General features: G+C 41.0%; 365 protein-coding genes and 2 pseudogenes (1 of these 367 cut by a window edge). 168 read left to right on the forward strand and 199 right to left on the reverse strand.

The window, feature by feature from the left end; translation table 11 throughout:
- Positions 1-120: 120 nt before the first annotated feature.
- From GZH31_RS17880 to GZH31_RS17905, 6 genes are all read left to right on the forward strand, one after another.
- Positions 121-1,599, forward strand: a complete 1,479-nt coding sequence (locus GZH31_RS17880; protein ID WP_180311917.1) for a GGDEF domain-containing protein — start codon at positions 121-123, stop codon at positions 1,597-1,599.
- A gap of 74 nt (positions 1,600-1,673) precedes the next feature.
- The gene (ppnN, locus tag GZH31_RS17885) at positions 1,674-3,017 is read left to right on the forward strand and encodes a nucleotide 5'-monophosphate nucleosidase PpnN (protein ID WP_036971989.1); all 1,344 of its coding nucleotides are present in this window, start codon (positions 1,674-1,676) and stop codon (positions 3,015-3,017) included.
- Positions 3,018-3,028: 11 nt separating this feature from the next.
- Complete coding sequence (xni, locus tag GZH31_RS17890; RefSeq protein WP_180311886.1) at positions 3,029-3,802, forward strand: flap endonuclease Xni; 774 nt, start codon at positions 3,029-3,031, stop codon at positions 3,800-3,802.
- Between the two features lie 71 nt (positions 3,803-3,873).
- The gene (locus tag GZH31_RS17895; RefSeq protein WP_036971993.1) at positions 3,874-4,257 is read left to right on the forward strand and encodes a DUF3192 domain-containing protein; all 384 of its coding nucleotides are present in this window, start codon (positions 3,874-3,876) and stop codon (positions 4,255-4,257) included.
- Between the two features lie 6 nt (positions 4,258-4,263).
- A complete protein-coding gene (locus GZH31_RS17900; protein ID WP_083633613.1) occupies positions 4,264-5,961 on the forward strand; it encodes a hypothetical protein in 1,698 nt (565 codons plus the stop codon).
- 215 nt (positions 5,962-6,176) lie between these two features.
- Complete coding sequence (locus GZH31_RS17905) at positions 6,177-7,184, forward strand: isocitrate dehydrogenase (protein WP_036971995.1); 1,008 nt, start codon at positions 6,177-6,179, stop codon at positions 7,182-7,184.
- A 54-nt stretch (positions 7,185-7,238) separates the two neighbouring features.
- Here the strand turns inward: GZH31_RS17905 and GZH31_RS17910 are convergent, their stop codons facing one another.
- Positions 7,239-10,235: an immune inhibitor A domain-containing protein gene (locus GZH31_RS17910; protein WP_180311887.1), complete on the reverse strand. Its 2,997-nt coding sequence runs from the start codon at positions 10,233-10,235 to the stop codon at positions 7,239-7,241.
- Between the two features lie 475 nt (positions 10,236-10,710).
- On the opposite strand from GZH31_RS17910, the gene GZH31_RS17915 reads away from it, so the two are divergent.
- Both GZH31_RS17915 and ilvN read left to right on the forward strand, forming a co-directional pair.
- Positions 10,711-12,435, forward strand: a complete 1,725-nt coding sequence (locus tag GZH31_RS17915; protein WP_075593260.1) for an acetolactate synthase 3 large subunit — start codon at positions 10,711-10,713, stop codon at positions 12,433-12,435.
- Positions 12,435-12,932 (forward strand): acetolactate synthase small subunit, encoded by a 498-nt coding sequence (gene ilvN / locus GZH31_RS17920; protein ID WP_036972002.1) that lies wholly within the window; start codon positions 12,435-12,437, stop codon positions 12,930-12,932. The genes GZH31_RS17915 and ilvN overlap by 1 nt, the downstream gene beginning before the upstream one ends.
- A 74-nt stretch (positions 12,933-13,006) precedes the next feature.
- Here the strand turns inward: ilvN and GZH31_RS17925 are convergent, their stop codons facing one another.
- The 15 genes from GZH31_RS17925 to GZH31_RS17995 form a co-directional block, all read right to left on the reverse strand.
- Positions 13,007-13,282, reverse strand: coding sequence for an HU family DNA-binding protein (locus tag GZH31_RS17925; RefSeq protein WP_036972004.1), 276 nt, complete (start codon positions 13,280-13,282; stop codon positions 13,007-13,009).
- Between the two features lie 205 nt (positions 13,283-13,487).
- On the reverse strand, positions 13,488-14,021 hold the full coding sequence (locus GZH31_RS17930; RefSeq protein WP_036972006.1) for a DUF3833 domain-containing protein: 534 nt from the start codon (positions 14,019-14,021) through the stop codon (positions 13,488-13,490).
- Positions 14,014-14,511, reverse strand: a complete 498-nt coding sequence (locus GZH31_RS17935) for a chalcone isomerase family protein (protein WP_180311888.1) — start codon at positions 14,509-14,511, stop codon at positions 14,014-14,016. Before GZH31_RS17935 ends, GZH31_RS17930 begins: the two co-directional genes overlap by 8 nt.
- A gap of 56 nt (positions 14,512-14,567) precedes the next feature.
- Positions 14,568-15,062 (reverse strand): DUF2878 domain-containing protein, encoded by a 495-nt coding sequence (locus GZH31_RS17940; RefSeq protein ID WP_180311889.1) that lies wholly within the window; start codon positions 15,060-15,062, stop codon positions 14,568-14,570.
- On the reverse strand, positions 15,040-16,302 hold the full coding sequence (locus GZH31_RS17945) for a cyclopropane-fatty-acyl-phospholipid synthase family protein (RefSeq protein ID WP_075593257.1): 1,263 nt from the start codon (positions 16,300-16,302) through the stop codon (positions 15,040-15,042). The genes GZH31_RS17940 and GZH31_RS17945 overlap by 23 nt, the downstream gene beginning before the upstream one ends.
- Before the next feature lie 14 nt (positions 16,303-16,316).
- On the reverse strand, positions 16,317-17,057 hold the full coding sequence (locus GZH31_RS17950) for a DUF1365 domain-containing protein (RefSeq protein ID WP_036972014.1): 741 nt from the start codon (positions 17,055-17,057) through the stop codon (positions 16,317-16,319).
- Complete coding sequence (locus GZH31_RS17955) at positions 17,050-18,306, reverse strand: NAD(P)/FAD-dependent oxidoreductase (protein ID WP_180311890.1); 1,257 nt, start codon at positions 18,304-18,306, stop codon at positions 17,050-17,052. Before GZH31_RS17955 ends, GZH31_RS17950 begins: the two co-directional genes overlap by 8 nt.
- Entirely contained in the window at positions 18,303-19,013 is a 711-nt protein-coding gene (locus tag GZH31_RS17960) for an SDR family NAD(P)-dependent oxidoreductase (protein WP_036972018.1), read from the reverse strand. Before GZH31_RS17960 ends, GZH31_RS17955 begins: the two co-directional genes overlap by 4 nt.
- Positions 19,013-19,441, reverse strand: coding sequence for a nuclear transport factor 2 family protein (locus GZH31_RS17965; RefSeq protein ID WP_036972020.1), 429 nt, complete (start codon positions 19,439-19,441; stop codon positions 19,013-19,015). Before GZH31_RS17965 ends, GZH31_RS17960 begins: the two co-directional genes overlap by 1 nt.
- A gap of 1 nt (position 19,442) precedes the next feature.
- Positions 19,443-20,834, reverse strand: coding sequence for a deoxyribodipyrimidine photo-lyase (gene phrB, locus GZH31_RS17970; RefSeq protein ID WP_180311891.1), 1,392 nt, complete (start codon positions 20,832-20,834; stop codon positions 19,443-19,445).
- Positions 20,834-21,787, reverse strand: a complete 954-nt coding sequence (locus GZH31_RS17975) for a DUF523 and DUF1722 domain-containing protein (RefSeq protein ID WP_036972023.1) — start codon at positions 21,785-21,787, stop codon at positions 20,834-20,836. The genes phrB and GZH31_RS17975 overlap by 1 nt, the downstream gene beginning before the upstream one ends.
- A 10-nt stretch (positions 21,788-21,797) precedes the next feature.
- On the reverse strand, positions 21,798-22,448 hold the full coding sequence (locus GZH31_RS17980; protein ID WP_180311892.1) for a ChrR family anti-sigma-E factor: 651 nt from the start codon (positions 22,446-22,448) through the stop codon (positions 21,798-21,800).
- Positions 22,441-23,064 (reverse strand): sigma-70 family RNA polymerase sigma factor, encoded by a 624-nt coding sequence (locus GZH31_RS17985; RefSeq protein WP_036972027.1) that lies wholly within the window; start codon positions 23,062-23,064, stop codon positions 22,441-22,443. Before GZH31_RS17985 ends, GZH31_RS17980 begins: the two co-directional genes overlap by 8 nt.
- Before the next feature lie 62 nt (positions 23,065-23,126).
- Complete coding sequence (locus GZH31_RS17990; protein WP_180311893.1) at positions 23,127-23,705, reverse strand: LON peptidase substrate-binding domain-containing protein; 579 nt, start codon at positions 23,703-23,705, stop codon at positions 23,127-23,129.
- Between the two features lie 219 nt (positions 23,706-23,924).
- Complete coding sequence (locus tag GZH31_RS17995) at positions 23,925-24,203, reverse strand: hypothetical protein (protein WP_051501856.1); 279 nt, start codon at positions 24,201-24,203, stop codon at positions 23,925-23,927.
- A gap of 258 nt (positions 24,204-24,461) precedes the next feature.
- Here GZH31_RS17995 and GZH31_RS18000 point away from each other — a divergent pair, with 258 nt between their 5' ends.
- A complete protein-coding gene (locus tag GZH31_RS18000) occupies positions 24,462-25,091 on the forward strand; it encodes a hemolysin III family protein (RefSeq protein ID WP_180311894.1) in 630 nt (209 codons plus the stop codon).
- A gap of 34 nt (positions 25,092-25,125) precedes the next feature.
- On the opposite strand, the gene GZH31_RS18005 is transcribed toward GZH31_RS18000, so the two are convergent.
- Entirely contained in the window at positions 25,126-25,434 is a 309-nt protein-coding gene (locus GZH31_RS18005; protein ID WP_180311895.1) for an MGMT family protein, read from the reverse strand.
- Positions 25,418-26,329 carry a LysR family transcriptional regulator gene (locus tag GZH31_RS18010; RefSeq protein ID WP_065979037.1) on the reverse strand — a complete coding sequence of 304 codons (912 nt, stop codon included), beginning with the start codon at positions 26,327-26,329 and terminating at the stop codon, positions 25,418-25,420. The genes GZH31_RS18005 and GZH31_RS18010 overlap by 17 nt, the downstream gene beginning before the upstream one ends.
- Before the next feature lie 117 nt (positions 26,330-26,446).
- Here GZH31_RS18010 and GZH31_RS18015 point away from each other — a divergent pair, with 117 nt between their 5' ends.
- Together GZH31_RS18015 and GZH31_RS18020 are read left to right on the forward strand one after the other, a co-directional pair.
- Entirely contained in the window at positions 26,447-27,532 is a 1,086-nt protein-coding gene (locus GZH31_RS18015; RefSeq protein ID WP_036972034.1) for an efflux RND transporter periplasmic adaptor subunit, read from the forward strand.
- Entirely contained in the window at positions 27,532-30,603 is a 3,072-nt protein-coding gene (locus GZH31_RS18020; protein WP_180311896.1) for an efflux RND transporter permease subunit, read from the forward strand. The genes GZH31_RS18015 and GZH31_RS18020 overlap by 1 nt, the downstream gene beginning before the upstream one ends.
- Before the next feature lie 56 nt (positions 30,604-30,659).
- Here the strand turns inward: GZH31_RS18020 and GZH31_RS18025 are convergent, their stop codons facing one another.
- Together GZH31_RS18025 and GZH31_RS18030 are read right to left on the reverse strand one after the other, a co-directional pair.
- On the reverse strand, positions 30,660-32,261 hold the full coding sequence (locus GZH31_RS18025; protein ID WP_180311897.1) for an amidase: 1,602 nt from the start codon (positions 32,259-32,261) through the stop codon (positions 30,660-30,662).
- Between the two features lie 844 nt (positions 32,262-33,105).
- Complete coding sequence (locus GZH31_RS18030) at positions 33,106-34,017, reverse strand: hypothetical protein (RefSeq protein WP_180311898.1); 912 nt, start codon at positions 34,015-34,017, stop codon at positions 33,106-33,108.
- A gap of 1,507 nt (positions 34,018-35,524) precedes the next feature.
- On the opposite strand from GZH31_RS18030, the gene nosR reads away from it, so the two are divergent.
- The 6 genes from nosR to GZH31_RS18060 all read left to right on the forward strand — a co-directional run bounded on the left by nosR (position 35,525) and on the right by GZH31_RS18060 (position 43,195).
- Complete coding sequence (gene nosR, locus GZH31_RS18035; RefSeq protein WP_257473729.1) at positions 35,525-37,618, forward strand: transcriptional regulator NosR; 2,094 nt, start codon at positions 35,525-35,527, stop codon at positions 37,616-37,618.
- A 43-nt stretch (positions 37,619-37,661) separates the two neighbouring features.
- Positions 37,662-39,554: a TAT-dependent nitrous-oxide reductase gene (gene nosZ / locus GZH31_RS18040; RefSeq protein WP_180311900.1), complete on the forward strand. Its 1,893-nt coding sequence runs from the start codon at positions 37,662-37,664 to the stop codon at positions 39,552-39,554.
- Between the two features lie 126 nt (positions 39,555-39,680).
- On the forward strand, positions 39,681-40,940 hold the full coding sequence (locus tag GZH31_RS18045) for a nitrous oxide reductase family maturation protein NosD (protein WP_244223172.1): 1,260 nt from the start codon (positions 39,681-39,683) through the stop codon (positions 40,938-40,940).
- Entirely contained in the window at positions 40,933-41,853 is a 921-nt protein-coding gene (locus GZH31_RS18050; RefSeq protein WP_180311901.1) for an ABC transporter ATP-binding protein, read from the forward strand. The genes GZH31_RS18045 and GZH31_RS18050 overlap by 8 nt, the downstream gene beginning before the upstream one ends.
- A complete protein-coding gene (locus GZH31_RS18055; RefSeq protein ID WP_180311902.1) occupies positions 41,850-42,668 on the forward strand; it encodes an ABC transporter permease in 819 nt (272 codons plus the stop codon). Before GZH31_RS18050 ends, GZH31_RS18055 begins: the two co-directional genes overlap by 4 nt.
- Positions 42,668-43,195 carry a nitrous oxide reductase accessory protein NosL gene (locus tag GZH31_RS18060; protein ID WP_180311903.1) on the forward strand — a complete coding sequence of 176 codons (528 nt, stop codon included), beginning with the start codon at positions 42,668-42,670 and terminating at the stop codon, positions 43,193-43,195. Before GZH31_RS18055 ends, GZH31_RS18060 begins: the two co-directional genes overlap by 1 nt.
- A 79-nt stretch (positions 43,196-43,274) precedes the next feature.
- On the opposite strand, the gene GZH31_RS18065 is transcribed toward GZH31_RS18060, so the two are convergent.
- From GZH31_RS18065 to GZH31_RS18120, 12 genes are all read right to left on the reverse strand, one after another.
- Positions 43,275-43,511, reverse strand: coding sequence for a hypothetical protein (locus tag GZH31_RS18065; protein WP_180311904.1), 237 nt, complete (start codon positions 43,509-43,511; stop codon positions 43,275-43,277).
- 341 nt (positions 43,512-43,852) lie between these two features.
- Positions 43,853-44,785, reverse strand: a complete 933-nt coding sequence (gene rluF / locus GZH31_RS18070; RefSeq protein WP_036972045.1) for a 23S rRNA pseudouridine(2604) synthase RluF — start codon at positions 44,783-44,785, stop codon at positions 43,853-43,855.
- Positions 44,786-44,875: 90 nt separating this feature from the next.
- Positions 44,876-45,958 carry an ABC transporter substrate-binding protein gene (locus GZH31_RS18075; RefSeq protein ID WP_180311905.1) on the reverse strand — a complete coding sequence of 361 codons (1,083 nt, stop codon included), beginning with the start codon at positions 45,956-45,958 and terminating at the stop codon, positions 44,876-44,878.
- 45 nt (positions 45,959-46,003) lie between these two features.
- Positions 46,004-47,086 (reverse strand): DUF418 domain-containing protein, encoded by a 1,083-nt coding sequence (locus GZH31_RS18080; protein WP_180311906.1) that lies wholly within the window; start codon positions 47,084-47,086, stop codon positions 46,004-46,006.
- A 7-nt stretch (positions 47,087-47,093) separates the two neighbouring features.
- On the reverse strand, positions 47,094-48,308 hold the full coding sequence (locus tag GZH31_RS18085; RefSeq protein ID WP_036972050.1) for an EAL and HDOD domain-containing protein: 1,215 nt from the start codon (positions 48,306-48,308) through the stop codon (positions 47,094-47,096).
- A gap of 91 nt (positions 48,309-48,399) precedes the next feature.
- Positions 48,400-49,938 (reverse strand): glycogen synthase, encoded by a 1,539-nt coding sequence (locus GZH31_RS18090; RefSeq protein WP_118844855.1) that lies wholly within the window; start codon positions 49,936-49,938, stop codon positions 48,400-48,402.
- Between the two features lie 74 nt (positions 49,939-50,012).
- Positions 50,013-51,314: a glucose-1-phosphate adenylyltransferase gene (glgC, locus tag GZH31_RS18095; RefSeq protein WP_036972054.1), complete on the reverse strand. Its 1,302-nt coding sequence runs from the start codon at positions 51,312-51,314 to the stop codon at positions 50,013-50,015.
- 18 nt (positions 51,315-51,332) lie between these two features.
- On the reverse strand, positions 51,333-53,855 hold the full coding sequence (locus GZH31_RS18100; RefSeq protein ID WP_075593242.1) for a glycogen/starch/alpha-glucan phosphorylase: 2,523 nt from the start codon (positions 53,853-53,855) through the stop codon (positions 51,333-51,335).
- A complete protein-coding gene (glgX, locus tag GZH31_RS18105) occupies positions 53,848-55,905 on the reverse strand; it encodes a glycogen debranching protein GlgX (protein ID WP_065979027.1) in 2,058 nt (685 codons plus the stop codon). Before glgX ends, GZH31_RS18100 begins: the two co-directional genes overlap by 8 nt.
- Positions 55,895-58,132 (reverse strand): 1,4-alpha-glucan branching protein GlgB, encoded by a 2,238-nt coding sequence (glgB, locus tag GZH31_RS18110; protein ID WP_180311907.1) that lies wholly within the window; start codon positions 58,130-58,132, stop codon positions 55,895-55,897. The genes glgX and glgB overlap by 11 nt, the downstream gene beginning before the upstream one ends.
- Positions 58,133-60,109 carry a 4-alpha-glucanotransferase gene (malQ, locus tag GZH31_RS18115; protein WP_180311908.1) on the reverse strand — a complete coding sequence of 659 codons (1,977 nt, stop codon included), beginning with the start codon at positions 60,107-60,109 and terminating at the stop codon, positions 58,133-58,135.
- An 8-nt stretch (positions 60,110-60,117) separates the two neighbouring features.
- The gene (locus GZH31_RS18120; RefSeq protein ID WP_118844851.1) at positions 60,118-60,417 is read right to left on the reverse strand and encodes an isoamylase early set domain-containing protein; all 300 of its coding nucleotides are present in this window, start codon (positions 60,415-60,417) and stop codon (positions 60,118-60,120) included.
- Positions 60,418-60,949: 532 nt separating this feature from the next.
- Between GZH31_RS18120 and GZH31_RS18125 the strand changes: the two genes are divergently transcribed.
- Positions 60,950-62,863 carry a bifunctional diguanylate cyclase/phosphodiesterase gene (locus GZH31_RS18125; RefSeq protein ID WP_065979024.1) on the forward strand — a complete coding sequence of 638 codons (1,914 nt, stop codon included), beginning with the start codon at positions 60,950-60,952 and terminating at the stop codon, positions 62,861-62,863.
- A 49-nt stretch (positions 62,864-62,912) separates the two neighbouring features.
- Entirely contained in the window at positions 62,913-63,827 is a 915-nt protein-coding gene (locus GZH31_RS18130) for a hypothetical protein (RefSeq protein WP_036972067.1), read from the forward strand.
- A gap of 27 nt (positions 63,828-63,854) precedes the next feature.
- Here the strand turns inward: GZH31_RS18130 and GZH31_RS18135 are convergent, their stop codons facing one another.
- The gene (locus tag GZH31_RS18135; protein WP_036972068.1) at positions 63,855-64,283 is read right to left on the reverse strand and encodes an Lrp/AsnC family transcriptional regulator; all 429 of its coding nucleotides are present in this window, start codon (positions 64,281-64,283) and stop codon (positions 63,855-63,857) included.
- Between the two features lie 204 nt (positions 64,284-64,487).
- Here GZH31_RS18135 and GZH31_RS18140 point away from each other — a divergent pair, with 204 nt between their 5' ends.
- From GZH31_RS18140 to GZH31_RS18160, 5 genes are all read left to right on the forward strand, one after another.
- Entirely contained in the window at positions 64,488-65,693 is a 1,206-nt protein-coding gene (locus GZH31_RS18140; RefSeq protein WP_065979022.1) for an aspartate aminotransferase family protein, read from the forward strand.
- Positions 65,694-65,740: 47 nt separating this feature from the next.
- Positions 65,741-66,775 (forward strand): arginine N-succinyltransferase, encoded by a 1,035-nt coding sequence (astA, locus tag GZH31_RS18145; RefSeq protein ID WP_036972072.1) that lies wholly within the window; start codon positions 65,741-65,743, stop codon positions 66,773-66,775.
- 27 nt (positions 66,776-66,802) lie between these two features.
- A complete protein-coding gene (gene astD / locus GZH31_RS18150) occupies positions 66,803-68,275 on the forward strand; it encodes a succinylglutamate-semialdehyde dehydrogenase (protein ID WP_118845270.1) in 1,473 nt (490 codons plus the stop codon).
- A 40-nt stretch (positions 68,276-68,315) separates the two neighbouring features.
- Positions 68,316-69,119, forward strand: a complete 804-nt coding sequence (locus GZH31_RS18155) for a DUF1338 domain-containing protein (RefSeq protein WP_118844849.1) — start codon at positions 68,316-68,318, stop codon at positions 69,117-69,119.
- 379 nt (positions 69,120-69,498) lie between these two features.
- A complete protein-coding gene (locus GZH31_RS18160; RefSeq protein ID WP_118844848.1) occupies positions 69,499-70,722 on the forward strand; it encodes a type III PLP-dependent enzyme in 1,224 nt (407 codons plus the stop codon).
- A gap of 139 nt (positions 70,723-70,861) precedes the next feature.
- On the opposite strand, the gene GZH31_RS18165 is transcribed toward GZH31_RS18160, so the two are convergent.
- The 3 genes from GZH31_RS18165 to GZH31_RS18175 form a co-directional block, all read right to left on the reverse strand.
- Positions 70,862-73,843: a TonB-dependent receptor gene (locus tag GZH31_RS18165; protein ID WP_036972078.1), complete on the reverse strand. Its 2,982-nt coding sequence runs from the start codon at positions 73,841-73,843 to the stop codon at positions 70,862-70,864.
- 275 nt (positions 73,844-74,118) lie between these two features.
- Positions 74,119-75,399, reverse strand: coding sequence for a flavohemoglobin expression-modulating QEGLA motif protein (locus GZH31_RS18170; RefSeq protein ID WP_036972081.1), 1,281 nt, complete (start codon positions 75,397-75,399; stop codon positions 74,119-74,121).
- A 78-nt stretch (positions 75,400-75,477) separates the two neighbouring features.
- Entirely contained in the window at positions 75,478-76,338 is an 861-nt protein-coding gene (locus tag GZH31_RS18175) for a redoxin domain-containing protein (RefSeq protein ID WP_180311909.1), read from the reverse strand.
- 193 nt (positions 76,339-76,531) lie between these two features.
- On the opposite strand from GZH31_RS18175, the gene GZH31_RS18180 reads away from it, so the two are divergent.
- From GZH31_RS18180 to GZH31_RS18200, 5 genes are all read left to right on the forward strand, one after another.
- A complete protein-coding gene (locus tag GZH31_RS18180) occupies positions 76,532-76,792 on the forward strand; it encodes a DUF3081 domain-containing protein (RefSeq protein WP_036972083.1) in 261 nt (86 codons plus the stop codon).
- Between the two features lie 7 nt (positions 76,793-76,799).
- On the forward strand, positions 76,800-77,096 hold the full coding sequence (locus tag GZH31_RS18185; RefSeq protein WP_051501861.1) for a hypothetical protein: 297 nt from the start codon (positions 76,800-76,802) through the stop codon (positions 77,094-77,096).
- 81 nt (positions 77,097-77,177) lie between these two features.
- Complete coding sequence (locus GZH31_RS18190) at positions 77,178-78,773, forward strand: AbgT family transporter (RefSeq protein WP_036972087.1); 1,596 nt, start codon at positions 77,178-77,180, stop codon at positions 78,771-78,773.
- A gap of 245 nt (positions 78,774-79,018) precedes the next feature.
- Positions 79,019-79,852 (forward strand): Solitary outer membrane autotransporter beta-barrel domain, encoded by an 834-nt coding sequence (locus GZH31_RS18195; protein WP_180311910.1) that lies wholly within the window; start codon positions 79,019-79,021, stop codon positions 79,850-79,852.
- 236 nt (positions 79,853-80,088) lie between these two features.
- Positions 80,089-80,607 (forward strand): protein tyrosine phosphatase family protein, encoded by a 519-nt coding sequence (locus GZH31_RS18200; RefSeq protein WP_075593237.1) that lies wholly within the window; start codon positions 80,089-80,091, stop codon positions 80,605-80,607.
- 14 nt (positions 80,608-80,621) lie between these two features.
- Here GZH31_RS18200 and GZH31_RS18205 read toward each other — a convergent pair whose 3' ends face one another.
- The 24 genes from GZH31_RS18205 to dapA all read right to left on the reverse strand — a co-directional run bounded on the left by GZH31_RS18205 (position 80,622) and on the right by dapA (position 102,895).
- Positions 80,622-81,128, reverse strand: coding sequence for an Sbal_3080 family lipoprotein (locus tag GZH31_RS18205; RefSeq protein WP_036972093.1), 507 nt, complete (start codon positions 81,126-81,128; stop codon positions 80,622-80,624).
- A 24-nt stretch (positions 81,129-81,152) separates the two neighbouring features.
- Entirely contained in the window at positions 81,153-83,399 is a 2,247-nt protein-coding gene (locus GZH31_RS18210) for a DUF5916 domain-containing protein (protein WP_374027202.1), read from the reverse strand.
- 202 nt (positions 83,400-83,601) lie between these two features.
- Positions 83,602-84,903, reverse strand: coding sequence for a DEAD/DEAH box helicase (locus tag GZH31_RS18215; RefSeq protein ID WP_036972099.1), 1,302 nt, complete (start codon positions 84,901-84,903; stop codon positions 83,602-83,604).
- 138 nt (positions 84,904-85,041) lie between these two features.
- Complete coding sequence (locus tag GZH31_RS18220; RefSeq protein WP_257473727.1) at positions 85,042-85,848, reverse strand: MipA/OmpV family protein; 807 nt, start codon at positions 85,846-85,848, stop codon at positions 85,042-85,044.
- Entirely contained in the window at positions 85,845-87,071 is a 1,227-nt protein-coding gene (locus GZH31_RS18225) for a beta-ketoacyl-ACP synthase (protein WP_118844844.1), read from the reverse strand. Before GZH31_RS18225 ends, GZH31_RS18220 begins: the two co-directional genes overlap by 4 nt.
- Positions 87,071-87,796: a 3-oxoacyl-ACP reductase FabG gene (gene fabG / locus GZH31_RS18230; protein WP_065979018.1), complete on the reverse strand. Its 726-nt coding sequence runs from the start codon at positions 87,794-87,796 to the stop codon at positions 87,071-87,073. Before fabG ends, GZH31_RS18225 begins: the two co-directional genes overlap by 1 nt.
- Positions 87,793-88,248: a 3-hydroxylacyl-ACP dehydratase gene (locus tag GZH31_RS18235; RefSeq protein ID WP_065979017.1), complete on the reverse strand. Its 456-nt coding sequence runs from the start codon at positions 88,246-88,248 to the stop codon at positions 87,793-87,795. Before GZH31_RS18235 ends, fabG begins: the two co-directional genes overlap by 4 nt.
- The gene (locus GZH31_RS18240) at positions 88,241-89,398 is read right to left on the reverse strand and encodes a beta-ketoacyl-ACP synthase (protein WP_065979016.1); all 1,158 of its coding nucleotides are present in this window, start codon (positions 89,396-89,398) and stop codon (positions 88,241-88,243) included. The genes GZH31_RS18235 and GZH31_RS18240 overlap by 8 nt, the downstream gene beginning before the upstream one ends.
- Before the next feature lie 2 nt (positions 89,399-89,400).
- Positions 89,401-89,952 carry a DUF3261 domain-containing protein gene (locus tag GZH31_RS18245; RefSeq protein WP_036972104.1) on the reverse strand — a complete coding sequence of 184 codons (552 nt, stop codon included), beginning with the start codon at positions 89,950-89,952 and terminating at the stop codon, positions 89,401-89,403.
- Positions 89,940-91,181, reverse strand: coding sequence for an NAD(P)/FAD-dependent oxidoreductase (locus tag GZH31_RS18250; protein WP_036972105.1), 1,242 nt, complete (start codon positions 91,179-91,181; stop codon positions 89,940-89,942). The genes GZH31_RS18245 and GZH31_RS18250 overlap by 13 nt, the downstream gene beginning before the upstream one ends.
- Before the next feature lie 3 nt (positions 91,182-91,184).
- Entirely contained in the window at positions 91,185-93,404 is a 2,220-nt protein-coding gene (locus GZH31_RS18255) for a transporter (RefSeq protein WP_180311666.1), read from the reverse strand.
- Positions 93,401-93,922 carry an outer membrane lipoprotein carrier protein LolA gene (locus GZH31_RS18260; RefSeq protein ID WP_074988763.1) on the reverse strand — a complete coding sequence of 174 codons (522 nt, stop codon included), beginning with the start codon at positions 93,920-93,922 and terminating at the stop codon, positions 93,401-93,403. Before GZH31_RS18260 ends, GZH31_RS18255 begins: the two co-directional genes overlap by 4 nt.
- On the reverse strand, positions 93,922-94,347 hold the full coding sequence (locus tag GZH31_RS18265; RefSeq protein WP_036972107.1) for a thioesterase family protein: 426 nt from the start codon (positions 94,345-94,347) through the stop codon (positions 93,922-93,924). The genes GZH31_RS18260 and GZH31_RS18265 overlap by 1 nt, the downstream gene beginning before the upstream one ends.
- Positions 94,340-95,884 (reverse strand): histidine ammonia-lyase, encoded by a 1,545-nt coding sequence (hutH, locus tag GZH31_RS18270; protein WP_036972108.1) that lies wholly within the window; start codon positions 95,882-95,884, stop codon positions 94,340-94,342. Before hutH ends, GZH31_RS18265 begins: the two co-directional genes overlap by 8 nt.
- Before the next feature lies 1 nt (position 95,885).
- Positions 95,886-96,854 (reverse strand): acyltransferase, encoded by a 969-nt coding sequence (locus tag GZH31_RS18275; protein ID WP_180311667.1) that lies wholly within the window; start codon positions 96,852-96,854, stop codon positions 95,886-95,888.
- Positions 96,854-97,591 carry a glycosyltransferase family 2 protein gene (locus GZH31_RS18280; protein WP_180311668.1) on the reverse strand — a complete coding sequence of 246 codons (738 nt, stop codon included), beginning with the start codon at positions 97,589-97,591 and terminating at the stop codon, positions 96,854-96,856. Before GZH31_RS18280 ends, GZH31_RS18275 begins: the two co-directional genes overlap by 1 nt.
- Before the next feature lie 3 nt (positions 97,592-97,594).
- Positions 97,595-97,948 carry a thioester dehydrase gene (locus GZH31_RS18285; protein WP_051501863.1) on the reverse strand — a complete coding sequence of 118 codons (354 nt, stop codon included), beginning with the start codon at positions 97,946-97,948 and terminating at the stop codon, positions 97,595-97,597.
- Entirely contained in the window at positions 97,932-99,290 is a 1,359-nt protein-coding gene (locus tag GZH31_RS18290) for a class I adenylate-forming enzyme family protein (RefSeq protein WP_065979011.1), read from the reverse strand. Before GZH31_RS18290 ends, GZH31_RS18285 begins: the two co-directional genes overlap by 17 nt.
- Positions 99,277-99,843: a hypothetical protein gene (locus GZH31_RS18295; RefSeq protein ID WP_180311669.1), complete on the reverse strand. Its 567-nt coding sequence runs from the start codon at positions 99,841-99,843 to the stop codon at positions 99,277-99,279. Before GZH31_RS18295 ends, GZH31_RS18290 begins: the two co-directional genes overlap by 14 nt.
- A 17-nt stretch (positions 99,844-99,860) precedes the next feature.
- Positions 99,861-100,106 carry an acyl carrier protein gene (locus tag GZH31_RS18300; protein WP_054554554.1) on the reverse strand — a complete coding sequence of 82 codons (246 nt, stop codon included), beginning with the start codon at positions 100,104-100,106 and terminating at the stop codon, positions 99,861-99,863.
- Between the two features lie 25 nt (positions 100,107-100,131).
- Positions 100,132-100,389, reverse strand: coding sequence for a phosphopantetheine-binding protein (locus GZH31_RS18305; RefSeq protein WP_036972123.1), 258 nt, complete (start codon positions 100,387-100,389; stop codon positions 100,132-100,134).
- On the reverse strand, positions 100,386-101,171 hold the full coding sequence (locus GZH31_RS18310; RefSeq protein WP_036972125.1) for a 1-acyl-sn-glycerol-3-phosphate acyltransferase: 786 nt from the start codon (positions 101,169-101,171) through the stop codon (positions 100,386-100,388). The genes GZH31_RS18305 and GZH31_RS18310 overlap by 4 nt, the downstream gene beginning before the upstream one ends.
- Positions 101,161-101,874, reverse strand: coding sequence for a beta-ketoacyl synthase chain length factor (locus GZH31_RS18315; protein ID WP_074988759.1), 714 nt, complete (start codon positions 101,872-101,874; stop codon positions 101,161-101,163). Before GZH31_RS18315 ends, GZH31_RS18310 begins: the two co-directional genes overlap by 11 nt.
- Positions 101,875-101,980: 106 nt before the next feature.
- On the reverse strand, positions 101,981-102,895 hold the full coding sequence (gene dapA / locus GZH31_RS18320) for a 4-hydroxy-tetrahydrodipicolinate synthase (RefSeq protein ID WP_180311670.1): 915 nt from the start codon (positions 102,893-102,895) through the stop codon (positions 101,981-101,983).
- A gap of 159 nt (positions 102,896-103,054) precedes the next feature.
- Between dapA and GZH31_RS18325 the strand changes: the two genes are divergently transcribed.
- On the forward strand, positions 103,055-103,708 hold the full coding sequence (locus tag GZH31_RS18325; protein WP_036972129.1) for a DUF6058 family natural product biosynthesis protein: 654 nt from the start codon (positions 103,055-103,057) through the stop codon (positions 103,706-103,708).
- Positions 103,709-103,952: 244 nt separating this feature from the next.
- Entirely contained in the window at positions 103,953-107,732 is a 3,780-nt protein-coding gene (locus GZH31_RS18330; RefSeq protein ID WP_180311671.1) for a S8 family serine peptidase, read from the forward strand.
- Positions 107,733-107,777: 45 nt separating this feature from the next.
- On the opposite strand, the gene dkgB is transcribed toward GZH31_RS18330, so the two are convergent.
- Both dkgB and GZH31_RS18340 read right to left on the reverse strand, forming a co-directional pair.
- Positions 107,778-108,593 (reverse strand): 2,5-didehydrogluconate reductase DkgB, encoded by an 816-nt coding sequence (gene dkgB, locus GZH31_RS18335; RefSeq protein WP_036972132.1) that lies wholly within the window; start codon positions 108,591-108,593, stop codon positions 107,778-107,780.
- Between the two features lie 325 nt (positions 108,594-108,918).
- Positions 108,919-109,143, reverse strand: a complete 225-nt coding sequence (locus GZH31_RS18340; RefSeq protein WP_206770714.1) for a hypothetical protein — start codon at positions 109,141-109,143, stop codon at positions 108,919-108,921.
- Positions 109,144-109,401: 258 nt separating this feature from the next.
- Here GZH31_RS18340 and GZH31_RS18345 point away from each other — a divergent pair, with 258 nt between their 5' ends.
- Both GZH31_RS18345 and ykgO read left to right on the forward strand, forming a co-directional pair.
- On the forward strand, positions 109,402-109,653 hold the full coding sequence (locus tag GZH31_RS18345; RefSeq protein ID WP_036972134.1) for a type B 50S ribosomal protein L31: 252 nt from the start codon (positions 109,402-109,404) through the stop codon (positions 109,651-109,653).
- A gap of 20 nt (positions 109,654-109,673) precedes the next feature.
- The gene (gene ykgO, locus GZH31_RS18350) at positions 109,674-109,808 is read left to right on the forward strand and encodes a type B 50S ribosomal protein L36 (RefSeq protein WP_036972135.1); all 135 of its coding nucleotides are present in this window, start codon (positions 109,674-109,676) and stop codon (positions 109,806-109,808) included.
- A 21-nt stretch (positions 109,809-109,829) separates the two neighbouring features.
- Here the strand turns inward: ykgO and GZH31_RS18355 are convergent, their stop codons facing one another.
- Positions 109,830-110,216, reverse strand: a complete 387-nt coding sequence (locus tag GZH31_RS18355; protein ID WP_180311672.1) for a cytochrome b562 — start codon at positions 110,214-110,216, stop codon at positions 109,830-109,832.
- 305 nt (positions 110,217-110,521) lie between these two features.
- On the opposite strand from GZH31_RS18355, the gene GZH31_RS18360 reads away from it, so the two are divergent.
- Together GZH31_RS18360 and GZH31_RS18365 are read left to right on the forward strand one after the other, a co-directional pair.
- A complete protein-coding gene (locus tag GZH31_RS18360) occupies positions 110,522-113,368 on the forward strand; it encodes a TonB-dependent siderophore receptor (RefSeq protein WP_180311673.1) in 2,847 nt (948 codons plus the stop codon).
- Positions 113,369-113,529: 161 nt separating this feature from the next.
- Positions 113,530-114,573 (forward strand): ABC transporter substrate-binding protein, encoded by a 1,044-nt coding sequence (locus tag GZH31_RS18365; RefSeq protein WP_180311674.1) that lies wholly within the window; start codon positions 113,530-113,532, stop codon positions 114,571-114,573.
- A gap of 27 nt (positions 114,574-114,600) precedes the next feature.
- Here the strand turns inward: GZH31_RS18365 and GZH31_RS18370 are convergent, their stop codons facing one another.
- The 5 genes from GZH31_RS18370 to upp all read right to left on the reverse strand — a co-directional run bounded on the left by GZH31_RS18370 (position 114,601) and on the right by upp (position 121,354).
- Positions 114,601-116,370 carry a sugar phosphorylase gene (locus GZH31_RS18370; RefSeq protein WP_180311675.1) on the reverse strand — a complete coding sequence of 590 codons (1,770 nt, stop codon included), beginning with the start codon at positions 116,368-116,370 and terminating at the stop codon, positions 114,601-114,603.
- A 12-nt stretch (positions 116,371-116,382) separates the two neighbouring features.
- Positions 116,383-117,603: a glycosyl transferase gene (locus GZH31_RS18375; protein WP_036972141.1), complete on the reverse strand. Its 1,221-nt coding sequence runs from the start codon at positions 117,601-117,603 to the stop codon at positions 116,383-116,385.
- Complete coding sequence (locus GZH31_RS18380) at positions 117,596-119,338, reverse strand: HAD-IIB family hydrolase (protein ID WP_065979005.1); 1,743 nt, start codon at positions 119,336-119,338, stop codon at positions 117,596-117,598. The genes GZH31_RS18375 and GZH31_RS18380 overlap by 8 nt, the downstream gene beginning before the upstream one ends.
- Positions 119,339-119,476: 138 nt before the next feature.
- A complete protein-coding gene (locus tag GZH31_RS18385) occupies positions 119,477-120,715 on the reverse strand; it encodes a uracil-xanthine permease family protein (RefSeq protein ID WP_065979004.1) in 1,239 nt (412 codons plus the stop codon).
- A gap of 9 nt (positions 120,716-120,724) precedes the next feature.
- Positions 120,725-121,354, reverse strand: a complete 630-nt coding sequence (gene upp, locus GZH31_RS18390; RefSeq protein ID WP_036972148.1) for a uracil phosphoribosyltransferase — start codon at positions 121,352-121,354, stop codon at positions 120,725-120,727.
- A gap of 199 nt (positions 121,355-121,553) precedes the next feature.
- On the opposite strand from upp, the gene GZH31_RS18395 reads away from it, so the two are divergent.
- Positions 121,554-122,369 carry a hypothetical protein gene (locus tag GZH31_RS18395; protein WP_065979003.1) on the forward strand — a complete coding sequence of 272 codons (816 nt, stop codon included), beginning with the start codon at positions 121,554-121,556 and terminating at the stop codon, positions 122,367-122,369.
- On the opposite strand, the gene GZH31_RS18400 is transcribed toward GZH31_RS18395, so the two are convergent.
- From GZH31_RS18400 to GZH31_RS18430, 7 genes are all read right to left on the reverse strand, one after another.
- Positions 122,366-123,337, reverse strand: a complete 972-nt coding sequence (locus GZH31_RS18400; RefSeq protein ID WP_074988752.1) for a Gfo/Idh/MocA family protein — start codon at positions 123,335-123,337, stop codon at positions 122,366-122,368. The two genes, GZH31_RS18395 and GZH31_RS18400, sit on opposite strands and share 4 nt — an antisense overlap.
- Entirely contained in the window at positions 123,337-124,554 is a 1,218-nt protein-coding gene (locus GZH31_RS18405) for an aminoglycoside phosphotransferase family protein (RefSeq protein WP_257473707.1), read from the reverse strand. Before GZH31_RS18405 ends, GZH31_RS18400 begins: the two co-directional genes overlap by 1 nt.
- Before the next feature lie 199 nt (positions 124,555-124,753).
- A complete protein-coding gene (locus GZH31_RS18410; RefSeq protein WP_180311676.1) occupies positions 124,754-125,638 on the reverse strand; it encodes a hypothetical protein in 885 nt (294 codons plus the stop codon).
- Between the two features lie 173 nt (positions 125,639-125,811).
- On the reverse strand, positions 125,812-127,323 hold the full coding sequence (locus GZH31_RS18415; protein WP_180311677.1) for a Fic family protein: 1,512 nt from the start codon (positions 127,321-127,323) through the stop codon (positions 125,812-125,814).
- A 425-nt stretch (positions 127,324-127,748) separates the two neighbouring features.
- Complete coding sequence (locus tag GZH31_RS18420; RefSeq protein WP_036972165.1) at positions 127,749-130,004, reverse strand: acyl-CoA dehydrogenase; 2,256 nt, start codon at positions 130,002-130,004, stop codon at positions 127,749-127,751.
- 242 nt (positions 130,005-130,246) lie between these two features.
- Entirely contained in the window at positions 130,247-131,788 is a 1,542-nt protein-coding gene (locus GZH31_RS18425; protein WP_180311678.1) for a phospholipase D family protein, read from the reverse strand.
- Positions 131,789-132,110: 322 nt separating this feature from the next.
- Complete coding sequence (locus GZH31_RS18430) at positions 132,111-132,305, reverse strand: (2Fe-2S)-binding protein (RefSeq protein WP_036972167.1); 195 nt, start codon at positions 132,303-132,305, stop codon at positions 132,111-132,113.
- A gap of 459 nt (positions 132,306-132,764) precedes the next feature.
- Here GZH31_RS18430 and GZH31_RS18435 point away from each other — a divergent pair, with 459 nt between their 5' ends.
- Entirely contained in the window at positions 132,765-135,041 is a 2,277-nt protein-coding gene (locus GZH31_RS18435; protein ID WP_081759754.1) for a CHRD domain-containing protein, read from the forward strand.
- A 1,135-nt stretch (positions 135,042-136,176) separates the two neighbouring features.
- Here GZH31_RS18435 and GZH31_RS18440 read toward each other — a convergent pair.
- The 6 genes and pseudogenes from GZH31_RS18440 to GZH31_RS18465 all read right to left on the reverse strand — a co-directional run bounded on the left by GZH31_RS18440 (position 136,177) and on the right by GZH31_RS18465 (position 139,873).
- On the reverse strand, positions 136,177-136,575 hold the full coding sequence (locus tag GZH31_RS18440) for a hypothetical protein (RefSeq protein WP_155950852.1): 399 nt from the start codon (positions 136,573-136,575) through the stop codon (positions 136,177-136,179).
- 76 nt (positions 136,576-136,651) lie between these two features.
- Positions 136,652-137,014 carry a hypothetical protein gene (locus tag GZH31_RS18445; protein ID WP_036972204.1) on the reverse strand — a complete coding sequence of 121 codons (363 nt, stop codon included), beginning with the start codon at positions 137,012-137,014 and terminating at the stop codon, positions 136,652-136,654.
- Between the two features lie 108 nt (positions 137,015-137,122).
- Positions 137,123-137,194 (reverse strand): annotated as a pseudogene (locus tag GZH31_RS20125) (hypothetical protein); the annotation flags it as partial.
- 60 nt (positions 137,195-137,254) lie between these two features.
- Positions 137,255-137,791, reverse strand: coding sequence for a DUF6436 domain-containing protein (locus GZH31_RS18455; protein ID WP_075593216.1), 537 nt, complete (start codon positions 137,789-137,791; stop codon positions 137,255-137,257).
- On the reverse strand, positions 137,775-139,241 hold the full coding sequence (locus GZH31_RS18460; RefSeq protein ID WP_180311679.1) for a methyl-accepting chemotaxis protein: 1,467 nt from the start codon (positions 139,239-139,241) through the stop codon (positions 137,775-137,777). Before GZH31_RS18460 ends, GZH31_RS18455 begins: the two co-directional genes overlap by 17 nt.
- 77 nt (positions 139,242-139,318) lie before the next feature.
- A complete protein-coding gene (locus GZH31_RS18465; protein WP_180311680.1) occupies positions 139,319-139,873 on the reverse strand; it encodes a hydrolase in 555 nt (184 codons plus the stop codon).
- Between the two features lie 170 nt (positions 139,874-140,043).
- On the opposite strand from GZH31_RS18465, the gene GZH31_RS18470 reads away from it, so the two are divergent.
- A complete protein-coding gene (locus tag GZH31_RS18470; RefSeq protein WP_306822760.1) occupies positions 140,044-144,579 on the forward strand; it encodes an EAL domain-containing protein in 4,536 nt (1,511 codons plus the stop codon).
- 138 nt (positions 144,580-144,717) lie between these two features.
- Here GZH31_RS18470 and GZH31_RS18475 read toward each other — a convergent pair whose 3' ends face one another.
- The gene (locus GZH31_RS18475) at positions 144,718-145,629 is read right to left on the reverse strand and encodes a cation diffusion facilitator family transporter (protein ID WP_036972213.1); all 912 of its coding nucleotides are present in this window, start codon (positions 145,627-145,629) and stop codon (positions 144,718-144,720) included.
- 212 nt (positions 145,630-145,841) lie between these two features.
- On the opposite strand from GZH31_RS18475, the gene GZH31_RS18480 reads away from it, so the two are divergent.
- Positions 145,842-147,281, forward strand: coding sequence for a diguanylate cyclase domain-containing protein (locus tag GZH31_RS18480; protein WP_036972214.1), 1,440 nt, complete (start codon positions 145,842-145,844; stop codon positions 147,279-147,281).
- Between the two features lie 96 nt (positions 147,282-147,377).
- Here the strand turns inward: GZH31_RS18480 and GZH31_RS18485 are convergent, their stop codons facing one another.
- A complete protein-coding gene (locus GZH31_RS18485; protein WP_180311681.1) occupies positions 147,378-149,312 on the reverse strand; it encodes a methyl-accepting chemotaxis protein in 1,935 nt (644 codons plus the stop codon).
- A gap of 163 nt (positions 149,313-149,475) precedes the next feature.
- Entirely contained in the window at positions 149,476-150,435 is a 960-nt protein-coding gene (locus tag GZH31_RS18490) for an AraC family transcriptional regulator (protein WP_143474465.1), read from the reverse strand.
- Between the two features lie 98 nt (positions 150,436-150,533).
- Between GZH31_RS18490 and GZH31_RS18495 the strand changes: the two genes are divergently transcribed.
- The 10 genes from GZH31_RS18495 (at position 150,534) to GZH31_RS18540 (ending at position 160,464) form a co-directional block, all read left to right on the forward strand.
- Positions 150,534-150,854 carry a DUF962 domain-containing protein gene (locus GZH31_RS18495; RefSeq protein WP_036972220.1) on the forward strand — a complete coding sequence of 107 codons (321 nt, stop codon included), beginning with the start codon at positions 150,534-150,536 and terminating at the stop codon, positions 150,852-150,854.
- Positions 150,855-150,863: 9 nt separating this feature from the next.
- Positions 150,864-151,613 carry a class II aldolase/adducin family protein gene (locus tag GZH31_RS18500; protein ID WP_374027201.1) on the forward strand — a complete coding sequence of 250 codons (750 nt, stop codon included), beginning with the start codon at positions 150,864-150,866 and terminating at the stop codon, positions 151,611-151,613.
- Between the two features lie 9 nt (positions 151,614-151,622).
- The gene (locus GZH31_RS18505) at positions 151,623-152,510 is read left to right on the forward strand and encodes a bile acid:sodium symporter family protein (RefSeq protein WP_074988739.1); all 888 of its coding nucleotides are present in this window, start codon (positions 151,623-151,625) and stop codon (positions 152,508-152,510) included.
- 138 nt (positions 152,511-152,648) lie between these two features.
- The gene (locus GZH31_RS18510) at positions 152,649-153,602 is read left to right on the forward strand and encodes an SPFH domain-containing protein (protein ID WP_065978986.1); all 954 of its coding nucleotides are present in this window, start codon (positions 152,649-152,651) and stop codon (positions 153,600-153,602) included.
- A gap of 8 nt (positions 153,603-153,610) precedes the next feature.
- A complete protein-coding gene (locus tag GZH31_RS18515; protein WP_036972229.1) occupies positions 153,611-154,063 on the forward strand; it encodes an NfeD family protein in 453 nt (150 codons plus the stop codon).
- A gap of 83 nt (positions 154,064-154,146) precedes the next feature.
- Positions 154,147-154,983, forward strand: coding sequence for a patatin family protein (locus GZH31_RS18520; RefSeq protein WP_036972231.1), 837 nt, complete (start codon positions 154,147-154,149; stop codon positions 154,981-154,983).
- A gap of 88 nt (positions 154,984-155,071) precedes the next feature.
- A complete protein-coding gene (locus GZH31_RS18525; RefSeq protein ID WP_180311682.1) occupies positions 155,072-157,270 on the forward strand; it encodes a carbohydrate-binding family V/XII in 2,199 nt (732 codons plus the stop codon).
- Between the two features lie 252 nt (positions 157,271-157,522).
- On the forward strand, positions 157,523-159,148 hold the full coding sequence (locus tag GZH31_RS18530) for a methyl-accepting chemotaxis protein (protein WP_065978983.1): 1,626 nt from the start codon (positions 157,523-157,525) through the stop codon (positions 159,146-159,148).
- A gap of 36 nt (positions 159,149-159,184) precedes the next feature.
- A complete protein-coding gene (locus GZH31_RS18535) occupies positions 159,185-159,997 on the forward strand; it encodes a hypothetical protein (protein ID WP_180311683.1) in 813 nt (270 codons plus the stop codon).
- Positions 159,994-160,464, forward strand: coding sequence for a DM13 domain-containing protein (locus tag GZH31_RS18540; RefSeq protein WP_180311684.1), 471 nt, complete (start codon positions 159,994-159,996; stop codon positions 160,462-160,464). The genes GZH31_RS18535 and GZH31_RS18540 overlap by 4 nt, the downstream gene beginning before the upstream one ends.
- 95 nt (positions 160,465-160,559) lie before the next feature.
- Here the strand turns inward: GZH31_RS18540 and ahpF are convergent, their stop codons facing one another.
- From ahpF to GZH31_RS18560, 4 genes are all read right to left on the reverse strand, one after another.
- Positions 160,560-162,140, reverse strand: a complete 1,581-nt coding sequence (gene ahpF / locus GZH31_RS18545) for an alkyl hydroperoxide reductase subunit F (RefSeq protein ID WP_180311685.1) — start codon at positions 162,138-162,140, stop codon at positions 160,560-160,562.
- Between the two features lie 166 nt (positions 162,141-162,306).
- Complete coding sequence (gene ahpC, locus GZH31_RS18550) at positions 162,307-162,876, reverse strand: alkyl hydroperoxide reductase subunit C (RefSeq protein ID WP_036972239.1); 570 nt, start codon at positions 162,874-162,876, stop codon at positions 162,307-162,309.
- A gap of 205 nt (positions 162,877-163,081) precedes the next feature.
- Positions 163,082-163,585, reverse strand: coding sequence for a 2,4'-dihydroxyacetophenone dioxygenase family protein (locus GZH31_RS18555; RefSeq protein WP_036972241.1), 504 nt, complete (start codon positions 163,583-163,585; stop codon positions 163,082-163,084).
- A gap of 42 nt (positions 163,586-163,627) precedes the next feature.
- On the reverse strand, positions 163,628-164,629 hold the full coding sequence (locus tag GZH31_RS18560; protein ID WP_180311686.1) for an NAD(P)-dependent oxidoreductase: 1,002 nt from the start codon (positions 164,627-164,629) through the stop codon (positions 163,628-163,630).
- A gap of 149 nt (positions 164,630-164,778) precedes the next feature.
- On the opposite strand from GZH31_RS18560, the gene GZH31_RS18565 reads away from it, so the two are divergent.
- The 8 genes from GZH31_RS18565 (at position 164,779) to GZH31_RS18600 (ending at position 170,987) form a co-directional block, all read left to right on the forward strand.
- Positions 164,779-165,801 carry an AraC family transcriptional regulator gene (locus GZH31_RS18565; RefSeq protein WP_180311687.1) on the forward strand — a complete coding sequence of 341 codons (1,023 nt, stop codon included), beginning with the start codon at positions 164,779-164,781 and terminating at the stop codon, positions 165,799-165,801.
- Positions 165,802-165,882: 81 nt separating this feature from the next.
- Positions 165,883-166,317 (forward strand): SDR family NAD(P)-dependent oxidoreductase, encoded by a 435-nt coding sequence (locus tag GZH31_RS18570; RefSeq protein WP_180311688.1) that lies wholly within the window; start codon positions 165,883-165,885, stop codon positions 166,315-166,317.
- Positions 166,304-166,711 (forward strand): hypothetical protein, encoded by a 408-nt coding sequence (locus tag GZH31_RS18575; protein WP_180311689.1) that lies wholly within the window; start codon positions 166,304-166,306, stop codon positions 166,709-166,711. Before GZH31_RS18570 ends, GZH31_RS18575 begins: the two co-directional genes overlap by 14 nt.
- A complete protein-coding gene (locus tag GZH31_RS18580) occupies positions 166,695-168,230 on the forward strand; it encodes an AMP-binding protein (RefSeq protein WP_180311690.1) in 1,536 nt (511 codons plus the stop codon). The genes GZH31_RS18575 and GZH31_RS18580 overlap by 17 nt, the downstream gene beginning before the upstream one ends.
- A 114-nt stretch (positions 168,231-168,344) precedes the next feature.
- Positions 168,345-168,764 carry a DUF3429 domain-containing protein gene (locus GZH31_RS18585; RefSeq protein WP_118845246.1) on the forward strand — a complete coding sequence of 140 codons (420 nt, stop codon included), beginning with the start codon at positions 168,345-168,347 and terminating at the stop codon, positions 168,762-168,764.
- 54 nt (positions 168,765-168,818) lie between these two features.
- The gene (locus GZH31_RS18590; protein WP_036972250.1) at positions 168,819-169,190 is read left to right on the forward strand and encodes a hypothetical protein; all 372 of its coding nucleotides are present in this window, start codon (positions 168,819-168,821) and stop codon (positions 169,188-169,190) included.
- Positions 169,191-169,194: 4 nt separating this feature from the next.
- Positions 169,195-169,995 carry a class I SAM-dependent methyltransferase gene (locus GZH31_RS18595; protein ID WP_180311691.1) on the forward strand — a complete coding sequence of 267 codons (801 nt, stop codon included), beginning with the start codon at positions 169,195-169,197 and terminating at the stop codon, positions 169,993-169,995.
- Positions 169,996-169,997: 2 nt separating this feature from the next.
- A complete protein-coding gene (locus tag GZH31_RS18600) occupies positions 169,998-170,987 on the forward strand; it encodes a Gfo/Idh/MocA family protein (protein ID WP_180311692.1) in 990 nt (329 codons plus the stop codon).
- Positions 170,988-171,003: 16 nt separating this feature from the next.
- On the opposite strand, the gene GZH31_RS18605 is transcribed toward GZH31_RS18600, so the two are convergent.
- A complete protein-coding gene (locus GZH31_RS18605) occupies positions 171,004-172,353 on the reverse strand; it encodes a flagellin (protein ID WP_065978977.1) in 1,350 nt (449 codons plus the stop codon).
- A gap of 363 nt (positions 172,354-172,716) precedes the next feature.
- Between GZH31_RS18605 and GZH31_RS18610 the strand changes: the two genes are divergently transcribed.
- A complete protein-coding gene (locus GZH31_RS18610; RefSeq protein ID WP_036972256.1) occupies positions 172,717-173,595 on the forward strand; it encodes an EamA family transporter in 879 nt (292 codons plus the stop codon).
- 61 nt (positions 173,596-173,656) lie between these two features.
- On the opposite strand, the gene GZH31_RS18615 is transcribed toward GZH31_RS18610, so the two are convergent.
- Positions 173,657-174,112 carry a globin family protein gene (locus tag GZH31_RS18615; protein ID WP_036972258.1) on the reverse strand — a complete coding sequence of 152 codons (456 nt, stop codon included), beginning with the start codon at positions 174,110-174,112 and terminating at the stop codon, positions 173,657-173,659.
- Positions 174,113-174,675: 563 nt separating this feature from the next.
- Between GZH31_RS18615 and GZH31_RS18620 the strand changes: the two genes are divergently transcribed.
- A complete protein-coding gene (locus GZH31_RS18620) occupies positions 174,676-176,754 on the forward strand; it encodes a TonB-dependent siderophore receptor (RefSeq protein ID WP_065978976.1) in 2,079 nt (692 codons plus the stop codon).
- A 39-nt stretch (positions 176,755-176,793) separates the two neighbouring features.
- Here the strand turns inward: GZH31_RS18620 and GZH31_RS20130 are convergent, their stop codons facing one another.
- The 3 genes and pseudogenes from GZH31_RS20130 to GZH31_RS18630 form a co-directional block, all read right to left on the reverse strand.
- Positions 176,794-177,213, reverse strand: a complete 420-nt coding sequence (locus GZH31_RS20130; RefSeq protein ID WP_374027203.1) for a thrombospondin type 3 repeat-containing protein — start codon at positions 177,211-177,213, stop codon at positions 176,794-176,796.
- Positions 177,199-178,974: pseudogene (locus GZH31_RS18625) on the reverse strand (PHB depolymerase family esterase); the annotation flags it as partial. The pseudogene GZH31_RS18625 and the gene GZH31_RS20130, both read right to left, overlap by 15 nt.
- A 247-nt stretch (positions 178,975-179,221) precedes the next feature.
- The gene (locus GZH31_RS18630; RefSeq protein WP_065978974.1) at positions 179,222-179,989 is read right to left on the reverse strand and encodes a rhamnogalacturonan acetylesterase; all 768 of its coding nucleotides are present in this window, start codon (positions 179,987-179,989) and stop codon (positions 179,222-179,224) included.
- A 354-nt stretch (positions 179,990-180,343) separates the two neighbouring features.
- On the opposite strand from GZH31_RS18630, the gene GZH31_RS18635 reads away from it, so the two are divergent.
- The 8 genes from GZH31_RS18635 to GZH31_RS18670 all read left to right on the forward strand — a co-directional run bounded on the left by GZH31_RS18635 (position 180,344) and on the right by GZH31_RS18670 (position 193,528).
- Positions 180,344-183,370 carry a TonB-dependent receptor gene (locus GZH31_RS18635; protein ID WP_180311693.1) on the forward strand — a complete coding sequence of 1,009 codons (3,027 nt, stop codon included), beginning with the start codon at positions 180,344-180,346 and terminating at the stop codon, positions 183,368-183,370.
- Positions 183,371-183,521: 151 nt separating this feature from the next.
- Positions 183,522-185,000 (forward strand): glycoside hydrolase family 28 protein, encoded by a 1,479-nt coding sequence (locus GZH31_RS18640; protein WP_074988733.1) that lies wholly within the window; start codon positions 183,522-183,524, stop codon positions 184,998-185,000.
- A complete protein-coding gene (gene eda / locus GZH31_RS18645) occupies positions 185,000-185,626 on the forward strand; it encodes a bifunctional 4-hydroxy-2-oxoglutarate aldolase/2-dehydro-3-deoxy-phosphogluconate aldolase (protein ID WP_074988732.1) in 627 nt (208 codons plus the stop codon). Before GZH31_RS18640 ends, eda begins: the two co-directional genes overlap by 1 nt.
- 61 nt (positions 185,627-185,687) lie before the next feature.
- Entirely contained in the window at positions 185,688-187,130 is a 1,443-nt protein-coding gene (gene uxaC, locus GZH31_RS18650) for a glucuronate isomerase (RefSeq protein WP_074988731.1), read from the forward strand.
- Positions 187,131-187,182: 52 nt separating this feature from the next.
- Positions 187,183-189,717, forward strand: a complete 2,535-nt coding sequence (locus tag GZH31_RS18655) for a glycoside hydrolase family 88 protein (RefSeq protein WP_180311694.1) — start codon at positions 187,183-187,185, stop codon at positions 189,715-189,717.
- A gap of 116 nt (positions 189,718-189,833) precedes the next feature.
- Positions 189,834-190,916: a glycoside hydrolase family 105 protein gene (locus GZH31_RS18660; RefSeq protein WP_227006884.1), complete on the forward strand. Its 1,083-nt coding sequence runs from the start codon at positions 189,834-189,836 to the stop codon at positions 190,914-190,916.
- A 9-nt stretch (positions 190,917-190,925) separates the two neighbouring features.
- Positions 190,926-192,584, forward strand: coding sequence for a glycoside hydrolase 43 family protein (locus GZH31_RS18665; protein WP_074988728.1), 1,659 nt, complete (start codon positions 190,926-190,928; stop codon positions 192,582-192,584).
- Complete coding sequence (locus GZH31_RS18670; RefSeq protein WP_083202755.1) at positions 192,581-193,528, forward strand: alpha/beta hydrolase; 948 nt, start codon at positions 192,581-192,583, stop codon at positions 193,526-193,528. The genes GZH31_RS18665 and GZH31_RS18670 overlap by 4 nt, the downstream gene beginning before the upstream one ends.
- Here GZH31_RS18670 and GZH31_RS18675 read toward each other — a convergent pair.
- From GZH31_RS18675 to kduD, 6 genes are all read right to left on the reverse strand, one after another.
- Positions 193,505-194,521, reverse strand: coding sequence for a LacI family DNA-binding transcriptional regulator (locus tag GZH31_RS18675; protein ID WP_036972278.1), 1,017 nt, complete (start codon positions 194,519-194,521; stop codon positions 193,505-193,507). The genes GZH31_RS18670 and GZH31_RS18675 overlap by 24 nt on opposite strands.
- Before the next feature lie 118 nt (positions 194,522-194,639).
- The gene (locus GZH31_RS18680) at positions 194,640-195,941 is read right to left on the reverse strand and encodes a TRAP transporter large permease (RefSeq protein ID WP_036972281.1); all 1,302 of its coding nucleotides are present in this window, start codon (positions 195,939-195,941) and stop codon (positions 194,640-194,642) included.
- On the reverse strand, positions 195,941-196,426 hold the full coding sequence (locus tag GZH31_RS18685; protein WP_036972283.1) for a TRAP transporter small permease: 486 nt from the start codon (positions 196,424-196,426) through the stop codon (positions 195,941-195,943). The genes GZH31_RS18680 and GZH31_RS18685 overlap by 1 nt, the downstream gene beginning before the upstream one ends.
- On the reverse strand, positions 196,423-197,412 hold the full coding sequence (locus GZH31_RS18690; RefSeq protein ID WP_074988727.1) for a TRAP transporter substrate-binding protein: 990 nt from the start codon (positions 197,410-197,412) through the stop codon (positions 196,423-196,425). The genes GZH31_RS18685 and GZH31_RS18690 overlap by 4 nt, the downstream gene beginning before the upstream one ends.
- 36 nt (positions 197,413-197,448) lie before the next feature.
- A complete protein-coding gene (gene kduI, locus GZH31_RS18695) occupies positions 197,449-198,291 on the reverse strand; it encodes a 5-dehydro-4-deoxy-D-glucuronate isomerase (protein ID WP_036972286.1) in 843 nt (280 codons plus the stop codon).
- A gap of 15 nt (positions 198,292-198,306) precedes the next feature.
- Positions 198,307-199,071 carry a 2-dehydro-3-deoxy-D-gluconate 5-dehydrogenase KduD gene (gene kduD, locus GZH31_RS18700; RefSeq protein ID WP_118845217.1) on the reverse strand — a complete coding sequence of 255 codons (765 nt, stop codon included), beginning with the start codon at positions 199,069-199,071 and terminating at the stop codon, positions 198,307-198,309.
- Between the two features lie 241 nt (positions 199,072-199,312).
- Here kduD and GZH31_RS18705 point away from each other — a divergent pair, with 241 nt between their 5' ends.
- Genes GZH31_RS18705 through GZH31_RS18720 form a run of 4 tightly spaced genes read left to right on the forward strand, consistent with a single transcriptional unit; the run spans position 199,313 to position 204,257 of the window.
- Positions 199,313-200,770: a tagaturonate reductase gene (locus tag GZH31_RS18705; RefSeq protein ID WP_180311695.1), complete on the forward strand. Its 1,458-nt coding sequence runs from the start codon at positions 199,313-199,315 to the stop codon at positions 200,768-200,770.
- A 2-nt stretch (positions 200,771-200,772) separates the two neighbouring features.
- Positions 200,773-202,260: a UxaA family hydrolase gene (locus tag GZH31_RS18710; RefSeq protein ID WP_065978966.1), complete on the forward strand. Its 1,488-nt coding sequence runs from the start codon at positions 200,773-200,775 to the stop codon at positions 202,258-202,260.
- Entirely contained in the window at positions 202,260-203,201 is a 942-nt protein-coding gene (locus tag GZH31_RS18715) for a sugar kinase (RefSeq protein ID WP_036972291.1), read from the forward strand. The genes GZH31_RS18710 and GZH31_RS18715 overlap by 1 nt, the downstream gene beginning before the upstream one ends.
- 9 nt (positions 203,202-203,210) lie before the next feature.
- A complete protein-coding gene (locus GZH31_RS18720; RefSeq protein ID WP_180311696.1) occupies positions 203,211-204,257 on the forward strand; it encodes a pectinesterase family protein in 1,047 nt (348 codons plus the stop codon).
- A 145-nt stretch (positions 204,258-204,402) separates the two neighbouring features.
- Here GZH31_RS18720 and GZH31_RS18725 read toward each other — a convergent pair whose 3' ends face one another.
- Complete coding sequence (locus tag GZH31_RS18725; RefSeq protein WP_065978963.1) at positions 204,403-206,379, reverse strand: ligand-gated channel protein; 1,977 nt, start codon at positions 206,377-206,379, stop codon at positions 204,403-204,405.
- A gap of 119 nt (positions 206,380-206,498) precedes the next feature.
- Between GZH31_RS18725 and GZH31_RS18730 the strand changes: the two genes are divergently transcribed.
- The gene (locus tag GZH31_RS18730; protein ID WP_065978962.1) at positions 206,499-207,407 is read left to right on the forward strand and encodes a LysR family transcriptional regulator; all 909 of its coding nucleotides are present in this window, start codon (positions 206,499-206,501) and stop codon (positions 207,405-207,407) included.
- Between the two features lie 45 nt (positions 207,408-207,452).
- Here the strand turns inward: GZH31_RS18730 and GZH31_RS18735 are convergent, their stop codons facing one another.
- Positions 207,453-208,070 (reverse strand): LysE family translocator, encoded by a 618-nt coding sequence (locus GZH31_RS18735; RefSeq protein ID WP_036972295.1) that lies wholly within the window; start codon positions 208,068-208,070, stop codon positions 207,453-207,455.
- Positions 208,071-208,914: 844 nt separating this feature from the next.
- Here GZH31_RS18735 and GZH31_RS18740 point away from each other — a divergent pair.
- Positions 208,915-211,281 carry a TonB-dependent receptor gene (locus GZH31_RS18740; protein WP_180311697.1) on the forward strand — a complete coding sequence of 789 codons (2,367 nt, stop codon included), beginning with the start codon at positions 208,915-208,917 and terminating at the stop codon, positions 211,279-211,281.
- A gap of 180 nt (positions 211,282-211,461) precedes the next feature.
- Here GZH31_RS18740 and GZH31_RS18745 read toward each other — a convergent pair whose 3' ends face one another.
- On the reverse strand, positions 211,462-213,885 hold the full coding sequence (locus tag GZH31_RS18745; protein ID WP_374027204.1) for a prolyl oligopeptidase family serine peptidase: 2,424 nt from the start codon (positions 213,883-213,885) through the stop codon (positions 211,462-211,464).
- Positions 213,886-214,069: 184 nt separating this feature from the next.
- Between GZH31_RS18745 and GZH31_RS18750 the strand changes: the two genes are divergently transcribed.
- The 6 genes from GZH31_RS18750 (at position 214,070) to GZH31_RS18775 (ending at position 222,781) form a co-directional block, all read left to right on the forward strand.
- Entirely contained in the window at positions 214,070-215,077 is a 1,008-nt protein-coding gene (locus GZH31_RS18750; protein WP_036972298.1) for a LacI family DNA-binding transcriptional regulator, read from the forward strand.
- Positions 215,074-216,294, forward strand: a complete 1,221-nt coding sequence (locus GZH31_RS18755; RefSeq protein WP_118845202.1) for a glycosyltransferase — start codon at positions 215,074-215,076, stop codon at positions 216,292-216,294. Before GZH31_RS18750 ends, GZH31_RS18755 begins: the two co-directional genes overlap by 4 nt.
- Positions 216,295-216,443: 149 nt before the next feature.
- Positions 216,444-217,670 (forward strand): threonine/serine exporter ThrE family protein, encoded by a 1,227-nt coding sequence (locus GZH31_RS18760; RefSeq protein ID WP_036972924.1) that lies wholly within the window; start codon positions 216,444-216,446, stop codon positions 217,668-217,670.
- A 430-nt stretch (positions 217,671-218,100) separates the two neighbouring features.
- A complete protein-coding gene (locus GZH31_RS18765) occupies positions 218,101-218,286 on the forward strand; it encodes a TonB-dependent receptor (RefSeq protein WP_036972301.1) in 186 nt (61 codons plus the stop codon).
- Positions 218,287-218,359: 73 nt separating this feature from the next.
- Positions 218,360-220,408 carry a S9 family peptidase gene (locus GZH31_RS18770; protein ID WP_036972302.1) on the forward strand — a complete coding sequence of 683 codons (2,049 nt, stop codon included), beginning with the start codon at positions 218,360-218,362 and terminating at the stop codon, positions 220,406-220,408.
- A 132-nt stretch (positions 220,409-220,540) separates the two neighbouring features.
- On the forward strand, positions 220,541-222,781 hold the full coding sequence (locus GZH31_RS18775) for a tetratricopeptide repeat protein (protein WP_180311924.1): 2,241 nt from the start codon (positions 220,541-220,543) through the stop codon (positions 222,779-222,781).
- Between the two features lie 55 nt (positions 222,782-222,836).
- Here the strand turns inward: GZH31_RS18775 and GZH31_RS18780 are convergent, their stop codons facing one another.
- Positions 222,837-224,333, reverse strand: a complete 1,497-nt coding sequence (locus tag GZH31_RS18780) for an arylsulfatase (protein WP_036972304.1) — start codon at positions 224,331-224,333, stop codon at positions 222,837-222,839.
- Between the two features lie 503 nt (positions 224,334-224,836).
- Between GZH31_RS18780 and GZH31_RS18785 the strand changes: the two genes are divergently transcribed.
- The 3 genes from GZH31_RS18785 to GZH31_RS18795 all read left to right on the forward strand — a co-directional run bounded on the left by GZH31_RS18785 (position 224,837) and on the right by GZH31_RS18795 (position 227,446).
- Positions 224,837-225,631, forward strand: a complete 795-nt coding sequence (locus GZH31_RS18785) for a hypothetical protein (RefSeq protein WP_051501878.1) — start codon at positions 224,837-224,839, stop codon at positions 225,629-225,631.
- 56 nt (positions 225,632-225,687) lie between these two features.
- A complete protein-coding gene (locus GZH31_RS18790; protein ID WP_244887007.1) occupies positions 225,688-226,857 on the forward strand; it encodes a BamA/TamA family outer membrane protein in 1,170 nt (389 codons plus the stop codon).
- A gap of 127 nt (positions 226,858-226,984) precedes the next feature.
- A complete protein-coding gene (locus tag GZH31_RS18795; protein WP_180311699.1) occupies positions 226,985-227,446 on the forward strand; it encodes a hypothetical protein in 462 nt (153 codons plus the stop codon).
- On the opposite strand, the gene map is transcribed toward GZH31_RS18795, so the two are convergent.
- Both map and GZH31_RS18805 read right to left on the reverse strand, forming a co-directional pair.
- Positions 227,443-228,234, reverse strand: coding sequence for a type I methionyl aminopeptidase (gene map / locus GZH31_RS18800; protein ID WP_180311700.1), 792 nt, complete (start codon positions 228,232-228,234; stop codon positions 227,443-227,445). The two genes, GZH31_RS18795 and map, sit on opposite strands and share 4 nt — an antisense overlap.
- On the reverse strand, positions 228,215-228,433 hold the full coding sequence (locus GZH31_RS18805) for a ParD-like family protein (protein ID WP_036972307.1): 219 nt from the start codon (positions 228,431-228,433) through the stop codon (positions 228,215-228,217). The genes map and GZH31_RS18805 overlap by 20 nt, the downstream gene beginning before the upstream one ends.
- Positions 228,434-228,669: 236 nt before the next feature.
- Here GZH31_RS18805 and GZH31_RS18810 point away from each other — a divergent pair, with 236 nt between their 5' ends.
- The gene (locus GZH31_RS18810; RefSeq protein ID WP_036972309.1) at positions 228,670-229,143 is read left to right on the forward strand and encodes a hypothetical protein; all 474 of its coding nucleotides are present in this window, start codon (positions 228,670-228,672) and stop codon (positions 229,141-229,143) included.
- A gap of 333 nt (positions 229,144-229,476) precedes the next feature.
- Here GZH31_RS18810 and GZH31_RS18815 read toward each other — a convergent pair whose 3' ends face one another.
- Positions 229,477-229,995, reverse strand: a complete 519-nt coding sequence (locus GZH31_RS18815; RefSeq protein ID WP_180311701.1) for an arsinothricin resistance N-acetyltransferase ArsN1 family B — start codon at positions 229,993-229,995, stop codon at positions 229,477-229,479.
- A 124-nt stretch (positions 229,996-230,119) separates the two neighbouring features.
- Positions 230,120-231,640 (reverse strand): aldehyde dehydrogenase family protein, encoded by a 1,521-nt coding sequence (locus GZH31_RS18820; protein WP_074988712.1) that lies wholly within the window; start codon positions 231,638-231,640, stop codon positions 230,120-230,122.
- 162 nt (positions 231,641-231,802) lie between these two features.
- On the opposite strand from GZH31_RS18820, the gene GZH31_RS18825 reads away from it, so the two are divergent.
- The gene (locus tag GZH31_RS18825; protein ID WP_036972314.1) at positions 231,803-232,711 is read left to right on the forward strand and encodes an AraC family transcriptional regulator; all 909 of its coding nucleotides are present in this window, start codon (positions 231,803-231,805) and stop codon (positions 232,709-232,711) included.
- Between the two features lies 1 nt (position 232,712).
- Here GZH31_RS18825 and GZH31_RS18830 read toward each other — a convergent pair whose 3' ends face one another.
- Entirely contained in the window at positions 232,713-233,375 is a 663-nt protein-coding gene (locus GZH31_RS18830; protein WP_036972315.1) for a YoaK family protein, read from the reverse strand.
- A gap of 128 nt (positions 233,376-233,503) precedes the next feature.
- Here GZH31_RS18830 and GZH31_RS18835 point away from each other — a divergent pair, with 128 nt between their 5' ends.
- Positions 233,504-234,535, forward strand: a complete 1,032-nt coding sequence (locus tag GZH31_RS18835; protein WP_036972316.1) for a LacI family DNA-binding transcriptional regulator — start codon at positions 233,504-233,506, stop codon at positions 234,533-234,535.
- Here GZH31_RS18835 and gtfA read toward each other — a convergent pair.
- Positions 234,532-236,004, reverse strand: a complete 1,473-nt coding sequence (gene gtfA / locus GZH31_RS18840) for a sucrose phosphorylase (protein ID WP_074988711.1) — start codon at positions 236,002-236,004, stop codon at positions 234,532-234,534. The genes GZH31_RS18835 and gtfA overlap by 4 nt on opposite strands.
- A gap of 138 nt (positions 236,005-236,142) precedes the next feature.
- On the opposite strand from gtfA, the gene GZH31_RS18845 reads away from it, so the two are divergent.
- Together GZH31_RS18845 and GZH31_RS18850 are read left to right on the forward strand one after the other, a co-directional pair.
- On the forward strand, positions 236,143-237,363 hold the full coding sequence (locus GZH31_RS18845) for a sugar MFS transporter (RefSeq protein ID WP_075593199.1): 1,221 nt from the start codon (positions 236,143-236,145) through the stop codon (positions 237,361-237,363).
- Positions 237,364-237,515: 152 nt separating this feature from the next.
- Positions 237,516-239,915 carry a TonB-dependent receptor gene (locus GZH31_RS18850; protein WP_180311702.1) on the forward strand — a complete coding sequence of 800 codons (2,400 nt, stop codon included), beginning with the start codon at positions 237,516-237,518 and terminating at the stop codon, positions 239,913-239,915.
- Between the two features lie 65 nt (positions 239,916-239,980).
- Here the strand turns inward: GZH31_RS18850 and GZH31_RS18855 are convergent, their stop codons facing one another.
- From GZH31_RS18855 to GZH31_RS18870, 4 genes are all read right to left on the reverse strand, one after another.
- Positions 239,981-241,186 carry a sugar efflux transporter gene (locus GZH31_RS18855; protein WP_257473708.1) on the reverse strand — a complete coding sequence of 402 codons (1,206 nt, stop codon included), beginning with the start codon at positions 241,184-241,186 and terminating at the stop codon, positions 239,981-239,983.
- 218 nt (positions 241,187-241,404) lie between these two features.
- Positions 241,405-242,913: a trehalase family glycosidase gene (locus GZH31_RS18860; RefSeq protein ID WP_180311703.1), complete on the reverse strand. Its 1,509-nt coding sequence runs from the start codon at positions 242,911-242,913 to the stop codon at positions 241,405-241,407.
- Between the two features lie 9 nt (positions 242,914-242,922).
- Entirely contained in the window at positions 242,923-244,173 is a 1,251-nt protein-coding gene (locus GZH31_RS18865) for a sugar MFS transporter (RefSeq protein ID WP_180311704.1), read from the reverse strand.
- 103 nt (positions 244,174-244,276) lie between these two features.
- Entirely contained in the window at positions 244,277-245,284 is a 1,008-nt protein-coding gene (locus GZH31_RS18870) for a LacI family DNA-binding transcriptional regulator (RefSeq protein WP_065978945.1), read from the reverse strand.
- A gap of 260 nt (positions 245,285-245,544) precedes the next feature.
- On the opposite strand from GZH31_RS18870, the gene GZH31_RS18875 reads away from it, so the two are divergent.
- Positions 245,545-247,803 (forward strand): TonB-dependent receptor, encoded by a 2,259-nt coding sequence (locus GZH31_RS18875; protein WP_180311705.1) that lies wholly within the window; start codon positions 245,545-245,547, stop codon positions 247,801-247,803.
- Between the two features lie 132 nt (positions 247,804-247,935).
- Here the strand turns inward: GZH31_RS18875 and GZH31_RS18880 are convergent, their stop codons facing one another.
- Complete coding sequence (locus tag GZH31_RS18880) at positions 247,936-251,073, reverse strand: M1 family aminopeptidase (RefSeq protein WP_180311706.1); 3,138 nt, start codon at positions 251,071-251,073, stop codon at positions 247,936-247,938.
- Positions 251,060-251,935 carry an ABC transporter ATP-binding protein gene (locus tag GZH31_RS18885; RefSeq protein ID WP_036972323.1) on the reverse strand — a complete coding sequence of 292 codons (876 nt, stop codon included), beginning with the start codon at positions 251,933-251,935 and terminating at the stop codon, positions 251,060-251,062. Before GZH31_RS18885 ends, GZH31_RS18880 begins: the two co-directional genes overlap by 14 nt.
- A 447-nt stretch (positions 251,936-252,382) precedes the next feature.
- On the opposite strand from GZH31_RS18885, the gene GZH31_RS18890 reads away from it, so the two are divergent.
- Both GZH31_RS18890 and GZH31_RS18895 read left to right on the forward strand, forming a co-directional pair.
- Positions 252,383-253,759, forward strand: a complete 1,377-nt coding sequence (locus tag GZH31_RS18890; RefSeq protein WP_180311707.1) for a sensor histidine kinase — start codon at positions 252,383-252,385, stop codon at positions 253,757-253,759.
- The gene (locus GZH31_RS18895; protein WP_036972324.1) at positions 253,737-254,411 is read left to right on the forward strand and encodes a LytTR family DNA-binding domain-containing protein; all 675 of its coding nucleotides are present in this window, start codon (positions 253,737-253,739) and stop codon (positions 254,409-254,411) included. Before GZH31_RS18890 ends, GZH31_RS18895 begins: the two co-directional genes overlap by 23 nt.
- On the opposite strand, the gene GZH31_RS18900 is transcribed toward GZH31_RS18895, so the two are convergent.
- From GZH31_RS18900 to GZH31_RS18910, 3 genes are read right to left on the reverse strand one after another with little or no spacing between them, the layout of a single operon-like run.
- Positions 254,408-255,007: an SGNH/GDSL hydrolase family protein gene (locus tag GZH31_RS18900; RefSeq protein ID WP_180311708.1), complete on the reverse strand. Its 600-nt coding sequence runs from the start codon at positions 255,005-255,007 to the stop codon at positions 254,408-254,410. The genes GZH31_RS18895 and GZH31_RS18900 overlap by 4 nt on opposite strands.
- Positions 255,007-255,531, reverse strand: a complete 525-nt coding sequence (locus tag GZH31_RS18905) for a DsrE family protein (protein WP_036972326.1) — start codon at positions 255,529-255,531, stop codon at positions 255,007-255,009. Before GZH31_RS18905 ends, GZH31_RS18900 begins: the two co-directional genes overlap by 1 nt.
- 48 nt (positions 255,532-255,579) lie before the next feature.
- The gene (locus GZH31_RS18910) at positions 255,580-256,044 is read right to left on the reverse strand and encodes a flavodoxin family protein (protein WP_036972327.1); all 465 of its coding nucleotides are present in this window, start codon (positions 256,042-256,044) and stop codon (positions 255,580-255,582) included.
- A gap of 77 nt (positions 256,045-256,121) precedes the next feature.
- On the opposite strand from GZH31_RS18910, the gene soxR reads away from it, so the two are divergent.
- Positions 256,122-256,583 (forward strand): redox-sensitive transcriptional activator SoxR, encoded by a 462-nt coding sequence (gene soxR, locus GZH31_RS18915; RefSeq protein WP_036972328.1) that lies wholly within the window; start codon positions 256,122-256,124, stop codon positions 256,581-256,583.
- 38 nt (positions 256,584-256,621) lie between these two features.
- Here soxR and GZH31_RS18920 read toward each other — a convergent pair whose 3' ends face one another.
- Complete coding sequence (locus GZH31_RS18920; RefSeq protein WP_036972329.1) at positions 256,622-256,981, reverse strand: DUF1294 domain-containing protein; 360 nt, start codon at positions 256,979-256,981, stop codon at positions 256,622-256,624.
- Positions 256,982-257,032: 51 nt separating this feature from the next.
- Here GZH31_RS18920 and GZH31_RS18925 point away from each other — a divergent pair, with 51 nt between their 5' ends.
- On the forward strand, positions 257,033-257,557 hold the full coding sequence (locus GZH31_RS18925) for a hypothetical protein (protein ID WP_065978941.1): 525 nt from the start codon (positions 257,033-257,035) through the stop codon (positions 257,555-257,557).
- 62 nt (positions 257,558-257,619) lie between these two features.
- Here GZH31_RS18925 and GZH31_RS18930 read toward each other — a convergent pair whose 3' ends face one another.
- The 6 genes from GZH31_RS18930 to GZH31_RS18955 all read right to left on the reverse strand — a co-directional run bounded on the left by GZH31_RS18930 (position 257,620) and on the right by GZH31_RS18955 (position 265,404).
- Positions 257,620-259,107: a DUF3360 family protein gene (locus GZH31_RS18930; protein WP_180311926.1), complete on the reverse strand. Its 1,488-nt coding sequence runs from the start codon at positions 259,105-259,107 to the stop codon at positions 257,620-257,622.
- A 381-nt stretch (positions 259,108-259,488) separates the two neighbouring features.
- The gene (locus GZH31_RS18935; protein WP_180311709.1) at positions 259,489-261,612 is read right to left on the reverse strand and encodes a methyl-accepting chemotaxis protein; all 2,124 of its coding nucleotides are present in this window, start codon (positions 261,610-261,612) and stop codon (positions 259,489-259,491) included.
- Between the two features lie 89 nt (positions 261,613-261,701).
- Positions 261,702-262,931 carry an organoarsenical effux MFS transporter ArsJ gene (gene arsJ, locus GZH31_RS18940; RefSeq protein ID WP_180311710.1) on the reverse strand — a complete coding sequence of 410 codons (1,230 nt, stop codon included), beginning with the start codon at positions 262,929-262,931 and terminating at the stop codon, positions 261,702-261,704.
- 9 nt (positions 262,932-262,940) lie between these two features.
- Positions 262,941-263,942, reverse strand: coding sequence for an ArsJ-associated glyceraldehyde-3-phosphate dehydrogenase (locus GZH31_RS18945; protein WP_180311711.1), 1,002 nt, complete (start codon positions 263,940-263,942; stop codon positions 262,941-262,943).
- A gap of 13 nt (positions 263,943-263,955) precedes the next feature.
- On the reverse strand, positions 263,956-264,309 hold the full coding sequence (locus GZH31_RS18950; RefSeq protein WP_036972337.1) for a metalloregulator ArsR/SmtB family transcription factor: 354 nt from the start codon (positions 264,307-264,309) through the stop codon (positions 263,956-263,958).
- Between the two features lie 84 nt (positions 264,310-264,393).
- Entirely contained in the window at positions 264,394-265,404 is a 1,011-nt protein-coding gene (locus GZH31_RS18955; protein ID WP_036972338.1) for an AraC family transcriptional regulator, read from the reverse strand.
- 106 nt (positions 265,405-265,510) lie between these two features.
- Here GZH31_RS18955 and GZH31_RS18960 point away from each other — a divergent pair, with 106 nt between their 5' ends.
- From GZH31_RS18960 to GZH31_RS18970, 3 genes are read left to right on the forward strand one after another with little or no spacing between them, the layout of a single operon-like run.
- The gene (locus GZH31_RS18960; RefSeq protein ID WP_180311712.1) at positions 265,511-266,944 is read left to right on the forward strand and encodes a coniferyl aldehyde dehydrogenase; all 1,434 of its coding nucleotides are present in this window, start codon (positions 265,511-265,513) and stop codon (positions 266,942-266,944) included.
- A 25-nt stretch (positions 266,945-266,969) separates the two neighbouring features.
- Complete coding sequence (locus tag GZH31_RS18965; RefSeq protein WP_180311713.1) at positions 266,970-268,688, forward strand: GMC family oxidoreductase; 1,719 nt, start codon at positions 266,970-266,972, stop codon at positions 268,686-268,688.
- A 25-nt stretch (positions 268,689-268,713) separates the two neighbouring features.
- Complete coding sequence (locus tag GZH31_RS18970; protein WP_180311714.1) at positions 268,714-270,684, forward strand: alkyl/aryl-sulfatase; 1,971 nt, start codon at positions 268,714-268,716, stop codon at positions 270,682-270,684.
- A gap of 38 nt (positions 270,685-270,722) precedes the next feature.
- Here GZH31_RS18970 and GZH31_RS18975 read toward each other — a convergent pair whose 3' ends face one another.
- Positions 270,723-271,151, reverse strand: coding sequence for an organic hydroperoxide resistance protein (locus GZH31_RS18975; protein WP_036972342.1), 429 nt, complete (start codon positions 271,149-271,151; stop codon positions 270,723-270,725).
- Between the two features lie 121 nt (positions 271,152-271,272).
- On the opposite strand from GZH31_RS18975, the gene GZH31_RS18980 reads away from it, so the two are divergent.
- From GZH31_RS18980 to GZH31_RS19015, 8 genes are all read left to right on the forward strand, one after another.
- The gene (locus GZH31_RS18980; RefSeq protein WP_036972343.1) at positions 271,273-271,704 is read left to right on the forward strand and encodes a MarR family winged helix-turn-helix transcriptional regulator; all 432 of its coding nucleotides are present in this window, start codon (positions 271,273-271,275) and stop codon (positions 271,702-271,704) included.
- Positions 271,705-271,797: 93 nt separating this feature from the next.
- Positions 271,798-272,808, forward strand: a complete 1,011-nt coding sequence (locus GZH31_RS18985; RefSeq protein WP_036972344.1) for a zinc-binding alcohol dehydrogenase family protein — start codon at positions 271,798-271,800, stop codon at positions 272,806-272,808.
- Between the two features lie 576 nt (positions 272,809-273,384).
- Positions 273,385-275,004, forward strand: coding sequence for a methyl-accepting chemotaxis protein (locus GZH31_RS18990; protein WP_180311715.1), 1,620 nt, complete (start codon positions 273,385-273,387; stop codon positions 275,002-275,004).
- 395 nt (positions 275,005-275,399) lie between these two features.
- Complete coding sequence (locus GZH31_RS18995) at positions 275,400-275,630, forward strand: helix-turn-helix domain-containing protein (RefSeq protein ID WP_180311716.1); 231 nt, start codon at positions 275,400-275,402, stop codon at positions 275,628-275,630.
- 49 nt (positions 275,631-275,679) lie between these two features.
- Positions 275,680-277,023, forward strand: coding sequence for an N-succinylarginine dihydrolase (gene astB, locus GZH31_RS19000; RefSeq protein WP_180311717.1), 1,344 nt, complete (start codon positions 275,680-275,682; stop codon positions 277,021-277,023).
- A 4-nt stretch (positions 277,024-277,027) separates the two neighbouring features.
- Entirely contained in the window at positions 277,028-277,543 is a 516-nt protein-coding gene (locus tag GZH31_RS19005) for a GNAT family N-acetyltransferase (protein WP_180311718.1), read from the forward strand.
- Between the two features lie 281 nt (positions 277,544-277,824).
- Positions 277,825-278,820, forward strand: coding sequence for a DUF4382 domain-containing protein (locus GZH31_RS19010; protein WP_180311719.1), 996 nt, complete (start codon positions 277,825-277,827; stop codon positions 278,818-278,820).
- 179 nt (positions 278,821-278,999) lie between these two features.
- Positions 279,000-280,595, forward strand: coding sequence for a carboxylesterase/lipase family protein (locus GZH31_RS19015; RefSeq protein ID WP_180311720.1), 1,596 nt, complete (start codon positions 279,000-279,002; stop codon positions 280,593-280,595).
- A gap of 40 nt (positions 280,596-280,635) precedes the next feature.
- Here GZH31_RS19015 and GZH31_RS19020 read toward each other — a convergent pair whose 3' ends face one another.
- The 3 genes from GZH31_RS19020 to GZH31_RS19030 form a co-directional block, all read right to left on the reverse strand.
- The gene (locus GZH31_RS19020) at positions 280,636-281,355 is read right to left on the reverse strand and encodes a Sir2 family NAD-dependent protein deacetylase (protein WP_036972352.1); all 720 of its coding nucleotides are present in this window, start codon (positions 281,353-281,355) and stop codon (positions 280,636-280,638) included.
- Positions 281,352-282,374, reverse strand: a complete 1,023-nt coding sequence (locus tag GZH31_RS19025) for a kelch repeat-containing protein (protein WP_180311721.1) — start codon at positions 282,372-282,374, stop codon at positions 281,352-281,354. Before GZH31_RS19025 ends, GZH31_RS19020 begins: the two co-directional genes overlap by 4 nt.
- A gap of 62 nt (positions 282,375-282,436) precedes the next feature.
- On the reverse strand, positions 282,437-283,066 hold the full coding sequence (locus GZH31_RS19030; protein ID WP_180311722.1) for an NAD(P)-dependent oxidoreductase: 630 nt from the start codon (positions 283,064-283,066) through the stop codon (positions 282,437-282,439).
- A 102-nt stretch (positions 283,067-283,168) separates the two neighbouring features.
- On the opposite strand from GZH31_RS19030, the gene GZH31_RS19035 reads away from it, so the two are divergent.
- Both GZH31_RS19035 and GZH31_RS19040 read left to right on the forward strand, forming a co-directional pair.
- Positions 283,169-284,053 (forward strand): LysR family transcriptional regulator, encoded by an 885-nt coding sequence (locus GZH31_RS19035; RefSeq protein ID WP_180311723.1) that lies wholly within the window; start codon positions 283,169-283,171, stop codon positions 284,051-284,053.
- Positions 284,054-284,098: 45 nt separating this feature from the next.
- Positions 284,099-284,350 (forward strand): TIGR03643 family protein, encoded by a 252-nt coding sequence (locus GZH31_RS19040; RefSeq protein ID WP_036972356.1) that lies wholly within the window; start codon positions 284,099-284,101, stop codon positions 284,348-284,350.
- A gap of 64 nt (positions 284,351-284,414) precedes the next feature.
- Here GZH31_RS19040 and GZH31_RS19045 read toward each other — a convergent pair whose 3' ends face one another.
- On the reverse strand, positions 284,415-284,669 hold the full coding sequence (locus GZH31_RS19045; protein ID WP_065978819.1) for a YfhL family 4Fe-4S dicluster ferredoxin: 255 nt from the start codon (positions 284,667-284,669) through the stop codon (positions 284,415-284,417).
- Between the two features lie 381 nt (positions 284,670-285,050).
- On the opposite strand from GZH31_RS19045, the gene GZH31_RS19050 reads away from it, so the two are divergent.
- The gene (locus GZH31_RS19050) at positions 285,051-285,422 is read left to right on the forward strand and encodes a hypothetical protein (protein WP_180311724.1); all 372 of its coding nucleotides are present in this window, start codon (positions 285,051-285,053) and stop codon (positions 285,420-285,422) included.
- Positions 285,423-285,479: 57 nt separating this feature from the next.
- Here GZH31_RS19050 and GZH31_RS19055 read toward each other — a convergent pair whose 3' ends face one another.
- Both GZH31_RS19055 and GZH31_RS19060 read right to left on the reverse strand, forming a co-directional pair.
- The gene (locus GZH31_RS19055) at positions 285,480-286,580 is read right to left on the reverse strand and encodes a cell division protein FtsZ (RefSeq protein WP_118845140.1); all 1,101 of its coding nucleotides are present in this window, start codon (positions 286,578-286,580) and stop codon (positions 285,480-285,482) included.
- Positions 286,581-286,643: 63 nt separating this feature from the next.
- Positions 286,644-287,618 carry a WYL domain-containing protein gene (locus GZH31_RS19060; protein ID WP_180311725.1) on the reverse strand — a complete coding sequence of 325 codons (975 nt, stop codon included), beginning with the start codon at positions 287,616-287,618 and terminating at the stop codon, positions 286,644-286,646.
- A 154-nt stretch (positions 287,619-287,772) separates the two neighbouring features.
- Here GZH31_RS19060 and GZH31_RS19065 point away from each other — a divergent pair, with 154 nt between their 5' ends.
- From GZH31_RS19065 to GZH31_RS19100, 8 genes are all read left to right on the forward strand, one after another.
- Positions 287,773-288,489, forward strand: coding sequence for a hypothetical protein (locus GZH31_RS19065; RefSeq protein ID WP_180311726.1), 717 nt, complete (start codon positions 287,773-287,775; stop codon positions 288,487-288,489).
- Positions 288,490-288,594: 105 nt separating this feature from the next.
- Entirely contained in the window at positions 288,595-288,834 is a 240-nt protein-coding gene (locus GZH31_RS19070) for a transcription factor (RefSeq protein ID WP_180311727.1), read from the forward strand.
- 32 nt (positions 288,835-288,866) lie between these two features.
- The gene (locus GZH31_RS19075) at positions 288,867-291,350 is read left to right on the forward strand and encodes a type I restriction-modification system subunit M (protein WP_180311728.1); all 2,484 of its coding nucleotides are present in this window, start codon (positions 288,867-288,869) and stop codon (positions 291,348-291,350) included.
- On the forward strand, positions 291,347-292,702 hold the full coding sequence (locus GZH31_RS19080) for a restriction endonuclease subunit S (RefSeq protein ID WP_180311729.1): 1,356 nt from the start codon (positions 291,347-291,349) through the stop codon (positions 292,700-292,702). The genes GZH31_RS19075 and GZH31_RS19080 overlap by 4 nt, the downstream gene beginning before the upstream one ends.
- A 9-nt stretch (positions 292,703-292,711) precedes the next feature.
- The gene (locus GZH31_RS19085; protein ID WP_180311730.1) at positions 292,712-294,574 is read left to right on the forward strand and encodes a DUF262 domain-containing protein; all 1,863 of its coding nucleotides are present in this window, start codon (positions 292,712-292,714) and stop codon (positions 294,572-294,574) included.
- The gene (locus tag GZH31_RS19090; protein ID WP_180311731.1) at positions 294,567-297,038 is read left to right on the forward strand and encodes a DUF262 domain-containing protein; all 2,472 of its coding nucleotides are present in this window, start codon (positions 294,567-294,569) and stop codon (positions 297,036-297,038) included. Before GZH31_RS19085 ends, GZH31_RS19090 begins: the two co-directional genes overlap by 8 nt.
- On the forward strand, positions 297,031-300,192 hold the full coding sequence (locus tag GZH31_RS19095; RefSeq protein ID WP_180311732.1) for a type I restriction endonuclease subunit R: 3,162 nt from the start codon (positions 297,031-297,033) through the stop codon (positions 300,190-300,192). Before GZH31_RS19090 ends, GZH31_RS19095 begins: the two co-directional genes overlap by 8 nt.
- Positions 300,192-300,938 (forward strand): M48 family metallopeptidase, encoded by a 747-nt coding sequence (locus GZH31_RS19100; RefSeq protein WP_180311733.1) that lies wholly within the window; start codon positions 300,192-300,194, stop codon positions 300,936-300,938. The genes GZH31_RS19095 and GZH31_RS19100 overlap by 1 nt, the downstream gene beginning before the upstream one ends.
- Positions 300,939-301,021: 83 nt before the next feature.
- Here the strand turns inward: GZH31_RS19100 and GZH31_RS19105 are convergent, their stop codons facing one another.
- The 4 genes from GZH31_RS19105 to GZH31_RS19120 all read right to left on the reverse strand — a co-directional run bounded on the left by GZH31_RS19105 (position 301,022) and on the right by GZH31_RS19120 (position 305,238).
- Positions 301,022-301,183, reverse strand: a complete 162-nt coding sequence (locus GZH31_RS19105) for an SEC-C metal-binding domain-containing protein (RefSeq protein WP_180311734.1) — start codon at positions 301,181-301,183, stop codon at positions 301,022-301,024.
- A 338-nt stretch (positions 301,184-301,521) separates the two neighbouring features.
- The gene (locus GZH31_RS19110; protein WP_180311735.1) at positions 301,522-302,820 is read right to left on the reverse strand and encodes a PAS domain-containing methyl-accepting chemotaxis protein; all 1,299 of its coding nucleotides are present in this window, start codon (positions 302,818-302,820) and stop codon (positions 301,522-301,524) included.
- 341 nt (positions 302,821-303,161) lie between these two features.
- On the reverse strand, positions 303,162-304,562 hold the full coding sequence (locus GZH31_RS19115; protein ID WP_180311736.1) for a heavy metal sensor histidine kinase: 1,401 nt from the start codon (positions 304,560-304,562) through the stop codon (positions 303,162-303,164).
- Positions 304,552-305,238, reverse strand: coding sequence for a heavy metal response regulator transcription factor (locus tag GZH31_RS19120; RefSeq protein ID WP_036972381.1), 687 nt, complete (start codon positions 305,236-305,238; stop codon positions 304,552-304,554). Before GZH31_RS19120 ends, GZH31_RS19115 begins: the two co-directional genes overlap by 11 nt.
- A gap of 226 nt (positions 305,239-305,464) precedes the next feature.
- Between GZH31_RS19120 and GZH31_RS19125 the strand changes: the two genes are divergently transcribed.
- From GZH31_RS19125 to GZH31_RS19180, 12 genes are all read left to right on the forward strand, one after another.
- Positions 305,465-305,872 (forward strand): copper resistance CopC family protein, encoded by a 408-nt coding sequence (locus GZH31_RS19125; protein ID WP_065978807.1) that lies wholly within the window; start codon positions 305,465-305,467, stop codon positions 305,870-305,872.
- 9 nt (positions 305,873-305,881) lie between these two features.
- Positions 305,882-306,793 carry a copper resistance D family protein gene (locus GZH31_RS19130; RefSeq protein WP_227006878.1) on the forward strand — a complete coding sequence of 304 codons (912 nt, stop codon included), beginning with the start codon at positions 305,882-305,884 and terminating at the stop codon, positions 306,791-306,793.
- A gap of 22 nt (positions 306,794-306,815) precedes the next feature.
- Entirely contained in the window at positions 306,816-307,304 is a 489-nt protein-coding gene (locus GZH31_RS19135) for a DUF4440 domain-containing protein (protein WP_074988538.1), read from the forward strand.
- Between the two features lie 10 nt (positions 307,305-307,314).
- On the forward strand, positions 307,315-307,830 hold the full coding sequence (locus GZH31_RS19140) for a DUF411 domain-containing protein (protein WP_244887002.1): 516 nt from the start codon (positions 307,315-307,317) through the stop codon (positions 307,828-307,830).
- Positions 307,831-307,973: 143 nt separating this feature from the next.
- Positions 307,974-310,217: a heavy metal translocating P-type ATPase gene (locus GZH31_RS19145; protein WP_180311737.1), complete on the forward strand. Its 2,244-nt coding sequence runs from the start codon at positions 307,974-307,976 to the stop codon at positions 310,215-310,217.
- Positions 310,218-310,228: 11 nt separating this feature from the next.
- Positions 310,229-310,585 (forward strand): cupredoxin domain-containing protein, encoded by a 357-nt coding sequence (locus GZH31_RS19150; RefSeq protein ID WP_180311738.1) that lies wholly within the window; start codon positions 310,229-310,231, stop codon positions 310,583-310,585.
- A gap of 39 nt (positions 310,586-310,624) precedes the next feature.
- Positions 310,625-310,999: a cation transporter gene (locus GZH31_RS19155; RefSeq protein ID WP_180311739.1), complete on the forward strand. Its 375-nt coding sequence runs from the start codon at positions 310,625-310,627 to the stop codon at positions 310,997-310,999.
- A 303-nt stretch (positions 311,000-311,302) separates the two neighbouring features.
- Entirely contained in the window at positions 311,303-312,004 is a 702-nt protein-coding gene (locus GZH31_RS19160) for a YafY family protein (protein WP_180311740.1), read from the forward strand.
- A gap of 63 nt (positions 312,005-312,067) precedes the next feature.
- The gene (locus GZH31_RS19165) at positions 312,068-312,427 is read left to right on the forward strand and encodes a VOC family protein (RefSeq protein ID WP_180311741.1); all 360 of its coding nucleotides are present in this window, start codon (positions 312,068-312,070) and stop codon (positions 312,425-312,427) included.
- 449 nt (positions 312,428-312,876) lie between these two features.
- A complete protein-coding gene (locus GZH31_RS19170) occupies positions 312,877-315,285 on the forward strand; it encodes a DUF726 domain-containing protein (protein ID WP_180311742.1) in 2,409 nt (802 codons plus the stop codon).
- On the forward strand, positions 315,285-316,973 hold the full coding sequence (locus GZH31_RS19175; protein WP_180311743.1) for a LeoA/HP0731 family dynamin-like GTPase: 1,689 nt from the start codon (positions 315,285-315,287) through the stop codon (positions 316,971-316,973). Before GZH31_RS19170 ends, GZH31_RS19175 begins: the two co-directional genes overlap by 1 nt.
- A 314-nt stretch (positions 316,974-317,287) precedes the next feature.
- Positions 317,288-318,308 (forward strand): IS630 family transposase gene (locus GZH31_RS19180; RefSeq protein ID WP_374027205.1). Its coding sequence is split into 2 segments (ribosomal slippage): positions 317,288-317,740 and positions 317,742-318,308, totalling 1,020 coding nucleotides; the frame shifts between segments, so codons are not numbered across the junction.
- 501 nt (positions 318,309-318,809) lie between these two features.
- Here GZH31_RS19180 and GZH31_RS19185 read toward each other — a convergent pair.
- From GZH31_RS19185 to GZH31_RS19195, 3 genes are read right to left on the reverse strand one after another with little or no spacing between them, the layout of a single operon-like run.
- On the reverse strand, positions 318,810-319,145 hold the full coding sequence (locus tag GZH31_RS19185; protein ID WP_180311744.1) for a DUF6488 family protein: 336 nt from the start codon (positions 319,143-319,145) through the stop codon (positions 318,810-318,812).
- A gap of 49 nt (positions 319,146-319,194) precedes the next feature.
- A complete protein-coding gene (locus tag GZH31_RS19190) occupies positions 319,195-319,728 on the reverse strand; it encodes a hypothetical protein (RefSeq protein ID WP_180311745.1) in 534 nt (177 codons plus the stop codon).
- Between the two features lie 21 nt (positions 319,729-319,749).
- Positions 319,750-320,445 carry a HupE/UreJ family protein gene (locus tag GZH31_RS19195; protein ID WP_180311746.1) on the reverse strand — a complete coding sequence of 232 codons (696 nt, stop codon included), beginning with the start codon at positions 320,443-320,445 and terminating at the stop codon, positions 319,750-319,752.
- A 363-nt stretch (positions 320,446-320,808) separates the two neighbouring features.
- On the opposite strand from GZH31_RS19195, the gene GZH31_RS19200 reads away from it, so the two are divergent.
- Genes GZH31_RS19200 through GZH31_RS19210 form a run of 3 tightly spaced genes read left to right on the forward strand, consistent with a single transcriptional unit; the run spans position 320,809 to position 324,500 of the window.
- A complete protein-coding gene (locus GZH31_RS19200) occupies positions 320,809-322,638 on the forward strand; it encodes a DUF3604 domain-containing protein (protein WP_036972394.1) in 1,830 nt (609 codons plus the stop codon).
- Between the two features lie 9 nt (positions 322,639-322,647).
- Positions 322,648-323,517 carry a peptidyl-prolyl cis-trans isomerase gene (locus GZH31_RS19205; protein ID WP_180311747.1) on the forward strand — a complete coding sequence of 290 codons (870 nt, stop codon included), beginning with the start codon at positions 322,648-322,650 and terminating at the stop codon, positions 323,515-323,517.
- A 2-nt stretch (positions 323,518-323,519) separates the two neighbouring features.
- A complete protein-coding gene (locus GZH31_RS19210; protein WP_180311748.1) occupies positions 323,520-324,500 on the forward strand; it encodes a HupE/UreJ family protein in 981 nt (326 codons plus the stop codon).
- Positions 324,501-324,579: 79 nt separating this feature from the next.
- On the opposite strand, the gene GZH31_RS19215 is transcribed toward GZH31_RS19210, so the two are convergent.
- The 13 genes from GZH31_RS19215 to GZH31_RS19275 all read right to left on the reverse strand — a co-directional run bounded on the left by GZH31_RS19215 (position 324,580) and on the right by GZH31_RS19275 (position 342,949).
- Positions 324,580-326,607, reverse strand: coding sequence for an EAL domain-containing protein (locus tag GZH31_RS19215; protein WP_180311749.1), 2,028 nt, complete (start codon positions 326,605-326,607; stop codon positions 324,580-324,582).
- Positions 326,608-326,634: 27 nt separating this feature from the next.
- Positions 326,635-327,875 (reverse strand): IS3 family transposase gene (locus GZH31_RS19220; protein ID WP_374027183.1). Its coding sequence is split into 2 segments (ribosomal slippage): positions 326,635-327,518 and positions 327,518-327,875, totalling 1,242 coding nucleotides; the frame shifts between segments, so codons are not numbered across the junction.
- Between the two features lie 8 nt (positions 327,876-327,883).
- Entirely contained in the window at positions 327,884-328,771 is an 888-nt protein-coding gene (locus GZH31_RS19225) for an MASE3 domain-containing protein (protein ID WP_180311750.1), read from the reverse strand.
- Between the two features lie 3 nt (positions 328,772-328,774).
- Positions 328,775-329,059: a hypothetical protein gene (locus GZH31_RS19230; RefSeq protein ID WP_180311751.1), complete on the reverse strand. Its 285-nt coding sequence runs from the start codon at positions 329,057-329,059 to the stop codon at positions 328,775-328,777.
- A gap of 132 nt (positions 329,060-329,191) precedes the next feature.
- Positions 329,192-330,184: an HD-GYP domain-containing protein gene (locus GZH31_RS19235; protein WP_180311752.1), complete on the reverse strand. Its 993-nt coding sequence runs from the start codon at positions 330,182-330,184 to the stop codon at positions 329,192-329,194.
- Positions 330,185-330,481: 297 nt separating this feature from the next.
- A complete protein-coding gene (locus tag GZH31_RS19240; protein ID WP_180311753.1) occupies positions 330,482-333,790 on the reverse strand; it encodes an EAL domain-containing protein in 3,309 nt (1,102 codons plus the stop codon).
- Between the two features lie 126 nt (positions 333,791-333,916).
- Positions 333,917-335,302, reverse strand: coding sequence for a tRNA 5-hydroxyuridine modification protein YegQ (gene yegQ / locus GZH31_RS19245; protein WP_065979595.1), 1,386 nt, complete (start codon positions 335,300-335,302; stop codon positions 333,917-333,919).
- 224 nt (positions 335,303-335,526) lie between these two features.
- On the reverse strand, positions 335,527-337,071 hold the full coding sequence (locus GZH31_RS19250; RefSeq protein ID WP_180311754.1) for a S8 family serine peptidase: 1,545 nt from the start codon (positions 337,069-337,071) through the stop codon (positions 335,527-335,529).
- A gap of 14 nt (positions 337,072-337,085) precedes the next feature.
- A complete protein-coding gene (locus GZH31_RS19255) occupies positions 337,086-337,667 on the reverse strand; it encodes a hypothetical protein (protein WP_036972400.1) in 582 nt (193 codons plus the stop codon).
- Positions 337,668-338,153: 486 nt separating this feature from the next.
- Entirely contained in the window at positions 338,154-338,633 is a 480-nt protein-coding gene (locus tag GZH31_RS19260) for a hypothetical protein (RefSeq protein ID WP_118845085.1), read from the reverse strand.
- 70 nt (positions 338,634-338,703) lie between these two features.
- On the reverse strand, positions 338,704-341,337 hold the full coding sequence (locus tag GZH31_RS19265; protein ID WP_036972402.1) for a hypothetical protein: 2,634 nt from the start codon (positions 341,335-341,337) through the stop codon (positions 338,704-338,706).
- Complete coding sequence (locus GZH31_RS19270) at positions 341,337-341,948, reverse strand: hypothetical protein (RefSeq protein ID WP_036972403.1); 612 nt, start codon at positions 341,946-341,948, stop codon at positions 341,337-341,339. Before GZH31_RS19270 ends, GZH31_RS19265 begins: the two co-directional genes overlap by 1 nt.
- Positions 341,949-342,352: 404 nt before the next feature.
- Positions 342,353-342,949, reverse strand: coding sequence for a hypothetical protein (locus GZH31_RS19275; RefSeq protein WP_180311755.1), 597 nt, complete (start codon positions 342,947-342,949; stop codon positions 342,353-342,355).
- 242 nt (positions 342,950-343,191) lie between these two features.
- On the opposite strand from GZH31_RS19275, the gene ndk reads away from it, so the two are divergent.
- The 9 genes from ndk to der all read left to right on the forward strand — a co-directional run bounded on the left by ndk (position 343,192) and on the right by der (position 353,713).
- The gene (gene ndk / locus GZH31_RS19280; protein WP_036972405.1) at positions 343,192-343,623 is read left to right on the forward strand and encodes a nucleoside-diphosphate kinase; all 432 of its coding nucleotides are present in this window, start codon (positions 343,192-343,194) and stop codon (positions 343,621-343,623) included.
- Positions 343,624-343,795: 172 nt separating this feature from the next.
- Positions 343,796-344,926, forward strand: a complete 1,131-nt coding sequence (locus GZH31_RS19285) for a bifunctional tRNA (adenosine(37)-C2)-methyltransferase TrmG/ribosomal RNA large subunit methyltransferase RlmN (RefSeq protein WP_036972406.1) — start codon at positions 343,796-343,798, stop codon at positions 344,924-344,926.
- Between the two features lie 113 nt (positions 344,927-345,039).
- On the forward strand, positions 345,040-346,950 hold the full coding sequence (gene pilW / locus GZH31_RS19290; protein WP_075593186.1) for a type IV pilus biogenesis/stability protein PilW: 1,911 nt from the start codon (positions 345,040-345,042) through the stop codon (positions 346,948-346,950).
- Positions 346,947-347,804, forward strand: a complete 858-nt coding sequence (locus GZH31_RS19295; RefSeq protein ID WP_180311756.1) for a RodZ domain-containing protein — start codon at positions 346,947-346,949, stop codon at positions 347,802-347,804. Before pilW ends, GZH31_RS19295 begins: the two co-directional genes overlap by 4 nt.
- A gap of 5 nt (positions 347,805-347,809) precedes the next feature.
- Positions 347,810-348,928 (forward strand): flavodoxin-dependent (E)-4-hydroxy-3-methylbut-2-enyl-diphosphate synthase, encoded by a 1,119-nt coding sequence (gene ispG / locus GZH31_RS19300; RefSeq protein ID WP_036972409.1) that lies wholly within the window; start codon positions 347,810-347,812, stop codon positions 348,926-348,928.
- Positions 348,929-349,060: 132 nt separating this feature from the next.
- The gene (gene hisS / locus GZH31_RS19305; protein WP_036972410.1) at positions 349,061-350,335 is read left to right on the forward strand and encodes a histidine--tRNA ligase; all 1,275 of its coding nucleotides are present in this window, start codon (positions 349,061-349,063) and stop codon (positions 350,333-350,335) included.
- Between the two features lie 24 nt (positions 350,336-350,359).
- Entirely contained in the window at positions 350,360-350,980 is a 621-nt protein-coding gene (locus GZH31_RS19310; RefSeq protein WP_036972411.1) for a tetratricopeptide repeat protein, read from the forward strand.
- A gap of 9 nt (positions 350,981-350,989) precedes the next feature.
- The gene (bamB, locus tag GZH31_RS19315) at positions 350,990-352,168 is read left to right on the forward strand and encodes an outer membrane protein assembly factor BamB (protein WP_036972412.1); all 1,179 of its coding nucleotides are present in this window, start codon (positions 350,990-350,992) and stop codon (positions 352,166-352,168) included.
- A 75-nt stretch (positions 352,169-352,243) separates the two neighbouring features.
- Positions 352,244-353,713 (forward strand): ribosome biogenesis GTPase Der, encoded by a 1,470-nt coding sequence (der, locus tag GZH31_RS19320; protein ID WP_036972413.1) that lies wholly within the window; start codon positions 352,244-352,246, stop codon positions 353,711-353,713.
- A 51-nt stretch (positions 353,714-353,764) separates the two neighbouring features.
- Here der and GZH31_RS19325 read toward each other — a convergent pair whose 3' ends face one another.
- From GZH31_RS19325 to GZH31_RS19370, 10 genes are all read right to left on the reverse strand, one after another.
- Positions 353,765-354,361 (reverse strand): hypothetical protein, encoded by a 597-nt coding sequence (locus GZH31_RS19325; protein ID WP_180311757.1) that lies wholly within the window; start codon positions 354,359-354,361, stop codon positions 353,765-353,767.
- A 65-nt stretch (positions 354,362-354,426) separates the two neighbouring features.
- Entirely contained in the window at positions 354,427-362,034 is a 7,608-nt protein-coding gene (locus tag GZH31_RS19330) for a thrombospondin type 3 repeat-containing protein (protein WP_180311758.1), read from the reverse strand.
- A 7-nt stretch (positions 362,035-362,041) separates the two neighbouring features.
- Positions 362,042-366,517, reverse strand: a complete 4,476-nt coding sequence (locus GZH31_RS19335) for a matrixin family metalloprotease (protein ID WP_180311759.1) — start codon at positions 366,515-366,517, stop codon at positions 362,042-362,044.
- Between the two features lie 14 nt (positions 366,518-366,531).
- Positions 366,532-367,191 carry a hypothetical protein gene (locus GZH31_RS19340; RefSeq protein ID WP_180311760.1) on the reverse strand — a complete coding sequence of 220 codons (660 nt, stop codon included), beginning with the start codon at positions 367,189-367,191 and terminating at the stop codon, positions 366,532-366,534.
- Positions 367,188-367,667, reverse strand: coding sequence for a hypothetical protein (locus GZH31_RS19345; RefSeq protein WP_180311761.1), 480 nt, complete (start codon positions 367,665-367,667; stop codon positions 367,188-367,190). Before GZH31_RS19345 ends, GZH31_RS19340 begins: the two co-directional genes overlap by 4 nt.
- Positions 367,660-368,274: a hypothetical protein gene (locus GZH31_RS19350; protein WP_180311762.1), complete on the reverse strand. Its 615-nt coding sequence runs from the start codon at positions 368,272-368,274 to the stop codon at positions 367,660-367,662. The genes GZH31_RS19345 and GZH31_RS19350 overlap by 8 nt, the downstream gene beginning before the upstream one ends.
- Positions 368,275-368,277: 3 nt before the next feature.
- On the reverse strand, positions 368,278-370,788 hold the full coding sequence (locus GZH31_RS19355; RefSeq protein WP_180311763.1) for a hypothetical protein: 2,511 nt from the start codon (positions 370,786-370,788) through the stop codon (positions 368,278-368,280).
- Positions 370,775-371,533, reverse strand: a complete 759-nt coding sequence (locus GZH31_RS19360; RefSeq protein WP_180311764.1) for a hypothetical protein — start codon at positions 371,531-371,533, stop codon at positions 370,775-370,777. Before GZH31_RS19360 ends, GZH31_RS19355 begins: the two co-directional genes overlap by 14 nt.
- Positions 371,520-372,260, reverse strand: coding sequence for a hypothetical protein (locus GZH31_RS19365; protein WP_180311765.1), 741 nt, complete (start codon positions 372,258-372,260; stop codon positions 371,520-371,522). The genes GZH31_RS19360 and GZH31_RS19365 overlap by 14 nt, the downstream gene beginning before the upstream one ends.
- A 24-nt stretch (positions 372,261-372,284) precedes the next feature.
- Positions 372,285-373,346, reverse strand: a complete 1,062-nt coding sequence (locus tag GZH31_RS19370) for a hypothetical protein (RefSeq protein WP_180311766.1) — start codon at positions 373,344-373,346, stop codon at positions 372,285-372,287.
- Positions 373,347-373,568: 222 nt separating this feature from the next.
- Between GZH31_RS19370 and GZH31_RS19375 the strand changes: the two genes are divergently transcribed.
- Together GZH31_RS19375 and GZH31_RS19380 are read left to right on the forward strand one after the other, a co-directional pair.
- Entirely contained in the window at positions 373,569-376,877 is a 3,309-nt protein-coding gene (locus tag GZH31_RS19375) for a hypothetical protein (RefSeq protein ID WP_180311767.1), read from the forward strand.
- A gap of 121 nt (positions 376,878-376,998) precedes the next feature.
- Positions 376,999-377,379 carry a VOC family protein gene (locus GZH31_RS19380; protein WP_036972420.1) on the forward strand — a complete coding sequence of 127 codons (381 nt, stop codon included), beginning with the start codon at positions 376,999-377,001 and terminating at the stop codon, positions 377,377-377,379.
- Here GZH31_RS19380 and GZH31_RS19385 read toward each other — a convergent pair.
- Complete coding sequence (locus GZH31_RS19385; RefSeq protein WP_036972421.1) at positions 377,376-377,801, reverse strand: MarR family winged helix-turn-helix transcriptional regulator; 426 nt, start codon at positions 377,799-377,801, stop codon at positions 377,376-377,378. The two genes, GZH31_RS19380 and GZH31_RS19385, sit on opposite strands and share 4 nt — an antisense overlap.
- 195 nt (positions 377,802-377,996) lie before the next feature.
- Between GZH31_RS19385 and GZH31_RS19390 the strand changes: the two genes are divergently transcribed.
- A complete protein-coding gene (locus tag GZH31_RS19390) occupies positions 377,997-378,995 on the forward strand; it encodes an NADP-dependent oxidoreductase (protein WP_118845078.1) in 999 nt (332 codons plus the stop codon).
- Between the two features lie 214 nt (positions 378,996-379,209).
- Here the strand turns inward: GZH31_RS19390 and GZH31_RS19395 are convergent, their stop codons facing one another.
- The gene (locus tag GZH31_RS19395; RefSeq protein ID WP_180311768.1) at positions 379,210-379,725 is read right to left on the reverse strand and encodes a zf-TFIIB domain-containing protein; all 516 of its coding nucleotides are present in this window, start codon (positions 379,723-379,725) and stop codon (positions 379,210-379,212) included.
- Between the two features lie 21 nt (positions 379,726-379,746).
- Positions 379,747-380,334, reverse strand: a complete 588-nt coding sequence (locus tag GZH31_RS19400) for a DUF4202 domain-containing protein (RefSeq protein ID WP_180311769.1) — start codon at positions 380,332-380,334, stop codon at positions 379,747-379,749.
- A gap of 276 nt (positions 380,335-380,610) precedes the next feature.
- On the opposite strand from GZH31_RS19400, the gene GZH31_RS19405 reads away from it, so the two are divergent.
- Positions 380,611-383,019: a bifunctional diguanylate cyclase/phosphodiesterase gene (locus GZH31_RS19405; RefSeq protein WP_180311770.1), complete on the forward strand. Its 2,409-nt coding sequence runs from the start codon at positions 380,611-380,613 to the stop codon at positions 383,017-383,019.
- Here the strand turns inward: GZH31_RS19405 and GZH31_RS19410 are convergent.
- Entirely contained in the window at positions 382,994-383,458 is a 465-nt protein-coding gene (locus tag GZH31_RS19410) for a thioredoxin family protein (RefSeq protein ID WP_036972428.1), read from the reverse strand. The two genes, GZH31_RS19405 and GZH31_RS19410, sit on opposite strands and share 26 nt — an antisense overlap.
- A gap of 245 nt (positions 383,459-383,703) precedes the next feature.
- On the opposite strand from GZH31_RS19410, the gene GZH31_RS19415 reads away from it, so the two are divergent.
- Positions 383,704-384,273: a DUF3365 domain-containing protein gene (locus GZH31_RS19415; protein WP_074988515.1), complete on the forward strand. Its 570-nt coding sequence runs from the start codon at positions 383,704-383,706 to the stop codon at positions 384,271-384,273.
- 99 nt (positions 384,274-384,372) lie between these two features.
- On the forward strand, positions 384,373-384,708 hold the full coding sequence (locus GZH31_RS19420) for a zinc ribbon domain-containing protein YjdM (protein ID WP_074988514.1): 336 nt from the start codon (positions 384,373-384,375) through the stop codon (positions 384,706-384,708).
- On the opposite strand, the gene GZH31_RS19425 is transcribed toward GZH31_RS19420, so the two are convergent.
- The 6 genes from GZH31_RS19425 to GZH31_RS19450 all read right to left on the reverse strand — a co-directional run bounded on the left by GZH31_RS19425 (position 384,705) and on the right by GZH31_RS19450 (position 389,579).
- Positions 384,705-385,505: an alpha/beta hydrolase gene (locus tag GZH31_RS19425; protein ID WP_065979609.1), complete on the reverse strand. Its 801-nt coding sequence runs from the start codon at positions 385,503-385,505 to the stop codon at positions 384,705-384,707. The genes GZH31_RS19420 and GZH31_RS19425 overlap by 4 nt on opposite strands.
- A 189-nt stretch (positions 385,506-385,694) precedes the next feature.
- The gene (locus GZH31_RS19430) at positions 385,695-386,540 is read right to left on the reverse strand and encodes a mechanosensitive ion channel family protein (protein ID WP_074988513.1); all 846 of its coding nucleotides are present in this window, start codon (positions 386,538-386,540) and stop codon (positions 385,695-385,697) included.
- Between the two features lie 41 nt (positions 386,541-386,581).
- Positions 386,582-387,553 carry a calcium/sodium antiporter gene (locus tag GZH31_RS19435; protein ID WP_180311771.1) on the reverse strand — a complete coding sequence of 324 codons (972 nt, stop codon included), beginning with the start codon at positions 387,551-387,553 and terminating at the stop codon, positions 386,582-386,584.
- Positions 387,554-387,897: 344 nt separating this feature from the next.
- Positions 387,898-388,302 carry a hypothetical protein gene (locus GZH31_RS19440; RefSeq protein WP_036972435.1) on the reverse strand — a complete coding sequence of 135 codons (405 nt, stop codon included), beginning with the start codon at positions 388,300-388,302 and terminating at the stop codon, positions 387,898-387,900.
- A gap of 21 nt (positions 388,303-388,323) precedes the next feature.
- On the reverse strand, positions 388,324-388,551 hold the full coding sequence (locus GZH31_RS19445; protein WP_075593433.1) for a hypothetical protein: 228 nt from the start codon (positions 388,549-388,551) through the stop codon (positions 388,324-388,326).
- A gap of 218 nt (positions 388,552-388,769) precedes the next feature.
- On the reverse strand, positions 388,770-389,579 hold the full coding sequence (locus GZH31_RS19450) for a sulfite exporter TauE/SafE family protein (RefSeq protein WP_036972438.1): 810 nt from the start codon (positions 389,577-389,579) through the stop codon (positions 388,770-388,772).
- 389 nt (positions 389,580-389,968) lie between these two features.
- Between GZH31_RS19450 and GZH31_RS19455 the strand changes: the two genes are divergently transcribed.
- The 3 genes from GZH31_RS19455 to GZH31_RS19465 all read left to right on the forward strand — a co-directional run bounded on the left by GZH31_RS19455 (position 389,969) and on the right by GZH31_RS19465 (position 393,748).
- On the forward strand, positions 389,969-390,943 hold the full coding sequence (locus GZH31_RS19455) for a DUF1852 domain-containing protein (RefSeq protein WP_036972439.1): 975 nt from the start codon (positions 389,969-389,971) through the stop codon (positions 390,941-390,943).
- A gap of 24 nt (positions 390,944-390,967) precedes the next feature.
- Positions 390,968-391,999, forward strand: coding sequence for a methionine synthase (locus GZH31_RS19460; protein ID WP_180311772.1), 1,032 nt, complete (start codon positions 390,968-390,970; stop codon positions 391,997-391,999).
- 213 nt (positions 392,000-392,212) lie between these two features.
- Entirely contained in the window at positions 392,213-393,748 is a 1,536-nt protein-coding gene (locus tag GZH31_RS19465) for an EAL domain-containing protein (RefSeq protein ID WP_180311773.1), read from the forward strand.
- Positions 393,749-394,000: 252 nt separating this feature from the next.
- Here GZH31_RS19465 and GZH31_RS19470 read toward each other — a convergent pair whose 3' ends face one another.
- Complete coding sequence (locus GZH31_RS19470; protein WP_118845056.1) at positions 394,001-394,825, reverse strand: MipA/OmpV family protein; 825 nt, start codon at positions 394,823-394,825, stop codon at positions 394,001-394,003.
- A gap of 578 nt (positions 394,826-395,403) precedes the next feature.
- Between GZH31_RS19470 and GZH31_RS19475 the strand changes: the two genes are divergently transcribed.
- Positions 395,404-397,230, forward strand: a complete 1,827-nt coding sequence (locus GZH31_RS19475; protein ID WP_118845054.1) for a tetratricopeptide repeat-containing diguanylate cyclase — start codon at positions 395,404-395,406, stop codon at positions 397,228-397,230.
- A 97-nt stretch (positions 397,231-397,327) separates the two neighbouring features.
- On the opposite strand, the gene GZH31_RS19480 is transcribed toward GZH31_RS19475, so the two are convergent.
- The 3 genes from GZH31_RS19480 to GZH31_RS19490 all read right to left on the reverse strand — a co-directional run bounded on the left by GZH31_RS19480 (position 397,328) and on the right by GZH31_RS19490 (position 404,585).
- A complete protein-coding gene (locus tag GZH31_RS19480; protein WP_118845051.1) occupies positions 397,328-397,555 on the reverse strand; it encodes a hypothetical protein in 228 nt (75 codons plus the stop codon).
- Between the two features lie 73 nt (positions 397,556-397,628).
- Complete coding sequence (locus GZH31_RS19485) at positions 397,629-403,457, reverse strand: DUF4011 domain-containing protein (protein ID WP_180311774.1); 5,829 nt, start codon at positions 403,455-403,457, stop codon at positions 397,629-397,631.
- A gap of 423 nt (positions 403,458-403,880) precedes the next feature.
- Positions 403,881-404,585, reverse strand: a complete 705-nt coding sequence (locus tag GZH31_RS19490) for a hypothetical protein (protein WP_130052460.1) — start codon at positions 404,583-404,585, stop codon at positions 403,881-403,883.
- Positions 404,586-404,983: 398 nt separating this feature from the next.
- Between GZH31_RS19490 and GZH31_RS19495 the strand changes: the two genes are divergently transcribed.
- The 4 genes from GZH31_RS19495 (at position 404,984) to GZH31_RS20080 (ending at position 407,938) form a co-directional block, all read left to right on the forward strand.
- A complete protein-coding gene (locus tag GZH31_RS19495) occupies positions 404,984-405,955 on the forward strand; it encodes a calcium/sodium antiporter (protein WP_180311775.1) in 972 nt (323 codons plus the stop codon).
- 64 nt (positions 405,956-406,019) lie between these two features.
- Positions 406,020-406,847, forward strand: coding sequence for a mechanosensitive ion channel family protein (locus tag GZH31_RS19500; RefSeq protein ID WP_180311776.1), 828 nt, complete (start codon positions 406,020-406,022; stop codon positions 406,845-406,847).
- Positions 406,848-406,955: 108 nt separating this feature from the next.
- Positions 406,956-407,369: a hypothetical protein gene (locus tag GZH31_RS20075; protein WP_062565910.1), complete on the forward strand. Its 414-nt coding sequence runs from the start codon at positions 406,956-406,958 to the stop codon at positions 407,367-407,369.
- A 95-nt stretch (positions 407,370-407,464) separates the two neighbouring features.
- The gene (locus GZH31_RS20080; protein WP_062565911.1) at positions 407,465-407,938 is read left to right on the forward strand and encodes a GGDEF domain-containing protein; all 474 of its coding nucleotides are present in this window, start codon (positions 407,465-407,467) and stop codon (positions 407,936-407,938) included.
- Positions 407,939-407,998: 60 nt separating this feature from the next.
- Here the strand turns inward: GZH31_RS20080 and GZH31_RS19510 are convergent, their stop codons facing one another.
- Positions 407,999-408,523: a hypothetical protein gene (locus GZH31_RS19510; RefSeq protein ID WP_180311777.1), complete on the reverse strand. Its 525-nt coding sequence runs from the start codon at positions 408,521-408,523 to the stop codon at positions 407,999-408,001.
- A 940-nt stretch (positions 408,524-409,463) separates the two neighbouring features.
- Here GZH31_RS19510 and GZH31_RS19515 point away from each other — a divergent pair.
- Positions 409,464-409,940, forward strand: a complete 477-nt coding sequence (locus GZH31_RS19515; protein WP_074988506.1) for a hypothetical protein — start codon at positions 409,464-409,466, stop codon at positions 409,938-409,940.
- Here GZH31_RS19515 and GZH31_RS19520 read toward each other — a convergent pair.
- Positions 409,937-411,142 (reverse strand): anhydro-N-acetylmuramic acid kinase, encoded by a 1,206-nt coding sequence (locus GZH31_RS19520; protein WP_036972448.1) that lies wholly within the window; start codon positions 411,140-411,142, stop codon positions 409,937-409,939. The genes GZH31_RS19515 and GZH31_RS19520 overlap by 4 nt on opposite strands.
- Before the next feature lie 260 nt (positions 411,143-411,402).
- Here GZH31_RS19520 and GZH31_RS19525 point away from each other — a divergent pair, with 260 nt between their 5' ends.
- Positions 411,403-414,141: a TonB-dependent receptor domain-containing protein gene (locus GZH31_RS19525; protein ID WP_074988504.1), complete on the forward strand. Its 2,739-nt coding sequence runs from the start codon at positions 411,403-411,405 to the stop codon at positions 414,139-414,141.
- A gap of 176 nt (positions 414,142-414,317) precedes the next feature.
- Positions 414,318-414,551: a hypothetical protein gene (locus GZH31_RS19530; protein ID WP_065978546.1), complete on the forward strand. Its 234-nt coding sequence runs from the start codon at positions 414,318-414,320 to the stop codon at positions 414,549-414,551.
- A gap of 1 nt (position 414,552) precedes the next feature.
- On the opposite strand, the gene GZH31_RS19535 is transcribed toward GZH31_RS19530, so the two are convergent.
- Complete coding sequence (locus GZH31_RS19535; RefSeq protein WP_074988503.1) at positions 414,553-415,395, reverse strand: SMP-30/gluconolactonase/LRE family protein; 843 nt, start codon at positions 415,393-415,395, stop codon at positions 414,553-414,555.
- Positions 415,396-415,405: 10 nt separating this feature from the next.
- Entirely contained in the window at positions 415,406-415,825 is a 420-nt protein-coding gene (locus GZH31_RS19540; RefSeq protein WP_036972453.1) for a hypothetical protein, read from the reverse strand.
- A 185-nt stretch (positions 415,826-416,010) separates the two neighbouring features.
- Here GZH31_RS19540 and GZH31_RS19545 point away from each other — a divergent pair, with 185 nt between their 5' ends.
- From GZH31_RS19545 to GZH31_RS19555, 3 genes are all read left to right on the forward strand, one after another.
- Positions 416,011-417,042 carry an NADP-dependent oxidoreductase gene (locus GZH31_RS19545; RefSeq protein WP_074988502.1) on the forward strand — a complete coding sequence of 344 codons (1,032 nt, stop codon included), beginning with the start codon at positions 416,011-416,013 and terminating at the stop codon, positions 417,040-417,042.
- A 48-nt stretch (positions 417,043-417,090) separates the two neighbouring features.
- A complete protein-coding gene (locus GZH31_RS19550) occupies positions 417,091-417,708 on the forward strand; it encodes a glutathione S-transferase family protein (protein ID WP_036972455.1) in 618 nt (205 codons plus the stop codon).
- A gap of 106 nt (positions 417,709-417,814) precedes the next feature.
- Positions 417,815-418,396 carry a hypothetical protein gene (locus GZH31_RS19555; RefSeq protein ID WP_180311778.1) on the forward strand — a complete coding sequence of 194 codons (582 nt, stop codon included), beginning with the start codon at positions 417,815-417,817 and terminating at the stop codon, positions 418,394-418,396.
- Between the two features lie 61 nt (positions 418,397-418,457).
- Here GZH31_RS19555 and GZH31_RS19560 read toward each other — a convergent pair whose 3' ends face one another.
- The 3 genes from GZH31_RS19560 to GZH31_RS19570 all read right to left on the reverse strand — a co-directional run bounded on the left by GZH31_RS19560 (position 418,458) and on the right by GZH31_RS19570 (position 421,469).
- Positions 418,458-419,366: a diguanylate cyclase gene (locus tag GZH31_RS19560; RefSeq protein WP_180311779.1), complete on the reverse strand. Its 909-nt coding sequence runs from the start codon at positions 419,364-419,366 to the stop codon at positions 418,458-418,460.
- Between the two features lie 80 nt (positions 419,367-419,446).
- The gene (locus GZH31_RS19565) at positions 419,447-420,115 is read right to left on the reverse strand and encodes a response regulator (RefSeq protein WP_180311780.1); all 669 of its coding nucleotides are present in this window, start codon (positions 420,113-420,115) and stop codon (positions 419,447-419,449) included.
- Positions 420,108-421,469 (reverse strand): DUF4118 domain-containing protein, encoded by a 1,362-nt coding sequence (locus tag GZH31_RS19570; protein ID WP_257473709.1) that lies wholly within the window; start codon positions 421,467-421,469, stop codon positions 420,108-420,110. The genes GZH31_RS19565 and GZH31_RS19570 overlap by 8 nt, the downstream gene beginning before the upstream one ends.
- Positions 421,470-421,598: 129 nt before the next feature.
- Between GZH31_RS19570 and GZH31_RS19575 the strand changes: the two genes are divergently transcribed.
- Entirely contained in the window at positions 421,599-423,053 is a 1,455-nt protein-coding gene (locus GZH31_RS19575) for a TrkH family potassium uptake protein (RefSeq protein ID WP_036972469.1), read from the forward strand.
- Positions 423,054-423,238: 185 nt separating this feature from the next.
- Here the strand turns inward: GZH31_RS19575 and GZH31_RS19580 are convergent, their stop codons facing one another.
- Positions 423,239-425,173, reverse strand: coding sequence for an ATP-dependent DNA helicase RecQ (locus GZH31_RS19580; RefSeq protein ID WP_180311781.1), 1,935 nt, complete (start codon positions 425,171-425,173; stop codon positions 423,239-423,241).
- Positions 425,174-425,433: 260 nt separating this feature from the next.
- On the opposite strand from GZH31_RS19580, the gene GZH31_RS19585 reads away from it, so the two are divergent.
- The 3 genes from GZH31_RS19585 (at position 425,434) to GZH31_RS19595 (ending at position 429,085) form a co-directional block, all read left to right on the forward strand.
- On the forward strand, positions 425,434-426,738 hold the full coding sequence (locus GZH31_RS19585; RefSeq protein ID WP_180311782.1) for an NAD(P)/FAD-dependent oxidoreductase: 1,305 nt from the start codon (positions 425,434-425,436) through the stop codon (positions 426,736-426,738).
- Between the two features lie 90 nt (positions 426,739-426,828).
- A complete protein-coding gene (locus GZH31_RS19590) occupies positions 426,829-427,398 on the forward strand; it encodes a manganese efflux pump MntP family protein (RefSeq protein ID WP_036972950.1) in 570 nt (189 codons plus the stop codon).
- A 181-nt stretch (positions 427,399-427,579) separates the two neighbouring features.
- Positions 427,580-429,085, forward strand: coding sequence for a DUF2235 domain-containing protein (locus GZH31_RS19595; RefSeq protein WP_036972472.1), 1,506 nt, complete (start codon positions 427,580-427,582; stop codon positions 429,083-429,085).
- A gap of 1 nt (position 429,086) precedes the next feature.
- On the opposite strand, the gene GZH31_RS19600 is transcribed toward GZH31_RS19595, so the two are convergent.
- The 5 genes from GZH31_RS19600 to GZH31_RS19620 all read right to left on the reverse strand — a co-directional run bounded on the left by GZH31_RS19600 (position 429,087) and on the right by GZH31_RS19620 (position 438,227).
- The gene (locus tag GZH31_RS19600) at positions 429,087-429,839 is read right to left on the reverse strand and encodes an ABC transporter substrate-binding protein (RefSeq protein WP_180311783.1); all 753 of its coding nucleotides are present in this window, start codon (positions 429,837-429,839) and stop codon (positions 429,087-429,089) included.
- A 203-nt stretch (positions 429,840-430,042) separates the two neighbouring features.
- The gene (locus GZH31_RS19605) at positions 430,043-432,676 is read right to left on the reverse strand and encodes a glycosyl hydrolase family 18 protein (RefSeq protein WP_118845022.1); all 2,634 of its coding nucleotides are present in this window, start codon (positions 432,674-432,676) and stop codon (positions 430,043-430,045) included.
- A gap of 65 nt (positions 432,677-432,741) precedes the next feature.
- Positions 432,742-434,340, reverse strand: coding sequence for a lytic polysaccharide monooxygenase (locus tag GZH31_RS19610; protein WP_180311784.1), 1,599 nt, complete (start codon positions 434,338-434,340; stop codon positions 432,742-432,744).
- 55 nt (positions 434,341-434,395) lie between these two features.
- Positions 434,396-437,563 (reverse strand): glycosyl hydrolase family 18 protein, encoded by a 3,168-nt coding sequence (locus GZH31_RS19615; protein ID WP_180311785.1) that lies wholly within the window; start codon positions 437,561-437,563, stop codon positions 434,396-434,398.
- Positions 437,564-438,035: 472 nt separating this feature from the next.
- On the reverse strand, positions 438,036-438,227 hold the full coding sequence (locus GZH31_RS19620; RefSeq protein WP_036972476.1) for an alternative ribosome-rescue factor A: 192 nt from the start codon (positions 438,225-438,227) through the stop codon (positions 438,036-438,038).
- A gap of 256 nt (positions 438,228-438,483) precedes the next feature.
- Here GZH31_RS19620 and GZH31_RS19625 point away from each other — a divergent pair, with 256 nt between their 5' ends.
- Positions 438,484-440,352, forward strand: a complete 1,869-nt coding sequence (locus tag GZH31_RS19625; protein ID WP_180311786.1) for a cation:proton antiporter — start codon at positions 438,484-438,486, stop codon at positions 440,350-440,352.
- Positions 440,353-440,569: 217 nt separating this feature from the next.
- On the opposite strand, the gene GZH31_RS19630 is transcribed toward GZH31_RS19625, so the two are convergent.
- The 3 genes from GZH31_RS19630 to GZH31_RS19640 form a co-directional block, all read right to left on the reverse strand.
- Positions 440,570-443,113 carry a TonB-dependent siderophore receptor gene (locus GZH31_RS19630; protein WP_036972479.1) on the reverse strand — a complete coding sequence of 848 codons (2,544 nt, stop codon included), beginning with the start codon at positions 443,111-443,113 and terminating at the stop codon, positions 440,570-440,572.
- A 321-nt stretch (positions 443,114-443,434) separates the two neighbouring features.
- Positions 443,435-444,079 (reverse strand): UPF0149 family protein, encoded by a 645-nt coding sequence (locus GZH31_RS19635; protein WP_036972480.1) that lies wholly within the window; start codon positions 444,077-444,079, stop codon positions 443,435-443,437.
- Between the two features lie 72 nt (positions 444,080-444,151).
- The gene (locus GZH31_RS19640; RefSeq protein ID WP_075593414.1) at positions 444,152-445,114 is read right to left on the reverse strand and encodes a sensor histidine kinase; all 963 of its coding nucleotides are present in this window, start codon (positions 445,112-445,114) and stop codon (positions 444,152-444,154) included.
- Between the two features lie 95 nt (positions 445,115-445,209).
- Between GZH31_RS19640 and GZH31_RS19645 the strand changes: the two genes are divergently transcribed.
- Entirely contained in the window at positions 445,210-446,517 is a 1,308-nt protein-coding gene (locus tag GZH31_RS19645; RefSeq protein ID WP_180311928.1) for an HD domain-containing phosphohydrolase, read from the forward strand.
- 77 nt (positions 446,518-446,594) lie between these two features.
- On the forward strand, positions 446,595-447,617 hold the full coding sequence (gene hemH / locus GZH31_RS19650; protein WP_074988485.1) for a ferrochelatase: 1,023 nt from the start codon (positions 446,595-446,597) through the stop codon (positions 447,615-447,617).
- 38 nt (positions 447,618-447,655) lie between these two features.
- On the opposite strand, the gene GZH31_RS19655 is transcribed toward hemH, so the two are convergent.
- From GZH31_RS19655 to GZH31_RS19665, 3 genes are all read right to left on the reverse strand, one after another.
- The gene (locus GZH31_RS19655; protein ID WP_180311787.1) at positions 447,656-447,967 is read right to left on the reverse strand and encodes a cupin domain-containing protein; all 312 of its coding nucleotides are present in this window, start codon (positions 447,965-447,967) and stop codon (positions 447,656-447,658) included.
- A gap of 242 nt (positions 447,968-448,209) precedes the next feature.
- Complete coding sequence (locus tag GZH31_RS19660; protein WP_180311788.1) at positions 448,210-449,358, reverse strand: benzoate/H(+) symporter BenE family transporter; 1,149 nt, start codon at positions 449,356-449,358, stop codon at positions 448,210-448,212.
- A 162-nt stretch (positions 449,359-449,520) separates the two neighbouring features.
- Positions 449,521-450,480, reverse strand: a complete 960-nt coding sequence (locus GZH31_RS19665; protein WP_036972486.1) for a RimK family alpha-L-glutamate ligase — start codon at positions 450,478-450,480, stop codon at positions 449,521-449,523.
- A 195-nt stretch (positions 450,481-450,675) separates the two neighbouring features.
- Between GZH31_RS19665 and GZH31_RS19670 the strand changes: the two genes are divergently transcribed.
- On the forward strand, positions 450,676-451,212 hold the full coding sequence (locus GZH31_RS19670) for a hypothetical protein (protein WP_065979268.1): 537 nt from the start codon (positions 450,676-450,678) through the stop codon (positions 451,210-451,212).
- 87 nt (positions 451,213-451,299) lie between these two features.
- On the opposite strand, the gene GZH31_RS19675 is transcribed toward GZH31_RS19670, so the two are convergent.
- The 4 genes from GZH31_RS19675 to GZH31_RS19690 are packed head-to-tail and all read right to left on the reverse strand — an operon-like array spanning position 451,300 to position 458,038.
- Complete coding sequence (locus tag GZH31_RS19675) at positions 451,300-452,493, reverse strand: alkaline phosphatase family protein (protein WP_180311789.1); 1,194 nt, start codon at positions 452,491-452,493, stop codon at positions 451,300-451,302.
- Between the two features lie 12 nt (positions 452,494-452,505).
- Entirely contained in the window at positions 452,506-454,266 is a 1,761-nt protein-coding gene (locus tag GZH31_RS19680; RefSeq protein ID WP_180311790.1) for a hypothetical protein, read from the reverse strand.
- A 17-nt stretch (positions 454,267-454,283) separates the two neighbouring features.
- A complete protein-coding gene (locus GZH31_RS19685; RefSeq protein ID WP_180311791.1) occupies positions 454,284-456,599 on the reverse strand; it encodes a carboxypeptidase-like regulatory domain-containing protein in 2,316 nt (771 codons plus the stop codon).
- Positions 456,600-456,610: 11 nt separating this feature from the next.
- Positions 456,611-458,038 carry a glycerophosphodiester phosphodiesterase family protein gene (locus tag GZH31_RS19690; RefSeq protein ID WP_230236217.1) on the reverse strand — a complete coding sequence of 476 codons (1,428 nt, stop codon included), beginning with the start codon at positions 458,036-458,038 and terminating at the stop codon, positions 456,611-456,613.
- Positions 458,039-458,243: 205 nt separating this feature from the next.
- Here GZH31_RS19690 and dgt point away from each other — a divergent pair, with 205 nt between their 5' ends.
- Together dgt and GZH31_RS19700 are read left to right on the forward strand one after the other, a co-directional pair.
- Entirely contained in the window at positions 458,244-459,701 is a 1,458-nt protein-coding gene (gene dgt / locus GZH31_RS19695) for a dGTPase (RefSeq protein WP_065979264.1), read from the forward strand.
- Positions 459,702-459,814: 113 nt separating this feature from the next.
- On the forward strand, positions 459,815-461,373 hold the 5' portion of the coding sequence (locus GZH31_RS19700; RefSeq protein ID WP_180311665.1) for a hypothetical protein. Its footprint extends 556 nt past the window's final position; 1,559 of the gene's 2,115 nt are visible here — the first part of the coding sequence; it begins with the start codon at positions 459,815-459,817; its stop codon lies off the right edge, out of view.

Genomic DNA, 461,373 nt, shown 5'->3' on the forward strand with positions numbered 1-461,373 from the left:
TTCACAATAAATTGTTGTAGACTTAAGGTACATAAATATAAAACTTGATGGCGGTGTAAGTAAGTGCAGCAACAGCATGATGTTCTTAATAAAAAGTTAAAGCAAGCGATCGACGCAAGGATGGTTGTCGAGGATGCGCGCAAACATCAAGTTGAAGTACTTTCACAGTTTGCGGCGAAGTTATCGCTGAGCTGTAAAGGACTAGACATGGAGCTTGATAACCGCCTTGCTAAATACCGATGTGCTCTAAAAAAAGGCGTTGATTTTAACCTACTAGCCCCCTTTATTGACGATGTTCTCGGTTTACTCAAACACCAAGAAGCAAAACAAATTGCCTTGCAGCGCGATCTTAATAAAAGCGTATTAGATGCAGGCAAGCAGTTACAAAAAGTAAAAGGGTTACCTGATGATGCGCGCCGCTCGCTGCGCAACTTGCTTGACCGTGAGCTTGACAATATTCAATCGAACCATGATTTTGTACCCATTTTATCCAAGCTGGTTGTTATTTATCACCAAGCCCTGCAAGCAAAGCTAGCTGAAAGTGATACCGGCGAAGCTTTAATTAAACCCGAGCTTGCCTCTGAGCTAATGACATTGGCTAATGGACTGTTATTTGAAGACGAAAGTGCTGAACAAATAAAAAATATCAGAAACCAAATTACGCGCAACGACAGCGTTGATGAGCTACTTGATGCTGCGATTGGCATTATTACCATTATTTCACAAAATATAAGTAAAGAACGCCAGTCGGCGCAGAGCTTTTTAATTTCGTTAAATCAGACAATTGAAGATCTGCATCATTCTATTGTATCAACCACTAAACACTCTGAGTCACTGAGTGCAGAATACGATTCACTTAATAAAAGTATCGAAAGAAAAATTAAAAATCTTAATCAGCAAACTCAACAAGCAACATCAATTTCGGCGCTTAAAGAATTAGTGGAAGAAGAGCTCAAATCATTGAGCGATGATTTAATCACCAAAGAAAAACTTGAACACGCTGAGCGTGAAAACTTACTTGCAAGCTTTAAAGACATTAATAATCGGGTAAGTAGTCTAGAGAGTAAACTGACAACTTATAAGCAACGTTTAAACGAACAACGTTTTAAAAGTTTGCTTGATGGCTTAACGAAACTTCCGAACCGTGCCGCATTTGATGAGCGCTTTGAACATGAATTCCAGTTGTTTTTATCGCAAGGTTCTGAGCTTACTTTAGTCGTTATTGATGTCGATCATTTTAAATCAATCAACGACAGATATGGCCACAGTGCAGGCGATAAAACACTTCAGGTGATCGCCAAAGCGCTGCAAAAATCAGTTAGAAAGTCTGACTTTATAGCCCGTTACGGCGGTGAAGAGTTTGTACTTTTAATGACTGGTATGCCACTTGAAAAAGCCGTAGCCCCCTTAGAAAAACTACGAAAAACAATTCAAAGTATCCCATTCAAATTTAAAGATACGCAAGTTGAAATTACGATTTCAATTGGCGCGACTCAACTTAAAAAAGGCGATACGCAATTGATTGCCTTTGACCGAGCTGATGAAGCGCTTTATACAGCTAAAAATGAAGGACGAAATAGAGTTTGCATTAGCAAATAAAGACCTCATGTATACCTTACTTAGGGTCTTTAATACATATTAGACAGGCTCATTGACGAGCTAGGAGAGTGCTTATGTTAAAACAACTGAATCCTACCGGTGTACTGGATTTACTATCACAACTAGAAGTTGATCTACTCGAACAATCATCCACCAGCGAGCGTTATAAATTATTTAGGAACTGCGTGCTCGCTGTTCTCAATGTGGGTAGCCACACAGACTCAAGTTCTGAAATTTACGACAAATATGAAAATTTCGACATTCGCTTATTAAGCCGTGAGCGCGGTATTAAAATTGAATTAGAGAATCCACCAGAATCCGCGTTTGTCGATGGCGAAATAATCACGGGTATTCACGAACATATTTTCTCAGTGATCCGTGACATCCTGTTTATTTGCCAAAAATACGAAAAAGATCTAACAGAGCAAAAGGCCATTACCCATATGGTATTCGACATGCTCAGAAACGCAGGAGCACTCAGGGTTAATAGCGATCCTAGTATGATTGTATGCTGGGGAGGCCACTCTATTAACGAAGTCGAATATAAATACACCAAACAGGTGGGTTACGAGTTAGGCTTACGTGGTTTAAATATTTGCACTGGTTGCGGCCCAGGTGCAATGAAAGGCCCCATGAAAGGGGCGACCATTGGCCATGCAAAACAGCGTATTACCGACAACCGATATTTAGGCTTAACGGAGCCTAGTATCATTGCAGCTGAGCCACCTAACCCTATCGTGAATGAGCTGGTTATACTGCCTGACATCGAAAAACGTTTAGAGGCTTTTGTACGTTCTGCGCATGGTATTATTATTTTCCCTGGCGGCGCGGGCACTGCTGAAGAGTTGCTCTATTTATTAGGCATCTTATTGCACCCTGAAAACGAGAAGCAATGTTTACCCGTTATTCTTACAGGGCCTAAACAAAGTGAAAACTACTTTATTGAGCTTTGTAAATTTGTTGAAAACACACTCGGCAAAAAAGCCCTTGATAAATTTGACGTCATAATTGATGACCCTGAACGTGTTGGCAGAACCCTTAAAGCTAAAATGGCAGACGTACGCGAATACCGTAAAAGCCAAGGTGATGCCTACTACTTTAACTGGACATTAAAAATTGATAACGATTTTCAGCAGCCGTTCGCGCCGACACATGCTAATATGGCAAGCTTAGATTTACATTTAGATCAACCTACTCAACAACTTGCAGCAAATCTACGACGCGCATTTTCGGGTATTGTTGCTGGCAATGTAAAAGATGAAGGCTTACAGGCGATTAAACAGTACGGCCGCTTTGTACTCAGTGGCGAGCCTGCATTAATGGCCGATATGGATAAACTGCTTGCCGCTTTTGTTGAGCAAGGTCGTATGAAGTTACCTGGCAGCAAGTATATCCCTTGCTATGAAATCAAAGCATAACTGGAGAACATGTGACAACCCAATTACTTTTAATAGATGCGTTAAACCTTATTCGGCGCATCTATGCCGTTGATAGTAATCAGAGTCATCACAGTGAAGAGCATATGATTAAAGCAAGCTGTGCCCGCGTGGCACATGCTTGTAAAAAATTACTAAGTCAATGCAACGCCACCCATGCAATTGCGGTGTTTGATGGCGATAAAAGCTGGCGATATCGTTACTACGCAGCTTACAAAAGCACGCGTTCCCCCATGCCTGATACTCTAAAAAACAATTTAGCGCGTTTTAAACACGCTATCGAAGAGACCGGTATCGTGGTGTTCTCACCTGAGAACGACGAAGCAGACGATATCATTGCCACGCTTGCCTACAAAGCAGCATCAAATAATGTCTCGTCCACTATTGTGTCTACCGATAAAGGCTTTTTACCGTTTTTATCAGCGCATATCGCCATATTCGATTACTTTAAAAAACACTATATTGAGCATCAAGACATTAAACAGCGGTTTAATGTCCCCCAGCACCGCCTTGTTGACTTTTGGGCACTTGCAGGTGATAAAACCAATGACATACCGGGCGTTAAAGGAATTGGTAATAAATCGGCTGAGCAATTAATTAATGACTATGAGTCGATTGAAGCGGCCATGATGGACGACGCACTCAATGCCACTTTAAAACGTAAGTTAACCGCTGATATGGATAAGCTGATTATCTCTAGAAATTTAGTAATGTTACGAACAGATATAAACTTAGGCTTTAGTTTAAAGCAGTTAAGGCTCAATTAGTCGCAATCTCGTAGCACAGTTTATCAACTGCGCGTATACTGAAAATTCGTGTTTGTTTTAAAGAGTTACACATGATTAAAAAGGTTTTCCAATATCTGGTATTAGGGTTAGGTGTTTACGCACTTATAGCAGCCCTAGTGATCACTTTTTATAAAGATGATCCGCAAGCCATGATCTGGCAAGACCGTGAAGCCTTCAACAAACGCTACATCGCCAAGCTTTCAATAGAAAAACCCGAAAACCTCAATGCCGTGCTTGATTATTTAGGTAGCCCCGATTTAACCTATGCAAAACGCGTTGAAGACAATGTATGGCAAATTATTTTTTATCGCACTCAACATGTTAAATCAGATGGCATAACCACGATTGATGAGTGTACAGGTTTACTGTTTAAAAATGGCCAACTTGTATTATGGGGGCCCAGTGCCTATGAAAGTTATCAGCAAGAAAGTTAGCACACAATGATGGACACTGTGACGCCGCGGGAATTGGCACGCTTATTCGATAGCACACATCAGCTACTTAACCTGTATTATCAAAAACGTAAATGGTCACAAATTTACCCATTACTCAGTAATCTTGCTGAGCGTTATTACCTGATATATCAAACATACCCTAAAAGTCTGCAGGCACAACTTAACTTATACGTCGCAGCCCATGGTTACACAACGAACCTGGTTGTTAACCAGTGTGTCATTGCGTGCATAATGTGCCATAGCCTCAATTATAATAAAGCAGTAAGTGAGCAAATTATAAGTTGCTGTCTTGCTAATTATTTATGTGTGCAATCACAAAGTAATAAGCTCGCATCAGGGCAAACACTGACCGAGCAAGACAAAAAACTGTGGCATTGTCGTCATCAACTTGCTGTAAAATTGCTCCATGCAGCGGGCCCAAATACGGTTTCAATTCAGCACTTATTAGCGCGTTTAAATAAATATAAGCAAGCCTTACTCAGCGCACCAAAAGTGATGATTTACGATGGTGCGACAACCCTTGTTGCACTCGCTAATATCATCGCGATGAATACTACCTACCGAGAGTCCGGTGGCCATATTAGTGTGCATAAAGCATTGGCCGATATTTACCTTCGTACACCTAATGAGTTTGCGCAAAATGCAATTAAAGCCTTTATTGCACATATCGGTCCGTACATTCCCGCAAGCGAAGTGAAGTATGCCGAGCAAACCTTAATATACCTAACGACTGACGAGCAACATCGGCATATTTTAATTGATGTGTCTCAACCTGAAAAAATTCGTTGGCATCGATTTAAAGCCCCCCTGTCAATTATTGATAAACAACGTGTTTGCAATGATTCACGCTTGCTTTATACCGTTTGGTTTAGTGAAAACATCAATTTTGTGCTGCCTCCCCCAGCAAATCAGCGTCGCCAGCAACAGTATCTAACACTGATCAGCGAACTTAAAATAGCAAAAGAGTACAGTTATCGGGCGTTAGACAAATTACTGAGTCCATACCCTGAACTTATTCACCAGCTTACGTACGCTGTTAAGCCTTATAATAAAGAGCACCAACGCGCAAAAGATTTACGCCATTGCTTATCTATGGTGGGCTATGACAATGCGCCAGCGATCATCCAGAAAGTATTGTTTCAGCGCTTAGTTGCCACCACATCGCACCCTTTATATCCGCACATAGCCAAACGCCTTGAAAACATAGTACGGATTATTCAAGCACTGTTTAAACACTCACCTATTCAGCAATTTGAGCAAGTCACCTTGCCCTTATATGCCTATGTCTTGTATCTGTGTGAGAATCAGGCAACAAGTTTGTCACGCAAAACCGTGTTTGAACACGCAGAAGAGCATACGGTAAGCCCTCCACTTGCGTGCTTGTTTGGGATTAACACGCTTGATTTGGCTCCCCTTAGCGAATACCTTACCCAATTAATCGGCGATAATCCTTGGACACAGCATTTACTTAACAGTGAGCAATTAAAAAAACAACAATTACAACAGAATGAAAAGCTTTGGATTGCAGTAAAATTGTTCAGTTATTATGTATTTCAACCTAAGGCTATGTTTAGTAGTTGGCAAGAAAACATTATCGCTGAAACATTAACGACGGTCGGTTGGCAGTCAAAAGCGGATTTTTATTCATACCTTCGCACATGCGAGTTTGCTGATAATTTTTAAAAAATGGTGCTAAAACGTTCGAAGTCGTTAAGAAAATATGAACTTTCGTCTATTTATAGTCAGTATTCACAGTATAAACTGGCAAAAAGCTGAATAAATTGCTATAAAAGCCGCTTAAATTTTCAAACACATCCACGTAAATCCTCTAACAAGTAAATCGCGCTCATTTTCGCGATGTATTTACGTGTATATCTACTCATAAATAGGAAAAGTAAATGGCTAAACAAACCATCACAGTGATCAAAGGCGACGGCATTGGTCCTAGCATTATTGATTCAGCACTTGAGATCCTAAATGCCGCAGGTTGCGATTTTGATTATGAATTCGTTGATGCTGGCCTTGCTGCCCTAGAGAAAACAGGTGAGTTGCTTCCGCAAGAAACAATCGACACTATCGCACGTAACAAGATCACTTTAAAAGGCCCATTAACGACGCCAGTAGGTGAAGGTTTTACGTCTATCAACGTGACACTTCGTAAACAATTTGGCCTTTATGCTAACGTACGCCCAGTTAAATCATTTGAGGGTACTAAAGCGCGTTACGATAATATCGATATCATCACTGTTCGTGAAAACACGCAAGGTATGTACTCAGGTCTTGGTCAAGTAGTATCTGAAGACGGTAACGAAGCTGAAGCATTATCAAAAATCACCCGTGAAGGCGCTGAAAAAATTGTTACATTCGCATACGAACTTGCAGTCCGTGAAGGCCGTAAAAAAGTAACCGCTGTTCATAAAGCAAATATCCTTAAATCAACATCGGGTTTATTCTTGAAAGTTGCACGTGAAGTAGCAGAACGTTACCCACAAATCGAATCAACAGAGATGATTGTTGACGCAACATGTATGAAACTAGTCATGACCCCAGATGAGTTTGACGTTATCGTTACAACTAACTTATTCGGCGACATTTTATCTGACTTATGTGCTGGTCTTGTTGGTGGTCTTGGTATGGCTCCAGGTGCAAACATCGGCGAAGATGCCGCTATCTTTGAAGCAGTACACGGTAGTGCGCCAGACATCGCAGGCAAAAACCTTGCTAACCCGACGTCAGTTATCTTAGCATCAATCCAAATGCTTGAGCACTTAGGTATGGCTGACACAGCAGAACGTATTCGCAGTGCAGTCGCTGACGTTATCAAAACAGGTGACCGAACAACGCGTGACCTTGGCGGCAGCCACGGTACAACAGACTTCACACAAGCAGTGATTGAACGTCTATAATTAGCTGTATGCTAACTAATAAAAAAGCCAGTTTTTTAACTGGCTTTTTAATGCTTAAAATTTGCCGTACCTGCGTATAATCAGCGGGGTAAAAATCAGTAATAACCACCAGATAGCCCCACCACTTGATCCCGAATTACTCTGTGTTTTAACAACCCTGACTGATAAGCTTGTTTGTTCTACAGCCTGCGTTTGGGTGTCTGTTACTGTTAACGTGACTGCGTACGTCCCCTCATTTGTGTATTGGTGTGTCGGCGATGCTGAGGTACTTGTACTGCCATCAGCAAAGTCCCACTGATAGCGATATTGCCCTGTACCACCACTTATTTGACTTGAAAACTGCACATTCAAACCTTGTGCATTAAACCGAGCACTGGCATTTAAAGGCACATCCACAGTGACTGCAAATTGCGAAGATGTTGACTCCATGTTGGCATCAACCACCGTGACATTCACATCAAAGCTACCCGACAACGCATATTGATAACTGACCGTTGCCGTTGATGCAGCACCTCCGTCGGCAAAATCCCAGCTATACTGATACGGTGCAATGCCCCCTTGTGCAGTCGCTGTCGCAACCAGTAAACCATTTTCATTCGCTGTAACCGAAAGGCTAAGTGTTAGCGCCTCACTAACAATAATTTCTTTGTTTAACCGCGTAACCTCTCCCGACTCAGTCGTGCGCTCAAACACGACAGTATAGCGGCCATATTCTGCATATTGATGGGTTGGCGCGAGCACCGTTGACTGCTCGCCATCACCAAACGACCACAGAAAAGTATCGGTTTCATTTAAAATAAGCCCGTTGATACTAAACGACACATCTCGGTCGCTACGTTGGGCACTAATACCAGAAGTTGCATCATAGTTAAGCTCTACATTCACTTCACTGCTATCCGTTGCTTGCGACACAATGCGCCAACCGAAGCCCAATGAAGGTACATTAACCCCCGACGCAGGCTGAATAGGGAAGCTGTAATCTTGAGCATCTGAAAATGAGCTAATTGCTAATAGGTGCTCGTCTCCCAAGCCCTGGCGTTGATCATACAAACTAAATGCCGCATCGCGCACTTGAATATCAGTATTGGCAGGGCCTGATGTTGTGCCCTTACGAATCGTATTTTGGTCAGCATCAACCACAAGTGCAAAGCCTTCACCTGGGTGAGAAGCTGTGTTGTTATTTTGCTCAGCAGGGTCAACATACCACAACAATACCCCTGGAGAGTAAGACTCAAACTGGAGGCCACTGTCAATGCCGGCATAATCTCTTAGCTGTAAAAAGTAATGTGTTGGTTGCTGATAAACGTACTCACCAATACGTGAGAAACCTGCTAGTTGAGCGATTGATGATTGCTCTGCATCATCTTTAAATACAACGGTATTCCCCTGAGTGATAATTAAGTCGTCAACCACAATGCCATAAAAGTGTATGTTCACATCGGTGACATACGTAATTTCAAGCTCGATTGTTTGCCCTTCATAAGCAGACAAATCAAATCGCATATCAAGGTGACCGTGCGGCAACTTTGCGCCATCTTTAAATTGCGAGTCGCCACTTAAATAAGGACCAATGTCACCATAGTGTGGGTTTATCGCCTTGGTATAGCTATTAGCAAGTGCAACACCATTTACTTTAATTTGTGCATAGTCGTAGTCTTGTTCAATGCTAAAATGTGATAACAACGCAAGCTCGGTACTGCCAGCAGTAGAGGGTAATGTAATGCGTTGCTTGTAACTGTGTACAAGCTCATTCCCTTTACCTGAGTAATACTGATAGCGCCCTTGTAACGGTGCTTTAAAGCTTTCTAATTTAGCGGGTAAGGTGACCTTTAACTGATTTACGCCAGAACTAAAGCTACTCGACGCTTTTAAATTATGTTCAGAGTCTGTATTTACGTCGGCTAAGTCAATTTCGGTTTGATGTAGCCAATTTCCTTTGTAACGTGTTTGCAAGTAGTCAAGCGCGTACGCACTAAACATCACTGGCGCTGAACCTCTTGGCGACCCAGCCCAACTCCCGCCGGCCATAATAGACCAAGACGCAACAGGTTCACCAATTGCGCTGCCCATTAAGTCATATTCATCAGGCAATCCAAGATCGTGACCAAACTCATGAGCAACAACCCCAATTCCCGCATCGATGGGATTAATCGTGTAGCCAAATAATTTCACATTACTGCCAGCAACAGCAGCGGGTTGGTTTGCGTTGTTTGTAACGAAAAAACGGTGTGACCAAATAGCATCGGTGCCCAGTACTCCACCACCCGCTTCTTCTCCAATACTAGAGTGAAACACCATTACATGATCGATAATCCCATTAGGTTCGTTGGTAATACCGTCACCATCAATATCATCGAGATCGGTTAAATCGTAGTCTTGTAAATTAATATTAAAGGTTGCAACGGCTTTTTCTACCGCTTCTAATATAAGATCTGGGGCGTTTAGATCACGAATGTCACCTTCTCTCTCACCGTAAAACTTAGCGGGCTTATCTGCACTCACCCACCCATAAACATCTCCGGTAAATGCAAAGCTTTCACCTGATGCTTGTTGATAATAATGATGAACCGTGTTTAACGATTGACCCGATGGTCCCGGGTACGATGTGTCATTAAAGAGCATTTTTTGATAGTGAGCTTGGCTGTAATCGCTGTAGTACATGGGTGTATCTTCAGCAGTGAGTTGATTATTGTCGTAAGGCAAGTCAGGAAAGTCGATTAAGATTGCCAATACTTTAACGTTTGTTTTGTCATCGGTTGGGATTAACGATACAAAATTTGTGAACTTATTATCAAGCACTGCTTTATTGTGCACCTTTGCGGGGTCTAACACTCTGGGTTTAATCGCAACGCGTTGAGCTGTATTCACTTGCCCAATGTAGTCTTCTAAAGCAGCTTGCTCGTCGCGCTGATTAAGTTCACCGCGTTTTTTCAGCCAATACACTATTTGTTCTTTATTGATCAAGCCAATATCATGAGTCGCTACAGGCTTTGCAAACACCGAAAAGCTCGACAACAAACACACGCCTGCTAAATAATTAATAAATCTCACAATTAATACCCTACCCCAGTTTCGTATATGGCTAATCATAGCTAAGTTATGCATAAATAACATGACCTTAGGTTATTTATTACAGACACTTAACGCTTGCCACACGAACAATTTAATGCATAGTTACACCTTAATATACGTGCAAAAAATGATTTTAGATGCAATAAATACAAATCACCGCACCAAAAAAGAAAAATTAATGCAAAAAGATGCTTTTGCGGTTGACATCAGTTTCCAAAAGGCTTAAAAATAACCCTAACAAATTTTAAACAGTAGCCGTCTAGTCGGCTGTTATTTTTATAAAGAAAAAAACAATGAATTTTCGCAGCCATCTTTTAGTCGTCAATGTACTCGTACTGGTCTTAGTAAAAAGCCCAGCGGGGACGTATTAAAAGATGAAAGCACGCTTTTAAAAACCCCCGCCATTTGCGGGGGTTTTTTTATGCTCTTGTAGCTAGCACACAGAGGAATGAGGATGAGTACAGCAGAATATAATGGATCCGAACTTGTTGTTCGGGCACTTAAAGAATTAAAGGTTAAATATATCTTTGGCTACCCAGGCGGGTCAGTGCTGGATTTATACGACGCACTTTTTCAACAAGATGATATCGAACATATCTTAGTACGTCATGAACAAGCAGCCACGCATATGGCCGATGGTTATGCCCGAGCAACGGGCGATGTCGGTGTGGTGCTTGCAACTTCGGGTCCTGGAGCAACAAACTGCATTACCGGTATTGCTACCGCTTATATGGACTCCATTCCTATGGTTGTGTTGTCTGGTCAAGTACCCACAGGACTGATTGGCGATGACGCCTTTCAAGAGACCGATATCGTTGGCTGCTCTCGTCCGATTGTAAAGCATAGCTTTAACTGTCGAAGCGCAAAGGAAATCCCGGCCATTCTTGCCAAAGCATTCTACATAGCCAGCACAGGGCGTCCTGGTCCTGTTGTGGTCGAATTGCCAAAAGACATGCTAAATCCAGCCATTAAATTTCCATTTGATTTTCCAAAAACAACAGAGCTTCGCACATACAACCCAAATACCAAGGGTCATTCAAAGCAAATTCGTAAAGCTGTCACTGCCATTCTAGAAGCGAAAAAGCTTGTTATTTATTCTGGTGGCGGCATTATTCTCTCGAATACGTCAGAGCAATTAACCCATCTTGTAGAGTCACTTAATGCTCCTATTACAAATACATTAATGGGACTAGGTGGTATTAGCGGCACACACCCTAACTTTATCGGCATGTTGGGTATGCACGGCAGTCTAGAGGCAAATAAAGCGATGGCCCATGCCGACGTTATTTTAGCGTTAGGGGCACGATTCGATGATCGGGTAACCAATAATGTAAAAAAATTCTGCCCGAACGCCACTATTGTTCATGTTGATGTTGACCCTACATCGATTTCAAAAACCATAAAAGCACATATTCCTGTCGTTGGTTGCTTACAAACGGTACTTGAACAATTACAAAGCGCAATTGATAAAAGCTCCATTGCGATTGACCGTTCTGCACAAGAGGATTGGTGGCGACAAATTATTAGCTGGCGAGAGCAAAAGTGTCTGAGCTACAGCACCGATGGCGATAAAATTAAACCGCAAGCGGTTATAGAAGCAATTTACAAAGCAACCAATGGCGATGCGTATGTCAGCTCTGACGTAGGCCAACATCAAATGTTTGCAGCTCAGTACTACCCGTTTAAACACCCGCGCCAATGGATTAACTCTGGAGGCCTTGGCACGATGGGCTTTGGCTTGCCTGCGGCTATGGGTGTAAAACTGGCTTTCCCAGACAAAGAATCAATTTGTGTTACCGGTGATGGCTCGATTCAAATGAATATTCAAGAGCTTTCGACTTGCTTGCAATATAACCTTGCTGTGAAAGTCGTGTCACTTAATAACCGTTCACTAGGCATGGTTCGCCAATGGCAAGACATGATGTATTCAGGGCGTCACTCATCATCGTACATGGAATCATTACCTGATTTTGTAAAACTGGTTGAAAGCTATGGCCATGTCGGTATTCGCGTAGATCATATTGATGAACTACAACCAGCCATTGACAAAGCGATGTCGATTAACGACCGATTAGTATTCTTAGATATTTGTGTTGATGAAAAAGAGCATGTTTACCCAATGCAAATAAAGCTAGGGGCTGTGGATGACATGTGGTTACGTAAAGGAGTAAAAGCATAATGCGCCGTATTTTATCGATTTTATTAGAAAACGAACCGGGTTCACTGTCTCGCATTGTTGGCTTATTTTCACAGCGCGCTTACAACATTGATAGCCTGACAGTGGGCACCACTGATGACCACTCACTTTCACGTATCACTATCACCACAATGGGTGATGACCGCATTGTTGAGCAAATCACAAAGCAAGTAAATAAACTTGTGGATGTACTTAAAATCATTGATTTAACAGAAATGGCACACATCGAGCGTGAGTTATTGTTAGTTAAAGTCTTTGCTCAAGATGAAAACACCCGTGCCGCAGTCACGCGCGTTGTCGATGTGTTTCAAGGTGCCATACTCGATATGGGCCGCCACAGCTATACATTACAGCTTGTCGCAAGTACCGAGAAAATAGAATCTTTCTTAGACACGCTTCGCCATGAAACAGACTTAATTGAAGTCGTGCGTTCGGGTGCGGTCGGCATTGGTCGAGGTGATAAGGCGTTAAAGGCTTAAGCCTTTACCGCTTTATTACAGACACAAAAAAAGGGCTATTAGCCCTTTTTTTAATTAATAAGTACTTATTCTTATTAAGGATTAACTTGGTCTTTAAGACCTTTACCCGCTTTAAAGCTTGGGATAGTTGCTGCTGCGATTTGGATTTCTGCACCAGTTTGTGGGTTACGGCCAGTACGCGCTGCACGCTCTTTTACCGAGAATGTGCCGAAACCAACTAATGCTACTGAGTTACCTTCTTTAAGAGAGTTAGTAACTGCGCCAGTGAATGCATCTAGTGCACGCGTTGCTGCCGCTTTTGAGATTTCTGCATCAGTAGCGATTTTTTCAACTAATTGAGCTTTATTCATTGTTAGATTCCTATTCGTTATTATTTTGCCTTCGCAAAACCTATCTTTATGCATTTTTGAAAAGTTAGCAACAGCAAATTGCTATTTTTACGTAAATTATTCAAAAATGGCTACATTTTAACTGTCTATCACTAACTTAGTGACATCAGGATTAATAAAGACTGAATTTAACCATCTTCCAAAAGGTTTTATGACAGCTAAACGATCATTCGATTTTCTCGATAACCAAGGTTACTTCCCCAACCTCGACACCAAACTTATCAATAGCGGTACGGTTAATCAAGCGCGATTGTGTTACCAAGTACATCCAATCATCGAAGTTTACAACTAAAGTACTATCGTTATAAGGAAGTTCTACCGAGTAAGTCCAATGAAACACACTGCCGTTACTATCCCCTTTCGCTTCACCCACTACATCTGAAGCGGTACCTGAAATACTCCCGTCATCATTTAGAGTGATATACCAAGTGCGAGTTTGCGTTTCCCCATCGTCATAAACAAACTGCTCATCAATCACCCCTTGATTGCCTTGCCAGCTTGCTTGCATATCAACAACTAACTTACGCGTTAACTCGCCCTTGTGGTCTTGAACAACGCCGTACGCTTTGAGTTCACCACTGAAGAAACGTTTAAAGTTAAATTCTGGCTCTGTCCCTTTATAATAATCAACATCAGGGGCTGAACAACTCGCAACTAAAAATACCATAGCTGAAATGAACATTGCTTTGAGCTTAATCATGTTTCCCTCCTATAAGCTGTTTTCTAAGTGAAGGCTCTGTTGTGTCGGCACTAAGCCAAATTGCTAAAAAATTATCGGCAAACCTTTCATCTTCAATAGCACCGAGTTTTTCGTTGTTGAAGTAAAAAGTTCCAATTCCCTGTTGGTTTGTTTCAAATGACAAGGAATCGTTTTCTTTTATATCTGGCCATAAATCAAGTAATTGAGTATCAAAGGCGCCAACCATTTCATCAAAGCCCAAATGCTGCCATTGCTCATTAGTGGCTTTAACAATATCTTTTGCCGAAAAATCTCGCAGGTACGTTAAGGTGAGTTTGGTTGGATGCTGGCCAAAAACATAGTGTCCTGTGGGCGTTTCTAGTTTTGCGTTATACACATCCCAAAACAAGTATTCCATTTTTGCTTGGCCTACGGTTTTAAAACCCGTAGCGTTAGCGTTTGTCATTAATACCAGTGAGGATAATAGGAATAATGCGAGTCTGTATTTCATTGTTCTATACCTTAAAACATATCTTTTAGACACTACGCATCACAGGGGCTAAGTGATCATTTTGAGGTTAAATAGCGTTTGTTTATGACAATAATTGCCATGAACATCGAGGCCCAACTAATGCCATAACACAACCAGAACATCCAAAGCGATATATCGATGTTTAAAACACCAAAACGCGCCCCTGCATGATAGCTACCCGGTGCAAAAAGAGCGCATACAAGCCACCCTAAATACCATGGAAGCTTTTGCAGAAACTGCATTGAAGTATTGATAGTTAAAAGCAATGCTCCCCAAAGGAGTACCAGCCAAAATGGAAAGGGGTAGACTTTAAAACTCAGTAAATTTAAGGATGTCGCAAGCCATTCAAAGCCTAACGCAAGGGGCAGGCCACACACTAGAAGCAAAAGGTCTTGCTTGCGTTGCTCGGAAAGATAGATCATCAATCCAACAACGCCTAAAGCTGGAATAATGGCTTGTTGCTCAAGGAGTAAGGCCATAAACCACACTCCCTGAAACAACACGAAATTAATAATTGAGCGCAATGTCATCGCCTGAGTGAACAAAACGAGGTCGACGCGCAACCAAATGAACCGTGCTAATCGAACGCGTTCTGAACGCGCCTTCGCAATAAGCCAAATAAAATAGCCACAAACGATAGAAGCGTTGATCAAATTTTACTTTATCGATTTCAGGCCAGCTTGCCACAAAGCGTTCACGCCAGTCAGCCAACGTTCTGGCGTAATGCACCCCAATGTCTTTAACACTGTGAACAACCATGTCAGTTTGCTGTTTAATTTGCTTGTTCATTTCATCTAAGCATGGCAAACAACCGCCGGGGAAAATATACTGCTGTATAAAATCTGAGTTCTTTAAGTAATGGCTATAGCGTTGATCCGCAATTGTGATCGCTTGTATAAGCATTGCCCCATTAGCTTTTAGCAGTGACTGACACTTAGCAAAAAAGCCAGGCAAATACTCGTGACCCACAGCTTCAATCATCTCAATAGAGACAAGCTTATCGTAGCGGCCTTCAAGGAGACGATAATCGTGTTTAAGCAACGTTATTTTGTGCTCTAAATTTAATTCTTTTATTTTTTCTGCAACATAATCATGCTGCTCATCAGAAATAGTGGTGGTTGTGACATGGCAATCAAAATGCGTTGCAGCATAGATAGCAAATGCCCCCCACCCGGTTCCAATCTCAATGACCTTATCGCCAGGTTGCAAGTCGACTTGCTCACATATAAGAGCGAGTTTGTGTGTTTGTGCTTGTTCTAGCGTCGCTGCTTTCGATGGATACACAGCGCATGAATAAAGCATTTCGTCACTTAAAAATGCGCTGTATAAATCATTGCCTAAATCATAATGCGCTGCGATGTTCTTTTTAGAACCCGATGCAGAGTTTTTATTTTTTAAGTGGTTGACTCGGTGAGCAATACCACTTAAAAAAGCGAATTTTTTTTCAAAAGCGTCTAGTTTGTCTTGGTTGAGGGCAAATATTTCGATGAGTTGCGTTAAGTTATCACAATCCCAATACCCTAAAATATACGCTTCACCAGCCCCCACACTGCCCGACATGGCAAACATTTTGTACATTGCGGCGTCATTTACTGTCACCGTAACACTGAGCGAACTGTGTGGATTACCAAACTGTTCGCGCTCGTTGCCATCAATTAATGTGATGCAGCCTATGTCGATACTGCTGAACGCACCTGTCACCAGTTTCTTATAAATTTTTGACAACCAACCTGTTGTAGAGGATTGCGTTAAATTTGATACTTTTTCCATCACATCACCTAATTTTAATTCTCTTGCTTGCCTGAGTGACCAATAAAGGGCACACGTTTGCAAAATAGTTTCAGCGCATGAATGTAAATACCTTTAAAAATACTCAACGTCATCGCTGGAAACTGTTTCAGCACGGCACTAACCTGCTCTTTAGTCAGGGCTTGCCTTTGCAAACGAAGTGTTGCATCAAACAAAAGAGTGTCGTCTTTTTTATTTTCAATATGAATCATAGCGTTATCAGAATTAAGTCTGACATTCCAATGATAGTTCATATCTAAGTTCATGAAAGGTGATACGGAGAAAACCTTTTTAAAGTTCACTTTTTTTTCTAAAGGTACGACATAATAATGACGTTCATTCCACGGCGTGTTACTCACTTCTGCAAGCATGTGTGTAAAATTGCCATCGGAGGTTTGATAAAAGAAAAAATTTACGGGGCTGAAGTAAATGCCAAAACAGCGCATTTGCCCCAGCATATAAACATGGCTAAACGTTGTGTTAACCCCCAGTTCCGCAAGCTTATCCAGTGCGCGTTGCTGCAATGATAACTGCATGTTGGTTTGATAGTTAAAATAATCGCTTTGTTTAAACTTTAATAGTTTAAAGCCATTACAACCAAGCCAAGGATGAATATTATTCAGCTCCTCTGGCTTGGCTAAATCGACCCACATCATGTAAAGCGGGTATTTAAAGTGATGCTCTTTTACTGCAAAACGCCGATGTCGAACATCACCAATGTAAATAGCACTATTCAAACTCAACTCCGAGTTGTTTAGCAACATTCACGGCACTTCTTACACCATCTTCATGAAAACCATTGTACCAATAGGCACCGCAGAAATAGCTGTTTTTATGGCCATCTATCAGCGCTTTTTTCTTCTGGGCAGCAATAGATTCTTTGTTAAAGACAGGATGGTGATAGATAAATTCGCGTAAGATTTTGTTTTTGTTAATTCCCTCTAAGTGGTTCAAGGTCACACAGAATTGTGGTTTACTTTCAATTCCTTGCAAAATATTCATTTGGTAAGTAACCACAGCAGCTTTGTCTGTGTTGTTATTAAGCAAATAATTCCAACTTGCCCAGGCAGCCTTACGTTTAGGAAGCAAAGAGGTATCGGTATGCAATACCACCGAATTCGCTGTGTATGGAATCGCAGAAAGTACCGCTTTTTCATCCTCAGTTGGGTCTAACAAGAGCTTTAAAGCTTGGTCTGAGTGACACGCAAAAACAACTTTATCAAACGTTTCGCTGTAACCGTCATCAAAATGAACATGGGCACACTCTTCACCACGCGATACAGAACTAATATTACTGTTAAGACGAATTTTGTCTGCAAAACCTTTAATCATTGGCTTGATGTATTCACGAGACCCTCCCGGAATAACATACCACTGAGGGCGGTTGGTAATATCTAAAAGGCCATGGTTATAAAAGAACTTAACGAAGAACTCTGTTCCCACTTTGGTCATTTCTTTAATACTGGTCGACCAAATTGCAGCTCCCATAGGCAGGATGTAGTGGTAACGAAAAAATTCGTTAAAATCATGCTCATCTAAAAACTCGCCTAGCGTTTGGTTAGGTTGATAATTTTGCTCTGCATGTAACGCCTTACACACATCATTAAAACGCACGATGTCTTTGAGTAGTTTCCAAAACTTAGGACGAAAGATATTTCGCTTTTGTGCAAATAAACTAAAAAAAGTGTGGCCATTGTATTCAAAGCCCGTTTGTTCGTTATGCACACTAAAACTCATTTGCGTTTTTTGTCGTTGCACACCCAATCGGTCGAGCAATTTTTCAAAGTATGGATAGGTTCTATCATTAAACACAATAAAGCCTGTATCAACGGCATAATCAACACCGTCAACGTTGACATCAATTGTGGCAGTGTGACCGCCTATATAGTCATTTTTTTCAAACACTGTTACATCATAATGTTTATGAAGTAGGTGCGCACAGCTTAAACCTGCTATACCCGACCCAATTACGGCCACTTTTTTCAACGTGATAATCCTTTTGCAAGCTTCAGCCATAATGGCGTAGGAAGCATTCGTAATAATTTTAAAATGAGGGTAAATCGATAAGGGAAATGCACTTCCTTACGTCGTTTTTCAACCCCTTTGTATATGTAACTAGCTGCTTTTTCTGCGCTAACCGCCATGGGCATAGGAAAGTCATTTTTATCTGTTAAAGGCGTTTTCACAAATCCGGGATGAACCAAGGTCACGTCTACATCATTTAAATCAACAGCAAGGCTGTTTGCTAAATAACTGACTCCCGCCTTAGAGGCGCCATAGGCTTGGCTTCGTGGCAAGGGTAAATATGTGACGCTTGAACTGACAATGACCAACTGGCCACCCGGCTTAATTTTTGGCAGCAAGGCCTCTAAGCAGTAGCCCATGCTTAATAAGTTTGTTGTTACAACGCGGGTAAATAATGCACTGTCGAAATTACGCGCATCATCAATATATTCACAATTTCCTGCGTTTAATATAACGCGATCAAATTGTGTGTAGGCCACGGTGCTTGAACGGATGTCTTGCAAATTTGTGGCATCAAACTCACAACGTTCAATGTTGCTGTGGGCACTTAATTTAGCAAGCTTGTCGGTGTTACGACCACATGCTATAACCTGCTCGCCAGCATCTGCGTATTTATACGCAAGCGCTTCACCTATGCCAGATGTCGCGCCTGTAATTAGTGTTGTCATTATGCACTCGCTCTTTTATCAATGAAACGAACTGCTGAACCAAGTAACGGAATGTGTCTGTACAGTAAGGCACCCGCATCGAAATAATCGCGATGTTGGATAATTTTTTCGTTAGAAAAAACGAGCCGACTGTGCCCTTCCACCGCTATTTTTTTACCTTTGTTTAATTTTGGATGACGGTAAAACATTGTCCAATAAATAAAGGCTTTGTTGGTCGTGTGCTCGACATCAGTGATGTTAAATTCACAAGAAATAACATTAGCGTACAAATTTTTAAAATAGCCGTGTAAAGCGGCTAAACCATCCACTGCATGAAGGGGGTCTGAAAACTGGATATCTTGATGGTAGATTTCATCAAGCAGATGCAAATTGTCTTTATTGAGTGTTTGATAAACATTAATAAATCTGTCAAGGGTCGCCTTGTCCATATCACACCTTAAACGCGTTCAACGCACGCTCTCGCGCCGCTTTATGATCAACTATTGGAGACCAATAACTGCTTTTACTTCCCTGTTTAGCTAAGTAGTCATGTGGGAAGTGAATGTGTTTCGCAGGTATTTTTTCCAACTCTGGTAGATATTTACGGATAAACTCACCATCTGGATCAAAGCGCTCGCTTTGGGTAATTGGATTAAAAATACGAAAATAAGGTTGTGCATCACACCCTGTGCTAGCAGCCCATTGCCATCCACCATTGTTTGACGCCAGATCGCCATCAATCAAGTGTTTCATAAAAAAGCGTTCGCCTTTGCGCCAATCAATAAGGAGGTGCTTAGTTAAGAAACTAGCAACCACCATTCGCAACCGGTTATGCATCCAGCCGGTTTGCAATAATTGTCGCATTGCTGCATCCACAAGCGGATAGCCGGTTTTACCTTCACACCACGCATTAAAGTCATGTTCGTCGTCGCGCCATGCTAGGGCATCGTATTTATCGTTGAAGTTGGCGTATTTACTCAAATTTGGATAAATCGCAATCAGGTGACGATAGAACTCGCGCCAAATCAACTCGTTTACCCAGCAAAACAGACTACTTTTAGCATTTTTCAATACATCGGGATGACGCTGCTGAATGAGCGCCAGCAACTGATGAACACTAATAATACCCAGCGCTAAATAAGGGCTTAAACCTGAGGTGCCTTTAATACCTGGGATATCACGTTGTTCCTGATACGTACCAAGCTTTTCGTCGATAAAGCGTGCACATACATGGCTTAGCGTTTCATCATCAACCGGCCATTTTTCGGAGCTGCCGTCAGAGGTTAATAATTCATTTTCTTGCCACTGAACTGCAGGTGGCATATTAGGCGGCTCGGCAAAATAAAAATGCGTATCTTGAAACTGCTTTAACCACGCATTTTTGAAAGGTGTGAACACTTTAAACATCTCGCCACTTTGGTTTTTAATACTGCCTGGGGGGGCAATAACATCACCATCATAGCTGTAAAAATGTACATCTAGCGCATCAGCTTTAACTAAAAATGCATTATCTCGTTCAACTTCATTGAGTTCATATTCATTATTTGCATAAACACTTTCAATAGAATGCTGTTGGCAAAACGCTGAGAGCTTATCAACACACCCCGAATAATCGTGTGCATCAATAAGGTGTAATGTAATGCCTTTATCAGCTAAAAGTTGCCCTAAGAATGCTAAACGGCGCTTTAATAAATCAATCTGAATAGGTGCTACATCATGTTGTTGCCATTGTTTTTCGGTTATAAAAAAAACCGCATCTTGGCATCCATTGTCGATAGCGCGATATAAAGCGTCGTTATTAAAAAGGCGCAAATCGCGCCTAAACCAAAATAATGTCTTCATTAAATTCCGTAGCGTAATTTCAGTTCGTTCGGGTAAGGGTCAAAATAGACTTGCTTTGCAAGGTATTCATTGGGATGTATTTTTAGATGGTGCTTAATTAAGGTAAGCGGTACGTACAAAGGAACAAGTCCTTTTCGATACTCGTCAATCGCATCGCGAAGCTCTTGCTTTTCAATTTTAGTGAGCGACTTTTTAAAATACCCCTGCAAGTGCATTAAGGTATTGGCATTATTTTTTCGCGAAGCAGGTTTCTTTAATGCGGTCATTAGTCCCAAAATGTACTCATTCGCGAGCGCATTAATATCTTCGCCATCAAATGTGCCCAGTAAGTTACCCAAGTTTCGATACGCCTCGTAATTATGAGCCATCAGCAAATATTTATATTGCGCATGAAACTGCGTTAAACGGTGCACGGTAATGGGTTGCTCATTAAGCGTTTGCCAATGTTTGTAGGTGTAGACCCGCATGACAAAGTTTTCACGCAGGTGCATATCGTTTAAGCGACCGTTTTCTTCACAGGGTAGTAGCGGGTTGTGAGCCATAATTTGCTCAGCAAAAAAACCAACGCCCTCAGAAGTATTTCCGGTACCCGCTTCATTGTAAATTTTAATCCGTTCCATGCCACAGCTTGGGCTTTTAGCACAAAACACAAAACCGCTTAACTCAGCAGTTTGTTCTGTTGCCACGCGCTTACCATACTCGGTCAGTTTAGGGCCAACATCGCCCGTGCCATCTGGTCGACATACTTTTATCGTGTCACCAACACGCACTTGGCGAATGGTCGGTCGCGGTATTGGCAAACCAACCGCGACTTCAGGGCAAAACTTTTTATACTCGACATGATTAGCTAACTCATCCATGCAAAAGTTTGATTTTTTGTGACCACTATCAAAACGCACTTTATCGCCTGCTAAGCAAGCACTAATACCTATTTTTATTGTCGATTGCAGCATAAAGTTCCTACTAATAAATCAAATTACCAATTGGATTAAGTAATTTGCTGATACCCTTGTTAAAGTGTAGAGCACTGCTCACCACCGTAAAACATAAGCACCCTTGCGCCGTTTTAGGCGTATGATTATGACGCCCATCAAGCATCATAAAATCTCCAGGTACGTAACTGCCTTCTTCATCACTAAACTCACCCTCTAGTAGTAAGGTTAGCTCAAATCCAGTATGTGTGTGCTCTGGAATTTCACCCCCTGCATCAATATGTAAAAGACTGGCTCTTAAAGCACCGTCGTCTATGTCAATGCGTGAACGCGCCAACTTACCAAGTTGCATAAAGTTACTGTGACCAATACGTGTTAAGGCGCGAGGCAATGTGTAAGTTTTATCTTTAACATCAACCGTAATGGGGGCTTGCTCGTAAACTTCGTCGATTGCATCGTCTGCCGTAATTGCATCGAATAAGCCTGCATCAAATGAATCTTCACTATCAGCATCAAATCCTGCAAATACATTATCAGCCTGTTTGGCTTCGAGTGCTGCAATCTCTTTTTTACACACGGGGCACATTTCAACATGAATAGCGACAGCGATACTCAACGATGCTGGCAAATTGCCTTCGCTGAACTGCATGAGAATGTCGTTAGAAGGATGGTGCTTAATCATGTTGGTCTCCCATTTCGTTGCGTAACTTCTGCAAGGCCAAGCGAAGACGAGACTTCACTGTACCTACGGGAATATTTAAATGCTCTGCAAGTTGTTCTTGCGACATATCTTGAAAATACACCCCACGTACAACTTCACGTTGCGCCTGAGGCAGCTTGTTAAGGTACTGCTTAATTTGTTTGTCTTCTAAATGGTCGCTAAATTCGTGTTGACCCGGAGTCGCTTCATCAATAAGTGGCCAAATATCTTCGCTGATACACTCTTCTCTACTGCTTTTCATTTTTCTTAGCATGTCGAAAGAAGCATTGCGCATCACGGTATAAACCCATGTCGTTGCGGCCCCTTTGTCCTTGTGATAGAGATGTGCCTTGCGCCAAACTGAAGTAAGCGTTTCTTGCACAAGCTCCATCGCTTGCGCTTCAGAGCCAAATTGTTTAATTCCAAAGCGCTTTATTTTTGGCGAAAAATATTGGAACAACAGCGCAAACGCCCGTTTATCGCGGTGCGTTGCAACTGCAAATAATGCATCTGCAAGCTCTTTGCTTGGTGTATCTGGCATGGCAGTGAATTGACCTGTGTTAGGTTTACAACCTGTTTGAAGTTGTTGACTTACCATTTTAATGTCATCCAATTATTGTCGTTACGTACATTACGCAGAGCGACAACAAACAGATCACATTAATCAGTAAATTCGGTATTAATCAAAGTATGGAGGAAACTTAGCAAATTTTCAAAGTTAGATTTAAAGGCAAGTTGTTGTTTTTTAACTAGTGAAATGGGTAATATTTCGAGCCAACGCGCAGCAACCCACGCAAGGTTATCAAATTGAGGGGCTTTATAGAGTGCAGCTAAATCAGGTTGATTCGCAAATACAGCTTTCAGCGTATGGCTTAGTAGTAAGTTTTCATCGGTGACGACTGATTTTACATACCAGCTCGGTTTCGACACGCGCTCAACATCAGCATGACGAAGTTCTTGTTTATCATAAAATGGTTGATTGATAGACACAGCATGCTCTGCATACACATCAATGAGTAACTGCCCGCTATCATCTTGATTAAAATCGGTTATTTGCATCATACAACCGAACTCAGGCAGATTAAGTTCTGTGTCGTGTTGGTATGTGCAAAGCACAAATCCGGTGTTGTCTTTAACAGCTTCTTTTACCATGGTTAAGTAACGCTGTTCAAAGATTCTTAGCTTTGTGTACCCTTCAGGTAAAATAAAAACCGGTAAAGGAAAAATCGCACGCTTCATAAAGTCTACTATCAAAAAACCACATGCCTTTAGTTACGTGCGCTTTTAGTCCGCCGATCAATATTTCATGAAATCTTAATTCTATTTCCTATCCTAAAAGTTGAACCATTGTGCAACATTACGAAATAACTCGATTGATGCATACGCACTGAGTAAACTCAACACAGGTGCAACCATTAGTAAAAATAAGCTGATTTCACTACTCATTGTCCTGCCTCCTTACTGCTTGTTAGTTACTTCAGATGTTTTTGCAGCCAACGTTACGGCTTCTTTTGAAGCGGTGTCCGCATCACCCATGTAACTTTCAAGTAATTTTTGAGCATCAAACTCAATGCTTTTATTCACACTTTGCTTAAGCTCTATACTTGCTTGTTGAACATAGCTTTTAATGGTTTGTGTGATGGTGTTACTAATGTCTAATTCAAAGTCAGTAGCACTTGCTTGAGCAGACCCTAATACAAGTAACGCAGCAGTCGTAAGTTTTAGTGAGTTATTCATAATGATATTCCTTGTCTCTTTAAGTAATTAGTCGTAATTACATAATCAAAGGTTGTGCCATCATGAAAATAATTTATAAGAACTTGTTTTTAAATAAATTTTTTAGGTAATTAATTTTTACACTTATTCAGCATTGGTTAATAAAACCAATAAAAATTACTTTTTTAACCAACTTTTAGTGAAAAAATAAGCGTTGATAAATTCAGCGTACACTTGTACACTGAAATTGTTTTTTAATTCATTTTTATTAGATGGTCTATGACAACTGCGCTTCCTTATTCACGCCAAGAAGAACAACTTAATGTGCTCACACATGGCTTAGGTGTCCTATTTTCTGTGTATGTATTGTGGGACTTAGTGTCACAATCAAACGCAATGTCAGCCACCGTGAGTGCTGTTGTGTATGGCTCAAGCTTATTGGTACTTTTTTTAGCCTCAACGCTCTACCACGCAAGTACAAAAGAGCGCCTGCGTGCTATTTATAAAAAGTGTGACCACTGTGCAATTTACTTACTGATTGCGGGTACCTACACGCCTTATTTAGTTATTTCGTTGTCGGGCGCGTGGGCAGTGGCCGCATTAGTGTTTATTTGGTCTTTAGCCATTGGCGGGGTAATTTATAAGTTGCTTGTAAAGCATACCAATAAAAAAATATCGCTAACAACATACTTATTGATGGGTTGGTTTGCACTTGCTCTTGTTTACCCTTTATATTTGAATCTTGACCCAAATGCGTTGTGGTGGTTACTCGCAGGCGGCATTGCTTATAGCTTGGGAACTTTCTTTTACAGCGCTAAAACGCGACATTACAGTCACGCTATATGGCATGTATTTGTACTTATCGGCTGCGTATGCCACTACCTATCTATTAGTTTATACGTGTATTGAGGCGGGTTTATATATTTATAGCAGGCGTAGTGGCTTAGTCCCATTGATGTATACGCATATTAATTTTTGACTTGTTAAAGGTGACACCCTCTATTATCAGTTTTTGACGTTGCTCACGGTGTTTAGGTGTGCCTTCAGGGAAGGATATTTTGCCCTGACTATTGACCACCCGATGCCATGGAATTTTAGAATCGCTTGGCATCATTTTTAATAATCGTCCCACCAGTCTTGCATTATTAGGATAACCAGCAAGACCAGCTACCTGCCCGTAGCTGGCTACTTTTCCCTCTGGAATAGAGGCTATAACCGTATAAATGAGTTCTTCTTTAGTTGCTTGTTGCACGAATTGAATCCAAATACTGTTTACTTACTTCACTAAATGCCTGCCAAATAGCCCTCGCAACCGGGCCATGGTGCACGGAGTGCTGTCTAAATACACGAATTTCTGCACCAAATTGGTGCTCTCGATCTGTAATTTTTATTTGCTGTAAAAGACCTGCTTCTATTTCACTTTGACAGTGCTGTAAACTGATCATTGCCCACCCTGCCCCAGAAAGCAAAAACGATTTAACACTGGTTATATCATCAATTTTCATCAAGGCAGACCCTAGCGTATAAGAGAGTCTGTCGCTATCAAAACTTAAGTCACTCTCAAACATTGCCAGACACGGGTAATTTTGAATGTCGGCAAAGCTAATTTCCGCTGGCACGACACCTGGCGCACTCACAATGCCAATGTCAAATTTACCAATGGGTAAACTTTCTAGATCACCCGTCGCATGAAACAAATCAAACCATGGGCCAATTCCTAAATCTGCTTGATGGCTATTTACTTGCTCTAGCGAAACAAAGCGTTTACCAGACGAAATACTAAACTCGGTGCTCGAAAAGCGCTTGAAAGTGTGGCTAATGACTTGGTTATAACTATGTTGATGACACAGCTGCTCGTAACAAATTCGGTAATTAGCTTCATTACCGAGTGCAAGCTCTTTAGCTAACGAACTTAACTCACTGTTAGCATTAAGCAACTGACGCGCCTCTCGATAAAAAATACGCCCTTTTTCAGTCAAATGTAATCGGTAGTGTGCACGGTCTAATAACTCAAAGCCTAGTTCAGACTCTAGCTTCTTGATGGCAATTGTAAGGGCGGGTTGTGTTTTATGAAGCTTTACCGCCGCTTGGCTCAAACTAGAGCTTTGCACGATAGCATCTAAAATAATTAATTGATTTAAATTCATTAACCGCAAACCCTATTAATAAAATTAATGATGTTTCTAAAATTTAATAATTTTTATTTTATATCTTTGCAGCGTATCCTGCAGCAAATTTATGCTTTCATATCTATGGAGAAGACAATGAGATTGGCATCCGCCGTGTTATTCACCACTGTATTATGGTCACTTGCGGCATGTACAGAGCAAACTGCGCAAAGCAACGCTGAGCCGGTCATACGCCCTGTTAAACTTTTCAATACCAACAGTCAGTCAGATCAGGCTATTCGTAGTTTTCCTGCAGAAGTCGTTGCCAACCAAGGGTCTTACTTGGCCTTTAGGGTCAATGGTGAATTACTTGAGTTTCCTGCACTTGCTGGCCAACATGTTGAAAAAGGCCAACTTCTTGCCAAACTTGATCCAGAAGATTTTCAGCTTCAGTACGAAGAGCGAAAAGCACGTTTTGAGCTTGCTGATTCGCAACTTGAACGCGTTCAAAAGCTATTTGATCGCTCCATCGCAAGCCAAGCAGAGCTAGACCAAGCACTGGCAAATAAGCAAGTGGCAGAGTCTGCTTTAAAAATTGCAAAAACCAATTTAGATAACAGTGAACTTCGCGCTCCTTTTGCGGGGACTGTGGCAAAAGTTTTTGTGAAGAACTTTGAAAATATCCAAGCAAAGCAAAACATATTACGTCTTGAAACCCGCGACTTAATGGATGTGGTTATCCAAGTGCCTGAAAAACTCATTGCACGCATTGATAAAGACGTTGACTACCAACCTGATGTTATTTTTGATGGCTACCCAGACAAGTCGTACCAACTCACCGTAAAAGAATTTGATACCCAAGCTGACCCAACCACCCTTACATACAAAGTGGTGTTTTCGCTGCCAGTGCCTGAAGACTTTAATCTTCTTGCGGGAATGACAGGCCGTGTTGATATTGATTTAAGCAAAATCACCCACTCACAATCAGCGTATATTCTGCTGCCTGTTGAGGCAGTGTTTTCAGAGCCAACAGAGTCTGAAAAAAATAATAGCTATGTATGGCTGTATGACGAAAACACCGGTTTAGTTCATAAAAAAGCGGTTAAAGTGGGCCAATTACACCGCAACGGTATTGAAGTGCTTTCAGGTATTGAGCAAGGTCAAATGGTGGTTGCTGCAGGTGTGCATTCCTTAGAGGAAGGCATGAAAGTACGTCCATGGCAAAAAGAGCGAGGCTTATAATGAGCTTTGCTGCACTTGCTATTGAGCGAAAAGTTATAAGCTGGATGTTCGCACTGTTTTTGCTAATAGGTGGCACCGTGGCTTATTTTGGTTTAGGGCAACTTGAAGACCCTGAGTTCACCTTGAAAAAAGCAATGGTGATCACTCTGTACCCAGGTGCCTCACCACAACAAGTTGAAGAAGAAGTTACTTTTCCAATTGAAAATGCAATTCAACAATTACCCTATGTTGATTATGTCACCAGTATTTCGTCGCCCGGTAAATCACAAATTACCGTTGAGATGAAAAGTAATTACCGCAAACAAGACCTTCGCCAAATTTGGGATGAATTGCGTCGTAAAATTAACGACCAAGCCGCCGCAATGCCTTCGGGTGTTTACCCAAGTAAAATTATGGATGATTTTGGTGATGTTTACGGTGTGATGTATGCCGTGACCGGTGATGGCTATTCGTATGATGAGTTAAAAGACTACGTTGATTATTTAAAGCGTGAGTTAGTACTGGTTGATGGCGTAAGCAAAGTAACCGTTGGCGGTGAGCAACAAGCACAGGTAATGGTTGAAATTTCAACCCGAAAATTAGCACAATTAGGTATTTCGCCAGACCGTATTTACCAGCTTTTGCAAACCCAAAATAGTGTTTCTAACGCGGGGAAAGTACGGGTTGGCGATGAATCAATTCGTTTACACCCCACCGGTGAATTTAAAGACGTTAAAGAGCTTGAAAACCTTTTAATTTCAAAGCCGGGTGAAAACGAGCTTATATATTTAGGTGATGTTGCAACGGTATTTAGAGAGTATGCAGAAGTACCAAATAACATTATTCGCTTTAATCAGCAGCAAGCACTCCTTGTAGGCGTGTCGTTCAGCACAGGTGTAAACGTGGTTGATGTGGGCGCTAAAATAGACGCGCATTTAGCTTCGTTAGAATACCAACGCCCACACGGTATAGAGATTAATAGTGTTTATAATCAGCCAGCAGAAGTCGAAAAGTCTGTCAGTGGTTTTATTATTAGCTTACTTGAAGCCGTTGCTATCGTCATTGTGGTGTTGCTGGTATTTATGGGCTTTAAAAGCGGTGTACTAATAGGTGTCATTTTACTCCTAACCGTACTCGGCACCTTTATCTTTATGAAGCTATTTGCCATTGATTTGCAGCGGATTTCGCTCGGCGCTCTGATCATTGCGCTCGGTATGCTGGTTGATAACGCGATTGTTGTTACCGAAGGTATTCTTATTAATTTAAAGCGCGGGCAAACTAAACTACAAGCTGCAACCAATATTGTTGATCAAACTAAATGGCCGTTATTGGGTGCAACCGTGATTGCGGTTACTGCATTTGCCCCAATTGGTTTAAGCTCGGATGCCAGTGGTGAGTTTGCAGGTAGCTTATTTTGGGTGTTGTTTATTTCGTTATTACTCAGTTGGATTACGGCGATTACACTCACGCCTTTCTTTGCTGACTTAATGTTTAAACAAGCTACGGAAAAACAGCCTCACCACGATGAAGACCCTTATCAAGGTATTATCTTCAATGTGTATAAAGGTGTTTTGCATTACGCAATGCGTTACCGTAAAACCACCTTATTGCTCATGGTGATCATGCTCGTTAGTGCGGTATTTGGCTTTAAGTTTATTAAGCAATCATTCTTTCCGGCCTCGAACACCCCCATGTTTTATGTCGATTACTGGCATACTCAAGGTGCCGATATTCATACCACGATGGACGGGGTAGCAAAACTTGAAGCGTTTCTACAAGCCGACCCTCTCGTTGAAGAAGTGACCACCACGGTTGGCCAAGGTGCTCCTCGCTTTATGCTGACATACGCGCCAGAAAAGTCATACCCAGCTTATGGACAGTTGATTATTCGTGTACAAGATCGTGAGGCCGTGACAGCCATGATCAAAAAAGTGCGCGACTACCAACATGAACATGTTCTCGATGCGCAGCTTAAAGTTAAACGCATGGAAATTGGGCCATCGACCGATGCAAAAATTGAAGCGCGCTTTTCAGGCGCTGATCCTGTCGTACTTCGTCAGCTCGCTAAGCAAGCAAAAGACATTCTTCATCAAGACGCTGGAGCCTTTAATATTCGTGATGATTGGCGTGCTCGCTCTAAACTTATTCGTCCGCAGTTCAACGAACAAAAAGCACGCCGTTTAGGGATTGCTAAGTCTGATCTTGATCAGCTTTTATTAACAAGCTTATCGGGTAAACAGGTCGGCGTGTATAAAGACGGCACGCAAATGCTGCCCATTATTGCACGCTCGCCTGCAGAAGAGCGGTTAAATGTCGAAAGCCTGCGCGACTTACAAATATACAGCCCTGTATTGGGAGTCTTTGTGCCAGTTACGCAAGTAGTTGATGACTTTGTTGTTGAATGGGAAGACAGTTTAATTATGCGCCGTGACCGAAAACGCACTATCACTGTCATGGCAGACCATGATGTGATTGGTGATGAAACACCTGCGAAGCTGTTTGCCCGTGTCCGCAAAGATATTGAAGCGATTGACCTGCCACACGGCTATGAGTTGCAATGGGGCGGCGAGTTTGAATCAGCAAGCAAAGCACAAAAAGCGATTTTTGGCTCATTACCGCTAGGTTACTTGGCAATGTTTGCAATTACTGTATTGCTGTTTAACTCAGTTAAAAAACCACTGGTTATTTGGGCCACAGTGCCTCTGGCAATCATTGGTGTATCGGCAGGTTTGTTATTAATGAATGCAGCGTTTAGCTTTATGGCACTGCTTGGTTTACTGAGCTTAAGTGGCATGTTGATTAAAAACGGCATCGTATTAGTGGATCAAATTAACCTCGAACTCGATAGCGGAAAAGAGCCTTATCAAGCCGTGTTCGATTCAGGCGTTAGTCGTGTGCGCCCAGTCGCTATGGCAGCGATCACGACTATTTTAGGAATGATCCCACTTTTATTTGACGTATTCTTCCAATCAATGGCGGTCACAATCATGTTTGGGCTTGGTTTTGCGACAGTACTGACACTTATTGTTGTGCCAGTGCTTTATACACTGTTGTTTAAAATTAAAGTACCTAAACAACGCCACAGTAATTAAGTACTCTTATATTTGTGCCTCCCCTGAAAGGATATTTTCAGGGGATGCACTAAAAATTAATTGTATTTGTATCCAATCAATTGCTCTAACCGATACGCAATAGCAATCAACTCTTTTTCACTCAACGCACCACCCGTAATAGAAAGTCCAACAGGCATATGATGCACTTTACCCATAGGCAGCGTTAAATGAGGGTAGCCAGATACAGCCGGGTAAGTAGAAAAGCTGCCCGTGAAGTGATCCCCATTGATACGGTCTATTGACCACGCGGGTGTTAAAGTCACAGTAATAATTGCATCAAGATTGTGTTCTTTAAGCATTTTATCTAAGCCATCTGCTCTGGTTGCTTGATGCACTTTTTGTAATGCTGTTAGATACTTCTGGTCGGTTAACGTTGCTTTTTGCTGCGACTTTTCAAATATTTCTTGTTGAAAGTAAGGCATCTCCTTAGTAGCGTGAGCTTGATTAAACTGGATCAACTTTTCTAGTGTCAGCGATTTATATTCGTTTGGCAGTTGAGCAAGGTAGTCATTTAAAGTCGCTTTAAACTCATAGAGTAAAACATCATAACTATCTTGATAAAAATGATCATATGGCTCTGTCGATAACCCCTCAACTAATAAAGCACCTTCTTGTTCGAGCATCTGTTTAGTCTGGTTAAAAAGTGACTCAACTTGCTCATGAGCAAGTGGCGCAGCATACAGTACACCTAAACGCTTGCCTTTTAATGAGATGGCACTTTGCTCTGGCGTATAGTCATAATTAAGGTGCCCTTTTGCGATGTTTGTTGCGGGATCTTTTTCATCAAAACCTTGCATAACTGACAGTAAAATGGCCGCGTCAATTACCGAGCGTGTCATAGGCCCCGCTGTATCTTGCGTATGAGAAATAGGCACAATGCCATGACGGCTCAATAAACCTACCGTGGGCTTTATACCCACAATACCATTTGCAGAAGACGGACACGTAATAGAGCCATTTGTTTCAGTTCCAATCGCAGCAACACTTAAAAAGGCGGCAACAGCAGCACCAGAGCCTGAACTAGACCCGCACGTAGAACGATTTAAATCATGGGGATTACGCGTTTGCCCCCCAATCGCACTCCACCCAGACGATGAACGTTCAGAGCGCATATTGGCCCATTCACTTAAATTTGTTTTGCCTAAAATAATGGCCCCTGCACGTTTAAGTTTGGCAATAATTGGCGCATCTCTGTGCGTAAAATTATCTTTTAATGCTAACGAGCCTGCCGTTGTAGGCATAGTCTCAGTTTCGATATTATCTTTTACTAAAATTGGTATGCCATGCAAAGGGCCGCGTAACTTACCATGACTAAGCGCTTCATCAAGTTGCATAGCTATGCTTATAGCATCGGGGTTCATTGCAACCACAGCATTTAATTGAGGATTGAGCTCATCGATTTGCTGAATAAAAAACTGTGTTAATTCAGTTGCTGTGAGCTGTTTTTCTTTCATTGCCTGAATTAATTGCGGGATTGTACTTTGTTGAACAAGGTTTTTTAGTTGTTGATTTCTTTGTTCAGAGAGTGGGGTATTTTCTTTTGCAGACACGTTAACTGTAAAGCATAAAGCGGCTAAAAAAACACTTAATGCGAATGCAGGTAAAGCACGAATAACCTGACTAATTCCTGTATACATTTGTCGTTCCTGTTTTATAGAGTGTTGTTGATTGTTATTTTAAAATCGGTATTTACCCATACTTTTATCAAAAATTGCTATTTCTTTACTACACAATGGATTAAACACTGAGCGTTCTCTTGCCCATTACCAGCACCAAATACCCATACTGTTTAATAGTCTAGCCCGACGAAGGTACACGGTGCTAAATGAGTGTTTTAGTCAAATCAGCGATATTGGGCATGCACTGCTTATCTTTTAATTTAACGTCAATCGCGTCAGTTACAAAGCAGCATTTTCAATCAGCGCTTGCTCATAGCCATCACGTTAAATATTCTCACGAAGAAAATTGAGTCTATAGCCTGTGGTATTGATGAAACAGGCACTATGTTGTAATCACTGCCGCCAAGGCATGCCGTTTCTTATTGTTCAAGCAAGTTATCTGGCCGCAGGCCGACTTTGATGATCAGGCAGAGTTCTCCAACACACTCCTTTCGTTTACCGATATTTGGGCAAATCAATTAGGTTACTCTTATTTAAAGCCTTCATTTAATCATCGTTTCGTTCAATTGAAGGCTGTTATCAGGTCTTTCTTTTTGTCACGTTTTTACAAACCTTTATAGTAAATACAAAATAAACACGCCAAGTATTTTATCAACGCACCTAATGATTCCTATCTAGCTGGTTTTGTTGTGTATTCACTCTTCATTTTAATGAACATTTACAATGCAAAAAGTAATATCTGACCCAATTGTTACCACTTACCTACTCTTACCCAATCTAGAGGTTAATTTGAGATAGGCAATTACAGAAATTAGTTACAGTCTCATAAGTGGCAGAATGACCCTTAATTTTGAAGTATAACTCATTCGCAACTTACAGTCGCAGCAACACACTCAGTTCCATTTTCGTTACAAGTTAATTTTGTTGGGCAAGTACTACCTCCACCAAAACTTCCATTTACTGTAACATCTATATTCAAAGTGCCAAGGTATTGGATATAAGACGAAGAGTATACGCCTGACGCATCATGATTCTGCATTTGAAAACTAGACGTAGGGACTAATTGACCATCAGCAGTATATGCCAACCCTAAATCAACAACTTCAAATGTAAGTTCCCCATCTACGAATTGAAAAGCAATTTTGACCTCAATTTTTGTACCATCAGAAAGAGTAAACGTTACTTTTGTATTATTGATTGAATGTGATGCAACACTTGCCAAAACGGCTCTTGATTGGGCACTTGTTTTACCTGCAATAATAGCTGCAGCTGCTTTAGCATTATCTAAGTTTCTAAGAATGTTAGCAGCATTTCGGATATAGAACTCAACTTCTTGCTTGAATGCTTCTTTGGCAAGCAAAGCTTGGTATACATCTTTAAAAGCAAAACGACTATCTAACGTGTATCCGCGGCTAAAGATATCATTTATCTTTTCATACGATTCCCTGACCGATTTTAATTTGCCACTTATCTCACTATCACTAGAATCAACATGAGCATGAACCTCTGTTTCGGAACGATCCTTACCAACATTCACTGGCGTCACATTGACGGTTGTAACCGATAAAATGCCCCCAGTAATATCCAGATAATTAACCTCGTAAACACCAACACCTGAAAGTGAATACATTGATGCAGCATGAGAACTGATTGTTTGATCAGAACAACCGTTACACTTAACCAAATTAACAGAGATAATTTGTGGTTTTTCAGAAGCGTATAATGCGGATGTGAAAAAGTTAAATAAAATAAATAAAACACTGATTTTCTTCATAATAAACACCATCCCTTGTAGCATGAATTAGTAAAATATTTTTATTCGTCAATAAAAATTAGCGCAATTTCAAAACAAATATAAAGAGCAGATATTCTGATGTATGTTTTCGCGATTCATGATTGGCTTGTATTAAATTAATGCAATTATCATTGAATGGAAAATCTTTCGACAGACGTTTTCCCAGAAGTTTCAAATATGGCTAACACGCTGAATAAGAGCATGTTGCTCAAGCACATTACGATAAACATCCTCTTACTTAGAACATATATACATAACGTCTGTGCGGCGAAAAATATCCTTGCTTTTTATTCTCGAAGCGCTTTATTTATTTCTTGATAGACCCATTATTACTTATAGCCACGCTATTCACTGCTTTCTTAATACCGAAGTTGTTTAACGATTGCATAGAGATGGACACCACGTTCTAAAACATCCTCAAGCGCTAACAGCTACATTTGGTCTATTATGAAACTTGCCGCTCTTTATGTTCTCAAATACATTAACTTTTGATTGTATTTTGCGCAACCGAATCAGACCAATTTCTTAAGAAACTAACGTTCTAAACTGTGATAACAGATATACACTATTACATCATTTATCATATGCTAACGCGTTGATTATGGTACTTTGCAAGGTTGTTTTTAAGTTACCATAAAACCTTTCAAGCTCATCATTATTAATGCATGGGCTTATACTAGCTCTAATACTATAGCTAGTAATAAGTTCCGCTCTCTCTTTTTACCAACCCTTGAATCTTAAAGAGCGAAACAATCAGCCCCTCTTTAATCTTGTAATCACTGCCACCAAGGCATGCCGTTTCTTATTGTTCAAGCAGGTTATCTGACCGCAGGCTGTTAAAGAGCATGGCTGACGGTGAAATAAACCGCTTTTTGGTGTTCATCACCTACCCCTTTTTAGTCATGCGGCACGACTGTATTTAATTACCTAAAAGTGTATATACATGGTATGTACGAATGTATTTTAAACACTCTTAAACAGTGATTTTTACACCAATATAAAACGCCATACATTGGGTTAAACACACCAAAACATTGCATTTAAATAAATAATAAAAACCATGCAACCGCTATTTACATGCGATTAAAAATACAAAGGCATGAATAAAAAATCAAATTCAAAACCGATCAATTCTTCTTTACCAGTTTATTTATAAAATCAAGACTAACCCTAACGTACTAAAAAATATTCCTTACACTACCCTTAGTTAGGTACTCCTTACTAGGTATATCATCTCTCTAAAATTTATACTTAAATTAATTATTAAATTTTCTGTAACACATTAACCCCACTCGAAAAAACACATGTAGTTAAATGTTATCTAGTCAAAAATTGATCAAGGTCACTAAAATCATTGTAAAGAAGAGTAAGGTTATTAATGAGAAAAATAAAACAATATAACTTTCCTAAATAAAGCCATTTATAAGGAATTGTTGGTGCTGTTATGAATATAAAATCAACCTGGCTTTTGTACCTCTGCGCGATGATGTTATTTATACTTACATTACCCTGCGAGGCGGTGTTTGTAAGCCCACCAAAAGATCCCATACCATTCATTGAGGAAATTTTTCCTCAAGCGACACATATTGGTGAAAAACAGCGGATATCTAACGACGAAAGTGCGCCTTTCGCATGGGTCGTTTATCAAGACAAAAACGTACTGGGCTACGCTTTTGAAACCAATGATATTGCCAAAATTCCAGCTTATTCGGGCGAGCCAGTGAATATGCTCGTTGCCATTGACCCCCAAGGTAATTATTTAGGGGTGAAGGTATTAGAGCATCACGAGCCGATTATTTTAACGGGTATCCCAGAATCAAAACTATGGGAGTTTACTGATCAATACACGGGCTTACATGTTAGCGATCGCCTTAAAGTAGGAGGCAGCAGCTCAGATAATATCGTCAACATTGATGGACTTTCTGGTGCCACAGTCACGGTCATGGTCATGAATGATGCGGTAACTAAGTCAGCAAAAAAAATCGCCGCACGTTTAAATATAATTGATCTTGAAGCTTTAAATCGCTTACCAATGGCCACTATAAAGCACGATGTTTATCAACCAGCAAGTTGGCAAGCGTTAACGGGTGACGGTTCTATTCGCCGCTTGTACCTAAGTCGAGAGGCCGTTGATGAGGCGTTTGTAGGCACAGAAGCAGAACACATTGATGCAGCTGCTCCTGAACAAAAAAGCGCTATGTTCGCTGAGCTTTATTATGCGCAAGCTAATATTCCTCACATAGGCATAAACTTACTTGGTGAGAGTGAGTACCAATGGCTTATGGCGCAATTAGCCCCCGGTGAGCATGCCTTTATTGTGCTAGGAAATGGCTATTCTTTTAAAGGCTCAGGCTACGTTCGTGGCGGTATTTTTGACCGTATTCAACTTTTGCAAAATGGCGACACCATTTCATTCCACGATTTAGACCACTTTCGCGTCACTGATATTTACGCCACAGGCGCACCCAAATTCAAAGAAATGTCTATTTTTATCGCACGCGCTCACGATGAGTTTAACCCCGGAGCCGATTGGCAATTAGAGCTATTAGTACGCCGTCAAATGGGCGCTATCGACAGCACATTCACGAGTTTTAAAGGCGATTATCATACTTTAGATAAATATGTCAGTCGCCCCGCTATGCCTGAACCCGAAGCTGAATTATCACTGACGCAACAAGTATGGCAAGACAAGCAAGTGGAAGTGATTATTCTGCTGTTCCTCATGCTTCTATTAGGCGCTACCTTAATATTTCAGGATATTCTGGTGCGTCACCCAACCTTTTTACACAATTTCCGACACATATTCCTTGTCGTGGTGGTGGTGTTTATCGGCTGGAGCTGGGGCGGACAACTCTCTGTAGTGAACGTATTCACTTTTTTACAAGCACTGATGTCTGATTTTTCGTGGGATTTATTTTTACTCGACCCCGTTATTTTCATTCTTTGGTGTGCTGCTGCGGTGACCATTATGATGTTCGGGCGCGCCGTATACTGTGGATGGTTATGTCCATTTGGCGCTTTGCAAGAGCTACTAAATGTATTTGCACGCTATGTGAAGCTGCCGCAAATAGAGCCCCCTTTTGCAGTGCATGAACGTTTATGGGCCATTAAGTACCTTATTTTACTGGCTTTATTCGGCATGTCTCTTGACTCTATGGCTGTTGCAGAGCAAATGGCTGAAGTTGAACCATTTAAAACCACCTTCTTACTCAAGTTTGATAGACAATGGCCATTTGTGTTGTATGCCCTGTCTTTGCTGGTAATTAATTTATTTAACCGAAAATTCTTTTGTCGCTACTTATGCCCATTAGGCGCAGCGCTCTCTGTGGGCTCTAATTTACGCTTGTTTAGTTGGTTAAAACGTCGGCCTGAGTGTGGTCAGCCATGTAAAACCTGCGCTAAAGAATGCGAAATACAAGCTATTCACCCTGATGGTTCAATCAATATGCGCGAGTGTCACTACTGTCTTGACTGTCAAGTCACCTATTTTAATGAACAGAAATGTCCACCTCTAAAGAAACTTGCCAGGAAGAAGAATAAATTTCAGGAAAAAGAAATACCCACGGTGGACGTTAGCTAACTACGCCCATCACCAAGCACAATGAAATAACCGGAGGAAGTCCATGAGTGATAGGAAAAAGCTCCCAGAACAAAAACAGCTGAAAGACGAAAGCAGACGTAAGTTTTTTGCTAAAAGTGCTTTATTAGGTGCAGGTGTAGTTGCAGCGCCTATGTCAGCTACTATGTTCGCATCAATGGCTAAGGCACAAGCCGCAGAAGCAGGCAGTAACAGTGCCACTGTTCACCCAGGTGAACTAGATGAATATTATGGTTTTTGGAGTGGAGGCCACTCGGGGGAAGTGCGTATTTTAGGTATTCCGTCAATGCGGGAACTCATGCGTATTCCTGTTTTTAATACCGACAGCGCAACAGGCTGGGGTCTCACGAATGAATCTAAACGCATCAAAGGCGACAGCTCACATCTGCAATGTGGTGACTCACACCATCCACATATGAGTATGACTGATGGCCGTTACGACGGTAAATATGTGTTCATTAACGACAAGGCCAACAGTCGTGTAGCACGTATTCGCTGCGATGTTATGAAGACCGATAAAATGCTAACCGTTCCTAATGTTCAAGCAATCCATGGCTTGCGTGTGCAAAAGGTTCCATACACTAAATATGTGATCTGTAATGGCGAATTCGAAATTCCCATGAACAACGATGGCAAAGCATCAATGGACGACATTAGCACCTATCGTTCATTGTTTAATGTGATTAATGCCGAAACCATGGAAGTCGCATTCCAAGTAATGGTGGATGGTAATTTAGATAACACCGACGCCGACTTTGACGGAAAGTATTTTGCATCAACCTGTTATAACTCAGAAATGGGGGTCACACTCGGTGATATGATCTCATCTGAACGTGACCATGTTGTTGTATTTAACTTACCGCGATGCGAAGCCGCCATTAAAGCAGGCAAATTTAAAACCTACAATGGCAATAATGTCCCAGTGTTAGATGGCCGTAAAGGGTCAGCACTCACAGCGTACATTCCGGTTCCTAAATCACCACATGGTTTAAATACCTCACCCAATGGCGACTATTTTGTTGCTAATGGTAAGTTATCACCGACTGTTTCTGTGATTTCAATTAAGAAACTAGATGACCTATTTGATAACAAAATTAAGCCTCGCGACACCATCGTTGCAGAACCTGAACTAGGCTTAGGGCCACTTCATACCGCATTTGATAACCGTGGTAACGCTTACACCACGCTGTTTATCGACAGCCAAATTGCGAAGTGGAGCGTTGAAGATGCTATCAAGGCATACAATGGTGAGAAAGTGAACTACATACGTCAGAAGTTAGATGTTCACTATCAGCCGGGGCACAACCATACTTCTCAAGGTGAAACCCGTGATGCAGATGGTAAATGGCTTATTGCACTGTGTAAGTTCTCAAAAGATAGGTTCTTACCTGTCGGGCCATTACGTGCAGAAAATGATCAGCTCATTGATATTTCAGGTGATGAAATGAAGTTGGTTCATGATGGCCCAACTTTCGCTGAACCTCACGACTGTATCATTGTTCACCGCTCTAAGGTGAAGCCAAATAAACTGTGGGAGCGAAACGATCCTTTCTTTGCCGATACTATCGCAATGGCAAAAGCAGACGGTGTTAATGTTTACGCTGATAACAAAGTGGTTAGAGACGGCAAAAAAGTACGTGTCTACATGACCTCAATTGCACCTAGCTTTGGCATGACTGAGTTTAGAGTAAAACTAGGTGACGAAGTCACTGTGGTTATTACTAACTTAGACCAAGTTGAAGACGTGACACACGGTTTCTGTATGACCAATCATGGTGTGCAGATGGAAGTTGCACCGCAAGCAACGGCATCCATAACGTTTATCGCTGATAAACCGGGTGTGCAGTGGTACTACTGTAACTGGTTCTGTCATGCACTGCATATGGAAATGCGAGGCCGCATGTTAGTTGAAGCGTAAGCTTCGTATTTGGGTATGGGACTTTCCCATACCCTTTATCGTTACAAATAGAAGGTTTATTGAGTGCAGTTAATTTGGTTACACCGTTTATGTGGAGCAATACTGCTCTGTTTTTCATGTTATTCGTTGGCAGTGAGTACGCGACTCTCTGCAGCTGATGATTTACAAGCGCAGTTAGACAGCGCAAAAGCAGGCGACACAATTGTTTTAACGAAGGGTATTTACCAAGGAAATTTTGTTGTAAATAAAGCCATCCACCTTATTGGTGAAACAGGTGCTGTCATTGATGCTTTAGGCGAAGGCCACGCATTACTGTTAAAAAGTTCACATATTTCGATTAAAAACCTCGAGATAGTGAATTGGGGAAATAACTTAACCGAACAACATTCCGGTATTTATTCAGATCAAAAAGCAGAGCAACTAATGATTGCCAATAACCACCTTAAAGGCGATGGTTTTGGTATTTGGTTACAAAAAGGCCAGCATGTACAGGTTTTAAATAACGTGATTGTTGGCAATAAAGCCCTGCGTTCAGCAGATCGCGGCAATGGTATTCAGCTCTCCAATGTGCAACATGTACTGGTTAAAGGAAATGATGTCTCTTACACGCGCGATGGCCTGTACATAATATCAAGCCAAGATAACGTATTAGAAAATAACACGCTTCATGATCTACGCTATGGCGTTCATTACATGTATTCCCACGACAATAAAGTACTCAATAATAACGCATACAATACACGGGCTGGTTATGCCTTAATGAGCTCGCGCAATTTAGTGATCCAAGGTAATCGAACGACTAACAGTGAAGATTATGGGTTACTAATGAATTTTATTACCTCGTCAGACATCCTAAACAATCACATTTCTAATGTGTGGACCAAGCCCGAAAACAAAGTATTAGGGCGAGACGGAAAAGGCTTTTTTGTATACAACTCAGCGTATAACAACATTGTCGATAACGTGGTTGATACCACAGAAATTGGTATTCACCTCACTGCAGGCTCTGAGCATACGCAAGTATATGGCAACAGCTTTATAAATAACCCCACGCAAGTCAAATACGTTTCCAATAAAAAACAAGAATGGAGTCACGATAGCCGCGGTAACTATTGGAGCAATTATTTAGGCTGGGATATGAATAATGATGGCGTGGGTGATGTTGCCTTTGAACCCAACGATGGAATTGATAAATTGGTTTGGCAATACCCAGAAATGAAAATGCTAATGGATAGCCCATCGGTATTAACACTGCGCTGGGTACAACGCCAATTTCCTGTATTAAAGCCTGCTGGTGTTAAAGACAGCTACCCATTAATGCGCTCCCCACACTCACCTCATGTTATTAAATCGCAGAGTGATATCAAGGACAAACAACATGACTAACACGCCCGTGGTTTCAATGAACCAAGTAACAAAAAGCTATGGCAATCTCACAGCAGTCAATAACCTTAGCTGCGAGCTCGCGCCCGGTGAAGTGCTCGGCCTTTTTGGTCATAATGGTGCTGGCAAAACAACCATGATGAAACTCATTCTGGGTATCACATCGCCAACAAATGGCCGTGTCGATGTACTCGGTGCTAAACCAGACTCCAAAGCCGCATGGCATATTCGATCCCAAGTCGGTTACTTGCCTGAAAATGTCAGTTTTTATGAGCATTTAACAGGAATAGAAGTACTCAATTACTTTGCAAAACTGAAAGGTTTTAACAAACAACACGCAAAAGATTTAATAGCGCAAGTAGGATTAACAGAAGCAATGAACCGCGCGGTTAAAACATATTCCAAAGGAATGCGTCAACGTTTAGGACTTGCCCAGGCATTTTTAGGTAAACCTAAATTACTATTACTAGATGAACCAACGGTTGGGCTTGACCCGGTTGCAACAACTGAATTTTACCAACAAGTTGACAACCTTAAAGCACACGGCACCAGTATTATCCTGTGCTCTCATGTGTTACCAGGGGTTGAGCGCCATATTGACCGTGCGATTATTCTGAGTAAAGGGCAACAACTTGCTTGCGGTAATTTAGCCAGTCTACGCGCACATGCAAACTTAGATATACGCATTAAAACTCGCGGTGTTTCCCCCTCTGAGCTCGTTAATGACTCACAATTAATGACCCATGTTGAACTCTGTCACGATACCGATTTATTGGTAAAAGACGAGAATAAAATGAATGTTCTCCGCGAGCTCGTTAAATACCGTCATTTAGATGATATACACATTGAACAACCCGATTTAAATCAGGTTTATCAACAAATTTTATCTCAAGCGCCACAAAAGGGAAGCATATGAAATCAGTCTTCACTGTTGCTGCAAAAGAGTTTAGCGATGGTCTTCGCAACCGTTGGTTGCTCTCAATTACAATTATTTTTGCCTTATTATCAGTAGGGCTGACCTATTTTGGCTCAGCGGTCGCAGGTGAAACAGGGTTAACCTCAACCTCGACCACTGTAGCAAGCTTAGCAAGTTTAGCTGTTTTTATTATTCCTTTAATCGCCTTGTTACTCAGTTACGACAGCTTTGTAGGTGAGCTAGAAAGTGGCACCTTACTCTTATTACTTACCTACCCTATCAACAAAACCCAATTACTAATGGGAAAATTTATAGGGCAAGGAAGTATCATTGCACTGGCAATTTTAATTGGCTTTGGTGCATCTGGTGTCATTTTATATGCCCATACTCAGCAAACTGAAATTATTACTGTATTTTCATTATTCATAGCCAGTGCCGTTATGTTAGGTCTTAGCTTCATTGCCATTGCCTTCATAATTAGTATCTCGGTGAGTGAAAAGTCAAAAGCTGCCGGTGCTGCTTTAATCGTCTGGTTTATTTTCGCACTCATATTTGATCTCGGTTTACTCGCCCTTCTCGTAGGCACTGAAGACGGTATAAGCCAACAATCACTCACGTTTATGATGATGTTGAATCCCGCTGATATTTTTAGATTAGTGAATCTAGCAGGCTTAGACAGCGCCGATGTAAACGGGGCTCTTGCTATTGCAATACGCTCAAGCCTGTCGCTTACTCAATTACTTTGCGTGCTCGTCGCCTGGGTTATCTTGCCATTAATTTTAGCCATCACACTATTTACTAAAAAGAGAATGTAATGAACGTTAAAACCTTACTGCCGATACTGCCACTTCTATTCATGCTTTTTGCCTGTGGGGAGAGTGAAACTAAACAAACACCCAGCCAAGCAGTTGCAATTGAAGCAACCGATGAATGTCATTTATGTGGTATGTTGATTTCTGAATTTCCAGGCCCGAAGGCTGAACTACTGCAAACTGATACGAGCTCGGGCTCGGGCTCGGGCTCGGGCAAAAAAATACATAAGTTTTGTTCAACACGAGATATGTTCAGTTACTACCTAGAACCTGAAAACACACGTAATGTAAGCGATATTTTTGTACATGACATGAGTAAAACACCCTGGCATAAACCCGCCGATAATTACTTTATAAATGCGCGAGAAGCTTGGTATGTTGCGGGCTCATCTCAACAAGGCGCTATGGGGAATACATTGGCCAGTTTTGCAACTGAACAAGATGCGATAAGCTTTCAAAATGAATTTGGCGGACATGTCATTCGTTTCGAAGATATCACACACGCTATTCTAATGCCTGCTCATCATTAAAAATGATAAAAGCGATACGCAATCTACCCATGTAAATCAGGTAGATTGCTTTTATGTACACGATACTTTTTCTAGTTTACTAGCTTCTGACAACAGTTCCCAAAGATTCACGGTGTTGAAGTAATTCATCAAAGCCTTGCTCATGTAATTTAGCAACGAGCTGTTCAAGCACGTCATCTTTTTGAGGGGCTACGGGCTGTGTTAATAGCAAAGAAGTAAGATTACCAAACCCAGGATGCTCAAAATCAGGATTCTCAAGGCCATGCTGGCTCTTAACGTTAACAGCATAAGTGCAGCATAAGGTGTAAATTGCCAATTCATATTGTCGAACTCAAAAAACATCTTACTTGGTGGCGATACAACCTGAGCGACTAGATCATCACATAACTGATTTAGATAAGCGGTGATTTTTGTTAAGTCAGTGCTATCCCAGTTATCTAAAATAGCTTGGTATGCAAAATCATCAACTACTGGTTTTAAGATATTGCCACCAGCTATGTTATCGAGAACGTAAGCTAAATCGACTTAAAACTATATAAGAAGCAATATCTGGTACAAAATTGGGGGTTAAGCGATAAGTACAGTGTTGTTGGTGAAGCGCGCACCAACAACACATAATAGTTGAAGATAAAATTGAGCAAAACGCCGTTATAGCGTTTACTTTTTCAAACTTAATGTGCCAGTACGTTTTGTGCTACTTCGCTTTATTTGGTTTGACCTAGGTTTACCTTGATTCGCTTTATTCGAGCCTGGTTTTGAGTCTGTGCGGCCTTTTTTAACATAGCTCGAAAAGTCGCGTTTTTTCTCGCCTTCTGAACGTGGTTGAGGCGTTCTTGGCTTAGTTGGCTGTTTATTATCGTCAATTGAACGTTCCTCTGTTTTACCCGAGTCGGCAATTGAGTTATTAATTTCAGCCATCTCTTGCTCAGTTAAATGGCGCCATTGCCCCACTTTTAAGCCTTTTAACGTCACATTCATAATACGTGTACGTTTAAGCGTGACCACTTCGTAGCCGAGGTATTCACACATACGGCGAATTTGACGATTTAGCCCTTGCGTTAACACAATAGTAAACTGCTGTGGGCCAGTTTGTTTCACTTTGCACTTTTTCGTCACGGTATCTAAAATTGGAATACCATTTGCCATTTTGTTTACAAACTGACGATTAAGTGGCTTATCGACAGTGACTACATATTCTTTTTCGTGGTTATTGCCCGCTCGTAAAATCTTATTAACGATATCGCCTTCATTGGTCAAAAAGATTAAGCCTTCAGATGGGCGGTCTAATCGACCAATTGGGAAAATACGCTCAGGATAATTAACCGCTTTTACGATGTTACTTTGAATTTTTCGCTCAGTGGTACAGGTAATACCAACGGGTTTATTATATGCAATATAAACACGTTTCGGTTTGGCTTTGAGTGGTTTACCATCAACAAGTACTTCATCAGCATCACTGACTTTAACACCCATTTCTGGCAAATTACCATTAACAGTAACACGACCTTCCTCAATATATTTATCAGCCTCTCTGCGCGAACAAAACCCTGTTTCACTGATAAATTTATTTAATCGTTTTAACTCTGTCATGGCACACTTCTGTCTTAATTTTAAAGCCGCTAGTTTATACCAGAACCCTATAGCACGCTAGGCAGATTAATCTTCGTTTAACGGCTCGCTTTAATGCAGTGCAGGTTTTTCGGTGAGCAACGTCTGCAATGTGTCAAAGTCAAACCGATACTCTGCATTGCGAGTATTGCGCAGCAAAAAAGCATCGAATGGAATAACTGACCAGTCCGTGATATCACTAAGCCAATGGTAACTTGTCACATTTTGGTTCGTGATCACGCCTAATTTAAATTTAATTTCATGATGAGTTTGCCAATATGGATGACCATTGTGATGATCGACCAAACTAATTAACGCCCACGCCCCCATCATAAAGTACCCACCTACACTGGCTGTTAAGCGCCCTTGTTCAATTAACCTTAAGTTGTCATCAAGCCAGTCTATGCCGCCGATAAAATAGCGTTTTCCTGACTTTTCTTTAACTGCATCAAGTGCGCCCAGTGCCATTAAATCCGATGCACACCAAATAACATTCGTTTGTGGGTAACGATGCAATAGACGGCGCACTTTTTCAGTGGCTTCGGTTTTATTCCAATTTGCATAAACAACTTGCTCAAGCTCGACATGTTGGGTTCGTAAATAGTGACTTAAACCATTACTGCGAGTATCTGATTCAGTCCCATAGTGACCGTTAATGGCCACAAATTTGGGTTCTTGTTTTGCTTGTTTAGCATTATCAAACAATGCTTTTCCTAATTGGATACCCGCTTCAAAATTATCGTGATAAACCTCTGCGAGCCAATATTTAAAATGCTCTGAGGGTTTACCAATTTGCTGACGCTCTGCGCCGAGGATGGTTTCTTCTAATGTGATGAACTTTATCTTGTGACTTTCAAGTAAGTTCATTGATTGCTCTGCTCCCCCAGGGTAATTAATCAGTACGACATAGTCGGGAGTGGCGTTGTATTTAAGATAGTGTCTGAGCTCTTCTAGCTGAATATGCCGATTGCCACCACCGTAAATAATATCAAGCCTGACGTTACTGTGTGTTGCCGCAGCTTGCATTACTGCTGTGACTTTTTGCCAAAAAGGCTCCGCTTTTACCGAGGGATTTACAAATAGCACCGAAAATTGCTCTACAGCAAAAAGTGGTAAAGAGCAAAGCAGTATTAAAACACTCAATATAACCCGCATGTTCATTCCAGCACGTTATTTTTTAAAAGTATAGTATACGGGTAATTATCGTGACAGTTTTCGCCACACGGTCTCACACGGACCGTATCGAAACAGTTGAGTATATACTTTGCAAAATACCAGCTGAAAGACAACCACACCCGCAATAAGAAGCCAATAATTAATGCGATCAAAGCTCAACACCCACTCAGGGAACATGACTTTAAAACACACTAAAAATATCACGGTTTGCATTAAGTAAAGGGTTAAAGACATACGCCCTGCTTGTTGTAATACTAAACACTTTTCGGGGTTATTCTTAACGTATTTTACGAGTATATGAATATACAACGTTGCCATCGCAAGTGCTGCAAACCAAGAGAAAGGCTCAGCCAATGCGACCATAAGTACATGTGTATTTGGTTCAACCGCTAATCGTAAAACGGTAAAGCCCAGCGCTGCAGGCACAATAAAGTTTAACTGTTCTCTAGTAAGGCCATTTTCGAAGATCTTTTGTTTATACAAATACATCCCAATCAGCATGAGCCCGCCAGCCATCCACAGCGTAATAAGCGGAACAGCTATAATCATGATGATAAACATCAACACATTACTCATAAAGCCCGCTAAATAGGATGAAAATGCCGCATTGTATGCCTCTAAAAAAGCCGCAGAGTCACGCGTAACAGGAAGCAGTTCAGGTTCAATAAATGCCAATAAAAAAGAGGAGAGTGCACCGAGTAGCAGAAATAGCATGCCCATTCTTACTATTTTATCATTCGGCTCATGGCTGAACTTGAGTGCCAACCACCCTGCACATGCATAAATGAATAAAATATCACCCGCCCAAAGTAAAAACCCATGGGCCAACCCTATAAACGCTAATACTTTTAAACGCTTATGCAATGCATCTATGCTTTGCCAGCGCTGTAATTGAATTGTAAGTGCTGCGCCAAACAATAAACAAAAGAGGGTTCGAAACCGGCCATCAATAAAGACTAAGTTAATAATATTTATAAACTTATCCGCCACAGAAGGTGTTGCACTTGTTACATAGCCATACTCAAAAACACCAAAGTAATAGGCATTCATGAACATTAAACCCAGTACCGCAATCCCTCTTAACACATCCATATTAATATTGCGCATATATCACTTATAAATTTTGTCTGCAGCTATCGCTCCAATTTACAGCATTTTCATATATTTTGGGAAGGTCTGCGCTTTCTATTGTTAAAAAAGCCACTGCTTGTTCTAATGCCCACCAGCTTCCAGTTTCGTAGGCTTTAACTGTTTCGAGAATATAATAAAGAATGTTCTTTTCTTGCATTAATGCACTGTGTATTTCATCTGGAAATGGTAAACGTTCAAGCAACTTTTCCATTGGTTGGTCAAGAATAGCATCGAGTAATGAAAACAACCCTGTTAAAAACGCTTCTCCGGTTTGCTGCTTAGCCACACGCTGTGCTATTAGCTCACAAAATCGAGCTCTTACAACACAAAGCCGCGTGAGCTCGGCAGGTTTAGTTTGTGCGCTATGTGCAGTAATAATTAAGCTAACAAACTTTTTCAGTCGTTCATGACCAAGATAAACAAGCGCTTGTTTTAACGAACCTATTTTACTTTTTATAGGGAATACACCACTGTTTATTAAGCGTAAGAGCTTATAAGCTAAAGCAGTATCTAGCGAGAATAACCCCGCTATTTCGCTAATATCGGGGTCTGGACGCATGACTTCAGCATAAATTGATAAAACCAATGCGTAGTTATAATCAATATCACGCTGTTGGATCATGGTTGGTTTGGCAAAGAAATAGCCTTGAAAAAAGTCAAACCCCATTTCGTAGGCTTTTTCAAAATCATCTGCCGTTTCGAGCTTTTCTGCTAATAACTTTATTTTTTTGTGTTTTTTTAATTTTTTAACTACGGGTAGAATTTCTTCAAATGGGGTTTGTTTTACATCAAACTTGATAAGTCGAACAAGCTTTAAAAAGCGGTCCCACTCGGGCTGGTACACGAAGTCATCTAAGGCAAGTTTATAATTGTTATGAAATAACTCACGACAAAACGCATAGTTTTCATCGGTAGGCTCCATCGTTTCTAGCAGCTCGATAACGACATCTTTCGTTGGCAAAAAAGCACATAGATCCAGTTTTAAAGACTCTGGACCTATATTAATTAATGCTTTTTTGCCCGACGTGATATGGCGGGTACCTAAATTGAGCTGATTTTCCATAATGAGACGTGCCGTTGCGGTGCTTTCTGACACGTTTGGAAAACTGTTTTTTTCACTATCGCGAAATAGTAGCTCATAGGCGACAACTTGTTGACGACGATTAAAGACCGCTTGCCTAGCAACAAATACAGCCACTTTACCTGCTTTTTATCATTTATATAACACTAAGTAATTAATAGCGGAAATTGACATAAAAGTCACTTAATTGCCATGAATCAGGGTGTTTTTATTGATATAAGTACGATAAATAACCATCTGCGACTGATTGCCACGAGAAACGCGCATTTTTAGCCTGTTCACAAATTCCTTGCCACTTTTTAGGATCTGCATTTTTTAGCGCAAGCGCTTCAGTAAAACCAGTAATAAGTTCGTAACTTTGAGCGGTTAAACTCTCACCTTTAAAACTAAATCCCGTTTCAAGGTGCTGCACAGTATCACGAAGTCCACCGACACCATGCACTAGACACGGTTGACCTGCGCGCATGGCGAGCATTTGACTAATACCACAGGGTTCAAATGAACTGGGCATTAAAAACAGATCGCCTAAATGATACAAGTACTCGCCAACAAAATGAGCGTATCCTTTCAAAAATAATAAGTTATCTTGTCGGGCCATGACTGTGGTCATCACTTTTTCAAGTTCAGTATCACCTGAGCCAAGAATAATCATATACCCATCATGTTGCTTTAAACGCTGGCATAATTCATCTAGCACTAATGCTTTATCATACGGCTGACAAAGCAGGAGCACTTTTTGATCTGTTAATCGCCCAACACTCGTCACTAAAGGGCCAGAGAAAGGCTGTGTTTTAAACTTAAGCACACGCTGATGTGCAATATAATGCGCTGAGTCAAGCTCAGACGTTTTTGCCATCCACTGAAAAAGTGCCGACTCAGCGTGCTGATATAAATGAGCAAAACTGACATCGGATAGTTCATCACCTGGATACTCACACCCGTTTAGAATGCCTACTACACGGCCTTGCTGATATGCAGCTTGTAAATCAAGCTCGAGCCCTTCTCCGCCAAAAAAGCCATTAACAGGATCGCTTGGTTTTAGCACCTCTTGGCAATATGTGGGTGATACTAAATGTATTTTATCAACCAAGTTAATCGCTGTGCGCATTGGGTTGAAACAGTCGGGGTAACGTGGATCACATAACTTTTGGCCATCATAACCCAAGCTTGGAAACCACGCTTCTAAACTCGAAGTATCCCCTTTAAAAGGACGGATCCCTTGCAGAGCAAGGTTATGTACGGTGTAAGCTAAAAATAAGGTGGAGAAATCGTTATAGCGACTATCTGTTTTAAGTAACAACGCAACACACGCACTATGCCAATCATGTAAATGAATAACATCAGGCTTACAAATGAGTCCTTGTAATAAGGCTTCGCACACAGCGGCATTAAATAAGGCAAATTTACTGGCATCGGTTGCAAATGGGCGACCTGCCTCGTCATTACAATAAACAGCGCCATGGTGACGGCTAAATTCCCAATGAGAAATAACCAGCTGTCTAACCCCTTTCTGAGAGTGAGCAAGTTGCCACACTTCGAGTTGTTGCATGTGTCCGGCAAACGCCACATTGACCACACCTAGGCTATGACGCTCTAAATCGTGAAAACCATAATCGGGGATCACCACATCAACTGTCAGCCCCTTTTCAACAAGGGCTTTAGGACAATCTCTTACGACATCGGCAACACCACCTACTTTTGCATTCGGTAATGCATCATTCTCTGCAGCAACCATCAATACATGCATGCTTTGCCGTACTCCTTTTTACTTCTATTTTTTATGCTGGGGGGTGATATTAGAACCTTCCACCCCACCCATATTTAAGCAAGGCGTTTGTTATCTTGCTCTTGTTGTTTTAACTTTTTTGCCAGTTCATTCAACATATCACGCGTCACTAAGACAATCCCTTTTTTCGAGACTCTAAAACCATTTTCTTTATCAACTTTATGATCATAGCCTATTTCAAGGCCTGCGGGTATCTCGCAGCTACGATCAATAATCGCGCGTTTTATGCGACAATTACGTTGAATTTTAGCCCCTGGTAATATAACTGACTCTTCTATTTGACAATAAGAATGGACATGTACATTAGAGAACAATAGCGATTTTCTCACCAAAGACCCCGAGATAATACACCCGCCAGACACTGTTGAATCGACCGCCATACCTCGTCTGTCATCATTATCAAAAATAAATTTAGCCGGTGGAAGTTGCTCTTGGTAAGTCCAAATAGGCCAGCTAGGGTCGTATAAATCTAGCTGCGGTTCTGGCATAACCAGCTCCATGTTCGCTTCCCAGAACGAATCAAGTGTTCCTACATCACGCCAATAAGGTTGTCCATCATAGCCTGGGTCTCTAAACGGATACGCAAAAACGTTATGCTCTTCAATAATGGCTGGAATGATATCATGACCAAAGTCACGGCCAGATCCCTCTGTTTCGGCGTCTTTTTTCAGTTGCTCAAATAAAAACTCAGTATTAAAAATATAGTTCCCCATTGAAGCGAGGCACGTGCCAGGTTTGCCGGGGACTGAGGTTGGCGACGCAGGTTTTTCATCAAACCGGCGAACGCGCTTACTTTCATCCACAGTCATGACACCAAAAGTATTCGCGGCCTCTTCACACGGTACCTCGATACAACATACGGTCATGTCTGCACCATTTTCAACATGCTTTGCGAGTAAACCACCGTAATCCATCCGATATACATGGTCGCCCGATAATATCATGACGTATTTTGGCAGCTCATGACGAATAATATCCATATTTTGAAACACAGCATCAGCTGTACCACAATACCATTCATCACCATAACGCTGTGACGCTGGCAGGATTTCAACCGACTCACCCAGCTCTTTCTTAAAGTGACCCCATGCACGATTAACGTGGCGGATCAGTGAATGCGATTTATATTGTGTAGCAATGCCAACACGACGAATGCCCGAGTTAATGCAGTTCGACAGCGGAAAGTCGATGATCCGGTGTTTACCACCAAAATACACCGCCGGTTTAGCTCGCCAATCTGTTAATTCGTGTAAACGTGAACCTCGCCCCCCTGCTAAAATAAGGGCATACGTTTCTCTTGTTAAACTACTTATATATCGATTTGCATAACTTGGCATAACTCTCTCCGTCTTAAGTTAGCTGCTTTTTTTCTGTGTGTGTTGCTGTGCGCTCGTGTCTAAAAGTGGTTCCAAATGCCAAATATCATCGCTGTATTGACCAATGGTTCTGTCGCTTGAAAACATGCCACTGGCAGCAGTATTCAAGATACTCATTCTGGTCCAGTGTGCGCTGTCTAAATAGGCTTGTTCAACTTGCTCTTGCGCTTGAACAAAGCTGGCAAAATCATGGGCTACAAGCCATGGATCGTGCGGACTCTTTATCGCAGCAATAATGTCGTCGAATAAGTTTGGTTCAAATAAATTAAAATGACCGCTTTCTAAGAGTTGCATTACTTTGTATAAGCTTTCGGTCTGATAAATAACTTGCTCCGGATTATAGTGCGCTTTTATATCGTCAACTTGCTCTGCTCGTGCGCCAAACAAAAAGAAATTATCAGCACCTACAGCATCACGGATTTCAATATTTGCACCATCTAATGTCCCTATCGTCAACGCGCCATTCATCATAAACTTCATGTTACCAGTGCCCGATGCTTCTTTACCGGCTGTTGATATTTGCTCAGATAAATCGGTTGCAGGACAAATCGTTTCCATCGCGGTGACGTTGTAATTAGGTAAAAATGCAACCCGTAAATATGGCTTTGCAAGGGGGTCTTTATTAATGACTTCAGCCACATTATTAATTAACTTAATAATTTTCTTCGCCATGTAATAACCTGGCGCAGCTTTCCCCCCGAGGAGTACACAACGTGGCACACAGTTTTCTGTATCGCCCTGACGAATCCGGTCGTATAAATGAATAATATGCAAAACATTAAGTAATTGGCGCTTGTACTCATGAATGCGTTTAACTTGCACGTCGAACATCATCGTGGCGTCAAACTCAACACCACATCGGCTTTTTACAAGCTCAACAAGACGTTGTTTGTTGGCATATTTAACATCCTGCCACTGTGTATGAAATTCGGTATCGTCGTAATATCGGCGCAATTGGCCAATTTTGCTAAAGTCAGCCACCCATTCATCGCCAATTTTGCTGTTCAGTAACTTAGTCAGTTCTGGATTACAGTGGGCAAGCCACCGACGCGGCGTAACACCATTGGTTTTGTTGTTGAATTTTTCCGGCCATAATTGATAAAAGTCATTAAATAAACCGGCTTTTAATAGTTCAGTATGAAGCGCCGCAACACCATTGACAGAATAACTGCCGACAATCGCAAGGTACGCCATGCGAATTTGTGGCTCTGGGCCCTCTTCAATCAGAGAAAGGGCGCGCTGTTTAGCCACATCTCCCGGCCATGCTTGTGCGACGTCGGCGAGGAAACGGGCATTAATTTCGTAAATTATTTCTAAAATGCGCGGTAATAAGCGCGAAAATAATGACACAGACCATTTTTCTAAGGCTTCTGGTAACAAGGTATGGTTGGTATACGCCATGGTTTTTGTCGTAATGTGCCACGCTTTATCCCAATCAAGTTCATAGTCATCGATTAACACGCGCATTAATTCTGCAACCGCAATACTGGGGTGAGTGTCATTGAGTTGAAAAACATGGTAGTCAGCAAACTCATCAAAGTTTTCACCTGACTTGTTTACCCAAATATCAACCACATCTTGAATACTGGCAGACGATAAAAAATACTGCTGACGTAAACGCAACTCTTTGCCATTTTCGCTACTGTCGTTGGGGTAAAGCACCATGGTGATTTGTTCAGCGAGATTTTTACGCGCCACCGCTTCTGAGTAGCTGCCCGCATTAAACTCACTCAAGTCAAACTCATCGGTTGCCTCTGACTTCCATAACCGTAACGTGTTTACAATATCGTTTTTGTAGCCCGGGATCGGCACATCATATGGCACCGCCAAGACATCTTGGGTATCGAGCCATTGACGATGCACACGCCCTTGCTTGTCGGTGTAACTTTCTACATGACCAAAAAATTTGATTCGCTTAGACTGCTCTGGTGCGCTTAACTCCCATGGGTGGCCTTCGCGTAACCAGTTATCGGGCTGTTCAATTTGGTGACCATTTTCTATCGCTTGATTAAACATGCCATATTCATAACGAATGCCATAACCAATAACAGGTAGCGCAAGGCTGGCACAACTATCTAAAAAACACGCAGCTAAGCGGCCTAAACCACCATTCCCAAGCCCTGCATCATGTTCAGCTTCGGCAACACTTTCAAGCTCAGTACAATACTGTTGCAATGCCTTTGCTACCTGCTCATCAAGGTCAAGATTTAAAATCGCATTACCCAGTGCACGCCCCATCAAAAACTCCAGCGATAAGTAAGCAGTTTTGCGGCGTTTTTGTTCATGTATTTGCTGTTTTGTGTCACGGCATCGCGCCACGAGCCTGTCGCGAATAGTTAACGCCAGTGCATGGTATAAATACAGTTGTGACTTACCCACTTTGTCACGCCCTAAGGTGTAATAAAAATGGCGTGATAGGTCATCCTCTAAGGTGCTTTTATCAATAATAGGCGCATCTTGCCATCCTTTTACAACACATGCTTGTTCACCTTTTTTAGTCATGACTTAAGTCCTCTGAATCGGCGGTAAAAACCCAGCTGCTCATCGCAGCAATCTGTTGTTCGGTGTCAACATTCGCTGTCGAAACCGAATGAATACTGGTAAGTGCCAAAGACCATTGACCGCTTGATAAGCGCGGTAATTGGCAAGTGATAGGCAAGGAGCCAGCATTTAAAATAATCAGTAAAGCTTGTTTCGTGTGCTTATCAGTCAGGCTATACATTAAAAATTGACGGTCGCTCTGATGCCAGTCATCTTGTTGCATATCGGTGCCTGATTCTGTAAACCACGCAACGGCATAACGAGGGTCACCGTCATGCACAAAGAAGGGGTGCTGAAAAACGCTAAATTGCTTGCGTAATCTAAGCACATCATCAATAAATCGGGTCAGTGGATGGTTAAATTGCGATTCTTTCCATGCAAGCCAACTAGTACGATTATTCTGACAATAAGCGTTATTATTACCGCCTTGCGAGTGCGCCATTTCGCTTCCTAAAGAAAGCATAGGCACCCCTTTGGAAAGTAACAAAGTCAGCAGCATATTTTTTTGCTGTTGCAAGCGTAATTTGCTTATAGCTTGGTCGCTGGTATATCCCTCTACACCACAATTAAAGGAATGATTCGCACTGTGTCCATCGCGATTTTGCTCGCCATTCGCTTCATTGTGCTTTTGTTCATAACTCACCAAGTCGGCCAAGGTAAATCCATCATGGCTGGTGATAAAGTTAATACTATTAAGGGGTCCACGCAGGTTATGTTCAAACAAATCAAACGAGCCATGTAAACGCTTAGCAAGTTCCCCTATTACACCTTGTTCTTGCTTCCAAAAACGTCTTACGGTGTCGCGGTATTTGTCGTTCCATTCGCGCCAAGGCGCTGGAAATGCCCCGAGCTGATAACCACCTGGCCCTATATCCCAAGGCTCTGCTATTAATTTAACTTTATTTAAAACAGGGTCTTGATTAACAGCTTGCATAAAAGCATGCGCATGATTAAAGCCATTTGGATTGCGCCCAAGTATGGTGGCCAGATCAAAACGAAAACCATCAACCCCCATTACTTCTACCCAATAACGCAGGCTATCAAGCACCAATTGCAAAGCACGTGGTGAATCGATATTAAGCGTATTTCCGCAGCCCGTATCATTTATATAATGCTGTGGCTTATCGGCAACCGTTCGGTAGTAACCCAGATTATCTAACCCACGTAGAGATAATAGCGGCCCATCAGTGCCAGCCTCTGCGGTGTGGTTATAGACGACATCTAGAATGACTTCGATATCAGCTTTGTGCAGCTCAGCGACCATCTCTTGAAACTCGCTAATATCATCGTCGACCAAGTAGTCTTTATGTGGGATAAAAAAATTAAGCGTGTTGTAGCCCCAATAATTTTGCAGCCCTTTAGCCGTTAAAAATTGCTCACTAATAAACGCATGAATAGGTAAAAGTTCTAAACACGTGATACCTAAAGTCCGCAAGTGTTCAATAAAACGAGGGTGGCTTAAGCCTAAAAATTTGCCTTGCAACGCTTTCGGTATATCAGGGTGGCGACAGGTCGCGCCTTTTACATGACACTCATAAATGACGGTTTTTCCCCAACTGTGCTGTGGCTTAGTGCCCTTGTAAAGCGCAAGCTCTCTAACGCGTGATTTAGGCATATCTATCGCGTTGTTCACAGTGCTTAATGTGCCAACCGGCATCTGCCCGTAGTGGCGCTCGCTCCACGTAAACTCGCCATAAATGTCGCGAGCATAAGGGTCGAGCAATAACTTATGAGGATTAAAAAATAACCCTTTTTGAGGTGCATAGTCACCATCAGCTCGAAAGCCATACAACGCACCGGCTTTTAAAGGACTAACACGTAATGTCCACACTCCCCCTTCATTCATTCGCATGGGCAGTGTGAGAATTTCTGAATGACCGCTGCTGTCAAATAAGCATAAAGATAGGCTGTGTGCCTGGGGTGCATAGACGGCAAAGTTAACCCCATCCCCCTGCACCGAGGCGCCTAACGGCATCGTTACCCCTGTTTCAAGTGCAACACTATGACTCATCGCTCACCTTCTTAAGGTACACAGTTGCAAGGCCTGGTAATGACACGACCACGCTCTGTGTAAACCCATGATTGAGCATATTTTGAGTTAAAATAATCTGTTCAGGATCGCTTGTTACCTCAACCCCTGAGCCAAAAAATTCGGGTTTGTCTGTATTCAAGATCACTTGATAACGCCCTGCTTTTGGCACCCCGATAACGTAATCATGGTAAACCTGTGGGGTTAAGTTGCTCACAACCACAACAAAATCATCAGCTTGTTTTGCATAACGAATAAAGCTAAAAATGCTTTGTGCTGAGTTGTTGCTATCGAGCCACGCAAACCCCGCGGGGCTTGTATCTTGCTCGTAAAGTGCGGGTGTATTGCAATACACTTTATTGAGCGCTTTTATTGTTTCTTGAACACCACGATGACTCGTGTGCTCCAGTAAATGCCAGTCAAGAGATTGATCATGATTCCATTCTCGACGCTGGGCAAACTCAGCCCCCATGAATAACAACTTTTTACCTGGGTGAGCCCACATAAAGGCGTAGTAAGCGCGTAAATTTGCAAATTTCTGCCAGTCATCACCCGGCATTTTTTCAATTAAGGAACCTTTGCCGTGCACTACTTCATCATGGCTTAATGGCAAGACATAATTTTCGCTGTAGGCATACACCATCGAAAATGTCATTTCATGATGATGATGAGCACGATACAAAGGATCGCGTTGCATGTAGTGCAAACTGTCGTTCATCCACCCCATGTTCCACTTATAGCCAAATCCTAAGCCATCATGCTCAACGTGTCTGGTTACGCCTGGCCATGCTGTCGATTCCTCAGCAACCATCATTATGCCGGGGTTATTAGCATAGCAGCGCAAATTAACTTGCTTTAGACATTCTATTGCTCCGAGGTTTTCGCGCCCACCATATTGGTTCGCAACCCACTGCCCTTCTTCACGGCTATAATCGAGGTAAAGCATGGATGCCACGGCATCAACCCGTAAGCCATCAATGCCAAACTCGTGTAACCAATACATGGCATTGGCTATTAAAAAGCTGCGCACTTCAGCACGGTCGTAGTTATAAATGTAGGTATTCCAGTCAGGGTGGAATCCTTGCCGTATATCGGCGTGTTCATATAAGTGCGAGCCGTCAAAGCGATGTAAGCCATGGGGATCACTTGGAAAGTGCCCAGGGACCCAATCAAGAATAATCCCTAAGTTAGCCTCATGGCATTGTTGTACAAAGTAAACAAAGTCGTCAAAACTACCGTAACGACTTGTCACAGCAAATAAACCAACAGGCTGATAGCCCCACGAACCATCAAACGGGTATTCACTAATTGGCATTAACTGTAAGTGAGTAAACCCGAGTGCTTTGGTATAGGGAATCAAATTATCAGCTAATTCACGCCACGTTAGATACCGGCTACTATCATCTCTGCGCTGCCAAGAGCCCGCATGTACTTCGTAAATACTAATAGGCGATTCAATACTGTTACGCTTTGCACGATTTTTAAGGGCGTGCTCATCAAGTTTTACGGTTGCTTTGCTAGCGTGTAAAACCGATGCTGTACCCGGTGCTTGCTGCATTTTAAATGCAAACGGGTCGGCTTTATCGAGCAGTTCACCCATTAGAGTAGTTATTGCAAATTTATAGCACTGATCTTCTTTAAGCCCTGCAATAAATAACTCCCATACGCCACTTGCTGGGTGAAAACGCATAAAGTGACGCTGGCGTTGCCAAAAGTTAAATTCACCAATAACCGATACGCTGCTAGCATTTGGCGCCCATACGGTAAAGCGCACGCCCTCTACACCTTGCTGTGTAGTAAAATGCGCGCCAAAATGGCGATAAGCATGCTCTAAACTGCCCTCATTAAACAAATACATTGCTTGTTCATCGAGCGTGCTCGCAAAACTATATTCATCGTAGTGTCTGTGGCTCGCTTTGTCGGCGTAACTCACATCTAACTGGTACTCAGGGACTGATGTGCAATCAATCGTTGCTACAAATAAATCACTTTCCCCTTGCCTTTGAGCTGCAATCTGCTGCGACCCCATAACAACAGATACCATAGTGGCACCCGGTAAAAAACAGCGCACTTCATAACGGCTATCATTAATTTTATGCGGTCCTAAGAAACTAAAAGGATCTTTAAAACAACCTGCTGACAACGCCTCGATTTGCGACTGATAAATCAGTGGTTGTGCACTTTGCTCTTGACGAACACGACTTCGCATTTATTGATTCCTTATAGAAATTAAACTGGCTAAAAATGACTGCTGCGAATGCATAATTTGCTGCGTCGGGCGCGACAATAAGCGCCGCCAGTTGGGGTATTCTTTATCCGTTCCGGGAATATTCACCGGTAAAATTTGCTGATCTAAATCATCTATCTGAATGGTAAACAATCGAGCGGGTGCTGCCGCAAGGCAACATGCTAATGCTTGGTATACTACAGAGGCCTCTGTATCTAAGGTCAGCTGCTGAGAAGTTTCGCGCATGATGAAATTAAGCATACGTTGCTTTTCAATCTTTCTGGCTTCGAGCAAGGCGTTGCTTTGCGCTTCATCAATTAAGCTATACTGTTGTTTAACAGTTATATCGTGCCCTGTCCACCAGCCATTAAAGGGGGGGACATCATGATTAGCAATCATCAGTAAGCTATGTGGAGCAAAATGTTCACTGGCTAAAAACTCACCATTGTGATCTTTTTCAAAGTAAAATAAGCCATTGGAATAAATAGCACTGCTTTTCAATGCATCACGCACTTCAGTGGGCACAACCCCTAAATCTTCGCCTATAACGACGCATTGGTTAAGGTGTGACTCTATTTTTAAAATAGCTAACAAATGCTCAAAAGGGTAATAAACATAGCAACCATCCTGTTGGCCTTGATTATCAAAACACCACCAGAGCCTGCGAATAGCCATAACATGGTCTATTCGCAACCCACCCACATCTTCCATATTGGCGCGAATAAGCGATCGATAAAACGCAAAATTATCTTTACTTAATTTTTGCGGGTTGAGTGCAGGTAAGCCCCAGTTTTGTCCTTGTTCAGCCCATGGGTCTGGCGGTGCGCCAACATTTGCACCATGAGAAAATAGCTCATCTTGGCTACGGTATTCACTGCCATCACCCGCACATCCCACCGCTAAATCGTTGATGAGACCAATATCCATACCACATTCATTCGCTATTTGCTGGCATAGGTTAAGCTGTAAATGCGCTTGCCATTGCAAGTAGCTTGCGTATTCATTATCACCCACCACCAGCGTTGCTAAACTGTGTTTGTGAGTTAGGCAAAATGCTTCGAATTGCGCTTTACGCTCAACCGATGCTGTCTCACGAAAGTGATGATACAAACAGCTAAATAATTGGTATTTAAAATCACTGACACTTGTGTAATCAATGTATGTATCGGTGCCTTGCGGTTTTTCATTAAGCAGCTTTTCAAGTGCCAAATTATCTTTCGCGTCTTCGCATAATGACAATGCAATATAAAGCGGATTTAATAACGCACGACTATTAGGGCTATACGGACTGGCACGCTCAGGGCTGTGTTCGAACAATAAATGCAATGGATTTAATAAAATATAATCCATACCATTGGCCGCAGCTTCGCGCATTAGCGACGCTAAATCTGCAAAATCGCCAATACCTAAACCGTGCGCGTTAAATAGGCTATATAGCTGTATCGACACACCCAAGCGCTTTTTATCATCCACTGTAAAGCACTGTTTTGGCATGATCCACAGCTCAGAATGTGCTTCTTGATCAGCCACTGTAATCACAGCATCATGATAGCCTATGGGCATGTCGGGTAAGGGAAGCGCTACTTCAAGGTAACGAATATCATTAAAACGGTAATCACCTGTCACGCTCAATTCGTGCAAGTTCTCTCGACTAACAACAATATCGAGCGATGGCAGGCGTAACTCACAGCCGCGTGATAAAAGACGCTCATCAACTCGCACTCGTAAAAAGGGCTCATCTGACTCAATAAGGCTAACGTTAGGTAATAACGTTAACCACGTTCCTGCATCCAGGGCAAAGTTGAGCTGGTTAATGGTGTCTGTATCAGTGCAATCGATACCACAACAACTGAGTGCACTGCGGCGCGTACTTTCATCAAAAACGACGTGCTCGCCAGTGTACTTTGTATATTCGTAACCGATACCATGCAGATAAAATAACTGCGCAAGTGACTGCATTAATACACCTAAGCGCGTTGAGTGTTAACAATACTGTTTTCGGTACCAAAACCGTTTGGAATATACCCATCAGCTTGATGATCGTTATCCCAAACTTGGCCATTGATCAGATAGCGGAAATGAAATTTTTTATCCAATGGCAGACGTTGCTTACACTTGAATACTTGTTCTTTTTTACTGAACTTCATTGGCACAGGTTGCCAATCTGTAAATTCAGCAACTAATTGCACATCTTCAGCATCAGGGTGCTGAAATTCAAAGGTGACTTCTGTTTCGTCTTTAGTCTTAAAAAAACGTTTACTTAACATAGTGGGCTCCAATTCAACCAATCGGTAAATTAATCCTTGCCACAGTGCCGTGTTCAACTACTCAACAGACGGAGGCTGTGCGTTACATGATTTAAAACAACGTCCAATCTAAAGCATGCATTTTGCTTTAGTTAATCAAATCTATATTTACGCATTATGACAGTGCAATTTTTTATTTTTCGCACCATTTCAGTGCGCAAAATAAATAAAAGTACTCAAAATCATATTGCTTATTCAATAAGAGCAATAACCGAACCAAGTTGAAAATAAAATACACTTAATTTTCAGGCTCTTTTATTGTTTTGATCAGCGCATACTCATAAAAGTAGTTAACAAGTAGACAGGGGTAAAGTGAATAAAATTTAAGTCAAAAATAGAGTAAAAACACTAACGTAGATGCAAAATTTTTCATTTGCAAAACTATTAACAAATTAATTACATTAAAAAGACTTTGTCTATTTTAGTGACAAACAATATACTGAATAACTCAGAAGTGGGTTAAAAACTATTTTACCCGGGATGGTAGCGACTAATGACCAACGCGTTTCGTACATTATCTATTTGTATTATTACCTTAATTGCATTTGTGTATGGTTTAAATATTTTATTAACGAAACAAGTTAATGATTTAGCACATTTCAATAATAATACGCAGTTACAATCTCAGCCAAAAGTAAACACTCAGCTAGAATCTGCACCGTGGTATAATATGGTGTTTAGAGGTCAGCAACTCATTAACAAAGATGAGCTGCAGTATGTTGTAGTCAAATCAACACCCACTTCATTTATTACTATCAGTGCATCATCCCTGTTTTGGTCAACGCTCCTCTCGCCCATCAATATCAGTATATTTTTATTGCTCGGTTTAGCGATTAGTTGGCTTATCAATATAAAAAGACAAACAGAAAACGATACACACACCTTAACTGAGCTCAATAATCAACTATCAAACCTTCTCAAATCCTTACATTTAGCGCGTAATAACGATACAAGCCAACCAATTGTAAGCCAGCTAAAAACACACATTCATACATTAAGCTCACATATTACGACCTACACCCACGAATCGCAGGTCAGTATCTGCCAAGACAAATTAACGCTGTTAATTGACCGCCATGCCTATATTGAACATTTAACAAGGCAATTAAGTCTGGCTGAAATCGATAAGTTAAATTGCGCGTTATTATTCATCGATTTAGATGGGTTTAAACAAGTTAACGATTCATTCGGCCACAGCTTTGGTGACGAAGTGCTTATTCAAGTTGCAGCCCGTTTAACCAGTGTGGTACGCCACCATAAACTTAACAATGTGTCTGCTACAAATGGGCTTGAACAAAACTTAGCGCGTCTAGGCGGTGATGAGTTTTCAATCTTTATAAGTCAGCTCGACCACAAAGATAAAGCCCTAGAAATTGCGCAAAATGTATTGCAAGAAATCGAACGCGATTTTGTGCTCGGCAATAAACTGATTAAAATTAGTGCAAGTATTGGTATTGCCGTTTATCCCGATAGTGCAGCAACGCCCCATGCATTATTACAAATGGCCGATGTTGCAATGTATCGCGCTAAAACAGATGGTCGCGGTATCTTTAAGGTGTACTCCCCCGAAATGGGCAATAAAATGCGCCGTTATCACTATTTACTTGAAGAAATGCGTTTGGCGATTGCCTGCGAGAACTTTCATTTATCGTTCCAGCCAATTGTGCACGTAGAAAACTGCACTATCGATTACTTCGAAGCTCTCACCCGCTGGGATCATCCGGTAGAAGGCGCAATCGCACCTGCTGAGTTTATTCCTATTGCCGAAGAATCGAACCTGATCCTCGAACTAGGCGATTGGATTTTACTCGAATCATGCAGACAAATGTCAGCGTGGTATAACGCAGGGATGAAAAAAGTTAAAATATCGGTGAATATATCAGGCATTCAACTTAAACACCGCGCTGTGTATGATTGGGTAATGAACATATTGGCTAAAACAGGCTTGCCTGCAAGTGCCTTAATGTTAGAAATAACCGAATCAACACTTATTACAGCCAGTAAACACATTATTCAGCAACTTGAGAAATTACGAGCCAGTGGCGTCACTATTGCAATTGATGACTTTGGAACGGGTTTTAGCTCGTTAAGCACGCTGGCTGATTTACCAATCGACGTCATTAAACTCGATCGTCTGTTTATTGCCCAAGCGAATAGCAATCCTAAATACAATGAAATACTGCATTCAATCAGTGAGCTTGGCCATAAATTAGGACTAAAAATTGTGGCTGAGGGTGTCGAAGAATTTGCCCAGTTTGAACTCGTAAAATCAATGGGGATACGCAGTGTACAAGGTTATTTAGTCAGCCACCCAGAATCATCAGTGAATGTTGGACACAAAGTCTTGCAAGACAATATTAACTTTATGGCCGCGACAGGAACTGGGGTATGGAATATACAAAGATAAAGATTGTAGGGTATACTACTTTACATCTTCCAAAGCCATTTCCTTGTTAATGTTAAAGAAAAGCGTATTCACCTTTTTTATCCTTGCCGTGACTGTTGTTGCAGCGCTGGTCGGGTCTTCTATTTACACCCTTTACAGTAAAAAGCGATTAACTGTTGATCCTAAAGTCAAAGAAATCTCTGGTATTGAATTTGATAAATACAAACGGCTTTGGGCAATAAACGACAGTGGCGATAAGCCCAAGTTATACCGCCTTAACCAAGATGGTTCAATTGCCAAAGAAATCCTTGTCACTAATGCCAAAAACATTGACTGGGAGGACATGACCCAAAACACCTTCGGGCATTTCTTCTTAGGCGATTTCGGCAATAATAAAAACGACAGAAAATGGCTAACAATTTATAAAATCGAAAACCCCATTGATATCAAAGGGGACACAACTGAAGCCGAAATCATCAAATTCACCTATCCAGAAATGGATGGCACCCCTATTGAGCCTGACAAACGAAACTTTGACCTAGAGGCCTTTGTCGCCTTCGGTCGTCATTTATACTTATTTACTAAAAATAGAACAGAACCATTTGATGGTATAACGAATGTCTATAAAGTAGGCGATCACGCTGCTAATTTTGACGCTGAGCTGATTGATTCATTTCAGACCTGTACCACATTAGAAAAGTTATGTTGGATCACCTCCGCGGCTTTAAGCCCCGATAGAACTAAGTTGGTTCTTCTCGATTCAACAAGTATCTGGCTATTTGAAAACTTTAAAGAAGACAAATTCTTTTCGGGTGATGTATCACGTATCGACCTAGGTATCGTTACTCAAAAAGAGGCTGTCACCTTTTATGATGACAACACCATCGTGTTTACCGATGAAGAATTTAAAGGCATTGGCGGCAATGCCTACGTCATAAAACTGGATGAAGTTGAAAAGAAAGTTATTCGTAAAGCAAGCAACTAACCCAACATTAAGCGCTAAATGGCCCTATTAGCGCTTAAACTTTGTTTCTAATATTACCGACGAAGTTGTTCTTTCTACTCCATCTAGATTACCTATATCATCAAGCAAATGACTCAATTTTTCGAGGTTTTGAGCTTGTACGACTGCAATCAAATCAAATTCACCACTAATCGCATAAAGCTGAGAAATTGCGTCAATTTGCTTCAGTTCTATATTCGTTTTTGTGGTTAACTTTTGTTTCACCTTAATTGATACATGCGCTGAGACCATTTGGCTTAAATAGGCATCACCGTAATCAACGCTATACCCTTTGATCACACCCGACTCTTCCAGCCTTAACATCCTACTTTGTACCGTAGAGCGTGATAAATTTAAGGCCCTTGCTAAATCCGACACACTTGCGCGAGCGTTAGTTTTTAATATCGCAAGCAACTTTTCATCTTGAGGAGTTATCATTTTGTTTAATTCTTTCGTCAATTTGCTTTTTATTTTAGTCAATTTACACAAAATAGCACTGCAAATTTAAGTTCGCAAACCAGATAATATAAATAATTGATAAGAAAAATAATCTCATCGTGCGTAACTAGGCAGGAACGGCTTAACTAACCTAGTTTTTGCAATTTTAATTTTTTCATATTAAGCCAGATTTAGGTGCAACACATGCAAGTAACAAGAGAATTATTCAACGACGTAATGGTGCCAAACTATAACCCTTCAGAGGTTATCCCAGTTCGTGGCGAGGGTTCACGCGTGTGGGATCAAAACGGTAAAGAGTTTATCGACTTTGCAGGTGGTATTGCAGTGAACTGCTTAGGTCATTGTCACCCTGCCCTTGTTAATGCATTAAAAGAGCAAGGCGAGAAAATTTGGCATTTATCAAATGTAATGACGAACGAACCGGCATTGCGTTTGGCTAAGAAGCTCACTGATGCGACCTTTGCTGATAAGGTTTATTTTGCAAACTCAGGGGCAGAAGCAAACGAAGCAGCTTTAAAACTCGCGCGTCGTTGGGCATTAGATGTACATGGTGAACAAAAGAATCAAATTATTGCCTTTAATAAAGGCTTTCATGGCCGTACATTTTTTACTGTTACGGTAGGTGGTCAAGCGGCGTATTCTGATGGCTTTGGTCCAAAACCAGCTGCCATCGATCATTGTGATTACAATGACCTTGCTGCATTTGAAGCGCTTATCAGCGACAACACATGTGCGGTTATGATGGAACCTTTGCAAGGTGAAGGCGGTATTATTTCACCAACTAGCGACTTTGTTAAAGGGGTCCGCGCATTATGTGACAAACACAACGCACTTCTCATTTTTGATGAAGTACAAACGGGTGTTGGCCGCACAGGCGCTCTATACGCTTACCAAGATTTAGACGTAACACCTGATATCCTAACAACAGCAAAAGCACTGGGTGGTGGCTTCCCTATCGGTGCCATGATCACCAAAGCTGATATTGCCGAGCACCTAAAAGTAGGGACACATGGCTCTACTTATGGCGGTAATCCATTAGCGTGCGCTGTAGCTGAAGCGGCATTCGATACAGTTAACACACCAGACGTGCTTGCTGGAGTTAAAGAGCGCGAACAACTTTTACGTGATGGCTTAAAAGCCATTAACGAAAAATACGACGTATTTAGTGAAGTACGTGGTAAGGGTCTATTATTAGGTGCAGTGCTTAACAGTAAATATGAAGGCCGTTCTCGTGACTTCCTCGTTGCAAGCACTCAGCACGGTTTAATGAGCCTAGTTGCTGGCACAAATGTTGTGCGCTTTACGCCTTCTTTAGTGATCCCACTTGAAGATATCAAAGAAGGTTTAGCACGCTTTGAAAAAGCGGTTGCAGACGTTGTAAACGGTTAATCCAAGTTGGCGTGCTGTTAATTCAGCACGCCATCGGAGAGCAATGAATGCAAGTATTACGTCCAATTACTGCAAATGATTTTGCAGCTTTAAAGCAAATTGCCATTGAATCGGGCCATGGTTTTACCTCACTCCCGGTTGATGACAATTTATTGCTAGAAAAAATTGACCGCGCTGAACGCAGTTTTGCCAAAGACATCAACAAACCACATGATGAAACCTATTTATTTGTTTTAGAAGACAGTAAAACCGGTCAAGTCATTGGTACCACAGCCATTGAGGCTGCGGTAGGTATGTCGGTCCCACTTTATCATTATCACTTAGGTAAAACAGTCCATCATTCTCGCACACTTAACGTGTATAACACGGTTGATATTTTGAGCATGTGTAATGATTACACAGGCTGTTCCGAAATTTGTACCTTATTTTTACGTGAGCAAAACCGTAAAGGGTTAACCGGACGATTTTTATCACGCTCGCGCTTTTTATTTATGGCGCAGCACAGTGAGCGTTTTGCAGACACCGTTATCGCAGAAATGCGCGGTGTCAGTGATGAAAAAGGACATTCACCCTTTTGGCAATGGTTACAAGAACACTTTTTTAGTATTGAGTTCCCACAAGCAGATCACTTAGTGGGCTTGGGCGATAAAGTATTCATTAGCGAACTCATGCCAAAATACCCAATTTATGCCAACCTTTTAAGCAAAAAAGCGCAAGCTGTGATTGGTAAAGTGCACGAAAAAACCAAACCAGCACTCAAACTACTCGAAAAAGAAGGGTTTGAGCATCGCGGCTATGTTGACCTATTCGATGCAGGCCCCACGGTAGAAGCAAAACTTGGCAATATTCGCAGCGTTCGTGAATCACAGGTATGCCCTATTACCATTGCTGAACTGGCGCATATAAACGAAAAAAGCTCAGACACATTGGCAATCTGCAATCAAGGTGTGAATGACTTTAGAGCCACATTCACAAAGCATGCTCATTATAACCACGCGAAACACACGCTTATTGTCAGCCAAGAAGTGGCCAATGCACTTAAATTAAAACAAGGGGATGCAGCGCGATTTTTCCGCCTGTAGCCGCTTAAGGAGATTACGGTGAGTCAAATAACTCAAGATACGCAATTAATAAATAACCAGTGGCAGCATGGTCTAGGCCACGAGTTCAACTCTGTTAACCCAAGCAATGGTGATATTGTTTGGCAAGGCAAAACAGCCACAGCAGAGCAAGTGGATGCTGCCATAAAAGCAGCACGAGAAGCACAACTAGACTGGGCAGACAAAACCGTTGATGAACGCATTGCAGTATTAGAGCGCTTCGCAGACCAATTAAAAGAACATAGCGAAGAGTTTGCAACAATTATTGCCCGTGAAACAGGTAAGCCATTATGGGAAACGCGCACTGAAGTAGGCGCGATGACCGGTAAAATTGCTATTTCAGTTAAAGCATACCACGAACGTACTGGCACAACCGAGAACCCAATGCCAGGCGCCAAAGCGTTTATTCGACACAAACCACACGGTGTTGTCGCAGTGTTTGGCCCTTACAATTTCCCTGGTCACTTACCAAATGGCCACATTGTTCCTGCTATTTTAGCGGGTAATACCGTGGTGTTTAAACCTTCTGAACTGACCCCCCATGTTGCAGAGTTTACATTAAAACTGTGGCTAAAAGCCGGTTTACCAGCAGGTGTCATCAACCTTGTACAAGGTGAAGTGGATACTGGGATTGCCCTTGCCAGCCATAAAGATATTGATGGTTTATTCTTTACCGGCAGCTCAAACACAGGTCACCTATTACATAAACAATTTGCAGGCAACCCAGGTAAAATTTTAGCGTTGGAGATGGGCGGTAATAACCCGCTTATTGTAAAAGATGTCGCTGATATCAACGCTGCGGTTCACGATATCATTCAATCAGGTTTTATTACCTCAGGTCAACGCTGTACCTGTGCACGCCGATTATTCATTGAGAATACACAAAATGGTGATGCTATCTTAGACAAATTAGTGGCAGCAACTAAGCACATTGTCGTCGCAGATAGCTTTAGTGAAGAGCAGCCATTTATGGGCGCAATGATCAGCGAAAAAGCAGCGCTTGGCATGGTTGCTGCGCAGCAACAACTTATTGAAATGGGGGCAACTCCCCTTGTTGAACTAACACATCTACAACCGGGCACAGGCTTTGTAAGCCCAGGAATTATTGATGTGACGAATGTAAAAGAGATGCCTGATGAAGAGCACTTTGGACCACTCATCAAGGTATATCGCTATACAGACTTTGATAGCGCGATTGAAGAAGCAAATAACACCGCATTTGGTTTATCTGCCGGTTTATTAAGTGATGCAAGTGCAGACTATGATCACTTCTTAAAACGTATTCGTGCTGGTATTGTTAACTGGAATCGTCCAATAACAGGGGCTTCTAGCGCCGCACCGTTTGGTGGTATTGGGGCAAGCGGAAACCACAGAGCAAGCGCATACTATGCAGCAGACTACTGTGCATACCCTGTTGCTTCTGTAGAGGCCGACAAAGTTAACTTACCTCAAACCCTTGCGCCGGGCTTAATTATTGAATAATTGATTGGCGGTCTTACCGCCTTAAATGAAGGAATTTAAAATGCACACAGATGTAAATGCCCTATTTGAAAAACTATGGGATAACTATTTATCAGTTACGCCTTCGGCAGTGAAAGTTCATGAGTTACTGGGTTCGACACAAAAAGATGATGTAATAAACGACCACATTGCATTACGTACTTTTAACCATGAAAAGATTGGCCTCGAAAAGCTCGCAGCCCACTTCTTAGCCGTGGGCTATAAAGAGTGTGGTGAATACCACTTCGAAGCAAAAAAACTGTATGCAAAGCACTATGAACATTCAGATCCGAAACAACCTAAAGTGTTTATTTCTGAATTACTTGTAGAGCAATGTTCAGCAGAGTTACAAGCCATTGTTAACGACATGGTAGAAAAAATTGATGCCGATGCCGTCACTGCTGATAACTTTTTATACTCAGGGACTCATTGGCAAGTAAGCTCAGACACTTACAAAAAACTATTAGCTGAGAGTGAATATGCAGCGTGGATGTCAGCATGGGGCTACCGTGCCAATCACTTCACAGTTAGCATTAACGAACTTGCCAAGTTTGATAACATTGAGAGCGTAAACCAAGCATTGAAAGACGCAGGCTTTGCACTCAATACCTCTGGCGGTGAAATTAAAGGCTCACCAGAGGTACTTCTTGAGCAATCATCAACTTTAGCTGATGACAGTGAAGTAGAATTTAGTGATGGTAAAATGGCAGTACCAAGCTGTTTTTACGAGTTCGCGCTACGTTATCCAAAACCCGATGGCGAACTTTACACGGGCTTTGTGGCGGCCTCTGCTGATAAAATATTTGAAAGTACCAATGCACGCTAATTAGCGGCAAGGTTCTGCAATTATAGAATTGATAAATCCCCTTTTTAAAGGGGATTTTTTTCGTTTAACAAACAATATTAATCCATAGAATAAATATTATTAATCGATTTATACCCTTGAAAAATAACAATAAAAAATTATTTTTATTTTCCTAAAAAATTTTATTGCACAAATAAAAAACCAGATCTATTATCTCGCTGCTTCTTGATGATAGCCAATCCGAGTACATTACAAACCCTGTTTGTAGCAAGGCGATAGAGCAACTATCCAAGAGTGAATTTGATTGCACACCCTTTATAAATATGTGCGCTTTTAATGACACTCAACTGACTCGGACTTCCATTTTTACCGAGCGGTTGCTTAATTGCCGGAGAGTAAAATGGCTATTTCAACACTTACACAAGACTTAACAATCAAAGTACCTGCAGCTAAGGTTGCTGCAAACCAAACATTACATTTTGCACAACCGTCGAATCAACTTATTGAGCAATTAGTTGCACAACACGGTGCCCCGCTAATGGTTTTAGACTGCGAGTCTGTTCGCCAACAGTACCGAGCTTTAAGCCGTGCTTTGCCGGGTGTGACTTTATACTTTGCACTGAAACCACTCCCGCATGCTGCTGTTGTACGAACTTTACTTGAAGAAGGTGCAAGCTTTGACTTAGCAACCAGTGGGGAAATTGATTTAGTTGCAAACCAAGGCGTGCCCAGTGAGCGTACTATTCACACTCACCCAATAAAACGCGATGCAGACATTCGTGATGCACTTGAATACGGTTGCAATGTGTTTGTGGTTGATAACATCAACGAACTCGAAAAGTTCATTGCATACAAAGACGACGTTGAACTTCTTGTTCGCTTAAGCTTTCGTAATGCAGACTCATTTGCTGATTTATCGAAAAAGTTTGGTTGCAGCCCTGCAATGGCGATTGACATTATTACCTACGCACAGCAACTGGGTATTCGTATTAAAGGTTTATCGTTCCATGTTGGTTCGCAGACAGCAAGCCCAAGCAAGTACGTTACAGCAATTTCAGCATGTAACCACGTAATTAATGAAGTGACAGCGCTGGGATTACCTGCATTAAGCACGCTTGATATTGGTGGCGGTTTCCCTGTGCCTTATAACAAAGATGTACTGCCTATTGATGAGTTTTGTGCGCCAATAAACGACGCGTTAGCGCAATTACCAGACACCGTTCGTGTAATTGCTGAACCCGGCCGCTTTATTGTTGCCGGTGCCGTCACCAGTGTTGCATCAGTCATGGGTCAAGCTGTACGCGAAGGCAAACCATGGTATTACTTAGATGATGGTATCTATGGCTCATTCAGTGGTTTACTTTTTGACGAAGCGAGTTATCCGATTGACTCATTAAAACAGTCAGGCGAGCGCGTAGAATCGGTACTGGCAGGCCCAACATGTGACAGTATTGACGTAGTAAGCGAGTCAATTATGCTACCAAAACTAAACAACGGTGATTTAATCATCAGTCGCATGATGGGTGCATATACATTAGCAACCGCTACCGACTTTAACTTTTTTAAACGTGCAGAAGTCATTGTGTTAAACGATGTTGTACACGTTGATGCACTAACAGGTTAACAAGTTCCTCGACAAAGCATGCAAGGCAAACATGCTTTAACTCTACAAAACGCAGCTGCTCATTCCAGCTGCGTTTTTTTATTAAAAAAGCCTTTTCAAATGAAAAGGCTTTAATTATTAAACGACTTAGAGTGCTGTCTTAAAACTTAAAGCTTGCGCTTAAACGAACATAACGCGGCTTTTGATAGTTAGTTGCTAACAAGTAATCTGGGTTAGCTGCACCTCGATAACCACCAAAATCCGGATCATATGCTGAAATAAATTCTGCAGTTTCATTGTATTCCGTTATTTCATCATTGTTGAATACATTGAATACATCCGCTCTAAATGTTAAGTCATGCTCAGAAATTTTCATGTTATATTGCAGACTTAAATCTAGGTTCCAAGTGTTTGGTGTGCGTCCTGCACTGCCACGAGGCACTAGCTCACCGTCTTTATAGAATGCTTCTGCACCATATAAAGATGCAAAGGCATCAGTTGGGTGTAGACCAAATGCTCCATAAGGACGACCAGTACGCCAGAAGAAATTAGAACCCATTGTTAGGTTTTCTGTAATTTCATAAGCAAACTGCATCTTAACCTGATGGCGTCTGTCATTTGGTAAGTTACCAGACGCACCATCCGTTAAGCCTGGTTGGTCAAAGTTAGTTGTTAAACCAGCATCGGTCTGTTCATTATCTGAACGAACATAACCTTCATTATTACCCCAGCTATGTGACCATGTGTAGGTAAAGTCTAACATCCAGCCATCAGCCCATGCTTTATTGAAGTTCACATCAACAGCACCATACTGACGCTCAGCTTTAGGATAGCCTAAATCTGAATTTGGAATCGTGTAGGCTCCGTATGCAAGTGGACCATCGCCATCAGGGTCAGTGGTAATTGTTACGTCTTCACCTGGATTTGTTAGTACATAATAATGGAAACCATCACACATGGTACATGAACTACCAAACTCTCGCTCAACATAATCGTTAAAGCCTTTATCGATAGCGATATCTTCTAATGAGCTTTTCAAGTCACGGTATGTTGCTTTTACACCCATACTCCAATCTTCAGTTAATACCGTTTGGAAACCTAAGATAAACTCATCTTGATACATTGGCTCAATGTCAGCGTTAACTGTTTCATCCGTGCCTTTTAACGTACCATCAGCAAGGATATCTTTTGCCGACAATGCTTCTCCAAGAATAGGCGCCTTCGAAATATCATCTGCAATTCCTAACACTTCGAAAAACTGACGAGTGTACAGTTCATCACCAGCTAGACGAATGTTGGTATTTGTTGCAACTGGTAAGAAGTAACGACCGTAGTTTGCAAATACTTTAAACTCGCCTTCACCGAATGGGTCCCAACTTGCACCTAAGCGCGGCGCCCATTGATCTGACACATCAACAAATTTTTGATTTTCTTTATTATAGTTTTCGAAGGTTTCATTACGTAAACCAAGTGATAGGGTTAAGTTATCGGTCACTGTCCACGTATCAGTAATATAGTATGCAGAGCTTTTCGTTGTGAAATCACCGTTGTTTATATAAAACTCTTGGCGAACCACACCACAGCTAGACGGATCACCGGCTTTCACAGCATCTAAATCATCACAGCCTTGATAACGATAAGCAACACCACCTGAACGTTGAGTATTCTCAGTAGAATCAAGCTCTTCATAATCTAGACCAAAACGTAGTGTATGAGAATCTGTCGCATACCAGTCAAAATCAAGACGATATGCAGTACGTTTATCTTCTTGTAAACTAGGCGAGCTTAAGGCCCACTCGCCTAAATCAGTACCGCTAAAGCGCTCGTAAACCATAGGGTATTCACCAAACGGACTCGAACCAGCGTTTACATTACTGTAGTTCGCTTCGTTAATTCCACCCATCGCACTGACCGTTAAAGTGTCAGATAAAATACCTGTGTATTTTAATGAATAAGTCTTACCACCGCGTTTTAAAGTATAGTCACCTCGACGGCTAGTAATTTGACTTGCCTCTGGATCCCAATTGTATTTAATACTATCAAGATCACTTGAACTATCCCAACCCGTGAACTCTAAGATGTGATCATCTGTAATATAGTAATCAAGTTTAAGTGCTACAAATAAGTCGCCTGACTCACGTTCATACTTATTAGAAGTTGATGCATAGTCAGAGACACGTTCGTTGTAATTAACTAAACCAAAAAAGAATAACTTATCTTCAACAATTGAACCGCCAGCCCATAAGTTATAGTCATTTTCACCAACTTTACGCTGACTTTGGTCGCCATTAAAATATTCAGTGCCGTAAAGATCGACCCCTTCCTCTGTACGATATGTTTGTGGAATGTCTTCTGCCATTGAGCTTGGCTCGAAATAGGTGCTCGCACCCCATACAAATTCATTTGTACCACGTTTGGTTGTCGCGTTGACTACCCCACCAGTAGAGCGACCAAATTCTGCAGAGTAGCCACCGGTTTTAACTTCAAATGTATCGTAAAATTCAAATGGTACATCTGCACCACCTAAACCGTTTCTGAAGTTAGTTACGTTCATGCCATTCACATAGTAACTATTTTCACCCACTGACGCGCCACCAAATGATGCTAAATTACCGAAACCTGCATCACCTTGTGTCGTTCCTGGCGCTAATAATGCAACTGAAGTTACATCACGTGCGACTGGTACGCGTGCCAATAATTCTTGGTCAACAAAAGTAACAGACTCACTTGATGAAACATCAATTGAACTAATTCGATTACCCATCACTTCAATCACTTCAGGTTTTTCTCCTGATGCGTATAGCGTCACAGGTAAACTTGTTTTAACACCCATATTGATTCTTAAACCAGACTCTTGAGCCAGTACATAACCGTCTTTTTTTACAGACACGGTATAAGAACCCGTTGGTAATAGAGGAAAACGGTATGAGCCATTTTCTGATGTAACAAGTGTACGTGTTAGGCCTGTTTCTTCATTTTTTATTTCTATTACAGCCCCTGACAATTGCTGACCCTGGCTAGATTCCACAACACCTGTTAAAAAGCCCGATGATGCACTATCTGCAGCCATTACATTGTGTGCGCTCAATGCACCCATAATAGTCAACGCTATTATGCTTTTTTTATAATTATTAAATCCCATTTGGACACCTCTCGTTATTGTTACCAAAATGTAACATATCTTTTCTATCACTATATCGTTTACAACAACAGTAAGATGAGTAACAAAAATAAAAACATAACGTTAGCATCATGTAAATTAGCGAAAAGGAGGTTATACGGGGGCTGTAAGAAAAACCAGGCTGTTTACATAAAAGAAACAAAAGTATATATCGTAAACAAAAATTTACGATATATACTAAATTTAGATGGAATTTGCTTTATATAATTATTGCATTACTTTTGAGTTTTTTATTCTTAAATAAACAAAGGTTTATAGTCATTCTCAAGTTGTTCAAATGACAAGTTGCCAATAAAACGCCCGAAACTGAGCCACGTGGCTAAACCTCTTAAATCTTTGAAATGTGGAGGAATAAATTTAGGATCTTCAATCACTCCTAAGTCATGTAATTGTGAGATAAGCCTAAAATCATCAATTGAGATTTTACCGACTAACAATAAATGTAATTGATCAATGCGACCTAACTGAATTGCAACACGGATCAAGTTATACACCAACACAAAACCTTTAATGTAAGCAATGTCTTTCGTAAATGGCAGACCCGTTGCTGTGCTTCCTCTAAAGACACGTTGCGTTAACGTATAGCTGTCGTCTTTACTTAGCCCTTGCGCAATATAATCTCGATAAATATCAACAAACTCTGCACCATCAATTACTTTGGTAATACCTTGAATACGATTAACTAATTTAGCTAACCGCCTTGGTGTTGACTTAAGCGTAATTATTTCTGTCAAAACAGCTAAGCCTTCTTGGGTAACTGTTGAGCTTGGCGTGCCCTTACTTAAACAGGTTAAATAAGGTTGAGCTAAACCATTTTGCGTGGTGCCAACGTGGATCCAGCCTTCATGCACTTCAAGAATATCAAGTTCTCGTTGTGAGAATTTCACATCTTGATTCAGCTTAATATTGTCAGCCCCTGCTGCTGCATCACTGACAATACCATCACTTAAAATAACTTCTACATTTATACCCGGCATACTCTGCTTCACTTGCTCAGCCAGAATCTTTACCGCATCCACTGCCTCAATATTTTTTGGGTCATCGGGTAAAATGTCTGCATCAAGCATGCTTTTAAGGGGTTGTTCTAACATCGTAGCCAATTCAGCAAGCGAAGGCTCACCCGCATGGAATAAATCTTTTGGGTGACCAAATAACTCCACCGACAGGTCATGAAACTCTGGGGTTCCACGATATTCAATCATACTAAGTACGGTTTTATACTCTGTGCACATTTTACTCATGTACTGTGCAATAGGATTTAACTGACCGAGTTGACTGATGATATCGCGGTTAAGATCTGAAAATGCTCGGCGTAAATCACTTGGCACAAAACCAAGGTCACGCTGTTGGTAATAGGCTTGGTCAACAGTCGGGTTTTTTTGACATTTATGTTTAAAAAACTCTTCTTTGATCTGTTTATCCCAATTAATCGCATCAAGAATTCTGATCGGAGTTTGTAGGGCGATTAATCGGTCAGATAATTCGCGAGTTTTTGTTAATAATGCCTTATCAATCATGCTTTAAGCTCACAAGTAAATGAGCTTTGAGCATAGGCTAAATTCAGTGAATTACAAAGCAAATTCGCAGCGTTTTGACTAAAATTTTTCGCGTTTTGCAACACGCTTTCCATTCTCAAAGATTAATAAACTTGGCACCGAATTTATCCCATATTCAATAAATAAATCATTACCATAGTCAATTGAAACCGGCATATTGGCAGTAAATTTTTTAACATACTCAGCGACCGCATTATGGTCTGTCCAAAGCTGGCTCACTTTTACTTCCACATCAATTCCCTGTGCTGCAAGTTCATTAATGTACTTTTGAGCAAGTACACATTGCTTGGCCATTTGTGGACGGGTATCAGCTAAATACCAATCGCACCACGTTGTTGTAAACAACACCGCTTTTTTAGCGTCTTTGGGGATCACTAATTGCGTGCCACTCTTTTGCTTTTCATTAAGCAGCCTTACTTTATCAACTCGGCCATTGTGCGAGAGTAACCGTAACGTATTATCGAGTGGCTGATCGGCATCATGCCCTTGAAAAATCACATTTTGGTTATTATCAATTAAGACATGAAAAGGCGAACCTAAAAACTCATAATGCTTTGCAACCTTCGCTGTATGGTCTGTGTACATAGGCATTGTGAGTGAAAACTGGTTTTCAACTTTCGCAACGGCATCCGCGTTATCATTAAGGTCTATATTGATAGCGATAAACTGAATTTTATCACCGTACTGTTCATAACTTCGTTGAAAATGTGGCATTTGCTGCATACAAGGTTTACACCACGTGGCCCAGAATTTTAAGTAAACGGGTTTTTGTCCAAATAGGCTATTAAGACTAACCTCTTCGCCTGTGTGGGTTTGTAAAGTGAGTGGAGGTTGCGCTGACAACGGACTTCCTATACTCATAAGTAACATGAATAAAATTGTAATAGCTAAACGGCTCATACGGTCACCTGCAAATAGAAAACAGTTTAGTGGTGGGGTGTCGCTAAGGTATTGTAAATTTTCGACACCCACGGCACTTTTTTTGTTTTTTAATGACCTAACGCAAAACACTGGCGTATGAATATTCACATTACACAAAATAGCACTAAACTTTTTATAGGTATTTAACGTACTGAGAATAAAAGGAGTCATCATGAAAAATGAATTAGACGGTAAATTAATTCTTTCTGTTTACGAAAAAATTATCCAACACGGTGAAGACCATGAAGACGGCAAGCTCTATGAAGGCATTTGCGCTTTCTCTGATATTGATGGCTACACCGTTTACTTAAAAGGCAGTGGTGTTTTGCTTCGCTTTGGTTTTCATAATACTTATCACCTTGATTACCAACATGAGAAGAATAAAGACGACTTTATAAAGAAAATTCAATTTATTGCTAACGAGGAGCACTAACTTAACAATGTCGCGACGTGTAAAAGCTGAATCAAAGCAGCAAGTTGCTTACATAAATGAGGTAATTAGCGCACTGAAGGATGATCCTCGTAAGTTAGACATCATTCGTAAAAACTTGGACTTTTATCGCGAACAAAGCTTTCTCAAACGAGGTTTCTTGCTAGCAATAGAACGTTTCGATTGGGTCTTTGAAGCCAGTAACGGTGTAGACGAAGTGTGTGCGCAAATTCTTGCCGATGATTATATCGGTAAACGTTTACGCCGTTATCCTTTGCTGTACAAAGGGGTAATCAACCGCACTTAAAACATATCTTATCGCTAAAAACATGACCCAGAGGTCAAAAAATGCTAGGTTAACGCCATTTTGTAATTATGAGAACTGGATATGTCAAAAGCAGTAGATTCACCAACCACAAACGATGGTGATAACAATGGATTGTTTAACAGGTTCCTAGCGACTGTCGAATTTTTAGGGAATATGCTCCCCCACCCAATCACACTCTTTGCAATGTTTTGTGTAGCAATTATTGTTTTTAGCGGTGTTGCAGATTGGTTTGGATTAAGTGCCATAGACCCGCGCCCCGAAGGTGCCGCTGGCCGCGATCCTGATGGTGTGATTGAAGTAGTCAGCTTACTTAGCGCTGAAGGCTTGCAACGTATTGTGACAGGTCTTGTAACCAACTTCACCAGTTTCGCCCCGCTGGGCACTGTATTAGTTGCTCTGTTAGGTGTCAGTGTTGCTGAACATTCGGGACTACTCTCTGCAGCAATGCGCGGTATGGTCATGGGTGCATCAAAACGTTTAGTCACGTTTATGGTGGTCTTTGCGGCAATATTATCAAATACTGCATCTGAGCTTGGTTATGTTGTATTAATTCCTTTAGCCGCAATGATTTTCCACAGCTTGGGGCGTCATCCATTAGCAGGTCTTGCTGCAGCATTTGCAGGGGTATCCGGTGGTTACAGTGCGAATCTATTGCTAGGTACGATTGATCCACTGTTAGCGGGTATTACGACACCCGCTGCACAAATGATTGATCCAAATTATCAAGTAGGCGCCGAAGCTAACTGGTATTTCATGATGATTTCGGTATTCCTAATCGCTATTTTAGGCACTTTCGTTACCGAAAAGATTGTTGAACCACGCTTAGGTAAATACAACCCAGAAGAAGCAAGTAATGACTTACCTAAAAACGATATCGCAGGCTTAACGGCAAAAGAAAAATCAGGATTAAAGTGGGCGGGTGTCTCATTATTGGTTGTATCGCTGTTACTTGCATGGACCATTGTTCCTGACGATGGCATTTTGCGTAACCCTGAAACAGGCTTAGTTGCACACTCACCTTTCTTAAAAGGTATCGTGGTTTTTATTTTTGTCACGTTTGGTATTCCTGGATTTGTCTATGGCCGAGTTGTCGGCACGATGAAAAACGATAAAGACGTCATCGATGCGATGAGTAAAAGTATGAGCTCTATGGGCATGTATATCGTCTTGGTGTTCTTTGCAGCTCAATTTGTTGCCTTTTTCAAATGGACTAATCTAGGTACTATTTTAGCTATCAATGGTGCTGCACTTCTGCAAGCTTTAAACCTGACAGGCCCAGAGGTTTTCGTACTCTTTATTTTAATGTGTGCGCTAGTTAACTTGAGTTTAGGCTCATCCTCTGCACAGTGGGCAGTAACAGCACCTATTTTCGTACCTATGTTAATGCTAATTGGCTACGCACCCGAAACCATTCAAGCGGCATACCGTATAGGTGACTCTGTGACAAACTTAATTACACCAATGATGAGCTACTTTGGTTTAATTTTGGCGGTTGCCACTAAATACAAAAAAGACATGGGTATTGGCACACTCGTCGCCACTATGTTGCCTTATAGCATGATTTTCTTTGTCGGTTGGGTTGCCCTATTTTATCTTTGGGTATTTGTATTAGGCCTTCCGGTGGGACCTGAATCACCTATTTATTACCAACCTTAATCACGATTAACGTTTAAAAGCCAAGTAGAATACTTGGCTTTTTTGTTTCGATTGTTGTGAGGCTGTGTATATACTTCTATGATTATTACTCCTGTTCCTATCCTTTATTTTTTATGACGTTACCGATAAAAGTCTGTGCTTTACTATGCTGTGTAATGACTTTCAGTTTGCAAGCAAACCCAACCAAACAGCTTGAAACTGCCTTATCAACGTCTTAAGTACTTACTGATGGCGACAGTATTACCTTGGGGTTTGGTGATTTTGATCCTCAAAAAATATTTAACCCTCACTTTACCAATAAAGATGGCGAGAGCATTGCCCTTCGCAAAAAGTTGCGCTTATACAGTGTTCCTTTCTCATGGGAGGCAAAACAGCCCTACTATGAACATAAGTGGCATATAAACGGCTGGGTCAGTTATTTGAATCAAGCTGATTTCATTTCACTCTTTGACGAAGCCCAATCCGACTCTATTTCTGAAACTGTCTATAGCGCCACGTTTGGCATTAATGCTGAAAAAGCACTCGGCTCAAAATGGTCCTATATTATTGGCTTAAATAGCCACTACCTACATTACGACAATGACTACGATTATAACTCTCAGCAAAGCCGTGACGTATTAAAACCGCTAACCAACAATCTCTATACTAATTTAAACAGTAATGCGCTGGTGTTAAATCCCAGCCTGTCTATGGTTTATAGATTGCCTCGACATTGGGGCTATTATGAATATAAGTTAAATATTAATTATTATTACGGCTGGGCTTTATCACAACCTAACGAAATTGAAAGTGCAAAGCCTGAAACAACACGGATACTTAATGGCATAAAAGCTAAATTTAATATGTTCAAAGTGGGCCCCTTTGAACAAGCTTTCTACATTAAAGGGCAACGCATTGACTTAGGTGGAGACAGCCAAGCTGCGTTTGGCACTGATCACTTTTATGAATATGGCCTTGGCTTTTTGTGGGACAGCCGTCACTGGACCTCATGGTTCGATAATTTTGGTATTGGTATCAATATTCATAGTGGGAGTAGTCTAGAGGGAGCCGCCATTGTGCTTTACTTCAATGAAATTTAGTTACTCAATTTTGATAGTTATTTCTCTTTTAAAGCACAACAATCAAATTTAAAACTAAGATGTACATTTTTAATCCGACAGATTAGAGTAAATACATAAAAGCAGTGTAAAAAGGGATGAAAACACATTTTTATCATCCTAAGTAACCACGCCTTTACTGAATAAGTCATCATAGACTGGGCATACGTGCGTGCGAACTGTTTATACCAAACATTAACCTAATTAAAAGAGACATTATGAATAAGCTCATACACTTAGCGTTATTCGCTTTACTGTCGTTTTCAACGATAGCCGCTCAAACAGACGTAACACAACTTGATATTTTAAACTTAAAAGCACAATCAGAGTCTGTTTATACCTCGGGTCAACCCAGCCAAACAGACTTTGCTAAGTTAAAAGACGTGGGGCTGCAAACAGTTATTAACTTACGCGGCGATAATGAAACTAGCTGGTCGGAGAAAGAGTTAGTAAGTGGACTCGGTATGAATTACTACCATATTCCAGTTCGTTCGAAAGCAGATATTACGCTTGAGAATGCCACAAAACTTCAAGCCTTACTGCAAACACATCAACAAGAAACCACATTATTGCACTGTGCTAGTAGTAATCGTGTCGGTGCCTTGGTTGCGCTTTATCATGCTGTGACACTTAAAAAACCGATAGATGAAGCAATTGAAACCGGTAAACAATGGGGCCTGAAAAGCCTTGAAAGTGTGGTAAGAAATAAAGTTAAAGAAGAGATTGGTCAGCCATAGGCTGACCAACTTAATTAGATCGCTGTTTTTTCTGATTTATTTTTGTTTTTGCTTTCAACTTGCTGAAACATCGCATCGACCAGTTCGATAATTTTATCATTAGCATCAATAAACTTATCTAGCCCACCACCAGTGCGGTAGCTTGCTTGAGCAATCGTTTCTTTTTGCTCAGGATCCATCACCCAAATATTAGCATACGCCATGTACAGGGCGAGATCCCAATGCCAATTAGCGACATAAAAAGCAACTGCATCACAGCCATCCGTGTTAGCCGATGTAATATCCGTTTGGTACGCTTGATGTTTTAAAACATAGTTTGCTGGGATAACACGAGTTTTCACGTTATGTTTGGCAAACCCTGATTCTAGCGCCGTTACGACACCCTCTTTAACAGCTTGATGCTCTGCAATACACACTGTTTTTGGTACTTCGGCTTCAAAATGTGAGACGTCTTGTTTTGCTGCACACCCAGCAAGCACTGTTGCTACCGCAGTAACGACTGATAACTTTAATAACTTCATTGTTTTCCTTACTTATAATTATAACTAAAGCTGCCATGCATAGCTTAGTTTTGTGAAAAATGTTCGTTGATCACGTTCTAGCTCTTTTAAAGAGTCATCCTGATAGCCTTTATCCGAATAACCTAAATAGAACAGGGTTTGTGAATTTATTTTGTATGAATACACTAATTGGCTGGCGAAATCACGGTTAATTTCACTCACGTTAGAAAAATAGGCATCTCTATCACGATCTATGTCTTTAAATTGCAATACCAGCTTGAGCATTGAGCGCATATTAAATTTATAATACACACGTAAATCAGTGAGGTTTGCAGTATAAACGCGTTCATTTTGCTCGTTATCAAGGTAGCTATAACTGTGCTCTAACTGAACTTGCCAGTGGTCATTAATATCCCAAGTCATTTCAGGCTCGACACGCACCATCGTGCCAAGTTGCGCATTGCTGTAGTCTATTTTGCTGCCATACAGAGCATACAGTAAAAAGCGGATATCGCGGATGGGCCTAAAACCGCCATAAATATAAGCGATGTTTTGATTAAAGAACTGCCCTGCGTAAAATTCATTGCGGTGAATAAAGCCGATTTCAGTCTGTGACTGCATTTTACCTTTAAAGGTAAAGAAGCCATCGTATTCTTCTTCGAGTAGGTCACCATTTTGTGCCCAAGTTTTATCCCACTCAGCATTATAGCTGTACTCAGTGATAATATCATCGGCATCACGATACCAGGTTTGACCGCCTCCGAGTTGAGCTTGTTTATAGTCAACTTTTGCTTGATAACCTAAGTCAGAGCGATACTCCTCACCAATGTTTTCATAGCTTGCATACAGTTCATAATCACGTTTGGTACGACTAAACTCTACTTTATAGGCCTGATCTGATTGCGTTTCTTCTAAGCCATAAACATCAACTAAAAAATCAGAGTTTTTTGTATCGGTTGTTGCAACTTGGTATTGCAAGCTGTCTGTTTGGTTAAACCAATAACTGCCATCGAGTGATAATACCGAGTTATGATAATCATCATTTTCCCGGTGTGTACTCATAACCCCAATAGTGCCTTTTTGACCAATATCAAATTGATAGCGCCCCACAGCGGCATGAGTTTTATCGCCTAGATTTGCAAAATATGAGCCTTGGTTGGTTGGTAATAACACACTGGTGTTGTCATCATCTGCATATATAAACCCATAGCTATGGTTACCGGTCTTGCCTGTTAACTTAACGCCTACGTCAGGCTCAGCTATTGTGCGTGTATATAACAACTCGAACTGACTGGTTTTAAAATAGGATGCTCCATCTAAAAAGAATGGGCGTTTTTCAGCATAATAAATCGAGTAAGTGGTGTTAACATCAAGTTCAAGAGAGTCCGCTTCAACTTGCGAAAAGTCAGGGTTAATCGTTGCATTAATCACTGCATCTTGTGTGACGCCCCAGCGTAAATCAAGGCCCGCTTCTGTATCAACATCTCCATTTTGCCAATCACCTGGCAGCGTATTTTTTGTATCATTACGAAGCGCAGTTAAAGTCGGGGTAAGCTGAATATTCATACTTTGTGTCATGTCAGCAAACCCTGTTAGTTTATCAAACTGACAAAAACTGCACTTTACATCACGGTCAAAGCCTACGTTAGACATTTGATAAAACACATCACGCGGATAATTACGCCAAACAGCCAAGCTCCAAGTCAGTTGTTCTTTACCTTTTGGAAAACGCAGTGCCGTAAAGGGAATGCGCATCTCAACCACATAATCCTCATCGGTAATTTGACCTGCACTATCCCAGATTGCATCCCATGATGGGTCTTCCACCCAATCGTCGATATCGGTCATGCGCATATCGCCTTGCGCACCTAGTGGGTTTACGTAAAACTCATAACCCGTTCGTTCGTCGTTAAAGGTATCGATCATCAGGGCAACATTATCGTCTTGCCACAGTGTATCTCTGTCACGAAGTGCTGCACGAATTTGTGATGGGTCAGGGTCTTTAGCAATAAAGCCAACGTACAAGTATTGGCCATCTTCATACAGGTAGGCATCGGTGTGTACCGGTGGCGTGCCCTTTTCATTAGGCTCATTCTGATATTTTAGCGGTACTTTTGTTGCTTGTTGCCAATGAGCTTCATCCATAACGCCATCAACACTGATTGATTCTTTAATATGCGCTAAAGCAAACTCCACTTTGTCGCTAGCCGTTGCTAGCGAAGAAATACTGACGCAACTGAAAATTAGGCAGGATTTTACAACACGGGTTATTATTTTTTTTAAGTACAGCATAAACATCCATTTAGACACGTGCGCACAAATTACACGACTTCATTGATTAAAAAAGCAATTGTAATTCAACAAGGTACACTTGTTAATAACAAACCACTCTTTTAACCATAAAAATTAACAAAAACACTCCTTTTGGACTAGTTTTAGGTTCAAAAAAGCCCCATGGCCGAAAGGCGATGGGGCTAATTACGACCAATAAACGCTATTTTTTTAAGCTAAGTTTATTGCCTTTAAGTGATTTTCTCACTTTAGCAATACGCGAGCGGTTCTTGGCTCTGGCTTCGCCGGTTGCCTGCCCTGATGGCTTATTGCTTCGGCTACGACGTAAATGAGATGGCTTTTTACCAATTTTGTCGATCAGGACTTCACGATTACTTACTTCATAACCCGGCAGCACTATACGGTTAATACGTTGACCAATTAACTTTTCAATATCGAATAACGTATTCTCTTCTTCGCGACTTACAAATGAGATTGCCTGTCCCGGTTTACCAGCACGTCCTGTACGACCAATACGGTGTACATAGTCTTCAGCAAGCCAAGGTAAATCAATATTGATCACTCGTGGAAGGCCTTCAATATCAATACCACGAGCTGCGACTTCAGTTGCAACAAGCACACGTACTTTACCTTCTTTAAATTCACGTAGTGCACGACGTCGGTTACCTTGGGTTTTATCACCATGGCACACAGCCGCAGGAATACCATCAAGGTTCAATTCTTTAACGAGCTCATCGGCCGTTTCTTTCATGTTGACGAACACTAACACTTGCTGCCAATTTTTCTTACCGATCAGTTCTGAAAGAAGCTCTTGTTTACGGCGCTCTTCAACAGGATAAACAACGTGCTGTACGGTTTCTGCTGTACTGTTTGTTTGATCGACACGAATAATTTCAGGTTGCTTAAGAACTTTGCTTGCAAACTGTTTTATCGCCGCGGGGTACGTTGCTGAAAAGAGTAAAATTTGACGTGTTTCATCACAGCCGTTTATAACCGTTTGCATATCAGTTATAAAACCCATATCGAGCATACGGTCTGCTTCATCAAGAACCAAGTGCTTTACATTTGCTAAGCTGATATTACCCAAACGAAGATGATCTAATAAACGACCAGGTGTCGCCACAACGATATCAACACCCGCTTTAAGATCGTTTGCTTGTCCGGCTAAATTAACACCGCCAAATAAACACACTGTTTTTAGTGCCGTGTATTTAGCAAACGCTTTAACGTTATTGGCGATTTGCTCAGCAAGTTCACGCGTCGGAGCAAGCACAAGTGCGCTCGGCGCATTGTTATCACTTAAGGTTGATTCAGATAATTTTTGAATAAGTGGCAGCGCAAACGCAGCGGTTTTACCGGTGCCTGTTTGTGCGCTAGCAAGTACATCTTTCCCTTTTCGTACCGCAGGAATTGCACTGCGTTGAACGGGAGTAAGCGTATGGAAATTAAGTTCTTCTAATGCCTGTAAGAGCTCAGAAGAAAAACTAAACGATTTAAAGTTCATGCTGTATAACCTGCGGCCATCATATCAAGGGTCGCAAATTATACAGAAAAAAAATGACTTTAGTTAGTTATTACTTCACTAAAGTGCCTTTTAATAAAACAAGTAAGGGTGATCGTCGTTTAATATGTGCCGCACTCATTAAAAATGCTTACGGTAGAATTTCCACGCAACACCAAAGCCAATAGACACATTATAGTCTTGCTTAACGAGCGGGCTTGCATGTTGCTGACTATTAGCAAGATGGTGATATTTAACAAAGCCACCTAGCCAGTAGTTAGGTGTATCGAAATGGAGCCCAATTGACACATCAGCACCTGAAAAACCTGAACGGCTTGCGTATATTTGCCGTGTTGCATTACTTTCTATTTCGTTAACCGCGTAGTAATAGTTCAAATAACGCTCTGTCGCAAAATTTACATTACCACGAAATGCGACTGAAAACTGTGAGTGTGCTTGCTCTAAAAGCGGTATGGTGTAATAAATATTGGGACCATAACGCCAACCTATATCATCTACATCACCAAAATCAGTCGCAATGGCTTTACGTACAAAGAGACTAAAATACATGTGCTCTTTGCTATTTGGTTCACCGATAACGTAATAATTTAAGGATGGCCCTAATTCAAACACCCAATCAAGGTCGTCCATGCCCTCGCGTGCTTTGTTATCTTTACTATCAACGGCTAAACCAACACCCGCCGATAAATCTAAATGCAGGTTTTCATGTTGCCACAGGTAACCGGTGAAGTTATTACGGTCAATGGCCATTTTCTCACTTTGATAGCGGAAATAAGGCACTGGAAGTAAATATTTTTCGCTCTCATCTGACCCTAAGTAATGGGGTATATCGGCATAAAATACCCCAGCCCCCAACTCCATTTTTGCTGCGCTGTACGCCTTTACGCTAACCAGAACTAAAATAACAACAACGCAGCGCCAGATCATGCTTGCCACTTCTTAAAAATTAACGATGTATTAATACCACCAAATGCAAAATTGTTAGACATAATATAGTCCGTACGCATTTCGCGGCCTTGTCCAGTTATGTAATCAAGGTCAGCACATTCAGCATCAACGTGGGTCAAATTAATAGTCGGTGCAAACCAGCTATCATTCATCATATTAATACTTGCCCATGCTTCAATTGCACCGCAGGCACCGAGTGTATGCCCTAAGTAACTTTTTAATGAACTAATTGGCTTTTTACCTAAAGCATTAAAGGTCGCATGAGATTCAGCAATGTCACCTCTATCAGTCGAGGTGCCATGAGCGTTAACATAGCCAATATCATCGGCACTTAACTGGGCATCTGCCAGTGCTAATTCAATAGCAACTTGCATAGTTTCGGCTGTAGGTTGGGTCACATGTTGACCATCTGAATTACAGCCAAAACCTACCAGCTCTGCAAAAATTGTCGCTCCACGAGCGACGGCATGTTCATACTCTTCTAAAATTAACGTACCAGCCCCTTCACCAATAACAAGACCATCTCGATGTTGATCAAACGGACGTGGCGTCTGTTTTGCTGCATCATTTTTTGTGCTGGTTGCATATAACGTATCGAAAACCGCCGCTTCGGTAATGCATAACTCTTCAGCACCACCCGCAACCATCACTTTTTGACGCCCAAACTTAATGGCCTCATACGCGTAACCGATTCCCTGTGAGCCTGAGGTACATGCGGAGCTTGTCGTGATTACTCTGCCCTTTATTTTGAAAAACACGCCCACATTGACGGGGGCCGTATGTGCCATCATTTGAATATAGCTGGTTGCTGTCACCCCGGTCATTTCGCCCGTTTCCATCATTTTGGCAAAGGCAAGCAACGGCGGCGTTGAGCCAGTTGATGAGCCAAACGCAATCCCTGTAGAGCCATCGGTTAAACTTGGGTGTTCTAACAGTCCCGCATCTTGTAAAGCATGCTCGGTCGCACAGGTCGACATTAAGGCAACTCGCCCCATTGAACGCACTTGTTTACGCTTGTAATGGCTGGGTTTTGTAAAATGAGTAACCGGCGCAGCTAAGCGAGTGTTAAGCTCTGGTGCGCTATCCCAGTCGGTCATGTACTGAACGGCGTTTTCACCTTTTTGCAAAGCGGCTTTAAATTCCCCCCAAGTATCGCCCAGCGCAGTAATAGCCGACATACCTGTAACAACAACACGTTTCATTACACCATTCCGCCATTAACCGAGATAACCTGACGCGTAATGTAAGCCGCATCTTCAGAGCATAGGAATGAAACGGTTCCTGCAACTTCGTTTACTGAGCCCATACGTTTTAATGGGATCATTTTTAGCATGTCATCGACGGGTAAATCATCGGTCATTGCTGTTTCAATAAGTCCAGGGGCAACACAGTTCACCGTAATTTTGCGTTTTGCAAGTTCTAGCGACAATGCTTTGGTTGCACCAATGATCCCCGCTTTTGCGGCACTGTAGTTTACTTGACCACGGTTACCCGCAATACCAGACACTGATGCCATAGTAACAATGCGGCCCCCTTTACGGGTTTGAACCATTGGCATTACCGTGGGATGAACCACATTGTAGAATCCATCAAGACCAGTGCGAATAACTTTATCCCAATCATCACCTTGCATCGCAGGAAAGGCCATATCGTTAGTAATACCCGCATTACAGATCACGCCGTAATATGCCCCATGTGCTGCAATATCTGCTTCAATTTGTTGTTTTGCCAGCGCCCGATCACACACATCAAACTGTAACAAGCTTGCATGACAACCATGCTCCCTGATTTCTTTACAAGTTTGCTCAGCCTCAGTCACACCACTTCGACAATGAACCGCAATATCAAAGCCATCTTTTGCTAATCGTAATGCGATTGCTTTACCTATTCCACGGCTCGAACCTGTGACTAAAATTCGTTTTGTCATTGATTTTCTCTTATAAACTGCATGGGGTCCTGAGGCTGAAACACATTTATTTTTGCTTCTGCTAATAATGTTTCAGCATCATGAATTTGACACTCAAACACACTCAACCCGGATTCTTCTTGATATAACCTTGCAACGGATACTTTTAACGTACTGCCGTTATTAAATACAGACTCATACGTTTTATACTTACGCGTCCCGATTAAAAAGCCAATTTGGACGGCATCGCCTCTGTCTTTTGCCAACGCCCCCGCATACGCAGCAATGGCTTGTGCCATATACTCACAGCCAATATAGCTGGCAACGCCGCGCAAACTCTCATCGTAAAAAGGGCTGTCAGGGCTGATATCTACTTCACAGCAGCCAGATTCATCGGTGTAACCGTTAAGACGATTGAGCAAAATCATTGGGGCACTATGAGGGACGACGTGCTCAATTTTATAGTTATTCATGCAGATGTCCTAATATTACACTGACATTATTGCCCCCGAAGGCAAAAGAATTCGATAAACAATAGCTAACAGATGCGTCTCTGGGCTGAGTTATTAGGTTAATGTCACTCAGGGATTCATCTACTTCTGCGTTATTAAACACCAAGCGCGTAAACTCAGGGTAAGCTAAATATAACCAACATAGGCCTGCTTCTAGTGCACCTGCAGCACCTAAAGTGTGACCCGTTAAATGTTTTGATGAGCTAACGGGCGTATTGTTGCCAAACACCTTACTGATTGCAAGTGACTCCATGGCATCATTTTGCACTGTTGCAGTTCCATGAGCATTGATATAGTCAATATCTGTTGCGAGTAGATTGGCATCATTAAGTGCTTTTTGCATTGCACTTATTGCACCCGAACCATCACTAATTGGCGCTGAAATATGGTGAGCATCGGAGCTTTCCCCCCCTCCTAAAAATGCCACTGCGTGATCATTGAGTTGCTCTTTACTCATCACAAACACGGCTGCTGCTTCACCGATATTAATGCCTTTTCTATCCTTACTAAATGGCTTACAAATTTCATCGCTAATTGAAGAGAGTGAATCAAAACCGTTCACTGTCAGCTGGCACAAGCTATCAACTCCACCACAAATAACCACATCGGCTAAGTCTGCACTGAGCAAGGCACGTGCACTGATCATTGCCTTGGCACTTGAGCTGCATGCTGTCGAAATGCTGTAACAGGGACCCGTTGCATCAAGTGTCTTTGCAATGTAAGCCGCGGGTGCGATGAGAGCTTGGTCGTAATAATTAAACTGAGCCGGCCATTTTCCTTCTTTAGCGTGTACTTTACGTGCCCTCTCCCCCTCTTGAATAGCAGCCGTGCTTGTGCCCATAACCACCGCAATCCGATCGCGTGAACATGTTACTTTTGCTAGCGTGTCGGTCAGTTGTGCCAAGGCTAAGTCAATAAGCTTATAGAATCGCATTGATTCTGTTAACGGTAACACATCCACTAACCCCACAAATGTTGGGCGCTGTTCAAAAACAAGTGAAGACACGTTTGTAAGTGTTTGAGTTGGCGCTTGACTGATGCGCGCCATGGTGTGCTTTTGCCCAACACCTAATGCACTCACAATTCCTAAATCATTGAGCCAAAATGGCATAATCAATTAACCCTTTGAAATATTATTTTGTAGTTTCGCTGATAATTTACGAGCTCTGTTTTTTCTTCTAAAAAACGGATCTCACTAATCAACTCATCACCTTTATAAAGCAAACGCTTTGAGTCTTTTGCAACTATTTTTAAACCATAAAGCTGCGAACTGAGTACTTCCACAGGCCAATGCACAAGCATTATATCGGCCAAAATATAGCGCGGGTCAAGACGCTCAATTGGCAGCATTTTTTTACTTTTAACGGGTCCTGAAATCGCTTTTTCCAATTGAAAAACAGGCACTCCTTGTGCGGTCATCACCACGAGGTTAATTCCACTAAGACTGTTAATATCGAGCTGTGCTAGTAACGTGTGGCTTTCATCGTTGTGACTGACTTCTAACACCTGCTGCCAATTATCTGCAACAAATGAAGCAGGCGGATCCATTAAATAAATCCCCGCATTGGGAGCAAGATCCACCCCTGCTTTAACTGCAAACTCACTTGCACAGCTCGCTAATAACAGGACCATTGCTGCAATGACTAACGTTTTTAATCTCGACATAGCTCAACCAAGGTATTCAAGCGTCGCTCGCTTTGTTTTACAAATGGATTATCAAGGTCCCACGCGTACCCTGCCAAAATAGCACTGATCATTTCTCGTACTTGCTGGTTTTGTTCACTGTAAAAAATCACATCTTGAAACGAAGTATCATACCAAGCAGCCACATAAGTTCGAAAACAGTTTACACCCTGCTGCAATGGCTCACTGTACTGTGCTTGAAAATCAACCTGTTTGCCCTGTAAGTAGTCATCGACTAATGGTGCAACTAATGATGCCGATTTTAACGCAATTGTGACTCCCGATGAAAATACCGGATCTAAAAACTCACCCGCATTGCCCAATAACGCAAAGTGTTCCCCATAAAGCGAAGCTACATTGGCTGAGTATCCTTTAATTGTACGTGCTTCGCCAATTGCAACTCTACGTGCAAGTAATTCACTTAAATACGTATCTTGCTCAATAAACTCATTTAAACAAGCTAAAGGTGCTGTGTCTTCAAATTGGCTAGGTTTTCCAACCACACCGATACTGGCAGTCCCATCACTGAATGGAATAAGCCAATACCAAATATCGTTATGTTTTGGATGCACATTGATCAGGATTTTTTCGCGATCAAATTTATCATCAGTAATATTGTCTTCAAAATGACTGAAATACGCCCAGCGTACAGGAAAATTTGATGGCGTTTCTAAATCAAGTAAACGTGGTAATACGCGGCCAAAACCACTGGCGTCTAATACAAACCGCCCTTTTATTTGGTAGCGTTGATTTTTTTCATCATCAACGGTGAGTAAAGCACCATCGCCATGGTCTGTGTACTCTATGACGCTGTGCTGATAACGAATTTCAGCCCCTTGTTCCATTGCGCCATCTGCTAAACACTTATCAAAATCAGCCCGTTTTACTTGAAATGTCGTACCAGGGCCTTGAGTAAATTTTTCGGTAAAGTCAATCGCCGTATGCTCGCCTCGACGTTGAAATGCAGCACCATTTTTAAATTGGAAGCCCAACGTGTCAGCTTGCTCTTTGACACTCTCAGCTAAGTTTGCTTCTGCAAGAAAGTGCATACACTGTGGCAGTAAGCTTTCACCAATTGAAAATCGAGGGAATACTTGTTGTTCTAGCACCACGACACGCCAGCCTTTATTCACCAGTAAACTGGCTGCAACGGCACCCGAAGGCCCTGCGCCAATAATGACGACATCTGCCTGTTGAATCTGATTATTCACCTATTATTTTTCCTTATTATTAGGTAATGCGACACAGAGCGGCGCTAACAAATAAATGCAAATCAGCCCCACTAACACGGTTAAACCAAAACTAAAAATAGCGGGCGTTTTTGATACCGCTAGCATACCAAATACCCACATAGAAGAGGCGGCAGATAAGCTAATCGCTAATACATTGCTCGGGGTTAACTTATTGATTTGATAAAACACTAAATAGTCGATTGCGAGCGCTAAAATAAGCAAGCATCCCAATAAGTTAAATATTGATAATTGTGTTTGAATTGCACTACAAAGCAGTAAAACGGCTGCTAATGTTAACCCCAATATTAACCCTTGCTGGTAAGCGACTTTAAAACCAAACTTAAAGGTAAACAATAACATGGCAAACGTGATAGCGATTGCAATGGTTACCAATAACGAGTGTGAGTAATCCTCTAGCCCCGCAGTTATCATGGCCACTTTATCGTACACTAGCAGCTCGCTTTCAACGCGAGCCCACTCAGCTAATTGCGTTTTATCGATACCCGTAACCATAAACCAGCTTGCAGCAAATTCGTTGTTTAAAATCACTTGATTAGCAATAAGAGGACCTAACGGTGAGTCTAGTGCAGCGTCCAGAGTAAGGATTGAATCTGACAACACTAAAGGACTGCCTGTCAATTGTGTGACAACATCGAGTGATGCGTGATGCACACGCATCTCATTGTTATTTTTTTGTTGCGTACCTGCACTCGGAACAAGGTCACTGAGCATCAATGCCTGACCACCTTGCTGCTTAATTTTAACTTTTAGTGCTTCTTGTTTAAGTAAAAGCTGCTCAGCATTTTCGGCAAACATGATCATTATTTGCCCATTATCTTTACCTAATAAAGACATGTGCAAGGCTTCGTTGTTCATAAGCACTTGAGGACTTGCATTGAGCAGCTTCACATCATCATTTAATACGGGAGGTTTTAACAGCGAAAACACACTGAGGCTAACGAGCAGTAGCAAGATGATCGCGACTTTTTGCCGATGAATAGACTTAAGCAGGCCACTTAATTTTTCCGCAAATTTTCCTGCCTCAACACTGATTGTGAGTCTTGCTTGCCAACTAGGGAGTAAAAGCCGTGTAGTGAGCCACGCGGTTATCAGTCCTGCTACAACAAAAACCCCAACCTGAGTTAATAACTGCACAGGCGAGAAAAATAAACTCGCATAGCCTAATGTTGTCGTCACTAAAGACAACAAAAGAGCAAGTTTAAGGCCCCGACTAAAGCCATTTTTATGCGTTGTTAAGTCCAGCATGCTATGAAATGCGTAATCAATTGCAATACCAATTAAGGTCACCGCAAAAACAAGCGTTAACACATGAATCTCAGCAAAAAAGATAGCCAAGGCTATGCTGCCACCAAGCGCTGCGCTGATAACCGTCACAGAAGCAAGCCATAATGCGTTAAACGACCTGAAAACCCAAACCACCATAATAATCAGCGCGATTAAGCTCAAAGTCCCGAACAAGGTCATTTCAAATTTTGCTTGTTGTGCATTTTCTGCGGTATGAAATAAAGCACCTGAATAATGTATACTGGTGTGTGGGTAATTCGTATGTAGTTGGGCAAGTTGAGCGAGCACATCATCATTTAATGCCACTGCTTGGTCTATCGAAAATGCATTATCGGCTGCGTGTACAAACAACATCAAATAGTCATTATCTAAATGGCGAATACTAATGCGGCCATCTGACATTTCAAATTGCTGTAATTGTGTGATTACCGAGGTTAAAAATTCTGCGGTACTTAAACTCGGATCCAGATTAATCGTACTCGATACAAAAGGATCGGCCACTTTACTCAATTGACTAAAATAGTAGTGCTGAAAACGACTCGCATCAGTTAATGCGTGTTGATAGCTTGGAGTCAACAAGTTGCCCGCATATTGACTATAGAACGTGGCAAGCTGTTCGACCTTGGGGACGCTAAAGCGCGGTGTGATATTTTTTTTAGCTAACCATGCAACCATTTCATCGTAAGCTTGCTCTTTATTTTCACCCGAAAATGAAAAGCTTAATTGCTGTTTGTTACTGGCAAAAAAGTGCGTTTCGAGCTGTTGGAGTCTAGGTTCTGACTGGGGAAGTAATGCCAAAATATCATTATTTAAGGCGGGCTGTTTTATGACAAAAACAGCAACCAATAAGCTCGCCATTACTGTTAACCAACCCAGTGTTACCCCCCAAACTTTCACTGTGGGCTTCCATCTTGTGGGTATGAAAAGCGCAGTAACGTAACATTGCCATTTATCTCTTGTAAACGCACGCTGTTAACGTTTTTTTCATCAGCGCACACTGTAAACTGGCTAAAAATCTGCTGGAGCGTTTCATCGTTAGGAAGTAATAATTGGCAATCATTGTCAGCGTGTTCACGGGTATCAAACTGTAAAGCCAGCGCCGCTTTATCGTGCTTTATAATCGCTTGTAAAAGGGCTACATATGGCTCGGCACCTTTTTGTAATTGCGCTTCACCACGCTCATTATAGGTATAAACTTGGCCTTGTTTTATGACTAGTTTACTTTTTATGGGTGACTCTACTTGCCAAATAAGTCCTTGCTCAGTAAGTTTGAATAACCCTTCAGATATAAACGGCTTAGTGAAACCTTTGAAATGTTTTTCTTGGCTAAAAGTGCCTTGCTTCAGACCAACTTGGTTTGCCATAAGTGGCCAAGCCATCATAAAACACAGTAACATTAATAGGCTATTTCGCATTACATCACCTTTTGCAGCTTGTCATGCAACACGGGGGGAGACACAAATTGCATGTCTTTAGACTCAATATCAACCGCCACCTGAATCGTCGTTGCTTTGGTGAGCTTTTTCCCCGTTGCGACATCGCTAATAACATAATCAATACGTAAGCGAGTTTCGTACTCTTTTAAATACGCATCAACCCTAATTTTTTGAGTAAACAATGCTGAGCCCACATACTTAATGTGCATATCAATGATTGGCCATGCATAACCCGACGCCTGCATTTGCAAATAGTCATAATCAAATAAACGCAGTAATTCACACCGCGCTACTTCCAAGTAACGCGGGTAATTACCATGCCATACCACATTCATTGGATCGCAATCATGAAAAGGAATTTCAATCTCTACATGGGTGCTTAATAATGCGCCACGACTATGCATATAAACTCCATCGTTTGGTTTGAATCGCATCAACAGTAAAACGTAATACGGCTTCTAAAGGACGATCTTCATCAAGCAGTGGGAAAAACTCACTAATATCTTGATACATGGCCTGCACATCGGCCGTTAAACTAGTAAATTCAAGCTCGCCTTGTGCAATACGCAAACGTAAACCCTGAATACTTGCTAACAGCGTGCTTGCAATCACTTGTTCTGTAAGCTGTAAAATACGCAAACAATCGCGCGCTGCAATCGTACCCATACTCACTTTATCTTGGTTATGACACTCGGTTGAACGTGAAAACACACTCGCTGGCATAGTCAGCTTTAATGCTTCAGCCGTATAAGCACTGGCACCAATTTGCACAGCTTTAAAGCCGTGGTTAATATAACGACGTTCGTCGTTACTGCCCGATAAGTTCGATGGCAAACCGTTGTTGTAACGCGTATCAACTAACGACGCAATTTGACGATCGGCTAAATCAGCTAAATTAGCAACCGCCGTTTTCATCGTATCCATTACCATTGCTATATGGCCGCCGTAGAAATGACCGCCATGGAGCACATGCTCTCCCTCACCATCGATAATGGGATTATCATTTGCCGAATTAAGTTCATTTTCAATCATTTGCCTGAACCATGGCAGGCTATCTTGCAGTACACCAATCACATGAGGCGCACAGCGAATTGAATAACGGTCTTGTAAGCGATCAGCATTTCGAGGGTGTTCAACATGATTTAAATCCCCTCTGATCCACGCTGCAACCTGCTGTTGCCCGGGGTGAGGTTTTACAGAAAATAGTATGTCATCAAAGTGGTGGCTATTCCCTTTCAAAGCAAGGCTGGCAAGCGCCGTAATACGACTAGTTAATTGCGCTAAATACGCCGCTCTGTCGAAGGCTAAACACGCCAGCGCAGTCATAACTGCAGTGCCATTCATCACTGCCAACCCTTCTTTAGGGCGCAGTTTCAATGGGGTTAAACCCAATGATTTCATCACTTCTAAGCTGTTTTTAATTTCGCCTTGATAGTATACGTCGCGCTCACCGACCATCGCACCAGCAACGTATGACAATGGCGTTAAATCGCCACTTGCTCCCACTGAGCCTTCTTGTGGAATAACCGGTACGATATTGTGATTTAAAAAGTCTTTTAGCAGGTTAAGCATGTCCCAGCTAACACCTGAATACCCTTGTGAAAGTGACGCTAATCGCGTGGCTAAAATGGCACGTCCTTGCTCAGGGGTAAACATACTTCCCATACCGCAACCATGAAAACGAGTAAGATGAAGAGGTAATTCATTCACCAAATCAAGCGGCACTTTAACGGTCACAGAATCGCCGTAGCCCGTAGTTACGCCATATATAACGCCATCATCTTCCAAAAGCTTGTCTAAAAATGCTACAGCACTGTCGATTTTCTTGGCAAATTGATTGTCTGACGTTAACGCGACAGCTCCTTGCTCTAACGCAATATGAACAATATCTTCGATAGATAAACGTTGCTTGCCAAATGTTGTAGTAGAGTGCTCTGGCACCTTAGATCTCCTTGTTTTGGTCGCGAGACACGTGCTCGTCATTTTGCCAAAAGTCATAAAAATTAAACCATTGATATGGGTATGCGGCAGCGTAATAGCTTAGCCTTTGAGCATAATCGCTGACAATCTTGTGTAATGTCTGTTGCCTTGTTTTACGCGGTAGAACAAGTTTATCAGCGTATTTTTCAAAAATAACACGATAAAATACTTTGCCATCGGCCGTCTTATCTTTTAAACAAAACAAATGAAAAACAGGGCAATCTAATAACGCAGCTAGAATAAATGGACCTTGAGAAAAAGGAGCTGGTTTTTCTAAAAAATCGGCCTCGATGACACGCCCCGCTGTTGTCGTACTGGTTCTATCGCCCACAATTACAACTATTTCGCCTTGCTCAACTTTATCTTTAAGCATTATTGCCATATCAGGGCCTAAGTCTGTCACTTGAATTAGGTTAATTGCGACATCTGGGTTGATACTTTTTAAAAGTTTATTAAATTCCACGGCATGATGCGTAAATACCAATACATTAATCACTTTACTTGAGCGGTGCTGACTTAAAGCGCGGCACACCTCTAAATTACCCAAGTGTGAACCAATAAAAATGGCACCTTGCGCGTGTTCGTCAAGCTCTATGAACAACGCCTCATTGGTATAAGAAATGTTACTTTGGGGTATACGCGCAAGCCACGCATCGATTTTGTCAAAGGCGCTGTCCGCAAAACAACGAAAGTGTCGAAAGCTGTCTCGCCACGTCACTACTTTGTCATTACCATTAACTTTGCGTACTTGCGTTAAAAAGGCATAGGATGCGCGGCGCGCGGTTTTACCTGTTAAAAATAAATAAAACACCACAGGAAAAAGGATAATCCAGAGCCCTTTTCGACCCAATATACGGTAGCTAAATAACAATATTTGCATACCCAGTCGATTGCCGCGCTCTTGCATTTTTGACCAGTGCTTTGCAGCCATTAACCCACCACCTTTCGCCAAATAAGTAGGGGCGAACGTAACAGCATGCCAAAGAACAAACGCGTGTGAAGCCATGAAATCCCCAAATTATCATGTAAAGCGCGAAAGTGAGAAACGCCGTTTTCGGGGTAAATAACCTGAGTGGGTAAGAAGGTAACCTTGACACCTTGCCAGTAAAGTCTGACCAATATTTCAATATCAAAGTCCATGCGTTTGCCAAGCGCTTGCTTTGCCATTAATTGCTTTACTGCGGTGAGTGGGTACACCCTAAAACCACACATTGAATCGACAATATCAAAGCTCAATGTTTCAACCCACACCCAAAAGTGAGTGATGTATCGACTCAAGTAACGATGTTTTGGTACTGAGCTGTCATATATTGGACAACCACTGATTACATTGTTTGGCTCGTTATTACTTAACTCAATGAGTTTAGCAATATCGTCTAGTGAATGCTGACCATCAGCATCCACCTGAATTGCATGACTAAAGCCGTGTTCATGCGCATATAACAACCCAGTTTGTACAGCGCCGCCTTTGCCCTGATTTTCTGCGTGTGTAAGTACCGTTAAATCGTCATATTGTTGCTGTAAAGACGCAAACACTTGCTTTGCATCATCGCAACTCCCATCATCCACCATAATAATCGGTAGTTTTAATGCATTGAGTTCTAAAATCACGGTTGCGATAGCATGGGTGTGGTTATAATTAGGAATGACAATACAAAATTGATTCATTGTTTATTCGCAAAACACTATTCGACCAGACGCATGCTGGCCCTTATCTGATTGATAACTAAATACACATTTGCCTTTAGCATTGCGCTCAAGGGTTAAATTTACGGTCATATTTGGCGTGGTGACGACCTGAAACTTTAACACTTCTAAATCTTGCACCTGTGGACCAAACCCAAGGTACTGCTGCGCATATTTCACAGCCCAATCTAACTGCACAACCCCAGCTAAAATGGGAGCATCAGGGAAGTGCCCTCGAAAATAATCTAAATCAGCCGTAATCGTTAACGCTAGACTAACGCGGTGCTCTGTTTGCGATAAAACCGCCACCTGTGGGGTGACTTTATTCAGGCTTGGCAAAATACTGCTCCAGTGTTTTTAAACTCAACTTTGCTTGACTGTTAAAAGGTAATGCATCGATATAGCGCCACTTGCGAGGTAAACAAACACGCTCAAATCGGTTTGACAAATACGCTTGCAGGGTACGATTTATGACTAATTTACCATGTTCTTCAAGTTCATGACTGGCCTTATCCGTGAGCACAACAACAGCCCCAATTTGAACTCGTTTGCTTGGCAGAACAACCAGCTTAGCCTCTTTCACCCACTCGTGACTGAGTAAAAAGCATTCTAGCTCATCAAGGTTTAAGCGTTTTTCTTCTATTTTAATGGTTCTATCAATACGCCCAAGGAGCTTAAATTGCCCATTACTATGCACAATAGCTCTGTCATCTAATGGGTAGTTCGCATGTTCTAGAATAGATGAGTCAAGCATTAAGCGTCCTTCATGGTTAACTGACAAATGGTTACCATTAAAAGGCTGCCAAGGTACATCAACAGCGGCTTGAGTGACTTGCCGATAAGCAATTCCCCCCGTTTCAGTACTGCCAAACACTTGTGTTACCGGTCGTGCAAGTTGCTCACACAACATTTCGGCTTGTTCGTTATTTAAAGGACCACCCGATGAAAATAACCATGTCAACCTTGCGCGCTCTGGTATCAGTACATTATCCATGCACAATCTGCCTAACTGCGCGGGGCTTGATACAAGCACAGCATGCTGAATATGCTGCAACTTTTGCGCTATGTGTTCTGGATATTGAATTTGTTCACTGTCAATAACCTGCCCTTTTACAAGTGGCCAGAGTAAACGAAATAACAGACCATAAATATGCTGATGAGAAACTGTCGCCAAAAATGTAAACTGGCTTGGCAAATCAAACGCCATAGACAGAACCGATAACTCACGGTTGAGTACCCGCCATGGCTTCACTACTGGCTTAGATTGCCCTGAAGAGCCCGAAGTATAAAAAATAACGGCGGTTTTCGTTGGCCACTGTAAGCGTGGCAAACGGCTGTGAGTGTGCTGTTGGCTTAACTCAAGATTATTAAACACAATGCGGGTGTCTAATTCACGTGCATCACCCGCAAAAATAGGCGACTGCGCTAACAGGAGGCGCAACGTTTCCGGCTGACCATTTGGCGGCAAAATAACATTGTGCCCGCTGCAGGCGAGAGCAAATAGACGCACAGCAAATTGATACGTATCTGGGTGAAACAACACCACATGGCTGGTAGGTTTTAATCCCGCTAATTTGTGTTGAAACGCACTGATATCAGCAAAAAACTGCTCACGGGTTATGTGTTTTTCTGCAACAACAAACGCTGAATCTGGGTGAAACTGTAGGTTACTCGCCACCATTATTTTTTACCTTTTGTCTAACTAGCCATTCCACTAGCATCAAAATAGCTATCAAGAGATAGGCAACCAAGCCATTGTAAAGTGTCCACACTGATAATGACGCGAATAGACTGGTGTAGAGCGCAACCGTACCGTTTAAAATAAAGAAAACGCTCCAAATTTTAGTCACTTGGCGCGTGTACCTTACTCCCTTACTATCTAGATCGGGCTCTTTTAAACGGGCGAAACTTTCAATCACTGTTGGCCCCTGTCGCAATGAGTAGATAAATGTAATCGCCATCACGGTGTTAATGATCACAGGGTATAATCTTAAGCCTAATTCGCTATTAAAAAACGGCGTAGTCGCAAGCGCCACAATTGCCAAAAATGACGCAGGTTTGAGCCAAGGCATTGTGCTTGTCAATTTTTGGCTCAACATTAACCTTATCGCAAGTAATGCGATTAAAATTAAGCTTACCTGCTTAATCGAAACATGCTGTAATCCAAAATACACAATAAATGGGTATAACGATAAGCACACTAAGACCAATGTTGTGGCGATTGCTTTAAGCATATGGTGTACTTTATAGCTTAAGAAACGAGCTTTTCTACTTCATTTACAACATCTTGAACTGTACGCACTTGCTTAAACGCATCAGGTTCAATTTTCTTGCCCGTGATTTCACGCAATTTCACTACTAAATCAACGGCATCAATACTATCAAGATCTAAATCTTGATAAAGGTGTGCATCTAAACTGATGTCATCAGCGTCAATTTCAAATTCATCAACTAAAATGCCCTGTAAAACGTTGTAAATATCAGCAGCGGTTTTCATGCTTTTTCCTACTTCTAAGTCTGTATTATGATGTGTGTTGGTTTATAAAATTAGCGAGTGCATCAACAGATGCAAAATGTGCTTTTGTTTGTTCTGAGTTGGCATCAATTTTTACGTTGAACTCTTTCTTAATTGCAAGACCAAGTTCAAGAGCATCAATGCTGTCTAAGCCTAAACCATCAACAAAAAGAGGTTGATCATTTTCAATATCATCCACGGTAATATCTTCAAGATCTAAGCTGCTAATGATTAGTTGTTTTATTTGGTTCTTTAGTTCAGTCATAGGTGCCTGAGTTCCTCTGAAAAGTAATGCTGTAAATCACGGGTTAGTTGGCGTGCTTGCATTGCAGGTTGTTCGTTATTATAAAATTTATCGCCTGTAAAGGCGTGCTTTGCAAAGCGCATAGTAAAATGAGCTTTTGTAGGAGCAACACGATACCAAGGTGTGTCTTTCGTTAACGTACTTGGTTTCATATTGATCATGACAGATGTAATCGGTGCTTTGCAGCGCGCAGCTATGTTTGCCGCTCCTCGTTTAAACTTAAGGGGATCACCTGGCGTTGTTCGCGTGCCTTCTGGAAATATTATCAGGTTATTGCCCGCAGCCAATGATGCTTCGCACTCATTTAATAACTCCTGAGGATCTTCGTTGCTAATGTACCCAGTCCCTTTTATAACACCGCGCATAAATGGGTTTTTAAATAAATGCGCCTTCACCACACAATCGGCATGTTTAATCACCGAAATAAGCACAACAACATCAATTAAAGAGGGGTGATTTGCCAATACTAGCTGGCCTTTTAACTGACTAAAGCGCTGTTTATCTTCAACAGAAAAATGGATAACGCCCATGTAGTGCATCAGAGCAACAAAAAATTTAAAACTATAATGTACGGTGATACGCGCTTTTTGTTTTTGCTTGTGCTTACACGGTTCAAGCACTCGCTGAAGTGGCAACACCAACAACGTTAAAACGACACCACCGACACCAAACACAGCAAAACAAAACCCTGTTGCGATAATGCGCCAAATTTGATTGAGTCGCTGAAAAAGTTTAGCCACCATAATGTTGAAGCATCCAAGCTGATTGTTGATGTGAAAGTAGTGCACTGGATTCCTTGCTTGATAAAGCCTGTGCTAATTGGATGCTCAAAGGTAAAACTGAGTCCGTATTACCGGCATCAGTGCTGCCCGATAATTTAGTTAACTCAAAATAAGATTCGCCTTCAACGTAAGGAGATAATACAAAAGCCACACTGTGATCGATTTGCTTCTCATCTGCAAAAGGTAAATACTCTTCAGGCAGCACACTTTCAGTGTGCGCTACTAAAATACAATTTTCGATACCAGATTGAATACGGGCGTACCCATCGATCAGGTTGCTTATTACACTGTCTTGACCACCGGCAATCGCATTCATAGGCGCGGTGTTATTTTTAATAATTGAAAAAATACCGGTCGCAGCATTATGCACACTGAGCCCAAACGCTGTAGGTGACAGCGGCTCTTCTTCAACAAGCGCATGTAACAAATGGGCCGTCTTTGGCAGATCACCATGACGAGAAGAAAAATTGATAGCAATGTGTGAATGTTCAGCTTGTGCTTGTTGCAAAGTATGCAAGGCCATTTTCATAAAAGGGCTGAGTCTTCGCCGTTGCATAGGTGCAACCCAACTGAGGTCGAGGTCGCAGTATGTATGTTGGCCTAGTTCTGCTATTTGCTGCTCGGGTGCAACCCATAAACACAAATTATTAACAACAAATTTCACAACTTTTATTCTTATAACGCCAAACGATTGCTAATTTTACCCATTAGCAACAAAAAAGTAAAACGTTGGCGCTTAAATGTATCCAAAATTAAGCGCCAATTCATTTTTAGCGTAAAATAACATCATTTTCGGCTAAAAGTTGAGCTTTATCTCCCACAATGTCAGCAACATTTAGTTCATTAATATAGCCTAAACCCACTTCTTGTTGTGCAGGTGATAACGGTACGTAGGGTAAGCGGAATACCGGATTGACGGCTCCCGTCATCATTAATGCTGTGTTTATTGCGATTGGGTTTGGCTCACAAAACAACCAGTTCATTAATGGCTGTAGCTTGGTGTTTAATGCATCATTTTTTTCGTCCATTAATTGACGAAACAAACCTGGGATCAAGTTAGATGTCACTGAAATAACACCGTGTGCGTTATAAATATGACGCGCATCATGGCTTTCATCATCATTACCTGACCAGCATGCAATACCTTGTTTTTCGTAATGTGCAATACGCTCATTGCCACCACACTCTTTAACACCAATAAAGTTTTCGTGCTGCGCTAACGGTTCAATAATATCAGGGGTTAAATCTTGCCCTGTGCGCCCTGCTACGTTGTAAATAAATGCTGGGCCAATATCAAGTAAACGCTTAAAGTGCTCTTTTACTCCAGCCAATGAAGTACGTCCATAATACGGGTTAATTTGCAATGCTGCGTCCATTCCCGTTGCAAAACCATATTCTGTCGCTTTGATAGCTTCGCGCGTGTTATTGCTACCTGTGTTACCCACAATAAGTAAACGAGATGAGAATTTACTGACACTGTGTGCAATAAGCATCAAGTGCTCTTCCCAATTCATTAGTTGGCCTTCGCCGGTTGTACCACCTACGATAATACCGTCAACACCCGCTGCGATTTGTTGTTCAACAAGGTCATCATAGCAGGCAAGATCAATTTCACCATTGCTTAGGTAAGGCGTTTTAATTGCAGTGATCAAGCTTGCTTGTTTAATTGTTTCTAGGCTACGCATAACTATTTTAATGTTTGGAAAATTTGCGCTAGTTGTATCATAAACACAGGCAATTTCCGAGTAATGTAACGTAATAAATAAAAAACTTGTGAAATGGACAAAGTTAAGACAAAATTAAATACTGTACAAATAAACAGTATTTATTGTGAGTGACTGATAATGCAACTTTCTAAATTCTTGGCAACCTACTTTTATACCACAGAAGAGCTGTGTCAAACCCTCTCGATTGATGAAGATACACTGGGAGCATGGCAGCAAAGTAGTCTATTTCCAAAGCCGAGTTATTGCTTGCAAAGCCAATTAGAGTGCAGCTCTTATTCTGGCATTTACCAATGCGAAGAATACCAAGACTACTACCCTCGCGGTGCCGCAAGTTGGGGTCAGCTAATCATCAAACATGATATTAACTCATCATGCCAAGCTTTTAATTATTTTGCCCAACATTATTCGGCACAATTAAGTAAGCTCACTGAGCAAGGCTTTGCAATAGATGAAGAATTATTTGGCGCTGAAATTGACGAGCATTTACAACAAGTGTGGCAACAATTCTTGTGCAGTAAATATGGTGTCTTGACCCAAAATGGCTTAGTAGAGGAAGCTGTTCAGCTTGATGTCGCCAAATTACTTATTGATGATATCACCGAACTACGCACTAAAACGGGCTTATCTGCTGATGAACGCCAAGCTCTTCATAAAGCATTAAAGCTAATGAACCGCGCATTGAGTCATGGTACAGGCAACGAAGGTAAAAATACGCTTCGCTATCGTTACATTGATAGCGTGGTTGCTAAATACGATTTATCGGTAAAATAGAGACAAACACTCCCTTTCCTCTTCTGAAAATGAAGGGTAACTGAACACCTGAACAAGGTTGCAACAATGTATACATTGTTACATTTTGGTTAATACACTTTGGTGCATTTGTTTTGTAGGTTTTCATCTTTTTAGTCGTTAGATTGATGTAGTTGAGTTATTTCTTTTGTCATTTTTGCAGTTTTGACACCCTTGTAATAACTCCTCTATTCAAACTAATCACATCATAATAAAGGATAAATAGATGAAACCTTTTCCAAGGCTGGGTCGATTAAAAGCGACCTACTTGGCTATGCTCGGTTTGAGCTTAGCGCAACCAGTAGCGGCACAAAACACTGCTTTTACAAATAAAACATCCGCTGATGCCCTAACATTTACGTTAATAACAGGCGATAAAGTGTCTGCCATTGTTAATAAAGATGGCCAATTAGGCGGTATTCGTCTGCTAAATGCTGATGGCTCTGATGCCTTCACCAGTATTTTTAAACGGGGAAATAATACGTATGTAGTCCCTGCCCATGCGCAAGCATTTGTTGATTCACAGGCAATTGATTTAGAACTTTTCAACATCAACAAATTGTATGAATCGGGTTACGACGATGCGTCTACTAATGCTTTACCCGTTATTGTTGAATACCGAGACGGGACGTTAGCCGGCAGCGCCGTGCCTAAAGCATTGTCTGGCATGTCATTAACAGGTGAAATTGAACTAATCGACAGTGCAGCCTTTGCTATCACAAAAGAAAACGCCGCTAAAACATGGCAGTCTCTTATTGCTGAAGCAAATGTTGAAGGTATTTGGCTAGATGCCGTTGTCCATGCTCACAAAGTAAGCAGCGCCAATACGCTGACCCCAACGGTGCCATTAACGGGCGCTTACGGTCAATCAGCTATTAATTATAATGGTGCAGGCATTAAAGTCGCAGTGCTTGATACGGGTTACGACATTGAACACCCAGACCTACAAGGTCGCGTAATTGCATCTCGCGATTTTACTTATTCAAGCAATGGCGTTGATGATATTAATGGTCACGGAACTCACACTGCTTCAACGGTTGCGGGGAATGGTCATGAATCAGATGGTAAATGGGTGGGTGTTGCACCCGCTTCGGATCTCATCATAGGCAAAGTACTTAGTAATGTGGGTTCTGGTTCAACATACGGTATATTAAGTGGTATGCAGTGGGCTGTGCTTTCTGAAAATGCCGACATCGTTAATATGTCTTTAGGTGGTACAGCTACAACGTGTAGTGGCCCACTTGTAGACATGGTTGAGGCACTTAGCGACAAAGCATTATTTGTTATTTCTGCTGGTAACAGCTTTACGCGCGAAACGATCGGTTCACCCGGTTGTGCCCCAAGCGCACTGACTGTTGGTGCAATAGACCGTGAAGGCAATACAGCGTCGTTTTCATCACGCGGCCCGTCACCTGATGGTCATTCAGCAAAGCCTGATATCGCTTCGCAAGGCGTATCTGTTGTTGCTGCAGCATCAGGTGGATTAGGCGAAACAGCCTATCGTGTTTATTCGGGTACTTCTATGGCTGCACCACATGTTGCTGGCGGTGCAGCTCTGGTTATGCAGGCGCGCGGTGACTTAACACCAAAAGAGTTAAAAGACGTGCTTACATCATCCGTATTTAGCGGTGATTCACACGTGCTTGAGCAAGGTGCCGGCGCAATGAACGTTGACCGCGCAATTTCACAAGCTATTGTAGCACCCGCAAATAGAGAGCTTGGCTTTTTCCAAAACGCTATCAATGATGAGCTTACGCATACACACGTAACCTTAACAAACACGTCTGATACCGACATTACGCTGAAACTAAAATTAGACCTACTTGGCGAAGACGGTAAAACGCAACTTCCAGCAACACTTGCTGGCTTAGATGCAAAATCAGTGACTGTTCCAGCGAATGGCGAAGCACAAGTACCTATGTGGATTGACCCAAGTGTTGCACTTAATAACGGTGCTTACGGTGCCATTACAGGCCGTATCACTGGTACAACGGTCAGTAATTTAGACCAACAAGTTACTGTGCCTGTATCATTCTGGATTGACCAGCCTCAGGTTAATTTAACCGTTAACCTAACAGACCGCTGGGGGCACAATGCAACGTCACCATCAAAACTTTATTTAATTAATGAAGAAGATGATTGGGGCAGTATCGTTAGATTAAATAACGGTAAAGCCGATATCAATGTACCTGCGGGTTATTATACTTTAATCGCAAATATCATGACGTTTGATAACCCTGACTCTAACTCAGGACTTGTTGAGTCAGCGGCACAAATGGCAGTGCTTAACAAAAAAGTAGATGGCGCGACTGAAATTAACTTTGATGCGCGTAATGCACAACAAGTGACCTTTAAAGCAGAACAACCCCTTGATCCACAAGGTTACTCATTCGGTTTTACATACGCACTTGATGATGAAAAATCAGCCAAGTTAGCGGCTATCGAGATGGCGCCTGACTATGTAAATGATATGTATGCTTGGTCACAAGGTCATGACAGTCGTTTTCGCTCATTTATTACAACCCGTGCAGTTGCACCAGAAACCACTGTAAAAATGCAAAATGGTGTCGAGTTTGATTACATCAAACAAGGCCTTGCATTATCGTTCCATGGTGAAGGTTCAGCAGAAGTATTACCTGTTGGTGATGCCGGTTATAGTACCGACTGGAGCCAATTTGATCTTGATGGAAAAATTGCTTTAATCGCAAACCCTAACTACCTAACCAATTACATGGTCGGGAATGCAATGAAGCATGGCGCTACGGGTGTTATTTTTTATCGTCCGGGGCGTGAAGGCCGATACAAAGGCAATGTGACTGGTACACCAAAAGTGCCTGTTATTGGTATTAGCTCTGAAGAAGGCGAAGCGCTAATGGCCGAGATTGAAGCGGGTAATAATATTATTACTTGGTCAGGTGTTGCTGCTGAGCGTTCACCTTATGCTTATTCAATCAACCACATTACTGATGGCCATATTCAGTCTGGTCAAATTAATATTGCCGAACACAAAATGCATAAGATTACGGCGACGTATCACTCACAAAATGATGAGCGTCCTGCATGGACCGATGTCATGGCAATGACCAACAGTACGGGAGAGTTTTACTCAACGGGCAGCACACAATTGATCATGCTTCCACAAGTACGTGACGAGTATTACACCGCGACAGCCAAAAATGGCTGGACAAATATTGTCATGCCTAACCATAAAATTGAAAGCGCTGGGGCTTATTTTGATGGGCCAAGAGCAATGACTGAAGGTGCACAAGAGACGACCTCATGGTTCAAAGGTCCACGTGGCGGTGCTTTAGGTAGCAGTGGCGCGCCTATTATCACGCGTGATACCAACGTGCTTCATTTTAACCTTGCCTCGTTTGGCGATGCAGCTAATCACGATGGTATTTTTGGTTATATTGGCAGCTCAGCGTTTGGCTTAACTTTAAATGGTGAGCCTGCATCTCCTACAGAAGGGGCATTAACACTTGAACCAGGCGATCATCAAATTACTCTAGGAATGCGTTCATATGCACGTGGTGTTGGCGAGCGTTCACCTGTAAATGATAGCCTTGGTTCACTGTACCTAGGTTATTACACCTTTACTGCTAACGAGTACCAACAAGGTGTGCAACCCGTACTTGTACCTATGATTGATTTACCTGTTGACATCAACAACACAATGTCAGTAGGTGAAGAAGCAAAAGTGAAGCTCACAGGGCTACTTGATGGCGTCGGCGACGTTGCATTAGCGAATGTGCAATTCCAATATGCATACGGTAAAGAATGTACCATTGAATCGGTGCCTGCTTACATCTACTGCCCTGTGTCAGAAAAATTCTCAACAGAGAACTGGCAAGATGCGAAAGTAGAACAAGTGGATGGTGAATGGACAGCCACAATTCCAAATACAGGGAATACAGGTGAGTTTGTTCACATTCGAACAGTGATCTCAGACTATGGTTCAAGCTCAGCAGAGCAAATTACCATGCGTGCCTACATGTTGAAATAGTAAACGCTAGAAGAGTAAAGCCGCCATTAAGGCGGCTTTTTTACTTTAATAATCCCAATCAGGTGCAAAATCAGGATTGGCTAGGCGCTTATGTTTGTCAAGCGCATCAATTCTGTCTAAATCCTCGTGATCAAGTTTTACGGAATCATCAAAATTGTCCGCTAAATTTTCTCGCTTCGTTGATGATGGAATCGTCGTCATCTTATGTGCATTTATCCACGCAAGGACAACTTGAGCAGGGCTCGCATCATGCTTTTTAGCTATATCAACAATCACGTCGTCTTTTAGCACTTCACCCACGGCAAATGGCATATAAGCCGTAACATGAATACCCTGTTGCTGACAAAAAGCGCGTAACTTCGTGTTCGTCAGATAAGGGTGTACTTCAATTTGATTAGTAAATATTTCCCTCGCGTCAAGGGTCTGCATGGCCTCTTTTAGATTAGCAATTGTGAAGTTTGAAACACCAATGTGTTTTGCTAAACCCAGCTCTTTTACTTTTTTGAGCTCGGTTAAGTATTCACTCATTTTTTCTCCGTTAGACGCAGAAGGCCAGTGAATAAGTAATAAATCAACATAATCGAGTTGAAGCTTTTCTAAACTCTGCTTTACGCTCTCAATAAACTGAGCGCTGTTAAGTTTGTCATTCCAAACCTTGGTTGTAATAAAAATCTCACTACGAGGCACAGAGCTGTCTTTTATCGCTTTACCGACGTGCTCCTCATTACCATAAATTTGCGCCGTGTCGATGTGTCTAAAACCGATATCGAGTGCCATTTTCACTGAATTGTAAGCTGTTTTTCCTTCTAGGCGAAACGTACCGATACCTAAATCAGGCATTTCAATAACATGGTGTGACATAACCTCTCCTTTTGAAGTATTGGTTATACCAATTTGCTTAATTAAGAGCGCTATTTTGACGCAGCTAATCTCAGATTTAGCAGCTCAAAATGATTAAGTATTACTGCAAATTGGTATGATGAGCTTACTTACTTCACTGAGGCCAAAATATAAAGTTTCAAGGTGGGTTTTAAAATTAGTCAACTTTTTGGGCGAGATAATGAGTAGTAACTAAGCATTACTAAACATGCCTATCACCATGAGAGTGAGGAAAACAAACAGTTTTTAAGCTGGGCTAGCAATGCATTTTATATTTTAAGTCATACATTAAAATGTGATTAAAAGTCTAATCTAGGTGCTCATATTGACCACGATACACTTCAAAGGTTTTCACTACCGTATGCTGTTCTTTCGTTAAGTTATCAAACCAAGTATCAAAACGTTCATCGTCTTCTTGTTCACTCAAAGCAAGATACTGCGCTAACAGTTCAATGATATCGTTATGGCTAAATAATAACGTATCGACGCGGTGTGCAAGTGTAGAATGATCCTTATCACGAAGCGTATTCATTACATTTTGGTCTAACTGCTCAGTTTGAATTTCATCGTTCACTGCCTTACTCCTTCTCTTTGTATAAGCGCGTATACCTAGTTATAACAGCCTTCAAGACAATAGCCAGTTTTTTGAATTCAACTGCTTAAGGATTGCTCACACTGCTTATTTTTAATGCTATTTAGCATACATAAATAAGAATTGTTTTTATCTTGAACATTCCCTATATTTACTTTATTATAATTGATACATTATCACATAACATAAGTTAAAGAGATGAAACCTAACATTCACCCGGATTACCAACAAGTGGCTTTTCACGATACAGCCGCAGACAGCTACTTTATAATTGGTTCAACAATTAAAACATCACGGACAATCGCGCTAGAAGGTAAAACATATCCTTATGTACCAATTGATGTATCAAGTGACTCGCACCCATTTTACACCGGTAAACAAAAAGCGGTGGCAAGTGATGGTCGTGTCGCCGCATTTAACCGTCGCTTCAAAAACCTAGCAAGCAAATAACAGCCTAATACGGAGCAAAAATGAAAGTACTGAGTTCTTTAAAAAGCGCTAAAACTCGTTCTGGATGTAAAATAGTAAAACGCAAAGGGCGTCTTTATGTGATCAATAAAGAAAACCCGCGTTTTAAAGCCGTTCAGGGTAAAAAGAAACGTTAAAAAAGGTGCTTAAGCACCTTTTTATTTACCAAATAATAACTCCCAAAAACCTGGTGGCTCATGAAGTTCATGGTATTTTTTTCGTAATTGATCAATTGACTTAAGGGGGGCTTTTGCAGCTTCTAACCCCTGTACTTCTGCAAGCTGCTTCGCGGATTTTGCTTGCTGAATAACTTTATCAAGTCCCTCTAAAGATTCACTTTCATGCTGTTTAAAATCAGCCTTTTTTGCTTTCTCTAGTAGATGAATAAACTCATCGATGGCTGTATTAAAAGAGTCTAGATCAGTAGCGCGCACTGAGTTTTTATAAGCCAGCCCCATATTTTTCATATTAGCTTCAAGATCCAGTTCATTTGAGAAGCTCGCTGTTGAAAATAAGATTAATAAAAAAACTAAAATATTTTTCATTAAAACCTCAATTAAAAAATAACAATGTATGCATTATAAGGTGAAACTCAATTCAGACCTAATTAAACAAACATGATTCTAACTTTCTCAAAAAAGTTTCTTTTAAAAGTAATTCATCTCAATAACCGAAAAAAACAAAAACACATAACCCACTGTTTATAGATGATTTTTAATTGGTACAGTTTGCTACATTAAGTTTGTATAAATAAGATTTAGCTAATGCTAGATTTTAAAATGTTAACCCAAACAAACAAGAATTTAACAATCACCCCTCCGTGATAAAATAAAAGCAACAGGTGTTATTAATGAGAAATAATAGTCTTTTAAGTGCAAGTATTAAACTGGCGCTGTGTTCATCAATCTTTTCAATTTCTAGTCAAGTAATTGCGGCTGATCAAAATAATGCTGAAACCATTGATCGTATCGAAGTAACTGGTTCTCGTATTCTCCGTGAAGGCGCTATTGCTCCAGCACCAGTAACGGTGATCAGCGGTGATGACTTAGTAAATACAGGTGCTGTAAATATTGGCGAAGCATTAAATAAATTGCCAGCATTAGGCAATACATTTTCACTTTCAAACTCAGGTCGATTTATTGGCACGGCAGGCCTTAACATTCTTGATTTAAGAAACATGGGTACAGACCGTACCCTAGTTCTTGTTAATGGTAAACGCCACGTTTCAAGCTCAGCAGGTTCTCAGTCAGTTGATACAAATACCATTCCTAGTACGTGGGTTGAACGTGTTGAGATAATTACTGGTGGTGCATCAGCGGTATATGGTGCAGACGCTGTAACAGGTGTAGTTAACTTTATTCTTAAAAAGAACATCGAAGGTCTAAGTGTTAGTGTCACTAAGGGTGCATCAGAATTAAGCGATTATAATAATGAAAAAGCAACCTTCTCTTATGGTACTAACTTTGCTGAAGATCGAGGTAACGTCGCATTTGCAGTTGAATACTCTGCGCAAGATACACTGAATGCCCTTGATCACCCATGGACTGATGGCTCTTATCGTAATATGCGTAACCCTCTGCAAACAGCAGAGAATAAAGATGACCCTAACTTTCCTGATTTCATCTACACAGAAAATGCGGGCTATTACGCAATCAACAATGCAGGTGTTTTCGCATTAAGCAATGGCTACGTAAATTCATTTAACCCTGATGGAAGCTACCGTGAACTATACATTGGTGATCAAGTAGATGGCCTTTCATGTGCTAACTGTGACTCATTTAACCTAGCCCAGTTTAACGAAATTCAACCTGAGTTTGAGCGTTACAATGTAAACTTTAAAGTTAATTATGATGTCACTGAAGATCTAAATGCTTACTTTGAAGCGAAATACGTAAATAGTGAAGGTCAAAGTATTGGTCAACCCGCTTTTTTCTTCGGTAATCCAAACAATAACATTAAAATTGATAACCCGTACCTTGATCCAGAAATCAAACAAATGATGGAAGACGAAGGTGTCGACTCAATCAATATTCTTCGTATGATGACTGATTTAGGCCGTCGAATCGAAAATAATACACGTGAAACAACGCGCTTTGTAACAGGTTTAAAAGGCACAGTATTCACTGATTGGGAACTTGATGCATCTGTTGTTTATGGTCAAACAGACTTAGAGCGTGTAAATGGCGCCAATATGATTATGGCAAACTACTACAATGCACTTGACGCATTCGAAGACGAAGATGGCAACATCGTATGTCGAAGTGAAGCAGCGCGAGCAGATGGTTGTGTGCCTGTCAATATTATGGGTTTTGGTTCGCCTAGCCAAGAAGCAATTGATTACATAAATACCGTTTCAACTGGTACTTCAAAAATTACTCAAACGGTGGTGTCAGCGTCACTAGCAAACTCAGCAATTTACGAGTTACCAGCTGGTTATGTTGGTTTTGCAGCGGGTGTTGAATACAGAAAAGAAGAAAGTGAAACTGAAGAACCTGATAATGCTGTAGGTACCTTCTTCAATGCACTCGGTGAAGACAAGGGTGAGTTCGATGTAAACGAAATCTACTTCGAAGCATCAATTCCTCTTCTTGCTGATTTACCATTTGTGCAAGACCTAGTGCTTGATACTGCGGCTCGTTACGCAGACTATAGCACCATCGGTGACGCTACTAGCTGGAAAGTAGGTTTGGACTGGACAGTGAACAGTCAACTTCGTATACGAGCAACACAGTCTGAGGCGCTTCGTGCACCGAACATTGGTGAAATTTTTGGTGCTGCGAGCCAAACTTTTTACCGAGTAGACGACCCATGTAAAGCAGAGAATCTAAATGATTTACAAAACTCTGAAGTTCGTCGTGCAAACTGTGCTGCACTAGGTGTTCCAGCCGATTTTGCATCTGAATATGACTCTCAAACGCTTGAAGGCCAAGTAAGTGGTAATAAAGATGTACAAGGTGAGGAATCAACAAGTACAACTCTAGGCTTCGTTTATCAACCTTCTTTCCTTGAAAACTCAGTAATTACTGTCGATTATTGGAAGATTGAACTTGAAGACGCTATTTCAACAATTGGTTCTCAAGATATCCTAGATCGTTGTGTTGATAACGCTAGTGGCATAAATAACCAATATTGTAACCTCATTACACGTGATAGTGAGTCACATGAAATCACATTAATTCAAAACTCAGTGCTAAACGTATCTGGCCAAGAAGCGTCTGGTGTTGACTTTGAATTAGGTTATGACTTTGATGCACTTGAAGGTAGCTTTACAACACGTTTGATAGGTACTTATTTAATTGAACGTAAAGATTACCCCTTCCAAGATCAACCTGCAGAGTTTTATGAATATGCAGGTACAACTGGTGAGGCAAAGTGGCAAGCTAACTTATCAATTGCATACAAGCGTGATGGATTTTTTACAACGTTTGATACGCGTTACCTAGATGAAGTTGACCTTTATACTAAGCAAGAACTTGCAGATAACCCTAATCCAAACAGTCTAATGAAGTTTGGAACTTACATTATTTCTGATGCAACCGTTGGGTATACTTTTGAAAATGGTTTTGGTATGAAACTAGGTATTGATAACTTATTCAACCGTAAACTTCCATTCGGTACATTAGGAACAGGTTCTGGCAGCGCAAGCTACGACAATATCGGTCGTTTTGGTTATGTGCGCTTGTCTTACGATTTTTAATCGATACTTATAATATTTAACATTGATCCCTGGGGGCTGTGCATGTGCACAGCCCTTTTCTTTGTCATTAACTTATGTGCTAATTTATAAACAAATAGTTGATCCCCACAGCCCCCAACTAGGTTACAATTTCAACAATTTTATTACTCAATTATTATGCTATGTTAAAAACCTTGCTATTCATTGCTTTGCTGACTTTCTTACCGAGCACCTTTGCACAATACAACGTTATATTTATCAATCCGGGGCATGCAAACACCAATGTTACCGGTCCGTTTTGGTATGAAGTTTCACAGTTAATGCGCGATGCAGCCGAAGATTTTGATCTGAACTTAACCATTCATTATGCAAATAGAAATCATATACTAATGAAAGAATTAGTGGCTGATGCAGTAAAACAATCACCCGATATGCTGATACTCGTGGATGAAAAAAGTGTACTCTCCCAACAGCTTTTAAATTTGCCGACCTTCAATACGCCCGTTTACTTTTTATTAAATCGCCCAACAGATAACGAACTACGCGCTCTCAAAAACAAAGGGATAAACATTGCTGGCAGTGTTGTGCCAGATAACGTTCAAGCGGGACACTTACTGGCAAAACAGCTCATTTCTAAAGCCCAACTCCCTGCCAGTATTTATGCTATTAATGGTGATCACACGACCCCTGCCGCTCTGGATCGTAAAACAGGGCTTGAAGCGTTTACTGCTCAACATGCACAAGTAAACATTGCAGCACAAGGTGTTGCTAATTGGTCATCGCCACAAGCATACCGACAAAGCTTAGGTCTATTAACTCATCATCCAGATATTCAGGTTATTTGGAGCGCTAATGATGCGATGGCATTAGGGGCCATTCGCGCATTAAATGAAAAAAAACGACGCACCGATGTGCTCGTTGGCGCAATAAATTGGCCACTCAGAGCCGCAGCTGAAAAAATCGATGTGTGCATTGGAGGCCATGTTACCTTAGGCGCACTCGCAATGATTAATATCCATGCTATTTTAGAAAATCCTAAGCACGATGTTTTGCACCAAAAGATGGCGATTTTTAGGCCTCATACAGAAGAAACACTAAAGTTCGTTGAGCAAATTCATAGCAATACACTGACAATTAACTTTAAAGTGTTTAGTAAAGCGCAAAAGACACCAAGGGTATTCAGCATTGAATCATTACTAGATGAAGCCAGTAAAAACGCGCTGTAAAGGGCGTTTACAGCGCACAATTAAACATTACTTATTGCTTAACCAAATAGCTTGGTAAGGCGATAGCAGCATTGTTTGGGTTTCTTCAGTAATAAGTTCTTCACTTATTAAGTCTTTCCACTGCTCTGTGCCAATTAAATTTAAGTCAGCTAGTGTCAACGTTTGTGGCTCATCACTTATGTTGTAAACACAAAACATGCTTTGCGAGCGATTGATACTTTGACGCCAAAAACCGAATAGCCCCTCACTTAAATGTAACGTGTATTGGGTGGCATTTGGATGAAATGCAGGTTGAGATTTACGAATTTCCATTAAGTTTTTCATCGCTTTAAACACAGTACGATGATGGGCATTTTCATTGCTCAGTTTTGCTAGTAAATCTGACTCTTGCCAACGGTGACGATTAATAGCTCTATTATGTTGGCTGTTTTCAAAGCGTTCATAGTCATTGGTTGTCCCGAGTAAGCTATGAATATAAAGCCCTGGTATGCCTTCAAGAGCGAACATAATTGCGTGAGCACATAGAAACCGTGCAATGCCCCATTTATCTGGCCCTCGATGCGTTCCTTGCAAAGCATCAAACAACGCAATATTTAACTCGTACGGCGTATTTGTACCATCTGGAGCCGTTCGCAAAGACACCTTGCCACCGTATTTTGCTGTTGTACTGACCATTTCAGCTATTTGGGTTTGATCGAGCAAGCCTTCGACAGGCCGCAGCCCTATGCCATCGTGTGACGCAATAAAATTAAAATAAGCCGTGCCTTGCTGCGCCGGTGGCATACTCATCATCCAGTGTTTTAATGCGGTGCTATTACCACTGAGTAATGTGTGCAATAACAAAGGTGGCAATGAAAAGTTATAAATACAATGTGCTTCGTTGGCATTACCAAAGTACGACAGATTTTCGCGGTTAGGAATGTTGGTTTCGGTGATAATAATCACATTAGGTTCAACATGCTCTATAAGGGTACGAAGTAACCTGATCACTTCATGCGTTTCAGGTAAATTAATACAGCGGGTATTGAGCTTTTTCCATAAAAAAGCCACCGCATCAAGGCGAAAAATACGCACACCATTGTCTAAATAATGGCGAATTATAGCGACAAATTCATTTAAAACATCGGGATTAGCAAAATCAAAGTCAACTTGATCGTGGCTAAACGTACACCACACATGCTGCAAACCATCTTTCGTTTCTACTGCTTGTAAAAGTGGCGATGTTCGCGGACGAACAACTTGAATTAACTCATCGGTGGGGTTTGCTGTTTTAAAATACCCCCTGCCCGGCTCTTTGCCTTGAATAAAGTTTTCAAACCACACGCTACGACTAGAACAGTGGTTAATAACTAAATCAGCCATCAGCCTGACATCGGCTGAAATATCGCGGATATGCTGCCAGTTACCGAGCGCTTCATTCACTTGCACATAGTTCATCACCGCAAACCCTTCATCGGAGCTGTAAGGGTAAAATGGCAGAATATGCAATGCGTTAAGTTCTGGTAAGCATTGATTTTTAACAAAGCGATGTAACGTATGCAATGGCGGCTCTTCTGGTTTTGCCACTGCTTCCTCCGTGTTTGCATGGCGAATAATCGAATCACCGTACGCAATTAAAATCATATCTTGTTCGTCCCAACGGTTTTTGTGTGGCGTTGGGTCTCGAACAGGATCATCGCATTGCATGGTGTTAATCAATCTATCAGCGAGTTGTTCTAGGGTTGTATTAAGATCAACTTCGCCGTAGATACACGTTAAATGCTGTATAACTCGTTGTTGGAGTAGCTCTAATGTCACGTGTCTTCTCCGTTAAATATAGTCTTTATTATCAAGCTCTACGGCTTCTTCTAAGCGCGCAAATACATCGGGCATCGCCGATGCAACTCGGTTCCAGCTTGGCACAAAGGGGGCTTCCATTGGATTTTCTAAGAAGTGTTGTCCCGCATTCATTATATTTTGCGCAAACATCTCAACAGCTTTTTCTTCTTGGTGAATATCAAGCGTTAGGCCATTCATTAGCGCATCGTTGTGATACGTTTCGATAAAATCAAGCGCAATGCGATAATAGGTCGCTTTTAGCGAGCGGATTGTCTCAGAGGTAAACGTTACCCCTTGCGTTGCTAGCTTTCTAAACAAAGCTTTAGTGATATCAATCGACATTTTTGACAAGCCAGCAGCTTGATTACCCAACGATAAATCTTGGTGTTTATGGTCGTAATTATCTGCAATATCAACCTGACATAACCGATTATGTGAGTAGTTACGATACATTTCTGATAACACACCAATTTCAAGACCCCAATCACTTGGAATACGAATGTCGTTCAGTACATCACGGCGAAACGAGAATTCACCAGCAAGTGGGTAACGAAACGAGTCCATATATTCAAGATAGTCACTGCTACCTAAAATAGTTTTAAACGAGCGCAGCAGTGGCGTGACCAATAATCGTGACACTCGGCCGTTTATTTTCCCCTCAGCAGTGCGCGGATAAAATCCTTTACAGAACTCATAGTTAAAGCGCGGGTGTGCAACGGGGTAAATAAGTCGAGCCAGTAATGCTCTGTCGTAAGTTAAAATATCACAGTCGTGTAACGCGATAGATTCAACTTTTGCCGTTGCAAGTTTATATCCCATGCAGTACCAAACATTGCGACCTTTACCGAGTTCTCTTGGCGCGACGCCCAATTTTTGCAACTCTTTATCGAGCGCTTGTAAACGCGGACCATCGTTCCAAAGCACCTTGTGGTGTTGGTCAAGCTCAGCAAAAAATTGTAAAGCATGGCGATATTGGCTTTCATCGGCACGGTCTAAACCAATGGTGATTTGTGAAAGGTAAGGTACATGCTTTAGTTCAGCAATGATGTTTTGCAGCGCGGGTCCTTCAAGCTCACTGTATAACGAGGGTAAAATAAGCCCCATAGGCCGTTGCTTTGAAAAGCTAATTAACTCTTTTTCTAGTTCTTCTACTGGTCGATCAGCAATATTGTGTAGCGTAGTTATGATGCCATTTTGATAAAAATCAGCCATGAGATTGCTCCTTTTTTGCTGCTAAATGCGCTTTAATAATGCTTAATGCCGAGACTTCTTGAACCCAGCCCTCAGGGGCGGGTTTATCACTGAGCTGCCACGCTTTTTGTAATATGTGTGCTTGCACTTGACTGCCCGGGTTCTTGATAAGAACGGCGGTATCTGCCGCTTTTAGCATGGCAACATCATTTTGACTGTCGCCCAAAGCAATAACGGTAAAGGGGTTGCGATATGCTTTTTTAAATTGATTTAATAACCACTTTTGCGCTAATCCCTTATTTGTCCCTTTCGTAATATGAATAAAACGACCGCCAACCAACACCTCGTAATCGAGTGACGACATAATGTCTATAAATTGCTGTCGCTGTGTATCACTGCCTGAAAAACAAATAGGATCTGAATATTGACGCTGTAAAGCCAGTTCGCTTTTATCGAGGGGTAAACCAGTAAGTTCAGCAATTTCTTGGGCTGAAAACTGACTAAATAAACGCACACAATGACTAAACTGGCTTGCATGCTGATTAAGGTCATCGTGTAATTTATCGCAGCTTTGTGTGAGAGCATACCGCCAAAACCCGTGATATTCGTCACAACCAATTGGTTTTACTGCAAAGTAGTTTTTGGGAATATACACTGCCGCCCCATTCTCAACAATAAAGGGCTGGTGATGTTCAAGGCCCGCTTGAATATCTATAACCTCAGCAAATGTTTTACTCGTATTAAAAATAACGTTAATACCCGTGTCGTTCAGCTCAGCTAAAAAAGGTTTTATAACGTCACATTCGTAACTATCGTGATCAAGCAAAGTGCCGTCTAAATCGGTAAAAATAAGTGGTTGTGAAATTTTATCTGCCAACAACTGCATTTTTGTAATATCGCGTTGGCTATCAAGTAATAATAAGGCATCAACATCATGTGCGAGCGTCGCTAAGTTTTCACGGGTGATTCGTTCAAAATGAGATATAAAGCGCCTCAGTGTTATTTCATCAAATGTGCCTTTACCTAATCCATTTTTAGCAATTAACTTGTGTTCTTGCTCTAAACGCCATGCATACACATCTTCAAACGATGGTGCTTTTAACATAATGGTGTAATCAGCCATAGCAAATACATTCTGATATTCATTCGCTAAACAGCTGTTCACACAACGCCGCCAAACGCCATCAGCATCCTCGTGTTGTTCTAAGTCATTGATAGGTGTTTGCAGCTGATATGGCTGCTGCGCAGTACTGGCAACGCACCATCCTTCAAAAAATATGATATCGACCGGCTTTTGGTTAGTTGGCCAGTGTTCTTTTGCGACAGGGTCATCAGTGAGCTTGTCGAATTGTGGTAAAGGCACATTCTTTTTGCCAGCCATTAACGCCGATAAGGTTTGTTCCATTAACTTTATATCGTGAGTACCGGGGACCCCTCTCGTTGCAAAGAGTGGGTGTACGTCTTCGGCCAACTCGGCTCGTGCTGCATGACTAAGATAAAAGTCATCAATAGACAAGGAAACACTATTAAACTCTGTATTGCTGTTGACCCACGTCACAAGAAAATCAGCAAGGGTTGTTTTACCAGAGCCCTGACAGCCATTAATCGCCACCAGCATCGGCTGCCCAGCCATTTTTGCGCTTAACACATCGTGCGCGAGGGGTATAAAGAATTGTTCACTTAAATATTGATATTTAAGTGGTAACTGATGTTTCGCTAAAAACGGGGTTATATCCACAACATTTGCCTCTTGCATAATCGCTCCTACCAGTATGACATAGAGATAAATGCAGTTAGTAGACCAGTTTTATAATTCCTTACTTTTTATGAGGTTACAAAAAAAGCGCATATTAAATGCGCTTTTTTGGTGCAAATTCACATCATTTTTTACATGCTATTGCTCAGTCTGCACTGCTTTGGGGAGCACGGCATTTAAAATAATACCGAGAATGGCACATAAGCTTACACCTTGTAGGCTAAACTCATTACCACCAATATGCATACCACCAATACCAAACACTAATATAAGTGCGATAATCGTTAGGTTGCGTGGGGCTGTCAGATCTTCTCCCGATTTAACCAAGGTATTCAAACCAACTACCGCAATAGAGCCAAACAGCAAGATCATAATACCGCCCATCACTGGCACAGGAATGGTCTGCAAACCCGCGCCCATTTTTGCTACAAAGGCCAGCACAATAGCAATAATCGCTGTCCACAACATCACACGCGGATTAAAGTTTCGTGTCAGCATCACTGCCCCTGTCACTTCAGAGTAAGTGGTATTCGGTGGTCCACCGAAAATGGATGCCGCAGACGTTGCCAAACCATCACCTAATAAGGTGCGGTGTAACCCCGGTTTTTTTAAGTAATCTTTACCCGTTACTTGGCTAATAGCCATCATGTCGCCAATGTGTTCTATTGCTGGCGCAATAGCAACTGGCACCATAAACAAAATAGCTTGCCATTTAAACTCTGGATACGTGAACGCAGGCACAGCAAACCAATTGGCTTCTATTACTGCATTAAACTGCACAATACCAATGTATAAAGACGCAACATAACCGGCAACAACCCCAGCCAGAATAGGAATAAGCTTAAAAACACCTTTGCCCCACACAGCAAAAATAAGTGTGACGAGCAAAGATAAACCCGACACCCAAATAGCTTGCTCGTAAGGCACTAACTGCGCACTGCCATCACCAGCCTTGCCCATGGCCATGTTTACAGCCACAGGCGCAAGTGCTAACCCTATCACCATGATGACAGGACCAACCACCACTGGCGGCAACACTTTTTCTAAGGCGCTAACACCTTTAAACTTAACAACTAAGCTTAAAATTAAATAGCAGAACCCTGCTACCATCAAGCCACCCATTGTGGCTGGAATACCCCACATTTGCACTGAAGCGATAATAGGAGCAATAAACGCAAATGACGAAGCTAAAAAAATGGGAACTTGGCCTTTAGTCACAAAATGGAACAACAAAGTGCCTAAGCCTGCGGTGAATAGCGCAACATTAGGGTCAAGCCCCGTCAGTAAAGGGACAAGTACCAACGCGCCAAATGCGACAAATAGCATTTGCGCCCCCGTTAAAATAGTTTTTAACGAAAATGTTTGATGATTTTCCACGCTATTTACCTAAACTGTGCCAAAAATTTTGTCGCCGGCATCTCCTAAGCCTGGAATGATATATCCTTTTTCATTTAAGTGACTGTCTAATGAAGCCGTAAAGATTTCAACATCTGGGTGAGCTGCCAATGTTTTCTCAACACCTTCGGGTGCTGCAACGAGAACAATGACTTTAATATCTTTACAACCTGCTTTTTTAAGCATATCGATAGTGGCAATCATTGAACCACCTGTCGCAAGCATTGGATCAATTACGAGACTTAAACGCTCATCAATCTTGCCAACTAATTTTTCAAAGTACGGAACGGGTTCTAAGGTTTCTTCGTTGCGTTGCAAGCCAACAACACTCACTTTTGCAGCAGGTAATAACTGCATAACACCATCCATCATACCAAGCCCAGCACGCAAAATAGGCACAACTGTAATTTTTTTACCTTTGATATGCTCAACCTCTAAGGGAGAGCCATCCCACCCTGTGATTTGCACATTTTCTAGTGGTAAATTTTTAGTCGCTTCGTAGGTAAGCAGGGTCCCCACTTCAGACGCTAATTCACGAAAACTTTTAGTACTAATACCTTCTGCGCGCATAAGGCCAAGTTTGTGTTGAACTAACGGGTGAGTAATTACATGGATAGACATAAGTAGAACCTAAAAGAAATAAATTACGCCTATTTTAGCGCATAATAGACAACTCGACTGCAAAAAATCCCCCTTCATTGCATTAATTTCTTTAACTGGTCTAATATTAAACAGTAGGCAGGGTCTATTAAGCGCTTTGCAACAACATCGGCTACTTCCGCTTAACAATTCATTTAATAAAATTGGGCATCAGAATGGCATGAAACTTTACGCAACGATTCTTTTATTATGTATTTATGCTGTGCCGGTTAATTCTGAGCCATTGCATGTAAAAATAATGACTGACTTTATTCCACAAGCAGACGGCAGTCCCGAGAATGAGGCAACTGAATTCGTGTTAGCGGCGGCCACTGAGTTGGGCAATAAAATCAGCTTACAGTTTGTACCTGGCAGCCAATTACAAGACTGGAAACAACTTAGTCAACTTCCCGATGTCTGTTTACTCAACAAGCTTAAAACACCTGAACGAGAAGCGAGTGCTATTTTTACTCGGTATCCTCTGATGGCCTTTCCCGAAAACAAACTGATTGTATTCAACAAACCAACCTTACCCAACTCGATTTCATTAACCGATGCCGTAAATTATTATGACCTCACCATTGGCGTGACGAGTCGGCGGTCTTACTCTGCTAAAATCGATGATTTTATAAAACGACACGAAGAACATTTTTTTAAAGTAGATGGGGCTGCCAATGCAATTCAGCTTGGCTACATGCTTTTTGAAAATAAAATTGACGCTATTTTTGAATATAAATCAATGTTCATTCACCGTTATCAACGCGCACATGGTATTGATAAAATCCGTTACTTAACGATTGAACCCTCTGAGCCTGCTGCATTTGGTTACATAGCCTGTTCGCCCTCGCCGCAAGGTAAACAGGCCATTGCATTATTTGAACACGCATTGCAAACAGAGAAAATAAAGACTCTCATTAGTACAAGGCTCATGGAATTATTTCCTGCACCCGACAATACGTTGATTGTTGATGCTTTTAATGCCGCCTATAAAAATTAAGACATTAAAATTTGTTCCATTACCCAGCTGGTGTGTAAAGCGGTTACACCGGTTGAGGGATGAGGCGCGCCCAAATCAAAAAATTGAGCCATATTTTCTACATGAAATTGCTGTATATGAGTTGGGTTTTCAATAGATAGTTGGCGTATACCCTGTGCGTTGTTGAGCTCGATAGGTTTTTCGTCAAACACACTAAAACATATTTCACCCTCACTGCCATAAATAATAACGTCGTCAAAGCGGTTCGCACACGCAAAGTTCCAGCTGCCAGAGCCCGTAATACCCGATTTATGATGCCAGTGCGCGGTAATAGCATCAAAAGCGGAATAAAGCCCTTGTTGATTAGCACAAAAACCGTGTACTTTTTCAAAATCACCTAATAAATACGCTAACAAATCAAGACCATGGCTTGCTAAGTCATCAAAGTAACCGCCACGTGCAATCTGTTTATCAGTTCGCCAGTTATATTCTCTAGATAAGTCCAAAGCACTTGCTGGTTTGCTCAAATGCCAACTTACATGACGCACTTTACCAATTGCGCCACTTTCAATAAGCGATTTCACTTTATTAAAACGTGGCAACGAACGACGATAATAAGCAACAAATAAAGGCTGTTTTGCCTCTTTGAATGCTTCAACAATGGCTAAACTGTCTTCATAGCTAGGCGCTAAGGGTTTTTCAATACAACAGGGTTTGCCAGCCGCCGCCACTTCAAGTGCAAACGTTTTATGGCTGTCGGGCGGCGTAGCAATGTATACGGCATCAACCTGTGCATCGTTTATTAACTCACTGGGGCTTGCAAACACCTTGGGCACATGATGACGCTGTGCATAGTCGCGAGCTTTGTTTAAATCTCGACGCGTCACGCCCACCAGCTCAATGCCATCGGTTTGTTGATACGCGGGACCACTTTTAACTTCGGTTACTGCGCCACACCCAATTATGGCAAAACGAATTGGCTTATTCATTACATTCCTTTTTTAGTGAGATAATAGTTAAACTGACTTTGCATATAGCGATTAATTTTTAAATGCTCGGGACTCCACCCAGCTAAAAAGCGGTAAAAATCAGCCCAAGCATATGCCCAGAGTTCATCCCAGCTCGCAATCACATCTGCCGCACTGATATTCGGTTTATAACGTTTTAGAGCTAAGGCAAGCTCATCGTAATACTGGTCTAAATATGCGCTGGCATCGGTATGGAGCGCCTTATCACTTAAGCAACTACCTAAAAAGTACATAACATCAATAATACCGACACCCTTTCCAACGTATTGAAAGTCATAGCCATATACACAATTAGTGTGTGGCTTTATGGCAAAATTAGCAAGTTTCGCATCGCCATGTATGAGCGTTTGATATACACACTGCTTAAGTGCTGTATCGATATTTTCTGCTTCAACTTTTAGGCTTGAATGTGTCATTCGCGCATACTCATCTGGACGAGTCGCTAAGTGCCAATAGCTACCTTGCGGCCAAAGCCCCTCAGCAGTGCTACTTAAATTAACAGCATGAAAATGCGCTAACCATCTAAGAATCGCATCAATATGAGCAGAGCTTGCTTGGGCTTGTTGATAACCACACGCAGTAAAATCAGCAAATAAGAGTGCTTGCTGGTTATTTTCTTGCACCGCGTTTAAGCAGGGAATGGCTGCAGCCTCAAGCGGTAACTGTCCACTAAACTGCTGATACCAATTAAATTCGACTAAATATGATTGCCGCTTTCTTGCTAATGCAAACTCACTTTGCGTGATCCGACTATGATTAATTTGCTGAGGGACTTCTATGGCTTTTATGACACATGCCTCACCGTTAAGTTTACAGCGAATAATTTCGCCACAATCACTCCATACAGAGGCTGCTTGCTCTATGTCTTTAATATCAGGAAAGTGCTTTTTAACAAATTGCCTTACGTTCATACAGTCATGTTTTAACGAAAAATCTATGGGCAATGGTAGGTGATATCCCTTTCGGGCACAATATTGCATCCCTAAGCTGAACTTTTTACACTGATCACACTCATTAAAAAATAAGCAAATCTTGGGGTCACCCATTATTTGTATTTTTGACCCAGCATAGGACAGCCCACCTTTAACAGCACCAGCAAAGCCAGTAAATATACCTGCATAGCCGCCATATTCATCACTTGATGTATCAACACCATTTATGTCGAAAGAATCTCTCAAGTAACCGCCTAGCCCAAGGGTAAAAGTATCACCCCATCCTGCAAGGAAGTTGACGACATCAGGAGATGTAATAAAGTCATTAAAGCTATCAACAGCCCCACTTATCCCTCCACTGGCACTTAGTTAATGAATTGGTGTGTGTGGGAGCTGCTGGAAAAGGGTTTACACATAACTTAATCTAAGATTTATAATCATAGTTTCAGTCAATTTTTGTTACAAGCTCTTTCTTCTCATCAAAACAATCTTGAATAAGTTCATCAAATTTAATGTTCAAACTTGTTACTAATTGATTACTGTTAGTTGCACCGTGAAAATTAACTAGCATTAATAGTACTTCATGAGTGTTTTTAATATGACCTAATAGTTCACTCTCAACCGTTATATTTGCTGTAACCTGTAAGCCTGGTATTTCAAAAATGTAAGTAAATAATTCTTTTAAATAAAACTTTGAAGGACCTGAAGTCGGTTCGCCATATTCATTCATAACTGTTGGGATTGGCTCTAAACCAACACTCTCTGTATGCTTTACAAAGCTATCAATATTGCTCATGTAACTCTTAAATGCATCGGTTATTATTGAGATATCAATTTCGTTCTCACTCTTGTTAACTGAAGAGTGAGGAAACATCTGTTTGTACAATACTTCTGGTTTAATAGTTACTAAGCTCGATTCAAATCGAGTATTTATTGCTTCACAATGCTCGCTGAAATATTTGTAATGGTTATAAAAATTATTAGCCATATTATTTTGCTCAACCAATCGATTGCTTTTAGCTTTCTGTTTAGATGAATGAAATCTATTGATCATCACACCTAAAGTAAGGGGTAATGTAAGTAAGGTAATGGGAAATGCATAATAATTAAGAAATGATGCAAGAGAATCAGATGATACATGTGGATTGTACAGCCCATCAGCAATAAGATCTTGCGTTAATGTATACATTAACCAGCAGATGATACCGAGCGGAACTAGTACCGCAATCCAAAAAATCCAGTTTTTATGTAATGCCTTATCCTCATGAATACCAAAAAAATACCTGAAAATATTTTTTAATGAGTTCCAAGTTTTAAGTAAGTAGAGCATGATATTCCTTTAAACTTAAAGACACCCATACTATATTCAAAAAGCTATCAACAACCAAAGAACTGTTATGAAAATAAATATCCCCCGAAATAAAGCTTAAAAGCTTTGGGTCACCCATTACTTACGAACCTTTAAGAGTGGAAAACATCTGACCTTTAATGAACGTAAGAGATTTATAGTAACGAGGCTAAAAATTTTGTAAATGGTACAATATCTTCACCAACGCTAGCAGCTTCTAACACTTGCATATACTCGTCTCGTCGCTCCATAGGTACAACAGTCCATGGGTAACCTCCAGAAGCCATCATTAAATTCATAATGAACCTGCCCATTCTGCCGTTACCATCAAAGTAAGGGTGGATGTAAACGAAAATGAAGTGCCCCATTACAACTCTGACTGCTGCATTACCCTCCTCTGCGAGTAAATCGAAGAATGTCGGCATCATATCGCGTACCGCATCTCTGCTTGGTGGAGTATGCATAGACTGGCGAATATAAACAGGCCCTGTTCGGTAACCAGCTAAGTCCGATTGTTTAATAATACCGGCCGCAACACTTGGGCCAAATAAGGCAAGGTACCAATCACTGTGCGTCTGTTCCAATACGTCACCAGAGTTCTTACTTTCTAATACTGCTAACACGGCTTTTTTAACTTCTTGGAACGCATCCCAGTAACCTTTAGCAGCCATGGTATCTAGGTGCTTTTTACTCTCGTCTGAACCATCAATTTGCCAGTTACCTGAACGAACAAGTTCAATTAGTTCACGCGTCACTCGATAGCCTTCAATAGACAGTGAGTGGTAGGCGTCGGTAACGTACTTGTCTTCTACTTCTGCCATGTAGGTTTCGATGTCGATGGTTCGGTGTGGTTGTTCAGGGAAGTGCGCAATAACACTTTCACGCATTTGCGCCCACATTAACCGCATGCGATTAACATAGGGCGATACATCACGACGACCAAAACTCACCTGTAAATTCTCGGCGAATGGGTCTTCTTCTTGCACTTTCAAATCGGCTGCCTGCATACCTTTTAAGATATTGTCAGCAATTAGGTCGCGGCCAATATTTCTAAAAGCCCCCACTAATCTGCCTGCAATCACGCTGTGATTACCGGCAAGTAAAACAGACAATACGTCTGATGCATCTGTCACCATCGATAAGGCTGTACGCATTAAGATGGGTGCATTTTTAAATTGGTTAGCCGAGCAATAAACCAGTGCTGAAGCCAAGCTGTATACGTTTAGTCCTGCTACGTTTTTAATATACTCAACATCAGGTAAATTTAACCTAACATCGAAAATAGAGGTATTGTGTAAAAAAGCGGTGGGTTTATTGTTGCCTTTGGGGGAGCGAACGAGCAATTGCTGAGGCACGGTTCTATCGCCGATATGCAGACTAAGTGATTGCTCAGGTGAAAGACACCATGATTTGGAGAACCGCTGTGACAAATATGCACCGCAAAAATCCCAGAAAGAAGTATACCAAGATGTACTGTCGCCCGGCTTTTCATCTGGCATAGCCGGTATGTACCAGCCTCGAATAACTTCACGAATAAACCCATGCTTCAAGAGCCGCTCTCGATGCACTCGACTAAGTTGCTTTGACTGAATGGCTACAACTCCTGACTCCTGAAGCTGTTGTAATTGCTCAAGCGAAGCTGCCAGTTTTTGTGATATGTCATTCATGTTCGCTCCAACCATTACTTACGATACTTACCCGTTATTAACTTCATCGCTAGGTTTTAGAGTTATATCATTTATAGGTTTTAATGTCATATAATTTATAGGTTTTAATGTCACATCATTTATAGGTTTTAATGTTTTCAGGTAAAGCTAGTAATGAAGATAAACACAACACATCACGAGTTGAGGTCTTTTTTCCACAATCGTACTTACTTAAGAGTGATGCAACTGAAAATATTCATCGAATTCAAAGTATATCTGCTTGGGGTTCATAATGCAGGTCTGTTGTATATTTTGTACCATGGCTATGTTGAGTTATTCCATTCGCTTAATTACGGTCTATTTTTAGGCAATAAAAAACCCGTGTTAAACACGGGTTTTTAAAGATAAAGTCCTAAAACTGCTGAGGACTTGCATTGTTGAATGACTTACTCGTTTACCACACTTTTAAGTGGGTTAACTGGCTTTGCATTATCGTCTAGCAAGTTCATATCAAAATCGAACTCGTCAACGCGAATAGCTTTTTCGCGTTTCTTGTTGTAATCGATTAATTGCGCATATTCTTGCTCATTAATTACGTTAGCAACAAGTGCGTTATCAAGTGTTTCTGCAAAACGAACGCCCGGTTTAATTGTTTTAGCACGCAATGCTTTCTTCACTTTTGCAAGTAGTTCAAGACACGCCATTTTCGCTTTGTAAGCCTGCTCATTGATGTAATGACCATCACCTTCAATTGGCGTTACTAAGTGCGTGATTTGTGCCTTAAACGCAGTATCCATTTGTGCTTGTGTTGCTAGCTCACGAATTAGATCATCGCTAATTTTCGGCATTTTCATCGAATAATTCATGGTGATGAAACGCATGAACTTACGCGTACCACTTGCAGGGAAGTTATCTAAGAACTTGTGCAGTGCTTCTTCAGCACTTTGAAGTGCAAAGCGTGTTGCATAGTGGAAATACGGCGCAGCTTGCTCGCGTTCACTGCTTGCTACTTTTTGCTCGTAGTACTTAATTGATGCCATGGCAGCGTATAAGAAACTCATTACATCACCTAAGCGTGCAGATAGCATTTCTGCTTGTTTAAGCTTGCCACCCAACACAAGTAACGAGAAATCAGCATAAACAGCTAACTTAGCCGACAGCTTTTGTGCCGCTTTTTCGTAATCACGAACTTCTGGTAACGACGACTTAGCACCTGCTGTAAATGGTAATACACCTAAGCGGAATGCACGTAAGCTGTTCGCGACACTGTAGCCCACTGTTTTACGTAAAATACGGTTAAATTCTTTATCTGCGTTTTTGTCTTCACTATGAATAGACTCAACCATAGATTGCAGATATGGGTGACAACGCATTACACCTTGTCCAAAAATCATTAGGTTACGAGTAAGAATGTTCGCACCTTCAACCGTAATAGCAATCGGTTGAGCAACATAGCCACTGGCTAAAGTATTTTGCGGACCATTTTGAATCGCTTTACCAGCTTGAATATCCATTGCTGAATCGAGCACATCACGGCCAATTTCAGTCATGTGGTACTTTGCAATTGCAGTCACAACCGATGGTTTTAAGCCCATGCCTAAACCTTCTGTTGTTAGTACGCGCATAGCTTCTTGTAGGTATGTTTTACCTGCAATATCAGCTAGTTTCTCTTGGATACCTTCAAATTGACCAATCGCTAAACCAAACTGTTCACGAACAGCAGCGTATTCAGAAGCCCCTTTAAATGCCACTTGTGACGAGCTAACACCTAGCGCTGGAAGCGAAATACCACGGCCAGCACCTAAACAGCTCACCAGCATCTGCCAACCACGACCAATGTTCTTTTGACCACCAATGATGAAATCCATTGGCACGAATACTTTTTCGCCACGAGTAGTCCCGTTATAAAAACGGATGCCCATTGGGTCATGACGATTACCAAGTTCAACACCTGGGTGATCTTTAGGAATAAGCGCACAGGTAATACCTAGGTTTTCTTTGCCACCTAGTAAACCATCAGGGTCAACAACTTTAAACGCTAAGCCTAATACAGTCGCAATGGGTGCAAGCGTAATGTAACGTTTGTCCCATGTGATCTCTAAGCCTAAAACTTCTTCACCATTAAATTGACCACGTTTAACAACACCAATATCTGGAATGCCACCGGCATCAGAACCCGCTTCAGGGCTCGTTAACGCAAAGCATGGAATGTCACGACCATTCGCAAGGCGAGGTAAGTAATGATCTTGTTGCTCTTTAGTACCAAAGTGCAGTAATAGCTCACCTGGGCCTAATGAATTAGGCACCATAACCGTTACCGCGACCGCAGAACTCTTCGTTGCAATCGTGCCAACAATTGTTGAGTTTGCATAAGGGCTGAACTCTAAACCACCGAATGACTTAGGAATAATAAGCGAGAAAAAACGCTCTTTTTTCAAGAAATCAAGAATGTAATCAGGAAGATGAACGCCATTTTGGATTTCAGAATCATCAATCATCGATAATAATTCTTTAACAGGGCCATCTAAAAACGCTTGCTCTTCGGCGCTCAGCTTTGCAGCGGGTACATCACGAAGTGCATCGAAGTCAGGTTTACCTTGGTAGATTGAACCTTCTAACCAAACATCACCTGCATCTAACGCTTCTTGTTCTGTAATTGAAATACTAGGTAATACTTTTTTTAATTTTGTACGTAAGCTCATAATAAACTCATCCGACCAGACAGTAATACCTACATTACGTCATAAATTGCACAATAGATCAATTGGTCCAACCAGTTTTTTTAACATTTTTTTATATTTATTTTTTCCTTGCACGCTAAGCACTTGAATATATTGAACTTACACGTGTACGCTCAATTTCAATTTTTTATAGCAAAATAGTTAAACCTAAAGGATTAAAATAAAAAGCCCAACTAAAAAGTTGGGCTTAGGAATTAATAACGTTAAAGCTCGTCTTCGATAGGAAATAAAGAGATAAACCATACTTGAAAACGCCGCCAAGACGAGGTTTGTGGCTCTTCATCAAATTGCTGATTACTTATGGTATCAAGCCAAATTAGTTCGTCATCATCTGGGCTTTTTAACTCAACTTTCCACGCATACTCAGGCATCTTTTTATCAACCCAGTGGGCTAAAAAGCCGCTCAACTTTTCACTGTCTATTAGTACGCCCATTTCGGTATTTAAATCAAGTGATCGCGGGTCAAGATTCATGGTACCAACGAAGATTTTTTCATCATCAAATGTCATCGTTTTTGCGTGCAGACTTGCCTGTGATGATCCGGTAACCTTTCGGCCTGCTTTTCGTTTAATTGCCACTAGGTCACTTGGTTTTAGTTCCCACAATTTAACACCGCCACGCACTAAGTCAGCACGGTATTTTTTATAGCCCGCATGCACAGCAGACACATCCGTAGCAGCCAGCGAATTAGTCAGCACAGTAACATCAACGCCCTTTTTAACCCAGCTGGTTAATAACTGCGTACCTTGCTCGCGAGGAATAAAATACGGCGATACAATAATAGCCTTGCGCTTTGGCTCTCCCATCTTTTTAAACAATGAAGGCGACATATTTGCCGACTTTTCATCGACATCATTCATTACTTTATCTGGGTGATCGTAAAATAAGGTCGACTCCTGCCAGTCAAACTCTATTTCATCGTTAAGCAAACGATTTACAAAGGCACTTTCACGTAATTGTTCAACATAATTGCTTTGCTGATTGTCTGCTACATAATTTTCTAGTGTCTTGGTTATCTCGATAAGTGATTGTTCATCACGCTCACCATGTAAATCTTGAACAGGGTATGAAAGTGTGTGATTCCAATATAAATCAAATGCATCTGAGGCTTCTGGCACAATATCACCCACGCTCATGACATCTAAATCGATAAATTCAGAATGATCTTCTGCTGAAAAGTAAGCATTACCAATATTACGCCCCCCCGTAATAAAAATACGGTTATCGACGATAAAGCTCTTGTTATGCATGCGTCTAGAAAGTTGGCTGTAGTTAGTTATAAATCCCAGAGCCCTAAACCGTCGATTTGGGAACGGGTTAAACAGCCTAACCTCAACATTAGGGTGAACAGCCAGTGCTGCTAAATCAAGCTCACTGTCGGCTTGCGATAAGTCATCAAGCAGTAAGCGAACCCTCACACCTCTTTCTGCCGCTTTCAGCAAAAACGCGGTAAATAAAATGGTGGTTTGTTGTCTATGGTATAAATAATACTGCACATCAATGGTGTGCTCTGCAGAATCAATCAGTGCAAGCCTTGCGACGAAGGCATCGACACCATCTACCAAAGGATAAAACCCTGACAAACCAGGATGATTACTACCCACAGCCTCTCCTATTGTACTCGGTGTATCAGCAGAAATAGCGTAACTTGGTTGAATAGATTCCCTTGAAGGCAGCTGCGCACAGCCCGTTATAGTAAAGATAAGTACTGCACAAAAAGTTGCTTTAAAAGAGTTTATTATCATGGTTCCCTACCAATGATGACCAGGTGATACCAGTTCGCTACATTACATGATGTGTTTTGAGACAAAAAAGCCTTGTTTGTAACAAAGCACACGTTTCGTTATTTAGTCAGATTGTGCAATTGCATATGCCCGTACAGCTACAAGCAGAAACTTTTAACGCTGCACGCATCGGGTTTACCCGCCAAACCGAACAAATAACACGTACGATACACACATAACACTTAGATATAACGTAATAAATGAAAGGCTTAAAAGCAAATAAAAACTGGAATCAAGGGGTAAGGAGCAAAGAAAAGAAGTAATTAAATGAAGAGCAAGTACATTAAGCGACTTGCTCTGTAATGTCAGCGATTTCGATAAGTTTACGATTAAGGATTTTTTTACAGCAACCACAGCACTTGCCGCACTGGCTACCTACCTGCAACTCTTTTGATAGCTCACGCATTGTCATTGCGCCGTTATCAATCGTTTGTTCGATTTTTTTATCCGTTACACCATGGCATAAACAAATATACATGAATGCAAACCACTCTCAATTACATTTAATAAATGCATATTAATCTAAACGGTAATAGTTCGCAATAGTATTATGAGCAATATTTGCTGTAATTTTAGCCATAGCCACATTGAAATAAATGCAGCTGCCATTTTCCCTTTATGTTTTACTAAGTTAGCTGCAACTTTGAACAATGAAAATTTTTATCTTTTTTGTTCGTTGTGCCGATGATTATTTGTGTACCGCTCATCATCCAATGCCAGCAATATGTTCATTAACGCAAACAATTTTATATCCGCCGAGATAAGCCAGCATGTCGTTCATAAAGTAAGTGTGTGACATTGATGAAAATTAAGTAAAAAGCATTATTATTTTTACTTTATTGTACTATTTTGATCCTTCTATATTTACTCGCCGTATTCCTAACTGAAATGGACACGTCGTAACGTCCGAACATAAAAAAATATATAAGGAACAACGATGAGATATTTACTCTTATTAAGCAGTATATTGTTCATCAGCGCATGCAGCGATGATAACGACGACAACAACGTAGAAATTATAACTCCCCCTCCTGTTCAGGAATTTAGCCCCAGTAAAACGTATTCCGTGACGCTGAGCGGTAAACAAGAAGTTCCTATGAATGCCTCTATGCAGACAGCAACAGCAACCGTAGAGCTAGATGAAAGCTTAATGCAGTTCCGCGCAACTCTTGATGCGAGTGCAGTCGAAGGGTTTAGTGCTGCTCATATTCATGACGGTGATTTAGGTGCTAATGGCGACGTTGCATTCACTTTTGAATCCACAAGTGAGGGCATGTACGAGGTTGCTATTACTGACCTCGACGAAGCTTTAATAGCCGATTTAATGGATGGTGATTGGTATATCAATGTTCACACCGAAGAATTTGCAAATGGCGAGTTACGCGCCCAAATCGTTCCTGATACAACAAGTATCATTACTTTCGCCTTAAACGGCAGCCAACAAGTACCTATGAATGACACTGATGCCATGGGATACGGATACGCCTCGTACGACAGTGCGAGCACAGAGTTACGCTTGCGAGCAGTCACCATGGGTGTAGACGACGCCACAGCAGCTCATATTCACACTGGTAAGTTAGGCTCTAATGGTGATGTGTTTGTCACATTAGAACAAGACGATGAAGTGATGACTGATTGGGTTGTACCAGAAGGTACCACTATCGACAGTGACACGTTAGCAGTCCTGCTTGATGGTGGGCATTATGTCAATGTACACACACCTGAATTTGCAGGCGGTGAAATTCGTGGTCAAATACTAACAGATAACTATGCTGTTGCTACCTTTGATTTAAGCGGCTCTCAAGAAGTCCCAATGGTGACCACCACAGCAGAAGGTGATGGCTATGCCCTCGTCGACACCACTGACTACAGTGTGGAACTCACGGTGGTAACTTCTGGTTTAGATGACGCAAGCGCAGCGCACATTCACACCGGTCGAATTGGTGAAAATGGCGATGTGTTAGTCGCGTTAGAACAATCAATGGATGATCCAAATGTATGGAGGACACCCAGCAACACCATGATCAACGCTGATATTTTTACCGTACTAGCATCAGGCGGCCATTATGTGAATGTTCACACACCAACAAACACAGGTGGCGAATTGCGTGGTCAAATTCTTACTAGTAACTATGCATTTACCAGCTTTAAATTAAATGGTGCTCAAGAAGTACCAGCGGTTGACAGCGATGCCAGCGGCGAAGCGTATGCACTCGTCAACATGAATGATTATAATCTAGAGCTGCGTGTTAACACGACCGGTGTTGATGACGCGACTGGTGCTCACATTCACACAGGCCGAATTGGAACAAACGGCGAAGTACTTGTTGCACTTGAACAATCACCAACCGATTCAAGTAAATGGATGACACCTGAAAACACCCAGATTAATGCTGATATATTCGCAGTGCTTGCGTCTGGTGGTCACTATGTCAATGTTCATACACCAGCAAATGCAAGTGGCGAAATTAGAGGACAAATCCTAACCGATAATTACCAACTTGTGACCTTTCCTTTAAGCGGTATGCAAGAAGTGCCCGCTGTTGATACTACAGCATCGGGCAGCGGTTATGCTCTTGTCAATATGGATAACTATCACCTTGAGTTAAGAGCACTCACCCAAGGCGTGAGCGATGCTACAGCAGCCCATATTCATACAGGCCGTATTGGCATGAATGGTGAGGTGCTTGCAGCACTGGCGCAATCTGCAGATAACGTTAACCTGTGGGAAACACCTGAAAACACCATGATTAATGCAGATATATTCGCAATTCTCGCGTCGGGCGGTCATTACGTTAATATTCATACCCCAGCACACCCAAACGGTGAACTACGTGGTCAAATTTTAACGGATAACTATGTATTTGTTACCTTCCCATTAAGTGGAGCCCAAGAAGTCCCAGCGGTCACGACTGACGCATTTGGTGATGGCTATGCATTAGTCAACACCACTGATTACAGCGTAGAACTGCAAGTTTTAACCTCCGGTGTGAGCGATGCCTCAGCCGCGCATATTCATACAGGGGTTGCAGGTGAAAATGGCCCTGTTCTTGTTGCCCTAGAGCAAGATGAAAGCGATATGAACCGTTGGATGACCAGCACTGGCACGATGATAAATGCTGATATTTTCTCAGTACTCGCCATGGGTGGTCACTATGTAAATGTGCATACTCCCGCAAACCCAAGCGGTGAGTTAAGAGGTCAAATTCAATAAAGCTTTACCTTTACATTCCTTACTATTAAGGCCAAGCATAGCTTGGCCTTTCTTTTAGAAAGTGGTAAGGAATTTAGAGAAAGGATTCTAATCAGAGAAGAGTCACTACCGCTAAGTACAGAATCTTGTGGAACTCCTCCAGATTTAATGTTTTGCCACTCAGCATAGGCCAGAGGTGCAAGATGGTTAAGTTGGGTTCAATCGAGCCCAAATTTTGTTAAAGACTAAAATTTTAATTCTGTACTAGATCTAAACATAAAAAGACCCCAGTAATTGGCTTGTATAATTATTGAGGGTCACTTCACTCGCGGGGCTTTGGATTAAATTACAACAGTAATCTCACTTGATTTACCTAGTGTTTTTTGCTTTCTAAGTCATGTCCGCATGAGTAACAATTTTTGCTTGGCAGCCTATAGCTAAAGAATGACCTCATTACCTGACTTCTCTTACAATTAGGGCATACATAGTTGAAAGTGCGAACAATTAATAATAATGCAAATAAAAAGCTCATTGAATAAAATAGATTTTGATAAAAAAGTCCACCAATTAGAATGAAGTTAAAACCGATTATACAAACAACTAAAGCTAACAGTATTGCTCTAAATTTAACATGTCGCGCCATTATTAATCCTCAAAAATCTCTTAACTTTGTCTACCGCTATACTTGTGGCATTTTAAATATATTGGTCTGTTAGTGTAAATGATTTGCTAACAGTTTCATCTGCACCAATTGAAGGCCCTATATCAACGGTTGCCGTTGGATCATCAAAGTTCTAATGAAGAATTGGTCGGGAAAATTCAATGGGGGACCAGTGTTGATGACATGACCTACCGATGTGCAACAGGCGATTATATTAGCACATCCAAAATAGTAGAAATCTCGCCTCAGAACCAGCTAATAAAAACCGCTAGTGGCAATCTCTATCAAGTTATTGGCGAAGGCCAAAAATCTCAAGTGCAAATAATTGACTTCCAACTCCTTCGGCACGGCTTCAGCCCTGAGCAGATCACCCAATTGAATTTGGCACCAAACGGAATTTTTCATTAAGCCACAAGAGCTAGAAAAAAACAAAGCCCCGCGAGTGCGAGGCTTTGGATTCAAAAAGATGGTGGTTCAACAAGTTTTGCGTAACAATTACCCTAATAGCTCTGCGACATCGAAAACAACATTGTCAGTAGAAACAACAAAATATTGATTACCTTTACTAAGTAGGATGGAATCTAGAAATCCATCAAACGAATACTTTCCGTCACTCCAACTCACGAATTGCTCAAATTCGAAATCTGAAACTTCGATTTCCACTTGTGAAACCAAATCTTCTTTCATCAGTTCACAGCGGCAAACAACCCGATGTGTCGCAGTCAATTCAGGGAACGTCGCCCTGCTGCTGCCTTTGCAAACGTCTGCTCCGTCACCATATATTACCAGTGATTTCTTTGACCCATAGAACAAAGCAGTTTCAACCAGCATTTCCCATGAAGACTGCATCCAGTCAGATAATGCTTCATCGTATTCTTCTGTGTCTGCGAGCATGCGAGTTACTAGTGGGAGTGAAGAGTTTAAATAATCTCTAAAAGAGTATATGAGTTCATTCGTCTTCATTGTCGTTTTATTCCCGCTTTAGTTCTTCGATTTTTTCGCGTTCTTTAGGCAGCGGATCTCTTTTCTTACCCTTACTACCCGGTTGTGGATTATTCCATTTTCGATCATTTCCTTTACCATTGGGATTGTTTGGAGCAGGATCTTTTCTCTTAACCCTATCTTCTGTAATATCAATCTCTGACCCATCACCTTTAGTAATCTTGATTCTAGGTTTTCCATCCTTAGTTTTATGATTATCTTCCATTGTATCCTCTTCAGGGTTGAAGTCTTCTATTTCGTCAACATCCCCGTCATCTGTCATCTCGTTATAGGCTATGACTCCCAGTACACCTAATGTTCCACCAATGACTGCACCTGCAAGAGCCCCCACTGGACACGCTGGCCCAGTTAAGCCACTGCCTACTGCCGCTCCCGCGACAGGGTTCCTCCCATCAGGATCTATATATTTATATGGATTATTATTTGCGTAAGCATATCTATTAAAGGTATGAACATTAGTAAACCCAACAGGATCATTCGAATAAAAACGCCCGATAACTGGGCATAGTATCGTGCCTGCATATACATTAGCTCAATACTGTCTAAGCATTACTCACTATAGGACATTATCTCAACTAATCTGGCAATAACAGCCTTTGGCATCAGAGTTAATAAAACGACTATTAAATCCTGCGCGTAAGTTTGCAATTACTAGCTCCACAAAGCCGTTTTGGCTTGAGCATGCTAAACCTTTTGATAATGGGCCGGCGTAAACAAGCTGTTGCTCTTTTGATACTAGGATAGCTGCAGGTTGTGCTGGTAAGAGTCTGGCAAGGGCTGGGGTAGGCGTTAAATTAACAACATGAATGCCATTATTTAGAGCATATTCTGACAAGCTCTGAATATGAGGCTGTGAACGGGTTGAACATACACAGCTGTTCTCATCAACAATATAGAGTGTATCGGCATGGGTTAACTCGATACCCTTTGATTTTATACCCATCGTAGCGTGAAAAGATTGCAACCAATCAGTTTGAGCCATTTTGTTATCAGGATCAAAAACCTGTGTTTGTTGCTGATAAGCAAGGTACAAAGCGAATACCACCGCGAATACCCACCCTATCGCTGCAATTACAACCCCTAACTTGGCATTATTTAAATTTGGCAATACCTTGCTCCAATACATCGATACTCACGTCAATTAACTGTACGCGCTCAGTTAATTTTTCAATCATTTCATTGTCATTGGCTTGGTTTTCAATCAATGTTTGAGAGTTTTGTGCAATTGCACGCGTGTTTGCCGCTTGGCTTTGTACTACATGAGCAACTGATTCTGAGCTCTTAGCAGCTAAGCTTACTTGCTCTGTCATAACACTAATCTGTTGTTTCATTTGCGAACTAATTGCGGTCAATTGTTCTATAAGTGCAACACTGCCTTGCATTGAATCCGTAGAAGAGGCACTGTTTTGCAACAGGCTTTCTAGAGTTTGAGTTATTTTATCTGTGGTATTTTTACTCCGTGTGGCAAGATTTCTGACTTCATCTGCAACAACGGCAAAGCCTCTTCCTTGTTCACCTGCCCGCGCAGCTTCAATTGCGGCATTAAGTGCCAGTAAATTTGTCTGCTCTGCTATTGATGAAATCTCATTTAATAAGTCAGATATATGGCTACAAGCACTGACTAATTGAGAAATATTTTTATCGGCTTGGTGCAAATTATTTGCGAGCTCAGCAGTTTTACTGTCGGTATTAGCAACTTCATTTAACGCTTCTTTTGCACTTAAATGTAAGTGTTTAAACTGTGTTTGCAGTTCTGTACTTTCATGTTCAACCTGTGAAAACCCCTCTGCTACTCGCTCGCCAGACTCAGCAATATCTAAAGAGAGTCGCTCACGCTTTGTTGCAAGCTCATGCAACTCATCATGTACTTTTACAAGTTGATTAGATTGATCTTTTAATACACTACTTTGGCTTTTAACATCGCCAACAACACGCGAAAAAAACCCTAAGAGTCTATTAAAACCTGCCACAGCTTCACTGTGCCTTTCATCCGCTCTTAAGCCGATGTTAATGCTATTTTCGTTCGCCATGATTTGTTCGGTTGTGTTACTTAACGATAAGCCAGCGCTGCGTTCTCGTTGTAACGTTTTGGCTATGTAACCCGCTACAATTGCTTCAACAATAGCGTAGGCTGCGTGGATAAGTACGGTGCTAAAAAACAGCCTGTCTGGGTCGAATACATAAACGCCCGCATCATTTATTTGCAAATAATAAAAGCTCAAATGATGAACAGCTACAAACGCTAAAGCGGTTATAAACACGCGCCACTCAACAAACATGATAAGAACAGCCATCAATATAAAAATTTCAAAATGAACTTCTATGAGACCAAAGCTTTGTTGAATATGTAAAAATGAAAACATCATACAACCCGCAGCCACTATGTGCGCTGTTAATGCGCTGTCGGGGTGTTTGTGTAACATCCATAAAGGCAGTGAAAGCAAGATAAGGCCAGTGAGCACACCAGATAGCAAAGTAGAAAACACAACCCCTAAAATTAATGACTCTAAAAATAATAGGATGAACAAATAGGTAAAAAGGCGACTAACACTGGTCATAACTAAAGCCTTAAAAATTAAACTAATTCACTAAATAAAACGCAGACTCCGTCTTACGAAGAAACCTGCAACATAGTTCACTTAATTAACTGTAAAACAGTTCTAAACTGCGTTGTTCCCGCTTTTTCTAACCACTGAAATAACACGCTTTCAGCACAGGTAACAATTGCACCCGCTGCACTCAATTGTTTAATGGCTAATGCTTTATGCTGTTTATTACGCGATGCTATTGCATCTTCAACAACAAACACCTGATAACCGGCCGCGATTAAATCAAGACTTGTTTGTAACACACAGACATGTGATTCAGTCCCAGTCACAACAATTTGCGGTCTTTGATACTCAGCGAGCATATGAATAAACCCAGGCTCTACACAGGCACTAAAATGCATTTTTTCATACATATTCGTGCTACGGATAAAGGACTTTAACTCAGGACTCGTTCTCCCTAGTTTGCTTGGATTTTGTTCAGTAAATATAAATGGTATATCCAATAATGACGCTGTCTTTAATAACTTTGATGTATTTTCAACAACAACGGCAAAGTCAGTAATGACAGGAGCAAGCCCTGCTTGTTCATCAATAACTAATAGAATGGCCTGCTTTTTTTGGCAAATAAACGAATGGCGCATTTCATTCCTTAACGTACTTTAACTAAGGTATTTATAGCACATACACTCATTTTATGTTTCGCGTGCGACTATTTACTAAATTATCTTTTCAGGGGCCTCAATTACATCCATAATTGTGCTATATTTTGTTAAAAGTTTTGCGCAAATAATAATTTAGGGTTAATCAGTCAGTGCCTAAACATTTCCATTTTGTTTTCATTTATCTTTTTTTAGCGCTTATTCCTAACGCGTATGCACAAAACTATGCACTGCAAATGCAACGTATTTCAACAGATGAAGGACTCACACAAGGCAGTGTAACGAAAGTAATTCAAGATGATTTAGGCTTTATTTGGATTGGTACTTACCAAGGCTTAAACCGCTATGATGGCTACCAAATGGCGGCATTTGCAGGAGAACACATTCTCGATCAGCGCCAGATAAATACGTTAGCCAAAACTCGCGACGGAAGAATATTTGTAAGTACCGAGTTTTCGGGCGCTTTTTTTATCGATCCTAAAACACTCAAGGTAGAAAAAATTTACGCTGGAAAGCTCGACCCAGAAGACGCGTTTTTCTCACCTATACTCGCTTTAACAGAAGACGATAGTTATTTTTATTTTGCTATTGCTCAGCATGTTTACTCTTACCACAAGCAATCAAAAAAGTTCTTACATGAGTTTTCTATAAACAAAGAAGAGCATATTGTACGAGCCCTCATCATACATGATAACTTTTTGTATATGGGTACATCTAATGGCTTGTTTTCTAAAAACTTAGCCGATGACCATATTTCAAATATTCCATTAACAGAAAAACTAAAAGTCACGGATGACAACAAAAACGTAAAATTATTGCGTGTAGATCCGCAACTAGGGTTACTTGTTGGCACTGTTGAGGGCATGTATGCCATCCCCTTTGATAACAAACGTTTGTTCGCATTTGGTAGCGTTAAGTTATTAATTCCTGAGTTAAATATTTGGGACTACTCGGCAAGCTCTTTTGGTGAGTATATAGTTACAGAAAAAGGGTTATATGAATTCAACCGTCAAACTTTGTCAGTTGAATATATTCTTCGCTTCGATCAAAGTAAATTCAACATGACCGACAACACCATCCCTGACATGATGGTTGATAAAACAGGGTTACTCTGGCTAGCATCTCGCTCACAAGGGGTATTCACATGGTCCACCCTAGCGAGACGGTTTAAGCATATAGAGTTAAAAAACGACACCAATAACTTTAACAATAATGTATGGTCTGTTGTACAAGATAAAGACCACACCATTTGGATCGGGACCGATAATGGTCTAATGAAATACAACCAACTAACCAAACGAGCTCAAGCATATTTAACAAGTGCCGACGAAAAAGCATTCCACGGTGAGTATGGTATTTTTGGCGTTGCAGAAGCAGAAATCGAAGATACAAAACGTTATTTGTGGGTGATGAGATACATGGGGTTAGTCCTTTTCGATAAGCTCACAGGCAAACTGGTTCCCTTAAAAGGTGATGAAGAAACAGTACGTATTTTAACAACTTATACAAGTTGGGGGTTTCACGTGATTGGACCCGATCAGTTCGCATTTATTAACGATAATGATTTTTATAGATACGATGGTAAAACGGGTGAACTACGCGTTATAGAAGGCCTAAAAGAACAAGTTGAAATTATTAATGCAAATGGTTTTCTAAAGCCATTGCCAACCCACCCTAATGAGTACTTATTGAGTATGTCGGGCAAGCTTTATCGCTATAACGAAGAAACACAAAAGCTGACATTACTATACCAAGTCGAAAACTATAACCCATCGGCCTTCTTTGTTACCACTGATTGGATTATTGATTACAACAACACACTGTGGCTAGCTTCTTCAGATGAAGGGCTGATAGGTCTTGATGCCGAAAACTATGAAGTAAAATACCGCATAAATACGCAATCAGGTTTAAAAGCTAAATCAATTTTTGGCTTGCAAATTGATCGCTTTGGCTTTTTATGGATGAGCTCTCAAAATGGCTTATACCGTTTAGACTTAAGTTCGTTAGAACTCGACCGCTACTTTATTCGTGATGGCCTTGCCGTTAATGAATTTAATTACGATGCTGATGCAACATTACATAATGGCCAGTTGGCTTTTGGATCTACGCGCGGTGTACTGCTTGTGTCTCCTGAAGATTTCTTATCGTCACCTGTAGAGCCTGGTAATGTAAAAACAGAAATTACTAATGTGTCTTTGCTTTCTCGAGAATTAAATTATCATCCCTATAAATACGTTGATGATCCGCTACAATTGACCGCTGATGATATGGGATTAGAAGTCAGTTTTTCTAACTTTGACACTATAAATAAAGACAAAACGGTGTACAAAGTTACGCTTGAAGGCCCTACATCACTTCATTACGACAGACTAACAACAAACAAAGTGTTTTTCACAAAATTACCTCCTGGCGATTATACGTTATCTGTTTCTTCAGTGTCTGACCTTAATAATATTATTTCTGAAAGTAGGCAATTACGCTTTAAAGTTGCCTATGCAACGTGGTCATCCCCCCTTGCTTATACCTGTTATACGATGATAACACTGGCCATTTTGTTTTTTATTTTCTGGCAATATCAAGCCCGTCAAAAAGCGATTCGTAAAGCGCACGATGAAGTATTAAAGTCTCAACAACAAACTGAATTAGCTTTAAGCAGTAATAAAAGTGGCGTATGGGAGGCTAACTTAGCCGAGCAAACCTTTTTTAATAGCCGCTGTGCAGTGGAGCTTGGCTACAGTGAATTTAAAGACAGTCTGCCCATTGCAGATTTCATGCAACTTATTCACCCTCTTGACCGCCGATTAGTTATCAGCCAATGGGAATCATTTTCTAAACAATTAAATAATGAACAATGGAATGTAACATACCGATTAAAGCACAAAAATGGAGAGTGGCTTTGGTACCAAGATGTTGGCCGTGTTGTTGAAACAGATGATGATAATAAGCCGTTAAAAATTTCAGGTATTTACACCAATATCACAGAGCAAAGAGCCAATGCACAACAAGCAGCTGTGCTAGGTGAGGCCTTTAGTCAAATTAACGATTGGTTACTTATTTTAGATAGCCAACTTAAACCGTTTTCAGCAAATACGAGCTTTAGCGAAGCCTTTTCAACACCTAAAAATATTACCGAGTTAACAGTTAAAGACTTTATCGGTGCGATTGGCAAATCTCATTATCTCGAATACTTAAATGTACTAAAAACACTTAAACCTAAACAAAACTGGAAAACAGAAGCCTATATTCGCACACTAAAAAGCCCTGCTCATCCAGTGCACATCAGTGTCACTGCGGTGGCCAAAGACAGCCAAAGCATTAACTATTATGTTATTGTTATTTCAGATTTAACAGAGCAAAAACGAGCTGAAGATGAACTTCGCTACTTAGCAAATTACGATCCTTTAACAGGGCTTCCTAATCGCACATTAATGCACTCTAAAATTAATAGTTGTATAAACAGCTCTAAAAAACGTAACAAGTTAGCAGCACTGTTGTTTATTGACCTTGATAAGTTTAAACCGGTTAATGATTCATTTGGTCACGCTGTGGGTGACCAATTACTGTGTAATATTACTCAACGCGTAAGCTTAATTTTGCCTGAAAACGCTGTTATTGGCCGCCAAAGTGGTGACGAATTCTTAGTGTTGGTCAAAGATCTGCATTCTCCTCAAAGTCTGAGTGAACTGGTTAAAAAGCTAACCGAAGAGCTCGCGAGCAAAGTAATTATCGATGACTTTTCTATTAATATTTCAGCCAGTATCGGGGTTGCACTCTACCCATTTGATGCCAAAACGGCAGACGACTTAATTCGTAATTCTGATATAGCAATGATGCATGCGAAACAATCTGGCAGAAATAACTTTAAGTACTTTACCGAGCAAATGAATAATCAGCTGACAAAAAAACTGTTGCTCGAAAACGCGTTAAAAGATGCCTTTAAAGATGATGAGTTATTTAATAATTATCAGCCTATCGTTAATGCGAAAACGAAAGAAATACATGGGGCTGAATTATTAATGCGATGGAGAAACGAGCAAGGGTTTGTTTCGCCTGCTGAATTTATTCCCATTGCAGAAGAAATTGGTTTAATAGAATTATTAACTGAACAAGCACTCGATCGCGCTCTGACTGAGTTATTGCCACTGCTTCGCGCAAACCCGCACTTTTACTTGTCGTTGAACTTGTCGCCAATGCACATTTTAAAGTCTAACTTAACTGAGCGATTACTCATGATTCTGAGCAATCATTTAATTAAACCTGTTCAGTTACGACTTGAAATAACAGAAAGCACACTACTCGAAGATAAAGAAAAAGCATCAAAACAATTAAAAATGCTAAAAAATGCCGGGTTTAAACTTCTTTTAGATGATTTTGGTACGGGTTACTCATCACTGACTTACTTAAGCCAGTTCCCTATTGATGTGATTAAGATAGATCAGAGCTTCGTACGCAACATTGGCTTAGATAAAAGCAACGAATCAATCATTCGTACTATTCATGCACTCTCATCAAACCTTGGCTTATATTGTATTGCTGAAGGGGTGGAAACTCTCGACCAAATAAACTTTTTAAGAAATATGGGCTGTAATGACCTGCAAGGTTATTATTTTGCTAAACCCATGTTAGCCGATGAACTGATTGCACAGCAGACTATTCAAAGTATTGTCGAACGCCTAAACAAACTGTAATACCCAATTTGCTTGATTAAATGAGCTCTTTAGAGCTGAAAAAACCGCGTTGATAACAAGGCAAAAATTTAGTTATTTAGTTGTTCTAAATCAGAAATTTTTAACGCAGGTAGCGACTGGTTTAATCACTCAAAATGATTAAGTATTTTTGCGGAATGGTATATCATGGTGGCATTCATGGCTTTCAATTTGTAGCACGCTTTTTGCGACTTTAAAACGAGACAGTAAAAGCTTTTCGACCTTTAAGCGGCAAGCTTCATCATGCTTTTCAACAGTGCAATGTTGCTTTAAAACCACGTGAGCCCCTACAACTAACTCTTTGTCTTGGCGAACCACGGTCACATTATGAACATTTTCAACATGTTCAACTGACGCAATACTTTGCTCTATTTCATTTACGTCTGGGAGCTTTCCGCTGTTTTCAAATAGACCTTTTAAACACCGACTAATAACTTTGACACCCGTGAATAATACAAACATGGCAATCAACATGCTCGAAATAATGTCGACCTCTGCCCACCCTGTTAAATAAATCAGAATACCCGCAAAGAACGTAGAAACGGTTGAAATCAAATCAAAAAATGAATGCAAAAATACTGCATACACATTAATACTGGCTTTTCGGCCTTTATACAGTACCCATGCTGCTGCACCATGAAACAGAAAGCCTATCGCCGATATTACAGACATTAGGTAACTATTGATGTGTAACTCATGGCCATCACTGTGATGAAAGTATCGCTCTCCACCTTCGTATAGAATCACCAAACTGATACTTAAATATAAAATACCATTGATCAACCCACCTGTTAGTTCAGCTCGTTGATAGCCATCATTAAAGTTTTTTGCAAAATAAATTGCCATGCTTGAAGCTATCAAAGCTATAAATAATGAACTGTTATGAACAAACAGATGCCCAGCATCAGCAAGAACAGCAAGCGAATTTGAATAATAGGCGCCAATGATCTGAATAACCATAAACGAGCAGGTTATGGCTAGCGCGATCAATAAACGGCGTCTTGATGCTTGGTGTGTTGTAATATCTGTCATGAAGAAGAGAGTAACCTATTCGCTGGATAAAAAGTAATGATATACAGTCTCAATTGTAATACGTGACGCCTTTAAACGCACTAAAAACTTAATTCATCCTACCTATTAAACTAATTTATGGCTTTCAGAGGACCTCAAAGGAAAATTTTATATCAATTATTTGTTAAAATATGTAAACTTATGCTGTTCGTTTATATAGGGTAAAGTGTACGATGGGTTCAAGTGAGCAAACATGGCAAACGTTATCGGCTCTGCCGCTTGCAATAATCATGTTTAATGAAGAGCAGAATCGCTTTTATTTTAATTCACTTGCACAATCGTTATTCTCAGTTGAAGAATACGCTAATTTACACGATTTAAATGTCGATCACTTAAGCCTAAGCGATACACACTCGAGCCGTCTGTTATCCTACGATGATTTTTTACCTTGCGCACAAAAAAGCAAACCACTGAGTATTACGCTGGCAAACAGTAAAAACAATACGCTTAAGTTACTTGATTTCAAATTTGCTTCACTCAGTCAGTCTTTATTTATTACTATTTGTGAACCTCGGACATTTAAAAGTCACGATCAAAGGCAAGACTTTGATGAGCTAATTTCACAAATTTCCACAGAACTTATCGATATTCAAAACGAAAGTATGGATAAGCAAATAGGAAAAGCGCTAAAAACCATTGGCTTAAATTGCCAAGCTGATCGCACCTATATATTTGAGTTTAGTGATGATGGCTTATCAATGAGTAACACTTACGAGTGGGTAAATACGGACATTGTTCCTTTTAAGGAGCACTTACAAAATATTCCACGCGACTCCCTGCCTTACTTTTTTCAGCAAATGCAAACTCGTCATGTATTTAATGCATCTAATACCGCTGAGCTGCCCGATGAAGCTGCGGCCGAAAAAGCCGAGTTTACCAATGAAGGCATTCAATCAGTATTATGTATTGGCTTAGTAAGTGAGCAAACACTGTTTGGCTTTATAGGCTGTGATTGCGTAAAACAAGCACGCCAGTGGTCGCAAACAGACTTATTGCGGATCAAATTAGTGGGCGACATGATCGCCAACGCGTTAAAAAGCTGGCAATACAAACATAAACTTGAGCACACTCAGCAATTGCTGATTGCCGCGAATAAAGAGCTGCATCAACAAGCTCACATTGATAGCTTAACAAACATCGCAAACCGCCGGCAGCTCGACCTTGTACTCCAACAAGAGCTCAATCGTTGTGCTCGAAGCGATTTACCACTGAGTTTAATCCTTTGTGATATTGATGCGTTTAAGCTTTATAACGACTCACTTGGTCATCAACAAGGTGATTTAGCATTAAAAGACGTTGCAAGTATTTTAGCAAAACAGTGCCAACGTGAAGGTGATTTAGCCGCACGGTACGGGGGTGAAGAATTTGCCATCGTTTTATCTGCAACCAATAGCCAGCATGCCCTGACATTTTGCCAAAAACTGCAAAAAGCAATAAAGAAGGCCGCTATTGCACACCCAAGCTCGAACATAGATCCTTTGTTAACCATGAGTTTTGGCATTTATACATGCACACCCAATAAACAGACAACAGCAGATTCCGTGCTCGATATAACCGATAAAGCATTGTACAAAGCCAAGCAAAATGGCCGAAATAGAATCGAAATGGGCTAAGAGTAACCCGCTTCGATTAATATTCTATATCGTATAATTCAGTTGATTAGATAAGCGCACTTTAAACTGTGCTGAAATTCTCAACTACCTTACAAATTACACTCTAAACTGACTAACCAAACCTTTTAGATGCTGAGCTCGCGATAACAAACTTTGTGTGCCTAGTTGTTGCTGTTGAGCGTTATTATGAATCTCAGTTGCACTCCCTGAAATTTCATGAGCAGATTGGTTTATATGCTCAACAACTGTGCCTTGTTCTTCTGTTGCTGCGGCAACTTGATGGTTGCCTTGACTAATCATTTCAAATTTATGTTGAATAGCTTGCAAAGATGACAACGCAACCTGAGTCAACTCTGTTACTTTTTGACTACTCAACGTACCTTGGGCTATCGCCTCTTGCGATTGTAGCGAAGAGCTTTGCAATCGAGACACTTGCTCACGAATTTCAGATGTTGAGTTTTGTGTGCGCTGTGCAAGTGAACGAACTTCATCTGCAACGACAGCAAACCCTCTACCCTGCTCTCCCGCTCTTGCAGCTTCAATAGCAGCATTCAATGCCAACAAGTTAGTTTGCTCAGAAATTGCATTAATTACTTCTACTACCGAGTTAATTTCAGCTGCTTGAGCTGCGAACTCACCGATACTTTTATCGACATCCATTAAAATATCATTCAGTTCTGTCATGGTCTTAGCTGTGGTTGCCATACTTTGAGTGGTCTCAGCCGTTTCTTTAACCGCTTCTTCTGTATCGCTTGCAGTCCGATGAGCAATATCAGAGACCTCATTGATAGTTTGCCCCATTTCAGTGATAGCCGTTGCGACTTGATCGGTTTGCGCTTTTTGATCATCGGTAGCTGCAAACGTTTTATCAGCTGAAACGGCTAGATCATCAATCCCTTTACGCATCGCTTCTTCCGTTATGCTAATTTCATCAACTAGCTCAGCCACTTTTCCTATGATTGCATTAAAACCTTTAGCAAGGTGTCCCAATTCATTATCAACGCTGTCGTCTAGGCGCTTATGTAAGTCACCACCTTGACCAGACATTTCGAGCAGTTCGTCACCCACACCACGAATTTTTGCGCTCAACCAATTAGCAAAGTACAGAGTTAGTACGAGGAAAATTGCGGCAAGGACAATACTAACAATGATTGACATGATAACCACTGCATTTATAGCCGATGAAATTTCGTCTTTTGGCTGTATCGCAACCAACGTTAGACCCATGCCTGAAATGGGCATCAATCCGGCGTAAACATCATTGCCATCAAGTTTAATTTGCGAAAGTGTAAAGCTATTTTTGTTAGCATTCGTAATATTTTTAAATGAACTCAATTCATTAATATTTGATACTTGTTTACCAATGTAAGAATTATTCTCATGCGCAATAACACGGTTACTATCATCTATCAAAAATAAATAACCATGTTCACCTATTTTGCGTGACGTCACAATGCTCGATATGTCTGAAATGTCATACCCAAGGCCTGCAACCCCCACTTTTTCACCATTAATTTGCACTAAAGTATTTACATAAAGTGTAAGTTGCCCTCCTTCTTCACTAACATCTAATGCAAGTGCCTGACGTTCATTAGAGCTTAGGAAATCGAAAAACCAGTTATCGCGTGGTTCGTTTGCCGAAACAGCTTTAAAAAAACCTGCCTGAGTGTAATAACTTAAGGTATTGCGACTAACCCAAAAGACAGAAGAGGCGCCACTTTTAACTTTTAAATCAGCAAAATAATCCATAACACGATGATGGATATTTGAGTTTTTTTCTCCCTCACTCATCCACTGATGTAACATCAAGTTTTCGGCAAATGACTGAGATACTGAAATAGGGTAGCGCATTTGTGCATCAATTTGCGCTGCAACTTTACCCACCGCATCAGGTAACAATTGGGTTTCTGTTTGCTGATAATACAGTTTTGAAAATTGGCTTGTATTTATCAATGCACTTATCGTTGTAACAATAAGCAAAGTACAGAAAACAAAGCTTATAAAAATGGTGCGAAGTGACAAGTTACGCATGTGAGTAGACCTCAGACTTTATATGTAAATTAAATAGTTAAGATCATCCTTGCGTCTTAGGGGTGATTTTAGGCAATAACCCTTTGTTAAGCAATTACTATTTATATTTTTACAATTGTTATTACGTAAATTATCTTCAGTAAACTAATAACCTATTTTCTTATTAAGCAAGGGCTATCATTTGCTCTCGGTACACTTTAGGCGACACACCATACCAGCGGTTAAAAGCATGATGAAATGCACTTAGCTCAGAATAACCACATAAAAAAGCTATTTCAGTCAGTGATAAATCCGTTTCTGTCAGTAAAGACACACTTTTTTGCTTTCTGAGTAACGCCAATTCTTTGCTAAAATTAGTGCCTTCCTTAGCTAGCCGACGTTGTAATGTTTTTTCACTCATATTCAATGCTTTAGCGAGCACAGCACAACTAAACTGACCTTGAATTAAATGCTCTTCCAACAGAATACGCAAAATCTGAGTTACTGTACTTTGTGATGCTAACTTTATATTACTCGATAAAAGTACCTGGCTTTGTACTTGCTCGCTAAAAAACAAACTATGTGTTTTCGCAGCGTATTCAATCGGGCAATTAAAGTGTTCGTCAATTTCAGCGTTAGGCTCTTTACGCTGTAAACAAATACGTGTTGGACACCAGTCTTTACCCTTCACTGTACGGGCTATTTTTAAACAAAAAGCCATGGGGGCTTCGTAACTTAATAATGACATATCACGCTCGCCGTCACTAAAGTTAAAGCGCAGCTCATACTCATCACCATGATCAATTAACGACACATTATGAGTATCTCCCATCAGCTTTTGATAACGCAATATAAGTCTAAACGCACTAAGTAACTGTGTTGATTGAATAATAGCCATTCCCACAACAGGGATAGCGCGTACGTTCATATTGCTACCAACATATACGCCTAAGTGTGTGTTTGGCAACATGGCTTGCGCTTGCTTCCAAAGCAAACTGACATGAGCTTGCGGATACCGAGCACTTTGACTGCTCAGATCAGTGAGTCGAATATTCGCGTTTTCAAATAACTCGTTAATCGGTAAGCCTTGCCATTTAAAAGACTCAGCCATAGCCCGTAACCACCAGCTTGAAAGAGTACGCACACACTGTCCTCAAAAAACAATTCAATGACCCATATTATCAAGTAATTTAAAAAATAAAAGCCTATTGTTAACCTGTAATTAACAACGGAGAAAGTATTATGGGCACTGTAGCCAGTAAACGTGAATTCACAAGCTTCAAAGAGTTTTACCCCTATTATCTTCAAGAGCATAAAAATAAAGTCTGCCGACGCTTACACTTCGTTGGTAGCTGGTTAGTGTTAGCTATTTTGTTCGCTGCTTTATACCAACAGCACTATAGTTGGTTGCTGTTATGCCCTGTTGTTGGATATGGGTTTGCTTGGATTGGTCATTTCTTTTTTGAAAAAAACCGCCCAGCCACTTTTACCCATCCTTTTTATAGCTTTATTGGTGACTGGGTTATGTTTAAAGACATTATCGTTCGTAAAGTGCCATTCTAGGAAATCATCATGACCATGAAACATTCAGTCTCAGAACAAGAATGGCATGCACGTGTAGAACTTGCAGCTGCCTACCGCCTCGTTGCTTTATATGGTTGGGATGACCTAATTTTTACGCATATATCAATGCGCGTACCAGGTACTGAAAACGAGTTTTTAATAAACCCCTATGGCATGATGTTTCACGAAATCACAGCATCAAGCTTAATAAAAGTTGATCAACAATGTAATAAGCTGCACGACAGTGAATACCCCGTCAACCCTGCGGGCTTTAATATTCACAGTTGTATACATATGGCACGTGAAGATGCTCATTGCGTTATTCACACTCACTCATTAAATGGCACAGCAGTGTCTGCGAATAAAGACGGCTTACTGCCCATATCACAGCAAGCTGTGGTTGTTCACTCAGGTCTCAGTTATCACGATTATGAAGGAATAGCACTTAATCCCGCGGAGCAAAGTCGCTTGGTTAATGATTTAGGTAACAATCACTTTTTAATGTTGCGTAATCACGGCCTGTTAACCGTGGGCAGCACCGTTGCCGACGCCTTTTTGTTTATGTATATATTTGAAGCGGCCTGCGCTGTTCAAACCCGTACGACCCAAAATACAGAACACTTAGTACAGGTTCCTAAAGCCATTGTTGATGGCATAAAAGGACAAACAGAAACCGCAACCAAAGGACTTGGCGGTGCAATTGCTTGGCCTGCTCTGCTGCGCTTATTAGATTCTAAAAGTCCAGGCTACGACCAATAAGGACATACCATGCAAATAGATATTTTGACTAAAGTAGTGCTGCCATTAGCACTGTTTATCATTATGTTTGGTATGGGCTTAGGACTCAAAAAGAAGGATTTTGGGGCTTTATTCTTAAGCCCCAAAGCACTGATTTTAGGCCTAACTTGCCAAATGTTATTGCTCCCTATGGTGGCTTTTTTACTTGCCATGGGTTTAAAGCTTCCTTCTGAGCTTGCGATTGGCTTAATTTTAGTCGCATGTTGTCCAGGCGGCGTAACATCTAATTTATATACTTATCTATTTAAAGGTGACCTGGCCCTATCGATTAGTTTAACCACTTTAGCAACCTTTATATCCCCCTTTACTTTGCCGTTTATTGTACACTTTGCTATGTCATCATTTAGTGTGCCGGGGAATGAATTCACGTTACCAATAGTAAAAACGATTATACAAATGCTGGCTATTACCTTATTGCCTGTCACTATTGGTATGCTATTCAACAACCTTAAACCCCACCTTAGCAGTAAAATTGAACCATTAATTCGCCGACTTTCGAGCGTATTTTTAGTCATTATTGTCGTGGCAATTATTCATAAAAATGCTGATCTAATGTTTAGTTTTTTTGCCACCAGCGGCCTTGCTACACTTACCTTAAACCTAACCACACTGATGCTAGGGCTATTCTTTGCCAAAATATCCGGATTATCGCAGCCTCAGCAAATGAGTATTGCAATCGAAGTTGGATTGCAAAATGGTACGCTTGCTATTTTAATTGCTAGCACCCTCATAAATAATCCCACGATGGCCATACCCGGTGCGACATACAGCTTATTTATGTTTCTAACAGGGTATATTTTTTGTTACCTATTTAGCGCCCATAGCAATAGACAAGCACGGCTCATAAAAAACGTTTAATACTCCCTCAACAGCCAGCCACTCACAACTGAGTGTGGTGCTGGCTGTTCATTTAACAAATTTATGGCGCGACATGCTTCCCAGTGATAATGTAGTTATTGGAAAAAAAATAACATTAACAGTCTCTAAGGAAAGTACATGGATCCCCTATCGCAAATTTTCGATTTACTATTGAATGTCGAAGTTTTTATTCTAATTTTCATTTTAGTGCTATTGAAAAGTAGCGTTAAATTCGTGCCTCAAAACCGTGCTTGGTTAATAGAACGGTTTGGTAAATACCAATCAACAAAAGAAGCCGGCCTTAACTTTATTGTGCCATTTATTGACCGCATAGCCGCTGATCGTAGTTTAAAAGAACAAGCACAAGATGTGCCTTCACAGTCAGCTATCACGAAGGATAATATTTCATTGATTGTTGATGGCGTATTGTATTTCCGAGTGTTAGACCCCTACAAAGCAACCTATGGCGTAGATGATTATGTGTTCGCAGTAACTCAGCTTTCACAAACAACAATGCGTTCTGAGCTCGGTAAAATGGAGCTTGATAAAACATTTGAAGAGCGCGACCTATTAAACACCAATATCGTATCAGCCATTAACCAAGCTGCTGAGCCTTGGGGTATTCAGGTTTTACGCTACGAAATTAAAGATATTGTTCCTCCTCAATCCGTTATGGAAGCAATGGAAGCTCAAATGAAAGCTGAACGTGTAAAGCGTGCACAAATATTAGAGTCTGAAGGTGATAGACAAGCAAATATCAACGTTGCAGAAGGTAAAAAACAAGCGCAAGTTCTCGCCGCAGAAGCCGATAAAGCAGAGCAAATATTACGAGCCGAAGGTGAAGCAAAAGCCATTATTGCAGTAGCAGAAGCCCAAGCAGATGCATTGCGCAAGGTTGGTGAAGCAGCCGATACCGAGCAAGGTCAAAAAGCAATTCAGCTTGATCTTGCAACCAAAGCCATTGCGGCAAAAGAAGCTATTGCGCGTGAATCATCAGTGGTATTACTCCCTGATAGCGGCACCGATGCCAGTTCATTAGTAGCACAAGGCATGTCTATTATTAACTCTTTGAACCAAAAACAAAAAAGTTAGGTTTCCCTATGGCATTTTTAGATACTTATTTAGCCGAAACACTGATGATTTTAGGTGTGCTTGCGCTAATTATTGAAGTTGCAGTGCTTGGAATGAGCACCTATGTGTTACTTTTTTTAGGTTTGTCTTTATTTGCCAGTGGTCTACTGATGAATATTGGCTTGCTTGATAGCAACTACACTACTGCACTGTGGAGCAATATTGTGTTTACCCTTGGTTTTGCCGTGGTGCTTTGGCAACCACTCAAACGTTTGCAAGATAAAACAGACACTAAACCATTGCACAATGACTTTGCCGACATCACCTTTGTTATTAATTCAGATGTTGATGACAGAGGTTTAACGACACATCCATACTCTGGTATCCAATGGCAGCTCAAAAGCCATACCCCTATTGCAGCAGGTAGTACTGTTAAAGTAACAGAAAAGCAAGTAGGCGTGCTCTGGGTTGAAGCAATTTAATACTTAGAGCCAAAACTCTATTTTGTTTTGTAATCGTGTTTGCTATGGTTTAGTAAACACGATTACAAGGGAAATGGAATACAATGACACAGAACAAAGCGCTGGTTGTAGAAGGCGGCGCAATGCGTGGTATTTTTGCCACAGGCGTACTAGATGCTTTTTTAAAAGCCAGTTATCAGCCGTTTCAACAGTGTTATGGCGTGTCTGCTGGCGCTACCAATATCGCCGCGTATTTATGCTCACAATATAAACGAAACCATGCCGTAATCACCGATTATTCATGTCGCCCCGAATTTATAAATTTTATCCGTTTTGCTAAAGGTGGCCACCTGTTTGATTTAGATTGGTTGTGGCAAGAAACTATTCGGGATATACGCCTCGATTTAGATACATTCAATAATCAAGCGAGTGAGTTTTACATTGTCGCAACCAATATCAAAACCGGTCACGCAGAGTATTTAAAAGCAAATGCTCAATTAATGGAAGAGCAACTTAAAGCATCATGCGCTTTACCCATTGCCTATCGGCACTATCCCGTTATTAATGATATTCAACTGACCGACGGCGGTGTTGCAGACTCAATCCCCGTGCAAAAAGCATATGAAATGGGTAATAAAGATATCACGGTCGTTTTATCGCAACCGCTGGGTTATAAAAAGAAACCTGCAAAAGCCCCTTGGCTCGTTAAGCGGTTATACAAAGACACGCCTGCCCTTGCTGAAGCAACGTTGCGCCGAGCAAATAACTATAATCAAAGCATTGATTTTATTATGAACCCACCTAATGACTGCAACATAAATATCATTGCCCCACCTCCACAGTTTGCTGTTGGGCGAACAACAAAGTCATTTGCAAAATTATCAGCGGGCTATGACATGGGGGTCGATGCGGGGGCGCAATTTGTTGCTCAGCATTGTTGATATAATTGTGCGATAAACGGAACAAATTTAACGCAGTTTTTTCTTGCTGAGCTACACTTATCTGACGTGTATTCGACAAGGATTGAACATGAAACATGACGCGCCTTTTTATCGTTTTTTCAAGTTATTCATTTTATTTAGCAGTGTAATATACTGCTTTCCTAGCAGTGCGATTGAGTGGCCTCAAAAAGTGCATACGACTGAGGGCACTTTGATTGTTTATCAGCCGCAACCAGAAAAGTTAATTGGCAATGCGCTTACTGCCAGAGCAGCCATGTCATTTACACAAAACAAAGAGCCCATATTTGGTGTTTTTTGGTTTACCGCAAAAATTGATACCGACAGAGAAAACGATAGCGTCACCGTACGCGATATGAGCGTCATTGATGTGCGTTGGCCAGAATCTAAAGATGCGGGAGAACAAACCTTTACCACCGTCGTAAACCAAGCGATTAAAACCAGTCAATTTAATACCTCGCTGTCGCAACTGACCGCCAGTTTAGAAAACGCAGAAGTTGCAGAGCAAAGCTTAGCGCAATTAAAAACAGACCCTCCGATCATTATTTTTAAAGACAAAATTGCGGTGTTATTAAGCTTTGACGGTGAACCTAAATTTAGTGCTATCAAAGACACACACTATGAACGTGCATTAAATACAGCGATGACCGTTATTAAAGATACAAAAAACAAATCGCTTTACCTAACCGATGGGCACTTTTGGTATCAGGCAAAACAAGCAAAAGGCCCTTATAAACATACCCAATCTGTGCCTGCTGATTTAGCAAACATGCTCCCCAAAAACACAAGTACATCATCACTTTCATCCCCGCCTGAGATTGTTGTTGCTACCAAGCCCACTGAGCTTGTAGTAACCGATGGCGAAGCCAAATGGAAGAGCCTAAGTGGTGGAGAATTAATGTACGTGTTTAATACAGAAACTCCGTGGCTAAGAGAAATGCAAACCAATAACATGTATGTATTGCTTTCTGGACGTTGGTTTAGGGCGCAACAACACACTGGCCCTTGGGCATTTGTACGAGCAGACGAGCTGCCTCAAAGCTTCGCAAATATCCCACCAGAATCAGACCTTGGTGGCTTACGTGACTCTGTCGCGGGCACCGAAGAGGCAAATGAAGCGGTGCTTGATGCAAAAGTGCCACAAACAGCAGCGATCAGTCGTAAAGACGCGCGTTTGACCGTGTATTATGATGGTAAGCCTAAATTTGAGCGCATTCCTGGAACTAACGTGTCGTACGCCATCAATACCGATGCACAAGTGCTACAAATAAAAGGAAAATATTATGCTGTCGATAACGCAGTATGGTTTAAAGCTGATTCAGCGCAAGGTCCGTGGTTAGTGGCTGACAGCATTCCAAAAAATGAAATCGCCAAAATCCCACCCAGTTCACCCGTTTATAACCTTACCTATGTCGAGATTTATGAATCAACCCCAGACGTTGTGTACACAGGTTACTACCCGGGTTATGTATGGTCTTATCCTTATTACGGCGCGCCTGTTTATGGCACTGGGTGGTATTACCCACCATATTGGGGAGGTGGTTACTATTACCCTAGGCCGTCAACATGGGGCTTTAATATTGGCTATAACAACTGGACTGGCTGGTCGTTCGGCGTAAGTTGGAGCAATGGCTTTTTAAGCTTAGGAATGAATTGGGATTTAGGTTGGCCCACACATTACCGTCCTTACCATTGCTGTAATGGTTGGTATGGCGGCGGCTACCGAGGCCCCGTAGTCATTAATACTGGTGATATAAACATTGGCAATAGCGTTAATATCAGCAATAAATTAAATAACCTTAACAACAAACGTCCGCTTCATAATATTTATAAACGCAGTCAAATAAAAACACGCCTAGCCTCAAAAACGCAGGTAAAGCGCGATTTAAAAACAGCCATCAGCCAGCGCGATAAAGCAAACAATATATTTGCCGATCGAAATGGGAATGTACTGAAACATGACGACGGAAAGTGGCAACAACGTGTTTCAGATAAGTGGCAAGATGTACCTAGCGATAAACAACAGCAAATTAAAGACCGCATACAAAATACTGACCGACAACATGTGCAGAATAAATTGCAAACCATTGATAAGAGTAAAGCTAAACACACTTTACAGCAGCGCCAGCAATCACATACTCAGCAAACAAATCGCATGCAACAGCTAAATCAAGCTAACCGTGCTCGCCAACTTGGCATGCAAAGGCAACAAATGCGCCGTAATTTACCTAAACAAATGCCGCGACAAATGCCCAACCGAGGTCACTAATAATACCCCCTTTAAAATGAAGCCTGATTTAATATTCGGGCTTCATTATTATTTAAAACTTAATAATTACACTCACAGAAAAATAAGCTGTTATAGACTCAAGCGTTTATGTGTAACGTTACACACAATGATGTAAATCAACTATTTGCACAAATTCAAGCAAAAGATAACTATAAACTATTGCAAAAACTTGCTTAAATACGTTTCTCTTATTAGCTTTAATACTAAGCCACTATAAAAGTTCATTTTATCATGTTAAATAACTACTCTGTTCGTTCTCGACTCGCTGTGTTAGCGCTCTTACCCGTGTCGATTTTTGTGATCACGTCTATTTTTACCATATCCATGATGCATAGCATGGTAAAAGGTATCGACAGCTTGTATGACGATCGCGTTGTGCCGCTAGAACAAATAAAAACAGTATCGGACAATTACGCCGTAAGTATTGTCGATTTATTTCATAAATACCGAGCAGAACAAATTTCTAAAACAGCATTTCTTCAGTCTGTAAACGAAGCCGAATCCTTAGCAGACAGTAAATGGCAGAGCTACTTAAGCACTAAACTCACCAGCGAAGAGCAACGCTTAGTCAACAATGTTGAAAAGAACTTAGACAATGTTAAATCAGAACTCGATACGCTTCTCACTGCGGTTAAAAATAATCAATTGAAGTCAATTCCAGACGATCAGTTTGTGAAAAGACTCTACGCTGTATTCGATCCCCTTAGCGAGAGTTATCAAGGGTTAATTGAATTACAACTATCAGAGGCTTATAAGTTTAAAAACACGGCAGACAAAAGCTTTGAAAAAGTCAGCATTGCCATGACGGCCTCCGTCATCATTCTCATCATTATTTTGCTAATTGTCGCTTTTATGATTTATCGCTCGATTCATAATCCATTACTTTCATTGAGTGGAACCATTGGCTCAATTTCTAAAAATGCAGATTTAACGCTCAGAGCGAAAACCCATGGTAACGATGAAATAGCCCAAGCAGCCAGCCATTTTAATGCCATGATGGAACGTATTCATACGCTAGTGAATGACGTAACAAGTGCAACACTCACTCTGTCTTCGGCGGCCGAAGAGATGAATTCAATTAGTGACCAAGTCGCCAGTACAGCCACGGAACAAGAGCACCAATCTGCAATGATAGCAACAGCAATTACGCAAATGAGTAGTGCGATTGAGCAAGTAGCAGCTAACGCACTTGCTACTTCAGAAAAAGCCTCACACACCGACAAAACAGCAAAAATGGGGCAGCAATCAGTTCAAGAAAACATTGATTCAATCAATCGTTTGTCACATATCGTTAATGCAAATACGCAGCTAATCAATGAACTTAATACCCAATCGACCGACATAAACCAAGTGGTGATGATGATCCAAGGTGTTGCTGAACAAACAAACTTACTGGCATTAAATGCAGCAATTGAGGCGGCACGTGCTGGCGAATCAGGGCGCGGCTTTGCGGTCGTTGCCGATGAAGTGAGGCAACTTGCGCACAATACACAAAAAGCGACAGCCAGTATTAATGAAATGATTAGTAAACTGCAATCAATGGCACAGCAAGCAGTTACAGCAATGGGCAATGCCGATGAAAGCGCCAAGCAAAGTGTTGAATTTGCTGAACGGTCATCGCAGTTGCTAATTGAAATAACACAAGAAATGGCACAAATCGCCGATATGAACAATCAAGTATCTACTGCAACGGATGAACAAACGACCGTTGCTAATGAACTCAGTTGTAATATTAATGAATTTAGTAGCAGTATTTCACTGGTCAGCGAAAGCTCACAACAAAATGCTCAAGCGAGCCAAGAGCTTGCATCGCTTGCTTCTCGATTACAACAGCAGGTACATGTTTTTAAAGTGTAAACGTAAACACAGTGCACTTAATAGAGAAATACACAGATGAATACCCTAAGACGTGTGTCTTTTATACTATGTGTCATGGTTAGTTTTGCAAATTATGCAGATGAGCAGCTTGTTATAAAACTTGCTCGGCCCGATTACCCTTTAGTTCAAAAAAATGAGTATATTCATGATGTTCTAGAAAAGAGCTTTGCAGTAATGAAAGTAGATGCCACCCTACTTTACAACGTTAAGCCTATGAATGATAAACGAATAGTAGAGCAGTTGACTCATAATAAAGCCGTTACATTAGCGTGGCTATCGCTCCCTGGCGAAATGCCTAACTCTTTGGTTAGAACAACTATTCCCTTGTACAAAGGCTTGCATGGAAAGCGTCTGCTAATTATTCGTGAAGGCGATGAAACGACTTTTCACAAAGTGAATAACCTTGACACTCTAAAACAGTTAATCGGATTACAACAACAGAGTTGGTACGATTACACGGTTATGAAAAACAATGGCTTAACTGTTAATGGGGATCTGGACTATTTAGGCATGATCAAAGCGCTAGAAACAGGTTTAGGCGATTACTTCCCGCGTTCGGTGTTGGCTATAGAATCTGAACTTGTCAAACTAAAGCAATTTCATTTGATCATTGAACCCTCTCTCATGCTGCAATATCCCAGCAATTACTACTTTTATTTAAGTAAAGAAAACCAACATATCGCGGATTTACTCGAGCAAGGAATGCAAAAACTTCAGCGTTCAGGTGAATTAGAGCGTATTTATTTGCACTATTTTGGCGACGTCGAAAAAAGGCTTAAACTCAAACAACGCCTTACCATTACACTTGAAAAAACGGCACTACAATGATTAAAAAGCTCATTCTCTTGCTTAGCTTTATTGCGATGTTTATTGCAGGCTTTATGGTGGGTATTTATACCTTACCTATTCTTACGGCGACACCAGCCCCCGCTATCACCACATTACAACAGCATGCTAACCGTGCTTTGTTTAAGGGTGAGTTTAAAACTGATCTACAAGGCTCTGACAGCCTGCATTATGGTGATGGGATGGTGTATTTAAGTAATGACGCAATCTCTATGCAAGGTAAACTTGCCCCTGGGCCTGATTATCAACTGTATTTATCTCACCAATTTATTGATAACGAAAAAGACTTCCTTTCCTATAAAGGCACAATGCAACGAATAGCCGAAGTACGCTCATTTAATGGCTTTAAAATACGTGTTCCGCAAGGCGTAAATATTAGCGAATACAACACCGTCATTATTTGGTGCGAAAGCTTTAATGAGTTCATTACCGCAGCGCGCTATCAATAAATAGTATGCAAAACAAAGCCGCCTTTGGAGAGGGCGGCTTTAAAGCGGCAGCTATGGGTGTTGAGCTGCCTAATCAAGAGTCTTTATTTATTCGTTTAGGCTGTATTTTCAGTGTGTTGAGCCTCATCACTGTTGCGGATTAAATAATCAAATGCACCTAAACTTGCCGTTGCACCACTGCCCATGGCAATAATGATTTGTTTAAACGGTGTTGTCGTGGCATCACCCGCAGCATACACACCGGGTAAAGAAGTCGCCCCTTTACTGTCGATTTCAATTTCACCAAAGCGAGTCAATGACACATCTGAGTCTTTTAACCACTCAGTGTTTGGTACTAAACCGATTTGAACGAAAATGCCAGCCAGTGCAAGTGACTTTTCATCGCCAGAGACACGATCAATGTAGCTTAAACCTGTTACTCGCTTGCCATCGCCGACAACTTCGGTTGTTTGCGCGTTTTTAATGATTGTGATGTTACTTAAGCTTTTCGCTTTACGAATAAGTACCTCATCTGCGCGTAATGTGTCAGCAAATTCAAGCACGGTGACATGCTCAACGATGTTAGCAAGGTCAATAGCTGCTTCAATGCCTGAGTTACCACCCCCGATCACTGCGACTGCTTTGCCTTTAAATAACGGGCCGTCGCAATGCGGGCAGTATGCAACACCATGGCCACGATACTCTTTCTCGCCCGGCACATTCATTTCACGCCAGCGGGCACCCGTTGCCAATACAACCGATTTGGCATTTAATACCGCACCATTTTCTAAGGTAATTTGATAATTATCCTGTTTAGTTAATGACGCAGCACGTTGGTTTTGCATCACATCAACACCGTATTCTTTAACGTGCTCTTCAAGTTGCGCAACTAACTTAGGGCCTTCAGTTGCTTTTACAGAGATAAAGTTCTCAATGGCTAATGTGTCTGCAACCTGACCACCAAATCGCTCTGCGACCACTCCCGTGTTTAAACCTTTACGCGCTGAGTAAATAGCCGCAGAAGCCCCCGCTGGGCCGCCCCCTACAACTAATACATCGAATAACGCTTTGTCGTTCAGCGCATCAGCCTGTCGTGCTGCAGCTTTAGTGTCTACTTTATTTAAAATGTCGGTTAAGTTCACAGCACCTTGGCTGAACAATTCACCATTTAAATAAACAGCCGGTACCGCCAGAATATTGCGCTCGTTCACTTCATCTTGGAACAAAGCACCATCAATCATTGTGGCCGTTATGTTCTGATTGTGCGCCGCCATTAAGTTAAGTGCTTGTACTACTTGCGGACACGTCTGACAGCTTAATGAAATATATACTTCGAAATTAAGCGGGCCAGTTAATGATTTAATTTGTTCAATTTCAGCGTGTGACGCTTTGCTTGGGTGGCCACCTGTGTGCAGTAATGCAAGAACCAAGCTAGTAAATTCGTGGCCCATTGGCACACCGGCAAAAATGATTTGCGTATTGTTTACAGGTGAAGACACCACCATTGAAGGACGACGTGCGCCTTGGTCTGGGTTGTCTCGCACCGAAAATTTGTCGCTTAACGATGCTAAATCAGTCGCTAAGTTTTTAAGTTCTGTTGATTTATTGCTGTCATCCAAGGCGATAAGCAGCTCAACAGGGCTGGTAATAGAAGCAAAGTGGCTTGCTAATTGGTTTTTGATATTTGTATCTAACATGGCTTAGCCCTTGAGTTCAGAATAAATAATCTCGAAAAATGACAGGATTAACTGCCCACCACCCGCTAATGTGCTTAATGTGTGTGAGTTGTGATGGGCAATTAATTTCGTATTACTCACTTAAGCGAAGCGTGGCTTCGCTTAAGCACTTACGTGCAGTCGCAATTTAGATTTTGCCAACTAAGTCTAGTGAAGGAGCCAATGTTTCTTCACCTGGCTGCCATGATGCAGGGCACACTTCACCGTCGTGGTTCGCGATGTATTGTGCAGCTTGTACTTTACGTACTAACTCTTTTGCACTGCGGCCGATACCTAAGTCATGAGTTTCGATCACTTTGATTTCACCTTCAGGGTTCATTACAAATGTACCGCGAAGAGCAAGACCTTCATCTTCGATCATCACACCGAAATTGCGTGTAATGCGACCTGTTGGGTCACCGATCATTGGGAATTTGATTTTACTAATCGTGTCAGATGTATCGTGCCATGCTTTGTGAGTAAAGTGAGTGTCTGTTGATACTGAGTAAACCTCTACGCCCATTTCTTGAAGTTGTGCGTAGTAGTCTGCAACGTCACCTAACTCTGTTGGACATACAAACGTAAAATCTGCTGGGTAGAAGAAGAAGATAGACCATTTACCTAGCACATCTTTTTCTGTTAGCTCTACAAACTCACCGTTGTGGTAAGCTGTTGCATTGAATGGTTGTAATTTTGTGTTGATTAATGAAGTGCTCATAGTTTTCCTCATTGATGTATTTAAAAGTTTAATTAACGCAGCCTTGCGTCTGCTTGATTAATACAATAGAGGTCTGAGCGATTAAAATAAAATTGATTGTTTAGATTAAATTGATTGATTTTTTAGATTTAAACATAAATTCTTTAAAAAGAATAAAGCCCTCAATCACTTACATGAATGAGGGCTTCTTTTCGTGGGAACGAAATTACTTATTAAAACCGTACAAACTCTTTGGTTTAATATATTTAGGTTCAAAACCTTGTTCTTTTGCAGCCGCTAACATGACTTGTTCAATCCAGCCTGCATCCATAATGTTCATGTAGTTACCATCGGGATCAAAATTAATGTTTGAGCCCATAACCACCATGAACGTATCAGTAACTTCGGTGTTTTCTTCAGGCACTTGGAATTGGTGAATAGAACCACCTGGTTCAAATAAATAGCTACCCGCTTTTTGCACATCATCTGGGTACTCTGTGTAATGCCAGCTACCAGACAAAGTATATAAATGTACAACACCAGTGTGAAAATGCTTTGGTAATACTGTACCGGGTTCAAATAAAACGCGTAATACCCATACCCCGTTTTCAGAATCAAGCATCAATGGGTAAATATGAACACCCGGTAATGCATTTTTTATAAGTTTTTCATCATTGGTATGAATCGTTAATAGAAAGTCTTGATGATTGATAATATCTGGTAATGCCATGTGTGTGTCCTCTTTTCACTTGCTTTAAATGTTGTTAATTGTTCAGTTAACTTTGACAGCAGGCTGTTCTGGAGCCGCTTTACAAAGTCCTTGCTCAAATGCCCATTGCAGTGCGTTCTGCATACCATGCTGCAAACTAAATTCAGGTTTATACCCTAACAAACGTTCTGCTTTTTCATTACTATAAGCGGCACTTTTACGGCTAAGCATGCGCATTGTCGACGGGTTAATATCTGTCGTTTTACCAACTAAGTGATAACACCACTCAATGAAGCCGGTCAGTTTCAATGCCAGCTTTAAATTAACAACCTTCACGTGCTGTTGACCCTGTGCCTGCGCTAAATAGTTAAAATACGTTTGATTTGTTACTTGTTCAGGCCCTGACAAATTAAAAATTTCGCCGCTAGCCTGCTCACTCATCGCACTTAAATAAATTCCTTTAACGAGGTCATCAATATAAACCGGCCCAAACATACCCTGTGGCACCATAAAGGTTCCTTTTGCAATTTCTTGCAAGGGGTAAGCTATCCATGGTTTTGACCCTGGACCATAGACATCGCCAGGCCGAATAATTGTTACATTCAACTTTTTACTGGCGTGATAACTTAAAGATAAGTGTTCACTCATCATTTTAGAATCGTTATAAGCACGCCCATCAGGGAGTAATGGTGCATCTTCGCTTATCGCTGTTTGCCAATCGCTGCCGTACACGGCCGTTGAAGAAATATGAATAAAGCGCATCACCGTGCCAGCATGTACTGCAGCATCAAGTAAATTTTTTGTCCAGCCGACGTTTGCTTGCCATGTTTGTTTGTAACTCAATGCGTTAGACACAATAGCCGCAGTGTGAATGACTAAATCGCAGTCTTTGATCAAGTGACTAAAGCTCGCTGGCTCACTTAAATTACCCGACACAATGTTAAATTCATCACACGGCATCAAGTCAACACCGCATACTTGTACGCCTCTATCTTTAAAATACTGCGCAAGTTTGCGACCAATAAAACCATTACCGCCACTTATAAAGACTTTTGTGTAATTCATTGCGTATTCCTATAAGCACTGTTAATGGCCTAATTTTAAATAGTAGACCATCATCGTTAATACATTGTTAAACTTTAATCGCTGTATTTACTTTACTTTTCACGCAATTTTTTTACTTTTTACGCCAGCGCACTAAAAAAGAGCACATTATGCCCCGTTCACCGCACACACCTGACCTAATTAGAGTATCGGCTCTACATGGATACATCGAAATAATTGAAAGCAAGCTCATTAACCCTGATGCACTATTATCGCGCGTTGGGTTAGACAGAAAACAATTACAAGAGCCCAACAACTTCATTCAGTATCAGCAATTAATCGAACTGCTAGAAATCACAGCAAAAGAGCTCGAGCTTCCTTATTTTGGGTTAGAACTTGGTCGCTGGCAGAGTTTGAACATACTCGGCTCGGTTGGGTATTTAATGGGTAACTGTGACAGCTTAGAAATGGCACTAAAAAACTTAACTAAGTATTATCATGTCCATCAAAATAGCGCCGATCTTTTGCTCGAAATCGGCCAAGATTACGTGAAACTGTCGTTTTTAGTACGCAGCAAACTGAAGGTCAGTGTGTATCATGGAGCCGATTTAGCATTAAGTGTTGGCGTTAACTTACTTAAACAGCTTACGGATGATCAGATAAAGTTACACCGCCTCGAGCTCCCTCATAGCGCCAATACGAATACCAGTGTTTATCGTCAAGCACTCGGGCAAGTGCCAGTGTTCAATTGTCCGCACACCGCGCTAATCTTTGACAGAAAATACCTAAAGCTGCCCATCAAGAACTCTGATAAACAACTATTTTCAATTTTGAGCCAACAACTTGGTCACCTTAATGACTCAATTTCTGATCACGTTGAAGTGTTAATAAAACAGTATTTATTACACGAACAATTTGGCGTTAACTTAATTGCTGAAAAACTGTCTATGAGTTCACGCAGCCTGCAAAGGCACTTAACTCAGCAAGGGACAACCTTTCGTGAGCTTGTTGATGACATACGCTGTAATCTTGCGCACCAGTACTTAACAGAATCAAGTTTAAGCTTGTCGAATATTTCAGATATTTTAAGCTTTTCGAACTACAGTGAATTTACCCGCGCATTTAAGCGTTGGTATGGCGTACCTCCGAAAGACTACCGTAAGTCATTACCGCATAATGGCGTAAAAAGTTAAAAATAGGTCGCTAAAAGCTAATTATTGCGTTAACAATTTATATATATTGATTCGCTAACTTCACTGATAAGCGGTCGTGCAATGATAAGAAGGGTGTTTATTACGGGTGCAAATTGTGGTTTAGGCTTTGAACTTGCTAAACAATACATAAAGCGTGGTGATGATGTCGCATTATTTGATATACGCTTTAGCCAGCAAAGTAAACATACGCTTAGAACACTGAGCGATGATTCTCAATACATTGAATTTTTTGCTGTTGATATGGCCGATACGCAAACGTTGGCTGTTCAAGTTAACAATGCGGTCGTGGCCATTGGTGAGCCTGAGGTTGCGATATACTGCCCCAGCACTACCAGCACTAGGAATATCGAGTCTTTAGCAAAGCACTCTGACACTAACAATGATTGTAGCCAACAAGCTAATATCATTCGCACTCTTAACTTTAGCGCCTTAATTCGTCAGTACCTCACCATGAATAGCCACCTTGCACTTATCACTTCACATGACCCCTTTTGAATACGTGCAAGATCAACGTATTGCTGACGATGTAATCTTGAACTTTGCCAAAACACAACGCCAAGAATTAAAACCGGATGGCATTAAAGTCAGTGTAATTTATGCACCAGAGACCCCCTATTTAAGTGAATGTGACCAACACAACTGTGCACACACAAACACTAAAATCATCAATAAAGTAAGTCGTTACTTAACACAAGACCGTCGCGTCACCAGACTGATGCGTGGGTTAGATAAGCAAAAATTTATGGTGATACTCGGCTTTCAATCTAGACTATCTTATAGCTTAAGCCGTTATTTACCTGCTTGGATGATGACCCCTGTAATGAAGCGCATCATCAAACACTCTAATAAGAACAATATGCTAAGGAGTCCGAATGAACACACACGATAATCTCACACAGCTAATTGACCATACCTGTCAAACTTATGCTGACTTACCAGCCTACAACAGTGCAGGTAAAACATTAACTTTTAGTGATGTAGAGCAGCAATCTCGCTATTTGGCACAATGGTTTCAACAACACAGCGGCCTGCAAGTAGGTGACCGTATTGCGATTCAGTTACCCAATATTGTCGACTACCCTATCGTCACCTATGCAGCTCTTCGCGCTGGTTTAATTGTTGTAAACACCAACCCACTTTACACAGCAAGAGAAATGCTGCACCAATTCAATGATGCGGGAGTTAAAGCGATTGTGCTCCTCGACGGCTTAGCAGATAAACTCACGACTATCATTGACCAAACATCCATTAATACCGTCATAGTGACCGCAGCGGTTGGCTTGCCAGCAATCAAAGGCACACAACTCTCTCTCCCTGAGCTTATTGAGCAAGGTGAACAACTAGCCCCCCTTAAAGCACACAACGCAAACCGCGATGATATAGCGGTACTTCAATACACAGGTGGAACCACTGGGGTTGCCAAAGCAGCCATGCTTAGTCACGGTAATATTTTAGCCAACGCAGAACAAATGAATGAGCGTTTTGCTGAGATCATGCAGCCAGGCCAAGAAACGGGAATTTGTCCGTTGCCGCTCTATCACATCTACGCATTCACCGTGAATATGATTGGCTTATTCGCGATGGGTCAGTTTAACGTACTGATCCCGAATCCTCGTGATTTAGATGCTTTAGTTAAACAAGTAGAGCCTCACACCATTAATTACTTTTCAGGAATTAATACGCTATTTATTGGTTTATGTATGCATCCAGGCTTTAAAGCGCTTGATTTTTCACAATTAAAAATGACCGTTTCCGGAGGAGCTGCGCTGACCCATGCTGCTGCAGATGCATGGATGAAGGTCACTGGCTGCACAATTACTGAAGGGTATGGATTGTCAGAAACATCACCCGTTGCGACCTTAAATGATTTCAAGAAAGAAGAAATCGGCAGTATCGGCCGCCCATTGTCTAATACCGTTGTAGAGATTTGGGATGAGAACGATCAGCCTGTGGCTGAAGGTCAATCAGGTGAAATTGTTGTGAAAGGCCCACAAGTCATGATGGGCTATTGGCAACGCCAAGATGAAACAGATAAGTGTATGAAAGGTGGTTTTTTCAAAACCGGTGACGTGGGATTACAACTGCCAAGTGGTAATTACAAAATAGTCGACCGTTTGAAAGACATGATTATTGTCTCTGGATTTAATGTCTACCCTAACGAGGTTGAAAACGTACTTTGTCAGCATCCAGCCATTTGTGAAGCGGCTGTGATTGGCGCTCAAGACGAAAAAACAGGTGAGCGAGTGTGTGCCTACATCACTTTAAAAGAGCCAATTGATGAGCAACAAGTAACAGACTATTGCCGTGAAAACTTAAGTGCTTATAAAGTACCCAAGTCGATTATTTTTATGGAAGAATTGCCCAAGTCAACGGTTGGCAAAATATTGCGTCGTGAATTACGTAAATAATAAAGCGATCGTTTTAGGCGCTTAACTGGTATAAAATACAACGAGTTTGATTAAAAGAAAAAGCATACCCGCAGGTATGCTTTTACTTATTTTATGTCGGTTTAAAAGGCAATTATGGAAAAGTTCATCAATCACATTCAACTTGGTTACTTAGGTCTACTTCCGTTTTTAGGCTGCGTAGGCTGGCCGCTGATCACGGGCAGTAGTGCCATTAATTTAGAATTTTTCACTTTCTACAGCATAGCAATTTTGGCATTTATGGCCGGTAATTTATGGCATGCGGGCCAGCAAACTTATGCCGATGCCATCAAAGCCGTTTTGCCTATTATACCTATTGCCTTTTTGAGCTTTCTACCGCCAGCATGGATTCTGGCTTGGCTCGCAGCCAGCTTTTGGCTGGTGTTATTATTTGAAAAGAGCACACCTCAATGGCAAAACTACCACATTGACTATCAAAAAATGCGCTTTGTACTTACCGGCGTGGTGTTTGTCTGCCATATATTTGTAATTGGTATTAGCGTCTATCCTGAGTAGCCCTTTCAGTGTGTTTGCGGTAACATCCGCGGCTCAGTTGTTTAAGGACTTGGTATGATAGATCAACTACGCGCTAAACTAGACCATCTTGGTGAGAACTACGTTGAAAAAGGTGCACACTTTAAAATTAAGGTGATCCCTTTTTTTTGTGCAATCCACATAAAGAAAGATCATAAAAATCAGGGGCTCATCACCTTTTACTCGAATCAACTTATCGAAATATTCTTAGCCGTTATGTTTTTATTGTTTGGCTTAATGCTCTTCGATACTGATGCAGGATTTACGCACGGCCCTATTCATATTGTGATTGCGGTGCTGTTAAGTTTTAACCTCATCTTAAAGCAAATCGCTATTGAGGGTTTAAAAACACGTTTAGCCTTGTGCCCTAAACTAGAAAATAGCGACCTCGCTGAGCAAGGTCACTGAGTCCATGTTTTTGGATCCAACGTGGCATATTTTAACGGTCGGTGATGGCGATTTATCGTTTTCGCATGCCATTGCCAAGCATGTAAAACCAGCACAGCTTACTGCTTCAACCTATGATGCAGCACAGACAATAGAACAGAAATACGCCGACAACGCCCTTTCACAACTGCGTACGTTAGGTATTCGTGTGCTCACAGAGTTTGATGTAACGAAACCCAGTGCTTGGCAACGCCTTGACCAACAACGTTTTGATGTGGTTATTTTTCAATTTCCACTCATTCCTGCATTCAAAGGTGAAGCCGCCTTTAAAGCACAAACAGGCTCTGGAAGCATGAATGTGCTGAATCGCGCATTGCTTTATCAATACTTAAAATATGCGCATCGCTTTGCACTTGATAAAAACGGCCCTATGCTGTGTTTTATTACTTCAAAAGACGTTAAACCTTACCGAGAATGGAACATTGAAGGGAGTTTAAACCAAGGTTTACCGTGTCATTATATTGGCCAAATGCCGTTTGATATTAGCCGTTTCCCAGGTTACAAAATTCGCAACGTCGACCGTGATAAGCATGTAAAAGACACCAGCGGCATCACGTATGTGTTTAGCAGTAAAAAAGACAACGACATCTGCTCATTGCTAACGATTCCCCCATACTTGGGTGAAAAACACTGTGCATTGTGTCGTGTGGGTCCCTACATGGCAAAAGAAGACGAAGACAAACATTTGCGCAGCAAAAAACACCTGCAAATGGAAAAGTTTGAACAAGACTGGCAGGCTTGGCTTGCACTTAATAGCGAGGAGTAAACATGAAATTTGTCATTGTGGGTACTAATTTTATCAGCGACACTTTTTTAGACGCAGCAACCCATGTTGAAGAATTCGATTTATACGGTGTATGTTCTCGTGAAGAGAGCACTGCTCGTTCGTTTTTAGCTAAACATACCAGCAATAATGCCAAAGTTTTCACGAGTATCGACGAAGTGTGCCACGATAATCAGGTTGAAGCTGTTTACATTGCTGCGCCAAATAGTCTGCATAAACACTACGCGGTTATGTGTTTAGCCGCAGGCAAACATGTACTGGGTGAAAAACCATCAGCGGCAAATAGTACTGAGTTAAATGAAATTATTCTCGCGGCAAAAAAGCATCAGCACCTGTATATGGAAGCGATGATGACCACTCACCTGCCTAATTTCGCCATTCTTAAACACGCACTTACCAAAATAGGCACGCCGCGCAAGTATATAGGTCAATATAGTCAGTACTCTTCGCGTTACGACAAATACAAAAATGGGGACAGACCCAATACCTTTTTGCCTGAATTTGCTAACGGCGCTTTGGTTGATTTAGGGATCTATCCTTTGTATGTTTTGTTAGCTCTTTGGGGCGCCCCACAGAGTGTGCAAGCTAGTGGAGTTTTGCTGGAAACTGGGGTTGATGGTGCGGGTGATGTACTATTAAATTATGCAGATAAACAAGCAGTTATTAGTTATTCTAAAATTTCTCAAGGCGACAACTTTACCGAAATTCAAGGTGAAAAAGGCCGCATTAGAATCGAAGCGGTTTCTTTGTTAAAACGTATGCAGTTTATTGGTAATGATGGCACGGTTGAAGAACTTGCTCAGCCATTTGACGAGCATTTTATGCGCTATGAAGTAAGTCACTTTATAGCAGCAGCCAAAGCCGGACACATTGAGTCTGCTGTAAACACACACACCTTATCAAAACAGGTTATGGGCGTGCTGGATACAGCGAGAGCTCAATTAGGTGTCGTGTATCCTGCTGATAATGGCTAATAAGTCCTGAGGGCAACTACTCTAGTTGCCCTAGCAAACTCAAAATACCCTCTTTTGTAATATTGCGAGCTTGCATGGCAACACTTACTCCCGCTTGCTGAACGATATCGAGTGATATTTTCTCAGCCATGACTTTTGCAAAATCGGTGTCTTCAATACGCTGATTCGCTGAACTTAGCATCAACGACTGGTTTGATTCATTACGGATGGTCGATTCAATCGCATTTATTTTTGCGCCTATTTCAGCCCTAAAGCCGCCAATACGTGACAATGCGGTGTCTATTCTCGTTATTGCATTTTGCGCTAAATTTTCGCTGCTTATGGTAATACCATCAATTGTTAAAGAACCCGCACTGGCATCAATATCTTCAAACATAATATACCCCTCTTCGCCAATAGCACGGTCGGTTGATGTAACTAACATCGGGCCGTCACTCGACTCAGCTGACGATGAATTTAAGCTCCCCAACGTGTCCCAGCTAGCAGTAATATTAAAAGAGCCACTACCAATAACAGTTAATAACAATGGCTCGGTCACTGAATCAACTATAATTTCTTCAAAGTTATTTCCTGGATTACCATTTCCAGAGTACCTAAAGTTCATTCCTTTCACTGTTTGTGAATTTGTCGCAGGATAATTAAAACCATCACCATTAAATAAATCAGTATTATCGTATGTTTCTGTTCCCTGATAACCATTCGCGGGGGTAAATAAATTACTTTCAATAACATCTTTCATACTTGATAAGTCTTGCCCAACTAAGTGCTCTCCAAACTGTGAGAAAAGATTGATATCATCATTCATAGAAAAACTATCAATCTGAATTCTTACATTTGTAGACCCAGCTGGAATTAAACCTAATGAAACTTCACCTGAGCTCATAGTTAAGCTCATATTATTCGAGAATACTTCATTTAATACCGGCACATTGTCCAAGTTAGTTTCCTGCTCTGGCTTTGACATTAATGGCTTTTTACCAAAAATTTCAGTGTCGGCTACAACGGTATTTATATGCTCCCTTAATTGCGAAAACTCTTCATTTAGAGCGGCTCTATCAATATCCGTATTAGAGCCATTAGCAGCTTGCAGAGCTAATGTTCGCATTCTTTGAAGCGCATCAGTGAGCGCCGATAAACCCGCATCGGCAACCTGTCCGTAGCTAATACCGTCTTGTAAGTTTCGAAGCGTTTGTTGCTTCACCGCGATTTGCGTTGTTAAGCGGTGGCTTATCTGTAAGCCTGCGGCGTCATCTTTCGCAGAGTTAATGCGTTTACCCGAGGCTAACTTCTCATAAGTCGAGGTAATTGATTGCGTGTTTTGTAGTGAGTTAGGCGTACGTAGTCGTGGCGAATTGATCGTCAACATTTTGTCTTCCTTGGCAAAAAACTTAAACAATGCAAAACCCATACCAATTTACTAGTATATTATAATTAGAAATGACGCATTGTTCAGACATCGCTTGTTCACGAGTAAATAATCACAATAAATACTGCCGGGTACTCTTAAGATAAATTTTTGTGCACCTGACGTGCGTTTTTCAGTCCGTTGCGACTGAGCACCTGAAAATGCACTTTATCTCTGATAATCAATACATTACAGTTATGAATGCCCCACAACTTAGGTTTCATCGAAAATCGGCTACCGTTTAACGAAAAACATTTCTTAATCATCAAAACATCAGTAAAATCGCCCCCAAACTTCAGCTCTTATTTATTCATAAGGACAGTGATGCAGCGTACCATCCCCCCGTTTTTGATTGCTGTTATTTGCGTGTTATTAGCCATGGTCACCATTCAGTCAGGTGCATCTGTCGCTAAGCAATTATTCCCATTGATTGGCCCTGAAGGGACCACTGCATTGCGCCTCGGTTTTTCGGCGGCGATTCTGTGTTTAGTTTTTAAGCCTTGGAGAGCCTTTCCTCCTATTGGCCAGCGCATGCCGATTATTATTTACGGCTTAAGCTTAGGGGGTATGAATATACTTTTTTACTACGCTATCGAGCGTATTCCGCTGGGTATTGGTGTCGCACTGGAATTTACTGGTCCATTAGCGGTCGCACTTTTATCATCTCGTAAAAAGCGCGACTTATTTTGGGTTGCCTGCGCCATAGCAGGTATTGTGCTGTTATTACCTGATATGAAAGGTGAGGAAAGTCTCGACCCTGTTGGGGTCATTTTAGCGCTAGCGGCAGGAGCCTGTTGGGCATTTTATATTTTATTCGGTAAAAAAACGGGCAATCAAGGCTCAGGCGGCATGACCGTCGCTTTAGGTATGAGCATTGCAGCTATTGTACTTGTTCCCTATGGTGCAGCTTCACAAGGCATGGCGCTATTAAGTTGGGACGTTTTACCTTTAGGTATTCTAGTTGCCATTATGTCAAGTGCCCTGCCTTATACACTTGAAATGGTTGCACTTAGAAATATGCCCGCACAGGGTTTCAGTATCATGATGAGTTTGGAGCCTGCGGTAGCAGCCCTCGCTGGCTTTATTATCTTGGCTGAGTTTTTAAGTGTATGGCAATGGTTAGCCATTTTGCTCGTTATCACCGCATCGGTCGGAAGCTCAATGTCGACCTCAAAACAAACAAAAGTTGAAAGTAACGCTTAAAACTTTCACTATAAAGCCCATGAGCAATGGGCTTTATATCAATACACCCGATTCAATAAAATTATTTGTGATAATACTTAACATTTTTGTAAGTTGCGGGGTCAAAACTGGGGTATGCCGCAGTTCGCATTACATCAGCAATGGCCTTAAAAGTAATGACCCATGCTTTTCTGCATTCAGGGGTAAAATCATCCCCCAAGCCTGTTTTTAGCGTATATAACAATGCATTTCCTACCGGTGTGTAATCATCCACGCTTACACCGTAGTCAATATGTTTTCGTGCAAGTTGTTCAAGTACTGGCACGAGCTCATCTAAATTGTCGAGCCCTTTAACTGCAATACCTAAGGTCATCATTAATTTTTTTCCTTGTGACCTTAAGTCGCTTTTAAAGAGTGTTTTAAGTTTAGGATCATACTCAAATAATTTGGCATAAAAAATGGCTGCTGCGTCGTCGGCTATGGGGGCTACCTTTTTAAAGCTATTTTGAACTAACTGTTTTTGATAAGCGCTGAGCATGCCTATTCCTTTTATAATGAAGATTGTTATTTCATACTAGTACATAAAGACGATTTTACTCCTCAAATACCCAATTTTTGTATGACCCCACTTTATTAACCTTATAACGCATACTGAATTAACTTTAAAATAGCGACTCTGGACGCCGCACTTTATTTACCTAGCCTACACAACGGCTTCGATTTTATGCCAGTGGCTTATTTTATAATGTCATCATTTAGCACACGCAATACACCCTCTTCCACACGTTATTCCGCTAACAATTTTGACCAAGAGTAAAATGGTGATACCTCCTTAAAATTACTCATAATTTTACATGTTGCTAAGCAGCGATAAGCCACTATTAAAATAGACGGTAAGCACAAAATGAAATACGCCTTATAAGCTGCCCTCTTACAAAATAAACTGACATATTTTGTTACATTTATTTGTATTAACATAACACTTTAGATTTAAATCTTGATGATAATTATTATCAGTTGTGATAAGTTTACCGCGAATTATTTTAATCAAAACAATAATCAACCATTGCCATTTACTGCTCACAACACGCGGAGATAAGAATGAAATTAACTCAGTTGCCACTTGCAACCGCTATTATTTATGCATTGAATCCACAACTCAGTTTCGCACAGCAAACTGCTGAGGCTGAAGCGAATATTGAAACACTTGAGATTGTGGGTGTTCGCCAAAATCGTATAAGTGAAGGCGCAACTGGCCTTGCACTAGAGATTGATGAAACACCACAATCAATCAGTATCATCTCCGCAGAGCAACTAAAAAACTATTCAGCCTTTAATATCAACGATGCGCTACGTTTAGCCCCAGGCATCAATGTTGAAGAATGGGAAACAAATCGTACTAACTACACGTCGCGTGGCTTTGAAATTAAAAACACCCAAATTGATGGGGTTGGTTTGCCAAATGATTGGGGCATTGTAACCGGGGCTATGGAAGCCTATGGCTACGAAAACATTGAAGTTATCCGTGGAGCAAATGGCCTTTTAACGGGTGTTGGTAATGCATCGGGCACGATTAACTATGTTCGTAAGCGCCCAAAAAATGAAAATGGTGGTGAAGTAGGTGTTTCATTTGGCTCATGGGACTTTAAACGTCTTCAAGCAGATTACTCTTTGCTTTTAACTGATTCGGGGAGCTGGGCAGCCCGCTTTGTTGCGGCTGCTGAAGATAAAGAATCTTACCTTGACGGGCTTGAAAATAACCGTGAGTTTTTCTCTGTTATTGTCGATGGTCAATTAACAGATAACTCCACTGTTACCGCTGGTTATTCTTATCAAGATGCTGATACCGATGGTAATACATGGGGTGGGCTGGTGTATAACTACACAGATGGCAGCCAAGCAAAATGGGATGTGAGCGACACAACCACCCAAGAATGGACAATGTGGGACACCATCAACACTTCTGCATTTATTGAATACAACTATATTTTTGCTAACGCGTGGCAACTTCAAGCAAGCTATAACTTCCGCGGTTTTGAAGAGCAAGACAAGCTATTTTATGCCAGCGGCACGATTGATAAAGACACTCACTTAGGCTTAAGTGGTTGGCCGGGTCGTTATGACAGTGATATAGATGCAGACTTATTTGAAATCAAAGCATTTGGTGCCTTTGAATTATTTGGTAAAGAACATCAGGCAAGCGTTGGTGTAAGCCATGCAAAAAGTGATGACGTGATGTATCAACACCCATTTGATTTTGCAAACACACCGGCCTATGGTCCAACCCCAGCATTTCCATATGACTTAGATGCTATACCTGAGCCAGATTGGTTAGCGCCTGTTTTATATTCTGATATCGAACAAAAGCTAACGCGTTACTTTGGCTCTGCTCAGTTAAACATTACTGATAAATTATTTACCGTAGTTGGTTTTAACACTATTGAATTTGAGCGCTCAGGCATGAATGCCGGTGCATCAATTGATAATGACGAGAGCGAGACGAGCCCCTATGTTGGTTTTACTTATAAGTTAAACGACGATTTAAACTTATATGCAAGTTACTCTGATATTTATCAGCCGCAAGAGCAAGCAGATTACAACGGCCAATACTTAGCCCCCACCAAAGGCACTAACTTTGAAACAGGTGTTAAGGCTTCTTGGTTTGACGATGCACTAATGACAACGTTTGCCTATTTTACTGCTGAGCAAGATAACTTTGCTCAATACGCGGGCCTGACAGAAGATGGTATTTATTACTATAAAGGCGTGTCTATTGAGTCAGAAGGCTATGAATTTGAAGTCACTGGAAAGATTACCGACAACATCAATATCGTCGCTTCTTATACACATATTGATGTAACTGATGAAAATGGTGATGATACCAATAAATGGGCGCCTCGTGATGTTGTAGGTGTAACAGTAGATTATGCGGTGACCGATGCGGTGGTTGTGGGCTTAAATGGCCGTTGGCAATCTAAAATCGAAAGCACTGACTACAATGTAAAACAAGGAAGTTATGGCTTACTTAATGCCTTTGCTCGATGGAATATCAACGACAACATTGACATACAAGCAAACGTCAACAACATCACTGACGAGCAGTACATTAATAGTTTACAAACTGTGGGTTATTATGGTGCGCCTACAAACGGCAGCCTAACCTTAACTTATAAGTTTTAACTGGGTGGATGTGTCGCCCATCGGGGCGACACAATTTTATTAATTAGGGCAACTGCCTAACTCGTAATACCCCGCACTAGTTTGCGCTAAGGTGCTGGTATAAAAAGTGTTGTAAAGACCTAAGTTATCACCTGAGCCCAACGCATAAGCGTAAGAGCCATTCGTCGTCGCGCGGTTTGCTTGCACATGCGCATAGTTGCTTGAAGTGGTTTCGGTGCATTGGTAATCACCATTCGGTGTTGAATCACACGCATCACCTACACCATCTGCATCACTATCTAGCTGATCACTATTTGCCACCAGCGGGCAGTTATCTAAGCTATCACTGACACCATCGCTGTCAGAGTCACTCGTTTCACCATCTGGAGTGCTGTCACACACATTACCAATCCCGTCATTATCGTTATCGGCTTGATCAGCATTCGCTACATTCGGGCAATTATCTGCGCCGTCGAGCACACCGTCGTTGTCTGCGTCATTACTAGGTTCTGTGGTGGTTTTGCATGCCTGTAAAGGCCCTGCACAACTTGAGTCATCATCAGCAATCCACTGACATTGTTCTGTTCCTGCCGCATACTCCCGCATCGTGAAGCTTGCGGTACCAAACGCTAAATAACACGCCGAATAACCTTCTCCCCACGTAATATGGCCTTCATTAATGTGCAAGTTATAATCGCCAGTAACCCCAGCATCGATGACAAAACTAATGCTGTCGGTTGATGTAAGGGCTGTATCATCGCTTGCTGTGATCACTGCGGTATTATTGCCACCCGCTAGATTGCATTGCTCAGCAAAGTACTCAAGCCCATTCACCGTAGCAGTCACATCACCATTGCTAAAGCTAACCACAACCGTGCTTACGTTTTGATTATCATCGATAACGGTGCCTGTTACTGTAGCGCATTGCCCATTTACACTAGCCGCAGTATCACTGAGTACAGGTGCTGTGGCCGCAGGTTCTGGCCCAACACGTACAGTAAGATTTGCTTCATTACCTTGTTTAGCTTCATTATCTGTGGCACTTACACGCACTTCATAAAGACCATCGGTGAGTGCACTTGTCACCCCGCTAAAGGCATTATTCGCATCGACTTGCACATTGAGAGATTCAATTAAGCTTGTCATCCCTGCGGCCAGGCTATACACATTTATATTCACACTCGTTACACTGCCTTCAGGGTCGATTGCGCTGCCTGTAATGGTGAGCTGACTGTTACTGTCTGTGGCATTTAAATTACTGATTTCGGGGCCAGAGTTGCGATCAACACGTTTATTGTTCGCTGTAAAATACTCGCCTAAATATGTTGCAAAGTTAATGCTATTTGCTGCGACATAATCACCCGAAGCACCTTGCCCACCTGACCATGAGTGGTCTAAATTATTCAACCACAGCATAGCTACTCGATTATCTTGCCAGTGTGATTGCTCTGCCGTGCGAGTGGCGTCGTCGCTAATTGTTGTTGTCCCCGATAACTGATTAACCCCATAAAGCGCTGCAAACCCATTGGCATTTTGTTGGTTATAACATGTGTTTACTGTGGTATCGGCTGTGCCGTGAGCAACCACTGCGATTTGTGTTTCAAAACTATTTTTGTAGCTACCAGCATAACTTTCACAACGTGATACAAACGTATTTTCAGAGACTGTTTCACAGGTCGAAATAGCGCCACTTGAACTGGTACCAATAGTAGGACCCGCACTGGGTGCAACCCCTGCAAATACATCAGGTGCCACACATGCTGTTTGCGCGGCCATCGCAGCCCCAGATGATAAGCCAGCAATATAGACCTGTTTCGGGTCGATATTACGGGCTACATCACCACTTAAAGCATTGGCTAAATTAATCAAATTCTTATAATCGCCAGAGCTGCGGTTTATTGCACCTTGCCAATAGGACCAGCAGCTATACCCCGCTTTATTCATCGCATCAGGCACGGCTATCACCATGCCATGAGCCTCTGCGGCCTCTTCTAAATTGGCACTTAAATAGTTATTGATTGGTTGCACGCAGCCATGCAGGACTAACATTAATGAATGACCATCACCGATACTCGACTGCGTATCTGGCGTGTAAATATGAACATTATTGAAACCGCCGATGCTGACATTTTGCTGCCAACTACCTGCAAAACTTGGCTGTGAGAAAATAACAGCGCAGAGCACGGCCACAGGCGTAAACGATGCTGATTTTCGTTTACATAATTGTGTTATTTTTTGCATATATCGCCTTTATAGTTGTTATCATTGCTGTCTGTCAGTTGATGACTAACCCAATGTAGTAGAACAATTAAAAAAGCGAACTATAACTATAGTGCTATAAAATTAAGGACAATAAAGCCAAAAGAAGCAACGCGTTTATAATGTCAATATGTGGAATTACACGAAACCGATTAACAAAACCCGATAAAAAAAGCCTCACAATCTTATTGTTAGGCTTTCAGTAAAAAATACAACTTAACGCTCAAATTTAACGCTTTAGGTGTTTAGGGTCTGGCTTCCTAACTTTTGCAACCAAGGGATGATTCATCTTCTTTAATTCTGTTAACACAAGCTGAGCAACCTCTGTTGCACCCAGTTGGTTCAAATGGGTGTCATCTGTTACACCTAACGGGTAATTAGGGTGCAAATCAGGGGCAATATGCATGAAACGTAATGCAGAGCCGTCATCACCTAGCGCTTGAAAGTAGCGTTTAGTAATTGCTTCCATGTCAATAAAATCAACCTTTGTTTGTTTAGCAACATCTCTTACCGCATCTGCATACAGCGGGTGCGTCTCTTTAATCGTTCCGTCTTCATTAAAATAGCGGCGCGTTATCGGTGTCATTAACAGGGGATGAGCTTGCTTTTCGCGCACATCTTTGATGAAGCCAAGTAAATTTGCTTTAAAGTCGGGTACGGATGTGTAGCGGTCAACTTTTTGTTTTGATTGATCATTATGACCAAACTGTATGATGACATAGTCCCCTGGCTTAATCTCGTCCATAATCATTTGCCAACGACCTTCTGATTTAAAAGTCCGTGTGCTGCGACCATTTTTAGCCAGGTTAATTACCTGTACTTGATCATTAAAGAAGTATTGAAAAGGCATTCCCCACCCTGTTTCTGGGTAATCTTTCACTTCTTTTATTGACATTGTAGAGTCTCCCGCCATAAAAACGTTGATCTGTTCATCAGCCTGAGCAGTAGACGAAAGCGCAACACCGACGTATAGAAACCTTAAAAAATGTTTAAACATTGAACTCTCACTGTAGAAAATTAACTCAATAAAAATGACCCTAGCACACACTGCCACCGGTGGCAAATAAATAAATAAAATCAACCCACTATTGCACCATCATGTAACTTGCGGCGGTTTTAAAAACGTTAATTTGTAAAGGAAATATTAATATTTTTGGTTTATTTGGTTTGACAGCACGAATTTTTACGTATAATTTCTACCTAAATGCCACCGGTAGCAAAACAGGGATTTAAAGTGGCATTTTACTCTTTGCGTAATTGAACACACAATCGCATAAAAAAATAACAGGATATGACTTATGCCGTTTGAAAGTCATGTAATTTATAACAATAAACTACAACTGGAACAGCAATGACAACAAGTAAGCAAACATTCAAACTAAGCTATCTTATGACCTCACTATTACTCAGTGGCGTAATGGGAAGTTATGCTGCTAATGCACAAGAACAACAAAATAATGCAGTAGAAGATGATGGCATCGAAATTATTCAGGTTAAAGGCTACCGTGGCAGTATTAATGCAGCGCTAATGTCTAAGCGTGAGGCGGTAGGCACACGCGAAACAATCATTGCTGAAGATATTGGTAAGTTTCCAGATCTAAATGTTGCCGACTCCCTGGCTCGAGTACCCGGTATCTCTATTGAAGAAGATGCTGGCGAAGGACGTCAAATAACAATTAGGGGTCTTGGTTCTCGGTTTGTAAAAACAACGATTAATGGCATGGAATCAGCTTCAGCAGGAGCGGCAACCGATGCGGCTGGTGGCTCTAATACTTCACGCGCCTTTGATTATAACGTGTTTGCTTCAGAACTCTTTACACAAATAGACATCGATAAGACCGTGTCTGCAGAAAGAGAAGATGGCGGGATTTCAGGTAATGTCAATTTACAGACTGCGCGCCCTTTCCAATATGAAGGCTTTAAAGGCTCATACAATGTCAATGCCCGCTATAACGATATTTCTGAGGATGTATCGCCGCGCGTGTCATTTATGCTCAGTAATAACTGGGATAATAAATTCGGTGTACTTGCCTCTGTTGCATACAGTGATGGGACCGTCCAAAGTGAAGGTTCATCAACGGTTCGCTGGACCGTCAATAATCCAAACTATGTTGATGGCGGTTCACCCGTTGGTCAAGGAGGTACAAACTACCTATCAGCTGCACCTAAGACCATTTTGTTAGAAAATGGCAATTACACAAACGATAATCTGGATGGTTTATATTTACCCCGTATACCTCGTTATTCTATCTTTTCAAAAGAGCAAAAACGCCTAGGTGCAACCGTCGCCTTCCAGTACGCTCCTACTGATAATCTTTCAATGAACTTAGATATTCTCCATGCAGAGCTAGACACGACAATGGATGAATATCAATACTCAGTATTGTTACGTGATCAAAAAAATATCGTACCTGAAAACATCTATACAGATCCTAACAATACAATTGTTGCTGGTGCGTTTTCAAATGCAATTATACGTTCAGAAGCACGACAAGATTCCTCTGAATCAAACTTTGATCAAGTAAGCTTTACGGGTGATTGGTACATTAATGATCGTTTAAAAATGAGCTTTTTAGTAGGTAAAGGAAAATCTGATTTGGATGTACCTTATCTTCGCACTTTTGCACTTGATGCAGAGGGCTCAACCGTTGCTTACAGTTACGACAGTAATATTGACCCACTTTCTCTAATTAATAATCCCGGTGGTGAAGCGATAGGCAGTGCGCAGTTAAACACAACAATGCCATCATTTGCTTTTGCAGCAGGACAAGCTCCTGGAAACGCGTTTACCAAAGAGCAATTACAAAACACCATGCTAGACGCTAGCAATTACAGTGCTGGGCTCGTTCGTAACCGCGCACAAACTATTGAGAGCGAAAACTCAACCATTAAACTTGATTTTGCCTACGAACTTAATGATGAATACACAGTGAAATTTGGTGTAGGGCAGCGTAGCTTTGAAACTGAACAACACGACTTCCGCAACGCGTGGAAAAACCTAGATATAGAAACGAACAAAACCAGCGGTAAATCAGCTGAAACACAAGTTATTGACTTAGATGCCGATCAAATAGCGGGAGACTTATTTTCTACCACACTTAATGAGACCGGTATTCACTTTGGTAATAATGCCTCAGTACCGAGCACTTCAACACTATTTGGCTCTACATGGCTAACACCTGACTACAATGCCATGATGGATGCATTTTCTAATGCCGCCTTTTTTGAAGCGAAGGAAGAGTACAAACGTGCCTATTATATAAAAGAAGAGGTAAACACAGCCTACCTTCAACTTAACTTTAGAAAAGATATATTCAATTCAGAACTAAGGGGTAATTTAGGTCTTCGCTATGTTGATAACAAAAACACGAGCCGAATTGTAAATCTGGATCATATTTACAAAGATGGCTACACAGCAGGCAAAGGTGATGGCGCTAACTTTGAAAATGGTTATGGTTGGCGAGAATCGATTAGCACAGGTGATGAATGGTTACCTTCGCTTAACCTAGCTTATGATATCACTGAAGATTTAGTCGGTCGTTTTAGTTACTCACACGCTATTACCCGACCAAAACTATCTGACTTACGTTCATCAATAAGTGTTAATACCCCTGATGAGCAAGACCCTACCGCAACAATTAAACGTGGTGCGGGTCCGTCACTTGAGCCGTACAAAGCAAAACAATACGATATAGGTCTAGAGTGGTACTTTGCAGATGAATCTCTGGTTGCGGGTTCTGTTTTCTTTAAAAATATCACCGGTATTTCATCTGAAAGTAGTGATGAAGTGTTAAGTCAGGCTGAGTTAGATCGCTTGGGTATCGACATTGGTGATATGAACGCAGAAGATATTACCTGGACCGTAACCCAACTTACTAATACCGACGCTGAAGATATGTGGGGCGCTGAGTTTATTTATCAGCAGCCATTTACGTTCTTGCCTGAGCCCTTTAATAACTTAGGGATCCAAGCAAACTACACATATATCGACTATACCCGCGATATCGAAGACCCTTTTTATGGTAATTCACTAAGCCTAGTTGAAGAAGAAACATCAAAAAATACATATAATTTAACCGTATATTATGAAGTAGATAATTGGTCAGCACGTTTCTCATACAACTATCGTGGTGGTTATAACAAACAATACCTCGATGAATACAAAGATGAATCAACGTTTGTACGTGGCTATGATGACAAAGCAAAACTCAACTTCTCTGCTCGCTATGAACTGACAGAAAATATGAGCTTGTCGTTTGAAGCCGTTAACTTAACTGATGAAAAGCAAGAGATGTGGAATGATATTTACACACCTCGCCCATACGAAAGCTTATCATCAGGACGCCAATTCTTAGTCGGCTTGCGCGGATCATTTTAACAAATGACTCCCCTCCAAATAACCAATACTGTGTGGTTGGTTATTTTTTATAAAATCTCTAGCAACAATTGCCACCGGTGGCAATTGTTGCTAGAGTACTTCAACTATAAAAACAATTAGCACACACGTTGTGACTACAGGAACCTTGAGTATGAACAATAATCGCCGATTTTTTCTTAAAGCCTTCGCCTCGAGTAGTTTAGTAGGTACTGCTGCATTAATGGGCTGCAAAAGTGCGAGTGTAAATACCTTACTGACGCCAACAGATAATAATGATTGGTCAGCAGCCGAAGCGATTAAAAAGAACATTAAAGTACCACAGTTCCCCGAGAGTGCTTTTAATATCGTTGACTTTGGCGCTCAAAGTGGCGGTACGTTTAATAATAGCCATGCTATAAAAAAGGCTATTTTAACCTGCCACCAACAAGGTGGTGGAAAAGTTATTATTCCTGAGGGTGTATTTTATACCGGCCCGATTCACTTATTATCGAACGTTAATTTACACCTTGAAAAAAACGCAGTGCTAAGTTTTAGTACTAATCCAGATGACTACCTACCTGCAGTATTCACTCGTTGGGAAGGCCTCGAGATGATGGGGTATTCCCCTTTAATTTATGCGTATGGCCAACAAAATATAGCTATCACTGGCGAAGGTGTACTAGAGGGTAATGCGAATAATACCACTTGGTGGCCATGGAAAGGTCCGCACAAAGAAAAACACTGGGAATTACAATACCAAGAAAATGGTCAATTGATGGATCAAAAACCAGCACGTAAACAATTAATGGTTGATGCTGAAAACGCCTTACCTGTTACTGAGCGAATCTACGCTGATGGTGCATATCTGCGCCCCCCTTTCATTCAACCCTACCGCTGTAATAATGTGTTAATTGAGGGAGTGACTATCAAAAACTCTCCTTTTTGGTTAGTAAACCCCGTGTTATGTAACAGTGTGACAGTCAGTGGTGTCACGTTTTCAAGCCATGGGCCAAATTCCGATGGTTGCGATCCAGAAAGCTGCAATCATGTGCATATAAAAGACTGTACGTTCGATACAGGTGATGACTGTATTGCAATTAAATCGGGGCGAAATGCTGACGGTCGTCGCGTCAACACGCCATCTGCCAATATAGTGATCGAAAACTGTCACATGAAAGAAGGTCACGGTGGTGTCGTCATTGGCAGTGAAATATCAGGCGGTGTGAACAATGTTTACGTACAAGATTGCACGATGGACAGTCCACATTTAGAACGTGCCATCCGTATTAAAACCAATTCTGTCCGCGGTGGATTAATTGCGCATATTCGCATTCGTAATGTTGAAGTTGGCACAGTAAAAAATGCAATTGTTATTAATTTCTTTTACGAAGAAGGTGATGCAGGCCAATTTGACCCCACCGTACGCGATATCGTTATAGACAATCTGCACTGTAATAACGTGCTTGATAAAGCGTTCTATTTAAATGGATTTGAGCGGGCACCTATCAAAGATTTTACAATTATAAATAGCCACTTTGATAACGTCGCAAAACAGTCAATCGTTAAAAATATCACCGATTTCAATGTTGAAAACGTCACCTTGAACAATCAATCAATTAGCGCAAAACAATTATTAGCGGAGTCAATCTAATGGCACAGAGCGCATTTTCTAAATTAATGGCAGGACAACCGATTTTGCCAATCATCCAAGCACATGATCCACAGCAAGGAGTCGCCGTTGCTCGGGCTATGCAAGATGCTGGTATTAATTTAGTCGAAGTTGTACTTCGCACTGAGCAATCATTAGCTGCAATAACAGCGATAAAATCGGCATTACCAAATCTCATCGTGGGTGCGGGGACAATTACCCGTAGTGACACATTAAATAACGCCATTAATGCAGGCGCTGATTACATTGTAACGCCAGCAGTATCGCCTCGCCTGCTAGATGCTTTAGCAAGTTGTGGCAAACCATGCTTACCAGGCGTATCGAATAATGCCGATATTCTTCTCGCCAGTGAATATGGCTTTACAGAACACAAGTTATTCCCAGCTTCATTGTGTGGCGGAATCGATTTTTTACACGCTGTCTCGAGTGTTTTTCAAGAGGTACGCTTTTGTCCTACAGGCGGTGTAAATGCTCAAAATTTCAAAGATTTTTTAGCATTAGATAATGTATTTGCTGTGGGTGGAACGTGGGTCGCAAAACCTGATTGGGTGAATACAAAAGACTGGCAAAGTATCACTCAAGCCTGCGCTAACGTACTAACAAAATAAATTGGCCTATTTTGCCACCGGTGGCTAATAAGTAAATGAATAAAGGAATAAAGGAAACACTATGACTCGTCAATCACAGTCTCTTAAACTACATCCTGATCGCCTATTTTCAAGCGATCCCGCTGTCGTAAGCATTGCCCGTGAACTTTACAATGAAATTAAAGATCTCCCTATTGTAAGCCCACACGGCCACACAGACCCTAAATGGTTTAATGAAAACCCTCATTTTGGTAACGCTACTGAGCTTTTCATAAAACCAGATCACTATGTGTTTAGAATGCTCTACAGCCAAGGCATCGACTTAACAACGTTAGGAATTCCTGAGCATGGCTTAGAAGGTGATATGGCGCGTTCTAAAAGCGTTGATCCAAAAAAAGCATGGCAAATTTTTGCGGACAATTATTACTTGTTCGCAGGTACACCCAGTGGCTATTGGCTAGACGCTGTATTTAGCGATGTTTTTGGTTTTACTGAAAAATTAAATTCAGACAATGCGCAAGACTATTATGACAAAATCACCGCAGAGCTGGCGACTGATGCCTATAAACCGCATGCGCTAATGGACCGTTTCAATATTGAGCTAATTGCAACCACAGAAGGTGCGCTAGACTCGCTCGAACATCATCGTGGCATGGCTGGCACAAACATGGCAAAGCGAGTTATTACAACGTTTAGACCAGATGATGTGGTTGATGCAAGTCGCGAAGACTTTATTGATAATGTCGCAAAACTAGGGGAGCTAACCGAGCAAGATACCACAACATGGCAAGGGTATTTAGACGCTATACGTATTCGCCGTGAGTACTTTAAAAAAGAAGGTCGCGCAACAGCCACTGACCATGGGCACCCCAGTGCAATAACTGCCGACTTGTCACTGAGTGAATGTGAAGCATTGTTCGAAAAATGCCGAACTGGTCACGCAAATGAGCAAGAACAAGAACTGTTTCGTGGACAAATGCTGACCGAGCTTGCAGGCATGAGTATCGAGGATGGTTTAGTAATGCAAATCCACCCAGGTGCACACCGCAACCATAACCAACCGATTTTCAATCAATTCGGTCGTGATAAAGGGGCAGATATCCCAAGCCAAACAGAATATGTAAACGCGCTTAAACCACTATTGAGTAAATACGGTAATCATCCAAAGTTAAAAATCATCTTATTCACCCTCGATGAAACCACCTATAGCCGCGAGCTTGCGCCACTTGCAGGCCACTACCCTAGCCTAAAACTAGGGCCTGCATGGTGGTTCCATGATAGTCCGGCTGGTATGCTGCGTTTTCGTCAACAAACCACTGAAACAGCGGGCTTCTATAATACTGTTGGTTTTAATGATGATACGCGTGCATTTTTATCTATTCCAGCCCGCCACGATGTCGCGCGTCGTGTGGATTGTCGCTATTTAGCTGAACTTGTTGCTAATCACCAAATTAGTATTGAGTCAGCGCATGAACTCGCTTATCAGTTAACCTATGGTTTAGTGAAAAAAGCATACAACTTATAATAAAAACACTTAGGCCAAAGCTTTGCTTTGGCCTTTTCAGGGGAGAACAACAATGAAACATTTACCCTCACGTCACCTGATACACACATCACTGATTACTTTCGCTGCTTTGTCTGTTACCGCTTGCCAACAAGCAGAACAACCCCAGCATCACAGCATAAAAGAAGCACAGACAGGTTCTGTTGCCACTGTTGATATTGCTAATCCCAGCCCGTTTAATCGCGAAGATGAAGCTATTTATTTAAGCTACTACGACTTAGGTGTAGCACCTAATACAACGCTTGCGGTAAATATCGGCGATAATCAAGTTGCCAATCAAGCGATTGATAAAGATTTGGATGGAAAGAACGATGGTATTTTGTTCGTTACTGATCTTTCTAAAGGTGAAAATATACACGCAGAGATAATCTCAACAACACGTCTCGCACCTTCCAAAAAGCGTGTACAAGCAGATTTAGCTCATAAAGTGGGTGGTGAATGGGTACCTCATACTCGCCCACCAAAACACCAACAAAATGCTGGAATGAAAGAATATGTCGGTGGCCTGTTTAAAAATGTTCAATCCATAACCCCTCCTGAATATTACACAGACCATTCAAACTGGATCCGCTATGAAGGACCGGGGATCGAATCAGATAAGGTCGGTTATCGCATTTACCTCGATTGGCGTAATGGTTTTGATATCTTCGGAAAACTGACTCCAGAACCCGTATTGCACAACGTTGGTTTAGATGGTTATAAGTCGTATCATTCGCTGCAAGATTGGGGAATGGACTTATTAAAAGTAGGAGGATCGCTAGGTGCAGGTGGTTTTGCCTATACCAATGAGAAAGGTAAGCTTGAACATGTCAGCAAAGTAGATACTCGTACTGCAAGCATCACTGCGAATGGCGATCTATTCGCCCAAATTCAACTTGATTACCATGGCTGGCAAAACAGCGTACAGCAACAAGACCTCAGTGCATTTATCAGTATGCAAGCGGGTTCTCCACTGGCAGAAGTCACCTTAAAACTCGACAAACCACTTGATAACATCACCGCAGGCCTTGTAAAACATCCCGATACGACCTTTTTAAAAGCCGATTTACAAAGCATGAGCAATTATGGCTATGGGTATATTGCAAGTTGGGGCAAACAAAGTCTCGACGGTAAGGCGCTAGGCATGGTGGTTTTTTTCAAAAAAGGGGATGTAAAAACAGTACGCCAAGATGATAAAAACTACTTAGTAGAATTAACGCCAAAAGGCCAGCAAGGCAGTCAGCAAGTTCACTATTATTTTGCATCTTTATGGCAAGCACAAAGTGGTATTAATACCGTAGAACAATTTGAGCATTATATTAAACAACAAGCGCAAAAGCTGACCATTAAGCCTCGAATTCAGCTCAAAACATCGTTGACACAGAATGCAATGCAAGCGTCTATCTCCGCAGAGTCTGCACTTAAGTGGACACAAGCATTCGCAGATTCTGAACTGGCGCGTAAAACGCTAGGCTACCACTACAATGGATGGGATGTTAACCGTAAGCGCTCTCCAAAGTTTGAATATGACATTATTGGTATTCAACCGTATGCTTATTACACACTTGGTGAACTCACAGATAATGCGGAATATAAACAAGTCATTGAAAAAGTGACCGGAAGCTTTATTTCTGAAGATGGCCTTATTTCAGCCTATAAACAAAGCAATTTTAATATTGATAATATTCCGCCTGGTCGCAATTTAATTACGCTATACCAGCAAACAAATGAACAAAAGTATCTAAAAGCAATTCATGCGCTAAGAGAGCAATTACATAAACACCCTCGCACGTCGACAGGGGCATTTTGGCATAAGAAAAAATACCAAGGCCAAGTATGGCTTGATGGTGTGTATATGGGTATGCCTTTTTTAGCTGAGTACGCAGCCTTATTTGAATCGGGTCACCAACAACAAGAAACCTTTGCCGAAGTGGTGAACGAATTTAACTTAACCCGCGAGTTTTTAAAAGATACACAAACAGGGCTTTACTATCACGGCTGGGATGAGCTTAAACAACAGGCATGGGCTAATAAATCAACGGGGCTTTCACACGAGGTATGGGCTCGCGGAATGGGCTGGCTTGCGATGGCCGTTGTCGATGTACTTGATTATATTCCTGAACAAAATAGTCAGCAACGAAAACACTTACTTACCATGGTGCAAGAAATTGCCGACAGTCTAGAAAAAACGCAAGACCCAGCAACCGGCACTTGGTGGCAGGTAATGGATAAACCCAATGCGATAGGTAATTATAGAGAGTCATCAGCAACGGCGATGTTTACCTACTTCTATGCAAAAGCAATAAATAAGGGCTACTTAAGCACCGATTACCTTGCTACTGCATATAAGGCCTACCAGGGATTATTAAACGAATTTACCTTATTGCACCAAGATGGCACTGTGTCTATGACTAACCAATGTTATGTAGCGGGGCTTGGCTTTGGCCGTGATGGGAGCTATGACTACTACATGAGTGAACCTGTTGTTGCAAACGACCCTAAAGGCAACGCGGCGTATATTTTAGCTGGCACAGAAATGGTAAAATTGCTTCGTCAGAAAAGTAAATAATCATGCAAACATTTCGCTATTTATCGATTTTATTAACCTGTATTTTAAGCGTTTTTTGGTCAGTAAACAGCATTGCAAGCAATGTTAAAAAACCCCCTATTAGGTGGTCGATATGGATGGCTGAATCAGAAATGCAACGTCATCCGCATGCCTATTTGATTGACTGGCGCACTGCTGCTCGCTGGGACTATACCCATGGCTTAGAACTTATGGCATTTGCTAAGCTTTATCAAAAAACAGGCGATACACGCTATTTCAATTACATAAAAGAGTATGTTGATAGCCTCGTTATGGACGATGGCACGATTAAGACTTATCAACAGAGTAAATACAACATTGATATGCTCAATGCTGGTAAGTTATTGTTTTTCATGTATGACGAAACAGGCAACAAAAAATATCGACTCGCCATCGACACACTAGTAAAGCAATTAGAAAAGCATCCCCGCACTACAGAGGGGGGATTTTGGCATAAAAAACGCTACACCTCACAAATGTGGCTCGACGGTTTATACATGGGCGCACCATTCTACGCTGAGTACATTCGTCGTTATGGTCAAAAAGAGCAATTTAGCGATGTTATCAAGCAATTCCAACTTATTGAAAAGCATTTATACCGACCTGATACCCAACTCCCTGTTCACGGCTGGGATGAGTCAAAGAGTCAAAAATGGGCTGACCCAATCACAGGACAATCAGCAAATCACTGGTCACGTTCAATAGGTTGGTATGCCATGGCGATGGTTGATGTGTTAGCGCAATTGCCAGATGATTATCCTGAAAAAGCATGGTTATCTCGCCGCTTTAAACACTTAATCGATCGCTTATTACATTATCAAAATGACACTGGAACTTGGTATCAAGTCACAGATAAAGGCGATGAAGCCGGTAATTATCCTGAATCCTCTGGAAGCAGCATGTTTACCTACGCAATCATCAAAGGAGTATTAGATAACGCCTTACCTGCCTACTACTTAGTGTACGCAGAGCAAAGTTATGCTGGATTAATCGATGAATTCATCGCTGTCGACAAAAAAACAAAACGTATTTCAATCACATCAGCCTGTGAAGTCGCAGGGCTTGGCGGCAAGCCATATCGTGATGGTAGCTATGATTATTACTTAAGCGAAAATATCCGAGATAATGACCCTAAAGCAGTTGGGCCTTTTATTTTAGCGAGTCTTTTATTAGGCAGATAAGGAAATCAAGTGAAAGCGATTTATGTCTTAATAAATACCCTTTTTTTTGTCAGTGTTACTTTACCGGCTATTGAACTGATAGAGTTCCCCACTGAAAAAAATAACATGCCGCTCATTTGGCAGGCAGATTTAGAAAATGGGTATTACCAAAACCCTATCATTCATGCTGACTTTTCAGATCCTGATATCGTTGCCCTGGGTGATGATTATTACATGACGGCATCAAGTTTTAACTCTGCGCCGGGGTTGCCTATTTTACATTCAAACGACTTAGTTAACTGGCAACTCATAAATTACGCACTCCCTATTCAACAACCGCGTGAGCACTACAACACGCCACAACATGGTAATGGCGTTTGGGCACCCAATATTCGTTATCATAATGGCTTATTTTGGATTTTTTATCCTGACCCAGATTTTGGGATCTATGTTATTACAGCCAAAGACCCCGCTAAAGCATGGTCAACACCCACATTAATTCTAAAAGGGAAAGGAATTATCGACCCTACACCCTTATGGGACGATGATGGCAAAGCTTACTTGCTCCATGCGTGGGCAAAAAGCAGGGCCGGATTTAACAATGTTCTCTCAATTCGTGAAATGAGTGCTGACGCCAGTTGGGTAAGTGACGAATACCAGCATATCGTCGATGGCAATACCCTGCCCTCATATCGTACCTTAGAAGGTCCTAAGTTTTACAAGCGTAATGGCTTTTATTACATTTTTGCTCCTGCTGGCGGAGTCGATTTAGGTTGGCAGTCAGTTTTTAGAAGTAAACACATACTAGGCCCGTATGAAGACAAAATTGTAATGGCACAAGGAAACTCGCTAACCAACGGCCCACACCAAGGAAGTTGGATCAACACGCCATATGGCCAAGATTGGTTTGTTCATTTTCAATCTAAAAATGCCTACGGCCGTATCGTGCATTTACAACCGCTTCAATGGCTTAATGATTGGCCCGTGATTGGCCGAGATCCCGATAAAGATGGCATCGGCGAGCCGGTTTTAAAGTATCGAAAACCCAAAGCTAAACGGTTCTTAAGCACTCAAATACCCAACAGCGATGAATTTAATGCTGAGCAACTTGGTTTACAATGGCAATGGAACGCAAATCCACAGCCACACTGGTTTTCTTTAACTGACAGTGCTGGCTATTTAACACTATCCCAACAGCAAGAAGTAGCAGACAGTTTGTGGCTTACTCCTTCGCTGTTATTGCAAAAACTACCGGCAGAGCGCTTTTTCGTTGAAACAAAATTAGTCTTTAATCCAGAAACTTACCAGGGCGACAGCGGTCTTTTATTGTTTGGCGAAGACTATGCGTGGATCGGTATATCGCGTTCAGATGAAGGCGCACTCCACCTTGTTTATAGCCAATGCAAAGGAGCACGAAAAGGATGTACAGAACATAAAACAATCATTACAGAGGTCACCACTGAGACAATGTATTTAAGATTACTGGTGCAACCTGGCGCTCATGCGGTATTTAGTTATAAAACGTCAGAAGCCTCACAATATCGGGCCATCGGAGAGCATTTTAGTGCCAAAAAAGGCCGTTGGGTTGGTGCCAAAGTGGGCTTATTCAATGTCAATAAGTTGGTCAGTCGCAATTCTCACTCTGTACATTACGATTATATTCGCTTTTCTAAGGTAGCTGATAAATGAAACACACACTCCCCCTTATCGCTTTTCTATTAAGTGGAATATCAAACCACGTTCATAGTGCGTCTTATACTCTTGAAAACACATATAAAAAGTTAAAACCACGCTACAGCGAGTTGCATCTACCAGATGACAGCCCAATCAGTAATTTAAACGTCGAACAACATACGTACCCAGGTAAATTGCGCTCCCAGTCAATCACTATTATTCGACCTAATAACAACACTGTATTACCACTGATTGTATTGGTGCATGGTGGAGGATGGGGTTCGGGTTCGCCGGCCATTTTACAAACCCTCGCAGCAAAACTTGCCGCTAAGGGCTTTGTTGTGGCAACCCCTGCTTATACACTTTCGGATGAGGCGCAATACCCTGCATCGATTCATGATATTGCACTAGCAACACAGTGGTTAAAAAGTAACGCTTCACGCTTTCACTTAAATGCTGAAAAACTGACCCTTGCAGGCAGTTCAGCAGGCGGGCAAATAGCTGCCCTACTGGCTTATAGTCATGGCAAGTTATCGAATCAAAGTGCCTCATTGGCAGTGAATGCGCGCGTGTTAATCAACATTGATGGCCTGTCTGATTTCACTACCCCTTTGGCGCTGCGCTACGAGAATGATAAAAGTAAGGCGGTTACATCTGCCAGTAAGTGGTTAGGAGGTCGTTATGAAGAAGTCCCTGCAATTTGGCAACATGCATCCCCAATTAATTACATCTCAAACACAAGCCCTGCGACTTTATTCATCAACGGTGGCTTTGCGCGATTTTATGCAGGAAAAAAAACAGTTCAAGAACAATTAACTGAGCGTGGCATTACAAACAAGGAGCATGTGTTTAAAGAGGCTCCCCATTGCTTTTGGCTATTTCACCCTTGGCAAAATAACACGGTTGAATTAATCAGTGAGTTTATTAATAAACAGTTAGCCGTTGACTCTTCCCGTTGACTCGCGTGTAACGAGGTTAGGTGTCACTGTTTTTTGTAAGGCTAACTTTTCCTGATTATTACGGGATTTATTGATCAGCTTTTGGACTGCCAAACACGCCATATTAAACACTGGGCGTCGGATAGTTGTTAATGAGGGAATAATACGTGATGCCAAAATATTATCGTCGAATCCAGCCACAGAGAGCTCATCGGGCACTCTAATATTTAAGTTGTTTGCAACCCGAAGAACCGCTGCAGCCATTTCATCGTTATTTGCAACGATTGCAGTGGGTCTTGGCAAAGTATTAAGTAATTGCTCAGCACACGCCAAACCACTGTCATAATTGTTTTTACCTTCAACTATGCGGTCTGTTGGTAGCTTAACGTTATATACCTGCAACTCAGCCAAAAAGCCTGCTAAACGTTCAATCGACGAGCGGTAATGTTGAGGGCCCGAAATAAACCCAATATCTGTATGACCTAACTCGACTAAATGTGTCGCCATATCACGCATGGCAGCACGCTCATCAGACACAACAATATTGTCTGCATCATCTAAATCAACTGACGCAAGACGAACATAAGGACAATTAATTTCTCGAAGCGCTGCTGCCAATGCTTTATTTTCAGAGACAGGAGGTAAAATAATCACGCCATCTAGTTTTGAGCGCGAAATAAAACTAAGGCAATCACTAATGAAGTCATCGCGTTTTGATGATCCAGGGTGCACAACAAGCTCATAGCCAAGCTCAGCACAAACACTCAATGCGCCACGTTGCACTTCATCAATATACAGTGCATCGGGGTTATCATAGATTAAGCCCAGTAAGTAAGAACGACTCGACGCCAAACCGCGCGCTTGCTTATCTGGCGAGAACCCTGTTTCTTTAATAATTTCTAACACCCGCTCACGGGTTGCTTTACCGACCGCCGGTGAGCAGTTTATCACTCTCGAAACAGTGCGTTTAGAGACCCCTGATAAACGAGCAATATCGTTGATTGTTACAGACATATAAAATTCCAGAGTCAACTACTTAGCGACAGTAGTGTTCAGCTTTTAATTATTAAAAGTACACAAATTCGTTACATTATAAATGACAAAAGAGGCGACATGCACCTCTTTGGTGATTTTAATCTAATAAACCGAATAAGCGTGGTAAAAATTCACTAATTGCAGGTACATACGTAACCAACATTAGTACCAGAAACATCACTAAATAAAGTGGCATCATGGGTTTTATTATTTTATGTATCGCTGTTTTTGCAACTGCACAACTTACAAATAATACACTCCCCACTGGCGGAGACACTAATCCTATCGATAAATTGAGAACAATCATGATACCAAACTGAACAGGAGACATACCAAATTGCATTGCCACCGGTAAAAATATCGGTGTGAATATCAGTACAGCTGGCGTCATATCAATGAATGCGCCCACAAGTATCAAAATTAAATTAATTAATAACAAAATAATTATTGGGTTATCACTTAATGTTAAAAAGAATTCACTGACCATTTGTGGAATATGCGTATAGGACAAAAGCCACGACATTGCCGAAGATGCAGCAATAATAAGCATCACAATGGCGGTTGTTTCGCAGGCCTTAAGTAATAACTGAGGCATTTCATTTAAACGAATTTCTTTATACACAAACACAGCAAGGACGAGAGCATAAATCACGGCAACGGCCCCGGCTTCTGTCGCCGTAAAAACACCACCAATAATGCCCCCAATCACAATAAAAACAAGTAATAAACTGGGCAATGCTGCGATTATTTTTTCGAACATGACCGAAAAAGGCAGTCGCGCTGTCACAGGGTAATTGTTCTTAATAGAATAAATTGCACACACCATCATCAGTGCTAAACCGAGTAAAATACCCGGCAAATAACCCGCAATAAATAAGGCTGCAATCGATACTCCCCCACTCGCAATAGCGTAAATAATAAGAATATTACTCGGGGGTATTAGCATACCTGTTGTTGCCGCACTTGCTGTGACTGCTGCTGCAAAGTTTTCGCTGTAACCGTGCTTTTTCATTTCTGGCACCATAAAACTACCGATAGCCGACGTAGCTGCAACAGCAGAACCCGAAATAGCACCAAACATCATGCACGACATTACATTCACAAGCGCTAAACCACCGGGTAAGAAGCCAATCATTGCCATAGCACACTCAATTAAACGCTTGGCTATGCCTCCTTGGCCCATAATTAAACCAGACAAAATAAAGAATGGGATGGCTAACAAGGCAAAGCTATCCAGACCGCCCATCATCTGTTGGGAAATCGTAATACTTGCTGGCGTAAAATCCATATGTAACGTAAGCGCAATCAGTGTCGATAATGCGATACAAATAGAAATAGGGACATTAATAAACAGTAAGATGAAAAAACACACAATTAGAATTATGGCTGTCATTTCCATTATGATTCCTCCATCACATTCATTAAGCAATTAACAATATTTTCAACGCAGTTAAATACAATTAATAGGCCACTTAACGGCAATACAGCATAAACAAAGCCCATATTAATACCCAGAGCTGCCGAGCTTTGTTCAAGCTCAAAACTCAGCATCATTAACAAACTGCCTCCATACACTAAAATGCAAGATGCGGTTATCAATACCGATAATTCAATAATAAAGGTGCATTTTCTGCGTAGTGTCGGAACCATTTTTTGATAGAACAGATCAAGTCCTAAATGGGCGCGAGTTCTGTATGCGTACGATGCGCCTAAAACCCCAATCCACATTAATAAAAAACGTGCTAACTCTTCTGTGTATGAACTTGGCGAACGCAAAATAAAACGCGAAAACACCTGCCAAGTCACGACAGCCACGATGGCGATCATCGCTACTATCAAAATCCGTTCTATCAATGAGTTAAGATGTGAATTTAGCTTTGTCATTTTGCCTCCCCCATCGCTTTGATAGCCTTGATATGTTGCTCAACAGGCGTACCTGCAAATGATGCATGAAAATCGGCGACTTTATCCTGAAACGCTTTTTTGTCGGGGTAGGTAACTTCAACGCCGGCCTCAATAACCGCTTTAAGCGCTTCATCCGATGCTGATTGCCAGAGTGAACGTTGGTATTCAACAGAATCAGCCATGGCTTTAGTTAGCCATGTTTGCTGTTGTTCACTCAAGGACTCCCACACTTCTTGGCTGGCCAAAATAACATCAGGCACAAAGGTATGTTCATCTAACGAGTAGTACTTCGCAATTTCATAGTGGCGAGATAAGTAATAACTGGGTGGGTTATTTTCAGCGCCGTCAACAACCCCCTGCTGCAGAGCCGAATACAGCTCAGCCCACGCAATAGGTGCTGCAGCACCGCCAAGAGCTTGTACCGTCGCAACGGCCGTGGGGCTATTTAATACACGAATTTTCTGACCAATTAAATCGTCAGGCGTGTGAATGGGTTTTTGGGTCGTATAAAAGCTTCGGCTGCCTGCATCGTAATAACCTAACCCTTTGAGTCTTGCTGAAGATACTTTATCAAGCATGTCTTGGCCTAACTGACTGTTTAATACGCGCCAAAAATGCGCACTGTCATTAAACAGATAAGGAATACCAAACACCTTCATTTCTGGCACAAAGCCCTCAAGTGGACTCGCAGACACTTTGGTAATAGCAAGACTACCTATTTGTAGCAACTCGATAAGCTCTCGTTCTGACCCTAATTGACCACCGGGATAGATCACTATTTCCATACTTCCGTTGGAATAGTAATCTAAACGTTTTGCCATATACTCCATCGCTTGATGCACCACATGCCGGGTATCCAGCGTGTGGGCAAGCGTCAAGCGTGTGGTTTTGTTGTCATTGCTGCAGCTGGTTATAAAACCAAGCGTAAAAACCACGAAAACGCTGTAAAGAAGATTTCTATTCATTATTATTTCTTCATTGTGTGTTCTGTTAAATGTGGACTATCTCAATTGTTGCGGTTGATACTTGTCCATGTCGTCATAATCTAAGTTTTCACCAGCCATCCCCCAGATAAAGCTGTAATTCTGTGTCCCTGCACCAGAATGGATTGACCACGGTGGCGAGACCACAGCTTGCTCATTATGAATCCATAAATGCCGCGTTTCTGTTGGCTCACCCATAAAGTGGCAGACCGCTTGCTCTTGAGGTATTTCGAAATAAAAATACACTTCGTTACGACGATCATGTTGATGAGCTGGCATGGTATTCCACACACTACCGGGCTTAAGTTCAGTTAAGCCCATTTGCAATTGACACGTTTGTACCACTGTATTGATAAGCATTTGGTTGATATTACGCTCATTCGATGTCTCTAAACTTCCTAAATGAAGTACATTAGCATCTTGTTTAGTAACGTGTTTATTTGGGTAACTGTGATGCGCAGGTGCTGAATTTAAGTAAAATTTAGCTGGGTTTTTAGCATCATCACTGCGAAAAGAAACTGATTTGTTACCCCGACCTAAGTAAAGTGCATCTTTATAGTCTAATGAGTAAGTTTCACCATCCGCTGTAATACTACCTTTGCCCCCAACATTGATAATGCCCAATTCGCGACCATCAAGAAAATGGGCCGCTTTTAAGTTATCTAATGTTTCAAGCGTTAATGCGTTATTTAAAGGTACTGCACTGCCAACCATAAAACGTTCATAGTGGGTATAAAGCCAATACACTTTGTCTGCTTGCATTAATTTGTCGACTAAAAACTCGTTTCTCAATTGCTCAGTGTCAAACCCCTTTACTTCATTTGGGCCTACTGCGTAACGTGATTCAATTTCTGTGTTCATTGTTTTATTTTCCTACTAACGTGCTAACCATCCGCCATCAACTGCCAAAATATGTCCATTGACATAATCACTGGCTCGTGATGATAAAAAGATTGCGGTACCAATTAAATCTTCAGCTTCTCCCCAGCGCCCTGCTGGGATACGTTTTTCTATTTCGCTATTACGCCCAGGATCATCCTGAAGCGCTTGCGTGTTATCTGTTCTAAAATACCCAGGTGCTATCGCGTTAACCTGAATGTTATATTGTGCCCATTCATTTGCTAAGGCTTTGGTAACGCCTGCAATAGCATGTTTACTTGCTGTGTAAGCGGGCACAGTCATTCCGCCACTGTATGACAGCATGGATGCAATATTGATAATTTTACCTTGACCCTTTTCGATCATTTTCGGTGCAAATGCCTGAGCAAGTAAAAAGCTGGCATCAAGGTTAACCTTTATCACCTTTTGCCATTCATCGTAGGGGTAATCGATAGCGGGACTTCTAAAAATGGTGCCACCCACATTGACCAGAATATCGATGCCATCATTAACCGACAACGCCTGTTCTGCTAATGCTGACACGCTTTTGGCATCGCTCAAATCAGCGGCAATATCCCATGTTTTCGATGCGCTTTTAGCTATTTCGCTGCATGTTTCTTCGCAACCATGCTCACGACTACTGCTACAGATCACATCAGCCCCAGCAGCGGCTAATCCCATTGCAATTTGCTTTCCTAAGCCACGGCTCGCGCCTGTTACTAAAGCCGTTTTCCCCTTTAAATCGAATAGCTGTGTTGTCATAAAATTAACCTTTTTATCTGTTAACTCTCTGTATCAGACTCTTCAAATAAGATGATACAAAAGTTTGAATGCCTGTTTTAACACCACTTTAATAAACAAGTTGTAAAAACATTCACAAAGTTGTTAATAGTCATTCTTCGCTACCGGTGGCAATTTGTCAAATTTTATTTGCCACCGGTGGCAAATATGTCTAAGATGTAAAAATCAACACGCCAATTAAGGTTAAAAATGGGTCAAATGTATGTACACACTAAATAGAAAAAACGTCAATAAAAACAAATACCCGACGACTATAATGCAATTCGGTGAGGGGAATTTCTTACGCGCTTTTGTGGATTGGCAAATCGACAAATTAAATGAACAAACAGGTTTAAACGCGGGTGTCGCCATTATTAGACCAATTGATTACGACACATTACCGCTACTTAATACTCAAGATGGTCTCTATACCAGTATTATTCGAGGCATTAATGAGCAAGGTGAATCGGTATCTAATGAACGCATTATTAGCTGTGTAAACGAAGAAATTCCTATTTATAAAGAATTCGATAAATATTTACAGCTCGCAGAAAGTGAAGATCTAAAGTTAATTTTTTCTAATACAACCGAAGCAGGCATCGAGTACATTAGCGAAGACTCACTCACTGATAAGCCAGCAAAAGCCTTCCCTGCGAAATTAACTCAATGGTTATTTCACCGCTTTAATCACTTTAACGGTGCAAGTGATCGCGGCATGATCATCATTCCTTGTGAACTAATTGATTATAATGGTGAAAAATTAAAAGAAATTGTCCTCAAGTACTGCCAACTATGGGATTTACCCAGCGAGTTTGTTAGCTGGCTTAACGAGCATAATTATTTTTGCTCATCGTTGGTTGACCGCATCGTGACGGGCTTCCCACGTGATGAACATCAACACTTGCAAGAACAATTTGGCTACTACGACAACTTCATGGTCACAGCTGAATATTTTCATTTATTTGTTATTCAAGGGCCGCAACATTTAGCTGACGTATTATGTTTAGAAGGCAGTGATGTCAATATTAAAATTGTTGACGATATAGCCCCTTACAAACAACGTAAAGTCGCTATTTTAAACGGTGCACATACTGCGATGGTGCCTTTGGCCTATATGGCAAATATCGACTCTGTGGGCGAAGCGCTCGCCTCACCATTAATCGAGAAATATGTAAGTAAACTGATTTTTGACGAGATTATTCCCACACTATCTTTACCTAAAGATGAATTGCAGGTATTTGCCAATGATGTGCTTAATCGCTTTAGAAATCCGTATATTTGTCATTTACTTATGTCGATATCACTGAATAGTATGACCAAATTTAAAACGCGATTACTGCCGCAGTTAGAGCAATATATTGTCGATAATAAAACCGTTCCAGCACTTATTGCGACAGCAATTGCGGGGCAAATTTTGTTTTACCGCGGCGAGCGGAATGGTCAATCCATTGAGCTTTCAGATAGTCCTGAGTGGATCACTTTATTCAAATCCCTGTGGCAACAGCACCAAGATGGTGCGATAACATTGAAAGAGCTTGTCAGCAGTGTGCTTGGCGCTAAGTGGCATTGGGGTAAAGATCTCAATGAACTGACTGGATTGACTGACCTAGTAACAGAACAGCTTAACAGCATGCTTACGACCTCTGTTGAAGAGACACTATCAAAACAAGTGGAATTATAATCATGGCACAGTTATTAAGACTTCATAATACTGATGATGTTGCTATTGCCCTGAGCCCAATTAGTGCGGGTGAACACATTGAGTTTGAAGACTTCTCGTTCACCGCATTAGACGACATCGAAAAAGGACATAAAATTGCGTTAAAGCCAATTTCAAAAGATGACCGTGTTATAAAATATGGCGCTCCAATTGGCTTTGCTCTTGAAGATATAAAGCAAGGTGCTTGGGTTCATACCCACAGCATTAAAACGACCCTGCATGATGAGTTAGAGTATCAATATCAGCCTGAATTTGTCAGTCAAGCTCCTGCTGAGCCCTCCCCACCCGTGAATATATACCGCAGAGCGAATGGCGAAATTGGTATACGTAACGAAATTTGGTTGATTCCAACGGTTGGCTGCGTCAACGGTATGATCAAACAAATGAAAGATGAGTTTCTACGAAATCACCCCGATCTTGGCATTGACGGGGTTCATATATTTCCTCATCAATTTGGGTGTTCACAGTTAGGTGACGATTTAGAAACCACGAGAATTTTACTGCAAGATATGGCATTACACCCTAATGCTGGTGGTGCATTAGTTGTCGGTTTAGGATGCGAGAATAATCAGCTTGCCGCCTTTAAAGCGGGGTTAGGTGATATTGATGAGAATCGAATAAAATTTTTAATATCTCAACATTCCGATGACGAAGTAGAAGATGGTGTCGCGCTGCTAGAACAAATTTACGATGTAATTAAACATGATAAACGTGAACCCGGTCTTCTGAGTGAAGTAAAGTTTGGTCTTGAGTGTGGTGGCAGTGATGGTTTATCCGGTATCACAGCAAACCCAATGCTAGGTTATTTTTCTGATTACTTAATTGCTCAAGGTGGAACGACCGTACTGACCGAAGTACCCGAAATGTTTGGTGCAGAAACCTTACTAATGTCTCGCTGTAAAGATGAAGACACCTTTAACCAGCTTGTCAGCATGGTAAATAATTTTAAAGGTTACTATAAAGCGCATAACCAACCCATTTATGAAAACCCGTCTCCGGGTAACAAAAAAGGCGGCATAACTACATTAGAAGACAAATCGTTGGGCTGTACTCAAAAAGCAGGTACCAGCAAAGTACAGGCCGTGCTTGATTATGGTGAACGATTAAGTACTCCAGGACTCAATTTACTCAACGCCCCCGGCAATGACCCCATTGCCACCAGCGCACTTGCAGCTGCGGGCTGTCATATTGTGCTCTTTACCACCGGGCGAGGTACGCCTTACGGTGGTTTTGTGCCTACTTTAAAAATAGCCACTAATTCAGAGCTTGCGAAAAAGAAAACCCGCTGGATCGACTTCGATGCTGGTGTGCTGGTGAATGGCAAATCCATGCCTGAAGTTCATCAAGAATTTGTCGATTTGTTGGTGGATGTAGTGAATGGTAAACCGACCTGTAATGAAGTAAATGATATTCGCGAAGTAGCCATCTGGAAAAAAGGAGTAACCCTCTAATGTCAAAAAAGAAAATTGCCATTATTGGGGAATGTATGGTGGAGTTGTCAGGGGCTATTTTTGGCGAAATGCAACAAAACTTTGGTGGCGATACCATGAATACAGCCATTTACATGAAAAAATTGGCAAGCGAACGCATTGATGTCAATTACGTCACTGTGATGGGAGAGGATGCGTTAAGCCAAGCAATGATTGCTCGCTGGCAAGACTACCAGGTTAACTGTGACACCGTATTAACCGACAGTAACAAGCATGCTGGTTTATACATGATCCAAACTGACGCCCATGGCGAACGCACTTTTCAATATTGGCGCAATGATTCTGCGGCAAAATACCTCGTTCGCCATGCTAAATTTGCTGATATTGTTAGCCAGTTAAAAGCGGTCGATGCAGTTTATTTGTCGGGTATTTCACTCGCAATTTTGCCCATCGATGACTGTAATGTTTTACTAAATGCTTTGGCTGATCTAAAAGTTCATGGTGTTAAAATTATCTACGATAGTAACCACCGGCCAACGCTTTGGGCATCTCAATCTCATTGCCAACAGAGCAACAACCGTATGTATCAGCTTGCTGATTTAGCCTTGGTGACATTTGAAGATGAAGCCCAAATTTGGGGCTTTAACAACCTCACAGAATGTCGTGAGCACTTGCATCAACAAGGTGTAAGGCAGCTGGTCATTAAAACCGGTGAAAAGGGCTGTCAATACAGTGAAAATAGTCACAGTATTGTCAATCAGTATGATGCCAGACTGGTAGATAATGTTGTTGATACCACTGCAGCAGGTGATTCATTTAATGCGGGGTTTTTAAGTTATTGGTTGCTAGACCATGACATTGCAAGCTGTGCAGAGGCTGGAAATCTCGTTGCAGGACAGGTTATTCAACAACGAGGGGCCATCGTTCCAATAGATAACTCAATACTAAACAGCACACTTTAGGAGACAAGTATGCGTTTATTTTTATCATTGCTCGTGGGGTTATCTATTGCGCAGAGTGTTTTTGCTGCGACGCCTGCAATTGGTACCGAGCCTGTCACATTTATGCATGTAGAAAAAAATAATAAGCATGCCTATAACAGCATTCAAGCTGCAATTAATGCGAGTAGCCCCTATAAAGAGGTGGTGATCACTGTTGCAGCTGGTGAGTACAACGAAAAACTGTATATCACCCGCAGTAACCTCAGTATTGTCGGTGAATCCGCCGCTAATACTATCATTCGTTACGCACAGTTGAGGAATAGTTGGCGAGAACACAATGACAGTGACTGGGGAGCTGCCGTGGTTAATATCACTGGCAGTGACATAACACTCGCCAATATCTCCGTTATCAATGATTACGGAAAAATTCATAACACACTTGAACATCAGTTTGCGATCCGCGGCTTTGAAAACGCATCACGAATCATCTTTCATCAATGTGACGTACAGGCCTATGGTGCTGATACAGTGAGTCTTTGGAACAAAAAAGAGGGTCTTTATTACCACTCTTACTGCTCTTTCACTGGGGCTACAGATATGGTTTGCCCAAGAGGTACCGCCCTCATTGAGCATTCTCAATTTTACAACTTAAAACAAACCGCGACTCTTTGGCATGATGGCGAATTGAGTAGCGAACAAAAGTTTGTTGTTGCTAATAGTGAATTTAATGGCGTAGAAGGCTTTTGGCTTGGCAGACATCATTATGATGCCCAGTTTTATTTATTCGGAAATCAGTTTTCTGATAACTTAGCAGATAAACCTATCTTTAAAAAAACCTATGCGGATAAGCAAAGAGACCAACCAAATCGTTGGGGATCCCGTTATTTCTTCGCCAATAACAAAGCCCCGTATGCTTGGTTAGATGATAACTTCCAACCGAAACAGCTAAATATAGAAGAAAACAACCTTGTTGACTGGGTTTTCAAAGGCGAATGGCAACCCAAACAACAATTGCAGATGCTGAAACAACAGCTGGCTACTCAAAACTTTAAAACTGATGCATTTCAGTTGAAATAAGTTGCGTTAACTTTAGAGTGCATGCTTTGGGTTTCAATGTCACTGTAAGTTATATCGTTACTCACCTCTCACAGGTATGCACTCAACCTCGTTCGATAAATATGAGTGTGGCATAATTACGCCACACTCATCTTACTCATCACATTTAAAAGTTAACACCCACTGACAACCAGTAGCGACGACCGTCTTCTACATAACCATACTCTGCCTCTGATATTTCTTTATCGAATAGGTTATACACACCAAAGCCAAGTGTAATTCGTCGGCTTAAATCATAGTTACCCCCCATGTCTGCCAAAGTGTAGTCTGGTGCAATTAAGCTACTTTGCGATGGACCTGTCGTAGGTTGGCTTTCTTCACCGCGATAATGCACACGCAGCCACGTTCCTAGTTTATCTACTGGGCGCCAATTAAGTGAGGTTTGTAAAATGTGTTTAGGTAATTGATTAAGTGGACTGCCTTTGTATTCACCGGTTTTTTGCTCAGAATCGGTGTAGGTGTAATTAGCACTCACATCAAGCTCGCTGGTAATATCGTAAGAAACCGACAGCTCAAACCCTTGTGTTACTGCTTCATCAACATTGATATAAGTTGTAGGCAGAGAACCAAACTGATTCGGACCATCTGTACATTGCGTTAATGGGCAAGAAATACGCGTAATTTTATCTTTAAACTCGTTGTAGAACACCGTACTTGAGAGCGATAAATCGCGACTGATATCATAATAAATCCCCATTTCGTAGTTTACGGACTTTTCAGGGATTAAGTCTGGGTTACCATAAATATTACCACCACGGCTTACCTGTCCCCACGCTGGAGTAGATTGGCGAATATTCGGTGCTCTAAAGCCTGTTGAAATTCCCCCTTTCACAGTCAGCGACTTAGTGGCATTGTATACACCATATAAACGCGGACTAAAGTGACCCGCAAAGTTACCATCATGATCATAACGAAGCCCAGTGGTCAGTTTGAATTGCTTTGATGCAGACCATTCATCTTCTGCAAACACCGACCATTGCTCGTTTTCCACATGCGTTAAATCACTGATGCTATTACTCGTATAATCATCCAGTTCTTCTTTTAAATACGCCGCACCAACGCTTGCATTATGATTGGTAAATGGCAGTGTCCAGCTTGTTTGCGCGTCGGTATTTTCGACATACATTTCACGCGAGGTGTTATCAAACTTATCGTATTTTAGATAGCTGCGCGATGAGCCAAAATCGTAAAAGCCATTATGGCTAAGCGAATAAGTTTCTTGGTCGTACTCTGTGGTTGACGACTCAGGACACCCCCGTCGGCCACAGCTTTCACCTTGCGCTAAAGGCGCGACGGTTTTACCTAAAGTTTCATCCAGTTTTTGTTTTGCCGAGCCCACCTCAAACATAATTTCGTGGTTATCTGATGGCGTTAAAATAAACTTCGCTTTGATATTGCTTTGCTCTTTACCTCGAAAGCCAGCAACAAAGTCATCTTCATCACGCTCAGAGAACTGCCCTGAAAGCTGAACTCCTAGCAACTCTGGAATTAAGCCACCCGCGGTAAAAAAACTACCTTGATTAATGTTGCCAGATTCGCTTGATTCTTGAATGGTGCTGTCTAAACGCAGTTCGCCATACCACTTTTCGGGTGTTTTACGGGTTATAATATTGATAACCCCACCAATCGCATCAGAGCCATACAGTGATGACATAGGGCCACGAATAACTTCAATTCGGTCAATGGCTGAAATAGGGGGTGTCCATGCCCCTTCAACACCTGGGCCATCACTGTTTGGACGAGTTTCGCGAGAGGTTTGACGTTGGCCATCAATTAAAATCAAAGTGTACTGGCTTGCCATACCACGCAAACTGATATCTTTTCTATCACCACCACCGGTCACAACCACACCGGGTACGTCGGTCATGGCATCTGTTAAGTCACGGTAAAAACGCTTTTCTAGCTGCTCACGATCAATCACGCTAATACTTGCAGGTGCCTCTTTTAGCATTTGCTCATACCCAGATGCAGAAACAACAATCACTTCCATGTCTTGTTTTTTATCATCAGCGTATGCAAAATGAGATAGGCCTGCTAAGACAGCAGCGGTGAGAGGTAAAACAGAAGGAACAACCCTCGTCATAATAATACTCCGTGACTTTTTGTTTATAAATGATAATAATTAGCGTTTGCAATATTAATGAGAAGTCCCCGTTTTAACAATTTACGATTTCTTAAAACTGAATTAAGAAGGCCTGAACAATGAATTCCAAGCTAATCAAAACACTACGCGTATTTTCTCGTACTGTTGAAACAGGCAATATGAGCAGTGCTGCTGCTGAGTTATCAATGACGACATCGGCTGTAAGCCAACATATAAAGCAATTAGAACAGGAAATCGGGTTAAGTTTATTTAATCGCAGCCCGCGAGAGTTGACGCTGACCGAAGCCGGTCATTTGTATTATCAAAGCTGTTTAAAGATGCTGGCACTTGCAGATCAAGCCAGCACGCAATTACAACACTTACAAAGTAAACCCAGTGGCGAATTAAAGTTAGTGGCCCCCGTCGGTTTTGGTGGAGGACTTTTAAGTGAACCGCTCGAGCGCCTAATAAACGAGTTTGATGATTTACGTATTCAGTTAATTTTAACTGATGAGCCAATCGATATGATAAAAAGTGGCGCAGATTTAGCCATTGCAATAGGCCCATTAACAAACTCAAATCTGATTGCACGAAAGCTCGCAACCTGGCCGTTAAAGCTCTGCGCCCACAGAGATCATCCTATCGCTAAGTTTAAAAAAGTCAGTTGGGATGATTTACATCAGTTCGCCCGTATTTCACATACATACGCCGACAGCAATGCATTTAATCCACTAACGCTTGAAAGTAAACCGCTGCCCAAGGCAAAAATAAACGTCAATAACATGCAAAGTTTAATTGCGCTGGTCTGTGATGGGGTCGGTTATGGCGTGTTGCCAGAGCCTGAAGTGAGGCACTTATTAAGAACAAAAGAACTCATCGAAATCGCGCCCGAATGGGCCATGCCAAACTACACCGTGTATGCAGTTACCCCAGCAAGAGACAGCTTAGCTGCAAAAACCAAAACAGCGATAGAAACCATAAAACACTGTTTTAATGATGTGTCGAAACAGGTTGAATTTGTTGATTAAGGCCAGTATGGATAATACCAATTCGCTAAAATAAGCGCATGGGTATTATCCAAGTGCGAGCCAAACACCTACACACATCATAAGCGCACCGGCAATACGATTTAGCCATTTTAAATTGTCGCCTTTATCTAAAAATAACCTCAAGCTTTTACCACCCGTGGCATAAATTAACATACAGATAAACTCGCTCAGCATAATAATGCTTACTAATACAGCAAGCTGCGGGGCAACGGCTAATTCTACATTTATAAAAGGGGGCAAGAGTGAAATCATAAACGCCCACCCTTTTGGGTTTGCGATGGCAGTGATATAACCTTGTGAAAACAGTTGTCCGCGCCCTATTTGCTGCTCGGTTTCATTTTCGGGCTTAAAACTGGTTTTTGCGCGCCACATATTGACTCCAAGATAAATAAGGTACGCACCGCCAACATATTTTAGTATCGCAAACAACGCAGGATAATTAAGCATAATACTGGCAACCCCCACAACAGCCGCAATTGCCACCGTTGCCACGCCAAGCACTTCACCCACCATCATCCACAATGTGCGCCTTACCCCCACACTCATACCCAGAGTCATCGCTAAAGTCATGCACATACCTGGTGTAATAGACACAAAAAAGAAGGTAGGAATAAAAACCGCAAGTACTGCTAAATCGAGCATAAACCAATCACATCATGAATACTGAAAAAATAGAAAAGCGATTTAAACACATTCAATTAAATAAACAAACAAACACGCGATTACTCACATTTCAATGCGCTAAAGCTCATGAAAACTGGTAATGCAATATTAATATAGGGAGCTAGTTAGCCCACGATCTTCGTTACTAAAATATAAGCTACCAAAAAGCCTATACCATTAGGTTGGGCAACACATTCTATTGCAGCAAATAATCAAGCCAGATCATTATTACGTACAGCGCGACCACGAGTAGTCATTGTATCGGACTCCATCTATTGTGATAGCGATGGCTATTGCACAAGCGCTTCATCTTCAGTCAACTTTGCTTAACTCAGCTCTACTTTATAGCTTCGATAAGTACAGACACTATAACTAATTTTCCACGTGAAACTGAGTTTAGTATTTTACCTAAACAGCAATGACCCCTGTGATCACTGCAAACTTGTTGCGCTGAGCTTTTACCTTCTCTGTAAAATACCTATGAGTGCTCTGTAGCTTTATCTGACGGGATAATTTAATTGAAGAAAGATTCGAATGTGCAGTTTGAGAGAACAATTAAAAAATTCATCACTCATCACCTAAAAAAGACCATTGCCTGATGAGCAATTCCGTAAGCACGACTAACGACTCACAAAAACAATATACACGTTGGTCAATCTCATTATTTAGCATGTAAAAATAAACAAAAAGACATAATTAATTCCAGAATAAAAACCAATTAGAAAAACAATTCCCCAAAAAAGGGTTAAATAGATTGAACAATGCCAATATTTAAATTAACGTCGTTAATAGAATATCAACAAAAAAAACACTGGGAACATCAATGAAAAACACTCTATTAACAAAACAAACTATTTTAACCACTGTGATTTTAGGTCATTTATATGCAGTTCCAGCAATAGCCATGGATACAGAAGATAAAATTGAAAAAGAGGAAAATCTAGAAGTAATAACGGTTACTTCGCGTAAAAAACTTGAAACAATCCTAGAAATACCTATGAGTATTTCAGCGGTATCTGCAGTTGAGATTGCCAATCGAAACTACCTTGATGCATCTGATATTTACCGTACTTTAGCTGGTGCTGCAGCACCTCGTGGTCAGTTAATTTTAAGAGGGTTAAGCGGAGGGAATAGCGCATCGCCAGATACAACAGCCATATTCACTGATGATATCCCGTATGAATTTACAAACCTCACAGATGTTGAGCGAGTTGAAGTATTACGCGGCCCACAAGGTACATTATACGGTTCGAATGCAATCGGTGGTACGGTTCGCGTTATCACTAAAAAACCACAATTAGATGAATTTGAGTTATTTGGTACGATTGAAGGCTCAAGTGAAAATAATGTAGATGGTTTTGACAGCAGCTTATCTTTAGGTGTTAATGTACCTCTATTAGACGATACCCTTGCATTAAGAGTGACAGGTAATATAACCAACGATGTCCGTCCTTATGTCAATCAAGCAACAGGACAACAGAGTAAAAGTCAAAGTAGTTTTATTCGAAGTCAATTATTATGGCAACCAATTGATAATTTAGCACTTAACTTCACCTATGTGCATGATGAGTATTCTGCTAATGGCGCAACATTGGGAGATACCTCAAAGCCAGGATATTACTATGAATTATCTTATGATGAAGATGCTTCAGCTAAGTACGGTTATGATATCTCAGACACTAAAATAACATGTGATCCGACATTTAATCGCCCAGATTGTATTCAAGGTGGTGGATTTATTCATGGTGCTGATGATAAATATGCTCTCTATAATTTACTCGATGGTTGGGATAAAGAGTCTACAAATTTATATAGCTTAACTGTTGATGTTGATAATATAGCCGACGTTGCTTCATTAACTTATGCTGGTTCATACCGAAAAGTAAAATCTGATTCGCTGGATGATTGGTCTCGTTTAGATGCTTCTGATATGTTTAAAACATGGATAATAAACGATCAAGAGCTGTCCCGCGTTACCCATGAAATTAGGCTTCAGAACTTCGATTTAAATAGCAATTTAAGTTGGACTGTCGGTGCTTATTGGGATAAATCATGGCGACCTGACTCTCCAGGTCATCAATGGCAATATATTGAAAGCGGTGACAGGACAGCAGCTGCTGCACTTTACTGGTGGGGGGACGATGCCCAGCAAATCGGTTTAGATAACTTTGACGATCCTAATAAAATTTGGAATTATCATGTGTTCAGCGAGTGGGCAAAAGAGTTTGCGCTGTTTGCAGATGTAGCGTACCAAATTGAAACAGACGATTTTGGCAATATTGAGTTAAATGCGGGTATTCGCCATTTCAATTTAGAAGATTTTGAACGCACTGAAGAAATTGGTGTGTGGTCAAACGATAAAACACTGATAGGCGGTGAAGAACAAGGAAATCGCTTTAAATTTAGCGCTTCTTGGCAACCTACTGATGACTATTCAATTTATGCTCTTTACTCTGAAGGATACCGCCCAGGTGGTAACAATAGCCCACTAGCCGCAGCGTGTGTAAATGATGTTAATGCTAAGAATCGTAAAGCTCGCTTCACATCTGATTCAATCGATAACTATGAAGTTGGCTTAAAGGGCTCATTATTCGATGGTAAGTTCAACTTTAGCTCTGCTATTTATCAAATAAACTGGAGTGATATTAAGACGAGTATTTACATGGATTCTTGTGGGTTCTCTTATACCGCAAATGCAGGAAAAGCACGTTCAAGAGGGCTTGAGTTTGAGTCAAAAGCAAGCTTAACAGATACTATAGCATTAATTGTAAATGCCTCTTATACCAACTCTGAACTTACTGAAGATAATGAAACAATCGGTGGCGTTAAAGGTCAAGAAATGACGATGGTGCCTAAATATAATGCTTATATCGCAATTGATAAGGAATTTGACATTAATAACAAGCCATTCTTTATTCGTGGTGACGTCTCAGCATATGGTAAATACAACACGCACTTTGATACCAAACCTGGAGATGAAGTCCCTGGTTATGAAGTATTTAACTTATCAGCTCGTTATGAGGTCAACGAAAACGTGAAATTAAGCGTTCACTTAAATAATGTCTTCGATAATGATGCGATTAAGTATAAAAGAGATCGAAGTCGTAGTAATAGAACAACCGCTCAAAAATACATAGATTTTTTACCCGAGCGTAGCATTGGCATACGTTTAGATTACAACTTTATGTAAATAACAATTAAAGAGTCAATGCCGCTTTCTAAGCGGCATTATTTTTTCAACAATTAATTCTAGGCAGCTCAAACTCGATAAATCGTAATTGGTAATACTGACCACTATTAACTTCAGCTTTAGCCTCTCAAAAAAATCCCCGCTAAAAGGCGGGGATTCTTAATATACGTATTTTGCTAATTACTGAGTGACACCTTCAGCAGCAACTGGCTCTGCTTGCTTTTCATCACTTAATAAGTATTTATCTAGCCATTGCTCTTGCTCCCAAAGCACATGCAATAAGCTCTTACGGGCACGGTAGCCGTGCGCCTCATAAGGCAACATAACTAAACGAGCCTCTTTGCCAAGGCCTTTTAATGCGGCGTACATGCGCTCGCTTTGCATTGGGAACGTGCCTGAATTTGGATCTTCTTGGCCGTGTATCATCAACATAGGTTCATTGATTTTCTCAGCATGGAAAAATGGCGACATTGCTGCATACACATCTTGAGCTTGCCAAAAATCGCGTTCTTCACCTTGAAAACCAAATGGCGTTAATGTGCGATTGTAAGCACCACTGCGGGCAATACCCGTTTTAAATAAGTCGCTGTGTGCTAGTAAATTAGCCACCATAAAAGCACCATACGAGTGACCAGCAATCGCTATTTTGTCTTTATCGGCAATGCCTTTTTCAACCAATACATCAACAGCGGCTTGCGCACTCGATACGAGCTGAGTACGGAAAAGGTCATTCGGCTCTTTACCATCGACACCTACAATTGGCATTTTAGGGTCATCAAATACCGCAATCCCTTTTGCAAGGTACGGCATAGGCCCCCAATACCCAATGTAAGTAAACTCATACGGTGATTCGCGCACTTGCGATGCCACCGCTTTATCTTTGTATTCAAGCGGGTAAGCCCACATCAGTACAGGTAACGTTCCTTGGGTTTTGTCATAGCCCGGCGGCAAGTAAAGTGTGCCACTCAGTTCAACACCATCCTCTCTTTTATAACGAATAAGCTCTTTAGTTACGCCTTTAAATTCAGGGTAAGGATGCTCAAACGTTGTTAATTGAGTGAGTTTGTCGTTATCTAAATCACGAATAAAGAAATTTGGTTGCTCTGTTTTTGATTCACGTATGGTGATCAAACGCTCGCCTTCATCGTCTAACATCGCACGCACACGCTCGTAATAAGGTGCAGCTGATTGCCAAACACGGGTTGTTGAGTTTGTTTTTACATCGTAACGGTCTAAGAATGGGATATTTCCTTGCTCAGACGCCCCATTACCACGGAAATAAATATAACGACCGCCAATCACTTTGATGACTCTTTCACCTAAGTCGTTTTTCTCGTAGATTGGGTAACCCGGATCTTTATAAGCATCATTGTAACTGCGCTCAGAAAAGAGCACGCGATTTTTATCGGCATTTCGAGGTTGTATAACAAATGTGCGTATTTGTCTGTCGCTAAAACGCCATTCAGATAATAAGGCAACATTGTTACTGCCCCACTCTATTGAGTCGAAGCGACGCTCAACTTTAGCAAATAGCTTAGGTTCACGTTTAAACGGAGCGCGCAGACTATAAAGGTAGTCATGGTGCGCTACATCTGTTTTCATATCGCCACCGTCTTGTGCTTCTGCCCAAATGACTTCGGCACCTTGGTCTGAACGCCACTGAAAATCTCGACGGCCAGTACGAACGCTGTCGTAACCTTGGGGAATATTGTCGGCTAGCGGCTGTTTTGCCAGCTCAGCCAAGGTGTAACCGCGCATTCCCCAAATTTGCCATGTAGCAGCAAAGCGTTGGTATGGAACTTGGTACGAAAAAGGCTCATCGATCATACCCACCAAAATATTGGTTGAATCGGGCGATACTGAAAACGACTTAATTAACCCAGCTTGACCAATTGGCTGCGCTTGGCCGCTCAATGGAATATAAGTAAGCTGACTTTGGCCAAAAAACTTAAACTGCGCTTCATCGAAGGGGCTGCTTAATAAATTTTGATAAGTGCGCGCAGGTGCTTTTTCACCTGTACTTTGTTGAATTACCGGCACGACAGCCGTGCTGTCATTGGTTAAACGAGTTTTACCTAAATTAACAGCCGCATTTGCAACGATAGCACTGCTATCGGGTAACCACATGTAAGGAGTACGTGTTAATACTGAGTTTAACGGCGTATCACTGAGTTGCCTTGCTTGTTTTGTACTGACGTTATAAACCCATAAATTAGCACTGTTTTTTTGTTCAATTACAAAGGCTAAGTATTGACTATCGCTTGACCAACTGGGCGAGCGAATTAAACCATTGGGTAAACCCGATACCGTAATTTCACTCCCTGTTTCAACATGCTTTAGCACCAGAGACGTAAATATAGCGCGCTCACGTGAGCGCGAAAAATTGGCAGGATTAAGTTTAATTCCGGCGAGTTTTAGTTCTTCTTTCGCAAGATCTTGCAGGGTATCAATACGTTTTCTATCAAATAATGCCAACCACTCGGCATCATTTGATAAATAACTACTGGGGGCTAATTTAGCATCGACAACCGAAGCCAAGGCAGGTGAAGGTGTTTGATACCCTTCATTGGCAAAACTTGAAGTACAAACTGACACGCCAATCATCAGCGTAAAAAGCAATTTTAATGCTTTCATGTTAGTTCCTTTTTTCGTTTTTATTTCCGACTAAGAAAATAGTTTAAGACATTTTATAAAGAGTTTCGACTCTTTTGGCAGCTAATCAGTGACTTAAATCACTAAATTACGCTAATATAAGCACACTATATTCGCTACTTTTCGCTAGACAAAAATGAAAAAATCAACGGGCAAAGTCACTATTTGGGACGTAGCCAAAGAAGCGCAAGTATCAAAATCTACCGTGTCTTTGGTTCTCACTAACAGTGATAAAGTCAGTAATAAAAGTAAAGAAAAAGTGCTGACTGCCATCGATAAGCTTGGTTATGTATATAACCGAGACGCCGCAGCACTTCGAAGTAAGCGCTCGAATCTTGTCGCACTGGTAATTAATGACCTAACCAACCCCTACTCAGCGCAACTAGCAGTAGGCTTGGAGAAGCATATTTACGATTTAGGGATGTTGCCTATGTTGGTAAATATTGCCGAATGTGTAGAAAGACAAAAGCAAGTTGTAAAAACTCTAAAAGAATACAATGTGTCTGCTTTTATTATGTGCCCGGCCCCTGGCACCGAACAAAGCTGGCAAGATGACCTGATTAATAGCGGCTTTCCTGTAATTAATATAATGCGTGAGGTTCCCTTTTCGGCAGCACCGTGCGTTTTACCCGACAACAAAAAAGGCACTCATATTGCTACCAGCCATATCCTGTCGCAAGGTATTGAAGAAATTGCTTTTTTAGGTGGTGTAGATGAAATATCAGACTACCATGAGCGACTGAGTGGTTTTTTATCGGCGCTTAAACAATTTAATATAAGCGAAGACAAACGTGTTATTCAGGCACAAACAAATCGTCAAGGTGGCCGCGAAGCCTTCAACAGTTTGATCAAAAAATCCCCGCATATCAAAGCGATTATTTGCTTTAACGATGTGATTGCTTATGGTGCCATTGAAGCAATGCGCCAACATGGATTAGAACCGGGCAAAGACATTAAAGTTGTTGGCTTTGATGATCTTGAAGACTCGCGATTAATGCTACCATCGCTCTCAACCATTGCAATAAATGCCGATGAAATTGGTAAGCGCACTTGCCAAGTTTTAAAAGAACTTCTTAATCAATCGACACCACCTGTCCGCACTTTGGTGGATGTCAATTTACAAATACGAGACTCAAGTCAATGAAAAAAGTGTTAGTGATCGGCTATGTATGGCCAGAGCCAAACTCCTCTGCCGCCGGCACCCACATGATGTCGCTATTGCGCGCCTTTCGAGCACAAAACTGGCAAGTCGAGTTTGCCAGTCCAGCGCAAAAAACAGAGCACATGATTGACCTTGCAAACGAAGGCATAACCAGCCAAGTCATTGCCCTAAACTGCGCCAGCTTTGATCAGTATGTACAAGCTTATAATCCCGATATCGTGATGTTTGATCGCTTCATGATGGAAGAGCAATTTGGTTGGCGTGTAGATAAATACTGTCCCAATGCATTAAAAATCCTCGACACAGAAGACTTGCAATGCTTAAGAAACGCTCGCCACGAGGCACATAAAGCAGGACGTGCATTCAACTTTGCAGACTTACACAGTGATATTGCCAAACGTGAAATAGCTGCTATTTTGCGCTCAGATATTAGTTTGATCATCTCGCACTATGAAATGCAATTACTAAACGATGTATTCAACGTTGATAGTGCGTTATTGCATCACTTGCCATTTTTAGTCGACTTAAAAGCGCTTCCGACCAACACAAAACCCTTTAATGAGCGCCAGCATTTTATGACGATTGGTAACTTTCGCCATGCCCCAAATTGGGATGCAGTCCTTTACTTACAACAAATCTGGCCGTTGATCCGCAAGCAATTACCTGACGCCGAATTACATATTTATGGCTCTTACCCACCGCCTAAAGCAACGGCACTTAATAACCCTAAAACAGGATTTTTAATAAAAGGCTGGGCAGATGATGCCTATAAAGTTATGGAAGATGCTCGCGTATGCTTATCACCACTGCGCTTTGGTGCCGGTATTAAAGGTAAGTTACTGGAAGCGATGATCATGCAAACGCCGAGTGTCACCACCCCAATTGGCAGTGAAGGCATGCACCTAAACGAGCCGTGGCCAGGTACAGTTTGCGAAAATGCAGAGCAATTTGCCGACGCCGCCGTAGCACTTTACAAAGATGAATCTGCGTTTATTCAAGCTCAGCAATATGGCAAACAGTTATTGCAAAAATATTATGATAAATCAAAACTTGAAGCGCAATTAATGGCTAAAATTGAACACGTCAGTGAGTCACTGATAAGCCATAGACACAACAATTTCACAGGGCAAATGCTGAAACATCACACAATGCGTTCAACACAATATATGGCGCAATGGATTGAAGCAAAAAATAAGTAAATTACCCCTAAATAACACTAGACATAGTAGCGTTTGTCGCTAAAATCGCGCTGGTAAATTTAAGCTTTATAGTCTGCTTTGCAGACTATATCTTATTGAAATTTGGTCTATCCTTAACTGAACAATTTAACCTTTGGTTCAAAACGCCTTTGAAAAACGCAACGTTTACTGAAAAACGAAAATTTATCGTTAAGCTGGGTAAAATGCTCCATAAATATGGCACACCAGCATATCGACTTGAAGCGCACTTAATGGAAGTCGCAACATATCTTGGCCTAAAATCCTCCTTCGTCATGTCGCCTACTTCAGTGACGTTTGTGATCTGGACAGATGGCCACGAAGAAGAATACACCCATGTTGCACGCGTTGATCCGGGTGATCATGACTTAGGCTCGCTTGCTGATACCGATGATCTGGTAAATAAAATGCTCAATGGCGAGTTAACCTTGCAAGAGGTTGATAAACAGCTCGACATTATTTACACCATGCCAAACCCTTACAACAAATTTACCACTGGCGTTGCGTTTGCAACATCAGGTGGTGCATTTGCAATGCTAATGGGCACCAGTTGGAATGATGTATTTTGGTCTGCACTGCTGACTTTAGTGGTGTATTTATTTGTTCTTTGGTCAACACGTTCTAAACGCGTTGCTCATATGCTTGAACCATTAGTGGCCATTGTTTCCGCTATTTTAGCGTGTGCAGTGAGTGTGTACCTCGATGCCGAAATTAATATTCGGTTAGTTGTTCTCTCTGCCATTATTGTGTTTATACCGGGGCTTGCTTTAGCGTTAGGCTTTGCCGAACTTGCAGCGAGGCATTTGGTGTCGGGAACAGCCAGAGTCATGGATTCCTTTATGTTGCTGTTTAAACTCTATTTTGGTGCTTTTATTGGTATTGGTATCGGGTTTGCGATTTTCGGACAAGCCGATTTTGTGCAACCAGAACCATTACCCAAGTGGACCGCATGGCTGGCTATTTTCATGTTATGTAGCAGCTTAATCGTGATATTTAGAACCAAGCTTAAACATGCGCTATGGTCAATTGCATCAGGTTTTATTGCATATGGTACAAGCATTGGCTCAGCAATGTATCTTGACTACACCTTGGGTACATTTGTAGGGGCATTATCGGTTGGTATTTTTAGTAACCTGTTTAACCGTGTTGCGAATGCACCTGCTTCTATCGTCGCCATGCAAGGATTAATCGTGTTAGTCCCGGGGAGCAAGACCTACATTGGCCTAAACTCGCTGATTGAAGGTCAAGATTTTGTGTACGCCGAGCACATAGGTCAGCAAACATTCTTGATTTTTATGTCATTAGTAGCAGGTTTAATTTTCGCCAACGTTGCGCTGCCACCGAAAAAGAGTTTGTAATTTATATAAGCCCGAGTTTACTCGGGCTTTTTAGTTACCGGCAGTCGTAAGCAAGCGTGTAAAGTAAAGAAAACACCCCTTCTAAAGAAAACCAAGTTCGCCAAGGATTAAAGCTTCGCATTAAAAACGAGGTTACTGTATAACTGATACAAACAAAATACCTAGGTGCCCCGCGACAATTTAAAATTTCCTTCTTTGTGTTTATTCTCAGCTTCTTTTAATCAGTATCGAATCGTTTTTAAATTTGTCCACTTTTTCATCTGAAAGTTGTGAATGTCCGCTATTTAATTATCTAAAAAACAATAAGTAAATTTAACTCATTAATACTAACACGCTATACGTTGCGTTAGTTTGACACCCGTTAAGTGCTCTGTGTATGCAACTAAGCACTTAAAACTAAATAATAAAACATAAGTTCGAATTCAAGAGAATGGACAATTTTGGGCAACTCGATGGTAACTTAACTATTAAGCTGACAACACAGTTTGATATTATTTTTGATGCTATCAATCTCACCAATGAAACAACCTATACCTATGAGCGCAATCAGTATGCTCCAACAGGCATATACAAAAATGGTCGTCGCTTCTATTTAGGCATTCGGTATAGTCATTAACCGCATTCGTTACTAATCCTGTTTCATATTGCTATAATCGGTGACAATAATAAAACAAGCGAAGGAAAACACTATGCTAAAGTCAGTTTTAGCCTTAGCCGTTGGTTTGTCTAGCACATTTGCTGTAGCCAACGATACTATCACGATTGATGATATCCCATTGATTCAATCTGTCGTTCAAACCAGTGTCAGCCCAGATGGCGATAATGTTGCCTTTACACGCTCGGTCCCGCGCACATTATATAAAGATAAAAATGGCCACAATTACAGTGAGCTTTTCATTGTTGACGACAAAGGCGTTGAACGTCCTTACATTACAGGTAAGGTCAATATCAAAAGCATTCAATGGTCTAACGACAGCAAAACGGTGTACTTTTTAGCTAAATTGAATGATGACGAATACACTTCACTGTACCAAATCCCTGTTGATGGTGGCCAAGCGCAAAAAGTGTTGTCGTTAAAAGGCACATCTATTTCAAGCTATAAATTAGGCCCAAATAACCAACATGTGGCTATTTTGGCATTACCAGCAAAAGACAAGTCTGAAAAAGAACTGAAAAAACTTGGTTTTATGGCTGAAGTTTATGAGTTAGGTCTGGATAATAAAGCGCTGTTTATTGTCGATTTAGCGAACTCTAACACCCCATTAAAGCCTACAGCACTGAATGTAAATGACTACGTCAGTGATATGAATTGGTCTGCAAATGGTCAAAAATTACTTGTTAAAACCCAACCAACAGCGCTTATTGATGATAAATACACTAAATCAATGTGGCACTTGTATGATATAGCAAGCAATGAAGTCACTCTGTCTTTTAAAACAGAAGGCAAGCTAGGCGATGCTGAGCTGTCTGCCGATGGTAAATATATTGCTATTTTAGGGGCCGAAGACAAACACGACCCAGCCACAGGTCGCTTATTTATAGCCGACACTGATACAGCCGAAATCACTGAATGGCTGCCAAACTTTATGGGGCATGTTGTTGACTTTGAGTGGTCTCATAAACGCAATACACTTAATTTTATAGCCAATGTGGGCACTGAAAGCTTTATTGCGAGTATTAAAACTGGTAGCAATAAGTACAAAAAGATTATCAAAGAAGGCAAATTTATTGCCACAAACCTAAGCGTATCTGACTCAGACAAAACACTTGCTGTTCGCGCTAATACGGCGCAGCACCCGAACGAAGTCTTTATTATTCGCGGTAATAAAGCCACCCGCTTAACCGATTCAAACAGCTGGTTAAGCGATAAACGCTTTGCAAAGCAAGAGACTATCTCGCTAAAAGCGCGCGACGGTGTAGACATTGAAGGGGTACTAATTTACCCACTAGATTACCAAGAAGGAACCCGTTACCCACTCATTATGTCGGTGCATGGTGGGCCTGAAAGTCATGACAAAAATGGCTGGTTAACCAATTACTCTCGCCCAGGGCAAATGGGTGCAGCACGCGGCTATGCAGTGTTTTATCCAAACTACCGCGGTTCAACAGGTAAAGGGGTTGACTACTCTAAGCTTGGCCAAAACGACTATGCAGGTAAAGAGTTTGATGACCTTGTCGACTTTAAAAACCATTTAGTTGAAATGGGGTTAGTTGATAGCAAACGTGTGGGTATTACCGGTGGCTCTTACGGTGGTTATGCCTCTGCATGGGCTGCAACTAAGCTCACCGAGCACTTTGCTGCCAGCGTCATGTTTGTGGGTGTTTCAAATCAACTCTCTAAGTTTGGTACAACTGATATTTCGAATGAAATGAACCTTGTTCACGCGCGTTCTTACCCGTGGGATAAATGGCAGTGGTACTTAGAGCGCAGCCCAATATATTGGGCTGGTCAATCTAAAACACCGCTACTTATTATGCACGGTAAAGATGATCCTCGCGTACACCCTGCTCAATCAATGGAGCTATATCGCTACATGAAAGTACAAGGTAAAGATGTGCGTTTGGTGTATTACCCAGGCGAAGGCCACGGCAACCGAAAAGTGGCTGCTCAATACGATTACAGCTTACGATTAATGCGCTGGATGGATAACTATTTAATGAAGGGTAATAAAGACATGCCTGAATTTGAAATTGACCATGCTGCAAAATTAAAAGCACGTAAACAAGCAGCAGAATAAAGCACTTCCCTAAACGCCCTGTCCTTAAAAAGCAGGGCGTTTTTAATTTAATACTGTACTTTGATTATGCAGCTCAAACTGATATAACTCATTAATAGGTTTACTAAAAAAATAAAAAGGAATTGTTCAGTGATGCGCCTAATCTGGATTTTTATCAGTCTCGTTGCTGTGAAAGTGTTCGCAGAACCTGCGTGTATTAATTGTCATCAAAGTCAGGTCGAGGATTGGCAAACATCACACCATTTTCATGCAATGGAAAAAGCCACACCGGCCACAGTGCTTGGCAACTTTGATGATCAAACACTTGAATACCAAGATCAAAAAGCACGCTTTTATACACGCGACCAACAGCTATTTATTGCTATGCCAAATCTTAACGGCACACTGACTGACTATCCCGTTTTATATACATTTGGTTACGAGCCACTGCAGCAGTATATGTTTGATATGGGAGGAGGCCACATTCAGCTTTTTCCGTTTGCGTGGGATTCTCGTAGTAAGGAAAACGGCGGGCAGCGCTGGTTTGTGCTTCATCCTGAGCAAAAACAACATGATTTATTTCACTGGTCACAAAAAGGACAAAACTGGAATCACATGTGTGCCGATTGCCATTCAACTGAATTTAAAAAGCAATTCGATCTTAACACCAACCGCTTTAATTCAACCTACAGCGCTATCAACGTCAGCTGTAAAGCGTGCCATGGCGATACAACTGAACACTTAAAATGGGCAAATGGTGATAAAAAAAGAACAGATAAAGGCTTTGCTAACAATATAAATACACAAACGCCGTTGTTCACTACCCAAAAAGACGGCAGCATGAAAAGCGTGCAACCTCTCGTAAAAAGCGACCAAGTTCAAGTCTGTGCAACGTGTCATGCTCGTCGTTCGCAACTTAACGACCGAAGTGATCCCCATAGCTTTTTACAGGATTTTCGCGGATCGCTGCTTACGCCTGAGCTCTATCATGTTGATGGCCAAGTGTGGGATGAAAATTATGTGTGGGGCTCATTCTTACAAAGTAAAATGTTTAATGCAGGCGTAACCTGTAGTAATTGCCATAACCCGCATTCAGGAAAGCTAAAACTACCCGGCAACCAAACCTGTACACAGTGTCACAGCCAAGTCGATTTCGATACACCCGAGCACCACGGTCATAAACTCGAAAGTGAAGGTAGCCAATGTGTTGATTGTCATATGCCCGCTAATACGTACATGCAAGTTGATGCCAGACGCGATCATAGTTTTCGCGTACCTCGTCCAGACCTAACTCTTAAAACCAATGCACCCAATGCCTGTAATAGCTGCCATGAAGATAAAACACCTCAGTGGGCAGTAAAGCAGATACGAAACTGGCACCCAAATTCAGCACATTTAGGCAAAGAGCACTTTTCACAGGCGTTCCATGTCGCTGATAATGGGTTACCCAATGCATCAGCCATGCTGACAAAAATTGTGCAAGACAAATCATTTCCTGACATTATTCGCGCATCGGCACTGAGCCGTTTAGCAAGCAGCCCCGATAACAATGCCGTAGTTGCGATTGCGCGATCAGTAAAAGATCCTGAGCCGCTGAAACGCCAAGCTGCAATAGAAGCGGCAATGCCTTTTGACATCAACCAACGCTGGCGAATGCTCAATCCACTGCTTGATGACACGCACCTTCCCATAAGAGCAGAAGCAGCCCGCGCCTTAGCGCCTATGCTAATGGAGGCTTTTCCAAGTGGATTGAATGAACCAGACTCTGAGCGCCTGAATAAAGCCCTTAATGAATATAAACAAACCCAGCTGTATCAAGCTGAGCGCGGGTACGCACATACCAACTTAGGTAATCTCGCCCTTGCTCTACAAAAACCAGAGGAAGCCAAAGCACATTATCTGCAAGCAATCAGCATTGAGCCAATTTTTGCACCTGCCTATGTTAACTTAGCCGACTTATATCGGAATCAAGGAGATGAGGAGGCCGCCCAGAAAACCTTGAAACAAGGCTTAGCTGTAAATAATGAAAGTGCCGATTTGCATTATGCATTGGCAATGAGCTTAATTCGCACCAAGCAAAAAGAGGCTGCGTTAGGTCACTTAAAAAATGCCGCTAATTTTGCAAAAAACAATGCCAATTACTCTTTTACTTATGCGTTGTTGTTGCAAGACTTGGGTGACATGCCACATGCCATTTCAGCCCTTGAACATGCATTCACACTCGCACCAAATAACCCAGACATCAGTTACAGTTTAGCCCAGTGGTATGCTGGTGAAGAAAACTACGCTCAAGCACTCTTCTATGCACGAAACTTAGCGCGCCTTGTACCGGGCAATCAGCAAGTTCAACAGTTTATTCAACAACTAGAAATGATGAACAGTATTGGTAAATAAACACGCCATAAAAAGGGCCTAAAAAGGCCCTATTTATTACAGACTCTGTTTGGCTTTAGTGGCCATAATTTAATGACTTCGCTTTTTCTATTGCTTCGTTTACATTCAGTGAGGCTGCTTCTTGGCGAGGCGGGAACTCAACAAACGTTTTTACATGCTCATTTAACTTGGCAATAATAGGTTGCAATAACCAACTCTTACGCATGATTTGGTGAAAACCCGTTACCCCGTCGTAATGCTCTAAAGGGTCTTTACGTAAGTTAAATAGTTTGGGCATACTGTGAGTGATCATATCATCGTAGTAAATCCCGGTTGGCTTCGTTGCAAAGTGCATTTTCCAAGGGCCAAAACGAACAGCAGTTAACTGCGACTCATAGTAATAAAAGAAAAAGTTACGCGCAGATTTATCAGCCTTACCAGTCCAGTAATCAAGGTTATTTTCACCGTCGATATAAACTTTATCTGATTTTTTCAGTTTCTCACGTAAGTTCTTCTCACCGAGCGCAGCGGCAATAGTCGGAAAAACATCTTCATGTGATGAAATACCGTTGAGCTTTAAGCCTTTCGGAATTTTGTTAGGCCAACGAACCAAAAATGGGACGCGAACACCCCCTTCCCAGGTTGTCATTTTTTCACCACGGAACGAGGTTGTGCCTGCATCAGGCCAGCTTGATTGCTCTGGACCATTATCACTGGTGTAAATAACAATGGTGTTATCTGCAATTTTTAGCTCATCCAGTTTGTCCAGCAGTTTGCCAACATGCCCATCATGCTCCATTAAACCACTACCAAAAATATCTTCTTCCGAGCTAATATCGGTTGCTAAATGACGGCTTTCTGGTTTTAAGTGCGTATAAACATGCATGCGGCTAGTGGCGTGCCAAATAAAGAATGGTTTTTTAGCTTTAACAGCGCGTTCCATAAAATTGAGCGAACGCTCTAACACTTCTTCATCAAACGTTTCCATTCGTTTACGCGTCAGTGGTCCTGTATCCGTAATTTTACCATTAGCATATGACTCAATAACCCCTCGTGGCCCAAACTGTTTTATAAACTTCGGATCTTTAGGGTAATCAGCTTGTTCTGGCTCTTCAGAAACATTTAAATGATACAAGTTACCGTAAAACTCATCAAAGCCATGCTTAGTTGGTAAGTGTTCATCCAAATCGCCTAAATGATTTTTACCATACTGAGCAGTCATGTAACCACGGTCTTTTAAGAATTCAGCCAATGTAGGATCGGCTTCTTTAATTCCTAACGGGTTACCGGGCTGGCCTACCGTTGTTAAACCTGTACGAATTGGTAACTGACCCATTAAAAATGCCGCTCGCCCTGCTGTACAACTGGGTTGCGCATAATGATCTGTGAAAAGCGCACCCTCATTAGCAATTCGGTCGATGTTTGGGGTCGGGTAAGTCATACCATGCGAATATGCACTAAGCGAAATTGGGGCAACGTCATCAACCATAATGGCCAACACGTTTGGTTTATCTGCAGCAAGGCTTACGGTGGACACCAAGCTGCAAATAGCCGCCGCGAGTAGTTTTTTCATAAATCATCCTTTTTCATTGTTAATAACATCATAGTCTCATGATGAATCAACAATCAGTATAGATGAAAAAGCCACCATTTCTAGTTTCTAAATTAGGCAAACACGATTTAAATCAACTTTTCTTTTACCCACACAGCCCTTATTAATAAGTTGATTTTATTAACTTTTAAATATTTATAAATGCCTATTCAGCAACCAAATAAGCAATCAAGAATGAAATGAAGGAGACAGCACAGTGGATATCGCTTTTAGCGGTCCTTATTTGTAAATTTATAAACGGCTAAACGTGCACTTAAGGCTCTGGTGTAGGCAGTGTGGTGAGGGGATTTTTTTACTGGTTTTTTTACGCTCTTTACATGACTAAATTGCCCTAAATTGATCTACCCCATGCTTCGCTTGTAACCGACTAACTTTATCAGCTCGATTATTGAACTCATCGAGCAAATAGACTATAAGTACTTAAAGTACCTATTTTTTATCTTTATTTTGTGTAAGGACAACACATGAACTCACAGTACTTTTCTGTTCTTTTATGCTCATTGAGTGTGCCACTTAGCGTGGTTGCTGCTGAAGAAAAAGCAGTACAGGATATGTCGGATCCACTCGCTGTATATACACAGGTGGGTATAGGTGCTACCAATAAAGGCCTCAACCTTAAAATTGGTCAAGCATACGACACCGGTATTGCAACTACCGCAGGAATGAATGTCATTGAAGTAAAAGGGATCTACGGAGATACATTAGGTTGGGACAGTGATAGCAAAACCACAGACTCAATCGATTCATTCCGTTTCCGTAATTTTTCTGTTGATTTAACCACCATGAGTGCCACTCAAATAGACGCAACCTATAATCTGAATGCGAATTTGGTTGCCGACGAAAGTATGGATGTATCTTACAGCTATATTAAGGCACTCAAACCTATGGGACGTTTCTCGTTTTATCCATTAGCTGGGGTTGGTGCGTCGTTGGGTGAAAATGCACGTGAGGACGATGGTTCTCGAGACAGTGGCTACTCAATTATGGGAGCGTATGGGTTAATAGGTATGTACGCGAAAGTTACTATCTCCGACAAAATCTGGCTGAACTACAACCCCTTCTGGTTAACAACCATTGGAGGAAGTGATACCTACAAAGACCATTATTATGGCCTTGATCAAAGTCATATCCTAACCCACGAATTTGCTGCAAGTTACCAAATTAATCCACGCATGAATCTGCGGTATTTTGCAAACTGGAATGAAAATGTCGATTTCATGGACGGTGACCATCGCTTGGAGTTTAACTACCAGCTATAAAAACATTGATAACCGAACGCCAAGGAAGCAAAACACAAAACTGAGGTAAAAAAGAAGTGAGAAACGTTGTACTAATAAATTTAGCGGCTGCATGGTTCGTGAGTACCCATAGTGTTGCTTCCAGCTATGATGACTACGCGATAAAGCCAGCAGAAACGCAATTAAGTAATCAGCAACAAAAAGTGGATGAACCGATTTCTTTTTTACCTATTCCAACCTTTATTACAGAGCCTGCCGTCGGGCCTGGGTTAGGTGTCGTTGGGCTATTTTTTCACGATAACGAAAAGAAGAAAAAAAAGCAGAAAAAAGAAGGGTCGACCTTGCCACAAAGCATCAGCTTAGTGGGTCTTATGGGCACAAAAAATGGCACCAAAGGAGCCGCTGTTGGGCATATTACCTTTTGGGATGAAGACCGTATTCGCTACCAAGGTATTATTGGTTGGGCGAGTATAAACCTCGACTTTTACACCTTTGATGAAATAAAACTACTCACACCACTTTCTCTCAATATTGAAGGCCCTGCCCTATTTCAAAATTTAAAACTTCGGTATCAAGACAGCAACTTTTTTTATGGCTTCAAACAAATTTACCGTCAGGTGGACATTAGCTTGGCAGAGAACCCCATTGAAGATTTTTTGCTTGAGAATGGCATCATCAAAGAACACCTTTCACTCGATGTAAATACTTCAGGTATTGGCCCCTTATTAGAGTACGATAGCCGAGATAACCCGCTTAACCCTGAGCGTGGCTTTAACTATAAAGCCGAGTACTTATATTTCGATGAGGCGATTGGCAGTAAAGTCGATTACACCAGTTTAAAATTAACCGCTCTTAATTACTGGCGTTATACCGATAAGTTTAACTTTGCATTACGTATGCAATACGATTCGGTTAATAACCGAGGCGAAAAACGCTTACCCGTATATATTCCACCCAGTATTAGTTTGCGCGGTGTATCGGCTACGCGTTACCAAGGACTTAATGTATTTGTCACTGAAGCAGAAGCCAGTTATAAGGTCACTCATAAAATAAAATTAAATGCATTTACGGGTATGGGTTGGGCTGCCGATAATTTTTCTGACTTATCAAAAGCAGACACCGTTAATACAGTAGGCGCGGGCTTTCGTTACTTAATTGACGAGCATTATGGTATCAGTATTGGCTTAGATGTAGCGCATGGCCCAGAACAAAATGCTATCTATATTCAGGCGGGTTCAACATGGTAGTTATACCTAATATTTAAATCTAACGTTTTAAAATTGTGCAATCACAAAGGTTGAAGTTGGATAATTAACTGCTACTATCAATAAACTAATAATAAATCAGTATATTCGTGTTTCAGGTATTGAATTTATGCGCAGCACAGCCTCGACCAAACATTTTCCGTATAAAAACTTTAAACCTCATGGATTAGTTGAGTTTTATCAACATCAGCACACGCTCTTTGCAACAGCGACTGGACCGTTTAACGAAGAAATTATCGACGCGCATTCATTTATTCAACAAGCCTACATTACTAAATTGATTGATACCTACGGAGGCTGGTATGAATTGGTTGAATTTGAAAACTCATGTATGGCAACACCGGGGGCACTTGAAAAACTGATGGTGTATTTATCAGAACTAAAACGTAAAGGTGTCGCCTCAAAAAAAACCGCGTTGGTGATTTCAGATGAACTTGAAGGCGCAAACCTGCTCCGAGAAACGTACCGCAACTTATATAAAAAAGCCGGAATGACAATGAGCATATTCAAATCAAAAACGGCTGCCTTAAATTGGTTATCCGAAGAGCCAACACCCGAAGTGTCGTTCTAACTTAGGCGATTTAAAAAGTGTTGCTCTTCTTCACGTAAGGTCAACACCTCCACACCAGCAGATGTCACCGCCAAAGTATGCTCCCACTGTGCAGAAAGTTTTTTATCGCGAGTAACAACCGTCCACCCATCGGGTTTGGTTTTTATTTTAGCCGTTCCCTGATTTATCATAGGTTCGATGGTGAAGGTCATACCTTCTTTAAGCACTAATCCGGTATTTTTTTTACCATAGTGGAGCACATCGGGTCCTTCATGCATTTCTTGCCCTATGCCATGTCCACAGTATTCTTTCACCACGCTATAGCCTTGTTGGCGAGCAAAATTTGCAATGGCGTTACCAATATCACCAAGCCGCACACCTGGTTTTACCATGTTGATTGCATGCCACAGCGCCTCTTGAGTTTTATTAACCAGACGCGTTGCCAGCGGTGAAACCGCCCCAATCATGTACATTTTACTGGAGTCTGCCAAAAAGCCATTTTTTTCAAGTGTGATATCTATATTGACGATATCTCCCTCTTTTAAAACGCACTTTTCATTAGGAAAACCATGACATACCACCTCGTTAACAGAGGCATTTAGCACATAAGGATAATCGTACTGGCCTTTGCTCGACGGCCTTGCCTGCAATTCATCAACAATATAGCGCTCAACAAGGTTATTAATTTGCATTGTGGTTACCCCCGCTTTGACATGAGGGTCTAAATACGCGAACACCTTGGCTAATAAGCGCCCCGATTCACGCATGAGCGCCAGCTCGTCCTGTGTTTTAATTACCACTTTTTTCATCGATTCCTTCCTTAACGGCAACATCCGCTAGCTGTAACTGTTCTTTAATAATGTCACTGTAGGTCATGGTTGGATTGAGCTCGGCTAACATACCTATTTTAATCCAGTACTCTGATTGCGAGTTTATTGAACGCACCATCGCCGTGCTTGCTTTACGGATTTCTTCATGCAGTTCATCACTAATTTTAACAATACCCATCACATCACCAATATATGAAACATATACGGATCGTATATTTAAAATATGAAATTGCAAGCGATATTTATTTCACCTTTAAATCAAACACACTCAAGTCGCTCGCCCTTTTACACAAACAGGCTATGAGTTAAAAAAATTCATCTATCAGGTTTATTTTAATCGTTTGTCGGTTTAGATGGATTACTCTAAAGTTAACTCATCAGCAAACGATGCTGCGATTAACGAGGAAACTAACCATGTTTAAACCACTTTTAAAACGACTTGCCCTTAGCTCATTACTTACTTGTTCAGCTTTCGCAATCGCTGATCAGAGTGACTATAAATTAATGGTTATCAATGACTCAGATTCATCGCAAGCCATTATGCAAGGCCAGTATGATGCTGTGTTAGCAAACACAACACAATCAACTGACTTAAATCGTCAATATGAACTTGCATTTAATCGTTGTGCAGCAAGCGTGAAGTCAAAGAACTTCAGTCACGCAGAATCACTTTGCACAGAAGCAATTGAGCTTCTTAACAAAAGCGAAGTACGCGGCTATAAGCGCCGTGAACTTACATCATTCGCTTTAAGTAACCGTGGTATTGCGCGCATTATGTCGAAAAACGACACGGCTGCTCTAGCAGATTTTTATGAAGCGGTGAAAATCTCAGGTAATGATTTAGTTAATCACAACCTAAACCGCGCTAAGCAAAACTTAGCTCTTTAACCGAATTGTTGTCACAAAAGCCTAGTTTGTGTGTTCTCTGGGCTTTTTTATACCGAGTCAGTGCATACGCGGTGACTCAACCATATTGTTGTCAAAAGCTTAGCTTGTGTGTTCTCTAAGCTTTTTTATACCGAGTCAGTGCATACGCGGTGACTCAACCATATTGTTGTCGAAAGCTTAGCTTGTGTGTTCTCTAAGCTTTTTTATTGTGAGTGACTGCACACGTGGTCACTCAACCATATTGTTGTCGAAAGCTTAGCTTGTGTGTTCTCTAAGCTTTTTTATTGTGAGTGACTGCACACGTGGTCACTCAGCCGTATTGTTGTCGAAAGCCTAGCTTGTGTGTTCGCTGGGCTTTTTTATGTCAGCTAAAATAACCTGCCAATATGCAACATCAATCCAATCATCAAATTTTTTTCCAACTTGTTGAAAATGTGCAACCTTTTTCATACTAAACTTTTCGTGTAATGCAATACTGGCAGCATTAGGTAGTGCAATACCTGCCATAACAGCATGCAGATTACGCGTCTTTAAATGTGTGAAAAGTGCAGTGTAAAGTTGTGTACCCACTCCCTGTGCCTGACACTGCGCATCTAAATAAATCGAGACTTCAACGGAGTGTTGATATGCTTTACGCGCTTTCCACGGTGTTGCATAACAATAGCCAATGATCTTGCCGTTAACCTCAGCAACCAACCATGGTAAATGAGAATCAAGACTGGCCTGTATACGTTTTGCAATTTCGCCCCCAGTAACCGGCTCAACTTCAAAGGTCACGGTGCTATTAAGAACATAAAAATTATAAATTTCAGCAATCGCTTCGCTATCATCTATTGTCGTATTTCTTATCATTATTAACTTACTCCCTGCTATTAATAATTGATTAATAGCAGAAAAAGCGCATTACAAATAGATAAAAAAACGCCACTAACTAAAGTGGCGTTTGGGTAGTTTCGACAACAATAAGAAATTGCTTTTAAAAGAAGCCCAGTGGATTTTCACTGTAACTTACTAATAGATTTTTAGTTTGTTGGTAGTGGTCAAGCGCTAACTTATGTGTTTCGCGACCAATCCCTGACTTTTTATACCCACCAAATGCCGCATGTGCCGGGTACATGTGATAACAATTTGTCCAAACACGGCCAGCTTCAATCTTGCGGCCAAAATGATAAGCCCGGTTCATATTTCGGCTCCAAACACCAGCTCCTAAACCAAATTCAGAACTATTGGCCAGCGCTAATGCTTCATCTTCATCTTTAAAAGTAGACATAGAAATCACTGGTCCAAAAATCTCCTCTTGGAATACACGCATATCATTGGTGCCTTTTAATAGCGTTGGCTGAATATAATAGCCCCCGTTAAGCTCGTCTGATAACTGCTCTACTTCACCACCGGTAAGTACTTCGGCACCTTCCTTTTTACCAATTTCAATATAGCTTAAAATTTTATCAAACTGCGCTTGTGATGCTTGCGCCCCTACCATGGTCTCGGTATCAAGCGGGTTACCCCGTTTAATTTGTAATGTGCGCGCCAGTACACGTTCAATAAATTGCTCGTAAATATCTTCTTGGATAAACAAACGTGATGGGCATGTACACACCTCACCTTGGTTAAAGTAAGCAAGTACAGCCCCTTCAATGGCTTTACTTAAAAATGCATCATCTTTTTCCATCACATCATTAAAGAAAATGTTGGGCGATTTACCACCGAGCTCTACAGTCGAAGGAATAATGTTCTCGGCGGCGCATTTTAAAATATGTGAACCAACAGGCGTTGATCCAGTAAAAGCAATTTTCGCAATACGTGTGCTGGTTGCCAGCGCTTCACCCGCTTCTTTACCATAGCCATTCACTACATTTAATACACCTGCTGGTAATAAGTCACCAATCACTTCGAGCAAAACAAGGATTGATGCGGGTGTTTGCTCGGCAGGTTTTAAAACAACACAGTTGCCCGCAGCAAGTGCTGGAGCGAGTTTCCACGCAGCCATTAATAGTGGAAAGTTCCATGGAATAATCTGCCCGACAACCCCTAAAGGCTCATGAAAATGATACGCTACTGTGGTTTCGTCAATTTCACCAATTGATCCTTCTTGAGCACGCACACACCCCGCAAAATAACGAAAGTGATCCGCCGCCAGCGGAACATCTGCTGCAAGGGTTTCGCGAATAGCTTTACCATTATCCCACGTTTCAGCCACTGCGAGCATTTCGAGGTTTTGCTCAATACGGTCCGCAATTTTTAACAAAATATTACTACGCTCTGTCACCGATGTTGTGCCCCATGCTGCTTTTGCGTCGTGGGCTTTATCAAGTGCAAGTTCGATGTCTTCTTTACTTGAACGAGGTACTTTACAAAATACCTTACCGTTTACTGGGCTAATATTGTCAAAGTATTCACCGTTAACAGGGGCGACCCACTGCCCTCCAATATAGTTCTCATATTGCGCTTTAAAACTAACTTTGGCACCTTCACTGCCTGGATTTGCATAGATCATAATGTGTTCTCTCTTCAAATTGTTGTATTTTATTTAGGCGGTAGGTTATTGTTTATTTAACCGCTAACTAGTGAAGTTAGCCTAGTTCAACAAAACACATTTGATTCCCAGTCCAGATTTTTTGACTATTTGTCCAAATTTAAGGGAAAACACGAGGTAACAATGAACACATCACTAATCAACAGTCGCTTAGATAAAAAACGCCAACGTATTGATGTGCTAATTGAAAATAAGGTAAGTTTTGCCGGTGAGCATGCCGAATTAAGCATTTACGACACCTACCTTGATGCACAAAAAGTCGCGCTGCATTCCAGCGAACTATTATTTTGCGGCATGATCAGCGGTAAAAAAATTATGCATGTTGCCGACAGTGACTACCACAAAGAGTTTTTACCACACCAGTCGTTTGTACTAGCGCCAAAGCAAGGAGTATTAATTGATTTTCCAAACGCATCTCTTAATCAGCCTACGACCTGTTTAGCTATTGAAATTAGTACCGACAAAATTAGCCAAGTGGTTGATGCTTTGAATGTTGAGCAGCAAATTAGCCATGATGATTTTTTTCATTATGAGCCTAAGTTAGTCCATGCAGAGCACAATATTCAAACCCAACAACTACTCGAACGCATGATCAATTTATTTAGTGAAAATGAGCAGCACAGAGACTACTTAATCGATCTTTCATTGAATGAACTTATCACTCGACTATTACAACAACAAAGCCGTGATTTAATGATTGCGAGTTGCAAACAGGGTAAGCTTGCAACACCACTGAGCCATGTTATCCAGTATATTGAGCAACATTTAGCGCACACTATCGACATTGATGTACTGTGTAAAATTGCCTGTATGAGTCGCAGTAAATTTTATCAACAATTTAAGCTAGCCTTTGGCTCTACTCCCGCACTTTGGCAACAGCAGCTGCGATTACAGAAGGCTTATAAACGCTTAGAAAAAGGTGAGTCTATTAGTAGTGTGTGTTATCAACTTGGTTTTAATAACCTTAGTCACTTTAGCAGGCTGTTTAAACAAACCTTTGGGGCAACACCTAAAAGCATTGCCAGTCATTAAGTTACTCTGTAATACGGTGCGAATATACTCGGTAAGTCACTGCCAACAAAATACAAATCGTACTCGGCACTAGCAAAGCTAAAAAGGCAAACTGGATAAAAAACCAGGCCCCTAAACAGCCGCCGATGATAAAACCTGCGATGATCAGCAAAAACAGTTTAGCTTTTCGTTTATCTAACGGCTCCCCCCGAAAAAAGCGCCCAAACATAATACCTAAATCAGTAAAAATTCCCGTAACATGGGTCGTACGAACAATAGCTCCACTGTAAGTGGTCGCTAGTGCGTTTTGCAGACCACACGCCGCCGAAGCCAAAAAGTGCCCATAGCCAGACCCCTCTGACAACAACCATAACGCTCCCAATAATAAAAAAGCTTCAATAAATAGCGCGGTGTCGTAATGACGCCCTAACTTTAATGCCGAGCTGTTCAGTAAAAAACCAGCAATGCATGATCCGACTAAAAAAGACACAAGCACGCCGAGCACATGTACAAGACCCAATACACTGCCCTTAATCATACCTACACCAAGTAAGGTCGCCGTACCCGATAAATGCGAGACTGCCTGATGTTCAAAACTAAGCAACCCAATCGCATTGACAAACCCCGCGACTAACGCAAGGATCAATGCGCCAACTTCTACCCATTTTGGTAATTTTGAAATCAAACCTCATCACCTTCGTAAACAAAAAGTCAGTTAATCTGTATGTTACGCTTATTTTTATCGTTAAAAACACTTTTTTTCGGGTCTTTCTATGGTAATTTACTGATAAGTAAATCGATTAAGTTGCCACCATGTCAAAACCTAAAAGCTGGACCTTAAAAAGTATTGCCAATGAATTAGGGGTTTCAAATGCCACCGTATCAAATGCGTTTAATCGTCCAGATCAACTGTCGAAAGCACGCCGAGAAGAAATCTTAGCAGCGTGTAAAAAACTCGGGTATTTCGGGCCAAATAAAGCCGCGCAATCATTGCGCCGTGGCACCTTTAATATTGTTGCCTTAGTGCTACCTGATAGCGTTGAGTATATGGTGTCAGATCCAGTGGCGAGTAGTTTTATGCGCGGTGTGTCATCGGTACTCGAGAAAAATGGCATTAACTTGCTGCTATTTTCTGGCAACAGCGACAACCTTAACAGCGTCGTTGACTTTGTTGACGGCTTTATTTGTTATGGTAGACCCCGAAATAAACAGCTAGTCGAACAGTTAAAAAAAGTACCAAAACATGTCGTTACTGTAGACTTTGACATTGGCCGTGAAGCGTCGGTCAATGTGAATAATCAACAAGCAAGTTTTGATATTGCCATGCATGCCCTCGAAAATAGTGATGATCGGGTGGCAATTTTAGGGCTCAGACTCCTTAATGATAATGTGTTGTGCCGAGTATATGAACATCACGAGTTTGAAGCAGGGCAATCTATCGCGCACCAACGTTTGCGGGGTTATCACCAAGCGATTAACGAAGCGGGCGTCACACTTAGCGATGATAGAACGTGGAATATTCCTGAAAGCAGTGAACGCTTCGCCAGTATTGCAGCTAAAGAGGCATTAAGCAGCACTCCCCGACCTAATGTCTTGTTATGCATGAGTGATTTAATTGCTTTAGCAGCCATGCGTGAGGCTATCAAAATGGGGCTTTCTATTCCAAACGATGTCAGAATTGTCGGGTTTGATGGTATCGATGAAGGCCAGCGATTTGTGCCAAAACTCACAACAGTACATCAAAATAGCGAAGAAAAAGGCCGCTTAGCAGCGACCTTATTTTTATCAAAAGAACAGCAAGTAGCGCAGATTGACTACCAGCTGCAAATAGGCCAAAGCGGTTAAGCGATAAAGTCAGCCAGAGAAATTAAAACTTGCTCATTATCATGCTGATCAATAATGAGGACTTCTCGGCTGGCGAAATTCACTTTAAGTTCAATTGAACTTTCATCTTTATGCCAGTTTAAACAGCAACTAGTGCCTTCGCCTTTAACATTAAACTCACCATTAAATGCAGGATGTTCGTTACGCAGCTTAATCAGTTTGATCAGTCCGTTAACAACCGGTTTAGCGAGTGCTTTATCAATATCAGCCGCGCTCAGATATGGGCGATTAATATCACGGCCTACATTGGTGTTAGCCAATAAATCCATGTCATTTTCACACGCAAATAATCCGCCATAGTAAACCTGTGGAATACCCGGCGCAAAAAACTGTATGGCACGTGCGAGTAAATAATCAAAATCGTCTGCGCCAAGTGCGTTGTAATAAGTACAATTCACTTGATACAAGTCAACATTACTTGCAGCCGCACCGGTTGCTAAGCGACTTTGACCCTTGCTTTTTTCATGTATCGTTTCAACAAGATTATCAATTTGTTCAGCATCTAATAGCCCTGGCTTTTCACCCATTGGACCCGCATCAATAATGCCAATACCGTCATGTGTATCAAGCACGGTTAAACAATTACGCGGTGAAATAGCCAACCAGTCTACGAGTGCATCAGCGTTGTTACTGAATAAACTATGTAAAATCAAAGGTGGAAGAGCAAAGTCATATACCATATTGACACGTTTAGCGACTTCAACCTGTGTTTGATAATGGCTGTGGATTTCAGCAATGGTTTCCATGCCTAAATCATTTGCCTGAGCAGACAACTTGTCTAAATAAGCAAACGTTTCATCGAGCATAAAGCAGTTTGTGCCAGCTTGTTTAATTGCATAGCCTGCAGCGTCTAAACGAATGATATTGACGTTGTTTTCTGAAAACTTAGTTAATACATTATTTAAGTATTCAATACCTGCTAATGACTTAACATTTATATCAATTTGGTTATCGGTAAACGTGGTCCAAAAGTCATACGTATTACCGTCACCACACTTAATAGGTGTGAAACAGCTACCAGGGCGTGGACGATAAATGGCTTTTTGTTCTGTTTCAGACATTCCATTTGGGAAAACATCGTCTTTGGTTAAGAACAAATCCCAAAATTCAGACTCTTTGCCTTTCGCTAATACATCTTTAAATTGATATGACTGAGCAGACACATGATTGACGATTAGGTCAGCCATTAAGTCATAATTTGCACCTAATGCTTGAATGTCTTGCCAACTGCCAAGGCGTGAATCCACTTCACTATGATCAATGGGATCAAAACCAGCATCACTGCCGTCAATCGGGTTATAAAATGGCAATAAGTGTACACCTGCAAACACATCTTTAAGTGGGCCATTTAATAAATTACTTAATTCATCAATACCTTGACCAGTAATCCGGTCTGCGTAGGTGATTAATTGCACTTTATTGTTGATCATAATTGTTAATACCAAGTTGAAACTTAATCGATTAAGTTATATCTTTAACCACGACAGCAAATTATTCAAGCAGTTTTTATAACTTTTATACACTAAGATACATAGTAAAGGCGCAAGCCTTCATGTGAGGATACAACCATGAATAGAACACACGATCCTTTGCAAACGATTAGATGGCTGACATATATGATGTTTTTTATGTTTGCTATGACATCAGATGCCGTCGGTATGATCATTCCAGAGCTTATTAAAGAATTTGATCTCAGTATGACGCAAGCCAGTGCTTTTCATTATGCACCGATGGCTTTAATTGCGTTTAGCGGACTGTTTTTAGGTTTTCTTGCCGACAGTTTAGGCCGTAAACAAACAATTATGCTAGGACTGGGTTTGTTTACAATTAGCTGCTTTTTATTTGCAGTGAGCAGTAGTTTCATGGTGTTTGTCCTGTTGTTAAGCTGTATTGGCCTTGCTATAGGCTTATTTAAAACAGGTGCACTGGCTTTATTAGGTGATATTTCTAAAAATAATTTAGAACACACCAAAACAATGAATTTAGTCGAAGGTTTCTTTGGTGTTGGCGCCATTGTCGGCCCTGCGTTAGTTAGCTTTTTAATCACCCAGAAAGTCAGTTGGACCTATCTATACCTTATCGCGGGTATAATGTGCTTAATACTCACTATTACCGCTTGGCGAGCTGACTACCCTAAACCTAAAAAGCAAGACAAGCATGCAAAGCCAGCCTCACTTTCGACAACCATGGAAATGATGAAAAACCCATACGCACTAGGATTTTCGCTAGCGATTGCACTTTATGTTGCAACCGAGGTGGCGATTTACGTTTGGATGCCGACACTTTTAGGTGACTATCAGGGTCCATGGCAATTGTTAGCGACCTATGCACTTACATTGTTCTTTATTTTGCGTGCCGCAGGGCGCTTTATGGCAGTGTGGTTATTAAATCATTTTAGCTGGCAAGCAGTAATGCTGTACTTAAGCTTAGGAATAGCACTGTGTTACATAGGGCTAATTTTAGGCGGCGTTGAGTGGGCTGTGTTTTTATTACCACTATCAGGCCTGTTTATGTCAATGATCTACCCTACTTTAAACTCTAAGGGAATTTCATGTTTTGCAGTGCAGCAGCATGGAGCTGTGGCTGGCGTTATTTTATTCTTTACCGCCCTATCAGCCGCCGCAGCCCCCCTTTTAATGGGCATGATCAGTGATTACTTCGGGCATATCCGCTATGGCTTTTACTTAGCGACAGGGTTCGCATGTTTACTATTTTTAGCCATGCTCTATAACTATTTACGCAACCCTGCAGAGCACGCTTTAACTCAACACAGCGCGTTGAGCCATTAAAAAGTTATTTAAAATCAACGTTTGAATAGAAAACGTGCAACTTTTTGTTTAAAAATACTTGCACTATGTAAATTAATTGCTATTTTAACTTAATCGATTAAGATTAAATTTTAAGACAACAAAGTCACCTTTGGATTGAGATGAGGCACATTATGACAACACACAAACACGCCCTATACACTCTAAGCGCCTTAGCGCTTGCTATCAGCCACAATCTGTATGCTGAAGAGCAACAAGCACCGCAGGAAGCAAAAAAAACAGGCCTTGAAACAATTGTTGTGACGGGTGTACCCCGCCGCACAACCATCATGGCATCTAGCTCTTCGGTCAGCAGTGTTTCATTGGCTGAAATTGAAGTATCAACACCTCGCTCAACAGCAGAAGCATTTAGAACCATTCCGGGTGTGCGCTCTGAATCAACGGGTGGCGAAGGTAATGCAAATATCGCAGTTCGCGGCTTACCTGTCGCATCGGGGGGTGCTAAGTTCTTACAACTACAAGAAGATGGCTTACCCGTTATGCAGTTTGGCGATATTGCCTTTGGTAACGCAGACATTTTCATGCGCTTAGATTCTACCGTACAAAGCGTTGAATCTATCCGTGGTGGCTCAGCCTCTACCGCTGCAAGTGACGCCCCTGGCGGTATTATTAACTTTATTTCTAAAACAGGTGAAAATGAGTCAGGCAGCGTGTCAACGACAGTGGGCCTTGATTACGACTCTATTCGCACAGACTTTGAATACGGTACTTATCTAAGTGACAGTGTTCGCTATCATATTGGTGGTTTTATTCGCCAAGGTGAAGGTCCGCGAGAAACTGGCTACACATCAAACAAAGGCGGTCAAATCAAGGCTAACCTAACCAAAGAGTTTGATACAGGGTACGTGCGTGTATACTTTAAGCACTTAGATGATAAAAGCGTGGGTTACCTGCCAATGCCAATGTATTCAAATGGCGACTCAATTCCAGGCTTTGACGCACAATCAGACACACCACATTCAGCATTATTTACACAAACCTTGCGCCTAAATGGTGATAACCAAATTAGCACCGGTGACATGACAAATGGTATGAACCCTGAAGTAACATCGCTAGGGTTTGAAGCTGCATTCGATTTAGAAAACGATTGGCGTATTGAAAATCGCTTTAGAAAATCATCTGTTAGCGGTAACTTTATTTCTCTTATTCCTGCCGAAGTTGCCAGCGCAAGCTCAATCGCTTCAAGCATTGCAGGCGACGGTGCATCACTGATTTATGCTAATGGTGGCTCAGCTGGTCAAAACTATGGTGATAATCTGGCCATGCGTATCCACACATTTGATGTAACGCTTAACGACATGGGCTCTATCGTTAATGACCTAAAACTAACGAAGTCATTCTCTGATGACACCAGTGTTACTTTTGGTTACTTTGCATCTAGCCAGTCAATTGACATGTCGTGGCTTTGGAACTCATATGTTATGGAGCTTAAAGGCGATAATGCAGCCCTGCTTGATGTGGTAGCAGCCAATGGCGACAATTACTCAGAAAACGGGTTATACGCATACGGGACACCCTATTGGGGAAATTGCTGCCAACGTAATTACGATACCGAGTACGAAACACGTGCTCCTTATATAAACGTTGCTACCAAATTCGGTGATTTAAGTATTGACGCAAGCGCTCGTTATGACAGCGGTGAAGCTCGTGGTAACTATGCCGGCGCTGTAACATCTACTGTCGATATGAATAATGACGGCGTTATTTCGATTCCAGAACAAAATGTAGCGGGTATCGATAACGCAAACCCAGGCATCGTTAACTATGACTGGAATTACAGCTCATATTCTGTCGGTGCGAACTATCAAATTGATCCAAGTTTTGCGACTTTTGCCCGCCTGAGCAAAGGCGGACGTGCGAATGCTGACCGTCTACTATTTGGTAAGGTTCAAGCTGATGGTTCAGTTGCAAAAGAAGACGCGATTGATGAAGTAAACCAGTACGAAATCGGTGTTAAAAAACGTTTTGATTCACTGTCAATCTTTGCAACCGCTTTCTATGCTGAAACCGAAGAGCAAAACTTTGAAGCAACATCACAAAAGTTCTTTGACCGCGAATACGAGGCTAAAGGGATTGAGATTGAATCGACTTACTTTATCGATGCATGGGATTTCCGTGGTAATTTAACTTGGACTGATGCCGAAATTGCAAAAGACGCGCTTTCGCCAGAACTTGTTGGTAATACACCACGTCGCCAAGCAGATCTAATTTACTCTTTAATGGCGCGTTATAACTTTGATAAAGGTTCTGCTGGCTTAAGCTTTATCGGCACAACGGATGCGTACGCACAAGATAATAACGACCTGAAGTTTGATGGATACACGCAAGTAAATGGCTTTGTAAGCTATGACTTATCTGAAAACTTAAACTTATCGCTAAATGTAAATAACCTATTTGATACAGTGGGTATTACCGAAGCAGAAGAAGGGTCAGTGCCTGATAACGACATTATTCGTGCTCGTACAATCAATGGCCGTACAACATCACTAACATTAAAATATTTATTTAATTAATAAACACTCCCTTGTTTTAGCCCAGTATTTACTGGGCTTTTTCAGTTTAATACCATGACGCTTAACTAAATTGCTGAGTGTTCAACAAACCGCTTTTCGGTCTGCGCTTCTTTTTGTTTCAGCAACCTAAAAAGCGCTAGGCATAACATAGCAAACAATGCGGTTGTAATGGAGCCAAGTGTTGCAAACCGGAAGCTATAAAACTGTGCAATAATACCTGTAGCACCCGCCCCGCACATTACCCCGAGCTTAATTGCATTGGTATAAAATGCAGATGTAAAGCCAATACGATCTGGTAATTGGTCTTGTAAAACCGTTAAACCAATCCCCGCAAAAATACCGTAAAACACACCATTTAACAGTTGCAAAGCGATTAAGTGCCATACTTCAAAGGCAAAAAATACACCGACATAAAACACAATCGCACAGCAAAAAGCCCCTGCAAGCAATGTTATTTTATTGTGTGTTCTAGCAAGTTTAGCGCTATACAACATAATTGGAATTTCTAAAAAAGCCACCACCCCCATAAATATGCCTGGCGTGTGCTGTGCAAAACCCAGTTCATTAATACTGTAAAGAGGCAGCGCAGAGGAATACATTATGTTGCCTGTAGAACCCAACATAATGGCTAAACCTAAACACCAAAACGAACTGGGGGTCACTGGTGCTTGCTCACCAAGGCCGGTGCGCTTTTTGTTGTTGTAGTCTGGAATAAATAGAAAAGCAAAAATGAGTGCGAGTAATGCACACCCAGCAGCAAAATAAAAAGACAAACTAAATTGCCCACCCGACGCTAACAAATAACCTAAGGGCGGCCCACCGACCCAAGCAAATGAAATGGCAGCACGCAGACGCGAATTAAAGCTTGTTATATCAATGTTATCTTGTCGAGCTGCCCATTGCCTAGCGACTGTCATCATTTGCGGTATTGCAGCATTACCCATCGCTAAAAACAGCACTCCAGCAAGCATTACTTGCCAAAATGCAGTTGCATTGGCAAATGTAATGAGCGCACACATCATTCCTGAAACAGCCACCATAAACAGTGAACGTGCGCTTGTGCCTTTATCAGCCAAACCGCCCAACCATTGACTAATCACTATACCCGTTAAGGTAACCGCGACCATGTAAACACCTAAATATATAGGGGGCGAATTAAGGCCTTCAACAATAAATAAACTCATTAATGGGTTTACAAACGCGCCCATTAAGCCAGTTAACATACTGAGAAGAATAAAAATAACACCATGCTGCTTGAGCAACGTTTTCACGAAAAGACCCCATATAATGAAAAACCCACTATGACGTTACACAAGCCACAGTGGTTATTTAAAGGGCGCAAATTATACATGGCTTTTAGGTGAATTTCATTTTGTATTACAAATAAATTAAGAACCTTATAGCCACATTATTGAATAAAGAACGACTGTTACTAAAGAGCACGCTCACGAAATTACTACGTAACCATCGTTTCGTTAAGCCTCTCGTATTACGTATTATTAGCTAACAAAGTGTAAAATCGAGACGTTACTCCATTTGTCCAACCAAAGCCTTGCTGTACGGAGTATTCCCCGCCACCAGCACGGCTTACTAAATCACACACATTGTACTTTTCGAGCAAACATTTATCTTCAGCAAAGCGCATTTCAATCATGTTTAACCACTGTTTCATTATTGTTTGAGCGTCGTTGTGGTAGCCATAATCAATCAGTCCTTTTACTGCAAACCACTGCAACGGTGCCCAGCCATTTGGGCTATCCCACTGCTGTGATGTGGTACATAACGTGGTAACTAAACCACCCGATTTTAAAAACTCATTCATCAATTTTTGCTTTACATGTGCGGCTTGCTGTTTAGATGCAGCACCAACAAATAAAGGCACAGCCATCGCTAAAGAGTCCACTTGGTTTTGGCGTTTTAATCGAATATTAAAATCTCTGTATACGCCTGCTGACTCATTCCAACAATACTCATTTATTGCATTTAAACGTCGCGCTGCAAAATCAATATAATATTCACTCTGTTGATGTTGCCCTAATAAGTCATGATAATGCGCAAGCGTATTCTCCAAATTATACAGTAAGCTATTCAAATCAACGGGGAGAATATTGCTCGTTTCTATACTTGTTAAATCATCACCGTGTTTAAGCCAACGACTGCTAAAATCCCAGCCCGATTCACAGGCTGCTCGAATATGTTGAAAGTAGTTTCGCTGCTGATTAGAACCAAGCGTTTTAGCGTCATGTAAATCTTCTTTTAATGACTCAGGGCGAGGAGTGGCAGCGCTATCCCAATAGCGATTCAAATAAGCACCATTAGGCATTCGCACCACACGCTTAGAAACCAAATGTTCTGATGAAAGCTTGTCACGATCACGCATCCAAAACTGATACTCTAATTCAAGTGCGGTCACCCCCTTTGCCAACCAAACAAAATCAGCATTTTGTCGGTACTTTGCTTGCCACAGCATATGTATCATTAACGCTAAAACCGGTGGTTGAGAGCGAGAACTGTAGTAACTTCTATTGCCATTGGGAATACAACCAATGCGATTTTGCAAATCAATAAAGTTATTTACCATTGCTTCAATTGTAGCTAAGTCACCAATATCTTCTAAGCCAAGCGCTGTAAAGTAACTATCCCAATAGTAAATTTCCTGAAAACGCCCGCCCGGGACAATGTAGTCATAGTTAAGCGGTAACAATGAACTCGATTCATTAGTATCTGCTGCACGGTGTAAGTGGGGCCAAAGATCTGCAATATACTGCTTCACTGAAAGAGAATCTAACTTAGCAGATGACAGAGTTTGGTCGGCGAACGTAAAATGTGTCATTACAAACGCATGTAATTCCTCACCTTTTAATGGGCCTATCTGTTGATAACGATCACAAGCAACTTGCCATGATTGATACGGTATAGCATCGGCGAACATCTTTGAATCAGCAAACACTTCTGCCAGCTGAACATCATTAAATAATTGGCTGTTTACAAAGCTCATAATCATCCTTTAGCAGGCGTTAGACGCTGCTAGATACTGCGGTTTTAACGTTAATTTTTTGAAAATTGCGACACTGACTAGTAATAAAGCAATAGGAACAAGAGTTAGGTAGAAGGCGTGCTGGCCGCTAAATTTATCAAACACAAAGCCTGTAATAATCGAGCCAGTTGTCCCCCCAAGTGCTGAGAAAACAACAATTAACCCTGTCATTGCTGCATGCTGGTGTTTAGCTAATGAACTTAACATCACAGAATTAAGTAATGGGTAGATAGGCGCCATAAAAAAGCCAATCAAGGGCAACATATACGCGGCAAAAGGCACATCAAACACACTGCTTATTTTACTGCCATCAACATCGTGTGTTAGCGGTAAAATCAATAACACCAGTACCGCCATAGCAATTAAACAACTCAGTAATAATTTAAACCAACCAATAAAACGCAATAATTGCCCAGCGACTAACCTGCCGAGTGCTAAGGCGGCGGCAAATAAACTGGCAAGCTGAATACTGACATCAACAGGGAGTTTTAACACTTGATTATTAAAAGTGGGTAGCCAGGTTCCAACCCCCTGCTCAACTAAAACATATAAAAAAGCACTCACAATGAAAATAAGCACCAAAGGCTGATAAGTGAGCTGTAACATGTCAATAAATGCGTGCACTTGAGACTGCGATTGATTACTACGTGGCGGCGATTTTATGGGGGCTGTGGCTACGGCTAACACTGCAATAGCAATAATAAGTGCTAGCAGATAATACACATTTAACCAGTGACTACTTTGCGGGTTATTAGCATCAATAAAGAGAGCAAAAATCCAGTAACCCGATAACACCCCCAGCATAAAAATACCTTCGATAGTGTTCAGTAACGCTGAATGTTTATTTGCAGTGTCTGTTACTTGACCAATAACAGAGTAAACTGCAATTTTCATTACTGCAAAACTACACCCAATCGCTGCAAATAATGCTTTTAAAGCCCAAAACTCTGCAATGCTCGGTACAATTAAACAGAGCATAGCCACTAATATTAACGCACCTAGCATCGCGACTTTGTAGCCTAATCGTGGAATGAATGACGCCACAACAAAAGACACAATCGCGATTGTGAGATCCTTGTATCCTTCTAAAACTGATGCGTTCGTTTTACTGACATCTAAACTGTTTATTGCCTGTAAAATAACAGTGCCGACACTATTGAGCATAATAGCAAACACAAAATAGCTGCATGCCAATGCAATCGTTATTCTTATTGGGGTCATTCGCTCTAGCCTGTGATTATTTTTATTCAGTCTAGTTTAGTGCAAAATAAAATGCAAACGTTTGCAAAATCAAAATAAAGCGATATATAAGTATAAAAGTTGGCTAACGTTGGCTTGATTGCCTATTAATTAATTCAATTTCAATAACTTGAGATTCTACTTTTTGACCAGCGAGCTGTGCTAATAATTTTTCAACCAAGATAACAGAGGCTCGTTGCGTGTTTTGTTTAACACTAGAAAGCGAAGGGTGGCTAATATCTGCCATTGCAATATCGTCAAAACCAACGAGGGCAACATCGGTAGGAATACTAATATAACGCTCTTTTAGTGCTTTCATTGCACCTAATGCCACCATATCACTACACGCCATAATGCCATCAAAGCATAGCCCTTTTTCAACCAATAATTGGTTTATCCCTTTGTAAGCTGCACTACTCGTAATATCAATAGAAACCACGTGTGGTATTGCTTTAGCAGCATTAAGTGCATCCATATAACCCCGATATCGCTCACCTATTTCGGCATGATCAGGATCCCCTAAGAATAAGATGTTCTTAGCCCCCTTTTCGAGCAAGTGTTCCGTAGCAAGACGCCCACCCAAGTAGTTATCGCTGCCCACTATAGGGTAATTACTGGGTGTTTTTGGGTCACCCCAAACAACTAAAGGCACACCAGCTCGTGCTGCAGCTTCAATGTTTACTTGGCTTTTACCTTGTCCTACAACAATAATTCCATCAGCACGACGACTATTAATAAAATAATTAGCCCAATCATCATTAGCCATAAATGAATTTGATAGCAACAATTCTAAGCCGTGATTATTAAGTGCAAGATTAATCTCGCCGACAACTTTTAGTAAAAAAGGGTCATTGATAGATTGTTCGGTATCGCCATCAAGGTTGATTATGACTGCAACAACATTCGTTTTTTGCGTACGTAAACGACTAGCGGCAGTATTTAAACTAAAGTTATGCTTTTTAGCTAGTTGCTGAAGCTTGTCACGAGTTTCCTTTTTAATCAAAGGGTTATCATTTAACGCACGGGATACTGTCGACGTAGATACACCCGCTAACTTAGCAAGATCAGCTAACTTTAATTTTCTATCGTTCATGATGTTAAAACACTGCCTTCCTTATTACTTGAGTGTTCAATATATCATTATTTAGCATAAATCGCTGCGCGGCTATAGATAATATTTTTTCAATAGATACATCAACAAACAGACTCTGTGTTCAAAAATAAAGCAAAACTTGCAAAAAATAATTGCAAACGTTTGCATAACATTCTAAGGTTTAAAAAAGCATCGCATTAACATTTCCATAAATACTGTTAGTGCTGTGGATTCAACAATACAAAAAATGGGAACACACAATGACAACAACACACACTCGCAGTGCAGTTGCCTGCGCTATACTGTTTGCAATTAGTGGCCAAACTGCAATGGCTGCGGAACAAACTGAAAAACAAACAAAAGAAAAAGTAGAACGCATTGTTGTATCAGGCACACCTGCGGGTGTAGGCGTACGTAAAATTGATGCTGGCTATGCAGTTACAAATATTGATGCAGAGCAAATAATTAAACTATCACCAAAAAGCACGGCAGATTTATTTAAAGCAGTACCTGGTGTGTGGGTAGAAAGCTCGGGTGGTGAGTCTGGTGCAAACGTATTTGTGCGTGGTTTTCCTGGAGGGGGTGATGCGCCATTTTTAACCTTAAGCCTTGATGGTTCACCTATTTACCCAGCTCCAACCTTGTCATTCCTTGAGAACTCATCGTTATTTCGTATCGACGAAACCATTGAAACAATGGAGGCATTGCGTGGCGGTCCAAACCCTGTTGTATCGAATGGACAGCCTGGCCTAACCACTAACTTTCGTCTTAAGCGAGGTCATGAAGATACCGAAGGTATGTTCAAATACACAACATCAGACTACGATTTACAAAGAGTTGATGCAGTCATAAGTGGTGAAATTTCTGATGATTTATATTTCATGGTGGGTGGTTATGTAAAAAGCTCGCCAGGTATTCGTGACGCAGGTTTTACTTCAGAAAAAGGTAACCAATTCACTATTAACATCACAAAAGTGCTGGAAAAAGGCGAAATCAATGTATATACACGCCAAACTGATGACCACGGTGCATGGTACTTACCAACACCTCTTAATGTTGATGGCATTGACGCCAAATACACGCAGCTAGGCACTCTTAATCGCCAAGCGATTATATACACAGGACCCAATAACGAAGCACATCAAGTAGATATTGGTGATGGTCGGGGTTGGAAAGGTCATGTATCTGGCGGTAGCATCAAACTTGAATTTGACAACGGCTGGAACTTCACAGATCGCTTTAATATCACCAAAGGTGATGCAAACACCTACGGTTTAGTACCAAGTGGCTCGGCAACAACTGTTGCTGACGTTGCCGATAATGGTGAATTTGCAACGGGAGCGGCAACAGGCACGGTGTATGACGCAGACACCCCTATACAACAACTCGGTCGCTGGGTCGTTTTAAAAGAGATTAGCTCATTTACTAATGACTTAGCTTTTTCTAAAAAGTTTGGTGATCTTTCTACTGCATTTGGCTACTACACAGCAAATACTTCAGCCAATGATTGGTGGAGCTTGGGTAATACTGCTTATCATGTGCTTGAAGCTGGCGGCGAAATGCTAGATGGAATAGCGTGTAATGCAAGTGTTGAAGGTTGTGATTTTAATTACGACATAAACTCAACAGGTGATGCACGCACCAATGCTTTCTACACCACTGCTCAGTTTACACTTAATGAAGCATTTACACTTGATGCGGGTATTCGCTTTGAAAACCATGAAGTTGAATACAGTGTTGATGAGGGACTAGATGGTGTGATCAACAAAACCGTGCAATATGACGAAAGCAAAACGTCATGGACAACCGGCATAAATTACTCAATTAACGACGATATGGGCGTATTTGCGCGCGTGAACCGTGGTTACAAAATGCCTTACTTCGATGATTTTCGTGATAACTTTGGAGCTTACGAGGGAGGAGAAAAGTTAATAAAAGAGGTAACCCAAGCAGAGTTTGGTTATAAGTTACTGACTGATAGCACTGATTTCTATGCAACTCTTTTCACCAATGAAGTAAAAGGTGACACGTTTGTTCGTCGCCCAGGTGTTCCCGCTGAAATCTTAACGAACGAAGCATACGGTATTGAGCTTGATTACAACTATAACCACGAGTCTGGTTTCTCAGTCAACTTAAACTCTACTCTTCAAGAAACTGAGATCACTGAAAGCCCCAGCAATGAAGGTAACGAGAGCCAGCGTCAGCCCAAATGGCAAGTGCGTGTAACACCAAGCTATGACTTTGAAGTAAGTGGCATGTATGCAACGCTATACGGCACAATATCAGCAGTTGATGACCGCTTCGGCAACAACGAAAATACCGTTGTGTTAGAAGGCTACGAAAAAGTTGACCTAGGTTTAATTGTAGAGCCGATGGAAGGTATAAAAATACAATTAGCCGTAGATAATTTAACAGATGAACAAGGCATCACTGAGGGGGATCCCCGCAATGCTGATGCACCAAATGGTCGTTACATTATGCCTCGCACTACACGTTTAAGCGTAAGTTACGCATTTTAAAATAACCTCCCAAACCCTTGATTAAAAGGTTAAAGCCCAAGCCACAGTGTTTCATTACCTGTGGCTTTTTTGCTCAATTTATTTAAATTTTCATAATTAAATGGGTTATTTTAAGACCATAAAACCTTGTATTTAAGGCTCTAAGAAAAATTGATTAATCAGTGCCTTATCCTGAGTATTGACTTGTAACTGTAAAGCCCGTATTAAATCCATAGAAGTCGCAGGTCGGTTTGGAAATGCATAGTTTTCCCAGACTGACTTGAGTGCTTTAATAATGATTTCATCACCCACCCTATCTCTTAGTTTTGCAAAGATTATCGTTGCTTTAGAGTATTGATCATAACTTTTAGTTGAGTCTACAAGCGACTGTTTAGCTGAAATGTCCACACGTAAAGCTTGCTCATATCGCCTAGTTTCATACTCAATAAGAGAATTCATAGCGGCTTTCCCAAAGCGTTTTTCTATCATCACTAATTCAATATATTTAGCCATTGATTCGACTAAAAAGGCACTATCTTCATTAACGCTATTGCCTATATCGTGACCAAACCACTGATGGGCCGTTTCATGCACTGCACGTCGATATCGCTGATCAAAACCTGCATCAATACTTGGGCTTGCCCTAAAGCCTACTTTATTCTCAATGAGTATAATTTGCGGTAAGGCAAAACCAGTTCCTCCAAACTTAGGGGCTGCAACCAAACTCAATTGTTTTGCTTTATAAGCAACGACATTGTCTTTGAACCAAGTAAGTGTATCTTTCATTGCCTGTAAATGAATGACTATTGAATTTGGCGACTGTAGTAACGTTTTTTGCTTTGCAAATACCTGCAATTTAACATCCCCAAACTGCTCTATTACTGGTGAGTAAGGAATAGACAGCCAGGCTGGTAAATTATTGAATGCTGATGCAGCTTCAAACTTAAAAATTTCCCGATCATTTTCACGCTGATGAGCGATTTGTTTGCCCTGTGTAACAACGTGGTAACCAACCGCAGTTGAAACTGTGCTCGACATTGTTATGTGATCATATCTATCTGGTCTATTTTTCTCAGAAGCAAACTGCTTAGAAGGGAGGGATACGTTCCTATCAAGTAAGCCATATTGTTTTCGAAGATTAATATCTATTAGCTCATAATTAGCTTGGTAGCCAACCGTTGGCAGCATAGGCACAGAGCGAATATAATTAAACTCAGGAGTTAAAATATGATGTCCTACTGCTGGCCACAGCTTTGCTTGCCGAACCTCAAATCGAGACGAAAGTTGCCGTATTTCATTTGGTTTAATAGCACGCTCAAACTCATACACTGCTTGATTCAATGTTGGATAAAAGCGAACTCGCCTTGCACCTGCAATTTTTATGTTTGCCCATTTATAAAAGCCAGATCTACCAACTAAAACGTTTTTTATATCAACTGAATGAGGATTAGTAAGTGTATATGTGAGTTCAAAATGCGCAAACTGCTTGTAGGGGTAAAAATCAACATTAGCATCAATATGACTAATAACTGGTTGCTTTTTATGCTTCCAATCAACAAAAGTTTTTTCGTAGTTTGCCTTAAATGACTCTCGCTTATGAGAATTAGTTAGCGGCTTTTCAGAAACTAAATTTATGTGTAATTGCACAAATAAACTAAGTGATAGAAAAATGGGAACCAATACCCAAGTATCTTTTACTTTTATCTGTCGCCGACCAACCCCTACACCACGGTGGTTAAAAATTTGACTAACAGCAACAAAGCTAAACACTGCAATAAGCCAAACTCTCATGTACGGCCAGTAATTATTTAAACTAGCACGATATCCCCAAAATTCATTGGGCGCTTGTAAAGGTGTCCAAGCTAAACTCCAAAAAGTATGAGTGAAACCAAAGAAAGTCATTACTGGCGTAAATTTAAGCAACAAGATAACAATGACAAATAAGCCAGCAACTAAAGAAGAGCATATGTTGAAAATACATACTGTCACCCAAGCAACTAAAATAAGCGGTAATAACATTAAAGCTAATATATAAATATGCTGACTAGGCTGATATTCACTGCCACTGAACCACTCTGCCAAGGAGGTGCCGATAAAGCTCATCACGGAAAATATTATCGCTAAAGTAGCTACCACTAATAATTGACTATATAAAAGTGTCACTGTTTTTACAGGCAATGCGGCAATAAGCTCCGCCATATTAAATCGTTTTGCATAACAACTTACCTGCCAACTCCAAAGAGCAAGCAGTAAACAACCAAAAAGTATATGCATATCAAATGCGTAGTGATTGATTGCATCTATACTCGTCGGGCTAACAATACTCATCGCTTCAGCATATTCAAATGATGAGGCGACACTGTTAAATACCACGACAGACCAGAGAAATAAAATGAGTGACGTTATTGGTTGTTTTAGTATATATGCAAGTGATAGCTGATAGAGTGTTCCCAGCATAAACCAATCGTTCCCTCTGGGCACTACGGACCTGTAATGCACAACCGAATTCAATACTGGCTCACGGATCTGTACGGGTTTATTTATATTTTTTTTAGTGGTGCGCATTGCCCAGATATATATAACCGTTGTAAGTACAATTATTACCAAACGGTTAATTATAAGCTCCCAATGGTGGGGCTCAGCAAAGCCAGCAATAAAAGCGGTGTATGCAAAGGGATCAAACCATAAAGACATCTGATACAAAGACTCGCTAACGATCCCACTACCCGCCAAAATGGGATTGCCAGTAATGCTAGCGAAAAACAAGTAACCAACCCATATAATGCCAAAAGTAGTATAGCTAACCAAGGCACTTTGAAACCTGTCACAGATCCAAAAAGCAATCACAATAAGAAGGTAGCAATTTGGAATTAGTAAAAAAAAGCTATTAAAAAATAGATGATTAACTGCCTGCCAATCAAAGCCATGCACTTGACATTGATAGAGCCAAATTACCAACGAACTCATCATTGAAATAATCAAAAGACATATAAGTAAGCTACCTACACGAAGCAGTGATCTATATTTAGATTTGATAGGCGTAGTACTGATAATCTCATCCATATTATGTATTTGATCACGCAAAAAAGTAACTGGGGCTATTACTCCAACCAGCACAGTGAGCTGTATCATTTGTATTGATAATAAGTGTAAAGAAAACTGCTTAAGCGTATTTCCCTCTTCAATAGCCAAACCAGAAGACAGTGTAAATGCAAATAATGGAGAAAAAACACTACATAACCAAATAATAGGCTGACTAAAAAGATACTTTAAGTCATTACGAAGTAGCATTTTTTACCTCTTGTGATTTTAATTCATAAAAATACTTATCTTGAAGCGTCACTTTTGCTGCTATTGCTTCGGCTGAGGGGCATTCCAAGGCAAAAACACGAAAAATAGGCTCACCATATCGATAGCTTTGACTTAATACGAATGAACCTTTAGCTAAATTTGATGGGAGACTTTTCAATAACCAGACATTACCAGCCAGTTGATTTATTAAATCATCCACATTTCCATGTTGAATGAGATGACCTTGATTGATCATTGCTACAAATCGGCACTGATTTTCTATATCTTCGACAATATGAGTAGAGAGTAAGACTAAACGCTCCTTGCTAATAGCTACTAACAAATTATTAAGACTTTCGCGTTCAGCAGGATCGAGCCCCGCAGTGGGTTCATCTAAAATAATAAGCTTGGGGTTACCGAGTAAGGCTTGCGCAATTCCAAAGCGCTGTTTCATCCCACCCGAAAAGTGGCTTACGTTTTTATTTGCAAATGTTGATAAGTTTAAAAGTGACAGTAAATCATTTATTTGTTGCTTTCGTTGCTTTGCATTAAGGCCTTTTAAAATAGCGATATGTTCCAGCAGAGCTCGACAACTCATCGTTGGGTACACACCAAATTGCTGCGGCAAATAACCTAACTGCTTACGCATATCATTTGGATACTTCAGAACATCTAAACCATCAAAGTTTATTTGGCCTTTATCAACGTTTTGTAAACACGCTAATGTTCGCATCAAACTCGATTTACCAGCTCCATTAGGCCCAAGTAAACCTACCATTCCTTTAGGGATACGAATCGTCACGTCATTTAATGCGTGTGTACCATCAGCATATCGCTTATTAATATTTTTTAGTGCTAGCATAGTTACGTTCCTTAATTAACGGACTGTTACCTTAAGTAACAGCTACTGAACTAGCGAGGAAGTAATGATCAACCCAAGAAAACACAGGATAAAAGTCAATATTTGACGTTCATCAGTAAAAATAACACTTTCATCATTACACTAGTGCAATAAAGGTCAAAAATAGTAAACTCAATTTAAAGTCTATAAAGCCTTGAAATGAATATGGTTTTGACTATATTAGTATGGCGTGATGTACTAAGCAGGTTTACTAGATTGTAATTACTAAAAAGCTAAAACAAGATAATGAGGTGACATTTGCGGGCTATTTTATCATTTCTGTCGAATAGCACTAATAGCAAGTACTTCATTGCCTTACTGCCATTATTCGCAGCTATATTGTTCGAAGGTCATACTCGTTACTTGTCATTAAGACTCGACTCACCAGTTCTATACTTGCAAATAAATATGCAGTTACTATTGGAATGCACCCCCTTTTTAGCTGCTCACTTTTTAACTTTTAAGCAGACATTTAAAAACTCTACTTTAGTGTGGCTTACTGGATTCATTTTATATCCGTTAAGTGTATATGCACTTAGCATGATTTCTTCGCTCTATGCACAGTGGCATTACCTCGGAGTAGAATGTTGGCTATTATGCACATTAGCCAGTCTGATTTGGCTTATTTCTCAACAGGGCATGGTAAAGAACAATGATTTCCTTACAAAATGGTTTAACTCTTTCATTTCATTAGATAACGTAACCTTAACGATTCTCATATGTTGGGCTTTCCTGCTAGCTGGTATACTAAATAGTCACGAAGAACCATTATTAAATCAACCTTTTGAATTAATTTTTGATTTCAGTAAGTTATTGTCTGAATTTGATCAGTTTTTATTTTATTTTCTTCAGCTTATCGTTTATGTAGTCATTATTTATAGCCTCTACTTAATCAACCGTTACGTACTTATTCGCCACTTACTTGCAAACTATGGCGTTTTCACTTTTGTGGTTGCATCCGTTATTTTTATGGTAACTCTCACCCCATTACTTATTGCAATTTTATTAGCATTACCCATTAATGATTTACCAAATAACATTGCAAACTTGACCCCGAGTGGCAACCAAAACATTTTTTCTAAGTATAATTATCAATTCATGTTTTTCTTTTTACTTATTAGCACACCAGTAATCCTAGCTTTTGAAAGACAACAACAGCAGAGTAAGTTTAATGAAATAGCAAAACAACAAACCACAATGGAATTAAAACTTCTTCAACAGCAAGTGAATCCACATTTTTTGTTTAATACTTTGAATAATTTATATGCGCTAACACTCACAAAATCAGAGCAAGCCCCACAGTTGGTGATGGACTTGGCTGATTTATTAAGATACACAGTATACGAAGGCCAAAAACCATATGTTCTGTTAGAGAAAGAGCTAAACTACATTAGGAACTTTATTGAGCTACAAAAAATTAGAAGTTCAAACAAATGCTCATTTAACCTAACATGGCCAAATAAACTAGAAACACTGCATATTGCCCCTCTATTACTAATTATAATCGTAGAAAACGCGATAAAACATGGCGTAGAACCAGCATTAGATAAAACAAAAATAACACTCTCAATCACAGTAGATGACAATGTGCTGACACTTTTCTGTGAGAACGCTATAAATGTTAAAGAAAAAATAAATCAACAGGGTTTGGGGCTAAACAACTTAAAAAAAAGGCTTCAACTACTCTACCCAAATAAACACTCTCTCACGACTATAAAGCAATCAAATTTATGGCAAACGACACTGATATTGGAGTTATCAAATGATAAGAGCTATCATCATTGACGATGAACCTCTCGCCCACCAAGTTATTGAGCATCACTTACAAGAACACCCCGATATTAAGTTAGTTGCTCAATTTTATAGTGCTAAAGATGCCTTATGTGCACTCGCTAAATCATCTGTTGATATGGTTTTTCTAGACATTAATATGCCAGAAGTTACTGGGCTTGAGTTGATAAAAGCACTTGCTAAACCACCTCAAATCGTCATAGTGAGTGCTTATCATGAGTATGCTATAACTGGCTTTGAATTGAATGTAACAGATTATCTATTGAAACCAGTGTCGGCGCCAAGGCTTGATCAAGCGCTTAATAAAGTGCGTGATCGCTTGCCTAAATACAGCGCTACAAACGCAAACTATATTACTCTTAAAGTAGATCGAGAAAAGCGCAAGTTTGATTTAAATTCTGTTGAATACATTGAAGCATACGGTAATTATGTAAAGCTGCATCAAGCACAGCAAGTCACACTTGCGACAGCCACTCTTAAGCAGCTTAGTGAACAGCTATCTCATTCATTTACCCAGATTCATAAATCATTACTAGTCAACAATCAAAATGTGATTAGTATAAGTCATGATCATGTTGAGCTAAACACAGGCACTACTCTAAAAATTGGTAAGTCCTTTAAAGAAATTGCTCAAACATTACTTTAAAGATGTTGAAATAAATGTTCTGCAAGTAACTTATGTTCTTTTTGTGGCCAATGAATGCCCTCAGTGGGGCAAGGGGAAATAAGTTCATAGCCATTTATAAAATGACAGTTATGACGTTCAGAAATCAATTTATACTCAGCAGTCAATTGTCTAACTTTATTAGCAGCCCCTGCATAAATAGACTGATAAGCCCCTACCTCGTAAATCTTTGGCGGACTCAACACCATAATTTTTGGCAATTCACGGTGCAGATAGTGATTTTTTATTTCGATAATTAGCGTGTCGAGTGCGTTTGCAATATCAGCAACCGACAATGCAAATCGGCGCTTTAAATCGTTCGTACCTAGTTGAATAATAAGCGTATCAACATGATAGGCTCGTAGGTAAGGTTCTAAATATTTCACACCTAATTTATCACCACTAAACGGGGGCTCATTGGTCAGTGTACGGTTAGGTTGTCCGGCTTCGATAACATGATACCCCGCCCCTAATTTAATGCCCAGCAAACTTGGCCAGCGCTCATTATCGTTGAAACGCTTGCCATCTACAGGCGAGATCCCATACGTATTTGAGTCACCAAAACAGAGAATATTCATTAGAATGGATTCAGGGTATAACCCTGTTGCTGTAAGAGTGCATGCGCTGTCATGGCTGATAGTGCCATTTGTACACCGGGGATCAGCTGCTCTTGTTTAACTTTCATATGGGTTGCCGACTGGCCGCATACATAGACAACCGTATTATGCGCTAATAATTGTGAAATCAATTGCTGGTTTTTATTGTCGCTATTAAAACGCTGCTTGTAAAAACTGTTCTCGAGTAAATCGACACTTGCCCCGCCATGTACAACTAAAGCCAGTTGAATATTTTCAGGTTTTACACCATGGGCAATATGCATATTAATAAAGCGTGCTAACGAGTTAATACTATTATTTTGCTTCCCCTTTTGTGCAGCATCGGCCACATCAAACACGACTTTGAAGGTCGCTTGCTCTGCGATAGGCGCATGATTTGGTACATCATAATAAAAACCAAAACCTTCAATTGCAGGCTTAGTTTGCTCGGCATGGCTAAACGTGGTTAACAAGGTAAGCGATAAGCCTAATAGCGTTGATTTCATAAAGAATCCTGTTACTTTTTTACTCTAGCCTACCCTGTTTATCTGCGTTTAACTAGCCTCAATATGTTGATGTGCTTTAAAGCTCATGCCTAAATAATTAAAGGTGTTTTTAAACATGTCAATAAACGCATTCGGCGCCTTGGCAGAGCCTGCATTTGATAACAGTGAAAACTGTTTTTCACGCAGTGTTCTCAGTTTTGGTCTGAGTGTTTCGTCATCCATATAATCGGTTATGCGGTCTAAAAATGCTTTGAACTGGGGTGTCGTGTTATACCAGTAAACAGGCGATGCAAGTACCCAATGCTCGTACCCTAATAACGCCTCGAACACCGCATAAAAATCATCATTTTTGTACTGCTTGTCATAGCAATATGGCGAGATACTATAATCATCAAGGCAAACCACATCGCCACCATATTGTGTTTTATAATCATTTACTTGCAAACTTGTATTACCTTGTTTTCGGGCACTTGAATAGATAATTACCGTGTTTGTAGTCGGTTTTTGTTGCATTACTGTCACTCCTTTTTTTATGATGGGTGCAGCGTAAAACCTCAAGCTAACTTTAGGTCAATACTTGGGAGTAAAATATGTCAGGGTGTGAGAAAAAACTTGTTGAAGCGAACCTATCCGTTGGCTTTGTAGCAAAACGCAGCGGTGTAAAAGTATCGACTTTGCATTTTTATGAATCAAAAGGACTTATTCGCAGCTGGCGAAATAACGGAAATCAACGCCGCTATAAGCCCGATGTACTGCGCCGAATTGCGGTTATTAAAGCAGCGCAAACCATGGGGATTACTCTTGAAGACATCAAGCAAACATTAAGCACCCTACCTGAACAACGCACGCCAACAAAGCAAGATTGGGCAGCACTTTCTAAAGTCTGGCAAACTCAATTAGATGAAAAAATTCAATACATGCAGCGATTACGCGAACGCGTTAATGGCTGCATCGGCTGTGGCTGCTTATCAATGGCCAAATGCCCTATCTACAATAAAGACGATTATTTAGGCGAAGAGCACAGCGGCGCTGTGCTGTTAGAAAGAGATTAAAGTTTTTAACGCCAATTGTCTTTCTATAGGCTAACTATTTAAATTAACTGTAAATAATACAGTGAAAACAGCGCACTACAGTTAACGATGATAGTTAACCACAGTACGGCGATAAAGCTGCGCTTTTTTGATTTATGCCTGAACCATTGTTGCGCAATTAATGATCCAGGCCAGCCACCAAACACACCTAAGAGGTGTAATGTGCGTTCAGGTACACGGATCACATCTTCACCATGTTGCACTGCTAATCGTTTATCCCAGCCATACACTAAAAAGCTAATTAAGCTTATACCGCTGTAAATCCCAGCGATAAGGTATGGCATATTTAACAGCCAACAGGCGAGCCATAACAATGCTAAAAACAACAATGAAAATGTAATTAATGTTTTCTTAATCAATGAACTATCGCCTATACTCAGCTAAACGAACGAAATTTATTAGGCTGTATTATGGCATATATAAAATCATTTTTACTATCACTGTGCTTTTGCTCTTTAACAGCACTTGCAACAGAGCAACCTCTCGATGAAAAACTAAAAGTATTTGAGCCTTACTTAGGCACTTGGCAATCAGACTTCAACGTAACAGCTGGCAAACCAGCAGTACAAGATGTAAGTACGTGGCAACGTGCACTAAATGGCACCGCCATTAAAACACTTCACTCAATTAACGAGGGTGAATACGGTGGCGAATCGATGATTTTCTGGGATAGCAAGAAACAATCGCTGGTTTTTTATTACTTCACCACCGCAGGTTTTTACACGCAAGGTACGATGAATGTTTTGAGCCCGACACAGTTTGTTGCCTACGAGAATGTGACTGGCAATAAAGAGGGAATTACAAAAGTTAAATCAACCAGCGAATTTAAAGATAACCAGTTTGTGGTGTCGACATCGTATCTTAAGAAAGGGCAATGGACTAAACCTGAAACACGCACTTATACCCGTAGTAATAAACAGGTGGTATTTAAGTAACGCGTATTTAAGTATTTAAAAGAAACTAGGGTAAGGCGACTTAGCCTTACCCCGTAAATCAGTTAGTGTCTAAAATCAGCCATTAATGCAGGGATCCCAGGCAACATTCCTACAAGAGCCATAACCCCCGTTAAAATAATAAACATCACTAATGGAATAATCCAACGACTCATTTGGCTTAATTCAGCGCTTCGCTCTTTACACCCAATTAAACCTAAATTATCGAGCAACATCGTTAATGACCAGCCAAATGCTGGATTAACCAAGGTTGATGAAAACACCACTATGGCTGCTGATTGCGTGGTTTTACCTTCTCGGGTCATTTCCATGCCTGCTTCAAGTAAGGGAATAAATACCCCAACAATCAAGGCTACACACAATACGGGTTGCCAAATAGCTAAATCCATTGGGTAACCCCAAATACTGGCAATAATACAAAATAATGCAGTTAAAACTGCACCCGCTGGGATTGGGCGTTTCGCAATGGCTGCTGGCACAATATAGGTGCCCCATGAGGAGGTAAAGTTTGAACCACCGAGAAGCGAGCCAAACGTTTGACGAATTGACGCACTGAACATTGTGTCGTCAATATTCATTTGTACTTTTTCAGTACGTTCTGGGTAACTAATTTTTTGGAACACTTGATGGCCTAAAAAGTCGGGAGACCACATCGCCACAGCCAGTACAGCAAATGGCAATACCACCACAAAACTTTCGAGTGTGGGTAGGCCTAACATCCAGCCTGTATTTTCACCCCACCAATACATTGGGTTCATATTCGGCAAGCCCGGCGCTGTTTTAAATTCAAAAGGTGCGCCAAGTGAAAAGGCAAGTAACCCCCCTAATAAACAGCTTAATGGCACAGCAAGCCAACGCTTTTTATAATGCTCAAGTAATGCATAAAGCACAATGGTTGATAAGATCACGATAAATGCGATATGAGTCATATCAATGCCTTCGGCCCACGCAAACAGCTTTTTAACCTGTGAAATAGTGCCAATAAAACCAAGGTAAAGAAGCAAACCACCGCACACACCGCGACTGGTTAACCCAGCGAGTAAACTCCCCCCTTTACTGAGCGCTAATAGCAAGCCAAACGCCCCAATTAGTAAACCAAATGCCATGGGATGACCTCCCGCAGCAACAACAATTGGAATTAAAGGAATAAGTGGTCCATGCGTTCCAGCTAAGTTTGCCGTTGGTAAAAAGAATCCTGAAAACAATAAAATAAAGATGGATACAATTAATAGCTCGTAGCGCACATTTTCTAATATAAAACCTTCGCCAAGACCAAGTGGTGCTGCAAACGTAGCTGCAATGGCTCCTACCATCACTACTTTACCGATTGTACCGGCCATTGCTGGAATTGAATCTTCGAGCTCAAAGCGATAATCCCTAAAGGGTAAGTTAGGACGCCAACGCTTTGGCTGCATAATTTGTAGTTCGTGTTCTAGGTATTCATCGCGACTTGAAAATTCACTGCTGGGTTTATGAAGTGCTTGATAGCTTTTTTGTCCACTAAGCGTCTCTGATTCCTGATCAGCAGGCATTTTTGACGCTTCATGCTGCCTCATATTCATGACTTCTCCTACTACTTATCTTGAAAAATTGTGTGAGTATTTATTTTGTACTTAGGGTAAAGCAGCAAGACACAAAACACGATTAGGCAAAAGGTAGGGTATGAATTTTGAAAAACACCTTTCAAGCGAAAAGCGCAGCAGTCACATACATTTTAAATAATTGATTTTAAATGAATTAAATTAATATGGGACAGTGTTTTTTAATTTTAATACCCAGTAAAAAAGTCAGAATTGAACGCATTAACTATTAGTCTAATAAATTGCCTAAATAGTAAACGCTAAAGTACGGTATAAAAACAAAAGCCGTCAGTTACTCAGTAATCTGACGGCTTGAAGTGTGCGACTCAACCGCTATTTGGTTTTAAGCTTATTAAGCTCATCATCCTGCTGTGCCACGAGCGCATTGAGCGTTTGACTACCGTCGCCGGCTTGAGTCGAGAGCTCGGCTAGTTGCGATGCAGCATCTGAGATTAGGGTTAGATTACGGTTAATCTCCTCGGTTACTGAGCTTTGCTCTTCAGCTGCTGTCGCAATGTGGGTGATCTGTTGCGTAATTTCATCCACTTTAACAACTACTTCATGCAGCGCATCAAATGCAACAGACGTTTCGTCTACCGCAGTTTGAGCACGCACAACCCCTTGCTCAATGACTTTTGATGCATTACCGACCTCTAGCTGTAAGCTGTCGATTAAACCACTAATATCGTCAGTTGATGCGCGTGTTTTTGACGCAAGTGCACGCACTTCATCCGCAACAACAGCAAAGCCTCGACCTTGCTCACCCGCTCTCGCAGCCTCAATTGCGGCATTGAGCGCTAATAAGTTGGTTTGCTCTGCAATGGTTCTGATCACATCGAGTATTTGTGTAATGTCATTACTTCGCGCAGCCACTTTTTCAACGGCTTGGTTCGCTTGTTTAATCTCACTCGACATCGTTTTAACTTGAGTTACCGCCGACGATAAGCTCGACTCACTGTTTACAACAAGGCTATTAATTTCGTCTGCTTGCAGTGCCGATTGCTCAGAAGCTCGTGCCACTTCAAGGGCAGTCGCACTCATTTCGTTCATGGCTGTAACCACGCTTTCAATCTCTTGGAACTGTGATTGAACATTGTGTTTTGTATCTACCGACACATGCGTCGCTAATTCAGCTTGTTGTTTTGTCTGCGCAGAAACATTTTTCAGTTCACAGATAAGATCTCTTAATTTAGCTAAGAAAGCATTAAACCCTGTTGCCAACGCAATCAACTCTTCATGGGTATCAACATGCAATGTTTGTGTTAAATCGCCCTCTGAACTTGCCAAATTATCAACCCGTTGCTGTATCTGCTGAAGAGGAGCGACGATCGTACGGATCACCAGCAACATGATCACAAAAGCAGCGCCTGCGATAATAATTCCGGTGACTAAAATCAATCCTCCAAGCGTATTAGCATTTTCGCTCATACTGTCAGCTAATGCTTGCGGCCCTTCAAGAGCAAGTTCAGTCGGCACTTCGATTAATAAATTCCACTGCTTTTTAGCAAGCTTAATGGTGATGGGGTAGTTAACTAAATACTCGTCGTCGACCTTAAAAATTCCGTTTTGTTTTTTTAATCTGTTGTAGTTATCAAGCATATTTTTAGGCACGACTTCTTTAAGAGGTCGGCCTAATTTATCTTTGTAATGACTGCTCCCTACAACCAAATCAAGCGAGCTTAATAAGGTTACGCGCGCTTTTCCGTTATACAGCTCTTTTGACAGTTTTTCTGTCATTGTTTGGAACACGGGTAACGTTAAATCAACCCCTGCAACACCAATGAACTCACTGTTTCTAATAATAGGCACCGTAAGTGAGGTCATCATTTCTGAATAACCTGGCGAAATTTCGTATAGATACGGCTCCATAATGCACGGGACTTTCGTGTCTTTTGCACAAAGGTACCATTCGGCTTCTCGTTGACCGAATTCGCTCAGTTTATCTACATATTTTTCTTCTACGTCTTCAACCACTTGCTGCTCAATAGCACCATCACGATTACGCGTAAAATAAATTTCTAGGGTGCCTGCCCCTGCAACTGAATGATCATAACCACTTATAAAATTCGCATCACGGCCATCAAAACCATTGCGTTCGAATTGGGTATAGATAGATGAAAGAAGTGTATTTTTTTCTAATAATGCGCGGTTTAATTCAACCACAGCATCACGCGTAATGGCATTTGCAGCTTGTTCATCACCGAGGATAGCTGCAAATGAATAAGGCACACGGTAAGCTTCATTTATAAAGCCAGCGACTTGTTCGCCATATGCTGCCGCATTGGAAGAAAGTTTATCTTCAACCTCGGCAACAATTAATTTTTCAGACTGCCCAGCAAGTTGCTCATTACTTTGTGAAAGCTGCCACCAGAGCACACTAGAAAGTACAAACACTGTAATAAAAATGCTTCCTACGGTAAGCCATAAAAGCTTTTTTGCTAATGCTAACTGCCGCATTGAATATTCCCGTTTTTATTGTTTATTTGATAATAGTTTAGACTATCTTGCTAAACTAACAGCAACAAACATAAAAAAAGTATGAGTTTTTACTTTTTATTCAACGACCAGGTCGTAACAGATGCCATTGCTAATAAAGCCACACTCACCCATAAACACGCAACAAGTCCGAACACCTGAAACACCCAGCCAGAGAGCACTGTTCCCACTAGTCGTCCTAACGCATTTGCCATGTAATAAAAGCCCACATCGAGCGACACGCCATCGTTGTCAGCGAAACTAACAATTAAGTAGCTGTGCAACGATGAATTGACCGCAAAAATGAAGCCAAAAATCAATAAACCAATCAATAAACCAATCAATAAGCTTAGTTGCATAAACACGTTTAATGTCAGTGCTGTAGCCAACAAACAAGTGAATAGTGTTAATGCAGTTACCCACATTGCAGCTTGGCGTGTTGGCAAAAAACCTACTTTTTTATGGCCTGTGATACGCGGTGCCTGAGTTTGCACTAAACCGTAGCCAATTACCCAACACGCTAAAAAGCCACTCACCCACCAGTGTTGCCAACCAAACTGCGTTGCCAAATACACAGGCAGTGCCACTACAAACCACACATCTCGCGAAGCAAATAAGCACATTCGGGCAAAGCTGAGTAAATTAATTGCCCGCGATTTTGAGAATAAGGTTTTGAATTTTGGCTTATTCTTAGCTTTTCCGATGTCAGCATTAAGCGTAAGCAGGCTTAAAATCCAAACCACTCCCAGCATCACTAACATGGCAAAAATAGCGCCTGTGAAACCAAATAATGTGAGTAACACGCCGCCTAAAAAGAAGCCGAGTCCTTTCAACGCATTTTTAGATCCAGTTAGAATAGCAACCCATTTATACAGGGTTGACTCTCCCTCATGGCCTTTAGGTATCAAATACTTTATCGCACTTTTAGCACTCATTTTATTCAAGTCTTTAGCAATACCACTCAGCGCTTGTGCAGTCATGACAAACCCGACCGTTAACCAGTGACTGGGCGCACACAACATGGCGAGCGCAACAAGTTGCAACAATAACCCCAAATTCATGGTTTTATTGAGCCCCAAACGTGCCCCGAGCCAGCCACCGACTAAGTTGGTAATTACACCAAATACTTCATAAAACAAAAACAGCATGGCAATTGCTAATGCTTCATACCCAAGCTGATGAAAATACAGCACCACCAGCATTCTGAGCGCCCCATCGGTGAGGGTAAACGCCCAGTAGTTACCGGTTATTATTAGGTATTGTTTTAATTCGTTTGGCAAAGCTGCCAATTGTTCACGCATCAAAATACCTTAAGACAATGCCACTTTACGAACCAGCTCAGCAGTGCGATTTGCATAACCCCACTCGTTGTCGTACCAAACGTAGAGCTTTAATTGGGTATCGTTAACAACCATTGTTGAGAGCGCATCGATAATGCCACTGCGAGGATCGGTTTTATAATCAATAGACACTAATGGCTTTTCTTCGTAACCTAAAATACCTTTTAACTCACCATCGGCGGCTTCTTTAAACCACGCATTGACTTGTTTTTCAGTCACGCTTTCTTTTAATTCAAACACACAGTCGGTGATTGACGCATTGGTCAGTGGCACTCGCACTGCATGACCATTTAATTTTCCTTTTAATTCAGGGAAAATATGGGTAATAGCGGTAGCGCTGCCTGTTGTGGTGGGGATCAAACTTGTGCCGCAAGAACGCGCACGACGCAAGTCTTTATGAGGCGCATCAATAATAGTTTGCGTGTTCGTTATGTCATGAATGGTGGTCATTGAGCCGTGCTTAATACCAACCTTTTCCTGTAGTACTTTTACAACAGGCGCTAAACAGTTCGTGGTACACGACGCCGCTGTAACAAGTTGATGCTGTTGTGGATTATAAAGATGATCGTTCACCCCCATCACAATATTTAACACGCCGTCTTCTTTAACCGGCGCAGTGACAACAACCCGCTTTACACCTTGCGCTAAGTATTCATCGAGTAAGGCTTTGGTTTTCATTTTACCGCTGGCTTCAATCACGATATCGCAGTTTGACCAGTCAGTTTCTGCGATGGTTTTGTTGTTAGACACAGCAATTGTATGATGAGCAACACGAATGGTATCGTGATCCACCGTGACAGGCGTCTGTAATCGGCCGTGCACCGAATCAAACTCAAATAAATGAGCATGGGTAATTGCATCACCGGCAGGGTCGTTAATTTGAACGCATTCAAGTTCAGGCCAATTCAGTGCTGCTCTAAGTGTTAAGCGTCCCATGCGGCCAAAACCATTAATACCTATTTTAATTGTCATTGTGCTGTCCTCTTTAACAACAGTGCGCTTGACGTTCGGGGCGATTCCCCATCGTTTCAAGTCGGGTTAAGTCAGTGTCGATTAGCTGAAAATTTGAGTCTAACGTCGCTTTTAGAATTTGCTGCGTCCAGTTAGGTAAATCTGAGTTTAGTTGGTAGTAAACCCACTGGCTCTGTTTTCTATCTGATAATAGCCCTGACTTTCGAAGTAGTGCCAAATGGCGAGAAATCTTCGGTTGGCTCAATGCCAAAGCCGCCACTAATTCACACACACACAATTCTTGCTGATGCATGATCAGCAATAACGTTTTTAAGCGTGTTTCATCTGCTAAGCATTTAAAAAAAGCCGTAGGTTCTAAGTTATTCATAGCATCACCTTCGTTAGATAACGCTACTATATATGGAAAAACGAATATAAAAAACTCATATATGAAAAAACATATATTAAAGTTTTATGACACCCCGTGCTGTGTTTGCCATTGTGTTGGTGATACCCCAAACCAGGCCTTAAAACGACGACTAAAAATAGACAATTCTGCATAACCTAACCGCAAGGCTAAATCGGTCATACTTACATTACCGTGTTGAAGTAGTCGAACGGCTTCTGACTTTCTAACATCATCAAGCAGTTGTCGATAAGTCGTTTCATGCATAGTTAAAATACGCTGTAACTTTTTAGGGTGAACACCCATACTTAATGCTGTGTTTTCTTTACTACAGTCCCCTGTTGCCAATAGCATTTTCATGGCGCTTTCAATATGCAGCATTTCATCTGGGAGCTTATTTATACGCTGCATCTCAAGCTGATCTGCAATGAGGGTATCGAGAATGGCATCATTGAGTTTTGGTTTATACGTTAAAAACGCACTCGAAAAATAAATAGCATCAGTATCAGCATTAAATTCAACCTCACAGCCAAGCACCTTGGCAAACAAGGCCGTGTGTTCACTCACTGGCGACTGCCGAAGGCATACTTTATCGGCTCGCCACTTGGGACCCACCAGCTCTTTCATTACTTTGTTGACTAAACACACGGCCAGTTGCGCTTTTTGAACAAATTCCTGCTTTTCATCAGACAAACGGACAAATCGTACTTCGCAGCTATTTTGCCCATATAAAGCAAGGTTAAGCACAATGCCCTCTGCATGTAGATAAATATATTTTTGGGCTACGTTTAACGCATCAAGAATCGTTGGCTGGCGCGACATATACGCCCCAATAAGGCCCACGGTGCTCATACTTTGTTGACTCCCTAATTTTAAGCCAAAGCATGGTTCGTCGCAGGCTGCTGCAGCGAGTTCTAAAAGCTGTAAATAGTGGCTATAAACAACAAAGCTGTCGGGGTCACGTAATTGTGCAGGTAAAATGCCCGCGTGTTCCAATAGCGTATTCGGGTTTACCCCGTAACGCCTGACTAAACCTTCAAAGCCCGCCAAGCTTGATGAGCGTATTAAACTTTCCACAAAAATACCATATGTCCCAAAGAGTCATTTCAGTGTCCTAAAAAGTCAAATTAACTGCAAGTATTTTATTTAAGCTATCAGTTACCTTTGCTATTAGAGCACCGACATGAACATTGCAAAACATCCTGTCATCATCAACGACATTCTGCACACCACACTTGCAAAGCAACGCGCATTTGCAAAAGCCCAAGGGATAGAAAGCTATGAACAACGTCGTGAGCACTTACTTGCTTTAAAAGCCTTAATTACCAATAACCAAGAACGTATTATTAAGGCTATTAATCTCGACTATGGTAATCGTTCACGCCACGAAACGCTGCTTGCAGAGATCATCAATGCCTGTGCCGATATTAACAGTACACTCAAGCAACTAAAAAAGTGGATGAAAGTACAAAAACGTCATGTAGATCATCGCATGTACTTTGGAGCTAAAAACCGAGTGATACCACAGCCACTAGGGGTGGTAGGGTTGATCATTCCGTGGAACTTCCCAATAAATTTGGCATTTAGTCAGTTGGCAGCTGCCTTTGCCGCGGGTAATAAAGCCATGGTTAAAATGTCAGAGAATTCCCGTCATTTAAGTGCCCTACTCGCTGAGCTTGTTGGTCATTATTTCAAACCTGAAAAATTAGCCTTTTTTTGTGAAACAGGTGAAGTAGGGATTGCCTTCTCAAAGTTGCCATTTGATCACTTAATGTTTACCGGTTCCGGCGAAACGGGTAAAAAAGTAATGGCAGCGGCGGCAAAGAACTTGACCCCAGTTACCTTAGAGTTAGGTGGTAAGTCGCCTGCTGTCATCGCAAAAGATTACCCAATGCAAAAGGCTGTAGAACGAATAATGTATGTTAAACAGCTTAATGCAGGGCAAATTTGCACTAATGTTGATTATGTATTCGTGCATCAATCGCAATGTGAGCACTTTATAGAAACAGCGACCCATTGGGCAAAAAAACACCTACCCGATATTCACAGTGAAGACTACACAGCCATTATTGATGACCGCGCATTTAAGCGTTTAGTTGATTGCGTTGCTGACGCTCAGCAACTCGGTGCCAAAGTGATCACACTGGGTAAACAAGCTGCCGATGCAAAAACACGAAAGTTCCCGCTCACGATCATTATGCATAGTAATGACAATATGCACATTGATACTCGCGAAACTTTCGGCCCTATTTTAATGCTCAAAACTTACCACTCTCCCCAACAGGTGGTTGATTACGTCAGCGAACGAGATAGACCGTTGGCCTTTTACCCGTTTAGCTACGACAAGTCATTAATCAACTACTATATTGATAACATTATGTCTGGTGGTGTTAGCGTCAACGACGCGTTATTTCATGTTGGGCAACATGACTTACCTTTTGGGGGAGTCGGTGCCAGTGGTATGGGGCATTATCATGGCTACGAAGGGTTTTTAACGTTCTCAAAGTTACGCCCGGTGTTTTATCAAGCCAGATTTACTAGCATTAAGTTTTTAGCACCTCCGTACGGTAAATTTGCTGACCGGCTATTAGCCTTTTTAACCCGAATAAACTCATAACAATAAACCCCAACAGGTGACAACAATGCAGCAAGATAATTTTGATTTTGACCAAATAGTTATTGGTTCAGGCTTTGGTGGCTCCGTGAGTGCCTTGCGTTTAAGTGAAAAAGGCAATCGGGTTTTAGTGCTCGAAAAAGGCCTACGCCGAGATGATAAAGCATTCCCCAAAACCAATTTAGATATTAAAAACTACATGTGGCAACCCGAAATTGGTTTAAAAGGCTGTATTCAATTTTCGTTTACCAATAAAGTCACTGTGTTACACGGTGTGGGTGTCGGGGGAGGTTCGCAAATTTATGCTAATGTGCATTTAATACCGGATGACGAAGTATTTCAATCTCCCGCATGGACACGTATAAAGCCAGACTGGAAAGAAAGCTTAATGCCCTATTATGGGCTTGCTCAGCGCATGCTTGGCAGTGCCAAAAACACCTACACCAATGTCGCCGATGACACACTCAAACATGTGGCAGAAGAAATGGGCCAAGGCAGCTCATTTAAAACCGTCAATACGGGAGTGCTATTTGCCAAGCCCGGTGAAGCATACAATAAAGAAGTACCCGATCCTTACTTTAATGGCGATGGCCCACGTCGTCATACCTGCAACTACTGTGGCAGTTGTATGATTGGCTGTCGTAACAATGCCAAAAATACGCTAATGAAAAACTACCTATTTTTTGCTGAGCGAAACGGGGTTGAAATTAGACCTAGCTCCGAAGTCATTAAAATCACCCCTCTTAATGACGATGGCAGTGCAGGCTATAAAATTAAAATAAAAGATACGAGCCATAAAAACAGCCATATCTACACCCTAAAAACCCGCGGAGTAGTGCTAAGTGCAGGTGTAATGGGCACAGTACCGTTGCTATTGAAAATGCGCGACCAAGATAAAACACTTCCCCATATTTCGCCATGGCTTGGGCAACAAATTCGCACTAACTCAGAAACGCTCACAACCGCAAACAATACAACTAAAAAAGTGGATGACGGCGTTGCAATCAGTTCGTTTATTTCTGTAGATAAAGACACAAATATTGAGATTTGTCGTTTTCGAGAAGGCTCAGATGGTACCTGGCTCTATTTGCCCTACGTACCAATGGTGACAGGCACAGGAGTTAAACGTATTGCAAAATTTTTACTAAACACAGTACGCCATCCAATTAAAACCGCCAAAGTACTCAGACCGAAGGGAAAAGCTCGCAGCTCTATTTTGTTCTTAGTGATGCAAAAATCAGAAGCTTTTATCCACCTTGAGTGGCGTCGAAAATGGTATCGATTATTTAAAAAGGGTATCACCGCAGTACAAAAAGCCGAAGATACCCCACTGACAGTCTCATTTCCAAAAGCAGAAGAAGCCACCAAACGCTATGCGGAGAAACTGGGCGGCGTACCCGGTTCAGCATTAACCGAAGTGTTATTTGGAGCCCCCATGACGGCACATATCATGAGCGGCGTAGCTATGGGTGCCGATGCGCAAACAGGCGTGGTCGACACCTCTGGTGAAGTTTTCGGTTACAAAAACCTACGCGTTATCGACGGTTCAATTATTCCGGGTAACTTAGGTGTTAACCCTTCTTTAACCATTACTGCCCTCTCTGAGTTTGCGATGAGCCAAATACCTGTTTTTGATGAGCAACGCGCAAAAACAATCAAGCCCATTTCGTTCAGCGAACCTTTAGCCGGTCAAACATCATCTCTCACAGGCTCTGGTGATTTATTGGCACAAATAAAAAACGTATAAAAAGAACAACACCAAGGACACAAAAATGATAACAAAATTAATAAATCTCAGCCTATTAGCGTGTGTAATGTGTACTCATTACACACAAGCAGAAAGTGACCTAACGAGTAAACCTGCGAGTAAATTCACCGTTCAAAAAAACCAACAGTTGTTACAAACACTCCCTTTTAATGATAAAACTGACTTTGCACTTGCCAGTAAAGGGCTCATTGCTAAACCCCAAAATAAGCACATATTAAATGCAAATGGTGAGGTTATTTGGGACTTCAATCAATTTGATTTTTTAAAAGAACACGACTTTATCCCCTCCATAAACCCAAGCCTTCATCGCCAGGCGTTACTCAATCTAAATTACGGGCTTTTTAAAGTTTCTGAGCATATATATCAGGTAAGAGGCTTTGATTTAGCGAATGTCACTTATGTCAAAGGCGATACCGGATGGATTATATTTGACCCCCTTACCGTTCCTGAAACAGCCAAAGCAGCACACGATTTAATAACAAAGCACCTAGGTGATAGACCCATTAAAGCCATTGTTTACAGCCATGCACATGCCGATCATTTTGGCGGGGTAAAAGGCATAATTAGTCAACAACAAGTCGATAATAACGACGTACAGGTAATTGCCCCCGCGCACTTTATGGAACACGTTGTAAAAGAGTCTGTTTTGGCTGGCAATGCAATGCAGCGTCGCGCTGGGTATCAATATGGAAGTATTATTGGTAAAAATGAACTATCTACAGTTGATAGTGCGCTAGGTAAAGGGATTGCGTTTGGCTATGTTAGCTTAATCGCGCCTACCCGTATTATTGAACAGCCTCAAGAAACCATTGTTGTCGACGGCATTGAAATGGTAATGAAAAACACACCGAACACCGAATCGCCTTCAGAAATGAATACTTGGTTTCCTCAATTTAAAACTTTATGGATGGCCGAAAACACGGTCGCAGGTATGCACAACATTTATACAATTCGTGGGGCAGAAACGAGGGATGCATCACAATGGAGCAAAAAAATAAACCAAACTTTACAACAGTTTGGTAAGCAAGCCGACATACTAATTGCTTCACACCATTGGCCTCGATGGGGTAATAAGAATATTGTTCATTACCTTGAAAAACAACGTGATATGTACGGATACATGCATGATCAGGCTCTCAATTTAGCCAATCAAGGGGTTACGATAAACGAAATCCATAACCAATTTACAGTACCGGAAAGTTTATCGAACGAATGGTTTAACCGCGGCTATCATGGCTCTGTTAGCCACAACGTAAGAGGCATTATTAATAAGTATCTTGGCTTTTTTGATATGAACCCTGCCACACTTAATAAACTCAGCCCTGCCGATTCTGCAAAACGATACGTAAAACTCGCAGGCGGTAGCAAGGCAATGCTAAACGAGGCACAAACGGCATTTAATAATGGTGAATATAGATGGGTAGCAGAACTGCTAAATCACTTAGTTTATGCGGAACCTGAGAATCAAGCAGCCATTGCATTACAAGCTGATACATTAGAACAATTAGGCTACCAAGCTGAAAATGCAGGTTGGAGAAATGCATACTTATCTGCAGCTTATGAGCTTAGAAATGGCATGCCAAGCAGTGTAAATAAAACAGAAATTGGGCCAGACATCATCAAAGCAATGAGTACTGAACTTGTCTTTGACTATTTAGGTGTGCGATTAAATGCCGAAAAAGCGGCTCAACATCAGTTTATTATCAATATTCAGCTACCGGATACCCAAGAACAGTTCGTTATTGAGTTAAACAACGCCCACTTAAACAACTTAGCAAACACACAAAGTGAGCATGCTGATTTAACGCTAACGCTTAATCGTGCAGATTTAGATTTACTTTTAATGAAACAGGTCGACTTTAAGCGCTTACTTGAAAGCAATAAAGCCAGTTTCAAAGGTGATATCCAAAAATTTGCCTTATTGATTAGCTTAATTGACAACTTTGACTATTGGTTTGAAATAGTAAAGCCTTAACGAAGGAGGTGGGCTATTTAAGCCCACCTATCAGCATACTAAATCACTGATAATTCAACAGCAATGTTGCCGCGCGTTGCATTTGAGTAAGGGCACACTTCGTGTGCTTTATTGACTAATGTTTGCGCAGTTTCTTTGTCTAAATCGCCCACTGACACCGCCAATTTAACAGCAATACCAAACCCGCCCTCGATTGGACCAATTGATACTTCAGAGTTGATATGTGTATCACTCGGTAGTTTAACTTTAGCTTGGCCTGCCACTAATTTTAGTGCACCAATAAAGCATGCAGCATAGCCCGCTGCGAATAATTGCTCTGGGTTTGTGCCTTGACCGTCATCACCACCTAACCCTTTAGGTGTTGATAATGCGACATCTAAACGACCGTCATCTGATTTTGCAGTACCTTCACGGCCACCTGTTGCTGTGGCTTTTGCAGTATAGGCAACGCTTTGTAGTTCTTTCATGATTACTCTCCTTTGTGAGTAAATATATTTTGCATGCAAAATATATTAGAACAGCTTTTTGAATATTGCAAATATTTTGTATGCAAATTAAAATACACTCACTGATCATAAGGAATCCACTATGAAGTACCCGCAATTAAAACTCGATAACCAACTTTGCCATCGCTTATATATGGCATCGAATAGCATTGCTCGCGCGTACCGTGATTCACTCAACCAGTTAAATTTGACCTACCCACAGTACGTCGTGATGATGGCATTATGGGAAAAAGACAAGATCAGCATAGCTGAATTACTCGAAAAAACAGCCATTGATGGCGGTGCTATGACGCAAATTTTAAAAAAGATGAGCGAAAAGTCGTTATTGAGTATTTACCAAGACAGCCAAGATAAACGTAAACGCCTAGTCCAACTCGAAGCCAAGGGTAAGGCCTTACAAGATGACGCTGCCAGTATTCCTGAACAAATTCGTTGTCGCTTTCCTAGCATCAATGAGCAACAGGCTTTGCAACTTATTCAGCTTCTCGATTTGGTAAATAGCGATCTTGATTAACAAAAATTATTTGAAAGTGAATTTCGATTACACCGCTTTTTAATAGATTTAAATGCGTTATAGTGGGTAAAACCCACTAAAACGGACACGATTATGAAAGCATTTGGTTATAGCAAAGCCACCCCAACGCTTGGTGAACATTCCTTACAAGCAATTGAATTACCAGATCCAGTTGCAACAGGCAGCGATATTTTAGTTGCTGTTGAGGCTATTTCAGTCAACCCTGTTGACACTAAAATCCGCGCAAACGTTTCTCCCCAAAGCGGCTATAAAGTCATTGGCTGGGATGCAGTAGGCACAGTAAAAGCCGTTGGTGAAAACGTGTCATTATTTAACGTTGGCGACCGAGTCTATTATGCTGGCGATTTAACTCGCCAAGGCAGTAATGCGCAGTTGCAACTAGTTGACGAACGCATTGTTGGTAAAGCACCCGCAAGCTTAACCAATGCAGAAGCTGCCGCCCTCCCTCTAACCAGTATTACAGCATGGGAATTGTTATTTGACCGTCTGCAAATTACGCAATCAAAAGACAGCAAACCCGCCTCAGTATTGGTAATTGGTGCAGCGGGTGGGGTTGGCTCAATTTTAGTGCAATTGGCTAAACAACTAACAAACTTAACGGTTGTAGGCACAGCGGCACGTCAGCAAAGTGTACAATGGCTAACCGACTTAGGCGTAGATTATGTGCTAGATCACAGCCAAGATCTCAATCAACAACGTATTGACGCAGAACTTGATGAATTTGATTATGTAATCAGTTTAACGCATACCGATAAGCACCTTGATAGTATTGTAGAGGTGATTAAACCACAGGGTAAATTAGCACTGATTGATGACCCCGCAAGCTTCGATATTTTAAAGCTTAAGCGCAAAAGTATTTCGCTTCATTGGGAGTTTATGTATACCCGCTCAATGTTTCAAACCGACGATATGATTGCTCAACATCAACTACTAACAACACTTTCAGAGCTTGTTGATAAAGGCATCATTAAAACCACCTTGGGTGAGCATTTAGGAAAAATAAATGTCGAGAACATACTCAAAGCCCATGCTATTTTAGAATCGCATCAAGCACGCGGTAAGTTAGTGCTTGAAGGATTTTAAAATATATAGCTCTAGCACTTATACATGTAAACGCCAGAAAAAATTCTGGCGTAAATCACTCTAAAGGACAAGTCTATACTATTTCGGCCCGTTTTTTGTGGTATGTCGCTTTGTACTCTAAATACAACCATCTACTGCCGAAGCTGCGCCTATTGAAATAAAAATATATAACAATCTAGTATTGTTTCTTGACATATCGCCAGTGCAGACATGCCAAAAGCAAGGCAATTTATTAACAAGCTCAATAATACGTTATATATTATAAAGTTAACGCTACCTTCTTAGATTAGCATTTAAAGTACATTGAGGAAGAGTTACATCAATCTTCTCTAAATGAGCTAAAAGAACATCTTAATTCACCCTAAATTTCACTATTCTTTAGCTGCCAATATTAGCTAAATTCCGCCATTAACAGATTGATAAAAATAAAGTTTGCATTAATTTGTACAATTTCAAGCAACTATTCTTAGATTTTCAATTTACAGTAGCAACAACCAAATTTCTCATTTGGCATATCTATAGCGACAAGCTTTTCAAGCTAAAGAATGAAAAACCTATAAATTGAGTATTATTAACATGAAAAATCTAAAAATTAGTCAATTGCTCTTTGCTGCTTTTTCCATTCCATTAATAGCAATTATCGGGTTAGCTTTACTTTCAGCAAACAAAATGAAAACCATAAACGAGCAATCAACGATAATCTCTGACAACTGGCTTCCTTCTGTAAGGTATGTTGAACGAATAAATACCCAAACTGCGGATTTACGAAACGAAGAAGCAAAACATATTATCTCAACTGATGCGAGCGAAATAGCAAAGGCAGACTTAGATATTGCGCAAATGCTAAAAGATATAAAGTTCAGTATTGAACAATATAATCAGCTAATTAGCAGTAAAGATGAACAAGTACTGATGGCAAAATTTCAATCAGAATACCAAGAGTATTTAACCATTCAACAACGATTACTTGCGCTTTCAAGAAAAAATGAGAATAAACAGGCTCGTTCACTCTATTTAACTGATTCTCAGAAAGCTTATCAGGAGTACTCAAATATTCTTTTAGCGTTATCAGAGCTGAATGAAAAAAGTGCCTCACAGGCTAGTGAATACGGTGATCTTGTTTACGAACGCTCAATGAACTTATTAACAACTTTAGTCATCCTTGTCATAATTGTCGTTATAGGTAGCTCACTACTATTTACTCGCTACCTAACCAGATCATTAACTAAAGTTCGTGATGCCATGATCAAAATGGCTGACGGCGACTTGACTATTCGTTTAGATGACTCTGGCAGGAATGAGCTGACAACTTTAGCGCAAAGCTTTAATCAATCAGTGAATAATATATGTACGCTCACTGATAAATTATTTACCGTAGCAGATTATACTGAAACATCTGCTGACAGCCTTGCGTGTACTATGCATCAAATTGAGCTAAATTCAAAAATGATGTTGGAGCAAATAGAGCAAATAGCGACGGCACTTACTGAAATGACTACAACAGCTCACGAAATGAGTCAAAATGCCGTTACTGCCGATACAAATGCTAACAGTGCGATCAGTAATGTTGAACAAGGTAATCAATCCTTATCTTTAGCAGGTAAAATTAGTAATGATATCAGTAATGCTATAAATGAATCGGCATCAATAGTTAACCAATTAAAGGAATATTCTGCCGAGATTGGAACCGTTGTTGATGTGATTGATAGCTTATCTGAGCAGACTAATTTGCTAGCATTAAATGCAGCTATTGAAGCCGCCCGCGCGGGTGAGGCTGGCCGAGGTTTTGCTGTAGTAGCAGACGAAGTTCGAGCTCTTGCAGCAAAAACACAACAATCTACAATTAATATTCAAGAAATTATTACTAAGCTACAAAACCAAACAAAACTTGCAGACGAAAATATGCAATTAAATCTTGAACTTATTATTTCTTCACAGCGCAGTGCTGAAAGCGTAAGCAATGCATTTTCAGGTATTTTTAACTCAGTAAAAGCCATCTCTGATATCAATTCAATTGTTGCCACTGCCGCCACTGAACAGTCGAATGTGACAGAAGAAATTTCAAAAAATATCCTCTCCAGTGTAACCATGGTAAATGAAAATGTAGAAGGTGTTTCTAATAGTGCGAAGGCCAGCACCCGTTTATTACAAGAGGCACAACAACAAAAGCAACTATTAGCTTTCTTTAAACGCTAGCTATACATCATTTAACGCTAAGCTGGCTAAGAGATTTAACGTTACTTCGCCAGCTCAGTCATCACTAGCAGTGTTATCGCAAAATTATATAAGAGTGAGTATATAACCCACCGCATCATAAAAGTGCAGTTTTTAAGACTTGCTTCACTATTTTAGTGCTTAGAGATTGCTACAAATATTTCCACAAAAAATAAGTCACTGATTTTAAATAATTTAAAATAAAAATAAAGAGTGGCACAGTTCTTCCAATAGTGAAAAAGGAACTTGCACCTAAAAGGAGACGAACGTGACTAACTTTTATCACACTCTTTACTTACTTTGGCGTTTAGATATTAGCACATGGCATGTGCATGAACCGAACGATCCACATACCACTGCAGATAGGGAGCGTCGCTATGTTAAATAACGATCCTGAATTTATAGAAGCACTGCAAAAGGTATCTGTTCATCATCTTACAATTACCGAAGCCGCTGAACAGTATGACATTCCCAAAAGAACGCTTTATAACGCTGTAAGGCAACAGCACGCAAAATTAAATAAGCAAAAAGCTTATTTAATTACGACACAAAAACGGCTTAAACAACACCTTCGTAATGTTGAAATGGAGTTGGCTCGCTTCGTTTAAAAAAAATCTGTATGGTTTAAAAACACGCATTTAACAAATTGGAATGAGTATGCACGCAGTAGAAGTAAACTTTGATGGCTTAGTGGGGCCAACACACAATTACGCGGGATTATCGTATGGCAATGTTGCCTCATTAAGTCATGCCTCATCACATTCAAACCCTAGAGAAGCCGTATTGCAAGGGTTAGAAAAAATGAAGGCAATGCATGAGCTCGGCTTAGAACAAGGTATTTTTGCACCCCATGCTCGTCCTGATCTCAACGTATTAAAACGTTTGGGATTTACTGGCAGCGACAGGCAAATTATTGAAAAAGCATTTAAAGCCGATCCCATTTTACTGCGAGCCTGTTACAGTGCGTCTGCTATGTGGACTGCAAACGCAGCAACCGTGTCTCCCTCTGCTGATACGCTTGATGGCAAAGTGCATTTTACAGCTGCAAACTTAAACAACAAATTTCACCGCTCATTAGAACCGACAACGACAACAGCGTTGTTGAAAGCCATGTTTAACAACGACCACTATTTTAGCCATCACTGTCACTTGCCTGACCAAGGTTTTTTCGGTGATGAAGGTGCTGCCAATCATAATCGTTTATGCGATAGCCATGCAGATACAGGGTTAGAGGTATTTGTATTTGGTGCGAGTAGCTTTAATAATACACTCCCCAAGCCAAGTAAATTTCCTGCACGGCAAACTCTCGAGGCATCACAGGCTGTTGCTCGTTTGCACCAATTAAAACCCCACAGCCAGCTATTTATTCAACAAAACCCTGTTGTGATTGACCAAGGTGTGTTTCATAACGATGTAATTGCAGTCGCAAATGGCAATGTTTTACTGTGCCATGAGCAAGCTTTTTTAAACCAAGCACATGCCTTAGATGAAATAAAAAAAGCCTATACCGGTGAAAAAACCCTGCATATTATTGAAGTACCGACCCAAAAAGTAAGTATTACCGATGCTGTAAGCAGCTACTTATTTAATAGCCAACTTATTACACTTGCCGATGGCAGCATGCTGTTAGTCGCTCCACAAGAATGCCAACGTAACTCCGCTGTGCATCAATATATTCAAGAATTAATTTTGTCGGATAATCCGATACAACATGTCCGTTTTTTTGATTTACGGCAGAGCATGCAAAATGGCGGAGGCCCTGCGTGCTTACGCTTGCGTGTTGCATTAAACGCCAACGAGCTTAACGCGGTAAACCCTGCCGTGCGCTTTAGTCACGACAAATATGACCAACTAGTCAATTGGGCTAACACACATTATCGCGATTCATTAACGAGCAATGACTTTGCTGATCCTCAGCTTTTAACTGAGAGCTATCAGGCACTTGATGAGCTTACCTCGTTACTTAATTTAGGCTCTGTTTATCCATTTCAACAACAATAACGTCATGAAAATTAAAGCAGTACATTCAATAAAAGGGGTCGCCAGTTCGTTAAATACCCTGCTCATTAATAGTGTAGAAAGTGGTGCATCCATCGGGTTTATTGCACCGTTATCATTACACGCAGCTCATGACTATTGGCAAGGCGTTAATACTGACTTAGCCACGCCATATCGACGCCTTTATTTAGCTATGGAAGGTGAGCAAGTGATTGGCTCTGTTCAATTATCTTTGTGTTCAAAAGCAAACGGAATGCACCGAGGTGAAGTAGAAAAACTGATGGTGCACACCGACTATCAAGGCCAAGGCATTGCAAAACAATTAATGAACACCCTAGAAACCGACGCTAACGCAATGGGGATTAGTTTATTAGTACTTGATACCCGTATGGGGGATATCGCATCCACTCTATATCGTAAGCTTAACTACATTGAAGCGGGCTCAATCCCAGGTTTTGCAAAAAGTTCCGCGGGTACGTTTGATGCAACAGTGTATTTCTATAAGCAAATCGGCTCTCGTTGATGGGGCCGAATTCAATCGCTAATGACATAATTTTTCATTGTTATCCTGGGTGAGAATGTTCACCTTTTTTCAATAATAGTAAAAAAACCGCACACTCTAAATTCAGCGAAAGCAGAAAAGTTATTATAAGTTGTTAAATTAATATACTTTATATGTAAGATAGCTGCATATTTCATTCTGCTTTTTTGATAAACGCAACGAGTTAATAACAATTCAAGTTCTATTAAGTTTTCGTTACTTATACTTCCTAGCATACACATAACACACTAAAGGAATGAATCATGAACTTTAAATCAACAATGCTTAGCAGCGCTATCTTACTTGCTCTCGTTGGTTGTGGCTCAGACAACGACAAAAATGACAACATAGCTCAGCCGCAAATGGCTAAATTCACTCTGGGTGTATCTGATGCGCCAGTAACAGGCTTAAAAGCTGTCAATGTCGTATTTGATTCAATCACACTGAGAACGCAAGGCGGTGAAGAATTCACTTTTGAAACGCGTGAAGACGATGATGAAACAAAACCTGAAATGGTCAACTTACTTGACTACACAGGCGACGATGTTTTCGCTCTTTTAGAAGATGAAGAAGTGCCTACAGGCGAGTATCAGTGGATCCGTGCTGATGTTATCAATGGTGATACAAACGACTTAACAATGACATCACATGTTGTTTATGAAGATGACAGCATTGAACCATTAATCGTTAAACGTAAAGGCAACGACGGTGTGGGTGAAATTCAACTTGATGGCTTCACGCTTAATCAAGCTGGTAACGAATTTGTTATTGAATTTGACCTTAAAAAATCATTAGTTGACCCGCAAAATAGTTCTGAAATTGTGCTTAAGCCTCGTGGTGTTCGTTTAGAGAACTTGGCTGAATCGCAAGATATTGAAGGCACAGTAAGCGACGTATTAATTGCTAACTGCGAAACCGATAATATTGCTATTGCTGCTGAAGATGGCTCGTTTGGCCACGCTGTTTACCTGTACAGCAGTGACGTAGAAACACCAATGGACAACTACGAAGTAAATGAGAACGAAACACCGGCTGATGCACCACTCGCAACGGCTAATGTGGTTTTTGATAGTGAAGATAATCAATACGAGTTCGAACTTGCGTTCATTCAACCTGGTGATTACCAACTTGCTTACACATGCGCTGCACACATCGATGATGCAGAGGCAGAAGACCAAGCATTTACGCTTCATCAAATTAAACCTGTTACCGTTACATCGGGTGAAGACCTAACAGTGTCATTCACATTATCTGAGTAATAAAGGTTAATACCCCACTTAAAAGCCCGCTTTGCGCGGGCTTTTCTATTCTTTATCATATGAAACAGCCAAAGACTAAACCAGCATAGCCTTCCCCTTGTTGCTGTGCTGGTTTTCTCGTTGTGACTATTTGAATATGTTAATATTATAAGCCTTACCAAAACAGTCTGGGCTATGTTATGACATCGCGTATTTTAAAATCGATTTTCTATTCCTCTCTTATGTTAGGCTCAGCCCTGTTTCTACAAGGCTGCCAAGACCAACCACAATCCGACCATGTAGCAGTAAGTGGCGGCCTTATTCAAGGACAACAGCAAGGGCGAGTTATTGCCTATAAAGGCATTCCCTATGCAGCACCCCCTGTGGAAAACTTACGCTGGCGAGCCCCTCAACCAGTTACTAAATGGCAAGGTGTCAAGGTATTGGAAAATTATGCCCCTGATTGCATGCAAAAACCATTTGCTGGCGATGCTGCGCCATTAGCAACCACGCCATCAGAAGACTGTTTGTATTTGAATGTGTTTAAACCCGCCAAGCACAGTGATAGCCCTTACCCTGTTGTAGTTTGGATCCATGGTGGCGGCTTTGTAAACGGTGGGGCTTCACCAGCAGTATACTCTGGCGAAAGCTTTGCTAAACAAGGTGTTATTTTTGTCAGCTTTAATTATCGTTTAGGTCGATTCGGCTTTTTTGCGCACCCTGCCCTCACACGATTTGAAAATGATGCACTGGGTAACTACGCATTAATGGACCAAATTGCAGCGCTTGAATGGGTGAAAAAAAATATCGCTCAATTTGGTGGCGATGCATCAAAGGTGACATTAATGGGTGAATCTGCAGGTGGTGCATCAGTGCATGCGATGATGCAAACACCGGCTGCTAATAATTTATTTCAGCAAGCAATTATTATGTCTGCTGGTGGCCGAGACCTATTTAAACAACGGCCTTTACACAGTAATGACGACACGGTGTTAAGCGCAGAACAAATCGGTGAAAACTTTGCTAAGCAGCATACAATTTTAGGCAGCGATGAAAACGCGCTGGCTGCGCTTCGTGAGTTATCTGCCGAAGATATTATCGATGACCTCAACTTAAGCACGCTACACCAACAAAATACCGACGTACCAAACTATGTTGGTGGCCCCATTATTGATGGCACCATTATTAGTGCATCAACCGAAACGCGTTTAAGAAAAGGGACATTTAGCCACATACCAGCCATGGTTGGCACTACAGACAGGGATTTAGGGTTTGCAGGATTTGCTTCAAAAGACGCTTTATTCGACAGTTTTGCTGGGCACAGCACACAGGCAAGAATGACATACGATGCCAATGGCGACACTCCACTGCCCATGCTTAACTATCAGATTGGTCAAGATGCACAAATGCAAGAACCTGCTCGATTTGTTGCTAAACGCATTTCAGATATGGGCAAGCAGGCTTATTTATACCGCTTTGGCTATGTAGCGCAAACTTTAGATAAACCAGGAGCAGAGCATGCCAGCGAAATTCCGTATTTCTTTAACACGGTGCAAGCAAAATATGGTCATGTTACCACCGAACAAGACAAGCAAGCGGCTAAAATTATGCACCGTTATGTTACTAACTTTATTAAATTAGGCACGCCAAATGGCCCGGGACTCCCGAAGTGGTCTGCGTTTAAACATGATGAGCCATTTTTACTGCAAATGAATAAAACAGGTACCGCAGAGTTTTTACCTGACCCATTACAAGCTCGGTTAAACATCACCGAAGCAAAAGCAGAACAACAATAATCAATAGACGAGGCGCGTAATATAAGCGTCTCGTTAGCTTTTAACCTTGCTGCTGTACGTACTCAAGTGCCGTCATTTTTTTGTAAGTCACATTAGGATGAAACACATGCGTGGGTTCTGGGTCTACCACTTCGATAGGCGTTCCCTGACTTCGTGCAATATCAAGTGCCATTTGCGTAATATTGACACTAAACGAGGTGCCTATAAATACAATTTTATTAGCATCGAGCATACGTTGCTGCGCCTCAGAAATACGATAAAGTTCGGTGTAATACTCATCGAATAACAACACATACGGCTTAAACGATTGATTAACAATAGGACTTTCATTACTAATGTTGAACACCTCAAGTAATGAATGGTGTAAGTTATCTTCGTTTACTTTATCCCATGGAGCGTTGAAGGCCATCACTTCATCACCTTGATTGTGAAAGACCGTCATTTGATCTAAACGACCGTGAATCGCAATATAATCGGTGTTACCCGCCTTTCCATCAAGGCCATCAATGTTTTGTGTTATAAGGTTTTTATCGCTCAACCAATGATGAACTTCGTTCGGACCGTGATGTCGGTACGTTGCAAAGCGATGGTAATACCACGCTAAAAATTCGCGTGGGTTGTTTTGATACATCGCACGTGTTGCCATTTCCATCGGCGTGTAGTTTTTGCTGCCAATGGTCCAAAATCCATCTTCGCCACGAAAAGTTGGGATCCCGCTTGCGGCACTCACCCCTGCGCCTGTGATATAGAGTGTATTCATAATGATAACTGTACCTTGTAGCCAAGCGCATCGGGTGTTACTTGCTGGTTATTGTTCATGCCCCCAATGCGATACAAACTGCCTTGATGTTCTAATAATCCGCGGTGATCCATACTGGCGGTATTTGCCTTTGGCATCGCGTGCCAATCATTGCTGTCGACATCAAAACGCCACACATGATCGCTTGCAGGGGCTGGTTTACCATCGTAACCCATGCCATTGTAATTATAGGGATTCGCTGAACCACCCATCATATATATATCGCCATTAAAGCTGGTTGCTGCCATGCGATAATGTGCCACGCCAGTGGGATGAGGAATCGTTCGCCAATCAATTTTTAAGGGGTTATTAGCATCAATGGTTCCTTTTAGGCACTGTGGAACCGCAGCAAACGAGCGACGTTTATCAGCATTCGCTTTGGTTTCAACGCCATCACAAACCAACATAGTATTGCCGCTAATGGCAGCCGCTTGACCAAACACCGGTTTCCCTAAAAATGGTGAAGCCTGTTGCCATGTATCCGTTTTAATATCGTAAACTTGCACTAAGTTTACGTTACCATCGTTATGCCAACCACTGACTAAATAAATATAACGTTGTTTATATGCCAAAGCGACACTGTCATCTACCGGCACTGGCATGCTGGTAAGTGGGGTGTATGAATTAGTAATCACATCATAACGATACACATCTGGGGTCGATACCTCTTGATGATCATGGCTTACCGTATAGCCACCAAACACATAAGCATGCTCACCAACCCCCACAGCGGTACTGGCTAAACGCCCCACTAAAGGTTGAGTGCTCGGTACCCCTTTAGCTGCGTGCCAAGAATCATCACCAACTTTGAGTACCCATACTTTATTGTGAATATCATGATGTGCTTTACCCTTGCCTAGTCCCATAAAACTTAAAAAGTAAGCTTGTTCATGAATAACTACTTTAGCAACCGCATTATTGGCTACCGGTTCTGGTAAGGCTGGAATTGTTGCAAGTGCAATAGAAAATAGCAGGCTCATAAGATGAATAAACGACTAAAAACAGACGTTAAGAATACCATTTTATGAGCCCGAGGAAAGGCCTAGTAAGCAATACTAATACGTTGATTTAAATGTGCTGCAGATTGCGCTTCATCAAGCATGGCTTTAGCGTAATCGGTTACTGATATTTTGCTTTCGCCGTTTGAGTCAGTAAAGAAGCTGTCGCCTCCTACACGATAAGGGCCCTCTGAATCACCAGGATAAATTACCGCAGCAGGGGATACAAAGGTCCAAGGTGTATCTGCTGTTGATGCTCTAAACACCTCAAGCGCTTCACCTTGCGCACGTGCTTCATCTTTATATTCAGCTGGAAAATCAGGGCTAGAAATCAACGTGACACCCGGTGCAACCTCTAAACTACCGGCGCCCCCTACCCATAAAATACGTATGCCAGTGCCAGCCAATGCTCTCAGTAATTGTTGAGCACTGTTAGCCACAATCTCATGATTACCAAGAGCACGACCACCAATAGCCACAATTACTGCATCGCTGCCTGCTGCGGCGTTTGCTATATCGTCTTTTGTTAAATCAAATTCAGTTATCGTGACATTATCTTGGGTTACTTTACCTGCGTCTCTTACTAACACATTAACTTGGTGACCGCGTGTTAATGCTTCTGAAGTAATGTGGCTACCAATCCAGCCTGATGCGCCTAATACTGCTAATTTCATGAGGAATACTCCGTTGTTTGTTTCATTAACAGCAGTTTACTTGTTCACCATTTACTGATAAATACACTACATAGATACACATTGTTTCATATTAAGATACCAATGGATAAACTCAATTCAATTACAAGCTTTGTCGAAGTGGCGCGCACAGGGAGTTTTACACAGGCCGCTGAACACTTAGGTTTAAGCCGACTACAAGTATCAAGACATATTCAAGATATTGAAAAGTGGCTTAATTTAAGATTGTTTCATCGAACAACGCGTAAAGTCAGTTTAACTATTCAAGGCGAAGAAGCGCTAAGCTATTGTCAGCAAATATTAAATCAAGTGTCTGACTTACAAAGCCGTGCTCACAGTCATAACAATGAATTAGTCGGTACAATTCGACTCGCATCTCCCATTGGTCTTGGGCAACATAAACTGTTTGATGCCATTGAAGCATTTACCAAGCGCCATCCACAAACTCGGTTTGAGTTATTACTGTCCGATAGTCTATCGCAGCTTGTTGATGACCGCGTAGATATTGCCCTGCGCTATATCCACCAGCCTGATGAAGGGTTAATTGCTCGCAAGCTTATGTATATAGCAACAGCGGTATGCGCATCGAAGGCATATTTAGCACAGCACAATACAATTAATGAGCCCAATGACTTAGCCACACATAATTGCCTTGTCCATAAAAAACACAACGTGTGGCAGTTTCAACGTAATGGTAATACACAAAAGGTCACCGTTAAGGGCAACATAGTCGCCAATGATATGGGCGTATTACTCAAAGCAGCTAAACAAGGAATGGGGATTGCTCACTTACCCTGCGATTTAGCAAATGATCATTTGTTATCCGGTGAGCTTATAAAAGTGCTGCCAGAGTATACAACCGTCGGTTCACATATATGGGCAGTGTATTTATCGCGAAATTTTCAACAAAATGTAGTGCGAGCCTTTATCGACTTTTTAGCAGAGCAGTGGCATCACGATATTTTGTAATCTAAATGCGCTGCAGGCACGTACAACTAGCAAAAAGGAGTCGTAATGCAGCACTTAGACCACGAAATATCACGCATCATTGAAATGGCGTGGGAAGACAGAACCCCGTTCGAAGCAATAAAGCAACAATTTGGCTTAAATGAAAAAAGCGTGATCGCTTTAATGCGCCAGCAGCTAACAAACTCAAGCTTTAGACTCTGGCGAAAACGCGCAACAGGCAGGCAAACCAAACATTTAAAACTTCGCCACCCCGATATCTCAAGAGGTTACTGTAAGACCCAATATAAGCACAGGTAAACCTGTATACATATCGGTTTAGTACAAAGGCGATTCGTTGTTAAAAAACGCCAAACAGACTTAGCTATGTTGCCTCAGTTGTTAGCTGTACATATTTTTCAGCAAGCTCATCGAGTGACTCGCGGTGATTTGGATCAGGCTTAATACAATCAATAGGACACACACTAACACAGGTCGGGTTATCATAATGCCCGACACACTCAGTGCATTTATTAGGATCAATTTGATAAATCTTTGCGCCCATGTAAATAGCTTCGTTCGGACATTCTGGATCACACATATCGCAGTTAATACATTTGTTATTGATGAGTAATGCCATGACAAACCTTACAGGAATATAAAGAAGTTTCGCTTTTAAAACCTTCACCGAAAATTTCAAAACGTAACAAAAATTGCAGCCGCGTAATATAGTTTGCAATGAGCAAACATTCTTTGATCTAGATCAAGCTCTACACCCGCATCACTCTCTAATCATTCAAGATTGAATGATTAACTGTAGTTAGCAACTATCTACTGAGCACAAATTGTGTAAGGAGATTAGTCAGCTGTTTTATAACATTTAGAATTTGCTTATCCCTACCAGCGTTGTTAGCAAAATCCACATAAAAAACAAATTTTTCGCAGAAATGTGGCTATGAGGAAGGGTTCTAAATTGGAATTAACCGAGTAATGTCGGGAGATATAAATTTAGGAGTCCTATATGAATAGCAAAGTTGGTATTTTTTGGTTCGTTGAAAACACATTAGTCTATAAAGCTCAAAATGCTATCGACTTAAAGGCAGATCAACTTGGTTTTATCGATAGCCCACTGCAACACCAAGTCGAATGGGAGGAGAATAATATTTACCAATTGTTTGGGTTAACACTATTCAACAGTGACTACTACAACTTTCCCAGAGGCCGAGTTATTTTTAATACAAAGCTCAATACATCGTATGTCTATTTAGACAAAAAATCGTTTAAAAAGCACATAGTAAATGAGATAAAAGTTAAATTTTTTTGGCGCATACAAACATCAAGTTCTTTACAGATCCTCATTACCATTGCTTTGGTAGTATTTAGTAAAAGTTAAATATTATCTAAATCTGAGCGCTGATACACAGTGTATAAGCGCTTAAAAGTTACAAAGCTATTTACCTGAAGGTGCGGGAGATTGGCTACGTATAAATGCTGGAATATCAAAAATATCATTTTTAGTAGATACAACACGTTTAGGTGCTTTTTCTGGTTCGGCTTGAGGTGGTGTTTCTTCCCATAAATTAGATTTAATAAGCTTACTTTTTGCACCTGTAGCAATCACTAATATTTCAAAATTATTAGCAAGACTAGTTATTTTGGAAGCACCGCAAATAACCACCGCATTCGGGCTCACTTGTTGGCGTACTGTATCCATAATGGTGTTGTAACTGCCTAATGAAATCTCATCGACACAATTAATTTGTACAATAACACCTGTGCTTGTACTCATATCAACACTACTAACCAGAGGGTTGCTCAGAGCTTGCGTAAGAGCTGTTTGTAAATCGCTTTCATCGGCGCATTTACCTACCCCCAAGACAGCATCGCCTTGTGCATCCATTACTCTTTGAAAGTCTCGCAGATCTACGTTAATTAATCCCTGATAACACAACATATCAATAAGAGACGTAATTAAAGAATGTAAAATTTGATTGCTGTGTTTAAAGGCATCAAATAAGCCTATGTCATTGCCTAGCACTTCAATAAGTTGATCATTTGGCAAAGTAACTACAGCATTAGCATATTGCTTTAATTCATCAAGCCCTTGCTCGGCTACTTTTCGCCTAAAGTCCCCCTCACTGGTAAAGGGTAAAGTGGCAATACAGATTACGGGCTTATTTAGATCTTTGGCTAACTTAGCTATGTATGGGCTTGCGCCTGTACCTGTGCCTCCGCCTAAGCCAGTTGCGCATAAAAGAATATCGCAGCTTTTAATAAGCGTTAATAATTGCTCTTCACTTTCTTGTGCGGCGAGTAGCCCTATTGCTGGGTCTGCACCAGCACCATAGCCGTTTGTAAGCTCTGCACCTATCAACACAAAGTCATCACTTTGAGAGTGTTCTAATACAACCTTATCGGTATTAACGTTATAAAACTTCGTTTGTGGATTTTGAACCTCATTAAAAATGGTATTAACTGTGTTACAGCCACAGCCGCCAATACCAAACACGCCAATAGACAAGCCATCTAACTTTTCAACTAATTCAAACATTGCAGCTCCTTATTTTTTAAAGAGCATAGCAACAAGGTGCGTCAATATTTGACGCACCTAAACTTACTGATTATAAATATTAGCGGCAGCCTTTATTTTTTTAATGACTCTGTTACGAATAACCACAGGCTCGATGACCTCTAACCAATGAGCTAATTTAAACAATTCATCAATTAATTGTTGAGTATCATCTACTTTAAAAGTGAGTAAGGAGGTTTGTGCGTCTAATTGCTGCTTTTCGATTAGCTCTCCAAACTCTATAAACCCTTGATTAATTGCCGATTGAGTAGGCACTTTGATGACCAAGTTAATTGGCTCTTGGCGTTTACCTTTATTAATTGCCAATCGTAATGAGCTTAACTGCTCAAGATTTGGTTCACGCCGTGTTTTTTGGAGTACCTTAACATTACGAATCCGATATACTGGCATTTGATAGCATTTATCGTGAAGCTCACCCACCATAAACTGCGCCATTAAAATACCATTGTCTTCCTCAAGCCCATAAAAACTGAGTTCAGAAAAGGCCAACCAGTGCGCTTGGTCATATAAAACGCGATAAATCTCAGCACTAGCTGAACGATTATGTTTTATTGCATGCTCGATTTGTTCAACAACCTTGCTGTCAAGATTCACCTCAATCGAGCTATTACTTTTTAGCTTTAACCACTCAGGTTTGATGCCATTTAGTCGCTGTAACGCAATATCAGCTTTAGCATGAATTGCTTGTTTAATATCTACAGGAATATTTTGCGGCAGTAACTGCTCAAGCATTAAGTAATGCTGAGCAAGCTCAATACTGAGTAGCGGTGAGCTTCCCCGCCAGCCCTTACTAATAGACCATGCATAAGGTTTTGTTCGCGTATCTTTTTCAAGGCCAAAACAGCCTTGCTCATATAAAGACTGAAGATCACGTTGCAGCAAGCGTGTAGAAAGGTTCAAGCCATTATCAAAAAGCTTTTGTTTTAACTGAGTTATAGTGATAGAGCTTGGCTTAGAAGGCACAAGATCTAGAATTGCTAAATGTCGCTGTGAGATCATGTAATTTTGATATTTAAGTATATAGCTTGTGTTCCACTTAAAGCATACTTTAGGTTTATCTGCACAACAAACCTAGTTAAAAACGATTGTAAATGATAAAAATTTTGTTATTTTACAATATGCATTAGCTGGATAACTTTTAAGGGAATTTAACATGGCAATTATTAGAAGAAGAGGCAGCTCTTCAAATGCAATTCTAGTTCTAGAGTCTCCATGGGGACTAGACGAAAATGACAATAACAGAAGTTCAGTAGTTCCTTTCATGCAAGGAATCGCAAAATTTACCGGCGACACCGAAGTCTTCCATGCAAACTTTTACGATAAAAAAAGCTTTGATTTCGCACTAGATTGCATCACAAGAGAAGGTTTCAAAAATACTATTATTTATGTTGCTGCTCATGGTTATAAAAATAAAATTGGTAATGTAAACGTAGATCATATCCTCGCAGAAGTTTCTTCCATATCAAAAAAACAAAACATTACTGGGCTTTTATTTGGCTCGTGTTTTATCGGCAAGAAGACTATAGAAATGGAAGTATATATTCAAGAGTCTGGACTTAGGTGGTGTATGGGATATGCTTCATCTTGTAACTGGCTTGAAGGAACAATGATAGATGCAGCAATAATAGCTGCAATGATTTCTCTTGATAATGTGGATTTCGAATCTAGAGATGAAATTAATTCCTCTTTCGCAAACGCAATCGCGCCTTTTGCAGAAAACTTTATTATTGGTGATGACTACCCTGAAAAACCTATATCTATTCGAGACTCACTTAAATTTGTTTGTCAGCCGGAAGGTAAAGGCTACCGAGCAAAAGAAGTGACTGATGAGGTATTTGAGATCGCAAAAGAACTTAGATTTGATAACTAAAGCATAACATTTGACCTATCGAATAATCATAAACAAAGTACACCTTGCTTATTTAGCTAATTTATATAAATTAGCTAAATTACCATCACAAAGAAGAATAGTCTTATGAATGAGCAAGCAATCTTCAACCATATCAAACAAGCATTAGATGATGCGCCTCGCAATCAGTACACCACTGAGTTGCATCTGCAAATGATCAAATATGCAGATAGTTTAAAAAGTATGACTGCTAAAGAGTTTTGCGAAGGGGTTGGCCTTAAACCTAGCTTTGGCACTGAATTTTCTAAAATGCGTAATCTCACTCACCGTTTAAAAGCCGCAGGCTTAAACACCGACTTGCTCTAACCGCTAAGGCATAAGGATTTAAAGGAACACACATGGCAATTAAAAAAACAGAACTTTATTCATCATTATGGGCAAGCTGTGACGAACTGCGTGGCGGGATGGATGCCAGCCAATATAAAGACTACGTACTAACCATGCTATTCATGAAATACGTCAGCGACAAATACAAAGGCGACCCATATGGCATGATCGTAGTGCCAGAAGGCGCAAGCTATGACGATATGATAGCCGCCAAAAACGACAAAGAAATTGGCGATAAAATTAATAAGATCATTGCCGCCCTTGCCGAAGAAAATGACCTCAAAGGCGTAATAGACGTTGCCGACTTCAACGATGAAGACAAGCTCGGTAAAGGCAAAGAAATGGTAGATCGCCTAACCAAGTTAGTTGGTATTTTCCAAGGCTTAGACTTAACTTCTAACCGTGCTGGCGGTGATGACCTATTAGGTGACGCTTATGAATATCTAATGCGCCATTTCGCGACTGAATCAGGTAAATCTAAAGGCCAATTCTATACACCATCGGAAGTGTCGCAAATCCTCGCCAAAGTGGTAGGCATTAAAGAAGACACACCTCAATATGCCACCGCTTACGACCCTACTTGCGGCTCAGGTTCATTGTTGTTAAAAGCCAGCGATCAAGCAGAGCGTGGTTTAACCCTATACGGACAAGAAATGGACAACGCGACCAGCGCACTTGCCCGTATGAATATGATCTTACATAACAACACCACAGCTAAAATCTGGAAAGGCAATACACTTTCTGACCCGCAATGGAAAGATGCCCCTAACCAATTAAAAACCTTTGATTTTGCGGTTGCCAACCCTCCATTTTCAAATAAAAACTGGACCAGTGGTTTAACCCCAGAAAACGATTTATATAACCGTTTTACTTGGGGCATTCCACCGGAAAAAAACGGTGACTACACCTTCTTACTACACATTATCAAAAGCTTAAAAAGCACAGGTAAAGGCGCGGTTATCTTACCGCATGGTGTGTTATTCCGTGGTAATGCTGAAGCTACGATTCGCGAAAACCTCATCAAACAAGGTTACGTCAAAGGCATTATTGGCCTGCCAGCCAATTTATTTTACGGCACGGGTATTCCTGCCTGTATTATCGTGATTGATAAAGAACACGCGCAAAAAGCGGTTACTAGCTACAACGAAGGTGATGAAGCACTGCCAACCGTATCAGGTCGCCCCATCTTTATGATTGATGCCAGCAAAGGCTTTATCAAAGACGGCAACAAAAACCGCCTACGCAGCCAAGACATTCATAAAATTGTTGATGTGTTTAACAAAGGCTTAGAGCTTGAGCGTTATAGCCGTTTAGTGCCAATTGACGAGATTGCAGCGAACGATTACAACCTAAATATTCCGCGTTATATCGACTCGTCTGAGCCAGAAGATTTACACAATTTAAGCGCTCACCTGCAAGGCGGTATTCCAAACCGCGATATTGATGCCCTTGAGCATTACTGGCAGGTATTCCCTAGCATTCGTGCCACTCTTTTCGAACCTAAACGTAAAGGCTATAGCCACGCACTGGTTGAAGCTAGCCAAGTTAAAAGCACCATTTTGGCCCATCAAGAGTTTAAAGACTTTGCTGCGCGTAGCCTATTGCCATTTAAACAATGGATACCTGAAGCGAAATTAAGAAAGATTAAAGTAGGCGATAACCCGAAGAACTTTATCTTTAACATTTCAGAGAACTTGCTAAATAGCTATGCCAATAGCGACCTATTGAGCAAATACGATATTTACCAAATCCTGATGGATTATTGGGCAGACACCATGCAGGACGATGTGTATATATTGGTACAGGACGATTGGCAAGCGGGTAATACCCTTCGTGAGTTAGTTGCTGCCAAGGGCGAAAAGCTCAAAGAAACACCAGACTTAATCATCAAAAAGAAGAAGTACAAAGCCGAGATTATTCCACCTAGCTTAATCGTTGCCCGTTACTTTGCACATGAACAAGCTCAGGTTGATGCCCTGCAAGCCAAACAAGTTGAAGCCACCCAAGCACTGGAAAGTTACCTTGAGGAACATGCTTCTTCTGGAACAGGGAGCGAAGAAGGTTTATTGGTTGAAGCCCTCAACGATAAAGACAAAATCACCAAAGCCAGCGTTGCTGCCAGAGCTAAGCTAGCAACCGATGCTGGTGAAGTTAAAGCGCTGAAACAAGCAACCAAGCTATTTAATAACGAAGCGGCTGCGAAAAAAGCGCTTAAAGAAGCGCAAGAAGCACTCGATTTAACCGTTTTTAACCAATATCCAAAACTTGATATTGCTGAAATCAAAACCCTGATTGTCGATGACAAATGGCTTGCCACATTACAAGCCAATATCGTTGCTGAAATTGAGCGCGTTACCCAACAAATGGCAAACCGCGTTAAACAACTGGAAGAACGCTATAGCACACCATTACCAACCCTCTCTAAATCGGTTGATGATCTCAGCGATAAAGTTGCAGGCCACTTAAAAGCAATGGGTTTGGAGTGGTCATTATGAGCGCTTTAGAACAATCAGTTCCTGAAGGATATAAACAGACTGAAGTTGGGGTTATTCCAATTGATTGGGAGTCACCGGAATTAGGAAATTTCATCCAATCATTAGATGCAGGTGTTAGTGTTAATTCTATCGATAAGCCAGATGCATTCTCGCATGGGTTACACATCCTTAAGACCTCATGTGTTTCTAATGGTTACTTTTTTCCTAGAGAAGTAAAGTCAATTATTCCTGAGGATATAGTTAGAGCGAAAACAATTGTTTCAAAAGGCTCTATCATCATAAGCAGGATGAATACGCCAGATCTAGTAGGAGAGTTAGGTTATATAGACAAGGACTATCCAAATTGTTTCTTACCAGATCGTTTGTGGCAAATGCGATTTCGTGCAAACCTTGCAACAAATACTCGTTGGTTAGCATATATTTTAAGTTTTCCAGCTATTGCAAAGAAGATTAAGGAATCTGCAACTGGTACTAGCAATAGTATGAAGAATATTTCGAAGGGTTCTTTATTATCTGTTAGCTTTCCTGCTCCTTCCTACGAAGAACAAACCGCCATTGCTAATGCCTTATCCGATGTCGATGCACTATTAACGGAATTGGAAAAGCTAATTGCGAAAAAACAAGCGATTAAAACCGCCACCATGCAACAACTACTGACAGGTAAAACCCGTTTACCGCAATTCGCCACTTTCACCGAAGGCGAAAAACAAGGCCAACCCAAAGACACAAAACCCAGCGAATTAGGCGAAATCCCTGAGGATTGGGATGTTAGTTCAATATCGGGAAAATATGTTCTCGCGACAGGGACTACACCACCAACTTCAAATCCTAAAAATTATGGAGAAGATTTTTTATTCGTAAGCCCTGCCGATTTAGGTGAAAAAAAATATATCACTAGAACTGAAAAAAGACTGTCTAAAACAGGATATAAGTTAGCTAGAAAATACCCCAAAGGCTCAACACTTTTTACCTGTATCGGATCAACAATTGGAAAAACTGGACTGGCTAAAGAAGAGTTATCATCTAACCAGCAAATTAATGCTGTATTTCCAAATGCTAATTCTGATGCAGAGTTTACATATTATGCTCTCACCTATATAGCCCCCAAAGTCAAAGCATTGGCAGGGCAACAAGCTGTTCCTTTAGTTAATAAAACAGAGTTTGGTGAAACGTTATTCTGTTTACCTTGTGATATAAAAGAACAAACCGCTATCGCTACCATCCTCTCGGATATGGATAACGAAATCCAAATCCTTGAACAGCGCTTGGCGAAAACCCGCCAAATCAAACAAGGCATGATGCAAGAGCTACTTACAGGTCGCACTCGTTTACCATTTAAAAAAGAAAAATAAGGAACATGGATGTCTGAATGTAACGAATTAGAATTAAAGCCCATTAACGATTTATTGGAACAGTCGTTTTTTATTCCCGCCTATCAACGTGGCTATCGTTGGTCTAAAAGGCAGGTAACTGAATTGCTCGATGATATAAAAGAGTTTCAGCAGCAAGCAGAAAATAGCAATAAGAACGCTTTTTATTGCTTACAGCCTATTGTTGTTAAAAAACACAATGGCGATTGGGAATTAGTTGATGGTCAACAGCGGCTGACCACCATATATATCATTCTAACTTACTTAAAAGACATCCTAGCCTTACTGGGTAAATCACGTTATCAGTTGAGCTACGAAACACGAGAAGAAAGTGCTGAGTTTCTTCGGGACATTAATGATGAGCGTGGCGAAGAGAACATTGACTTCTTCCATATTGTACGAGCTAAAAAAGCGGTAGAAGAATGGTTTAAAGCGCAAGATGGTACTTACCAAATTAAGTTTATTCAAACGCTATTAAACGATGATGATACTGGCAAAAATGTAAAAGTTATCTGGTATCAAATTGATGAATCTGAAAATGTTACTGAGGTATTTACTCGGCTAAACATGGGAAAAATCCCTCTGGTTAATGCCGAGTTAGTTAAAGCGCTATTTTTAAAGTCGAGCAACTTTGCTCAAGATGTTGATGACACCAAAAGTAGAAAGCCAATTCAAGACTTACAGCAGTTAAAGATCTCTCAAGAATGGGATGCGATAGAGAAACGATTACAAGATGATGCGTTTTGGTATTTTATTAGCAACAAGTCAATTACCACCAATCGTATCGAATTTGTACTGGATTTGGCATCCAGAGAGTTAGATAGCGAAGGAATTCTAGACACCGATAAATTAAAGATATTTCTGACGTTTAACCGACTGCTTTCCAATAGCGGTGATAAAGATAAACCTGTCGATGTTGCTCGGGAATGGCTAAAGATAAAACAGTGCTTTATGACGTTAGAAGAGTGGTATAACGACCGCGCTTTATTTCACTTGATTGGCTATTTAGTCACACAAAAAGTTTCTATCGCTCAAATTTTCGATTTACATCAAGAAGCACATACAAAGTATGATTTTCGACAGTCATTGTTAAAGTTAGTCTTCAGTAAGACCTTTAACGGTAGAGAGATAGATACATTATCTCAAGAGTGGCTAGACGAGCGACTAAACGCTTTCACCTATGAATCTGGAGCGCACAGACTCAGGCCAATACTATTGCTATTTAACGTAGCTAGCTTACTTGCTAACCCGGCTACCAATGCGCGTTTTCAATTTGATAAATATAAATTAGACAGTTGGGATATTGAACATATCCGCTCAGTGGCATCCGATATGCCAAATAGTAAAGACAAGCAAAAAGCATGGCTTGAAAATGTTGTTGCTTATATATCTAGTGATGAGTCCATAGAAGCTGAAGAGTCTGACGTTGATGAAAACAGTGAAGAGCTATCTATAAAACTTGAAGCAACAGAGTTACTGCAAGCAACCAACTTCAATAATGATCAGTTTGAAGCCTTGTACGACAAGGTACGAGCGCATTACGACCCTGATGGTAATGAAGAAGTCGATAACACAATTGGCAATCTAACCTTGCTAGATAGCAGAACTAACAGAAGCTATCAAAATGCAGTATTTCCTATTAAACGAGCGAGGATCATCGCATTAGATAAGAAGGCAACCTTTGTTCCGCTATGCACTAAGAATGCATTTCTGAAGTATTACAGCAAACAGGTAGATAAGATGCTGTATTGGGAAGCGAAAGATAGCGAAGATCATCAAAGAGCTATGGTAGAAATGTTACTCGGTTTCTTTCAAGGAGTGGGCGTTCATCAAAAGGAGTTAGGACATGAATAAGGGGAAAAGCTTAACGTTTTACGGTCTGTTTGATGTTGTTGAAGCGATAGAAATTCCAATATTACAACGAGATTATGCACAAGGTCGAAAAGAAGAAGGTGAAGTAAGAACGCTATTTTTAAATTCATTATTCCAAGCGCTAAATAGCAATGATGAGTTACGCCAGCCTTTAGATTTGGACTTTGTTTACGGAAATTTTGAAGACGGGCAAAGTATGGCTTTCTCTGTTCTTGATGGGCAGCAGCGCCTAACGACTTTATTTTTATTGCATTGGTACTTAGCGATACAACATGGACATATTGCAGAATTCAGAGAAAGGTTTGTAACTGATGAACAACGATCTCGCTTTACTTATAAGACACGACCAAGCACAACCGAGTTTTTTGATGCATTAACCTCCAAAGATATTGAAATATCGAATGCAACAATAAGTAAGCAGATTAAAAATAGTCAGTGGTTTTATTTATCGTGGCAACAAGATCCAACGGTACAAGCTTGTTTGAATATGCTGGATGCAATTCAAGCATTGTTTTCGCAAAGCGATGCCAATTTATACGAGCGAATGATCAATACAAGCGAACCTTACATCACCTTTCAGTTTTTAGATCTTCATTCTTTTGGTTTATCAGATGAGCTTTATATCAAAATGAATGCTCGTGGTAAGCCGCTAACAATATTTGAAAACTTTAAAGCCAAGTTAGAGCAAAAAATAAAGTCTTTTGAGGGCGATTGGCCTGAGTACACATTGCCTTTTCAAGACAATGCTAGCGGTTATGATTACTTCATACATAAGATAGATACTGACTGGGCTGATTTATTTTGGCCTTATAGAAATGTTTGTTCTGATGACAATACCTTTGATGATGAGTTAATGAATTTCATTCGACTAGTTATCGCCTATCAATACCTCGTTGATCATAAAGACTCCCCTATCGACCTTCATGTGAATAGTGGCGAACTCTTTGGTCGAAACGGAAGATTAGAATCACTTACACTTTCCCAATATGAAGAATTAGGTTGTTTAAATAAAGAATTCATTATCCGGCTAATTAGCTTCCTTGACCTCATCTATAGGGATGGATTAGTCGAGAACAAAATAAACAGCTACTTAGACGCTGATAACTACTACAACGAACACAAAACACTCAAGAACGTGTTGAAAAACGATGCTAGCTACGATGATAAACTCAGGTTTTATGCGTTTTACAACTACGTTGCGAAATCACCAACTGATGAAGAGTTGAAGGAATGGTTAAGGGTAATTTTTAATTTAACCGAAAACACCATTATCAATACCGCAGATGAGTTTAATAAAGCACTGTTTGCAATAGACAACCTTTGCCAGCACGATAGCCCTATATTAAAAACACTAGCTAATGATGTTGAAATATCAGGTTTTACAGGCGCTCAGATAGTTGAAGAGAAGATCAAAGCTCACCTACTGTTAAAGTCTAGTGAATGGCGAGAAGCAATTACCAGTGCTGAACAGCATTCATTTCTGAAAGGCCAGATTGGCTGTATTTTAAATTTTGCTGAAATCCTAAGTTATTACCGAGAGCATGAACATTGTAATTGGAACGCTGAAGAAGATAACGAGTATTTAACTAGCTTCATACGATATTCTAATGCGATTCAACGCGTGTTTGATCAAATTGAAAGCAGCTCAGCATCAATTGATTATTTGTGGGAAAGAGCAGTTTTAAGCAAAGGGGAATACTTCACCGATAAACGAGGCGACAAATACAATATGCTCTCCTCTCGTGATACTAGAAACAATATTCCTCGTGATCATAGCTGGAAACGATTATTACGTTTCGGCACTGCTTCAATTGAGCAAAAACAAAGATACGTTAAAGCAGTTCTTGATGACCCGTTATTTAATGCTGACGAAATACAAACATCACTTTCTGCTATTTGTTCCAATGCTACTGAGTCTGAAGAAATTGAGCCTTGGAGAAAAGCATTAATTCAACATAAAGAGTTAATAGCGTATTGCCAGCAAGGCTTTATTGAGAAAAATAACTCTGAGTTTGTATTACTTGGACAATCTCAGCGAAATCATACACATATTGAACTTTTCACCAAAGCACTAGAACTAGAGCTATCTCAAGACAAGAGCGTAATAGCACCTTTTTCATGGTTAAGGTACGAGTCAGTTAAGTCGCGTGAAGAAAGTGCGCATTTGAAACTAGCCGGGTTTGTTCATAATGAACAGCGATATCAAATAGAGATCCATAAAACAGGTAGTTGCTTCGATATTCGGGTCAACGGTGGTGAAATAGAAAATGCACCAGAGACTTTAACGGGTTTACTAGAGAGTGAAGGATTTAAATTGAGTGGCATGGCGTTGCCTAGCCTCGGCTTCTATAAATACTACAGTGATAAAAATCAAAAAAGTATTGAAGATGTAAAATTGAAGATTCAAAAACTATGTACAAGTTTAAAGGATTTAAGCGATGAGTAATGTCGGTCAATTAGAACGAAAAACCCAAAACCGCGTGGTTAAGTTTTTTAAAGAACAACTTGATTACGACTACTTAGGTAATTGGGAATACCGAGAAGGTAACAGCAATATTGAAAAAGACCTGCTCACTAAATGGCTTAAAGGTCGCGGAATTTCTGATGCTCTGATTACCCGTACATTACGCCAACTCGATACTGCCGCAGCCCTTGGCGAAGGTAAAAAGCTCTTTGATGCGAACAAAGATGTTTATCGCCTACTCCGTTATGGCGTAAAAGAAAAAGAAGGTGCGGGTGAACAAAACCAAACCGTTTGGCTAATTGACTGGGAAACCCCAGAAGCTAACGATTTTGCCATAGCTGAAGAAGTTACCGTAAAAGGTGAATTGAAAAAGCGCCCTGATATCGTGATTTATGTGAATGGCATCGCGCTTGGTGTAATTGAATTAAAACGCTCTTCAGTCTCAGTCAGTGAAGGTATTCGCCAAAATCTAGACAATCAAAAGAAAGCCTTTATTCGTAACTTCTTTACCACTATGCAGCTAGTAATGGCAGGTAATGATACCCAAGGTATCCGCTACGGTACGATTGAAACATCTGAAAAATATTACCTCGAATGGAAAGAATCTAGTGGTAAAGAAAACCCACATCCACTACCAGCAGACGATAAAACAACAGAAAACTTACTCGATACCCATATCGCACAATTATGTTATAAAAGGCGTTTCCTCCAACTCATTCATGACTTTATCGTATTCGATGCTGGCATTAAGAAAACATGCCGACACAACCAATACTTCGGCATCCAAGCGGCACAGAAATACGTTAAAACGTACGAGGATGGCATTATTTGGCACACGCAAGGTTCTGGTAAGAGCTTAACGATGGTTTGGCTTGCCAAATGGATACGTGAGAATGTAAAGGATTCGCGGGTGCTTATTGTTACTGACCGAACCGAATTAGACGAACAAATAGAAAAAGTATTCTCTGGTGTTGATGAAGAGATCTATCGCACAAAAAGCGGACGGGATTTGGTTGCCACGCTTAATCAACCCAATCCTTGGTTATTCTGTTCACTCGTGCATAAGTTTGGTCGAAATGGCGAAGCGCTTAGTGAAAAAGAAAGCGAAGAAGACGATGATGAAGCGACAAAAGACTACCTTGAGGCATTAACTAAAAACCTACCAAGTGACTTTGCCGCAAAAGGCAACTTGTTTGTGTTTGTCGATGAGTGTCATAGAACTCAATCGGGCAAGTTGCACGAAGCAATGAAGGCAATTTTACCTGAAGCCATGTTTATAGGTTTTACGGGTACGCCACTGATGAAAAAGGACAAAAAGAAGTCCTTGGAAGTCTTCGGCCCTTATATTCACACCTACAAATTTGATGAAGCTGTAAGTGACGGTGTGGTGTTAGACCTTCGATATGAAGCGAGAGATATTGATCAGCATTTAACTTCAGAGAAAAAAGTAGACCAGTGGTTTGAAGCTAAAACCAAAGGCTTATCTAACCTTGCTAAGATGCAGCTCAAACAAAAATGGGGCACCATGCAAAAAGTGCTCTCCAGCAAATCTCGCTTAGAGCAAATAGTTAGCGACATTTTAATGGATATGGAAATCAAACCTGCGCTGATGTCTGGTAGAGGTAACGCCATGCTAGTATGCGCCAGCGTCCATCAAGCATGTGTTGTTTATGATTTGTTTAGTAAAACCGACCTTGCAGGAAAGTGTGCAGTAGTAACCAGTTATCAACCAGCGGCTAGCACAATCAAAGGCGAAGAATCTGGAGAGGGTTTAACTGAAAAGCTGTTTAAGTATGACACCTATCGCAAGATGCTATCTGAGTACTTTGAGCAAAGCGAAGAAGAAGCCGCAAAACGTGTTGAAGAGTTCGAAAAAGCCGTTAAGAAACGTTTTATTGAAGAACCGGGGCAAATGCGCTTGTTGATAGTTGTAGATAAGCTGCTCACTGGCTTCGATGCCCCTTCTGCTACTTACCTCTACATCGATAAGAAGATGGCTGATCACAACTTATTCCAAGCTATTTGTCGTGTAAACCGATTGGATGGTGAAGATAAAGACTACGGTTACATCATCGACTATAAAGACTTGTTCCGTTCATTGGATAAAGCCATTAAAGATTACACAGCCGAAGCATTTGATGGTTACGATGCTGACGATGTTAAAGGGCTTTTAAAAGATCGCTTACAAGAGTCTCGTGCAGATTTAGATAATGCACTGGAGGCAGTACGAGTGTTATGTGAGCCAGTGAAAGCACCTAGAGATACTAAAGATTTTATTCATTATTTTTGTGGTGAATCAGGTGTTGAGCCTAAAGATGAAAATGAGCGCACAGAAAAAGAAGCACTACGTTTAACTCTATATCAATCAGTCGCTAAACTGATTCGTGCATACACTAACCTTGCTAATGAAATGGAACAAGCTGGTTACACCTTTGAAGAAGCTGAAAATATTAAGAAAGAAGTCGCATACTTCGAAAAGGTTCGTGATGAAGTCAAACTCGCCAGCGGTGATTTGCTCGAAATGAAACGTTTTGAGCCTGCAATGCGTCATCTATTAGATATGTATATTCGAGCTGATGATAGTGAGTTACTGATGGATTTTGAAGAGTTGGGCTTAATTGATCTAGTGGTAAACAACAACGGTAAAGGTTTAGAGGATTTACCTGAAGGCTTGCGGGACAACGAAGACGCAATGGCAGAAGCCATTGAAAATAACGTCAGAAAAACCATCGTTGATGAAAATCCAGTAAACCCAAAATATTTTGACAGCATGGCAACTTTGCTCGATGAAATCATTAAGCTGCGAAGAGAACAAGCTATTAGCTATCAAGATTATCTAGAGCAAATTAAAGCACTAGCAAAGAAAGTGGTAAATCCAAGAGAAAATACTACTCAAAACTATCCTGCGTCTGTTGATACACCAGCCAAACAAGCAATTTACGATAACCTCGGTAACGATGAAGTGCTCACAACTAAAATTGATACTGCTGTTCGCTACACTAAAAAAGCAGATTGGCTAGGAGATAGATTTAAAGAACGTGAGATAGCTAACGCGGTGCGAGAAGAAGCGGCAGGTTACGACATCAATATTGTTGATGTTATGGATCTAATTAAAGCTCAGAGGGAATACCATTAGTGCGCCATACCAAAAGCAATGCACAGAGCGTTGAAGTAGTTCGCATTGGTGACATTGATGTAGAGCTAAATCGCAGAGCTATTAAAAACATTCACCTTAGCGTACTACCGCCAAATGGCAAAGTGCGCTTATCTATCCCCAACGATACGAGTGAACAAAAAGTTAGGCTAGCTATTGTTAATAAGCTTGCTTGGATTAAAAAGCAACAAGCTGACTTTGCAGGACAAGAGCGCCAATCAATTCGTGAAATGGTTAATGGTGAATGCCACTATTTATGGGGCAAGAAATACCGTTTAAAGCTTATAGAGGCAAAAGGCGGATATAGTGTTACCGCCAAAGGCAACGGTAATTTAGTGCTAGCTGTTGCTAAGAATACTTCAACCGATAACAAGCTTAAATTGTTGAACCGCTTTTATCGGGATGAAATGCAGCGTTCACTTGAGAAATTATTACCTCAATGGGGAAACAAGCTAGGTGTAAACGCTGGTTCTATCAACATTAAAAAGATGAAAACCAAATGGGGAAGCTGCAATATTCAAGCTAAGCGTATTTGGCTTAATCTTGAACTTGCAAAGAAGCCACCAGAGTGCATGGAGTTCATACTTGCCCACGAATTAGTTCATCTACTAGAACGCCACCATAATGACAAATTCCGCTCTCTTATGGACAAACACATGCCTAACTGGCGTGAACGCAGAAACCTACTTAATAGCTTGCCTCTGGCCTATGAAGACTGGAGTTATTAATTTACATCCGTAAGTTTGAAATCAGTCCAAATTCAATATAAATAGGCAACTAAAAATGGGGAGCTAGCTCCCCACAGTAAAAATTATTTTCTACAGCAATTTTTATACTTTACATTAGAGCCACAAAAACAAGGTTCATTTCGTCCTAATTTAGTTGTTTTAATACAAGACTTTTGTGACCCTATTTTTACTTTGTCACCTTTAATTTCGCCTAGTAATCCAGAAAATAGCTTACGTATTTTCAAGTACTTTTCATCGAGGTCTCTTTTATGGAGTTTTGAATGTGCTAGTTTTCAAGCTCAGGCTCGAACTCACGCTCAATTTATTCTTTTTATTCATAGCTGTCTTCGAATTCACTCTTTAAATCAGTATCGAATAAGTCAGCAAAGCGCTCTAGATGAGAATGTAATTATAATTTTACGTTCGCATTACGAAACCACTTTAGGTTTATAGCTTTAAAGCGCTAATCTACCTATTTTTAAACAACAGCTTCGTTCATGCATATTCAGTGCTTAGCTACTACAGCAGCAGGAGTGAAAATTTATCATTTTCTGGCCTACACAGTTTTTAGGCACATTGGTGCCTAAAGACTGGTTCTAAACTGCCCGACGGCCTCAACAACTTCTTTAGCCCCTTTTTGAATATCATTAATAACAGAGCCTGATTTATTTGATAACTCCAAGGCATCTTTGGCCTCTGCTAAACTAGACTCAATTTCGGTTACCGCATCTTGAGTAAGCGCTTTATTCTCAGACACGACGTTGATTATTTGCTCTGTGGCCAAACTCGTTCTTGATGCCAGTTGCCTAACTTCATCTGCAACAACGGAGAAACCTCGTCCTTGGTCACCCGCCCTCGCGGCTTCTATAGCAGCGTTTAATGCCAGCAAATTAGTTTGATCAGCAATACCTTTAATACTTTCGACTAATTGAGCAATCTTAGACGACTGTACGTCGAGGTTATTAACACTTTCGCTGGCTACTTCGAGTTTCTTTGATAAGTTATTCACTGTAACAATTGTTTGCTTTACGACACCTAACCCTATTTCAGCGTCGGCATCTGTTCGTTTAGAAATGTCATAAGCAATACCAGCCGTTTCAGATATTGCAAATTCTCTTTGCATCTGATCGGTTATTACTGTTGCAAACTTTACGACTTTATAGAGTTCTCCATCATTGTTATGAATTGGATTGTACGAGGCTTCTAACCATACTTCGTTACCGTAACTATCTAATCTTTTAAAACGATCAGAAATAAACCGTCCGTGTTTTAATTCAGACCAAAACTGTTTATAAGCGTTCGATTTAGCTTCTTCAGGGTCGCAAAACATACTGTGGTGTTTACCCAATATTTGGCTTTTGGAGTAACCCATAGAGCTCAGAAAGTTATCATTGGCGTTTAAAATAATACCGTCTAAGCTGAATTCGATAACCGCAGATGAACGACTCAAAGCCGCAAGCATATCTTCTTTTTCTCTTGATTGAGAAATAGTACGCGTGAGCTCTGCCGAGTAAACAGCTAACTCATTATTAATTGGTTGTACAATACTTCTAAGCCATAACTCACGCCCAGACTGCGTTACGAGCTGCAAAGCGCCATGCCAATGGCTCACTTTTTTTATGGCTGAAAGCATTTTTTGTGTGTGAGGTTTTTTGAGCGACTTTTTAACAATCAGGTCATTGAAATTTAAACCAACAATCTCACTTTCTTTGTACTCTATCGCGGTTGCAAATTGTTGATTAACTTCGAGAATACGGCCATCTTTGCTTAGCAAAAAGTACAGCATTTCCTCTTTCAATTCTTGCTTTATATTTTCAAACTCAACTGTTTGCTTTTTTAATTCAGCAATTTCAGACAGCAACTTGCGATTAGTGAACCACATAAACTGGTTTCCTTTAGGTTACATACGCTAAAAGTAGAGCACTCAGAATCAAGTGTCTAGGAAGATTACGTTTTTTGCCAATAACTGTAATTAATAAAAGTAAGGCATGACTACATAAATGGTCGGGTGAAATGAGGTTATATGTGCAAAACACGACCCCATGTGATTAACGCTGTTTCGTACATTGAGAGATTAATTAACTTTAACGATTAATAAAAGTTTTATACGAAGAACTGGAGGGTTTTGATCACGACTGATTAAAGTATTTTACTCTTGCTTTTATTTTTACAATAGCGTTTTTACAGTGAGCGCTGCGTTTTAATATCCTCAGATAGGTGCGCTCACGTTAATTTAGCTGACTTTAAATACACACTAAAACACGTTTCGTGCTCGTCGGAGTAAACTTTTATCGCGCCATCATTGGCCTCTGCGAGCGCTTTAACAATGGCTAAACCGAGCCCCACACCATCACTGTGTTTTTGTCTTGATTTATCCGGCCGATAAAAACGGTCGAACAAATACGGTAAATGTTCAGCGGGTATTTTCTCACCGGGATTCACAACCGAAATACACACTGTATCTGCGCTTACTATTTCGCTTTTAACTGAAATTGAAGCCCCTTTTGGGGTATAACGAATAGCGTTAGAGAGTAAGTTTGATAACAGCTGTCTAAAATGTAACTGATCACAGTAAAAACGCAGGTTTTCACCCTCTGTTTTAAAACAAATACCTACTTCTTCCGCCAACGCATCAAAGTAGTCAAATAGCGACGCTATCTCGTCATGACTATGCAAAATTTGTTGTTTTGGCTTTATTAAACCGTTCTGAGTTTTTGCAAGCCACAGCATGTCATTGACCATTTTTGTTAATCTTTCTAACTCTTCAAGATTTGAGAATAACAGTTCTTGATAGTCAACAACCGCTCTTGATTTTGATAAGCCCACCTGCGTTTGGGTAATGATATTTGTTAAGGGGGTTCTTAGCTCATGAGCTATATCGCTGGAAAAGTTAGATAAGCGAATAAACTCACTTTGCAGCCTATCTAACATCACATTAAAAGACTGCACCATGTTTTCAAGCTCAACAGGAACATTATTATGATCTAACCTGACATCCATTTTATTGGTTTGTATATCAAGCATTTTTTGAGTTAACCCACGTAAAGGGTTAAGACCTTGATGTATAGCAATCCATGCGACAAGCAACACTAACACAGCCGAGCCTAACATAATGACCCATAAACTCTGTTTAAACTGGGTTAAAAAGCGCAGATGGAAGCTCATATCAATCGCAACAGCTATTTTATAATGCTGTTTAGATGTCTCTAGCTCACTGACTAATGCACGATACGCCTTACTGCCTGTATGCCATGTAATTATGTTCTCCTTTTTAAACCCCTGAGAAGCTTTCGCGCGCATTGCTAATTCAGTAAAATCATTATGGGAGCTTTGATATACAAGCTCTCCCTCTAACGTATTTACTTGGTAGTACACCCCATGATGCCCAACAACAGCAATCGACAATGCGTTTTCAAGCTGTTTTTGTGATTGAAAAGGCTGTGATAATACAGACTCAACTGATTGCGTGATAACCTGTAACTCGCCACTGTCTTGCTGCAAAAAATGATGCTCTATTGAGCTATTTATGAGTGAGGCCACAAAGGTGAAACAGCCAATAATTGTTATTGCTACAAATAACAAAACTCGCATCGTTAATGACAAGGGTCGCGTGCTAACTCGCATTAGGCATTGCCTCTAACTTGTATCCCATCCCTCTTACGGTGTGTATTAGCTTTACTGTAAAATCATCATCCACTTTGCTGCGAAGCCTTCTTATTGCAACATCAATCACGTTGGTATCACTATCAAAATTCATGTCCCACACTTGTGAAGCGATTAATGAACGAGGCAGTACTTCCCCTTCACGGCGCAGTAATAGCTCAAGTAAACTAAACTCTTTATTACTTAAGGTAATGCGTTGGCCTGCACGTTGAACTTTTCTTTTTGGAATATTCATTTCTAGGTCGGCTATTTTTAAGACATCTTCTACTTTTTGTGTGCCGCCTCGCCTAAGTAAAGTGCGCACTCTTGCTAACACTTCAGAAAATGCGAATGGTTTAATTAAATAATCATCAGCCCCTAGTTCAAGCCCTTTAACTCTGTCATCGACACTGTCTCGCGCTGATAAAAAAAGAACAGGGGTCTGTTTTTTAGCTTCGCGAAGTGATTGTAAAATTCGCCACCCAGATACATCAGGTAACATCACATCGAGAATTATTACGTCAAATAATTCTGTCATGGCTAAATGATGACCATCGAGTCCATTTCGCGCTAGTGACACTTGAAAACCGGCTTCAGTTAAACCTTGTTTTAGGTAATTTCCTGTTTTTAATTCGTCTTCAACTATTAGTAAGCGCATTTCAATCCTTCATCAAAATCATAGCCGTTATTATTATGGTGTTTTAATCACAACAGCAACATGACACCAAGATTACAACTTTGTCATGTTCACGTCATGCTGAAGACAGGTCAACTTTCTAAACTTATGGCATGTTTTTCTATTTATTAACAGAGTCAGTAATCGTTTATTACGTCACACTTTGTTGCAATCTGTTTGATTTTTAATAACAAGTAAGAAGGTAATTATGAAATTTTTTAAGTATGTCGCACTCATGTTCGTACTAACAATGCCATTTATGGCATCGGCTCATGTCTCAGTAACACACACTCTGCCACAAGATAAAGCAATGTTAATGAGTAGCCCTGAGCAGCTATCGCTCGCGTTTAGCGGAAAAGTAAGATTAGCAAAAATAGTCGTTCAAGATGCACATAAACAACCTATCGACTTCGATTTTAAGCCTACAGCAGCTCCAAGTAGTGATTTTAGTTGGCCTCTGCCACACTTAAAGCAAGGCAATTACACGGTAAAATGGATCGCACTCGGTGGTGATGGCCATAAAATGACAGGGGAATTCACTTTCATGATCCATGCTACAAAGCATAGTAATAAAACAAAAATGCCAGAAAATGGCCATGGTAATCATAATCACTAGCCTTAGGTCATGACAATGCAATTTAGTGAGTGGTCGCTGCTTTTACTGTTAATGAAACTAGCAAACTATACGGCTATAGCAGCACTTGCAGGTACATTACTGATACGTTTTATTAGCCATTTTCACCTTAATGGAAACCAGCATACTGCGTTTTTATATTTCTTGAAGCACTGGCAAATCAAATGTTTAATGGTTGGTTTAATAGCAGCTGTTTTGCAAACACCAATAGAGGCAGGTGCCATTGCCGAATCAGGTTTTATGGGAATGTTAGATCGCCCAATGCTCGAGATTGTTTGGTACTCGGTAATTGGCGAGCAAGCGCGTTTAAGGATTGTTAGTTTCTTAGTCGCACTTATGGTTGCCTCCTTGTGGAATGTGAAGGCAGAAAATAACAACGCAGAAAAATTCAACTTTGCTCTTATGCTAATCATAGCGGCTCTTATTGCGTATAGTTTTTCTATTACTGGTCACAGTGCCAATGAAAATGCCTTAGTAAAAAGTATTTTGACCTTTCATCTTGCGGCTTTAGCCTGTTGGATTGGCGCATTATGGCCATTGCTTAAAAGCTGCACCTTGCTTATCAAAACCGACGTTGAAAAAATAATGCATCACTTTGGACAAATGGCCATCATTATTGTCGTTGTATTGCTTGTGTCTGGCTTGGCGCTTTTACAACAGTATCTGCACTCATTTTCTGCATTATTTACTTCAACTTATGGCCAATTAATTTTACTGAAGTTACTGCTTGTCAGCGCCATGCTTTTGCTTGGCGCATGGCATAAACTATTTTTAGTCCCTAATATTAACCGGCAACGGTATTTTGAAACCTTAAAAGGCTCTATCGCTGTTGAAATGGTCATAGCGCTTTTTGTACTTATCACAACAAGTGTTTTTACCACACTTGTTGGCCCTCCTATTTAACTATGAAGTAGAGAAAAAATGCATGCTAAAAAACACATCACAATTAAAAATGATATCACTGCTACTTTTAGGTGCACTCAGCTCGTTTGCTGTTAACGCACACGGTGATGAAGCTCATCCAAACAAAAGCACCTTATTTGTTGGTATCGACAGTGAACCCGCACACACTGTTACCGCGTTTAAAAAAGCACTAAAACAGGGTGATCAAGTCACAGCTCGTAAACTACTCGCTGACAATGTTATTATTTTTGAAGGAGGCGGTATTGAACGCTCAGCAGATGAATACGCAAATCACCATATGCATGCAGATATGGCATTTTTAAAAGCCGTTGAAAGCACATTATTAGAGCATCAGGTATTCACGCAGGGCGATATAGCTTTCTCAATTGCCAGAAGCTCAACCGAAGGCAGCTACAAAGGGAAAGAAATAAAGAGTATTGGAATGGAAACAATAACACTCAAAAATACCGACAATGGATGGAAAATCACTCATATCCACTGGTCTAATTAAGGAGTACAACATGCGAACAGCTTACCTTGCTTCATTACTACTTTTTATGAGCAATTTGCCAGTGATGGCAACAACTAGTAATCAACCCTTAACCCATAACAGCAATCAACACACACATGATTTAAATAGTGAACTCACTGTGTATAAAAGTAAAAATTGTGGCTGTTGCAAAGAGTGGGTCACACACATGAACAAAAATGGCTTTAACACAACAGCCATTGATGTTGTTGATATGGGCACCATAAAAAATAACTATCAGATAAAACCAAATCAGCGCTCATGCCACACGGCGGTGTCAGCCGATGGCTTTATTTTTGAGGGGCATGTTCCCGCTAAATTTGTTAAGCAATTCTTATCAGAGCAACACCCTGAAGGTACGATAGGCTTAAGTGTTCCTGCCATGCCCGTGGGTACGCCAGGGATGGAAATGGGGAACGTATTCCATAAATACAACATTAATTTACTAACAATAGATTCACCCGCTGTAAGTTATCAATATATTGAACAATATGCCGAGCAATTTTAATGAATTAGGCATACGCTATAACTAGGTGATTACAAAAATAGTACCTCACTTCATCATTTTTACGACACTGTAAAATTAATGAAAATAAAGCCCAAAGCAACCATCTCACTAAGCTAAGGGCTTTAAGCAAAAAGGAACACCGCATGAGTAAAGCCCAAACAGAGCAGCAGCTAATCATTGAGGGCGCAGGCTGCGCCAGTTGCGTAGGGAAAATTGAAGCAGCACTGCAAAACACACCTGGCGTGAACAGCGCAGAGATGAATTTTGCAGACCGAACCGTACTCGTCAGTGGGACAGCCAATACCCAAGACCTAGTTAAAGCCATTGAATCTGCTGGATACAATGCCAAACCGTTCAATGACAGTTCGCACACAGACTCCCTTGATGAAAAAGAAGCAGCCGATTGGGCATATTATAAAAAGCTGATGCGCGACACCATTATCGCACTCTCACTGGGTGTGCCTCTTATGATCTATGGTATTGCTATTGGCGAGATGACCGTAGCAACCAATACTGAGCGGCTCGCGTGGTTAATTGTTGGTCTTTTAACGCTTGCGGTTATGTTTTTCTCTGGTAAACATTTTTATATTGGCGCATGGAAAAGCTTTAAAAATCATTCTGCCAATATGGATACCCTCATTGCACTGGGCACTGGTACCGCATGGGTCTACTCAATGCTGGTTGTCTTTATTCCCGATGCTATTCCGCTAATGGCAAGGCATGTATATTTTGAAGCCACCGCCATGATTATTGGCTTAATCAACCTTGGTTTAGCGTTAGAGCTAAAAGCACGAGGAAAAACCTCAGAAGCAATCAAACGCTTAATCGGCTTACAAGCCAAAACCGCCACTGTTGTTAGAGATAACAAAGACGTTCAAATAAATATCGACCAAGTGTTGCTCAATGACATTATCAAAGTCAGACCGGGTGAGAAAATCCCCGTTGATGGTGAAGTAATCGAAGGCCACACCAGCATTGATGAATCAATGCTAACAGGCGAACCCATGCCTGTTGAAAAATCAGAAAAAGACGACGTCACCGCGGGTACGCTCAATAAATCTGGCATGATCCTATTTAAAGCAACACGGGTAGGAAAAGACACCGCGCTTGCACAAATTATTGCGATGGTAAAACGTGCCCAAAACTCAAAACCCCCAATAGGGCGACTAGCCGATGTTATATCTGCGTATTTTGTGCCGGTTGTCATGATTATATCTATCGTCAGTGCACTAGCATGGTTAAACTTTGGCCCTGAGCCCACTCTTGCCTTTGCAATTGTGTCTGCAACAACGGTGCTTATCATCGCGTGTCCGTGTGCGTTAGGACTTGCTACGCCAATGTCGGTTATGGTCGGTGTGGGCAAAGCAGCTGAGGCCGGTGTTCTTATTCGAAATGGTGAAGCACTGCAAACAGCTTCCAAAATTACAGCCATGATTTTAGATAAAACGGGCACCATTACCGAAGGCTCCCCAAAAGTCACTGACGTTATTTTAGCAAATGAGAGTGATGAAAAAACCATATTACAGCTAGCAGCCAGTTTAGAAAGTGGTTCAGAGCACCCTCTTGCGCAAGCAATTGTCGACAGTGCCATGGAGCAAGAAATCGAGCTGCTGAAAATAGACGCCTTTAACGCAATTACAGGCTATGGTGTCGAAGCCACGTGTAATGGTAAGTCGCTGCTATTTGGCAATAGTAAATTAATGAAAATGAAAGAAATTGAACTCTCTGACTTCACAACGAAAGCACAGGCCTTAGCGAAAGAAGCAAAAACGCCAATGTATTTTGCTGTTGATGGGCAGCTAGCCGCAATTATCGCGGTAGCGGACCCGATGAAGTCTGATTCACTTTCTGCAATCAAGCGTCTTCAAGCCAATGGTATCCGCGTTATTATGCTTACTGGCGATAATAAAGAAACTGCCTCGGCGATAGCAAAAAAAGCACAAATTACTGAATTCTTTGCTGACGTTCTACCTGAAGACAAAGCCAATAAAGTGCGCGAACTCCAACAACAAGGCGAAATTGTCGGTATGACAGGCGATGGGATCAATGATGCCCCCGCACTTGCCCTCGCCAATGTTGGTTTTGCGATTGGAACAGGCACTGATGTTGCCATTGAAAGTGCCGACATCACACTCATGCGAGGCTCTCTTCATGGCTTAGCTGATGCCATTGCGGTGAGCAAAGCCACGTTACGCAATATAAAACAAAACTTATTTGGTGCATTTATCTATAACGTGGCAGGTATTCCAGTGGCGGCAGGTATTCTGTATCCATTTTTTGGTCTACTGCTGAGCCCTGTTATCGCGGGTGCTGCGATGGCTTTTTCTTCGCTTACAGTGGTGACGAATGCAAACAGGCTTCGTTTATTTAAAGCACAAGATCACTAAGGAGCCACATTATGATGATTATTAACGTTATCGGTATTTCACTCATCGCGCTGATCATTTGGTGGTTTTGGCTTTATAAACCAAACAACGTTGTTGCAACTAGTACCGACGTACTCATTGAGGTAAAAGAAGGGGTTTATTCGCCTGCTTCTCTACAAGTTACAACTAACCACGCAATAACCTTATCTTTTTTGCGAAAAGATCCGTCACCTTGCTCCGAAACACTGCTCATTCCCTCCTTAGATATAAGTGAACAACTGACCCTAAACAAAGTGACAAAAATACACCTGCAAAATATCCCACCGGGAGAACATGTTTTTCACTGCCAAATGCAAATGTACAAAGGTGTTATCACTGCAGTCGAATGAGATTGTGAAGTGAAAATAAAACAGCTTGGAGAGATTATTATGAGTGATTTAGAACATAGAGTCGGCGTAAAAGAAGCAAACTTAGTCGTTCGCAATCTGCGGCTGTGTAAAGTGACAGATGAAAATTGTGATGCACTCATTGAAGAGATTGATAGACTCTTTGGCATCGATGAAGTGAGCTACAATATTCGTGAAAACGTAATACACTTGGCCTATGACGCAACCCACCTAAACTTAGAAGGGATCGAAAACGTTATTCGCAAACACGGTGCCGATCTTCACAATGACTGGTGGACACACACCAAAGAAAGTTACTACCAATTTGTCGATCAAAATATAAAAGATAACGTCTCTCACAAACCCTGGAGTTGCCATGCAACCCCACCAAATAGGCACAATAAACATAAAGAGTAAGGTTTCCCCATGACAGGAAACCTGTGAATACTTTTACATGTTGTTAAATGAGTAACCGTTACTAATTAAGTAAGCCTTGATCTGGTCTGTCAAATTCGAAAATGGGGTTTAATCACATCTGACCGTCGCAAATGTGCAAAAAGCGAACCTTCAATCATAACTCGTTTATGCCCCAAAATGAGTTTCGAGAGTCAAGACGGTAGATTATTTAATTATTAAGTCGTTCACACATCTTTTAATTGAATGATCAGTTGATTCTCTTTTAGTACATTAGGCATATTCTTTATTTTATGAGTTTTTGCAATGTCCCGAAGTCAACGCCTTCTAGATCTTCTTCAACTACTACGACGCTATAAATACCCAATCTCAGCTGAGAAACTGGCTAGTCAGCTTAATGTAAGTGTTAGGACTATCTATCGTGATATTGTCACTTTACAAGCTCAAGGAGCAGATCTCGAAGGAGAAGCTGGGCTGGGTTATATCTTAAAGCCGAGCTTTGATTTACCACCTATGATGTTTAGCTTTGAAGAGCTTGAAGCCCTCAGATTAGGAGCAGAATGGGTGGCGAAGCAAGCTAATGGAGAATTTAGCGAGGCTGCCATTGATGCACTTGCTAAAATCTCAGCAGTGTTACCCTCTGAGCACAGAGCTAAGCGTACTGAGAGTGTCGTTAGAGTTGCTTCAGCTCTCAAAGTTCCGAAGCTAATGATCTCGCTAACAGAGTTGAAAGCAACAATTCAAAAAGCGCATAAAGCTGAAATTGTTTATGAAGATGCCAAAGGGGTTATCAGAAAAAGGGTTGTGTGGCCAATACTTATAGGTATGTTTGAGCAATACAATATTTTGGTTGCATGGTGCGAAACACGAAGCGATTACCGTAACTTCCGGGTGGATAAAATTCACTCTTTTTCTCAACTTAATTCTCGATACGAACGTTCTCGCAATGAATTGCTAACTGAGTGGGAGGCTTTAGAGGGAATCGAACATAAGCATTTTTTCTACTGACAAAAACTGTCAGTGCTTTTGTTTATACTTAATTTAGTATTCAACAAATGCAGGTATATTAATATGTTCGCTATTGACTCTATAGTTCTTTACGTAGAAAACATCAAACTTAGCATGGCTTTTTATGAGGAAGTATTTGAATGTCAGCCAAAGCTTTTATCGCCAACTTTTGCAGTATTAGAGTTTGCTGAAAATGTGAAGATTACTCTGAAACAAGTTAATGCACTTACACCAAGTAGCTCAGTTAGAGGCGGTGGTACCGAACTTTCAATCCCTGCAACGAGCCGCGTCGATCTAGATAACTTGTTCAAGCAGTGGAAGCAACTAGGTGTGGAATTTGCTCAGGAACGCGAAGAGTCTGTATATGGCGTTAACTTTGTTGCATTAGACCCAGATAGACACCGCTTACGAGTGTTTGCGTAACGGCACCTTATTTTTTAAGCCGCATCTTTGCTGGCACACTTTTGTCCATCGAAGAGTTATGAATATAACTCGCCTTTGCCCCGAAATCACTTAGATTAAATACTCTACACAATTAAAGAGGGCGTGCTTTTACCCTACTAAAACTTATTCGATTGAGCTGATAACGCTTCATTTTCGTCATCACCAAGACCTAACACACTCCCCCTTGTGTATTGCATGTGAGCGCAATAAAAAAACGAAAGCTATTGAGTCTATTTTTTGTGCTTGCAAACTATGCATTAGGGAAGATGCGAATAGGACAGTAAACGTAGAAGAAATAGCTATAAGAAATTGACATTAATAATATAATTTTTTAGTTTTTGTGAGAGGAATACTTAAGCGCACCTTCCCTAAAGCATGTTACTTAATGGTGATTTATTTCACGAGACTTGGACGTTAGTAGAGTTAGAATGAATATTAAACTAGAAAACCCTAAAGACATTTACGACAAAATCAATATTGAATTGTTAAAGCTAGTCACTAGCTTATCCCTAGAGTCATCAGATGAATCACTCAACAAAGCACAAGAGGATGCACGCGATAAAATTTTTGGTCTTCAAGTTAAGTTAAAAAACAAACTGGAAGAGCTTGAGCTAAACTCGGAGTGGAATACGTTTACAATAGCATTTTATGGTGAAACAGGTGCAGGTAAATCTACACTGCTTGAAACGCTGCGCATACTTTTAAACGAGCCTACAAAGCTTGAAAAACGCGACGCATTCCGAAAACTCAAACATTCTTATGATCAGGCTATTTGTCAATTACAAGAGATAGAAGAAAAACTATTTACATTAGATAAAGATTTAGAACAGATAAATGAGCAACTGAATTCGCTGTCTGAGCAATATCAAAGAGAAGAAAGTCAGTTGGAGCAGGAGTTTGAAGTATCAGAAAAAACACTTTGCATTGAACATCAAAAAGCTGCAGAAGCAGTACAAGCTCGAAAAAGCGAACTTTCAACCCTTAAGTACAAAGTTGCCGAGTTACAGCGGTCAATAGTTCAAAAGAAAGCTCAAGCATCATTTTGGCAAAAAATAGTAAATATTTTCAAAAAACTTCCGGAAGAGCATGAGTTTTTAGCAGCTATCTCAAATCTTCCAAAACTCGAAGATATGCATGTCGCAGAGGAAGAAAAGTTAGCCGATGCACAACAAAAGCTGAGTGAGACACGCTCGCTACGCAAAGAAAGGAATGCTGATTTTATAAAAAAGTTTGACCTTCCTATAAAGGCTTTGGAGCGTGACAAAGGTCTAGTTGAACAAACCAAGAGCCTTGCAAGTCAGCAACTTGAATTTACCTCGAAACAAGTTTCTGCTTTGGAGCTTGAGCTGAATAACTGTGCAGATGGTAAAATTATTGGTGATGGTCGAGCGGACTTTACTCGTAAAACATTAAGTTATCGCTTTGATATTGAACAGTGTGATTTTAATCTACTTGACGTGCCTGGCATAGAAGGGAAGGAAGGTCTTGTAGTTGATGAAATTGAAAAAGCGGTACAAAGTGCACACGCTGTTTTTTACGTAACTAATAAAGCCGCTCCGCCGCAAACTGGTGATTCAGAACGCCAAGGCACAATAGAAAAAATAAAAACGCATTTAGGTACACAAACTGAGGTGTGGTCTATTTTTAACAAAAAAATTACGAGTCCTAAATTTGCGTTTAAAAATACTGAGCTCCTTACCGATGATGAGCAAGCAAGCTTAGTTGATATGGATAAAAAAATGGCTGAACAGCTTGGTCGTAATTACCAAGGCTCATTTTCATTGACCGCATTGACTGCGTTTATCGCCTCGACCGATTACTTTGCTCCAAATTCGGATATGTTGAGAAAGCGAAATAAATTTCTTGAGGATTTCTCAGCTGAAAGTCTTTTAGAGCGTTCACAGTTAAGTGCGTTCATTCAGTTATTAAAAAATGAGTTGTTAGTTAATGGTCAGAGTAAAATAAAGATAGCTAATTTCAATAAGGTTAAAGGTGAGTTAGAACGTACTACTCATGATTTAGATGATATTGAAAAAGTTTATAAAGTGGTGGCGGAGGATGTTAGTGGTAATAGTGAAAGTGCGTGCCATCAATTGCAAGCTAGTTATGCAATTTTAAACTCTCAGCTGTATGGCAAAGGAAATGATCTTATTAGATCTGCTGTACAAAATACCAGAAAGAATATATATAGTGAAATCGATAAAGATGTCAGCAATGAGCAGTTTAAAACAAGCCTTGAAAGTCAAGCTAATAAATGTGTTAACGACATTCAGGCTCAATTACCTAATGTAATTGAAACGTCTGTTAAAGAATTTGAATCTTCTGTAGTGTCAATTTTTGAACGCTTTAGTGAGTTAAGTGAAGACTTTTTGTCTGTTGCAGATCAGCTTGGAAAAAGCAAACTTGACGCGGAATTCAATATAAAACTCAATATGGATAGCGGGCTCAAAAAAGGTGCACTTTTTGGTGCTTTAATAGGAGCTGCGTTGGCCCCATTCACAGCAGGTACAAGCTTATGGTTTGCTGGAGCAGCTGCGTTTACTGCCGTACTTGCTTTTGGAAAAGCTATATGGGGTTATTTCGATAACGATTTTAAAATGTCTGAACAGAAAAAGGCTGCTGATACGAATCTACGTAATTTAGAAGATAAACTAAAAAAAGCACTTCAAGATAGTCTAGATGAAGGTAAAAGCGATATGCAAGCTTCAATTTACAAGCTTGATACTGAACTTAGGGCACCAGCAAAACAGGTGGCAAAAACTAAAGAGTTACTTGAGCGCTCGAACCAATCATTAAAATTACTTTCGAAGCAAATTGATCACATTGGAGAATGTTAATGAAAAGCACGCTGAATAGCTTTAAAGAGATTAAATTACTAGAACGACTAAAGTCGTTCTTGGAAAAGGGAAAGGAAATCGGCATTGAGATTGATTCCGCATTTTTCAGTAAATTGCAAAGTAATTTAAAGAAGGTTGAGGGTGATAAACTAAAAGTTGCTCTTATTGGTGGCTTCTCGGAAGGTAAAACATCCATTGCAGCAGCCTGGATGGAAAAGCTTGATAAGTCGACAATGAAGATAAGCCATCAAGAATCGTCTAATGAAGTGAAAGTTTACGAAGTGGGTAGTGACTTTGTACTGATAGACACTCCAGGTTTGTTTGGGTTTAAAGAACAAATCAATGCTGATACCAATACCCTAGAAAAGTACAAAGACATTACTAAAAAACACGTAAGTGAAGCGCATTTGGTGCTTTATGTCATGAATTCAACCAATCCCATTAAAGAAAGCCACAAAGAAGATTTACAATGGTTGTTCCGCACGCTAAATCTATTGCCTCGAACTATCTTCGTGCTGAGCCGGTTTGATGAAGTTGCTGATGTCGAGGACGAGGTTGACTATCAGTCTAATTTAAAAATAAAGCGTGAGAATATCACTGGTCGTCTTCAGGATATGATTAACTTAAGTCATGAAGAGCTAGAAGCATTATCTATAGTTGCTGTCGCTGCCAACCCCTTTGACCAAGGAATAGATTATTGGTTAAGTAATATTGAAGAATTCAAAGCGCTTTCACATATTTCAAATTTACAAGAAGCCACTAATAAAAAAATTCAAGTATGTGGAGGAGTCGAAGAACTAGACTATGATATGCGCTCTAGCATCATAAGTGATGTACTTTACAAGCAATTGCCAGTTGCAATAGAAACAGATGAAAAAGTGTCAGAAGAAGTTGAAAAATTAAATGGATTACTAAAACGATTAGAGGACCAGTTACAAACCACTGAACATCAAATTAGCGTGTCAAGGACGAATTTGAGAGACTTTATTACAAGTTACTTCACAGACCTGATTATGCAAGTTAAAGGGTGTAGCTTAGCGACATTTGCAGACTTTTGTGAACGTGAAATTGGTTCCGAAGGAATTGTTCTCAACCAAAAATTGCAAAGTGAATTTGATAGACAAATAGGGGCTATTACGCTTAATGTTGAAAAAATGAACGCAAGTTTTGATGGAGAAGTAAATCATTTTAATACGACGGTGAGAGAGCTAGGTAAAAGTGGTATAAATCACGCCCTTAAAGGTAACTTCATTAACAATCAGACGGTAATTGCAACACGAGATGGTATTGTTTCGGTTGCTAAAACAGTAGGCTTTGACATTAGTAAAGCTCTGAAATTCAAACCTTATGGCGCCATAAATTTAGCAAAGGGTATAAATGGAGCGTTAGCCTTTGCAAATATTGCTCTAGAAATTTGGGATTCCTATGACCAATATACAAAAGAACAGGAGTTCATTAAAGCTGTTGGAAAAATGGAAGAGGATTTCAATAAGCAAAGGAAAGAGTTGCTAGAGTTAGTTGGTTCTGACGAGTTTAAACAAAAGTTTTTCCCAACCTACATAGAGCTAACAAACAAGTTGCACGAACTAAATGAGAACATTGCAGCAAGTAACGAACGCAAGAGTCTCTTTGCAAATTGGCGTGAAGAAGCGCTTTTGATTGAAGGCGAATTCAAAGCTTTAGCGTAACAAGATTAAAATAGACTGATAGTCTAAATTTAGCTTCTCAACCTTGCAACCTCATAAAAAAACAGCAAGTTGTACACTAAGTACTCTTGCTGTTCCCCTCCACACGCTGTTTTAGTCAGAAACCCTCACTAGTCCCAAAACAGCTTTGAAAGTTTGTGTGATCTGCACCAGCGAAACTAGACACTTCACTAAGCGACTTTTCCATATCTAAAGTTATCCGCATTTCCTAATTTGAGTGATTATACCATTCCGCTTAAATATCTGATCTAATATAGGCTATATAAAATCACCGGTTAATAACATTGAACCAAAACATAGCTGAACAGCTTTTAGCGCTTTCGCGAAAAGAACCAAATGCACGAAAACGCATACGATTACTCGCAGTGTCATTATTTTATGAGGGGAATAGCAGAACTGATATTGCAAAACGTCTTAACATAGCACGAAGTAGTGTTAATAAATGGGTTTCTAGTTACCTAGAACAGGGGCTGTATGGCTTAGACAATAAGCCTATACAAGGGCGTCCATCTAGATTGCAACAGTCACAACTTGAGCAACTGTCTGAATTTATAAAACGCACGAACACAGAACTTCAAGGTGGCCGGCTTACCGGTGAAGACATTGTGCATTACATTAGCACCGAATTTGGTGTTCATTATCACTTAAATCATACTTATAAAATACTCAAGCAGCTTGGCTTTAGTTGGATCACAAGCCGTTCGAAACACCCTAAACACTCATTAAAAAGCCAAGAAGCTTTTAAAAAACTTCCAACTGGAAACGATCCTTCACACACCCGGACACCTTCCACTTGACCGTATCGACGTATGGTTTCAGGACGAAGCACGATTTGGCCAGCAAAATCCGACTACGCGCATTTGGGCTGAAATAGGCACTCGGCCACGGATAGTAAAACAACAGCAGTTTGACTATGGATATTTATTTGGTGCGGTATGTCCTTCCACAGGCCAAACAGAAGCGCTAGTAAGCCCATTCGTCAATAAAGAAGCAATGACGCAGCACCTGAGCCAGATATCACAAGCTACACCAGTTGGCAGACATGCTGTCGTGATAATAGATGGCGCAGGCTGGCACACATACGATACAGCCGCAGAATTTAACAACCTCACGCTAATAAAGCTCCCTCCTTATTCACCAGAGTTAAACCCAATAGAGCAAGTATGGAACTGGATACGACAACACTGTTTATCCAATAGAGTGTTTTCGGGCTATGACGAAATTGTTGATGAAGTTTCAAAAGCATGGAATCACTTTATTTCAATACCGGAGCGAGTGATGAAGATGTGTAATCGGGAATGGATAAAGTTGATTTAATCTTTATGCGGAATGGTATTACTCTAAGTAACTTTTGTCCAAAAGTGAGTTATTGTCTCTTGAACGCTCACTTGAGACTTTTGTATTCTAAAGTTCAGTCACATACTGGCAATATGCCTCACTGCCTTCATCTTCCTATATTTGAAGAATGCCAACTCCGCCTTAGAGTTCTGCCATCATGATAGCAAGTAACATCAAACTTAATCCTCATTTGATATTACAGTAGCAGTTCAATCTCAATCTCACTCTAAATAAGAACCAAATTGATGATACGTTTTCTGTCACTTTTTGGCTTATTTATTATCTATGCATGAAATGAAAACAAGGTAAAAACATCATTTTCAATAAAAATATTGAAATGTATTGCTCCCCACCTCTCCACTGTATACCTGAAAGTAGCCCCGTTACACTTATCTAAATTAAGGTCATGTTTATTGATAGATGAATTACACAGCAAGTTATCAGAGTGGCTCATTTATATTGCACGCTAATGGCTTTCAGCTATTCAAAATCATGATTGGACTTCACATCTAACAATTCACCAGTCTTAGCTATCTTAAAGAAGATATTTTTCTCATTTTGTTTGTTTTCTGCTTTGACAACATAATAGCCCTCTTCAACATGGACTATTGAGAGCTTATCGTTTGCTACCTCTTTCCATGAAGCATCGAGTTTACCTACTTCAAACCCATAATCCTTAAAAGTCATTTTCTTGATTGACTTGGCAGCAATATTCATTGCTTTTTGGTCATTAATAAGGTCATGGCCACTGTGCGCCAACGCACCAACACTCACTAATGCAATGCAGATTAACGCTGTTGTAATTAATCGATTCATTACTTTTCTCTCCTGGTTCTTACTTTTACCATGTGTTTAATTATGCCGTTTATTTTTTTAAGCCAATCACTTCATATTCACCCTTAACAAGGAGCTGTACGGCAATTGGGCTATCTGTTTTATTTTTCCAGTACCAACCGTGTGAACCGGCAAAGGGAGCTGTGAAGCTTCCTTTCATTTCATTACTGGTGGCAATCGTATAGCTTTCAAAATACCCCGTTGTGTCACCTTTTGGTTCACCATGCAAATCGAAATACAATGGCTCACCCTCTGTTAACCATTCATAGGTCATTTTGGCATGTTGGGGCATTACAAACTTATATTCAACTCCTCTACCTGCAGGAACGATTACTTCAATGATCTGAAATTCATCGGTGCCTTTATTCCCTGTCGGTGATTGACTTGGTTGTGCGTCTGTCTCTGCAGCTATCGCAATGCTGGTTAGGCCAAGCTTATGGCCAATACCCGTTGGGTCAATGTTATATTCGGCCGGAAGAATTAAAGTCACCAGAGCAATGGCCGCAACAACTGTTGACGATACGCTCGCTATAATTAAGGTCTTTAAACTCACTGTGTGTTGCATACTCATCTCTTTTTTTATGTGTTAACTAACGAAATAACCCGTTAATTGAAAACCAACTAACATCACACCAGCACTCATGAGTGCTGTATTTGTTAAGGTCGAAAAACGTTGGAATGATGGAAAATGTCGCCACGCATTTATGGCAATTAAAATAAAGATAAGCGCTGCAAATTGCCCCAATTCAACACCAATATTAAACGCAATTAAGTTAACTAATAAACCATCCTCTGGTAATTGAAACTCTTGTAACTTCGTCGCTAAACCAAAACCATGAAACAAGCCAAAAATCAGCACCGCTCCTTTTGTATTGGGTTGCCAGTTAAAGCAGCGTTTAAACCCACCTAGGTTATCAAACCCTTTGTAAATAACAGAAAAACCGATAATCGCGTCAATTAAGTAAGCATTAACGTTAATATCACCCAGTACACCGAGCAAAAGCGTAGTACTGTGACCAAGAGTGAACATCGTCACATAGAGCAACACATCTTTGCTGCGATATAAAAAGAAAATCACACCGACTAAAAATAATAAATGGTCATAGCCTGTGATCATATGTTTTGCACCAATATACAAAAACGGGACAAATTGTATTCCCTGATTTTGCTCTAAAAATGCACGGGTGTTGTCATCTACACCATGTGCTAACACATCAATACTGACGAGCCCAAGCACCGCAATCAAAAAGAGTAAGCTCATTTTTAATAGCTTATTTTGCATTCCAACTTCCTGTACATCTAATTCTTTCAAGTAATACGCCTTTCAATTTTTATCACATGTTATAAAGCGCAGATAAATCTGCTTGGCCAACTAAACTGTTAACTATACTTAAGTGGTTTAACATTAATTGCAACGTTTGATTTACGTTTTCTCCTTTATAACGTTATCTTCATCATTTGCAGTAATGACTGTTAATTCAACCGACTTAGAAATAACTTCCTTCATCAAACAAAAGTTTAGCACTCCTTATTCGTGCAAAAAAAAGCCGCTTTCGATGGTTCTTTTTCGCAAAGCCTGCTATTTTTTAATCAGTTAGTATCTAAAAAATATACATCACCACATTTACTGCGAGGAGTGCTCAAAATGTGTGCACGGATTTCACTTATATCTACAACTATTTCAATCGCTTTAGCCTGCTCTTTGCCGTTAGCTTTTTCTGCAAAAGCCGAACAAAAGCCTAACAATGCCAAGGTCTACCCACTGAAAGAAGCGTTCTTCGGTGAGCAACATGTCCATACAGGTGTGTCGATGGATGCGTTTATTGCGGGTAATAGACTAACGCCTGATGATGCCTATCGCTTTGCTAAAGGCGAAGAAATGATGGTGAATGGCAGTCTCCACAAAATAAAACGACCACTTGATTTTGTTGCTGTTACAGATCACTCAGAGTTTATGGGAGAAGCCTTTAGCCTAATGAATGAAGGGGCACCTGGTTACGACCACGAAATAGCCGTTGCTTTTCGTGAAGCTCCAGATTTAGAAACGGCATTAAAACTTTATAATAAGTACGTATTAGCCCCATTAGCAGGCGGTGGAGAACCTCACCCTGCATTTTTTCAAGGCCAAGAAGCCATTAAATCTACATGGCAAAAAAATATAGAAGCCACTGAAAAGCATTATCAACCAGGTAAATTCACCACTATACATGCCTACGAGTGGACATCTGCTCCTGGGGGGGCAAACCAACATCGCAATGTTTTCTTTAGAGATAACAATGTCCCTGATATGCCTTTTTCATCAAACGAAGGGGCCGATCCTGAGCAGTTATGGGCATGGATGCAAACACAACGCGACAGTGGCAAAAAAGTGTTCGCAATACCACATAACTCAAATGAATCGAAAGGCTTATTATTTGCTGAAGCAAGTCTTTCAGGCGTACCCGTAAACAAAGAATATGCTGAAAAACGGGCCAGTATGGAGCCACTCATTGAAATGATGCAAGTTAAGGGTAATTCAGAAGTTATACCCAACTTTTGGCCCAATGACGAATTTGCAGACTTTGAAAATGCAGTGTCAATTCAAAAGTTTAATGGTCGTGCGTTCATAAAAGAAAACTATGTGCGTTATGGACTAGGACGCGGCATTAAATATCATGCAGAGCTTGGAGTTAACCCTTTTAAATATGGGTTTGTTGGCGGAACAGACAGCCATAATGGCACACCAAGTAACGTTGAAGAAGACAATTACGCTGTCGGTAGTCACGGCTATGCCGACCAAACAGCCGATGTACGTTCTAAGGCAATGCTTGAAGGCGAAATGCTGATTGCAGACTCCAGTCCTGGCGCGTTGACTGCTGTGTGGGCTAATTCAAATACGCGCAGTGCAATTTGGGATTCAATGCAAGCAAAAGAAACCTTTGCCACCAGCGGCCCACGTATGAAAGTCCGTTTTTTTGCAGGCCAAGGGTTCAATAAAAGTTACAAAAATTACACCGACCTTGTAAAAGATGGTTATGAAAAGGGCGTGCCGATGGGCGGCGACTACAAAGGTAAAAAAGCCCCTGAGTTTTTAGTATGGGCAATCAAAGATCCTATTGGCCCAAACTTAGATCGTATCCAAATTATTAAAGGGTGGTACGAAAACGGTGAAATGAAAGACCACGTTTATGACGTTGTAGCCTCGGGAGATCGCCTAAAAGCAGATGGAAGTGTTACCCCTATTGATGCCCCTATAAATCTTAAAACGGGTGAATTCAATCAAGTAAAAGGGGCTGTTGAACTTATGTCAGTATGGACAGACCCTGACTGGGACCCAAATCAAGAAGCATTTTATTATGTGCGTGTTTTGCAACTGCCAACAGCACGTTGGACGTTATATGACGAAATAAATGCCGGTGTAAAATACCCTGATGATGTAAAACGTCAAATTGTAGAACGCGCATGGGCCTCACCTATTTGGTACGAAGTAGAGTAAGTATAATTAATGATTAAACGTATTTTAAAAGAGCCTATTACTCATTTTCTGGTATTAGGCTCACTCTTATTTGCAGCATGGAATTACCTTGCACCCTCGCAAGAATCAGAAAACAATGAGTATGTAATAGTGGTCGATCAAGCTAAGTTTGATCACCTAAAAACCCTTTGGAAAGCGCAGTGGAAACATGAACCTTCGAATGAGGATATTGCTGCCATTCTTGAGCGACATATTCGCAAAGAGGTATTTTACCGTGAAGCGTTAACCATGGGTCTTGATCAAAGTGATGAAATAATTCGTACGCGACTTGCACAGAAAATGGAAGCAGTTGCCAGCGATCTCAGCAATTTAATGCAGCTCCCTTCTGAGCAACAGCTTAAAGAGTTTCATCAAGCTCGCCCAGAACTGTTTACCATTGCGCAATCATTCGCGTTTGAGCAAGTTATATTAACGCCACAAGAGGCTCAAGAGCCAAAACTGAGTGAAATTCGCGCCCAACTAATAGCAAATCCAAATACACTAAACAGTTTTGAGAATCGCCGTTCAGTGCCTAACAACTGGCCTCTCATGCCTGAAAACACCCTCAAGAATGCATTTGGAGGCACCTTTGTTGAGCAACTCGCTAAGCAGCCAACAGAGCAATGGGTTGGGCCCATTGAGTCTAGTTTTGGTTTGCACCTCGTTAAAATTGCCAATAATACCCCCGAACATTTAGCTCCTTTCAGTGATATTAAAGACTATGTTTTAGAGCAGTATAAATACTATGCAGTCATCGACTCACAGCAAAAAATGTTCGAAACGTTGCTTAAAAAGTATCGCGTTCGATTGGAAGCTGACACCATTCCGACGGAAATAGAGCAAGAGTTTGCCGCATTATGAGAATGAAAGTATTTTGTTTTGCCTTGCTATTAATATGGGGAAGTTCAGGGTTTGCACATGAAATTCGCCCCGCGTATTTACAAATTAATCAAGTGACTGAACACGAGTATAATTTACTTTGGAAAGTACCCACTAACAATAACTTAGTGCAGAATATACGCCCTGTTTTCGAGCCTCAGTTTTCACTTTCTCCATTACCGAATCACATGGTAATAAATGGATTTGTATTGTTTCAATATCGGTTAACTGCCGATACAGAACTTGCAGGAACAACACTGACAATTGAAAACCTAAACCGCACCACTATCGATACTTTAATCAACATAAAATTGTTGAACGGGAGTCAATATAGTTTATTAATGAAGCCGAATGAAAATACGCTTTCGATTCCAAGCGAAGGCAGTATTTGGCAAATCATCACCTCTTATACAAAACTCGGAATTGAGCATATTTTAGAGGGCTGGGATCACCTGGCATTTGTTGCAGCATTGATGTTAATTGTTAGAGGTTGGGTCACGTTATTTAAAACAATCACCGCGTTTACATTAGCACATTCAATCACGCTCGGTTTAGCAACATTTGGTTATGTATCACTGCCACCTCCTCCCGTTGAGGCACTCATCGCATTGAGTATTTTACTGATTGCAGCTGAATCAATACGTATTAAACACAATCAACACAGCCTAACAACAAAATGGCCTTGGTTAGTCGCATTTATATTTGGTTTATTGCATGGCTTTGGTTTTGCGGGAGCACTAAAAGACATTGGCTTACCACAAGTCGATGTGCCTGCAGCTCTCTTGTTTTTTAACTTAGGGGTTGAGCTTGGCCAATTGTTTTTCATTACCGCTATTTTAGGCACCGTTGCCATTACTAAGCACCTTATTAAAGTGCCAAAACCCGCGGCTACGTTTGCGGCATACGGTATTGGTAGCCTTGCCTGTTTTTGGCTTATTGAGCGCATTGAAGGTATGTTTTTTTAATCGTGTTTAACGTAAGGCATGTTATTTGCCACTCTCTCAGCGAGAATAAATAAAATGCCTTACGTGCACTCATCAATCATTATTCACGGTGGTTAAAACTTTGTGGCTTACCTAATAGATAACCTTGGAAAAACTGACACCCTAAACGTTTTAAGTATTGAAATTGCTCTTCTGATTCAACCCCCTCGGCTATCACATTTTTTCCTAAGCTTGTCGCTAAGGTGAGAATCGCTTTCACAACCGACTCGTCTTCGGAGCTAATCAGCATTTTATCGATGAATGACTTATCGATTTTTAACGTATCAATCGGAAACCGCGTTAAATAGCTAAGCGAAGAATAACCGGTTCCAAAATCATCTAAAGAGAGGTTGATACCCAAGTTTTTTAGATCCTTCATTCGCTTTATGAGCATCTCGGTGCCCATTAAAATAACCCCTTCGGTTAACTCTAGTTTTAACCGTGAAGGTTGTATTGAAAATCGATTAATTGTCTCAAGCACTTGCGGAACAAAGTTAGGGTCTTGAAATTGCAGCGCGCTGACGTTAACAGCCACACTTAAATTAGGGTTTGAATACGCATCATTTTTGCTCATTTCTTCACACACTTGCTCAAGAACCCACTGCCCTATTTGATTAATTTGTTTTGTTTCTTCTGCTATAGGTATAAAAACATCTGGTGAAACGCTCCCTAATTTAGGGCTATCCCATCGCAGTAATGCTTCATAACCAATCAGTTCTTTGCTGGTGTTATGAATAGGTTGATACACAACGTTTAGCTCTTTTTTGGCAATGGCATTGATCAACCCTTGGTTTATTTCATTTCGCTCTAAAATAGATGCTTGTAATTTCGGGTCATAAAAACTAATCATATTTCGCCCTCGCTCCTTAGAGTGATACATCGCAATATCAGCCTGCTTCAGTGCCTCTGACAATTCAAAGTCGCATGCATTAATGATTGTGAGGCCAATGCTAGGTGTTGTATGAACTTCATACCCATCAAGGTAAAAAACGCGCGAAATCGTTTCACGTATGTTTTGCGCAAAGCTATCCACAGAATGAAAGTCACCATCTTTTATGCACGTAGGATCATCCAGTAAAATAACGAATTCATCGCCCCCTAATCTGGCAATTAAATTAGGCGATAAAACAATACTTTCTAAACGGCGCGAGACTTCTTTTAACAGTAAGTCACCAATACTGTGCCCTAAAGTGTCATTGATCATTTTAAAATTATCTAAATCAATCAGCAGTAAGGCGTAACTGTGGCCTTGGGTATGATGCTTTGATTTAGCCAATGACTTTGCTTTGTCGATAAGATGACGTCGGTTAGGTAAATTAGTTAACTCGTCATACATTGCTAAGCGATGAACATTTTGCTCAGCAAGTTTACGATCGGTAATATCAGCTCTAATAGCAATGTACTTATACGGCTTGTTATTTTCATCAATAAAAGGAACGACGGTTGAGTTAACCCAATATAAGCTGCCATCTTTGGCACGGTTACAGACTTCTCCTGACCACACTTGACCACTGCGAATTGTTTGCCACATAGTTTTAAAAAAGCGCGGGGGATGCGTTCCAGAATTGACTAACGCATGGGTTTTTCCGATAAGCTCTGCAGCAGAAAATTGCGATATGTTGCAAAACTTTTCATTCACACTCGTGATTACTCCCTTGCTATTGGTGGTCGCGACAATCGCATGCTGATCAAGGGCCTTTTTTAGTTCTGCTCGACTTCTATTGAGCTCTTCATTTTCTTTTTCGGCGAGCTTCATTTCGGTCATGTTTTCAATCAAACATAACAGGCTAATTACTTTTTCTGACTTATCATTTTCTGGGATCACATTAACATCAAGAAACAACGTTTCCTCATCGAGCCCTTTGAGGTTTATCGAAAACTTAACTTGTTCTCCCTTTAATGCCGTCCTTAAAAAAGGCAATACTTTATCGATAACATCGGGAGGGAAAACATCATGAATATACTTACCCTGAGTCGGTGTACGTAAATAAAAGTAGGTTTTTAGCGCATTCTGATTGTAATAACTCAACTTAAAATCAGCGCTTAATCTGAGCACACCTATGTTCATATTATCTAAGATTGTTTTCATGTCTCGTCCTAAAATACGTTGACGGTTTTAATTGAAGGCCAGTAGCTTTTGCTCCTGGTCTTTTTTATGCACTTGGTTTGGGGTTTCCATGCCTAAACTCAAATGCGGCCTCATTTCATTGTATATTACTATTGATTCTTCGACGAGTTCACGTAGCTCTTTCAGATTTTGGCATTTATAGAGTAAGAATTCTTGCTTCAATATGCCATTAATGCGCTCCGCCAATGCATTTTGATAGCAATCATAGCCATCGGTCATCGATGGAGTAATGCCATTTTCATTAAGCTTTACTTGATATACCCGTGAGCAATACTGTAACCCTCTATCTGAATGGTGAATCGTACTGCATTGATACTGACGATTAGCGATGGTCATATCTAATGCCTTAACCACATCTGTCGCCTTCATTTCATCACTGAGTTCATATCCCATAATTTTGCGACTATACGCATCAGTTACCAGCGATAGATAGTGAACACCTTGCGTTGATTGAACGTAGGTTATATCACTTACAAATACCTCTTCTGGCCTCGATGGTTGTCTATCTTTAAGCAAGTTAGGATGCTTTTTCATCCAATGTTTACTAAACGTCGTTTTTGTATAACTACGCTTAGGTTTAACCAATAAATGTTCACTTTTTAAGTAACTAAAAAAAGCATCTCGACCTAAACTTATACCTTGCTCTATGAGTTTGGGTTTCAGTAGAAAATATAATTTCCTTCCACCTAAACGCGGCATAAAGCGTCGTATTTCCAATACCATCGCTTTAACTGGTGCAAGTTCAATAGCACGCAATTTAGCTCTGCTCTCTCGTTGATATATTGCTTGTCTCGTTATCCCAAGCAGCTTGCAAGCACGTTCTAAGCTAACTATTTTTTGCTTTTGAAGGCTTCTTGCTCCTTGGCAATATACTTTTTTCTAAGGTTTGTCCCATGCTCAGCGTCAAGAATATTAACCACTTCATTGAGTAACAGGTTACGTAAGTGCTCATCTTCGAGCTCTCGTTCGAGACGCTTGATTTTTTGTGCGGGGCTTTCTTTGGCTTTAGGTGATTTAGGCATAGTCATCTTAGGTGATTGAGTCCAATCCATCTTACCGTGTTTTCTCAACCAAGTAAGCACAGTTGAGCGACCTTGTATGCCATAAATTTTTTGGGCTTGTTTATAAGTCATATCGCCTTTTTCTACAGCGTCGACAACTTGTAATTTAAAGCCTAATGAATAATCTCGTTGTGTTCGTTTGATCGGTGTATTATTTGACTTGGTCATAATAAGTCCTAAATGTGTAAACACATTTCAGGACGAGACATCAGCTCATTTTTCTTTTTAGATGCATACAGCTCAGCCTTGTTCACCATTGAATAAGGATATAAAACCCCCTCAATAAATACGCTTTTATAGATAAATAACGCACCACATAACTTCACCAAATGCGCAATGACAAGGTAGGTATCAGACAGAGTTTGATACTGGGTAACCAACAATGAAAACAACGCCATACAAACTGATGATAATGCAAAATGAAGGTACCTTTTTTCACCATCTACGTTATGTTTCTTGTAAAACAAATAAGCCACGACGACATAACCAATTAATAGAACATTTTCTAAGGTTATTTTTACAATGGACACGCCTTCGCCATAAATAAAGAGAGACGGTAGGTTATAAGCAAACAAGGTGCCGAACGCGATTAAAATAACTGAAACAATTAACCCACAGCTTAGCCATACCATTTTCCTGCCATGAAAAGTCAGTGAGGCCGCAATGGCTGCAAACGTCAGTAATTCAAACATTCGCGCAGCTAAAGAAAAGAAAATCGACTTTTGACTTGAGCTGGGTGTAATAAACGCTGGCATACCAGCAAACGAAATCGCGTTCATGTAGTCCATCATTAGGACAATACTAAATCCGAATATGATGATATTCGTTTGTTCTGCATAGCGGCCATCAAGGCGCTGAAATTCAAGCAGTACCACTGATGAGAAAACAAAAACTGACAATAGCTCCGTTGTTAAATGCAGTATTTCAGTATTTTTTTGTGAAAATATATCGATACTTTCAAGCACAAAAAAGCATATTAAAGCCCCAATAATTAAGCTCGAAAACAAAACAAAATAATGGTTATTTACACCCTGACACTTAAAACCCGCTTTAGAGATGTACATTGTCTATTCTCCTTGCCAAATTACAGCAAACATAGGCGTAGCTAAAGCGTCTTCATCATGCTTACTTTGAGCAACAGCATGACTTTTTAAAACCTTTAAATTCAAGGTTTTTAATTGTTTTTTCATTGTATAAAACACAGCGTTTGAAAACTCAAAGCAGCATAAAAAATTAAAATCTTTACCAATTAACTGTTCTTCATCAACACCTACTTTTTGTGAAAGAAACAGTGAACTATTTAAAGTCGAGAGTATTTTTTCTAAATTATTTATTGGTAAATCACTTCGCATGATATCTGTTCCATTTACAGTCTTTTAATGGATTTAAAAATTAAATGCACAACATTTACTGGCTCATTTAAAAATGCCAGTTCAATATAAAGGGTTTTATTTAGCTAGATTAAAAATAAAAATAGAGGCGTGTTATATAAACCACAGACATTTAGCTATATTAACTTTGTCAACAATTGATTTTTCAACTGTGTGGCTATCAGCTAACTCAACGGTGCCATTCGCGAGATCTTTATTAACAATAGCCTGCGACTTATCATTTAATTCAACCTTTGCACCTTTTGGATAAAGACGAATAAAGTTAATAAATTTAGTCGTTAATATATGATCAAACTTACCAATTTGAGCGGCGTGATAAACTTTCTCAATCGCTTCTACACGTGAGAACTTTTCGCGATAATGACGCTGTGAAGTTAAAGCAACGTATGTATCAATGATACGAATTATGCGTGCTTCAAGGGGGATTTCGGGTTTTATTAGGCCATGAGGGTAACCAGAGCCATCACAATTTTCATGGTGGCACTTGATAATCTTGATCACATTGTCTTCAATGCCGCGGCTTTGCAACTCGCGGCAGCCCAACACAATGTGCTCATGAACACTGTCAATTGCTTTCGCGCTTAACTGCTTACTTTGCTTGTAATCAGGCGGGATCAAAGACATGCCAATGTCTTTTAAGAATGCTGACTTTGCAAAAGGGATGAGTTTGTCTTTTCTTAATTTTATTTCTTTTGAGAATAAAGTAATTAACACCAATAACCGCACGGACTCTCGAAATGATTGGGAGTCTTCGCTAATTTTTTCGTATATTAAATCCAGACGACTGGCATCATTAAGCACAAATAAAACAATATTTGTAACGGCTTGAGTTATCGCCTTGTTGTTTAATACATCTGATTGGCCACAGTCTTCAAGTGCCACTTTAAGGATTGATAACCCTTTATTCAGCGCACCAACCGATTTGTCTTCAGAGACATATAACGATCCCTCAAATTGCTTGAGTTTGTGCTTATCGCCTTCAGACTTAATTTTAACTTTATTTGTAAAAAAAGGAGTTTTTAGCCAGTGTTCATTGACCCTAACTAACATACCTTTCTTTAATTGATTGGATTGTATTTTTTTCAATCTAAGTAACCTTGTAATAAAAAAACATTAGTTACTCATCGTCTTCCCATTGACAATTAATCCTTTAGTCGTTCTATTTTACTTAAAAAGTTAAATTACATCAATATAAATCAGAAACAAGCTAAGACTATGAATCAAAAAAAGATAATTGCAATTTAATTTAAAAAAACACTTTTTATAATACAATACTATACAGTAAATAATTCGATGAAATACCTAATAAAGGTAATTAAATATTAAATTAAACAACCCAAAATAATACCTAATAAAGGTAATTAGTTTCTTAATAAATAATCGTCAATTCTTATCGCGTTCATGAGTAGCGTATGTATAAAACGCATCAATTGGCATTGGTTTACTGTGGTAATAACCTTGGATCTGAATGCAGCCCAACTCTTTTAGGGTTTGTAATTGTTTTTCTGACTCAACGCCTTCTGCTATCGACTCCATATCAAGTGCTTTCGCCAGATCAATCATGGCTTTTACAATGGCAATATCTGCTTTAGTTGGATGTTCTAAATTATCAATAAATGACTTATCAATTTTTAACTTATCTAGTGCAAATTCCTTAAGGTAACCCATTGATGAGTAACCCGTCCCAAAATCATCAATCGACATTTTAAATCCAGCTTCACGCAGTTTAGTTATCGTGTTTAATGCAAACTGTGGATTACCAATCGCAATCGTCTCAGTCAGCTCAAGTTCAATACAGCTCGGCTCAATGGAATATTTTTGCAGTACCGTGGTCAAACTACGTAGCAAGTTCTTTTTAACAAATTTGGTAGCCGATAAATTGATGGCAAAAGTGAGCGCTGGCATCCCATTATCGCGCCATTGACGAATCGTTTTTACGGTATTTTCAAAAACCCAATCATCAATGTCACTAATTCGGCCACAACGTTCTGCAATCGGAATAAACTCAGCGGGTGAAACACAGCCTAACGAAGCTGAATGCCAGCGCAATAAAACCTCAGCGGCTACCATTTTGTTTGTTGCTAGTTCTATTTGAGGATGAAATACGAGTGAAAATTCGTTATTTTTTAGTGCGTAATTGATAGCATTAATGATCTGAGCGTGCCTCACACCTGCCTTATTCATTTCTTCAGCATAAAACAAGACATTATTACGGCCTAGTTTCTTCACCTCAAACATAGCCGACTCAGCCATCTGCAATAAAGATTCAAAGTCACTGGCATCCAGCGGGCACAGGGCAACCCCTATCGAGGCCGTTACAACAATTAACTCGTCGTTAATTGATAAGGGTTCTCTGATCACTTTGAGTAAGTTATGAGTACACTTATCAATCTCTTCTGTCGATGTATAGGGGGTAATAAATGCAAAGCGGTCACCTTGTAAACGCGCAACCATGACTTGTTCACCCATAAAATTACTCATTCTTGCACTCAAGTTCTGCAGTATTAAGTTGCAATTCCCTATTCCCAGAGCCTTATTAAGAATTTTAAAGTTGTCTAAGCCAATTAAGATAAAGGCTGATTTAATACCGACATGCGCTTTTATGACCTGCTCAAATTCCATTTGTAACTTCACTTGATTGGCAAGCCCTGTTTGCTGATCAAAGTAAGAAAGCTGATGTATTAAGCTTTCACTTTCGACTTGCTTAGTCATATCATGTTGAAAAGAAATGTAATTACTGATTGCTCCTTGCTTATCAAAAATGGGGTATATGGTTGTTTGCTCTACAATAGCATCTCCGTGTTTAGTTTTATTAACCAATGAACCAACCCACGCCTGTTTATTATTTAGCTGTTGCCACATCCCCTGATAAACACCTAAATCCGTTTGACCTGCGCTGATCATGTTCGGACTTTGGCCTATAAGTTCATCGTAACCATACTGACACATGTCTAAGTACGCCCGATTCATATATTCAATTTTGGCATCCGTATTCGTAAACATAATAGGGTGCGGATTTTGCTCTACAGCTTGAGATAAAATATGCATGCGTTTATTCAACGTGATTTTATTAAACCACTGCCACACTGATTCGGCCCACACGGTGAGCATGTTTTTATCATGAACTGAAAATGTTTTTTCTGTGTGTTGCAAAATAATCGCTAACTGACATTTGCCATGACGCACAACCGGCACCACCAGCAAAGAGCTGGCATTACTTGGCAAGCCAAACTCTTTTGCTTGCTTGCGATTAACAATGACTGCTTCTCCAACAGCGACTTTTTCTTGCAACTTACTGGTACATACATCCAGTTTTGAGCCATGCACCGCACGGTAAGCGAGCTGCTTATGTTCATTACAAATATAGAGCGATGCACCATCACAATTTGCAATTTCACGGGCTTGCTCAACGGCATAATTAAGCAAGGTTTCTTGATCTTCCTGAAACGAAATTTCGGTCAATGTAAGCAATCCCTTATTAAACTTACTTTGTTGAAGCAGTGCTGCCATTTGCCCTATTTTTTCTGTTACGTCACGCGCGACAACTAAATAAGTTTCATGCTCATTTTCATAAGTAAACAACGTCACAGAGAATTCAAAATGATGCGTACGTCCATTAATTAAGAGAGGTAATGCATCGATAGTAAATAATCCAAATAAATGATTTTGTTGCAGTGAGTGTATAAACTGCGGTGCATGTTGAGGAGCAAAAAGCTGACAAATATTGCGACCTAACACATTGTTCGAAAAGACACGACTCGGCGAATTGTCACTGTAAATAGTTTTAAACGTGCCATCTCGCTCAAGCTCAAAAACAGAATCGGGTAAAGCGGTGAGCGTTGCAGATAACTGCTCTGTTGAATTTTCAAGATCAGCATAGGGTTTGATGACGGTTTCAACAAACACGATTTTATATAATAAAAAGTAGGTCAAACCTTTATAAATATGACCAAAGAAGTTAAGTGTATCGGTTACATGCGAGGCATCATTATAGAGCGTAAAACACGCCTCACTTAATATAGCCAACAAACAAACAAGCGTTTTCCCAGCGATATTTAGAGTGTTTCTTGGTTTTCTTAATTGCGATGCAAACATACACGCAGCAAGGCTGTAGAGCGTAATCAGTGTTATTTCTATCAGCCACTTTTGTTGACTGCTGCCACCCCCTTCAATGTACAACGTGGGCAACCAATCGGGAAAATAAAATACAACAGCCACAATACACGCGGTCACACTAAGTAAAGTACTCAGCACAACACGCGCATTAAACAGCTTATAATTCACCCAAATAGCGGTTGCAATCACTAAAAATGCAGCGGCATTAAAAAACCGGGCAAACAGCCAAAAAGCAAACACTTGCTCCATGTTTTTCTCGTGATCACTGACACTTGAAAAACTCAAAAAGTGCAACGCATCAAAAATAGCAACACACAGCATAAGACAAGATAGCAACAATAACTTGCTATTCCGGGTGAAGTGCCATGTATTCCATCCAATAGCAAAAATTAAGAATGAAATAACAACTGAGAAAAGCTCAACACTGGTGTGCATGCCTACATAAAAAGGTTCAGTAGCAATTAAACCGACCTTTTCTAGCAGTAGTACGATGGCTAATAGCAACACACCGACACCAATGTAAGGTAAGGTATTTACAAGTTCTTTATGATGAGAAGTATGTACAAACTGTTTCACTAAGCTTTTAACTATTTTTATAAGTATTACTAAAAAGGATAGTAAAAATAACAGTTAAGTGTAGATAAATAATGAAAAAATCTGTCGGTGTTGCGCTAACTATTGCTTAGCGCAACAGAATGAAAACTAACCTTTATTAAAAGGATTCCGTGTATCTTGATTAGCATCGAGGTTACGCATCAAAATTGCGTGGTCTAAATCAATATCTTCCGGTAGAGGGATTTTTACAATATGGCCTGAGCCTTTTGCATCGCTGATTGATTCGCCCTTTTTGTTTTCCATAAACTCAAGGTTAAAGTTGATATTGCCTTTAGGTGTCATTAACTCAAGCGAGTGACCCGTACAAAATTTATTTTTAACATCAATTTCAACCAACCCATTGCTAGTACGCCCCAGCACTTCACCAACAAACTGTTGTTTATCTGATACCGAGTGACCGTACTCATAGTTTTGATAGTCTTGGTGTGCATGGCGCTTTAAAAAGCCTTCGGTGTAACCACGGTGTGCTAAGTTCTCAAGCGTTTTAAATAAGTTTGCATCAAAAGGACGTCCAGCCACCGCATCATCAATTGCTTTACGGTAAACTTGTGCGGTACGCGCCACATAATAGAAAGACTTTGTGCGCCCTTCAATTTTTAGGCTATGTACGCCCATTTTTGTAAGCTGATCAACATACTGTACGGCGCGTAAGTCTTTTGAATTCATGATGTAAGTGCCATGCTCGTCTTCAAATGCAGGCATGTATTCACCAGGGCGACCTTGCTCTTCCAGCATATAGACTTCATTACTTGGCGCGCCTTCACCGAGTGTGGGGATCACTGATTTAGGATCAATTTTATGAACCATTTCGCCCGTTTCGTTTTCGGTGCCCGGTTTTACATCGTAATTCCAACGGCATGCATTCGTACACGTGCCTTGGTTAGGATCGCGCTTATTAATATAACCCGACAACAAACAGCGTCCAGAGTACGCCATACATAATGCCCCATGAACAAAGACTTCAAGCTCTGTGCTTGGGCATAACTCGCGTATTTCTGCAATTTCTTCAAGTGATAATTCACGCGACAAAATAACACGTTCAATGCCTTGTTTTGCCCAAAAATTTACCGTGGCATAGTTAACTGCATTAGCTTGTACAGATAAGTGAATTGGCATGTCTGGCCATTTTTCACGGACCAGCATAATTAAGCCCGGATCTGACATAATCAGCGCATCTGGCTGCATTGCGATGACAGGTTCAATATCGCGTAAATACGACTTTACTTTGGCATTGTGGGGAGCAATGTTCGACACAACGTACAACTTTTTATTTTGTGCATGTGCCTCATTAATACCGATTTGCAAGTTATCTAAATCAAACTCATTGTTACGAACACGAAGGCTATAACGAGGCTGACCTGCATAAACGGCATCTGCGCCATAAGCAAAAGCATAACGCATATTTTTTAAACTACCTGCGGGTGATAACAACTCAGGCGTAAAAGGGCGAGGGGTCAAAATAGGTGACGACATGAATGCTCCACACATCGAACCGAGTACAAATCGGTTGCATGAATTAATATGATTAACGAGCGCGGGAGTATAATAATCTGTGACTATATTTTATTGATCTAGATCATAATTGCAGGTAACTAAGCCGCTAATTAACGCCAAACATTGCTGCTTGCGAAACACAACGAAAAAAAGCGCCTTTTGGCGCTTTGGTATCAATAACAATGTATCTTATAACTCGTCAATTAATGAGCTGAGCCATCGCCCCCGCGTAACACGCCTTTTGGCGCACTACAGCCATGCTCAGAAATATAATCAACGGCGGCTTTTGCTTGAACAACCCCCCAGCCATAAGCATGATCATACCCAGCCTCGCCCTGATCATCCGCCGACGCACGAAGCGCTAAGCGAATACCATTTGCAGTACATTCAGGGAAATTACTCCACACCACAGCTGCCACGCCAGATACATGAGGTGTGGCCATTGAAGTGCCTGACTTGAAGTCATGATCTGTAAACTCGGCAACACTTATTGTGGTTTCCTTACCGAGATTTTCCATTAAATTAAGACCCTCATTTCTTGTCACAGAGCCAGCAATCATAGAAGTAGGGTTAATAGTACCGATAAGCTGGCTTTGGTTGTTATTACGAATAATAACTCCCACACCGCCATCCGCTTCACACTGTTCTACTTTTTTATGAAACGGAATTTCCCCTCGTTCGATTAGACAGATTTTTCCTGTTACATCGCCACAGCTCTGAGTACCTAAACCACAATCAACGAGCTCCCCTGTAACACGACCAAAACGCGAGCCATCCATTCCATAATATTGGAAATTAACATTATCTTGCGTGACATTAAATTTTGAAAAGCGCGCGCGGTCAACAGGCACAGTTGAGAAAACATTAACGCCTGGCGCTGATAACTCAACCTGTGAACTGCGCTGTGAAAAGCTTGCATGTTGCTTAACACTATCCACGGCGGCAACTGAAACCACACTATCGTAAGACGCAGGATAACTGTGTGATGCATCGCCTGAGTTACCTGCTGCTGCAATCATTAAAATATTATTACGCGCCACTTTATTAATTGCTCTTTCTTCAATCGGACTTGAATATTTGCCCCCTAAGCTCATGGAGATCACTGTTGAACCCGCTTGCTGACACTCATCAATGGCCCCAGCTAAATCAGAGGCATAAGCCCAACTACCGTTGCCTGCAAATACACGCACAATGTGCATATCCAGAGAGTGGTCACCCACAATACCTGCACTGCCTTTGTTGTCATCAATTGCAGCAATCGTGCCCGCAACATGCGTGCCATGACCAAATGGGTCTTCATACCAAACACCCGCGCCACCATCCGCTGAACCGGTCACGCCCGCACTCGGTAAATCAGGGTGACTTAATCCATAACCACTATCAATGACACACACCTTTTGACCGCCTTGATACTGCACTTTATCTGCCTGAACCATCGTATAGCCATAAGGTAAGAACTGCATCGGCTCTTCTGACATCAGTTTACGAGGTACATCGGGGTAAAACGCTTTAATATTGGATAAACCCGCTATCTCTGCCAATTGCGCTTTATTAATAGTGACTGCAAAACTCTCGAGTGACTTAATTTCTTTTTCTATTTTGACATTTTTAGCCTGTAGTGCCGATTTCACAATTGACGCTTTATTATTGTTCGCTTCAACCACTATGCGAAACGTCTGTTCTGCAAAACTGGGGAAACTACATGCGAGAGCCACACTTGCAGCAAGTACTGTTTTTTTATTAATCATCGTTGGGCTCCTTGTTATTGTGCAGTATTATCGTTTTTGCTCGCTGGGCAATCATGCAACTGAACGTTACCACTGATTGTTCCCGCATTGCTGTAACCTTGATATGGCCCAGACTCAAGCAACATCACATTTAAGAGCCCATTTGCACCAATCCCTGTTTTAACGCCTTCTGAAATATCCATCATACAGGCAAAGCCAACGCCCTCTCCCGGCGCTGTTGGGTTGGTTGAGCTATAATTAAACTCCACCTGATACATTCCCTCAGTGCAAATATCTTGCTTACAGTACAAACGCTCATCACCCGACTCTGCGCCCTCAGGATCAACGGGCTCTTCGCTGCATAATCCAGCACCATACACGTTTGCATTAAACGCTACACCGCCCATTTGCTGCCAATCAATTGCTGTTAAATCCTTATAATTAACCTGTCCAGATACATCACCATCGCATCGCGCAGCATGCGCAGTAAAGACAGCTTTGCCCGCTCCGCCTTTTGAATTAAGCGTTCCACCTGCTGACACTCGTGCATCTATTTTTGCACAGCCACTCAATATAGCGGCTGTTGCAATTAACAACCCTAACTGTGTTAGTTTCATATTTTTTTCCTTGTAGTTTGTTTTCATTATCGTTTTATCCACTGTGACGCAAACTAATATTTCGAGTATATACATCTAGTTAAGAGCGACAGCACAGTATTAGAGCAACCAATAAGAGAATTCAATACGCAGAAATAAGCAAAAATGAACAGCACAAATGTAAGCAGAAAAAACGCCTTTATTTACAACCTGTTAAAAATAAATTCACACAACGTTCATATGTACCAGTTTGTACCAAAGTGTAATCAAGCACCAAATAGCACATTAAAAGATCTTAATTAAACACTGTTACACTGTGGTTATAGTGCATTGTGATACCCATTCGCTTATGAGATGAATGGCTTTGAAACACGAGAAACTAACAGAGAAAAGAAAAAAGGTGACCAATCCTATGGCCACCTTTTTTAGATCAAACGCAATTAACTATCCAGGATAATTGGTTTTGATTTAGTTATGTTAACAGCAAAGCCATTCTCATAAAAATTTTTACACGCCTGTTAAGCGTTCGCGGCGCTTTTTCCACAACAGAAATTGATAGCCAAGCAAGCCTTCAGCTTGAATGTTAATTCGCCCGCCCGCCGCTTTTTCAACTTTCAAATGACCTTGCTTGTCATCATGCTGAAAGTTAAATAAAAACGTTGTAAGGGTTTGTTTATTTAAGGTAATCGCTATTTTCTGCTTAGTGTCTTCGAGTACACTCACCAGCTCATTTTCATTAAAACGATATTTTATTTGCTTATTCGTCGCTATGAGTTTAGGCAGTAACTTTGCGATATTATCATTCCAGTACACAGAGCGCTTTGCGTACTCAATTGATGCAGCCTCATCAAGTTCCCATGTTGTCTCAAGTTCCGTTGGAAACTCAGCCTCTACAGTGTTCGATTCTTGATTGATTTGTGCATGTAGGTTTTCAGCTGTGCCAATCACAGATAATAAGCACATTATTTTTATTATATTTTTAAACATAAACAATTCTTTGTTGTAACAATAAAATGGCCCACATTTTGAGTGGGCCATCCACTAACCTAGCAAAATACTAGTCATCTATGTGTTCACAGCGACCAAACTCTGCTCCGCCTTTCACCGCTTCAACAACTTGTTTCGGGAAACTTAGTTCTTGGTTTATGCCATGTTTACATACAAAGGCTTTGTTGGCATCGACTTCAATGGTCACTGGTGTGGGAAGTCCGACAATACCAGCCATCATTTCGGAGCCGTTGGCACTGACACCGAAAATGCCATTGGTCATGAAGTTTTTCGCTTCTACAACACCTTGCTTACCAAAGAACTCCTGACCTGTCATCCAACCAATACCTTCCATATAGATGGTCGAACCAGCAGGCATGCCATTGATAAGCAGGCGGCCTGTGATAACAGATAAATCATCATTGGCATCAAGTACCATGTTCAATGGTAAACCAGCAATTTCAGCAATTTCTTCATGGCTCATATTATAAGGTGCCGCACATAGGTTGTAGATGAACTGATAGTATGGAACATCTTCGCACCAACGTAGACCACCGAGATTAGTCACTTCATCTGTTTTAGCATTCCAGACTTTCACCCCCTCACCGAACGCTCGACGGCCAAATCCACGTTGTGCACCAAAGGCGATACGCTCACCATCATAAGAAATTACAGAAGAGTTGAGTGCTCCGAAGTCCTTGTAGAGGTCTCGTAACTTACCATCCACCCACGCAAGCTGAGAGTTATTGTTGTTGCCTGAGCCGGTCACTGTTTTACCGTTACCAGAGATTTTATCTGCACGCACCCATGCTTCGGTTCGCTCACCATTAATACGTACTTCATAGCCATCTCCCCAAGAGCGAGGAATAAACTCTAAGCCATCAGTTAATGGTGTTGCTTTGCCTGTTTTAACATCCCAGACTGTTGGAACGCCATATGAACTTGACGCCTTGTCTGGTGCACACTCTACGCCACCAGTATTGGGGCGGCGAGAATTACCAACAACGGTTTTACCAGCATCATCCATATCCCAAATAGAGTGCGAACTCACACCTGACTGACTTGCCAGCGCACAGGTGTTATTGCTTGGGTCTTCAAGCACAGAGAGGTGGCCTGAACTGATATCCCATACTGCACCTTGACCAATGCCGTTACCGTCAAGATCAGCAATAACTGCCGCCTTTGTGGCTGTTTTACTCATCGCAGCAGAAGTGGCTTTTAAAGGCGCAAAACCTTGCGGCGTCTCCAGTGTTTCAAAAGTATTCTGTGTGCTGTTATAAATAAATGGTGTACCACCCTGAGTAGTACCTAATGCTTTCTTGCCATTTTTTGCATGATCGCTTACCCAGGCTGCCACAAGCGGGGTGTATTGAATACCATCTTGATAGCCATTGAAGTACATTTCAACTTCTTTAGTTTCACCTCCAGCGACAATGATTTCGGTCATGTTACACGCATTGTCAAGCGCTGGCGAAGTGCCTTCATCTTCATTCCAATATTCATTTTCAGAAATGATATCGGTTGGTGTCGTGGGGTAGCCGCCAGCACGAATTGGATCCATATACAGCGCATAGCGGCCACCAGGCGTTAAGCCGTTGATTGTGAATGAGCCATCAGGGCCTATACGCCCTTGGGTCATATTCCCACTTTGTTGGGTGATTACGTCTTGCAATGGATTATCGAGGTTACGGGCAACCATATTCATGCCTGCATACTCAACACCTTCTTTGGTGTAAAGTTTTCCTTTAATGGTTCCGTATTTGGTTTTGTAATCCGCAGTTGGATATAAATCAGAGATATTGACGATATCATCGCGTACATTGACCGTACCCTGTGCTTCGCCCTCGATACCACGTACATTAATAAATGGAAACATTGTTTCGATACTGTCGACAGGCGCACTATTCCGCCCAGTGTACGAATTCGTACCCGCACAACCAGCAACACCATCATACATAAGGTAGTTTGGGTTAGCTATATAGGTAAAGTGACCATTTGCCTGTGAGTGTGACATATTCATCGCGTGGCCAAACTCATGAGTAAATACGCCTTGTATCATCTTACCCTCGGTGTCGTTGATATCGACATACCATCCATTCATCAGCGCAGTTGCTTCTAGAATTTCACCCGTTTCTTCATCTGCCCATTCAGGAAAAGCAATACCGAGCACAGATGAACGAGGAACTCCAAAGTAATTTTCGAGGATCGCACCGTCAGTATCATAGTTAACCCAAAAACCGTAGCCGTTTTCGGCGCCATATATTTGGTCAACATTAGAAGCGTTAACGTCGCTAATACCGGTTTGACTTTCAATTGTGCCTGCAAGTGCCATGTCTAAGGTTGAGGTTTCAACATTTGACCACTGTGCGACAGCATCTGCTGTGACTGCATTCGCCTGCTCAATCGTTAGAAAAGTGTAATCTCGGTCTAAAGGAACGTATTTTGGTAACACAGTGCCATCTGGTAAAGTTATATCGACATTGAATGTCGTGCCTTGCTCTAATATGGTAAAAGCCTGAACGTCGTTACCGTCTTTGTCTTTAATAACTTGACCACCATCCGTCCATACAGGAATAGTGCCTTTGGAGGTGTCCCATTTATACGGTGCCATGGTTTTATCATGAATATATAAAGGGCCGCCAGCGAGTGAACTGGCTGAAAGAGTGGCTAAGGCAAGGGCTGCTGTAATTTTTGAAAATTTCATTATTGTTGTACTCCAGTCAGTTTACCCACCAAATTTATAAATACATCGGCCTTAACTGCTCCCGGACTGGTGAGCATATTGCGTTCTTCATTTGAAAAATTAGATGTATCCATGTCTTCAAATAGACCGGCATTTGCAAATTCGTTTACGACTTTGCCATCGCGTACAACAAACTTACCTTGTGCCATGCCCGCAGTTGTTTGAAAACCGGTAATAGAAGCTGGTTTGTACATAAAAGCAATGACGTTTTCACCTTCATGCCACTTTGCGAAACCATCTGGAGTAACCCCTAAATACACTTTGCCATTGCCCATTGAGCGAGGCTTAATTAAACCAAATTGACGAAAAGTGTAGGTCGAGTTTTCTTTTAATTTGCCTTTTGCATCAGACCCAACTTGAATAGTGACTTCAGTGTAAGGACGCTTGTTGTCAAACCCATCGGTTACTTTAATAACCTCGCCAGTAATAATACTTTGAGATGCTTGCGTTAGTTCTTGTAAGTTTTGTTGCTTTAATTTCATTGCATTGGCAGCTGGCGACAATGCCATCGCAGTGCCTAGTGCAAAAATAGATGCACATGACAGCTTGGTTAATGACCTGCGTAGTTTCATTCATATCTCCTATCATTCTTTAATTCGTGTATTTATTGTTTTAAATCAGGATTTATAACTACAAAAAACCTAATCACTAATTATTTATGGTTGAATAAAGACAAGAGTTCACGCAAAAAAATGTAGCCTTTTGTACACTTAAATTTAACATCTAGGTTACAATTTAAAAGGTGCTTATTTTTTATTTTAAGGTAGGGTAAAAAGAAGAAAAGTGAATTTAAAACCTATATATTCAGAAAGTTAAAGTTATAGAAGTATAACACATTGGTATACGTTAACAGCGCAAAAGTGAATGAAAGGTTAACAAAAATAAGGTTGTAAAAAGGAATGTTCCACCTAGATAAGTAAAGTAGCGATATGCAAAGTAACTTCACTTATCTAGTTCTAGTGCCTTTTATGATTGCCTAAAAAAGCGCAACTTCTTCTGTTTCGAGTGTGAACGTTTTACCATTTGCAAAATAAATATCTATATAAAAAATATGACTGCTTTGCAGTTCAGGCGCTTGATTTGGTTTTAGTTCAATAAACACAGGTGCTGTAGTAGGTAATATGTCAGCAAAATCAGCGACACTGGCATAGCCTCCCTCATTAAAGTAGTCAAAGTCATTCACATACATCTCTGTGACATTGAAGATACTATTCAAGCTCATACCAGCCGTTAGTTCGCTGCTATAATCGGCGCTTGAATAAACATTAATTGCAGTGATGCTATTAATACTACCAAGCACCACAGCCGCCACTGGGCAATCAGCGTATTCTTTATTAGGATCTGGTTCGTTACCGTCTTGATAAACACCGTCACCTATTCCGCTTAGCTTGATTTTATAGGTGTCAAAGGCAATGGGTGTAAGTGTATTTGCGCTATCCTGTTCAGCTACCACAGCGTAGTTAGCAATATCGATGGCTACAGGTGAAGGCGGACATGTTAATTCATCATTTGAATCTGAATTACAGCCAGCTAAAACACTAGCAAGTAAACCTATTAAAAGAAGTTTTTTCATTGTTTTTCCTTATTTTAGTACTCTATTTTCCTTGCTGAAAATGATAGCCCAAAATCCCTCTGCAGTAACAACTTTGCAGTCATAATTGAATTAAAGGCAGCCTTTTAGGGCAATCGCCTAAAGGATCATAAAAATGCCATCTATGCTCTATTTAATAAAATTAGGAATTTTAGCGTAAAGCGCGTATAATTCGCGCCCGTTAATATTTAACCTTTTATATATAAAATTATTGGAGCACAAAGATGGCTTTAGAGCGTACTTTTTCAATCGTAAAACCTGATGCAGTTGCTAAAAACCACATCGGCGCTATCTACAACCGTTTCGAAACTGCAGGTCTTAAGATCGTTGCAGCTAAAATGGTTCACCTTTCAAAAGAAAAAGCTGAAGGCTTCTACGCTGAGCACAGCGAGCGTCCTTTCTTCGGTGCTTTAGTTGAGTTCATGACATCTGGTCCAGTAATGGTTACTGTTCTTGAAGGTGAGAACGCTGTACTTAAAAACCGTGAAATCATGGGTGCTACTAACCCAGCTGAAGCGCTAGCAGGTACATTACGTGCTGACTACGCTGACAGCATCGACGAAAATGCTGTTCACGGTTCAGACGCTGTTGAATCAGCTGCACGTGAAATCGCATACTTCTTCGCTGACGAAGAAATCTGCCCACGTACTCGTTAATATCGAGTTCACAGCTAAGTCTGTGATGCAGAAGAAAAAGGGCTTTCGAGCCCTTTTTTAGTCATTAGCTAAGCTTATTATTCGTCTGTTTAGCTAATGACTAAGTCGATTAAATAATATACAATCGCGCACCCTAAATACTTATACCACCGTCACTGATTGAGGTTGTTTCATGACCACAGAAAAAAAGATTAATTTATTAGATTTAAACCGAGATGCAATGCGTGAGCTTTTTGTATCCTTCGGCGAAAAGCCGTTCCGTGGCGATCAGGTGATGAAATGGATTTATCATTTTGGTGTAGATAATTTTGACGACATGAGCAACGTCAATAAAAAGTTAAAAGAAAAGCTTAAAGCTGAATGTGAAATTGTTGCACCCGAGATCTCAGTAAAACAAGTAGCAAGTGATGGCACAATTAAATATGCCTTATTGCTACAAGGTGGCCAAGAAGTTGAAGCTGTGTGGATCCCTGAAAAAGACCGTGCAACCTTATGTGTATCGTCACAAGTAGGCTGTGCGCTAGAATGTACTTTCTGCTCAACAGCGCAGCAAGGCTTTAACCGTAACCTAACGGTATCTGAAATTATTGGCCAAGTATGGCGTGTTGCTAAAGATATTGGCCTTGATGGCGATAGCACCAAACGCCCTGTTACTAATGTTGTAATGATGGGTATGGGTGAGCCACTTTTAAACCTTAAGAATGTTGTGCCAGCAATGGAACTGATGATGGATGACTGGGGTTTTGGTCTATCAAAGCGTCGCGTTACACTGAGCACATCTGGTGTTGTTCCTGCTCTTGATTTACTAAAAGAAAAAATCGACGTTGCGTTGGCCATCTCTCTTCACGCGCCAAACAACGAGCTACGTGACGTGCTAGTGCCTATCAATAAAAAGTACCCAATTGAAGAGTTTTTAGCGGCGTGTCGTCGTTACATCGATGGCTCAAAAGCGAATAAAGATGTCACTATTGAGTACGTCATGTTGCAAGGCATTAACGACAGCACCGACCAAGCCCATGAACTGGTTAAAACATTAAAAGGGACACCGTCTAAAGTAAACCTTATTCCGTTTAACCCATTCCCTGGCAACGAATATGGTCGCTCAAGTAATAGCCGTATTGACCGTTTTTCTAAAGTACTACAAGCGGCAGGCATTACCTGTATTGTTCGACGTACTCGTGGTGACGATATTGATGCAGCCTGCGGTCAATTAGTGGGCGATGTGGTTGACAGAACAAAGCGTTTAGCGAAAAAGAAAATGCGCGATGACAACGCAATTGCTGTTAATATTCATCAAGCATAATCGTTAAATCCAAGACAAGCCTTTGTGTTAAGCAGCTTATTTTTAAAATAATAGATGCAAGACAAAGGCTTTTCGGTAAGATAGGCATACGGAATCAAACAAGAGATTAGGTAATGCGATCTTTACTTGCCATAACTGTTAGTGCTTTAGCATTAGCTGGGTGTGTCACAGAAAACAGCTACAACGGAAGTAACAAACCTGTTGTTGAAAATAAAATCAATAATACTGGTGCCGCGCGTACTCGTATAGCCCTTGCTTTACAGTACTTAAAAACAGGCAATAACTCGCAAGCAAAGTATAATTTGGAGCGTGCAGCTGACTTCGCACCGCAACTACCTGAAGTACACTATTCTCTGGCATATTATTATCAGCAAGTTGATGAAAATGAGTTGGCCGACAGGGCCTATCAACAAGCATTAAAACTTGATCCCGACGATCCTAATACCTTAAATAACTATGGGGTCTTTTTATGTGGTATCGGTGAATATGACCGCGCCGCAGAAGAACTCCTTAAAGCCATTGCGATTCCAAGCTATATTCGTGTAGCCGAAAGTTACGAAAACTTAGCGTTATGCGCCGTTGAGTTTAATGATTTTGAAAATGCTGAAAAATATTTTAAATCAGCATTAAGCCACAGCTCACAACGCCCATCATCATTAATAAACCTTGCAGGTTTATATTATGCTAAAAGCGACTTACATAAAGCACAGGAAGTCGTGGAGCAATTTGAATCTACAGGCCGTGTCACTCCTCGCGCTTTAATGCTAAGTTACCTTATTCAACAACGCATGGGCCACATTGAAAAAGCAGAAACCACGGCGGCCATTATTTTACAAACTTACCCCGGCTCAAGTGAAGCTAAAGCCATCTCCTCTCAGCAGTTAAAGAGCACTGAATTTGAGATTTTACGAGAAAAATACCGCCTTTCTCAGTTAGAAGAACTGCTCATTTCAAGCGATTACTCGTCGGTAAGTAAAGATCAGCCAAAAATCCGTATCGTAAAGAAAAAAGCACCGCCTAAGCCACAACAAGCAAGTTCGGCGAGCACAACAGTAGCTGCAAACACAACAATAGAGCCTGTCGCGACAATTAAACCTGTCGCAACTGAAGAATCAGCAGCGGTGTCTGTCGCTGCAGAACCAACAGACACACAACCTGTGGCAACCATGCCAACGCCCGCAGACTCATTACCAGAAGTAAAATCTGTTGAAGTTGCGCAAGCTGATATTGAGCACGTTGCCGCAGTGGAAGAAAAGGCCGCAGTCGAAGAAGAGGCCGCTGTCACGGCACCTAAACAACAGCCAGTGGCAACCGTACAAAAAACGCAGCCTAAAATAGGCGGTTTTACCACCGTGTCATCACGCCCAGTAGTAAAAACCGCGGTGGCTAACGATACCTCAGCAGTTGTGAATGCACTTGGTTCATCACAAACCACAATGCCAGCAGCTGAGCCCACACAAACAAACAGTGATGACGTAAAAATTGTTTCATTTGGTGCTCCACAAACACCTGAAATAAAACAGCAAATTGAGCCATCTACAAACGCGGTAAAAAAAGACACTGGCACCGTAGTTTTTTACGAAGCAGAAAAAGATGCCGATGTATTTAACACCCGTTCTTCTCGTTCTGCGCAAACAAGTAACACGCGCTACAGCGTCAGCACAGAGCAATTACAACTGCCCATGCTGAACCCCAGTGTCGCCGCATTAAATATTCCTTACCATGTTATTCAAAATGGTGAAAACCTATTTAGCATTTCGGTGCGATACAATGTTAAACTACAGAAGATTTTGCAATGGAATGGCTTAAAAGAATCGGATCGTGTGCAAAACGGCACAAAAATCTATTTAAATGATCCGCACATTTACCATGACATTAACGCTGGCGATACTCTTTATGGCATAGCCACCCAGCATAGCGTATTGATCGATCAATTAATGCGCTGGAACAAATTGAGCCCAGATGTAGCCCTAAAACCTGGGCATAGACTCTTATTGGTAGACCCAGACTCATACGCATTATGAATGAAGAAAACACGTTAGAACAACCGCAAGAAACGCTCGGCCAAGCGCTAAAAAAGCACCGCGAAAATGCGGGAGTGAGCCTTGAGCAACTTGCCGGAGCATTAAAATTATCTGTTTTACAATTACAGAGACTAGAAAACGACGAACACGAGTTACTTGGCCCTGCCACGTTTATTAAAGGCTATATTAAAAGTTATTGCCGAGAGCTTAAAATTGACAGTCAAGCCATGCTTGCATTACTGCCTGAGCAGATAGAACCTGCGAAAAAGTCAAAAATGCAAAGTTTCTCTCGTCGTACTGAAAAAGAAGCACATGACAGCCGCTTAATGTTGTTCAGCTACTTTATTTTAGCTGTAATCATTGGCTCGTCTGTTTTTTGGTGGTGGCAAAATAGCGCACCAGCGATTGAAGAGCCCATTAAGACAATTCAGCCAAATCAACTTGAAACAAGTGAACTTTCGTCCCCTGTTCAAGAGCCTCCCGTTGGCCAAGAACACACTGAAAGTGCAGCACCAATCAGTACTGATTTAGCTGTTGCAGAGTCTGAACCAGCCTCTGCGACAACACCACCTGTGACACCAGAGCAAGCAAGCTCAAGCGATCCTGAACAAAGCACCATTGTCATGCACTTTAATGAAGACAGCTGGGTTGAAATTCACGATGGCAACGGTGACCGCGTAGCATTTGGCGTAAAAAAAGCCGGCTACGTCATGACTGTCACAGGTCCACAGCCATTTAATGTCGTGCTAGGCAAACACCAAATGGTTGATATTACGTTTGAAGGTCAACCTGTCGACACCTCACATTTTGCCAAAAACCGATTAGCTAAATTTACTTTACCGTTATCAGAGTAACCGCAATGTTTTCAGAATCTCCTATTAAACGCAGAAAATCGACACGCATTAACGTAGGCAATGTCCCCATTGGTGATGGTGCACCGATTGCTGTTCAGTCGATGACTAACACCAACACATTAGATGTCGATGCGACGGTTGCACAAATTCAAGCCATTCAAGACGCTGGAGCCGATATCGTTCGTGTTTCAGTGCCTACCATGGAAGCGGCTGAAGCATTTAAAAGCATAAAAGAACAGGTCACTATTCCACTGGTGACTGATATTCACTTTGACTACCGCATTGCACTAAAAGTAGCGCAGTATGGCGCAGATTGTTTACGTATCAACCCAGGTAATATTGGCAGTGAAGAACGTATTCGTGCAGTGGTAGACTCTGCACGCGAGCACAATATTCCCATTCGTATTGGTGTAAATGGCGGCTCATTAGAGCGCGATTTACAAGAGAAATACGGCGAGCCAACGCCCGAAGCATTACTAGAATCAGCAATGCGCCATGTTGAGATTTTGCAACGTTTAGACTTTGATCAATTTAAAGTCTCGGTTAAAGCATCAGACGTATTCTTAGCGGTCGGTGCGTATCGACTCCTTGCCAAAGAAATTGATCAGCCACTGCATTTAGGTATTACGGAAGCTGGCGGTATGCGTTCTGGCTCAGTCAAGTCAGCGGTGGGTTTAGGTATGCTGCTTGCCGAAGGTATTGGCGACACATTACGTGTGTCACTTGCGGCTGATCCAGTGCAAGAGATCAAAGTTGGCTTCGATATATTAAAATCGTTGCGTATTCGCTCGCGTGGTATCAACTTTATTGCGTGTCCAAGCTGTTCGCGTCAAGAGTTTGATGTTGTTAGCACGATGAACCAACTCGAAGAACGTCTTGAAGACGTTGTTGAACCCATGTCAGTGTCTGTCATTGGGTGTGTGGTTAATGGTCCGGGTGAAGCCCTCGTGAGTGATATTGGCCTTGCGGGTGCAAACCGTCGTTCAGGCCTTTACATTAATGGCGAGCGTCAAAAAGCACGTATCGATAACGACAACATTGTTGACCAGCTCGAAGGCTATGTGCGCGACTTTATCGCTAAAAAAGAGAAAGAAACGCCAATCGACATCAAAATAGTTGAATAATACGAATATAGTCGGCAAACCCAGCGGTTTGCCGTTTACCTTTACCGCTCAGACGTTATAATAGCGGGTCAATTTTTAGTTTTCTTGATGCGTAATGATTATTTACGCAAGTACAGTATTTAGGATTTATCAGTGGCAAAACAAATTCAGGCAGTTCGTGGTATGAACGATTGTCTGCCAGGCGACACGCAGATTTGGCAGAAAGTAGAAAATATCTTACGTGATACCGTTTCATCGTTTGGTTATCAAGAAATTCGTTTTCCAATTGTTGAGTCAACCGATCTATTTAAACGCTCTATTGGTGAAGTTACTGATATCGTTGAAAAAGAAATGTACACATTTGCTGACCGTAATGGCGATAACCTAACACTTCGCCCTGAAGGAACCGCGGTGTGTGTACGTGCAGGTAACCAAAATGGCTTACTGTACAATCAAGAACAACGTTTATGGTACATGGGACCGATGTTCCGCCATGAACGTCCACAAAAAGGCCGTTATCGCCAATTCCACCAATTTGGTTTAGAAACATTCGGCATTGCCACTGCCGACATTGACGCAGAAGTTATTTTGCTTACAGCCCAATTATGGAAAGAATTTGGTATTAGCGAACACGTTCGTCTAGAGCTTAACTCATTAGGCTCTAATGAAGCACGTGCTGATTATCGTGATGCCCTTGTTGCCTACTTAGAGCAACATGTTGATGTGCTAGATGAAGACTCAAAACGTCGCATGTATTCTAACCCATTACGTGTTTTAGACAGTAAAAATCCAGATGTACAAGCAATCTTAACTGATGCACCAAAACTGTCTGAGCATTTAGATGCTGAATCAAAAGAACATTTTGAAAATTTATGTGAACGTTTAGACGCAGCTGGCGTCGAATACACGGTAAACGAAAAGCTTGTACGTGGCCTTGACTATTACAACCGCACAGTTTTTGAGTGGGTGACAGATAGTCTGGGCGCACAAGGAACCGTATGTGCCGGTGGTCGCTACGACGGCCTAGTTGAGCAACTAGGTGGTAAAGCAACCCCAGCCGTTGGTTTTGCAATGGGTCTTGAACGTTTAGTTCTGCTACTACAAGCATTAGAATGTGTAGGTGACATTCGTCGCAGTGCTGATGTATATTTGGCAGCCATGGGCGACAAAGCCAGTATTCAAGCGCCTATCATCGCAGCTCAACTTCGCAAAGATGTGGCGGGTCTTCGAGTGATGGTTCACGCTGGCGGCGGCAATTTTAAAAAGCAATTAAAACGCGCTGATAAAAGCGATGCATTAGTTGCGCTCATTATCGGCGAAGATGAATTAGAACAAGGCGTTGTGACTGTAAAATATTTACGTGAGCGTAAAGAACAAGTCACCTTAAAACTAGAAGAAGCGAAAACGCTACTAGCTGAACTTATTTAAGTTCAGTTAGCAACAGAGGTAAGCATGGAAATTTATTCAACAGAAGAACAACAAGCAGAAGCGATTAAACGCTTTTTTCGTGAAAACGGTGTCGCACTGGCAGTGGGTATTATCGCAGGCCTAGGTGGTTTGTATGGCTGGAAAGCATATAATCAACACCAAATCACCAGTGCTGAAAATGCATCAGACTCATTCACTCAACTTGTTGATAGCGGTGCCGTGCTAGACAAAGCAGAAACGTTTATCAAAGATAATAATGAATCAAGCTACAGTACCTTAGTTGCTTTCGTTGCAGCTAAAGAAGCCGTAGAAAAAAATGATCTTGATGCGGCAAGTGAAAAACTTAATTGGATTATCACGCACGAGAAAAACACCGAGTTAAAAGCCACAGCTGCAACGCGTCTTGCTCGTGTTCATCTTGCACAAAAGCAGTATGAGCAAGCATTAGCAACATTAAACTCAACGTTACCAGAATCATTTGCTGCAACGGTTGCGGAATTAAAAGGCGATGTGTTTGCTGCACAAGGTGACAAAGACCAAGCGCGCAGCCAATATCAAGCTGCGGCTGATAAAGGTGGCCTTGAAAATAACCCGTTATTACAAATTAAACTTGATGACTTAGCACAAACTAGCCCAGCGGCATAAGGGGTTAAGATGAAGAAGTTAACAGCGGCAACACTTGCTCTGTGTATTGCGACCCTAACAGGGTGTTCATCAAGTGATGACGAAGATGAATTAGTATTACCAGAAATTGTTAATCAGTTTGAAACAAAGGTTGTTTGGCAAGAGTCGATTGGTGATGGTGTTCAGCACTATTTTTCTCGCCTCACTCCAGCGGTATATAACGACGTTGTGTATGTTGCCAACCGTGAAGGTGAAGTAGAAGCCTTATCGCTTGAAAATGGCGATACTCTTTGGCATACCGATGTACGTGAAAACCCCGCTTTTTGGCCTTGGGAAACATCTGAGAGCGCTAAATTATCAGGCGGTATTTTACAAGCTTATGGTAAAATATTCGTTGGCTCTGAGCACGGCTATTTAACTGCTCTTGACCGCGAAACGGGTGAAATTATTTGGCGCAAAACAGTGCCGGGCGAAGTACTTTCAAAACCAGCTGCGGGCGATGGCCTAATATTCGTTAATTTGGGTTCTGGTAAATTACTCGCCATTCACCCAGACACAGGTGAAGAACGCTGGCGTTATGAGCAAGAAGTACCGCCACTAACACTGCGTGGCCAAAGCTCACCAACGGTTGCGAATGGTGGGGTATTAATAGGCCTTGAAACAGGCAAGCTCAACGTATTAATTTCAGAAAACGGTTATTCTGCTTGGAGCGCTGAAATTGCGTCACCAAAAGGGGCTTCTGAGTTTGAGCGTTTAGTTGATGTCGATACACAAGCTTTAATTAGCGGCCCATATGCTTATGCTATCGCCTATAATGGTAACTTAGCAGCCGTGGATATTCGCTCTGGTAATGTTGTATGGAAACGTGAGTACAGCAGCTACCGTGATTTATCGATGGACAGTCAATATATCTATATTGTTGACAGCAACGGTGTGGTATACGGCTTAGATAAAGTGTCTGGTATTGAACGTTGGAGCCAACCTGCTCTACGTGGCTGGTACTTAACAGGCCCAACAGTTGCTGGAAAATATTTAGCATTGGGTGACCAAGAAGGTAACCTACACTGGTTAGATAAAGAGTCGGGCGAGCTTGTATCGCGTGAAGACTTTGACAGCTCAGGTTTCTTTATTGAGCCTGTTGTTGCCGGTGACAAGTTAATTTTATACACCCGAGATGGTGAAGTTAGCGCGGTTAAAATTCCAGACTAACTTACTAATAGTAAACGTTATTTTTCTAAGGCTTCGCTTGGCGAAGCCTTTTGTTGTTTTTTAAAGAGGTAGTTTATGCTTCCCGTGATCGCTCTTGTTGGGCGACCCAATGTGGGCAAATCCACATTATTTAACCGTTTAACACGTACTCGTGACGCCCTCGTTGCCGATTTTCCAGGCTTAACACGAGATAGAAAATATGGCCAAGCTGACTATGATGGCTATGAATTTATCGTGGTAGACACGGGCGGTATTGACGGCTCTGAGCAAGGTATCGAAACTGAAATGGCCGAGCAATCGTTACTCGCGATTGAAGAAGCCGATATCGTATTATTTTTAGTTGATGCGCGCGCAGGCATGACAGCCGCAGACCAAGCAATTGCTAATCACCTACGTAAACAGCAAAAGAAATGCTTTGTTGTCGCAAACAAAGTAGATGGTATTGATGCTGACTCATACTGTGCAGAGTTTTTTCAATTAAGCTTAGGTGATATTCACCACATTGCCGCAGCTCACGGTCGTGGTATTACGCAGTTACTTGAAACAACACTTCAACCAGTTATCGCTGAAATGGCTGCACAAAACGATGACGTTGAAGAAAGTGATGACGAATTAATTGATCTTTACAGTGAAGACGACGACAGCGAAGAGAACCAACAAGCATTTGCAGATAAACCTGTAAAACTCGCAATCATTGGTCGCCCAAATGTGGGTAAGTCTACGCTGACTAACCGTATTTTAGGTGAAGAACGCGTTATCGTTTACGATATGCCAGGTACTACACGCGACTCTATCTACATTCCGATGACGCGTAATGACAAAGAGTACATCCTTATTGATACCGCTGGTGTTCGTAAGCGTAAAAAAGTAAGCGACGTTGTTGAGAAATTTTCTGTTATCAAAACGCTGCAAGCTATTGAAGATGCAAACGTTGTATTACTGGTTGTTGATGCTCGCGAAGGCATTTCAGATCAAGACTTAAGCTTATTAGGGTTTGCCTTAAATGCAGGTCGTTCGCTCGTTGTAGCCGTAAACAAATGGGACGGCTTAGACGATTACGTTAAAGAGCGAATCAAATCTGAGCTTGACCGTCGTTTAGGCTTTATTGACTTTGCACGTTTACACTTTATCTCTGCGTTACACGGCACCGGTGTGGGTCACTTATTTGAATCAGTTGATGAAGCATATGAGTCTGCGACTAAGCGTATTAGTACTGCAATGCTACGTCGTATCATGGACATGGCTCAAGCGGATCATCAGCCACCTCTCGTTCGTGGCCGTCGTGTTAAGCTTAAATATGCGCATGCCGGTGGTTATAACCCACCACGTATCGTTATTCACGGTAACCAAGTTCATGACTTACCTGATAGCTATAAACGCTACCTAATGAACTACTATCGTAAAGCATTGAATATCATGGGCACACCTATCAAAATTGAATTTAGAGAAGGTGATAACCCATACGCAGGTCGCACTAATAAAGTGACCTTATCGCAAAAACGTAAAATACGTGCATTTGCGAAAGAAAACCGCAATAAGTCATAAACTTCATTCGGTCATGAAAAACCTTGTACGCATTTGCCTACAAGGTTTTTACTAGTAACTTAAGCTTTGATCAACATATAAATCACCTATTATCTTCCCCATCTCTTTTTTCATTTGACTTACTTGGCTCTTATGTAGCTTCCTTGATTCATTGACACTAGAGCTTGCGACGGCAACGAGAGAATAAAGTGCTCGACTCCTTCCTTCAATAGCCTTTCTCCGACTAACAACATCTACATTCTTAATATATTGTTCTTTTAAATCAACAAAGTGGAGATAAACTAAAGATAAATCTTGTTCCTCTGGGTATGTTTCATCAGCGCACCAACAACTCAGCTGTATATCAATCTTATGAGTAATAAAATCTAAAAATTTAGGTGTATATATTTCCTTTTTTTCTATTGGATGAATGATCTGGAGAACTCCCCCATCTGCTAAAATTCTTAAGTAATTTATCGTGTCTATTGTTACAGTATTATCCGTCGTTATTGACTGAGTAATTATATTTTTTTTATCGATGACCTGGATTAAGTAGCCATTTTCAGTATTTTTTGAAATTAAAAAAATTTTTATTGGGTAAAAAACAATACCCCCTAAAAAACTGAGTAAAAAAAGTAATAAAAGAAATAGCTTTTTACCTAAAAACAAAATATGGTCCCTCAAATAAATTTGTAAATACTTATGACTAAAAAAATCACAACCTAGTATGCTTTTTATTCATCAACTATAGATACAATTAAAGGAATAACCTCTTCTATAATTATATTATTAAACGAATCTCTAAAAATAAGCTTTAGTTCAACTGGGTATTGAGATTTAGGTACAGCTACATCTGCAAGGAGTTTGTACTCAACATGTGCAGTATCTCCTAAACATTCTATATTAATTAGTTTGAAACTAATGCCTTCAGGTAATGCCGATAAATGATAAGTGTAACTATATATGTTAACTAGCTGCTGATCAGTTAAAGCGATATCTTCAGTTTGGATAGAGCTTTCATTTTCCTGCTTAATTTCTATAAGTTTACCTTGTACAGCTTTTTCTATAGTTACAATTAAAGATTTACTATCCGATTCGAGACTATTAGTTGCTTCTATATTTAATTCATGTGTACCTTCAGGTAATTGCATTGCATGAGAAAATTCACCTAACTCATTATAAAGCACAGGTTGTTCATTTATTGTCACTTCAGCATTTACACTTGAAACAACACCTCTAAGCTCAAATTCATTTTGATAAAAAACACTCCCATTAGATGGGTATAATAATTTCACTGTTAAAGGCTGAGGAAGTACTTCAAATGAAACTGTTTTAGAGACTGATTGATAACTACTTTCGGCACTAATAAGTACTTGATGAAATCCCTCGTTATAAGATAGCACCGTGGAAAATTCACCATTAGCACTAACTAAAATTGGTTGCTCATCAATAGTAACTTTAGCTAAAGGATCACTAACAACCCCAGAAAAAACTACATCCGAATTAGTCAACCTAACATTTTCTCCAGGCTCTTTAATTGTTAAGTCTAGTTCAGCTAACCAAACATTAACTCGATACAACTCGTTTATTTTCTGCTCAGAATTAGATAGCTCAAGGTTTATTAAGTTTATACCCTCTACTAAGTTTAAATCGTAAGTAAAGTTTCCTGATTCACTGATAGGAACTAAATTTTCATTTAGCATTAATGATGCTGAGGCGTCACTTACACTACCTGTAACTGTGTAATTACGTTTATTGATAATAAGATCGTGACTTAGATTATCTAGATTGAAAAACAGGCGCTCTACGTCAAGATAAATAAAAATATCTAAAATATCAGAATGAATAATCTCTCCTGAGCTATTCAAAAATTCAATCAATAGAGGAACTTTATATACATTAGAAGAGACATTGTCATCAATGTAAACTTCATACTCAAATATGACTGTATCAGCAGGTTGTCCCTCTAAACTTTTATAGTTTATATTCACATGGATCCCATTAGATCCTGTAGATATTATCGTTTTCCTGTACTTAGCGAATTCAGAAATAACCTGACTTGTGGTCTTTACTTTCCACTCTTTCACTAGATTGTTGCCGCGCTCTGCTTCAATATGACTAACCGCAGGAACAATGCGATTAACAATTATTATTTTTCTCGACTCCCCAAAACTGTTTTTAGCAACAATTTCTATTTCATTTATACCTTCCATTAAAGTAACGAAAAAAGAAAAAGATCCCGTTTCAGGATCAACATTTAGTTCATGACCATCTAATGTTAAATATGCATTTTTATCATCAATAATGCCTTCAATTTGTATTTCTTCCTTTCTAGTATATTTATTACTAAAATCTGGAGAATTAATAGTGATATTTGGGCTTCCATATTCAACAGAAAAGTTAACTAATTTTTCAGTTGTTCCCGAATCATTAATAGCGCTAATACGCAATTGGTGCTGCCCATGTGAATAAGCTGATGTATAGTTAAAATAACCATTGCTGGATATTTCAACTTGTTGTCCATCAATCAATAACTCTCGAACAGGAATGGTTTGATCAAATTTTCCTTCAAATTGGATATATTTTGATCCTTCAACAAACAATTTATGGACTGAATTTTGACTTGGTTTCAATACCTCAAATAACGGAAGTGGTGAAGGACTTCGTATAACCTTTAAAACTTTTTCTGAAACTTGCTCATTCAAAGTTGCATGCGCTTTAATAATAATTTCATTTTCGCCAATTTGAAGTGGTACCTTAAGTATGTGGTATAAACCATCTCTATCTGGCGCTCCATACTCTGAAAGAAATTGTTTTGTTGCTAACTTATCATTTATGTATACATCCGAAAGGTTATCATTTTTCACTTCAACTTTAACTTCAATCTCAGAATAAAAAGTTTCACTATTGAGCATTGGTTCAATCACATCTATGGTAGGTATAGTGTCATGATCAGACACAACATCTACATATCGATAAATGTACGTTTGGTTAGAAATTGGCAATCCATAACTATTTAAATTAACATTATGAGATATAATTTGAGAGCCAGATGCAGCCCCTCCTTCATTTGTTTTAAGACCTAATGTGACTTCACCAACATATATACCATCAGGATTATTTTGTTCCGGCCCCACATGAAACCAAGCATCCATATTTATAGCTGAATAGTGACTAACTCTTTTCTCCTCTGACCATACATTCTTTGGGGTATTATAAGTAACTAATTCATATCGAATATTTTCTCTAAACTCTTGCCCTGCTAGCAAGGTATAAGCCAAATGCTCATACTCTAAGCTGAACTGCGTGATCAATGAGTCCCCATTAGCATTAGATACTTCTAACACATAAGGTTTATCAGAAACATTGAAAGCTCCCGCAAGCAAAAGGTACTCATTCACTCCATTATTTAAGATAGTTCGTTGCACACTAACACTTGCAGCGTCAAATTTTGCACTTAAAGGTATAAAGTTTGCTACTGTTGCAATCAAAGTCGTTTTTTTAGAGTGGATTTTTTCATTTTCACTATGGTTCCATATATATATTTTTGGCTCCTTGCCGATCTCTACATATTCAGCTTGATAGTGCACATTTTGATAATGAATTTGTTCGCCTGATTTATTATACACTCGAACAAACCCAGAAGTATCAGTTGTGTCACCCACAACCATATTAGATTGAAAGATTTCATAAGGGAATTCCACTAACAAAATTCTGCGTGACAACTCATCAACACCCAAATTTTTAATAACTTTACTCTCACCCATTCGACCGTAAGCACCATACCTAGAAGACGCGTTATCAGGAGCAGGCGCTTGAAATAAACCAAGGTCGCGATTTCTCAACCGTCCCAAATCAAAAGTAAACTTGTCTACCTCACTATATTTAGCATCATCCATAGTAACCCAAACTTTAACACTACTTGGCAGAATAGCTTTCAGCTTTAAAATCTGTTTGTCATAGGAAACTATCCCGATTAATGTCTGGCTGGTGTTATCCATGAAATCAATATCAACAACAATAAAGTTACGCCCTTTAATAAGAGGATTGGTGTACTTTATTCCAAGACTTACATCACTCGAATCAGTTACTGATTGCCAGTTACCATCATTTACCCGTGCTCTTTTAATTGCTCCATCAGTCACCACATTAATCTGAGGTGTGTATGTATATAAATGTTCACGATCTACTAAATTAGTAAAGCGCGCAGAGTATTTCATTCCAATTACATTCAATTGATATTTACTTATCTTACCTTCTACTTCAGCAGTAATATTTAGCCAATTATCTCCTTTAGCAATTGGAACATTAATTGAAAAGTTCTTTCCATCGACTAACGCATCAATATCGTTTACTTTCAGCCTTGCCCCGGCATGAGAAATTGAGCCTAAAATTGTAATATCACTTCCTGAAACATGCTGATTATGGCTATGTGATGTTACGAGTATTTGGCTATATCCTTCTGGGTAGTAGTCTAATCGGTATACTTCATTGTTGATGATCCCTTCTCTAATGACCTCAAAGATTAAGTAATTTCGTCCAGCAGAAAGGTTAACTGGGATATCAAAATAACCATTATCAAGGCTAATATTTTGTCCTTGATACTTAAGACTTTCTGCTTCAATTACATAGCCTTGAAACCTAACATCTGCATCAGTTTCAACTTCGCCATCAAAGTGCGAGGTAACAAACATAGCTCCTCCACCATTTTCTTTAAGTAGGGTAATATTTACCCACACGTCATCAATATAGGGCAAAGAGCCATATGCATCAGTAACTTTTATAGGAATATAAAATTGATGTGTGCCGTACTGTATATTAGTACCAACTGACCTGAAACTCATCACAATGCTTGGCATTAGATTTTTTTCAGCACTAATAAAAGAAACATGAAACCCTATTTTATCAAGATTAGGATAATAAGCTTGGTAACGTTCTGCCTTAAAAATATTATCTCTACCCAAATAAGTTACATAGTGAGGAGGTAGCGGTAATTTATGATCACTAAATATTACCGACTGAGGTAACTTTACTTGCTGGGAGGCCCCTTCTGGAAGAGTTAATGTAATAGGGTAAGATGAAAGATGTATAACTTTTTCTACTTTAACACCATAGTCACCATAAACTTTGACCGTAACTACGTTATCTCCCTCATTTAATGATATTGGGTATACGATAAACATACCGTCCTTTAATGTACCCTCAATACCATTAGCAACTACACGGTTGGCGCCTTGGTATCGACCTGCTATAGTAATATTCTTAGCACTTAGTGACTGTCCACTTTCGTGAGATATCACTTCAAATATTGGCGGTAATACATACTGTATTACAAACTCCAAGTATATTGGTGAACTGTTCTGATCCCGCCCTTTAACCACAACTAAGTTCTCACCTTCTTTAAGAGCATAGTTTTCTATGTTAAAGCGTCCATCAGTAACTTCTACCGCAACTCCATTAAACAGTAATGTACCTCTTGCCGTATTAATAAAGCCACGTAAATCAATACTTGAGGTTGTGACTACTTTAATTCCATCAAAATTATCTATAGATACACCAAACTGATTCAAACTAGGTTTTTCTATTGTAAATGGAGCAATAACTTCTATTTGATAACCTTGCGTCACGCTAAGAGTAAAGTCTTCCCCAAATAACTCTCCATCAACAAAAGCTGCTGTTTGACGCAGTCCTGAATTAGCATTAATGCCCGTTATCGACTTAATTTTATTTTGACCATATTTTTCTAATAATTTAAATGCTGAATCGTCACTTGTACTACAAGGTAATGCCGTAAAATTAACGCCGATAGTTAAATTTAATGACCTACAAACTACAGCTACTGACTCTGGGTGAATAGATTCTGTTAACACATCTACAATTACAGCTTTGTATTCACCAAGATCAAAATTAGTCCCCTGCCAAGATTGTCCGTCAAAAGTATACTCCTCGGAAATATTACCATCTAAGTCTATTGAGGCCAGTCTAGTAACAGATTCCGCACCACCCAATACCTCAGCTAAGCCTGAAGCCTTCTTCAAACTTAGCGCTTCAATTGGGTAATAAATATAATTTTTCCCCTTAATCAGTCTAAGATTTGGACTTAAAATATTGCTTCCTTGAGATAATTCTTGCATATTATTAAGTCCATCGTTATCAAAGTCAGCTTCACCATCACTGATTATATCAGACCATGAAAATGCATTTTTAGGATCTGTATACAGTTCATTTAACTCAACCTCATTAGGAATACCATCTCCATCCATATCCTCATCACAAAGGTCTCCAATAATATCATCATCGATATTACTTTGATCTTCATTATGAACCTCTGGACAATTATCGTTAACATTCAGAATACCATCCCCATCAATATCTTGTGGGGATATATCACACACATCTCCTACTCCATCTCCATCAGCATCAAACTGCTCTAAGTTACTGATAAATTGACAGTTATCATTTTTAATGAAAGCACTTCCTGCAACGAGCAAATTCAAAAGGTTAGTATGTTCTGACGAACTGTAGGCAGCAAACGCAGAACCATCATCTGATGATATAAATATTGTTTTTCCTTTTTGCGGAATGTGACTTGGTAAACGAATATTAATAGACTGACTATCCGTGATGAGTTTTAATTGACTATTAGGTTGGTTAACAATAATGCAATCACAGCTTTCACCGTCTAGAATAGAGATCAATTGCCCCAACCTTCCTTCGTCTTCAGTTGACAATTCACTTGCTTTAAACCTGTGCAAGCTCATATCAAATTCGCCTAAATAAATTTGCTTATTATCGTCAAATGTTTGTTTAGCAAAATGAACTTTTGCATTCGAGTTTTTGGCAAATGACAAATTGATACTTTCAACTGAATCAAGTCTGTATAGAGTTAATGCTACATTTGACGATTCCCCAGCTTGCTTGTAATCTAAAACGGTATCGTTATCGTCATCCTCATCACATACATCTCCTTGTCCATCCTGATCGTTATCTTTTTGAAGTGGATTACCTAATAATGGGCAATTATCAATAACATCACCAATTAAGTCGGCGTCACTATCTTGTTGATCTGCATTTGCAACCAAAGGCGCATTGTCTTCATAATCATCTACGCCATCATTATCATCATCTTCATCACATGCATCTCCAAAGATATCGCCATCTGTGTTTACTTGATTAGCGTTAGCTAATTCAGGGCAGTTATCATTTTTATCAAAAATGCCATCATTATCTAAATCAATGTCATAATCAGGGTACTTAGAAGAGTCGTTTGGATCATACCCCAAATTAATTTCGTCAGCGTCAGTATAACCATCACCATCACCATCTACTGCCAAAGCATCAGTTTTATATACTAATAACTCTTGATAATCGCTTAATCCATCATTATCAGTATCAACTCTTAAGGCAGAGGTACCAGCAATCTTAACTTCCTGATAATCATTAACGCCATCGCCATCGGTATCAGCCAAATTAGACTGAGTCCCCAACTGAAATTCCTCTAAATTAGTAAGTCCATCACTATCGAAGTCCAAAGACGCATCATCACCATCAACATTTAAGCCATTTTCAAGCTCATACCAATCTGGAATACCATCAGCATCGGTGTCTTTAGCACTGTTTAAAGTAATAATTTGAGGGAGTATTTGTAAGCGACCTAATTGCGAATTTTCCGCCATCGCAAAACCCTCGTTTGCTAAACCTGTTACGGAATGCCCCTCAATCTTAACGTTAGATCGCAACATTAAAATATGTTTTTCTCCGTCTGTGACATTAGATAAACTTACTGCTGCCATATTTTCAGGAAGAGAATCTCCAACCACGTGAGATAGAGGATAAACGGCACCAGGAAAACTAAAATACATTAATTTTCCAGCAGGGCTTTGCTCGCTTTGGTTTTCAATATAAGCAGCTAAGGTATCGTTTAGCACAACATCTTCTCTGCTCATCGTTTTAACATGGAAAAGCGCACCTGATTCGGGCAAAGCATGGCTTTGCCCACTGTTATCTAACTGCTCTATACGAATATAGTAATGAGTATCAGGTGTTAAACCATAAACACGCGTTCTAAATAAGCCCTGTGCCAACATTTTCTGCTTAATATTACTGTTTTCAGCATATGTAAATTGAGGTGAACTGAAACGTGTATCAACTAAGTCACTACCTTTTGGATCTAAGTAAACTTTAACGCTACCAGTGGAGTCAGAAGGGGCAGCCCACGCCACCACGAATGAGCGCGTATTTACATCTGATATTTTAACACTCGTATTATAAAGTTCGGTTGCCAAAGCAAACGAACACATCAACCAAAATATAAGTGTGGTTACTAAAAGTTTAATTTTCATTACTTCCCTACTCCTGACACTGAATTGATGTTGGATATGTAAACGAACAACTCACTTCAGTGGCGATATTCCCCGCCGAATCTGCAATGCCTAATTTGATAGTGTTAACTCCCTCACTTAGGGCGGAAGACTTAGGCTCGTAAATTAGTTGAAAGTGCTCAGGCGAGCTGGCTTTAACGCCATCGTTTAGGTGTGAAATTTGATGATGATCAAGCCAAAGCCTTGCATAATTTGGCGCTTGATTTAGTTTTAAGCTGTCTTGAATATTCAGTCCATTAATCACTGAACCGTCTGGCATAGTGATATTTAACTTGTCTAAGTCAATTCCACTTACAGCTTTTATACCTGGGTATACACTAGTGCTACCATTTGCCCCTGCAAAGCTATCATCTATAACAAATGATAAACTAATAGGCTGAGGATAGATCCAAGCAACACCTGTTAAATCTTTAATATAAGACTCTTTAGCAACATCCCACCATAAAACATCAGGCTGTAAATCAGGTTGACTACTAGGTGGTTTAGGAGCTGTTGTCGTTGAACCCACTAGTACGCCGTTCGAAAAATGAGGAATAACCGCTTTTATAACAATTGGCTTTCTTGTGCTGTAATGTCCAACATTGTTAACATTTACTGCACCTTCTCTTTCCCTATAAGCACGTGATTGAAATACCCCACTACAATAGGGTATTTCGCTAGTATATTTAACCTCTTCACAGCTTAAGCGAGTATCAACTGCTTCAATATCCACTCCCATATTTTGTTTACCTAATACACTAAAGTGAATTTCATCTCCTTTTGACAGAATCCGTCTGATTTCTGAAAAATCACTGCGATTGATATCGTAAAAAACAAATGCACTTTCATAATGCTCCCACCCATAATCTTCAACGTTTCCTGAATAACTTCTTCTTATAAAAATATTATTTAATGTTACCCTGTCGCTCCCAAGGACCTGAGAGGGATCTACCTTAAGGTTTCTCATAAAACCATGTGGCTTAAAAACTAAAGGCTCTGCCAATGGCTGACCTATCAAAGCACTGGCCGTTGCACGTTCAACAGCTAATATAGGCCCCATGTCTATATCAAGTTTAAAGCCAATATTTTGATCACCTATTTGCAGATTTAATGAGTAAGCCTCTGCTAATCCAACGGTATCTTTATTACCAAATTCATCAATTGTTGGGACTACCAAGCCAACACTAATTGAACCAAGCCAAATTCCACGTTCATTTGTTTGATGACCAGTTAATTGGGCACCGTCAATATACCCAGGGGTAATTTCGATACCAGAATCAGGGGTTGGTGATAAAACTGATACTTGTGCATTTGCAACAGGATTACCAAAGCTATCTTTAGCTTGTAGCCCTAAACTATTTATGCTTTGAGTCAATAATGTTTCCTGTAAATCGGTTGCTCTACTTGATGTAACAGTGGCTATTCGGCCAGCCTTCACATCAACAGTAAACACAACAGGAGCAGACTGACCTGGAACAGACATCATGACGACCTGCGGTGACTTCACCAGAGTTTCATCTAGATCACTTACGTCTTTATTCAAGTAAAGCTTTTCGCCCAACTTATGAAAAACCTCTACTTTTCCGCTGGCATCGGATTCAATTTTTATACGAACTTGTGAAGTTTCTCCACTTTTTTCACCAAGCTTTCCACCACCAGAAATGACTAACCATTCAACAGGCACACCTTCAATTCCATTCCCTTCATCATCTAAAAAAGTAGCACTCCATGGCTCTGGTAACTCAGCACCCACAGGGCATTTACTGCCACAGTTTTGCTCTGTTTTATCAATTTTTATTTGTGCTATTGGCTCATCAATTACTTTTACATCTAATCTAATGGGCTCAATATCGGGAAAGCTAGGTACCTTCACCACAATTTGAAAGTCTCTAGTTAAGTCAGGTACTGCAACACTTACCCCAATTAACCCATAATTGTCTGATTTAAGAGTTTTCAGGTAAGTATCACCCGCGGCCACTTGCGGAGAATTTTGAATACGGCTACTCATTGGTATGGTGCTCAAAGTTGAAAGAGCATTCGCCAGAATATTAATGTCTTCACTACTGGGGATATTTTCAACCATTCTTTGAGAAAGAACCACATCAGCATTGGTCACTGGCTGTCCACGTTTATCAGTAACAAGTAATAATATTGCTTGCTTGAGTTCAGTGCCCTTTACCGCAACTTGCGATTCTCCCATTAATACAGATGTTCTAGCAGCCCCCTGAGGAGCATCTATAGAGATAGACAACTTATAAGCACCAACCGACTCTGCCGAAACAGCAATGGTATAAATTCCTGTTTCCTCAATTTGGTAGTTTTGCAGGTTAATTTCGCCTTCACTAAAAGACGCACTGCGTTTAATAAGCAAGCCGCCATTAGGGTTAAGTAATTGCAGACTTAGCCCTGGCTGACTATTTAAAGGGCTCACATTAATATTCACCTTAGAGCCTGCGAGTGCAACAAATGTATAAATATCCTGTTCGCCAAGGGCGCTAATATTGCCTTTAACTTCCATGCCAGATAGTAATTGATGTATACTATCTTCTTTTTCTTCTTGCTCTCGCGGTTGTACAATAAGTGGTACACTATTACTTGTTAGTTCATTTGCGCTTACTGTGAGTAAAAATTCACCAGCCTTTATATCACTTGGTATTTGCACTAAAAGGGAGTCATGGGAAGCACTTTGCACTACTAAACGCTGCCCACCTATCAATACTATATTTTGATTTGGATCAGCAACAAACCCCTGCCCCGATATTAAAACATAATCTCTCGGTAACGCTGTACCTGGAGAAATATAGTTTACAACTGGAGCTGAAACATCAACTTTTGAAAGCTTAAATATACCATTGTCCGCCAACATGCGAATTTCCATGGCAAAGCCATGCTTTACAGCAAACTTATCACCAATAACTTGGTCGCCTTGGTAACGGGTTTCTAAATACTGTTTTTTTGAAGGGTCATAGTAACGTATGCTCTCAATTATCTCTCTAGAACCAATAGCCTGAATAAACTGGTAAGAGTCCAAATTTGCAGGTGGGCAGGTAACCCCGACAAGATTCAAACCTTTTTTTAGTTCGAACTCATGGCAATAGGTAGCCCCTGGGAAAATCAATTCACCATCGGTGTCACTGCTGATTAAATAACCTTCACCCTCTTGAATATCGAACTTAATGCCTTGCGGCTGACCGTCTAACATAAAAGCAAATTCAAAACCGCCCGTATCGCGGTTAAACCTCTCAATTCGGTTCACTTCAATAAACGCAGATAACTGCTGCAATAAATCGTGCGATGTTAAACCAAAAGGGACATTTTGCGGATACCCAAAATAATTAAGGCCTTTTTTTAGGTCAAACTTAAATTCACTGGTTACTTTTTCATTAATATAAAAATCTATATCAGCTATATCCGCCCCAGCCGTGACATCAAATAGCTTAGGTTCCTCTATACCCGTTTCATAAGATGATTCATCTAAATCAAAATATTCCCGTTCAAAAAATGTATTATCAGGCGGGTAAACTGTCGACACAAGTCGTTCAGCTTCTAAACCAGGGTGTGAAGCGTCTAGTGGTTCAATTTTTAAAAAATACTGCCCTACAGGTAAAAATAATCTGTATTCACCACCAATTAAACTGTATGTACCTACTTCTTTCTCTAAAGTTTCAGTATTTACTGCATAAACATGTGTACCACGTACTGTCGTTCCTGAAACACCATTTAACACTTTACCTCTAATAGTACCATACCGCTGTTCAATTTGAGGCGCCTCCATATAGCTTCCCAAAGTAGAATTATCATCTTCTTTAATAGTTGCACCTCGCACCAGATCATTATCTGCAGTTGGATACATCACACTGTGCTCAATAGAGCTATGTGCTAACCCTATACAATGACCTATTTCATGAAGTGCTACATTATGAAGTAACTCTTTTGTAAAAGTTTTAGCCCCATTAAAAAATATATCAGCATTAAAAATACTGCCTGCAGGATATAAACCAGTTGGAATATCACCTACTCCATCACCATTTAAATCATTATTATTTTCGGTAATCGTAATTTCTTTTTCAAATACTGTGGTACTGCATACTGCTAACACAGTCTCTGGGAAGTTAAATTCATTATTTACAAACGAAACAATATTCACTCCATCTATACTAGCAGCGAGTTGGCTACCTACTCCTTCCCCTGATTGCTGAGTGAGCCCCTGATATTCGAACGTTATGTTACTGTCGGGGAGAGTTTGCCAAGCTAAAAATGCACGTTGTAACTCTTGTTCAACCACGTTGAACTCTAATGGTGAATACCCTCGTTCATTCAAATGCCATTTATAGGGCAAATTATTTTTATGCCATAGCTTTGGTACCAACTGGTTTGATTCATTTAATTTATAAGACGGACTTCCAGCAGACACAGAAACAGTGACCAACATAAGAAGTCGGCAAATCCAATTTGCAGTTTTCATGAACTACATCCTTTTTAGTTGATACAATCTTGACTTTCAGAGAGTTGTTTTAAGTTAGATTGCTGTGCACTGCCAAGCAGCTCAAGTCCATTGCGTGGTGAAAGAGTTAATTCACACAAATATTGCAGTCTCAACCATTGTACTTCGGTGCCAGTTTTTATGGTTGAAAAGTTAATTACTAATTCAGATAAAGACTGCGCGGGATCCCACCAAGTAGTTAAAACAATGTACTCTTCCATGGCCGTTGCGGGCGCTTCAGATAAAACTAAATTGGCAAGATTAAAAATACTTTTACCGAAGCTCGCTGTAATTGCAATTGGATACTTCCCTAACTCAGGGATCGCTAATAAATGCTTACCAAACTCATGATTTGCACTTGGCGCAATAATATAAGGTAATTGCTCACTCAAAAGCATTTGCTGAACAGTCGGTAAATTAATTGTGATGCCTTGACTCTTAAGTCTGCGTAATGAAGCATTAACTACTTGCTCGTCTGTCCCAAGTTTAAAGTAGGTAACAGGGATGCTGTCATCTTGTACATTAGCAGCATCAATAAGTATCATTTCACTGCTATGAGGTGTCGCATTAAACTGTAAGTATTTTGTCTGTGCAGCCAATGGCAAACCACTAAACAGTGCAAACAACAGAACCAAAGCTATTATTTTTTTTATCATAACTCATTCACTTCCTTGTTCATTTTTGCAGGTGTTTTTTTATCTACCGGGGTTTTATCCTCCGCGTTAACTTTGGTATTTTCGTCTTTATCAAGGTCGTAAATTTTAACATCAGGTTGCTGTTTTAAACTGGCAATACCCGTTGCACCAAGAGCAAGTTTTTGTGCATCAATTCGCCTTACTACAAACTTATCGGTAAAATTAACCTTATTGATTTTTTCATGTGCTAAATGAATCACTTTCCCTGTTGGTTGCTTTACTTTTTTTAAGCCTTGAACATAAGTGCGCTTTGCTTGACTAAAATAATCTTTATTAAACTTTGCTTGTTGCGCTTTAGCTTGCTCCATACTGATAACTTCAACGCGTTGGTTTCTCATTAAAATATCAAGAGACTGCACCGCTTTTGACTCCTCAGCACTCACCATTTTCACGTTTGTACAACATGAAAATACGGCTATTAACATTAAGTTACGCATCGTCTTTCCCTTGTTTAGCCAGCTTATCTGCGAGCAACTGCTTGATCCTTGCTTTAGCGTTTTGCAAAGTTAACGATTCTTGCTGCAGTACAGCTTTACCAACCACATCAGTCGCCTGCTCTGCGCGTAATAAATTAGCGTGTTGCGGTGAAATTTTTGACACTTTTAGCTGTTTAAAGGCCGGTAAAATAACATTATCGGTACCCATTCCTTGTACTGCTACGACTGAATTTTGCCCCTTTACCAGCTGCTGTAGCCCTAACGAGTCAGTGTGAGTAAAAAATATTGCTTCGTCCCCTTCTTTTAGCGTTACTTGATGCGAAATAGTCTGTGAAATAGCCACCTTTAAAACAGGGTGAACTGCAGTACCACCCGCTTGTGTGATTACCAGCTCACTTTGAGCAGGTTTACCTAACGCACCCGCCATTAAGTCATCGCGCACTAAAACTTTATGGTAAGTCACTACTTTACCGTCAACCCACTCACTGCTTTTAGACAGAACACGCCCTTGCACAACATTATCGGCAAGCTTAATCTCTTTACTAAAGTCATTGGCAGAACTTGCAAAGCTTAGTATTAGTATAATAACCAAGATAAATGCTCTCATAACTTACTCCTTTTTATCTTCAGGCAACGCAATGCCTGTTGTCACTTCCAGCCTAATTTCAGGCTTACGGCTGTCGAACAATAAAATATGATTTTTGTCATAACCTGGATCGTAGGCAAATGCGCCTTGTTTATTTGCATAAGTGCCAAACATATCGCCAGGTGTTGATGTATCTGAGTGCCAATAATAGTGGTTTTCTTGTGAACTATAACGAGCCTTACCATCATCAAAAATAGTATATTCAGTCCCGCTACGTTTTACGTAACGCCTCGCTGGAGTTGTCGGTGTGGCATCTAACAGCGCACCATGGTCAAGGTTGTCGCTTGGTGTGCCATTTATGTCTCTGTGGTTATTCATATCAGCAGCGTGAACTAATAAAGTAACGCGCCCATTCAAATCGCCACTAAAAAGCGACTTCAAAGCGGTTGAAGGGACTTTTATTTGCCAGCAGTTGCTAGTCAAATTTTCAGATGACCCCACGGTAAAACACCCTTTAAAACTTGAGTCAGCTAAAATCGTACTCTCTAAATCGCGGCTATCAAAAAAGGCCTCTTGATCATTTAACGCAAGCCCCAACGAAAACTCACTGTTCTGTGCATCTGGCGCTCTGATAGCTTCGTTAAACTTTAAATTAATGCTAATCGCTTTATCTTGAGTTATAAAAGATAAATTAGGGATGGTTTGCGCTTTGTAGCGCTGAGCAATATAAGCAAAATCTTCAATGGTGTGTTTACCATCCCCTTCTTCGTGAGTCATTTCAATACGCCCGGTATTATTAATTTTACCCTGCCATTTCATACCGTATCGTTTACGATCGTCTTGTATTACTTCTACTTGTTGTAAATAGGGTGGCAAATTAGCAACATCATAAAAAAACTGACTGTAGCCCACTAAAAACTCAAGTGAATAAGGAATAAGCTTTTCAGCAAAGCGCTCTAATAAGCTATCGCCCTTGTAACAACGCAGCGCAGATACAGACCAGTCAGTGCAGGTTTTAATTAGCGGGTTATTCGCTGAATGAGGCTTAGTGATATCTTGCCTAATATAATGAGGTCGAAGTAGCATTTCTCCTGGCGCTATGTCTCTAAAGAAAGCTTTTCCTTTGTATACCACCCCTTTCATTGTTTCTTCTATGTAGTAATAACCTTCAGGGCCACCAAAAACACTGGCCTCCCACCAATCCGAATAAAAACTACTAAAACGACCATCATAATGGAACCTATGAGCCTCAAAGTTACCGCTATCCCCAAACACCTTTGCAGCAGCATGCATTATTTCATATTCAGGTAACGCTCTAGATTCTATATTTACTCTTAAACCGCACGCGTTAAGGTTAGGACCTTCAGGGCGGTCAAAATCGCTTAAATCGCCAAAGTAAAACATTTTACTTAGCTCGCCCCCGCCACAAAGCTTACCAGCAGCTTCATAAGAGGCTTTGGTGGCTTTTTCATCATAGCGCCAATACTTACCACCCTGTTCGATTAATAATGGATTTGAATATGAAAAATCGAGGGGAGCTACTGAAAAATCAACAGCTAAATCAGCTTGAAACAAAGCCGTATTATAAATACCCCGCGACATATTCGCCGGGTCTAGGTAACTCTCAAGCAAAGCGTACGCTGCTGGGTCTGTTTTACGCCCCCAAATTTGCCCAGCATTGTTGATGGTTTTGCTAACATTAGTAGGGCGAAACCAATAATCTGTATCTAATCCCTTTATAAATTCATAAATCTTGCTGGGGATAAAGTGCGCTTCATAGTCATCAGGTTCGCTAAGAGAGTCTTTAGCCAAAGTTAAGTGAGCATCACCATGTATGTGCGCGATTGAGCTCATATCTTCAGCATGGTGCAATGCGTGACCAAATAACCACATTGCTTTAGCACCACTAAGCTGCCGCCCTTGCTTTTCCAAACTTCGCCTTCCATAACCGTCGGGGTCCATTTCGTTTAAATCATCTATTGTATTTAAATACCCCATGGTATTTACTGCATCGTTAAAAAAGCGCCCTGCGGTTATTTCGCTAGGTTCTATTTTTCCATAACTAAAATCAACGAACCAATTTGCACCATTTAGCCAATCATCAACTGACATCGGAGCTCCGGTATAAGCATGCTGAAAATGCGACATTACGCGATTAGTTGGGGAGTCTTCCATCACCACCCCATCAAGTACATTGAGGCTTTTTTTTCTAAATGCAGGATAGTTTGGGCTTGTCTTATCCTCGTCAATTTCTTTTTCTTCTTTTTCTGCGAACTGCGGGTCGTAGCCCCATAAATAAGGGTAAGGCTGATCTAGTTTCACCGCATAGCGTGCATCCCCCACAAGCTTAGTGACATAACCTGGGTGGGTTTGATAAAGCTGGTAGTAAGAAAAGCTTTCTTTATCTAGGCCTAGCATTGAAAAATAAACTGCTTCTGTAATACGTGGGTGGCTGGTATTGGTATCGTGCGCTGCACAATTAAATACCATTACCGCCCCAAAAAGCAGTGCAGTTTTACGCTTATAATCCTTCATATTCAGCTTCCCTTGGCTTTAAAATATGTTCTTGGCAAGTCATTTTGTTCCAACAATCCGTTTCGGGTACACCGTAATACCACGCTCTAAAAATCGGTTGATACTTTTCAATTACGCGTTGTTGCATACGTTTTGAAAAATGGGGTAAGTACATAGTTTTGATCACCGTAATGTGCCTTGTAATCGTCGCCCCCAAATTAAAGCGCTCTTGCCAAAGCTGCATTTTCCCATTGAAATGCTCATTACTATCTGGTACCGCGTTCTGCATCATCACTTTGCCCTGCTCGGCCCACCCAGCTACTTTATTCATTTGTTCAGCAAACGGCTTAACGGTAAACGTGATATGAATAGGATCATCAGCATCGGTAGGCCCAAAACTTCGCGGAAATCCGCCTTGGTGATAATTAGGATGGGTAACCGTAAACTCAATCGATGCATAGGCGTTGGGCTGTAATAAATCCAAACGCTCACGAGGGAAGGTAATTGGCTCATTAGCATAGGCAGTTTTAAAATATTTATAACCAAATTCAATACCACAACTACTGTGACCACACGATTCCGAATAGCCCGACTCTATTAAAAAAGGAAATTCTGGCACTGAGCCATCCTCTGTTTCAATCGTCACAACAATGGGCCCACGATAACCATGTGCTTTATCAAATAAAAAATCACAGCCTGATGTCAAAAAACACGCCAGTAGCACACAGTAAAATTGCAGTGCAGTTTTACGCTTATAATCCTTCATACTTAGCCTTCCTTGGTTTTAAAATTTGCTTTCTACAGTCAACCATATCCCAACAATCCGTTTCAGGTACGCCGTAATACCACGCTCTAAAAATCGGTTGATACTTTTCAATTACACGTTGTTGCATACGTTTTGAAAAATGAGGTAAGTACATAGTTTTGATCACCGTAATGTGCCTTGTAATCGTCGCCCCCAAATTAAAGCGCGCTTGGCGATACCTAATGTCTGCTTTTTTATATTCCCTGCTATCAGGTGTAAAGTTTTGCATGTCTTGTTTAGGGGCAGTCGCCCAGCCGGCCACTTTTTTCATTTGTTCAGTAAACGGCTTAACGGTAAACGTGATATGAGTGGGGTCATCAGCATCGGTAGGCCCAAAGCCTCGCGGAAATCCGCGGTGGTGATAATTAGGATGGGTAACCGTAAACTCAATCGATGCATAGGCGTTGGGCTGTAATAAATCCAAACGCTCACGAGGGAAGGTAATTGGCTCATTCGCATAGGCAGTTTTAAAATATTTATAACCAAATTCAATACCACAACTACTGTGACCACATGACTCTGAATAGGCCGACTTTATCAAAAAAGGGAACTCTGGCACTGAGCCATCCTCTGTTTCAATCGTCACAACAATGGGCCCACGATAACCATGTGCTTTATCAAATAAAAAATCACAGCCTGATGTCAAAAAACACGCCAGTAGCACACAGTACATTACTAAATTTTTCACACTATTAACCTTCTATTTTAATAATTATTTAGCGCTAATAATGGGGTTGTCGGCACTGCCACTAATTTGGTAGCCATAAATATTTGCAAGTTGCGCCAGCTCAGGCGATAAAACAAGGCCGTTGTCTGTATCAAACAATAGCCCTAACTCTTTTAATAAATCAGCTTTATTGTTTTTTAAAATATAACCAAGCGCTTCATCTCTTTCATAGCGAGTCATGCTTTTATTAAAGGTATTGCTAATAAGCTGGCTTTTATTTATACCGCTTGTGCGCTTAAAATTGATGTAGCGTTCGCCTAGTTCAAGTAGGCTCTTATCAAGGCCAACATTAGAAAAGTTGGCCTTTAAGTAACTAATATTTGCAACCTCAGCAAGCCCCAGCAACGTAAGTAACTGCGTATCAAAACCATAATTGTCGATAATAGACTGATTAAGCGCTGCAGTTAGCTGCGCAATTGCTGCGGTATCATCAATGGTACTTAATTTACCAAACACCCAGCTTGCAGGCCCTCTAAAAATAGGGTGCCCTTTTTCACTGGCAAAAAAGCTGACTCTGTCTTTAACTGCATTGTTCGGATGTAAAGTAAAATACATCAGCGTTTCTCGTAATCTAAGCCCACCTATTTCATCACTATTTAAATAGTTAATAAAAAATGACTCAGCCTCTATATTCGGACCTGCTAACAAAATATTTAAACTAATACTCTTATGAGCAATAGCTGTTTTATCTGTACCTGCCATTAACATCACTAGCTCTTGATTAAGCTCACCATATAAACGATACTCATTTACATGCCTTGCTAAGGCCAGTTTATTTTTCAAAATAACATCAAGTATAATATCAAGATCAGAAACATTTTTATTATTTAACACACGTTCTTTATTTAGATTAATCTCAGCATTATTGAGCTGTATAACTAAATTTGGAATATAACTTAAACCATAACCAGGTTGCGATCTAAGATCTTTTATTTCAGACTCTATTTGGTTGACATCATCTAAATTAACAGCAAGTAATTTAGAGCTAAAAAGCAGAAAACCAACCAAAAAAAAAGATACAAAACTACTAGTAGGCCTAATTTCCATAACTATTCCTTATCATTAAAATTTCCCTTTTATTAAAACAAACATTACATCAATTCAATAATGTATCAAACAAAATAAATATTAAAAAACAGAAAGCAGAAAAAATCACTAAATAAAAATGAAAAACAAACCAAATATAACTACAAAAAAATAATTTGCTATTAAATCATTCACACTCCATTATAAATAACAAATAACAAATAACAAATAACAGTGACACTTATGAAACTAACAAGGACGTTTTTTTATTTATGTATATTTTTTTCTGCACAGGCTTTTTCAGAATGTTTAATTGCTGAAAATATAAAGGGTGTCAATTTAAGAGCTCAAGCAACATCATCATCAGAACTTGTAGGCAGCATAAATGTAGGTGAGAAATATGCAATTATAGCTACAGACAGCACCGATAGCTGGTTAAATATTTGGTACAACGATGCATCATACTGGGCTTATGGCAACGGATATTTCTCGCAAGTTCAAGACTCTTGTATTGAGTTATTTCAAGATCAAGTTGTCACTCATGATGCAGATAATTCGTCAGAAGTCATTGGAACGGCAAAAGCTGGATCAAGTTGGGCTATATTATCGAGCACAGATGCATGGCACGAAGTTTGGTATGACGGTAAGCTGGGATTTATTGAAAATAAATCGAATAACTCAACACCGACTGTCGTATCCAAAGCAAATAGTTCAGCTTATGTAAATATGCAATACACCTACCAGCCAATGATATCAACAAATGACAATATTACTTGGCAAATGATTCAAGGCCCACCCAATAGTGTTATAAGTGCAGGAATTATTAAGTGGACACCTTTAACCGGAGATAGTGGTCTTCAATCATTCACTTTAAGAGGTCTTTTAGCAAACTCAGAAGCCGTAATTGAACACTCCTTTGAAGTCACGGTAAAAACTAGTAACCAGTCAGCATGTCGAGTAGCCGAAGTTATAAAAGGCGTAAACGTAAGAGCAGGAAATACTAGTTCTTCTTCAACACTAGGTTTTCTTAATCGTGAAGAACGCTACAACATTATAAAAACAGAAGGTAATTGGACGAATATCTGGTATGAAGGCCAAAATGCATGGGCATACAATAATAGTTATTTGATTGAAGGGGGTGGCAGGTGTATTTCAATTAATAATGAAACTCATATTAATCAGTTTCCTTCACCTACTGCTAATAGCTTAGGAACTATAAGTGAAGGTGCTACCATTGTTGTTCTTCAAGAAATTGAAGACTGGTATCAAGTTAGTTGGCAACAAGAGCTTGGTTACATTTTAAAGTCTGACAGCCAAGAATTAGAGACTAATGAAACAAAAAATTTCATAACAATACCAAATAATGAGGCATTTATGGGGACAACGTATAGATATGCCCCTAGTCTAAATAATAATCAGAATGTTACTTATGAACTTACTAAAGCTCCATTGGAGATGTATATTGACCAAGGAGTGATCTACTGGCAACCAACAGATAATGATCAAGGTAGTCATGAAATTATATTAACTGCATCATATTCTGGTACGGCAGATATTACACAGGCCTTCTCTATAATCGTTAAGCCAACCAACTTAGGAAATTGTGCAATATTTGAATCTGTTAAAGGAGTTAATATTCGTGCTGAAGACATAGGATCTAGTGAAAAAGTAGGTTATTTTGATATTGGTCAGCAATACGCAAGGGTAGAGCAGCGAGGTAATTGGGCTAATTTTTGGTTTGATGGTATACCAAGATGGTCTTATGAACCAGGGTACTTAAACCTCACTATGAATAGTTGTGCGACAGTAATAAGCCAAACGTCTGTTTTTGATATGGCTGGGAATGTACTTGGCACTATCCCAAGTGGCTCTCAGTGGGTTGTTCTTCAACAAACCGATAATCAGATTGAAACATGGTATGATGGAAAAGTTGGCCTGATAAATAAGGTTAATCTTCAATTTACAGAACCTCTTGAATTTATTTCTTCTTCGGATAATAAAGCATACGTAGGTTTTCCTTTCTCATATACGCCGATTGTGAATCAAGATAGCAATATAACTTTGCAATTAAGTATACATCCTCAAGGAATGGAATTAAGTAATGGCACTATCAATTGGTTTCCGGATGATGAAGATATTGGCAATCATTTAGTGAAAGTAATAGCCTCATCTCCAGGTAAAGAAGATGTAATACAGGAGTTTTATTTACAGGTATTAAATGAAGAACAGAATTCTTGCGCTATTCTAGAAAGCATAAAAGGTGTAAACATCCGCTCTACGGCCAGCAGCAGCAGTACAAAAGTAGGCTATTTCGACATCGGTGATAAATATGCCCTCATTGAAAGGCAAGGAAGTTGGGCTAGTTTTTGGTACGATTCTCAACCTCGCTGGGCGTATACTGTCGGATATCTAAATGAAGTTCAAGGCGAGTGTGTTTCAACGAAAACTGAAACTCCAGTTTACAATTTGAGTGGTGGTATAATTGGTTATGTTCCTGAAAATGCAAAATTTGTAGTTTTAAGTCAGACGGAAGATTACATTGAGACATTATATTATGGTGAGTTAGCACATATTAATAGAGCTGACTTAGTTCAAGGAGAGCGTAGTTATATATCAAAACCAAACAAAGTTGCTTATAGTGGAAGTAATTTTTTGTATTCACCAAGTTTAAATATCAATAAAGATGTTAGTTTTCAACTAATGTCTGCTCCACTCGGTATGGAAATGGTAGATGGAAGAATATCGTGGCAGCCAAATGAAACTAATATTGGGCTTCACACTATTGAAATATCTGCTTCATATCCAGGAAAAAAAGACTTAAAGCAAAGTTTCATTTTATCTGTAGAGTTGCAGTCTAATAGCCTTTGCGAGATTTACACTGCAAAAAAAGGTGTAAACATTCGAACAAACAATACTAGTTCAAGTACTAAAGTAGGTTATTTTAATATTGGTGAGCAATATGTTGCAGTAGAACAAAACAACAATTGGGCTAGTTTTTGGTATGATGGTGTACCTCGCTGGGCATATGCCAGTGGTTATTTAATAAAAGAACCAGCTATTTGCGCTACTGTAAATAACTACGCAACTATCCATGATCAAGATGGGAATGAAATAGGCTCTGTTTCGAGTGGTTCGCGAATAGTGGTCTTACAGGAAGTAGGCGAGAGTATTTTAACATGGTTTGATGGTAAGCTAAGCCGTTTGAATAAATCAGATGTTGGTCTAGACATTCCTGTTAGTGATTATGAATTTACCTCAACCCCTTCCACCCAAGTTATGATTGAAGAGATATTTTCATATTCCATCACTGTTAATTATGTTGGAGGCGTTGAATACAGCCTTGTTAAAGCACCTAGTGGCATGGTAATTAACCAAAATGAAATAACGTGGATGCCTTCTGATTCAGATATTGGGCAATCCACGGTTATTATTCGTGCAATAATTGATGACCAAGTCATATTGCAATCATTTACTATCGATATTTCAGCACCATTTTCATTGTGTAATAATTTAAGTGATATAAATACCAAATTCATAAGACAGAAGAGCTAGGCAAGAACTCTAACAACTATAAAAAACCTTGTACGCATTTGCCTACAAGGTTTTTTTATCCCTGCAAAACAGCAAAAACTGTGCTTTATTTATAGGACGAATAAAAACAAGAGCACAATGAATGGAGTTTATAAGTCAGGTTATTTACGTCGATAACGTAGAAGAAGTACTCGACTTTTATTATCAAGCATTTGGTTTTAATACCAATCATATAAGTGACGATGCAGAGTACGGTGAGCTCGTAACGGGCACGGTGAAATTAGCGTTTGCCACTCACCCACACGCGCAATCTTATTTTAAGCAAGGCTACATTCGCGCACACCCGAAGCAACCCGCATTGGGATTTGAATTAAGATTTAGTTGTGAAAACCTAGCACAAAGCTACGATAAAGCCGTACTTGCAGGTGCTGAACCTTTATGCCCACCGACAAAAAAAGACGCCCAACATTATGCCTATGTAAGGGCCATTGAAGGTACATTGGTGTGCCTCATTGAGATTTAACTTTTTGTCAGCTCGGTATGCAGCTCTAGTGTCAGCACGCGAAGTTCCTCAAGGCGATCTAAGCTCATATTAGAGCGTGCCATTAACTTAGCCGTTAATTCTTCCGCGTCTGTTTTAAGCTGTATGCCCTGCTCTGTTAACGAGATCACTTTTTTGCGTTCATCTTCACTAGAGACTTGGCGAGTTAACAAGCCTTTTGCTTCTAACCGTTTCACAATAGGGGTCAGTGTGCCTGAGTCTAAATGCGTATCAAAAGAAAGCTCTTTTAAGCTTACTTGATTTCTGTACCACAAAGAATGCATCACGATGTATTGTGGATAGGTTAAGTCATACGCTTCGAGTAAAGGGCGAAACGCTCTTATTAGCGCATTAGTCGCACTGTAAAGTGTAAAACACACATTGTCTGATAAGTTTTGAGTCATTGCAGTGCCTTAAAGATAATTACTGCGGCTATTATTACGTTAATTTACTTTGCGCGCAAATTATTTTCGAATAACACTTGCCATTTGCCTAAAAGATCATTAAATTGATCGCAAATAGTTTGCGCGCAAATGTTTTGCGTGAATCTTAGTTTGTTATTTCACTAGCATTGCTAGATTAAAAAATACGAGGTTTTTATGGCTACAAGTCAACAGATTCATTTAGTATCACGCCCTACAGGCATGCCGACCCACAATAACTTCAAGCAAGTAGAAATAACATTGCCTGAACTACAAGATGGTGAAGTCTTAATTAAAAACACCTGGATGTCAGTCGACCCTTACATGCGCCCACGTATGATAGATCGTGAATCTTACATCGAACCCTTTAAATTAAACGACGTTATGGATGGCGGTGCCATTGGCGAAGTAATTGAATCACGTAACAATCAATTTCCTGTTGGCAGTAAAGTAACTCACCTTAGTGGCTGGCGCACTGCACACATTAGCGATGGCAGCGACTTAACCTTATTACCTGATGTACCACTGCCTGATCAATTATTTTTAAGCACCATGGGTATGACAGGTTTAACTGCATGGGCAGGCCTTACAAAAGTTATCACTCTAAAAGAAACAGACACTGTGTTTGTATCTGCTGCATCTGGCGCAGTCGGCAGTGTTGTGTGCCAAATTGCTAAGCTAAAAGGCTGTAAAGTTATCGCCTCGGTGGGTTCAGATGAAAAAGCACGCATGGTAAAAGACTTAGGGGTTGATGCTGTAATCAACTACAAAACCGTTGAAAACCTTACTCAAGCACTTCAGCAAGCCGCTCCACAAGGGATTGATGTTTACTTTGAAAATGTCGGTGGCGACCACCTTGAAGCAGCATTAAATGTGATGAACGATTACGGCCGCATTCCTGTTTGTGGCATGATCTCAGGTTACAACAACGACACGGCGCAACCTGGGCCAAATAACTTATTCTTCATTAACTCTAAAAAGTTAACCGTACAGGGCTTTATTGTTATTGATTATTTTGACCAATTCCCTGAATTTATCGAGCAAATGGGCGCATGGCTCAGTGAAGGTAAAGTTAAGTCTGAAGAAACAGTATACGAAGGCATAGAAAATGCCGTAAATGCTTTTCTTGGTTTATTCGAAGGTAAGAATAAGGGCAAAATGCTGGTTAAGCTATAACACGCTAAACGTGTAATAAACAGCCTGTGTCTTCGCTGACACAGGCTTTTTAATAGTGAAAAAATTTAAAAAATACCATCGTCGAAACCAGAACTGTTTACGATTTAAACGCCCTTGAAAAGAAAACAGTACATCACAAATAGCTAAATCTCGAGGTTTCGAGAGGTACATAGCTTTGCGAGTTAGCTCAGCCTCAGGGGCTTTATATAGGTTATCAGTCATTCAAAAGCGATAAGTATGCCAGCTGTGCCAGTTTTTCTAATGATGAGCTTGCCTTAGATTCTGGTTTTTCAGCATCAACAGAATAACGCCTTTTTGGGATCTTAACTTGAATAAAGCCATGGTTGTTTGCCATATCGAGACGTAATAGTTCACGTTCTTTTGGGGTTAGGTGATTTTCATGAATTTTTTCAAGTTCACCATTATCAAGCCAAATCGCGGCACAGTTGGGGCACTCATCTAACTCAACTACTTTAAGCGGGGTAAAAAAACGCCGCATCATCACGATATCAGGGCACTTAGGGCAATTAATCCGCTTGGTAAGATCAATGCATTCTGTCGGTAATGTTTGTAAGTGTGCGACCAACACCTGTGCTGTTTTTAAATTGGGATCGCTGAAGTGAAATATTTGCCGATTATCAAAAAACACGCCACCCGTTGATGAAAAATACACCTTAGTATCGCCAATACTCACCTCATTAAGTGGTGTATTTGTGCGTGGACAATCCATAAAACATCCTTGTTTTTAATATTAGTTAAGCGCTTTTAAAATAAGCGGTTTTAATGGTTCTGGCAATGCGATTTGCCCACCTAAAACAAACTCATGTGCTTCACTCGACATTTTTTGCCATGTTTTACGAATGATCCCCAGCCATTTCGCCTCGTCGTAATCAGGTTTACTCATTGCAAAATCAAGCATGTAATGCTCAATAAATACCAAACTTGCAATATCTTCTATCAGCTGGCTGTCAGGGTTATGTTTAATGTTCTTTTTAGCAACCGCAGCATACACACGCTCACAATCAGCTATTGAATAGCCCGCAGTTTTCATTAGCGCAGTCACTCGCTCAGCATGAAAATCGTATAACGCGCCTCGCCACTGATAATAACCCTCCTTACCTAAAGGGAAATCACTGCGAGGTGAGCGCCAACGTTCAATATGCTGACCTCGTGCAGCAATGTGCATTAACTCATCAGCGTCAGGTTTAAAACGCGTTAGCATGTCTGTCATACGCATCGCATAAAGGAATTCTTTTGCATATGACAGCCCCTCGAACTTCACACTATTTGGATCAGCATTATTTGCATTATCTATTGCTTTTATTACAGCTTGGTACATAGGAGTTCTTTCTTAAGTATTTGCAAGTTATTGTAATCTGGTCTGTTACATTTTGCTATTTTGTTGAAATTGATGAGTAATTATTGAGCTTTGCTAGACAATAAAGCAACCCTAAACTAGTATTTTTCAGTAAGTAATTTCATACTTTAATTGCCTAAGAGTTTAGGGATGCCCTTGCTGAAGAAAAATAAAATCTCTCAATCGTTACTTTCCTTTATCATTAGTTTCGGCTTATTTTCAACGATTGCATTCAAGGTGTATTTTGATAGGCAAGAAATGCATGAGCTGGAACAAAAAACGATTCTGAATAGTTACAGTAGCGATGTTGAAAAGGCCATTCTCAATGCCCTTCAAGGCCCTTATTTAGTGCGCGCAGCAATGCGTGACTATTCATACACACAAGAGCAGTTCGAAACACTCGCCAAACAAATCCTTAATCACAGCGATGGCAGCCAAACGATCCAGTTGGCGCCAAACGGAATTATTGCCTACAGCTATCCATTACTAAGCCATGAAAGTGTCATCAATGCAGACTTATTCAAAAACAAAACCATCCAAGATTCTTTGCAAAAAACGATACAAACCAAACAAATGCAACTTGATGGGCCTAAAGAGCTCTCACAAGGTGGACAAGGGTTAGTCGCACGCTTACCTATTTTTAAACAAGACACCCTTTGGGGGTTTAGTATTGCTGTGCTGCGCTTTCCTGAATTTATAAGCAATATTAAACCTAAACTTGCCTCTGCATCTCATCGTTTTGAAGTCTGGCAAAAACAAGACACCAATTACCGGCCTTTACTCGCTAATCAGACGTTTGATGAAAGTGAATGGCTAACTCAGCCGATCATGATAAAAAATCAGCAATGGGTAGTCGGCATTAAAGACCAATTTATATTGCGTAGTCACACCGAAATTGCTGTTTTACTGCTGTTCTCACTGCTGTTGTCATCTATCAGCTGTTATTTGTTTTTTATCACGGCGCGTCTTCGCGAGCACGAGCATAATTTAGAAGAATTAGTGCAAAAACAAACAGTCGAACTTTCAGAACAAGCGTTAGCACTCAAACAAGCACAATCATTGAGTGGTGTGGGGAGCTGGCACTTATCACCCGATACGGGAACGCGTCATTTATCAGCCCAAGCCAAAGTGCTTTTTAACTCAGATTCGGCAGAACAAACGATCAACGCTATCTGTAACAGCATCGACAGTTTTTATAAAAATGCCTTTTTAAATTTTATCAATTCACGCCCAAATACGCCTATAGAGCTTGAGTACACCATAAAAATTAATGGCGAAAAGCGCTGGTTTCACGAACTTGCAGAGTGGAACTTTAAAACCAACACTTTAGTGGGGACTGTCGAAGACGTCAGTGACGAAAAACACCAGCAACATGAACTCTATCGGCAAGCTAATTTTGATCCAATGACCGGACTGGCTAATCGCCATTACACTGAAAAATACATCACCAGCTTATGTCCTCAAAATCAATATAACTCAGGACTTACCTTGTTATGCGCTGAAATAAAAGGCTTTCGACAACTCGAAGATATCTATGGTCATAATTTCATAAACGAATTACAAATAATCATTGCCAATCGTTTAATAGAGTTTGCAGAGCACTACCACGCATTTTGCGCTCATATTAAACCCGGGTGTTTTCTAATGCTGTTAAAAGAAGCTATTATTGATGAAAAGCTTGCAACCTTTGTTGATAAACTTCAACACCAAGTTGCTGGTTTAATTGAAACCGCAGGCACGGCCCACTTTTATCATTTTTATATTGGTGTGGGTTACCCTCATTTACAAAGTCTCGATGCAAGAGAGCAAATTAATACGGCACTTATTGCAATGAATGAGTGCCATAGCTTAGAAAAAACATTCACTATTTACAGCCAGTCTCTAAAAGATAAGCTGATAGCAAAGAGCGACTTAGAAAGTGATTTGCGTCACGCCCTCTCTACCGGTAAGCAATTGAGTATGGTTTACCAACCCATTCTTAATACCAAAACAGGGGCGTTGGTTGCATGCGAGGCATTAGTTAGGTGGCAGCATCCTGTTAGGGGCTATGTGTCACCAAACGAATTTATCGCCATTGCAGAGCAGTCTGCGTTGATCAACTTATTATCGCGGTGGATCATTGCCAAAGTCGCTGAAGACTGTCACCGATTAGTGGAAAATAACATTCGTATAAGAATGTCGATAAACCTGTCTCGTAAACAGTTTTCAGATGCGCATCTCGTAAAACGTTTAAGCCAAGAAAAAATGACCTTGTTCCCGGCGGATCAAGAAATAAACCTTGAGATCACTGAGTCTGCTCTTTTTCAAAACACACAATATGCCATTAGCTTAATGCACAAACTAAAAACAGCGGGCTTTGATTTATCGCTTGATGACTTTGGAACGGGTTATTCATCGCTTGCGTCCATACAGCAATTCCCCCTTGATAACGTGAAAATAGACCGTGCGTTTATTTGTAATTGCGTCGAAAACCCGCGTGACGGTCTTTTTTTACAAACCATGAGTGACTTGGCGCATCATTTAAACTTAACCATCACTGCCGAGGGGGTCGAAAGCTCAGAACAATGGCAACTGGTCAGTGATAAAGGCATTGATTACATTCAAGGGTATTTAATTTCAATGCCATTACCAATCGAAAAGTTTATTGAATTTGATCCTGCCCCGTAAGATCGCGGGCAATACTTTGCTGAGGCTTTTCAATCATTCGGGTAAGTTCTGTGCCATCATCACTGATAATGATGGTAGGGGTGTAACGTAAGTCATGCTTCTTTGCGAGGCCGTTAGGGTCGAGCTTGTCGTAGCCAACCGCAACTAAACGCAATGAACCAAGTTGCACTTTAGCCATATCAAGCAATTTTAAAAAGCGCGGTACTTCGCGTTTTGAATCATGGCACCACGTGCCTAAAAAAACTAAAGCTTGCTTGCCTTGCAGTGCTTTTATTGTGTTTAGGTCATTTTCGCTTGGCGAATAGTCTTCATATTCTTCGCTAAATTCAGCGTAGTTTTTAAGTAAGTCTGCAACCGTTATATCGCCAGCATAGGGCGCTTCAGCGGCAAACAGCGTCGTTGACAAAAGCACCACAAAGGCACTCAATACATATTTCATAATTATTATTCTCTACGCTATTAAAGTCCCACAATAACTAATTGCGCTTATTTACACCAGTTTTAGGTGCGTTCAAAACAACACTAAACGCTCTAAAATAAACCTCTACGATGAATAAAAACATGTGCATTAATAGGGTTAAATCAACATCCCTGCTTTCAATTCGGCCTATGACCACACGCTATTCGCAAAATCTTAAAATCTACCCTATTATATTAGTTATAACTAATATAATGAGAATCACCATGGTCACAGCAAAAAGAGTCAGCGGTCTTTTAGTACTTTTCAGTTCAATGAGCTATGCACAAACAACACCGCCAAATATCGCGAGTTTGGAGAGCGAAGCCGTTGAGCGCATTGCATTATTTGCAAACACACTCAAATCTGAACTTGGTGAGGCAATACAGCAAGGTGGGCTTGTTGCAGGGATTGATGTGTGCCAAATGAAGGCGCCCGCTATCGCTGAAAGTTTGTCAATCAATGGCTGGAAAGTCGCTCGTAAAAGCAGCAAAAACCGAAACCCGAACAATAAACCCGATGGTTGGGAGGCCGAGAAAATAGCCGAACTTCTGGACATGCTACGAAACAGCGAAAGCATCGAGAATGTCACATTTTCAACCACCCGCGATGGTCAGTTTCGCTTTGCCAAAGCCATAAAAGTTGCCCCGGTGTGTTTAGCCTGTCACGGTGAAAAAATATCACCAGAGGTAAAACAAGCGCTCAATAATCATTACCCTAACGACTTAGCAACTGGGTATAAACTAGGCGATTTAAGAGGCATTTTTTCTGTGAGCAAAACACTGGAAACCCCCTAATACAATGCCATGATGGTGTATTTGTAAGTAACTTAGGCTCGCATAGTGCACCATTAGCCATTAATATAAGCGCAAATAAAATTAACCTAGGTGTAGTTTATGTCGACCCCTCCTTGCCCAAAGTGTCAATCGGAATACGTATACCCAGATCAAAATAACCTCATATGCCCTGAATGTGGGCATGAATGGAATCCAACGGCTGTAAATAGCGATGACGTGATCACAGTAAAAGATGCCAACGGCACTTTATTGGTAGATGGCGACAAAGTGACAGTTGCTAAAGATTTAAAAATCAAAGGCAGCTCACAAGTCATTAAAATTGGCACCAAAGCTGTTATTCGCCGAGTGCTCGATAAAAAAGACCACGAGCTCGACTGTAAAGTAGACGGTATCGGCGAAATGATGGTCACTGCAAAATTTGTAAAGAAAGCTTAAGCTTGCGCGTCCTCAGCCAGCCATGACAACATGGCGCTGCGGACAACTTCAACATGCTCGCCGCCCACAGTCCAGTGACAAACACCTTCAAGCTCAATAAACTGAGCCTTATTTCGGGCATATTTTTTTGCCATTGCTCGCTGTGCTTTGATGGGGGTCACCCTGTCTTTATTGCCCGCAATGATAAGTATTGGGCAGCGAATTGATGCACTATTAACGCGTGAATAACCCGTTGGAAAAAAGCCACTTACCCCCATTTGAAATGTAGCCCGCCCCGACTCATAAGTCGCATGCTGATATATTAGCTGCTGAACCGAATCAGGTTGCGTATTCGCAATACCATAACGAATCTGCGCAAGCGTGATGTGTGTTACCCGCCGCCATAGCGGAAATAAAAATAAATTACGTCCAAATGTGCGAATAACAGACCAACTCCATGCATTGATCCCCCCCGGTGCGGCTGATGAAAGTAAAATAAGCTTGGCAACATGCGTCCTTGCTGCGACCAATTGAGCCAGTAACCCACCCATCGAATGACCAACTATAATGGCAGGCCTATCAAGCTTGGCTATTTCTGCCATAATAAACGCAACATAATCTTGTAAGCGCAGCTTCGCTAATGTCTGTTTATCTGCCGTTGTATAACTTGATTTGTCAAAATGCATTGGCAACGTTAATGCATGAACTTCAAAGCCCTGTTGCGTAAATACTGCCGCCACGTCTTGCATAGCCACCGCGGTGCTCCACATACCATGAATAAGGACAACGGGTGGTTTATTTTTAAACTGTGTATTCATGCCGTTCATACCATTTATTAACCCATCGAAACGACAGCTTATGTGTGCTGATGTCGACGTTTGTCGTTGTTAAACTGTAAAACATCATTGGCAATTGGGTCCTGAGTGAGCGTTTGTTTATCTTTACCATAATGCATTGTTACCACCCACGGTGGTTAAACAATAAAAGCCACAGTTGTGGCTTTTATTTCACACAGACTCGCTTTTTGTAACAAGCCGTTCGGGTATGTGTAAGGTACGCTGCGGAAATGGAATCGTTAAGCCTGCGTCTTCGATTGACTCTTTAACGCGCTTATTTAAATCCCAATACGTTTGCCAATAATCGTCATTTTTAGCCCACGCTCTAAGCTGTATATTAACTGCACTTTCGGCCATAGCCGATACCATAACGTGAGGTGCAGGCTCTAAAAGTAAGCGAGGTTCACTGGCAGCAATACGTTTTAAAACATCGAACCCTTCATCAATCGAATCGGCATACGAAATACCCACAACAATATCCATGCGGCGTTTACCATTTCGAGTAAAGTTTTTAATATTGTTGCCCCACACAATCCCGTTCGGTGATGCGATATATAAGCCATCGATGGTTTGAAAAATAGTGGTGAACAAATTAACTTCAGAAACTGTTCCTTGCATTGAACCTATTTCAACAAAGTCACCCACTTTAAAGGGCCTTAAAATAAGTAACATCATGCCAGCAGCAATATTACTTAAAGTATCTTTAAGCGCTAAACCAATCGCGAGGCCTGCGGCCCCCACTAACGCAATCAAACTTGCGGTATTTACGCCAAAAATATCTAAAATAAACACACCACCAATCACATATACCGTATAGCCTGTAACCGATGACAAAATAGGCAAGAGTGTGTCGTCTACTTTATTCAGTTTTGAATGAGAGTTTTTAATCGCCTTTTTCACAGACTTGGCGATAAGCGCACTGGCAATCAAAATTACAATCGCCAACACCAATTTGTAGCCCAGCGCAATAATAGTCTGTGAGTGATTAAGCCAAAAATCGCTAACCGTTTGTTTCATACTATGTCCTGTATAATATATTTATATTTCAATTCGTTAACTTAATTGCTTACTGAAAACAGTAACCACGTATTATAGGCACAGTACACAAGCAGTAGCCCAACCCCTTCAACTCTGTTTATTCTGCCAGTCCTGCGATAACCATAAGCAAACACTAATAAACATAGCGTTAAAGAGAACATCGCTAACCAATCACGCATTAATAAATCACTTGAAAGATTAACGGCAGGCGCAATAACACCAGCAATGCCTGTCACCGCTAAAATATTAAACATGTTAGAGCCAATCACGTTACCAATGGCAATATCGTGTTCGCCTTTTCGCGCTGCGACAACTGAGGCGGCAAGTTCAGGTAACGACGTACCCAGTGCCACAATAGTTAAGCCAATAATTAAATCGCTTATTCCCATAAGTTCAGCAATATTTACCGCCCCCCACACAAGTAAACGAGAGCTGGCAATGAGTACAATAAGCCCGATGACTAACCAAGTAATAGCCGCCTTAAGCGACATAGGTTGGGCACTCAGTTCCTGCTCAACATCGTTTTGTAAGGTATCGTTTTTGCTTTTTAGCGCAGCAAAAATACTCCAGCCAATAAAGGCTAGAAACCCAAGTAATAATACAATGGCATCAAAACGCGTTAGGCTGTTGTCCCATATCAACACAGCAAGCAAAATACTAACAAGCAGTAATAGTGGTAGCTCTTTTTTAACAATCGTTGAATGAACAACAATCGGCGAGATAATAGCTGTAAGGCCCAATATCAGCCCTATATTTACGATATTTGACCCAACGGCATTCCCTAAGGCAAGCTCTGGGCTGCCGTCTGCCGCCGCCATAGCTGACACCAACATTTCTGGCGCAGACGTGCCAAAGCCAACAACGACCATACCAATTAAAAGAGTTGGCATACCCGCATATTTAGCACTGACAGCGGCACCATCAACAAATCGATCGGCACTCCAAATCAGCAATGCAAAACCGCATAAAATAGCGAGGACAAAAGTAATCATATGAACTCCCGGCGCATCAGTAGTAACAAAATGACCGACTTGAACATTGCGTAGTCACCCAGACGACACGCTAGAAAAGTAATAAACACGAGCAGGCTCCTTAGGGCGGAATACAATAAGGCATGCACTATGCCCGCCCGGAACACAGTAGATGCCTTAAGTCTTGTCAATCCATACTACGGACATGAACGCCACGAACGAATGTTCGGAGACTGTTGACGTTCATCTTAGTAACTAAGCGACTACTCCCCTAAGGTTAGGCGTAGACTATATAACCAAAAGTCACAAGTACAAAGTAAAATCTACACCTTTTTTACTTGTTTTTTTTACCACGATTCGACTTCTTAAACAGAGTAACGTTCGACGACAATACCCGCCACATCACATGCTTTACAGTGCAATTCCCAACCACCAGCCCAAGTTCGAGCATGAAGACTTGCATGGCAAAGTGGACACACTTCATCAGCAAATGTACTTGGAGTTAACGCTTTTGCACGCTTAGAAAAAAACCTTAAAAACCACAAAATGTTATCATCGATGTTTATCGCAAGATCGCGACGTAAGGTATCGCAAAATGCGTTAAAGACTGCCTGCTTGTATTCCCGTTCATGTTCAGGCGATTTTGCAGCATACAGGCCAAGATAGTGATCGATTTCTTTAACACGTTCAGGCCATGCGTGTGCGTCTATATGATGTTGGCAATCAATCAGTTCTGCCAATGTATAATTTGCGTAATCTGGTTTTATCATCGTAAATTTCCTCCTTAAAACTCACTCACTCGGATAAAGAGAGCCATTTTTATTTATCTCTGCTAACCACTGCTCAAACAAGGTATTAGCATCAGCCAGCTCATTCTGTGACAAGCGTGGGGAGTGCTTTTGCTCAAACCAAGCATAGCGATTATATAAATCATTATTTTGCGTCATTTCCATAAGCAAACGATTAATCGCATAGGCTTTAGCCGCACTGTTTACGCCCACTTGCTCATCGACAAACATATACGTGCTTTTTCACTTCCCTGCATCGCTGCGCGCTCTATGAATTCTGCCCTTGCAAGTTTAGTAGGAAATTGCGAACGCACATAAAATTCAGGTGTTAAACGTAAACATAGCATCCCACGATAAAATGCAAATTGCTAGATTACGCTAGCCCAAAAAACTTGAATGCAAGACATAGCTGCCCAACAGGTGCCTTACACTCAAGCATTAAAAATATGCTAGCGAGTCAGCATATTAACGGCCATTATAATAAGCAAAGTGGCAAATATTTTTTTGATCAATGACACTGGCCATGTCTGCGTTGCTAGGGCCCCCCAAGGCGCAGTAAACCAAGACGTACAAACAATACCCAACAGAGCCGGTAAATAAACAAACCCTGCAAAACCGTCTTGCAATGCAAAGTACTGACTACCCGCACTGATGTAACCTACCGAACCAAATAGCGCAATAACAATGCCACAAGCCGATGCGCAACCAATGGCTTTTTTCATATCGACTGAAAAAAACGTTAATAATGGCACAAGCACCGCACCGCCCCCAATACCTATCATGGCCGATAAGCCACCGGTGATTGTGGTTAAAAATGTAAGCAGGCCTTTATTAGGTAATTGGCGCGCAGTGGATGTATCTCCCCTGCCCCCAAAAATCATTTTAAGCGCAATGAGCACAACGCAAATAGCGAATACTAACCTCACCACATTTTCTGGTAATAACGCCGCAATAAACCCACTGATGAGCGCACCAAGTGCCACACCAACCATCACCCAAGGCGCAATTTCCCATGGCACATTACCATTTTTATGATGCGCTATTGCTGACGACGTTGAAGTAAAAAGTATGGATGCCAATGAGGTTGCAATAGCCACTACCACGACCTGCTCTGCGGGTAAGACATTAAAGTGCAGTAATATAATGCTGAGTATTGGCACAATCACTAAACCGCCACCAATCCCTAATAAACCGGCTAAAAACCCAACGCCACTGCCAAGTAAAGCGCAGTAAAGCACCAACACGATTAATTCACTCATTCCCTTTATCTCTGTTATTCGTTTAGATTTCGAGTATATCAATTAAAGGAACAATAGTTGCGGCGTTAAGTATTGAATATTACTCACGTTTCACATGAAAAAACCACATCATAGCCTCACCCATTTAGCCATCTAGACTTTCAAAGTATGTTTAAGTACTTTGCACCCATATTAAATACACACCACAAGAGTACGTCCCTTTAATGTATGAATCGCATTCATGTTTTACCTGAAATAAAAACGTTTTTCTTCATGCTCCAGAGCACGTATAAATTTATTAACGCTGCAAAGGTTACTAAAGCTAATTGAGTAGCCTGTTATGACTAACACAGCGATAAATAATTAAACAGCAGTCACGTTTTCGGATTAAACATTGGATACCTACAGCCATGAAAAATGATTTTACATTTACTATTAAGCGCATTTGCTTGGATGAAAACTACCATCCATCAAACAGCACGCGTATCACTACCAACTTTGCAAACTTAGCAAGAGGCGAAAGCCGTAAACAGAACCTACGCAATGCTTTAAAAATGATTAATAATCGTTTTAATGCCTTAGCAAATTGGGATAACCCACAAGGCACTCGCTACTCTGTTGAACTGGAAATTATTTCTGTTGATATCGATATTGCGAACAGTGGCGACGTTTTTCCCTCTATTGAAGTGTTAAAAACGAATATTATTGATCACCAGACCGATGAACGAATCGAAGGCATTGTGGGTAACAACTTCTCATCTTATGTTCGCGACTATGACTTTAGTGTGTTGCTGCTTGATCATAATAAAAGTAAAAGCCAATTTAGCATCCCCGATAACTTTGGCGACTTGCACGGCAAGCTGTTTCAACACTTTGTAAGCTCTGATACTTATAAAAGCCACTTTAAAAAACCACCGGTTATTTGCTTAAGCGTATCTGACAACAAAACCTATCACCGCACTGAAAACCAGCATCCAATTTTAGGGGTAGAGTATCAGCCAAATGAAACATCATTAACCGAACAATACTTCAAAAAAATGGGCTTACAAGTGCGTTACTTTATGCCTCCTAACAGTGTGGCTCCTCTGGCATTCTATTTTTTTGGTGATTTGCTTAACGATTACACTAACCTTGAGCTTATCAGCACCATTAGCACCATGGAGACCTTTCAAAAGATCTATAGGCCAGAAATTTATAACGCCAATGCAGTCGCAGGGAGCCGTTATAAACCAAACTTAAAGAACCAAGATCATTCATTAACACAGATTATTTATGACCGTGAAGAGCGCAGTCAGTTAGCTGTTGCACAAGGCAAATTTGCCGAACAATACTTTATAAAGCCCTATAAAACAGTGCTTGAGCAATGGTCTAGCAATCTGGCCTAATAACAAGATAACTAAGCGATTATTATGAAAAAATTATTACCTACTTCAACCGCTGGCAGCTTGCCAAAACCGTCTTGGTTGGCACAGCCAGAAACGCTTTGGTCACCCTGGAAATTACAAGGAAGTGAACTTAGCGATGGCAAGCATGATGCTCTGCGTGTTTCGTTACATGAACAACAGTTAGCAGGTGTTGATATTGTGAGTGATGGCGAACAAACCCGCCAGCACTTTGTCACCACCTTTATTGAACACTTAACAGGGGTTGACTTCGAAAACCGTAAAACCGTTAAAATACGTGACCGTTACGATGCCAGTGTGCCGTGTGTTGTTGGACCTGTATCACGTACCAAACCGGTGTTTGTTGACGATGCCAAATTTTTACGCGCACAAACCAAGCAGCCAATCAAATGGGCGTTGCCGGGTCCGATGACCATGATCGACACCCTGTACGATGACCATTATCACAGCCGCGAAAAGCTCGCCTGGGAATTTGCTAAAATTCTTAATCAAGAGGCCAAAGAGCTTGAAGCTGCAGGTGTCGATATCATTCAATTTGATGAGCCCGCTTTTAATGTGTTTTTTGACGACGTTAACGACTGGGGAATTGCCTGCCTTGAAAGAGCAATCGAAGGGCTGCAATGCGAAACCGCCGTTCATATTTGTTACGGTTACGGCATTAAAGCCAATACCGATTGGAAACAAACATTGGGCAACGAGTGGCGCCAATACGAGGAAATATTTCCTAAGCTACAAAAATCGAATATCGATATAATTTCACTCGAATGTCATAACTCGCGTATACCAATTGAATTACTTGAGCTGATCCGTGGAAAAAAAGTGATGGTAGGCGCTATTGATGTCGCACGCAATGAAATAGAAACCCCAGAAGAGGTTGCCGCAACACTGCGTGAAGCACTCAAATATGTTGATGCCGATAAGCTCTACCCTTGCACCAACTGCGGCATGGCCCCATTGCCCCGAGATATCGCAAATGACAAATTAAAAGCCCTCAGCGCAGGGACAGAGCTTGTACGAAAAGAGCTGCTAGCTAATTAATCCTCACGAAAAACAACGACATTACAGATAAACAAGCAGGTAGCGTGCTACACGACACCTGCTTTTTTACTTCACGCTATTCAAAAAATCGTAATTCCTTAATTTTAAGCAATTTCTGAATGTTTAATCACCCTTTCCGACTGGCTAACATAACTACATTCACCAATACTGTAACGGCAATAAACACAACCCAATAAAAAATAAGGAACCTTGATGCTGTCGAATATACCGCGCTTTAAAATTGACGATATTTTGATGGCCATCAAAAACAACGAGTTCTTTTTAGTCGCACAGCCACAAGTCAACCTCGACACATACGAACTGGTCGGTTTTGAATTTCTGGCACGCTGGAATCATCCTAAATATGGTGTCATCGCACCATTTCATTTTATTGATCTACTTGAAATAAATGAACAATGTTATTTATTAACACTCACACTGTTTGAGCGAATGCTGCAGACCATTCAGCCCATTGATAATACGAAAACGGCTATTCACTATTCATTAAATATGTCAGCTAATGACCTCACCATTGAAGGCTTCGCCAAACAAATCGGTCATTTAATCAATCAATACCAGATAAATGCAGATTCGATTGTACTCGAAGTCACCGAAACCGCAGGTATTTTCAGCAACCAAAGCGTGGCAAACCTAAGACAACTCAGTCAATTGGGTATTCAACTTGCCATTGATGATTTTTGGACGGGCTTTTCGACACTCGAAACGATTCGGTTAAATGTGTTTAGCGAAGTAAAAATTGACTACTCCTTAACCTCGCAGCTTATTAATGACAAAGCAAGCATGGCAGGCATGAACGCTATTCTTCAGCTGTGCAGTGATTTAGAGCTGCGTTGTGTAATCGAAGGCATAGAAACCTGCATGGCACGAGGCATTCTTATTGAAGCAGGTGCCAAAATTGGTCAGGGCTTTTTATTTGACAAAGGGGTTGAAGAGCACGCTCTTAAAGAGTGGATTACTAATTATACTCACAGTCAATACAGCGCAAAATGTGATAACGCTACATTGTTACTCAGTGAAAAAGAGCTTCGTTTACTAGAGCTTCGCCCACATCCTTCTTGGCTATGGGATTTCAACACCAATAAAGTCATTTGGGCAAATCGTTCTGGGGTTAAATTTTGGGGAGTAGAGAGCCTCAAAAACTTACAAGCAAAAACATTCAACTTAATGAGTTACTCAGTAAAAACACGCCTAAAAAGCTATTATCGACGCTTTGTTTCAGGAGAAGCCGAAATAAGTTCTGAATGGGATTTTTACCCAAATGGTCGGCACAAAAAAGTATTTTGTATTCAAATCCCCCGCGTTTCACAAGAAGGTAACTACGTTATGATGGTACATGCGTTTGAAGGGTTTCATTCGCGCCTCCCCCATAAAAAGCACTTCGATTCAACAAACCAGTTCCCTGCCCCTTTTATCATTGTTAATGAGCAAGGAGCGCTAACACGCATCAATAAACACGCCCATATTGAGATTGATATTCAAACAGACCAAATTAGCGAAATAATTGCCCCTGATGATTTTCAAAATATAAAATCAGCCTGCCGAGGTGGGCATTTGGTGCAAACATTTGTAAAAAACCAAAAGAGTGATTGCCAAGACGTACTCTACATTCGTGCTTTAATGGTGCCGGATCAAAATACGTCTGAACAATGTGTTTACCACATAGTGTTAGTGCCTATCAGCGATTTACTCGCTAACGAGATACCCGCGCTAAAACCTGTAGACAATTAAAATTAACACCAATAGGAAGAACAAAACACATTACATTGACCATAGAATAAACGTAATAACAATATTCAATAACTTACTCAATGTTCTAACCCCTCATAGCAACACGACATTTAGGCATTAAGGTTGAAAATGCTGCAGACACTTCAAAATCAATAGAGCTTATAAAGTAGCAAAAATATAAAATACCGTAATTTAGCCAAGGTAATTTAAGCCTGCCCAACGCTTTGAGCAGGCTGTCAAAGAGCATTAAAGTTAGAAAATATAAATGAAACCGACGCCTATTTCACTTTCATAATTACTACGCGCGATGGGGCTTTTCCTTACATCACTGCTGAAGTACTCAAAAAGAGCTTCCGCGTAAATCTGCCAATTATCATTCATATTATGTCGGTAACTGTAATCCACGCCAAACGAGCGTAATCCCCCACTCAAAGAGGTCGTTTCTAAGCCTGATGCCGCAGATTGCATTTCGTCTATACCAAACCCTTTGTTGGCATAGTCACTATCATGAAAAACAGCCACTATATTAACTTCAGAACCCGACCCATCTGTGTGGGTTCCAAAGCGTCTGCCCACCCCAAACAAACCTAAATTTCCATCTTCACTCGCCACAACACGGCTTACTAGCCAGTAACGCCAATCAGGTGTGAAAGAACGACGAGCCTGAAACACCAGTTCAAACCCTTCTTCTTGATCACCTAACCCATCTAATCGGCCATCATCTGAATCGCTTTCTTCTCGCCCCTCATCAAAACCTACCGATGCCTCCAACAACCAATCATTGTTTCGAAGACCACGCCAACCAAATGCTTCTCCAGCAAAATAAAATATATTATCGCCCTTACGCCATTGCACCGCTCCCGCAGGCTGTAATTCAAACCCAAATTCGTCTGAACCTTCGTAAGCCGTTTCATATTCAACGCCTGCACCAAGCCCAAAGCTCCAGCCGTCTTTCCCTTTAGTGAAATCATCTAATGAAGGTAAAGGAACCAGTGCTTCTCTATCCTCTAAAGCCAGTACTGAAGGGGTTGCCAACCCATAAATACAAGAAAGAAAAATTGGTAAAAAATTTTTCATCTATTTCATCCTCTCAAAATTTATTGTGGGGTCTGCATGGCAGATCCTATTCTTGTAGAGAGATCGACCAACAACGGCAGTATGCGAATGCTATTGCATCGTATAAGTGTAGCAATAGAGACTCTTACATTCTTAAGATCATCTATCCGCATAAAAATACGAATGAATTTTTTAACTAGATCAGTAAATAACCCCGTTGAGAGAGGTTAGTTAGTTGGTATATATAAATAGTTTAGGGAGGTTATGAAAATGCTGTTTTTTCTCTTTGAGAAAAACCCAAAATAGTTATAAGAAACACATCTCTGACACCCTCTCAGTAATACTGCAATTCAAGCCTTGCAATAAAGAATTTTCAAATCTGCTGATAAAACCAAAGGGTTTGTGCTCTTTACAAATAAACATGTGAACTCAGCAAGTCTTTCCTAAAATGAGTTAAAAAATAAAAACCTGTCATTTTTTAGTGAGTTTTAAGCTTCTTGTAATTGTTATTATTGAACAACTTTTGTGTTAACCTCAATTAAAAATAATAACTAAATTCTAATAATGGATTAGTAGTTTCTGATGGAGTAACAGTTTAAATGTTAAGGGTTTTATGCTTTGTTCTTTTTTCTTCCAGCTTGGCCGCCAATGAAGTAAAAAATGAAATAGATAAGGTTCTTTATGGCTATACCTCTTTATCTGAGTCGAGAGCTATTTTAGAAAAATTAGAACAAGGAATGCCATATAAAAATGGGCTTGATGATGCGCGAGTAATGGCGTTTAAGTGTTGGTTTTCGGATGTTACTACATCTATTGGGCTACTCCATTACAATGCCTTTTTAAATAATGCGAAGCCAATAATCCATAGCTCAAGTAGTGAAACATTAAAACAAGACCTTACAGCCTGTGAAGCTTTCCAAGAGTACAACCAAGGCAATTACCAATTCGCAGCAACACTTTTAACCCCTATAACTCAAAACTCTGCAAACACGCAAAACCCTGAAGAGCTAAACGCCATTGCAACCGCTAACACTGTACTCAACCGTATTTACTTAGCTCTAGGCAACTATGAGGATGCATTCCATGCAGCACAAAAAGCCTATCAGCTATTTGAAAAATCAGGAAATAGCTATGAACAAGCTCTTGCCCTAAAAGAAATAGCAGATATTCATATCGCTCTTTACAACTTTGATCTTGCAATTGAACAACTGCAACGCTCTGCAACCGAATTAGCAAAGTTTAATAAACAAGAACATTACAAAGTAATCGATCAACTCGCTTTTGCTCATGAAAAAAGCGGAAATTTCCCCAAAGCTATAGAGTTGTATCAGTCAATTAAAAAAGATGTAAGGTCTTACGAAAGCGATAACGGTTATGCTTACGTATTGATAAAACTAGCCGAGCTTTACACCGAACTAGACCAGCTCAATGCTGCAAAGTCATATTTAACCGCTGTTGATAAACTAAAGATAAATGATAGCTGGATCAAAACACTGCTAACTATGACACAAGCCCAATGGAACTTAAAAAGTAATAATCTAAACGCAGCTCTGACTTTATTTAATATGTTACAAACTGAGCAAAACTCATGGCCGGTCAGTTTTAAAGAAAGGTATTTAAACTTTGCTTCATTAGTTGCTGAAGCCACAAATGACTCCTCGTTACACATAAATGCTCAGCAACAACTGATAACGATAGTAAAACAAAAGCAAAAAGACATAGCCAATAACGCCCTTATATCTGCACGTCTAAACTTTAACTTTGAACAACAAAAGCGTGAAATAACTCGTCTAGAACAAGCTTCAGCTCTGCAAAAAGAGTTACTAACAGTGGCTGAAGATAAAGCCTTTTGGCAACGATTAACACTCATTATTGCCAGCGTATGCTTATTCCTATTTGCAATTTATACCTTCAAACAAGTTCGTCAGAAAAAGTACTATGAAATACTTGCTTTAAAAGATGAGCTAACAGGCATAGCGAACCGAAGAGCTATCATTAACCTGAAGCGTAAGGTTATGCAAAAAAATCAACATAACTCTCAAGTAAGTTCACTGATTTCAATTGATATAGACCATTTTAAAGCTGTAAATGATCAGTACGGCCATGATATTGGCGATGAGCTTATCATTTCAGTTGTAAACACGATTGTAAGTACTGTGCGCTGTTCGGATATGGTCGGAAGAGTAGGTGGCGAAGAGTTTTTAATTGTTCTTGAAAATCAAACTCTCAACAATGCAAAAGAGATTGCATGGCGTATCAGGCATTCAATAGCAGAAAAACAACATACTTCTTTGAGGGTTAATGCGACCGTAAGTATTGGTGTTATTGAAATATCCCAACAGGAGACTGCAGAGCAAGCAGCAAAACGTGTAGATTTAAACTTATACAAAGCTAAGGAAAATGGCCGGAATCGTGTTGTGGTTTAGCCATAGTTAAACATTCTTGGTAACAACTAACCACTGCGTTTATTTTTGAAAAGTAAACGCTTTTCGGTCAAAAGCTAATAGCAAAAACAACCCGGAATCAGAAAAATACAAAAATAGTTACAACAAACACATTTGCTAAAACACCACTCAATAAGATCTGCAATTCCAGCCCTGTAAGAAAGCATTCCAGTTTAGGCAAAAAAGTACAATTTGCATCTAAGAGTTTTAAATTATCACCAAAGGTCACACCTGCATGTCTGGAGAACATTAAAGCAACAGAAGTTAGAAGCAAATTTCTTCTTTGCCTGCTGGTTGCTTCAATCATTTCCAGAACTTTATCATTCCATTTTTTACAAACTCCTTTTTAGATAAAAACATGCATTTAAAATAGGTAGAACCTATTCAGCTAACGAAAGCCACTGCTCAAATTGCTTAATAGTAGTTTCATGCTTTCTTTTTAAGCCCAATTCAGAGCACATCTCTTCTACAGGGTTTGAACTATTATTATTTTTAGCAAACGTTGCTAATCCCAGCGCTTCTTCATAAGCAAGCTCTTTCCAGTTTCTTTCATATCCAAACGCGTTAACACCTCGCCATTGAATTAACTCGCAAGTATCTTCAGGAGATAACCAAACTGTTGGCGAGAAACCCGCATTCTCTTTAATTCCTGCCCATGGCTTTAAAAGCTCATAAATATAATCAACTTGCTTTTTACTGGTGCGTGTCAAGCCATGTAAGTTAGCAATCTCCAATGCCAAAGTATGTAATGTGATACCAGGCCTTTCTTTCAATGTTTCTTGTGCAATCTCGATTAATCGTGATTTATATTCTTCTTTAAAGTAGTTGCTTGCATCAAGTACATTACTGGTAAGCTGTTGAGTATTTGATACAAGAGACGTTTCATGTTGAGCTGAAGGTGTTTTGTAATTAGTACTAGCAGCCGTTTTTAGAACCTCTGCTTCTGCTTCTGCTTCTGCTTCTGCTTCTGCTTCTGCTTCTGCTTCTAACAAGCTATCCTTTTCTCTTTCAGTAGCAAGTATTTCATTTAACTTTGAATCTAGCTTTTTAAGTGCGGTTTCTGAATCTACAAAATAGTCCGTAGACCAGAGCCTAACGATATTCCAACCTAAGCTTTCAAGGATTATTTGTCTTACACGATCTCTATCTCTAGCTGCTGGTGAGCCGTGATATGTTGCACCATCGCATTCAACACCTGCAATGTAGCATCCGGGTTTATCTGGATGAAGAATCCCCAAATCAACTCTGAACTTACTGACACCAACCTGTGTTTGGACCTTCCAACCCATGTTGCGTAATTCGTTTGCAACGGCTTGTTCAAAATCACTATCAAACTGATCCACTCCATAACGAGCCGACGTACTTTCCGCAAGTGAAATAGGCCCCCTTTCAGCAAACTCTAAATAATGTTTTAAATGTTCGATAGCAGTTGAAGAGGTACGGCTCAAATCAATCATTGAAGAGTCAAAACTACTAAAAATTACGACTTCTGTCGTTGCTCTCGTAATAGCAACATTAAGTCTGCGCTCACCACCTTGTTTGTTTAATGGACCGAAGTTCATACTCATCGTTTTCGCTTCTGGCTCAGTAGGACCATAACCTAAACTAAGCATTATGATATCTCGCTCATCACCTTGAACTGACTCTAAGTTTTTAACAAAAACAGGCTCTCTAGTTTCTGCTTCATGAAAATACTTTTCAATTTTTGGGTTATTCCTTCTAGCATCATCGAGTAAGTCTTCAATAGTGCGTTGCTGCTCTGTGTTTAAAGTAACGACACCAATTGACAATTTCTGTTGCTGCTTGTTGAGCAATCGCTTAGTGATTTCGTTCACAACAGCCTGTGCTTCTTTGATATTGTTCCGACCCTTGCCCTTTGCATAAAGGCCATTAACCCGATGTAAAGAAACAGCTGACTCTTTTGTCTCTGATGATGGGTAAGTTACTAATGAGTTTTCGTAGTACTTGCTGTTTGAGAATGCAATTAGAGTCTCATGTTTGCTTCGGTAATGACCCATCAACCTTTTTAGCGGTAATCGAGCAGCTAAAGCTTGATCTAAAATAGATTCAAGATCTTCTTCATCTGGGGCATCGGAAGTACCGGCCGCGAAGAAGTTGGTTGGAGGCATTTGTTTAGGATCACCAACAATAATTACATTGCGCCCTCTGGCAATTGAGCCGACAGAATCCCATGTTGTCATTTGAGATGCTTCATCAAACACAACTAGGTCAAATCCTCTAAAGTCTGATGGTAGAAATTGAGCAACAGATAACGGTGACATCATCATACATGGAGTAAGCTCCAGCAATGACTCCCCAAGCTCTTTAATCAAAGATCTAATTGGGATATGACGAGTTTTTTTCTGGATCTCTTTCGACAAAACTCCGAAGTGACGGTCGTTCTTAGCATCTTTAATTTCAGTAGTTGGGACTCGACTTGAAGCGAGAGCAATAATGTAATCACTTGTTACTTCAGCTACTTTTTCATCTAATTTACGGAATGCATCTATAGTAGCTTCATGTGTTGAAGCCTTAAATTCTCTTAAAATTTCACTGTCATCAATCAAAAGAGGTGCAAGCCAAGAAAAATAAGCTAATTCAAATTGCTCTAGTAATTCTGAAGATGAAATAACACCTTGGCATAATGCCTGCTCAACAGAGTCTAGACCTACGCTATTAGCTTGATCTTTGGCGCTGACCCATTCACACCAGCTTTTAAGTTTCGCTTGATTGTTTTTTATTACACTTAAGGCTTGACTTAATTCAGTTAAATTTGAACCTGAAGTCTCTGTGACATTGAAATCGAGTAAGTTATTGTGCGCCTGTTCAAATTCTTTATAACTAAAGGCGAAATCATCTAATTTAGCCTCTAGTTGAGAGTTTTCAATAAAATCTCTGCCGTCAACAAATTGCTTTTTAATTACTATTAAAGCTTCTGTTGGGTCATTACATAACGAAAGAGCGCTATTTAACTTAGCTTTTACTTTTCTTCCGAACCCCACGGTAGCTATTAAGTCTTTCGAAGTTGTTAACCAACCTTTCCAAATACCTAACGCTTCAAGTTCATCATTAGTTTCAGAAATATCATTGGCAAGCTGCTTTGCTTCTAATAGCTCAGCTAAAATAGAAAGATCACTAAACTTCTTAAACCCAAACTCATTTGCTTGTTTATTAACTTTCCACTTAGCAAATAGAGATTTAAGCCAACTACTATTTGCAGCTTCATATTCTGAGTACCACCTGCTTATTGGAGCTTTCAATAGCTGACTAACTTCAATATTGCTACCTAGCTTGCTAATAAGCTCATCTAACTTTTCTTTTTTGAGAGCTAAGTTCTCTATAAGCTCAAATCGCTCGTTAAAGCCTGATTTTAAGACAAAAGTTATATCACGGTACTTCACAAGTTCTTTTAATTCATAAAATGAATTCAAGGCCAAGAAATTCTTGTTGTTCAGCTCAGGTGCATCGATGCCTAGGGTAGAAAGAGCCGATTGGAATTTATCTGTAATACTTTCAAATTCAATAAACCAAGCTTCAACTTTATTTATTAGCTGGCTTTGCCAAACATTTGACCATGCAGTAGCATTTATATAAGAGAAGCTAGTAAAGTCGAGTTCTTGAATATCTTCAAAGGCAATTTTAAGCTGCAAAACGATTTCATTTAGTGTGTTCAAGTCACTTTTTAAGGTTTTATCTGCACTTAAATCTAATGGCCAATTTAAGTTAAGTTTGACTTTCCCCTTATGAAGAGCAAGCCTTGATATTGCGTCTCGAACGGATACTCCTGACTGTGATTTTTTATGTAGCTCTCTCACATAATCATTTAACTTATCTTTTTTATCCTTTAGCTCAGAAACATGCATAGACCACGCATTAGGATTTAATCCCTCTCTTGATTGCCAAGCCTGAGCTAATTGCTCTAAAACGACCTTTTTGTTCGCTTTATTACTGTGAAGCTCTAAACATAGATGGTCCAAACCTACTTTTTGCAATCGCTTGTATACTACATTCAATGCAGCCATTTTTTCAGCTACAAATAAAACCTTCCGCCCCTTACCAATATTATGAGCGATAATGTTAGCTATTGTTTCGGATTTACCTGTCCCCGGAGGTCCTTCAAGTACAAAATCTTGCTCTTTTGCTGAAGCATCAACAGCAACTAATTGCGAACTATCACAATTAAGAGGCGTAAACACTTCAGCAGGGTCTATAGCCTCATCAACTTGATGTTGTTCAACAAACTCAGCAGATTGAATATAAGCATCTTTTGGACTTTCTACTAAGTGCTGAACAAATCGATTTTCTTTTAAGTCATCCAATCTGTCTCTTAAATCTTTCCACATCAAATATTTTGCAAATGAAAATGAAGATAAAACTAATTCCTCAACTACCTCAAATCCCTTTTGCTCACTGACAGCCTGCCTTACCTGACTCCAAATAAATGGAACATCTATCCCACTTTCATCTTCAGGCAGCTCATCTTTAAATACATTTAAGTTGATATCGTGTTCAGATAGCAAAAACTCGATCAAAGTAAGATTAAAGATTGCTTCCTCACCTTGTAATTGCTCAACATAAATGGGAGCTCGAGCACTTTTTCGAGTGAGGTTAACTGGAATAAGAATTAATGGGGCTTTAAAGCTTCGGGTATCCTCTGGGTTCTCTTTCCACTTAAGGAAACCCAGTGCTAAGAAAAGTGTATTTGAACCACTTTCTTCTAAATCATTTTTTGCTTTCCGAAACAGCTCGATAGCATTTTTTTCTACCTTTTTAGGAGGCTGATTAGCTAATAAAATTTTATTATTTAACTGATTAAGAGCGTACTCTTTATGTATTTCCGAGCCGGTTTGGAAACGAAATAACTCACTGTCTCGTTCTGAATCAAAATATGGACTTTCTTGAGTTGATAAGAATTTAAACTTTGTCCCATCCGCCAACATATCTTCCATATTAGCTATATCAGGACAATATAACTTTATACATACCGACTTATCATTGAAATTTAAAAGTTTATTTCTCTTAGTTAAATCAAGAAGCTTTCGGCACCATGAGTCAATGCGTGTTTCAGGGCTTTCTTCGACAACACGCTCTTCAGCACGAACGGGAGGTAAAGGAGGAACTTCAGGTAAAGTAAGTTCAACTGTTTCATCTACTGATTCAGTTTCAGCTTTAGCCTCTTCTATAGTTGATAACGGTTTAATTGACTGAGCTCGTGCTTGGCCAATATCTAAAACCATTACAAACTCTTCTTCTTTATCCTCGGCAAGTAAATTTCTGGCATGATCTTTTGCTTGTTCAAATGTAACAGGGGAAGCATTTGTTACGAGCGTTGTTTCAAACAAGACTAAATCTCGGTTATCCACGCGCTTTCTTATATCCTGTGGATCATCATTACAAAGAATTGGCAACTTCTCATCAATTAACCAAGCACCAGCAAAAGCATGCCCACTAGTGATAGCCACCACAGGATTTAGACCCATAGCTTCTATACAACTTGCAAATAAGACAGAAGAATCTAAACAAGCGGCCATTTTAGATTGGCTGATATCCGCTGCTAGACGAATTCGTTGGCCTGTTTTTGCGAAGCCTTGAGGAGGGCTGACATATGCTAACTTTTCTTGAAAAATGACATTCCAAAGCGCAGCAAGCATCAAATATGGCTTTTCTCTAGTGTTCGACTGATATCCATCTACTGAGCGTCCATGGCCACTACTTTCTAAAAGTAAAGCGACTTTTCTAACTAAAGACTCTACGTATAAACCATTTGGCTTTACAAAAGCCGCTAGTAAATCTGGCTGACGACTCTCTCCACCCCAAAAATTGGCGGGGAGAATACTCACTTTATGCTCACTACTACACAGGAGAAGGTTTTCATCATCCAGTAGCTCAAATTTAAGCCCTAGAAGAACTTCTTCGGTCAGGCCAAAAAGTGTTTCAAAAGGAAATTTAAGTTCTTTGACTGGTAATTTAACTGACTGTCCAGAAATCACTTCATCAATAAGCCACTCAGAGGAGTCTAACCAACCTTCAATAGCATTCAATCTTAACTTTAAATTACGATGGACTGGTTTGTCGTAACATTCCGGTACAATGATTTGGATATTACGCAAAACTGAATATGAATTTTGCTGTGCAGCTAGTGAAAAAGTAGAAATCACATCAACTTCTAATTCAATATTGCCTTGGTTTTGCTTATTAACTTCTTCCATGAGAGATTGTAACCCTTTGTTCTTGCTTAAGTAGCAATAGTAGTTTTAACCAATGTAACTAGAACATTAGGATTGGTCAAGAAACGGGCGGCACACATTTAATCTATGTCAAAAAGTTTTTGGTTAACCTACACAGTTGAGTGGCTTAAAATTGTTGTGCAAAGAAGTGGCCAATACAACGACCCTTCCAGAACAAGGTATAACCTTAATATAGAAGTTTCTGCCTCAAAACTATTCAAAATACGAGCTATAAAGGTCCACTTTGAGCTAAAACAGACGGTCGTTCTAGCTCATTTTTGGACATAAACGCGTTAAAATATTTGAAGAGTCATGACTAAATTAAGGCATAAAAGTATGCCACTACATGGTAGTATTTAGTAAGGAACGCTGTGAATTCATTTCAGCACAATATGGGCACTAAGCCTAATAACTTGTGGCGTTTCTTTTTAACTGTGACAAGATATTATCATTCAATTTTAACCAATTAGTTTCGTATTCCCATGTCTTTTTGAAGTCGTCATTGCTCCTTGAACTTTCAAGCATTTCTCTAAAATCGAAAACACCTAGAAAATTATCAGCCGTAACATCATACCTTCCATAACCTCGGTTTTCAGGCACAATATATTTTAAAAAATTAGATTTAAAATCAGATATAGTGCTTACTAGTTCCTTTGAATCATTTAGTTTTTCTTCTAAGAATTCTTTTTCAAAACCTGTAATTGTGCCTGTCGCTTCTAAAGCACCAGATTGGTTTATAGCGATTCCCCAATTTTTATAGGCCAATGAAGGGTTCTGCCGATTTATATCTGAAAGAAGTGAGTCATAGGGAGACAGCATTTTTTCTACCGCCTTAGGCACACTACCTCCCGGCAAATATAATTCACCAGTAGCAACAGCTAGCTCATGCATATAGTCATCAACTGTTTTAGTTATGTCTATCTGGCTCGATGTCATCGTCAGCGGTTTGGTATACGTTTGGTTTAGCTCTGGAGGCGCGCTTTCATGATATACGTCATCCGCCAATTTTTTAAGCTCAGTTTCTAAAAGAGCCTTGCCATTTATAGGTGACTCTAAAGTCACATTTTGAATATTAAGTGGTTGCGGTAAACTTCCAGAATTAACCTTCATAATACGTCCCTGATTTAGTGATGTAATTTTATATCGGCCTATTTTGATGATTCTTTATATTTATCATTTTTTAAAAAAGGGAGCCAAGCTAATTGTATTATTATTAGGGATGGATTATTCTTGAAAAACTTAGGGGAGTAGTCTCTTGCATTAAGCAAGGAAACTGTCAACAGTCTCCGGGCAACATCGCTCGTGGCAGTTTCGAACCGTATCAGGTTTTGACAAGACTTAAGGCAATGAGTCATTTCGGGCAGAGATGGTTTGTTGTCTTTTTAGTCTAGTCTGCCCTAAGGGTAAATAATGAAACTACATCGCTGCCAAAGTTCACTTCATTTTGCAAATAGACCAGACAACTCTGCCATACACCCTTCAGGTATTGATATCGCGGGGGCTCAGTCATGGTTTTAGCTATAGCCGCTATTATTGCAGGGTTTGCCTTACTCGTATGGAGTGCAGACCGCTTTGTTGAAGGGGCGGCATCTACAGCAGGCCATGCTGGCTTGCCTTCAATTTTAATTGGTATGGTCATTGTTGGTTTTGGGACTTCGGCTCCTGAAATGGTCGTATCAGCAATGGCTGCAAGTGATGGAAACCCTGATTTGGCGTTAGGTAATGCACTCGGGTCCAATATTGTAAATATCAGCTTAATTCTTGGTGTAACAGCCATCATTGCCCCTATCACTGTTCAGTCTAAAATTGTTAAAAACGAGCTTCCCTTATTATTAGTTGTCGTACTTTTTTGTGGGTACTTGCTGTATGACGGCGCTTTATCAGTGATTGATGCAAGTCTGTTGTTGGGCGGATTAGTCTTGTTCTTAGCATGGTCAGTCTATTCAAGTATGAAATCACCAAGTGATACCCTCGAAACAGAATTTGATACTGAGCTTAAAAGTCACGCCATGTCTTTAGGGAAAGCAATTTTCTGGCTCACCGTGGGCTTAACATTACTCATTATTAGCTCTCGCATACTTGTTTGGGGAGCGGTTGAAATTGCAACTGCGCTCGGTGTCAGTGACCTTATTATCGGCTTAACTATCGTTGCATTAGGGACATCTTTGCCAGAGCTTGCAGCTTCTATTATTGCCGCTAAAAAGGGAGAGCATGACATCGCCATTGGCAATGTTGTGGGGTCGAATATGTTTAACATCTTAGCTGTAATTGGTATCGCTGGTATTATTGAGCCTATCCCTCACATTTCTACAGACGTACTTTACAGAGATTGGAGTGTGATGCTTGTACTTTCCGTCATGTTATTGGTTATGGCTTACGGTTTTGGCCGACAAGGCAGAATAAATCGTTGGGAAGGTAGTATCTTGCTTGCTTCCTATATTGCTTACAATGGCTACTTAGTTACCAGTATCATTAAATAACATTTATTGCTAAATTGTTTAGAGCAAAGCGCATATTTTATTTATATTAAAAGGGAAATCACCGATGGACACCATCATAAACTTTTTTTCTGAGCATCAATTGCAACTTATAGCAATAGCAAAGAATACGCTGCTGACTATTTTCATTTTTATTGGGGCAAATATTTGTTCAAAATTACTAAAACGTGCCGTACATAAAGGTGTTTACAGACTGAGCAAGCAAGATGAAATCATTACAAAACTGCTTACCACGCTTTCAGGCTATGTGGTTTATTTAATTGCAATTGTGATTATTTTAGATTTATTTGGAGTCAATACGGCCAGTCTTGTCGCACTCGTCGGTGCCGCAGGCTTAGCGATTGGTCTAGCCCTAAAAGATACGCTCAGTAATGTGGCTGCGGGGGTCATGCTACTTTTCTTAAAGCCTCTAAAAAAGGCAGAGTTTGTTGAAGTGTCAAGCTATACAGGGAGTGTAAAAGATTTAGGTCTATTTACCACTGTCCTTGAAACCGCCGATGGTGTTTTTGTATCAATCCCAAATAGCACGGTTTGGGCAAATGCGATAAAAAACTTTACGAGAAACGAAAAGCGTCGCATGGATATAACTGTGGGTATTTCTTATGGTGATTCAATTGAAGATGGACTTGCGGCATTAAGGGAGCTTGTTAGTGAAGAATCTCGAATTTTGATTGAGCCAGCCCCTCAGTATTTAGTCCACACATTAGCAGATAGCTCTGTGAACTTGCAGCTTCGTGCTTGGGTCGCTACACCACATTACTGGGATATATATTGGCAAACACAGCGTAAAATTAAAGATAAAGTGGAGAGCAAAGGGATTACTATTCCGTTCCCTCAACGTGATTTGCACATAATAAACGGCGATAAAAAATAATGAAAAACCTCGCTCAGTCCTAGCACGTTTTTCTATGATAGAGTGACAGGACTGGGCCTTTGCTTGAGAGCATAGCTCGCGTGTAATAATTTAAAAACAGAATTTACTATGCTCAAATATTGGTATAAAAACATTCCAGCACACCACAATAGTCCTGAGCTATTTTGGCGAAGCCGTTTGATCGCCCATTCTTTATTGATATGTACTGTGTACTTCTTTGTACTGACTGTTATCAATATCTTTAAATTCAACAGCTATGAACTCGCTTTGCTTGATGCGGTTGGGCTAACTTTGTCTATTTTACTATATGTTTGGTTCATTAAAAGCTCAAAAATTAAAGCGGTTTCATGGGCTGTGGTGTTATTGATTAACAGTTTAATACTGACATTTATTATCTCAATTAACGGCGCGGCCTATTCATTATTTTGGGCAACATTAATTCCTCCATTTTCATTTTATTTAGTAGGTCGAAATTGGGGAAGTTTACTTAGCTTTTGCAGTGTGTGCTTTTATAGTTTATGAACACTCACAGAATCCGGAACCTCTTAAAATTGGCCTTGGCTCTGTTTTTAATATTATTGAAGTTGCCATTGCTCACATTGTCTTATTTCGTTTCTATGAAAAAACTCGCTGAAACCGATAAACTCACTGGATTGTTTAATCGAGAAAAACTAGATAGAACGCTTTCAAGTTTACTAAAAAGCTCGAATTTTGGTTTCATACTACTAGACATTGATTATTTTAAAGAAATAAACGATACCTATGGTCACTTGGAAGGCGATAAAGCGCTTGTCATTGTTTCAAATAAATTAAAGTCAGTATCTCCAAGTAAAGCGTTATGTGCTCGTTGGGGTGGCGAAGAGTTTGTAATCATCATTGAAGGGGCAACCTTAGATGAAACAAAAGAGGTTGCAACGACCATTATTACAGATATAAATGGTATTTATTTTCACGAAAAAAGATTGTCAGTCAGCTGTGGAGTGACGATTAATCACAGTGATGATAATACGCTAACAGTAATTGAACGTGCTGATTTAGCTCTATATCGTGCAAAGAAAAATGGCAGAAATCGAGTTGAATATAATGAATGAAACTTGGATTAATTTTGTGGTCATTACGTTCATTAATGACCACATTTTGAATGTTTAAAGTTATCTTGCAGAGTGCTTCAATGACGACACAATGAATTGACACTTTTCTTGCTCAATACTTAGAGGGTGATTATTCATTAATTTAGAAATATCATAAGCTAAAAGGAAACTTCTACCACCATCTTTATCTAGCTCACCATAATCAATGTCCGTTTCTTTATAAAAGTCCTTGCTATGTGCCACTTCATTTCGGAGTTTTATTAAGTTAATCAAAGTCTGATAAATTTTACTTTCATTGTCTGTAATGAGCTTACCAGATGATAAAAGGAACCCTAATACATCTAACTTTTTACTTAAGTTCATTGAAAGAAACGCTGTTGCATGTCTTTTGTGATCAGCTTTAGGGAAATGACGAAAAGCCCATGAGATGATGCCTTCATTAAGCAAGCTTTCCAATGAAGCGGCAGCAACTAAGATAAAGGAGTATTTATTTGAATTGAAGAATGCATCATCATCTTCAGTGTGTGCCGGCAGATATTCTGCTGATTCAATTAGTCCTCTAGAGGAAGTAAATACAAAATGCATTTCCAAAATTCTGATGCCTCGTTGCTTTATAGCGCCCCGCACTGCAATGGCTTGTTATGTTTCAAATCGTTGAGTTTTGCTTTTGGCAAATTCTAAGGTCTTTATTAGTAACGTAAAGCCTGAGGCCATTAATAAGCCACCTACAATGAAATAAAATAATACAGGATTTTCATTAAGTTTAACGCTAAATCCAAATGCTGAAAATTGCATTTCGAAAATACTGAACAGGCTATAAATAAAAACTATAACGGATAAAATAAAAAGTAGTTTATTTCCAAATCTATAACTCATAAGTCAACTTTTCCCTTTGAAACATGACATGTCTATAGCGAGCGAATCGCGCGTTTTTCTAACACAGTGTCGCTCGCTTTTCTGAATGACTCATTTGTAACAAACTTCTTAACTAATTGCCATTAAGACTAAAATGCAGTAGTTCTAGCTTTTGTCTCAGGACAAAAAAGAGCGATTGGGTCGCTTTCCTGACTATGCAAGCAATATACTTTGACGAAATAGAAAAGCAATTTTGAATGGCCGAAGTTCGCTCTTTTGAGTAATTCGCCTAAACACGTCTTGGGGCATTTTTAAGTTAAGAGACAGCACAAAAAAGGCAGGTTTTTGATTAATCCAAACTGAGCTTTGTATTACCTACAGTACTTGATATTTTAATTATGATTCATCTGTAGCTTTGAGGTAAATATACAGGTATCACGCCTTATCAGAAAACCCCAAATATCGATATTTCTCTCCACCCTAAAACCCTTTACCAGACAAGACTTTCTATTCCAATCTTGTCAGAAACCATTCCAGTTTTGGAACAGAAAGAACACAATTTTAGTTGTTCATAAAATAAATAATCCCCCTTATGACAATAGTCATAATTCTGTCATTTAATTGATCAATAATTGGCGCTAATTTAATCAACTAACGTAATGAAGAAGTAATGAACAGTGCTTTGGTGCAACTTTCGTTTGCACTCCCCTCTAGTGATGATCCCTTATGTGCGGCACTTGAGCATACAATGGAATACGAACAACTGCATTTTGTTGCTAACGAGCAAAAGCAGGTTTTGTTTTATTGTGTGCTACCCGAAGATGCGCATGAGGGCGATGTGATCTCTATTAGTGCGACTTATCCTAATGCGCGTGAATCAGCGTATTTTACTGCGCGCACACTGACGCAACATGACCTAGATCAGCAGCTTATTATGCTTACGTTAGAAAACGTGACACAAAGTGGTGAATTTGTATTGCAGCTAATGCTTCATGGTAAGCATGCAACATTGAAAGACAGCGCGCAATTCGACGTGGGTATCGCTGCCAACGCATCGCCACAATTAGCGCCGACAAACCACGCTAAAAATCAGGGTTTTCGGCACTATATCAGTAATCTTGGGGCAAGTTTCTTAGCGTTTTTCTAATCGCAAAAGCTTATTTTACCCATGGTAATATCGGGGATCCCTTGCTCGGTATTACCAAAACGCTGTTGACCCCCCGACAAACACTCATTTGCCAGAATCGCAAACAATACCGCCTCTTTCGCATCTGGATTAATGCCTAAGCTATCGGTGTTTTTAATAGCTGAAAGCTGCGGGCAATTCGCTAAGATCATTTTCATTAGCAGCGGGTTATGCACTCCACCGCCACTGGCATACACTGCAATATCGGTCAGTTTTTCACTGCATTGGTTGATTGCTTTAGCAATCATTAAAGCCGAAAACGTGACTAAAGTGGCCATAACGTCGTAATGAGACAGATCGCTCGTGTTAGAACGCGCTTGAGCAGACGCTAAATACTCTAGGTTAAATACTTCTGGTCCTGTTGTCTTTGGAAAATCTAAACTAAAGAATGCATCACTGCATAACGCCGCTAACAAAGCGTCGTTTGCGGTGCCTTTACTGGCGATTAATGCATCTTTATCATACTGAAGCGGAGCAAAATGACGCTGTACATACGCGTCCATAATGGTATTGCCTGGGCCAATGTCTGAACTAAAAACAGCTCGCGCATCGGCAGATTTTGGTAAATAGGTAAGATTAGCAATCCCCCCCATATTTAACAAAATACGATTTTCTTGATGACTTGTGAAATACAAATAATCACCGTATACCGCCAAAGGAGCACCTTCTCCACCCGCAGCAATATGCTTTTGCCTAAAGTCGCCAATAGTGGTGATCCCTGCGGTAACCGCGAGATGATCACTGTCACCAATTTGTAACGTTGCATTACCGTATTCAGGGCGTTTGTGCTGAGTTTTAGGGCAATGATAAATAGTTTGTCCATGACTTGCTATTACATCGATATGCTCTTTATCTATACCCCAGCTCGCTAAAGTATGTGCAACCATCTCGCCATGAAGCTGGCCTATCCACGGGTTAAGTAAGGTTACTTCTTCAAGGTCGCATTCTCGCTTTGCAAACACCCGCTTAACGCGTGATTTATAATTATCGTCGTAATCAACGGTAGTAAACTTAATAACATCAACATGGGTATTCATGCCTTGCCCAGAGACCTCACACAGCGCAATATCAAGGCCATCTAATGAGGTGCCACTCATCAGACCAATAATTAATTTTTTTTCTTTTTTTGCACTTAAATACAGTTTTTCAATATGTTGATGCATAAATAAATCACTTAAAATCAGCTTGTTATATAATAATAAGCCGCTTGATGGATTGGAATAGTTTATATTTTAAAACAATACATTTAAAGAATAATTATTGCAAAGATTTTTAATTTGCTTTAAAACTGTACGGGTGAGCTCCCCAAAAGGAGAACACAACAGCCATCATAACAAAAAGTATGACGCATTAAATTAACTAAATGGTCTTGGTCGCATACCAACCAGCGTTGATTTAAATGATAAAACGCTAGGGAATCAACATGAAAGCAAAGACAACTCACACAAAACGTTCGCTACTGCTGCTCTCACCACTTGCTATTGCTGTAAGCTCGGTTATGGGGGTGGCGCACGCTGCAGATACCGAACAAGCCAAAAAGCCTGAAGTAATCACTGTAACAGGCTCACGTATTCAACGAACCGAATTAGTTTCAAGCAGCCCTGTTGTCAGCGTTGATGAAGCACAAATTCACCTAGACCGTGCGGTAAACGTTGAAGATATTACGGCTAAACTGCCACAAGCGGCAGCAGGTGCAAATAGCACAGGCGCAACCGTTGGCGACTCGTTTGGCTCATCGACGATTGATTTACGTGGCCTAGGTCAAAACAGAACACTTGTGCTTATTGATGGTACACGCGCTGTACCTTTTAGTTTTCGAAACTCAGTTGACGTAAATACGATTCCGGCAGGTTTAATTAAGCGTGTTGACGTGCTTACCGGCGGTGCTGCTGCGGTATACGGTGCTGATGCCGTTGCAGGGGTTGTAAACTTTGTATTAGATGATGATTTTACCGGTGCTGAATTCTCGACGAGTTATGAAAGTGCAGATGGCGGGAATGAAAAACTTAATTTTGAAGCAATTTTCGGGGGTGATATCGCCGAGGGTCGCGGCCACGTTACCGGATATTTAGGCTACACCGAACGTAAAGAACTTTTAGCAGGCGAGCGAAGCTACGCCCTTGATAACTCAACACCGCTGATTAATAGTGGTGGTTACTATACCGATGTTGCATCAGGCAATAGCCTTGCTATAACAGATGCTGGAAGTGTTTCAAATGAGCGTCAAACGACTGATTTTACAGCCGATCGTTACTTAACCCAACCAATGGATCGCTTTTCAACTGGCTTGTTATTCGATGTTGATGTAAGCAACAGCGCCGTTGCATATGGGCGTGCCATGTATTCGAAAGTGACTGTAAAGGGAGCGGGTGCCAGTGGTCAAACACCTATTTTTGTGAACGAGCAAGTCACTCTTACCAGTAATAACCCGTATATTCCTAGCGAGTTACGTGACCAACTAACGTTTGATAGCGAAGGTAATGCACGTGTAAATGTAGAGCGAAACCTTGGTTTAGGTGTGCAACATACAGAAGCCGTTCGCGATTCAATGCAATTTCAATTAGGTTTAAAAGGCGATTTAACCGATTACTTACGCTACGATGTGTATGGTCAATACGGTAAAACCGACGAAGTAGCAACCATTTATAACAATGCCTATCGCAATGACAACAGTGGCAACAGCCGCTTTGCAGCGCTAGCTAACTCAGTGGACATTTTTGATCCCAACCTCGACTTAACTGATTTCAGCGACCCACTAATTTATACCACTCGCGACCGTACACAAAGTGTGATTTCAGCAACTTTATCGGGTGATTCAGGGTTCTTGTTTGAGCTTCCTGCTGGCCCTGTCGACTTTGCCGTTGGTTACGAATACCGTAAAGAAACCGGTAAACAAACACCGGGCGATGCGTTTAGAAATGGCACCAGCTTTGCGTCAATTAGTGCATTTGATATGGACGCAAGCTTCAGCTCAGAAGAGTTTTATGCTGAGGTATTAGTGCCTATTTTAATTGATCAGCCCTTTGCCGAAGAGCTTAGCTTTGAAGGTGCTTATCGCATTTCTGACTACTCAAACACTGAAGCAGAAGACACCTATAAACTGGGTATAAACTGGGCAATTAACAGCGATATTCGTATTCGTGCAAACCGCTTAACGGCGTTTAGAGCACCTAACTTAGGTGAATTTGCCAGCCCTATTACGGCACTTTCGCTGTCGTTATTTGATCAAAACAGTGATCAATTTGTCCCTCGATTAGCGGGCCGTTATAACGGCGATCCTTGTTTGCTAGGTACGGGCGATGCAAGCCAATGTGCTGCATTTGGTGCGCCGCCAGTTGGCACTGAGTTTGACTCAAGCACAGCAAAATACACGTACGGCGGAAACCCAAATATTAAACCAGAGCAAGCTGAATCTGATACTTTGGGCATTGTTTACACTCCTAGCTATTTAGAAGGCTTTGATTTATCGTTAGATTATTACAGCATTCGCGTAACGGATGCGGTAAGTCAAATTCAACCAGGTGCGGCACTGCAAAGCTGTTACATTGACGATCCTAACCCGAATAACCCATTGTGTGGTGCAGTACTTCGCGATCCGAATACTGGGTTTATTAGCACAGCTATTGTTAACGACTTTAACTTAGCAGCAATTGAGCAAGCAGGTATTGACGTTGCGGCTAACTACGTTATTGATGCCCCAGCTCAAATGGGCGGTCGCTTTAGATTCTCGTACCAAGGTAACTTTGTTACTAAACAAACTCGCCAAAATAACAGCACCGTGGCAGAAGTAGACTGTAAAGGCACCTATGGCAGTGCGTGTTCTGGTGACTTTGCGAGTATTTTACAAGCAGACTATAAACACCGTGCAAGCATTGATTGGCAATTAGATAACATGAATTTCCAACTTGGCTGGCGCAGAATCGGGGAAGTAGAGTATGCTGTAGACCGTTCAGAAACAATCTCAGCACAAAATTATCTTGATTTCGCAGCAGCATGGCAAGTTAATGAGGAACTTGCTGTTAATTTTGGTGTCGATAACTTGTTAGACCGTGAACCACCAACACCTGAAATCGGTGCAAACCACTTTAATACCGTAAGTGATTATAGTGTGATTGGCCGCTCTGTCGGTGTTTCACTGAGATACGCTCCGAGTTTTAATTAGTCCTACTGTTTTAGCTACACAGGATTAATCCCCTCAAGCGCACCCTGCCCGGTGCGCTTTTTTATTGCTTCAAGATAGACCACTTAATTAAGCGAATTAGTATAATATTTAATTTTAACGCCTTAATAATTAGGTCAAAGTACCTAAATAAAAACTGATAAACAGGGAATGTATACATGCCATTTAATGAACAAGAACGCGCGGCTTTATTAGCGCTTAAAGGGGTCGGCCCCACAGTAGTAAAACGCTTTGAAGAAATAGGGATTGACTCATTTGAGCAGTTAGCAGGGTTCGATGCAAACACAATTGCTGAGCGAGTTGCCTCAATGCTACAGACAAGCTGTTGGAAAAATAGCCCGCAAGCAAAAGCGGCGATTAACGCCGCTATCACACGCGCTAAGCAAGGCTAATTTAAAGTTTAATGACCTCTATCGCACCGCGCTTTTGCATAGTAACAAAGAGTGTATCCTGCTCGTCGTTAAAGGTTAGGTTTGTGGGATGCTGGCCTTTAAGCGTGTAGGTTTTTAAAACCTTACCTTCAGGTGAAACCTCCAGCACTTTACCCGCTCCGTAACGGGTAATAAAAATATGCCCTTGGTTATTCACGCGCATGCCATCTAGGCCATGATCATCAAAGCGTATCAACACGCGTTTATTACTAATATTCAGTGCATCGTCAAGGTCATACTGCCATACAACGCGTTGCACACTTTCATTTACATACAGCTTGCTGTTGTCGTTATTCACGGCAACCCCGTTAGTGGTTCCCATGTTTTTTTCGAGAAGGTGTGTGCTACCGTCTGCGTTTATGCGCCACAGCTGTCCGGTGCTTTTTGCCCAATTAGGATCGCTGGCAAAAAAGCTTCCTCCTTGCGTAATCGCAATATCATTAGGTTGATTCATTTCACTGTTGTGGGCAAATACTTCAACTTGTTGGCTGTTCGCTGGCACTTTTAAAATACGGTGATTAACGTAATCGGCAATATAAAGGTTACCATGTTGATCGAATTGCAAACCATTACCAACGCTGTCATTTGGTAAGCGCACAAATAATGACGACTTGCCCATGTTATCGACTCGGCCTATCGTTCCTTGCTCTGCATAGTTAACGGCATACAAAGTGCCGTTGTACATGGTAGGTCCTTCAATGCCTTGCGTAAACACATTGTCTTTTACAAAGTCTTGGCTATCAACGGCCATAACGGTTTGTGAGCTAAAAAGCGCAACGACAGCTGCTAAAGTGCGAAATTTCATGATCATCCTTTTATTTATCTTGGCTGGTATAGACAGCTAAAATTGGGTACTCATTTTCACCAAACGAAAGTGTAAGAGAGCGTTTTTCTCCATCATCAAGCTTAATGCCTTCATCGAAAGTGAGTGGGTTTAATCGGCTGCCATCTGCAAACAACGCCATAATATGGTCGGCTTGTAAAATACGAGAGCCAGATGCTTTGTTTTCGATAGTAACCACGGCGAGACGTCGGCCACTTTCGCTACTCATCATCACACTATGCAAAATACTAAATTGGCTTTGTTTGGGATAACGTTTGGCGTCGTTTTCAAATGCAAACGCACCGCCCGAAAGCGAGACAGGGTCAACCGATAATACCTCATCATTCGCGTTAGCCTGAGCGCTAAACGCGCCAGTTAAAAGCGCTGTCGTTAACAATAAAATACGTTTCATATCAATCCTTTTGACTTATCTGTTGCATTTGAGCATACACCTTTCTATGCCCTCTGCAAAATCGATTATTGCATGACTGAAATTGTGTTTATTTTCACAGTGACAATTTAATCATTGAATTTTATGAATGCGCCCGCACTTCATCTATATACACCACTTCATAAACCTAGTAATAGGAACAAAGTATGTCTGATATTCAAAATCGTCAATATATTCTTGAGTCTCGCCCAAATGGCGTCGCAAATGAAAGCAATATCGTATTAAAAACACACTCAGTACCCGCACCAAAAAACGGTGAGGTACTGCTAAGAACTATTTATTTATCACTCGACCCCTATATGCGTGGACGAATGAGCGATGCAGAGTCATATGCTGACCCTGTTGAAATTGGTGATGTGATGGTGGGCGCAACCGTATGCCAAGTTGAGCAATCAAACCACCCTGACTACCAAGAAGGTGAATGGGTGTTGGCGTATACGGGCTGGCAAGAATACGCAATCAGCGACACAAAAGGCTTAATGAAGCTGGGTAAGAACCCTGAAAACCCTTCTTATGCGTTAGGTATTATGGGTATGCCTGGGTTTACGGCGTACATGGGGCTTTTGGATATTGGTGAACCAAAACCAGGCGAAACGGTCGTTGTTGCTGCGGCCACAGGACCTGTCGGTGCAACGGTAGGGCAAATTGCTAAATTAAAAGGCTGTAAGGTCGTTGGCGTAGCTGGCGGTAAAGAAAAATGCCAACATGCTGTTGAAAACCTTGGGTTCGATGCTTGTATTGACCACAAAGCGGATGATTTTGCAGAACAGTTAAGCGCAGCCTGTAATAAAGGCATTGATGTCTATTATGAAAATGTCGGTGGTCATGTACTCGACGCCGTCTTACCACTGTTAAATACCAAAGCACGCATTCCATTATGTGGCTTAGTATCACAGTACAATGCAACCGAGCTGCCACCGGGCCCAGACCGCTTGTCTATGCTTATGGGCTTAATTTTAAAGAAACGTATTAAAGTGCAAGGTTTCATTATTTTTGATGACTACGCTCATCGTTATGAGGAGTTCGCAAAAGACATGCAAGCATGGCTAAGCGAAGGAAAAATCAAATATAAAGAGCACCTTGAAGCTAATTTCGAAAATACACTTAACGCCTTTAATGCTATGTTGAATGGTGATAATTTTGGCAAAACTGTCGTGCAAGTTCAGCAGCCAATGTAAATTTTTTAGGCGTAGCAACTCATGCTGCGCCACTATTAAGGATAACGAATGATTAAGTTACACCATTTAAATAAATCACGTTCTAAACGTATTATTTGGTTACTGGAAGAGCTTGGTGTCGATTACGACATTGTTGCCTATCAACGCAATAAAGAAACGTTTTTAGCACCTGATGAACTAAAACAGATTCATCCGCTGGGTAAATCGCCCGTTATTGAAGATAACGGTAAAGTAATTACCGAGTCTGGTGCAATTACTGATTATCTAATTAGCCAGTACGGGCAAGGCAAGTTTATGCCAAGTCAGCAAAGCGACAGCTATGTTGATTACCAGCAATGGCTGCATTTTGCTGAAAGTTCTGCCATGGTGCCTCTTCTACTAAAACTCTTTATTACTAAAGATGGCTGTCAAACTAACTTTATTGCCGACTATGCCGACCATGAAATTGCTAAAATACTGAGCTATGTTAATCAGCAATTACAAGGTAAGCAGTACTTAGTCGACGACACATTGACAGGCGCTGATTTCATGATGTCTTTTGTTGTAGAGCAGGTTGCTCAGGCGGGTAAGCTGTCGCACTTCCCTGAAATCGAACGCTACTTTGAGCAGCTAAAAACTCACGAGAGCTATCACACAGCCAATGAGCTAGAAGCAAAATACGATTAGCGTAAAAAAGTAAGGGCACTGTTTTGTGCCTTTACTGCCTCTATATTATTCCGATGGAGGGCATAGCCGTGGTTTTACTTGGCATTTTTAAAATAGTAAATAAGTAATGTTTGTACCTATTCACGAATTATCTAACGATTTAAACATCGCCATATTAGTACCAAACCTAAACGCCTCAGAGCATGCAACATTGCTATGCCCACAGACATTTCAGGCAACAGACTTTGCTCAATTCGATGCCGTATTTGTTGGCGGGCTTGATTGTTCTAACACAAAAGAGCTTACTGATTATTGTGCATCGTATGGCACACCACTCATTAAAATAACCCACCCAAGCAACGACACAAGCGTGATACAAAATGTCATTTTAAATATTGTTGCCAAGCTGTACAGTCATGAAATGCCGAGCAATATAGACCTTGCAGATATCATAAACCTTAATAATGAAGCAGACACATTATGTTGCTTTGATTCCTTTCAAGCTGCGGTGACATTTTTAAACACCGTAAATAACGCTATCGTTAGCAATGGCCTGTACTTAGCATCGCCTCACCTTGATTTAGAAACTTTCACAAAACACTCACAACAACTTTCTGCCTATATCGCTGATAGCGGCTATTTATGTGCCAGTTTGTTTAGTTCACGTAATGCAAAGTCGTCTGTGTTGATTGGGCTTAAGGTAAAGTAAGCATGGCCATGTTCATCGCCCAAAATAATCAGTAAAGAAGAGGCAAGCGTCGCTAATATCCCTACGTCACGCAGACTCTGTTGCGGCCAGACTTTTTAGCTTGATACATCGCGTGATCTGCTCTTTCAATTGCCTGCTCAATATCATCGTTAACACTGACAGAGGCAATACCAAACGAGCCTGTCACATTTATAGGCGTGTTGGTCCCAATATTAATGTTTAACTCTTCGACACTCGCTCTTAAACGCTCAGAAAATGACTTGGCCCCTTCAAGCTCGGTCTCTGGCAGACACACTAAAAATTCCTCTCCCCCATAACGATACAGTTGATCGTACTCTCGTAAATGCGATTGAATACATTTTACTAAGGCAACCAATACCTTATCGCCAGCTGCGTGACCATGCTCATCATTTACGCGTTTAAAATGATCAAGATCTATCATGATAATTTCACATTCAAGCGAGTGACGTTTACAGCGTTCGTGCTCTTTGCGCAGGTGACTCAGTAAGTTGGTGCGATCAGTTGCCCCAGTAAGTGGATCACGGGTATGCAAAACGTCGGAAAACTCATCGCTCACCGCTTCAAATAAATCTCTGAGCGTGTCTAAATCAGCATGAAATTGATCGAGTAAGCTCACTGGAATAGCCGATTTAGCTTCATTTAACGACAAAAGCACTTTAGCACCTTGATGCATTTTTTGATGCGCAGTGCCCATCTCAGAAAAATGAGGATGCAACTTTTTAGTGTCGGTTGGTAACTTATTAAACCACTGACCAAACTCGCAAAAAGTATGCGCATTGTCGCTAAGGTCATGCTTATTGGCAGGGACATTTGAGATTAGGCTGCGTAGTAACTGCTTATACCAAGATTGGTGCCATTCAATTGCTTGATCAATTTCTGCAATAATACGCTCTAGCTGCTTATTAGACAGCGTATTAAGCCCTTTGCTGCCCTTTGAATTAGACGTCAATCAAATACCCCAATTTATTGTTTTTAATATTAAAAGAGTAGTCAATAAATGGGGTATGCTCAACGAAAAAGACATAAAGCTTAATCAACTAGCCGATAACCCACGGCGGGCTCGGTAAGTATGTGTTTAGGGTTTGCTGCATTATCTTCGAGTTTTTGTCTTAACTGACCTATGTGAACACGCACGTATTCAGGGCGATTTATATATTGCTCCCCCCATACTTGAGATAAAATAGCGTTATGCGTTAATACTTTATCTTTTTGTTGAAAGAGTAACAGTAAAATAGCGTATTCTTTTTTAGTTAACTTGATGCTCTGCCCGTCTTTTTTAACAACATGCTTGTGGGGATCAATATGAATATCACCACATTGCAATGTCATATTTGGCGAAGATTGGGCGCGTAATAAAACCCGTATTCTGGCAAGAAGTTCGTTGGCACTAAAGGGCTTCGTTATGTAATCGTTTGCGCCATTATCCAGTGCGGTTACTTTTTCTGTTTCGCCATCACGCGCAGATAAAACCAATACTGGTAATAAACTCCATTGCCTAAACTCAAGCAGCCAATTTTGTCCATCCATATCGAGTAAGCCTAAATCAAGTAGCACTAAATCAAACTGTTGCTCACTTAACAGTGCAAAGCCATCTAAGCCCTTTGCGCATAGGCTGACTTCATAGCCACTGGCTTTAAGCAGCGTTTTTAAAAAACTTTGCAGTGGAGGTGAGTCTTCTAACACTAAAATGTTAGCCATGCTGTTTACTCCAAATCAACTGGGCTTTCGCCTGCCCTGTTTGCTCATTAAGGGTTAACTCAAATTGACCTTGATGACACTTAGCAACTACATCGCAGATAATACTGCCAAGACCAACGCCTTCGTCTTGACTGGTTTCATTATTGCGATTAATCGAGTTTATTAGCACGAGTTGATACTCATTATCTCGTTCAATAAATTGCATATCCGCCGTTCCGTCACCATAACGCGCTGCGTTCTCGAGCATATTAGCACAGGCAATTTCTAGCAGTGTTTCATCACCATAGCAGGCACTATTTTGTGCAGCATTAATGGTTAATTTAAAGTCGCTTAATTGCTGTTGCCTACGCGCTTTTGCTTCGCTAATGAGGCTCGAAACGTTGAGTTTTTGCCATGTAATATTCTCACCTAACTTATTGACTTTGCTTAGTTCCATTACCTTATCAAAATGCTGATTAAGTATTTTACTTTGCTCAAAAATATTACTGGCTTGTTCTTTAACCACGTCACGACTTAATTCAATCTCCTCATCAGCCAGCATACTTGATGCCCCCATTATGGTTGCCAAAGGAGTTCGCAAGTCATGCGATAAACTGCGCAGCAAGGTATTCTTTGACCGTTCAAGTTCAGCTTGTACTGCAATGGCCGCAGACTGTTGACGCAATAACGTTTTTTCGTGAACTTGATACAATAAAGAGCACGCCGTATCTGCCAGCGCTTGTTGCTCACTCGTCAAGGGTTTTGCAAACGCGATCCCCCCCAATTCAGGCTGCTGCTCATTTAAATACATAACATTGTTTGTCTGCGATACATGCCAATCACATTTAACCTTTAAATGTGCAGTCATCGCGGCTATAAATAATTGCTTTTGCTCATCTAAACTGTCGAGTTCATTTAATTTTTTCGCAAGCTCATAGAGCAGTCGGCTATTGCTGGCGTGTTCTTGCACATCGCGCACTTTAGTATTGAGCTCACCGGCTAAATGGCTTATCACTAGGCCAACAATAAGCATCACCACAAATGTCACCACATATTCAATGTTTTCAATATGAAAGGTAAAGTACGGCACCACATAAAACCAGTCGGTGCAGGCTACACTCACTAGGGTTGTCAGCGCTGCAACACGGCGATTACTTCGTACAGCCACCCACGTCACCCACAACAGCTGTAACATCACAATATCAGTGGTTGTAAACAGTTCTCTAAACGGAAAAATAGCAAGCACCACCACAAGTGGCATCAATACACTTAAAAATATGGCCTTAAATAACGGGGGTTTGAATACTGACTGCATCATCTGTTTATGCTCATCTAACGAATTGTCATTAGAGTAAAGTGTTTTTATTTTTGTCACTATAAAGTTTTTATAAAGTTTTTTTATCTCGGCATAAAATCTTTATAAAGCTTTCACTCTCTCTAAAGACATCTACGCCTATTTCAATAGCATGCTGATTTAAGAGCCGTTCATTAAATCAGTAGACGTATGATCAATTGGAAAATCACATTTCGATTACTCGCTTTCCCTATTTTGTGGATGAGTATAGTGCAATTGATATTTGCAGCTTTATCTGCATTTTTATTTAAAGATAATGTATCCGTGTCATTCCTATTGCCTGCGTCAATAATGCTTTTTACAGCAAGTGTCATACTGTTAAAAACCCAGCATGTTGATTCATCACTGGCCAACTTTAGAGATGCACTGATTTACGCGACAGCCACGTGGGTGATTGCAGGCTTTTTGGGGGCAATTCCAATCATTTTAGTCACCAAAGTGAGCTTTACAGATGGCATGTTTGAATCAATAAGCGCATTAACCACCACCGGCGCCACAATACTGTCGGGCTTAGATGATATGCCGCGTACGTTTTTATTATACCGCCAGTTTTTACAATGGATGGGAGGGCTCGGCATTGTGATTTTCGTGGTGGCTATTTTACCCATGCTAAATATAGGTGGCATGAAGCTCTTAAAAGCCGAAACACCTGGGCCAATTAAAGATGAAAAGCTATCACCTCGTATTGCAAACACGGCGCATTACCTTTGGAGTGTATACTTAAGCATAACCGTGTTGTGTACTGTTTCTTACTATTTTGCAGGCATGACTTTTTACGATGCACTGGCTCATGCACTGACAACCGTTTCAACGGGAGGGTTCTCGACCCACGATGCCAGTATGTGGTTTTACAAAAGTCATTTAATTTTATGGGTCGCCAACTTATTTATGATTGCAGGTGCTATTAATTTTGCACTGCACTTTAGAGTCGTCCACAAACGAGCGCTCGGAAGTTACTATGCTGATGAAGAAACGCGTTATTTTATATACATCATTACAACCCTTGCAGTGTTGTCGGGCGTTATTTTATACAGTCACGACACCTACTCCTCTTTTTTTGAGTCATTGAGTTTTTCAACTTTTCATATAGTGTCGTTTATAACCAGCACCGGATTTGGTGCAGCAAGCTTTACTGAATGGCCCGAAGCTGTCGGATTTTTACTTATTATCACCGGCTATTTAGGGGGATGCGCGGGCTCAACGGCTGGCGGAAATAAAATCATCAGAAATATTCTAGTGGTTAAAATGCTCAATAATAACTTTAAACAACTTCTTCATCCCCGCGCTATATTCACCATTAAGTACCAAGGCAGCCCTGTAAAAGATGATGTACTTCATGCCGTTATGGCATTTATGACTTTTGCCGCAGGATCAAGCATGCTGTTTACATTATTACTCATGTTTACTGGGCTGGATTTTTGGAGTGCGTTTTCAGCAGTCGCCGCATGTGTCAATGTGCTCGGACCGGGGTTTGGTGAAGTAGGCGCTAACTTTGCACCGGTTTCAGACGCAGGAACCTGGATATTAACCAGCGCAATGCTTGTTGGTCGTTTGGAATATTTTACTGTTTTTGCCCTTTTTACGCGTACGTTTTGGAAGCAATAAAAAGAAGCTCCTAAATACTCAGCCCAAAACTGATAAGTGGCACGTTGCAATAGTTACCACTTGACAAAGAAAACTTTCAGTTGTCCTTACAAAGTACACTGACAGAGTTATTCAAGACAAGTTCGTCAAAATGGTTACCTAAGCTACCGAAGCTTAAGCACATGCGTTTAAAATTTAAAGCGATGCTACAACTGCTGTAGCACCGCTTTAATATCGCTATAACGCAGGTGTTCACACACCCCAAAACCTGAAAGCTGCCTAACTTTATTGCGGGTAAACAGTGGCACACTCATTCCCGCTAAAAAACGGCATTGAGTATCAATACTGATTTCAGTTACCCCTTTAGTGGCTAAGTGCTCTTTTAGCTGTGTAACTTTAGCTGCAATAACCGCAGTGTCTGGCATGGTGTGCTCAAGTGAATAACTAAGTTTTACAGACTGGCCTCGACACACAGAACAATGGCCACACCCTTTTGGGGCATTGTGATCATCAAAATAACGTGCAAGGTTATAACTCAAACAGCTATTAAGCTCAAAAAAGCGCACCAATGCGGCAATGCGTTTTATTTCTGCCTGCTCTTTTTCAATAAAGTACTGATGTAATTGCGACGCTAAATTGTCTACATTAATGACTTCGTTATTCACCTCATACACTTGTGTAATGCGTTTAGTTTCAAGGGCTATGTGACCTTTTTCGGCCAAATAATCGAGCGCAGCAACCACCCGTTTTCTATCGACTTGCGTGGCATGTGTTAAGGCGTCAAAGTTGAGTGTGCCCCAAATTTTCTTAAACTCAGTATGATTAAATACCTGCTGTAAAAATGCTTGGCGCTGCTCATCAAATTGCTGAAGAAGTGTGTCTTTGTCTGTTAAAAACTTATATTTAAAGTCAGCATAATAGGCATACAACGGCGTGATAGCGCCATGAATTTCAAGCTGTACTAATAACGTTTTTAAGGCTAATGCACGAATATTACTGTCACTCGACAAGCTGTATTCTTGCATTTCCCACTGACCATTCGTTTGCTCCGTGCGAATATTGTTGATCACATATTCAATACCAGTTTGCTCGGGGGTGTCGGCATAGACAAAGTTTTCAACCGTGTTCAGGCCATCTAGATTTGCCAAGGTATAACAATTTGATTGCTTAGAATCTCGCCCTGCGCGGCCTATTTCTTGGCTGTAGTTTTCAATTGATTTAGGTAAATCATAATGAATAACAAAGCGAATATCCGACTTATCAATGCCCATACCAAACGCAATGGTGGCAACCACAATATTAATGTTACCCGCCATAAAGTCGTCTTGAATTTGCCAGCGCTTATCATCGTCAAGACCCGCATGATACGCCACCGCATTAAGTCCTGTCTGCGCTAACGCTGCGGCCACTTGCTCGGCAGTGTGTTGCAGTGTCACATACACGATGCCTGCGCCCTGCTGCTCAGCAATAACGCGTGTTAAGTGCGATTGTTTGTCTTGGCTCGCCACACTTAACACCGATAAATCAAGGTTCGCACGATAAAACCCTGTTTGAACAACGCATTCAGGTGCAATGGCAAACCGCTCACACATGTCACGTTTTACTTTTTTGGTTGCCGTTGCGGTTAATAGCAACACCAGAGGAATATTAAGCTCATCGCGATAACGTGGCAGTTTTAAATAGTCGGGTCTAAAGTTATGCCCCCATTCAGAAATACAGTGCGCCTCATCAACCACCAGCATTGAAATCGGCACTTGCTTGATGAACTCGCGAAAGCGTTCGTTCTTAAAACGCTCCACCGACACCATTAAAATTTTTACCTTTCCGGTTCGCACATCACTCATCACGGTATGACTTTGTTCGCTCGTTTGACTCGAATCTAAGCTGGCCGCGTAAATACCTTTGCTATTCAAAAAGCTGATTTGATCTTTCATCAGCGCTAACAAGGGTGAAACCACCAAGGTCAAATTAGGCAAATGCAATGCAGTTAATTGATAACACAACGACTTGCCCGACCCCGTCGGAAAGATAGCCAATGATGATTGTTGATTTAACAGTTGTTCAATCGTTTGTTGCTGACCCTGGCGAAATTCAGTAAAGCCAAAGTATTGATTTAGCGAAGTGTGGAGTGCTGTAGTCATCCTGATCCCTTGTTTCATTTCCCTGTATTAGGTAATGATAGGTGCCTTAGTGCGAATTAGCCATGTTAACGTGTTTAGGCTCATCACCCAAGGCCATTAATATCACTAAACACACTATATTGTTCGTAAGCTTTGCTGACAAAGCCAGCAAAAAGGCGCACAATAGACCCGTTGCCATGGGGTATTGAAGAATGGATTTGCAATACCTAAGCGCTTTTAAATCGAGAGTGTTTAGGTATTATACTTTTGAGGGCAACGTAATGACTAACCAACCTCCTAAAATCGTGATAGTCGGTGGTGGCGCAGGCGGCTTAGAGCTTGCAACACAATTAGGACATAAACTCGGGAAAAAACGCCAAGCAGATATTTTATTAATCGATAAAAACCGTAGCCATATTTGGAAACCGTTACTTCATGAAGTAGCGACGGGGTCGATTGATGCCGATTTAGACGGCGTTGTGTACTCTGCTCATGCAGCAAAACACCATTATAATTTTCAACTCGGCAGTTTTTGCCACTTAGATTCAACCAACAAAACCATTACCTTAAGCGAGTTAAAAGACGAACTTGGCCATCGCATTTTGCCACAGCGACATGTCAGCTATGACTACTTAGTGCTCGCCATCGGCAGTGTGAGTAACGACTTTAATACCCCCGGCGTAAAAGATCATTGCTTTTACCTTGATTCAAACCAACAGGCCGAGCGTTTTCAACATGCATTACTCGATAACTTTACTCGCTTGCACCAAGATGACGACCCACAGCAGGCTCTAACAATTGCCATTGTTGGCGGTGGAGCGACGGGCGTTGAGCTTTCGGCTGAGCTGTATCATGTATCCGACATGCTAAAAATGTATGGCCTAGATAAAATGACAGCCAAGCGCCTACACATTGATTTAATCGAAGCAGGTCCTCGTATTTTACCTGCCTTGCCTGAACGCATAGCCAACTCGGCAAAACGAGAACTGGTAAAACTAGGGGTCACGGTGCGCGAAGGCACGCAAGTAAAAGAAGCCACAGAAAACAGCTTTATCACTAACAATGATGCCATTATAAAGGCCGATATCATGGTATGGGCAGCGGGTGTAAAAGCCCCCGATTTTATCAAAGATATTGGTATTTTTGAGCTTACACGCAACAACCAAATTAAGGTAAATCAATACCTACAAAGCAGTGTTGATGAGACTATTTTTGTGATTGGTGATTGCTGCGCGTTTACTCAAGACGATGGCTCGCAGGTTCCACCACGCGCACAATCAGCGCATCAAATGGCACAATGCGTAGAAAAAAACCTACTAGCCACACTCAAAAACAACCCGTTAAGCGTGTTTACCTATAGTGATCATGGCTCTTTGGTAAATTTGTCTCGTTACAGCACCGTGGGCAGCTTAATGGGTAACTTAACCAGTAATAGCTTTTTTATCGAAGGGAAAATAGCGCGGTTTATGTATATTTCTCTTTATCGTATGCACCAGCGCGCCATTCATGGCAGTGCCAAAACCTTTGCATTGTGGATCAGCGAAAAAGTACTCCGCGTGGTAAGACCCAAAATGAAACTGCATTAACAAACAGCGCGACTCACCCTAAGCCGTAAATTACTCTACCTGTTTACGGCTTATACGCGTATAATGCGCACTTTTTGTGGGGCGCAAAAATTGAATATTATTACTCTCAGCGTATTGTCGCTTGCAATGTCAACCGACGCGTTTGCTGCATCAATCACCAAAGGCAGTTCACTTAAAAACCCACGTATTCTTAGTGCCATTAAATTGGGTTTAATTTTTGGCTGCATTGAAGCAATTGCCCCTGTTTTAGGTTGGTTAATTGGCAGTGCGGGTGCCGAGTACGTTGAAGCCTATGATCACTGGATTGCGTTTGTATTATTGGTGGGCCTTGGCATACACATGATCATTGAAAGTCGTAAAGACGACGATGACGACGCCGACGAAGTGCCAAGCAATAAGCGCTCATTAATGGCAACCCTGCTGACCGCAGTAGGCACCAGTATTGATGCAATGACCGTGGGCATAAGCCTTGCGTTTATGAAAGTTAATATTTATGTTGCTGCCGCAATGATAGGTCTCGCCACAACCGTAATGGTGACTATCGGCTCATTACTGGGGAATGTGATGAGTGGCTGGGTTGGCAAAAAAGCTGAAGCCATTGGCGGTATTGCCCTTATCTTAATTGGCTCAGGCATTCTATACAGCCACACTTACGCTTAATTTTAGCTGTTCAAACGGCTATTTTGGGCAAGGTTAACCACACACCTTGCCCAAATCTCTCTCCTGTCTTCTGTGTTCTCATAAAAAGCCTGATATAAAAAGAGAGCCATCACGCATAATTTGTCTTCAAATTTTAATAAATGCCTTGTATGTTATGACAAACCACTAAAGGAATGACGCTATGACCCCTAAAACGCTGATTTTCAACTTTGATGGCACAGGCAGTGAGCCACGTGATGCAGAACAATTTAGTGCCGCTCATTTCAAAGAAGACGCCAGTATTTCCAATATTCTTAAACTTCACTTGTTATTTGGCGGCACACTTAACAGTGAACCCGAAACGCCATTCCCAAGCCAACTTAGTTTTTATTATCAAGGCATAGGCACTCAAGGAAGCCGCTTTAGACGTTTATTCAATCAAGCATTAGCCCCAAGAGGCGACGATGTCGCCAGTATTTTAAACCGCGCAATAAACGACTTTAAACAATATTACGCTGTGGGCGATCGGGTTTTGCTAACGGGTTTTAGTCGTGGTGCAGCATTGGCAAGGCGTTTTGCAAAATGCCTTGAGCCCTTAATAAGCGACAATGTTTTTTTATGCGTATTTGATACCGTGGCATCCATTGGTTTTTCAAAAGTGACCAAAGCAACACGTGGCGCTGAACACGTTATTTTTGAAAACTACACCCTAGCCAGTAATATTAACGCAGCCCTGCATTGTGTTGCGCTGGATGAAAAGCGCCGCGCGTTTGAGCCAACACTCATAAACAAAGCGCCCCATGTAGAAGAGGTATGGTTTGCGGGCGCACATTCTGACGTGGGTGGCGGGTATTACCGTGATGGCTTAGCCGACATTTGTCTGCGTTATGCTATTGAGTGGTTAATAGAACAAACTATTTCACTTAACCTTCTGACCAGTGCTGATATTAATTACCATAGCTTACTGCCCGATGAGCACCGTAATTTAATTGCCCAAGACGATGTTACTGTTACCCCCGATCCGTTGGCGCTTAGCCACCAACAAAATTACTTTTGGTTTAATCCTTTATTTAAGCTTGTTGACCGAGAGTGCTGCGTATTGGTTGATAATGAGCAAAGTGAACATCCTCCCACAATTCATTACACCGTGGCAGAGCGTATTAACCGTTTAACCAGTTATCGTCCTGAGTCGCTAAAAAGCCTTACGTATGATGTGCTCTACAGTGATGAAAGCCGCTTAACCTTCAACGGCTTAAGCCCACATATTGCGCTTGATAAACAAAACATGACCGTACTCAGTATTGGTCAAAGTAAAGATGTATTTGTTTATGGCGCCGAAAAATATAACCACACCGGATTAATGTTAGCGCAAGGGGCGACCTATCGGTTTACGCCTTATCCTGATCAAACTTGGTATGACGATGGCATTAGTTGCGGCCCCGCGGGTTGGCATCGTGATAACGTGCAATTAGGTGTAAAAGAAATTCCCATGGCTGTGCTTGAGCCATTTAGACGCTTAGCGCATGCACAGTGGTTTGCACTTATTGGCGCGATTGATGACAACGATGAGCATTTATTTGAAATTGCTGAAGGTGCCGATATTCGCATTACAAAGTCAGGCGAGTTTTGCCCATTTGCGAATGACTTAAATCGTTTTTATGGTGCCAATGCCGGACGTATCAAGTTGCGTGTTACGCGGTTAGGCTAACTCACTGTGTTTTATAGGAACTGATTATATCGGTTATTGCTTGCTTGTTGAATTGAATCGCGTGGTTAATAGCCTGTCGTTCCTCCTCGGAGAGGCTCAAGTCGCTTAACATAAAATAAATATAATCATTATTAATAATATACGGATGAATTTTTACGTTGTTAGCCTGATGTTGTTGAATCAAGCTTAAGCCTGCTAGTTCATCGTCAATAAAAAAATCAACGCGTTTGGCCACCAGCATTGCTAAGCGCTGTCGTAATGATGGGACAGTAACAAACTGATCTTTATATTTTTTATTCGCACTTAAACGTGTCAATTCATCGCCATAATAACTGCCGCTATTGGTAAGAATAGTTTGTTTATGGTCGAGTAAACCTTTTAAGTCTTGTGATTCCAAATGGCTGTGCGGATACCAAAAAAGACGCATAACTTCGTTACGATAAGGCACTGAAAAAGTACTAAAATCATCTCGCTGTTGGCTGTAGCTGGCTGCGGGAAGTAAATCAACAGTGCCATGTTTTAATTCAGCAAATCCACGTTTTGACGAAGGCATTGCGATAAATTGACTGCAAAACCCTGCTTCTTTTAACACCAAGTCAGTAATCTCTATATCAATCCCAGTGAGCTGATCATTTTGGCTAAAAACATAGGGTCGCCACGATTGGCTCACCCCGACTTTTAAAACCCTGTCGCAGCTAAACGCTTCCGTGCTTAACGCAGCAAAAACCAATAAGAAAAACACTTTCATCGTCATCAACACACCTGTAGTTTAAGAGCCTAAACTCATCACTCTTTTAGTATGGTTCATAATAGGTGAAACACAAAAACTAAGCGAGGAGGAAAGTGAGCAATTAAAATAAGGAAAAGTTAGAGATTAGACACTAAAAAAGCAGCCCGAAGGCTGCTTTGTAGGGAAATCACATTTTAATAAAATACACTATATGTTGCTAGGTAGGTTTAAAGTGCTTTCCATACATCCACAACGCCTGGCTCTTCTCCTTGAGTCCACCACTTCGCTTCGTATTTTGTACCTTGGTGAACGACTTGGTCGCCCCCGTTGTAGATACCAGCAGCTTGCCAAACCACATCACCATTACCGTCTGTTGGTTTTGAGCTTGCTTCCCACGGGCCACCTAAATCAGGACGATTTCCCTGTGTCCACCATTTTGCAGTATATTCAACACCGTTATAAATTACCGTGTCACCGCCCACATAAATGGCGGCTTCATCCCATGTTGTATCGCCACCCGGTGGGTTTGTTGTGCCAGAGTCAGTCACTGTCACGTTGAAGCTTACCGATGTCGTAGCTTGTGTGTCAGATACCTCTACCGTTACAACATAGCTTGTATCTGCATCAACGCTGCCCGCTTGCAAACTAATATTTGCACCTGAACCCACCAATGTTAAGCCCGCAGGCACTGTCCAGTTATAGCTAAGTGCATCATTATCTGCATCTGTAGCAGACACTGATACCGCAACGCTTGCATCTTCAGCAACGGTTTTATCTGAAATTGCAGCCACGACAGGCGCTGAATTGCCGCCCGTACTTGGCGCCACAACATTCACTGTTACATTACGGCTCACCACGGCTTTACCGTCGGTGACCGATACCGTTGCTAGGTATTGCGCATCACTTGTCACTGATGGCGCAGCAATAACCAGTGTATTTGAGTTTTCACCCGTTACAGACAGCGCGGCGTCTGCTGTCCAGCTGTAAGTCAGTGCATCGTTATCGGCATCGGTTGCTGATGCAACAACTGAAACAGACTCACCGGCGTTTACAGTTACGGTGCTTGATACTGACAGCACAGGCGCTCTGTTGCTAGGCTCTGTAACCGCACCACCTAAACCTTCGTGCATCGCATTCAGGATATCACCATTATCGGCATCGATTTCCCATGCAAATAATCCCCCTAAGTCATGTTGATTAACATAGTTACCCTTTGCAATAACAGAGGCAGGGCTGTCATACGTAATCAGTTTACCTGTAGAGCGATTCCAGACATATGCGCCTTTTGCTTGCTCATCGTAGCCCACTTCAAAGCCATTAATACCAGTGCCTGCTGCGCCGATCATATGTGCTTTTATGCCTTTATAATCAATAACACCGTCTTCCCAGACGCCTTGCGCAGTGCTGCCTTTTAAAGGACCCGCCCCTGTTGCAGTCATAGGGTTACCATCAATAGTCGTGCCTGCTGGGTAAACCCCTTCCCAACCACGACCATACATCGCTGTGCCCACAACAATTTTCTTCGATGGAACATTTTGCGCAAGTAATAACTGCACTGCGTTATCGGTGGTGTAAGCAGGTCCTTTGTATGGTACGCCTTGGGCGTCAACACCCGTGCCATCACATTGACCAGGGCGGAAATGCGATGAACAGTACAAGGCGGTTTGATGGCCTGTTACTCCACTCCACGCGCCGTAAAAATCGTACGTCATGGCAAAAATGTAATCCATATATTGGCTTGCTGCTTGGTAATCAACATCTTCAATTTTGTCGTAGCCTGCACCAATTGCTGATGTTAGCTCATATTGACGACCAGTCTCGGCTTCAAGCTCATCAAGCATAGCTCGCAGCTCTTGCATTAATGCCACATAAGCAGGGCCATCTGCAATTGGGTCACCTAGCGCCGGATTAGCACCGTCGCCCCCAGGGAATTCCCAGTCAATATCGACACCATCATAGAATTTCCATGTTTTTAAGAACTCTTTCATTGATGCGACAAACGTGTCGCGGTTTGCTTTATTAGTAAAATATGCGAACGGGTCAGATAACGTCCAACCGCCTACAGATGGCAATATTTTTAAATCAGGGTAGCGTTGTTTTAGCGCCATTAATTGTGAGTAAGTACCACGGATTGGGTCGTCTGCACTGACACCCGGAAGGGCTTTTTGAATCGCCGCCCACGGATCATGAATAACGACTTCAAAATCTTCTGAGCCCGCACACGCAGTATTTAGCGCGTTTTTAGGGCCTCCAGTCAGTGAATCATTCGGACCACAAATTGGAATGAAACCATATAAAATGTGACTTAAGTTTTGTGCAGGAATATTTGTGACATCGTAGTCACGCCCATAAATACCCCATTCAACGAAATAAGCCCCTGTTACCAACCCTTCTTTTGTACCAATGTCTTTATTATTTGGATCGTAATCCATGGGTAATGGGGCTAAGTGCGCACCGTCGGTGTCGGCAATAACAATGGGTTTGCCTTCACTGCGCGCGCACGTTGTGCCACCTTCACAAAGCTCAACATACAAAGTGTGGCGACCCGCTTTATCATAAGGGAAACTAATCACTCCGCTTTTAGTGCCCGCAGCCAAAGGGCCTTCGTTTACCAGCATATTGTCAAAATACACTTTGTAGCTATCGCCACCATCACCGCTCCATGCATTCCACTCAATGTTAATCGTTACTTGATCAACACGTTTAACGAGGCTTTTATACGAGCCCGTTCCTTCAAGGTTTACTTCAACAAACGAGTACTCTTGCGGTTCCCAAATAATGGTCGGTGTCGATGGTGCAGCATTCGCTGCACTGGCACATAATGCAACACCAATGGCTGCGCTTAATTGTTTTATATTCATGATTCTCTCTTATCTATTTTTATTTAGCTGTTTGCTGTTATTGATAAAGTTTGAACTACAAAACTTTAGATTTTTGCCCATACTTGGCTGGTACTCGGTGTATCGCCCTGAGTCCACCACTGCGCACGATAGCGCTGTCCTTGATAGGTCACCTCGTCACCGCCTTGGTAGGCTTTGCCGATGTTCCATTCGCTCGATGCCGAACCTGATTCAAGCTGCCATGCATCACTGCTGTCGGGTTGTGCGCCTTGGTTCCACCATTTCGCACTGTAGATCCCGCCGTTAAAGCTCACTTTATCGCCGGTGTTATATTGCGCGCTGTTATCCCACGCGGGCGCATCGGGGTTTGGCTCAACCACACTGCTATTTAGTACCGTGACCGTAAAGCTGGCTTCGCTGGTAAGCATGCTGTCAGATACTGAGGCCGTGACAGTAAAAGAGGTATCTGCATCGACTTCTGGTGCTATTAACGTGATGTCGGCACCCGCTCCTGTAAAGCGAAGAGGAGCCGGTACATTCCAGCGGTATGTTAATGCGGTTTGCTGATCGTCAAAGGCATGTAAGTGCACATCTGCCGTGCTATTTTCATTCAGGGTGATAGCTTCAGGTTGATGGATAATAGGGGCAGTATTTTCAGGTGCGGCTTTTACGCTCAGTGCAAAACTGTAGTTGGCGTTTGTTGCAAACACCTGATTGGTTAATATATCGCTGGCATTAAAAGCGATTGTGCCACCAGCATCTTGCACACCAATGCGTAGTAAATGGCTGTAATTCAGATTAAGCAGCTGAGCAAACTCTGCTTGCCAATTAGCCTGATTATCGCTGGTGACTTGCATTTGTTGCGTAAACAGCTCTTGCCCCGTTTCATCAAACAAACGCGCAGACACACTGTCACCCACTTCTGCATTTTGACCTTGGCGCACAAAATACGTCAGTGCAGACCATTCACTCGGATCAGTCGGTGCTGTGTCTGTAACAATGGTAATATCGCTACAGTTATAAAAGCCCTCGCCACCTGCATCATCACGCTGCCAGCGAGTATATAAAATAGCGTCGCCACTACGCTCAGCAGGAATAGACACGCTCATTTCATAGTAACGGTCGTTATTATCACCAATCACAAAATCAAGATTGCCGTATTCCTCAACCAGCTCTAAATCGTCCCACGTGAGAACGTCTGTGGCGCTATCAAATCCAGGCTTTGTCAGGTAAAACTGCCAAAAACTTGGGTTATGAGGCGTACTTGCTAAAAAACGCACTAAAATATCGCCATTCGCGTTGGGCACCACCTCGGTACGTTGCCAATGAGCCGAGGGTAAATCCATGCCTCGTTTTTCACTGTCGCCTGCCGCACATAAACGGCCATCGGGCACACTGTCTTTTACCGCTGCTAGGTTGGTGTAATCAATCGTGTTCGCTGAATATTCAATATCTTGCACAAACTGCACATGACCTGCCTCTGCAAATGCTGCACGGCAAGCAAGATTAGGAATAGCGCTACCATCAGCGGGCCACCAATAACCGCCGTCTGCCTGACAAAATGCTTGGCGAGCTTTAGGGCTTTCTAAAAATCCGTGGGCATTCACATGGCTTGATACACAGGCAAGCAGCATGCTGGTTGCCACTGCCGATAAAGACAATGCCTTCGATTTAGTTGTTTTCATTGTTGTATTCTCGCTGTAGAAATGCGGAGCACATTGCGTGCCCCGCTTTGTTGAGTTAAAGCGTGCAGCTCACAGTCCAATCAGCTGATGTGCCTGGCTCTGTGCTTGTCCACCACTTAGCTTCGTAAATCACATTGTTGTGATTCATCAGATCACCGCCAACGGCATGGCTTGGGTTACCAGCCCAGTCTGTTTGCGGCCAATTTGGATAGACCGCAATGCTGGCGACATCGACACCGTCACACGTTGCATCGTTACCCCCTGTGTCACCGCCATTGTCACCGCCTGGGTTTGTGGTGCCCGGCACGGCATCAGGAAGCATTGGGTACTCGTATTTAAATGCGTAGGTTTTGCCCTCTTTTTCAATAGTAAAATTAGTTGGGCCAGTAATAGGCATGTAATACATGACTTGTGCATCAACGGTTTCGCCGGTGTTAAAGGCTTTTTCAATTCCACCCCACTCATTTACAAGAGTGATTGAAAAGCGATGGAATTCATTCTCATAACCACCAATATTGTTGCCCGCAGCATTCGAGCCATTTGCCTCAACCGCCATACCGAGCTTTTCTTGCGCATTCCAGTTCGACTTGAAAATGGCTGATGTCGATACCGGCACATCAAAGCTAATTTTCGCGCCGCTTAAATCAAGATTTGAATTATTAGTAAATGAGAAAGTCGGTGAAATTGGGTAGTTATCATCACCAATCGGGAAGTCTTTAACCGTAAAGCTCACATCTACAGCTTCGCTGGGCACGGTAAAATCAACATTGCCTTGATGTGTGTCGTATGCCACACCGCTTTGATTAAACTTATCGTAAGCCAGCGTCGTTAAACTTGATCCCATAAAGTACTCGCCTTTTGCCGAGTCGTAATCAAAGTCACCCGCCAGTTCCCAAAACATGATGCCACCTAAGCCATTGTTGATAACGTAATCAACTTTGGTTGCCATCGACTGTTCATCTTCAATTGATAAGAACACCTTTTTATCTGCGTTCCATAACCAAGGCGCCACGGCAACATCATCGTAATAACGTGTATAAGTGCCCGTTAAAACATCATCTGTGTCGGTATCTGGCGTTAAGCCGTAGATTTCAAGGTAAGACGGATTAATCCCGTTTTCTAAGTTTTTCGCATGCCATAAAGGATTAGAACCTGCAGGCATTTCTTCACCTACATCGTTCTTGTCATGCCACAGGTTATCAATGCCTAGCGCACCATTGCCGCATAGGTTTTTCTCACCAACCCCGGTGCCTTTTGCACAGTTAGATTGATCAGGTAACGCAGCTTGTCCCCACAGGCCATGTGTGCCACCCGACACATCTTTAAAGCCACGCGTGTAATAAGGAATACCAATATTGATGCGACCCGCAGACACCGCGCCACGGAAATAACGTACAGCCCAATCGGTATTTAAGTAACCAATGCCTTCGAACTCAGCTGTTGTATACACGCCCCATTGTGCAAGCTCTGAATCAAGGCCAGTGTCATACAATGCTGCGTTGTGACCTACGTGTGAGTTCCATGCGCCATGTAAGTCGTACGACATAATGTTCACGTAATCTAGGTACTTCACGCTTTGGAAAGTTTCCATACCACGCAGTAAGTAACCCGAAGACGGTGATGCAATCGTGAGTAGGTAATGCTTACCGGCTTTTTCACCCGCAATATCAAGCTCTTCACGCAATTTTTGCATCAGCACACGATACGAGGCATTTAAGCCTGCTCGACGCGCATTCGAAATAGCAAAATCATCAGGATGGCCCGAATCATTCATCGACGATGGGTATTCATAGTCAATATCAACCCCATCAAAACCATACGCTTCAATGAATTCAACGGCGCTTTTCGCAAACGCATCAATACCAGCTTGGTTTACCGAGCCATCGGCATTCGTTGTCATTGTGTAAAAACCACCGCTGTTTACGCGCGTGCCATCTGCACCAAAATAACCACCGGTTTCGGCCCAGCCACCCACAGAGATTAATGTTTTTACATCTGGATGCTGTTTTTTAAATTTATTCAGTAGATTAAAGTGACCTGTGTAGCTAAAGCTAGGATCCATTTCGGCCCCTGTTACCCCCGGCCAAGTCATATTTGTTGCGGGGTTGCCCGCAGCATTCGGATCGCCTATCGACACCTTGTTATTGGCATCAACGTGCGCAAAGGCATAGTTAATATGGGTAATTTTGTCCCACGGAATATCATTCACTAAATAACTCGGTTGACCATTTGCACCATTGCGCCAGCTAGTGAAATAACCAATCACACGACGCGGATGATCAGCGCCCATTTTTTCACGGCCATTGCTGTCATAAACTGTACAATACGGTGTATTCACACCCGGTGTTTGGTATAAACCGTGTGGCTTACAATCAGCACCTGGCGGCGTCGCTTCAACCACATTCACAACGTGAGTGGCAGTGCCAGTTGCGCCTTCATTGTCTGTCACGGTTAACGTAAAGGTAAATTGACCCAGTGCCGGTGCTTGCCATGTATAGCTTGATGACGCGCTACTTGCCTGATAAACAGCGCTGTCATTTTCTGCCAAACTAAGCCCAGTCACCTGACCATCGCTATCACTGCCCGAAAGTGCAAATACAATATCTGTACCCACGGTAACTTGACTCGCCACAGTGCTAAATTCAATGCTTGCTGTCGGCGCTTGATTACCCGGTTCGACAGCATCAGACACACTCACCGAATGTGCCACCGCTGTTGATGTAAGCCCTAACTCATCCGTTGCAACCGCACTTATTACATGGCTTCCGACGGTTGCCTGCCAACTTGTTGAATATGGCGCACTGCTTGTAACAGCCACCGATGTTCCATCAACAAAAAATTCAACACTCGCAACTGTGCCATCAGTGTCAATGGCGTCAGCCCCTATGACAACGCTGTCACCAGTGGTAAACAAAGAACCCTCAGCAGGGTTTAAGCTTGTTACTTGTGGTGCTTGATTCTCACTGACAGCGCTGTCACAAGCGCCCAATAAACGCCACTCTTGATCAACACCCGATGTCTCCACGGGGTTAGTCTGTGTCCACCATTTAGCTTCATAGGCACTGTCTTGTGCTTGCACCTGATCGCCACCGACATGTGTTTGGCCTTGCTGCCATACTTCTAAGTTACTGCAATCAATTGCAGCCTGTGCTGTAAAGCCAAATACACTGAGTGACAGCGCACTTAGTTTAAAGGCATTTTTTATTAATTGATGTGAGCTCATTCGCTCCCTCCGCCCAAGGTTATTATAACAATTATTTTACATTTCCAACCTAAAAGTAACATAAAAAACAATCAGGTCAACCTCTAATTTACCCAATAAAGGTAAATTCATTCTTATTTTTACTGAAAAATACCGTTAATCTCTGTCAAAACTGATAAAAATTATTGAGCTGCGACTAAAACTTGCTCGATTCTACAGCGTAAAAATGAACACAAAATTAACAAGTTTTTAACCTTGAAGCGTACGGCTTACAAGGCATTTAGAATTTGGCGAGGGAAAATAGCGGTAAATATCGTTAATAAAAAATGTATCTTTTTTGTGTATATAGCGAATAAATTAGTTTTATTGTAAAAACATATATAAAAATTGTGTAAAAAGTAAACGCGGTGACTTTTTTAGAAGATGTTTGAGATAAAAAAAGCAAACAGCGGGTGTTTGCTTTTATAAAAAATCCTATTTGATCACAACTCAATTAAGCAGCGATTAAATAGGACTCTCGTCCTGCATGTTTTGCCTTACGCTGATATGCACCTTTGCCTTTTTTAGCTTTTTCTACTTTAGCCTGAAACAGCTTAGAGGTAACCAATGCAGCATAGGCATTGTCGTTAATTACGCCGCGGCCAATATCAACTTGGCTTTGGTTTTTTTGTTTCTTTTTGCTCATTTTTTACTCCTCATGAATGTGTCGCGATTGTATACCGTTAATACTGCTACGCAAGTAGTTTTATTAAAAATATGGCTCTTTTTTCACCCTTATTTTGTCGTAATTTAAATCAATGGCTGCCATGCATTTTTGCCATTTTTATGGTTAAGCGTGTTTTTTATTTGCATTCACATACCAACAACTGGCAATACTGATTAAAACAACCATAGTTATTAAAAAATAATGACTAAGAATCAAAAAGAACAACAGGATCATAATGACTGACTTACTGTTAATAGCCTATATTTTCCTCATTGCAGGCATTATTGCCGTGCCAATAGCCACCAAGCTGGGACTCGGGTCTGTACTGGGTTACCTACTGGCTGGTATTGCCATTTCTCCTTTGCTAACCACCTTAAATGTGGATGTAATTGCCATTCAGCATTTTGCCGAATTTGGTGTGGTGATGATGCTGTTTATTGTTGGTCTTGAGCTTGAACCTAAAACACTGTGGTCAATGCGCAAACAACTTATTGGTCTTGGCGGAGGGCAAGTTTTATTAACCAGCGCAGCATTTACTGCACTGGCTATGATGTTGGATCACCCGTGGCAAACAGCCCTCACTATTGGCTTAATTTTATCGCTTTCTTCCACGGCGATTGTGCTGCAAACCCTGTCAGAGCGTGGGTTATTAAAATCAGACGGCGGCCAAGCATCATTTAGCGTGTTACTCACGCAAGATATTGCGGTTATTCCCATGCTCGCATTTATTCCATTATTAGCCCTACCAGAGCTGGCAACAGGAATAACAAGCACCAGCAATAACAGTCATACAGGGCTTAGCCTCGTAGCAGGGCTTGAAAGCTGGCAAGCAGCCTTAGTGACATTAGGTATGATTGCGCTTGTGGTGTTTGGCGGAAGCCATCTCACAGCCCCACTTTTTAGGTTTGTAGCACAAGCACGGCTTCGTGAACTCTTTACCGCCACAGCGCTATTTTTTGTTATTGGTATAGCATTGATGATGTCGTTAGTGGGTCTTTCACCCGCATTGGGCACATTTTTAGCAGGCGTGGTGCTTGCAAACTCCCCCTATAAACACGAGCTCGAAAGTAATATCGATCCTTTCAAAGGATTACTGTTAGGACTCTTTTTTATCACGGTTGGCGCCAGTATTAATTTTCAGTTATTAACTGATAACCTCGCGACTATTTTGCTTTTAACGGCGATACTGATCCTTACTAAAACAGCGGCGTTATTAATGCTTGGGCGACTGTTTGGCTTAAAGGGAGCCGCCCTGTGGTTACTGGCGCTAGGGCTTGCTCAAGCCGGTGAGTTTGGGTTTGTGCTATTAAGCTACAGCGTGGGCAATCATGTGCTTCCATCGGCTTTGGCCGACCAACTGTTATTGGTTGTCACACTCTCTATGTTGCTATCACCGGTATTATACATTGTGTATCAACGTTTCATTGCCCCTCGCTATATTGGCGAGCAAGCTCACCGAGAAGAAACCTTTCCTGAAGATAGCCACGTCATCATTGCTGGCTCTGGTCGTGTTGGAGGGGTTGTCGATTTAATCTTAAAAGCAGGCGGCTTTAACACCACCGTAATTGATTACAATTACAAACAGCTTGATCGATTAGAGCGTGTCGGGATCCGCAATTTTTTTGGTGATGCAACAAGACCCGACTTACTCAGCGCCGCCGGAATAGACAATGCAAAATTACTGGTTGTTACACTCGATGATGCCGAGCAAATAACCAAACTGGTTCGCTATGCAATGCAAAACTATCCGCACCTTCATGTTGTTGCGCGTGCTGTAGACCGCCATCATGTTTATGACTTGTGGGCATACGGGTGTCGCGACATTATCAGAGAAACCTACGACAGCTCCCTTCGCATGGGTCGCAGCGCATTTGAAGCACTCGGCATTGAGCAACAAAAAGCACAAGAGCTGGTTAATATCTTCAGCGAATTTGACAAAGAAATGCTGCGCTTAGCCGCAGACGCCTACGAAATAGGTGTGCCATTTGAAGAAAACCACGCGTATATCGACTGCATTAGTAAACTACTCAACGAAAAAGAGCCTGAAATTAAACAGCGAATGCGCGACATATGCGAACGGGCTGCTAGTAGTTCAAAGCAATAAAGGCTTACACGTAATAGCGACTTTATGCGGTATAACTCAAAGTGAATTAAACCGCTGCTATACGCTTTGCTTTACCCCAGCTGCGTTTTATAAATGCAGGGCGCTATACGTATACCATTGTGCTTAATTAAGTATTATTGCCGATAGGTATTCACCTTCGCAAAGACAAAAAAATAGCGCCTTTCGGCGCTATTTAAACTTCATTTCAATATAGGAATTAAAAGCTAAAACTAAGTTTTGCATAGTAGGTCATGCCATCAAAGCCATAAGGCAAGGCACGTACAGGGTACTTAAACGCTTGGTTAGTGATAAAATCAAGTGCTTCATCTTCGCCTAACTCATCAGGGGTTACGTCGAAGATATTATCAATACCTGCCGACAGCATAAGCTCATCAGTTAACTGATAACCCACGTTAATATCAACTAAAACCGCAGACTCTACCGTACTGGTATCTTTAAATTCGCCTGTAGGTGAAAGCTCATCTGGTAAGCCTATGTGGTCATTACCAAAGTACTTAACGTCTGTTTCGCCATAATAATTAAAGCGCAACATACTGTTAAAGTCGCCACGATCATATTCAAACGTAAGCGTTGCACGCTCACCAGGTTGACCATCTGTTAAAAAGCTTCGTTGCAAATCATCCAGTGCAATCGACTCAGGGATCCCCTCTGGGGCATTAACATTATCAATTTCGGTGTCGTTAATGTTACCAGCAAACGTTGCTGAGAAATTACCGTCGTACAAATCAGTACGGTACGAGGCAATAATATCAACCCCTTTCGTGGTTGAGTCTACCGAGTTTGAAAAGTAGTTCGCTTGCTGTGCGCCAGTGGCGTTCAATGCAGCCACAGCCGCAGGGCTAAAGGCAACATCATCCGCAGACATTAAGCTGCCAAGCGTAATGCGGTCTTTAATTTCAACATGATAAAAATCAACGGTTAACGACAGTTCACTGCTCACGTTATAAACAAAACCTGCGCTTAGGTTTTCTGAGCTTTCAAGGCCAAGATTATCAACGCCCAGTGCTGAAGGAAAATCAGATCCTGCCGTTGCAGTAAATGACTGCAATAATACCCCACCCGCACCTAAGTTAGTGGTGTAAGCCGTGTAGGCACTTTGCTGTAATGAAGGCGCTCTGAAACCCGATGAGATTGCACCACGCACTGCAAAATCATCAGAGATTTCATAGCGTGTCGCTAATTTACCAATGATGTCGTCACCTGCATCAGAGAAATCTTCATAGCGCAGTGCCGTACTCACTTGCCATGCATCTGTCAGCAAGGTTTCAGCATTGACATAAAATGCATAGCTGTCGCGGCTTTCTTTGTTTGATGCCTCAGGACGAAGGCCGTTATAAGCCTGAAAACCACATTCAGCAAATACGCTGTCATCGTTTACCGCTGGGTAAGAAGTGTCTGTATTAGCAAGGCCGCACGCATAGGATGCTTCTTCGCCTGGGACAATTTGATAGTTTTCTTTGCGGTACTCAGCCCCCACCGACACATACACAGGCTCACTGCGGCCAATATTAACAACGCCGTTTAAATCGGCATTAACGGTGGCTTGATCAAATCTAAACCCGCCCGAATACCCGCCTCGAGGGCCCGCATTAGCAGCAATATCTGCATCACTCGCATTTGGGTTATTAGCTACATATTCAGCAGCATAAGAGGCATTTAAGGTATTTTTTGAAGTGAAATCATAGCTATTTTCACCGTACACAGCAGACACATCATAACCCCAGTCAGGGTTCAGCTCGCCACGCAGACCCACTGCAAATGAAATATCTTCGGCTTCGTTGTCTATACGAGGTAAAAAGCCATCGCTGTATACTTGCACCACATTCTTTGCGGCCTGATTATAGTTACGGTAAAAACCATTCCCTAATGCTGTTCGGTTTGAATAGCCACCAAATGAGTAAAGTTCTGTGTCACCCAGCGGAAGTGCCATATTATAAAAAAGTGACGTAAACTCGCTGTCAGCATTACCTTGCCCCCAGCGGACATCGTCAGATAATGTGCCAGCAGGAACATCTAACGACCCACCCGTATCACGCTCGGCTCTATTAGTGCCATCAGCATTACGGTATTCAGCCGAAAAATTAATAAACCCCCCTTCGTCGCCTAAATCAAAACCACGATTTAAACCAATCGAAATCGTATCGCCGTCGCCTTCGCCCGTACTACCGGCTTGCACATAGCCCGTTGTCACACCGGTAGAATCGTTAAGTGATAAGTTAATCACCCCTGCAATTGCATCAGAGCCATATTGCGCCGCTGCGCCATCACGCAATACTTCAACCCCTTTTAATGCGCTAAGCGGAATAGCGTTCATGTCGGTTCCCGCTGCACCCGCGCCCACTGTGCCGTTTAGGCCAAAAATAGACTGATTATGACGACGTTTACCATTAATAAGCACCAACGTTTGATCTGGCTGTAAACCGCGCAGAGTCGCGGGTCTAAATAAATCAGACCCATCTGACACTTGCGTACGAGAAAAGTTAAAAGACGGTGCGGTCGCTTGTAAACTTTGGCCAAGTTCAGTGAAGCCCCCTTTATTCAGGGTATCAGCATCAATTAAATCAATAGGAGAGCTTGATTCGGTCGCAGTGCGGTTTGCTACTCGCGATCCCAAAACTGAAATTTGTTCAATATTTTTATCAGCTTGAACGTCTGTTGCTTGCTCAGCAGCCTGCAATGAAGTCGCCGACACAGCGACGCTGACGGCAATAGCCAGCATACTAAAAGAATGTGTTGTCATGTGAATCCTGTTGATATTCTGGCTTTTCCAAAGCTAAAAAATAAAGCGCCTCACAGGGAGAAACAAAGGAAAAGCATTAAGCACGTGTTATAGATTTATAAAATCTTAATTTTGAAAGCTAACTCAAGCCTGCGAGTTAACCTTTACAAAACATCCTATCAACAAAAAAATGAAAAGAAAGAAAAATTAGCTACGACTTAGGTATAATTATACCTATTTGTACTATTAAGTGATTAAAGAAATGGGTTTTGATTATTTAATGAGCAGAAATAAGCAAGAAAATGCAACCACACACTAATCTCTGCTATTAACAGGGTGAGGTTATTCTTGCTCTATCATCGCGAGTTTTTCATCTTCAAGCATCAGCGCCATCGTTGCAATCTCAGACAAGCTTTCATCTAACGCGGTAAAAAAGGTCGCAAAACCTTCTCCTAACTTATCAGGCTCGGGGTGATTTGCAAGCGCCTGATCCCACATGGCTAAGGTTGTGAGTAAATCAAGCGTTGCTTCAAAATTATCAATAAACAGCTGACCATCACCTGCGTTGTCATTCTGTTCATCGGCTTTCAACAAAAATTGTAAATCACTATGCCAGATATCTTGGTTAACAATATAGGCTGCAATATAGCCACTGCAAAAATCTTGCAATGCTTGGCTTGGCTCGTTGGCTTTCACTTCATCTGGGTATAAATGTACGAGTAATTTTTTTTGCTCAACTTGTGCTTCCGTTACATTATCAAGCAGCTCAATCATCGCATCACGAGGGGCTGACTCAGTCATTAACGTGTTAAACACCGTTTCGTCGCCGTCGGCTATGTAATTAGCCAATTCAGACTCGCCAAAAAACTCAGAACACGCTAACAAGCCACTCATAAAACCGATTACTTGGTCTAAACTAACCTGCTGTGTTTCGCTTTGACTTGCGAGATAATTTTTAAATACATCTGCACTTTCTTTATTAAGCATATTGAGCCTTTATATTTTGCCTTTGTTAGGGTGTATTCCTACACTAGCGAATCCATACTTTTTTGCAACAACTTAGATATTGTCAACAACTTGCCTTACATGACTGAGGATCGGAAACACACAGCTAATACGCGTTCCCATACCTTGTGTACTTTGAATATCAATCCGGCCTTGATGCTCATGCACAATAGCGTATGCCATGGTCATGCCCATACCGGTTCCCTCGCCTACAGGTTTAGTGGTGTAAAAGGGATCATAAATTTTAGCCATTGTTTGCTCCGACATTCCCTCGCCATTGTCTTCAATATCAATGTAAATATGATGCTCAATCTCATACACCGACACCGTAATCTGTGCCTCTGAGCGATTACTGTCACATGCTTGCTTGGCATTTATTAAAATATTAACGACAACTTGGCTTATCGCAGGCAAATTACACCAGCTAATCGAAATAGGACTGTAGTGGGTGTGTAAGTGGTAATCGTTTAACTGATTTGCTAACAGTTTTACGGCACTTTTCACCGCATCAGTCATATCGGCAAATTGCTTTTCGTGCCCTTTAGGCCGCGAAAAATCGAGCAAGTTTGCAACTATTTTACGGATCCGTTGTAAGCCTTGGGCAGTGTCGCTAATTAGCTCAGGCAAATCGTTGGCCACATAATTAAATTCATGTTTTTTATTCAGTTGCGTCAATTGCTCAGAAAAAACATCTCTTTCAATGTGTCGCTTGGCAAACTTGTCACATGCACTAAGCAACTCACTAAAAAAATCACAGTAATCTTTTAAACAGTCAACATTACTAATACTGTAAGCCAGTGGATTATTAATTTCATGCGCAACACCCGCGCAAAGCGTGCCAAGTGTTGCCATTTTCTCGGCCTGAATAAACATCGCCTGATGATGCTCTAAATCAGCAATTTTTTGTTCAAGTTCACTGTTTAATGCAACCAACAGCCGGCTTTTATCTGCTAACAATTGCTCCGCTTGTTCACGCGCCGCTTTTTCTAGTAAATAGGCTTGTTTAAAATCACCCATTTTAGCCTCAAACTTAGCTCATCTCTTATAAAACCTAGCACAAGCCCTAATTTAAGGCTATGTTATTGATTAAAGATGATTCAAAGCAATGTGGTATGGCAAAACAACTTAATAAAGAACATATTCAGGTTTTATGCATTGATGACGATGAAATTGTTTTACGCACCTTAGTTAGGTTGTTAACGGCAAATAATCTTTCGGTTAAGATCAGCCTTTCGCCCATTGAAGCACTAAAACTTTTAGACAGTTTCACCTTTGATGTGATCATTTGTGACATGCGCATGCCCGGTATGGATGGCGCAGACTTTTTTGCACAAGCAATCAACATTGCCCCCGATACACAACGTATTTTATTAACAGGCTATTCCGATATCGACAATACCATTGCCGCTGTAAATAAAGGAAAAATTCACGCTTATATTCAAAAACCTTGGCAAAATGAGCTGTTGTTACGCAACATTCATGACGGTATCGAAAAAACCTCTTTAAAACGTAAAAACAAGCAACTTGAGCAAAAAATTAAAGCCCAAAACAGCCAACTAAAAGAGCTCAATAATAACCTTGAGCAGATGGTTGAAAAACGCACCCAACAAATACGTAAAGTGCTTAAACAGCTTGAAGAAGCAAACGAACGTGAAAAACACGAACACCGCACAACTTTCGAGATTCTATATAATTTTATCAACGCCAACCCATACCTAGATGGTATTCAAGCGCAAAATATAGCGAACACCTGCAAGCAAATTGCGCAGGCACTTGGGTTAGATAAAAAACACATAGAAATGGCCGAAATGGCAGGCTATTTAGCGCAAATTGGCTTATTGGCAATGGAGCCAGCCCTGTATAAAAAGCCCACGCGTGAATTAAACGAAAATCAAAAAAAGCTTTTTTATACGCACCCAAGCACGGCGCAACTTATGTTAATGCCCGCAACGCATTTACACGATGTATCCGAAGCCATTTATTACCAATTTGAGCAATACAATGGCAATGGTATTCCAAAAGGATTAAAAGGCGCCGATATCCCGATAACCGCCATGATTTTGGCTATTTCTCGCGACTTTTGGCAAGCCGTGGCTCAAGTCAGTTCGCTGGGAAACAGCAAGTTCGAAAATGCACTGGGGCAATTACAACTTTACAGTGGCACCTACTACCATCCTAAATTGCTCGAGATTTTAAGCGGATTAAAAATTAGCTGCGCCAGTAACCAAGTCGTTGGCAGCATGAAAATCATTAATGCAAACGAGTTAAAAAACGGCATGGTGCTTGGGCATGCCCTGAGAAACTACGATGGAATTTTGCTTTTACCTAAAGGGCATGTATTTGGCCCTAAATCGATAAGTAAGTTACAGCAGCTCGAAGCGAAAAAACCGAATCCTTTCAGGATCATGATCAAAAATTAACGAATAAAGTGATCACTTATTATCGCTACTTCGTTACAATGTGATTTATATTACTTTTACTTCTAAAGGAGCGATCAGTGTCGCGATTTTCCGCTATAACAGATAAGCCTCATGATGGCCGATTTAATAAAAAAACCGGTATCTTATTGACCAACTTAGGCAGCCCTGATGCCCCAACCACAGCGGCACTCAGAACCTACTTACGCGAATTTTTATCTGATCCACGCATTGTCGAAATCCCGCGCTTCATTTGGATGATCATCCTGTATTGCTTTGTACTCACGCTTCGCCCAAAGCGCTCTGCTGCACTTTATAAAAGTATATGGACAGAAAACGGCTCGCCATTAACGCATATCACACGCCAACAAAGCGAAAAACTCGCCGCAATTTTAAAAGAGAAAGGCCATCAAGATACCGACGTTGTTATGGCAATGCGTTATGGTAATCCATCGATTGAAGCGGGGCTTGAAGCACTGCGCGAAAAAGGCATTACCCGCGTTATTGTGCTGCCGCTTTATCCGCAATACTCAAGCACAACGATTGGTTCAACGTTTGATGCTGTGTCGAACGTATTACGAAAATGGCGCTGGGTACCCGAGCTTCACTTTATAAACGGCTACCACGACCACCCTATTTACATTGATGCGTTAGCAGCCAGTATCAGCGAAGATTTAAATGCCCATGGCACACCACAAAAACTGGTATTTTCGTATCATGGTATGCCAAAACTATTTTTAGAAAATGGCGACCCTTACTACTGTTTTTGTATGCAAACCACGCGTTTAGTGTCAGAAAAGCTAGGCTTAGACAAAGACTTAGCGGTGACCACGTTCCAAAGCCGTTTTGGTAAAGCAGAATGGTTAAAACCATACACCGATGCCACGCTTGAGAGTTACCCCGCACAAGGCATTAAAGATATTGCCATAATTAGCCCTGCGTTTAGCGCCGATTGCTTAGAAACATTAGAAGAGATAGAAGGCGAAAATCGCGAAATATTCGAGCATGCAGGCGGTGAAAAATACCGTTATATTCCTGCACTTAATACGCGCGATGACCACATTAACGCCATGTACGAAGTTATTAAGCCTTTGCTTAAGTAATTGTAGTTAGGCCCTAGTTACTAGGGCCTAATTGATACTCACACGCTGCCTTGTGTCTCGACCACCAAAATACGCGCTTCACCTTTTGGGTGAGCCACATGCTCAGTGCCAACACTGGCATAAAAGATATCTCCGGCATTTAAAAGCTCAGCGCATACTTTACCCTGTTGCTTATAAAGCATCTCAACCTGACCACTTAACACCACAAACACTTCTTCACCATCGTTGGTGTGCCACTTGTAAGGCTCATTCGTCCAGTGCAAACGGGTTGTAATGCCGTTCATTGTGGCGATATCTAATGCGCCCCATGCACGGTCGGCAGTAAATTCATGACTTCGTATTACTTTCATTTGTTACTTTCACCTTTAATACTAATTTGTTTAATTAAGTGATCTATTTTGGGCAATATAAGCTCGTTGATAACTGGACAAACATGTCGTTATTGAGGTGTTCTCGGCAATTACTCCTGCATTGCTGTACCTCCAGCCTCTTGCATCCATGCAGTCGTAAATCAGACATTTTTAACGCAGCTTGCGACAGGTTTAATCCCTCAAAATGATCAAGCATCATTGCGGAATAGTATAAATAGCCCCTAATCTTTGCGTGTCATCACTAAGGTTATTACCCCTGCAACAATCCCCCAAAATGCCGAACCAACCGTGAACAAGGTCAGGTTTGAAGCCGTCACTAAAAATGTCACTATGGCTGCCTCGGTATAATAAGCCTCTGTTAACGCTTGCTGTAAACTACTGGCAATCGTGGGAAACAAGGCTATACCCGCTAATGCTAAAATAAGTGCTTGCGGTAAACTGGCAACTAAACCAACTAATGTCGCAGCCAGTAACGCCATAATGATATAAAACACACCACCAGCAATACTTGCCCAATATCGCTTATCGGGATTTTTATCGGCTTCGGGGCTCATACAAATTGCCGCAGTGATCGCCGCAAGGTTAATCGAATACCCACCAAATGGCGCGATAAACACATTTAAAAGCCCCGTAACATTTAAAGCAGCCGAGACCGGAGCCTTATAATGATGTGCTTTTAACACAGCGATGCCCGGTAAGTTTTGCGATGTCATCGTCACAATAAACAGCGGTAAGCCCACACTGACCATGGCATTTAAATCAAACTCTGGCGCAATAAATGTAAACTTGCTTAATTTCCATTGCCAACTGCTTGTATCAATTTGTCCGGTCATTGCTGCCATTAAAAAGCCAACCACAACAACGGCTAACATCGCAAAACGGGGGAAATAACGTTTACCACATAAATAAACAGCCACCATCACGCCAATCACTAAGGGCAATTCGTTCATAAAATTGAACACATCAATGCCAAAATTCACCAAGACACCCGCCAACATAGCACAGGCCAATTGACTGGGAATTTTGTTCATCATTTTTTCGAAAATACCGGTGATACCGCATAAAAACACCAACACCGCCGAGAACATAAACGCCCCAACAGCTTGGTTTAAGGTGTAGCCTTGCGCGCTTGAAATAAGTAATGCAGCGCCCGTGGTCGACCACGCAACCAAAATGGGCACTTTATAGTAATACGACAATGCAATAGAGCTTACTCCCATCGCAAGCCCCAGCATTAATACCCAACTGGCCACTAAATCAGGGGTACCGCCTAGCACCATCACTAATTGATATATCAATGCAATTGAGCTGGTAAAGCCAATAATCACCGCCACTAAGCCCGCGGTTGCTCGACTGATCAGTTGACTCATAAAGGGGAGACTCCTTGCAAAACATGCAGATAAAAACCTACCTTATCGCAAGAAGCACACGTTGACACTGTACACTTTTGTAGTATTTGAAGAGTAATTTACTATACAGAAGGCCACCTAGTCGCGGTGGCCGTATTTGTGCATCTTTCGGTTAAGTAATCACTAAGCGGCTGTTTGATCAACCACTTCTTCGTTTACTTCTTTCGCTACGGGTTTGTCAAAAATACCTAAGCGGATACGAATAAAGTGCAAAATTTCTTTTGCGACATCAATGCCCAATGCACCTTCTAGGCCTTCAAAGCCAGGGCTTGAGTTTGCTTCACATATTTTAAAATGCTGCTCGTCAAATAATAAATCGATGCCCGCTACATCGAGCTTTAAAACGTTGGCCGTTTGTGTTGCAAGCCACTCAATTTCGGGGGTAATTGGGAATGACTTACCTGTACCACCCGCACTGACATTTGCTTTAAAGTTTTTACCCTGCGAGTTGCGTTCCATACATGCAACGGCACGTCCACCGATAGTAAGTACACGCAAATCACGACCGTGGCTCGACTTAACAAACTGCTGCAAAATAATGTTTGCTTGTGGGTTTGCAGCCTCGATTAACTGCATAAGATCATCAAACTCTTCTTTCGACTTTGATAAAAAGACACCACTGCCCTGCGACCCCGATAACGTTTTAATCACCACCGGGAAACCAATTTGTTTTTCAACTAAATCAATATTTACCGGAAACTTTACGAGCATTGTATTAGGGGTTGGTAAATTACACTCAGCTAAAATTTGCTGTGCAAATAACTTGTCTTTCACCGTTTCGATTGACTGCGAGCTATTCACGCAATACACACCTAAACGCTCAAGGTGGCGAATAATAGCCAAAGCAAAATACGTTGTGCTCGCGCCCATACGTGGAATAACAAAATCAGGTAGTGCAACTGATTGACCATCAATCAAAATGCTTTTGCCATCTTCGCGGGTAATGGTTAAATCAAATTGATCAGGCGAAAAAACTTGTAAATCAATGCCCTCTTCTTTGGCAGCTGCAAGTAAACGCTCAACTTCATAGGTTTCTTGCTTTAACAAGCCCGAACTGTCTTTATAAATGATCCACCCACGCATGGTTAGTACCTCTAGTCTTGGGGTTTAAGTGACAAAAAAACGCGGATTATGCGCAGCATTGCAGCCCGAGTAAAACAAATAAATTTTATCGTCACGATTACCAAAAGCAGCATTGATAGAACAACTATTGACCATTAAGTTAATTTAAGGTAAAAACTTACATTAAGTTAACATTAAAACCCATAAGAGAAACATGTGAACAGGACGCTTGCATTAATCTTCATTCTTCCAATCAGTGCATTTGCGCTTAACGAATGGCATATTCAAAGCGATGGCTTTATCTCTACGCCAAGCGCTGAAAAGCCTGTTATTGCATACAAATCAGATGAGCAATTTATTGCACCTCAGCCTATTGTTAACTTAACCGCGCCCCTTAATCAGCTTTCAAACAAAGCGCACGACTACTTGTACAAACAAAGGCGCTTACCTAAAACGCTGAGCGATACCGCATTTAGTGAGTTTGATATTGAAACACTCAAAACCTTAAAAACCGGTGATCAGTATATTTTGAAGGTAGACGAATACCTAAGTTACACCGTCGAAATTACCGACATTATTGAAGCCAGCAACGGTGATCGCAGTGTGTTTGGTAAGCTAAATGATCACGCACAAAACTACCATCAAGCCGTTATGACCCTGACAGAAAATACCTTACACGGGCAGTTTAATGCGGGTAACGAAAACTACCAATTTGAAAGTTATGGCAAGTATGGCTGGGTAACCAAGCTGTAAGTGACAAGATTCAAGCAACAAAGGGCGAGTTTGTAGCCGCGGTTTTACATCGCACTACACGCTCGCTTTTTGCTTTTAAGCCGCGTATTACTTGTTTAACACTGGCCATAAAGTCGCGCCATCGCTGTCGATAGGGCTTAAAATTTTCAGGCCTAATATATTTGCAATAAGCGGATACACATCTAAGTTACTCACTTCATCAAGTTGCATACCGTTTTTAAACGCAGGGCCGGTGGCAATAAATGTGGCGGCCATATCATCGGTGTATGCGTAACCATGGGTGCCTAAATAAGGCGCCATTTTGCTGTCGGTGAATACGCGCGGTGCAGTCGTTTGTAAAATAATATCCCCCACACGCGGGCCTTTATCGTAATGAAAATCACGCTTTTGTTGATCATTTAAAACGATGTATCGGCCATCTGCCGCCTTAGCAAGCTTTTTGCTAAACCCCGCAATATCGGCTTGGCTATCTGGTTTGGCGTAATAAAGCACGCGCGGACCGGTGTTTTTAACAATGAAGTTATCATCCTCTGGTAGCTGACTAATTTTGATGCTCTGTTGGGGATCCACTGTCGACATGCCATGATCAGAAACAATCACCAAATTAATATTCTCATCAAGCGCTTTTAAGCGTGTGTGCAAGTCTGCCATTAGGGCATCTAAGGTTTGTACTGCATCAAAGGTTTGCTTTGCATCAGGGCCATACTCATGCCCCATACTGTCTACCAACGAAAAGTAACTCACCACCAAACGTGGGCGCTTTTCTTTTGGTAAGCTTAACCATTGAATAATTTGATCAACACGTTTTTGGTAATCACTGTGCTTAGAATAGTGGTAAAAGTAATCAGGCAACATGCCGTTAAAGCGCGCATCAGACTCTGGCCAAAAATAGGTTGCCGCTTTAACCCCCTGCATTTGTGCAAGGTTCCAAAGCGGAATACCATTTAGCCAAGTGCTGTCGTCTTTGCCTTTACCCATGCTGTAACACTCATTGCGCTGTGTATCGCAAAAACGGTTATCAACAATACCGTGGTTAACTGGCAACAACCCCGTAATAATCGACACGTGATTAGGAAAAGTTTTAGTTGGATAAACAGGGCGCATTTTGGTTGCCCTTACTCCCTGTTCACTGATTGCTTTTAACGCAGATGCGCGGTGTTTTTCAATGTAATCCCAGCGAAACCCATCAATCGAAATAAGCACAACAGACTGCTCACTATCGGCTTTTACCGTTCCACTTATGATTAACAAACCTGCTAAAAGTAACTGAAAAATACGCATACAAAACCCTTATTAGTTTAATTTTTTGATTCGTTCGAGTATGTTACCGTACTCTTTTGAAAATTTTGTGATCGTGCTTTCAAGCTTTTTCACACTGCGTTTTAAACGTGTACCATTTGCTAAGCTATACATAAATCCCCACAGCCCAGTAACCACACTCAACACAATAAATACCACAACAGGAAAGCCATCTAAATGCTCCACGACTTGCGGGTATTGATCAAGTAACTCAATGCCTGCGTCTGGCACAAGCGCATTCACCAGTGGATAAAAATCTTGCGGGTCTAAATACCAAGCCAAGCCAATTGATGTAAGGCCTAGCATTACCATACGGTTAAAACCATGCACCATACCAAAGCGTTTAACTGATGAGTAATCATATTTAATATCTTTACTCACATTCACCGCATACTCACGGAAGTACTTTGAATAACGCTGTGTTTCTACATCACTGTAGGCATAGTAAACCCAATCACCGACATCGACAGACCCTAATAAGTCTTCACCGGCTTTAAAAATATACGGCTCGCCCGAGGCTGTTTCGAGCATGATCTCACCTTTTAGGGTCGTGCTACGATTACGGTATACTTGAACGCGCTCTGTCACATCGGTGCCAACATAATTACCGCCACGGTAGGTGGTGGTGGTTTCTGTTGTAGTGACTGTTTCACGGGTTTCATTGGCGTGCGCGCTTTGTGCTTTGTCTAATACTTTACCTAGCACGGCACGGTGACGAATAGTGCCCTTTTCATTACGCGCCCACACGTTTTTATGCACATAGTTTGTTTTGTAGTCTAGGCTGTATTCACCCATTATGGCGTGTTCAAGATCAGCAATAGTGGTTGGTTTAACTAAATGTGATTCAGCCTTTCGCTCTGCACTCACCGTTTGGTTTTCTGTGCTTTGCTCGTCATCTGCCAAAACCGATGCTACCGGCTCAACATGCTGCTTAACACCACAACAATAACAGTGTGCGGCATCTTTACTAATACGCTGCTGACACGAAATACAAATTACATCGGACTTACTCGGCAAGCGAGCAAGCATGTGATACCCCAATTGATTTTGACTGGTTGATAACATGACATCGGTGGCCGCTAAAATCGCATCGTAATGTGCTTCCTTTTTGGCCTTGGCTTTTTTATGGTATTTATGTTCTGCAATAAATACCCCGATAGCGACAGGCAAGGTTGCTAATAATGCCGGCACAAACTCAAGTTTGGCAGCAAATAGCATCACTAAAAATGTAATAAAGCCCAATACAAGCCATAACACAGTCCCGCCGGTGTAGACTCGGTTAATGCTGCTATCCCAACTGCGGTATTGTTGATCAGCAAAGTGCACAATCACAATTGGCATAAAGCGATTATTCTTCACGACTTTAATCGCGTCGTTGTTTGCTATTCGGTAATTTAGCGTCAAGGGGCTTGGCTGAAATGCAGTGATCACATTGCCCTTTTGTAAATTAGCAATCACCTCTTTTTCAGCATCCACGCTAAACTCGTGAATGTGGCCGTGTTTGTCTTCAACTTCTAACCACCAATAGCCATATAACATATCGTCATTATTGGTTTTATAACGGCGCTTATAGTAGTACATCGATTTAACAACACCGGTAATAGTGCAGGCTTGTGGCGAGTAGTGTTTTACTTCAGCAAGCAAGTCTGGGTTGAGCTCTTCAACCGTGTGCATTTGTCTTTTTTGCTCAAGAGCTTCACCACAATCACAACAGTGAAGATCGGTGGCATACACCGTATTTTGGCAATGTTGCATAGTCATTCCTTGCTTAATTATTTACTTAAATCAATTGTTAATGTTTGTTCGCCAGCCTCTATTTGATGCCAACGACGATACGTTTTATACCCCGGTGCCGACACCTGAATATCGTACGCGCCCGTTTTTAAAGTCATTCCTGGGCGGTACTTAGGGCCTATATTCATAATACGAACCGTGGCATTAGGTGCATTGGTGGCAATGGTCAGTTTGGTTTTTTGCTCAACCAAATATTGTCTGCGAGATTGTTGCTCGGCGCTTAAATTTGCCGTGTCGTGACGTAAAATATCAACCTGTGCCAGCGCATGGCTCATCGGGCTAAAACGCTCGTATATATGCAGTTTTTCTTCAAAGGCTAAGCCTAAAGGATGCAGTACCGGCTGGGCATGAAGAGTCCAACGAATCGCGTAGCTAAATACCGGATTACTCGACTCATCCACTTTGTCTAAAAAGTAGTTAACCGGGCTTTGCTCATCTTCGGTAAAGCTATTATGAATAAAGAGCACTGGGGCAATTAAAATCACGGCAGGCATTATCAGTTTTTGCAGTACGCTCAGCCATGTTGTTGGCTGCTTTTCTTGAGCAGGTTTAATGAGTTGCCATAATTTCAACGGCAGCTTGCTAAACGTTAAGCAAATTAAAAATAACGATAACGACATCGAAATAGGCGGAATAATCACCGAACGCAGCGCCTGTTTACCGTACTGCGCGTACTCACCGCCATCGGCAAATTTACCTTCAGCGCTATTAAGCATGGCTACGTACTTGTCGGTGCGTTTTTCAATATTCGGATCAAGCACCTGATCTTTAAAGTTCTTTTTATTCCAGTCTGCGCGAATGTTTTTCACGTATAAGTCGCCCATACGATCGGCGATTTTGGCTTGAATTTCCGGGTGTAGCTGAAACTCAACCCAGCTTAAGTTAGGCTGTAAGCTCATACCCCATTTGCGCATTTCACTTTGCCATTGGTTTGTCGCTTCTTGTGTGACTTTAGTCGCAACGGCATTAGCAAATACCTGACGTTGATTCACATTCCATGTGCTATCAAGCTCAAGGCCTTTGCTTGCAAAATGGGCACGCAGCTTTTGTTGCGTGGTGTCGTGTGCACGAAACGCCATTAAGTTTTCAAGGGTAAACGGGTAACCCGTTTCTTTAGCAAACATTTTATGAAAATTAGGATGCTGTAAAAAACGTAGTTGATAATGATCAGGGTCGTCGGTGTATTTATACCGCTTATCTTTAAAGCCGCCGTCGCCACCGGTCGCTAAACTTGCCGCTTGCAATGCAGTGTAAACACCGCCCGTTAGCACACCCATTAAAATAGTGCCTGCGGCGTTTTCTGCCACCGAGACATCTTCTTCTATTAACCAATAGTCTGGCTCAATGTAACCAATACCGGCTTTTAAAATGGTGCTTCGGTAATCGGCCGCTTCACGTTCGTAACAGCGATTACGGCGGTCTTTTTCGCTGCTTTTATCGTAGCGCTCACGGCACTTCGCAATACTATTGTGGTAATCGTATATTTTAGGGCCGTACTTTTGTGCACGCGCAGAGGCTTTAGCAATATGGGCTTTTTGCGCTTGTTGATACTTATTCCACCCGCTGTTGATTTCTTGCTCAACCTGTTGCCAATAACCTTGCTCGCGCTCACCAATGCTGGCTAACGTGTGGTTATATTTTTTACTGCCCTGTGCGTAGGCTTTGTACTTAACCACCAGCTCATCGTACAACTGGCTGTAATTTTTATAATGTTTATCAAAGTCTTGATACGCCTTCTTTTGCACGAAAGAGGCAATTATTTTACGCTTATCTTGCTCAAGGTTATCAGACAGTGCCGCATCGCTATAAAGTAGGCCACCAAACAACGCTAAAAAAGTCAGGTTTTCTGAGCTGTGCAGTTGTTCGGGGTTGTAATCAAGGTCGTTTACTTTAATTGAGTTAATTGCCAAGGCATCACGCAGCGCTGCGCTATAGGTTGCAAACTGGCGTTGCTCAGCCGTTGAGGGTTCTATTAACGTTTTTTCGATGGCGTACTTTTGCCCAAAAAACACCACCGGCCACACAAGGCAAAGTAGCGCAATAAACGAAACAACAGCGCGGCCAACTTTAGCAACCATGGCTTTGGGTAAAAAGTCGGCTAATAACAGTGCGACACCAACGCCCGACACCGCACGCCCATAAATTTCGAGGTGCTCTAAATCGGCCGCAGAAGGGGTGCCTAATCCTACGAGCGACACAAGTTGCGCATTAAAAATAGCTTCGGGTAATAAATATAAAGTAGCTAAAACAAGCAGCAGACAGCGCCACCAAAACGGCTTTATTATTGTAGTCATAGTATTGTTCTTTATTGCTTTTTACGTAGTTCTAATTCAACCGCTGGGTCGGTTTCCAAGCTAAAGTCTTCATCGGCTTGGCGTGTGCCAATTTCGAGATTGGGTGCTTTAGGCGTCTGTGTAACCTGTGGAACATAGCTCACTGCTTGAGTCGATTTAAGCGTGCCTCCAACAGCTGGATAAAGCTTGTTACTTTGATACGCTTTAAGCTCGTCTAGGCGCTCTAAATCAAGATCATCGGGCATGCTTGCTATTAACTTAGCGTCGGCTTCATCGCTAAAATAAGGGGTCACGTTTGGCAGCTCAAACACCGAGCAAAAGCCATACACCGTGTCGTCAATAATCACGGAGTCGGGACGCACCGAGCGCGACTGCGCCAGTAAACTGCGCTCATGATAGTCGTGACCGTTAATTGAATAAGTCGCAATCATAATGCCACGCGCCTTGGCACTGGGCTTTAAACGAGCAGCGGTTTGCTTGTAGTGTCGAATATCAAGCACGTAGCCAAAGTTACGCTTCAGCTGTTTTGCTAATTTGTCGAGCTGCAACGGGCTGTCGTAACGCTTTTCACGGTGATAACGATTACCTAACGCTTGCAAGCTTTCGAGCTGTTCTTTGTTACGCTCATAAATAGGGTCACTCCCTGCACCGCGTTTTAAGTCACTGGCAAGCTTGTTCATAGACGCTTTAGCTGGCGACTGAATAAACGCTAAATAAATGTCGGGGTTAATGTCACGCATACGTGTTAAATTGCGCATTTCTAAACTGCTAAAAAAGTAATTACCGCCACCAATGTATTCATACGCCAAGTAGTCGAGCATTTTAAGATCGTTGATCGAAGCGTTTGATTTAATCTCAATATTAAGCTTTTGATGCGGTTTACGATAACGCGCAAAGCTCGACGCTAACTCACGAAAAGACGCAGGCAAGTCATCACTCAGTAAGCCTGTATCTTGATTGCGCAGGCGTAAATACCCCCACTCTTTTTTATAACTCATCGACTCAATTTTGCGACGCTTGTTGTCGACCGTGCCCGTTTCGCGGCCGGTACGCGCATCGTGGTGTACGACCCACACATCGTCGCGGGTAATACGCACGTCAATTTCAATCACGTCAAAGTTATTATCAATGGCATCAATCACTGCATTAACTGAGTTTTCGGCGTAACGAATCGAACCTCGGTGGCTTTGCAGGTTAAATCCACTGCATTGTCGCGCCGACACATAGTTAATATTGCCAAGTTGGCTCTCAAAGAAGCCTCGGGCAAACAGTGCTTCTTGCTTGGCTTTCACTGCTTGCTTTTGTGCAACAGTGAGCGTGCTTTCGGGAGTCGCTTCTGGGGTACTTTTACAGGCCGTTAAGCCAACACAAATAAGTAAAATGCCGACCAGCAGCAAAGGTTTAGTAAACGAAGTTTGCATCATTGCATTTACAGCCAAAAGGCTTTCCTTTTTTATTAGAGCTCATAAAGAAGTGTGTAAAGCTGAATAATATATGAATAGAGGTCCCGATTTAAAGTAATAACTTTAATTAATCCAAATATTTTAATTTAAGATACAAGCTGTTAGATTAAATTTAATAACTATCGCAGTTTTGATAACAACACTGAGCAGCCTAATAGGAAGCGCCTCGTGGGAATGAAACATGATCGACTTTCGTAAAAAAATTACCCCTGCGCGCGAAATGCGCTCAACCAACACATTACACACTGCCCTTGAAAGTGATCGGGGGCGCATTATTAACAGTGCCGCCATTCGTCGTTTACAACAAAAAACCCAAGTTTTCCCACTCGAACGCAATGCAGCGGTGCGCTCGCGGCTAACCCACTCTCTTGAAGTACAACAAGTGGGGCGCTTTATAGTGCAAACAATTTTTAATAAGTTAAGCGACGCCCAACAAAAAGAGTATGGCCTTGCAGGCCTAGAAAGGCCCTTAGAGAGCCTTGTTGAAATGGCGTGTTTGATGCACGACATTGGCAACCCGCCATTTGGTCACTTTGGCGAAGCCGCCATAAACCAATGGTTTGAAAAACACTTAGAGTCGCTCACGCCAGAGCGCTGCAAAGCCAGTGGCATACATGTTATTTTTAAGCACCTTGCACAAGACATCAAAAATTTTGAAGGCAATGCGCAAGGTATTCGCATTATTCATTCTTTGCTTTCACTCAACCTAACATACAGCCAAAGCGCCGGCATATTAAAGTACACCCGCCCTGCCAGCATGGCTAAAAAAGATATCCCTCAAGACAAAAATTACTTAATGAAAAAAGTGGGTTATTACTTTAGCGAAAAACCCTTTATTGAGGCACTGCAAACCGAGCTTGATATAGAGCAATATTGCCGCCACCCCGCAAGTTACATAATGGAAGCAGCCGACGACATTTCGTATTGCCTTGCCGACATAGAAGACGCTGTAGAAAAAGGCATTATAAACGTTGAACTATTGTGCGAAAAATTAAAAGAGCAATACACGCGCACCTTAACAAACCTCACGCTTAACGACACCAAGCACAGTGACTTTGCCGAAAAAGCCATTGATTACGCACTGAGTAAAGCCGCCGAGCAGCCGTATAACTATAATAGCGAGTTTTTTATTTACCTACGCGTGACCTTGCTACACCCGTTGGTAAATTATGCCGCAGAGCGTTTTGTTGGCAATATTGAAGCCATTTACCACGGCGACTTTAACCAAGCCTTACTGGAAGATCGCAGTCACTTGCATGCAGTCACACTCACGTTAAAACAAGTGGCCATTAAACATGTATTTTGCCACAAAGAAGTAGAGCGCCTAGAGCTGCAAGGTTATCGGATCATTAGCGGTTTGCTCGATTGCTACAAACCGTTACTCGCCCTTGACCACGACGCCTTTAAACGGGTTTTAAAAGGCGACCCTCAATATTTAATTGAAACACGGCTCGTTAAAAAGCTCTCAAATAAACACATAAACAGCTACCAAAAAGCCATTGATGCCTTAAAAGCAGAGCCCGATCACTTTGCAGCCTATGAGTTTTATTACCGTTGCAGACTTGTTCAAGATTACATTAGCGGTATGACCGACCAATTTGCTTACGACGAGTACCGCGCTTTAATGGTTATTGATTGATTCATTTAGCTATTTATTTTAATTTGTTAACAAAATGTGGATAAAAAACCTATCAAGGCTTAGAATTAAGTCATTGTTTGGGTCACCAGATTAACCTTACTGGTCAGGAAACTATGCCAATTATAAAAACAACACTTTTACTGATACTTGCTAGTGTAAGTTTCACCAGCGAAGCGCAGTATAATGAGGCCATGTGCATTTTGTTAAAACAACAAATGCATGAATTTCGTAATAATACGAGTAATCGCAATTATCGCTCTGCAGCTCGTAACTATGAAAAGAACTGTAAAAATCCGACGCCTGTCCACAATGTCGAAGCATTTGAAAAGTTAACCGCGCAATCGGCAGAATCGACCCCCATAACCCCCAACAAATCAGTAAGTCCAACAGAGCACTCGGCAGCCATTCAAGGCATTGCTGACAATACTCCAGCACCTGAGCCACAAAACCTCGACGTAACGCAATTAGAGCAAGCAACTCAAGATACGCCGCCTACATCAGAGCCAGAACTCATTTCTGATGTAGCCGCCATTGAACCTGTTGCCAATGTATCAGCGCTTGAAACAACAGAGCCGGTGCAGAGCGTACCGCAGCCGCAAAACGAGACTGACGAAGCGCTAACAACGGCGCAGACAGCAACGCCGCAAACAACAGCATCACAAACAACAGCGCCGCAGACAAATAATTCAACCGATAACCTTGAAAGCGAGCCCGCATCTGATACACCCCCTGTGTCAGCAACAGAGGCAGAAAAACCAGTCGATGCCGCGCCAATACCTGCAGAGCCTGCACCAACACCACAACCAGCCCCGATGCAAAGCGCCGCGCCTAGTTCGTCAACGTCACTGCTTATGCCCAGCTTAATCGTGCTATTAGTGCTGCTTGTGGCGGGTTTGTTTATTGTACGATTACGCAAAAGTAAACAACAAGACACACACCCTGAACTTGAACACAGCTTACTAGAAGCGCAAGCACTAAAAGCCGCCGCAAATGCAAATAAAGAAGCCGAAGGACTTAAATCGGCCACCGCCGCGATACTTGCAGAGCAAAGCACAGAACAAGCCCCCGACATAGAGAGCGAATTAGAGCAAAGTCGTTCGTTTACAGCCACAGACAACGAAGACAGCAACGATGAGCTTTCGGAACTTGCCCGCTTTAGTGCTGAACGCGACTTTCACGAGCAACACACTGATTTTGCCGATGCGGATCAGTTTAATGAGCTTGAACTCGATAACGACGAGACAGAGCCCAAAGATACTGAGCCCACGCAAACTGAAACCTTGTTAAGCAGTTCATCATTCGGCTTCGACGAGTACGCAAAGCAAGAGCCGCTTACAGACGACGAGCCATTAACCAATGAGCTTATTAATGACGACCTTGAAAGCAACAGTTTTGAAAGCAGCGATTTTGAAAATGACAAGCTTTCAAATAACGAGCTTGAAAATGACGAGCTTGAACAAGCGCCTGCTTTTACCAGTAGTTCATCATTTGGTTTCGACGAGTATGCAAAGCAAGAGCCGCTTACAGACGACGAGCCATTGACCAATGAGCTTATTAATGACGAGCTTGAAAGTAACGTTCTTGAAAACGATAGTTTTGAAAGTGATGATCTTGAAAGTAACGTTCTTGAAAGTGATAGTTTTGAAAGCAGTGCTCTTGAAAGTAACGAGCT

This window comes from Pseudoalteromonas sp. JSTW, assembly GCF_013423925.1.
Classification (GTDB): Bacteria; Pseudomonadota; Gammaproteobacteria; order Enterobacterales; family Alteromonadaceae; genus Pseudoalteromonas; species Pseudoalteromonas lipolytica.

Excerpts from the sequence above, each read along its gene's own strand:
- GZH31_RS18605 (WP_065978977.1), bottom strand. The coding sequence starts at position 172,353 with ATGTTGACGATCAATTCGCCACGACTACGTACGCCTAACTCACTACAA.
- GZH31_RS19515 (WP_074988506.1), top strand. The coding sequence starts at position 409,464 with ATGAACAGTGCTTTGGTGCAACTTTCGTTTGCACTCCCCTCTAGTGAT.
- GZH31_RS18510 (WP_065978986.1), top strand. The coding sequence starts at position 152,649 with ATGGATCCCCTATCGCAAATTTTCGATTTACTATTGAATGTCGAAGTT.
- GZH31_RS18515 (WP_036972229.1), top strand. The coding sequence starts at position 153,611 with ATGGCATTTTTAGATACTTATTTAGCCGAAACACTGATGATTTTAGGT.
- GZH31_RS18740 (WP_180311697.1), top strand. The coding sequence starts at position 208,915 with ATGAAAAACACTCTATTAACAAAACAAACTATTTTAACCACTGTGATT.
- yegQ (WP_065979595.1), bottom strand. The coding sequence starts at position 335,302 with ATGTCGTCACCTATTTTGACCCCTCGCCCTTTTACGCCTGAGTTGTTA.
- GZH31_RS18640 (WP_074988733.1), top strand. The coding sequence starts at position 183,522 with ATGAACAATAATCGCCGATTTTTTCTTAAAGCCTTCGCCTCGAGTAGT.
- bamB (WP_036972412.1), top strand. The coding sequence starts at position 350,990 with ATGAAGAAGTTAACAGCGGCAACACTTGCTCTGTGTATTGCGACCCTA.
- GZH31_RS18585 (WP_118845246.1), top strand. The coding sequence starts at position 168,345 with ATGGAAAAGTTCATCAATCACATTCAACTTGGTTACTTAGGTCTACTT.
- GZH31_RS19275 (WP_180311755.1), bottom strand. The coding sequence starts at position 342,949 with ATGAAAAAACTTCTTTTAATAGGTTTACTTGCTAGTGTTTTAGCTGGC.
- GZH31_RS17935 (WP_180311888.1), bottom strand. The coding sequence starts at position 14,511 with ATGAAATACAGACTCGCATTATTCCTATTATCCTCACTGGTATTAATG.
- GZH31_RS19065 (WP_180311726.1), top strand. The coding sequence starts at position 287,773 with ATGGCAATTATTAGAAGAAGAGGCAGCTCTTCAAATGCAATTCTAGTT.
- GZH31_RS18600 (WP_180311692.1), top strand. The coding sequence starts at position 169,998 with ATGAAATTTGTCATTGTGGGTACTAATTTTATCAGCGACACTTTTTTA.
- GZH31_RS19380 (WP_036972420.1), top strand. The coding sequence starts at position 376,999 with ATGGAGTTTATAAGTCAGGTTATTTACGTCGATAACGTAGAAGAAGTA.
- GZH31_RS18165 (WP_036972078.1), bottom strand. The coding sequence starts at position 73,843 with ATGGGATTTAATAATTATAAAAAAAGCATAATAGCGTTGACTATTATG.
- GZH31_RS18220 (WP_257473727.1), bottom strand. The coding sequence starts at position 85,848 with ATGATCTGGCGCTGCGTTGTTGTTATTTTAGTTCTGGTTAGCGTAAAG.
- GZH31_RS18615 (WP_036972258.1), bottom strand. The coding sequence starts at position 174,112 with ATGCTCAGCGCTTATCAAAAACAGTTAGTTCAAAATAGCTTTAAAAAG.
- GZH31_RS19310 (WP_036972411.1), top strand. The coding sequence starts at position 350,360 with ATGGAAATTTATTCAACAGAAGAACAACAAGCAGAAGCGATTAAACGC.
- GZH31_RS18775 (WP_180311924.1), top strand. The coding sequence starts at position 220,541 with ATGCGCCTAATCTGGATTTTTATCAGTCTCGTTGCTGTGAAAGTGTTC.
- GZH31_RS19575 (WP_036972469.1), top strand. The coding sequence starts at position 421,599 with ATGATCAATTGGAAAATCACATTTCGATTACTCGCTTTCCCTATTTTG.
- GZH31_RS19665 (WP_036972486.1), bottom strand. The coding sequence starts at position 450,480 with ATGCGTGGGTGGATCATTTATAAAGACAGTTCGGGCTTGTTAAAGCAA.
- phrB (WP_180311891.1), bottom strand. The coding sequence starts at position 20,834 with ATGAAGACATTATTTTGGTTTAGGCGCGATTTGCGCCTTTTTAATAAC.
- GZH31_RS18395 (WP_065979003.1), top strand. The coding sequence starts at position 121,554 with ATGAAACTTTACGCAACGATTCTTTTATTATGTATTTATGCTGTGCCG.
- ispG (WP_036972409.1), top strand. The coding sequence starts at position 347,810 with ATGTTTTCAGAATCTCCTATTAAACGCAGAAAATCGACACGCATTAAC.
- GZH31_RS19435 (WP_180311771.1), bottom strand. The coding sequence starts at position 387,553 with ATGATTACTTTTGTCCTCGCTATTTTATGCGGTTTTGCATTGCTGATT.
- GZH31_RS19675 (WP_180311789.1), bottom strand. The coding sequence starts at position 452,493 with ATGCGTATTTTTCAGTTACTTTTAGCAGGTTTGTTAATCATAAGTGGA.
- GZH31_RS18020 (WP_180311896.1), top strand. The coding sequence starts at position 27,532 with ATGAGCTTTGCTGCACTTGCTATTGAGCGAAAAGTTATAAGCTGGATG.
- dapA (WP_180311670.1), bottom strand. The coding sequence starts at position 102,895 with ATGCGTAGCCTAGAAACAATTAAACAAGCAAGCTTGATCACTGCAATT.
- GZH31_RS20080 (WP_062565911.1), top strand. The coding sequence starts at position 407,465 with ATGAAAAAACTCGCTGAAACCGATAAACTCACTGGATTGTTTAATCGA.
- GZH31_RS18080 (WP_180311906.1), bottom strand. The coding sequence starts at position 47,086 with ATGCGCAATATTAATATGGATGTGTTAAGAGGGATTGCGGTACTGGGT.
- GZH31_RS18290 (WP_065979011.1), bottom strand. The coding sequence starts at position 99,290 with ATGGTGGCGAGTAACCTACAGTTTCACCCAGATTCAGCGTTTGTTGTT.
- GZH31_RS18245 (WP_036972104.1), bottom strand. The coding sequence starts at position 89,952 with ATGTCGAGATTAAAAACGTTAGTCATTGCAGCAATGGTCCTGTTATTA.
- GZH31_RS18060 (WP_180311903.1), top strand. The coding sequence starts at position 42,668 with ATGAACGTTAAAACCTTACTGCCGATACTGCCACTTCTATTCATGCTT.
- ppnN (WP_036971989.1), top strand. The coding sequence starts at position 1,674 with ATGTTAAAACAACTGAATCCTACCGGTGTACTGGATTTACTATCACAA.
- GZH31_RS19085 (WP_180311730.1), top strand. The coding sequence starts at position 292,712 with ATGTCTGAATGTAACGAATTAGAATTAAAGCCCATTAACGATTTATTG.
- GZH31_RS18555 (WP_036972241.1), bottom strand. The coding sequence starts at position 163,585 with ATGGCATTACCAGATATTATCAATCATCAAGACTTTCTATTAACGATT.
- GZH31_RS18055 (WP_180311902.1), top strand. The coding sequence starts at position 41,850 with ATGAAATCAGTCTTCACTGTTGCTGCAAAAGAGTTTAGCGATGGTCTT.
- GZH31_RS18355 (WP_180311672.1), bottom strand. The coding sequence starts at position 110,216 with ATGAAAAATATTTTAGTTTTTTTATTAATCTTATTTTCAACAGCGAGC.
- GZH31_RS18415 (WP_180311677.1), bottom strand. The coding sequence starts at position 127,323 with ATGAATGACATATCACAAAAACTGGCAGCTTCGCTTGAGCAATTACAA.
- GZH31_RS18295 (WP_180311669.1), bottom strand. The coding sequence starts at position 99,843 with ATGCTTAAAGCAATCGCCACAACATTGGTCTTAGTGTGCTTATCGTTA.
- gtfA (WP_074988711.1), bottom strand. The coding sequence starts at position 236,004 with ATGATCAACAATAAAGTGCAATTAATCACCTACGCAGACCGGATTACT.
- GZH31_RS19055 (WP_118845140.1), bottom strand. The coding sequence starts at position 286,580 with ATGTTTGAATTAGTTGAAAAGTTAGATGGCTTGTCTATTGGCGTGTTT.
- ndk (WP_036972405.1), top strand. The coding sequence starts at position 343,192 with ATGGCTTTAGAGCGTACTTTTTCAATCGTAAAACCTGATGCAGTTGCT.
- astB (WP_180311717.1), top strand. The coding sequence starts at position 275,680 with ATGCACGCAGTAGAAGTAAACTTTGATGGCTTAGTGGGGCCAACACAC.
- GZH31_RS19225 (WP_180311750.1), bottom strand. The coding sequence starts at position 328,771 with ATGTACATCTCTAAAGCGGGTTTTAAGTGTCAGGGTGTAAATAACCAT.
- map (WP_180311700.1), bottom strand. The coding sequence starts at position 228,234 with ATGAAAAAAGTGGTAATTAAAACACAGGACGAGCTGGCGCTCATGCGT.
- GZH31_RS17945 (WP_075593257.1), bottom strand. The coding sequence starts at position 16,302 with ATGGAAAAAGTATCAAATTTAACGCAATCCTCTACAACAGGTTGGTTG.
- GZH31_RS19635 (WP_036972480.1), bottom strand. The coding sequence starts at position 444,079 with ATGCTTAATAAAGAAAGTGCAGATGTATTTAAAAATTATCTCGCAAGT.
- GZH31_RS19195 (WP_180311746.1), bottom strand. The coding sequence starts at position 320,445 with ATGCAAAATAAGCTATTAAAAATGAGCTTACTCTTTTTGATTGCGGTG.
- GZH31_RS19660 (WP_180311788.1), bottom strand. The coding sequence starts at position 449,358 with ATGAGTCAACTGATCAGTCGAGCAACCGCGGGCTTAGTGGCGGTGATT.
- GZH31_RS19585 (WP_180311782.1), top strand. The coding sequence starts at position 425,434 with ATGACTAACCAACCTCCTAAAATCGTGATAGTCGGTGGTGGCGCAGGC.
- glgB (WP_180311907.1), bottom strand. The coding sequence starts at position 58,132 with ATGCGAAGTCGTGTTCGTCAAGAGCAAAGTGCACAACCACTGATTTAT.
- GZH31_RS18520 (WP_036972231.1), top strand. The coding sequence starts at position 154,147 with ATGACACAGAACAAAGCGCTGGTTGTAGAAGGCGGCGCAATGCGTGGT.
- GZH31_RS19565 (WP_180311780.1), bottom strand. The coding sequence starts at position 420,115 with ATGGCTAACATTTTAGTGTTAGAAGACTCACCTCCACTGCAAAGTTTT.
- GZH31_RS17985 (WP_036972027.1), bottom strand. The coding sequence starts at position 23,064 with ATGGTAAGTCAACAACTTCAAACAGGTTGTAAACCTAACACAGGTCAA.
- GZH31_RS19185 (WP_180311744.1), bottom strand. The coding sequence starts at position 319,145 with ATGAATCGATTAATTACAACAGCGTTAATCTGCATTGCATTAGTGAGT.
- GZH31_RS19010 (WP_180311719.1), top strand. The coding sequence starts at position 277,825 with ATGAACTTTAAATCAACAATGCTTAGCAGCGCTATCTTACTTGCTCTC.
- GZH31_RS18590 (WP_036972250.1), top strand. The coding sequence starts at position 168,819 with ATGATAGATCAACTACGCGCTAAACTAGACCATCTTGGTGAGAACTAC.
- GZH31_RS19355 (WP_180311763.1), bottom strand. The coding sequence starts at position 370,788 with ATGAAGGATTATAAGCGTAAAACTGCACTGCTTTTTGGGGCGGTAATG.
- GZH31_RS19555 (WP_180311778.1), top strand. The coding sequence starts at position 417,815 with ATGTTTGTACCTATTCACGAATTATCTAACGATTTAAACATCGCCATA.
- GZH31_RS19160 (WP_180311740.1), top strand. The coding sequence starts at position 311,303 with ATGTCCCGAAGTCAACGCCTTCTAGATCTTCTTCAACTACTACGACGC.
- GZH31_RS19270 (WP_036972403.1), bottom strand. The coding sequence starts at position 341,948 with ATGAAACTACGCAGGTCATTAACCAAGCTGTCATGTGCATCTATTTTT.
- GZH31_RS18425 (WP_180311678.1), bottom strand. The coding sequence starts at position 131,788 with ATGATAATAAACTCTTTTAAAGCAACTTTTTGTGCAGTACTTATCTTT.
- GZH31_RS18240 (WP_065979016.1), bottom strand. The coding sequence starts at position 89,398 with ATGCCATTTTGGCTCAATGATTTAGGAATTGTGAGTGCATTAGGTGTT.
- GZH31_RS18680 (WP_036972281.1), bottom strand. The coding sequence starts at position 195,941 with ATGGAAATGACAGCCATAATTCTAATTGTGTGTTTTTTCATCTTACTG.
- GZH31_RS18820 (WP_074988712.1), bottom strand. The coding sequence starts at position 231,640 with ATGATCTATGCAAATCCAGGCAGTGAAGGTGCCAAAGTTAGTTTTAAA.
- GZH31_RS18025 (WP_180311897.1), bottom strand. The coding sequence starts at position 32,261 with ATGTATACAGGAATTAGTCAGGTTATTCGTGCTTTACCTGCATTCGCA.
- GZH31_RS19340 (WP_180311760.1), bottom strand. The coding sequence starts at position 367,191 with ATGATAAAAAAAATAATAGCTTTGGTTCTGTTGTTTGCACTGTTTAGT.
- GZH31_RS18380 (WP_065979005.1), bottom strand. The coding sequence starts at position 119,338 with ATGCAAGAGGCAAATGTTGTGGATATAACCCCGTTTTTAGCGAAACAT.
- GZH31_RS19020 (WP_036972352.1), bottom strand. The coding sequence starts at position 281,355 with ATGAATACACTCTATATCACAGGCGCAGGGGTGAGTGCCGCAAGCGGG.
- ahpC (WP_036972239.1), bottom strand. The coding sequence starts at position 162,876 with ATGAGCACTTCATTAATCAACACAAAATTACAACCATTCAATGCAACA.
- GZH31_RS18580 (WP_180311690.1), top strand. The coding sequence starts at position 166,695 with ATGAACACACACGATAATCTCACACAGCTAATTGACCATACCTGTCAA.
- GZH31_RS19580 (WP_180311781.1), bottom strand. The coding sequence starts at position 425,173 with ATGACTACAGCACTCCACACTTCGCTAAATCAATACTTTGGCTTTACT.
- GZH31_RS19480 (WP_118845051.1), bottom strand. The coding sequence starts at position 397,555 with ATGATTGAAGCAACCAGCAGGCAAAGAAGAAATTTGCTTCTAACTTCT.
- GZH31_RS19520 (WP_036972448.1), bottom strand. The coding sequence starts at position 411,142 with ATGCATCAACATATTGAAAAACTGTATTTAAGTGCAAAAAAAGAAAAA.
- GZH31_RS19075 (WP_180311728.1), top strand. The coding sequence starts at position 288,867 with ATGGCAATTAAAAAAACAGAACTTTATTCATCATTATGGGCAAGCTGT.
- GZH31_RS18810 (WP_036972309.1), top strand. The coding sequence starts at position 228,670 with ATGTTTAAACCACTTTTAAAACGACTTGCCCTTAGCTCATTACTTACT.
- GZH31_RS19415 (WP_074988515.1), top strand. The coding sequence starts at position 383,704 with ATGGTCACAGCAAAAAGAGTCAGCGGTCTTTTAGTACTTTTCAGTTCA.
- GZH31_RS18275 (WP_180311667.1), bottom strand. The coding sequence starts at position 96,854 with ATGGCTGCAAAGCACTGGTCAAAAATGCAAGAGCGCGGCAATCGACTG.
- GZH31_RS19165 (WP_180311741.1), top strand. The coding sequence starts at position 312,068 with ATGTTCGCTATTGACTCTATAGTTCTTTACGTAGAAAACATCAAACTT.
- GZH31_RS19395 (WP_180311768.1), bottom strand. The coding sequence starts at position 379,725 with ATGGATTGTCCACGCACAAATACACCACTTAATGAGGTGAGTATTGGC.
- GZH31_RS19095 (WP_180311732.1), top strand. The coding sequence starts at position 297,031 with ATGAGTAATGTCGGTCAATTAGAACGAAAAACCCAAAACCGCGTGGTT.
- GZH31_RS17940 (WP_180311889.1), bottom strand. The coding sequence starts at position 15,062 with ATGACATTGCGCTCAATTATTAATTTCGTGTTGTTTCAGGGAGTGTGG.
- der (WP_036972413.1), top strand. The coding sequence starts at position 352,244 with ATGCTTCCCGTGATCGCTCTTGTTGGGCGACCCAATGTGGGCAAATCC.
- GZH31_RS17980 (WP_180311892.1), bottom strand. The coding sequence starts at position 22,448 with ATGATTAAGCACCATCCTTCTAACGACATTCTCATGCAGTTCAGCGAA.
- GZH31_RS18300 (WP_054554554.1), bottom strand. The coding sequence starts at position 100,106 with ATGAAAACCGCTGCTGATATTTACAACGTTTTACAGGGCATTTTAGTT.
- GZH31_RS19485 (WP_180311774.1), bottom strand. The coding sequence starts at position 403,457 with ATGGAAGAAGTTAATAAGCAAAACCAAGGCAATATTGAATTAGAAGTT.
- GZH31_RS19005 (WP_180311718.1), top strand. The coding sequence starts at position 277,028 with ATGAAAATTAAAGCAGTACATTCAATAAAAGGGGTCGCCAGTTCGTTA.
- GZH31_RS19605 (WP_118845022.1), bottom strand. The coding sequence starts at position 432,676 with ATGAATATAAAACAATTAAGCGCAGCCATTGGTGTTGCATTATGTGCC.
- GZH31_RS19620 (WP_036972476.1), bottom strand. The coding sequence starts at position 438,227 with ATGAGCAAAAAGAAACAAAAAAACCAAAGCCAAGTTGATATTGGCCGC.
- GZH31_RS18235 (WP_065979017.1), bottom strand. The coding sequence starts at position 88,248 with ATGAATAACTATAAAATTGAGCACGTCGTCCCTCATAGTGCCCCAATG.
- GZH31_RS18360 (WP_180311673.1), top strand. The coding sequence starts at position 110,522 with ATGAGAAATAATAGTCTTTTAAGTGCAAGTATTAAACTGGCGCTGTGT.
- GZH31_RS19050 (WP_180311724.1), top strand. The coding sequence starts at position 285,051 with ATGAATAGCAAAGTTGGTATTTTTTGGTTCGTTGAAAACACATTAGTC.
- GZH31_RS19465 (WP_180311773.1), top strand. The coding sequence starts at position 392,213 with ATGCTGTCGAATATACCGCGCTTTAAAATTGACGATATTTTGATGGCC.
- GZH31_RS18870 (WP_065978945.1), bottom strand. The coding sequence starts at position 245,284 with ATGAACGATAGAAAATTAAAGTTAGCTGATCTTGCTAAGTTAGCGGGT.
- GZH31_RS18805 (WP_036972307.1), bottom strand. The coding sequence starts at position 228,433 with ATGGGTATTGTTAAAATTAGTGATGAACTGCATGAAGAAATCCGTAAA.
- fabG (WP_065979018.1), bottom strand. The coding sequence starts at position 87,796 with ATGACAAAACGAATTTTAGTCACAGGTTCGAGCCGTGGAATAGGTAAA.
- GZH31_RS18485 (WP_180311681.1), bottom strand. The coding sequence starts at position 149,312 with ATGCGTAACTTGTCACTTCGCACCATTTTTATAAGCTTTGTTTTCTGT.
- GZH31_RS18610 (WP_036972256.1), top strand. The coding sequence starts at position 172,717 with ATGCAGCGTACCATCCCCCCGTTTTTGATTGCTGTTATTTGCGTGTTA.
- GZH31_RS19385 (WP_036972421.1), bottom strand. The coding sequence starts at position 377,801 with ATGACTCAAAACTTATCAGACAATGTGTGTTTTACACTTTACAGTGCG.
- GZH31_RS17895 (WP_036971993.1), top strand. The coding sequence starts at position 3,874 with ATGATTAAAAAGGTTTTCCAATATCTGGTATTAGGGTTAGGTGTTTAC.
- GZH31_RS18660 (WP_227006884.1), top strand. The coding sequence starts at position 189,834 with ATGGCTGAATCAGAAATGCAACGTCATCCGCATGCCTATTTGATTGAC.
- GZH31_RS18815 (WP_180311701.1), bottom strand. The coding sequence starts at position 229,995 with ATGATAAGAAATACGACAATAGATGATAGCGAAGCGATTGCTGAAATT.
- GZH31_RS18825 (WP_036972314.1), top strand. The coding sequence starts at position 231,803 with ATGAACACATCACTAATCAACAGTCGCTTAGATAAAAAACGCCAACGT.
- GZH31_RS17965 (WP_036972020.1), bottom strand. The coding sequence starts at position 19,441 with ATGGACAAGGCGACCCTTGACAGATTTATTAATGTTTATCAAACACTC.
- GZH31_RS19150 (WP_180311738.1), top strand. The coding sequence starts at position 310,229 with ATGATGATTATTAACGTTATCGGTATTTCACTCATCGCGCTGATCATT.
- GZH31_RS19510 (WP_180311777.1), bottom strand. The coding sequence starts at position 408,523 with ATGCATTTTGTATTTACTTCCTCTAGAGGACTAATTGAATCAGCAGAA.
- GZH31_RS18785 (WP_051501878.1), top strand. The coding sequence starts at position 224,837 with ATGAACTCACAGTACTTTTCTGTTCTTTTATGCTCATTGAGTGTGCCA.
- GZH31_RS18755 (WP_118845202.1), top strand. The coding sequence starts at position 215,074 with ATGAAAAAAGTGTTAGTGATCGGCTATGTATGGCCAGAGCCAAACTCC.
- GZH31_RS17960 (WP_036972018.1), bottom strand. The coding sequence starts at position 19,013 with ATGACAACACTAATTACAGGCGCGACATCTGGCATAGGTGAAGCGCTT.
- GZH31_RS18655 (WP_180311694.1), top strand. The coding sequence starts at position 187,183 with ATGAAACATTTACCCTCACGTCACCTGATACACACATCACTGATTACT.
- GZH31_RS18420 (WP_036972165.1), bottom strand. The coding sequence starts at position 130,004 with ATGAGCTTACGTACAAAATTAAAAAAAGTATTACCTAGTATTTCAATT.
- GZH31_RS18895 (WP_036972324.1), top strand. The coding sequence starts at position 253,737 with ATGATAAGAGCTATCATCATTGACGATGAACCTCTCGCCCACCAAGTT.
- GZH31_RS19540 (WP_036972453.1), bottom strand. The coding sequence starts at position 415,825 with ATGAAACGTATTTTATTGTTAACGACAGCGCTTTTAACTGGCGCGTTT.
- GZH31_RS18535 (WP_180311683.1), top strand. The coding sequence starts at position 159,185 with ATGAATACCCTAAGACGTGTGTCTTTTATACTATGTGTCATGGTTAGT.
- GZH31_RS18375 (WP_036972141.1), bottom strand. The coding sequence starts at position 117,603 with ATGGCTGATTTTTATCAAAATGGCATCATAACTACGCTACACAATATT.
- GZH31_RS18050 (WP_180311901.1), top strand. The coding sequence starts at position 40,933 with ATGACTAACACGCCCGTGGTTTCAATGAACCAAGTAACAAAAAGCTAT.
- GZH31_RS19330 (WP_180311758.1), bottom strand. The coding sequence starts at position 362,034 with ATGAAAATTAAACTTTTAGTAACCACACTTATATTTTGGTTGATGTGT.
- soxR (WP_036972328.1), top strand. The coding sequence starts at position 256,122 with ATGTCAGGGTGTGAGAAAAAACTTGTTGAAGCGAACCTATCCGTTGGC.
- GZH31_RS18595 (WP_180311691.1), top strand. The coding sequence starts at position 169,195 with ATGTTTTTGGATCCAACGTGGCATATTTTAACGGTCGGTGATGGCGAT.
- GZH31_RS18185 (WP_051501861.1), top strand. The coding sequence starts at position 76,800 with ATGTCGCGACGTGTAAAAGCTGAATCAAAGCAGCAAGTTGCTTACATA.
- arsJ (WP_180311710.1), bottom strand. The coding sequence starts at position 262,931 with ATGCGTGAACAATTGGCAGCTTTGCCAAACGAATTAAAACAATACCTA.
- GZH31_RS19445 (WP_075593433.1), bottom strand. The coding sequence starts at position 388,551 with ATGTTTGTCGATGAGCAAGTGGGCGTAAACAGTGCGGCTAAAGCCTAT.
- GZH31_RS18865 (WP_180311704.1), bottom strand. The coding sequence starts at position 244,173 with ATGACCCCAATAAGAATAACGATTGCATTGGCATGCAGCTATTTTGTG.
- GZH31_RS18540 (WP_180311684.1), top strand. The coding sequence starts at position 159,994 with ATGATTAAAAAGCTCATTCTCTTGCTTAGCTTTATTGCGATGTTTATT.
- GZH31_RS19655 (WP_180311787.1), bottom strand. The coding sequence starts at position 447,967 with ATGAAAGTAATACGAAGTCATGAATTTACTGCCGACCGTGCATGGGGC.
- GZH31_RS18845 (WP_075593199.1), top strand. The coding sequence starts at position 236,143 with ATGAATAGAACACACGATCCTTTGCAAACGATTAGATGGCTGACATAT.
- GZH31_RS19345 (WP_180311761.1), bottom strand. The coding sequence starts at position 367,667 with ATGCGTAACTTAATGTTAATAGCCGTATTTTCATGTTGTACAAACGTG.
- GZH31_RS18430 (WP_036972167.1), bottom strand. The coding sequence starts at position 132,305 with ATGTATATTTGTTTATGCCATGGTGTAACGGATAAAAAAATCGAACAA.
- GZH31_RS19470 (WP_118845056.1), bottom strand. The coding sequence starts at position 394,825 with ATGAAAAATTTTTTACCAATTTTTCTTTCTTGTATTTATGGGTTGGCA.
- rluF (WP_036972045.1), bottom strand. The coding sequence starts at position 44,785 with ATGACAGAGTTAAAACGATTAAATAAATTTATCAGTGAAACAGGGTTT.
- GZH31_RS18460 (WP_180311679.1), bottom strand. The coding sequence starts at position 139,241 with ATGACCAGTGTTAGTCGCCTTTTTACCTATTTGTTCATCCTATTATTT.
- kduI (WP_036972286.1), bottom strand. The coding sequence starts at position 198,291 with ATGAACACAGAAATTGAATCACGTTACGCAGTAGGCCCAAATGAAGTA.
- GZH31_RS17930 (WP_036972006.1), bottom strand. The coding sequence starts at position 14,021 with ATGATTAAGCTCAAAGCAATGTTCATTTCAGCTATGGTATTTTTAGTT.
- GZH31_RS19390 (WP_118845078.1), top strand. The coding sequence starts at position 377,997 with ATGGCTACAAGTCAACAGATTCATTTAGTATCACGCCCTACAGGCATG.
- astA (WP_036972072.1), top strand. The coding sequence starts at position 65,741 with ATGCAAGTATTACGTCCAATTACTGCAAATGATTTTGCAGCTTTAAAG.
- malQ (WP_180311908.1), bottom strand. The coding sequence starts at position 60,109 with ATGCAGTCACTTGCGCAGTTATTTTATCTGCATGGTATCGGTTACGAA.
- GZH31_RS18260 (WP_074988763.1), bottom strand. The coding sequence starts at position 93,922 with ATGCGAAATAGCCTATTAATGTTACTGTGTTTTATGATGGCTTGGCCA.
- nosR (WP_257473729.1), top strand. The coding sequence starts at position 35,525 with ATGTTATTTATACTTACATTACCCTGCGAGGCGGTGTTTGTAAGCCCA.
- GZH31_RS19115 (WP_180311736.1), bottom strand. The coding sequence starts at position 304,562 with ATGCGAGTTAGCACGCGACCCTTGTCATTAACGATGCGAGTTTTGTTA.
- GZH31_RS19360 (WP_180311764.1), bottom strand. The coding sequence starts at position 371,533 with ATGAAGGATTATAAGCGTAAAACTGCACTGCAATTTTACTGTGTGCTA.
- GZH31_RS17975 (WP_036972023.1), bottom strand. The coding sequence starts at position 21,787 with ATGCTGCAATCGACAATAAAAATAGGTATTAGTGCTTGCTTAGCAGGC.
- GZH31_RS18200 (WP_075593237.1), top strand. The coding sequence starts at position 80,089 with ATGAATAAGCTCATACACTTAGCGTTATTCGCTTTACTGTCGTTTTCA.
- GZH31_RS18995 (WP_180311716.1), top strand. The coding sequence starts at position 275,400 with ATGTTAAATAACGATCCTGAATTTATAGAAGCACTGCAAAAGGTATCT.
- GZH31_RS19205 (WP_180311747.1), top strand. The coding sequence starts at position 322,648 with ATGATTAAACGTATTTTAAAAGAGCCTATTACTCATTTTCTGGTATTA.
- GZH31_RS18225 (WP_118844844.1), bottom strand. The coding sequence starts at position 87,071 with ATGAAACGTGTTGTTGTTACAGGTATGTCGGCTATTACTGCGCTGGGC.
- glgC (WP_036972054.1), bottom strand. The coding sequence starts at position 51,314 with ATGCCAAGTTATGCAAATCGATATATAAGTAGTTTAACAAGAGAAACG.
- GZH31_RS19060 (WP_180311725.1), bottom strand. The coding sequence starts at position 287,618 with ATGATCTCACAGCGACATTTAGCAATTCTAGATCTTGTGCCTTCTAAG.
- GZH31_RS18140 (WP_065979022.1), top strand. The coding sequence starts at position 64,488 with ATGCAAGTAACAAGAGAATTATTCAACGACGTAATGGTGCCAAACTAT.
- GZH31_RS18620 (WP_065978976.1), top strand. The coding sequence starts at position 174,676 with ATGAAATTAACTCAGTTGCCACTTGCAACCGCTATTATTTATGCATTG.
- GZH31_RS19080 (WP_180311729.1), top strand. The coding sequence starts at position 291,347 with ATGAGCGCTTTAGAACAATCAGTTCCTGAAGGATATAAACAGACTGAA.
- GZH31_RS18215 (WP_036972099.1), bottom strand. The coding sequence starts at position 84,903 with ATGAACTTTAAATCGTTTAGTTTTTCTTCTGAGCTCTTACAGGCATTA.
- GZH31_RS18135 (WP_036972068.1), bottom strand. The coding sequence starts at position 64,283 with ATGATAACTCCTCAAGATGAAAAGTTGCTTGCGATATTAAAAACTAAC.
- GZH31_RS18500 (WP_374027201.1), top strand. The coding sequence starts at position 150,864 with ATGACCATGAAACATTCAGTCTCAGAACAAGAATGGCATGCACGTGTA.
- GZH31_RS19460 (WP_180311772.1), top strand. The coding sequence starts at position 390,968 with ATGAAAAAATTATTACCTACTTCAACCGCTGGCAGCTTGCCAAAACCG.
- GZH31_RS19645 (WP_180311928.1), top strand. The coding sequence starts at position 445,210 with ATGGCAAAACAACTTAATAAAGAACATATTCAGGTTTTATGCATTGAT.
- GZH31_RS19440 (WP_036972435.1), bottom strand. The coding sequence starts at position 388,302 with ATGATAAAACCAGATTACGCAAATTATACATTGGCAGAACTGATTGAT.
- GZH31_RS18635 (WP_180311693.1), top strand. The coding sequence starts at position 180,344 with ATGACAACAAGTAAGCAAACATTCAAACTAAGCTATCTTATGACCTCA.
- GZH31_RS18905 (WP_036972326.1), bottom strand. The coding sequence starts at position 255,531 with ATGAAATCAACGCTATTAGGCTTATCGCTTACCTTGTTAACCACGTTT.
- GZH31_RS17925 (WP_036972004.1), bottom strand. The coding sequence starts at position 13,282 with ATGAATAAAGCTCAATTAGTTGAAAAAATCGCTACTGATGCAGAAATC.
- GZH31_RS18715 (WP_036972291.1), top strand. The coding sequence starts at position 202,260 with ATGTCAAAAAAGAAAATTGCCATTATTGGGGAATGTATGGTGGAGTTG.
- GZH31_RS18835 (WP_036972316.1), top strand. The coding sequence starts at position 233,504 with ATGTCAAAACCTAAAAGCTGGACCTTAAAAAGTATTGCCAATGAATTA.
- GZH31_RS19500 (WP_180311776.1), top strand. The coding sequence starts at position 406,020 with ATGGACACCATCATAAACTTTTTTTCTGAGCATCAATTGCAACTTATA.
- GZH31_RS18795 (WP_180311699.1), top strand. The coding sequence starts at position 226,985 with ATGCGCAGCACAGCCTCGACCAAACATTTTCCGTATAAAAACTTTAAA.
- GZH31_RS20075 (WP_062565910.1), top strand. The coding sequence starts at position 406,956 with ATGCTCAAATATTGGTATAAAAACATTCCAGCACACCACAATAGTCCT.
- GZH31_RS18155 (WP_118844849.1), top strand. The coding sequence starts at position 68,316 with ATGCACACAGATGTAAATGCCCTATTTGAAAAACTATGGGATAACTAT.
- GZH31_RS19490 (WP_130052460.1), bottom strand. The coding sequence starts at position 404,585 with ATGAAGGTTAATTCTGGAAGTTTACCGCAACCACTTAATATTCAAAAT.
- GZH31_RS19550 (WP_036972455.1), top strand. The coding sequence starts at position 417,091 with ATGATTAAGTTACACCATTTAAATAAATCACGTTCTAAACGTATTATT.
- GZH31_RS19600 (WP_180311783.1), bottom strand. The coding sequence starts at position 429,839 with ATGACGATGAAAGTGTTTTTCTTATTGGTTTTTGCTGCGTTAAGCACG.
- GZH31_RS18125 (WP_065979024.1), top strand. The coding sequence starts at position 60,950 with ATGACCAACGCGTTTCGTACATTATCTATTTGTATTATTACCTTAATT.
- GZH31_RS18730 (WP_065978962.1), top strand. The coding sequence starts at position 206,499 with ATGAATTCCAAGCTAATCAAAACACTACGCGTATTTTCTCGTACTGTT.
- GZH31_RS18325 (WP_036972129.1), top strand. The coding sequence starts at position 103,055 with ATGCAACTTTCTAAATTCTTGGCAACCTACTTTTATACCACAGAAGAG.
- kduD (WP_118845217.1), bottom strand. The coding sequence starts at position 199,071 with ATGACAACACAGCTATTCGATTTAAAGGGGAAAACGGCTTTAGTAACA.
- GZH31_RS18570 (WP_180311688.1), top strand. The coding sequence starts at position 165,883 with ATGATAAGAAGGGTGTTTATTACGGGTGCAAATTGTGGTTTAGGCTTT.
- GZH31_RS18205 (WP_036972093.1), bottom strand. The coding sequence starts at position 81,128 with ATGAAGTTATTAAAGTTATCAGTCGTTACTGCGGTAGCAACAGTGCTT.
- GZH31_RS18685 (WP_036972283.1), bottom strand. The coding sequence starts at position 196,426 with ATGACAAAGCTAAATTCACATCTTAACTCATTGATAGAACGGATTTTG.
- GZH31_RS19210 (WP_180311748.1), top strand. The coding sequence starts at position 323,520 with ATGAAAGTATTTTGTTTTGCCTTGCTATTAATATGGGGAAGTTCAGGG.
- GZH31_RS18175 (WP_180311909.1), bottom strand. The coding sequence starts at position 76,338 with ATGAGCCGTTTAGCTATTACAATTTTATTCATGTTACTTATGAGTATA.
- GZH31_RS19685 (WP_180311791.1), bottom strand. The coding sequence starts at position 456,599 with ATGACTACAATAATAAAGCCGTTTTGGTGGCGCTGTCTGCTGCTTGTT.
- GZH31_RS19625 (WP_180311786.1), top strand. The coding sequence starts at position 438,484 with ATGACTGACTTACTGTTAATAGCCTATATTTTCCTCATTGCAGGCATT.
- GZH31_RS19375 (WP_180311767.1), top strand. The coding sequence starts at position 373,569 with ATGAAACTAACAAGGACGTTTTTTTATTTATGTATATTTTTTTCTGCA.
- GZH31_RS18770 (WP_036972302.1), top strand. The coding sequence starts at position 218,360 with ATGCTAAAGTCAGTTTTAGCCTTAGCCGTTGGTTTGTCTAGCACATTT.
- GZH31_RS18675 (WP_036972278.1), bottom strand. The coding sequence starts at position 194,521 with ATGTCTGTAACAATCAACGATATTGCTCGTTTATCAGGGGTCTCTAAA.
- GZH31_RS19530 (WP_065978546.1), top strand. The coding sequence starts at position 414,318 with ATGCCATTTAATGAACAAGAACGCGCGGCTTTATTAGCGCTTAAAGGG.
- GZH31_RS18410 (WP_180311676.1), bottom strand. The coding sequence starts at position 125,638 with ATGCTCTACTTACTTAAAACTTGGAACTCATTAAAAAATATTTTCAGG.
- GZH31_RS19170 (WP_180311742.1), top strand. The coding sequence starts at position 312,877 with ATGAATATTAAACTAGAAAACCCTAAAGACATTTACGACAAAATCAAT.
- GZH31_RS19110 (WP_180311735.1), bottom strand. The coding sequence starts at position 302,820 with ATGTGGTTCACTAATCGCAAGTTGCTGTCTGAAATTGCTGAATTAAAA.
- ilvN (WP_036972002.1), top strand. The coding sequence starts at position 12,435 with ATGCGCCGTATTTTATCGATTTTATTAGAAAACGAACCGGGTTCACTG.
- GZH31_RS18850 (WP_180311702.1), top strand. The coding sequence starts at position 237,516 with ATGACAACACACAAACACGCCCTATACACTCTAAGCGCCTTAGCGCTT.
- GZH31_RS19425 (WP_065979609.1), bottom strand. The coding sequence starts at position 385,505 with ATGAATACACAGTTTAAAAATAAACCACCCGTTGTCCTTATTCATGGT.
- GZH31_RS18735 (WP_036972295.1), bottom strand. The coding sequence starts at position 208,070 with ATGCTCGATTTAGCAGTACTTGCGGTTTTTATTCCTACCTTCTTTTTT.
- GZH31_RS18305 (WP_036972123.1), bottom strand. The coding sequence starts at position 100,389 with ATGACTGAACTAAAGAACCAAATAAAACAACTAATCATTAGCAGCTTA.
- GZH31_RS18720 (WP_180311696.1), top strand. The coding sequence starts at position 203,211 with ATGCGTTTATTTTTATCATTGCTCGTGGGGTTATCTATTGCGCAGAGT.
- GZH31_RS19545 (WP_074988502.1), top strand. The coding sequence starts at position 416,011 with ATGTCTGATATTCAAAATCGTCAATATATTCTTGAGTCTCGCCCAAAT.
- GZH31_RS19090 (WP_180311731.1), top strand. The coding sequence starts at position 294,567 with ATGAATAAGGGGAAAAGCTTAACGTTTTACGGTCTGTTTGATGTTGTT.
- GZH31_RS19215 (WP_180311749.1), bottom strand. The coding sequence starts at position 326,607 with ATGAAAACAATCTTAGATAATATGAACATAGGTGTGCTCAGATTAAGC.
- GZH31_RS19610 (WP_180311784.1), bottom strand. The coding sequence starts at position 434,340 with ATGAAAACAACTAAATCGAAGGCATTGTCTTTATCGGCAGTGGCAACC.
- GZH31_RS19040 (WP_036972356.1), top strand. The coding sequence starts at position 284,099 with ATGCAGCACTTAGACCACGAAATATCACGCATCATTGAAATGGCGTGG.
- GZH31_RS19630 (WP_036972479.1), bottom strand. The coding sequence starts at position 443,113 with ATGACAACACATTCTTTTAGTATGCTGGCTATTGCCGTCAGCGTCGCT.
- GZH31_RS18505 (WP_074988739.1), top strand. The coding sequence starts at position 151,623 with ATGCAAATAGATATTTTGACTAAAGTAGTGCTGCCATTAGCACTGTTT.
- GZH31_RS19140 (WP_244887002.1), top strand. The coding sequence starts at position 307,315 with ATGCGAACAGCTTACCTTGCTTCATTACTACTTTTTATGAGCAATTTG.
- GZH31_RS18745 (WP_374027204.1), bottom strand. The coding sequence starts at position 213,885 with ATGATTGGCGTGTCAGTTTGTACTTCAAGTTTTGCCAATGAAGGGTAT.
- GZH31_RS19495 (WP_180311775.1), top strand. The coding sequence starts at position 404,984 with ATGGTTTTAGCTATAGCCGCTATTATTGCAGGGTTTGCCTTACTCGTA.
- GZH31_RS19265 (WP_036972402.1), bottom strand. The coding sequence starts at position 341,337 with ATGAAATTTTCAAAAATTACAGCAGCCCTTGCCTTAGCCACTCTTTCA.
- GZH31_RS19420 (WP_074988514.1), top strand. The coding sequence starts at position 384,373 with ATGTCGACCCCTCCTTGCCCAAAGTGTCAATCGGAATACGTATACCCA.
- GZH31_RS18120 (WP_118844851.1), bottom strand. The coding sequence starts at position 60,417 with ATGTTAAGTAAACGTTTTTTTAAGACTAAAGACGAAACAGAAGTCACC.
- GZH31_RS19015 (WP_180311720.1), top strand. The coding sequence starts at position 279,000 with ATGACATCGCGTATTTTAAAATCGATTTTCTATTCCTCTCTTATGTTA.
- GZH31_RS19190 (WP_180311745.1), bottom strand. The coding sequence starts at position 319,728 with ATGCAACACACAGTGAGTTTAAAGACCTTAATTATAGCGAGCGTATCG.
- GZH31_RS19200 (WP_036972394.1), top strand. The coding sequence starts at position 320,809 with ATGTGTGCACGGATTTCACTTATATCTACAACTATTTCAATCGCTTTA.
- GZH31_RS18530 (WP_065978983.1), top strand. The coding sequence starts at position 157,523 with ATGTTAAATAACTACTCTGTTCGTTCTCGACTCGCTGTGTTAGCGCTC.
- GZH31_RS19640 (WP_075593414.1), bottom strand. The coding sequence starts at position 445,114 with ATGGGTGATTTTAAACAAGCCTATTTACTAGAAAAAGCGGCGCGTGAA.
- GZH31_RS19120 (WP_036972381.1), bottom strand. The coding sequence starts at position 305,238 with ATGCGCTTACTAATAGTTGAAGACGAATTAAAAACAGGAAATTACCTA.
- GZH31_RS18885 (WP_036972323.1), bottom strand. The coding sequence starts at position 251,935 with ATGCTAGCACTAAAAAATATTAATAAGCGATATGCTGATGGTACACAC.
- GZH31_RS18170 (WP_036972081.1), bottom strand. The coding sequence starts at position 75,399 with ATGATTGATAAGGCATTATTAACAAAAACTCGCGAATTATCTGACCGA.
- GZH31_RS18475 (WP_036972213.1), bottom strand. The coding sequence starts at position 145,629 with ATGACAGATATTACAACACACCAAGCATCAAGACGCCGTTTATTGATC.
- GZH31_RS18480 (WP_036972214.1), top strand. The coding sequence starts at position 145,842 with ATGGGTTCAAGTGAGCAAACATGGCAAACGTTATCGGCTCTGCCGCTT.
- GZH31_RS18190 (WP_036972087.1), top strand. The coding sequence starts at position 77,178 with ATGTCAAAAGCAGTAGATTCACCAACCACAAACGATGGTGATAACAAT.
- GZH31_RS19125 (WP_065978807.1), top strand. The coding sequence starts at position 305,465 with ATGAAATTTTTTAAGTATGTCGCACTCATGTTCGTACTAACAATGCCA.
- GZH31_RS19285 (WP_036972406.1), top strand. The coding sequence starts at position 343,796 with ATGACCACAGAAAAAAAGATTAATTTATTAGATTTAAACCGAGATGCA.
- GZH31_RS19155 (WP_180311739.1), top strand. The coding sequence starts at position 310,625 with ATGAGTGATTTAGAACATAGAGTCGGCGTAAAAGAAGCAAACTTAGTC.
- GZH31_RS18130 (WP_036972067.1), top strand. The coding sequence starts at position 62,913 with ATGTTAAAGAAAAGCGTATTCACCTTTTTTATCCTTGCCGTGACTGTT.
- GZH31_RS18090 (WP_118844855.1), bottom strand. The coding sequence starts at position 49,938 with ATGCATGTATTGATGGTTGCTGCAGAGAATGATGCATTACCGAATGCA.
- GZH31_RS19615 (WP_180311785.1), bottom strand. The coding sequence starts at position 437,563 with ATGAGCTCACATCAATTAATAAAAAATGCCTTTAAACTAAGTGCGCTG.
- GZH31_RS18900 (WP_180311708.1), bottom strand. The coding sequence starts at position 255,007 with ATGAATATTCTCTGTTTTGGTGACTCAAATACGTATGGGATCTCGCCT.
- GZH31_RS18780 (WP_036972304.1), bottom strand. The coding sequence starts at position 224,333 with ATGAAAAAACTACTCGCGGCGGCTATTTGCAGCTTGGTGTCCACCGTA.
- GZH31_RS18965 (WP_180311713.1), top strand. The coding sequence starts at position 266,970 with ATGCAGCAAGATAATTTTGATTTTGACCAAATAGTTATTGGTTCAGGC.
- GZH31_RS18890 (WP_180311707.1), top strand. The coding sequence starts at position 252,383 with ATGCAGTTACTATTGGAATGCACCCCCTTTTTAGCTGCTCACTTTTTA.
- GZH31_RS19145 (WP_180311737.1), top strand. The coding sequence starts at position 307,974 with ATGAGTAAAGCCCAAACAGAGCAGCAGCTAATCATTGAGGGCGCAGGC.
- GZH31_RS18765 (WP_036972301.1), top strand. The coding sequence starts at position 218,101 with ATGGACAATTTTGGGCAACTCGATGGTAACTTAACTATTAAGCTGACA.
- uxaC (WP_074988731.1), top strand. The coding sequence starts at position 185,688 with ATGACTCGTCAATCACAGTCTCTTAAACTACATCCTGATCGCCTATTT.
- GZH31_RS18440 (WP_155950852.1), bottom strand. The coding sequence starts at position 136,575 with ATGCTCGCAGACACAGAAGAATACGATGAAGCATTATCTGACTGGATG.
- GZH31_RS17915 (WP_075593260.1), top strand. The coding sequence starts at position 10,711 with ATGAGTACAGCAGAATATAATGGATCCGAACTTGTTGTTCGGGCACTT.
- GZH31_RS18265 (WP_036972107.1), bottom strand. The coding sequence starts at position 94,347 with ATGCATAGTCGTGGCGCATTATTAAGCACCCATGTAGAGATTGAAATT.
- ahpF (WP_180311685.1), bottom strand. The coding sequence starts at position 162,140 with ATGTTAGATACAAATATCAAAAACCAATTAGCAAGCCACTTTGCTTCT.
- GZH31_RS19455 (WP_036972439.1), top strand. The coding sequence starts at position 389,969 with ATGAAAAATGATTTTACATTTACTATTAAGCGCATTTGCTTGGATGAA.
- GZH31_RS19070 (WP_180311727.1), top strand. The coding sequence starts at position 288,595 with ATGAATGAGCAAGCAATCTTCAACCATATCAAACAAGCATTAGATGAT.
- GZH31_RS18310 (WP_036972125.1), bottom strand. The coding sequence starts at position 101,171 with ATGGTGGCTAAACTTTTTCAGCGACTCAATCAAATTTGGCGCATTATC.
- GZH31_RS18860 (WP_180311703.1), bottom strand. The coding sequence starts at position 242,913 with ATGAGCTTTGTAAACAGCCAATTATTTAATGATGTTCAGCTGGCAGAA.
- GZH31_RS18690 (WP_074988727.1), bottom strand. The coding sequence starts at position 197,412 with ATGAATAGAAATCTTCTTTACAGCGTTTTCGTGGTTTTTACGCTTGGT.
- GZH31_RS17900 (WP_083633613.1), top strand. The coding sequence starts at position 4,264 with ATGATGGACACTGTGACGCCGCGGGAATTGGCACGCTTATTCGATAGC.
- pilW (WP_075593186.1), top strand. The coding sequence starts at position 345,040 with ATGCGATCTTTACTTGCCATAACTGTTAGTGCTTTAGCATTAGCTGGG.
- GZH31_RS18365 (WP_180311674.1), top strand. The coding sequence starts at position 113,530 with ATGTTAAAAACCTTGCTATTCATTGCTTTGCTGACTTTCTTACCGAGC.
- GZH31_RS18495 (WP_036972220.1), top strand. The coding sequence starts at position 150,534 with ATGGGCACTGTAGCCAGTAAACGTGAATTCACAAGCTTCAAAGAGTTT.
- GZH31_RS18000 (WP_180311894.1), top strand. The coding sequence starts at position 24,462 with ATGACAACTGCGCTTCCTTATTCACGCCAAGAAGAACAACTTAATGTG.
- GZH31_RS18975 (WP_036972342.1), bottom strand. The coding sequence starts at position 271,151 with ATGAAAGAACTACAAAGCGTTGCCTATACTGCAAAAGCCACAGCAACA.
- GZH31_RS19035 (WP_180311723.1), top strand. The coding sequence starts at position 283,169 with ATGGATAAACTCAATTCAATTACAAGCTTTGTCGAAGTGGCGCGCACA.
- GZH31_RS17990 (WP_180311893.1), bottom strand. The coding sequence starts at position 23,705 with ATGAAGCGTGCGATTTTTCCTTTACCGGTTTTTATTTTACCTGAAGGG.
- GZH31_RS18945 (WP_180311711.1), bottom strand. The coding sequence starts at position 263,942 with ATGACAATTAAAATAGGTATTAATGGTTTTGGCCGCATGGGACGCTTA.
- GZH31_RS19450 (WP_036972438.1), bottom strand. The coding sequence starts at position 389,579 with ATGAGTGAATTAATCGTGTTGGTGCTTTACTGCGCTTTACTTGGCAGT.
- GZH31_RS18575 (WP_180311689.1), top strand. The coding sequence starts at position 166,304 with ATGACCCCTTTTGAATACGTGCAAGATCAACGTATTGCTGACGATGTA.
- GZH31_RS19680 (WP_180311790.1), bottom strand. The coding sequence starts at position 454,266 with ATGCAACATTGCCAAAATACGGTGTATGCCACCGATCTTCACTGTTGT.
- GZH31_RS19525 (WP_074988504.1), top strand. The coding sequence starts at position 411,403 with ATGAAAGCAAAGACAACTCACACAAAACGTTCGCTACTGCTGCTCTCA.
- GZH31_RS18345 (WP_036972134.1), top strand. The coding sequence starts at position 109,402 with ATGAAACCTAACATTCACCCGGATTACCAACAAGTGGCTTTTCACGAT.
- GZH31_RS18960 (WP_180311712.1), top strand. The coding sequence starts at position 265,511 with ATGAACATTGCAAAACATCCTGTCATCATCAACGACATTCTGCACACC.
- GZH31_RS19025 (WP_180311721.1), bottom strand. The coding sequence starts at position 282,374 with ATGAGCCTGCTATTTTCTATTGCACTTGCAACAATTCCAGCCTTACCA.
- GZH31_RS19595 (WP_036972472.1), top strand. The coding sequence starts at position 427,580 with ATGACCCCTAAAACGCTGATTTTCAACTTTGATGGCACAGGCAGTGAG.
- nosZ (WP_180311900.1), top strand. The coding sequence starts at position 37,662 with ATGAGTGATAGGAAAAAGCTCCCAGAACAAAAACAGCTGAAAGACGAA.
- GZH31_RS18935 (WP_180311709.1), bottom strand. The coding sequence starts at position 261,612 with ATGCGGCAGTTAGCATTAGCAAAAAAGCTTTTATGGCTTACCGTAGGA.
- GZH31_RS19335 (WP_180311759.1), bottom strand. The coding sequence starts at position 366,517 with ATGAAAACTGCAAATTGGATTTGCCGACTTCTTATGTTGGTCACTGTT.
- GZH31_RS18875 (WP_180311705.1), top strand. The coding sequence starts at position 245,545 with ATGACAACAACACACACTCGCAGTGCAGTTGCCTGCGCTATACTGTTT.
- GZH31_RS18435 (WP_081759754.1), top strand. The coding sequence starts at position 132,765 with ATGAGATATTTACTCTTATTAAGCAGTATATTGTTCATCAGCGCATGC.
- GZH31_RS18465 (WP_180311680.1), bottom strand. The coding sequence starts at position 139,873 with ATGCGCCATTCGTTTATTTGCCAAAAAAAGCAGGCCATTCTATTAGTT.
- GZH31_RS18705 (WP_180311695.1), top strand. The coding sequence starts at position 199,313 with ATGTACACACTAAATAGAAAAAACGTCAATAAAAACAAATACCCGACG.
- GZH31_RS18750 (WP_036972298.1), top strand. The coding sequence starts at position 214,070 with ATGAAAAAATCAACGGGCAAAGTCACTATTTGGGACGTAGCCAAAGAA.
- dkgB (WP_036972132.1), bottom strand. The coding sequence starts at position 108,593 with ATGTCACACCATGTTATTGAAATGCCTGATTTAGGTATCGGTACGTTT.
- GZH31_RS18280 (WP_180311668.1), bottom strand. The coding sequence starts at position 97,591 with ATGAATCAATTTTGTATTGTCATTCCTAATTATAACCACACCCATGCT.
- GZH31_RS18670 (WP_083202755.1), top strand. The coding sequence starts at position 192,581 with ATGAAACACACACTCCCCCTTATCGCTTTTCTATTAAGTGGAATATCA.
- GZH31_RS19175 (WP_180311743.1), top strand. The coding sequence starts at position 315,285 with ATGAAAAGCACGCTGAATAGCTTTAAAGAGATTAAATTACTAGAACGA.
- GZH31_RS18030 (WP_180311898.1), bottom strand. The coding sequence starts at position 34,017 with ATGAAGAAAATCAGTGTTTTATTTATTTTATTTAACTTTTTCACATCC.
- GZH31_RS18330 (WP_180311671.1), top strand. The coding sequence starts at position 103,953 with ATGAAACCTTTTCCAAGGCTGGGTCGATTAAAAGCGACCTACTTGGCT.
- GZH31_RS19475 (WP_118845054.1), top strand. The coding sequence starts at position 395,404 with ATGTTAAGGGTTTTATGCTTTGTTCTTTTTTCTTCCAGCTTGGCCGCC.
- GZH31_RS18565 (WP_180311687.1), top strand. The coding sequence starts at position 164,779 with ATGCCCCGTTCACCGCACACACCTGACCTAATTAGAGTATCGGCTCTA.
- GZH31_RS18970 (WP_180311714.1), top strand. The coding sequence starts at position 268,714 with ATGATAACAAAATTAATAAATCTCAGCCTATTAGCGTGTGTAATGTGT.
- GZH31_RS18180 (WP_036972083.1), top strand. The coding sequence starts at position 76,532 with ATGAAAAATGAATTAGACGGTAAATTAATTCTTTCTGTTTACGAAAAA.
- GZH31_RS19255 (WP_036972400.1), bottom strand. The coding sequence starts at position 337,667 with ATGAAACTAACACAGTTAGGGTTGTTAATTGCAACAGCCGCTATATTG.
- GZH31_RS18075 (WP_180311905.1), bottom strand. The coding sequence starts at position 45,958 with ATGCGGGTTATATTGAGTGTTTTAATACTGCTTTGCTCTTTACCACTT.
- GZH31_RS18010 (WP_065979037.1), bottom strand. The coding sequence starts at position 26,329 with ATGAATTTAAATCAATTAATTATTTTAGATGCTATCGTGCAAAGCTCT.
- GZH31_RS19260 (WP_118845085.1), bottom strand. The coding sequence starts at position 338,633 with ATGTTTAAAAATATAATAAAAATAATGTGCTTATTATCTGTGATTGGC.
- GZH31_RS18980 (WP_036972343.1), top strand. The coding sequence starts at position 271,273 with ATGAAGTACCCGCAATTAAAACTCGATAACCAACTTTGCCATCGCTTA.
- GZH31_RS18525 (WP_180311682.1), top strand. The coding sequence starts at position 155,072 with ATGAAACATGACGCGCCTTTTTATCGTTTTTTCAAGTTATTCATTTTA.
- GZH31_RS19405 (WP_180311770.1), top strand. The coding sequence starts at position 380,611 with ATGCATGAGCTGGAACAAAAAACGATTCTGAATAGTTACAGTAGCGAT.
- GZH31_RS18930 (WP_180311926.1), bottom strand. The coding sequence starts at position 259,107 with ATGCCTGCTGATCAGGAATCAGAGACGCTTAGTGGACAAAAAAGCTAT.
- GZH31_RS19230 (WP_180311751.1), bottom strand. The coding sequence starts at position 329,059 with ATGCGAAGTGATTTACCAATAAATAATTTAGAAAAAATACTCTCGACT.
- GZH31_RS19045 (WP_065978819.1), bottom strand. The coding sequence starts at position 284,669 with ATGGCATTACTCATCAATAACAAATGTATTAACTGCGATATGTGTGAT.
- GZH31_RS18990 (WP_180311715.1), top strand. The coding sequence starts at position 273,385 with ATGAAAAATCTAAAAATTAGTCAATTGCTCTTTGCTGCTTTTTCCATT.
- GZH31_RS19250 (WP_180311754.1), bottom strand. The coding sequence starts at position 337,071 with ATGATTAATAAAAAAACAGTACTTGCTGCAAGTGTGGCTCTCGCATGT.
- GZH31_RS19295 (WP_180311756.1), top strand. The coding sequence starts at position 346,947 with ATGAATGAAGAAAACACGTTAGAACAACCGCAAGAAACGCTCGGCCAA.
- GZH31_RS19370 (WP_180311766.1), bottom strand. The coding sequence starts at position 373,346 with ATGGAAATTAGGCCTACTAGTAGTTTTGTATCTTTTTTTTTGGTTGGT.
- GZH31_RS18910 (WP_036972327.1), bottom strand. The coding sequence starts at position 256,044 with ATGCAACAAAAACCGACTACAAACACGGTAATTATCTATTCAAGTGCC.
- GZH31_RS18160 (WP_118844848.1), top strand. The coding sequence starts at position 69,499 with ATGGCTATTTCAACACTTACACAAGACTTAACAATCAAAGTACCTGCA.
- dgt (WP_065979264.1), top strand. The coding sequence starts at position 458,244 with ATGATCGACTTTCGTAAAAAAATTACCCCTGCGCGCGAAATGCGCTCA.
- GZH31_RS19430 (WP_074988513.1), bottom strand. The coding sequence starts at position 386,540 with ATGAAACAAACGGTTAGCGATTTTTGGCTTAATCACTCACAGACTATT.
- GZH31_RS18725 (WP_065978963.1), bottom strand. The coding sequence starts at position 206,379 with ATGACGAGGGTTGTTCCTTCTGTTTTACCTCTCACCGCTGCTGTCTTA.
- GZH31_RS19410 (WP_036972428.1), bottom strand. The coding sequence starts at position 383,458 with ATGAAATATGTATTGAGTGCCTTTGTGGTGCTTTTGTCAACGACGCTG.
- GZH31_RS18100 (WP_075593242.1), bottom strand. The coding sequence starts at position 53,855 with ATGACTAAAAAAGGTGAACAAGCATGTGTTGTAAAAGGATGGCAAGAT.
- GZH31_RS17880 (WP_180311917.1), top strand. The coding sequence starts at position 121 with ATGGTTGTCGAGGATGCGCGCAAACATCAAGTTGAAGTACTTTCACAG.
- GZH31_RS18015 (WP_036972034.1), top strand. The coding sequence starts at position 26,447 with ATGAGATTGGCATCCGCCGTGTTATTCACCACTGTATTATGGTCACTT.
- GZH31_RS17905 (WP_036971995.1), top strand. The coding sequence starts at position 6,177 with ATGGCTAAACAAACCATCACAGTGATCAAAGGCGACGGCATTGGTCCT.
- GZH31_RS18710 (WP_065978966.1), top strand. The coding sequence starts at position 200,773 with ATGGCACAGTTATTAAGACTTCATAATACTGATGATGTTGCTATTGCC.
- GZH31_RS18880 (WP_180311706.1), bottom strand. The coding sequence starts at position 251,073 with ATGCTACTTCGTAATGACTTAAAGTATCTTTTTAGTCAGCCTATTATT.
- GZH31_RS19030 (WP_180311722.1), bottom strand. The coding sequence starts at position 283,066 with ATGAAATTAGCAGTATTAGGCGCATCAGGCTGGATTGGTAGCCACATT.
- GZH31_RS18210 (WP_374027202.1), bottom strand. The coding sequence starts at position 83,399 with ATGCTGTACTTAAAAAAAATAATAACCCGTGTTGTAAAATCCTGCCTA.
- GZH31_RS19400 (WP_180311769.1), bottom strand. The coding sequence starts at position 380,334 with ATGTACCAAGCTGTAATAAAAGCAATAGATAATGCAAATAATGCTGAT.
- upp (WP_036972148.1), bottom strand. The coding sequence starts at position 121,354 with ATGTCTATCCATGTAATTACTCACCCGTTAGTTCAACACAAACTTGGC.
- GZH31_RS19130 (WP_227006878.1), top strand. The coding sequence starts at position 305,882 with ATGACAATGCAATTTAGTGAGTGGTCGCTGCTTTTACTGTTAATGAAA.
- GZH31_RS18925 (WP_065978941.1), top strand. The coding sequence starts at position 257,033 with ATGGCATATATAAAATCATTTTTACTATCACTGTGCTTTTGCTCTTTA.
- GZH31_RS18340 (WP_206770714.1), bottom strand. The coding sequence starts at position 109,143 with ATGAATACGCTTCGTGATAAGGATCATTCTACACTTGCACACCGCGTC.
- GZH31_RS18950 (WP_036972337.1), bottom strand. The coding sequence starts at position 264,309 with ATGAATAACTTAGAACCTACGGCTTTTTTTAAATGCTTAGCAGATGAA.
- GZH31_RS18400 (WP_074988752.1), bottom strand. The coding sequence starts at position 123,337 with ATGAATAAGCCAATTCGTTTTGCCATAATTGGGTGTGGCGCAGTAACC.
- GZH31_RS18560 (WP_180311686.1), bottom strand. The coding sequence starts at position 164,629 with ATGAATTACACAAAAGTCTTTATAAGTGGCGGTAATGGTTTTATTGGT.
- GZH31_RS18985 (WP_036972344.1), top strand. The coding sequence starts at position 271,798 with ATGAAAGCATTTGGTTATAGCAAAGCCACCCCAACGCTTGGTGAACAT.
- GZH31_RS19135 (WP_074988538.1), top strand. The coding sequence starts at position 306,816 with ATGCTAAAAAACACATCACAATTAAAAATGATATCACTGCTACTTTTA.
- GZH31_RS19535 (WP_074988503.1), bottom strand. The coding sequence starts at position 415,395 with ATGAAATTTCGCACTTTAGCAGCTGTCGTTGCGCTTTTTAGCTCACAA.
- ykgO (WP_036972135.1), top strand. The coding sequence starts at position 109,674 with ATGAAAGTACTGAGTTCTTTAAAAAGCGCTAAAACTCGTTCTGGATGT.
- GZH31_RS17995 (WP_051501856.1), bottom strand. The coding sequence starts at position 24,203 with ATGAATAACTCACTAAAACTTACGACTGCTGCGTTACTTGTATTAGGG.
- GZH31_RS18630 (WP_065978974.1), bottom strand. The coding sequence starts at position 179,989 with ATGTTTAAACATTTTTTAAGGTTTCTATACGTCGGTGTTGCGCTTTCG.
- eda (WP_074988732.1), top strand. The coding sequence starts at position 185,000 with ATGGCACAGAGCGCATTTTCTAAATTAATGGCAGGACAACCGATTTTG.
- glgX (WP_065979027.1), bottom strand. The coding sequence starts at position 55,905 with ATGAGTCATAGTGTTGCACTTGAAACAGGGGTAACGATGCCGTTAGGC.
- GZH31_RS19350 (WP_180311762.1), bottom strand. The coding sequence starts at position 368,274 with ATGAGAGCATTTATCTTGGTTATTATACTAATACTAAGCTTTGCAAGT.